Genomic DNA, 461,373 nt, shown 5'->3' on the forward strand with positions numbered 1-461,373 from the left:
ATCCAGGAATGCTTCACCGTTGGAAGGCTGATCCAACCCTGCCATGATCTTCAGAATCGAAGACTTACCGGCACCGTTGGGTCCGACGACACCGATCTTGGCGCCTGGGTAGAAGGACATGTAGACATTGTCCAAGATGACCTTGTCACCGATTGCCTTACGCACGTTCTTCATCGTGTAGATGAACTCGCCCAATGTAACCCCTTTTAAATGCGAATTTGCGTTTAAGTACTCAGCAGACAAGATTACATGAGCAATCCGGATTTAGGGACCTCGGGTAATTCCGCAATCAAGCCAATGATGTAAAGCACCCAACAAAAGACAAATCCCCTGCTGGGTGCTTTAAGAGAAATACTTCCTAAAAAGGTGCCTTGTCAGTTCCACCTTGGGAGGCACCTGCCATAGCAAGTTCGCGGTTTTCTTCCGGTTCAGGTTCCTCAGCTGGTTCCGTTGATGTCGCAGACTGTTCTGGTTTAGTTGTGTACTTTGCGCTCACATTTGGGTAGTCCTCAGTATTATCTGCAGGTATCTCCACACCTTCAGGATTGTTATATGCGCTGGGTTTGCTCTCTTTGAAGCCCACAACGTAGTTGTTCATATCGATGCCAATAGAGGTGGCACGCATCCTGATTTCTTGGCGTTTCTCAGGTTTTTCGGCGTTGGGATCAGCGGAAGAAACTTCCCATTCATTGGTATAGAGAAAGCCCTGCACCATCACAGCAACACCTGGTTTGAGTGAAATATGGGAGTTAATACCAAGCTGGCCCCAGGCTTCAACGTTGATAAAAACTTTGTCTACATTGTGCCATTTATCGCCTTGCTTATAAGACCTCGAACTTGCCACACGGATGCGCAATACTCCGTCGAGTTTGTCTTTTCTGTCGATATATACGGAATCACTGACGATGCGGCCAGTGATAGTAACAGGTGTATTGATCATGTTCTGCTGCTTCCTTTTCTTGCTGTCGTTGAGAGTGCTTTCACCAGGCAGTGTGGCACCGGTTGGCACGTGCGTAAAGCATGAAAAAACCCGCCTGTGGATAACTCGCTCAGTTTTAAGGTGAGGCCGCAAGTTATCCACAAGGGCGGGCTGAAGGCGCGCAGGGAAGCGTCGAAAAGCTTATTCTTTGTCTTTAGGCTCGAAGGTTTCCTGGTAGTAATCGCCATGTGGATCGTGTCCGTTATTCATGCGCGTGAGCATCTGGTTGTACTCTTCTGCATCTGCGAAATTTGTCGCAGCAGCGCGAGCTTCATAGTTCTTTTCCACAATGCGTTCTTCACGGAACCAACCACGGAAGAGGTAGCCAAACACGATAATCAGCGGGAATGATCCAGATGCCCAAGCGATTCCACCGCCGACGAGCTGGTCATAGGCCAAATCTACTTCCCATGGCAGGTTGAGTCGGCTGTAGAATTCCTCCGCCAGAATTACCTGCAGCTGCATCAGATACACACCGAAGAAAAGATGGAACGGCATCGAAAATGTCAGCCATGCCAAGCGAGATACGTGCGTGCGTTCCTCCGGCTTAGGGTCCGGGCCGATCATTTCCCAGTAATAGAGGTAACCAGAAATCACGAACACAAAGTTCATGATCAAGTGTCCAGCGTGCTCAGAGACCATGAGTTCATACAGCGGTGTTAAATACAGCGCGTAGAAAATGATGATGAACTGAATCGTGTTGACCGCCGGGTGCAGCAGGAAGCGGAGCAGCGGATTATCAGCCAGAACAGCTGCCCATTCATGCAGCCCAGGACGGCCCGGTTCGCCAGGTTTCACGGATTCCATGATCAGAGTCAACGGTGCGCCCAGCACCAGAAATACCGGCACTACCATGGACAATAGCATGTGCGCGACCATGTGCATCGAGAACGTAGCCGGCATATTCATGCCGATACCCGAAGAAACGGTAACCACCAGGGTGATGCAGCCCAGTATCCACCAGAAGGTGCGCAGGTGGTTCCACTTTTTTGCTTGTCGACGCAACGCCACAAGGCCACACACATAGAATGCCAACAGCAAAATGCCGATGGTGCCCAGCATCAAATCAAAACGCCACATGGTAAATACGCTGAAAAGAGTTGGTTCCTTCTCCAAGGAATAGCCCATCTCCAAGGCCATCACAGACAAATCTTGCATCTGTGGCGCGGGCGGTGGCGTACGACCCATCGAAATCGCAATGCCCGTAACTGCAGCCATCGCCAGCACTTCGACGATAGCGACGCGTGTGAACAGCGCTGCATCTTTAGGATTTTTCTCTAATTTAGGGATCGTCAACGTGCGATGGGCCAAACCAAACATGCCCACAACAACCACGCCAACGGCCTTCGCCAACACCAAAAGTCCATAATTTGAGGTGAACAGGTCCGAAAATTCCATGCGCAACAACGCATTAACGATGCCCGATATGGCCATACCGATGACGGCATAAGTAGCGACAATGGAATACCGCTTGACTGCCAGATCCATATTCGGGCCAATTCTGCGCGCATGGGCAATCAACGCCATGAGGCCACCCACCCACACAAGCATCAAAACCAAGTGCCACAACAGGGAGTTTGTTCCATAATCGTGGTCACCACCAGCTGCCGAGTGTCCCTCCAAAGCAAGCGGAACAGTCATCACAATCGACGCGACAAATAACAACGGCTGAGAAAGCCAGTTACGGAAAAACAGCCCAGCTAGACCCGTGAGAAACGCGAAAAATGCCACCCACGCCCAGGCTTTCGCCAACGCGACCTGTTCAAAGGCAATTGCCCAGTTATGTGGCTTCAACGCTTCAGCAAAAGGCTGACCAGATAAATCTGACATCACCAACGGAATCATCACAATCGCAATGAGCCCAAAACACAACGCCGCGAAAGCACCAGTACGCGCAGCGATCAAACCATCAACTGATAAATATGCTCGGTTGAGATAGCTAGATTTTAAAATGCCATCTTCTGCGCTTTGTTTAACTTCCCGCGGACTAATAAAAAAGGTGGTCGCTAGGAAACTACCCACAGATAATGCTGCAACAATCCAGCCCACGGCACGTAAAAACGGCAGACCAGCAGAAGTTACGGGTCCTGGATCAGGGATACCCAAAGCAGCAAGGGAATCAGATAAAAATCCCCATGCCAAAATTGCACCAACCAGACCAGCCACAAATGCAAACAGAACATAAAAAGGCCACGTAATTTTCACCTTGTTGTTCTTCTTGTGCACTTCTTGGACTGGAGAAGATGCTCCACCAGAACTATCAGCTACGACCTGCTCATCCATGCCCCCTAATCTAACCTCCCAAGCTCAAAGTCCCCTAGTTGAGTGATCCATGTAATAGCCGAACCTGGGTGTACGGTAAAGTTCCAAGGTGGAATACTTTTGTGGGGATTCACACAATTGAGCATTTCTTGTCAATTGTTAGCGTTGTTATATAAAGTGTTTCGAGGAGCTTTCCCAATTGCTAATGCAAGATGGCAGGAAGTTTTCGCCTCCATAGCTCAGTGGATTAGAGCAACCGGCTTCTACCCGGTTGGTCGCGGGTTCGAATCCTGCTGGGGGCACCAAGTTTTAGCAGGTCAGGACACTCTTTCACCTTGAAGGAGTGTCCTTTTCTAGTTCTGTGACTAATTTTTACTGACTTCGAGAGTCTTGAAGCAGCTTCAAAAGGCAAATCTCTAAAACTTAACCTCAACGTGGCCAAGAATTAACATATTAATTCTATTTTATTTATTGACCGCGTTAATCCACTCGGATTAATTTGTGGCTTTTCTTTCAACACATTTCCCTAAAGCCCACTCATAGAGCCAATTCTTAGAGCTCACGAAGGAAAATAGATGTCTTTTAAGCGCCGTTCCCTAGCAATTACTTGTGCAATCACTTCCAGTATTGTTCTCGCCGGCATCTCCGGCACTGCTGCTGCACAGTCTTCATTCGTTTCCGGTTCCTCAGGACTGCTTTCCTCCTCGGAAAATGTTCCCGCTCCCAACAGCGCTCCAAAGAACATCATCTACATGATTGGTGATGGAATGGGATACAACCACCTCTCCGCAACCAACCTCTTTGAGTCCGGCCAGACCATGCACCAGGTTGCAGGCGAAGCTGGCGCTGTAAAGCCTGTTGAAGGCGGCACTCCAGTTCAGGCTTACGAAGGCTCTGAGTGGTCCCAGGTATCACTTTCCACCTACCAAGATGGCAACTCTTATGATCCTGAGCGGGCTTGGGCTGACCACAACTACGTAAATGAAAGCGTTACCGATTCTGCTGCTGCAGGAACCGCAATGGCAACTGGTGTTAAAACCAGCAATGGCATGGTTGGCGTCAATCCTGCTGGCGAAACCATCAAGAACACCTCAGAATATGCCATCGAAAAGGGCAAGGCTGCCGGCGTCGTTTCCTCCGTTCCGTTCAACCACGCCACTCCTGCTGCATGGGCTGCACACAACTCAAACCGCAATGACCTGCATGCAATGGCAGAAGAAATGATCGGTAGCGATCTCAACGTCATCATGGGCGCCGGCCACCCATTCTTTGACAACAATGCCAACCCAATCGCCAACGCTGATGAAGACTACATGCAAGCCGCACAATATGAGCGTCTAGCCAAGGGCGAAACTGACTTCACTTTCATTGAAGAAGATGCCGATTTCGAAGCATTGGCAAATGGAACAGTAGAGAGCAACAAATACTTCGGCCTCGCACAGGTGGAAGACACTCTCCAACATGATCGTGATGGAGAATCCACCACCCCATATGACGTTCCACAAAATGACGTCGTTGATCTTGCCACCATGTCCAGGGCTGCACTGAACGTTTTGAATCAGGATGAAGATGGCTTCCATCTCATGGTTGAAGGTGGCGCAATCGACTGGGCTGGACACGCAAATGACATCGCTCGCGATATCGAAGAAGTTCAGGCATTCAACAATGCAGTAGAAACAGTCATCGAATGGGTCGAGACAAACTCCTCTTGGGATGAAACCCTTGTGATCGTCACTGCAGACCACGAAACCGGATATATGACCGGCCCAGATAATGATCCAAACTGGTCTGCAATGACTGGTGCTGCAGGCATCGTCCCGAACCATGGTTGGTCTTCAGGAAACCACACCAACCAACTTGTGCCACTGTTTGCACGCGGTGCAGGCGCTTCCGATATTGTCGCGGCAGCTGATGAAGTTGATCTTGTTCGAGGCAACTATATCGACAACGTTGAGGTAGCAAACCTTACCTTCAATAAATGGTGGTAACACTCTCCTGACCAGCCGTTTTGATTAAAGCAGCGCGGTGCATTAAAGTTATCCGTGCTGCATAACGCGGTAATGGTGGCTGTAGTTCAGCTGGTAGAGCACCAGGTTGTGATCCTGGGTGTCGCGGGTTCGAGCCCCGTCAGCCACCCCTAATGAGAACCCTGTGATCTTGATATTTCAAGATCACAGGGTTTTTTCATTCCGTCAAAAGCCAAGGTGCACAAACTGCCCACCGCCTCTCCTACCAAGATATTTTTAGGCTTTTCGACGTCACCGCAGAGAAGGCTTCGCCAGGCAACTTATTCAGGCCACACTATTGGCATGATCTCGACGAAAAACTGCTGGGGTGACTCCATATTTAGCCCGGAAAAGTCGTGTGAGATGCGCTTGACTCTGAATGCCGTGATTCATCCCGATGGTCAAGATTGTGAGATTTTGAAGACGTGGATCTCGAAGGTCTCGGTACACTGCTTCCAAACGGAGGGTGCGAATTAACTCAGCCACACCAATTTCTTCATGTTGAAAGAGCCTCCTATGAAGTGTCCGAACTCCAAGCCTATGGGCACGCGCAATATGTTCAACTGAAAGATTGAAAGAAGCAAGATTCTCTCGAATATAGCTATGAACAGCAATTCGGAGAGCTTCATCATGAGCATAAGGTGCAGCTTTTTCATAGACAAGACCTGCAAGAAGATCGATAGCTGCATGTCCTAAAAGCTCTGAGGATTCCTTACTGGCAGCACCATTCGAAACTGAGGAGTCAATTAACTGCATTAAAATTTCCCCAGCCCCAGGACTAGCGAAAAGCTGCTTGAATGCTTTATCCAAGGTCCGTTCCGGTAGAGACAGCTGCTCTCTCTGAACTGTCATCACAGTGCAATCCCACTGGCTTTCAAAATGAAGCCGATATGGGATCGATGTATCGTAAATCGCTATTTCTCCGGGTCTAAGCCGCAGGTCTTCTTCGCCTTTCCGGGTCAAAAACATGGTTCCAGATTTCATGGCACAGACCTTTACTGGAGCGTTTTCAGCTTGTGAAATTCTTGCAGCGCTACGGTACAAAACCTGCGAAGTACCAGCGATTTGAAAGGTCGCAACTTGTCCTAGAGTGGAGCAGCTTAACTCCCCTTGTGCGATATCGGCAGAAGCATGCAAATCAAGGCCGAACACAGAGTCCATTTGCCCCATCCATTGAGCAAATTTGGAATCAAACAACTTCACTACCTCCAATCAGGCAATCGATAAATCGATTTTTCTGGCACAAATGATCAAAAACTCGGGCACTACTAGCCAAACAAGGAGTGATGCCAAGCACAATAATTAGACCCATGTTAGATATCGACAATTGTAAACATGGAAGGTTTTAACTGTGAATATCATCTATGAAAAATTCTTCATCAATGGTGAATGGACCACACCGTTAAGTGAAAAGGTCATCGTTTCGATTAATCCCAGTACAGAGCAAACCAATGGACAAGTCCCAGAAGCCGTGGAAGCTGACATTGATGCTGCTGTCGCTGCAGCACGCAACGCTTTTGATAATCCCCGGATCTGGTCTGGGTGGGAACCTGCTGAGCGTGCCGTAGTAATGCGACAGCTTGCAGATGAAATCGATGCGCGGAGCGAAGAATTTCAACAACGCGTGAGCGCGCAGAATGGCATGCCAGTATCCGTGGCAGCTCAGTTGGAAACTGGCTATCCAAGCGCTGTCCTGCGTTACTATGCAGATTTGGTTAGCCAAGAAACATTCACAGATATCAGAGCAGGACTATTTGGCGGAGAAATTGAAGTCCGTCGGCAGCCAATCGGTGTGGTCGCGGCGATCGTACCGTGGAATTTCCCGCAAGCACTGACTATGTTCAAGCTTGCGCCTGCTCTGGCAGCAGGCTGCACCATCATAATTAAGCCATCACCAGAAACTGTCTTAGATGCTTATCTCCTAGCTGAAGCAGTCGAAGCTGCTGGCATTCCCGCTGGCGTAGTCAATATTGTTCCTGGCGGGCGTGACGCCGGCGCGTATCTTGTTTCCCATCCGCATGTAAACAAAGTGGCATTTACTGGTTCAACAGCAGCTGGACAGAAAATTGGCGAGGTATGTGGTCGTCTGCTTCGTCCTGCAACATTGGAGCTTGGCGGGAAGTCAGCAGCCATTGTGCTTGATGATGCTGACATCGATCTATCCAAAATCGGAGAAGGTTTATTTACCTCCACATTGTTAAACAATGGACAAACGTGTTTCTTGGGAACTCGTATCCTGGCACCGCAATCACGCTACGCGGAAATCGTAGAGGCTTTTACAGCCTTTGCAGGCAGCCTGAAGGTTGGTGTGGCGTCTTCTCTAGATACCCAAATCGGTCCCATGGCTACGGCCAAGCAACGTGAGCGCGTGGAATCTTATATCGCTCAAGGCAAAAACTCCGGCGCCCTCATCACTGTCGGTGGCAGCCGTCCTCAAGATCTCGACGCCGGATTCTTCGTAGAGCCAACAGTATTTGCCAATGTCGACAATCACGCAACGATCGCCCAAGAAGAAATCTTCGGACCAGTGCTTTCTGTCATTCCTTATAGCACTGATGAACAAGCCATCCAGATAGCTAACGATTCTAATTTTGGACTCGGAGGCACTGTCTGGACCACTGATCCTGAACGAGGTGCAGCGATAGCGCGCCGGGTCCAGACTGGCACTATTGGCATCAACCGCTACATTCCCGATCCCGCTGCACCTTTTGGTGGTGTAAAAAGGAGTGGACTTGGCAGAGAACTCGGCCCAGAAGGACTAGCCTCCTACCAAGAAACACAGACCATCTATCTATAGCTACAGCCCGTTTCATCAAAATCTCTCTTATATATAAGGAGCATCATGAAAACTACTGCCGCAATTGTGCGTTCCACGGAACAGCCCTTTGAAATCACCACTGTTGATGTGGACGCACCACGACCAGATGAAGTCCAGGTCCGAGTCCTCGCCGCCGGCGTCTGTCACACTGACGCAATCGTTCGTGATCAGATTTACCCTACTTTTCTTCCTGCAGTATTCGGCCATGAAGGCGCCGGCGTTGTTGTAGCTGTAGGTTCAGCGGTTACTTCCGTAAAACCTGATGACAAGGTTGTTCTCGGATTCAACTCCTGTGGTCAGTGTCTGAAATGTTTGGGCGGTAAGCCTGCCTACTGTGAAAATTTCTATGCGAAGAATTTCGCTTGCACCCGCGATGACGGATCAACTGCTTTTTCTGAAGATGGTGAGCAAGTAGGTTCTCATTTCTTCGGTCAATCCACTTTCGCTAACTACACGAATGTTTCCGCTCGCAGTGTGGTCAAAGTAGATGATGATGTTCCTCTGGAGCTTCTTGGACCACTTGGTTGTGGCCTTTCCACTGGTGCTGGTGCGATTCTCAATTCTCTTGGTGTGCAGGCCGGAGATACTGTGGCAGTCTTTGGCACTGGAGCAGTAGGTTCGGCTGCAATCATGGCGGCAGCTGCAACTGGAGCGACCACTATCATCGCGGTTGATATCCATGATTCCCGCCTCGAGATGGCTAAGGAACTTGGAGCAACCCACACGATCAACTCCAAGAACGAAGATCCTACGGAGAAAATCAAGCAACTTACCGGCGATGGTGTGCAGTTTGCACTGGATACCACTGGTGTTGTGGCAGTAACTAGGCAGGCTGCGGATTCTCTGGCTATTAACGGCACTGTTGGACTAGTTGGTGCTCCAGCTCCCGGCACAGAAGTAACCTTCGAAGTCGGTGCTTCGCTGGTCCGCGGATGGAAATTCCAGACCATCATTGAAGGCGACGCTATTCCACAGGATTTCATCCCCCGCCTGGTTCATATGTGGCGCCTTGGAAAATTCCCCATTGAGAAACTGGTACGTACTTACCCATTGGAGCAAATCAATGAGGCTTTCGCGGACTCTGCCAGCGGTGAAGTGATCAAACCCATCATCACTTTCCCTTAAAAGCAAAAGATTTTGCTTGTCGACGCCTCCCCATGTTAGGCAAGCAACGGCAAAAGCCACCTCCCAAAGGAGGTGGCTTAGCTTTTAGCTATCTCGGCCTTAAATTAGAACTTAAGGATTCCGGAGATCATTGGGAAGATAGCTGCAATAGCTGCGATGATCGCTGCAATAGCTGCGAATGGTCCCCAAGTTCCGATGTCAGAGGAAGAACCGTTTTCCTTGTCATCGCCAGCTGGCTTCTCATCGTCTTTAGCTGCAAGAGCGTCAGCGATTGCCTTCTGAGCGTCTGCTGCTTCCTGAGCGATGCGGAGCTGCTCAGCGCGGTAGGCTTCATCAGCAAGACGCTCTGCTTCTACGCGAGCTGCTTCTGCGCGAGCTGCCGAATCCAGGTTCTGGACATAAGCAACCTTTTCCTGCCACTGACCATTGATGAAGATCTTCGCGTAGGTCTCGATAGCGAACTTCAGCTCAGCGCGGTCGTATTCGCGCTGCTCGTCGTTATCACGGCGATCGGTCCACCAGCTCAGGAAGAACCTTTCTGTTGCTGCATCAGCGCGGTTGAGTTCACCAAGGTTGAACGCAGCTGCGTCAAACAGACTTGCGTACAAGCCCGCGTAGTGCGTGCGCAGGGTCTTGCCCTCAACGTTGATGTTCTCAACGTTTTCGTAGAGTTCAATGTAGCGAGCGGTGGTGGAGAAGATTGCTTCGATAACGCGTAGGCTGTCGCGCTGTGCGGTTGCACGCTCGAGGAAGAGCTGGCGTACGAGGACGTCAGACTTCTGAGCCTCAAGGTTCTTAGCAATTGCATCTGCACGAAGAGGTTCGATTGCCTCGAGGCGTGCATCGATCTCAGCCTTCAGAGCCTCTACAGCAGGAACGTGGTAACGAGTGACGTAGTCGTTGTGACGGTTGTCGATAGCCCACTCACCCAACCAGACGAGGTCTTCGTTAACTTCAGCCTGCAGCTTCTTCAACTGGTTGTACGCTGGGTTAAGAAGTGGAGCAGAACCAGAAATGTCGCGGAAGTACAGTGCGTCGTAATTCCTGATAAGACGACCGTTGGTCTCGTTAGCAGCGTTAGCTGCAGAGATCAATGGGTTGATGTCGGCAGCTGCACCTTGAAGACCTGCACGGTAAGCTTCGAATGCTTCGGTAGCTTCGCGGTCAACCTTGAGTGCGTAGTTAACAGACTCACGAGTCTTGGTGATGGTCTGTGCGGAAGCTGCAAGCTCTTCAGTTGCACGAACGCGCGCAGCTTCGAATGCCTCGTATGCAGCCTGCTCAGAAGGATCAAATCCGCTTTCGCCGGCTTCAATCAGGTCTGCAACGATTCCCCTAAGGTTACCGTTCTGGAAGTCAGACAGGTAAGCGCCAGTTGCGTCAGTCAGCGCCTTCAGCTGATCTTCGGTGTGGTTAACCGGGCCGACAGGCTGAATGGTTGAACCATCAGCGTCGTTGAAGTTATCGGAGTTATTGAAGGTTGGGTTGGTTCCAGTCTCCTGAGCAAATGCTGGGATAGCAACACCAGAAGCAGCGGTGGAAATTGCAATGGCACCGGCGAGAGCGGCGGTGCGAATACGGTTGTTAAACATCGGGGCGAAGATCTCCTTGAATAGGAATCGAAAGACGAGACCCTTTGGGGTTCAAATAAGACAACCCAAATTGGCTGAGCACGACATGGGATTACTTGTAAGAGAAGCAAACGCCACTCACTACGCCACTGATGTAGCAGCTTAGCAGCTTGTCGCTGAGCAAAACTCTAAGCCAGGTTTGATATTTTTGCCAGGAGAATTAAAAAAATGAGCCTGAATCTGGACGCAACCTGTCTCTTTAATATCGGTCTTATAACTTTTATTTTTAACCAAAAATGCTGGTCACAAAGAGATAACTATAAACGTGTCGCAAATTTGATATTACCCCAATACGGGGCTGAGGGCTGATGTTGAAAATTTCAAAAATACTCCCAGGAAATTTCAAAAACCACCCTCAATCACAACTCGGAAAGTTTTCCAAAAGTGCCATTGACTATTTAATTCAGAAGAATTTTTCTATATATCAAATATGCAGCAGGGTTAATTCCAGGTAAGAAATTTCCCCCGAAAAATACATTTCCCCAACAAAAGCTCCACATTAACTACTTGAAATAAGCACATAACATAGCTAACCAATTCCTGTGTGGGGAATTCACCCCAATGACACCTTGATAAAATAATCAAAAACTGTCACTTTTCCAAAATCAATAATGGATAGTGATCAATCTTTAAATTGAAGCACTCTACCCATCTTGTGCACGCCTCGACTGATGGATGGCTGCCAATATGTGATTCAGCAAGAAATCTGACAAGCGCTTTGCAACAAAGTGCAACTACTTGCCAAGTGATGAAGGTCTGAGGACACTATATTTATGAGCCAAAAGACTATTACTCTCCCCATTCCTGAAGGACTTGCAGAGTCTGCAGCATTACTTGGTGGACCCACTGAGGTGCTTAATGATGAACAAGCTCGTCAGTTCATTCTTGATGAAGTAGCAAAGCTAGATGTTGACGGTAAAACCGTATGCATCCCAATTCCTGACGGCACGCGTTCTGGCCCGCATGGTCTGATGATCCAGGCTGTATATGACGCCATTGCTGATCGCGCCAAGTCCATCACTATTCTTATTGCACTCGGAACACATGCTGCGATGGACGAGCCTTCTATTGCAAAGCTATTGAGTGTTCCTTCCGGAAGCATCAAAGAACGCTTCCCCAAGGCAAACGTAATCAACCATGACTGGCACAACCCAGAGGCTATTGTTTCTCTTGGCACTATTGAAGCTGCAGAGATTTCACGGCTGACCAGTGGTTTACTCAATGACCGCGATATGGATGTCCAGATCAACAAGTTGGTGGCTGAAGCTGATGTGAACTTGGTTGTGGGGCCTATTTTCCCACATGAGGTTGTTGGTTTTTCTGGTGGTAATAAGTACTTCTTCCCTGGCTGCTCGGTGCATGATGTTATCGATATTTCGCACTGGGTCGGTGCGCTGATTACCGCTTCCGAGATCATCGGCACGTTAGGTATTACTCCTGTGCGTCAGCTGATTAACTCTGCGTCTGCTCTTATTCCTGGTGAAAAGCATGCAGTTACTTATGTCTCCACCACCGGTGATGATGATCAGCCAGTGCTGCATTCTGTAGCAGTTGGCACTACTGAATCTGCATGGGCAGCTAATGCCAATGTTGCATCCTCGACCCACATCAAGTGGATCGATGCACCATATAAGCGCATTGTTTCTAAGATTCCGGAAATGTATGAGGATCTGTGGACTGGCGCAAAGGGCGTCTACAAGATGGAGCCAGTCTGCGAAGATGGCGGCGAAGTAATCGTCTACGCACCTCATATCACTGAGATCTCTGAGATGCACCAGGGCTTAGCAGATATTGGATACCACTGCATCGAATACTTCACCAAGCAGTGGGATAAGTTCAAGGAACATCCATGGGGCGAGATCGCACACTCCACGCACGTTCGCGGGTTGGGCACTTTTGATCCAGAAACCGGCGAAGAGAAGCTGCGTATCAACGTGACTTTGGCATCTCAGGTGTCACCAGAGGTTTGTGCTGCCTACAACATTGGATACGCCGATCCTGCGTCCTTTGATTGGGACGCACTTGAGGCAGATCCAGATACCCTGGTTGTTGAACACGCAGGTGAGATCTTGCACCGCTTGGCATCCCAGCGCTCCGTATAAACCCTCTAAAAATCAAGGAAAGCTACTTCTTAAATGGCGCTTTTAATCCCCGATGGGGAAGCACAAAGGCTGATAGATGACGTCGCAAAGCATTTGCCTCGCACTGGACGCCTGGGCGTCGCCTACTCTGGCGGCGTTGATTCGGCGGTTTTGCTGGCGATTTCGGAATATGTGTTAGGCCATGAGCGGACTTTAGCGATCACTGCGGTGTCTCCTTCTTTAGCGTCACGCGAACGTGCCCTGGCGGCAGACACTGCGGAATATATTGGTGCGCGCACCATTGAAATCGTGACCAATGAGCAGGCTGTTGCTGCTTATAAGGCAAATGACGTTGATCGTTGTTATTTCTGCAAAAACGAAATGTTTGAGCGCATCGATGATTCTGTGATTGCCGAATATAACTTGGCGGCAGTAGCTTATGGCGAAAATGCCGATGACACCAAGCGCATCGATCGTCCCGGCGCGCGTGCAGCAACGGAGCATAATGTGTTGCGTCCGCTGTCCGATGCGGGATTGAGCAAGGCTGATGTGCGGATGGTGGCGCGGGCTTTTGGTTTGCCAGTGGCAGATAAGCCGGCAGCGCCATGTTTGGCCTCGCGTATTCCACACGGGCAAGAAGTTACGGAGGAAAAGCTACAGCAAATCGAAGCTGTTGAGTTAGAGCTCTACCGCCTTGGGTTTAGCGATTCGCGGGTACGCCATCACGGTGAAATCGCGCGCATTGAGCTGCTGACCTCAGAGATGACACGTGCCACGGAGCCACATATTGCACATGCCGTCCAGGATGCTGCCACTGAAGTTGGCTTCCGCTTTGCTGTGATTGATCTTAAAGGCATCCAATCAGGTGCACTGACATTGTCCATTATGAATGCGAAAGGCAGCCTGTAATCGTGGAACAGAAGACTAAAAAGATCGGCGATTTCGCACAGTTGGATGTCGATCGAGCCACTCGCCGGGGCTATGCCGAAGCGATCTATTGTGAATCTAAAACTGTCGAACAAGTTGCAGCCATTGCAGAAGGTGTCCGCGATGCTGGGCATACGACGCTATTCACGCGTGCTTCCCCGGAGCATGCGCAGGCAGTTATCGACACTTTAGAAGATGTTTTTTACGATGCCGATGCAGGTTTCCTCGCCTATCCAGCTACTCCCCCTGCTCCAACTGGGGTGAGTGTGCTGGTAGTTGCTGCAGGCACGTCCGATCTTCCCCAAGCAAAGGAAGCACTACACACTGCTTCCTATTTGGGACGCTCTACCTCATTGATCGTTGATGTTGGAGTGGCCGGTATCCACCGCCTGCTCTCATACGAAGAACAATTGCGCGCCGCCGGTGTGCTCATCGTTGCTGCAGGCATGGATGGTGCGCTACCCGGTGTTGTTGCCGGACTGGTTTCTGCACCTGTTGTCGCTCTGCCTACTTCAGTGGGATACGGCGCCGGAGCAGGAGGCATCGCTCCCCTTCTGACCATGCTCAATGCCTGCGCGCCGGGTGTTGGAGTGGTCAACATCGATAACGGTTATGGAGCAGGGCACCTCGCCGCACAAATTGCAGCCCGATAGCTTAGAGACTTCATAAAACCAAACCACAGTGCCCACGCTCATCAAAAAACTGAGTCGTGGGCACTGTGGTTTGGTTATTCGATGTCGAAACCGGTCACAGGTGCCCACCGATCAGGTTTTATCCTGTCGTGGGCACTCTCATTTGGTTTAGCGTAAAAGCCCCAAAAAAGATGCCCTGCCAGAATCGATTTTAAGAGCCGCACAGAAGCTTCTTCAGACAAATATTCATGCTGAAAACTCAAGGCTTTAAACAAGAACACAGGCTCTAATTTCTTAAGTTCGAGATCGCCCTGCCGAGTTCACGAATGCAATTTCGCGCCGTCGTGAAATTGAGTTTGAGCTATTGCTAGTGTGATCTCGAAGTCTGGGAAAATACCTTCGCAATAACTTCCCGTTCTGAAACACCCAGTGCTGTTGCGGCAGCTCGGATATCGTCAAATTCTGGTTGTGCGCTCATGACTTCTCCGTTGCGGGAGCCAATTTTGATATTGACATTCTGGCCATCTACCTCAACTTGTTCAAAGTGTCGGTCTAATCCTTCTCGTTGTACCTCCCACGATCTGATTCCAAAGGTGGTGGTGGAGACAAAAAGTGCGGTCTTTACTGCTTCTAGATCTGCATTCGCTATCAATGCGGAAACTGTGTGGGCAGGGCGGCCCTTCTTCATCAGCATCGGGGTAAGCCATGCATCCTTCGCGCCTGCTGCCAGAAGGTTTTCAATAACGCCTGGCCACAGTCGAGGATCTTGATCATCCACGTTAGCTTCCAGCTGAATTAGTGTGCGGGTATCCGGATTATTCTGTGTGCTGGAATAAAGCACTGCGCGCACAACATTCGGGCGACCTGGTGTGTCCTTGGTACCTGCTCCAATTCCGACTTCTTCGATAATAGCTGCAGGTAATGGTCCGGATTGGGTGGCAAAATGACGGATCAATGCCACGCCAGTGGGAGTAGCTAGTTCGCCCACTGGTTCTGCGCTGCTTTCTAAAGCTCCGGATTGAGTGGGCCAGCCTTTCGCCAATTCTGCAACAGCCGGAACCGGTACCGGAATATCCCCGTGGGCTGCCTTAATGCGCCCAAATCCCAAGGCAATTGGCGAAGCGGAAATCTCTCCGGGGTTGAGCTGTCGAACGGCTTCGCACACACCAACAACATCTGCGATGGAATCCCAGGCGCCGACCTCATGGAAGTGGATTTTCTCTGGATCAATGCCGTGAACTTTTCCTTCGGCAATGGCGATGAGTGCAAAGACTGCCAACGCATCAGTTTTGGTTTGTGCCGGGATATCCGCATTGTGGAGAAGTTCTTTAATGGTGCTTAGGTGACGGTGATGGTGGTGTTCATGTTGGGCCTCAACGTGTAGCTTGATGCCACGCTGGCCTTGGCGAATGACTTCTTCTGCAGCAAGGTTCACATCTCCGGGGATAACAGTCTCTACGACCTGTTGGATCCGAGGAAGATCCGCTCCGACATCAAGCAACGCACCTAATAACATATCGCCAGCAACACCTGCTGTGGCGTCGATCCACAATCCCATGATTCCCACTTCTTCAATTAGCTCAACAAAACGTTTGTTAACCCAGCTTAGACCGATGAGCCGAGGCAAAGATTCAGCCTCGTTATTAGACTCAAAGCACACTAATTTTTAAAGGAGCCGAATTTCATGTCAAGGTTTTCTGCTAATTTATCTTTGACTTTTAATGAAGTAGATTTTTTAGACCGTTTTCAGGCTGCAGCACGCCATCCGTTTAGCGCAGTGGAGTTTCAGTTTCCCTATGCGTTTGAGCCACAGGAAATTCGACAGAGTGCTGCTGAGGCAGGTCTTGCCATTGATCTTTTCAATGCGCCACCGGGGGATACTTTTGGTCTTGCAGCATTGGCATCCCCTGAGGAGTTTCAGGAATCGATCGCACAGGCCATCAATTACGCAAAAGTTCTCAAGCCAAAGAAGTTACACATCATGGCTGGAATCGCGGACGTTACGTCAAAAACTACGGTGCGCTATGTGGAAAACATACGCTGGGCTGCGCGGCAACTACAAAAATTAGACATTCTGGTTGTTATTGAACCCATTAATCACTATTCAGTTCCTGGCTATTTCCTACATACCTTAGAGCAGGCGTATTGGCTCATTGAACGCATTGACCACCCCAATGTGAAGATCTTGTTTGATGTGTTCCATATTCAGCAGATCCATGGCAATCTCACGCGCCGGCTGCGCGAAGTTCATGGCGCCGGGCTTTTAGGGCATGTTCAAGTGGCCAGCACACCAGATCGACACGAACCTGGCACTGGTGAAGTCAATGATGCCTATATTTTCCAACAATTGGAAGAACTGGGATACGAGGGCCTTATCGGTGGTGAATATCTCCCAGCAAGTGAAACTTCAGCTGGTTTGGGCTGGTTGAACCTCTAGATCGCAGGAGGTGTCGCACCCATGACGTACCATGAACTTCGAACGTTTTTTAAAAGCCACAAAGGAGCCTGACATGGCGTTACCACTACCCAGCAAGAGTGCTCGAGCCCTTGTTACTGGGGCAAGCCAAGGCATTGGCCTCGCCATTGCGCGCGATTTGGCACGGTATGGGCACAACCTCATTTTGGTTGCCCGCCGTGAAGAGGTGCTCAAAGATATCGCTGCGGAGTTGGAGAAAAAGCATGGCGTAATCGTTGAGGTTCGTGCAGTGGATTTGAGTGATGCGCAAGCTCGCAAGGTGTTGATCGAGGAGATCACAGACCGCGAGATCAACATCATCATCAACTCTGCGGGCATCGCGAGTTTTGGGCCGTTCAAGGATCAGGATTGGTCTTATGAAACTGCCCAGTTCGAGCTCAATGCCACTGCCGTTTTTGAGCTCACTCATGCAGTCCTCGGCGGCATGGTGGAGCGTGGCACGGGTGCAATCTGCAATGTGGGTTCTGCGGCAGGCAATGTGCCAATTCCTAATAACGCCACCTATGTTCTCACCAAGGCAGGTGTTAATGCGTTTACGGAAGCTTTGCACTATGAGCTGCGCGGAACTGGTGTGGCGTGTACGTTGCTTGCGCCTGGTCCTGTCCGGGAAGCAGTAATTCCTGAATCCGAAAAGTCGATCGTGGACAAGGTGGTCCCTGATTTCTTGTGGACCACTTATGAGTCTTGTTCTGCAGAGACGTTGCGTGCGCTGTCCAAGAACCGTCGTCGCGTTGTGCCGGGACCGCTGTCCAAGGCCATGAATGCTGTTTCTACCATTGCTCCAACCGCTGTGCTCTCCCCTGTTATGGGCTGGGTTTATAAGAAGATGGGTTAGTTTTAAAAGTGTCTGATTCTGAAAACAACACTCCTACTGTCGCAGCTCGCGATGACCGCCTGGTGTGGGTCGATCTGGAAATGACAGGTCTGGATCTAGAGCGCCATGTGATCGTTGAGGTTGCAGCGTTGGTGACTGATGCCAACCTGAATGTTATCGGTGAAGGTGTGGATCTGGTTGTCCACGCTACTGAGGAAGAACTGGCGCAGATGGATGATTTTGTCACCAATATGCATGGCTCTTCCGGCTTGACTGAGCAGATCCGTAAATCAGCTGTCACGTTGAAAGAGGCAGAAGATGCGGTGCTTGCGTTGATTGAGAAGCATTGCGATCCAGCTCATCCAGCACCTTTGGCTGGCAACTCGATTGCTACGGATCGTGCATTTATCCGTGAGCAAATGCCACGGCTAGATGCTGCATTGCATTACCGCATGGTGGATGTGTCCTCTGTCAAGGAGTTGGCGCGCCGTTGGTATCCACGGGTGTATTACAAGCAGCCAGCAAAGGGCTTGTCTCACCGCGCATTGGCAGACATCGTGGAATCTATCCGCGAGTTGGACTACTACCGCCGTTCTTTCTTCGTGGCAGAGCCTGGCCCAACCTCAGAGCAGTGTGCAGATGATGCGCAAGCAGCAGTGGAGCGTTTTGCGCCCTACTTTGATTAAAGAGTTTTAAGCAGCCTGGTGAGCTCGGTCAGCATATGCACGCGCCACCAGGACCAATCATGTCCACCGTGGACACCACGCACGCGGACTTCACGGATATCGCCGGACAGATCCTCAGCAAGCTGATGCGATAAGCGCAGCATCTCACCTTCGTATTTACCGGTTTGTAGGTGAATCGAGCTCCACTGCTCTGCTGCAGAAAGCGCATCGGCTACATTAAAGCGCCACAAGCTTGGTGATTGCGCGATTGCATGGCCTACTTCGCCATCGGAAAGCGCAAGCGCCCACAGGGACGCTAGTCCGCCGCAGCTTGCGCCGGTGACAATGGTGTCCTCGCCGCGCGCAGAGATGTTGTAGGTCGCGCGCACGTGCGGGAGGAGGGCGTCGATAAGCGTATCAACCTGTCCACCAGGCACGCCGAGGGTTTCCCAGCGGCGTTCGGTATCTACGGAATCAAGCATGAGCAAGCTGACTGGTGGCAGCAGGCCAATCGCGATCGCCGCATCCACCTGCGCGGGCAGATTCATGCTGTTGTTCCAATATTGGCCATCAAAAAGCACCAGCAACGGTGCTTTGACCGGCGCCTCATAGAACCAGAAATGCTCTCCAGCGACGGTTTCCTCCGCCACTTCTACGCTTCTCGACGCCGCAACCCAGCAATCCGGCAAGGCATCAGGGCCTTCAACCAGTGAGCAATCCATGATCTGGCCCATCGCACGGACGTCTACACGCCCGCCAGACATGGCTGCTTTCAGGATTTCTGTCCGGTCACTTGACTGGCGCCAAGGTGGAATGCTGCCGCCTTCCCACGCATTAATGGTGTAGCTAGCACGCCAATCAGAAGGCATACGCAGGCTTAAAATCCACAAATCAGAACCTGCAAGGCGAACCATTTCGGAGTCTTCGATGCGCTCGTGATCAAAAATTCCATTGATCCACAACAGCACCGATGTAGCTCCGGGGCATTCCACAATCCAGGTGTACATGCACACATCTGGATTGCCTTCAGGATCATCCTCGATGATGGGATTTGGCTTGGCTAAAGCAGAAACAGCCATGTCACCACAACGACGGGCGGAGTGCTCTCCGCCCTCGCGCACGGCTTCGCCCCAGGAAATTTCCATAGGGCTTTCAATGCGCATGTGCTTTTTGGGGTTGTATTGTGACACGGTTGGCGACAACTCCACATGAGCGGACCCATAGCGGTCCACCCACGTTTTTGTCTGCCTCAACGGTGGCATCTAGTTTTCCCCTTGGCCTGGTCATTACATGTATTGCACTACAAACGTGCACAACCGGCAAGCCTTCTTCGCGCTTATAAGCCACGAAAACGACCGCCGGTTTTAAAAACAGGTTGTAAGTCTAGTTCAGACGATTAATGCAGGCAATATTAATAACCAACCATGGAATTTATCTGCCAGAACCGGAACTACCACGCAGAAGTTTGATCCGCGTTCCCCTTGCTCCATTCAGACCAAGGAATGTTCCAATCTCCCAATCCGTCATAGCCACTGAGGGTTTCACCGATGGTGTTTTTCACAGTCACAATATCACCGCGCTTGACGGTTTCCTGGAACCACTGAGCATTCTCGGTAGAAACATTGATGCAACCATGTGAGGTGTTATAGCTACCCTGTGCGCCCACCGACCATGGTGCCGCGTGAACATAAATGCCAGAGTAGGACATTTGGGTCGCGTACTTCACTGGAGTACGGTAGCCACCTTCGTCATAGCCCAAGCCAAACGTGGTGGAATCCATGATCATAGATTCATTGCGGTCACCAATGATGTAAATACCATTAGGTGTTGCCCACTCGGAGGTGTCACGTCCAAAAGAGACTGGCATGCTGCGCAGCAACTCACCGTTTTTGTACACGCTCATACTCTTGGTGGCATCATCAGCCACCACTTCAACTTTGTCGCCGATGGTGAAATTCGTGGCGTTATCAGTCTCGCCCCACACGCCGCCACCAAGATCCTGGCCATAGATGTCGGCTTCAACAGTAACTTCGGTACCAGGGGTCCAGTACTCAGCCGGACGCCAGCGAAGCTCACTGTTATTCAACCAATAAAAGCCACCCTCAACCTTTGGTGACGTAGTCACGGTAATGGCATCTTCCGCCGCTTGGCGATCATCAATAGGGATTCCGAAACGGAATCCAATGGTCTGCCCAACACCAACTACAGAATCCGCCAAAGGTGACAACGCCACTGATGTGGTTGCAGCCGGAGCGGCAGTACTAAATGACACAGTTGAAGACTCGCCGTTTTTATCGGTCGCCTTCACTGTGTAGGTGCGGTTATATCCAAGAGTCTCGGCAGACGTCCAACTACGCCCATCATCAGAAAGCTCAGATTCCACCTCATAGCCGGATTCATTAGTCATGGAGACCTTGCTCAGGCCATCACCCAATGACTTCACGATTACCGATTCAGAAGGGTCTACTTCATCTGCGCCATCATCAACAGAAACTGCCGGAGCCTGAAGCTCTTCCGACTCAACTTCACGACTCTGCTGCGAAGAACTCTCTTGCGCATCACTTCGTTCAATTGTGCAACCCGTAAGCGCCAGTGAACCAATTGCCAGCAATGCAAGGAATGATCCTGCTACTACTCCGCGCCTACCACGAAAAACCTGCACTTGCTTACGCCCTTCTAGCAAAATTGCCAAAACTTAAAAAAGAGCCAGTTCTTAAAAGACCACTCTCAGTTTGGAAAATAATCCCAAACCACGAGAATCCAAAAGCTAAGAAACTGACAAAATCTAAAACCACACGCTACTAGCGAAAACTATGGAAACTAAGCCAACATTCCCGTCAGTAATCAAATTGTTAGAAGAACGACACAAATACGCAGCCTTTTAACATGTAGCTACTGTGATTATCCATAGATAACAGGACAACGTTACGCTCCGGAGGTTAATATAGTGCTTTTGTAGGCAAATCGTTACCATCTCACACTCATCAAAACTGGATGTACTGATAATTCCACATAAAACCATGCACAAGAACGTCCCTGACGTGCAGATTTTACTTTGAATCTAGTTACCTGTTATATTTTTCTTCGTTGCCAGCGAGGAACGCACCTCAGCAAAGCAGCAATGCGCCATTAGCTCAATTGGTAGAGCATCTGACTCTTAATCAGAGGGTTCGGGGTTCGATTCCCTGATGGCGCACCAAGTAAGTTTCCTTCAATCACCTGCATTGCAGTGAGCGAGTTGCTTCTTGAATGCTAGTAAGAGTATCTTAACTAAGCAGAACAAAAATGCGCCATTAGCTCAATTGGTAGAGCATCTGACTCTTAATCAGAGGGTTCGGGGTTCGATTCCCTGATGGCGCACATGAGATAAAGTCCCATTCGCTTTAAGCGAATGGGACTTTTTCGTTATCTCCTGCCATACCTGGAAAAGCTCTCCACGCCATAGGCATGGAGAGCTTCCTCTCATTATCTTGCAGTTTAAGTGCGGTCAGATTCTCCTAGTTCGAGCTGTTGCTGTTCAGTAACAACATTTTCTTCTTGCTCTGCCAGTGCAGGTTCTGCCACGGGTGGCTGCGGAGGAGTCAGGAAGGATGGGTTATCCAAGTTGAACGTCAGCGTGAGGAATGCGATGTGCGTTTCGTAGCGATCAATCACATCATCAATAATCTGCTGCTTGCTCAGACCCATGAGATCGTAGCCTTCAGTGCCTGTTTGGTTAAAGACTTCCAGCCTGTAATAACCGTCTTCTGTCTGCGCACGTCGACCGCCAAATGTTGGAATTGGCGTTGATACTGGTGCCACGAAGTATTGGAAACGACGCTGGTTTTCAATATTTACCAACAATGCATGCGTTGGAATATTAGACACTGGATCAAAATCACTGATCAGTTCAGTTTCATAACCAAGACGCATGAATTCTTTGTGCACATCCTTCAGTGCAGGTTCTACGGTTACCCGCACAAACTTCTCCACCTGATCTTGGCTTGGATAAGAACGCATGCTTGCCAGACGTTGGCGCCATGTCTTTTCTGGTGCATTTCCGCCATCAGTGGCCACATGTTGATTATGTAGACGACGGCCTTCCATTTCGGCTCTTTCCATGCGCAATACTTTGAGGAAGGAAGCCATCACCAGATAGGCGATGATCGTGACAGGAAGCGCGAAAATAAGCGTTGCATATTCCATTGTTGTCACACCACCAGCTAGCAGCATGGCGACGGTAAGGATCGCGGTGATAATAGCCCAGAAAATGCGCAACCACTTCGCACCATCTTGAGCTGGGTCTGGAATAGACGAGGAGAAATTGGCCATGACCATCGCGCCAGAGTTTGCTGATGTCAGATAGAACAACAAGCCAGAGAGTGTAGCCAGACCAATCAGGAACGTGGCTCCTGGGAACATCTCCAGAAGTGTGTACCAACCTTGTTCTGGGGATTCCATCGCAAGCTCAGCAAAAGCATCATTGCCGTTGAGTACTTCAAACATTGCTGAGTTTCCGAACGTGGTGACAATGAGGAAATCACACAGCACTGGAACGGTAATCGCAGCAATGACGAATTCTCGCAGGGTACGACCCCGAGAAATACGGGCCAGAAACATTCCGACGAACGGCCCCCATGCCAACCAGAATGCCCAGAAGAATAGCGTCCATCCTGCCATCCAGTCAGAGCCACCCTCTTCATAGACCATGGTCTGCAAAGAGCGTTCTGGGAGAGTGTTGATAAATCGGCCAATATTTTCCACCATGCCGTTGAGCAAGAAAGAAGTTTGTCCAGTAACGATGATGTACAAGATCATCGCGCCAGCACTCCACAAGTTGAGCTCTGAAATCAGGCGAATGCCCTTATCCACACCAGATGTACATGCCGCGATGGTAATGACAACAGCGACAATGACCAGTGCGATTTGGAGGCCTAAACCGTCAGGCAACCCAAAGAGCTTGGAGAATCCTACAGAGAGCAGAACGACGCCGATACCCATGGATGTGGCAACACCCATGACAGTACCGACCAAGGTGATGATATCGATAGCATCACCAGCTTTACCTTTCACCCGCTTGCCTAAAAGTGGGTATAACGCCGCACGGATTGATAGTGGCATGCCCCAGCGATAAGCAAAGTAGCCCATAGCCATGCCCAAGAGTGAATACATTGCCCAGCCACCAATGCCATAGTGGAACATTGTCCACACCACAGCGTCGCGCGCAGCTTCTGCTGATTCAGGTGCAGCATTTGGAGGCGTGACATATTGAGTAATCGGTCCAGTTACTGAGTAGAACAGCATATCGATACCCACACCAGCGGCAAACAGCATGGAGACCCAGGTAAAAAGACTGTAGTGAGGCCGTGAATGATCAGGACCCAACCGGATACGACCCGTGCGAGACAACGCCACCCACAGCACAAAGGCAATGACAACAAATACTGTCAGAACGTAGTACCAGCCAAGATTCTCACCGATGAATCCGACGATAGTCTCCATCGTTCCAAATGCATGATCAGGTGCCATCATGGCCCAAACAGAGAAGGCAAGAATGACTGCAGCGCTAATGCCTAGGACCCACCAGTTAACTTTGGCTTCTCCGAAGACTTGAGCGCCTTGAGATAATTCTTCGCGTGACACAGGAGGGCGGTTTTGCCGCTTTTCCTCCTCTTTTGGTGAGCGCTGGCGGCCACCAAGTTCATCACGTTTAACAGTTTCTCGGAGTGCTTGAGTGTTCATATCCGGTTTTGGCTTTTCTTCAAAACCAGGATTACTCTGCGAATTATCGCTCACTCGTTACTCCTTCCCTATTCTCATTCCATGTTCAATTTCGGCCGCTGTATTTAAAACAATTTAAGCTTTAAGCACAATCGCTCAAGCGTGAGAGACGAATATGTCATCGATCTCAATAGTTTTTCGCGGCGTTGTCTTAAATAAAACCGAGCCGAATATTTTACCGGCCATTGCGACTTAAAAGCGGAGACAGAACGGGGCGTAAAATGCCAGCACATTTTCTGTACAAGTCTCACGACTTGGCGCAAAGATCATTCATGCTGATCTACACAATCTTTTAAGACAACTAAGTACTACGTTATAGCTTTATCAGCTCAGCGCAAATATTAACCATGGAAATACCATATTAAACCACATAAATTTCCAATAATTATCATACGTGAAGCACCTAAAATACAGCAGCTTCAGCAGGTCTACAACAATTCGGGCACAATGATGGAATAACCACTGAGTTTAGGACGAGCATGCAATTACTCAATCTCCCACTGTGGGAAATAACAAATCTCAACACCCTGGAACAGCATCAGAGCTACATTCGGTTGCGTCTCCATGAAGAAATTGTGGTTGCTGAATGCACGATCTACGAGCTGCTGTGGTTCTTTGGTATTAAAGATGCAGCTACTCTCCAGGAGCAGTTTGTCATTTGGCATGACATGGGCGCTCTTGTCTGGAATGCGCAAGAGCATATTCACCAAGAGACCATACCCTTTGCGGACTATTTCGAATCATCCAGAATCCAAACGGAGCGCACCTCACACCCCACCCCTTATACAGAAAGTGGAGCGTTCTTTTTTGGCGCTAAGAAGGAAATCTAAACAGCAGTCCCCTGTTCCAATTTGGTGCGCTGCGCTTCAAAAACAGTGGCGGTTTCTTCTTCAGATGCACCCAATCCGGCAACGATAAGGTGATGGTTGCCGATGTGTTGGATCATCATTATTGAAGAACCCCGGTTGTCTGGGCTGACATCAATGGACAGTGTGAAACCAACAGCGCCTTCTGGGACAGCGTCACTGGTTTCAAATTGATATGTGGTGTTATCAGCATCTTTAACTGGTTCAGTGCAGGCCTTTGCTATATCTTCATAAAGTTTCATCGGAGAAATATCGGAGTCTTCGGGAGTGGAATACATGGCAATGCCTACTTGCTTCTCACCGGAAGAAATCACCCGTGAGGCACTGGCGATTGTGGGGATTTCGGTACCTTCCACAGCCTGTAGAGCTTCGCCGCATTTGCCCTCAATATCTTGTGCACCATTGACTACGGTGAGGTTAATGGGCTCGCTGTCTAAGGATGTATCGTTTCTTTCCGAAGCATCAACAAGTCCAGATTCTGACGCGTTCACCAGCAGTTTATATAGTGGTTGCGCCTCAAGTGGAGCTGCGGCAGGTTCAGAACTGCATGCAGCCAAACCCAAAGCTCCCACCAGTGTGGATAGAACCAATAGTTTCTTTTTCATGATATTTTTGGTGCCCCCTTTGAAAAATACAATCTGTATTAGGTGATTTGGCTGCACACTGTGCCATCGGAGAAGCGCACATCGGGCAGGACATCGTCGGGGTCAAGAATAGCAACTTCGAATCCGGCATCCCGGATTCTCTTCAGACCTTCTTTGATCATGCGGATCGCTACTGAATGGAATGTAAGTACTCGGCTTAAATCGAGGACCACCAGATTGCCCTGAAATTTGTGCTCCACAATAGCGTGCAGGAAGCTTTCGCTGGCAGAGAAGTTCATCGCTCCCTGCATCCGGATAAAGGTGGTGTCGCCTTCTCTGGTTATTGATCGCACAGCGTGACCGGATACTGGTTCGGTAGACATGAGGTGCAAGCCCATGTCATCGGAGAGTTGTTTAAATATTTCCACACCTCTCACGCTGTTTCCTTTGGCGTTAAGGCGTGGTGAAAATGTTGCGATACCCAATTGTCCAGGAAGAATGCCAATCAAACCTCCTGCAACACCTGATTTTGCGGGGATGCCCACGGTGGAGAGCCATTGGCCAGCTTCGTCGTACATGCCAGCAGAGGCCATCACAGAAAGAGTGAGCCGACAGACGCGGGCGTCGAGAAGCTTCTTGCCGGTGATGGGATGCGTGCCGCCGGCCGCCAGCGTTGCTGTCATGACTGCGAGGTCGCGCGCTGTGACTTTGATGGCGCATTGCAGGGTGTAGCTCAGCACCGCGTCATGGGCTTCGTCTTCGATCACGCCGTAATTGCGCAGCATGTGGGCAATTGACATGTTTCGGTCTGCCGCTCCCAGCTCAGACTCGGCCAAAACGCGGTCGATGGTGAGTTCGCGTCCGGCCAGCTCAGAAAAGTACTTTCGAAGCTTTTCCACACGATCTTCTACCGTGGAATCTGCACCGTTGATCAATTGATTAATAGCAATCGCACCAGCGTTGATCATGGGATTCATCGGCCGGTTTTCGCCATCGAGGGAGAGCTCGTTGAATGCTTCGCCAGATGGTTCCACAGCAACGGCAGCGAATACTTCCGTTGGGCCACATTCTTGCAGTGCTAAAGCATAGGCAAAGGGCTTAGAAATACTTTGCATGGTGAATTCGATTTCATCATCACCGGAGCTATAAATATGCCCATCAACAGTGCACAACGCTACTGCCAGTGGATGTGGGTTTGCAGATTTCAACTCTGGAATATAATCAGCCACCTCACCGGAGGTGTGTGCGCGGACATTATCCAAAATCTCACTCAGGTATTCAGGGATGGGCATCGTCAGCATGTAATCCAGCCTACGGATTTTTGCCAGACCTATATACTCAAATCCATGAAAAACACCGGGGAGTTCAGCGATGCAAAGGCAACTATTTATGATGTTGCTAAAGTTGCTGGCGTCTCCCCTTCCACTGTATCCAGGGCCTTTTCTCAGCCTGGGCGGGTGAGTTTTTCCACCGCGGAGAAAATCCGCAAGGCAGCCCTTCAAGTTGGTTATGGCCGGCAGGTGGAAACTCCCGCTTTCCAGCGTCAAAACACGGGCATCATCGCACTAGTTGCAGCGGATGCTTCGAATCCCTTCTTCTTGGAAATTTTCCGAGGCGCGCAGCATGCTGCCAGCACCCAGGGCTATACAGTGGTGCTTGTCGACGCCCGGGAGTCTGCAACAAAGTCCAGGGAGGTGCTGGAAAAGGTCATTCCTCACGCCGATGGCTTATTGCTGGCCTCTTCGAGAATGGATTCTGGTGAGATTCAAAAAGTAGCGCGGGAAATTCCTACTGTATTAATGAGCCGCGAGGTCCAGGGCATTCCCAGTGTCATGGTGGATAATTACGACGGTGCGGCGAAAGCTGTTGTGCATTTGGTTGACCAAGGGTGTCGTTCCATTACATATATTGCGGGCCCGGATAAGTCTTGGGCTGATTCCACGCGCTGGCGTGGGCTCGTTGATGCAGCAGCGGCGCTGGCGCTGGCCGCGGAAAGCGGTGGGGAGGCGTCGAAAAGCGCTATTTCCATTTCTCGAAGCGTGACGATACAGCCAAACCGCATGCGACATTTGATTAAGCCGAAGGTAAAAACCATTTCGGTAGAAAGCCCAGATTTTGTTGGTGGGCGGCGTGCTTTTGAGGAATGGATGAAGGATCAAAGCGATGCCGTGATCAGTTTTAATGACATGGTGGCGCTTGGTTTTATGCAACAAGCGAGGATTGCGGGCGTGAAAATTCCGGAAGATGTGGCGGTTGTGGGCTTTGATAATACGGAAATTTCCGTGCTGAGCACTCCTTCGCTGACAACTGTCGCCGGGCCGTTGCGTGCAGTTGGCCGTGTGGCAACCGCGAATCTCATCGCACTGCTCAAAGGTATGAAAGCACCATTGATGTCTAAACCTCGTGAGTTGCCTACGCGTCTCATCGTGCGGGAATCTTCCATCAAAACCTCGCCGAATATGAAACATACATCATAACTGCTAATGGTTGTGACCTACGCGGCTGCAACAATTGGCAACAAGTAGAAATCACCTCATGTGGCGGGTGATCATGAAGCTATGACTACTTCACATGCATCACACCCCGATCGGTTGCTGCCAGCCGATCCCGGCACTCGTGACATTGCACGTCGCCTTTTAGCACACGTTGAAGATTTACCAATCATCTCCCCGCATGGACACCTCGAAGCATCCATGTTCGTGAAAGATGAAGCCTTTTCCGATCCCACCAGCCTGCTGATCAGCCCAGATCACTACCTCACTCGCATGATGCACTCTGCCGGTGTTGATTTAGCTGATCTGCGCGTTGGCGGAACTGAAGGCAAAAGCCCACGCGAAGCATGGCGCATTTTCCTCTCCCATTGGGATCTTTATGCAGGCACCGCCACCGGCTATTGGGTAGAACAAGAATTTGAGCATGTCTTTGGCATCAACCCAGATCGCCTCAGCGTAGGCACCCCGGAAAACGCAGACGCCATCTTTGATGAACTCTCCGACACTCTTGCCAAGCCAGATTTCCGCCCACGCGCATTGGCTGAGCAGTTCAACTTGGAAGTCCTGGCTACCACCGATGACCCACTAGATGATCTCGCTGATCACAAGGCACTAGCAGAAGATCCAACTTTCTCCCCTCGCGTGCTGCCTACTTTCCGCCCAGATGCGTACACCAAAATGTACAACGCAGGTTGGGCAGAAAAAACCACCAAGCTGATCGATACCGCAGGTGATGGCAAGCAGGGCTGGGAGGGTTACCTCCAGGCAATGCGCAACCGCCGCCAGTACTTCATCGAGCACGGTGCTACCTCTGCAGACCACGGCCTGCACGACACTGACACCACTCCGCTGAGCCACGAAGATGCGCAGAAGATCCTGGACAAGGGCTATGCTGGCACCGCAACGTTGGCTGAAATGCGCGCCTTTGAGGCAAACACCACCTACCGTTTCGCAGAAATGTGCCAGGACGATGGTTTGGTCATGACCATTCATCCAGGTGTCTACCGCAACCACTCCGCATCCGCGCAAAAGAAATTCGGTGCTGATATCGGAGCAGATATTCCATTCCAGATGGAATTCACCAATGGTCTACGCCCACTGCTCAGTGATTTCGGTGAGAACAAAGACTTCCACTTTGTCATGTTCACCATCGATGAGTCCGTATATTCACGCGAAGTAGCTCCACTTGCTGGCTATTACCCAGCAGCATATGTCGGTGCTCCATGGTGGTTCATCGACGAGATCGATGCCATGAACCGCTTCCGTTCAGCCACCACCGGCACCACCGGTTTCTCCCGCTACTCCGGCTTCATCGATGACACCCGCGCATACTGCTCGATTCCTGCGCGCCACAACACCTCTCGTCGCGTCGAAGCCAATTACTTGGCACGTCTGGTTGCAGAGCACCGTATTTCAGAAAACCGCGCTGCAGAAATCATCGTGGACCTAATTGATGCTTCCCCAAGAAGGGTTTTCAAACTATGAGCACACCACTAAATCGTAAAAATGCCGCTCTCCCAGATTCTGCTCCTGTTCGTCTTGTTCACCTAGGTCTTGGTGCTTTCCACCGTGCCCACCAGGTCTGGTACACACAAAAAGCTGATGCAAACTGGGGTTATGCTTCTTTCACTGGCCGCAGCGCCAAGATGTCTGATGCACTGACTCCGCAGGATGGCCTGTACACCCTAGTTACCCGTTCCGGTGACGGCGATTCCCCTGAGCTAATTTCCTCCCTCGTGGAGGCACAGCCTGCAGCAAATGTCGCGCGCCTTGTTGAGTTGATGGCAGACCCTCAGGTTGCTGTGGTCACCTTAACCATCACTGAAGCTGGCTACCATTTGGCAGCCGATGGTTCCTTAGATGAAAGCAACGCAGATGTCGCTTCTGACTTGGCTGCATTGGCATCTGATTCTCTTGAAGGTTCTCTTGAGCTGAAGACTGCTGCTGGAAAATTGGTCAAGGGTTTGGCTGCCCGCAAGGCCGCTGAAGCTGACGGAATTGCCATCATGAGCTGCGATAACATTGCAGAAAATGGACCTTTAACTGCCGGAGCTGTGCTCGGGCTGGCAGAGAAGGTTGATGCAGATCTGGCTGCGTGGATCAAGGAAACCGTTACGTTCCCATCCACCTCCATTGACCGCATCACCCCAGCTACTGAAGATTCTTTGATCGCTGATGTAGAGGCACAAACCGGTTTCCAGGACAACGCTCCTGTTGTCACCGAACCATTTGCGTCCTGGATAATCGAAGGTGAATTCCCAGCTGGACGCCCTAATTGGGAAAACGCTGGCGTGGAGTTCGTCTCTGATATTGAGCAATTTGAGCGCCGTAAACTGTGGCTGCTCAATGGTTCACACTCCCTGATGGCTTACCTTGGTCAACTGCGCGGACACGCTACCGTTGCCGATGCCATCAATGACTCCAATGTGCGTTCCCACGTGGAAGCGCTGTGGGATGAGGCAGCAAACCACCTCACCGCCGAAGGCCTCAATGTTCCGGGCTACCGCCGCAGCCTGATCGAGCGTTTTGAAAACCCTCGCATCGTGCACAACTTGGCGCAGATCGCCATCGACGGTGCCACCAAGCAGCGCATGCGCGCAGTACCAATCCTCAAAGCCGAGCTTGCCGCAGGCCGCCCAGGAAACGGTGCAGCGCTGTCCATCGCAGCCTGGATCGCCTATGTCCTAGGCACCGAGGAAGTCCGCGACACCCGCGCGTCCGAAATCGAGGAAGCAAAATTGCTGGACGACGCCCCCCTCGCGCTTTTAGGCGTCCTCGATTCCGAACTCGCGTCAAATGAAGTTATAAGCACCCACATCAAGAAGCTTGTTACTGAGCTCTCTTAATTGTTACCCCTCTAAGTGCCACCTGCCGATTCTCCGGGACTTGGTACGACCTCTTAAAACTTGGAGATTCCCGTGACTACCAAAGTCAAGAAGCCACCGGCAGGTGGAAACCTTCCTGCACACCGCGTTGTAACGTATGCACTTGGCGATGTCGCCAACAACCTCATGTTCAGCATGACCTCGATGTTCATCATGGTGTACATGACAGAAATCGTTGGCATCTCAGCAGCTGTCGCCGGCACTATTTACGGTGTCACCAAAATCTGGGCCGGTGCTGCCGACCTGATTGCTGGCCAAACTGTAGACCGCTTCCAAACCAAATGGGGCCGACTCCGCCCGTGGATTCTCTTCGGCTCTACCCCACTGGCTATTGTCTTCGTTCTGCTCTTTAGTACCCCGGCAGGCCTGAGTGGTGCCAGTGCCATCGCTTGGATTTTCCTCCTAGATGCACTGTTCCAAATCTGCTATTCCTTTGTGAACATCCCTTATGGTTCTTTGTCTGCATCCATGACACAAGATCCCGTGGATCGCTCCAGGCTTTCTGGTGCTCGTTCCATCGCCAGCTCTTTTGCCAGTGTGTTGCTCTCAGCGGTTGTATCCCCACAATTTGCTGATTCCTCGGCAGATAATATGCGACTAACGTTTACCATCACCTGTTTGGTCCTTGGTGTTATCGCAGTTGCGCTCTATCTGATCTGTTTCTCTAATTCACGTGAAGTAGTGCCCCGCCCTGAAGGAAAAATCTCCTTCAAAACTACATTCACAATGATTCGCCAGAACCGCCCACTCTTGATTCTGTGTGCAAGTACGCTCTTCCTATTGAGCGCAATGTTCACTAGCAACGCAGTGGCCATGTATTACACCCGCGATGTTCTGGGCAATGCTGCGTGGTTTACCTGGCTGATGCTGGCACAAACCATTGGCACCGTCCTGATCGCAACCTTGATTCCTTCCATCACGATCCGAATCGGTAAGCGTAACGGCTTCATGCTCGGCGCACTTGTCGTTATCGTTGGATATTCCTTAGTCTTCCTCATTCCTAATGGTCAGCTCCTTCCAGCAATGTTTACCTGGTTCCTCCTAGGAGTTGGTACCGGTTGTACAAATGCGCTGATCTTCTCCATGGAAGCAGACACTGTTGATTACGGCGAATGGAACTCCGGTATCCGCGCCGAAGGTGGCACCTACTCTGTTGTTTCCTTCATCCGTAAATGTGGACAGGGCATCGGCGGCTGGATCGGTGGCGCAGTCATTGCTGGCTTTGGCTATGTCTCCATGTCGCAAGCAGGCCAAAGCGACAATGCGTTGATGGGTATCCGCATCGCAACTGGTGCTATTCCTGCTGGTTTCGCTATAGCTGCACTCCTGGTCATCATCGCCTACAAGCTAGATACCAATAAGCACGGTGAGATCATCTCCGAACTCAACGAACGTCGCATGCAATCCGCGGTTGCTGATCGCCATGGACTTTCCTCTGAACAAGTGCAGGTCTCTGAGCTCGGAGATGGCCGAAACACCATCATCCGCCCTATCGGCGCCGATCACCCACCCATCATCACAGTGTTTGGCCAGCGCGGCTCAGGCGCTTCTGATATCGCACCAATGATCGCAGAACGCATGGGTGTCACCTATATCGGCCAGGCTTTCAGCTCCGATACCTTGGCTCAAGTTGATAAAAAAGATCTAATTTCCGATAGCAGCTTCAGCCGTTGGCTACGCACTGTGTCCTTCGGATCTACCCAAGATGCCGACATGGCTGCAGCTTCCCATCTCTCGGCCAACCATAAATTGGCAGAACAAAACACCAATGATGTACTCGAATCTGTTGCTGATGGTGGCGTGATGCTCGGCCGAAACGGTGCTTTGGTACTGGGACCTGTTGTGGGCACGTTGCATGTCAAATTCATTGCCCCATTGAGCAAGCGTATTGAACGTGTCACGCACAAGACTGGGCTGTCCGAATCCGCTGCTGCTGAGCAATGTAGCCTCGAAGACCGTCTGCGCGAAGAAATGTCTTATGCCTTGTACCAATGGAATCCTGGCCGAGATGAAAACTACGATCTCATTATTAACACCGGATCTATGACCTACGCACAGATTGTGGATCTAGTCGCGGAGACCTATGCACGGAAGTATCCGCTGCACGCAAGGATCATCCCAAATAACAGCAGTAAATAACCGCAAGCTTCCGTGATGTGACTAGTTGCACCACGGAGAATGTGGCACAGATCTTACAAAATAAGCCACAAAAGGTTATGATAGTACCAATAAGTTTTTGTGGCAGTTCCTGCATTCAGCAGTCGAGACGCCACCCAAGAAAGGATGAGAGACATGTCAGCAGATGATGGTTTGCACATTGTCGTCATGGGCGTTTCCGGCTGCGGCAAGTCCACAGTGGGAGAAGCTCTCGCCGCAGAGCTCGGCATTGAATACAAAGATGGCGATGAACTTCACCCCCAGGAAAACATCGATAAAATGGCTTCCGGCCAGGCGCTTGACGATGATGACCGTGCATGGTGGCTAGTCCAAGTTGGCAAATGGCTCCGCGAACGACCACACGGCGTTATCGCGTGTTCTGCACTGAAGCACTCCTACCGCGACCTACTGCGCACCAAATGCCCAGGAACTATGTTCGTCCACCTTCATGGCGATTATGATCTACTCCTCTCCCGCATGAAGGCACGCGAAGATCACTTTATGCCTTCCACCTTGCTGGACTCCCAATTCGCAACACTTGAACTACTCGAAGATGACGAAGATGGAAAAATCTTCGACATCGCCAACCCAATTGGTGACATCGTTACTCAATCCGCAGAGTGGGTTCGCAACAAGTAAATCTAAAACCCATATTAGAACAAGAATTTGTGTAGCTAACCTTGTTCTAATATGGGTTTTCCTTAAATCTAACAATCGAATAAATGTTCTAATAAAGGATTGAAGGTGTCCCATCCTTACGGCACAATAGAGATCAGAAAACATGAATCCAGGGGGAATTATGATCACTGACATCTACTTCAGTCACAACAACCCACACGACCCATACACCCACCACACCACCGAACTCAACCGAGATACCCACCAACTCTGGGTCATCCTCACCACCGACTCCGATGACTTTGACTCGGATTCTTTTATCACTGAAGCCATCCGTATCACCGGCTACTCCCGCCACGAAGTCAACAACGGCCTACATGCAATGGCTGCTATGACTAACCTCCCGCATCTACGCGCGATTCAAGAGCGCTATTACTTCCTGGGTATCCGCTATCTGGCCTCCATTATGATTGCGGTGGCTAAAGCAGATCCCGCCCTGTGGGAGGAGCTTGATCTGCGCATTACAGACGCGTTGACTCCAGTTACTGATGGGGAAGTTATGATCCAATCCTCCACTCTGGCTAAGCGTATTGCCATGTGGATTAAAGAACTCGATCCTGCCCCTGCCTCTGATCCATCATCCCAACAGGATTATGTCCAGGTCCACACCACTGATGAGGCCACCTATGTGCGTATCAAAATCAGCGGCTCCAACCGACACCTACTCAATGATATTTTCACCCAGCTCGCTGAGGTTGATACTGGTTTGCCTGAAGCGTTGATGGCGTTGTTGGCGGAGAAAACCACGGTGAAGGTCACTAAGTATCTTTATTCCCCGCATCATCATCCTGAGCAGTTATGGTCGCCTGATGATGGTGATATTGATCCTGATGCCTATGCCAATTGCGTGGTGGAGTGCGTGAAGGATCTTGATGGGGTTGCTGAGACCACGGAGAAGAGCTACACCCCGAGTGAGAAGATGAAAGCACTGATCCGGGCGAGGGATGGGCATTGTCGTTTTCCGGGGTGTTGTGTGAAGGCGAGTAAGTGCCAGGTGGATCATATTATTCCGTGGGATCAGGGTGGTCCGACTGCTGCGTGGAATCTGCAGTTGTTGTGTCAGCGGCATCATAATATGAAAACTGATGGTCGTTATGTGGCGGAGGCCAATGGGATGGCGGAGGTTCGCTGGGTTGGGCCGATGGATGTGCCGGCGGTGACGCGGCCGTCGGGTCCGTTGGTGAAGGAGATGCCGCGGGGTGTGTGGGGGCAGTTGTTGCGTAATCGGTTGCAGGCTCGTTTTGAACGGATCCGCGATAACGCACTCAACAGGGACTAGCATGAACTACAACAACACCAACTCATTCCACGGAAGGGTTTCTCACCATGTCACGCGCGCTTATTCTGGTTGATGTTCAAAAAGACTTCTGTCCAGGTGGCAGTCTAGCCACCGAACGAGGTGATGAAGTAGCTGGAAAAATCGGTGCTTACCAACTCTCCCATGGGGCTGAATACGATGTCGTTGTAGCAACCCAAGACTGGCATATTGATCCAGGCGAGCATTTCTCTGAAACCCCAGACTTTAAAGACTCCTGGCCAATCCACTGTGTCGCAGATTCCGAAGGCGCTGCAATGCACGATCGCATCAACACCGGCACCATTGATGAATACTTCCGAAAAGGCCACTATACAGCCGCCTATTCAGGGTTTGAAGGCACTGCAGTCACCGAAGAACTTCTCATGTCTCCATGGCTCAAGAATAAAGGCATCACCGATATCGATATCGCAGGTATCGCCACAGATCATTGTGTGCGTGCCACTGCTTTAGACGCGCTGAAAGAAGGCTTCAACGTCCGCATCTTGACCTCTATGTGTTCTGCAGTGTCCTTCGAAGCTGGAGACCGTGCATTAGAAGAACTCCATGAAGCCGGGGCGATCCTTATTTAGCCCCTATGCAGACAACAACACCCCACTGACAATTTAAGCCAGCGGGGCGGAGTCAGAAAAGCTTTAGCGCTGGGACAGCAGGCGCTGGATCTCCTTGAGGTCATTAGCCTTCTTGCGTCCACGCACAATGCTGAATACAACAGCACCAACGACGACAGCAGCAACGCCGAGAAGAGCCTTTTGTACATTTGGTTCCTGCAGCTTCTCAGTTGCCTGGTTCTTGGCATCGTCGACCAAGTTTGCAGGTTTGCTGCGGTCAGCTAGCTCATCGAGGGTGGAAGCCAACTGACGGCGGGTGCGCTCAATATCGCGCTGGATGTCTTCAATGTTGCGTGCCACTGCGCTACTCCTGATTGGTGTATCTGTGATCAACTAAAATTTGTTTTAACGCGTCATGAAAACCCGTTACTGGGAGTCCATATTACTGATCTCTTGCACTCTAGGTGCACTGGTCCCCAAATTGATGCTCAAACTCACCCTTGGTGCAAGGTATCTACAACTGCGACCACCGGCTATTGTGGAATACATGACTGAAGCGAAGCGCCTTGACCTTGGAGATATTCCACCCGCATTTTCTCTACCTAATGATTCGGGTACCACCACTTCACTGAGTGATTTCGCCGGAAAACAAGTTCTGGTGTACTTCTACCCCAAAGCAAATACCCCAGGTTGCACCAAGCAAGCATGTGATTTCCGTGATTCCTTGAGTTCTCTGAACGATTTAGACATTCAGGTTATTGGCATTTCTCCTGATCCAGTAGACAAACTGGTGAAATTCCGCGAAGACCATGAGCTGAACTTCCCGCTACTTTCCGATGCAGATAAGTCAGTAATGACTGCATGGGGTGCGTTTGGTGAGAAGAAGAACTATGGCAAGATTGTGCAGGGCGTTATCCGCTCCACTTTCTTGATCAATGCTGATGGCACTGTTGGTTTAGCTAAATACAATGTGCGAGCAACTGGCCATGTTGAACGCATCGTCCGCGAAATTACTGCGGCTTAGAATTTTATGACATCCGACAAAGCCCCTGAACAAGCAGAGGCAACGGTAGCTGCAGGTACTGAAATTTTGGTGCCACGCCGTCGCCCTGCCCAACAGCGCAGCCGTGAGCGGTTCAATCGCATCCTCATCGCTGCGCGTTCAGTGCTTGTCGATTTAGGTTTTGAATCCTTCACTTTTGATGAAGTAGCCAAGCGTGCGGAAGTTCCTATCGGCACGCTGTACCAGTTCTTTGCTAACAAATACGTGCTTATCTGCGAGCTGGATCGCGAAGATACGGCAGAAGCTGTTGCGGAATTAAAGAAGTTCTCAGATCAAGTTCCGGCTTTGCAATGGCCAGATATTCTCGATGAATTCATCGAGCACTTGGCTAGGCTCTGGCGCGATGATCCTTCCAGGCGTGCTGTATGGCATGCGATCCAGTCGACCCCGGCGACTCGTGCGACAGCTGCAGCAACTGAGAAAGAAATGCTAGAGATCATCGCTGAAGTCATGCGCCCTCTGGCTCGTGGTGCAGGCTATGAGGAACGCATGTCTCTTGCAGGGCTCCTGGTACACACCGTGAGTTCGCTGCTTAATTATGCGGTGCGCGATGAGGAAAGTTCAGAAGAAGTTTTCGAAAGCATCGTGGAAGAAATCAAACGCATGCTGATTTCTTATCTTTTCTCCGTGGCTACTGGCTAGTCAGCACACAGGTTGCCACGGCATAGTCGCCGTCGTGGCTGATGCTCAAGCTGGTGGAGAATTCTCCGATGGATTCGCGTACTTTCGTGGCCAATGCGGGGGCCAATTCGATTGCGACTCGGCCCCATGCATCTGCGCGGACTTCGATGTCGCGCCACACCACGTGTTCTTCGGCGATCACGGGCGGTTGCCCGTAAAGAGCCTGTGACCAGGCTTTAATGAAGGATTCTTTAGCCGCCCAGCGTCCAGCTAAATGCTCGGCGTGGCGGCTTCCCTGGCGTTCATTTGCTTTTCGACGCTCCCCTGCGGAGAACACGTCCATGAAAGAACTTCCCGGCTGTGCCAGCTGTTCCGCAAACGCCGAAATGTGAACGAGGTCTGTTCCGATACTGATCATGAGATCAAGTTTAGCGGGCGGACTTTTTCACAAAGAAGCTCAAGAGCAGAGCGAACACCGTGACGCACGCTGAGGCGAAGAATGCAGAGTTGGCGCCGTCGGCGAGGGCGACTTGTTGGGTTGCGCCGTCGATAAGCGCGTTGTTGCTGACGGTGGAATAAACCGCAATCATGACCGCCGTGCCTGCAGCGCCGGCGAGCTGTTGGAGGGTGTTGAGGATCGCGGAGCCGTGGCCGTACATATCGCCTGGTACGGAGGCCAGCGCGACTGTCATCAGTGGGGTGAATAGCAGCGCGAGACCCACGGAGAACACGAGGTGGACCGCGACGATGAACCAGATGTTGGTGATGTCATCGACAGTAGATAGCGCGAACAGGGACAGAACTACCAGTAACATTCCACCAATGACCAGCCCGCGTGGACCATGGCGATCGTAGAAGCGTCCCACGAATGGTGACAGTAAGCCTTCCAGCAATCCGCCCGGCAGCAACACAAGTCCTGCAACCAGTGCAGACACCAGCAAGGACCCCTGCAGGTACAGCGGCAAGGTATTCATCACACCAAGCAGCGCACCGAAAAGGGTAAGAAGCACCACCAACGGAATGGTGTATTCACGAATTGCCAGCGGACGTAGATCCAACAGAGCTTTATCCTGCTTGCCCATGACGATCTGACGCCACACAAACACCACAAGCGCGACAATGCCCACAGCCAGCACAATCAATGCACTTCTGTCCCCTTCCAAAATGCTGCCAATCGAGCTCAAGGCATACACAAGGCCACCGAAAGCTACCGCGGAAATCAGGAAGGAAATAACATCCAGAGGAGTTTTCTTAGGCTCATTAATATTGCTCAACCGCAGCGCACCAACCAGGCTTGCCACGAACACAAGTGGAACCATCACCCAAAAAATTGCATGCCAGGTAGAAAAGCTCAACACCACGCCAGCCACACTAGGCCCCAATGCAGGGCCAACTGCCATGACCACAGAAATCAGACCCATGATCGCGCCACGCTTCTGAGGTGGAACAACAGTCATTGCCACAGTCATCAGCAACGGCATAATCACCGCGGTGCCAATGGCCTGGGCAACACGAGCTGCGAGCATAATCGCAAAGGTTGGTGCCAAAGCGGCAATCACCGTACCGATGAGAAATACAACTGTGGCAAAAATAAACACACTGCGCGTACTGAAGCGTTCCAACATCCAACCAGTCGCTGGAAGCACCACAGCCATGGTCAGCATAAAGCCAGTAAGCAACCACTGCGCAGTATTAGCCTCAATGCCAAAATCCGCCATAATCGACGGCAATGCAACCGCAAGTGTGGTCTCATTCAGCATCATGACAAAGGCTGTAAATACTAAAACAGCCAAAATGATAACGACGTTCTTTGGGATCCCAACCTCTTCTGTGTTGGGATTGCTGGAGGAAGACAAGGCTCCAGCTCCTTTCTCGAATCAAAGGGCGCTATCGCGAGGTAAATGCGTACCGCCCCCAGTTACTGCACAACGCAGAAAACGGGGGCGGATACTTGCCTAAGAAACATTATCAACATTTGGCACATGTGCCTGTTCTTGTGTGTGATTTCACTGGCAGTGGCCTTTGTGAGGTTTTGTTCCTACTGAAAAGTTCAATCCTTGCCTGTTAACTCTCCTGAGTCATCTTTCTCGTACTCACGAAAACTGTCCTCACCAGATAGCCACAAATGCACCGATGAAGCCTCCACTTCTTGATGTATCACCTGATCTAGGCTGTATCTGCAAAAATAGAGTCCGCAATCAAGCGATAAATCAACTAAAAGACCCCATCCAAGCTCGTCTTCAGTAGCTGCTTGAGTAAATTTCAGGTATCCAGCATCAAGCATGGTGATCTTGAGCGGTTCTTCACCTAAACGGGAATACAATTTGTTGGTGACAAACTGCTTCCATCTCGGCAGTAATTGAGGAGTTCCAACCAGTATGGACTTTGTTACTGCTTGCCCCGGCTCAAACCAACCATCTGAGGTTAATTTCAAAGAAGTCGCAGTGCTGGTTTCTTCTCCATTTGTGTCTGTGCTGGTTTCTTTTTGAGCCAAAGTCCAAGGATTAAAACGTAGCGAATAGTCTGCGTAGCCATGATTCTTATGAAATTTCCGACCTGAAATACGGTATTCCAGCTTGAGATTGTATTGCCCTTGTCTAAAACAGGTTTTTAGTGCTTCATCTTTTGTCACTGGAAATTCTTCCAATGCACGGTGAATGTTAGCGCTTACCCATTTACTCACGGGATCAAATTGCATTTCGCTACTCCTTAAGCAACGAAACGTCGGGCAAGTGATCGCCGCAACGCATAGGTAATTCCTGACACAAACATCCCCAGACCTAGAATTAGGAACAAATTAAGGAAAATATACGATCCATCAAGAAATGATCCGAAATACAAGGTCAGAGCTAGGCCTATTACTATAAAACAAGCGTCCACCCAAAGCACACGAAGTGGAACAAATAATAGCGGGAGACCAGCGATGAGAGCACTGAAACCAGCTATATTTAGGAACCCTCCAAGTTGGTTCAAATCGGAGCGCAGATCTGGATTACTAAGTTCCAGAATTACTCCCACCACGAAGATTCCAATTTCCGATACAGGCAAGTTCCACCATTTCACGCGATAGAGCTTGCTATTTAATGTGATCCCCTTGTGTTTTCCCGATGCATACATGACTACGCTCCGTTTTTCCATTCAATAAGATCTCCTGAGCATAACCTTGTAAATCCATAAGCGTCGGTAACTCCCCCGTTTTGGTGGAACTCAAAAAGCCCCTCACACCGCAACACAGTGCAAGGGGCTTTACCGCAAGAAGAACTTAGCCTTCGGCGCGAAGAACTCCATCAACTAGACGGGCGCGGGAATCCAGGAGGACTGCAGCTTCAACTTCCTTAGCTGCGTCGCCGTGGACACCGAGGTTGCGCTCGACTGGGCGTTCGTAGAGTACGCCACCGTGCATGCCGGCAACGATGGTGCGCAGACCTGCTTCTTCGCGAGCGATCGCGGATGCACGCCATGCGTCGGCTGCATCATGTCCACGTGCCACGCGGACTGCCTCGTAGAAAGCATCTGGGTGCACAATCGCGACCATTGCAGAAACGTGTCCGAATCCTAGGGAGGTGATCAGACCTGCCTTTGGTGCCTTCGCACGAAGGTCTAGTGGCTTACGCAGCCAGACCAGGTGGGAGTGCTTGGACAGTACTGGGTCAACGCAGTCGAGTGCGCGGTTGGCTGGGACCAGACCAGAACGAAGGACCTGGGTAAGGCCGATCATCTGGAATGCTGCAGCGCCACCCTTGGCATGGCCGGTGAGTGACTTCTGGGAAATCACGTACATCGGGTTGCCATTGCTGCGACCGATTGCAGCTGCAATGCGCTCGTGCAGATCGGACTCATTTGGATCATTCGCATTGGTGGAGGTGTCGTGCTTGGAGATAATCGAGATCTCATCAGCAGCAACGCCTACGGAACGCAGGGCCTGGGCAAGGCGGGATTCCACGCCATCGCGGGCTGCGCCCAAAGCACCAAGGCCTGGGGCTGGGATGGAGGTGTGTGCACCGTCTGCGAAGGATTCTGCGAAGCCAATGACACCGAGTACGGGAAGTCCCATGTCTGCTGCAAGTGATGCACGTGCCAGCAGAACAGTTCCGCCACCTTCGGATTCAATGAATCCACCACGGCGACGGTCGTTGGCGCGGGAGAAGAAGCGATGTTCAATTCCCTTGCCTTCCATCTCTGCGGAATCAGCGGTTGCTGCCATGTCGCCGAAGCCGGTGATGCCTTCAACGGACAGTGCATCGAAGCCACCTGCGACAACGAAGTCGGACTTGCCGATGCGGATCTTGTCTACGCCTTCTTCCACAGAGACAGCTGCGGTTGCACAGGCTGCCACTGGGTGGATCATCTGGCCGTAGCCGCCGACGTAGGACTGCATGACGTGAGCTGCCACAACGTTTGGCAGTGCTTCCTGCAGTACGTCGTTAGCGCGTGGCTCTGCCAGGATGCGGTCCACGTAGATGCCGCGGAGGGATTCCATGCCGCCCATGCCGGTGCCCTGGGTGGAGGACACGCGAGCTGGGTGCACGGATGCAAGCAGTTCAGCTGGGGTGAAACCAGCGGAAAGGAATGCATCGACAGTACAGACAATGTTCCACAGTGCAACGGTGTCCAGGTTGTCCACCATGTCGGCTGGGATTCCCCAGACAGCTGGGTTGAAGTCCTTTGGCACCTGTCCGCCAACGAAGCGGGTCATCGCCATGCGGCGAGGTACACGGATCGCAGATCCAGCCTTGCGGGTGACCTTCCACTCCCCTGCGGCTTCGTCGAAGGAAGCGAAGGTGAGTTCTGGTTCAGAATCGACGTAGGTCAGTGCTTCTTCACGGGAGCCCACGTTGAAGGTGAGGTCATTGTCCAGGTAGACGGTGGTCAGCTCTGGTGCGAAGTTGTCGATCATGCCGTACTGAGGCATGTCGTTGTACTTGCGCACGCCGACGCGCGCCATGACTTCATCGTGGTAGAGGTCGAAGATATCTTCTTCCGCTACTGCGTCATCAGATGCGTCGTACCAGCCTGGCTTTGGATCTTCATCCCAGTGGATAAGTCCCATGGTCCATGCCAGTTCGATGACACCTGCTGCAGTGAGGGAACCGTTGAGCTCGGCGTCGAAACGCGTACGAGCAGAGCCCAATGGTCCGAGCTCACCGGCGCCGACGATGACAACCATCTCATCCAGATTTTGAGTTACTTGACCTGCGAAATCAGGGGTGGTTTGCACCACTGGACGGTATGGGGTTGGCAGGGCTGCGATGGTGCGTGGAGCCTCTACCACTGGTGCGTTGGCTGCCTTGGCTGCTTCTGCGCGTGCCATTTCTGCCAGGTTCAGATCAGACTCACCAAGTCCACCGGTGAAGTCCACGGTGATTGGTGCGGATGCTGCCTGCTCACGTGCAGATGGAGTGACCTGGGTCAGCAGCTTCTCTGCGATCTCAGAGGTGGAGTAGGTTTCCACGCCTGCTTCTTCAGCAGCCTTGACCAAAGGATCATTGCCACCCATAAGTCCAGTGCCGCGCACCCAACCGATATGAGCATGCACGAGGGAGGTCTGTGCTCCCCATGCGCCTTGTTCTGCATTCCAGCGAGTAACCACGGCATCAAGTGCAGCCTTGGATTCGCCGTAGGCGCCGTCGCCACCGAAGCGTCCGCGGTTTGGTGAACCTGGGATGACAACGTGGAGGCGGTGCGCAACGTTGGTTGCGGTGCCCAGTGGTGCCAGTCCTGCGATGAGGCGCTCGACAGACCAGAGCAGCAGACGCATCTGGGATTCTGCCTGTGGGCCGGCATCCGCCATGGATCCAGATACGCGTGGAGCTGCGAATGGGAACAGCAGGGTTGGTACTAGTGCTGGCTTGAGCAGCTTGGATGCACCGTTAACGGTGGTGGTCTGCTCGGATCCGACCCAGTTGATGATGGCATCGATATCGGAGTAGGAGCTCAAGTTCGCGGACACAACCCACAGCGCAGCTGTGCCACGCGCGGAACGTGCGTAGAGATCCTTGTAGAACTCCAGGCGATCATGGCCCAGATTGGAGGTCGTGGCAATAACTGTTGCGCCACCAGCAAGAAGCTTTTCGACGATTCCCGCCGCGATCGAGTTCGGCGATCCACCGGTTACGACCGCAACATCATCGGCGTAGTCCAAGGCACTAAGATCGCGCGCCTGAGCTGCAAGATCATCGAGGCCGAAGAACTCTGCTTGGGCGGCAACTGCTTCGCCGCTACCTGTGACATCAATATCGGAGGCATCGAGTTCACCAAGAGCAACGCGGGTAAGATCCTCACGCGCAGATGCCCAACGGTCATCGAGCTGCACAACCTTTTCTTCATCAAAGCTTGGTGCAACCTGACGTGGCCAATCAGAGCCCAACTCACGGGAGACCAGCTCGTAGAGATCCTCATCTGCTGCAGCATCCAAAGACACAGCAACTGGAGCATCAAGGCCAAGCTGGGTCAAGATGGTGCGTGCGGTTTGTGCCAGCACACCTGCATTGCCTGTAACCTGCTCTGCGAATTCACCAAGTGCTGCGGAATCAACCACGCCACCAGCAGCATTACCTGCTGAAGGCAGGGACACCGCAACGCCGCGGCGGGAGGCTACGGCCTGGACGGCAGCGTCGATAAGCGAATCAAGGTCTGCTGCAGACGCTGGGTTTGCCGGAGTCAGGGACGCCAGGTCACCGCCGCGCAGGGATGCGCCTTCGCGGGCGCCGATAACAACTTCTGCAACCACATGGTCAGCCCAGCCCTGGCCCAAAGCCCAGGTGCCGGTGACGCGCTCTGCAATGTAATTAGGGCGCTTGCCGGTTGGACCGGTCAGACGACGCAGCGCATCAGTGGCGGAATCAGACAGCACAGGGCCGAACGCCTTGTAGCCCTTCGCCATCTTGGACACAGTGACCTTCAGATCACCGAGCTCAGCATCGGCTGCACCATCAATCGCGCCGAGACCAAACTCCACGCCAAGATCCAGCAGCAGCTGGTTACGGCGAGAAGACACACCTTCAACAAGTGTCTCAATGGAATCGGTGGCACCCATCTGATCTGGGCGCACCTTGGTCCAAATTGCGATGAGCATTTCAGTGGCATCGGATGGGGTGAAGCTGATGTCATCTGGGCGAGGTCCGCCAGTAGCTGCTGCAACAGGAGCGGCGGCTGCAACTGGTGCTGCTGCCGGAGTTTCAGTGGTTGCAGGAGTTTCTGTTACCTCTTCAACCGCAACTGCGCGGACAACCTCATCGGTAGCAAAGACCACTGGGCGATCGCGCTCAATATTGAGCACCTCAATGGTTGCATCCGCGTACTGAGGAAGACGCAGCGTCTGCCCCATCATGTTGGCCAGAGTCGGTGCAGAACCAACGCCGACCTCTACGAAACGCTCTGCTTCAAGGCCCTTGATCAGCAGATCCTGAGTCTCAATCCAGCGCACTGGGGAGGCAAACTGCCAAGCAAGAAGCTCAATGAGCAAGGTGCGAGCAAGCTTTTGTTTATCGGCGGAAGCAGCCTCAAAGTCAGCCAAGATCTCAGCAACATAAGTGGACTCCACAACCTCTGCCATGGATGCCACGAAATCAGCAGTGAGCTCAAATGGGCGTGCCACCAAGTTTGGAATATAGCGACCAACCAGCACATCCAGATCCAAGGTCTCTGGGATGAGGGAATCAAGGTGCTCACGGAAAGCGCCCACGCCATCGCGCAGCTTGGAGGAGTGGAATGGCACGTCAATGCCAGGGATCAGGATGAATGCACGCTGTCCTGGTGCGCGATCTTCAGCATCTGCGCGCAGAGCAGCAAGACCAGCCTGGGTGCCGGCAACTGCGTACTGCAAACCAGCGAGGTTGTAGTTCACGATCTCCAGGAATTCACCGGAAGCTTCAGACACGGCAGCAACATAATCGAAAACATTGTCTGCGGTCAGGCCCATTTTGTTCGGGCGCAGTGCAGCAAGTCCGTAGTTGGACAGGCCGTTTTCATCACGGTCTACCAAACGGTGCATGGTCAGGCCACGGCGGTAGACGATCTCCAGAACTGATTCCAAAGACAGCACGCCTGCATAAGCAGCCAGTGCGTTGTATTCGCCCACGGAGTGACCTGCGAAGTAGGCACGCTGATTCAAAGCTTCTGCTTCGCGCATTTCCGCGATCTGAGCAACGCCCAATGTCGCCATGCCCACCTGAGTGAACTGGGTCAGGTACAGCACACCATCTGGGTGGAAGAACTTCTCCCCTGCCACGATCACTTCGTGTGGGTTGTTTTCCACGATTTCCACGATGGAGAAGCCCAGCTTGCTGCGGGTATGCGCATCGGCGCGATCCCAGATAGCGCGAGCTGCTGCAGAGTTGCGACGCGCTTCCATGCCCATACCCTGGGACTGAATGCCCTGGCCTGGGAATGCGTAGAAAGTAGATGGTGCTGCGACAACAGCGGTGGCAGTCAGCACCATATTGCCGTTGACCATTGCGGTAACAGTACGGACTTCGCCCATGCCTGGGCGGTTGTCTACTGCGGAACGTTCAACGGTGAACTCAATTTCTTCACCTGGAAGAACAGGAGCCAGCATGGTGGCGGTGTATTCCACCACCTTGGCGGCTGGGGTCTGGATTTGCTCATCAGCAAAAGCTGCACCGGCGATTAATTCACCAATGGCAGAAGTCCACATGCCGTGCACGATAACGCCTGGCAGACCTGCCAAAGAAGCAGCAACATCAGAGACGTGAATTGGGTTGCGGTCACCGGAGATCACAGCGAAAGGACGCATAGATTCTGGCGCTACAACGGTAGCCACTGCGCGTGCTGAGCGTGGGGTATCCACGGTGGTTGGCAGTGCGGAGGTGTTGGTGCGTGCCACTGCATTGCCCTTGCGTCCGCGGATAGCGAAACGCTCAGCCAAGGTAGCAATCAAGGTGCCGTGCGCATCCAGGATTTCTGCACGGACAATAACGAGACGACCAAGATCGGTATCCACAACTTCATCAGCGGAAGCAGTGACCTTCAGGGTGCCCTCGGTTGGGATATCTGACTTCAGCACAATGTGGTGCTCAAGGTGGACCAAAGACAGCATGCCTTCGACCACGGATGCGGAATCAGTGCCTGGAATAATCGCAGACTTCACGGCTGCGAATACTGCTGGCCATGCGCGGCCCACGAGTACGTCAGGTGCGGTGTGTGCAGGAACAACAGCAGCTGGCAGGTAACCTGCGGTGACATTGTTGTAATCAGCAATGATGCCGGCGTCCAGGGAAGTTTCCCAGGTAGCAGTGCCCTTGTCCACGGTGGCAAGAGTTCCGCCAGCGGCAATTCGGGTGAGTTCACCCATCGCAGCTTCAGCATCTTCCTGAGTAACCAGAGGGACCGCGCTTGGCAGTGCATCAATCGGGCTGGTGAAACGAATCTTTAGCTCTGCGGCAGTACCGAAAGCGGTGGATCCCGCCAAAGGTACGGTGAGCGTTGCGTGCTCAGCATCGTCATAGACCAGGTTGGCCCCAGTTGGGCCATGGAATGCTTCGAACTCAGTGCGTGACCACTTGCCAGGTTCACCCAGGCTGTGAATCACAGATGGGATATTGCGGCCGGCCCAGAACGTACCAGGGGAAGACAGCACCTTGCCCATGATATCGCGGGAGCGAGAATCGTATTCTGCAACGCGCTCGATGGTGGCATCGACAAAACGATCCAACAAATCAGCAACAGGCTCATTGGCCTTGGTGATGCCAGCAACTGCCACCACACCAGGGATAATAGCTACCTGATCAGCGGTGTAGCGATCATCGTGGGACTGCCATAGGGAGTCCGAACGCCACCAGCGGCGCACGTCCTTATCAATGACAGGCACGAAGTTCACAGGCTTGCCCGGAGTGCGGCATAGACCCAAGAACCAGGCGACATCCGCCGGGCTAAGCAGGTCGGTTGCGGCGTGTGGGTAGGTAGCAACTAGCTTATCGACGCCATCCGCCACGGTCAGGCTTGGCTCAAATTGACCATGATCCTGCTCGATCAAACGTGCCTCAGCACGCTCCAACATCTGAGCGAAACGTGCTGCCCAAGAAGGATCAATCCACTGTCCATCAACAGGACCGGATAGTTCTAGGTAACGGTTGAGCCACTGCTCATAAGTCATCGCACCCAGGTCACCGAAGTACTCCTTGGCAGTCTTGCCAATTGCTGCGATGATGTCATCCCGGCGCGCGTCCACTGCTGCCTGATCGCCAGCAACTTCGTCTAGAAGGCGTCCAGCCTTGGCAAAGGAGTTGTCGATCTCATGGATATCAGCACCAAGCTGGGAACGGCCAGAAGCCATACCGTTCTTGGCATCACCTGCTGGAACCCAGCCATCAGCGCCTTGGGTGGCAACCAGCAGTTCCTTCACGGACTGGGAAGTAAGCGCTTCTTTTGCTGCCATTGCTGCAGTACCAACAAGGATGCCGTCTACTGGCATTGCTGGCAGACCATAAGAGGTAGACCAAGAACCGGTGACATAATCCGCAGCGCGTTCTGGAGAACCAATACCGCCACCAACACACAAAACGACGTTGTCTAGTGCGCGTACCTTGCCGTAGGTGGCAATGAGCAGCTCATCAAGGTCTTCCCATGAGTGGTGTCCGCCTGCAACGCCGCCCTCGATTTGGATGATGATAGGAAGCTTGGGGACTTCCTTAGCAATAGCCAGTACGGAGTTGACCTGCTTGATAGCACCTGGCTTGAAAGCGATCCATGGGAAACCATCGCGTATCAGTTCCTTAACTAATGCAACAGCTTCCTCTTTTTCCGGGATGCCTGCAGTAATAACAATGCCGTCAATGGAAGCACCGTTGGCACGAGCCTTCGGGACAAGGCGCTTGCCACCGATCTGCATCTTCCATAGGTATGGGTCCAGGAACATGGAGTTGAACTGGGCATTGATACCTGGTTCAAGCATCTCACCAAGCTGTGCGATATGGGTTTCTAGAATTTCTGGAGTGACCTGTCCACCACCAGCAAGTTCTGCCCAGTGTCCACCGTTAGCTGCTGCAGCAACAATAGCTGGATCGACGGTGGTTGGGGTCATGCCAGCCAGCATCATTGGGGTGCGGCCAGTGAGTTCGGTAAAACGGGTAACAAGACGTGGAGTGCCATCAACGTGCTCTACGCGAGGAGCGAACTCCTGGTAATCCACAGGAAGCTCCGGTGCCATTCCTGCATCAAATACCTTGGCTTGGCCTGCAGCATCGCACACAGCGAAGGAATCTGCGCCGCGGCCTTCCAAAATGGAGGCAGTAAGTTTTACTACTCCACCGTCTGGGCCGACATCGAGGAACCAGCGAGCGCCAGCGTCATAAGCCTCATTAACGAGAGCAACCCAATCAACAGGGTTGACTAGAACATCAGCGGCGATCTCACGAGTCAGATCAACATCCAGGCCGGCAGTGTTTGCCCATGCAACAGTTTGTTCCACAGCCATGTTCATTGCTGGGTGGTGGAACGCAGACTGCACATTAAGAGCAGAGATGCGTGGATTGAAAGCAGAGCCACCACGCTTCTTCTCTTCGATGGCCTTCTTATCCTTGGTAGCCATTGCTTCCAGAGCCTTGACTACACGTGCATTGTCATCTGGTCGGCCGACCAAAACATAAGAGTCACGGGAGTTGCGCAGACCGATAACCGGGCGGATTTCCGCAGGCACTTCCGAGCAGACCGCGTCGATAGCTTGTTGCAACTGTTCGCGAGTAATACCTGCAATGGACAGCATCGGCATGTTCTCACCATGGGCAAGCAAACCAGTCATACGCGCAGTGCGAGTAATCGCAGCACCAATCAGCTGAGCAATAGCTACAAGTTCATCAGCACGGGTTGGATCTTTCAGCAGATGGACGCCCAAAACACCCTGGGAGTGGCCAATATTTGCCACAGTCTGATCAACATCAAGACGCTGCGCCTCGAGTGCATCCAAGGTAGCAATCTGAGAGACGAAGATGCCTGGCACGCTCACTGCAGACTGGGCAGTGTCAAAAGCTGGCTCTTCGGTGTTGTTGGCCCAAGCAACTGGATCGAAACCAAAGGGAAGGGTACCAACAAGATCATCAGCAACCGGTGCAAGCAGCGTGTTTGCGCGCTCGACGATTTCACTAACGTTGGCACCTGCACCTGCGGCAACCGCAGCGCGGAGGGTTTTCAACCAGTCATATCCTTGGCCTGCGAAAGTGAAAGCAAAAGGCTCCTGGTCGAAGCGGTTAATCAGTCGGCTGGCTCCGAAGTTCCTGCTCAATTCGGTCACGTGAGAACTCGCTCCTTGTATAACTCAGCCGGGATTTACGCTCGGTGCGGATCCTGACCGGAAAATTCGGTTAATACACTTTTTAAACAAAATGGCACGCTGGTAAAACACCAGGGTGACATTGGATAGAAAACAATATGCCACAAATCATGAGGAAAACGTCATCTTTTGCAGGCGTGGCGCACTGCGCCCCCTATATCGTGCCATTTAACAGCCCGCAAACAAAACTTTCCTAGACGAAAAAACTCACCTGGCAGGCCATAGAACCTGCAGGTGAGAGCTAACCAAGGAGGTCGGAAATCAATCCACGCGCCTCTTCCAGGCGAATGACCTGACTGTGGTCTTTTTCACCTTCCATTTGCTTGAGGGAAATTCTCACACCCTCCACAGGTAGGAACACTTGGCAAGCATGATCCGGCACAACCTCCGCTTCGGAAATAATGCCCTGCTCTTCCATCCAAGCGTCGAAATCTCTCGAAATGCTCATAGGGTCAAAGTGTAGCTATATATAAAGAGAAGAGTTCTTAGATTTCCTCCCCACCGGACTCCAACACCCAAGAAACTTCGATAACGGTCTGCGCATCTTCCAAATAGGAATCAGTGAGCTCCTCAAAGCGACGTAAACGATATCGAAGAGTATTCACATGAACAGGAATGCTGCGCGCAGCCGCCGGAATATTCATCTGATTATCCAAATAAGCTCGTACTGATTCAACAATCTCATGAGCAAATTCACCTGATTCTTGAAGTGGCTCAATATATTTATGTGCCAGAATTTCCGTTACTCGCGGATTTGAATGAATCGCTAACTTCCACGTTAAATCCTGCGCCCGAGATACTGCATCTATCGATAAATTATCTGCAGCCTTCAAGACCAAAGATGCATCTTCATATGATGCCGCCAGCCTCGAGAGAACCTCTGGTCTACCCAACCCCACCGAGAAACCTGGCCCCGATACATTCCGCCTGGGCTCACCAATGACAATGCCCACGATCACGCTTGGCTGCACTGAAGTTAATACCCGCACTCCCGCACGCTGCGCCCACTCCTGAATCTTCCTTTCAGCTTGAGAACGATCTGGTGATGCTGCAGCCAGGACACGGAGAGGCACGTCTGCAGGAACGTCGTACATTGCTGCACCCCATAATAATTCGGACAGCGCAGAGCCTTCTGAAATAACTTTTCCAATCCATTCTGTGCGGCGAACTGAATCTGCAATCGCATGAGCAATCTCATGATCGCGATACACCGCAGTTGCACAGGTGGAGTACACATCATTGATCGCCCACATGAGTGTGGACCATTCCAGCATGCGCCGAGGATCGATATTAAATTCCGCGCCTAAAGCCACCATATGCTGCAAAATCTCGCCCATAGACGTACGAAATCCCCTGAGCACACTTCCCAGCGGAACATTTTGCGCTATGCGTTCGTCGGCAAGCATTAAAGCTTCCGGCAAATCAGCCGATTCAGGCTGCGTACCCGCATTAATCATGCGGATTGTCAGCGCGATATTGCGTAGCGATGACTGCCTCACCGATTCCGAATCCACTGCCTCATACCCCGAAACGGTTTCCAGCAATTTAGTGGCAGTGCGATCTGAAATTTCGGCTGCATCTGCCGCTAGCCTTTCCAGCAATTCTTGCCACCGTTCGGGCTGCGTATTCGCTAGCGAATCTCTAGACGTGACTGAACTAACATTCTCCATGGAATCCCAGGGTAGTAGGGATTAAAACCCGGCGCGAACCCGGTACCACGGCATGTTCGAAGGCTAAAAAACTTGTCCTTTGACGGGGGCACCCCTATCGTTGTCACAACTTGATAACGGACTGGTTAAAAAATGGCCAATCTGGCCGATTTAACCCCACGAAAAGGAAACTCATGCTAACCATCGCACGCAACCGCAAGATGAAGCGTCGACTAGCAATCGCCGCTCTCATCGCAAGCACCGCCACCGTCGCAACCGTGGCGCCAGCATCCGCACAGAACAACTTCGCAGCGCTCTCCTCCGGAGTCACCAACACCATCGCCGAAGCAACCGGCACCGCTGCAACCGTAGCCCGCCCAGCCCACGGCACCTTCACCTCCGGCTTCGGTCCACGTTGGGGAAGCTTCCACAACGGCATCGACATCGCCAACGCAATTGGTACCCCAATCTACGCCGTCATGAGTGGCACTGTGATCAGCTCTGGACCGGCCTCCGGCTACGGCCAGTGGATCCGCATCCAACACGACGATGGATCCATCTCCATCTACGGACACATGGAATACCTCTACGTCTCCGTTGGCGAGCGCGTATCTGCCGGACAAGAAATCGCAGGAATGGGCAACCAAGGTTTCTCTACCGGTTCCCACCTCCACTTTGAAATCCATCCAGATGGCGTCACCCCAGTGGATCCCCAGGTGTGGCTCGCAAACAACGGCATCTACCTTTAAGTAGTTTTGAAAGGCTTGATCGCTCGATCAGCTTTCCACACGCTATAAATAAGCCACACTGCCGTGACGAATATGGCAGCGAGGATCAACCACGGTGAAACTGGCCATTTATCTTCCCAGATAACGCCATACGTGATTGTTCCCATTGTTAACGAGACTGCGACAAATAAAACTTTGCCGATAACTTTCATCATCTCGTTTGCATTCGCCCGCACATAATTAACCTGGGCGATATTCTTAGACGGCAGCCCTTGATGTGCATGTGCTGCATGGCTTCGAATCAGCCACGGAACCAAAATTGCCATCGCACCAAGAATTCCTCCGCTCAACGCGAATAATGCAACCACTGTTCCACCGCTTTTGGTCGCCCAACCATCAACCTGTCCGCCCAAGCCCCAATGCAGAGGCATCGGATCAGGAATCTCATCCCAGAACATTAAGAACAACACTGCCGAGATGAGAATGACTGCCAATGTGCTCAAGATCCAACGTCTCGGAATTGGGTTCAGTGGAATGTATTCGCCAGTTGATGCTTCACTCATGGTTTTTCGAGGCCGTTCAGAATTTGCTGCTCAATAACTTTTCTCTCTTTATTATCAAGCTATCAGGCCGAAAGTTTTCTACTCACAAGTTATCGCAGAATAACGAAACCGGCGGGCTATCTTTTCAGATAGCCCGCCGGTTTATATTGTGCGCCTGGAGAGACTTGAACTCTCACGTCCTAGGACACTGGAACCTAAATCCAGCGCGTCTGCCAATTCCGCCACAAGCGCTTAATGCGGGTTTTACTTTACATGCTCTGGTGCACTTTTAACTAATCGAGGTGATCAACTGCACCTTAAAGAAATTCGCTTATCGTAAATAGGCAGGTAGAATAGCATTCTATGAGCGAGCCGGGGCACACCGAGGTTAAAGAAAAAAAGAAAGTCAAAGCAAGTCATATCGTCTTTCTTTTGATTTGTTTCATTGCAGCCTGCGCATTGGCGTGGTGGCAGTGGTCCAGATTCCAATCAGGCACGGGCACTTTCCAAAACCTCGGCTATGCCTTCCAGTGGCCCATCATCGGTGGCTTCTTCGTTTATGCCTATCGCAAGTATTTACAGTACGAAAATGAATCCATTGAGCTAGAAAATCTCGAAGCTCAAATGATGGCCGAACACGGTGAGCTTCCAGATGCCCGGCCACAACATGAAGAAGGCTTTGTGCAGCTGTCTAACCGTCCGAGTTTGGTCGACGATGACAGTACCAAGGAAATCGATGAATCTTTCTTGCCTTCTCGTCCGACAATGAATGTCGAAGAATTCAACAGGTTGAATGATCCGAACGCAAGAAGGCGTCGAAAAGCATAAAGCTGGAACTTTCTCGGGCTTGTGCCCGACTGCTTATCTGCAAGCCCCTCCCCTCTGTTAAAACATAAGGAAACTGCGTGTCTACTACTACGCCCATTCATCCAGAACGTAAAAAGCGCGTTCGCCAAGCTCTGACCATGTTCTCTGTCGCAGCATGGATCACTGGAGTATTTTTGCTCGCGCTGTGTGCTGAGATGGTCATGAAATACATTCTTGGTATGGATCTTCCTGCTTGGGCTCGCTTCGTTCCCATTGCACACGGCTGGGTTTATATTATTTTCTTGATCACCACCCTTAACCTTGGACTGAAGGCACGCTGGGACCCTACGCGCTGGGTCACCACCGCTATCGCCGGTGTGGTTCCGCTGCTCTCTTTCTTCGTCGAGCACAACCGTCGCAAAGAAGTTACTGAAACTTTCCAGTTGAATTCCTAATTTTATTGCGCAAAAATGCCTCCACTTTATCGTCAAAGTGGAGGCATTTTCTTTTATACAGCCAGAAAATTAAGCGTTCTCAGCGTCTGCTAACAGTGCGATCTTTTCTACCAAACCACGCAGTGCTTTACCGCGGTGAGACAGCGCATCCTTTTCCTCAGCGGAAAGTTCAGCAGAGCTTCGTTCCGCTCCACCGATTTCTTCAGCCGGAATGAAAAGCGGATCGTAGCCGAAACCGTTTTCCCCCTTGGGAGCGCGCAGCAACTGACCTTCCCAACGGCCCTCCTGAGCAAACTCTTGGCCATCTGGAAGAGCAAGCACGCACACAGAAACAAACGCTGCATTACGACGCTTGGCCGGAACATGTTCCATTTGTGCGAGCAGCAACTCATTGTTTGCAGTGTCATTGCCATGTGCCCCAGACCAGCGTGCTGACAACACACCAGGCATACCGTTGAGCTCTTCGACAGCAATACCTGAATCATCCGCGATGGTAGCGAGTCCAGTATGCGCTACCCCGGCGCGTGCCTTAATGATCGCATTATCAACAAATCTGCGACCATCTTCGATCGGCTCATCATAAGCTTCCACATCACGCAGAGCGAGCAGCTCAACGGAGTCCAGACCTGCCTGATCCAAAATACGCTGGAGTTCTTTAAGCTTCTTTGCGTTATTGGATGCAAGAAGAAGTTTCATCCCGGTTGCCCTTTATCTTTCTGTTGTAGATACCAGCTTTAGATGCTTATTTTAGATACCCAGTGCAGCTTTTTGAGCAGCAACCAATTCGCGGCAGCCCTTTTCTGCATGGTCAAGCATATCGTTGAGCTGAGCGCGGGTGAAGGTGGTTTCTTCGCCGGTGCCCTGGATCTCCACAAACTCGCCGTGTTCAGTCATAACAACGTTAAGATCCACGTCAGCGCGGGAATCTTCCTCGTACGGCAAGTCCAGGCAGACGTTGCCATCAACGAGGCCAACAGAGACTGCTGCAACTGGTGCCAGCAGTGGGCTGCCCGGAACAACGCCGCGTTCCTGCAGCACCTTGATGGCATCTGCCAAAGCAACATATGCACCGGTAATCGATGCGGTACGGGTGCCACCATCAGCCTGGAGCACATCGCAGTCAATTGCAATAGTGTTCTCGCCGAGCTGGGAAAGATCCACAGCGGCACGCAAAGAACGGCCAATCAGACGAGAAATCTCATGAGTGCGACCCTTGACTTTTCCAGCCATGGATTCACGACGGTTACGCTCTGCAGTTGCTGCAGGAAGCATAGAGTACTCTGCGGTCAACCAGCCTTCGCCAGAATCACGCTTGAAACGTGGCACGCCAACCTCAACAGAAGCGGTGCACATGACGCGGGTATTGCCGAATTCTACAAGCACGCTGCCTGCAGGGTTAGAGGTGAAACCACGGGTGATTTTCACTGCACGCATTTGGTCCTGTGCGCGACCATCAAAACGGGTAAAGCTCGAAGAAGAAGTCATGAAACACAGGGTACCGTCATGCATTTATATTCGACACGTTGGAGTCCTCTGGCAAACAAAAACCGCACTATTTCCATAAGGCTGTCATAAGGCTTTCATAAAAGCTGAAAATAGTGCGGTAAAGAAGCTGCTTAGAAAGAAATCTGCATTCCTGGCACAGCCACTTCGATTGGGCCGGTATAGTACTCCGCCGCTGCAGCTACTGTTGCCTGCGCATCAATCCACGGCGGAATATGCGTGATCACAAGCTTTTTTACATTCGCTTTGGCTGCAATCTTTCCAGCGTCTTGGCCACACATATGCATTGCAGGAGCTTTGCCATCACAGGAATCGCCCCATGAAGCCTCGCACAAAAATACATCAACATCTTTAGCTGCATCCACAAGTGCTTCGGTATACGCGCTATCACCGGAGAAGGTTAAAGTTGCTCCGGTGCGGTGTTCTTCGACTCGAAGCGCATAGGTCTCAATCGGGTGCACGACGCGGAATGGAGTGATCGTGAAATTATCCACGAGTTCCGATTTACGTTCCTGCCACGCATCAAATGCGAAGGTATCTGACATATCGTCAATGCCATCCGGCTCATCGGAGCTCAAGCGACCAAGTCGATTTGGAGTATCTTCTGGGCCAAACAGCAAGTTTCGGCTCTTCGCAGCCTGCACGGGGTGGAATCGACGCCACACCAGCAGGGAGGCAAAATCCGCGCAGTGATCAGTATGCAAATGGGAGAAAATGACGTGTGCGTCAGCCGGGTCTTGGATACCTTGGAGGGCCGCAAGAACGCCGGGGCCCATATCCATAATCACAGCGGGTGCGTCCGGAGAATTTAACAGATATCCAGATGCAGGGTTACCTGGAGCGGGAACGCTGCCAGAGCTTCCTAGGATGGTCAGTCTCATAAGGATACTGTGCCATGCGATTGAAGATCTCGTGAACTTTTAGGCCAAAATGTGAATTTCTAACTATCTCTACCTATTCAGAGGTCAAACACACATCTGGAGTTAGCTTTAGTTTTGTCTCACTTGCGAAACTATTGGTCCAAGGAATCTGCGGCTGAGCTGAGAAAAAATTTCTGGATCACCGGTTGATTCAAAACTATAGCTAGGTTCTGGATGCATTTCAGGATCAGCTAAAAGATCTCGTTGGCTCAAAATACGCAACACATCTTTGGCGGTCTCTTCAGCGCTTGAAACCAACGTAACGTGATCCCCCATTGCTAACTGGATTACGCCAGAAAGCAGCGGATAGTGTGTGCATCCCAGCACAAGTGTATCCACGCCTTCAGCTTGCAGCGGCTCTAAATAGTCTTCAGCAATATTGAGGATCTGTCGGCCACTAGTAATGCCACGTTCCACGAAATCAACAAAACGTGGGCACGCTATTGCATTGACCTCAATCGAGGGGCTTGCAGAAAACAGATCTTGGTAAGCTCCAGAGTTGATGGTTCCCACGGTGCCAATCACACCTACTTTGCCGTTGCGAGTTGCAGCGACAGCACGGCGCACTGCAGGCAGAATCACTTCCACAACCGGCACGCTGTAGCGTTCTCTCGCATCACGGAGAAAAGCTGCTGATGCCGTATTACACGCAATAACGATCATCTTGCAGCCACGATCTACAAGTTCATCTGCAATGCGCAGGGCATGCTCGCGGACTTTCGCAATAGGCAACGGGCCATAAGGGCCATTCGCCGTATCGCCAATGTAAATGATTGATTCATGGGGCAATTGATCAATGATCGTACGCGCCACTGTCAATCCGCCAACTCCAGAATCAAAAATTCCGATTGGTGCATCAGCCCCAGGTACGGGGCGTTCAATCATGGATCCGCTGAAATCAGTCACGGTTGCCATCATAAGCCACTTGCACTGCTTCCCTTTTCATCTGTTGAAGTTGTGCCACAATATGGCAATGGCAGACTCACCAGATCCAGAAACCAGACGCTTCCAGGCAGTGCGGGCAACTCCGGAAACAGTTGGCACAGCTACAGCATCTGTGGTGCCTGCCAAACGCTCTAATAGTGGTGGTGTGCTTGGACTTGTTTTGATTCTTGTTGCCATCATCGTGTGTGCATCTATTTTATTGATCAATAGTCTTGCGGGTTCGAACGATTCATCCGATACGGCAGCCCCGGCTTCCTCGGCTGACACAGCCCCAGAGACTACTAAGACGGACACGGTTCTTAGTACTTCTCCGCAGGAAACGAAGCCGTCTGCTCCGCCGAATAAAACGGGAGAAACCCCCATTGCCCGGCCTCCTCAGCCTGTCCTTCCAACGGGTGCAGCTCCTGCCAACGCAGCTGCCGCAGCTCATGCTGATGCAGGAAATTTGAACAATGTTTATACCGGTTCAGCTGCTACATCGGCAGAATTCGCCCAAGCTGTTCGTGATGCCGTGGCACTAAATTACCTAGAAAACGATGAGATTTCTGGCCAAGTCACAGCACGCAGCCCCATCACAGGTGCCAGCTACAGCATGAATTGCCAAGACAACGGCGACTACGTCACCTGTACTGGAGGAAACAACGCCGTTGTCTACATTTCCTAATTAACTCTTGGCAGCCTATTGGACATGTCGAGCTGATTAACGATCTTTTTCATGGCGGTACCCATCACGCGTAGCTCTTCAGCGGTCAAGGAATCAAACACAATACGGCGCACTTCTTGGACATGTCCTGGGGCGGTATCTTGTACTTTTTTCCAACCAGAATCTGTTAAAACTGCAACGGTGGCACGGCCATCATCAGGATCAGGAACGCGCTTTACCCAACCGGCCTTTTCTAGGCGCGTAACCACGCGGGAAAGGTGCGACAAAGTCATATCGGATAGCTCAGCGAGCTCGCTCATACGCACTCTACGGTTCGGAGCCATGGAAATCTGAGCCATGGTGAAGTACTCAAAATGACTAAGCCCAGCAGCTTCTTTAAGTTGAGCATCCAAACGAGCCGGTAGGCCAATTCGCATTGTCCACACATCAAGCCATACATCTTGTTGTTCGTCAGTCAGCCAAATGTCCTGGGATTCTGGATTCTCACTTGTCATGTCAAGAAATTATAGCCGCTCAACCAAAACTACATAACCTGGGACTTTGTTACTTTTGCAATTTCTTCTGTTTCTTCTTTGCTTTCAGCGCTGCTGGATCGTCCGAAGTGATAAAAGCTCCCGCACCAATTCCACCGAGCGCGCCGAAGAGATGCCCCTGCCAAGAAACACCAGCCTGAGTAGGTAGCAGCCCCCAGAATAAACCTGAGTAAATAAATGCCAGAACAATGCCAAGCAGGAATTGTTTGATATCTCTGTTAAAAATACCTCGCACAATGAGATAACCCAGCCAGCCGTAGATTAGCCCCGAAGCACCGATATGGTTCGTACCGATTCCGCCGAAAAGCCACGTGCCAAATCCGCCAATGAGGCCGGCAATAATTGTGACTTCCCAAAACACCCGTTTACCGCTCATGCCGATTAAAAAGCTGAATATAAAACCGGGGATGGTGTTTCCGATGAGGTGACTAAAGCTGCCATGGAGAAATGGGGAGGTGAAAATTCCCCACAGTGAACTGGTATCGAGTGGATGAATGCCAAAGTTATTTAAAAATCCACCGGTGAGCACCGTAACCAGATGCACCGCCCAAATAATCACCACATAACCAATGGCGAAGGTAAGCCCAGTACGAACTGAAGATTTATTCTTCAGCTGCTGGTTAAGGTTTGCGCTGGGTTTATTCCATGGCTTTACTGGTCCACCTGTTGGTGGATTCATGCCGGTGGCACCAAAGTTTGTGTTGTTGTAGGGGCTGTTATAACTCATGGTAAAAGTTCCCTGAAGCTTTTGAGACCGAGTCCCGGACTCGCGGAAAGTATGGCGTCAATAATAGCGTCCTGTACACATTCTGCGGCGTGTTCAGACAATTGCGCCAGCGTCTCGGTAGTAACACCACTGCCATCGCCGGAAGACATGGCAAAAAAGGTGTCGCCATCCATCGGCGAATGTGCTGGCCGCACAGCACGCGCAAGTCCATCGTGGGCAACCAAAGCCAAGCGCTTCGCTTGAGCTTTTGTCACCGGCGCATCAGTTGCCACGACGCCGATGGTCGTGTTCAGCGTTTCTGCCGCACTTTTTAGCTTATCGACGCCCACACCCTTCAGTTCGGGCCTACCAAACAATGCCCCAGTTTCAAGGTCAACTACTTCGCCTACAGGATTAGCCACCACAGCAGCTGCAATCATGTATTGGCCGACCGCGCGCGAGCTTTGTCCAAATCCACCACGAAGTCGCCCTGCAGTAGCACCTGTGCCAGCACCAACGCTTCCGGAATCATTGTGGGTTCCGGCAAAAGCATTTTCTACAGCTTGTTTTCCATCAGCTGCAGTAGGTCGGTTCTTCGCATCTCCCACCAATAAGTCAAAGATCACCGCGCCAGGAACAATCGGAACGATGGGGCCTTCTGGACGCACAGGAAAACCAATGCCCCGCTCTTCCAGAGCGCTCATCACGCCGTCAGCTGCAGCCAAACCAAAAGCAGATCCACCACATAAGGCCACAGCGTGTACCTGCTGGACAGAATTATGTGGTTCTAAAAGATCAGTTTCCCGAGTTCCTGGACCACCCCCGCGAACATCGACACCGGCAAAGGCACCGTGAGGTGCCACTACCACTGAACAGCCCGTATCCCCTTTGCTCACGTGGCCTAAAAGGAAGCCGGGGACGTCGATAAGCATTAGTTTGTCATCGCTTCTAATAATGACTCTTGGTTATATGCCAGCCATTGCACCAGATTATCGCGATCTTCTTCGGCGGCTTCTCCCCCATGAATATCGCCAGAAGCAACATAAAGGCGAATATCATTAAGTGCAGCCAACCAAGCGTGGGCCTCTTCTTCGGAAGCAGTCACTGCAACATTTCCATCGGGACCAAGTGCATCATTGACCACGCGCAGATTAGCGAGCTTCGCCCGAGTGATATCTCCTTCATGCAGCGAACGGAGGAAGGAATTGTCCCCGTCGTATTCTTCATCGCCTTCATGCTGAAAATCCGGCAGCAAACGTGCCAAGGACGGATCAGCCGGAGCTTCTTTATGCCCACTTGTCATACCGGTCATCTCTGCCAGCGGATCTTTAGGAACTGCCTGAGCTCGCTGAATCAGCGCTTCACTGACCGCTGCAGATAAATCGCCCAGCACTTCGCGCTCCATTGGCTCAAAAACCACTGCGAAACGCACCTGACGCATCAGGCCCTTTTTCTTCTTCCATTGCTGCATAAGAGTTCTCCTTAACCTGCCTGCTGCATTGTTGCCCACAGGCCTGCAGTGTGGAGCTTTTTCACATCGCCTTCCACCTTGTCCTTTTCGCCAGAGCTCACAACCGCTTTACCTTCCGTGTGCACTTGCATCATCAGCTCTGTTGCTTTCTTTTTACTAAAGCCCAAAACAGTCTGGAAAACATAGGTGACATAGCTCATGAGATTAACTGGGTCATCCCACACGATGCAGAGCCAAGGCAGGTTTTCGCTCGACAATGTGTGCACTTCAAGCTCAACATCTGGTGTGGCAAGTGGCGCAGAAGGTGATGACATAGCCGGGTTTCTGTGCGCACTTTCTGCTTCCTTCACCGCTTGTGGGTAGTGAAGATGATTTTGCCTATTCATGACAAACAGCCTAGTCAACAACCTTGCGTTGGTGCAGAGCGGCCGAATATTTTCCTTGAAGAAAATACATTTAGGTGATATATCACCCAAAAACCACACCTCTTACCTGCGGGAATGCACAATCGAGGAACGTCGCATATCTGCGTCCACTCTGATAGCCTTTTGCCTGAAAATGCACTAGCTATTTTATTTTATTCCCCTAATCAATGTCGATTTTGATTTAAATCCCAGCGGAAGGACCACCACATGGAAGGCCTCGCAGCTCAAGCTCGCGTCCTACTGGAAAAGTGGGGCATGGCGCCGACTCACGCTTCATTCATTGAGTCCATCGCAAAAGCCATCCCAATTTTGTCCATCCTTTTGACGCTGATCATCACTTTGAATGGCATTTCCACTGGCACGGCCCCTCAACCACCGGCTCTTGCACAAGTGCGCACAGATATCTTGAACAAAATTAATTATGAACGCAATCAACAAGGTCTAGTGGGTATTGCCCCAGAAATTCCATTACATGACGCTGCGCAACAGATTGCCCAGGGAAATGCAGACTCCGGAGTGGAAGGCACCATCCCAGACCCAGAGGGAAATCTGGTAGTTCTGCAAATGCATCTGCCTTATGCTGAGGCGAATGCGGACACTATCATTGACAGGTTTTTAGCCTCACCTGAACATGCAGATCTCTTGCTTGCAAAAGATTACGAGGCCATCGGCATAGGTGTCGCATACAAGAATGATCTCTCCTGGGTAGTGGTGCAGTTCACTGAACCCGCACTCGATTCCGTAGAATCATAAGAGTGAATACCAATCCCTCTGAATTCTCCTCAAATCGTTCTACAGCTCTACTCACTGATAAATATGAGCTGACCATGCTGCAAGCAGCACTTGCAGATGGTTCTGCCGAACGCCCTTCCACTTTTGAGGTCTTTAGCCGTCGCCTACCCAACGAGCGCCGTTATGGCGTCGTGGCCGGAACTGCACGAGTGCTAAAAGCTATCCGTGACTTTGTATTCACTGAAGAACAGTTAGAAGATCTAGATTTCTTAGATGACCGCACCCTCGAGTATTTGCGCAATTACAGCTTCACCGGACAGGTTGATGGTTACCGCGAGGGTGAGATTTATTTCCCGCAATCCCCGCTGCTTACCGTCCGGGGCACTTTTGCAGAATGTGTCATCTTAGAAACAGTCATTCTGTCCATCATGAATGCGGATTCGGCAGTTGCTTCAGCAGCTGCACGCATGGTCACAGCAGCAGATGGCCGTCCAATTATTGAAATGGGCTCCCGCCGAACTCACGAGTACGCTGCAGTTACCGCATCGCGTGCAGCCTACCTCGCTGGTTTTTCTACCACCTCAAACCTTGAAGCAGCGTACCGCTACGGCATCCCAGCCTCAGGAACTTCTGCCCACGCCTGGACGCTGCTCCACATCAACGATGATGGCACTCCCAACGAGGCAGCAGCTTTTAAGGCACAGATCGATTCCCTCGGAGTCGATACCACTTTGCTAGTCGATACCTACGACATCACTCAAGGTGTAAAAACTGCCGTTGAAGTTGCAGGTCCTGATCTAGGTGGCGTGCGCATTGACTCCGGTGATTTGGGCGTTCTGGCACGTAAAGTGCGCAAACAGCTCGATGAGATGAACGCCCACAACACTAAAATTGTGGTCTCGTCCGACTTGGATGAATTTGCTATCGCAGGCCTTCGCGGGGAGCCAGTTGATGTCTTTGGTGTCGGTACATCCGTTGTCACTGGTTCTGGTGCACCTACGGCAGGCTTGGTGTACAAGATCGTGGAAGTTTCAGGCCACCCTGTGGCTAAGCGCTCCCGCAATAAGGAAAGCTACGGCGGTGGAAAGAAAGCAGTACGCACCCATCGCGCATCTGGCACCGCGATCGAAGAGATCGTATACCCCTTCAATGAAGAAGCTCCAGATACCGGCAAGCTCGATACGTTAAGCCTCACCATTCCGTTGATGCGCGATGGAGAGATCGTCCCAGGTTTGCCAACATTGAAGGATTCCCGAGATTACTTGGCTAAGCAATTGGTGTCTTTGCCTTGGGAGGGTCTCGCACTTTCTCGCGATGAGCCAGTGCTGCACACTCGCTTTGTAGGGTTCCCACCAGTGGTCTAAAACCCGCCCTTTATAACCGCAGCACGTTCTAACCAGACTGCCAATGATACAACCTTGGCAGTCTGGTTTTGTCTTTGCGCAAGCCTGCAACAATGCCCCATTAGTGGCTTAGGCTTTTGGCACCGATCTGGATAGACTTGGCACAATGTCTGCTGCAGAATCCACCTCAGAATCCACTCTTGAAACATCTTCCGAGCCGTTGAATGCGTCTACGGAAGAGTTACTAGCTGCTGCCGTCGAAGCTTTGGGCGGTGCACGAAGAGCTGGCCAGGAAGCAATGGCTAAGGCTGTGACCAAGGCTTTTGACGGCAAGCGCCACCTCGCTGTTCAAGCTGGCACCGGTACGGGTAAATCTTTGGCATACCTGGTTCCGGCTATTCGGCATGCGCAGAAAACTAATTCCACAGTGATCGTCTCTACCGCTACGATCGCCCTGCAACGTCAGTTAGTAAACCGAGATCTCCCCCGCCTGGTTGATGCTTTAGAACCCTTGATGGAGCGTCGCCCCACTTTCGCAATTATGAAGGGCCGTTCCAATTATTTGTGCATGAACAAGGTGGCACGTCAGGAAGAGCTTAACCAAGAAGACGCACTGATAGAACAAGAAGATATTTCGTGGCTAGGTAAGCACATTGTGCGCCTTAACGAATGGGCTAATGAAACAGATACCGGTGACCGCGATGATCTGGATCCAGGTGTTCCTGATCTCGCCTGGAAACAGGTTAGTGTCACTGCTCGGGAATGCATTGGTGCATCGCGCTGCCCACATGGTGAGGAATGTTTCGCGGAAATTGCTCGTGGCCAAGCTAAAGAAGCTGATGTTGTAGTAACAAACCATGCGTTACTAGCTATCGATGCTTTAGCTGATGTTTCAGTACTGCCTGAACATGATGTGGTGATCATCGATGAGGCGCATGAACTTGATGGTCGCATCACTGCAGTTGCTTCTGCTGAGATCACTGTCAACGCTCTCAACCTTGCGGCTCGCCGTGCGTCTAAATTAGATTCTGATAAGCGTGAAGAACGTCTGCAAGAAATTGCCGGTGATCTAGAAACACTCTTGCAAACAATGCAGCCAGGCCGATGGAACGATATGGATGACAGTTCTAAAGGCACGTTAGTAGCGCTCAAGGATGCGCTGTGGGCGTTACGGACCCAAATTACAGGCGCTCCCGAAGGCGAAGCTGCCAATGATCCAGAACGGTCAGCAGAACGCCAGAACTTAAGTAACCACTTGATGGAAATTCACGATGCCATCGTGCGCATTCTAGAAGTCTTTGCAGAAGAAGACCCTTCCAAACAATTCGACGTGGTGTGGCATAACCACGATGATCGTCGTGGGGATTCCCTTAACGTGGCACCGCTATCGGTAGCGGGACTCTTGCATGAAAAACTCTTCACAGATAACACTGTGGTCCTAGCTAGTGCGACGCTTACCATCGGCGGAAATTTCGACGCCATGGCTGCCAGTTGGGGCTTGCCTAAGGGAACATGGGATTCCCTGGATGCAGGCACTCCTTTTGATCCTGCAAAATCTGGCATTCTATACACCGCGAAGCATCTCCCCGATCCAGGTCGAGATGGGCTGCCAGAGGAAACACTCGATGAAATCTACGAGCTAATTACTGCTGCGGGAGGCCGAACTTTAGGGCTCTTTTCATCAAAACGCGCTGCAGAACAAGCTACCAAAGCAATGCGCCTGCGCTTGCCTTTTGATGTGTTATGCCAAGGCGACGACAACACCGCAGCATTGGTGAAGAAGTTCTCCGACAGTGAAAACACCTGCCTGTTTGGAACTCTCACCTTATGGCAGGGAGTGGACGTTCCAGGACGCTCACTCTCACTGGTGTTGATCGACCGTATTCCATTCCCACGCCCGGATGATCCCCTCTTGCAGGCGCGCAAAGAAGCAGCAGATGCAGAGGGACGGAATGGGTTCATGGAAGTTGCGGCATCTCATGCAGCGCTTCTCATGGCGCAGGGTGCTGGCCGTTTGCTCCGCCACGTTAGTGATCGTGGCGTAGTTGCAGTTCTTGATCATCGTCTGATGACAAAACGCTATGGCAGTTTCCTGCGCTCATCTATGCCCAAATTTTGGGGAACCACCGATCCCTCGACAGTGCGCGCAGCACTCAAGCGATTGGTGGCTCAGTAATACAAATTTTATGAACGGTGCATGACTGGACCGCCAATAGCGGTCTGGAATGCATACGCGTAAAGCAGGTACATCAAAGGTGAAGAAACCAGCACACCAATGATGATCGCGCTGCCCAATGCATTAAGGGCAATGGCTACCAGAATCAGCAAGATGACCTGGCCGAGGTTTTTGGAGACCATCTTCCAGCTTGCAGAAAATGCCTCGCCGATACCAGCATTACGCAATTGGAATACTGCCGGCAGCGCAAAAGCAAAGACAACCATCGCGATGATTCCTGGAACAATAAATAAGAACATACCGATCACGATCATGATCGTGATCAAAAGATACACCACAAAGCTCGTGCCCAAACCAGAGAATTTAAAAAAGCTTCCCACGGAAATCTGCTCACCGCGGACTACTTTTGCTGCATTTCGGTAGCAATTCAATGCCCACACGAAGCTGACCGCAATAGAAGCGATAGCTGCCAGGATCATCACAAATCCAGATGCACCCAGCGACAAGCCGGTTAAGGTATCGGATTCAACAGAAGCCGCGGCAACGACACCGAACATTGGAATCATACAAATCAGCATGAGCACAAATGCCAGCGCGTAGTAAATTAGCGTAGACACCACCCAAGACGTCCAGGTAGCTGCAAAGCCTTTCCATGCCTGACCAAAAACAGTGCCCAAATCAAAGGGACGCCACTGAGCTTCTTCGAGGGATGGCTGTGGGGTTTCAGCAGCAATTGGACTAGCAAACGCGCCATATCCCTGGTTGAAATCTTGACCATAAGGCTGGCCGTATGGCTGTCCATAGGGATCCCCTTGAGGCTGGCCGTAGTTCTGCGCACCGGAAGGATTACCAAATTGGGAATCCCAATTTTCGTTGTTATCACCTGGATATTGTGATCCATATGGGCTTGTCATAGCAGTGTCCTTTTGGTTGAGGGCAACGGTCAATTTCACTTTACAAGCAACTAATAATCAATGCCCATTTAGTTATGGAACTGCAACAACTGTGACGGTATTGGGGGCAACCTCAGTGAAGCCACCATCACGAACCGGAACTGCACCGGGACTTTCCAACAGTTGTTTAAACTCCGCTGCCGGAACCTCCCGGACATGTAACGCAAAATCAGCTTCCGACCACTTCTCTATCCACTCAAAAGATTGGTGGGCAGCGAGCAACATGGATGCATGACCTACCTGAGCTGCAGCTTTGCCCAAAGACATAGACAAAGAGCCATCAATGTAGATGATTGGAAAATCATCCACAATCGGATTTGGTTCATCCAAAGGCAGCTCCGTGCCAGAAATTTGTAGCTTCTTAATATCTGCAGGAACATCAATCACAGCACTAGGCAGGAAAGCTCGCACTTGCGCAGCATCATCTTCCACCGTGACACCAGCTAATTCCTGCACACGCTCCCACGCAGCATTGCGTGCGCGACGCGCGACCTTGCGAATTAAATGGCCATACCAGCGCTCCAGCGCCGCTCTAAATTCCATGTCTGCTGAGACTCGCTCATCAAGACATAGCTTGACGACGCTCCTAGCCGCCGCTTCCAACACATCCGTCCGCCTCGGCGGATTCTGCTTTGGAATATGCAATGCAATTTGCATAGCCTGCACAGTTGAAGGATCCGTAGGATCTTCGCTATGCGGCCCCTCGCTCGCGCGATCGCGGAGGAGAGAGTGGGCGTCGAAAAGCGAATCTTTAGGCATTGTTGGTCAAAGGAACGCGGTGGAAAGTTCCATCTTCCTGATCAGCCAGGTCAATCTCATCACGAGAAATACCCATCATGTGCAGCACCTCATCCAAGAATGGGTGGTTCACAGAAGTATCCGCAATCTCCTTCAACGCTGGCTTCGCGTTGAATGCGATACCCAGGCCGGCAGCAGAGAGCATATCGATGTCATTGGCACCATCGCCAACAGCCACAGTCTGGTACATCTTCAAACCGGAATCAGCCGCGAATTCACGCAAGAATTCAGCCTTTGCTGCACGATCCACGATCTTGCCAATGACATTGCCAGTCAGCTTGCCATCAACAATTTCCAGCGTATTGGCGCGGACATAATCCAGCTCCAGTTCATCAGCCAAGCCATCTAGAACCTGGATGAAACCGCCAGAAACCACAGCAGTCTGGTAACCCATGCGGTTGAGGGTACGAATGGTGGTACGAGCACCTGGAGTCAGTTCAATGGCCTTGGCAACTTCATCAATCACTGAAGCATCCAAACCAGCCAAAGCCTTCACACGCTCACGCAAAGACTCCTCGAAATCGAGCTCACCACGCATAGCACGCTCAGTAACTTCAGCTACTTCTGCTTCCTTGCCAGCGTGAGCCGCCAGCATCTCAATAACCTCACCGGTGATCAGCGTGGAATCACAATCGAAGCACACCAGGCGCTTAGAGCGGCGCAACAGACCAGAACGCTCAATCGCGATATCAACGTTCAGCTCTGAAGTAAGCGAAGCAAGTGCCTTACGCATAGCTTCACCGCCACCAGGGCTGACATCAGGAACCGTAACCTTGAGCTCCAGGCCAGTTACTGGGTAATCCGAAATGCCACGGATGGTATCGATGTTGGCATCATAATCAGCCAACGTCTGACCAATGCGAGAAATATCCAAAGCATCAACCGGATCGCCCAACACAACCACGACGTGGGAAGAACGAGGACGTGCAGATTGCACTGCTTCTTGCAGCTCCACAACCACTGATTGCCCATGGACTCGCAAAGTATCAGTTAAGCCGGTGGTGACAGTTTCAACCTTTTCAGGAGCAATACCCACGAACGCAGCCAGGTTTAAAAATCCGCGAAACATTGATTGCTCAACGTCCAAAACCTGAACCTTATTGGCAGATAAGACTCTAAAGAATGCGGCAGTCACGCCGTGGCGATCTTTACCGCTCACTGTGATCACCGCTGGAAGATAACCTTCACGCAACGCAACCTGCTGGCCGATTTCTAGCTCAGCGATTTCTAGGGATTCATTCTGATTCAGTTCAGTCACGAAAATAATTGTCTCACGTCTCTGATCGGAACACTACTTCAGATATCGTGATAAAAAATCCGCCCAAAATAAAACACCAGCCCCAGCAGATTTTCTCTGCTGGGGCTGGTGTCTCTTAGTCAGGTACAGAACTTACTCAGACATTTTTAGCGGCCAGAGTTAGTTGCATGGGCCGGGGCAGTACCCAATTCTGGAGCATTCTGATCATCGTGATGTCCAGTATGTGCCTCTGCGCGCATGCGTTCAATCATGTGCGGGTAGTGCAGCTCGAACGCAGGGCGCTCGGAGCGGATACGAGGCAGGGAGGTGAAGTTGTGGCGAGGAGGAGGGCAGGAGGTTGCCCACTCCAGGGAGTTGCCATAACCCCAAGGATCATCAACGGTAACGAGCTCACCATAGCGCCAAGACTTGAAGACGTTCCAAACGAATGGAATAACAGACAAGCCGAGGAGGAAGGAGAAGACCGTAGAAATCTGGTTGTAGATGGTGAAGCCATCTGAATCCAGGTAATCAGCGTAACGACGTGGCATACCCATGTTGCCCACCCAGTGCTGGATGAGGAAGGTGCCGTGGAAACCAACGAAGGTCAACCAGAAGTGGATCTTGCCAAGACGCTCATCGAGCATGCGGCCAGTCATCTTCGGGAACCAGAAGTAAACGCCTGCACAAGATGCGAACACCACGGTACCGAAGAGGGTGTAGTGGAAGTGCGCGATCAGGAAGTAGGAGTCAGACAAGTGGAAGTCCAGTGGTGGGGCTGCCAGCATAATGCCGGTAAGTCCACCGAAGAGGAAGGTAGCCATGAAGCCAACAGACCAGATCATTGGGGTTTCCCAAGTGATGTGGCCCTTCCACATGGTGCCCACCCAGTTGAAGAACTTAACGCCGGTAGGAACCGAAATCAGGAACGTCATGAAGGAGAAGAACGGTAGCAAAACCGCACCGGTCACGAACATGTGGTGAGCCCACACAGCCATGGATAGTGCACCAATGGACAGGGTTGCGAAGATCAGGCCGACGTAACCGAACATTGGCTTACGGGAGAACACAGGAATGATCTCAGACACGATGCCGAAGAATGGCAGTGCAAGAACGTAAACCTCTGGGTGTCCGAAGAACCAGAACAGGTGTTGCCAAAGCAGGGAGCCACCGTTAGCTGGATCGTAGATGTGTCCACCAAGCTTGCGGTCATACAGAACGCCCAGTGCAGCAGCAAGCAACAGTGGGAAGATCAGCAGTGCAAGAACAGAAACAATGAAGATGTTCCAGGTGAAGATTGGCATGCGGAACATGGTCATACCTGGTGCGCGGAGGCACAGGATGGTGGTCAGCATGTTAATTGCGGATGCAACGGAACCAATACCTGTTGCACCAACGCCGACGATCCACATGTCAGAGCCAAGGCCTGGGGAGTGAATAGCGTCAGAAAGTGGGGAGTACATGGTCCAACCGAAGTCAGCAGCACCACCCGGGGTTAGGAAGCCAGTCAGCATTGCAATACCACCAACGGTGGTGATCCAGAAGCCGAAAGCGTTCAAACGTGGGAAAGCTACGTCAGGCGCACCGATTTGCAGTGGCAGAACGTAGTTAGCGAAACCCCAAACGATTGGAGTTCCGTAAAGCAGCAGCATGACAGTTCCGTGCATGGTGAACAGCTGGTTGAACTGCTCATTGGACAAGAACTGCAGACCAGGGGTGAAAAGCTCTGCGCGGATAAGCAGGGCCATCAAGCCACCGAGGAAGAAGAAGCTGAAGGACATAATGATGTACATAATGCCCAGCTGCTTGTGGTCGGTGGTGGTCATCATCATCCATGCTTTGCTGCCCGTGCGTGCATGGCCTGTCGGCTCGGGCCTTTGTGGGGCGACGTGCCCGTCGACCCTAGGCGCCACAGCGGTCATAGGTTCCTCCTGACTACGGGACGATCCATTCGGATTACCGATCGTCCTTTAACAACACTGCCTGATCTTAAGCCACAGGCAGGATCCGATGCCAACCCAAAAAGGCCGGTATGCAGCTAACTGTAACCCTTTTTCATGCCCAAAAAAAATGTTTTTAGATCTTTGGGTGAGGTTGTTAACCAGATCGGTCACCTGTGGGCAGTGAGTTTCAGCAAAAGCTGTGAAGGGGTTCACATTTTGATCGACGTTTTGCCAGGATGCCCCACCCCCGCAATTAACCCCTGTCACAGTTTTCACATCTCCCCCCGCTGGGGTTCAATCGAATGGTTGAGGTGAACTTTCTAGCCTCTTTCCTTGAAGACACCCCGCAGGCCTTTTAACAAGAACATACCCCTCCCCTATTCCGTTAGCTGCTAAAAATACAAATGCCGCACCCCTAGAAATTTTTCTAGGGGTGCGGCATTTGTATTTTCAAACTTTGAAAATTAGAACCACGACATTAAGGACTCTTAGAAATCCCAGTCATCATCAACAGTATTTTCTGCCTTACCAATGACGTATGAAGAACCAGAGCCAGAGAAGAAGTCATGGTTTTCATCAGCATTTGGTGAAAGCGCAGACAAGATGTTTGGAGACACCTTAGTCTCATCCGCTGGGAAGAGGCCTTCGTAGCCAAGGTTGTTCAGCGCCTTGTTGGCGTTGTAACGCAGGAAGCGCTTCACGTCTTCAGTCCAGCCAAGATCGTCGTAGAGATCTTCGGTGTACTGAGTCTCATTGTCGTAGAGATCATAGAGCAGATCGAAGGCGTACTCCTTCAGCTCTTCCTGTCGCTGAGGAGTTTCGCGCGCGATAGCCTTTTGATACTTGTAGCCAATGTAGTAGCCGTGCACAGCTTCATCGCGGATGATCAAGCGGATCACGTCAGCGGTGTTGGTCAGTTTGGAGTGGCTAGACCAATACATTGGAAGGTAGAAGCCGGAGTAGAACAGGAAGGACTCCAGAATTACGGAAGCAATCTTGCGCTTGAGTGGATCCTCACCCTCATAGTAGGACAAAATAATCTTTGCCTTGCGCTGCAGGTTCTCGTTTTCTTCAGACCAACGGAATGCGTCGTTGATTTCTGGGGTAGATGCGAGAGTCATGAAGATGTTGGAGTAGCTCTTCGCGTGCACTGATTCCATGAAAGCAATGTTGGTCAACACTGCTTCTTCGTGCATGGATTCCGCATCAGGCAGCAAGGAGATAGCGCCAACGGTGCCCTGAATGGTGTCCAGCAGGGTAAGGCCAGTGAACACACGCATGGTGGCAGCCTTTTCCACCTCACTCAGGGTTCCCCAGCTCTTAATGTCATTAGATACTGGCACCTTTTCAGGAAGCCAGAAGTTGCCGGTCAGGCGGTCCCACACCTCAAGGTCTTTGGAATCTGGGATGGAGCTCCAGTTGATCGCTTTAACTGGTTCCACATGCTCCTTTAGATAAGCATCATGAACACTGAGATCAGAATCAGCAGCCATTAGGTACACTCTCCCCTTCATAAAGATTTTTGCTTTTCGACGCCACAATGCAGCGCGATTTCAGATCGCCAGCTTACCTCACTCTCACCTCTTTGAAAGATCAGGGGGAGCGAATGAAATTCACCCAAGTCCCCCATCAGTGACAAGTGCCCACAAGGCCAAAATTGTGAATTTAGTCACTTTATTTAACGCCCCGCCAAGCGGGGGCAACGCACCCTTGGGGAAATTCCATATTGAAAAAAGTAACTCCGGGCACCCCACTTATTGCCCTAGATTATCGCCACTAGCACGTCATTTAGAGAAAACCTTTAATGTGAAATAGGTCTCAAAATGAGGCTTTTTTACATCTTTAAACCATGAGCAAACTTAGCCAATCCAAAGCACAAAAACGCGGGTTATGCTGCGCTAACCTATGCTGACAGACCAGCAGAAGATGTGTATCTTAGGGGCCATGACAATCAACGAGAAGATCGCATCAGCTTTCAACAACCAAGTGACTGCAGAGCTTGAAGCTTCAATGGTGTACCTTCAGCTCTCCTACGTTCTAGACGATTTGGGCCTCACCGGCATGCGCGACTGGATGCAGGCACAGAGCAAAGAAGAGATCGAGCATGCACAGAAATTTGCTCAGCACCTTCTGAACCGTGACTACACCCCACAGATCGGAGATATCGCACCACCAAAGCTTGATGTCTCCACCGCGCTGGAAGCATTCGAAGCTTCCCTCGCACATGAGCAGAAGATCTCCGGACTTATCCGTGAGCTAGCTGCAATCCAGGATGCCGAGAAGGATTATGATTCCCGCGCATTGATCGATTGGTTCCTCAACGAGCAGATCGAAGAGGAAGCAAACGTCGGCGAGATCATCGACCGCCTCCGCATCGTCGGTGATTCCGGTGCAGGACTCCTCCGCATCGATGGTGAGCTCGGCTCCCGCTAAGAAACCTGTAAGTTTCTAAAACTAATGCTCCGCTCCCCCACTAGAGGGGAGCGGAGCATTTTTATTACTACAGAGTTCATCGAAACGATGGTGTTTTCTAAAAACATTGGGATTTACTCGAATGCATTCCTTAAAACAGTCATAATGGTAATCACATTCTTTTTGATCGTTCCATTAAACACAGCTTATTAAAGAGGCATCATGCCCCCAACACCCGAAAGTCCTATGAATAATCCATTAGGTTCTGCTCCCACTCCAGCCAAGCCACTGCTCGATAGTGTTCTTGATGAACTCGGCCAAGACATTGTCAGTGGCAAGGTTGCTGTCGGTGACACTTTCAAACTGATGGACATCGGCGAGCGTTTTGGTATTTCTCGTACCGTTGCGCGTGAGGCTATGCGAGCTCTAGAACAACTTGGGCTTGTTGCATCTTCCCGTCGCATTGGTATCACTGTGCTGCCACAGAATCAGTGGGCTGTTTTTGATAAGTCCATCATCCGCTGGCGCCTTAATGATGAAGGTCAGCGTGAAGGCCAGCTGCAGTCACTTACTGAGCTGCGCATCGCTATTGAGCCAATTGCAGCACGCAGTGTTGCTCTCCACGCCTCGACTGCTGAATTAGAAAAGATTCGTGCGCTGGCAACAGAAATGCGTGAGCTAGGTGAATCTGGGCAGGGTGCATCACAGCGTTTCCTGGAAGCTGATGTCACCTTCCATGAACTCATTTTGCGTTATTGCCACAATGAGATGTTCGCTGCAGTGATTCCGTCGATAAGCGCGGTGCTTGTCGGGCGCACTGAGCATGGCCTGCAGCCTGATCGTCCAGCACTCGAGGCGCTTGATAATCACGATAAGCTTGCCGACGCCCTCCTGAGCCGTGATGCGGATGCCGCAGAAACTGCGTCCCGAAATATCCTCAATGAGGTGCGCAGCGTGCTGGGAACGCTCAACTAATAAAAAAAAATTGCCTCCAACCTAATTAGGTTAGAGGCAATTTTCATTCCGCTTTAAAGCATGCAGCTGACGCAGCCGTCAACTTCGGTACCTTCAAGTGCGACCTGGCGCAAACGGATGTAGTACAAGGTCTTAATGCCCTTGCGCCATGCGTAGATCTGCGCACGGTTGATATCACGAGTGGTAGCAGTGTCCTTGAAGAACAAGGTCAAAGACAGACCCTGGTCAACGTATTTGGTAGCCACAGCATAGGTGTCAATGATCTTCTCGTAGCCGATTTCGTAGGCATCCTCGAAGTACTCCAGGTTGTCATTGTCCATGTGTGGAGCTGGGTAGTAAACGCGACCGATCTTGCCTTCCTTGCGGATCTCAATCTTGGAAGCGATTGGGTGGATCGACGAGGTGGAGTTGTTGATGTAGGAGATCGAACCGGTTGGTGGAACTGCCTGCAGGTTGCGGTTAAACAGGCCATGCTCCATCACATCAGCCTTCAGCGCAGCCCAATCCTCCACGGTTGGGGTGTGAATATCAGACTTCTCAAACAGTGCCTGAACCTTCTCAGACTTTGGTGCGAAATCATTAGCATCAAAACCATCGAAGTATTCACCGGTTGCGTACTGGGAGTTTTCGAAGTTGTTGAAACGTACTCCACGCTCACGAGCAATCTTGTTGGATGCACGCAGGCACTGGTACAGCACAGCAGCGAAGTAAGCATTGGTGAAGTCCAAGGAGTCCTCGGAGCCGTAGTACATGTGCTCGCGTCCGAAGTAGCCGTGCAGGTTCATCTGGCCAAGACCAATCGCGTGAGCTGCTTCGTTGCCCTTGCGGATTGATGGAACAGAATCGATGCTGGTCTGCTCTGAGACAGCGGTCAAACCACGGATGGCGGTTTCGATGGTCTTCTCAAAGTTTGGTGAATCCATTGCCATTGCAACATTGAGGGAGCCCAAGTTACAAGAAATATCTTCGCCGACCTCTGCATAGGTGAGGTCATCGTTGAATTCAGATGGGGTGGATACCTGAAGGATTTCAGAGCACAGGTTGGAGTGGGTGATGCGGCCTTCGATTGGGTTAGCTGCATTCACGGTGTCTTCATACATGATGTATGGGTAACCGGATTCGAACTGGATCTCTGCCAGAGTCTGGAAGAACTGACGCGCGTTGATCTTGGTCTTGCGGATGCGGTCATCATCGACCATCTCATCGTAAAGCTCAGTGACTGAGACGTCTGCAAATGGCTTGCCGTAGATGCGCTCCACATCGTATGGGGAGAACAAGTACATGTCATCGTTGCGCTTTGCCAGCTCAAAAGTGATGTCTGGAATAACAACGCCCAAGGACAGGGTCTTGATACGGATCTTCTCATCGGCGTTTTCACGCTTGGTATCAAGGAAAGACAAGATGTCTGGGTGGTGTGCGTTCAGGTAGACGGCACCTGCGCCCTGGCGAGCACCCAGCTGGTTAGCGTAGGAGAACGCATCTTCTAGAAGCTTCATTACTGGGATAACACCGGAAGACTGGTTTTCAATCTTCTTGATCGGTGCGCCGGATTCACGAAGGTTGGACAGCAGCAATGCGACACCGCCGCCGCGCTTGGACAGCTGCAGCGCGGAGTTGATGGAACGCCCAATGGATTCCATGTTGTCTTCGATACGCAGCAGGAAGCAAGATACTGGCTCGCCACGCTGTGCTTTACCGGAGTTTAGGAAGGTTGGGGTAGCTGGCTGGAAACGGCCAGACATGATCTCATCAACCAAGTTTTCAGCCAATGCGCGATCGCTATCAGCAAGGGTCAACGCGACCATGCACACGCGATCTTCAAAACGCTCCAGGTAACGGCGTCCGTCGAAAGTCTTCAGTGTGTAGGAAGTGTAGTACTTGTACGCGCCAAGGAAGGACTGGAAGCGGAACTTGAAGGAGTAAGCCCGCTTGAACAGATCCTTGATGAATTGAAAATCATACTTATCCAACACGATTGGATCGTAGTATTTGTTTTCTACCAGGTAATCAAGCTTTTCCTGAAGGTTGTGGAAAAAGACAGTGTTCTGGTTGACGTGCTGCAGGAAGTACTGGTTCGCAGCCTCGCGGTCCTTATCGAACTGGATCTCGCCGGTGTCATTGTAAAGGTTGAGCAACGCGTTGAGAGCGTGGAAGTCCATTTGGTCTCCGCGTGGCACGACAGTGGTTCCCGATGCAGTCAAAGGAGTGTCCCTTTCAAAAGAGGTCTGAACTATATTGTGGTGATTTAAGTTTTAAGTTTTAGCTCGTGGTTGCTGGTTCGTATGGTTCCAGCCCCAAAGCTTGGGCATTGTGTAAAAGTCCTCCGCGGAGAACGCTTACATCTTCCTCGTTGCCCATGAGTTCGAAACGATAGACATAGGGCACTTTACATTTCTTAGAAATGATGTCGCCAGCCAGCCCAAAGTCCGAACCAAAATTTGTGTTTCCACCTGCCACAACAGCCCTGATAAAGCTGCGATTGTGTTCATCATTTAAAAATCTGATTACTTGCGGTGGCACTGGACGAGAATTTTCGCCAGTCATGGAGACTCCGCCACCGTAGGTGGGTGTTATCAAAACATATGGCTCATTGATTTTCAATGGTTCGTCACCTCGGGTGAGAGGGATACGCACATTGGGTAAATCGAGTTTTTGCACGAACCGGTGCGTATTATCGGTGGTCGAGGAGAAATACACGATAAGCATCCTCGAGCTCACTTCCCTTCTAAATACTGCCTAGTGCAAGCATTCTGCGCTTGCCATGCCAATTGCTCTTTCTTGTTTCAAAGAGAACTGAACTTCTATTATTCTCGGTTTCTCCCCATGTGCGAGACGACCCCCGCGTGTGCGGGGAACACGTTCCAAATATATGAAGAAAAACGAAACGCCGCCAGATATCGGCGACGAATAAGAGGAAGGCCACAAAGGTGTGGCTGGAGTGGCACGCGTTTTAAGCGAAGATATCGTGCCACTCAACATGCAACATTAAGCAGCTGCAGTTGCCATCTCACGGATGCGCTCTGGGCGGAATCCAGACCAGTGTGCGCCGTCTGCAACAACAACTGGAGCCTGGAGGTAGCCAAGTGCGAGAACATACTCGCGGGCTTCTTCGTCGAGGCTGATATCAATGAGGTCATAGTCAAGACCAGCGCGGTCGAGGGCCTTCTTGGTGGCGTTGCACTGGACGCAAGCAGGCTTGGTGTATACGGTGATTGCCATTTTTAGGGCCTTCCTTATGTCAGCTTTCGCGTTTAATGCTTAAGGCTGAATCTTACTTTTTAAATCAGTTTTTAAAGTCTTTGTATCGCTCAAGGCGACACATCAGACACTATACTTTGTGGTGAATTAGTGCAACTGGCACTACATGTAGTAGTTACATCGTGAGTATTCCCAGGATGGCAGTTCTCCAGCCACCACATGTAGCGATCCTTAGCTCCACCAAACTCTCCCCCTGTAACTACATTCTTGTCATTTACCCAGTTCATCAACCATAAAGAATCGTGCCCGTTATGGAATCGTTACATTAGGTATGTGGGCGCAGACCCCCAAAGAAAATACGCACACAAAAACAATCAAGCACCGAACCCCCACAAGTGAGGAACGGTGCTTGATTGCTTGTATAAACCGTGCTTAATCTTAAAGATTAACCCTGGCGAGCCTTGAAACGTGGCTCTTTCTTGTTGATCACGTAGACTTTGCCACGGCGACGCACGACCTGGGCGCCCGGCTTGTTCTTCAGCGACCGAAGGGAATTGCGTACCTTCATTCGGGCGCTCCTTTCTCTCATGCGCTATTTAAGGCTATTTTTCAGCGGTCAGATGTGGCATATAAATACGCACGTCTAACCAGCTATGACACGAGGGATTATCTTAACCGACTGCCGTAGCAAACTCCAAACCCTTCACACATACGACGCTAGTTTTAGGGCCCCTCAACCCGCTTTTCATCGAACTTTGCCTAGGATTAAGTGCATGACAAACACACAATCTGAGATCATCAATGCACTCAACGTAAGTCCAGGAATTGATGTTGCCCAGGAAGTCGAACTCCGCGTGCAATTCTTGGCCGATTACCTCCGCGTATCCAAAGCAAAAGGTTTTGTGCTGGGCATTTCAGGAGGGCAAGATTCCACTTTGGCTGGCCGTCTTGCGCAGCTAGCAGTCGAGAGCATCCGTGCAGAAGACACCACTGCTGACGCCCTTTTCTATGCAGTCAGGCTCCCTTATGGCATCCAAGCAGACGAGGATGACGCCCAGGTGGCACTAGATTTTATAGCTGCCGATAAGGAGGTAACCGTCAATGTTAAAGATGCTTCCGATGCTGTGGATTCCTCTGTCGCTGCTGCACTTGGGATCGATGAGCTAACCGATTTCAATCGTGGCAATATCAAAGCTCGTCAGCGCATGATCGCGCAGTATGCAATTGCCGGCCAGCTAGGCCTTTTAGTACTCGGCACCGATCATGCAGCAGAAAACGTCACTGGATTCTTCACTAAATTTGGTGACGGCGCAGCGGATCTGCTCCCCTTGGCAGGTCTGAACAAACGCCAGGGCGCAGCTATGTTGGAGTACCTCAGCGCACCGCCTAGCACGTGGCTCAAGGTGCCCACTGCTGATTTGGAAGAAGACCGTCCAGCTTTGCCAGATGAAGAAGCACTCGGCGTTTCCTATACCGACATCGATGATTACCTGGAAAACACAGAAGTCAGTGATGCAGCCTCTCAACGCATCGAACACCTGTGGAAGGTTGGACAGCACAAGCGCCATCTACCAGCTACTCCTCATGACACCTGGTGGCGTTAATTGATCTCCTAATCCAGCAGCTTCAACGTGGCTTTCGCAGCCTGGAATAATTCCACGCCATAATTAGGACCAAATGAAGCTGCATGAACTGCCAAAGGGTGGAGTTGATGCATGGGGGTGCGCTCACGCCATCCGGCAGGCAGTGGATTAATGGACAGATAACCAGCACGGATCTCATCAAGATACGGCGCGCCGAAAACATCAAGCATGGCTAGATCAGTTTCCGGATGCCCGCCGTGTGCCGCTGGATCAATAAATATCGGCCCATCGCTACCAAACAAGAGATTGCCAAACCACAGGTCACCGTGAATGCGAGCAGGCGGAACTTCATCGGGCAACTCCCTGATCACATCGCAGGCAGCTTCCACCACCCACAGTGCATGTTCGGTGAGATGATTCCGGCGACGTGCCCGGCGCGCAAATGGGAGAACGCGTTGCTCGGTGTAAAAACGGCCCCAAGTGGACGTCGATAAGCATGCTTGTTCTTGGGTACCGATATAGTTCGGCCCCGCCCAGCCCAGTGGAGGGCTGCCGAACGCTGGGGCGCCGGCAAGGTGGATGGTGGCCAGCTCTTCGCCCGCCTTAAAGGCCGCATCGGGTGTGGGCAATTGCGTATCGACGCCCACTGTCGTGATACTCACACCATCCGCGTCCACCACTTCGACTACAGAGGCGGAAGCTTCCGCAAGCCACCGCAATCCAGCAGCTTCTGCCAACGCAGCTTGCGGTTGCGCGGGGCGTTTAGTGAAGGTGAGCAATTAGTAGCGCTCAGGCTCCTCACCCAAAGCAAATTCCCTGCCGGAAACCTCATTCGGAACAAGACGAACGTAGTTGTACTTCAAGGTTGGGATCCATGGCTTCAGCTCAAGGGTATCGGCGTATGCGATCTCATCGAGCTTGCTCACGATTTCAGCGTTGGCGCGCACAACTACTGACCAAGCCTTATCCTCTGTGACTTCATCAGCTTCGAAAAGGACATCGCTGTTGAGGTTCATGCTAAAGAGCTTGTTACCCTCTGCAGTACGGATATAAATATCCCCCTTATCAACAATGAAGTTGACAGGGAAAATATCAATGTCTTCGCTGCGACGAACCACAATGCGACCAAGAGATACAGATGCAAGACGCTCCAAAGCGTCCTTTTCATCAAGGATATTGACGGGGTTGTCCATTGCTTTCTCCGCTCCTATGTAAAAAACTGGTACTAACCCCTATTCTAACCGGCGCTTCGCCATTACCGCTGGTTAATGAACTCGAACGGCCGTGCGACCATGCAGTTTTCCTGCCATCAAATCTTCACCAGCCTGTGCCACATCCTTGACATCAATTACGGTGGTCATATCATCCAAAACAGAGGTATCAAGCTGCTCAGACAACAACGCCCACGCACGTCGACGCAGTTCACGAGGCGCATCAACGGAATTAATACCCACCAAATGGATACCGCGCAGAATAAACGGCAGCACCGTTCCCGGCAGATCTGGGCCTTGCGCCATGCCACACGCAGTGACAACACCGCCCCATTTAGTCTGCGCAAGCGCATTGACAAGTGTGTGAGATCCCACTGAATCCACTACACCCGCCCAACGCCCCTTCTGCAGCGGCTGCCCCTGATCGGCCAGCTCTGCGCGATCAATAATCGAGCTCGCCCCCAGGCTGGTCAGATATTCCGCATGCGCTTCTCGACGCCCCGTCACCGCCACAGTCGTATACCCCAACTTATGCAACAGATGCAGCGCAATAGAACCCACACCACCCGTTGCACCAGTCACCAGGATCTCACCATCCTCTGGCTTTACCCCCTGATCAACCAATGCATTCACCGACAACGCCGCCGTAAAACCAGCCGTGCCCAATGCACCGACCTGCTTGGCCGAAAAATTAAACGGAATATGCAACAAGGAATCCGAAGGCAACCTCAGACGCTGAGTAAACCCACCATGCCGGCTCTCCCCCAACCCAGCACCATTCAGCACAACTTCATCGCCCCGACCAAAACGAGGATCAGCGCTCTCAATAACAGTGCCCACCGCATCAATGCCCGGAATCAACGGCACAGTACGAACCACACCTTTATTACCCTGCAATGCCATCGCATCTTTGTAATTCAGGCTCGACCACCCCACTTCGATGAGGACTTCGCCTTCACCCAAGAAAGAAGAGTCGGAAAATGTGTCCTTGTAGGCAGTAGAGAATTTCCCTTCCTCATCCTGGCTAAGAACAACACTGTTGATTGGACCTTCGGAAAATACCTGTGCTGGAGTCATAGCCCCGAGTGTAATGAAACTCTTGAGAGTCGTGCCATGAAATTTGGTGGGATTTTATCTTTGGAGAGCTCTGCATGAGGGCTTTGCTAGGAAGCGCAATGTTCCGGAGCGCAGTGCGGAAGTTCGAGATCGCACCTTCAATTTCACATGCTCAATTTTGCGTCGTCGAGAGGAGTCCGAAAATCAGCGTTTTAGCACTGGTCTCGAATGTGAGAAATTGTCAGTGAGAACTCGACAACATGATCTCGAAGTTAAGGGACTCTGTGATCTGTACGCGTTGCAGCTAGATTTCTGGGAAACACAGCCATCCCTGCCACTGCATTCAAGCTATAAGTATCCACGGTCAGTGACTAAATGCAGCACCTAACCTGGGAAAACAAAAATCCTCTGGGTTGAATTTTCATTCAACCCAGAGGATGTTGGTGGAGCTAACGGGATTCGAACCCGTGACCCCCACACTGCCAGTGTGGTGCGCTACCAGCTGCGCCATAGCCCCGTTATACAACGCTTGTTACTGTAGCGGAGCGTGGTTCATTTAACCAAATCGGTTGTATTGCATGGAAAATAACAGCAAAAATCCCCCTACCCTCCCACGATACGTGGAAAGCCAGGGGGAAATTCCAAAGAGGAATCTAAGACTTCAGAATTAGGAAGCCAACACTGCTGGGATCCACTGGTTGATGTCTGCTACGTCAACGTCCTTGCCGTCCTGGAGAACGCGTGGAGAGGACAGGCTACCGGTTGATTCGGTGAGCTCGGTGCCGTTAGCTTCGCCCATGTCATATGCACGCTGCAGGTTGTCACCGTTACGGATGGCATCGACTACGGAGGAGTCTGCACCAAGTGCTGCAATTCCATCTGCGAAATCATCGTCAGACCACTGGTTTACTAGTTCGTCCTGGTCTTCAAGAAGGAAGGTGCGGAAGTTCCAGAAGAGTGCTGGGTCATTGGCATCTGCGACAGATAGTGCTGCTGCAAGTGCGTGGGTGGAGTGTCCATCGATGTTCTTCTGGTCAAGGAAATTCAGCGGCTTCAGTTCGACGACGAGGTTTCCATCTTCGATCTGAGCTTTCATGTCATCGTCGGTGTTTTCTGCAAGCTGTGCACAGTAGTGGCAGGAGAAGTCTTCGAAAAGCTGCACTGCCTTGGCATCAGCTGAAGCATTAGCTGCTGCAAGAGTGATGGAGTCAGAGCCAACTTCCATGGTCATGGAGGTATCTGCAAAGTCTCGGTCGCCTAGTTTTGAGGCTTTTGCGCCCTGGCCTTGGATGACAATGAAGCCTACGACGACGATCGCAATAACTACGATGGCTACCATTGCCCAGAGGAAGTTTTTGCTTCCGCCTTGGTTCGGATTCTGAACTTTGTTGCTCACTTGTTGCCTTACTTTGATCTGATTTAGTTCCCTTGAGCTTCCACTAAACCCAGCAAAAGCCCAACGAAAACTCTAAATTCCAACGCTGCACATCGTGTTATGCAGCATCAGCTTCCTCTTTGACCTTAAACCATGAGTACTTTGTTTGACACGTCCACTAGTTGCTCTGGACAAGATTCACAGGAGATCTTTCAATCCCTAGGCAATCTTGTCAGCTGGTTCAAAGCTTTTACTGGCCGAGAACTTCGCTAACCAATGCTTGTGCTTCTTTTTGGACCTGTGCGAGATGTTCTGCGCCCTTGAATGATTCGGCATAAATCTTATACTTGTCTTCGGTGCCAGAAGGGCGTGCTGCAAACCAGGCGTTTTCGGTAGTGACCTTCAGTCCACCAATTGCTGCACCGTTGCCAGGCGCCTCAGTGAGCTTTGCGGTAATTGGTTCGCCTGCCAGTTCAGTCGCGGTGACCTGTTCTGGGGAAAGTGCCTTGAGCACTGCCTTTTGTTCACGGTTGGCTTCAGCATCGGTGCGTGCATAGGCAGGTGCACCGAATTCTGCAGCCAGTTCCGCGTAGCGCTGTGATGGAGTTTTACCAGTGACTGCGATGATTTCTGCAGCGAGAAGATCCAGGATGAGGCCATCTTTATCAGTGGACCAGGTCGTTCCGTCCATACGTAGGAAAGATGCGCCAGCGGATTCTTCGCCGCCGAAGCCGATTTCGCCAGAGATCAGTCCTGGAACGAACCATTTGAATCCCACAGGTACTTCAACCAATTCGCGGCCAAGTGTTGCCACCACGCGGTCGATCATGGAGGAGCTCACCAGGGTCTTGCCCACTGCAGTGTCTGCGGACCAGCCTGGACGGTTGGCAAAGAGGTACTCAATTGCTACTGCCAGATAGTGGTTTGGATTCATCAGGCCAGCGTCTGGAGTGACGATACCGTGGCGGTCAGCATCTGCATCGTTGCCGGTTGCGATATCAAATTTTTCACGGTTTTCGATCAGTGATGCCATCGCATCTGGGCTGGAGCAGTCCATGCGGATCTTGCCGTCGGTGTCGAGAGTCATGAAGCGGAAAGTGGCATCAACGTGTGGGTTGACCACGGTCAAGTTGAGACCGTGAGTTTCGGCGATCGCTCCCCAGTAATCCACTGAAGCGCCGCCCATTGGGTCTGCGCCAATGCGGATACCCGCTTCACGGATTGCGTCAATGTTGACAACATTTGGCAGGTCGGCGATATAAATGCCCTTGAAATCATAGGCAGTGGTGCGCTCATCTAACACGCCGGTGACGGCCACGCGCTTCACATCTGCAAGGCCACCGCGCAGCAGTTCATTGGCACGATCTGCGATCCAATCGGTGGCATCGGTATCTGCTGGTCCACCGTTTGCAGGATTGTATTTGAAGCCACCGTCGCGGGGTGGGTTGTGTGATGGTGTGATCACGATGCCGTCGGCAAGCGGGCGGCTTGGGCCAGCAGCGCCATAAACCACATTGGCGTTGTGGCGCAGGATCGCGTGGGAGACGGCGGGGGTCGGGGTGTAGCGGCCGTCGGCGTCGACAAGCACTTCGACGTCGTTGGCAATGAGGACCTCAAGCGCACTGATCATCGCTGGCTCAGATAGCGCGTGGGTATCGCGGCCGATGAACAGCGGGCCGACCCAGTTGGCGCCACGCTGATTGCGGAAATCCACAATCGCCTGGGCGGTAGCCAAGATGTGGTCTTCATTGAAGGCGCTGTCTAGCGCAGATCCACGGTGCCCAGAGGTGCCGAAAGCAACCTGCTGATCAGGGTTGCTGACGTCCGGCTTACGGGTGAAATATGCGGTGACTAGCTCCGCGACATCAATCAGATCTTCTGGTTGGGCAAGTTGCCCGGCGCGCTCATGTGCCATTGTTCCTCCTAAAAAACCAATATGTCCCTTTCATCTTCCCTGCAAAAGCACTTGTGCGCAGGAGAAGTGCGTAAATTCACGGAGTAAGGTGTGTTAACGTGCATAAACTCATCCAAGGCCTCAGCGTTGGGGCCGGTGCCGCGCTCGGAGTCTGCGCGCGCCTTGCACTTACTTTGTGGCTTGGCGATAGCGCCTGGCCCATCCTGGGGATCAACATCGCGGGCGCGTTTTTGATGGGCTGGTTACGCCCCAACGCATTTTGGGGCACCGGTTTCCTCGGCGGTTTCACCACCTTTTCCGCCATGATGCTTAACGACGTTCCCTTCTATTTCCTTACCGCTTTGGGCTGCATTACCGCATGGTTATTAGGCGATCGGATTGCTCGATGATTTTTATCTATGCAGCACTTGGCGGATTTGTCGGCGGTTTTCTGCGGTGGTTAATTGCACAGCTAATCCCTGGAAAACGTGCCACGTTGATGGCGAATACTGTGGCGTGTTTTGTCGCTGGTGTCGTTGTCTGCCTAGAGTTATCGCATCTCTATACCGTTTTGTTGATCGCCGGTTTCTGTGGTGCATTATCTACCTGGTCAACATTGGCAAAAGAAATAGGCCAGCTTATCAATGATAAAAAATGGCAGATGGCGCTTGGTTACCTCAGTGTGACACTTATTCTTGGTTTTTCGGCAGTTTTTATCGGAATGCAGCTCTAGAATCTAGAACTATGAATCGTTCAACAATTTCTCCCGTTGCAGCCCGTCAACAATTCCGCGGCGGACTCATCGAACCAACGTCTGGATGGTCGGCTGGATATGCACAAGCCAACCTTATTTCCCTGCCACAGGATCTCGCATATGATTTCCTCCTTTTTGCGCAAAGAAATCCCAAGCCGTGTCCAGTATTGGAAGTCTTGGATGCCGGTGAAACTTTCGGTGGCATCTTCGGCACAAATGCTTCCGAAGCAGATATCCGCACTGATGCTCCCCAGTACCGCATTTATGAACACGGTGAGTTAATTGATTCGCCTGCCAACGCGCTGGATTATTGGCGCGATGATTTGGTGAGTTTCTTAATCGGGTGTTCCTTCACCTTTGAACACCCCATGGTGCAGGCTGGTGTTCCAGTAAGACACCTTGAGGCCGGACGCAATGTTGCCATGTATGAGACTTCCCTCCCCTGCCGACCAGCCGGTGCCCTCTCCGGAAATCTCGTGGTCTCCCTGCGCATGATTCCAGCATCACAAGTTGCTGACGCGGTACGTGTCACCTCCCGCTACCCTGCGGTCCACGGCGCTCCCGTACATATTGGAGATCCGTCTTTGATCGGCATCGATGATATTCATCATCCCGATTTTGGTGATGCTCCGCTGTCTGAGCCTGGTGATATCCCCGTATTTTGGGCCTGCGGTGTTACCCCTCAAGCAATGGTGATGACATCCAAGCCCCCGCTTGCCATCACCCACGCCCCCGGCCACATGCTGATTACTGATGCACCTGATTTAAGCTTCCAGGTTCCTTAAAGCAATGAACTGATAGATATCCAAACAACAAACACGATGGGCAATCCCATCATGACCACAGCGAGGATCTTTCCTGAGGTGTGAGCGATATTGAAGGTATAATTCATGCCTGTTCCGGTGTCCACCAGCGGGCTTTTATTATCTGGGTCATTGACAAAAATTCCCCAACGTTTCTTGTCTTCCGCAAGCGGATGCTTTTGTTCAACCGTCCGAGTACTTTTCACAATGCACCACAACAATACAGCGGTGGCGATAAAGATAGCGATCATGCTTAATGCAAAACCTGCACGCAGTGGTTCTGGGCGATACGCGTTAAGCATCATCAACAAAATAGCGGTATTCATCACAAAGAAAAACCAGCCTATATGCTTTGATGTCGCGTTCAGCGATGCCCACTTGCGGTGTGCCTCTGCTGCGGTTTTCGCTCCGCCCGGACCTGTAATATCCCCAGATTGCATGCTGACCATCATTTGAGCAAACATAGCCGTGGCGAGCAAAATAACTGGCCCCAAAAGCACCGAGAAGAGGAAAGTTCCCATTGTTTTAGGCTCCCATGCATCTGCTTCCCCGCTGCCATTCCAATGTGTCGGCATCGGATCCGGAATGCTTGGATAATAAACCGTCAGCATGAGAACTACGATGCCCACGGTAGCCGCTAGGGTGGCAATGATCCAGGTCCAGTTCATGGGAATTTTAGGCAGATCAGGGAGCTCTTCTCGGCGATTTTTCACAATCGCTACCTTATCTTAAAAGAAATTGCCCTCGCCCCATTAAGGGTGAGGGCAATTTCTCTGCGCTTTTTAAAGATGAGGTTCTAGCTACGTACTTCTACAACCTGCTCTTCGGTGGACTCCACAGTTGCTTTATCTACTGCAGCACCACCCTTTTCAGCAGCATCCCAGACTTCTTGATCCAGGATTCCTTCGCGTTTAGCCACGATTGCAGGAACCAGAGCCTGTCCAGTCACATTGGTTGCGGTACGGCCCATATCAATGATTGGTTCAATAGCCAGCAGCAAGCCAACACCTGCAAGTGGCAGCCCTAAAGTGGACAGAGTCAAGGTCAGCATGACTGTCGCACCGGTAGTGCCAGCAGTTGCTGCAGAGCCCAGCACGGACACAATCATGATCAGGACATAATCCATCAGAGTCAGGTCAATGCCGTAGAATTGCGCAACGAAAATAGCCGCTACAGCTGGGTACACTGCCGCGCAACCATCCATCTTGCTGGTTGCGCCCAATGGAATGGCAAATGATGCATACGCACTTGGCACACCCAAGGACTGCTCAGTAACACGCTGGGTCACTGGCATAACGCCCATGGAAGAACGAGTAACAAAACCCAAGCTGGTCACAGGCCAGACGCGCTTAAAGAAGCCCAAAACTGGAATGCCGTTGATCTTCAGCACGATTGGGTAAATGACAAACATAACAATGGCAAGACCAACGTAGATGGCCAGTACGAATTTGCCTAAGGATCCAAGTGCGGACCAACCATAGGTGGATACTGCCTTACCGATCAAGGCTGCAGAACCAATCGGAGCCAGACGAATAATCCACCACAAAATGATCTGGATGATCTTGAGGAAGGACTCGGTGAACTTCAAGAAAGGCTCAGCAGATTTCCCGGCCTTCAGAGCTGCCACACCAATGGCGATGGAGATAACCAAAATCTGCAGCACATTGAAGGAGAGGTTCACACCAGAGCTCTCGCTATAAGAACCAGAAAGACCCAAGATATTGCTTGGAATAATTGATTGGATAAAGCCCATCCAGCTACCCACTCGGGAAGGGTCAGCAGCGTTGGAAGCATCTACGGTAGAGCCCACGCCCGGTTGCATGATCAATGCGACAGCAATACCTGCAAGCACAGAGAAAAACGCAGTAATGGCAAACCACACCAAAGTAGATACTGCCAGGCGAGCAGCGTTGGCTACTTCACGCAGCTTTGCCACACTGGTGACAACTGCAGCGAACACCAATGGTGGGACCATGACCTTGAGCAGAGAAACATAAGCAGAGCCAACTCCACTCAGCAGACCGGTGAGCCAGCTGGTTTCACCTTCGGCAGCTCCGGTGTCCATTCCACGGGCAATAAGACCGAGGATCAGGCCAATAATGAGGCCAGCGATAACCTGAGCACCAAACCCGGTCATCCAGCCGGGAAGGCCTAAACGGCCTTTCTGTGCAGTGGCAGTAGCCATGTGTAGCACTCCTTGAATTGAACAGTTGAATTGAATTCATTAACTGTAACGCTCCAGGCTGTCGTTTATTGCATTAGTGTGACCAAATTAACCATTCCTGTCTATTATTCATAGACAGATTAGTCTAAAAACTCTTTATAAGTGCAGCTAAATGAGATGTTATACATTAGACTTTCTGGTCTAGTCTGGCATAGCAAAATAGATTCCAGACACAGAAAAAGGGCTTTCCAGGAAAACTTCCCGGAAAGCCCTTTTCACAATTGCATCTCTGCTAAAAACTAGTCAGTAATCGCATCCAAAGGTGGAGTCTTCGAGGCCTTGACTGCTGGCCATAGTGCTGCGATAACGCCAACCACTGCCGAGCCAACCAGCATCAGAGCAACCTGCCCCCACGGCACAGAGACTGCTGCATCCAGCCCCTCGCCAGACATGACAGTGACAAATGCCCAGCCTAAGCCAAGGCCAATTGCAATACCGATCACCGCACCATAGATGGCAATTTGTACGGATTCAAGCGTGATCATGGTACGAATCTGACCGCGCTTTACGCCAACTGCACGCAGCATACCGATCTCTTGACGACGCTCAATCACATTGAGTGCCAAAGTATTGATAATGCCGATGACAGCAACGATGACAGACAGTGCAAGCAATGCATAGAGGATATTCATCATCACGTCGATCATGGCTACGGTCTCGCCTGCGTACTCAGTCGAGGTCTTAACTGAGATGACAATATAATCAGCTACTGCTTCTTCAATATTGCTGCGAAGCTCTTCCTGGTCGCTACCATCTTCACCCTTGACCAACATCATTTGTGGAATAGCTTGATCTGCTACTGGAGTATCTGCAAGTGAGCTCTCAGAAATGATCATACTTCCTACGGCGTCATTACCTGTGAAAGTACCGATCAGTTCAACTTCACCGACGGATTGTCCGGCAGCTTCAAGAGGCAAGGAATCACCAACCTTCCAGCCCTGTTCATCAGCAAACGTCTGGGTAGTAACAACACCAGGTTCGCTCAGATCCAGTGAACCTTCAATAGACTCTGTGCTAATAACGGTTCCTAGGTCACCATCCGCAACAAATGTTACTGAACCGTACGTAGCTTGACCATCAACGGAAGCCCCATTCAACGAAACCGTCACCACATCTGCAACGCCATCAGTTTCACGGACAACATCGTCCGCATCCTTCGGCATAGTGATAGAACCATCTGTAGGTCCCTGCAAGATGTAATCAGCGGTGTACTGCTCCTCCATCATCTCAGAGACAGCATCTTTCATCGTTGCAGAAAGCATGCCGATAGCGGTGACCAGAGCAATACCCAAAGTCAGCGCAAAAGCGGTTGTTGCAGTACGACGAGGATTGCGCTTGGAGTTAGTTGCAGCCAGGCTGCCGACACTGCCGAATGGAGCGCCCAGGATCTTACCCAAACCACCGACAACTGGCATGGACAACGCTGGCGAGAAGAAGAAGGTACCGACGACAACAAACAACGCACCGATTCCGACAAGAACTGAACGTAGACCGGTAGAAGAATCTGTCATCAATGCACCAGCAACAGCTAATATGATGCCGAGGGCTAGGACAATGCCACCAGTAACGGTTCGTCCCATCATGGAGCGCACAGTAGTAGTTTCCATGTTGCGCATAGCTTCCACAGGCTTCACTTCACCGGCACGACGAGCAGGTGCCCACGCGCTGATCACCGTGACAATAGTACCGAGTACAAGTGCGGTAATCACGGCACTTGGGGTCAGTCCAACGCTGGATCCCATTGGCATACCGAAGCTGTTGAGCACCGCGGAAATAATAGCAACAAGGCCCATTCCACCGAGCACACCAAGCGCGGAACCAAAGAGACCCACGATGCTTGCTTCCAGCACCACAGACCGTGTGATCTGTCCTGGAGCTGCACCCAAAGCACGCAGCAATGCGAATTCACGCATACGCTGAGCAACAATCATCGAGAAAGTATTCGCAATGATAAACGTGCCCACCAGCAATGCGATGAGTCCGAAGGCGACAAGGAAATACTGCACAAAGCTCAGCATTTCTTTAATCATGCCGGTAACTTGTTCGACTAAAGCTTCGCCGGTTTCAACATTAAAGTTTGAGCCAAGCTCCACGGAGAGTGCGTCGACAAGCTCCTGCGGCGTGGTGCCCTCTGCAGCTGACAGCGTGACGCCGGGAACGGTAACCCCGTCGGTATAGCGTTCCAGGTAGCCGGATTCCGACATCTGTAGATTCAGCGCAGAGCCAGAATCGTTGTCAGTAGTAGTTAGTCCGGTGACCGTAACGTTGTAGCGGCCACTGGAATCCACGACGAGAATCTCATCGCCCACGCCGATGCCCTTGGCCTCAGCGCCAGCCTGCGAAGCCAGCACCTGCTCGGTGCCAGTTGGAGCTTCCCCATCAACTAGCTCGAGTGGCTGAGCCACCGCGTCATCAGGGCTGTAATAAATGCTTATCGACGAGCCCCCAGTGGTTTGAATCGCCTTGGCATCAGAATCTGCCAGGACAACGGACTGAGAAGCATTAATGTTGAGGGCGCTGATGCGAGAATCTTCACGCAGCGATGCCACAGTGTCAACAGGAACGCCCTGCACATCCGATTCGGAGCTTGCAGACACGACCACGTCAACACCATCGAGGCTATTAGAAATAGCCTCATCGAAGGTAGAAGACAGCGCATTAGTAAACATCATGGCACCAGAAACAAACGAGGTGCCGAGCACTACTGCCAGGACTGTAAGGAACAGCCTGATCTTATGCGCGCCAATATTGCGCAGGCTGATCCTGCGCATTGTAGAACCGGAATTCATGAGGCGATATCCTCAATTCCGTTCATCGTCGCTAGAATCTCCTCGATAGTTGGATCAAACAGCTGATTAACAATGCGACCATCCGCCAAGAAAATAACACGATCCGCATAAGAAGCGGCCTTCGCATCGTGCGTAACAATCACTACAGTCTGATCATCCTGATCAACTGCAGTACGAAGAATATCCAGTACTTCCTTAGAAGAATTGGAATCCAAGTTACCGGTCGGTTCATCACCGAAAATGATCTCCGGGCGAGAAACAAGCGCACGCGCACATGCAACACGCTGTTGCTGTCCACCGGAGAGTTCTGCCGGACGGTGCTTCAGACGATCAGTAAGACCCAGACGTGAAGTGATCTCATCAAACCAAGACTGATCAATCTTTCGACCAGCAATATCAGTTGGAAGTGTAATATTTTCCGATGCCGTCAAAGTTGGCACCAAGTTGAATGACTGGAAGATAAATCCTAGACGATCACGGCGCAAAGAGGTCATCTCTTTATCTTTCAATACAGAAAGATCTGTATCACCAATAAACGTCGAGCCACCAGTCGCAGCATCCAGCCCCGCCATGCAGTGCATCAACGTAGACTTACCAGAGCCTGAAGGACCCATGATCGCAGTGAACTTATTCTTCTCAAATTCCACATTGACGTGATCCAATGCTGTCACAGTGGTATCGCCTTGGCCATAAGCCTTATAAAGATTCACTGCACGGGCAGCAGCTTCACCCATCCTGTTTTTTACAGAATCGGTGGAATCAATCTCAGTTGCTGGAGTAAAAGAAGAATCCCAATTCTTCTTCGCCAGATCATCCGAGTTGTTGGCAGGTGTGCTCGCGGCAGGATTACTCATGAACTACGATGCTTTCCTTAATTCAATATCGACATTACAGACTGCCAAGCAATAAAAGCAGCCCAGGTACTCCTGCCAATGTACCGGAGTGAAAGGTCATAAGAATCAGGGAAGTCCCCCAAATATAAAAACCATGCTGAGATCACTAAAAATACTCAGTTGAGGCTCTTTTGTGGGTGCAATAAAAAGAGGGAGGAGCGAACCACCACATATAGTGGTGGTTCGCTCCTCCCTCTTGAATTGTTTTCGGGTCTCTACATCCAACACGTAGATACAAGAAAAGATCCTCACTGACCTGCGGACGATTCGGATCTCCTTTAAGTTTTAGGTCGGTTGAAACTTGCTCTCCCACACTTTCCCGAGTGCATTACTGTGTTTGGGAATACCCCTGTAATCATTAGAGCGCATATAAATGTGATTTTATTATTGACCAACTTTTTGGCTAACAGAACACATTAAATGCAGAAGAAGACGCAGTGCGTAATAAAATTTTAGCTACCATTGGGGCTGTTGCCATGATGATCACAGTCGTTGCGAATTTGCCTTATTGGGTCACACTGGCGCTGGGAGTCATAGTTATAGCTCTTATCTATACTGTTCCTAACCGCTCCAAGTAAAATACCGAATAACGCCTGCCAGGTTTTGGCAGGCGTTACTTTTATGAAAGCTCTTTGTTTCTTAACCTATAAAAGCAAAAAGAGGGGTGGGTAAGACCAACAACAACTGTTGGTCTTACCCACCCCTCCTAACATGCTCGAAAGAACACACAAAGAAAAGATCCTCACTAACCCATAGGTTAGTGAGGATCTCTCCTATCTTTTTAAGTTTTAGGTCGGCGGTAACCTACTCTCCCACACCCTCCCGAGTGCAGTACCATCAGCGTAACCAGGCTTAGCTTCCGGGTTCGAAATGGGACCGGGCGTTTCCCTGCTACTATCACCACCGACACACCTTGTGTCACACCAAACACCAACCAATAAGGTTGGTTGTGTTGTGTCAGATACTGCATAATGGACGCGAGCTTATATTCATTTGCTCTTTGTTACGTTGCGTTACACCACACACTAATCGTGTTGTGGGTGTTGTTATCGGTAAATTAGTACCAGTCACCTCCACACCTTACAGTGCTTCCAGATCTGGCCTATCAACCCCATAATCTCTAGGGAACCTCAAAAGAAACCTCATCTCGAAACAGGCTTCCCGCTTAGATGCTTTCAGCGGTTATCCCTTCCGTACGTAGCCAACCAGCCCTGCTCCTGGCGGAACAACTGGCACACCAGAGGTACGTCCGTCCCGGTCCTCTCGTACTAGGGACAGCCTTCCTTCAAGTTTCAACGCGCGCGGCGGATAGAGACCGAACTGTCTCACGACGTTCTAAACCCAGCTCGCGTGCCGCTTTAATGGGCGAACAGCCCAACCCTTGGGACCTACTCCAGCCCCAGGATGCGACGAGCCGACATCGAGGTGCCAAACCATCCCGTCGATATGGACTCTTGGGGAAGATCAGCCTGTTATCCCCGGGGTACCTTTTATCCGTTGAGCGACACCACAACCACAAGTTGGTGCCGGATCACTAGTCCCGACTTTCGTCCCTGCTCGAGCTGTCACTCTCACAGTCAAGCTCCCTTGTGCACTTACACTCACCACCTGATTACCAACCAAGCTGAGGAAACCTTTGGGCGCCTCCGTTACATTTTGGGAGGCAACCGCCCCAGTTAAACTACCCACCAGGCACTGTCCCCAACCCAGATCATGGGCCAAGGTTAGACATTCAATCCGATCAGAGTGGTATTTCACCAACGACTCACACACAACTAGCGTCACATGATCACAGTCTCCCACCTATCCTACACAAACCGAATCAAACACCAATACCAAGCTATAGTGAAGGTCCCGGGGTCTTTTCGTCCTGCCGCGCGTAACGAGCATCTTTACTCGTACTGCAATTTCACCGGGCCTGTGGTTGAGACAGCAGGGAAGTCGTTACGCCATTCGTGCAGGTCGGAACTTACCCGACAAGGAATTTCGCTACCTTAGGATGGTTATAGTTACCACCGCCGTTTACTGGGGCTTAAATTCTCAGCTTCGCCTTACGGCTAACCGGTCCTCTTAACCTTCCAGCACCGGGCAGGCGTCAGTCCGTATACATCAACTTAAACGTCTTCGCACGGACCTGTGTTTTTAGTAAACAGTCGCTTCCCTCTATTCTCTGCGACCACAACACGCTCCCAACGAAAAGTTGTTCACATATCATGGCCCCCCTTCTCCCGAAGTTACGGGGGCATTTTGCCGAGTTCCTTAACCACAGTTCACCCGAACGCCTTAGTATTCTCTACCTGACTACCTGTGTCGGTTTAGGGTACGGGCCGAATATCAACATCGCTAGAGGCTTTTCTCGACAGTACAGGATCACTCACTTCACCCACGAAGGGCTCCGCATCACGCCTCACACAAAAAACCGGCGGATTTACCAACCAGTCGTGCCACACGCTTACACCACAATCCAATAAGTGGCCAAGCTACCTCACTGCGTCACCCCATCACTTAGCTACTACCAGATCAGGTCCCACGCAACCACACACCACGACAATCAAAGATCATCTATGGGTGCTTATGGGCGGTTAGTATCACTGATTCACCATGGTCGCCAATACTCGGGTACGGGAATATCAACCCGTTATCCATCGACTACGCCTGTCGGCCTCGCCTTAGGCCCCGACTCACCCTGGGAAGATTAACTTGACCCAGGAACCCTTAGTCATCCGGCGGATACGTTTCTCACGTATCAATCGTTACTCATGCCTGCATTCTCACTCGCACACACTCCACACCCCGTCACCAGACTGCTTCAACGCGTGCACGACGCTCCCCTACCCAACAATCTTCAAAAAGATCATTGCCGCGGCTTCGGCGGTGTACTTAAGCCCCACTACATTGTCGGCGCGGAATCACTCGACCAGTGAGCTATTACGCACTCTTTCAAGGATGGCTGCTTCTAAGCCAACCTCCTGGCTGTCTTCGCGACCCCACCTCCTTTTCCACTTAGCACACCCTTAGGGGCCTTAGCCGGCGATCTGGGCTGTTTCCCTCTCGACTACGAAGCTTATCCCCCGCAGTCTCACTGCCGTGCTCTAACTTACCGGCATTCGGAGTTTGGCTGATGTCGCTAAGATTGTAGTCCCGCTAAACCATCCAGTAGCTCTACCTCCGGCAAGAAACACACGACGCTGCACCTAAATGCATTTCGGGGAGAACCAGCTATCACGGAGTTTGATTGGCCTTTCACCCCTACCCACAACTCATCCCCTCAGTTTTCAACCTAAGTGGGTTCGCGCCTCCACAACCTCTTACAGCTGCTTCACACTGGCCATGGGTAGATCACTCCGCTTCGGGTCCAAGACATGCCACTAATTCACCCTAGTTAGGATTCGGTTTCCCTACGGCTACCCCACACGGGTTAACCTCGCGACATGCCGCTGACTCGCAGGCTCATTCTTCAAAAGGCACGCCATCACACCACAAGGATGCTCTGACGGTTTGTTAGCACACGGTTTCAGGTACTATTTCACTCCCCTCCCGGGGTACTTTTCACCATTCCCTCACGGTACTAATCCGCTATCGGTCATATCAAGTATTCAGGCTTACCGGGTGGTCCCGGCTAATTCACAGCAGATTCCACGAGCCCGCTGCTACTCGGGGTATCAACAACCACACACACCACCATGATCTTCGTGTACAGGACTCTCACCTACTCCGGTAGGCGTTTCCACACCACTTCCACTAATCACGCAGCACATGCCAACATCCGGCAGAATGTTAACGCCATTGCCCCACAACCACCTACATGCAACCCCTGCCGGGTATCACACACATAAGTTTTAGCCATCATCCACGTTCGCTCGCCACTACTAACGGAATCACAATTGTTTTCTTCTCCTACGGGTACTGAGATGTTTCACTTCCCCGTGTAAACCTCCACACTGGCTATATATTCACCAGCAGGTAACCACACATTACTGCAGCTGGGTTTCCCCATTCGGACATCCTCGGATCAACGCTTAGTTGGCAGCTCCCCGAGGCATAACGCAGCCTCTCACGTCCTTCATCGGCTTGATATGCCAAGGCATCCACCGTGTGCCCTAAAAAACAACACACACAACACAAAAAACTACCAACCACACACAGTGCGATTGGCGCGTTCGGTTACACAACAAAAAAACAAAAAAATAAAGATGCTCGCGTCCACTATACAGTTCTCACACAACACAACACCACCACCAACAAACATCAATACACACTGTGTATCTCATATTTCTTGCTGATCGTATTCGATGTAGAAACAACCCACACACACTACTTACCGTAATGTTTGCGATGTCATTCCAGACACCCAACAGCATGCCACCTATTACCTAAAACTCTGTTGTCTTAGCTTTTGTCACCCTAGGGGTCATCTCCACCCGATTAATAGTGTGTTGATGGCAACCACGAACGGGTTCCAACACCAACAACCACACACACAACACACAGTGTTGCCGGTGGTTAATAAAGCTCCTTAGAAAGGAGGTGATCCAGCCGCACCTTCCGGTACGGCTACCTTGTTACGACTTCGTCCCAATCGCCGATCCCACCTTCGACAGCTCCCCCCACAAGGGTTGGGCCACTGGCTTCGGGTGTTACCAACTTTCATGACGTGACGGGCGGTGTGTACAAGGCCCGGGAACGTATTCACCGCAGCGTTGCTGATCTGCGATTACTAGCGACTCCGACTTCATGGGGTCGAGTTGCAGACCCCAATCCGAACTGAGGCCGGCTTTAAGAGATTAGCTCCACCTTACGGTGTGGCAACTCGCTGTACCGACCATTGTAGCATGTGTGAAGCCCTGGACATAAGGGGCATGATGATTTGACGTCATCCCCACCTTCCTCCGAGTTAACCCCGGCAGTCTCTCATGAGTACCCACCATAACGTGCTGGCAACATAAGACAAGGGTTGCGCTCGTTGCGGGACTTAACCCAACATCTCACGACACGAGCTGACGACAACCATGCACCACCTGTGAACCGACCACAAGGGAAAACGTATCTCTACGCCGATCCGGTCCATGTCAAGCCCAGGTAAGGTTCTTCGCGTTGCATCGAATTAATCCACATGCTCCGCCGCTTGTGCGGGCCCCCGTCAATTCCTTTGAGTTTTAGCCTTGCGGCCGTACTCCCCAGGCGGGGCGCTTAATGCGTTAGCTGCGGCACAGAAGACGTGGAAGTCCCCTACACCTAGCGCCCACCGTTTACGGCATGGACTACCAGGGTATCTAATCCTGTTCGCTACCCATGCTTTCGCTCCTCAGCGTCAGTTACTGCCCAGAGACCTGCCTTCGCCATTGGTGTTCCTCCTGATATCTGCGCATTTCACCGCTACACCAGGAATTCCAGTCTCCCCTACAGCACTCAAGTTATGCCCGTATCGCCTGCACGCCCGAAGTTAAGCCTCGGGATTTCACAGACGACGTGACAAACCACCTACGAGCTCTTTACGCCCAGTAATTCCGGACAACGCTCGCACCCTACGTATTACCGCGGCTGCTGGCACGTAGTTAGCCGGTGCTTCTTCTCCAGGTACCGTCAAAATACATCTTCGTCCCTAGCGAAAGGAGTTTACAACCCGAAGGCCTTCATCCCCCACGCGGCGTCGCTGCATCAGGCTTTCGCCCATTGTGCAAGATTCCCCACTGCTGCCTCCCGTAGGAGTCTGGGCCGTGTCTCAGTCCCAATGTGGCCGTACACCCTCTCAGGCCGGCTACCCGTCGACGCCTTGGTAGGCCATTACCCCACCAACAAGCTGATAGGCCGCAGGCTCATCCCACACCGCAAAAGCTTTCCACACCTTCCCTACGAAGATGTGAATATTCGGTATTAGACCCAGTTTCCCAGGCTTATCCCAAAGTGCAGGGCAGATCACCCACGTGTTACTCACCCGTTCGCCACTCATCCACCGAAGCAAGCTCCAGTTTCAGCGTTCGACTTGCATGTGTTAAGCACGCCGCCAGCGTTCGTCCTGAGCCAGGATCAAACTCTCCACAAAAATGAAAAACATTTTTAGGCCGTGAAAAGCCCAAACCTGACAAAAAACAACAACAACCACCCACACACAGTGCGACTAGTTGTAGCTGACATTTCATCAAAAAATTAATGATTACCCACACCCACAACGTGGGCATGGAAGATATATGGGCCTCTTCCCTTGACGGGGAACAAGAAGACCCACAAAAAATAATCATGCCAACAAAATTTACACACCCACCACCGAAATGATGACTATGCTTTATTTACAGTGATGGATACAATTGGCAATCCACCACCCGGCATGACCCACAACCAAAAACACTGTTTCCGGTTGTAGTGACAAATAAAATAAATGGCACACTATTGAGTTCTCAAACAACATACGCACACCCCAAGTGCATAACCTCTGTTTAGGAGTTCATGTCTTGTTGGCAGCTTGATCGACTTTACCCTCATCGTTAACCAGAAAGCAACTTGCGTTACATCCTCGAAAACTTTTCAGAAGTCTTTCAACACTCGTTCACCCGAAGCTCTAAAGCCCGGCCCGTTGCGCTGACTCGAATAAATCTACACACCCGCTCTCAGAACAGCAAAACGTGAGCTCAAGACACATTTATCGAAGATGAATGCCCGCCACACGGGCATTGCCTCAACTCCTGCGGACGGAACACTCCCCGGCAGTGGTTGCACGAAAGGAAGCAACGGGGCGTCGAAAAGCGCAATGCTTTAGGTGTGATCTTTAGGGGGATGTATTTAATGATCCTACCAATCCTGCATTTTCATCTGTAAAGTGATGTGTAGCGCAAGATCTTAAAGTCACATACCTGCATCACAGTAATTGAGGGTGCCTTGTTTACTATTACAGGATTTGCAGATGAGATCGCCCATGATCTCGATGAACAAATTTCTTTGTTATCCAAATTGAAGATCAATCACGTGGAATTCCGCAGTGCTTGGGGAACCAAAGTTCTCGACCTTTCTGAAGAACAGCTCACCGAAGCAAAATCCAAACTAGATGCTGCAGGCATTTCTCTTTCTGCAGTCGGTTCCGATCTCGGCAAGATTAATATCACTGATCCTTTTGAAGATCATCTGGAACGTGCACGCCACGGAGTCGAAGTAGCTCAATTCTTCGGCACAAAATATATCCGCATGTTCTCCTTCTTTATCGCAGAAGATGAAAATCCAGATAAGTACCGCGATGAAGTCCTTTCACGCACTCTCGCGATGGTTGAACTCGCGGAAGCTGGCGGCATCACTCTTCTCCATGAAAATGAAAAAGGAATCTACGGTGACTCTCCTCAGCGGGTAAAAGATCTGATCACGAGCATCGACTCCCCGAATTACCGCGCCATCTACGATGCTGCCAATTATGTGCAGACTGGTTTCCAGCCTTTTAATGAGGCTTGGCCAATCGTGAAAGACTATGTGGATTATGTCCATATCAAGGATGCCACCATCCCCGATCAGGAAAATCCTATTGGAATCATCAAGCCGGCAGGCCAAGGTGATGGCCAATACCCCGAACTACTTGCAGCACTCCACGCTGCTGGCTACAACGGGTTTGTTTCCATCGAGCCTCATTTAGGTGATTTTGATGAATTCGGTGGTCTTTGCGGTCCTGAGCTCTGGAGCAGCGCTCATGACGCGCTCACTGATATTTTGAACACCCTCAGTGCAGACTTTAATTAAGGACTTAAATAATTATGATAAATGCTGCGCTAGTAGGTTGTGGCGATGTCGCAACCGTGCATGCAGAAGCCTTGGAGGCCTTGGGGTCAGATCTGGGAATTACCTTCGTTGCAGTGGTTGATAAAGATATAGAAATCGCTGAAGCATTTGCTTCCCACACGGGGGTCAAGGCTTACGGCACACTAACCGCGCTTTTCGCTAAAGAAAAGATTGATGTTTTACACGTCACTACCCCACATGATCAACACATTGACTTAGCGCTTGAAGCACTTCGCCACGGTGTGCATGTAATCCTGGAAAAGCCTCTGGCCAATGAGCTACACGAAGCACAGCGTCTCATTGATTATTTGGATGCTAATCCCAACGGCCCCAAAATTGCAGTGTGCTACCAGAATCGCTACAACGTCTCTTCCCAAGAGCTACGTCGCCTGTTAGATTCCGGAGACCTTGGTGCCATTAATGGCACATATGCCTCTGTGGTGTGGACTCGCACTCCGGGCTACTACACACAAAAGCCATGGCGCGGCCAACAAGATCGTTCCGGCGGTGGATTACTCATGAACCAGGCGATCCACACTCTTGATCTCTTGCAGTGGTTCTTAGGACGCGCGACCGAGGTCAAGGGCACTGTCTCCACTGATAAATATGCAAATGTCATTGATGTCGAAGACACCGCACATGCATATATCGGCCACGAATCAGGTCTACACACCAGTTTCTACGGAACACTCACTAATTCTCGGCACCGCCACGTTGAAATTGAACTTGATTGTGAAAACGCATTAGTCGAGCTCCGTGATGGCCTCACCGTGAATTGGAATGATGGCAAAGTCGAACGCTTCGAAGAACGCACCCAAGAAACCGAAGGCAGAAGTTACTGGGGAGTAAGCCACGAGCTACTCATCAGGGACTTCTACGAACAGCTGGATACCCCAGAACCATTTTGGATTGGCCCGCATGAAGCAATGGCAGCGCTGAACATCGCTAAATCAATCTATTCCTCATCTCAAAAAACATCTCATACCAATTCTCGAAACATATAAGGAGCAACCATGAGCAAGAAAATTCGTCTAGGAATCATCGGCCTCGGTGCCGAAGGTGGAATGTACGCAAACTTCCTTAGTGAAGGTCGCGTGAACAATATGGAAATCGGCGCAATCTGTGACATCCTTCCAGAGAAGAAGGAAGCAGCCGAGAGCTACGGTGTTCCATTCTATTCCGATTACAAGGACATGATCACTTCTGGTGATGTTGATGCGGTTGTCACCACCGTGCCTCACTACCTACACCCTGAAATGGGCATCTTCGCCCTGGAGAACAACATCCATGCCCTGGTAGAAAAGCCAGTTGGTGTGTACACCAAGCAGGCAAATGAACTCATCCAGTTCGCCAAGACCAAGCCAGAGCTTAAATTTGGTGTTTTCTTCAACCAGCGCACCAACCAGCTCTACAAAGATCTCAAAAGCATCATGGATTCCGGAGAGATGGGTAAACTGCGCCATACTTCCTGGATCATCACAACGTGGTGGCGCCCACAGGGTTACTACAACCAGTCTGATTGGCGTGCAACTTGGGGTGGTGAAGGTGGCGGCGTTCTGGTCAACCAAGCTCCTCACCAGCTTGACCTATGGCAATGGATCTGTGGCACTCCGGAAAAAGTATTCGCACGCAACGCTTATGGTTTCCGCCGCGATATTGCTGTAGAAGATGAAGTCCACGCACTGGTCTCCTTCGCTGATGGCGCATCTGGCGCATTCATCACCTGCACCCACGATATAATCGGCACCGATCGCCTAGAAATCCTCTGCGACAAGGGCAAGATCGTCGTTGATGATTCTCAGAAGGTCACCATCTCCCGCCTTGTGGAAAACGAAGAAGTTCTGTCCAAGGACATGGATATGGAAGATGTAAAGAAGCTGTTCACCGGCCAGCTTGATATGACGCAGTACGTCTCTGTTGAAACCAAGGAATACGAATCTGTATGGGGCAATCAGCACTGTGAAGTTATGCGCAACTTCGCGGCAGCCGTCAATGGTGAAGAAGAGCTTCTTGCACCCGGAAGTGACGGTATCAACGGCGTCCAGCTGGCAAATGGCATCCACCTCTCTTCCTGGACCGGGCAGGAAGTTGATCTGGTCAATTTTGATGAAGAAACTTACCTTGAAGAGCTCAACAAGCGCATCAAGGGTGAAGGAAAGTTTGAGGAGCGTAACTAATGGCTAATATCGGCGTACAAATGATGATGCTTAAAGATCAGGTTGCCGAACTCGGCATGTACCCAGTCTTGGAAAAACTCAAAGAACTCAACATAGCTTCCGTTGAGGTTTCTCAGATTCCTATGAATGAAGAGAACGTGGCTGCTCTTGAGCGTGCTATCTCTGAATTAAACATTGAGGTTGGCGCGCTGTCTGTAGCATTTGGGCCATCTGCAGCACCTGGCACAGATAACTTGGAAGATGATTTCGATAAGATCGTGGCTGATTGTAAGCGTCTGGATGTCAAGTACACGCGCATCGGTATGATGCCTTTCCAAGCTATGACATCCAAGGAAGCCACTGAAACTTGGGCGGCACAGGTTGAACCATACGCGGCACGTTTAGCTGCAGAGGGCATCACTTTGTGCTACCACAACCACCACGTTGACCTGCATAAATTCGGCAATGAGCGCATCTTCGATATCGTCCGACGTGTAGCTCCATCGCTTTACTTTGAAGTAGATCTCCACTGGGTTCAGCGTGGCGGAATGGCACCTCTAGACATGCTTAAAGAATACGCCGGCGTCTGCAAGCTCATCCACGTCAAGGACTTCCGTGTCACTGAGCTCCCTGCGGAAGCAATGGAACTATTCACTGCTGGAGACTTCATGAAGGGCTACGAGAAGTTCGTTAATATCGTAGAATTTGCTGAAGTTGGCCAAGGAAACATGAACTGGCCGGAGCTCCTTCCAGCATCTGAAGCTGCTGGCGCCGAGTTCTTCTTCATCGAACAGGACATGACCTACGGCCGCGATCCTTTCGATTGCATCAAGGATTCCCGTGAATACCTCACCTCAATCGGCTGGTAATTTGTAATCCTTAAAAAAGGGAAGCAGTCACCGTAACTGCTTCCCTTTTCTCATGCCTAAAAGATTTTTGCTTTTCGACGCCCCTCTCCTGCTGCCCTTCGCCCAATACATTTATCAGCGCAGTCGATTGTGGTTGGTTTTCACCAAACCATCAGCTCAGGGCTTCTTTGGTATCCCGCAGTCTGTTCTGCCCTGTGACTCTTTCATAAAACTCAAAACTCCCTTGTTGCTTCAGACCAAGCAACAACGGAGTTTCGTCAGATGACGTTATATGACTAAAGGGTTAGAGCTCTACAGCTTCGCGTCGAGAAGCAAGAATTGCCACATTTTCCTCAACCATCTTCTTCTTTAGTGGATAAAGGAAAAACAGTGACAAGGACACGAGGATCAGACCAACACCTGGAATGACATTCGCCAGGAAGTACACGCCATTGACGGCACTTTCAGACTGCGGGAGCCCCTGCGATGCAATAGCAGAATCAAATCCAACCCAGGCGAGAGACGCACCGATCAAGAAACCAGCAATCGCCTGGCCGAGCTTACGAGCCCATGAGTAGACCGCATAAACAGTTCCATCATCACGGTGTCCGGTACGAACTTCCTGATAGTCAATGACATCAGTAATAAAAGCCCAGACAAGGAAGTTGAACACGTTGACACAGAACATTGCGACAGCGTAGAAACCAATCCACACCGCTGCGCTTTCAATCTTCAAGAAATATGCCGCCAAGAAGATAAGGCCACCAAGGAAAGTAACAGTAATACCAACTTCAGCTTTACCGAACTTCTTCGCCAACCATGGGGACAAAACAATCAAGACCAGCGATGGCACCAAAGCAAGGAATGAAGCTGGAGATTGGAGGCGACCATCCCGGAAGTACTCCAAGAAGAGATAACCAAGCATGCCACCGACATACATGAAAGCAAGCAGCAAAATCAGAGCGGCAACAATCAAAGCCAACAGTGCACGGTTACTCAACACAGTACCAAGCATCTTGCCAAGTCCAACCCTCTCCTTTGGCGCATCTGCATTCTCAACAACGCGCTCTTCCACAAGAAGGTACAGACCTGCATAGCAAAAGACTGCCAAGATAGAGCACACTACTGCAGACCACATCATACGATCGCCGGAAATGATAGAGACTCCAGCTTCGTTGGTGACATAAACAATAAGCGGCAAAGCAGTGGAGATAACGATGTTCGCCAGGTTAGCTCCAGTGGAACGCCATGCAGAGAGATGCGAACGGTCATCAGGATTGGTGGAGATAACTGAAGCCATTGAGCCGTAAGGAATATTAATGGCGCTGTAGCAAAATGAACCCCAGAGGAAATATGTAGCAGTCATCCAGACGACCTTGGCTGTGTAAGACTCAAAGTCAGCAACAAATGACATGTACATCAGCGCAGATGCAATCGCTACAGGAATCGCGATCCACTTAACCCAACGCTTGAATTTAAAACCAGCCTTAGCGTTAGGGAAACGGTCCACGATAATACCCATGATCACATCAGTGAAGGCATCGAAAATTCGCGCAACAAGCAAAAGCGTACCTACGTGGCCAGGGTGAATGCCGACAACATTGGTATAGAACAACATGAAGAAAGTGGACTGAAGAATAAAGGTGAAGTCGTTTCCGAAATCACCAAACATATATCCAAGCTTGTCACGAAAGCCGAATGGACGAACATCACGTTCGATGGTCTTAGCCGCCGAAGCACCAATTGTGTTGGTCATGAGTGTCTCCAATTTGAGCAGAAACTGAACAGGTTGCGTTGAAATGAATTCAACCACGCATTGGTGATACATACTATCAATCACATGCCAATGTTAACTAGCCCACATCATGGTGGGGTAGTGAGTTGTTCAATGATTTAAGGTTGCAATGAAGATCTCATTCTCTAGGGCTAATGTGTAGATATTCTCCAGCCACGACACCTGCACAGATAACCTGGACATTATCCCTATATTCACACACTTCACAGAACTACTAAGTAGCTGTCAGTAAAATATGGGGGTAAGGAATCTATTGCTTTCCACGACCTGGATCACTGTAAAAATTGGGTTGTAAGACAACTGTTTGACGTCGATTCAGCCACAAAATAGAGCTTCTCGACGCCCGGCTTCTCCAATCAGTGATTTCACCGCCGTTGCCGGCTAGCAGGCCACGCTGGGCTTGCTCATCAATACCTACACAGTTCGCATAACCTACTAAGCGCAAAAAAAGAGGAGTGTAGCTAGTTGACCCCACATAATTTGTGGGGTCAACTAGCTACACTCCTCTTAGAATTTCTACACACCAGACAGCTCCTGGCAGCTGAGCTACAAGGAGCTGTCTGTGCTATCCCCTAGAAATAAAAAAGCGAGTGGGAGCACCACCCGTTACAGGTGATACCCCCACTCGCTTACCCATAGATAACAACAAAGAAAAGATCCTCACTAACCCATAGGTTAGTGAGGATCTCTCCTATCTTTTTAAGTTTTAGGTCGGCGGTAACCTACTCTCCCACACCCTCCCGAGTGCAGTACCATCAGCGTAACCAGGCTTAGCTTCCGGGTTCGAAATGGGACCGGGCGTTTCCCTGCTACTATCACCACCGACACACCTTGTGTCACACCAAACACCAACCAATAAGGTTGGTTGTGTTGTGTCAGATACTGCATAATGGACGCGAGCTTATATTCATTTGCTCTTTGTTACGTTGCGTTACACCACACACTAATCGTGTTGTGGGTGTTGTTATCGGTAAATTAGTACCAGTCACCTCCACACCTTACAGTGCTTCCAGATCTGGCCTATCAACCCCATAATCTCTAGGGAACCTCAAAAGAAACCTCATCTCGAAACAGGCTTCCCGCTTAGATGCTTTCAGCGGTTATCCCTTCCGTACGTAGCCAACCAGCCCTGCTCCTGGCGGAACAACTGGCACACCAGAGGTACGTCCGTCCCGGTCCTCTCGTACTAGGGACAGCCTTCCTTCAAGTTTCAACGCGCGCGGCGGATAGAGACCGAACTGTCTCACGACGTTCTAAACCCAGCTCGCGTGCCGCTTTAATGGGCGAACAGCCCAACCCTTGGGACCTACTCCAGCCCCAGGATGCGACGAGCCGACATCGAGGTGCCAAACCATCCCGTCGATATGGACTCTTGGGGAAGATCAGCCTGTTATCCCCGGGGTACCTTTTATCCGTTGAGCGACACCACAACCACAAGTTGGTGCCGGATCACTAGTCCCGACTTTCGTCCCTGCTCGAGCTGTCACTCTCACAGTCAAGCTCCCTTGTGCACTTACACTCACCACCTGATTACCAACCAAGCTGAGGAAACCTTTGGGCGCCTCCGTTACATTTTGGGAGGCAACCGCCCCAGTTAAACTACCCACCAGGCACTGTCCCCAACCCAGATCATGGGCCAAGGTTAGACATTCAATCCGATCAGAGTGGTATTTCACCAACGACTCACACACAACTAGCGTCACATGATCACAGTCTCCCACCTATCCTACACAAACCGAATCAAACACCAATACCAAGCTATAGTGAAGGTCCCGGGGTCTTTTCGTCCTGCCGCGCGTAACGAGCATCTTTACTCGTACTGCAATTTCACCGGGCCTGTGGTTGAGACAGCAGGGAAGTCGTTACGCCATTCGTGCAGGTCGGAACTTACCCGACAAGGAATTTCGCTACCTTAGGATGGTTATAGTTACCACCGCCGTTTACTGGGGCTTAAATTCTCAGCTTCGCCTTACGGCTAACCGGTCCTCTTAACCTTCCAGCACCGGGCAGGCGTCAGTCCGTATACATCAACTTAAACGTCTTCGCACGGACCTGTGTTTTTAGTAAACAGTCGCTTCCCTCTATTCTCTGCGACCACAACACGCTCCCAACGAAAAGTTGTTCACATATCATGGCCCCCCTTCTCCCGAAGTTACGGGGGCATTTTGCCGAGTTCCTTAACCACAGTTCACCCGAACGCCTTAGTATTCTCTACCTGACTACCTGTGTCGGTTTAGGGTACGGGCCGAATATCAACATCGCTAGAGGCTTTTCTCGACAGTACAGGATCACTCACTTCACCCACGAAGGGCTCCGCATCACGCCTCACACAAAAAACCGGCGGATTTACCAACCAGTCGTGCCACACGCTTACACCACAATCCAATAAGTGGCCAAGCTACCTCACTGCGTCACCCCATCACTTAGCTACTACCAGATCAGGTCCCACGCAACCACACACCACGACAATCAAAGATCATCTATGGGTGCTTATGGGCGGTTAGTATCACTGATTCACCATGGTCGCCAATACTCGGGTACGGGAATATCAACCCGTTATCCATCGACTACGCCTGTCGGCCTCGCCTTAGGCCCCGACTCACCCTGGGAAGATTAACTTGACCCAGGAACCCTTAGTCATCCGGCGGATACGTTTCTCACGTATCAATCGTTACTCATGCCTGCATTCTCACTCGCACACACTCCACACCCCGTCACCAGACTGCTTCAACGCGTGCACGACGCTCCCCTACCCAACAATCTTCAAAAAGATCATTGCCGCGGCTTCGGCGGTGTACTTAAGCCCCACTACATTGTCGGCGCGGAATCACTCGACCAGTGAGCTATTACGCACTCTTTCAAGGATGGCTGCTTCTAAGCCAACCTCCTGGCTGTCTTCGCGACCCCACCTCCTTTTCCACTTAGCACACCCTTAGGGGCCTTAGCCGGCGATCTGGGCTGTTTCCCTCTCGACTACGAAGCTTATCCCCCGCAGTCTCACTGCCGTGCTCTAACTTACCGGCATTCGGAGTTTGGCTGATGTCGCTAAGATTGTAGTCCCGCTAAACCATCCAGTAGCTCTACCTCCGGCAAGAAACACACGACGCTGCACCTAAATGCATTTCGGGGAGAACCAGCTATCACGGAGTTTGATTGGCCTTTCACCCCTACCCACAACTCATCCCCTCAGTTTTCAACCTAAGTGGGTTCGCGCCTCCACAACCTCTTACAGCTGCTTCACACTGGCCATGGGTAGATCACTCCGCTTCGGGTCCAAGACATGCCACTAATTCACCCTAGTTAGGATTCGGTTTCCCTACGGCTACCCCACACGGGTTAACCTCGCGACATGCCGCTGACTCGCAGGCTCATTCTTCAAAAGGCACGCCATCACACCACAAGGATGCTCTGACGGTTTGTTAGCACACGGTTTCAGGTACTATTTCACTCCCCTCCCGGGGTACTTTTCACCATTCCCTCACGGTACTAATCCGCTATCGGTCATATCAAGTATTCAGGCTTACCGGGTGGTCCCGGCTAATTCACAGCAGATTCCACGAGCCCGCTGCTACTCGGGGTATCAACAACCACACACACCACCATGATCTTCGTGTACAGGACTCTCACCTACTCCGGTAGGCGTTTCCACACCACTTCCACTAATCACGCAGCACATGCCAACATCCGGCAGAATGTTAACGCCATTGCCCCACAACCACCTACATGCAACCCCTGCCGGGTATCACACACATAAGTTTTAGCCATCATCCACGTTCGCTCGCCACTACTAACGGAATCACAATTGTTTTCTTCTCCTACGGGTACTGAGATGTTTCACTTCCCCGTGTAAACCTCCACACTGGCTATATATTCACCAGCAGGTAACCACACATTACTGCAGCTGGGTTTCCCCATTCGGACATCCTCGGATCAACGCTTAGTTGGCAGCTCCCCGAGGCATAACGCAGCCTCTCACGTCCTTCATCGGCTTGATATGCCAAGGCATCCACCGTGTGCCCTAAAAAACAACACACACAACACAAAAAACTACCAACCACACACAGTGCGATTGGCGCGTTCGGTTACACAACAAAAAAACAAAAAAATAAAGATGCTCGCGTCCACTATACAGTTCTCACACAACACAACACCACCACCAACAAACATCAATACACACTGTGTATCTCATATTTCTTGCTGATCGTATTCGATGTAGAAACAACCCACACACACTACTTACCGTAATGTTTGCGATGTCATTCCAGACACCCAACAGCATGCCACCTATTACCTAAAACTCTGTTGTCTTAGCTTTTGTCACCCTAGGGGTCATCTCCACCCGATTAATAGTGTGTTGATGGCAACCACGAACGGGTTCCAACACCAACAACCACACACACAACACACAGTGTTGCCGGTGGTTAATAAAGCTCCTTAGAAAGGAGGTGATCCAGCCGCACCTTCCGGTACGGCTACCTTGTTACGACTTCGTCCCAATCGCCGATCCCACCTTCGACAGCTCCCCCCACAAGGGTTGGGCCACTGGCTTCGGGTGTTACCAACTTTCATGACGTGACGGGCGGTGTGTACAAGGCCCGGGAACGTATTCACCGCAGCGTTGCTGATCTGCGATTACTAGCGACTCCGACTTCATGGGGTCGAGTTGCAGACCCCAATCCGAACTGAGGCCGGCTTTAAGAGATTAGCTCCACCTTACGGTGTGGCAACTCGCTGTACCGACCATTGTAGCATGTGTGAAGCCCTGGACATAAGGGGCATGATGATTTGACGTCATCCCCACCTTCCTCCGAGTTAACCCCGGCAGTCTCTCATGAGTACCCACCATAACGTGCTGGCAACATAAGACAAGGGTTGCGCTCGTTGCGGGACTTAACCCAACATCTCACGACACGAGCTGACGACAACCATGCACCACCTGTGAACCGACCACAAGGGAAAACGTATCTCTACGCCGATCCGGTCCATGTCAAGCCCAGGTAAGGTTCTTCGCGTTGCATCGAATTAATCCACATGCTCCGCCGCTTGTGCGGGCCCCCGTCAATTCCTTTGAGTTTTAGCCTTGCGGCCGTACTCCCCAGGCGGGGCGCTTAATGCGTTAGCTGCGGCACAGAAGACGTGGAAGTCCCCTACACCTAGCGCCCACCGTTTACGGCATGGACTACCAGGGTATCTAATCCTGTTCGCTACCCATGCTTTCGCTCCTCAGCGTCAGTTACTGCCCAGAGACCTGCCTTCGCCATTGGTGTTCCTCCTGATATCTGCGCATTTCACCGCTACACCAGGAATTCCAGTCTCCCCTACAGCACTCAAGTTATGCCCGTATCGCCTGCACGCCCGAAGTTAAGCCTCGGGATTTCACAGACGACGTGACAAACCACCTACGAGCTCTTTACGCCCAGTAATTCCGGACAACGCTCGCACCCTACGTATTACCGCGGCTGCTGGCACGTAGTTAGCCGGTGCTTCTTCTCCAGGTACCGTCAAAATACATCTTCGTCCCTAGCGAAAGGAGTTTACAACCCGAAGGCCTTCATCCCCCACGCGGCGTCGCTGCATCAGGCTTTCGCCCATTGTGCAAGATTCCCCACTGCTGCCTCCCGTAGGAGTCTGGGCCGTGTCTCAGTCCCAATGTGGCCGTACACCCTCTCAGGCCGGCTACCCGTCGACGCCTTGGTAGGCCATTACCCCACCAACAAGCTGATAGGCCGCAGGCTCATCCCACACCGCAAAAGCTTTCCACACCTTCCCTACGAAGATGTGAATATTCGGTATTAGACCCAGTTTCCCAGGCTTATCCCAAAGTGCAGGGCAGATCACCCACGTGTTACTCACCCGTTCGCCACTCATCCACCGAAGCAAGCTCCAGTTTCAGCGTTCGACTTGCATGTGTTAAGCACGCCGCCAGCGTTCGTCCTGAGCCAGGATCAAACTCTCCACAAAAATGAAAAACATTTTTAGGCCGTGAAAAGCCCAAACCTGACAAAAAACAACAACAACCACCCACACACAGTGCGACTAGTTGTAGCTGACATTTCATCAAAAAATTAATGATTACCCACACCCACAACGTGGGCATGGAAGATATATGGGCCTCTTCCCTTGACGGGGAACAAGAAGACCCACAAAAAATAATCATGCCAACAAAATTTACACACCCACCACCGAAATGATGACTATGCTTTATTTACAGTGATGGATACAATTGGCAATCCACCACCCGGCATGACCCACAACCAAAAACACTGTTTCCGGTTGTAGTGACAAATAAAATAAATGGCACACTATTGAGTTCTCAAACAACATACGCACACCCCAAGTGCATAACCTCTGTTTAGGAGTTCATGTCTTGTTGGCAGCTTGATCGACTTTACCCTCATCGTTAACCAGAAAGCAACTTGCGTTACATCCTCGAAAACTTTTCAGAAGTCTTTCAACACTCGTTCACCCGAAGCTCTAAAGCCCGGCCCGTTGCGCTGACTCGAATAAATCTACACAGCACCTTCAACAAGCACAAACCCCCAGTTCAACGACTGTTTCACTGGGGGCAGGCTGGTTAATATTTAAAATTTAAGAAGAAACTCTTTCAATGGTGGCACCAAGCTTCTGTAGGTTTTCCACGAAATTGGGGTATCCGCGATCAATATGGAAGACGTCATGCACTTCAGTAACTCCATCAGCACACAGTGCAGCAAGCACCAGCCCAGCTCCTGCACGAATATCTGAAGACCACACCGATGTAGAAGAGAGTTGTTCAATTCCTCGAATCACAACATGGTGTCCATCTACATTGGCATCCGCCCCAAGACGAAGCATTTCATCAACAAAGCGGAATCGGGATTCAAAAACATTCTCTGTAATAACAGAGGTGCCGTTTGCTACTGCGTTGATCCCAATAGCCATTGGCTGCAAGTCAGTAGGAAAGCCTGGGAAAGGCAGAGTTTGGTAATCCGTTGCCTCAGGTTGCTTATCCATCTGTACGCGGAAGCCGTTTTCATAGGACTCCACTTTCGCTCCAGCAATCTTGAGCTTTTCAAGTGGAAGGTGCAGGTACTTTGGCGCAATTCCGCCGACAGTAATATCTCCGCCAGTCATGGCTGCTGCGTAGGCCCAGGTTCCTGCAACAATGCGGTCACCAATTACTTCATGGGAAGTCGGAGTGAGCTTTTCCACTCCATCGATGGTGATCGTTGGGCTACCTTCGCCTTCGATTTTCGCACCCATGGAACGCAGCATGCGGCAAAGATCCACAATTTCAGGTTCGCGAGCAGCATTATCTAAGACAGTGCGCCCCTCTGCCATTACTGAAGCAGTAAGGATATTTTCGGTTGCACCAACAGATGGGAAGTCTAGGGTGATATTCGCGCCGATGAGATGGTCAGCTTCAGCAACAACGGCTCCGTGGGAAATTCGAGTGGTAGCGCCGAGCTTCTCCAGACCACTTTGATGCATATCCAATGGACGGGAACCAATGGCATCTCCACCAGGCAAAGAAACCACTGCTCTGCCACAACGTGCAGTCAGAGGACCCAAAACACACACAGATGCACGGAATTGGGTGACAGCTGGGAAGTCCGCATTAGAACTGAGTTCTGCTGGGGTGTTAATGATGACAGTTGGACCGTCAATCGTTACTTCGCAGCCAAGACCCACCAGAACATCACGCATAAGCGGGACATCGAGAATTTCGGGGCAGTTGGTCAGCGTTGTTGTGCCCTCAACGAGAAGTGCTGCTGCCATCAGCTTCAATACGCTATTTTTTGCTCCATCGACTTTTACAGCGCCCTGTAGTCGAGCTCCACCAGTGACTAAAAACTTGTCTTTCACGTGCCCCACCTTAACCGTGTTCACCACCTCGGTGCGTAACGAGCGCTAAAGTCTGTGGTTATGGCCGTTCATTTAACAAAGATCTACACGCGAACCGGGGACGATGGGACCACCGGACTCTCTAATTTTGAGCGCGTTTCAAAAGATGATCCCCGATTGATTGCTTATGCAGATTCAGATGAAGCGAATTGCGCTCTGGGTCAGGTGCTAGCCTTGGGCAATCCAAGTGAAGATATGGCAACAGTGTTGCGCTCAATTCAAAATGATCTTTTTGATGTCGGTGCTGATCTAGCCACACCGATCGAAGAAAACCCAAAATATCCCCCACTTCGCGTTTTGCCGGAGTACATCGAACGACTGGAAAAGGAATGCGATAGATGGAACGAGGATGTACCAGCACTGGACTCCTTCATCCTGCCGGGCGGAGCTCCCGCAGCAGCACTGTTACATACCGCGAGAGTGGTCACCAGGCGCGCGGAGCGCGCAGCGTGGGTGGCGGTCCGAGAATTTCCGAACACCACCTCTACGTTGCCGGCTCAGTACTTAAATCGACTTAGTGATCTGCTCTTTATCCTTTCACGCGTCGCCAATAATGGCGATGATGTGAAATGGGTTCCTGGCGGTCAGCGATAAAAACCACCCTGCACCGAAATGTTTCGGTGCAGGGTGGCGTCGATAAGCATTAATTTTTAAGGCAAAGCGCCGATGCGGCGTGCGGCATTGACTGCCTCGTAGCGCGTGTGGGCGCCGAGCTTACGCATGACTGAGCGCAGGTAACTCTTCACGGTTTCTGCTCCGATGCCCATTTCTTCAGCAGCTTCGACATTGGTATGTCCGAGTGCAACACAAGCCAAAACATCAAGCTCGCGTGCGGACAGCTTCGTCGTCTGCTTGATGCGGACTGGAGTGACCATCTGATCGCACAGTTCTTCCAAATCGCGACGAAGCTCTTCATCAGTGACGCGGTTGGCCAGCATCCGAAGCTTAGAGTGAGTTGAGCGAACCTGCTCCCACTCCGCGCCATTCATCACGCGGTTTGCTTTCAAGGAACCGCGTCCATCTGGAACGCCATTACGACGAAGCGCAGAGTTGATCGCAAGGTTTTGCTCCAACGTGCGAGCGGTCATGGTGACTTCTTCAATCACGGTGTCACCAAGGCGTACTGCAGAGTGCACGCCAACATATAAAACGCCACGAATTTCGCGATGCACGATAACCGGAACGGCCACAATAGAATGCAGCCCCTCATCCTGGATCGCAGTATCCTTTTCATGCGAAATAACATTTGCCCTGGTGTAATCACTAACACCAACCGGGCGGCGCGTTGCCACAACACGTCCACCTACGCCGACGCCAGGCTCAATAATCAGATTTTGAAGAGCCGGGGTACGCAAACCAACCCACTGAGTTATTTGCAGACGATTGTCCTGCAAGACAGTGGCGAACATGGTGACTGGGATGCCTGTTGCGGTTTTCAGCGATGTCAGCGCCGAACGAATAGCATCTTCGTCATCTTTAATCCGCTGAGTATCCACCTTCAGATTTCCTCCTGCTTTACACCCGTGCTGGTACACCCATTGAGTGCTTCACGAGTAACAATCATTCGACAAGGGTACAGTGTACCTCCCCTTTGGGGGTGATCATAGTTGAGTCAAATCGCCATTATGTTGACAACTATGCCTACTTACTTTGCTTTTCGGGGGTATTCAAATAAGTTCCCCACCCCTCATACCGCACCCCCGAGACTTCAACCACCCCCAATGAGGTACTTAATCTGCAGTTCACAATGGTTTTGCAGAAAATCTCAAATCCCTGCCCGGTTAGCCCCTCCTCAACACACCCGCCACCCCCATCTGTGGTGGGGGGATATCTTAAGTTTGCTGAAATAAGTGTCATAGAACACTAATTTACCTACGGAAAAGGTGAAATTATTGGGCGCAACTGCCAAATCTTTAAGATTTTTCCACCAGGTCATACATTTAAAAAGATGCTTTTCGACGCCTCCCCACACAGGCCACCCTTCCGGGAAAAATATTCATTCCGCACAAATGCCCTCACCTGCAAAAACTGCCTGTCTACAAAAAATGAACAGCACTGTCTATTTTTTGAGTTGCTTTTTGTGTAGACTCATCTCACAGGGGCTACTTTTTCAAAATGGCAGTCCAACTAAATTTAAAATAATCATTGATTGGAGCACTCCCCCATGGGCAACGTGTACAAGAACATCACCGAAACAATCGGCCGCACCCCACTGGTAAAGCTGAACAAGCTCACCGAAGGCCTTGACGCAACCATCTTGGTTAAACTTGAGTCCTTCAACCCAGCAAACTCCGTCAAGGACCGCATCGGCCTTGCCATCATTGAAGCTGCAGAGCAGTCCGGTGAACTAAAGCCAGGCGGCACCATCGTTGAGGCAACTTCCGGCAACACCGGTATTGCATTGGCAATGGTTGGCGCTGCCCGCGGCTATAACGTTGTTCTCACCATGCCTGAGACCATGTCAAACGAGCGTCGCGTTCTCCTCCGTGCCTACGGTGCAGAAATCGTCCTCACCCCAGGCGCTGCAGGAATGCAGGGAGCTAAGGATAAGGCTGACGAAATCGTCGCAGAGCGCGGAAACGCTATCCTGGCTCGTCAGTTTGAAAACGAAGCAAACCCAAAGATCCACCGTGAAACCACCGCGAAGGAAATCCTCGAAGACACCGACGGCAACGTTGACATTTTCGTTGCTGGCTTCGGCACCGGCGGCACCGTCACCGGCGTTGGCCAGGTCCTCAAGGAGAACAACGCAGACGTTCAGATTTACACCGTCGAGCCAGAGGCTTCCCCACTGCTTACCGCAGGCAAGGCTGGCCCACACAAGATTCAGGGCATCGGCGCTAACTTCATCCCTGAGGTTCTAGACCGCAAGGTTCTCGATGACGTGCTGACCATCTCCAACGAAGATGCAATCGCATACTCCCGCAAGCTCGCTACTGACGAAGGCATCCTGGGCGGCATCTCCACCGGTGCAAACATCAAGGCTGCCCTTGATCTTGCTGCAAAGCCAGAGAACGCTGGCAAGACCATCGTTACTGTTGTCACCGACTTCGGCGAGCGCTACGTCTCCACCGTTCTTTACGAAGATATCCGCGACTAATTCCTCGCCCCCAAACACCCAAGCTTCCCCGCTTGGGTGTTTTTCATATGCACTAATCATGTGAATATTTCTCTGCCGAGTTTCCACTCGCTCAATAGACACGCTGTTAGACTTGCCTGCATGCTCTCGACTCTGAAAATGATCCGCGAAGATCTCGCAAACGCCCGTGAACACGATCCAGCGGCCCGAGGCGATTTAGAAAACGCCGTAGTTTATTCCGGCCTCCACGCCATTTGGGCGCACCGAGTCGCACACAGCTGGTGGAAATCAGGATTCCGCGGCCCTGCTCGTGTTTTAGCCCAATTCACTCGCTTTCTTACTGGCATTGAAATCCACCCTGGAGCAACCATCGGCAGACGTTTTTTCATTGATCACGGCATGGGCATCGTTATTGGCGAAACCGCAGAAATCGGCGAAGGAGTCATGCTCTACCACGGTGTTACTCTCGGTGGTCAGGTTCTGACCCAAACAAAGCGTCACCCAACGCTGTGCGACAACGTTACTGTCGGCGCCGGCGCAAAAATTTTAGGACCTATCACCATCGGAGAAGGCTCCGCCATTGGCGCCAATGCAGTTGTTACCAAAGATGTTCCATCTGAACACATTGCTGTCGGTATTCCTGCTGTAGCAAGGCCTCGCGGCAAATCTGAAAAGATTAAGCTCGTTGATCCCGATTACTACATCTAGAAGATCTTAGAAATAAATCACACTGCCAACGACAAGCTTTGGCAGTGTGATTTTATTTTCCCCAAATGCCACGGGGAGATGTCGAAAAGCTAATTTTTTAGATCTTTGTACTCAGGGTTTTTCTGGATAAAACCAGCAACCGCAGAACACGCATCATGGATGCGAATGCCGGACTCCCTGGCGTCATCCAAGGCAAACTTAATCAGTGGAGCCGACAAACCCTGTCCGCGAAATTCAGGCTTAATGACAGTGTGGTTAAAATTGCGGATATCCGATCCGTCTAAATAACTGGCGAAACCCGCCGGGGTGCCATCAACACTAATAACAAAACGCTTCTGCCCCGCATTGTGGGTGACCTCGATGTTCGTGTTCTCACTCATGAGTATTCTCCTCGGTATCTCTCATCCCAATTAAAGCAACCGGGACTACTCTTCCTTTATACCTTTTGAACACAAAGACACCCCGTTTTATTTCTTAGGAAATAAAACGGGGTGTAGATGGTGGCCAGAGCCGGGATCGAACCGGCGACCTTTCACTTTTCAGGCGAACGCTCTACCGACTGAGCTATCTGGCCAGGGGCTAACCTACATTGTAGACTAACTCCAGCGACCCTGACGGGACTTGAACCCGCGACCTCCGCCGTGACAGGGCGGCGCGCTAACCAACTGCGCCACAGGGCCTTAAAGCAGTACGTTGTTCAGCGTTTGTCACACTGTCCTGCGTACAGATGAATACTCTACACAGACACATTGATTAGCCACAAATCCGCAGGTCATTCCATAAAATCAAGGCCAATAATTACAAAGCTGCAACTACCTCTCGCATCAGCTTCGCAGTTTCACTTGGCGTTGTACCAACTCGTACCCCTACGGCTTCCAGAGCAAGCTTCTTTGCCTGCGCTGTACCTTCAGAACCAGTCACGATAGCTCCAGCGTGCCCCATTGTCTTCCCCTCAGGCGCAGTAAAGCCCGCAACATAACCCACCACAGGTTTAGTGACATGCGAGGAAATAAACTCCGCAGCTCGCTCTTCTGCATCACCACCAATTTCACCGATCATGACAATCGCCTTGGTCTCAGGATCCGCTTCAAACGCCTCCAACGCGTCAATATGCGTGGTGCCAATAATTGGATCGCCGCCAATACCAATGGCCGTTGAAATACCAATATCAGAAAGCTCATACATCATTTGATACGTCAGAGTTCCAGACTTAGAAATCAACCCGATCGGGCCAGAACCTGCGATATTCGCAGGAGTAATTCCTGCAAGCGATTCACCCGGAGTAATAATTCCTGGACAGTTCGGGCCAATGATACGAGTATGTCCCACCTTTTTGGCATAAGCCCACGCTTCTGAAGCATCACGAATAGGAATGCCCTCAGTAATAATCACACACAAAGGAATATGTGCATCAATCGCTTCAATGATCGCTGCTTTGGCAAAAGCCGGTGGCACAAAAATAACCGTCACATCAGCCCCAGTTTTTGCCATTGCTTCTTCCACTGTGCCAAATACTGGCAGCTCTGTGTCATTAATAAGAATGGTTTGCCCAGCCTTACGAGGATTAGTACCTCCAACAAGCTTCGCACCAGACGCGAGAATGCGGCGCGCATGCTCCGAGCCTTCAGAACCAGTAATGCCCTGAATGATGATGCGTGAATCAGAGTTAAGAAAAATAGACATGATTAAACAGATATCCCTTGACTAGTTAGCGGTTGCGAATTGATCATGCTCGGCCAAATTAGCTAAATGCGCCGCACGATCAGCCGCAGCATCCATACCATCAACCACTGTGACCAGCGGATGATCATATTCCGCCAAAATGCGACGCCCTTCAAACACATTATTTCCATCAAGACGCACCACGAGAGGCTTCGTTGCTTGATCGCCAAGCACATCCAAGGCTCCAATGATTCCTCGTGCCACAACATCACACGCAGTAATGCCACCAAACACATTTACAAACACACTGCGCACCTGGCGATCCCCCAGAATCACATCCAAACCAGCCGCCATTGATTCTGCTGAGGCCCCGCCTCCAATATCAAGGAAGTTCGCCGGACGTTGCCCTCCATGACGCTCACCCGCTGCAGCGACAATATCCAATGTAGACATCACCAAACCAGCACCATTACCAATAATGCCGACAGAACCATCCAACTTCACATAGTTCAGGTCATTCTTCTTGGCTTTTAGCTCCAAAATATCCAAACCACCAGCAGATTCAGCCAATGCACCACGGTTTATATGGCGAAAATCAGCATTATCATCCAACGTGATCTTTCCATCCAAAGCGATCACATCACCGGCATCAGTAAGAACTAAAGGATTCACCTCAACAAGTGTTGCCTCTTCCTCGTAATAAACCTTCCAGATCTTCATCAACACTGGAATGACCTTCTCAGCCACATCCGCTTCAAAACCAGCCTTAGAGACAATTTCTCGCGCTTTATCTTCATCAATGCCAGTCAGGGGATCCACTTCAACCTTGGCCAACGCCTCCGGCTTTTCCTTAGCTAAAATTTCAATCTCCATGCCACCCTCCACAGAGCACATGGCTAAATAAGAACGATTCGCACGATCCAACAAAATAGAAAAATAGTATTCCTCAGCAATATCAGCACCTTCTGCAACCATCACGTGATCAACAGTGTGCCCCTTGATATCCATGCCAAGAATTGCCTCAGCTGCATCAAAAGCCTGAGCTGCCGTAGGAGCCACCCGAACTCCACCGGCTTTACCACGACCTCCCACCTTCACTTGAGCTTTCACAACAGTCAGACCACCAATTTCCTCGGCGGCTTTCCGTACAGTCTCTGGAGTTGAAGCCACAATGCCTTTCAGCACTGGCACGCCATGAGATTCAAAGAGGTCTCGTGCTTGGTATTCAAAAAGATCCACTGCCAATTCCATTTCTGGCCCCACGCGATGAGAGCCTTCTGCATCTTGAACAAAGCTTCCACACGCCCACTTTAAGTGCTTTAACTCACTGATGTGAACATATTGTGAAGTCTAACACTGTAAACTTTGCAAACTACAACAAAACTTAATTTTCAGTGTTCAAGGCCCCTTAATTGAAAACTTTTCCGCAGAAATCTCCAGGAAAGGCTGCCCTGCAAGTGAGCTCTTGAGAGATTGATCCAGCAACTCATCCTGAAGTTCGACTTCCCATGGTCGACTTCAGTAGGATTTTTCAGATTTTCATAGTGAAGTCGTTGATGAGGAGTTGAGCATGAGAAGTCGTCTCCGCGAAGTCGAACTTTAAGCCCTTTCCCCCAAGGCCCGCACTCTAAGTTCGAGATCCCGTTAACGAGCTCTCACTGACAATTTCGCATACTCGAGATCAGTCTCTTTTTTACTTAAAAACCGAGCGGTCTCGAACCATGAAACCGCAAAAACTCTGCAGGACCCCCCAAGTTATATATCCCAGAGTCCCTCAACCCCATACCTCGGAAAACCTGGACCAAGGGTCCTTAAGCCGAAAACCTCAAAGAATCTCTATAGGAAATAAAAAACAGAGGTTGTACAATTTCTTAAAGAAAAAGTACAACCTCTGTAATCACATTGCTGCGACCCTGACGGGACTTGAACCCGCGACCTCCGCCGTGACAGGGCGGCGCGCTAACCAACTGCGCCACAGGGCCTCATTTGCAGCATTCACTGCTACTTCCTTTGGGGAAGTAGTACTCCCAACGGGATTCGAACCCGTGTCGCTGCCGTGAAAGGGCAGTGTCCTAGGCCCCTAGACGATGGGAGCTCGTCGCTCTCGGCGACTGGATATAAATATACGTGACTTCTTCAGATCTGCAAAATCGCGCGTTGACCTGCATGTTTAAACACTAAGACCTGAATTAGTCACGAATAACTTAAGCGCAGGTGCCGTCGGTTGAGCAGCTTTGACCATCAATCACTTTGAATGGGCTCGCTGGGTTCTCTGCGGACCATTCCTCAAATGCTTTTTCGATGGTTCCGGAGAATACTTCTGATTGCTGCGCTCCGTTGATGGCGTACTTGCGGTCGAAAACGAAGAAAGGGACACCTTGTACTCCGAGTTGACGTGCTTCCAAGACATCTTGTTCAACTTCTGCATTGAAAGCACCTGATTCCAGAGCTTCACGTGCTGCTGCACCATCTAGGCCAACCGCAGTAGCAATTTCAACCAAGGCATCTAGATCATCAATGTTTTTGCCATCCACGAAGTGTGCTTTAAAAAGTGCTTGAGTCAGTTCCTGTTGTTTGTCTTGTGCTTTTGCAAAGTGCGTCAGGCGGTGGGCATTGACGGTGTTCGCTGCAATAGATGAATCTGGGTGCATCTCAAGGCCGGCAGAATTCGCCATTGCCTTAACTTGTTCATTCATTTGGCGCGCTTGTTCCAAGGGCATGCCTTTTGCTTCTGAGAGCATTTCGGTACTGGAACGCAGTGGATGGGTTTCTAGGCCGGGCATGAGTTCGAAACTCTTGTACTCAACATCAATGCGGTCGGACTGTGTAAAAGTATTTAAGACATCATCGAGGCGCTTTTTGCCGATATAGCAAAAGGGGCACATGATGTCGCTCCACACTTCAATTTTCATTTTTGCTGGTGCAGTGAATTCTATAGTCATGATGTTGGGGACCTCGTTAGTTTTGAAAGATAGGAAAGTTCTACTCCCCCATCTCAACCACCACTAGCGCCTAACTATTCCGCGCAACAATGCTTCTAACAGTGTCAATCATGGTGCTAAAGCCAGGTTCTTCTATAGGGAAATGCCCGCAATCTTTGAGCATGACCACTTCGCTTGTGGCAGGTATCCGCTTGAAAGTGCGCAGACTTAACTCAGCAGGGGTTAATTTATCGTGGTCTGGATGCATCAACGTGAGTGCGGGAGCGCCACCGAGCTTTGGTTTGTGCTGTAAATAGGATGCAAGAAAGCCCCAGGTTATTTTGGATGCGCCGCTGTGTTCATCGGCGGCGCATAATTTGCTCAAGCCTGGACTGCGACTGATTTTATTGAAGTTAACCACCCTCGACGTCGAGACTTCACGGTTGCGCAGAGATCCCTGGATCAAACGTGTAAGTGGAGAGAATCTAAATAGGGCCCGGCGCGTTTTTTGGTCTGCGGGATTTAAGAGGCAGGTTACGATGACATGCGATACCAATCCGGTGCGGCTGGCGGCTTCTGCACTGAGTAGTCCACCTGTGCCGGCGCCTATAAGGATGAGTGGCCTGCCGTCGTTTTCGGAAGTGATGAAAGCTTCTAGAAGGCGCAGCCAATCGTCGTAAAGCGGAGTTTTAGGCAGGTCAATCGCGGCCAGGTCCGCGCCTTCTATGGCTGCGACGAGGGGCCAGAGGGCACCGCTGTGCGTACCAAGGCCGTGTACCACGATGACACGGACGGGCGCTTCTCGACGTCTCCTTGCGATGTGAATCCGTTTCGATTCCCATTCCCACCAGGTGTTTTCAGGTTGAATACCTGTACGGTGCTTCAGGGGCACGAAGGCTTCATAAGGGTTCGTCATGCTCCCAACCTAACAAAAACAAAAATCCCCCGTTCAGTGTAATTACTCTGAACGGGGGATCATTTGTGGGCCCATCGGGACTCGAACCCGAGACCTGCGGATTAAAAGTCCGTAGCTCTACCAACTGAGCTATAGGCCCAACTCTGACCATATTAGTACATAGCACCCAGCTATTTAAAATCGCCCTTCATTAATCTCAAAAAGGTGACTTGAACTGGTTATATAAGAAAGAACCGCCGTGTCTCTTATTGCGAGATGGCGGTTCTTCATTACAGATCCAAAAGCTTAAGCCTTCATGGAGCCGTTCTTTGCCAGGTTGATGTGGAAATCAAAGGCAGTTGCAAGGTCATGAGGGGTCTGCATGAACTTGTTGTCGCCGGAGGTTGCGCGTGCGTAGTACTCCTCGAGCAGTGGACGGTAATCAGGGTGTGCCAGGCCGATCATCTTGGCGACGCGTTCGCGTGGAGCTAGACCACGAAGGTCTGCGAAGCCGTACTCAGAGATAACAACCATGACATCGTGCTCAGTGTGGTCGATGTGGGATGCGAAAGGAACGATAGCGGAGATCGCGCCGCCCTTTGCCTCTGAAGGGGTGATGAAGCTAGAGATGTAGCCGTTACGAGTGAAGTCGCCGGAGCCTCCGATGCCGTTCATGACACGGGAGCCGGAAACGTTGGTGGAGTTAACGTTGCCGTAGATATCAGCCTCGATAAGGCCGTTAGTAGCGATCAGACCAACGCGACGGATGACCTCTGGGTGGTTAGAGATCTGCTGTGGGCGCAGGATGATCGACTCGCGGTAGCGCTTTGCCTCGTTGTTCATCTTCTCTGCGTACTCAGGAGACAGGGAGAAGGAAGTAGCGGATGCAACAGTCATCTTGCCAGCGTCGATGAGATCAACCATGCCATCCTGGATGACTTCGGTGTAGGCCTGGATGTTTTCAAACTTGGAATCCAGAAGGCCAGCCATCACAGCGTTTGGTACGTTGCCCACGCCGGACTGCATGACGTAACCGTCGTAGGTCAAACGGCCTGCAGAAACTTCGCTTTCCAGGAAGTCGAGGAAGTTGCCTGCAATCTGCTTGGAGATGTCATCGACAGGCTTGAAAGGTGCGTTACGGTCTGGAGTATCGGTCTCCACGATTGCAACAACCTTGTCGGTGTCGAATTCGATATATGGGACACCAATACGGTCGCCGGCCTTGTTGATTGGCACTGCAATACGGTTTGGCAATGAAGGTACAGACCAAATATCATGCATGCCCTCAAGGTCTGCAGACTGCCAGGAGTTAACCTCCAGGATGACCTTTTCCGCTGCGTTTAGCCACTCAACGTTGTTACCAACAGAGGAAGAAGGGATAATGTAGCCCTCTTCGGTGATACGAGTGACTTCGATGACTGCAACGTTGAGCTTGCCGAAGAAACCTTCTTCTACCTGCTGACCGGAGTGGGAAAGGTGGATATCAGAGTAACCCATCTTTCCTTCGTTGATCTTGCTACGCATGATTGGATCGGACGCGTAAGGCATACGCCAACGAATTGCGTCAGCTTCAGCTAGGACGCCATCGCAATCAGGTGCGGTGGAAGCGCCAGTGAACAAATCAATTGCGTAGTCGTTGCCTGCACCGTGAGCATCTTTTGCACGGTTAGCGATTGCTGTCGGCAGAGCCTTAGGGTAGCCAGCGCCAGTAAAGCCGGACATGCCGACCTTGTCACCGTGGTTAACGAACTGTGCTGCTTCTTCGGCAGACATGACCTTCGAGCGCAGCTTCGCTGAAGCAATGCGATCAGACATTCAGTACCTCCTCAGGTAATCGGACTACTTCATAGAAATACTCCGCACTACAAAGCCCGAGGTTCACGTTGAAAGATTCGCCTTGGGCAGGAATAATGCGGACCTTTTCAAAGTCCGACGAGATTAATTATCGCAGTTCACATCATGGCTTCTAGGTATGACCAACTACTCTAGTTAGATCACTTCCAATAGAAGCATATGACGTACCCCACTTTGATGTTGTATTTCCAGGATAAACCATGATGGCAGTAAAAGCCCGAGTGACGTCCCTGACATGGGGATTCGCATTCCCGTTTACCCCCATTTTCGTGTTTGGTTTGTTTTGCAAGCTTTTCAAAATTCTAGAAATTCCCCACTCCCCCACATGCTAAATTCCGTCTACTAGACAACTTCCTACCTAAACCCCTCACGCCACAATCCAATCTGGAAAGCACTCTCCCCCACATTTCCGGGTAAATATTTTGCCCAAACCAGCATGCGGGGGACAATGATAGGGTGACTTTAAAAATCGGCCCCTTTGATCTTGCTTCCCCTGTGATTCTTGCCCCCATGGCAGGAGTTACTAACGTTGCGTTCCGCACGCTGTGCCGTGAACAAGAAATGCAGCGCACGGGCACAATTTCGGGGCTGTATGTCTGTGAAATGGTGACTGCGCGAGCACTCGTTGAGCGCAATGAAAAAACCATGCACATGACCATTTTTGCGCCGGATGAAAATCCGCGCAGTCTGCAGCTTTATACAGTTGACCCTCGTTACACCTACGAAGCAGCCAAAATGATCATCGATGAGAATCTGGCAGATCATATTGATATGAACTTCGGCTGCCCAGTTCCAAAGGTCACGCGCCGGGGTGGCGGTTCCGCCATTCCTTATAAACGCCGACTTTTTGAAAACATTGTTTCCGCGGCCGTCAAAGCCACTGAAGGCACAGACATTCCGGTTACAGTGAAATTCCGCGTGGGTATCGATGATGAGCACCACACGCACTTGGATGCTGGACGGATTGCTGTCGACGCCGGTGCAAAGTCCGTAGCACTTCACGCTCGCACCGCAGCGCAGCGTTATTCCGGTGAAGCTGATTGGAATGAGATTGCTCGCCTCAAAGAACACCTTGCTGACACCGGCATCCCAGTTCTAGGCAACGGCGATATTTTCGCTGCGGAGGACGCCACTCGCATGATGGAACAAACTGGCTGCGACGGCGTCGTAGTTGGCCGTGGTTGTTTGGGTCGACCTTGGCTATTCGCAGAGCTCTCTGCAGCTGTCCGCGGTAAGGAAATCCCTGAAGAGCCAACCTTCGGCGAAGTTACCCGTATCATTCTGCGCCATGCTGAACTTCTTATTCAGCACGATGGCGAAACCAAGGGCATCCGCGATTTGCGTAAGCACATGGGTTGGTATCTGCGCGGATTCCCAGTAGGCGGAGAATTCCGCTCCAACCTGGCGCGCGTATCCACCTATGTCGAATTGGAAGATCTTTTGGCCCCGTGGTCAAATTCCACAGCAAAAGCCGAAGATGCTGAAGGTGCACGCGGCCGTCAGGGCGCTCCAGCAAAGGTAGCTCTTCCTGATGGATGGTTGGATGATCCAGAGGATGCCACGGTGCCTGAAGGCGCCGAGATGGAGAACTCCGGCGGATAACCTGCACCCCTTGATAGTTGGCTCTCCCCCATTATTAGGTGATTAAACGTTACCTGGATCTCTCAACCTGCGGAACGGTTCAGAGCGTCTTATAGTATTTCCATGCGTACGGCCTATAGACAGCAACTAGATGAATTCGCACACGACCTGATTATTTTGTGTGATCTAACTAAGGAATGCATGGAGAGCGCCACCGATGCTCTCTTGCGTACTTCTTTGGCTTCTGCAGAAAAAGCTTTGGGTGTCGCCGATCAGCTTGATGAAATCCGCCTTCGGTGTGAATCTCAGGCTGTTGAGCTGCTGGCTCTAGAAACCCCTGTGGCACGCGACCTCCGCCAGGTTGTTTCCTCTATCTACATCGTGGAGGAAATCACTCGCATGGGCGCTCTAGCCATGCATGTGGCTAATTCTGTCCGCCGTCGTTATCCGGATCCGGTTATTCCTGAAGAGATGCGTGGCTATTTCAAGGAAATGGCTCGTATTACTTCCGATATGACTGATCACATTCGCCAGATTCTGATCAATCCAGAACCAGATCTTGCACTTAAGATGGCTGAAAGCGATGATGCCATCGATGATCTTCATCAGCACATCATGCGTGTACTTACACTCCGACCGTGGCCACACAGCACGAAAAGTGCTGTCGATCTCACTTTGCTGTCTCGCTTTTATGAGCGCTACGCCGATCACACCGTCAATGTTGCAGCGCGCATCATCTATCTATCCACTGGGCTACACCCGGAGGAATATTTGCAAAAGCGCGAGCAGCAGGAGGCCGAGGAAGATATGGAAAAGCGCTGGGCAGCGCTCGAGCGGCAGTTCCGCTCAAGCAGTGATTAAAGCCTTGCTTATCGACGAAAAAAGCCACTCCCCTTTGGCGGGTAGTGGCTTTAATTCTTCTTCGATTTATCCGAAGCGTCCGGAGATGTAATCTTCGGTTTCCTTCTGATCTGGGTTTTCGAAGATCTTCTTGGTTGCACCGATCTCAACCAGGCGACCCGGCTTACCGGTTGCTTCCAGTGAGTAGAACGCGGTCTGATCAGATACACGTGCAGCCTGCTGCATGTTGTGAGTCACAATAACGATGGTGAACTCTTCCTTCAGCTCGTGGATAAGATCTTCCACAGCCAAAGTAGAAATTGGGTCAAGTGCGGAGCAAGGCTCATCCATGAGGAGGATTTCTGGCTCCACTGCGATCGCACGTGCGATGCACAGACGCTGTTGCTGTCCACCGGACAGGCCACCGCCTGGCTTATCTAGACGGTCCTTCACTTCTTCCCAAAGGTTTGCGCCGCGCAGAGACTTTTCAGCAACTTCTTTGAGCTTCTTCTTGTTCTTCTCACCGGAAAGCTTCAGTCCTGCAACCACGTTGTCTTCGATGGACATGGTTGGGAATGGGTTGGCCTTCTGGAAGACCATGCCGATGGTGTTTCGGACTGCTACTGGGTCAACCTTGGAACCGTAGATGTTCTCGCCATCGAGAAGGATCTCGCCCTTCACGTATGCACCTGGGGTGACCTCGTGCATGCGGTTGATGGAACGCAGCACGGTGGACTTGCCACAGCCGGATGGTCCGATGAATGCGGTGACTGAGCGCGCTGGAACTTCGAGGTTCACATTCTGCACTGCGTGGAAATCACCGTAGAAGATGTTGACATCATTGAGTTTGAGCTTTGACATCGCGTTAAATACTCCTGTGTTATTTTCTGAGATTGTTATTGCTTGACAGAGAACTTGGCGGAGATAATTCGCGCGCCAATGTTGAGGACGGCAATGATGAGCACCAGGGTGAGGGCTGCGCCCCACAGCTTATCCAGTGTTGCTGGTGCGGTGCCGGCCTTGTACATATCAAGCATCATCAGTGGAAGGGAAGCCTGTGGGCCAGCGAATGGGTTCCAGTTGATGGCCTGGGAAGAACCAACCAGGACTAGAACTGGTGCAGATTCACCCATGACGCGAGCAACAGCGAGCATGACGCCGGTGACGATACCGGACAGCGCGGTAGGAAGAACGATCTTAGCGATGGTCTTCCACTTTGGCACGCCCAGCGCATAGGATGCTTCGCGCAGATCCTGCGGAACAACACGGAGCATTTCTTCAGTGTTTCGGATGATCACTGGAACCATCAGAATAACCAAGGACAGTGATACTGCGAAGCCAGAGCGATCGAAGCCGAAGAGCACAATCCACAGAGAGTAAACGAACAGTGCAGCAACGATGGATGGCACACCGGTGAGGATGTCCACCATGAAGGTGGTCAAACGGCCGAGGCGGTTACCGTTGGAGTATTCCACAAGATAGATCGCGGTGAAGATACCGATTGGGATGGAGACCACTGAGGTAACCACTGCCTGCATGAAGGTACCGATCATCGCGTGGGCAGCGCCACCTCCTGGCAGCATCAGCATGACGCCAGCCTGGGATGTGGTCCACCAATCAGCGGTGAGGATTGGGGCAAGACCCCGAGCAATAACAGTCCACAGTACCCACACCAAGGGAACCGCTGCGAGAGCCATAGCACCATAGATGATGACAGTTGCAGCAGTGTCGGTGGATTTACGGCGAGATGAGATATCAGTAAAAGCAGAGCCCTTCTTCAATGGCTCATCCATACGCGGAGTAACAACGTTGTTAGTCATGTTTTATTCCCCTTCTACTTTCCGCGGTTAACCATGGCGCGTGCGCCAGCGTTGACGATGAAGGTGAGGGCGAACAGCACGAGGCCGGCTGAGATGTAGGCACCTGCACGGGTGTTGTCGTTGAATTCTGGGGCAGCGTTCGCGATGGCCGTTGCGAACGTGGTGCCGCCGTCGAAAAGCGAGAAGCGGAACGCCGAGGACGGCGAAACCACCATATAGAGCGCCATCGTCTCACCCAATGCACGACCAAGGCCGAGCATCGCGCCGGAGACATAACCAGACATGCCGAATGGCAGGACGGTCAAACGAACTACTTCCCAACGAGTTGCGCCCAGTGCCAATGCGGACTCAATGTGGCCTTTTGGAGTTTGGACGAAAACTTCACGTGCGGTTGCTGCGATGACCGGCAAGATCATCACTGCGAGCACGATGCCACCGGTGAGCATATTGCGGCCTGTGGCGAAGGAAGGTGAGTTTTGGTAAGTAGCAAAGAGGAAGAAACTTCCGCCCCAGCTTTCGATCCAGGTGTAAAAACCAGACAAAGCTGGTCCAAGCACCTGCCAGCCCCAGAGACCATAAACGATCGAAGGCACAGCTGCGAGCATATCTACCATGTAGCCCAGTGGTTTAACCAGGCGCTTTGGTGAGTAATTAGAGAGGAAGATCGCGATTCCCAGTGCAATTGGCATTGCGATCAGCAGCGCGATAACAGAGATGAGAAGGGTTGCTGCAAGTAGGTTCGGAATACCGAAATACATTGCATCGATGTCGGTGGTGTTCCATGCACCTGAGTAGGTGAAGAAGCCAACAATGCCTTCAGCATTACGCATCAAAGCTGGAACAGCACGCCAGATAAGGAACGCCGCGATGGCAAGGATCATAGCAGTAATAATCGCTGCAGAGGCGGTAGAGAGGAACTCGAAGATGCGATCGCCGGGGCGTTTAACGCTTCCGCCACCTTCCGCAACGATCTTCCGTGAAGGCTTGGTCTGTGAGGAGTTCGCGTTGGTGGCAACAGGGTGTGCCTCTACCTTGGAGGAATCCAAGATCCGCTTCTCCGAAACTGACTCATTAGTGGCCATTGGTGATTTATTTCCTTAACTGGCGTATTGATAAAAAGCTTGTTAGGAAAATCGGGCGCTCTCCCCCACTTGATATGGGGAGAGGGCGCCCGATTGTCTTAAATGCAGTACTCACACGCGTTTAAGCAGTGAGACTACGTGCAAGCAGTTGATTACTGGATTGCGTCAACTGCTGCAACAAGGCGGTCGTAGTGAGCGCCGGTAACTGGGATGTAGCCAAGAGCTTCAAGCTGATCATCCTGGGAGTCCAGAGCAACGGTCAGGAAGTCCTTGACCTGGTTGCGAGTGGTCTCGTCGTAGCCAGCGGAGCAGACGATCTCGTAGGTGGTGAGGATCAGTGGGTAAGCACCGGCTTCGTTCATTGCGAACATAGCGTCGGTGTCAACAACCATGTTGTGGCCCTCAGTCAGGAAGTCGAGTGCACCAAGTGCAACGCCGACGGACTCTGCATTGAGCTCAACTGGGCCGGAGCCGAAGTCAATGTTTGCAATACCAAGACCGGACTGCTGAGCGAAACCAGCCTCAACGTAGGTGATGCCACCCTCGATGTTGGAGGTCTCAGAAGCAACACCGTTGGAGCCCTGTGCGCCAGAGCCAACCTCGGTTGGGAACTGCTGGCCTTCGGTCTCCCAGATATCGGTGGAAGCACCGAGGAACTTCTGGAAGTTATCGGAGGTGCCGGATTCTTCGGAACGGTACAGAACAGAGATGTCCAGATCAGGAAGCTCAGTGCCCTCGTTCTGGGAAGCGATTGCTTCGTCGTTCCAGTTGGTGATTTCACCCTTGAAAATCTGAGCAATGGTGTTGGTGTCCAAGTTCAGGGACTCAACGCCAGGAACGTTGTAAGCAACAGCAACTGGGCCGATAACGAATGGCAAGTGCCATGCTTCATTGCCTTCACAACGCGCTGCTGCTTCTGCAGCCTGGTCTTCCTTCATTGGGGAGTCAGATCCACCGAAGGAAACCTGGCCTGCAGCGAAGTTGGTACGGCCGGAACCGGAACCTGAAGGGGTGTAAGCCAAAGATGCGCCATCAACAGACTCGGAGTACTTGATACCGAAGTAGTCCATTGCGGACTGCTGGGAAGATGCACCTTCAGCAACGAGCTGACCGGATACACCGGAAAGACCCTCAACAGCCGCGGAATCAGATCCGGTGGAAGCTGCGGAAGAGGAAGAAGCGGAATCAGACTCGGTGGAGTCGGAGCAAGCTACAAGTGCGAAGGAGCCTGCGGTAACTGCGCCCACGAGGGCGATGGAGCGCTTAAGAGTGAGGTTCACGGGGAAGCCTTTCCGGTTTAAGTTAAGACATCGTCTGAGCAGATTCAGCAGGCGGGTTTACACCCTTCCTGTTTGCTCACGATCTAAAAATCTAAGACCTGGAAATGACCAACTAAGGCTAATTTGGTTAACAGACAATGAACTCTGGGATAGCGTTCGGCAAATTTTGCCACCCCTTGCATCTCACTCGCACTACTTAGAGACTCCAGTCACAAAAATCGGGCATTTTCCAGCCCCTGGGGGCGGAAAATCCCGATTCTTATCATTTTCACAGTTACCTGGCATGCAGAATTTTTACTTTTCGTAAACAACGTGACTTTCTGCGACAGAAAAGCCTAATTTTTCGTATGCAGCTACTGCCGGTTTGTTGTCTGCTTCTACATACAGCACAACTTTTTTAGCTCCTTGAGCCTTCATATGATGCAGACCCAAGCGCACCAATGGGTCCCCCAAGCCACGACCACGATAGGCAGCTGACAATCCAACAACATAGATTTCCTGTAATTCAGCACTGTGTTGCTTTACCCAATGGAAGCCAACTACTTCCTCGCCATCCCAAAGAAATAGCACGTCAGCATCTTTGTACCAAGAAGCCTTCTGTGCCTGTGCAAGCCGATACGTGGTCCATCCGCCCTGTTCAGGGTGCCAATCAAAGGCCTCATTGTTTGCTTGCAACCATTTTGCTTCTGCAGCAGACTTCTCAATTGGGGCATTAGCCAAGCTGCTGTGCGTAATACCTTCTGGATCAAGGAATTTCGCAGATTCTTCCAGGGCTAAGCCATCAACTTCCATAACTAAAAGCTCACGGGTCTTTTTCATACGCAAGGTGGAAGCCAATGCTTGGGCACCAACGGTGTTTCCATGCGCCCAGATAGAAGCCGAAGGGGTCGCGTCGATAAGCGCCTTGCCGATGCCCTGGCGCCTGTGCGCCGGGTGGACAGCTAGCTCCGTGGTTTCCTCATCCGTGGCCGCGAGGCCAACCAATTTGCCATTCAGCGTGACAATTAAATGTGTATGACCAAGCCCAGGTTCAGCAAGACCGCGAAGGAATTGCTCCGAGAGCGCGTCAACGCCATCCACCGCGCGAACCTCTTTCAGGAGCAATAGTGCCTGCTCACGAAGGTCTCGGTCCAGCGCTATCTGAGTATTTTTGATGCGATTGGAGGTATTCATGACCCCAGGTTAGCCCCAACTTTGAATCTCTTGCAGGAACGTGGGGTAAAGATATAGATGTGGAAAAATCCAGAAAACGAGTATTAACCATTACAGCGTCGACAATTGGAGCAGTTGCAGTGGTCGGCGGCGCATTTTGGATTGTCGATTCTTCCATTGCAGCGCATGCAGAACGCAACCTTTCTGTCGCTGTTGCAGAGTCCGCAAATCTAGAAAATGCACCACGAGTATTTTTGGGCAGTTCTGTGTACACCATGGCATTTTTCACAGGCGAGCTCGACTCGGTGAGCATCGACATGTTAGATGTCGAAATTCCAGGTGTCGGCATGGTCAATGCACGAACTGAAGTAAACAAAGTAAAGGTGACGCCAGCTCAAATTTTCTCCGGCGATCTCAACGGCACGACTGCAGAGACTTTTGCCCGCACCTTGCGCATGGACGGAGTCGCGATCGGTGCGAAGTTGGATATCACCGACCTGGATATCTCCCACCCCATCGATATTTCTCCCTCAGGCGGACAAGCCTCCGAAGCACTCCTCACCGGCACCCCGCCAGGCATGGAAGACCCCGTGAGCGTCCTGGTCAACCTGCGCCTAGTCGGCTCCGAATTCCAGATGCTTCCATATGAGCTTGTCGACGCCCCCTCCGGACTCACCCTGGATGATGTAGCCCCAGCTTTCACATGGAGGGTAGACACCTTGCAATTGCCTTTAGCCGACCGTGCCATGGCTGTCTATCTCTCTGGCGGATCGATCCACTTCCAATCAGAAGCCCGCAATGTTGAACTGACCACCCGAGAGCTTTCTCCGCTGGCTGCTCCAGAAGAAAATTCAGATAACTCCTAAACCTTCCCTTTGTCTAAATCCCAAAGCTGCGCACGCGGATGAAATCCCTCACGTGCTTGCGCACATGGCGAGACCAACTCATCGTTGGCGGAGCTGGATTAGTGTTAGGTGCAAATACTCTTAAGGCATCAGGAATAGATTCCAGCACCACCTGAGTTGGCTTTCCTTCAAATTCGCCGTCAACTTGAAAACGCTGACCACTAGTACACATAAGAGTGACTTTTTCCACATCATCAAACTCAATGGTTCGTTTGGCGATGAGCTTTTCCAGCTTTCTTCCACGCCCCAGACCAATGAGGTGCATCATTGCAGCGACCCCGCCAAAACCACGGACATCTGTCAGGCCAAACAGTCCGAGGCCGGAATCAAAAGAATTTTCAGGATTCGTGACCACAGGCAACGGACCTAAAAATGTCCACGGATTGGTATTGGAAGCAAGCAACAGGGGAATATCCTCCCGCTGCAGCTCCTCGCCTTGAGTATCAACAGCCTCCACAGTAATTTTTGGCGGCTTGATCTGAGTTTTGATCCACGCCCTGATACTCACTTGCAAATACAACAACGGGGACGCAGCAAAACCTTGCGCGCGGGCACGCTCTACACGGGCAATAACATCTGCATCGATGCCGAACCCAGCATTCACTGCAAACCAGCGAGTATCCTCTTCATCGCCTTTCCAGGTACCAAGCGTGATTGTGCGAGTGTGCTTCTTGCGTACCAAATCCACCAACATTTCCGCTGCTGTATAAGGATCAGTTGGATAGCCTAACGCCCGTGCAAAAACATTTGCAGAGCCCGTTGGCAGGACTGCAACCGCCGGTAAATCCTCAACGTTTCGAAGATCACCTTCGGCTTTGCCGAGTAACCCATTTATCACTTCATTGACAGTGCCATCACCTCCGGCAGGAATAATGACATCAAAATCATCACGGGTCATACCCTGGAGCATTTCCTCAGCATGGCCTGCGTAATGGGTAAATCTTGCCTCAAGGTGCACATCATCAATTTTCATCAGCTGTGGGACCACACGCCGGAAAAGTTCTTGTGTCTGAGTAGTGGACTCTGGGTTCGCGATCAGAAGGACATGCATATTTTCTAAGGCTAGTAGCAAAACGCTACGCTTGAATGCCATGAGCGAAAATGACACCCCAAAAAATCCAGTAGTACCCGGCACCGGCGCAGACGGACCATCCCTATCTCAATCTGCAAGCATCAGCGGTTCAGATGCAGTTGACCTCGCAGCAGAACAGTCCAAGGGCACTGCACACCGCAACATCCCAGGATTGGGCGACCTCCCAATCCCAGACGACACTGCAAACCTCCGTGAAGGACCTAACCTGCACGATGGTCTCCTAGCCCTGCTCCCCCTCGTTGGCGTATGGCGCGGTGAAGGCCAGGCAGACACAGCAGAAGGCGGCCAGTACCCATTCGGCCAGCAGATCACTTTCTCCCACGACGGCGAAAACTACCTCTCTTATGAGTCCCGCATGTGGAAACTCAACGAAGAGGGCGAAACCGTAGGCTCAGACCACCGCGAATCCGGTTTCTGGCGCATCAGCCTCAAGGATGAGATTGAATTCGTCTTCACTCACGCAAGCGGCGTTGTAGAAATTTACTACGGCCAGCCACTCAATGAACGCGCATGGGAATTGGAATCAGCTTCCACCATGGTCACCGCAACCGGTCCTTCCACTCTCGGACCAGGAAAGCGCCTCTACGGCCTACTTCCAACCAATGAACTGGGCTGGGTAGATGAGCGCCTCGTAGGAGATGCCCTCAAGCCACGGATGTCCGCACAGCTTTCCCGCGTGATCGGCTAAAAATCACTAAAAGGGCCTTGAAATTTCAAGGCCCTTTTTCTGATTTCGGAGTCTTTTGTGTCCCATATCGAGCAATTCAGTCCCTGAATAATCGCTCCATGGTGCTATCCAGACTGATTGACCAAGAACGGTTGATTTCTCTCCACCTTGGTCACCCAATCTGGTTTGTTCAAAACACTGTTCGCACCTCCGAAAAAGTGCCCTCCCTAAAATCGCCCCTAAGCCTTTCCCAAAGCATCTCTCAGGAAATATCCATGCCGGAAATCTGAGGCCTTAAATCGACTTTTGAGCCCTACTAAAATTTCAGCGTGAAAACTACCCAAGCGCTTTAGAGATCAACGCTCTGATTTCTTTCTCATTGTCAGGTTTTGGAAGTTTATGCCCATCAAGCCTGGTGACGCGCACTGCTCCTCGCACAGAGGACACCAACCACACGCTATCTGCGCCGAAGAGATCATCCACGCTTAAGTCTTTTTCTTTACAACGCCACCCTTTTTGCGTTGCGTATTCAAATAATGCGGCTTGAGTGGTTCCGGGAAGAATGTCTCCCCCTGGGGCTGGGGTGCGGATTTTATCCCCTTTAAAACTGACCACAGTGGAGGTAGCGCCTTCTAACACACGGTCCTCATCGGTGAAAATAACATCATCGAATCCATTGGCTTTGGCGTATCGCAGAGCAGCCATATTTGCGGCATATGCCAAAGTTTTCGCCCCGACAGTAAGCCATGGAGCTGGGGTTTTTTCCACTTTGGATAGCTCGCCACGTGTTGCTTTTCCAATTCCAGGCAGTTCAGTATCAATGGAATATCCGCGTGAACTAGTCATCACCGAAACACCGTGATCCCGCTCAGCGAGTTTTTCTGCTGACACAGGAGTGATAGTTAACCATCCTGATGCCAAACCAGTAGTTGATCGGCCTCGGCTTAAAGTCCACGTGCATGAAGCTTCGCCTGCTTGCGGATTGGAATACCAAGATTCGATACCCATGCGCGTAGCTTTTTCCCAATCCGCCAGGATCGGTTCCGGCAGTCCCAACAGAGCTGCAGAAGCTTTGAAGCGCTCTCCGTGCCGGCGCAGATTACACGGATGACCATCGCGGATGAGAAGTGTTTCGAAAATTCCATCGCCGCGGGTCAATGCGGCATCGTCCCAAAAGACCATGGGCAAATTGGGGTTTTGCTGTCGGATAGACCCACCGTAGGGTTCGACAATGAGGATCACCGGTGCCGGTGCAGACATGGGACGAGGTACAAGCGCCATAATGCCTGATTATGCACGGTTATTTCACTTCGCGCTCACTGGTGCTAACCACTTGCGTTATTTCAAGGAATAACCCTTCGCGTGAGATTGTGGGTACTATCGATTCTGTGGCTAACGAACAAATCGAGGTCGCGAACAACACTGATCAGATTCCTGCAGGCTATAGTTCCCCTCTTCTTTCTCGAAGTGGCGCAGCAGAAGCTCAGGGCACTGCCTCTCAGGCAGATACTGAAGGTGTCGCGTGGCATTACGGTTCCCCTCTCGTCGAGCAACGCATCTTCGAAACAGGTACGGGTGTAGTTGACCGTTCCAATCGCAAGGTGATTAAAGTCGATGGGCCTGATGCCCCCACGTTCCTCAATAACATTTTGTCCCAAAAAGTTGATACCGCCGAAGACGGCTTCACCGCTGGTGCGCTCAATCTAGACGCACAAGGCCGTATCCAACACTCCATGCAGATAACCCTCGTTGACGGTGTTTTTTATCTTGACACCTCAGCGGCAGAATTTGATCCCCTCATTAGCTTCCTCACCAAGATGATTTTTTGGTCGGAAGTAACCGTCGAAGAAGCCGATCTAGCTATCATCACTCTCCTCGGAGCAGAGATTGCCCTTCCGGACGCAGTCTTTGCCCGCAGAGTCGAGTGGAACGGTCCCACGCGTATCGACGTCGCCATCCGGCGTGAAAAACTCACAGAGGGCGTCGATAAGCTTCTAGAAGCTGGTGCAAAGCTGACCGGCCTCATGGCCTACACAGCCGAGCGTGTGAAGGCCCTGGAGCCCGCTGTGGGCGTTGATCTAGACGATAAGACTATTCCCCATGAAATACCTCATTGGATTGGTCGTGGCGATCATCTAGGTGCCGTGCATCTGACCAAGGGCTGCTACCGCGGACAGGAAACTGTTGCTCGCGTAGACAACCTTGGCCGTTCCCCTCGTGTGTTGGTCATGCTTCATCTGGATGGCTCCGCCCCGCTAGATCCAGTGACTGGTGCAGAGATCAAATCTGGCACGCGCATAGTTGGACGTCTAGGCACTGTTGTCCATGATGCCGATTACGGACCGATCGCTTTGGGATTGGTAAAACGCAGCGCGCTAGCTGGAGAACTTCGCATTGATGAAGTCTCGGTAAATGTCGATCAAGATCTTCTTCCCGTGGAGGATAGCCAGCAACGCGGACGCGCTGCCATTAATAAGCTCAAAGGCCTGTAACTAAACCCATTTATAGCGGATTTAGGCGATTTTTAATGAATACGAAAATCGCCTACTTTCGCATTTTTTTTCAATAACACGCAGGTCAAGGGCAAGTTGCAGAAATTTTCCGAATAACAGGCTATTGTGTCTAACAGGAATACAGTTAATACATCTTGAAAAGCCCATGAGTCGGCCACATTCCCAGGGTCGGCTCGCTCACTCCAAGGGGGTCAGGCAATGGGTCGCGGTCGCGCGAAGGCAAAACAGACCAAAGTTGCTCGCCAGTTGAAGTACAGCTCTCCAGACATGGATCTAGATTCACTGCAGCGGGAGCTGGCTAACCAGTCTCCCAGGCGTTCCTACTCCGATGCCCCTGATGATGAGGATCAGCACGCAGACTATGCGGGCTGGAGCGAGGACGACACCGAAAACAGTGCCTACCGCACTAAATAATTTCGTGTGTCTTTAACTTCAGACACGATGCCGATAGCGGAACTACTTCGCAGTCGGTGTTGCTGCGAGAGTTGAAAACCTCAAGCCCATCGTTCGGTGGCTTTGCGACCGTTTCAAGGTGTCACTTTCACCTCCAACGGTCCTTTCCCGTTCAACCACTACCGTAGAAGACGGCGCATGGTTTGACGCGGACAAAGTCCAAGGAGTACTTTCCCTCTGTGTTCCCGCACTCCTAGGATTTCAGCCCGTGCCAGATCTGGTGCCGTCTTTTGCGTGTCTAGGGTCTGTTCTATGACCTGTCTTGAGACTCTCCTGCCCTCTAAATAGCTGCGGCGCTTATCTCAAACAGTGTTCTTCTTAAACCTTCAGCAGCTACTGGCTGAACTTTTCGTCTAGTCAAGTTCTCATTGTCTAGATCAGTCTCTTTTTACCCAAAACCGAGTAGTCTCGACAACGCGATATTAAGCTCCGCTTATTTCTCGCCCCTCGCCCTTCGCTCCTCGCTCCTCGCCACTAACTCTATCTACGGCAAGAAAACCGGCCCCTCACACATATGTGTGAGGGGCCGGGGAACTCTAGAGGTTCAAGGCTACTTAGTAGCCAGGGTGCTCTCCGTTAAGGAGAACGCGAGGCTCGCCTTCTTCACCATTGCGGATGGTGCCAAGCTCCCAGCAATCGATGTGGCGTGCAGTCAGCATTGCCAACGCACGGTCGCGGTCCTTTTCTGCAACAACTGCAACCATGCCGACCCCCATGTTGAAAGTCTTTTCCATTTCTTCGCGTGGGACCTTGCCCAGGGAAGCGATGATACGGAAGATCTGACCTGGAGTCCAGGTGCCACGGGACATTTCAGCTACGAGGCCTTCTGGGACAACTCGCTCAAGGTTGCCAGCGAGTCCGCCACCTGTGACGTGGCAGAAGGTGTGCACTTCGCACTCAGCGATAAGTGCAAGGCAGTCCTTAGCGTAAATGCGAGTTGGTTCTAGCATTTCTTCGCCCAGGGTGCGGCCGAGTTCTTCGATGTGTCCATCAAGAGCTAGTCCAGCCTTTTCGAGGAGGACGTGGCGAGCCAAAGAATAACCATTAGAGTGCAGGCCGGAGGACGCCATACCGATGAGGACATCGCCTGCGCGAACGCGGTCTGGTCCGAGTAGTTCATCAGCTTCAACAACGCCCACTGCAGTAGCGGAAACGTCGTAGTGGCCTGGCTCCATGACGCCTGGGTGCTCTGCGGTTTCGCCACCAAGCAGTGCACATCCTGCCTGGACACAGCCTTCTGCGATGCCGGAGACGATTTCAGCAACGTGCTCTGGAACAACCTTGCCGATAGCAATGTAGTCCTGCAGGAACAGTGGCTCTGCGCCTGTGACAACCAGGTCGTCGACACACATGGCGACCAAGTCGATGCCAATGGTGTCATGCTTGTCCATCATCTGGGCGATAACAAGCTTGGTGCCCACGCCATCTGATCCAGCTGCGAGGATTGGCTTCTTGTATTTTCCGAGCTCAAAGAGTCCAGCAAAGCCTCCAAGGTTGCCTAGAACCTCTGGGCGAGTGGCGCGCTTGGCCATTGGGGCAAAGAGTTCGACGGCACGATCGCCGGCTTCGATGTCGACTCCTGCAGCTGCGTATGAAACGCCTTCGGCAGTGGTGTCCTTGTGATCACTCATCGTGTACTTCGCTTCTCCTGCTAGGTATAGAACGTGGGTTTAAAACTTGGATTTAGTTTTCTGCAGACTCTCACCCTGCGCGTCTAACTGAAAACTTTTCAGTTAGACGCCGGTGTTGCCTTTAGATCTTAACTTGAGCGCGCTGCTTGCATCTTCTGCACCAGCTCCGCGTTACTGTTTCCCTGAGGCATACCCATTGGATAATGTCCATCAAAACAAGCAATGCACAGCTCATTAGCTGGCTGTTCGGTTGCTTCCACCATGGCATCAATCGACACATAACCGAGGGAATCCGCGCCAATAGCAGAGCGGACTGCTTCCACCATTTCAGCTTCTTTATCACTGGTTACAGCGTTGGCAATGAGCTCGCCTGGGGTGGCGAAGTCAATGCCGTAGAAGCATGGCCATTTTACTGGTGGAGAGGCAATGCGTACGTGTACCTCCGCAGCACCCGCTTCACGCAGCATACGGATCACAGCACGCTGAGTGTTGCCACGGACGATGGAATCATCCACCACAACAAGGCGCTTACCTGCGATTACTTCGCGCAGTGGGTTCAGCTTGAGGCGGATTCCCAATTGGCGCAAAGTATCAGAAGGCTGAATGAAGGTACGGCCAACATAAGCATTTTTAACCATGCCCTGGCCGAAAGGAATTCCTGAGGCTTGAGCAAAACCAACTGCTGCTGGGGTGCCAGATTCTGGTGTTGGAATAACTAAATCGCCAATTGCAGGTGCTTCTGCGGCTAGTTTACGTCCAATTTCCAGACGAGCTTCGTTGACGTTTCTGCCTTTGATTACAGAATCTGGGCGAGCCAGGTAAACGTATTCGAAGATGCAACCTTTACGGGTTGTTTCTGCGAATCGAATGGACTTCAGGCCGGATTCGTCGATAGCAATCAGTTCGCCTGGCTCAACCTCGCGCACCAGCGAGGCACCCACGATATCGAGCGCAGAGGTTTCAGAAGCCACTACCCAGCCGCGTTCAAGACGGCCGATGGACAGCGGACGGATACCAAAAGGATCACGCGCTGCGTACAGAGTGTGTCCATCAGTGAAGGTGAGGCAGTATGCGCCCTTCACGCTTGGTAGTAATTCCTGTGCGGAATCAAAAAGAGTTTTCCCGTTACCCACGCCGTTTGCCAATAAGGCAGTGAGAACATCGGTGTCTGAAGGCTTCTTGTCTGGGTCGACGAGCCCAAGCTCAGTCGCCTTATCCAACAGCTCAAGGTAATTGATGAGGTTGCCGTTATGTCCAAGGGCAATATCGGTGCCATCAGGTGCCATGCGGAACATTGGCTGGGCATTTTCCCAGGTGTTTCCGCCGGCAGTGGTGTATCGGGTATGTCCGATGGCAATATTTCCACGCAGGGATTCCAGAATTGGTTCATCAAAAACTTGAGAAACTAGACCCAAATCCTTGAATACCAGGATCTGCTCGCCGTCGCCGACTGCGATACCTGCGGCTTCTTGTCCACGGTGTTGAAGAGCGAATAGGCCAAAGTAAGTAAGCTTTGAAACTTCCTCACCAGGTGCCCACACGCCAAAAACACCGCATTCTTCTTGCGGAGATTGTTCGTTGAGATCATCGTACGGGTGGTTAACCTGGGTCATCCCAGTGGAATGCTCGGTGTTTACCATTGAACCAGGGAGGGTGTGCTGATCAAGTAATGCCACAGGTGAAATCGTAGTCTGTCGCTTGCCCAGAAACTAATAAGGACAACGAAAGCTAAAGTTTCACTACTGGTAACCAGTCTGCAATCTCTTTTGCTCGGGTACCTGAAGCGCTAATTTTTCCATTCTCAAATTCTGCGTCGAATGTCGTTTTCCCAGTTGCCAGGCGCAACCAGGTCAAAGTATCCATCTCCACCACGTTGGGTGGAGTGCCACGTGTATGTTTCGGACCGTCGATACATTGCACTGCAACAAATGGGGGTACCCGCACCTCTACACTGTTGCCGGGCGCATCCTGAGCCAGCAGTCGAACACTCAGGCGCGTGGCAGCTGCAAGCACTGCTCTACCAGGCTTTTCGACGTCTCCCTCCCCGTCAATCCAGTCTTTGACAGCCAACACTGCTTGCCGAGTTTCCAGCGGATCAATCCTCATGAAGCATCAGCCTAGTACGAACCGTTAAAGTGTCCATATGTCTGAGAACATCCCCAAAAATCCTCATCGCTCGCCAGAAGTTGTCCTCCGATTTATGGCTGCCCCTACCGACGTATTGATGGCAGGCAGCCATGGAGTCGGTGGTGGCCGAGTCCTAGAATGGATCGATAAGGCTGCTTATGCCTGCGCGACTCAGTGGTCAGGTACCTACTGTGTCACCGCTTATGTTGGCCACATCCACTTCACCCGCCCTATTCCTTCAGGACACATGGTTGAGGTGCGTTCTCGCATTGCGATGACTGGACGTTCCTCCATGCACATCGTGAATGAGGTGCTTTCTGCGGATCCTCGTGATGGCAAATACACCCGTGCCTGCGATTGCTTAGTTATTTTCATCGCTAAAGACACCGCCACTGGTCGCGCTACTCCGGTTCCAACTTTCGTGCCGAAGGATGAAGAAGAGCAGCGTGTGCTGGAATCTGCAAATTCCCGCATTGGTCTGCGTAAAGCTATCGAAGCTGAAATGGAAAAGCAGACTTACGATGGCCCCTCTGAAGCTCCTCGTTTGATTACCCGTTTCTTGGCTAAGCCAACTGATATCAACTGGGGTGGCAAAGTCCACGGTGGTACCGCCATGGAATGGATTGATGAGGCTGGTGCTGCTTGCACCATGGAATGGTCCGGAAACCACACTGTGGCAGTCTACGCCGGCGGTATCCGCTTCTACCAGCCTATTCAGATCGGTGATCTCATCGAAGTGGACGCTCGTATGATGCGCACTGATAAGCGCTCCATGCAGATGTCTATTCACGTCCGTGCAGGCGATGCGCACCGTGGCCGCGCTGAGTTGGAAACCGCAATTCATGCCACAGTCACTTACTTGGGCATCGATATTGATGGGGAGCCTTTACCTACTCCACAGTTTGAGCCTCGTACCCCTGAAGATATCCAATTGGCAGAGCACGCCAATATCTTGAGGGATCTGCGCGCAGATTACACACCGATGCCGCTGTTCCCCCGCCGTGCTCCACGACAGATCGACTAGACACAATTAAAAAGCAGCCACCGAGAAGATTCTCGGTGGCTGCTTTTTAATTAGCGACAACCATCCACACGGCAATAAGGTGAATAATCGCTGCGATGATCGTAGCGATGTGGAAATGCTCGTGGTACCCCAACCAGCGTGCATTTCGGCCTGGCCATCTGAATCCATAAACAAGGGCACCCAAGCTATATACAATGCCACCTGCTAGGAGGAGCCACACCACAGTCTGTCCCGCACCGGACCATAATTGAGGTATCAACGGCACAATCAGCCAGCCTAGAGCAAGATAAACTACCACTCCGAGCCATCGTGGATGATTGATCCACACCATATTCATAATCACACTGGCTATTGCACCAATCCACGCAATGCTGAGCATCCAAGCAGCTGTGACAGGCTCCAACACAATCAAGCACAGCGGAGTGTAGGTAGCTGCAATAAATACCGCGATTGTAGAATGATCGGCCCGTCTCCACCACGCAACTGTATGCAGCCGACGCCATGGCCCACGGTGATAAGCAGCAGACACTGCAAAAAGCCCCAACATGGCCAATGTGTACACCATGACGCCTAATGCTTGCCACCACACGAGCTCCATCCACGCATAGGTGGAAAGCACCGAACCCGTCACAATGCTTAAAATAGCGGCGATTTGGTGGAAAAGGCCACGCGTAACTGGCCTTTCGCCGCGATCAAAAACATACTTAGTTAATGCAAGAAGAGGTTCATCAGAACTATCTTTTTCTTCTGCACCACTAACTGCATCTTCAATCAGCGGATCTGCGTCCATATATTCACGATCTTTAGACACTTCACGCTTCCTTCTTCACCGATACTTAATTATTAATCTAGTTGAAGAGAAAACTAAAAGCCGGGCTTCGCTAATACGAAACCCGGCTTCACAGCAGAAAATTAAGCAACTACTGCGTTAGCTCCAACAGCGTGGCCAAAAGCCTCTGGCAAAGTGTTGGTCCATGCATCGCGGAGTTCTTCCACGGACACGGTCAATTCAACATCAGCACCCTTGACGGTGATGGCTGCAGAATCATTAGTGCGACCAAGCTTGAAAGCTGGAATGCCTAATTCAGCTACACGTTTTTCCAGCTCTTCACCGCGGTTGGTGGCAACCACGATGCGAGATGCGGATTCAGCAAACAGTGCGGTGAACAAAGATGCGTGGATCAGGGAAAGATCTACATCCATGCCCTTGTCAGCGTGGATCGCAAGCTCTGCCAAGGTCTGGCCAAGGCCGCCCTCGGAGAGGTCGTGGGAAGCTGCAAACAGTTCAGATCCAACGAACAGTTCTGCAAGACGCTGCTCATTTGCCAGGTCGACTACTGGTGGCATGCCGCCCAAACCAGCTCCAGAGATCTGCTGCCAAATGGAACCACCGAATTCATCGAAGGTTTCGCCCAAGAGGTAGAGATCGTTGTCTTCAGATGGCAAAACGTTGCCGATGGTCTTCTCAACGTTTTCGAGCACGCCGAGAACGCCGACTACTGGAGTTGGCAGGATCGGCTCGTCACCGGTCTGGTTGTAGAAGGACACGTTGCCACCGGACACAGGAATGCCCAGCTGCTTGGATCCATCTGCAAGTCCGTGGACTGCTTCCTTGAACTGCCACATAACGCCTGGGTTCTCCGGAGAACCGAAGTTCAGGCAGTTGGTGACAGCCACTGGGCGTGCACCGGTGGAGACTACATTGCGGTAAGCCTCGGCGAGAGCAAGCTGTGCACCAGTGTTTGGCTCGAGCTTGGTGTAACGACCAGAAGCGTCTGCAGAAATTGCAACGCCACGGTTGGTCTCTTCGTCGATACGCAAAACGCCAGCGTTAGCGTTCTTTGCCTGTACGGTGTTGCCACGCACATAGCGGTCATATTGTTCAGTGATAAACGCACGGGAAGCCAGTGCAGGTGAGGCAACCAGCTTGAGCCAAGCATCCTTGATTTCTGCAGTCTCAACTGGGCGAACAATTTCGCCTTCGAGCTGCAGCTCATCCTGGGTTTCTGGGCGTGCTAATGGACGGTTGTAAACAGGGCCTTCATCGATGGTTGATGGAGGTGCGTCGATAACAACTTCGCCGTTGTGGACCACAACGTAGCGGTCCTTTTCGTTCGTGACTTCACCGATTTCTGCGCAGGTGACATCCCACTTTGCACAGATCTCAAGGAAACGCTCAACGTTTTCTGGGGTCACAACAGCACACATGCGCTCCTGAGACTCAGAAGCCAGGATTTCTGCTGCAGACATGTTTTCTGCGCGCAGCGGAACGTTGTCCAGGTTGACCCGCATGCCGCCGTCGCCAGCAGCTGCGAGCTCAGAGGTAGCACACGCAAGTCCGCCGCCACCGAGGTCCTGAATACCAACAACGACGCCAGCCTTGTACAGCTCGAGGCAGCATTCGATGAGGACCTTCTCTGCGAAAGGATCGCCGACCTGCACTGCAGGAAGCTTGCGCTCTTCGCCTTCTTCGAAGGAAGCGGAACCCAGAACAGAAACGCCACCGATGCCATCAAGGCCGGTGCGGGATCCGAAAAGGATCACTTTGTTGCCGGTGCCGGATGCGAAAGCCAGCTTGAGGTCTTCTACCTTGAGGGTACCCACGCACAGTGCGTTGACCAGTGGGTTTCCTGCGTAGGAATCATCAAATACGGTCTCGCCGCCGATATTTGGCAGACCCAGGCAGTTGCCGTAGTGGGAAATGCCATCGACAACGCCAGGAAGTACACGCTGGGTGTCTGGGTTGTCGAGTGCGCCGAAACGCAGCTGGTCCATCACAGCAATTGGGCGTGCACCCATGGCCATGATGTCACGGACGATGCCGCCGATACCGGTTGCAGCGCCCTGGTGTGGCTCTACAAATGATGGGTGGTTGTGGGACTCAACGCGGAAAGTCACGGCGTTGCCGTCTCCGATGTCTACAACGCCTGCGTTCTCGCCGATACCAGCAAGAATCTTGGAAGCCATTTCCTCAGTGGTGGTTTCACCGAAGTAACGCAGGTGAACCTTGGAGGACTTGTAGGAGCAGTGCTCCGACCACATGACGGAGTAAACGGTCAGCTCAGCGTCGGTAGGACGGCGACCTAGGATTTCCCGGATGCGCGCGTACTCGTCTTCTTTGAGGCCAAGAGCCTCAAATGGCTGATCGAGATCTGGGGTCTTGATCGCGTCATCAACGGTGTCATTGACAAAAGTGCTCATATTTTTCTCTGACTCCTCTTAGGCAGCGATGGTGCCAACGGCGGACAGGAAGAGCTCCAGGCCATCGACAGATGGGCCTGTTAGCTTTTCGACGGCATGTTCCGGGTGCGGCATAAGACCGACGATGCGACCAGTTTCATTGGTGATACCGGCGATGTCATTGATGGAACCGTTGAAGTTGTCGGTGTAGCGGAAGACAACGCGACCTTCACCTTCAAGCTTTGCAACAGTTTCTGCATCTGCCTGGAAGCGGCCTTCGCCGTGCTTCGCAGGGATGTAGATCTTTTGCCCCTTTTCCAGAGTGTTGGTCCATGCAGTGGTGTTATTCTCAACAACTAGATGGGTATCTACACAGTGGAAGTGCAGTCCCTGGTTACGAGTCAAAGCACCTGGCAGTAGACGGGCTTCGGTAAGAATCTGGAAGCCGTTGCAAATTCCGAGAACTGGCATACCTTTTCCGGCCTGCTCAATAACGGACTGCATAACAGGAGCCAATGCAGAAATGGCACCGGTACGCAGGTAATCGCCGTAAGAGAAACCACCAGGAACGACAACAGCGTCGACGCCCTTGAGATCTTCATCGGCATGCCACAGACTGATTACTTCTGCACCTGCGATGCGAGCAGCACGTGCTGCATCTACATCGTCAAGTGTGCCTGGGAACGTAATAACACCGATTTTGGCGCTCACTGTACGACCTCAACTCCCACCACATCGAAATCTTCGATGACAGTGTTTGCAAGGAGGGTTTCAGCAATTTTCTTTAGGTCAGCTTCGGTGACGGATCCGTCTACCTCAAGCTCAAAACGCTTTCCCTGACGAACATCGGAAACGCCAGATACGCCGATACGTCCGAGGGCGCGGTGGACCGCCTGCCCTTGGGGATCAAGAATCTCAGCCTTAGGCATGACATTGACAACTACACGGGCCACGGTATTTTCCCTTACTCAAGAAATGGGGACGACAATGTTTTACGAGCACAAGTGTAATGGTTCGAACTGGCCAAACCTAGCCGGACTTTAGAGGGGGAGGTTGTTTTCGATTGCCTCAACCACGACAGCTGCGGATGGATCCACACGAGGACCAAAGCGCTCAATCGTATTACCATCTATATCTACGAGGAATTTCTCAAAATTCCACTCGATTTCACTACCACCAGTTGCTTCTTTAAGCACCTTATATAGGGGGTGGGCATCCGCACCGTTTACGTCAGTTTTTGCCAGCAACGGAAAGGTGACGTTGTATTCATTTTGCGCGAATGCGCACACTTCAGCGTCAGTTCCAGGTTCTTGCCCATTAAATTGATTGCATGGAACACCAATGACAAAGAACCCTCGGTCTTGGTACTCCTCATAAAGGTTCTGCAGTCCTTCATACTGTGGAGTGAGACCACATTTAGAGGCAACATTCACAATGAGTAAAAGGTGCCCAGCCCAATCCGCCATAGTCGTGGAAATGCCATCATTGAGCGTCACATTAATGCCATGAATCGAAGTCATAAGTGCCACCCTAGTTGAGGGGAGGGATTTAATGCAGAACTTTAAGGGCAGCAAGACAAGAGATGAACTTTAGATAGCACCTAAGTAAATTGCCAGGAGAAGCAAATCTGCTGCCGAGCGGACTCCAAGAAACATCGGTAAATCATATGTTTTGTATCTTATCCATACTGAACAGAGGTCTTTCCCCAATGTCTCGAATTTCTGCGCGCACCCTGGCGATCGCATTAGCTGGCGCAACCGCTGCCAGCCTGGCAGTAGTCCCCACTGCTGTTGCTGCTCCTGATAACTCCGCTCCTGTCATCAATGAAGTTTATGGTGGCGGCGGAAACAAAGGATCAATTTTCTCCAATGACTTCATCGAGCTCTATAACCCCACTGCAGAAGCAGTCTCCCTCGATGGCTGGAGCGTCAACTACTACTCTGCGAGCGGAAACCTTGGTGGAGCTACGGCGCTAAGTGGCACCATTGCGCCAGGAAGCTTCTATCTGATTCAGCAAAAGGCAGGTGCCAACGACACTGGTGCGCTCCCCACTCCAGATGCCACTGGCAACCTCGCGATGAGTGGTTCCCAGGGTTCTGTTGAGCTGACAGACGCAACAGGTGCAACGGCAGACCTCGTTGGATTCGGTGGTGCTACCAAGGTAGAAACCGCTGCAACCCCTGCCACCTCTAATTCCGAATCCGCGCAGCGTGCAATCGATGGTGTGGACTCCGATAACAACTCTGCTGACTTCATCATTGCGGCTCCCACCCCAACGTCTTCCACTGGCACCACCCCAGGCCAGCCTGAAAATCCAGAAGAGCCAGAAGTTCCAGTCGTTCCTGGTCAAACCATGACCATTGCAGAAATCCAAGGCACTGGCACAACCACTCCAGTCAATGGCCAGGTTGTCACCACCGAAGGCATCGTTACCGCTGTCTACGCTGAGGGTGGATTCAACGGTTACTACATCCAGACTCCTGGAACCGGCACCGCAGTCAAGACCGCTGGCGATGCTTCTGATGGCATCTTCGTCTACGTTGGCGCAAACGGAACTTACCCAGAAATCGGTGCATCTGTCACTGTCACTGGTAAGGCAGCTGAATACTTCGAGATGACTCAGCTGGGTAATTCCGCTTTTGAGCTCTCCCCCACTCCTTTCGAGGCAGTCACCCCACTGGCAGTGGACACTGTCCCAGCTGGTGATGATATCCGCGAGTCTTATGAAGGCATGCTGCTCCAGCCAACTGGCGCACACACGGTCACCAACAACTACGCAACCAATACTTTCGGTGAAATTGCGCTGGCACCAGGTAATGAGCCGTTCTACCAGGCAACTGAAATTGTGGCCCCGGGAGGCGAAGCTATTGCTTACGAGGCGGAAAACGTCGCAAAGCAAATTACGCTGGATGATGGACGCTCGGGCAACTACACGCGCGGCGATGCGAGCGTGCCTATGGCGTGGTTGGTGCAGGATGGAGGCACTACAACGAAGTCAATCCGCACCGGTGACCAGGTAGATTTCCAGGCACCAGTCATTTTTGATTACCGTTATGATCTGTGGAAATTCCAGCCAACCCAGCCGGTAACCGGCAACACCACGGGCACCGATCTTCCAATTACCTGGGAAGATACCCGCGAAGCTGAGCTTGCTTCCATCGATAACGTCGCAGGCGAATTCCACATCGCCAGCTTCAATGTGCTCAACTATTTCACCTCCCTTGGCAAAGATGAGCCAGGCTGCAAGGCTTATACCGACATCAACAACAATCCAGTAACCGCTAATTACTGTGATGTTCGCGGTGCTTACAGCCAGGAAGCCTTTGAAGATCAGCAGGGCAAAATTGTTGCCAGCATCAACCGTCTTGATGCCGATGTTGTTGGCCTGGAAGAAATCGAAAACACGGCTAAAGTCACCGGTGACATCAACCGCCGTGACGAAGCGTTGAACACTTTGGTCGCAGAGCTGAACGCCGCTGCAGGAACCGAGCGCTGGGCAGCTGTGGAATCCCCTGCACAGGTAGGCACCGATGAGGATTACATCCGCGTCGCCTTCATCTACGATCAGACCACCGTCAATCCAGTTGGCGAATCCCGCATTTTCGATGACGCTGCATTCACCGGCACTGCGCGCCAGCCACTTGCCCAGGAATTCCAGCCGCTAGATGACACCAAGGAATCCTTCGTCGGCGTAGTCAACCACTTCAAGTCCAAGGGCTCTGTTGCCAACGGCGACTCCGACACCGGTGATGGACAAGGCAACAACGCGAACATTCGCGTCGCACAGGCACAGGCTCTCCTCAAGCACCTGGAAAACCAGGACGATTGGGCGTCCAAGCCAGTCTTCATCTTGGGAGACACCAACTCCTACGCCAAAGAAAACGCCATGACTACCCTCTATGGCGCTGGTTTCACCAACATTGTTGAGAAGTTCAACGCTGGACACACCTACCAGTTCTCCGGCCGCATCGGTTCCCTCGACCACGCACTAGGCAACGAAGCTGCCATGAACTACGTCGTTGACGCTGAAGTATGGGATATCAACGCTGATGAGTCCATCGCATTCGAGTACTCCCGCCGTCTGAACAACACCGCAGATGTCTTCGAAGCTGACAACGTCTTCCGTTCCTCTGATCACGATCCAATCAAGGTTGGTTTCAACCTCAGCGATGTAGATGAGCCAGAAGAGCCAACTGATCCAGTTGACCCTACTGACCCAACCGATCCACCTGTTGAGGCCGGTTCCTCCGTTGGAGGCTTCGGTACCATCGCAGCAATTATCGCCGCGATCCTGGGCGCAATTGGGCTAGCTCTCCCATTCCTCGGGTTCAAGTTCTAAATTGCTTTTCGACGCCGCCCTCCACGTCCTGCTCGGACGTGGAGGGCGGTTTAGCTTTACCGAGTTTCGTCTATTTCAACGCTGCTGCAGCCTGAGCATAACTTTGTGATTGCGCACCCAACTCCAAAGCTGCAAGAGCTGCGTTTCTAAAATCCGCGGCAACTTTAGGATTGTTAAGGTTTCGTGCCGATGCAGATAAACGCACCGTGTTTCCTTTTTCTGCACCACGTGTCACTGCCCTAATCACATTTTTACGCCACCATTTAGCAGCACCAAATCCCTCGCCTACCGATAAATTACGGCAGGCTAAAAACTCACCAGATTCAAGATTATGTAAACCCTTGGTGGACGCAGCCACATGAAAAGAAAACTCCGGTAGAACTGCGAAAGTCCCCTCCGACATACGCCACCGTGGCGGTGCAAAAATCTGGAACTCAAATCCAATTTTCTGCATCTGTCTGATCGCCCCAGTTAAACGCAGCCTAGCTTCGTGCTTTTCTAAAGTGGCGAACTCTGCACGACGCCCCTGAACAGCCTGATCAAAACCATTCAAGATTAGTTCGTGGCCACGTTCTCGTTGTTGCTCCAGCCACTCAAGTGTGACTTTATCTTTAGCAAGCCGCCACTCTCCGTCAATGCGGGGTGCAACAAGTAGCGAGACCTCAATACCTTCGGCACGCAGGTCTGTAATAAGCCTGTCAGCCGCCGATCGGGTCTCATTGAAAATACTAGAAACAGAAACAAGAAGACGGCCGGACATGCACAATATTGTCGCACGCCAAGCCGTCTCCGTCTTGTTGAAAACCTAGTGGTCTTCATCCTCTTGGAGCAATCCACAAGATCCAGTTCAGGATCTTGAAAATGAGCTTCTGCATATGAGCAACAACATCACGGATTGGCTGGCCTTTAGATCCCACAGACTGGACAGCAAAACCAACAAGAATCGCGATAAATAGCACCTGAAGCACAGAGCCATCAGTAAAAGCAGAGAAAAACGTGGACATGGTGATGAAATAAGCAAGCTCAATGCCGCCTGCGCGTCCAACTGTCGCAGCTGCTCGCACAGGACCAATGCCGATAACAATGGTGCAGAAAATAACCGGGCAATAATCATCTTGATCAAAGACACGAACATGGTGCCCAGAATCTTGAAAATATTTGCCTAATTATGGCGAAATAAGTCCCACAGTAATTCCGCCAATCAAGGCAATAATTACCGCAATGTAGAGCCAGTGTGTGCGATCTTTTTTTGCTGGCTTTGAACTTTGATGTATTCATTTTTGACCTCCACGTTGGAAGCCTCTGAGCGTGAATCTATGAAGTTCCTCTTCGACCTTTTAGGGATACGGCGAAAGCGGCCAAATGGTGTCTGCTGGCGATCGGCGTGGGGTACGCGTTGCCAATAAGTCAAAAATGGGTACTCCTGACAATTCCCGAAAAATATGCAAAGGTTTACGCTCGAACGCAAGAAGCCGATGTTATGACACCCCTCACAGGACTTTCATATCACCAAGCTCAACTGCATGTCAGGGTATGAAATGTGCGCTATATCATCGATTTCAGCACCATGTATCAGAAATAAACAAAACACCTCCGTTAGAGCTAGCAGAGGTGTTTCGGTATTCGTTTGGCGAACAATACTTATGCAGTAAGGCCAGTGGCTTGATTAATCAACCAACCGTACTCAAAAGCTGTCTCACGCCACTTTTCATAGCGTCCGGAAACGCCACCATGGCCTGCCACCATCTCAGTTTTCAACAAGAAATCGCCACCAGTTGCAGTAGCCCTCAACTGAGCAACCCATTTAGCAGGCTCCACATAAAGCACACGAGTGTCATTGAGCGAAGTCACTGCCAAAATATTGGGATACTTCTTCGCCTCAATATTTTCATAAGGAGCATACGAAGCCATGTACTCGTAAACCTCCTTATCATGAAGCGGATCTCCCCACTCATCCCATTCGATCACAGTCAACGGCAGCTCCGGCATGAGCATCGATGTCAAAGGATCAACGAATGGAACATTTGCCTCAATTGCCTTGAAACGATCTCCTGCCATATTGGCAATAGCACCCATCAACATGCCACCAGCTGATCCGCCTTCAGCAACCAGCATCTCAGGAGCAGAAATTCCCTGCGCAATGAGCGCATCGGCAACATCAATGAAATCTGTGAATGTGTTCTTCTTGGTGGTGGTCTTTCCGTTGTCATACCAACCACGACCCATTTCACCACCGCCACGCACGTGAGCAATAGCAAAAATCATGCCACGATCCATCAAAGACAAACGCGCAATGGAAAAACCTGGGTCGATGGAAGATTCATAGGAACCATAACCATAAAGCAACGCAGGATTTGGCTGGGACAGATCAAGATCAGCTCGGTGCACCAAAGAAACTGGGATTTGCGCGCCATCCTGAGCACTCACCCACAACCGCGATGCCACATAATCCTGCGGGTTATACCCGCCACGGATCTCTTGCTGCTTCAGCAATGTGCGCTCATCAGATTCAATCCAGTAATTAAATAACTGAGCTGGGGTGGTGAAAGAACCATAAGAAATACGGATGACAGGCGCATCCCACTCTGGGTTTCCGCCAGAAGCAACGGTATAGATCTCTTCATCAAATTCGAGTTGGCGAAATTCGCCGAAGGTTCCGTCGATAAGCTTCATGATCGCAACCTGTCCGATCGCGCCGGACCTGTAACCCAGGATGATGAAATCTCGGTAAGTATCCATGCCTTCAATGCGCACGTCATCCTTATGCTCGACGAGCGGGGTCAGCGCATCCAAAGAAGTGAGCGTATCCACGCCAGCCCACCCCACTGAGAAGTTCGGGCCTTCAGAGTTATGCGTGATCAACCAAATATCAGAGCCGTCAACCACTGCATGATCAACGTCATATTCCACGCCCTCTACCCGGGGAATCAGCACCTCTGGAGTACCTTCCGGCTGGTCAAAAGGCAGCACGCGAACTTCAGACGTAATCTTAGAAGCACAACCGAAAAGGATAAACTTCTCCGAACGAGTAGTACCTACCCACGTGGAATAACGCTCATCTGGTTCGTGGTAGACCAGCACGTCCTCTTCAACAGGCGTGCCCACCTTATGGCGCCATACGGTATCCGGACGCCATGCATCATCAACACGCTGGTAGAAGAGGTACTCCTCCCCCACCCACGTGGCACCATAAAAAATGCCAGTCAAGGTGTCTGGCAGAAGCTCACCTGTGTCCAGATCCTTAATCCGTAGGATGAAACGCTCTTCGCCAGTAACATCTGTGGAATACGCCAAGTAACGGCCAGAGGTAGTCACAGAAGAAGCACCCATGGAGAAAAACTCATGGCCTTCTGCAAGCTCATTGGCATCCATGATGATGGTTTCACCTGCAGCAGGCTCATCTTCAGGAATTACAGGTGGAATCCACGCATCGGCTCCCTCTGCCACTGGAATGCGGCACGAATAGCCATAGCTTTTACCTTCCGCAGTACGTGAGTAATACCAATACTTACCTGCACGAACAGGGATGGACATGTCAGTTTCTTTAACGCGTGACTTGATCTCTTCATAGATATTGTCGCGCAGCGTGCTCAACTGCTCAGTTTCCTGCTTAGTGAACGCGTTTTCTGCTTCCAAATAATCCAAGGTTTCTTGGGATTCTTTATCCCTCAACCATTCATAGTTATCAACGAAGTCGATGCCATGGTGAGTACGAGTAATCGGATGGATCGGGGCTTGTGGGGAAATAATGCGTTCAGACATAGCCACCGATCTTAGTCTTGTGAGATAAAAACATGCTTGTGTGTTCGCCATTGGCGACATTTCTTAGGTTCTTTCTCTAAAAACTCGCGCGGATCTATCTTTCACGGCCTCCCCGATACCCCATGGAGGAAAAACCAAACAGAGATGCCCACGGACTGGAATTTTTGAACTGCCGTGGGCACTTTCGTTTGATTTAACTCAAATCTTAAATTTCACGCCTAAAAACTTCCCTCACAGAATCGCCCCCAGGAGTTTCTAAAAGCCTTCCCCAAGCGCGCAACATACTCAGCCGCTGAGTTCAGGCCTAAATAGCCATACTCCGCATCAAAGCAGCGGAAATAACAAAACCCGGAGTCACTTTTCAGTGAGCCCGGGTTACAGGTGTACGAAATTAGACGCAAAATCCGATCCACTGGGAGAACTTCTCACCAGAGATAAGCTCATAAGCTTCGATGTAACGTTCGCGAGTTGCTTCTACAACAGAACCTGGAAGCACTGGAGGTTCCATGCCGGAATCCTTATTCCAGCCAGATTTTGGTCCGGTGAGCCAGTTGCGGACAAATTGCTTATCAAAGCTTGGCTGCACAACCCCAGCTTCGTAGCCTTCCAATGGCCAATAACGGGAAGAATCTGGAGTCAGGACTTCATCACCCAGCACCAAGGTGCCATCTTCGTCGATACCGAATTCAAACTTAGTATCTGCAAGGATAACGCCACGCTCACGAGCAACTTCTGCAGCAGCTTTGTAAATAGCGATGGAAGCATCACGCAGTTGGTTAGCGCGAGCTTCACCAAGACGCTGCTCGACGACATCAAAGGACACATTGATATCGTGATCGCCGATATCTGCCTTGGTGGCTGGGGTGAAAATTGGTTCAGGCAGCTGAGAGGATTCAACTAGGCCTTCAGGGAGTTCCACACCACAGACGGAATTGCTCTGCTTGTACTCAACAAGACCAGAGCCAGTGAGGTAACCGCGCACAACGCATTCGAATGGAAGCATGGTGAGTTTCTTGCACACCATTGCGCGTCCAAGAACTTCTTCTGGAATGCGAGGGTCATCAGCTGGGCCAGCCAAATGATTAGGGAAATCGATGGTGTCGAAGAAGAACTGGCTCATCGCAGTGAGCACTCGACCTTTGTCTGGGATTTCGGTATCGAGGATGAAATCGTAGGCCGAGATACGATCAGAAGCCACCATGAGGATGTGCTTATCATCGATCTCATAGATCTCACGGACCTTGCCTGCCGACAGGTGCTTGTACTGGGAGAGTTCAGGACGCATGATAGGCAAGTCTAGACCTCTTAGTGGTGTTCGGAAAATTTTAGGATCAGCAACAAGTATTCAATGCCTAATTTTGTTCATCTAAAGGACATTTTTAGTTCAAGGAAGCCATTCGAACAATGATTAAAGAAACCTTGGACTCCACAGCCAATACACAGATATGAAAACGCAAAAAAAGACGGGCACCCGCTCATGGAGAGTGCCCGCCTTTTCAAAGCTTCTCGATCAGCTAAGTGCTAATCAGAGCTAGATACTAGCGACCCATTCGGATCGCAAGCGACTAGGAGGAAGCGTTAACGATGGTGTCGAAGACACCCTGTGCGCCAGCGAAGACGGAGCCAACGAGGCCCTGAATGCCGTCGAAGATGGACTGGAAGATGTCGAATACAGAGGTCATTGTGATCTCTCTTTCTAGTGTTCGCCAAGCTCTTGCTGCCTGACTGGGATGACTCAAGTTTGGCCTATAACGTCACCAACATGCAACCCTGATCCTTAAAAATGAGTCATTTTTGAACACTGTTCATTAAGGATCATTTAGATACCCTTAAGGGCAACGCAATTTTATTCATCCCTAGAAATTTATTAATTTTTTTCGAAAATCATCATTTTTCACCCTTCTCGAGACCTCCAATGTCGTTTTCTAGACACCTAAAAGACACCTTTTGAGGCCTTTCAGAGTCACCGCAATCAACTTTTAGGCATAAAAAATGGGGCACAAGGCCCCAAATTTCATATATAAACCGGTGTCTCCGGCGTTAAAACCTTTAGAGAATCTCACCTGGGCGGTACTCAGCAGCACCCGGGTGGGCGTCGGAAAGCGCCTGAATGCGGTCGAGCACACGAGAAACCTGGGACTCTGCAGCACCGATGAATGCGTGGCGATCAGCCAATGCAGCCTCGAGGTCAGCTTCAGTCATTGGCAGACGAGCATCGTCAGCAAGACGCTGGATAAGATCCTGCCCACCACCATTTTCACGCATGTTTAGGGCCACTGCCACGGCGTTTTCCTTGATTACCTCGTGTGCGGTCTCGCGGCCGACCCCAGCGCGGACAGCTGCCATGAGGATACGAGTGGTAGCAAGGAATGGCAGGTAACGCTCAAGTTCGCGCTCGATCATGGCAGGGAATGCACCGAATTCATCGAGAACTGTCAGGAAAGTCTCAAACATTCCGTCCAGTGCGAAGAATGCATCTGGCAACGCAACACGACGGATTACGGAGCAGAAGACATCGCCTTCATTCCATTGCTGACCAGAAAGATCTGCAACCATGGTGAGGTAGCCACGCAAAATGACCTGCAGGCCACCAACGCGCTCGCAGGAACGAGCGTTCATCTTGTGTGGCATCGCAGAGGAACCAACCTGGCCCTCTTTGAAACCTTCGGTGACAGTTTCAGTGCCAGCCATCAAACGGATGGTATGTGACAGCGAAGATGGGCCAGCGCCAAGCTGCACCAGTGCGGATACTGCATCGAAGTCGAGGGAACGTGGGTAGACCTGGCCAACGGAGTCAAAGACGCGATCGAAGCCGAGGTGTGCTGCAATGCGGTTTTCCAGATCGGACAGGCGTGCTTCGTCGCCATCCATGAGATCCAGCATGTCTTGGGCGGTACCCATTGGGCCCTTGATGCCACGCAGTGGGTAGCGGTCAAGTAATTCAGAAACGCGCTCAAGTGCCACGAGCATTTCATCTGCTGCAGTAGCGAAACGCTTACCCAAAGTGGTTGCCTGAGCTGCCACGTTATGGGAACGACCAGCCATGACCAGGCTTTGGTACTCTGCTGCGCGGGAGCCGATAGCAGCTACAACCGCGATGCCCTTGTTGCGGACAAGCTCAAGTGAGCGGTGGATCTGGAGCTGTTCCACATTTTCAGTGAGGTCACGAGAGGTCATTCCCTTGTGAATGTGCTCGTAGCCAGCCAGTGCGTTGAATTCTTCAATGCGAGCCTTCACATCGTGGCGGGTGACACGCTCACGATCGGCGATGCTAGCCAAATCAACCTGAGCGATTACTGCTTCATAAGCTTCGATTGCTTCTGCAGGAATCTCTACGCCCAGGTCTTTTTGGGCTTTCATCACGGCGATCCAGAGCTGGCGCTCCATGATGATCTTCTCTTCGGCACTCCACAGATTAGAAAGTTCAGCGGAGGCGTAACGGTTCGACAGGACGTTTGCGATCTTCTTTTTATCAGCCACGCAAATTATTATCCCTCACGAACCGAAACTTACCTAGTCGCTGTTACTTATTAATAAATTCTCCGATTTTTTGCGCGCCTGCAATCGTATCTTCTTTTGATGCGCACAAGCTCAGACGAATCCACTTGTGGCCTTCTTCCGGATCAAAATCCACACCCGGCGCGACCGCCACACCAGCTTCATCAAGCAGGCGCAGCGCCCATGCTTCAGAATCATCGGTATAAGCAGAAACATCAACCCACAGATACAGGCCGCCATCCGGGTCGGCGAAAGTGCCAAGTCCGATTTCAGGGAGCTTCTCGACGAACACCTCCCGCGCCTCGCGATACGCTTCCACGTGCGAATCAAGTTCCGCACCAGCTTCTAAAGTAAAAGCTGCGCGGCCAGCCGCCTGCCCAATGGCAGGAGCGCACAAGGAAAGAGAAGCTTGCAGGTTCTCAATCGGAGTGATCAGTTCATCTGGAACGATGATCCAACCCACGCGCCATCCAGTCATGGAGAAGTATTTGGACAATGTGCCAACAACAATGGCATTTTTGGAGAACTGATGCGCGGTGACAAGCGGGCGACCAAAGCTCATGCCATGGTAATCCTCATCAGAGATCAGCACTGCATCATTGTCATCACACCACTTGGCAATGCGTGCGAGCTCTTCTGGGTCAATGATCGTGCCAGTGGGGTTTCCCGGGCTGGTAACAATAACAGCCTTTGGCTTGTGCGGGAGGTTTTCCAACATCTGAGCAGTTGGCTGGAAGCGAGTTTCTGCAGTGCAACGCAGGTTGAGCACCTTGGCACCCAAGGATTCCAAAATATTGCGATACGCAGGGTAACCAGGGGTGGGCATTGCTACATAATCGCCATGGTCAAGGGTGGCGATAAATGATGCCACGAATCCACCTGAGGAACCGGTGGTGACAATAACATTGTCAGCGTTGGTATCTACATCATAGGTAGCGGAATGCCAGTCGGCGATGCGTTCGCGGAACTCACGATCACCAATGACTTCTGTGTATCCCAAAGGACCAGAACGCAGCGCGATCTCGGCTTCTTCAATGACTGCTTCTGGCGCACCAGTTAACGGCTGGCCAGCGCAGAACATAATGGTTTCTTTGCCTTCGCGCCTGCGACGATGGACTCGGTCCAACATCTGCATGACGCGAAACGGCTGAACATTACTTCTCGTGCTTGGCTTCATAAGAGACAAGCCTATCTGCGTAATGCTCTTAGATCGAGATACGACCCTCTAATGCAGCTAATGCGATATCGCTGCGGTAGTGGCTTCCCTCAAGTTCAATGTCTTTGATGGTGGAGTATGCGTTATCGCGAGCAGCTTCTAGAGTCTCGCCCACACCAATCACGTTGAGCACGCGACCACCGGCAGAAATGAGTTCACCTTCTGTATTAAGCGCAGTACCAGCATGAAGCACGTTATCTGCATCAGCGTTGCGGATAACATCACCAGTACGAGGTGCTTCTGGGTAGTTATAAGAAGCCAACACAACGGTCAGAGCATAAGCATCTTCCCATTCCAAAGCTGGGTGCTCTGCCAAAGTTCCGGTGGCAACAGCATTGAGCAGACCAGCAAGCGGAGTCTTGAGCAAAGCAAGAACCGCCTGAGTCTCTGGATCACCAAAGCGGCAGTTGAATTCCACCACTGCTGGGCCTTCTACACCCCATGCGATACCTGCGTACAGCAGGCCAGAGTAGGAGCAACCGCGCGCTACCATCTCGCGAGCAACTGGCACGCATACTTCATCAACGATGCGCTGCACGCCATCTTCAGGCAACCAAGGCAACGGAGCATATGCACCCATACCACCGGTGTTTGGACCTTCATCGTTGTCCAAAGCGCGCTTATGATCTTGAGCTGGCAGAAGTGGAACCACAGTCTCGCCATCAACCAGGCAGAACAGAGATACTTCAGGGCCATCGAGGAAGGATTCCAAAAGGACAGGGTTGCCGCCTTCGAGAACAGCATCGACATGTGCACGAGCAGCAGCACGATCAGGGGTAACAACGACACCCTTTCCGGCAGCCAAGCCATCATCTTTAACAACCCAGTTAGGGCCAAAACGATCAATGGCAGCATCGATATCTTCAGAGCTTGCACCAGGGGTAATAGCTTCTGCATGTGCAGTACGCACACCCTGAGCCGCCATGACATCCTTAGCGAATGCCTTGGATCCCTCGATACGAGCAGCTTCTTTATTAGGTCCAAATACTGCGATGCCAGCCTCACGGAGAGCATCAGCAACACCTGCCACCAAAGGGATCTCTGGGCCAATAACGACCAGATCAGAGCCCAATTCTTGAGCTAGTGCTGTGACCTCTGCAGGATCATCAGCTTTGATCTCAGGATGAACAGTTGCGATCGATCCAAGACCCGCGTTACCTGGGGCAACGTGTAGATCAGTAGTTGCAGGGTCAGTAGAAAGTCCACGGAGGAGGGCGTGCTCACGGGCGCCCGAGCCGATTACCAGAATGCGCATGGTTGCACAGTTTATCCTGCAAAACTTAATCCAAGCCATTCTGGGAGTTTTTGCGGTGAGGGTCGACGTCGAAAAGTGTTGTGGCCTGCGCGATCTCGCGCCCTTAAAATTACCGCCCAACCTGCATTATTCTTGTCAGCGCAAATTTTATGCAAGCTAGGGAGTAGGCTTAAACACATGGCTTCTGTATTCACGAAAATTATTAACGGCGAGCTTCCTGGCCGGTTTGTTTACCGCTCCGAAAATGTCGTAGCTTTTCTTTCCATAGAACCACTCACCTATGGCCATACTTTGGTCGTTCCTGTTGCAGAAGTTGACCGCTGGACTGACCTCCCACAAACTATTTGGGTTGAGGTAAACGAAGCAGCACAGCTAATCGGAAACGCAATCCGTACAGCATTCTCATCACCTCGTTGCGGTTATATCATCGCTGGATTCGATGTCCCTCACACTCACATCCACCTCTTTCCTACTGATAAAATGGCTGATTATGATTTTCGTAATGCCATGGCAGCCGATGCTACCGATCCAGCGGAAATGGATGCTGCAGCAGAGAAAATCCGTGAAGCTTTGGATGGCCTAGTTTAATTCTCAGCCTAAAAACCATGGTGACATAAGAAACCCAAGTTCTTATGTCACCATGGTTTATTTTTAGGTTAAGCAGTCACCGGCAACGTGATGGTAAAGACTGTTCCTTCACCTTGCACGCTATCCACGGTGACTGTTCCGCCGTGGCCTTCGACCAAAGATTTGGTAATGGCCAGACCCAAACCTGATCCTCCAGACGCCCTTGAACGAGAGGAATCCGCACGGTAGAAACGTTCAAAGATATGCGCAGCATCTTCCGGCGACATTCCCACCCCGGTATCTGCAACGAGAATCTTCACGTTTTCCTCATCAGCATTAATCTCAATACTGACTTCCGCTTCCGGACCGCCATGGTTGAGTCCATTAGCCACCAGATTTGTCAGCACCTGATGAAGCCGCGTTGGATCGCCTTCCACAACTGGAATGAATTCTGCCCGGTTGGACACATTCACTACACGATCCGGCCAGGCAGCCGCCATCGATCCGCGCACTGCTAAGGCAAGTTCCAGCACATCAACACGATGCTTTTCCATTTGTTGGCCTTCAGCACGCGTAAGCGACAGTAGATCTTCCACCAGCACGCTCATTCGCTGAGCTTCGCCACCAATCTTGGACATCACCCAGTTGGCGTCATCGGTAGCTCCTGAGGTGTACAGCTCAGTGAAACCCTTGACCGACGTCAATGGGGTACGCAGTTCATGAGAAGCATCGCCTACAAAGCGTCTCATCTGAGCTTCTTTTTGCTGAGCACTTAGAATTGACGCCTGGAGCTGTTCCAGCATCATGTTGAGAGCATTTGCCAACTGCCCCACCTCAGTGGTCATTGGCCACTGAGGAACACGTCGATCTAAATCACCACCCGCAATCCTCGAGGCAGTTTCTTCCACCTCACTCAGAGGTTTCAAAGATCGCCTGACCAGGAATAACGACGTGATCAAAATGGCAACAAGGATGAGAGCACCAATGATCATCTGCACCACAACAAGGCGATACAGCAAATTAGTTTCCCGGCCCATGCTCTTACCAACCACAGTGATGATGTCGCCTTCTTTTTCTGCCATCACTCTCCACGGAGTAGTAAAGGTAGAGCCATCAGCAGCATCAACAGTATGAGGGCCAGTCCCAATGGTGGTTTCAGCTAGATCAGGCGCTGATTGCGCATCATTAAAAATGATGCTGGATCCATCTGGAAAAACCTTGGCTACATAATAATCGCTGGGAGGGCCTTGGCGGACACCATCAAAATTAAACATCTCGACGTTCCGCGCCCACGTCCCCATCGAAGATTCCAGCTCTTGATCCATACGCGTATAGGAAACTTCACGCATGAGGCTTGACACTGCAACCGCGTTCACCAGCAAACCTAGACCTGCAATTCCCACCACGATCAAAATGATGCGCGTACGCAGTGGAACTGTTCGACCATAAGCACGAAGGGGTCTAATTTCCGGTTCTTTTTCTACGCCAACTTCTTGTGGTTTTTCATCAAGCGCAGCGACATAAGGGTTTTCCATAAGGAATTTTTAATTACGTGGAGTGCGCAGCACGTATCCAACACCACGAACAGTTTGGATCAGCTGTGGATCTTGGGTATCCACCTTGCGGCGAAGGTAGGAAATATAGGATTCCACCACGTTGCCATCGCCGCCGAAGTCATAGTGCCACACATTGTCCAGGATTTTTGCCTTGGACAACACAACTTCCGCGTTCAGCATTAGGTAGCGCAAGAGGTTAAATTCGGTTGGGGAAAGATCAACCAATTCCCCTGCCTTAGTAACTTCATGGGTTTCATCATTAAGAGTAAGGTCCGCGTACTGCAGCGATGTCGAAGTATCCTCTTCGACGGTGCCACCACGACGCAAAATAACACGCAGACGAGTGATTACTTCCTCCAAGGAGAAAGGCTTAGTCACATAATCATCAGCACCAATGGTCAGGCCATGGATGCGGTGTTCCACAGCGTCCTTTGCAGTTAGGTAAAGGACTGGGCTGTCCAAACCTTCGCCACGCAGCTTGGTCAGCAGCTCAAAGCCATCCATTCCTGGCATCATGACATCAAGGATGTAGGCATCTGGACGGAACTCGCGGGCAATCTTCAGTGCCTCATTGCCATCATTGGCAGTCATCACAGAAAAGCCTTGGAACTTAAGACTCACAGTGAGCAGCTCTACGATATTTGGCTCATCATCAACAACGAGGACGCGGATTTGTCCATCAGTCTGGTTGTCCATCATTCATCTCTTTCATTGGGGGAATGCTTAACTTCCAACCAGTGAACACCTTTGAACTTCAGCACCGCTGACTACTAACTGTGAATGTACTGAGAGAGTTCGTAAGGGTTTATTCCCACTCAACATTTTCCAAATCAATACCTTCTAGCTGTGCCAATGCTTCAATGAGAGTTAAAAGGTAAGAAGCTTTCCCCTGGTAAGTTGCATTAAAACGCTCATCTTCAACGTACATCCGCGCCAAGATCACCTGCTTGTTCGGGCTCACCGAATACCACTGACTGATGCTTGCACGGTGCTCGAGCGCAAGCTTGTTGCCCTCTTCAGAGCCGGGCGCAACACCGCGCTGGGAGGCGTCGATAAGCTTCTCGACGAATCCCTCATGCTTATCTTTTGCCTCCTGAAAATCCTCCGCCGTCATCTGCGCCTGAACTTTTTGGGATTCCGCCCACTCCGGAGTATCACCCCAACGTTCAAAAGCTTCTTCCTGATACTTAGGCAAATCCTCACCAAAGATCTCAAATTTCTCGTTCACGCCAACCTCATCCTTTCCAAGGATTTCATCCACTGCCCGGACCATCCGATGCAGTTGACCGATCTGTTCCACCAAAAGCTCCCGCTGGCGCTGCAAATGCTGCGCAGCCGAAGCAGGCCGTTCCAGTACCTCCGCGATATCCTTCAACGGAATTCCCGCAGCCCGATACAGCAGAATCTGCAAAGCACGCTCAAGATCCGCCTCTGTGTAAAGGCGATAATCCGTTGTGGTGCGCCAGCTCGGCTGAAGCAACCCAATGCTGTCCCAATGCCGCAACGTGCGGGTGGTAACACCAAGTAGTTCAGCTGTCTCGCCGATGGTTCGATCATCTGTCATAGCTATGAGTTAAATCCTTGACGTCGCGTAAAGGTCAAGCGGTTAGTCGGGCTAAGAGTTTTTCCCACGTGCTGCCACTGACCAAATTTCTAGCTTTTCAGCAGAGTTTTGAACGTAAACCTCATCCACCAAGTTGATCACATTGCATGCATGGTTGGGCACCACCTTTATTTGCTCACCTACCTGAGGAAGTTCAATATCCGCAGGCCAAAAAATAGTTGCGTGATGTTCCGACAACGCCGAAATTCGAGCATTCGGCTGCCCCAACACAAAACCATGGCCCTCTATCCAAGCAGGCTTATCCGTGCTGAGAATCTTCGATCCCGCATCTAAAATAATGCGACGATCTGCCACATTTCGGCTAATAACCGTAGACAGAACCATCATAGAAACCTGCTCTTCACCACAAGCACCCGAGGCAACTTGCTGAGCATCATTAAACACATAAACCCCTGGACGAATCTCATCGAGTGCATCTGTAAACTGCGCTGATGGCGAGGAACCTCCAGAGGTTAAACCCCCACCCAAACGCTCAACACTACTGGTCAAAGTATGTAATTCATCTTCGGCCGCAGCCTCACCATTTCCTGGACCATAAGAATGCCCCGGGAAAGTAAACACCCCCACGTACCGCTCCCCCAGCACATCGCGGATCTCTGCCAACACCTCGTCGTCTGGAGAAATGCCACTACGGTGGTGCCCCGAATCAACCTCAATCAGCGCCTTGACATCTTCCCTCAGGTTTACCACTGCACGAGCCATCTCAAGCGAATCCACCCCAATGGAAACCTTCCCAGGCAACGCATTAAGACGCTCTACTGCACGCTCCGAAAGATACAGCGGATACGCAATGAAAATGTCTTGGAAACCAGCCTCGCTAAACACCTCCGACTCACCAATAGTCGCGCATGTAATTCCACGAGCACCAGCATCAACCTGTATCTGCGCAATCTCAGGAATCTTATGAGTCTTTACATGCGGACGCAGGGCAATCCCATGGGCTGCGGCGTGAGCTGCCATCTGCACAATATTGGTGGCTAAACGTTCACGGTCAATAAGAACCGCAGGTGTATCAATCATCATGAGTTAGGGATGTTCCTTAGTTAGTGGTGGTTTGTTGTTTCCGATTGCCACCGATACTAATGGGACATTGCCTAAGCCTGGATTGAGATTGTCCCTATTTCAAGAGCTTTAGGTTTTGAGACTCTCGATTTGGGTTCTGGTGTTCTGTGGATTTTGTGGGTTTTGTGGGTTTCCTAAAGTTCGACTTCACGGGAGCGACTTCCCATACTCAACTTCCCATCTTCGACTTCAGTAGGTTTTTCCAAATTTTCCTAGTGAAGTCGCTGTTGAGAAGTCGTTGTTAAGAAGTCGCTCCCGTGAAGTCGAACTTTAGGACTCTGTAATCTTTCCGGCGCGCTCCTTGAACTTCGAGATCACGTTACCGAGTTCTTAACTACAATTTCGCATCCTCGAGATCAGTCCTTTTTGGCCCAGTATCCGACTGATCTCGAACCTTGAAACTATACCGACCATTCGTTACAGTTATGTTTTATGATCTCAGCTACACCAAGCTCCCAAGCACCTACCAAAACCCAACGGTGGGCATTCCTTGCAGTAATCAGTGGCGGACTTTTTCTGATCGGTGTGGATAACTCCATCTTGTACACCGCGCTCCCTGTGTTGCGTGAACAGCTCCAGGCAACTGAGACCCAAGCACTGTGGATTATCAATGCTTATCCGCTGCTCATGGCAGGTCTTCTCTTGGGCACTGGCACGTTGGGGGATAAAATCGGCCACCGGCTGATGTTCCTTATAGGTTTGAGTGTTTTCGGACTTGCTTCACTTGGAGCAGCTTTCTCTCCTACTGCGTGGGCATTGGTAGCTGCTAGGGCTTTCCTTGGTGTGGGTGCTGCAACAATGATGCCCGCTACATTAGCGTTGATTCGCATTACTTTTGATGATGAGCGGGAACGTAACACGGCAATCGGTATTTGGGGTTCTGTGGCAATTGTTGGCGCTGCGGCGGGACCAATTATTGGTGGTGTGTTGTTGGAGTTTTTCTGGTGGGGTTCTGTCTTCCTCATCAATGTTCCGGTTGCAGTCATTGCACTGGTTGCAACGATCATCGTGGCACCAGTCAATATGCCAAATCGTGCTAAGCACTGGGATTTCTTGTCGTCGTTTTATGCGCTGCTTACGTTGTCCGGCTTGATCATCATGATCAAAGAAGCAGTCTCCCCGGCGCGCCAACTATCACTGCTCATAGTCGCCACTCTCCTACTAGTTATCGGCGCGGTGCTGTTTAGTTATCGTCAGAAGAAGATCGAGGAACCCCTCCTAGATATGTCATTGTTCCGCAATCGTCTTTTCTTGGGAGGTGTGGTTGCTGCTGGTCTAGCTATGTTTACGATATCTGGGTTGGAGATGACTACGTCTCAGCGTTTTCAGTTGTCGGGAGGGTTCACGCCGCTTGAGGCTGGTTTGTTGATGATTCCCGCAGCATTGGGCAGTTTCCCCATGTCTATTATTGGTGGCGCTAATTTGCATCGTTGGGGTTTTAGGCCGTTGATCAGTGGCGGTTTCTTGGCCACTGCAATCGGCATCGCGTTGTGTATTTGGGGTGCCACGCATAGTGATGGCCTGCCGTTTTTCATCGCCGGTTTATTCCTGATAGGTGCGGGTGCAGGATCGGTGATGTCGGTGTCTTCCACTGCGATCATTGGTTCCGCGCCGATTCGCAAAGCCGGCATGGCGTCTTCTATTGAGGAGGTGTCCTATGAGTTTGGCACACTGTTGTCTGTGGCTATTTTGGGCAGCCTCTTCCCGCTGTTCTATTCGCTGCATGCTCCAGTGGAGGTTGCAGATAATTTCTCGGCCGGCGTTCACCATGCAATTTTTGGCGATGCTGCCCGCGCCGCTTTGGATACCGCATATATCAACGTATTAATCATTGCCTTAATATGCGCAGTAGCAGCCGTGTTTATTACTGGCTATTTATTCCGCGGCAATCCGAAAGGGGCCAACAATGCGCACTAGTAAAAAAGAACTGATCCTGCGCACTGCGATCAGCTATATCGGCGAACACAGCCTCGAAGCATTGAGTTACGACACGCTCGCAGAAGCTACTGGTTTGTCTAAATCTGGTCTGATTTATCATTTCCCCAGCCGCCATGCGCTGCTTTTAGGCATGCATGAATTGCTTGCCGACGACTGGGACCAGCAATTGCGTGCCATCGCCCGCGACCCAGAGGATCCACTTGAGCGACTGCGCGCCGTCGTGGTTACGCTCACCGAAAACGTATCGCGTCCCGAGCTGCTTTTGCTTATCGACGCCCCCTCCCACCCCGATTTCCTCCATGCCTGGCGCACCGTAAATCACAAATGGATTCCCGATACCGAGGATCTAGAAAATAATGCTCACAAACAAGCTGTCTATTTAGTTCAACTGGCTGCCGATGGGCTTTTTGTCCACGACTACATTCACGATGATGTGCTGAGCGCTCCCCAACGCCAAGCCATGCTGAAAACAATTCTCCAGCTGATACCCAACCAAGAATAGGTTTCTGCTTTAAAGTCTTGAACATGACTGTTCAGGAATTTGATCATGTGACAAAGCCCAAGGCTCCAGTAGTTTCTTGGGCGTTTTGGGATTGGGGATCCGCATCTTTCAATGCGGTTCTAGTCACCTTTATCTTCGCTGTTTATCTCACTGATTCAGTCGGCTCGACGTTGCCAGAAGGGTCCAATGCAACATCGTTGTATTCCATGGCAGTAGCTATCGCTGGTGTCATCGTTGCATTTGTCGCACCTGTTATGGGCAGGCGTTCTGATCTGCGAGGCACCCGCCGACGGTCTTTGCGGATGTGGACTCTTGTCACCGTCTTTTTGATGTTCTGCCTATTTGCAGTAAAAAACACCGATCCAACATATTTCTGGATCGGTGTTGCCATCATGGCGATTGCCAACATTACGTTTGAATTCGCTGAAGTTCAGTACTTTGCCCAACTCTCCCAGATTTCTAACCGAGACAATGTAGGAAAAGTATCTGGCTTCGGCTGGTCTATGGGCTATTTCGGCGGCATTGTCTTGCTTTTGGTGTGTTATTTCGGCTTTGTTGCAGGTGAAGGTGATACTCGTGGAGCCTTCAATATTCCGATTGAAGATGGTCTAAATATCCGTCTTGTGGCAGTTCTTGCCGCAGTTTGGTTTTTGGTCTCTGCAATCCCGGCGCTAATTCGGATTCCAGAAATTGCACCCCAAGTAGCCACCGAAGATCAGCCCAAAGGACTCGTTGCTGCGTATAAAGATCTCTTCCAAAAGATCGCCCAGCTATGGAAACAAAACCGCAACTCCGCATATTTCCTGATTGCAGCTGCCGTTTTCCGTGATGGCCTTGCTGGAGTATTTACCTTTGGCGCGATCCTAGCGGTCACTGTCTATGGGCTTTCTGCTGGTGATGTGCTGCTCTTTGGTGTCGCAGCCAATGTCGTGTCCGCACTCGGTGCTCTGCTTGGTGGTTATCTCGATGACCGAATCGGACCAAAACCCATCATCTTGGCTTCCCTTAGCATCATGATTATTGATGCAACAGTGCTCTACTTCGTTGAAGGCCCAAAGAATTTCTGGATTTTTGGGTTAATCCTCTGTGCATTTGTCGGACCGGCGCAGTCAGCGTCGAGAAGCTATTTATCGCGTCTGTCCCCTGAAGGCCAGGAAGGCCAGCTCTTTGGCCTTTATGCAACCACCGGCCGCGCTGTGAGTTGGATGGCGCCGTCGCTGTTTGGGCTATTCGTGGGATTCACCGGCGAAGACCGCACCGGAATTCTCGCCATTGCGCTCATCTTGCTCATCGGAATTGTGCTGCTGAGCATGGTGAAACCACCACAGAAGGTGTAGTAAAACGCCCCCTTATCCGCATAGGGAAAGGGGGCGCGCGTCCTACTTAAATTGTCTGGTGAACTGATTAATCATGTTCTGCAACGCTGGCTGGTTAAGTGCCAAAGTGAAGATCAATGAACTCAATGCAGTGAACAAGGAAACCCAGCTCACTAGCTCTGCGGTGGAACTGCCGCTGGATCCTACCTCAATATCGCCATCTTCACGGGGTGTCTCAACGCCACCGGCAGCTGGAATATCATTGGCTGCTTCTGGCCATACATTGTCAACAGAATCTGGCTCAATATCTACAGCTACATGATCAATTTGAAAACGGTGCTCTGGAAATACTGCGGTGTTATCTACTGGAGTAATCCAACTGTCTTTGCCAGCTTGTTCGACCATCGTATTAAGGATTAGGTGCCAAGGCTGATTAAGAACTTCACGGTATTTCTCTTCAGATAGCTTGAAATGTGCTGGGCGAAGGGGTGCTGCTTCAGCAGTTACGGGACGTCCGAAAACATTATTTCCTGAAGAATCAACTGGCTTACCATCAATTGTGAAAACGATCTGGCCATCGAAAACTTCAACTCCCCAATCATGCCAATCACCAAACATTGATTCAGCCACCTCCATTTGACGTAGCTTCATTTCTGGGCGATTACCTTCACATCCCAAATGGACTGCAGAGTACTGAGTAGTTACTCGAGAGCTGTAAAATTCCGTGATATCGAGTTCACCATAGGGACGTCCATCATTACTTGCACAGAATTTTGTGTCATTCTGCATCCAGATTGCAGGGCGAGTGCCATCGACAAGTTCATCGGCTTGAGCACGAGCACGCACAGTCAGTCGGAAATTACCGGCTGGAATTTCTGGCAGGTGAATACGTGCAGAACTATACCGAGTGACCTCTCCTGGCGCGCACGGTTCCTCTTGTGCGTTTTCTGGGGTTGCGATTTCATCAGCGGTGGCCAGGCAGTGGCGTCGGGTAACTATATCCATGCGGCCATCAACAAATTCCACAGCTTCAGGACGTTGCTCAAGCTCTGGATTTTGCCAAGATTCCTTCAAATTAAGGTAGTTCCAGGCAGGTTTACGACCATCGGCGAAATTAGCACTTGCTGGCTCGTAGCGTTCCAGCACAGGCATACGGCCGAGGTATTCCAGGGTGTCTTGAGTCAGCAACCGGGTGGTATCTGGCACAGGGGTGTCTTCAGATATTACAGGGGATCCAGCAACTTCGATGCGATCAATCACCATGGATCGAACTGGGAAATCCTCTTCGGAGGATCGTGGTTTTGCCCAGGCAGCGCTTTCCACCTTTTGGTTAAGGGTGAGTGTCCATTCGCGGTCGACGATATCGTCAAAAGTCTGCGCAGAAATGCCGAAATCATCGATCTCCGCATGTCCTAAGATGACATCGTTGCGCCATGACTGACGGTTAATAGCTTCATTATCAATGAAGTACTCAATACCATCTCGGGTGGTGCTAACTGTCCAGGTGCGCTGCACGCCATCTAGGGATTCATCCAGTTTGAGTTCACGAGGTGCACGGTTGGTGCCGTTGACGCTTTCGGGATCGCAACCCAAGTGCGTGTTTGATGGGGACCACGGCGCGCGCAGATCATAAGAAAAGTGCTCCACCAGGTCCAATTCGCCGTACAGGCCATTGTTGGTTGCTGAGGAACACGCTTGTTCACCGTTTTGCATCCAAATGGCGCTTCGCACACCTTCGACGCCACCGGTGTTGAGGGTTGCGGTGACGGAAAGGTCGAACTCACCACGAGCAATTTTCGGGGTGACGATGCGGGCACTGGTAAATTTCTCAAACTGTTCAGGACTACATGGTTCTACCTGAGCAGTGTTGTCATTCAACTTGCCACGATTAGCAGGGTCTTTAATCTCAAAGTCTTCATCAACGCAGTGACGCTGAGTAGTGATCGTAAGCTTGCCATTGTCAATGCTCAGAGCATCTTCGGTATACAACACCTTGTCGCTGCCATAATCTGGCTGTCGAAAAATATTCCACCCTCGCAGAGCATCTTGAGAATCAAATTCTTCCACCCAGGTGTACGGTTCAGAAAGATCTGGCACAGAGGTGTTGCTCTGTGCAACAGCCGGAGAAATGGCTACGCCAAAACCGAATGCGGCCGTAGAAAAAGCCGTCACCAAGGCGGTGACGGCTGAAGTCACATGCTTTTTCAAGATGGACTGCCTCCTCTAACATTTTGATTAAATTACTATTAATTTAATCAAAATGACAAGGATTTTCATATTTATTGCCAGAAAACTCAATGTTCTATAAACCAACTCAGTGAAGGCTACTTATTAATGGAAGCCTTGCTCTGCTTATCTTCAGCTGAGGTCTCAAGATCGCCTAGTTTTCCGGCGGCATGCTGCGCAGCAATCCAACCAAACGTCATACCCGAGCCCACTTGGGAACCTGCACCTGGATATTCAGAAGCCATCACGGATTGAGCATCATTACCAGCTGAGTACAGACCTTTAATTGGGGTTCCATCTTCAGCAATAACTTGTCCGCGCTGGTTAATGCTGATTCCAAATGCAGTTGCCAAAGGAGTTGGGACTACTGCAATTGCGTAGAACGGCCCCTTCTTTACTGGCCCGACATTGGGATTTGGCTTGTTCTGCGGATCGCCAGCTGCTTGTCCGAAAAGAAGCTCACCCTTGTGGAAGTCTTCATCGATGCCAGATTTCGCGAACGTGTTGTAGCGCTTTACTGTTTTTTCTAAGCCTGTTGGATCAATGCCAATGTTTTGAGCAAGTTCAGCTAAGGAAGCACCGGCATGGAGGTATCCGGAATCAATGTATTTTTGCAGTGCGATCTTTGGAAGATGCGGCATGGTGATCATGCCGAGTCCGTATTTTGCCAACGTGTGAGAATCAACAATAAGCCAGGCAGGAACAGTTGGCGTTGTTTTGTGTGATTCATACATTGCTCGGACGAAACGGTGATAAGACACAGACTCATCGACGAATCTTTCGCCTGCTGCATTAACCGCGATTACTCCAGGGCGTCCACGATCCCAGATATGGGGATAGACCGCTGTGGAACCATCTGCGCGCGTACCAATTGAAGAGGGGAACCAGAGTGCGTTTTCTCCATTGTCCTTACCCAATTGTGCGCCAATACCGGCAGCGAGCTGCATAGTATCGCCAGTGGCGCTTTCATTGGTACGCGAAAACTGTGGTGTAGGTTCTGGCATGTATTTCTTGCGGAGCTCAGGGTTCTGCGAGAAACCTCCGGCGGCAAGCACAACGCCCTTGTTCACTCGAATCCGGTAAGCTACTCCCCCGTGGTTAACCACGGCGCCGACAACAACATCACCTTCTTTAATAAGTTCGGTGGTCAATGCATTGCGCCATACCGCACCGCCTCGTGAAAGCACTTGGTGGTACATCCGTGCAGTCAACGCATTACCCATGACTAGGCGGGTTCCGCGAGGATATTTCACGATATCGGTTGCCCAACGCAGTCCCAGCTTCAGAGCTGTTCCAACTGCGGCGACGGTTTGTTTTGGACGCTTGGAGAAGAGTCCGAGAAGAACATTGACTTCTGGACGGCGCAGCATCATGGTGCCGTTCATCAGTGCGAACTCGTGGACTGGTGGTCGGACGTGTGCGAAGTTGACCTTGCCGAGCTCGCGGCCGTCGAAAGGCTTTGGCTCAAGTGCACGGCCGGTTTTGCCGGTTTCTGGAAGTTCGGAGTGGTAGTCCACCACGTTGGGTGAGCGGAGGAATTCCACGCCGATGTTTTCCATGTACTTCAGCATGTGCGGACCTTGATCGACATAGGCCATACGCATTTCTTTATCCGATTTGTCCCCAACCAGGGTGTCTAGGTAGCGCTCTACCTTTTCACGGTCATCGGTGATGCCATCTTCGCGCTGGAAGTGGTTGTTGGGGATCCAGATGGTTCCAGCGGAATATGCGGTGGTGCCGCCGATGTAGTCGCTTTTTTCCAGAAGCAAGACATTCAGGCCTTCCACAACACCGGTGAGTGCTGCGGAGAGTCCGGCTGCGCCTGATCCTAGAACAAGCAGGTCAACTTCTTTGTCCCACTTCGCTTCGGAAGCTTTATCCACCATTGTTCTTCTCTTTTCCTTCTACTTTTATTTCTTAGTGAGTCAAGCTCAGTGCTTCAGTGGTTTCCATCTGAAAGGATTGGCTGATGTGCTTACCCACTGCGTATGCGCGGGTGATGGCGGATCCGATGGTTGCGCCGCCACCTGGGTAGGCGTCCTTGAATACGGTTGCTGAGCAGTTACCTGCTGCATACAGTCCGCCAAGTGGAAGGCCATCCCAGCCGAGGACTTCGCCGTCGAGGTCGGTCTGCAATCCACCAGCTGTGCCCAGGACTCCGGGGTGGAGTTCGATGGCGTAGAAAGGGCCACTTTCTAAAGGTGCCAAACATGGGTTTGGGGTGTTGGCTGGATCGCCAAGGTGGCGGTCCTGCTCTGTTGCGCCGCGGCTGAATTCGGAGTCGACACCGGTGCGGGCATCGTCATTGAATCGTGAAACGGTGCGTAAAAGGCCTGCGGCATCCACGCCAAGTTTCCCTGCAAGTTCTTCCACAGTGTCCGCCTGAACCATCCATGCTGGGGCTTCCGCGCCGGAGGTAAACGTTGGGTTACCTGCCACTGGGTACTTAGAGGTGAAGGAGGAATCCATCACTAGGTACGCCGGGATGTTGGCAAAAACTGATTCTTCTGGGTCGATGTTGGCAAAGACTCGAGAGAAATCGTGGTAGTTCAAAGCTTCATTAACAAAGCGTTTACCCAGCTTGTTCACCACGATGGAGCCAGGCAGTGTCGCCTCCACGTTGCCCATGCGTCCAGATTGCTGGCCATCGTATTCCGCGCCGTGTGCGGTGATAACAGGAACGCCCCAGATATCGGTTGTCTCTGTGAACGCAGCGCCCACGCCGATGCCCAGCTTCAGGCCGTCGCCGGTGTTGGATGGTGCAGAAATTGGGGTGATCGGGAACTTCAGGAGGGTCGAGGTGAGTTCCTTGGACCATTCGAAGCCGCCTGAGGCGATGACCACGTGCTTTGCGGTGATGGTGCGCTGGAGGGAGGCGTCGATAAGCAAAACTTCCCAGCCGGACTCGGTGCGCTGAAGGGAGCTGGCTGCGGTGCCAGCGGCGATGCGGATGCCGGCGTCCCAGGCGGACGCGATCATGGCGGAGGATAATGCGCCGCCCATGGTGCGTACGCCCTGGTTCGCGCGGTCTTTAAGCAGCTGCGGATCAGGTGCGGCGCCGTGGAGGTGGTCGCGCTCATCCATGGTGATCAGCGGCAGATAGGTCGGCTGGCGCACGGCCTCAACCAGGCCGGGAACCACGGAGGGGTCAAACGGCTTGTGGTCCAAACCGCGGCCGCCTTCGGTGGACCCTGGCCACTCGCGGTGGTAATCCGGGCGGTTCAACGGCGCGTAATCCACGCGGGTTTTCTCATCCAAAAACAGCACTGCCTCAGCGGCATTCTTGATGTACCAGGCAATTTCCTCGTCGGACAGCTTGCCCTTGGTCGCCGCACGAATGTACTCCGCAGCGGCCTCCTCGGAGTCGGTGAAACCGCGCTGCCCCATGAGATGGTTGTTGGGAGCCCACATCACTCCGCCACCGGCAGCCGTGGTGCCACCAAGCTTGTCATGCTTTTCGACGACGCCCACCAGCGCGCCTCCATCCGCCGCGACAAGTGCGGCGGTCATTCCAGCACAACCAGACCCAAGCACGAGGACATCTAGTTCTTCAGGCCAATCGGCAACTGAGCAAAGAAGTGGCTTAGACATTTTGAGCTCCTGGGAAATCGATGGCGATCTTTCCAACACCAGCATTTGGTGTGGTCAAAGTAGTGAACGCCTCATCGAGATTGTCAAAATCAAAACGGTGGGTAACCAATGCGCGCAGGGTGTCCTGGTGCTTATCCAGCAGCGCAATGCACTCTGGGAACAGGTTCTGGGAGTTGCGGGAACCCAAAAGATCGATCTCCTTGGATACCAGCTTGCGCATATCGAAAACCAGATCGCGGTCAGAGATACCCACGCACACCACGCGGCCTGCGGTTGCTACCAGATCAATCGCAGCGGCCAGGGATGCTGGGACGCCGGTTGCATCGATGATCAGGGATGGGCCGTTTCCGTCAGTCCAGGTGTCAACTTCCACTGCCTGCGCAGCGTTCGGGAAACCGCCATCAACCACGAAAGTCTTATCCGCACCGCAGTGCTTAGCCAGATCCAAGCGGGACTGCACCATATCGGTCACAGCGACTTCGCAGCCCTGATCCTTCAGGTAACGAACCGCCAGCACACCGATCGGGCCAGCACCGTTGACGATAACCTTCTCACCACTCACTGGACGGCCACGCTTGCAGGCCTGCATCGCAATCGAGATTGGCTCTACGATCGGTGCCAAATCAAGTGGAAGGGAATCTGGAATCTTAAACAGGTTCGCGTAAGGAACAACCTGTTCATCAACCAAAGAACCATCTTCGTAGCAGCCGTAAACGCTCATTTCCTTACAAGCATTCACACGACCAACCGAACATGCGTAGCACTTGCCGCAGTAGAACATCGGGCAAATTACAACTCGATCGCCAACATTGAATCCATTGCCTTCATCGGAAGGATCCATCTCAGTGATAATGCCTGCTGCTTCGTGCCCCTGAATAATAGGGAGTTCTGAAGCGTAATCATCATCCCAAATATGGGAGTCAGTGCCACACAGTGTGACCGCTGCCATGGAGATTCGTGCAGAACCAGGCACAATCGTCGGCGCTAGAAGATTCTGAAACTCGATGGTCTGCTTCGAAGTAGTAACAGCAGCCGTGATGATCTTTGCGTTGGCAGTGGTTTCGGTGGATTCTGCGACAGTCATGTTAATTCTTCTCCGCAATAGCACCGAAAGCAACGTTCCACAGGCGAACCAAACGCTCTGAAACGAAACCACCAGAGTAGATAGGGTCCTGATCCATGATCGCTTCAACTTCCTCAACGGAATCGCCCTTGATGATCAACAGTGCACCCAAAGGATCACATTCAGTCAAACGACCAGAGATCAGCAAGGTGCCTTGCTCGTGGAGGTTCTTCAAGAAATCAACGTGAGTTGGGCGGATCGCTGCCATCTCATCATTTTCTGGAACGTAGGCGTAGGTAACAGCGTATGCAGCCATAGAGAATCAAACTTCCCTCAAGTGTTTTGTTGTGGGTAATTGCCGAGTTATTTTCCGAGAAGGTGGGTTGGGGTTTTGTAGGTTTCTTTACCTGTGGCAAAGGCGACCGCGGAAAGGACTGCGAAACCAAGGCACATCCAGGCAACTGGCTGCCAGTTTTCTGCTTGTCCACCAGTGAGCATTTCTGCAACAGCTGGCGCGAATCCTGAGACCAACAGGCCAAGCATGAGGCCAATAGCCATTCCTGAGTAGCGAACCTTTGCAGGGAACTGCTCCGGGAACGCTGCCATATACGTAGCGTTTGGCGCTGCGTAGAACAGGCCCATCAGAACCATCGCGGAGAGGTAAATCATGGCGATGTTTCCAGTGCTAATCGCATTGAAGAAAACGAACATCATGCCACCAGCACCAAGTGCACCGGTGATGAACACTGGCTTGCGGCCAATCTTGTCCGACAGCAAACCGAAGAACGGCTGAGAGAACACAGCCATAAGGTTTGCCACCGCGATGACACCCAGCATGGTGGTGCGCTCAATGTCGCTGTACACCGCATATGCCAGACCGAAGACGTTCAAGATGGTGTTCATCATGGCGTAAGTAGAGGAGAACATCACGCGGAATACAGCAGCCCAGTGGTTCTTGAACAGTTCCACAACTGGAGTTTCAGGAACCTTGGCCTCTTCAACTTCTTCTTCAAAAGTCTCAGACTCTTCCAGGTGCCTACGGATCCACAGGGCAACACCGGTCAAGATGATGCTCAAGATGAACGGAATGCGCCAGCCCCAGCTAAACAGCTGTTCATCAGGCAGAGCCGCGATGGGGATGAATACCACGGAGGAAAGCACGATTCCGAACATGACACCGGAAATGGTGAATGAAGAGTAGAAACCGCGACGACGCTGTGGTGCGTGTTCCATGGACAGCGACGCTGCACCTGGAGACTCACCGCCGGCAGACAATCCCTGCAGTAGGCGAAGCACCACAAGCATGATCGGTGCGAGGATTCCCACCTGGCCGTAGGTCGGAAGAAGTCCGATAGCCAAGGTGGACAGACCCATGGTGAACAAGATGATCATCAAAGTCTTTCGACGACCAATGGTGTCTCCCAAGTGTCCGAACAAAACCGCACCTGCTGGGCGAGCAACATATGCAACACCGAGTGTGGAGATAGACAACAGAACTGAGTTCGCACCGCCTTCTGGGAAGAAGACGTGGGAGAAAACGAGTGCAGCTGCCGAACCGTAGATGAAGAAGTCGTAGTACTCCAAGGTTGAGCCAAGGAATGCTGATAGAGCAGCTCGCTTGGCCTGTGGAGTGCCTTTTGTTGGATGGGCTTTGGCCGAATAGGCTTCGTGGGACATGGTGTCACCGACCTTCGGCGCTGGTGAGTTGATAGTCATCGTATTCCCTCTCAAAGGAATGGGTATTTAGGTCAAGTGGCTATCCGTTTGGAACCTAAATTGTGAGCTGGATAACCAATGGAATGAACTATATGACGAATCACTTTGTATGAGAAATACAGAATTCTACATTCTTTAAGTAACATTTTGACTTAATGATGTAGTGGAAGTCACTTTTATGGCGTTAACCTTTGCAAATAGAAACTAATGAGAGTGCGAAGGCGAGTGAAAATACCACAAAACTAGTTGAAAAAATCTTTGTGTGAGGCCTAATTTCCCCCTAATTTTTAGGCCTCTTTTGCAGTTAAGGCTTAAAGATATCCAACGCAATATCGATGACCGCATCCCTAGCGACCCGACCCGAACCCTTCATCCACGCAATGCCATGCCGAAGCTCCACCGAATGCTTCTTAATAGGCAAATGCACAGTATTCGGTGGCGCCAACAAACCAGTTCCATGCGTCGTGATCGCCACCCCTACCCCAGCCCCCACCAACAACAGCGCCATGTAAGGATCATTAACTTGCTGGCTGATCCTCGGCACAAAACCAGCCTCAGCACACAACTGAAAGGTGGAATTCCTAAACACAGACCCCGCAAACTCCGGCGTCGTCACAAACCCATCTTCAGCCAGATCCACCAAATCCACCACGTCTTCCCCCGCAAGACGATGATCCTTCGGCAACACCACGCAAAACTCTTCCAAACTAATCAGCCGAGTCTCAATCTCTGGATCCTCAATGGGCAAACCCATCAACGTAATATCCAACGCCCCCAAGCGCAGCAAACTTACCGCTTCCCTCGTCAACTTCTGACCAACGAGCTCCAACTCCACATTAGGAAGCCGTTTATGCACCTCACTGGTCAAAAGCGGCAGCGTGGAATAGTTCAGCACACCAGAAAAACCAATTCTCACCGTGCCAACGATTTCCCCCTCAGCCTCATTAACTGCCTCACGCGCCACGGCCGTCGTAGACACGATCTCTCGCGCATGCGGCAAAAAGGCTTTGCCCGCAGCAGTGAGATCCACCGAACGAGTAGATCGTTCAAAGAGCTTTTGCCCCAACTCTGTTTCCAACCTGCGGATCATCTGACTCAGCGGTGACTGCGCCATACCCAACCGCTGCGCAGCATTACTAAAATGCAACTCTTCTGCAACGGCGATAAAGCCCTCCAGCCACCGAATCTCCACGTAAAAACCCCTTTACCCACTTCTTCAGGACATCCTACTTTAGGCAGTAGCATTGGGATTTAGATTCAGCACTTAAAAACATCATCAAAAAACCACAATGCTATGTGCAAATAGTTATGATATTGCCTATTGCTGATGTTTTGGTGGGTCATAAAAGCCATAGGCATCCGGGCCCGGGCATCAGTCAAGGAGCACCAATGTCTACGGAGACTTTTGGCTTTTCACCTGATCATCCTGAACTAGAACTGGACCTCGAATATCCAGAGGCCACCCCACCACCCGAGGGCTGGCCAGTGATCATCTGGCTACATGGCGGTGGGTGGCGCATGCAAGACCGCACTGCCAGGCCAGATTTTTCTCAACATTTCGCAGCCGCGGGGTTTGCGATGGTGAGTATTGATTACAGTCTAGCGCCATCGCATCCCCACCCCGCCCAGGTTCAAGACTTGCGCCAGGCAATTCGATTCTTACGGGTTCACCATGAAGATCTGCGCCTTAATTCCGAGCGAATTGGGTTGTGGGGATCCTCCGCGGGTGGACATGTTGCCGCAATGGCAGCGCTGCTGGGACATCTCTCGGAACTGGATTCAGAACACATCCCCGCAGATTTCCGTGGAGTATCCTCCCACGTGAGTTGCGTAATGGAAGGGTATGGCCCTGCCGAAATCGAAAAGCTGCTGCCGGCTTTTAGGGCAGGCGAGGCGGGAGAGGCAAAGCCACCCACACCTGAGCAAGATTTATTGGGTGGCCCCGCAACCACACCGGAAAACTACACGCTGCAACTAAGCCAAGCACAAGCTGCCAGCCCAGTGCATCAAGACGCCACACACGCGCCACCATTTCTGATCATGCACGGCACCGGTGACACCATGGTGCCAGAAACACAGTCGGTTGCTCTGCACTCACAACTGGTGCATTTAGGGCGCCAGTCCACTCTCATCCTCATTGAGGGTTTTGGCCACGGGTTCCTCAATCCAGGAAACGTCACTGAGCTGGGGCCTGGTGTTCGGCTTGATAATGGCCGACTCGAACGTGAACCACACACCGGATTCACTGCGCAACAAAGCCCTGAAAATCCCTTTGAACTTGAGGGCCTAGCCGCTGACCACGAGATGATCAAGCAATTTTTCAACCTTCACCTTGGCTAACTACCGAAAGAAGAATCCAAGAATGACTTCCCCCCGCCTGCCCAGTGCCATCCCACCAGACTCCGAGGCGATCGTTGCAAGCCGCAATTCTCTGGTTCCCGTCCTCGACTCGCTCCCCGGCGAGTCAGTCCCTTACGCCCTCAGTGCTGGTAATGGCCAATTGCACCAACTTGGCCCCTACCACTTCACCGTGATGTCTCGCCCTCAAGATAACGGTGGCGTATTTTCCCTCGCTCGTATCAGTGCTGGAAAGACCCCTGCCACCCGATTCTTCTCAGTTGCAGGACCGACGTTTATTCACGTGATGGAGGGACGTTTAACCCTGTGGTTCGCCGATGGGCGTCAAGATATTATCGCCGGTGGCAGCGCCACGATCCCCGCTAATACTCAGTGGTCTTTCGCATGTGAAGGCCTCATTAACTCAGCTTTAGTGCACTCAGGTTCGGATGCATTCCTACGCGCTGCAGAAATCTTGGGCACGACCTCGCCGTCCCATACTTTCCGTATTAGCGGCAAATCCGCCAACCTTCCCCGCGAGGAGCTCGAGGCGTGTGGATTCACCTTCTATGAGCGGGATTATCTCGCCGAGCTCGGCCCTCGTTTTGATCGTCTCCCCGAAGAGGCCCGAGCATTTGCGCTGGAAGACGGCAGCGGAGATCGGCTGGAACAATTTGAACAGATCAACAATTTTGTCTGCCGCCCGAAGCACACTGGAAATCAATTCTTTGCAATGCAATCGAGAGGAGCCGAAGCCCCGTATATTCCTCTGCATTTCCATCGCCTACACACCGAGAATTTCTTCTGCCTCGACGGAAAAATCAAATTACACGTGAATGGTCAAGAGATCATTCTCTCTCGCGGTGATTATGTCCATGCTCCAGCTGGAACCATTCACTCCTTTGCTTTCGCCGGACACAACACACAGATGTTGGGGCTTCTAACCACTGAGGTTTTCGAACCGTTCTTTGACTACATGAACACCCCCACCGATGCTCATGTCCAGTTGGAGGACTGCGGAAAGCCGTGGTTCCCAGCAGAGGCATTTGCAAAAGTCCAAGCTGAGCTGGATGTTGTGGTTGTAGGACCACCCCCTGCAAACTAGCAGGGGTGGGCCCCGAAACTAAACGTCTCGTGCGATCAAATCATCCAGGTTCTCCGGGGAGAGCAGGTATGGAGCAACTTCGAGGACGGTGAAGGCACCGCTTTGACCTTGCTGCTTCATGCGGTGAGCTGCGCGACCGAAGGCGATCTGTGAGGAAGCGGTGAAATCTGGGTTGCGGTCCAGCTTCAGGATGTATTCCACGGTGTGGTTGTATCCACCGGTGTCTGCGGTGGTGATTACGTGTCCGCCGTGTGGCATGCCGGTGTGCTCGGAGTCGAAGGTTGCTTCGTCGATGAAGTTGACTTCGACTTCGTAGCCAACGAAGTAGTCAGGCATGGTGCGGATGTCGTTTTCGATGCGCTCGTGGTCGGCGGAGTCGGCAACCACGAAGCATTGGCGCTTGTGGGTTTGCTTTCCGGTGAGGTCGCCGGCTTCGCCACGGCGGGCCTTTTCCAGGGCTTCTTCGGATGGGAGGGTGTACTGGACGGCCTTTTGAACGCCAGGGATGCGTCGCAAAGCATCGGAGTGGCCCTGTGACAAACCTGGGCCCCAGAAGGTGTGCTGCTGGTGCTCGGCTAAGACTGCCGCAGCGTAGACGCGGTTGATGGAGAACATTCCTGGATCCCAGCCGGTAGAGACCAGTGCGACGTTGCCGGCTGCGGTGGCGGCTTCGTTCATGACCTGGCGGTGGCGTGGGATGTCGCGGTGGTTGTCGTAGGTGTCTACGGTGCAGGCGAACTGCGCGAACTTTGGTGCCTGCTCAGGGATGTCGGTGGCGGAGCCCATGCACAGGAACAGCACGTCCACGTCGTCGGCGTGCTTGTCCACGTCGGCGACATCAAAGACTGGCGTCTTTGTGTCGAGGGTGGCCCGGCGCGAGAAGATTCCTACAAGGTCCATGTCGGGCTGCTTGGCAATAAGCTTTTCGACGCTGCGTCCCAGGTTTCCGTAGCCCACGATAGCTACGCGGATGTTGGTCATGTTCTTGTAATCCTCCAAAATTGTGGTGGCACTGTCCTGGTCGAGCTTACCGAGATGCATACTTAGATGATGATTCAGGGACATCTCTTTCATCAGGACCGAAAGCGAACGTTTCGTATTGTTGAGCCTTTTGGTTCCACCACGGATGCGCTGATCTATTTTCATGGCTCCCAGCAGTCAGGATCTGTGGGGCGCAGCTTCACCAACAGGACTTTTGATCCGTTGCCGTTCATGGTGGTTTATCCGGATGGGGTGGATCAGCATTGGAATGATGCGCGGTTGGGTTTGGATGAAAATACCCGCCATTTAGGTATTGATGATGTGGGGTTCTTTGTAAAACTCGCCACCCATTTGGGCAATACGTATGGCATCAAGAGGATCTTTATTGTTGGCTATTCCAACGGTGGGCAGATGGTGTTGCGGCTCATGCATGAGGTTCCCAAGATGCTCAGTGGCGCTGCAACCATTGCATCCAACATGCCAGTTGCTGAAAATACCTTGCCGCAGGTGAAAACCTTCAAGACACATCCGGTGCCTTATTTGGCGATGGCTGGAACTGCCGATACTTTTTCACCGTATGAGGGTGGCGATGCCGGTATTGGTCGCGAACACCGCCGTGGCGTGGGCATGTCCGCCTTTGATTCAGCTGCCTATATTGCCGCCCGAAACGGACTGACCGAACACCGCCACGACGTGATTGATGATGTGGTGTCGATCGATACCTGGGATGGAGAAAATCCCGTTGAGTTTTGGACACTCAACGGGATCGGCCACTTGGTACCAAGTGGGAAAACTTATCCAGAATTTCTAGGCCCCTCAACCACATCAGTGATAGCGGCTGAGGAGATTGGGAAGTTCTTTGATGGGGTCAGACGTCGATAAGCTCAAGCTTTAAAAACGCATTGCGCAAGCCGTCCTGCCCAACCGCATCCGTGACCAGGTCAGCAGCGGCCTTGAGCGATTCGGTGGCCTCGCCCATCGCGACGCCGTAAGCGCTCGCCTCAAATAGGGAGAGATCCTCATCGCTGTCGCCGAACGCAATGGTGTTTGCGCGATCTGCGTTCAGGTACTTCAGCAGGCGATCCACGCCGATCTTCTTGTTGACAGACACACCGATCGTGCCGAACAACGCACCAGTCTGACCACCCCACGTGGTGTGCTCCAGGTTAGGGAACGCCTCACGCGCTGCGTCCAAATCTTCCTGAGAATTGAAGATGTAACTGATCTTGTTCACATCGTCACGATCAAGGCTCGCGCCCCAGAACATATCCGGGTACATGCTATCGACTGTCACGTCGGTCTTCTCCGAAAGGCGAGACAGCACTGGCTTAGAAGCCTCACGGAAACCACGGCTTGCATACAAACCGTTGTTGGACTCGAGATAAAACTCCAAACCACGGTTGTAGAGCCACTCCACAATGTGGCGGGTCTCCTCACCCGACAAACGGCGGTGGAACACAGACTCCTGTGCGCTTTCCACATATCCACCATTTGCGCCAATGAGGCCATCCACTCCGATATCCCACAACTGAGAAGTCACCTCAGCGCTGCTTCGACCAGAGCTCAAGTACACGCGGTGTCCTTTGGCGCGTGCCTTACGGATCGCGTCAACGGCCGAACGCGGAACTTCATTTGAGTAATCCAGCAGTGTGCCACCGATGTCTACGAAAAGTAACTTTCCCATGCCCCAAACTTTACGCGTAAAGACCACACATAATCGAGCAAACCTCAGAACTTCCTTCTTGTTTTACACTCCTGTTATCCAGCAGCCTTGTTAACAAGGCCCCATAATTTCGTCTCAAGCCTGTCCCCAACTGCTAAAACAGCAAAATTTATGGCTCAGAAATCAATATTATTTAAGAAAATATTTCCCCTTAAAACCAATGGTTCCATAGTGGGAATCCTGCGGAGAAGCCGGTTGTAAAACACCATCATCTTCCTCTCACGCTCATCTATCTAAGGGGTGGAGTTTCCTCCCTTACTCACATAAGGGCTCCTAAAAACAGAGCAAGACGCTGCCTCGAGAATGTTTCTCACGGCAGCGTCTTTATATCTGGCTGATTAGCTGCTACTTCAATCGCAACAAGATATGGCTAGTTATAGCGAATTGGGTAAGAAAAGTGCCCGCAGCTATGTAAACAGAACTGTCGAAAGCCCCTTTGCCACCTAACTCCGGGACGCGAAAAAGAGGTACCTCAATAATCTGAGATACCTCTTATCGTGAAACTATTGAGCTGGAGAAGAGACTTGAACTCTCAACCTACGCATTACAAGTGCGTTGCGCTGCCAATTGCGCCACTCCAGCACCGCAATTGTTAATAATTAACAACTACAAAAAGTATCGTAGCGCATAGGTGTGCCACAAAGGAATTCGGCACTAGAGTGTCTAAGTAAACCGTGTACAAAACCACCCCTGATTGGATGCTTTTTCCTTGCAAAATGTTTTCCAGCGGATGTTAAGTTTCGCCACCCTCCGGGGTCGTATTTCTACCGTTGACGCTGCAAAAGCCGCACCACCGCCATCGCCATTGGCACCGATTGACCTCACGGACCATAGTCAAGTGGCCGGTGTGATGAATTTAGCTGCACGCGTCGGCGATATTTTGCTTTCTTCCGGCACTTCAAACAGTGATACGAAAGTACAGATCAGGGCAGTAACATCAGCCTATGGTTTGTACTACTGCCATGTAGATATCACGCTCAACACCATTACGATCTTCACCAATATAGGTGTGGAAAGAAAAATGCCGGTCAACGTTTTTCATGTTGTCGGCAAATTGGATACGAACTTTTCCAAGTTGTCCGAGGTTGACCGTTTGATTCGTTCGATCCAAGCTGGCGCAACTCCTCCGGAAGTGGCCGAGAAGATTCTCGATGAATTGGAACAATCACCAGCGTCTTATGGCTTCCCTGTTGCACTTCTGGGATGGGCAACCATGGGTGGAGCCATTGCAGTGCTCCTTGGTGGTGGTTGGCAAGTATCGCTCATTGCATTTTTAACCGCGTTCACCATCATGTCTACCACAGCATTTTTAGGGAAAAAGGGTCTGCCCACATTTTTCCAAAATGTCGTGGGTGGTCTGATCGCAACCATTCCGGCATCGGTTGCTTATGCTTTTGCGCTGCAATTTGGATTAGAGATTAAACCCAGTCAGATCATCGCCTCGGGAATTGTCGTGCTGTTGGCGGGCTTGACCCTGGTGCAATCACTTCAAGATGGCATCACTGGAGCTCCGGTGACAGCTAGTGCACGGTTTTTTGAGACACTACTTTTCACCGGTGGCATTGTTGCCGGAGTCGGTTTAGGCATTCAACTCTCTGGCATCTTGGACATCATGCTCCCGCCGATGGAAGCAGCAGCAGCACCTAATCCATCGTCGATCCCTGCTCGAGTTATCGCTGGCGGTATCGCCTCCGCGGCCTTCGCAATGGGTTGTTATGCAGAGCTATCATCAGCGCTCATTGCCGGGCTTACTGCCTTTATGGGTTCTGCTGTGTATTATTTCTTCCTTTTTTACGCAGGCCCTATTTCGGCAGCAGCTATTGCTTCGACTGCAGTTGGTTTCACCGGTGGTTTGCTTGCTCGTCGATTCCTGATTCCGCCGCTCATAGTGGCGATCGCCGGCATCACTCCGCTGCTTCCCGGTTTAGCGATTTACCGCGGCATGTATGCCGTGCTCAATGAGCAAACGCTTTTGGGATTTTCCAATATTGCGGTTGCACTGGCAACTGCTGCGTCATTAGCTGCAGGCGTGGTGTTGGGTGAGTGGATTGCTCGCAGGCTACGCCGTCCGCCACGCTTCAACCCTTACCGCGCGTTCACAAAAGCCAATGCCTTTTCCTTTCAGGAAGCTGAACAGAAGCGAAATCGGCAAAAGCGACGATCCAAAACAGGTAACAAAAAGTAAAAATGTACCTGCTTAGGCGTCTTTCGTATATATAGCGTAGAATATAGGGTCGATCGCTTTTAAAACCTCAGGAGGATCCTTGCCGGCCAAAATTACGGACACTCGTCCAACCCCCGAATCCCTTCACGCTGTTGAAGAGGAAACCGCAGCCGGAGCCCGCAGGATTGTTGCCACCTACTCTAAAGACTTCTTCGACGGCGTCACTTTGATGTGCATGCTCGGCGTAGAGCCTCAGGGTGTGCGCTACACCAAGATCGCTTCTGAACACGAAGAAGCACAGCCAAAGAAGGCTGCGAAGCGGACCCGTAAGGCACCAGCAAAAAAGGCTGTTGCTAAGAAAACCACGAAGAAGACCACTAAGAAAACTACCAAAAAGACCATCGCAAAGAAGACTACTAAGAAGTCTTAAGCCGGATCTTATATGGATGATTCCAATAGTTTTGTAGTTGTTGCCAACCGTCTGCCAGTGGACATGACTGTCCACCCAGATGGTAGCTACAGCATCTCGCCTAGTCCTGGTGGCTTAGTCACTGGACTTTCCCCCGTCTTGGAACAACATCGAGGATGTTGGGTCGGATGGCCAGGAACTGTAGATGTTGCACCCGAGCCGTTTCGTACGGATACGGGTGTTTTGTTGCACCCTGTTGTACTCACCGCAAGTGATTTTGAAGGCTTTTACGAAGGCTTTTCAAACGCCACTTTGTGGCCACTTTTCCATGATCTGATTGTCACCCCGGTGTACAACACGGAATGGTGGTACGCATTCCGGGAAGTAAACCTTAAATTCGCCGAGGCAGTCAGCCAGGTTGCAGCTCAAGGCGCAACAGTGTGGGTGCAGGATTATCAGCTGCTTTTGGTGCCAGGAATTTTGCGCCAAATGCGTCCCGATCTCAAAATTGGGTTCTTCCTGCATATTCCTTTCCCCTCTCCTGATTTGTTCCGTCAGTTGCCCTGGCGCGAAGAAATTGTTCGAGGCATGCTCGGTGCAGATCTTTTGGGATTCCACTTGGTGCAGAATGCGGAGAACTTTCTCGCTCTCACCCAACAAGTGGCTGGTGCTGCTGGATCCCATGTGGGACAGCCAGACACCTTGCAGGTGAGTGGCGAAGCATTAGTGCGTGAGGTTGGCGCTCATGTGGAAACTGCTGACGGTCGCCGAGTTAGTGTCGGCGCATTCCCCATCTCGATTGATGTTGCAGCGTTTGGGGGGGCGTCGAAAAGCGCCGTTTTTAATCTTTTAAAAACCCTCGGCCAGCCTGAAACTGTATTTTTGGGCGTGGATCGATTGGACTACACCAAGGGCATTTTGCAGCGCCTTCTCGCTTTTGAGGAGCTACTGGAATCTAGTGCACTCGATCCCGAAAAAGCTGTGTTGCTTCAGGTTGCTACGCCTTCACGCGAGCGCATTGAGCACTACCGGGTTTCTCGTTCTCAGGTTGAAGAGGCAGTGGGCCGGATCAATGGCAGGTTTGGTCGTATGGGACATCCTGTTGTGCATTATCTGCACCGTTCATTGAGCAAAGCTGATCTACAGGTGCTGTACTCCGCTGCTGATGTCATGCTGGTGACTCCGTTTAAAGACGGCATGAATTTGGTTGCTAAGGAATTTGTTGCCAATCATCGCGATGGCTCTGGAGCTTTGGTGCTCTCAGAATTCGCGGGTGCGGCGACCGAATTGACTGGCGCATATTTGTGTAACCCTTTTGATCTGGAATCTATCAAACGACAAATGGTAGCGGCTGTCTACGATCTAGAAAATAATGCAGAATCAGCCGCCTCACGGATGAAAACCAACAGCGAACAGGTCTACACCCATGATGTAAATGTGTGGGCGAATAGTTTCTTGGACTGTTTGGCAACCTCGGGAGAAAACTCATGAATCGCACGCATCTTGCAGCTACAAGTGTCCTTCCCCTTGCACTGTTGTTGACAGCGTGTGGCTCCGACATTGTGAAAATGACTGATTCTACTTGGCTGGTAAGCGATATTTACACCGCGCCAAATGAACAACATGCGATTAGTGATCTTGTTATTTCTCAGCCCAGCCTAGATTTTGGCAAGTCCTCGCTCACTGGCTACAGCGGATGCGTTCCTTTTACTGGACGTGCGGAATTCTTCCTCAATGGAGAAAAAAGCTCGGTTCTTGATGCAAACTATATGACCTTGTCAGCGCTAGATTTTGACAAGCTTCCAGATGATTGCCAAGGTCAAGAACTTATCGTTCACGAACAACTCGTTGATCTCCTACCCGGGTCTTTTGATATTTCGAGAACTTCCGCCTCCGAGATCCTTCTCACCAGTGATGTTGACGAGCTTGACCGTCCGTCAATCCGGCTCATTTCTTGGATCGCACCCACTCCTTAATTGTCTGCCTCTTAAACACGGTGAAATCCGTACACTGGTGCGCATGACTTTGACAATTGAGGAAATCGCACAGACCAGAAACTTCCTGCTCGTGTCTGATTTTGATGGCACTATCGCAGGATTTAGCAAAGATCCTTATAGCGTTCCCATCAACCAGAAATCCCTCAAAGCCGTGAAGGATCTCTCTCAGCAAGCTGCCACAGACGTTGTCATTTTGTCGGGTCGCCATTTGGAAGGCTTAAAGCAGGTCCTTGATCTTGGCCAGTATCGCATCACCATGGTCGGCTCCCATGGCTCGGAAGATTCTTCCCGTCCCCGTACTCTCTCGCAAGATGAGGAGACACGCCTGGCAAGAATCGAAGCCGATCTAGAAAAGATCGTTGAGGATATCGATGGAGCCTTCGTAGAAATCAAACCCTTCCACCGGGTACTGCACTTCATTCGGGTGTCAGACAAAGCCACAATCCAAGGAATCCTTGCCCAAGCTGCTGAATTGGATACCTCAGGGCTTAAAGTAACCAATGGTAAAAATATCGTGGAGTACTCCATTAGCTCCACCACCAAGGGTTCTTGGCTGAAAGATTTTGTCAGCCGCACAGATCCAACCGGTGTCATTTTCATCGGTGATGACACCACGGATGAGCATGGCTTTGAAGCTTTAGCTGATAACCCTCGAGCTCTAACCATCAAGGTGGGTTCCGGAGACACCGCTGCTAAATCACGAGTGGACAGCGTGGATGATGTCGGAATTTTGTTGGAGAAGCTGGCGTATCACCGCATGCAGTATGTGGAAAATGCTCGCTTAGGCCACTAAACCTGACCGATCGTGGAGCCTGGGTGGAAGGATGTTTCCAATTCCACTTTTGGCTCCACTTGTTCATTTTCAATCATTTTCAGCAAGAGCTCACCGGCTTTAAAGCCTTTAAGTTTGTTTGGCTGAATCACAGTGGTGAGGTCTCTTGCCAAAGCCATGTGTGTGCCGTCATATCCGGTGAGAGATAAATCAGCTGGCACAGACTTACCCACAGTTTTTAAATACTCCAGCACGCCAAAGGCAAGAGAGTCCGTCGTGCACAACACGGCAGTTAAATCTGGGTGAGCTTCCAGCAGCTGCTTGGCTACGTCAAAGTTATGAGTGCGGTTGTTGATCCAACATTCCATGATCGGCACAGTTTCAATACCGATCCCCGCATCGGCAAACACTTCTAAGGCACCTATGACGCGGGCACGTTGTACTTGATACTGTGCATTTTCTAGACGTTCACGGGTGACATGCCCATCGTTTCTTTCGCGGTCAAGACGAATAGACAGCACACCAATGTTGCGGTGTCCAGCATTAACAAGCGCTTGGGCAGCAGCCCCTATGGCACTGCGATCATTTGGGCCAATAAAGGGCATGCCCTCTTCGTCTGCTGGTTGGTCTGCGATAACAGCAGGAAGTCCGCGAGCACGAATGGCATCAATATGTGGATCACCTTTGGCCACGGAATAAATAACCACTCCGTCCACGGCTGCGTTGTTCACTAGTTGCTGCGCAGAGACATGATCCACGCTGCTTTCTGGCGAGGCCGGAATCAATGTTAATTGAGTCTCTCCTGCCGCTTGGGCGACTCCTGCAAGGAAGTCAACGGATGCCATATCCTCGAAGGCATAGGTGAGATCCTCGGTGAGTAATACTCCTATGGCTCCCGCTCTGCGGGTACGCAAACTCCGAGCTACTGGATCAGGGCCTAAATATCCCATGCCCTCAGCGGTATCGAGGATGCGTTGCCGGAGTTCTGCAGAGAGCTGCTCTGGCCGATTGTAGGCGTTGGACACTGTGGTCCTTGAGACACCCAATTTTGCTGCAATTGATGCAAGGGTTCCGTATTGTTGTTTCCTACCCATAATCACCACAATCTACCAGCTAGAATGGTTGCATATCTGTAACCGAGTTCCTGGGAAGCCATTTTCAATAGATTTTCATGTTGACAATGCTTTTCAATAAGCATTTAATGGCAAATATGAAAAGAATCCTCTGGTCACTTCCCCTACTCCCCTTAGTTCTTGCCGGCTGCACTGCCACCAGCACAGCAGAACCAGACGATTCTTTAAAAATAGTCACATCCACTCAAGTGTGGGCTGATATCGCTCAAGCAGTAGCCCCAGACGCCACCATTGAGGCCATCATTAGTGGCGGAGACGTAGACCCACACTCCTTTGAGCCTTCTGCGGTAGACATGGCACAAGTATCCGAAGCAGACATCATTATCGTTGGCGGCGGCGGATACGATTCCTGGCTCTATGATTCACTCGGCGAAGATGACCGCATTATTCATGCACTTGAACTCACCGATCACGATCACGAGGATCATGAAACCCACGAAGCTCACGAGGGACATGAGGATCACGAAGAGCATGCAGACGTAGACAATGAGCACGTGTGGTACTCCACCGAAGAGGTCTCAGAGGTGGCTGAAGATTTCGCAGAAAAAGTTCGCGAGCTAGATCCAGAAATCACTGTCACTCCCGAAGTTGTCACTGCGAAGATGGATGAACTCCACGAGACTATCCATGCGCTGCCGGCCGTGAAAATCGCTCAGACCGAGCCCATTGCGGATCATATTCTTGCGCACTCCGATGCGGTGGAATCTACACCAGCTGGCTACCGCGCAACCACGTTGAGTGAGGGCGAGCCAACGGCAGCAGATATTGCAGCATTCCAAGATGCCATCAACAATGGCGATATTGATGTTTTGATCTATAACCCGCAGTCCGCATCGCCGGTATCCACACGACTGAAAGAATTAGCGGAAGAAAAAGGCGTGCCGGTTGTTGAGATCTATGAGACCCCTCAAAACACCGAGAATTTCCTCGATGCCTTCACTAAAGCTGTAGATAATCTCGCAGCTGCAACTAAGCAGGTTTAGAATACTTTAGATGTTGTTGACATTCACTGATGCTGCAGTGGACCCCCTCTGGAAGGGCTTGAATTTAGAGCTTAGGCAGGGGGAATTCCTTGCGGTGCTAGGCCCTAATGGTGTGGGTAAATCCACGCTCATCGGTACAGTTTTGGGCACCCGAAAACTCACCCAGGGCACAGTGAAAACTGATGCTCGCGTGGGCTATATTCCGCAGCAACGCATCTTTGATGTGCCTTTGCGTGCGCGTGATTTAGTCTCACTTTCTGCAGCTCACGGCGTTACCTCCAACAGGAAACCGAAGAAGGGGGACGTCGATAAGCTGCTTGCTCGCGTGGGCGCAACCGGTATTGCGAATCGGCGCGTCGGTGAGCTTTCCGGTGGGCAGCAGCAGCTTGTCCGCCAGGCGCAGGCGCTTGCAGCGAAGCCACAACTATTGCTTGCCGACGAACCCCTCCTCAGTTTGGATCCCGGTATCGCACAGCGCACCGTATCATTGTTTGGTGAGCTCAAAGCTGAAGGCGTCGGTGTCGTTGTGGTTACTCACGACATCAATCCGCTGATGGGCCTAGTTGATCGCATTTTGTACCTTGCACCAAATGGACACACGATTGGCACCGTCGACGATGTGATGCAATCAGAAAAACTGAGCGAACTCTACAATGCGCCAGTAACAGTTGCGCGCATCAACGACAGAATTGTGGTGGTTTAAATGGATTTCTCCACTTGGATTTCCGATACCCAATACCTCCTCAGCGTTGATTTTGTACAACATGCTCTCATCGCTGCTGCTGTTCTTGGCCTACTCTCTGGAGTCATCGCGCCCCTTATTGTGATTCGTCAGCAATCTTTCGCCGTCCATGGCACTGCGGAATTGGCACTGATGGGCGCCGCCGCAGCGTTACTATTTGGGCTCAACGTGGGTGGCGGTGCTGTGATTGGCTCCGTGGTTGCCGCAATCGTACTAGCGCTGTTGGGTATGAAACAACAAGATTCCGCCGTGGGTGCCGTGATGAGTTTCGGCCTCGGACTTTCCGTATTGTTCATTCATCTCTACCCCGGTCGAAGCTCCACAGCTTTTTCCCTGCTCACAGGACAAATCGTGGGAGTATCTTCAGCCTCTTTGTGGATCTTGATTGCCGTCGCAGTGATTGTGGTGGGTGCCGTGCTGATCTTTTGGCGCCCCCTGCTTTTCGCCAGCGCAGATCCCATCATGGCACAAGCCTCCGGTGTAAATGTCCGCCTCATTGCAGTCGCATTCGCAGTTCTCGTTGGCTTGACCACCTCCCAGTCCGTACAAATCGTGGGAGCCTTGCTGGTCATGGCCTTGCTAATTACTCCCGGCGCGGCTGCAGTCGCGGTGACAGCCCATCCGATTAAAGCTGTGGTGTTGGCAGTTATTTTCGCTGAAGTCTCAGCTGTGGGCGGGCTATTGCTCTCATTGGCGCCTGGTTTGCCAGTGAGTGTTTTTGTCACCACTATTTCTTTTGTGATTTACCTGGTGTGTCGCGTGATCGGTTGGGCAAAGGGCCGCGATGCGCAGCGCGACGAAGACGCTTTCCGACGCCGTCTCCACGATCAGCATCACCACTAAGCATATTTGATTGCCACGAGCTAGAAGACGTGCTGGTTTTTAAGGATTTCCGCTTTCCTTGCACGCCCAACCCCTCCATTTGAGCATTCGCGTGCCGAGACCAAACCACAGTGCCCACGAACCTCATTTCTAGGTTCTGTGGGCACTGTGATTTGGTTTTTCAATCTCGAAACCGGTCACAGATGCCCACGAAGCTCGTTTTGGGCGACCGTGGGCACTCTCGTTTGCTGCGCCCTAAATTCTGACATTCAATTCCAAAAACATACCGCCCTAGAATCGCTCTCAAGGCACTTTAGAGACTACGTTTACACAAACACATGTTCCAAGAATTCGAGGCTTTAAACGAGCGTTAAATGCCCGAAGCTTGTCATTTCTTCCTGCATGAAAAGTTCACGCAGATTTCCCTAGAGAACTAGCTTTATTTCTTAGCCAGTTCCTTGCCTGCGATATAGCCAAAGGTCAGTGCAGGACCTAAGTTGATGCCACCTGCAGGATAGAAACCACCCATGATGGATGCACGGTCATTGCCTGCGGTATAAAGACCATCGATCACGGTATCATCATCGCGGAGCACGCGTGATTTACCGTCTGCTTTGATGCCATCAAAAGTTCCGAATGATCCCGGGACAACCTTCACTGCATAGAACGGTCCCTTTTCAATAGGAGCAAGAGATGGATTCGGGCCAATCTTGGGATCGCCACCGTAACGGTTAAATGATGAAGCACCGCGACCAAACTCTGGGTCTTCTCCCCTGCGGGCATTTTCGTTGAATTCTGTGATGGTGGCACACAAACCAGCTGGATCGATGCCACATTTTTGGGCCAACTCTTCAATGGTTTTACCCTTCACCAAGTATCCAGAACGCAGATATGGGGTCAGTGGAACTGGCAGTGGCTTTGCCATGCCGAGTGGGTATTTACGCACATAGGTAGAATCCGCTATCTGCCATGAAGTAACTGCTTCTCCTTCTGGAGCGTGCGCAATCATCGCATCAACATAGTCGTAGTAGCCATTAGCTTCATTGACAAAGCGTTTTCCGGTGGACAAGACACCAATGGATCCAGGCTTTGCGCGGTCCATAATGTGTGGGAATGTGCCCACTTGGCCGTTGATATACGGCACCAAAGATACGGGGCACCACGCAGCCGCAGATTTCAGATCATTCACAAAACCTGCACCCACTGCTCGTGCCATATCCAGGCCATCACCGGTAACTTCTGCAGGAGCTAGAGTCCAGTGCTCATTGCCGGTTGGGGTACGAGGGAAAAGCTCTTTGCGTAAAGCTGCATTGTTCGGAAAACCACCGGTCGCTAGAACAACACCGGCAGAGGCATGAAAAATTTCCGTGCCTTGTGGGGTTTGTACTTTCACGCCAGTCACACGGTCTTTGTCAGAGAGCAACTCAAAAGCAGTGTGATCGACAAGGAGTTCTACACCCAATTTATCCGCAGAAGTTGCCAAACGTGCAGTGAGTGCTGCGCCATTGACCATTTGCATATTACGCTTGTGCCTCACCAGATCCCACATATGGACCAGCACGCGCCGGGCTGCGTGAATCCAACCTCGGATATCAAACTGGGAGGCGGAGAGGAATTTGGTGAGATCTGGGCCAGCCATGATGCCCATGCCTAAAAAGGAGGTTGCGTACAGCTGATGGCGCAGTTTGGGTAGTACGGTCTTGGGTACTTTCCGGCCGTTGAATGGCTTTGGGCCAACGGAACGGTGTCCGGTTCCAGCATGAGGTAAATCGCCGTAGATATCGTTGATCTTGGCGCCCGGAGTCCACTGGAGATCAGTGTTTTTTTCAAAGAAATCCACCATCTCTGGGGCTGCATCCAAAAATGCACTGATATTTTCTTCTTGGTAGTAGTCCCCTACCACTGCACGCAGATACGTCTGGAATTCCTCTTTGGATTCCACAACGCCGTCTTTGCGAGCAAAGCTTGTTCCAGGTGTCCATGCCCAGCCACCAGACCATGTGGTGGCACCGCCGAGGACAGCTGCTTTTTCTAGGACAGCAACCTTTTTACCGTGATAAGCAGCACTCACAGCAGCTGAGAGTCCGCCAGCGCCTGAGCCTACAACGATGACATCATAATTGCGTTTCATGTTAGTTTTCTTCCTCAACTAGTGTGCTGTTTTCCAATAGTTCATGCGTGGTGGCATACAGGTGGTTGATCCAGCCTTCTGCACCGCGCTTTGCTACTTCTTCGTCATTTGGCGTCTCCACGCTCAAGGGCACAGCGGGGTCTAATGCTTCGATGAAGGAGCGCAGATCTTGATCGCCTTCGCCTGGTGCATAACGCAAGGAGCGAGACTCTATGATTAGTCCTTCTAGATCGGCAGGGCGCTGTGCTGGGCTATCACAGAGTTGAAGCACGCCTAAGACATCAGCACTTGCCGCAAGTTCTTCCGGGGTGCCGCCAAAGCGCGCCATGTGCAAAGTATCGGCCACCATCTTGGCACCGGTGTCGCGTGCGATTATGGCTGCTTGTGGGAGGGCATGCACGCTGCGATAAGAAATAGGCTCTAGTGCAGGTGTGACACCGAAGTCTTGAGCATCAGCAACGAGACGGCCAATGGTGTCAGTGAGGCGAGCGATATCATCATCACCGGCAGCAATAGTAAAAGTCTGAGCGCCCAGAACACCTGCTGCTTCTAATGCTGGAAGCCAATCCGCACGGGAGGTATCTGCGTTGATTTGTAAGAACTCTGTGTCCAGAACATACAGACCAGTTTCTTCCAACGCTGTCAGGGTTTTTGCGAGCAGCGGGGATCCTGGCGATAAGTCATAGACTGGCTCATTTTGTGTAACTGCGATGACCCGCAGACCAACAAAGGAGAATCCGGCGTGAGCTGCCAAATAAACCAATTGATCGGGTGGTGTTGTAAGTGCTGACAAGGGCGCTAAACCAATTGGCCGTGGCATGATGTGCGGTTCTCCTTATTAAATCAATGTGATTGGTTTGTTCGTGGCTGCAGATTCATAGACACCGAGCAACACTTTCAGTGCGCGAGTGGCATCGCGGCCTGTGATTGCAGGTTCGCGTCCCTCATTGAGTGCGTCAATAAAATCAGCGATTTGTGCGGTGTGATAAGGAATCAGCGCACCGTTGATGCTCGATAGGTCTGCATTGGGGTGCAGATCTGCTGGGTGCGAAGGGGTGGTTTCCACGGTGTCTTTTTCACTGCGCACAATGAGTCGGCCGTTTGTGCCTTCTGGGAATTCTAGGATCGTCATGGTCGCGCCCTCGGTTCCCATGATTTGTACTTGAGCACCTAGTGAAGGCTCTGCAGCAGTGGTGGCAGAAATTGTGGCTAACGCACCGGAGGCGAAACGGACAGTACCCACAGCGCTGTCTTCTACCTCAATGTTCTCGCCATGTTTGAAGGAGTGGGTGTAGCCAAATACTTCAATGGGTTCACCGAGAAGCCAGCACATGAGGTCGATGTAGTGGATTGCTTGTGTCATGAGCACGCCGCCACCATCAGCTGCCCAGGTTCCGCGCCATGGGGTTGCGGTGTAATACGAGTAATCGCGGTATAGCACGACGCTGCACTGCCCCATGATGGGACGGCCGAGGGAGCCGTCGACAAGCTCCTTTTTCATCTTTTGAGCTGCTGGCCAAAAGCGTCGCTGGAATAGCACGCCGAGGTTGACCCCTGCAGACTCGCAGGCATCGATCATGCGCTGGGCGGAATCGAGTTCGATGGCGATGGGCTTTTCACACAAAATATGGACGCCCGCGGCTGCAGCAGCCAACACCACTGCCTCGTGAGTGGGGTGCGGAGTGCAAACAGCCACGATATCAACGCCCGATGCCAAGATCTCATCAACGGAATCAAAGCTGGATCCGATGCCATATTTTGCTGCTGTTTCCGCAGCCTTTGCTCCATCGACATCACACGTGGCAGTTACTTCAGCACCTGGAATAGCCTGCACTGCTTCAATGTGATTTCGGCTAATTGCACCACAACCAATGATGCCTACGCGCCATATTTTGTCAGTCATATTACTTCTTGCCTAGATCTTCAAGCTTGGTGAATGCGGTTTCTTTTGTCGTGCAGATAACCGCAGCGGATAAGATGATTGCTCCAATCACGAAACCAGCTACTGCAACCCAGCCGTTCCACGCAAACAATGCGGTGGCAATGGTAGGTGCAAAGCCCACAACGATCAGGCCAAGCTGGTTGCCCATCGCCATGCCGGTGTAACGCACTGATGCGGCAAACATCTCTGGGAAGAAGATGGTCCAGACGCCATTCCAGCAGGAGTAGAACAAACCTTGGTTAACCAGGCACAGAACAAAGATCAGCACCAGATCAGCTTCTGAGATTGCTTGGAAGTAGAAATAGGTTGTGATCGCACAGGTAATTGCACCGAAAAGCAGAACTGGTTTACGGCCAATGCGGTCAGACACCCAGGCTGCCAATGGGATAGTGGCAATTGACAGGCTGAGAGAAATAGTATTGACCATCACCATGAAAGAACGATCAATTCCGACTTCATTGGTGGCATAGGACAGCGCATAGACGTTGAAAATGGTCTGCACGACTGCGAAGAAAGTAATGAAGAAGACGCGGGCAACATCGATGCCCTGGGTGCGCAGCACAGCCAAAGCTGGTGCATCGTCATGATTTTCTTCTTGCTTTTCTGCTGGAGCTTCCTCCAAGTGAGTGCGCACGAAATACGCCACGGCCAGTACCAAGGCGGACAATAGGAAAGGCACGCGCCAGCCCCATGTCATGAGGTGTTCTTCCGGCAGCATCAAGAATGGGATGAATACAAGACCTGCGAGCACATTGCCCACAGAGCAACCTGCCATCACTGACGAGGTGAAAAATCCGCGCTTGCCTTCTGGAGAATGTTCCATGGTGAGTGTGGAGGCACCGGCAGATTCCGCACCTGCGGAGAATCCTTGAGCGATACGCGCAATCATCAGCAAGACGGTTGCCCAGATGCCGATTTGTCCATAGGTAGGAAGCAGACCAATCGAGATGGAGGCAATGCCCATGATCAAGAGTGTGACCATGAGAGCGGTTTTGCGGCTGACCCTATCGCCGATGTGCCCCATCACAAGACCACCAATTGGGCGTGCAATATAAGCAACACCGAAGGAAGCCAGGGAACCAATTGTGGCTACAACTGGATCGCCTTGAGGGAAGAATAGATGATTAAACAGCAGTGCAGAGGCCGTGCCGTAGATGACGAAGTCATAGTATTCCAGCGTCGATCCCAGTAGGGAGGCTAGTGCAGCCTTCTTGGGGGACCTGCTTATCTGCTCGCTGCCGCTTGCTTCTTTATCTGTACGAAGCTGCGGTGTCGCATCGGTTACCAAGGTGTCTTTCATGCTTTCACCCTCTCTCTTAGAACTCACATGAACTCAGTCACGTTTCAATATTCTTTAGATTAAGGGTCACATTCACACGGCCAAGTTTTTCCCATTCAATGAGAAACTGCGGGTGTGGAGGTAGCAGATTAAAAATTAAGAGTTCGAAATGCGAACTCAATAAGTAGCATCATTTTGCAGCCTTGCACTGAGCTTTTGGCAAGCCTCAAGAACTATGTCAACAACAAAATTGACATCAATATCACTGGTTCGAGCAACTACCCCCACAGACGCCCGCACCACTCCACGATGATCCACCACCGGAGCTGCGATTGCGGTATTCTCCGTCACTAATCCGCCCATAAAGGCAATATATCCAGTGGATCGAATCTCTGGAAGCAGCGCAGCAATGCTTGAACCATCAGTAATTTCTCCAGTGTAGGAATCTACAAAAGGCCTATTTGTTACCTCTTTAATGGTCTGCGGCGCAGCAAAAGCCAACATGACCAAACCGGAAGAAGTGGTGTGCAAATCAAGACGGCCCGCATGTCTGCCCAAAATCTGAATGCGATTATCCGGGGAATCAAAACGCTCCACATACAAAATGGTGCGATCAACAAAATCGGGCACGGCAAGACTTACGTATTCCCCCAGTTCATCATGCACATCACTCAAAATGGATTGCGCCTGCAACCGCAATCGTTCCAAAGGGTTTGCCCGCACAAAGGTCTCCCACGCATGCGTACCAATGCCATATTTGCCATCAGCAAAGCGCTCCAGAAGTTTCACCGACACCAACTCAGCCACCAAACGGTGTGCTGTTGACGTGGGTAGTCCAGCGCGACGCGCAATGTTCGAGGCCCCCAGCCTGACATTTTCTGCATCAAAACACTGCAGCACACGCATAGTGCGCTGTAAAACCGTCTCCCCAGATGAAGAATTAGCCATTTAGCTCGATAACGAAAAACGTCGAAAAGCATTATGCTTTTCGACGTTTCCCTCCGGCTTAACCCTGAATGCGGCGCTGACGCGAGAACTCAGACAACACCACACCAGCTGCAACAGAAGCGTTGAGTGATTCCACCCAGCCTTCAGTTGGAATGGACATGATGGTATCGCAGTTTTCACGAACCAAGCGAGAAATACCCTTGCCCTCAGAACCAACAACGATCACGACATTGTCGGTGCCATCGTAGGTATCAAGGGTGTGGTCGCCGCCTGCATCCAAGCCCACAACCTGGTAACCGTTTTGCTGGAATTCCTTCACGACGCGAGTCATGTTGGTTTCCTTTGCCACAGGCACACGAGCTGCAGTACCTGCAGAAGTACGCCATGCAACAGCAGTCACAGATGCTGAACGACGCTCCGGAATGATCACGCCGTTGCCGCCGAACGCACCCACAGAACGAATCACAGCGCCCAAGTTACGAGGATCTGTGATGTTATCCAAAATCACGAACATGCCAGGCTTCTTCGAAGCTGCAGCATCTGCAATCAGGTTATGTACATCAGCGTATTCATATGGTGGAATAGCCAAGCCAATGCCCTGGTGCATGCCGTTGCCGGTCATGCGATCCAGCTCCAGCTTGTTTACTTCCAACACTGGAAGATTACGGCCAGCAGCAACGTGCACAGCCTCGCTCAGGCGCTCATCATTTGCAGCGCCTTCTGCAACATACAATGCAGTCGCAGGCACACGCGCATGCAGGCACTCTAGAACTGGGTTACGGCCCACAACCAACTCTGGCATTTCACGATCGTGGCGTCCACGATCACGACGTACACGCTCTAGCTTGCGCTTATGCGCGGCGTGATAAGTACGATCCTCAGCCTTTGGAGTTGGGCCCTTGCCCTGCAGACCACGGCGAACCTGTCCGCCACTGCCCTTCACAGCACCCTTTTTATTAGTCTTACGCAAACCGCCGCGGCGGCTGTCATTTCCTGCCATGTTTAAATTATCTCCTTAAAAGTTTTCATGTTCGAAAGCTGCAACTATTGCAACTTCCATGTCGCACCATCTGCTGTATCCACTACTTCAATACCCGCAGCAGCAAGACGATCTCGTACCTCATCGGCCACAGACCAGTCTTTCTCTGCACGAGCAGTTGCACGACGCATAAGCTCCGCAGAAATCAACACATCAAGTGCATTGTCTGCCTTGCCATCGGAATCAGCACCTGTTCCCCATTCAATAGGGTCAAAGCCCAACACACCAGTCATCGCGCGAACCGACGCAGCAAGCTTCTCAGCTCCCTGACGATCGCCCTTGTCCAATGCGGAGTTGCCTTCGCGAACCGCATTGTGGATTTCAGCCAATGCCTTTGGCACTGCAATATCCTCATCCATTGCCGCTTCAAAAGCTTCGGTCCACTCACCGACCTCAACTTCCCCAATGCGTCCAAGAAAAGCTTCAATGCGGCGGTAGCCCACTGCAGCTTCATTCAGAGCATTTTCGGAATACTCAAGCACGGAACGATAATGAGCAGACCCAAGGTAATAGCGCAGCTCGACGGGGCGAACCTGCTTCAGCATTTCCGGCACAGATAAAACATTGCCCAAAGACTTGGACATTTTTTCTCCGGCCATTGTTACCCAGTGATTGTGCATCCAGTAGTTGGCAAATTTATCGCCAGCCGCATGTGCCTGGGCAATTTCATTTTCGTGGTGTGGAAATTGCAGATCTAAACCACCACAGTGAATATCAAATTGCTCACCCAAATAGTAGGTTGCCATAGCAGAGCATTCCAAATGCCAGCCTGGACGACCCTCTCCCCATGGAGTTGGCCAAGAAGGCTCACCCGGCTTCGCAGCTTTCCACAGAGCGAAATCTTGTGATCCGCGCTTACCGAAGTTATCGGTTTCGCCTTGTTCCATATCTTCAACGCGATTACCAGACAATGATCCATAATCGGATCCTTCTGCTTTTGACCACGAGGCAACATCAAAATAGACGGAGCCGTCCACGGCATAAGCAAAACCATTGTCGATCAGACGCTGCATGTACTCAACCATTTGGGTGACATGGCCAGTCGCACGAGGTTCCACCGATGGAGGCAACACGCCCAGCGTGTTATAAGTCCAGGTAAATTCTCGTTCATATGTGGATACCCACTCCCACCAAGGACGGCCATTTTCCGCTGCCTTGTTCAGGATTTTGTCATCAATATCAGTGACATTGCGAACAAACGCCACATCAAGTCCCTTGGCAATGAGCCAACGCCGCAAAATATCAAAAGCTACAGCAGAGCGAACATGTCCGATATGAGGCAATGCCTGTGGGGTGGCGCCACACAGGTACACCGAGGCATGACCTGGTTTAACAGGCTGAAATTCTCGAAGCGTACGGGTACCGGTGTCAAAGATGCGTAGAGTCACGTGTCCTAGTCTAACCTGTATGTGAACACTTAAAGGTCGCCACTAAGAAGTAGCCGCCACCGTTGCTTTATTTGCCACATTAAGCAACTTCGCTCCACTGACAATTTCACCCAAACCATAAGTATTCACTGGTCCAGTTTTCTTCGAATTGGACACCACCACTGGAGTGGTTACTTCATAACCCGCAGCCTTAATGGCATCAATATCGAACTCACACAGCAGCTCCCCTGCTTGCACTTCATCGCCTTGCTTCTTATGCGCCCTAAAATGAGTTCCGTTAAGATTCACTGTGTCGAAACCAATGTGCATTAAGATATCCACATTGGAACCATCTTCTGTTTTAGTGCGCACTGCAAACGCATGTCCAGATGGAAATGCCACCACAACTTTTCCACTCACAGGTGACACAAGTTCACCCGTGCTTGGCACGACAGCCACACCAGCGCCAAGCTTTCCGCTGGCAAACATTGCATCACTAACACTGCCCAGCGAGATCACTTCGCCAGTCAAAGGTGACTGAACAATGGCGGAATCACTTCCAAACTCTGCAAGTACCTCTGAAGTTTGAGCTGGGCTAGCCACTATTGGCGCAGAGGTGGCATCCGGATCAATGCTGCCGTTGCGACGAACCAAGTACAGCCCATACGCAAGTGCAGCACCAAATGCGATAACGAAAGTAACCACCGCACACACCAAGAACATGACCATATCTGGGGCATCAATAGAGACAACGCCCAAGAAACCTGCAGCACCCAACGCAACAGCCTTGATATCAAAAAGAGCAATCAATGCGCCACCAATAGCCGCCGTACCAATGCCGATAAAGAAAGGCCAGCGCAGACGAAGGTTCACACCAAAGATCGCAGGCTCTGTAATTCCAAGAACAGCGGAAACTCCCGATGCACCTGCAAGCCCCTTGAGTTTTTCACTCTTAGCCAGGAAGAACACTGCCAAACAGGCTGCGCCCTGCGCGATATTTGCCATGGATGCAGTTGCGAAGATGAAGGATCCCCCCTGATTGAACAACTCCAGCTCAATTGGTGGGAAGGATTGGTGCAGACCAGTAATCACGATTGGTGAGTACACCAGGCCAAAGAGCAGCCCGCCGATTGGACCGCCGAATTCATAAAGCCCTTGAAGTCCATGCGCCAGCAAATCGCCCACCCAGCGCATTGCCGGGCCAATAGCAATGAAGGTGAGGAAGCCAGTGAGCAGCAAGGTAAGCACCGGAGTAATCAGGAAGTCTGCTGTGCCTTTGAGACGCTTGTGAAGGAATTTCTCGATCGTTGCCAAAATCCAGGAAACAACAAGCACAGGAAGCACTGTGCCCTGGTAACCAGCTTGAGCAACATCTAGTCCAAACAGGGACCACACTGGCATTTCGCCTGCAGCCATGGTTGCGGCTACGTCATAGCCGTTGACCAAACTTGGGAACACCATCGCCATGCCGATGCCCGCACCGAGAAACTCATTGCCACCAAAACGCTTCGTTGCTGTGAAACCAACAAGCACTGGCAAGAAAGCAAACGGAGCTGAAGCCATCAGGTTGATCATTTCAGCAACGCCACTGATCTGAGGGAATGTCTCCACAAGTGATTGTGGACCGAAAAGGTCCTGCGCAACCAAAACATTGTTGATAGCCATGAGTAGACCGCCACCGACCAAAATCGGGATCAGTGGCACAAAAATGTCCGCCAAAACTTTCACTGCACGGCTGAACCAGTTCGCGTTGTTAACTACAACATCCTTGAGCTGTTCAGTAGACACTGCGATGTCCTTAGATGTAGCAGCATCAAGCTCTTTAAAAACATGATCTACATCCCCAGGACCGACGATAATTTGGAACATGCCACCCGTTTCAAAGGTGCCCTTCAAGTCTGGATCATCATCCAAGCTTTGGCGATCCACACCCTTGCTGTCTTTGAGCACAAGGCGCAACCGAGTAGCGCAGTGTGCAGCGGCAACAATATTGTCTTCGCCGCCAATGCTGCGCAGGATGCGCTGTGCGAGGCTCTTATGGTCCATGAATTTCTCCTTAACCGGGAAGAAACAGAAATAATCAGACATGAATGTTTGTTCAAAAACTAAACAACATTAAACCTGTTTACTTGTGCCCGATCAAGGGGTTTTGGAAAGTATTTGTAAAATTCGCCACAAAAGACCTATTTTCGTGATTTACACCTCAATAGTGTCACCTTTAAAAGTTCGGAAAGCGAAAGAAACTTGCCCATTACCTGCAGTTATCTCAATAGCAGTATTGTCATCTGCGATCACCAATTCACCCGGATCAACCTCGACAGTTCGACAATCGCCATCACGATCCACAGACAATCGGGCACCATCCCATTCCAGAACAATATTGTCCCGGATGTCCATTCGGACAGGTTCAGACCCCAATACGGATCTAGTTACGCTCGGTGCCCCCTCTGGGAGGAGCAGCTCTTGATAGAGCGCATGGTTGCGCAAACGAAGCTTGCGGGGAACTGTTAGACAATGCACCCAGCCCTCTTGCTCAACTGTTGGATGATCATCTTGCGCAGGTAACCCCATCCAGCCAATAAGCCATGCGTCGGAGCTTGCAACCGCAACTTGAGGTGCATAGAATTCATGTCCGAAATCCAACTCACTAAATCCCCGCATTACGTGGAAGGTTGTCCCTTCAAGCTTGCCGACAACATATCCACATTGATCGGAGCTCGCATAGTGGGTAACACCCTGATCAATACGATTCAACCCCTGCGGACAGAAAATCAGCACATCAAGATCTTCGCCGGTTATCTCATCGCGGAGCTGGAAAAGGTTGGGACATTCCCACATATAGCCACTGGGAATAAGATCGGGGGCTGATCCGGGCTGCGCACTTTGAAGGTCAAAGGTGATTTCTCCAGAAAATTCCCACTCCTCCAGATCTACAGAGCGGTAGAGCACCGTTGCTCCAGTGAGGTTTTCCCGTTGCGCCCCAAGAACCATCTTCCAACCATCATCATCATCAGGGCTGATCATTGGATCGCGATAATGGGAAGTGAAACCACTGGCAGGCCCGTCGATAAGCGGGTTTTTAGGCGAACGGCGATGAATGCCACCCAACGGCCCTGCAGGATCCTCAACATCCACGAGGTTTTGGGTGACATGGCGCTTGCCGTCAATTTTTAGATTGCCAGTGTAGAAAAGCTTGAGGGAGCCATCAGTAAACACTGCCCCACCGGAATAACACCCGCCCAAATCATAGGATGCATCCGGATAGAGAGCATCGGGTAGGTGTGTCCACTGCACTCGATTCGGCCCTGTCAACTGAGTAACAACATGACCCCAACCAGTACGTTTTGGGGTGAAAGGGAAACCCGGATCATGCTGGTAGTACACATGAAGAGTGTCGCCATCGACGTACATTCCGTTGGGATCATTAAGTCTGCCCTGCGGAGGAGTTACGTGATATGCAGGGCGTAAATTGGAAAGCTCTGTGCGCATAGCCCCACACAGTACTTTCCTTATTTGTTTTTAGCGCAGTTTTAATTGCTCCATGAGTCGGTAGTACTCCGCATTTTCTAACTTTGATGCCGCTGCCTCATCAATAACGATGGTGACATTGTTGTGCATCTGCAGGATTGAACCTGGACAAGACGCAGAGACAGGGCCTTCGACAGTGCCACGAATAGCCTCAGCTTTTCCTTCACCGGATGCCACCAGCACAATATTTTGCGCACGGGACAAGGTGCCCAGTCCCTGAGTCAAAGCATGAGTTGGGACCTCTTCAATGGAGCTGAAGAAACGCGCGTTGTCCTCTACCGTCTTAGGGTGCAGCGCCTGAACCTTGGTCAGTCCTGACAGAGATGAGGTTGGCTCATTGAACGCGATGTGTCCATTTCCGCCGATACCCAAGATCTGAACAGCAACACTCTGAGCAGCGAGCATCGCTTCATATTCTTCTGCAGCTGCATGTGGATCAGGGTTTGCGCCATCAGGGCTGAATACCTGATCATCAAGGATATCGATGTGATCGGTGAACTCATTGCGGATGGTCTTGAAATAGCTGTTTTCATCATCGCGAGTGAGTCCCACGTATTCATCGAGCAAGAATGCTTGGCATTCCTTGAAAGAAACTTCTCCGGCTTCATAAAGTCGAATGAGCTCCTTATAGGTACTCAGAGGAGAAGATCCTGTTGCAAGCCCTAGGGTGCCACCTTTGTTCGCAAAAGGAGCAACGAGAGCAGCTGCTGCCTTTCCAACTTCTTGTGCGTCTTTGCGGATGATGATGTCCATGGTGGGGACTCCTTTAATAATCAGGATAAGTTTTTACTGCTAATTAAATTACTTGATCAATCAAATACACCTGCTGCAAGTGCCCATTTGAGTCGAATACCACAAAATTTGCTGCATTTTTCTCGGCTATTGCATGATTTTCCAGCCCAAGCACTCGGCTGGCGGTAGTGGACGTGTGGAGAGTGGCGTCGATAAGCGACATCCCCCTACGCACGTGGTGCCCGAATTGCTGGGCCAATGTGCTCGTGCCGCCGGCGATGGTGCCGCCATCGCTCAAACGTGCAACGCCACCAGCAACCGTCACATCTAACACTCCAAGAATATAGTGCCCATCCGGCATTCCGGCTGCTTCCATCGCATCTGTGATGAAAAAGGCATTCTCCACACGAACTGCATCGACAGTTCCATCAGATAAATGCACACCATCAGCAATCAATTCCACATACGCATCACCTGCACGGGCAGCAGCTAAAAGCGCACCGACAGCGCCTGGGGCGCGGTGATGCAGCGGTGGCATGGCATTAAATAAGTGAGTGGCCGTGACCGTGACCGCTTTCTCACGCGCCAAGGAAATGGCATTCATTGTGGTATCAAAATCTGCGTCCGTGTGTCCAAAGGATGCAATAATATTGTGGGCTGCACACAGATCTAAAATATCAGCAAGATTTTCCGTTTCCGGCGCTAGAGTAATCGACTTAATCCATCCCTGACCAGCCTCAATTACCTGGGCCAGATCGCCTGGGCTGCCGGGATAGATAAACTGTGGGTTTTGCGCACCGCAACGGCACGCATTAATAAAAGGCCCCTCAAGGTGAATGCCATAAATAAGGCCTTCCTCACAGAGGTTCTGCAAGTTTCGCACCTGAGCACTCAACGCCTCCACCGGCGCTGACACCATGCTTGCCAACATAACGGTCGTGCCATGAGAACGGTGGTACTGAGCGGCACGACGTGCCTGCTCTACAGTTCCGGTAGGAAAAGCCCCACCGTGCCCGCCATGATTATGCAGATCAATAAAGCCAGGAACAATCGTTAGTCCCTGCCCAGGAAACCCAGAGCTCTCTGCAACTTTCCGACCTTCAATTTTAGCGATGACACCATTTTCCACGGTGAGAGTGCCGTCAATTACCCCCTGTGGCATCACGATTCTGCCACTTAATATGGCATCCATTTGACCTGCATGTTCTTGAAATTGCGCCACTCTTGCCATCTTTCTAAGATTATTTACTTCCCTCAAGCAAGCATAGGACGTATGATGTCTTATGTCTACGAAAAGTGTGGAAACTGAGTTACCTCAGCCTTCCAAGCTGATGACATGTGTCCCCTTTCATGGACCAGCAAAACCACTAATCTCACACTCCCTCAACACCCTCAAGGAGCACCATGGCTTCCGCAACTTTCACCGGCGTCATTCCACCAGTTATGACCCCACTCCACGAAGATGGCAGCGTGGACCTCAACAGCCTGCGCCGCCTTGTTGACCACCTCATCGATGGCGGAGTTGACGGCCTCTTTGCCTTGGGCTCCTCAGGCGAAACAGTCTTCCTAACCCGCGAACAGCGCAAACTCGCACTAAGCACCATCATCGAACACACCGCAGGCCGCGTTCCAGTAACCGCCGGTGTCATTGAAACCACCACCGCCCGCGTACTTGAACTAGTTGCTGACGCTCTCGAAGTTGGTGCAGAGGGCTTGGTTGCAACCGCACCGTTCTACACCCGCACCCATGATGTTGAAATTGAAGCGCACTTCCGCGACATCCACGCGGCAGCCCCAGAACTACCACTGTTCGCCTACAACATTCCAGTATCCGTGCACTCCAACCTCAACCCAGCAATGCTGCTGCGCCTTGCCCAAGACGGCATCCTATCCGGCACCAAGGATTCCAGCGGCAACGACGGCGCAATCCGTTCCCTCATCGAAGCTCGCGATGACGCCGGACTCAAAGACTCCTTCACTATCCTCACCGGCAGCGAAACCACCGTTGACTTCGCATACCTCGCCGGCGCCGATGGCGTAGTCCCAGGCCTGGGCAATGTAAACCCTGCTGCCTACGCAGCCCTAGCCGCACTTTGCAAGGCTGGAAAGTGGGATGAAGCCGCAGCCCTCCAAAAGCAGATCAACCATCTCTTCCACATCGTCTTTGTTGGAGATTCCTCCCGCATGTCCGGCTCTTCCGCAGGCCTCGGTGGATTCAAAACCGCCCTCAAGCACCTAAACATCATCGACTCTTCCCTACTTGCAGCACCTCACCAGCCACTCGATGATGAGGAAATCGCTCGAGTAAACGCCATCGTCGATGAGTTCTACTACACCGCTTAAGGTTTAATCACCCCTATGACTGCGCACACCTGCACCCTGGCTCTTGATATCGGTGGCACCAAAATTGCTTATGCACTGGTGCCAGATGACGCTCCAACCACCACTGCTGCAAGCGGACGCCTTGGCACCAAAGATGGGCATAATCCAGCGTCGCAAACCCGCCTTGCTTTCCAGGCCGGAGCTGACGCCGCGAAACAGCACAATATGACCATTGCCCGCATCGGCGTTGGCGCGCCGGGAGTGATCATCGCCCCTGAGGGAAAAATTGTGTACAACGGAGAAACTGTCCGGGAATGGGCTGGAACTGATCTGCGCGCAATGGCGCAAGAAATCATCCCCGTACCATTCGCAGCACACAATGATGTACGAGTGTGGGCTTATGGCGAACACCATATGGGTGCAGGCGAGTCATTAACAGGCAGAGTTCTTTACGTTTCTTTAGGCACCGGCATCGGCGGAGCCATTATTGATCAAGGTGCTCTACTTGATAGTCCCTCTGGTACTGCCGGAGAATTTGCGGAAATTGTCTGTGCAGACTTCTCTGGCCGTGCCACTCGGTGTGAAGATGTGGCAAGTGGCACAGGCTTGACCGCTTATTACAATAAAGCAACTGGGGAAAACCTAAAATTACCTTCCATCATGCAGAAATACCACGAAGGTGACACACTGGCACAAGAAATCATCGAAGGTAATCTTCATGGCTTCGGCCGAGCCCTTGGCGCATTAGTTACCCTTCTGGATCTTGATGCTGTGGTTGTTGGCGGTGGAGTCTCAGCCATCGGAGAGCCGATCCTTCACCCTCTATGCAAAGGCATCAAAGAGACGGTTTTACCTCCTCGCGCATCCATTCAAATGCTCACCACCGCGCTTGGACCTGAAGCAGCCGTTCTTGCAGCCGCACAATATGCCCGCGACATGGCCTTTTAACTTTTCTTTCAACCACTCAGGAGTTTTACACACCATGGAACTTAACCAACAGCGCACGGACCTTTATGAACGACTACAAGGCCAGCTCATTGTTTCCGTGCAGGCTCCCGACGGCCACGCCATGCGCGATACCCACACACTGACCCATGTTGCAGCAGCCTGCGTCGATGGTGGTGCACCTGCTATTCGCTGTGGTGGTTACGGTGGCTTGGAAGATATTCGTTCCATCTCTAATCGAGTGGACGTACCAGTTTTTGGACTCACCAAAGAAGGCACCGAAGGCGTCTACATCACCCCAACCCGTGATTCCGTTCGCGCTGTCGCTGAATCCGGCGCCGCAGTAGTGTGCGCAGACGCAACTTTCCGACCACGTCCAGATGGATCCACCTTTGCAGAATTAGTAAAAGTAGCGCACGATTCCGGAATCCTCATTATGGCCGATTGTGCAACACCCGAAGAAGTCCTCAGCGCACACCAAGCCGGCGCAGACTTTGTCTCCACCACTCTTGCGGGATACACCGAACATCGAGAGAAAACCGTTGGACCAGATTTTGATTGCCTGCGCGAAGCCCGAGCTTTAGTTCCTGACGCTTTCCTCATCGGCGAAGGTCGTTTCTCCAACCCTTCTGATGTGGCACACGGTCGACTCATCGGAGCTAATGCCGTCATCGTGGGCACAGCAATCACCGATCCAGGATTTATCACCGGCCAGTTCGCTTCCCTACTGAGCTAGCACCTTATACGCCCGTTTAAAGCCTCGAGTTTCCAGCACAACCTTTGCCCTTCGAAAGACTCCACAAGGCGTTTAAAACCGATTCTGCGAGGGCACTTTTCTTAAGCGAGCGCTAAGGTTTTTGAGCAAACCAAACAGGTATGCCCACGGATCAGTTTTTAGCCTGCCGTGGGCACTGTGGTTTGGTCTCCAAGCCTTCAAACCAGACAGACAGACCCACAGCCAAGATTTTTAGCTTCCGTGGGCACTCTGGTTTGGTCTCAAGCAGCTGAAGGCCTTGAACGCTTGTCGACGCGGAGGTGGGCGTCGACAAGCATCTTAGGCTTTAAGCATTGCCGAAATCATGCGCCTGAAAGGCGCATAATGCGCTAAAACCGCATTGCGATACGCCTGGATATCACCAGCACTCAACGCTTCCACAATATCGCTGTGAGCCTTGATTGTTTCATCAATATCCGCGGGCATCGCTAAATTCAGCATTGGTTGCGCCTCAGTTTGAATCTGCCAAAAAGCATCGTTGAGCTCACGAATCAGCGGGTTTTTCGTGCGCGATAAAAGCGCTCGATGGAACTTTTGATCCTCCACCACAAAAGAATCTCCGCGATCATTGTGCTCGCGCATTTTCAACACTAAATCTAAAAGCAGCTCGCGATCATCCTCTGTGAATACTTCAATGAGCTCCTCGCCTAAGGAAAGATCCAAAATCTCGCGGGTATCTACCACATAGAACAGATTTTCCACAGAGGTGTCATTGTCCAGCACCGTGCGGAAAACCATGCCATTAATCAACGGCTCAAGAGACATTTTAGAAACAAACGTTCCGTAACCGTGGCGAACTTCCACGATGTCTAGGGTCACCAAAGCGCGAATCGCTTCCCTGATGGCCGAACGGGAACAGCCTAACTCCTCGCATAACAATGCTTCGGAAGGAAGAAGATCACCTGTGCGCAACCGATTATCCCGAATGTAATGCTTGATATCTCGCACTGCATCTTGAGTGGTTGACCTAGATCGCGCTGGTTTCCTGGAGCTTGCCATTATTTTCACTTCCTATTTTGGAGATGACCCTGATCTTATCGACTGCCCCTGGCGACCTACATCATCCGCCTTATCTCGTATGCAGCCAAACTGTAAATCTTGGGTTGATCTGCAGTTATTGCACTTCATGCAGCCGGTGGGGGTAAAAATTTCTGACCTATCCGCAAGGATTTCTAGAAATTCATTCCTAAACGTCTGATGTCTGATGTATATTAACCTTACAGCAATTCAATGACACCGCTCACATTCCCTTCCTAGAGCCTAGTGTCCCACACCAACTCACGGCCCGGCCCACTCTTTAAAAAGGACGTACCTCATGAGCACAAACATCACACGCCGCAATTTCCTCCGAGCAACTGGCATTCTCGGCGCCGCAGCTGGCATCGGCGCAACTCTTGCAGCCTGTGCGCCAGATTCCTCCAACTCCAGTGGATCATCCACCTCCACTGCCGCAGGAACTGGCACCGCAAACGAAGAAGGCACCATCTCCGCAGCTATCTCCTATGAGCTCGGAACCAATGGTTACGACCCAATGACCACTACTGCAGCTCTCACCGTGGCGGCCAACTGGCACACCTTGGAAGGCCTCACCGAAATCGACCCAGCCACCGGCCAGGTATACGCGGCACTCGCCAGCGAAATGCCATCAAGCGATGCTGCTTCCGTGGACATTAAGCTTCGCGACGGCGCCACCTTCCATAACGGCGACGCAGTCACCGCAGACGACGTTGTGTACTCCTTCGAGCGTGTTCTTGATCCGTCCAACAACTCCCTTTACGCATCATTTATCCCATTCATAAAGTCCGTAACAAAGAAGGATGACAGCACTGTCACCATCGATCTCGACTACGCGACCGGTATCATCGGCGAGCGTCTCGCAGTAGTAAAGGTTGTGCCAAAGAGCGCCGTCGAAGCTGATGTATCCGGATTCGATGCCAAGCCAATCGGAACCGGCCCTTACAAGATGACCGACAATGGCGGTGCATCCAAGGTGGTCAAATTCGAGCGCAACGATGACTACAACGGACCACGACCAGCACGTGCCGCAGCAATGGAATGGCAGATCATCCCAGATGCATCTACCCGCACCAACTCCCTACAATCAGGCACCACCATGGCAATCGACTCCGTGCCATACCTATCCATCCCACAGTTAGAGGGCACCAGCACCGTCGAATCAGTCCAAGGCTTCGGACTACTCTTTGCCATGTTCAACTGTGGCGACAACAACCCATTTAACGATCTTCGCAACCGCCAGGCATTCCTCTATGCACTGGACATGGACAAGGTTGTCTCCACCGGCATGGCTAACCAGGCAACCCCTGCCACCTCCTTTGTACAAAAGGAACACCCAAACTACAACCAGGCATCAACCGTCTATTCCCTCGATGCAGACAAGGCGAAGGCTCTTATCGCAGAAACCGGCCTGACTCGTGTCAACCTTTTGTGCACCGACCACGACTGGGTGAAAAACTGCACCCCACTCATCCAGGAATCCCTCGCTGCCATCGGACTCGATGTTTCCTTCACCGAACGTAAATCCGCCGATGTCTACAACACCATTGACGGCAACCCTGATTCCTTCGACGTAGTCATCGCACCAGGCGATCCTTCCGTCTTCGGCAACGACCCAGACCTGCTCATGCGCTGGTGGTTTGCAGGAGATGTCTGGACCGACTCCCGCATGCACTGGAAGGGCAGTGAATCCTACGACCAGGTACAAACCCTCCTCGAAGAAGGTATCCGCGCCACCGACGCAACAGAACAGCAAGACATCTGGAACCGTACATTTGATGCAATCTCTGACAACGTTCCGCTGTACCCACTGTTCCACCGCAAGGTTCCAACTGCATGGAACGCCAACTCCCTCGTGGACTTCAAGCCAATTTCACTCACCGGTTTGAGTTTCTCAGGCGTTGCAACCACCGAATAACTATTCAGTGGCCATAAAGAGCCCGGCGTAGCCAGCATTCTGCGCCACGCCGGGCTCTATTATTTTCGGCTCCTGCTTTGCTCCTATTTCAAGTGTTATAGCTCCAATCGAAAGCGCGATACCTACTATGTCCAATCTTTTGCGACTTGTCGGCCGACGGCTCATCGCTTTACCGATCATGATCATCGGCGTCACCCTGCTGGTTTTCATCGTCATGTCATTTTCTCCTGCCGACCCGGCACGACTTGCTCTAGGCGAATCCGCCTCCCCCGAAGCTTTGGAAGCCTACCGTGAGGCAAACGGCCTCAACGACCCAATGATGGTCCGCTACTTCGACTTCATCATCGGCATGCTTCAAGGCGATCTGGGCACCACCAGTGGTGGTGTTGCTGTCACCGAAATTGTCGCTCGCGCTTTCCCCATCACTTTGCAGCTCACGTTCTGGGGCTTAATTATCGCCGTAGTATTAGCGCTGGTCCTCGGAGTTATCGCAGCTCTCTACCGCGATCGTTGGCCTGATCAGCTGATCCGCGTGCTCTCTATCGCAGCACTTGCCACCCCCTCATTCTGGCTGGCAATTCTGCTGATTCAGTGGTTGGGCACCATTCCAGGAGCATGGGGAATGTTCCCAGCGCTTGTCACCAGATGGGTCCCATTCAGCGAAGATCCCGCTACTTATTTCAACAACATCGCACTTCCTGCCATCGCCTTGGCAGTACCAGTTGCAGGTTCACTGGCCCGAGTCGTTCGAACCTCCATGGTGGAAGAACTAGATAAAGACTATGTCCGCACAGCTATCGGTGCAGGCATTCCCAAAACTGAAGTGGTGGCCCGCAATGTGTTACGCAATGCGCTAATCACTCCAATCACCGTGATCGGATTACGCGTTGGCTACCTCATGGGTGGTGCCGTGATCATCGAGATCATCTTCAACATCCAAGCAATGGGCCAACTCATCCTCGACGGCGTGACCCGCAATGACGTCTACCTCGTCCAAGGCGTCACCCTCACCGTTGCCATCGCCTTCATCATCGTTAATATCGCCGTGGACTTGCTCTACGTCCTGGTCAATCCACGTATTAGGAGCATCTAGATGCGCCGTAAACTAACCACTACATTGGAAAACAAGCCCGGTGCGAGACTCAGCGGATTCCGTGCACTTTCTCTCACCTCAAAAATTGCGTTAGTTTTCCTCGTCCTCATTTTCATTCTCGCGATTTTTGCACCGTTCATCGCTAAGTTTGATCCGCTGGCTTCCGGCACTCCGGTGCAGCCGCCAAGTGGTGAGCACTGGTTTGGTACCGATGCGATTGGCCGCGATATTTTCTCCCGCGTTGCCCATGGCGCCCGCGCGTCTTTGATCATTGGCCTCTGCGCCACCGGTGCTGCCCTTTTAGTAGCCGCTGTTTTGGGATCCATCGCCGCAACTGCAAATAAAGCTGTGTCCGAAGTACTCATGCGCGTGCTTGACGTCATCATGTCCTTCCCTGGAATCGCACTCGCTGCGGTCTTCGTTGCAGTCTTTGGCAATGGCATCCCCGTCATCGTATTTGCTATTTCATTCCTGTACACCCCACAGCTGGCTCGCATCGTACGTGCCAATATTTTGTCCCAATTCGGCGAAGACTACGTCAATGCTTCCAAGGTTATTGGTGCATCCACTCCCCATATCCTGATCAAACATGTTGCCCGCAACTGCATGGCACCCATCTTGGTATTCGCAACCGTGCTGGTTGCAGACGCCATTGTTTTCGAAGCATCCCTGTCTTTCATCAACGCTGGCGTGAAACCACCATCACCGTCATGGGGCAACATCCTTGCTGATGGAAAGGCACTCTTGCTCACTGGAGCTTGGTGGCCAACGTTCTTCCCAGGTCTGATGATTCTAGTAACCGTGCTGTGCCTGAATATTCTTTCTGAAGGCCTCACGGATACCTTGGCCAGCCCAAAGCCAAAGCCGGTTTCAGCATCTGCCAAGAAAGCCCTGAAAAAGGAAGAAGAAGGCACCAAGTCTGCCTCTGGTTTAGTTCTGGGGCACACCACCCGCGAAGAAGCCCACGCTTCCCTGCTGTCCTCACTTGCAGCTCTATCCGCCAGTGAAAACAAAACCAACAACCGCCTGGTCTTTGAAGGTAACCCCACTCCTTTGTTGGAAGTCCGCGATCTGAAGATTTCCTTCCCCAATGCTCACGGCGGTATCACCATTGTTGATGGCGTGGACTTCACTGTCGCCCCCGGACAAACCATGGGTCTCGTCGGTGAATCCGGCTGTGGTAAATCCATCACCGCAATGTCGATCATGGGACTGCTTCCGCCAAGCGCAAAAATCGAAGGAGAAATCCTTTTCGATGGCAAGAACTTACTGGATCTCAAGCCAGACGAGCTTAATGCTCTACGTGGACATGAAATCGCCATGATCTACCAAGATGCGCTCTCCTCCCTCAACCCATCCATGCTGATCAGTGCCCAAATGAAACAGCTCACCCGCCGCGGTGGAAAGCGTAGCGCTGAAGAACTCCTGGAACTTGTCGGTCTAGATCCAAAACGCACCCTGCAGTCTTACCCACATGAACTTTCTGGTGGACAGCGTCAGCGTGTCCTCATCGCGATGGCTCTCACCCGTAACCCCCGCCTCCTCATCGCCGATGAACCAACCACTGCACTGGATGTCACCGTCCAACAGCAGGTTGTGGATCTCCTCAATGAACTGCGCGACAAGCTCGGCTTCGCCATGATCTTCGTATCCCACGACCTCGCATTGGTTGCCCGCCTCGTGCACAAACTCACCGTCATGTATGCAGGTCAGGTTGTCGAGCAAGGCACCACCCGAGAAATCCTGGTGGATCCTCGCCATGAATACACCCGTGGTCTACTTGGTTCAGTACTCTCGATTGAAGCTGGCGTGGATCGCCTCTACCAAGTCCCAGGTACCGTTCCATCGCCTAAGGAATTTGCTGCAGGTGACCGTTTTGCCCCTCGATCAGAATTCCCAAACCTAGGCCTGAACCAAAAGCCTATCCTGCGCCACATCGAAGGAACAGAACACGCTTATGCTGCAACCGATGAGCTTCTTGCTGCAAAGGGAGAACTACAATGACCTCACCTGCTGATACCCGGATCCCCATCCTGGAACTACGCAACACCAACGTTATTCACAAAACACGTACTGGAAAGCTCTTCCGCCCAGATCAAGTTCACGCCAATAAGAACATCAACTTCAAGGCCTACCGTGATGAAGTCGTAGGTATTGTTGGTGAATCCGGTTGTGGAAAGTCCACGCTGGCACGTGTGATGGTTGGTCTTCAGCCTGTCACTTCTGGCGAAGTATTGTTCAAGGGCAAGCCACTAAAACTTCGTGGCGCTCAACGTAAAGAGCTCGGCAGCTCCGTATCCGTAGTGTTCCAGGATCCGGCAACCTCCCTCAACCCGCGCATGACCGTCCGCGAACAACTCCTTGATCCACTGCGAGTCCACAAAGTAGGAGATGAAAAAACCCGCAACCAGTGGGTATCCGAACTCATCTCCATGGTTGGTCTCCCACAATCAGCACTAGAAGTTCTCCCCCGACAAGTCTCTGGTGGACAGCGTCAGCGTGTAGCAATCGCCCGAGCCCTTGCACTCAAACCAGATATCATCGTTGCCGATGAACCAACCTCTGCGCTTGATGTCTCCGTGCGTGCGCAGGTTCTCAACCTGTTACTCGATCTGAAAACTGAACTCGGCTTGGGTTTGGTATTCATTTCTCATGACATCAACACCGTGCGCTATGTGTCTGACCGCATTGCCGTCATGCTTGCTGGTGAAATCATTGAAGAAAACACCACTTCGGAAATCTTCAACAATGCACAGCAGGATTACACCCGCACGCTACTGGAGGCCACACCATCACTGCTGAATAAGACTCGTCTTTAAGGCATAACCAAAAAGTTCCCCGGGGAGATTGAACTTTCCCGGGGTTTATTTTGTTTTAGCTGATTTCATTAAGGCCTTGTCCGACTCATAATAACTACACAAATAATGCAAAATTGCTGTAAAAATAACTATCCTCACGAGGTCAAGGCAAAACCTCGTCCAAGATTGCGCAGCAGGATAATGCATCAAAATGGAAACAGAGAACATCGCATATGAGCGAGGAATGAGCCAACTACAAGGCTTTTTATAATTCCATAAACCCCACGCCACTGTTCCGATGATTATTGCAGCCGAAATCCACATGAGTAATCCAGCGGGGTTATAATCCTGAATTCCCGCAATCTGCGCTATCGCCAGGACAGCAAACAGAATGACAACAACGATGTTCCAAAATCGGGGAGATTTCAGATTGGGCATGTCCTCACACTATCAACTTATGCAGCTATCAACATGCTTTGCGGAAAAACCTAAGCCTTCCACACCACAGCAGTGGCAACCGCAGCTCGTCCTTCACCACGGCCAGTAAAGCCCATGTGGTCAGTGGTGGTTGCAGAAAGTGAACATGGTGCGCCGAGGATTTCGGAAATCACTTGCTGTGCTTCTTCGCGGCGTGGCCCAAATTTAGGGGTTTGGCCAACCAGCTGGGCAGCAACGTTGCCGATAATAAAGCCGTGAGAATCCAGGAGCTCGCGGGCTTCTTTAAGCAGCTGAGCGCCGGAAACACCATCATATTCTGGGCGGCCAACTCCCACGAAGGAACCCAAATCGCCCAGGGCGGATGCGGAGAGGAGGGCATCCACAAGAGCGTGTGCTACAACATCGCCGTCGGAGTGACCTTCGCAGCCGTCAACTCCTTCAAAGAGGAGGCAAGCAATCCAGCAGGGTTTTCCCACTTCAATTTGGTGGGCGTCGGTGGCAATTCCCACGCGCGGGATAATTGGATTAGTCACTTGGTACCTCGAAAATTGTTGGTTCGGCTTCATCGGTGATGCGCTGAGCCAGCATCATGTCAATGGGAGTTGTTACTTTAAATGCCATTGGATCTCCCTGCACGCATACCACATCTGAGCCGTACCATTCCATGAGGCTGGCGTCATCGGTGGGCATGAAACCTGGGTTGGGATCGGCGAAGTATTTCTCATTTGCGGCGATCAGTTCCGAGAGTAAAAAACCCTGCGGGGTTTGGACAGCTCGAAGTTCTGCACGGTTGGGAGTGTCCACCACAAGATCACCGGAAACGCGCTTGATGGTGTCTGCAACGGGTAGCACTGGGATCACTGCGGTTGCGCCATCGTGAACTTTTCGGGCCACGCGGGCAATCATGCCGGGAGGGGTGAGAGCTCGGGCGCTGTCGTGGATGAGGACAATTGCATCGGGGGTGGCGTCGTCAAGCGAAATTGCCTGGAGTCCTGCCCACACTGAATCCGCGCGCTCTCCGCCGCCGTGCACAAGCCGGACGCGGATCCCTTCGGGGTTGTCTAAAAGACCGCGTTTGCGCAGCAGTTCGCGGGCGTAGTTTTCCATGTCGGGGCTGACAAGGATGATGATTTCATCGACACTTTCGGAAGTCAGCATGGCTTGGAGCGAGCGCTCAACAAGCGTGCGTTCACGCAGCGTAACGAATGCTTTGGGGATCGGGCCACCCAGACGAGTGCCTCGCCCCGCCGCCGCTAAAAGTGCGATGACGGGGATACGGTTTGTAGACATCGGCTAAGGCCTAGTCTTCGTCGTCGAAGCTCAGATCATCGAGATCCACGTCTGAATCATCGAAGTCGTCGAAAGCATCCTTCTTTTCGCCGTCTTCACCGAGCAGGTCTGCGCGGTGGCGAGCAATGGTTTCATCGACTTGACCGAGGAAAGCATCAGCCTTCTCATTGTCAACAGTTTCCGCGAGCGCTAGCTCACCGACGAGAACCTGACGAGCTTTAGAAAGCATGCGCTTTTCACCAGCGGACAAGCCACGGTCCTGATCACGGCGCCATAGGTCACGAACAACCTCGGCAACCTTGTTCACATCGCCGGAAGCCAAACGCTCCTGGTTTGCCTTGTAACGGCGGGACCAGTTGCCGGCCTCTTCAACATCGATTTCACGCAAAACAGAGAAAACCTTCTGCAGGCCTTCTTCTCCCACGACATCGCGCACACCAACAAGCTCAGCGTTCTTTGCAGGAACGCGAACCACGAGATCGGAATGATTGATCTGGAGAACCAAGTAGTCCACCGTCACACCATTCATTTCACGCTGCTCCAGGGCTGAAATCATTGCAGCACCGTGGTGCGGGTAAACGACGGTATCTCCGACCTTGAAATCCATTCCCACTCCTTCTATTGGCTGATCATCCTTCTTTTTAAGGAATCACGCCGTGGCGCCAGCATTGTCCATGCAAGCAACCTATTCAATACTTCCCACTGCCCCCAGCTCTAAGCTGTGAGAACTTTTCTAAAAACGTTCTCAGGGCAGGCTTTAACCTATGGAATTCTACCATATTTTATATAGCTTCAGCGCCTTCAGGCGCAGGGATAATGCTTTTCGACGCGGCCAGCCACCTTCCACTCAAGCTTGTGTGGCCGAGTGCCTGAATTTCAGGACGTCGGTCTCCAACCCGACTTTGTGGAAACACCCCGCATTAAAAGGCCATACTTGAAACCATGTCCCCCACTTTTATTGATGGAAACTTATCCGGCAGGGTGCTCATTGTTGAAGATGAGATTCCACTTGCTCGCATGATTTCGCTGTATCTGGGCAAAGCAGGTTTTGACACCACCACGATCCAGGATGGTGCCGCAGCTCCGGACAAAGTTGCTCATTTGCGTCCCGATGTCATCATTTTGGATCTCGGATTGCCTGGACTTGATGGTTTAGAAGTGTGCAAAAGAATTAGAGCGTTTACGGATTGTTATATCTTGATGCTCACTGCAAGGGGATCTGAACGCGATAAGATTACGGGCTTAGAAATTGGTGCTGATGATTACATCACCAAGCCATTTAATATCCGTGAACTTGTCATTCGCATTCAGTCAGTGATGCGTAGACCACGGAAAATCGATGAGACAATCCAAAATGGACTCACGTTAAGTTATGGCAGCATCGAGCTAGACACTTTGGCACATGAGGTGACCGTGCAAGGAGTCGGAGTCACTCTCACCCGGACAGAATTTGAGCTGCTCCAAGCACTCATGCATAAGCCTGGTGAAGCAGTTTCCCGACGCGATCTAGTCACCCAAGTATGGGATACCACGTGGGTAGGCGATGAACGCATTGTGGATGTGCACATTGGAAACCTCCGTCGCAAGCTGGAACAACCAGCTCCAGGCGCGCAATTCATCGATACGATCCGCGGAGTTGGCTACCGAATGTCTCTCAAATGACTGTTCAGATCCCATCCCGACACAGCCTGACTTTTAGGCTGCTCAGTGCCCAATTATTTGTTGTGTTCATCAGCTTGCTTGCGGCATTAATCGTGGCAGCGTTGGTCGGGCCTGCGATTTTTAATTCACATCTTGATCTTTCGGGCACGATTGATCCTCGCCAAACGGATTTCCATATCCAGGAGGCATATAAGGACGCAAACTATATGGCTCTAGCAGCGGCTTTACCCACTGCGGTGTTGAGTTCTATTGGGGTGAGTTTTTGGTTATCCCACCGCCTTGGTCAACCAATTTGGCAGCTCTCGCGTGCCGCAGCAGCTATGAGTGCTGGCGATTATCAGGTGCGCGTTCCTATTTCAGATACGGACCGCGAAGTTGCATCCCTGTCACTTGCCTTTAATTCCATGGCTGATCAGCTCGAACACACGGAAGATCTTCGCAGGAATATGCTGTCTGACCTCTCACATGAGATGAACACTCCACTTGCTGTGCTTCTTGTTTATCTCGATGGTCTGCAGGACGGAATTGTGGAATGGGATCCTGAAACCCACGCAGTTTTTGCCGAACAGCTTCAACGCTTGTCGCGCTTAACGTCCGATCTTGATGATGTTTCCCGCGCCCAGGAACATCGTTTTGATCTGGTGTACAGTACTGTGCCGATTGGGCATCTCATCCACAATGCCGCGGGGGCTGCGGCAGGTTCCTACCAAGAAAAGGGCGTTGCTTTAGACGTCGCAGGCACCGCTTCTACTCAGCTGATCCGAGTGGATAGCCAACGTTTCGCCCAGGTATTGGCCAATCTTTTATCCAACGCTTTGCGCCACACTCCAACCGGCGGAAAAGTAGAGGTTCGCGTGCTGCGCCAAGGCGTGGAAACTGTGGTTATTGAGGTAATCGATAACGGCGAAGGCATCGCTCCGGAACATGTGAAATATGTTTTCGAACGCTATTTCCGCGCCAAACGTTCCGATTCCGATGATCAATCAGGTTCCGGTATCGGGCTGACCATCTCCCGCGCACTCATCGAGGCTCAGGGAGGAACCCTCACCACAGAGTCGGCTGGCCTGGGCAAAGGCGCAAAATTCACCATTCGTCTACCGCTCACCACAGGCACAAGCAATTAAAAAAATTGCTTTTCGACGCCTCCCCCTCCCCGTGGCTTAATCCCCTTTTAAGATTTATGCCCCTTTTGTTTGCCCCCGTTTACACCCTCCGTTTAATCAACCGACTGTGTGAATGCGGGCAGACGGACTAGGGTTATGAACAGCATATCCAGATTTTTCTGGATGATTCCTGGAATTTCTCAACCCCAATGGAGGACGAATCCGTGAAGTCCCTGAACTCGGCTGCCCGTCGTGGCGCGCTCGTGACTGTGGCTGCTGCGTCAGCTCTTGCACTTGCTTCTTGCAGCGCTGGACAGATCACCCAGACCTCGGGCCAAGTGGCAGCCGTTGATGGCAACCAGTCCGGTTCCTCAAACGACCCAGTTCTGGTACGCGACGTAACCGTGCACCTCACTGAAGAAGGCGATGCTGGACTAAAGTTCACCGCCATCAACCAGGACACCACCCACACCTCTCACACCCTTGAGTCCGTCTCTGTAGACGGCACGGAAGTTGAGATCGACGGTGCTGAAGCCCTCGACCGTAACTGCTCCCTCGTTGCAGACATTCAGGCTGAACTGGATCTGCTCGAAGAGCCTGAGGTTGGCTGCATCCAGCACGTAGCAACTTCCCTGGACAACCCAGGTTTCGCTTATGGCGGAGTCGTTCCAGTTGAGTTCGTCTTCGACACTGGTGCCATCACCATTGACGCTACTGTTTCCGCTCCTGTTCTCGAATCAGGACAGCATGCTCGTGTAGCAGGCGAAGGCGCTGAAGCAAGCCACTAAGTCTTAAACAGCTTTTAACCGCCTCCACCCACTTTATTTTTGGGGGGAGGCGGTTTTTGCTTTCCCCAGTAATTCTTTAGGTTAATTCGAACACCATTTCCCTTCATGTCGCCCCCACCGTTTAAGGTAGGGGGCATGGCTAAAAAGGTTCGCAGCGTACATACCTGTTCAGAATGTGGTTATTCCAGCCCGAAGTGGTTGGGGCGCTGCCCAGAATGTGGCTCCTGGGGTTCTATGGAAGAGCACACTGTCGGTGAATCCGGTGGTGCGGCGCGGGCTGCTGTCTCGGGCGCAGCGCCTGCGGGACTTACCCCAACATCGCCTGCGGTTCCGATTGGCAAGATTGTCGCGGCACAGGCCACCAGTATTTCTACTGGCATCGGTGAGCTTGATCGTGTGTTGGGTGATGGAATTGTGCCTGGCTCCGTTGTTCTGATGGCCGGTGAACCAGGCGTTGGTAAATCCACTTTGCTGCTTGAGGTTGCTAGTCGTTGGGCTTCCATGAAGGAAGGGGATGGCACTCGTACCGCGCTTTATGTCACAGCGGAGGAATCCGCAGGTCAGGTCCGTCTGCGTGCAGAACGTACCAACGCAGTCAAGGACACCTTATATCTAGCTGCGGAATCTAATCTGGATGTTGTCTTTGGCCATGTCAACCAAGTTAAACCCAGTTTGTTGATCGTGGACTCTGTACAAACCATGCACGCCGCTGGTGTGGAGGGCGTTGCTGGCGGTGTCGCTCAATCTCGTGCGGTCACGGCTGCTTTGACCACTCTCGCGAAAACTTCGGGCATACCAATTCTGTTGGTTGGCCATGTCACCAAGGATGGCAATGTTGCAGGCCCTCGTGTGCTGGAGCACTTGGTAGATGTGGTGTTGAACTTCGAAGGTGACCGCCATTCATCGCTGCGTATGCTGCGCGGCATCAAAAACCGTTTCGGTGCCACCGATGAGGTCGGCTGCTTTGAACAACAATCTGATGGCATCAAAGAAGTCCGCGATCCTTCCGGGCTATTCCTCTCGCACCGGGGTTCCACCCCAGATGGCACTGCTGTCACCGTCGCGATGGATGGCGTGCGCCCACTTTTAGCTGAGGTACAAAGCTTGCTTGTCGATGCCCCCTCCAAGAATCCCCGCCGGGTAGTCACGGGTCTCGACGCCAATCGCGTCCCCATGGTTCTTGCCGTGTTATCTGCACGCGCGGGCCGACAAACCCAAGGAAAAGATGCTTATGTGGCAACTGTTGGCGGTATGAAGGTAGGCGAACCAGCCACAGATCTCGCTGTAGCTCTTGCAACAGCTTCAGCTCTAGCGAAAAGACCATTACCGGATAAGACAGTTGTGCTTGGTGAAGTTGGCCTTGCCGGTGAAATCAGGCGTGTACCTAATATTGATCGCAGGCTCGCAGAAGCAGCACGACTTGGCTATGAAAAAGCTGTTATTCCAGCAGGTGCTGGAATCAAACAAACAGGCCTGCGCATCATCGAAGCTTCAACGCTAGCTGAGGCACTCGCAGCGGTAAGGTTATAGCTCATGACACTAACATCCACTCCCGGAACCTCCCCAGATGCCACTGCGCCTGGAGCCCAGGATGTACACACCCTCAAAGGCACATTGCAACGCCTTGCCCCAGGCACACCACTGCGTGATGCTTTAGATCGCATTGTCCGTGGACATACTGGTGCACTCATTGTTATCGGCGATGATGAAAACGTCACCTCCATTTGTGATGGCGGTTTCGAATTTGACGTCTCTTTCGCTGCTACTCGTCTCCGCGAACTCTGCAAAATGGATGGCGCTGTTATTTTGTCCGCTGATATTGAACGCATCAAACGCGCCAATGTGCAGCTACTTCCATCCCCAACATGGCCCACCCAAGAATCTGGCACTCGTCACCGTTCCGCGGAGCGCACTGCGCTGCAAACTGAAGTTCCAGTGATCGCAGTATCCGAATCCCAAAACACCATCACCCTTTATGTGGAAGGCAAAGCGCATGTGTTGGAACAGCCCGCAACACTGCTGAACCGTGCGAACCAAGCTTTGGGAACAATGGAGCGCTACCGCGATCGTCTAGATCAGGTAAATAACCGTCTCCACCTAGCCGAACTCCACAGCTATGCCACGGTCATTGATGTAGTTTCTGTTATTCAACGTGAAGAAATGCTTCGTCGCGTGGGCGAAACCATCGACGGCGATGTGCTCGAATTAGGCAAAGATGCCAAGCAGATTCAGATCCAGCTCAGCGAACTCCGCGGCGATAATGACCGCGAACGCGAATCAATCATTGCCGATTATCTAGTCACCGATGGCATCCCTGCGGATAAAGAGATTGCAGAAGCCCTTCAAGCAATCTCTCATTTGGACGATAAAGCGCTCATGAAACCCGCTAATATCGCCCGCATCCTGGGCCTTCCACCGACAGATGAAGCTCTCGATGAACCAGTGATTCCTCGTGGATACCGCACGCTCAACCGAGTTCCCCGTGTGCAGAAATTCCTCATGGATAAACTCATCGTGGCATTCGGAAATCTAGATTCTCTGCTCGGCGCCACAACGGAAGATTTAAGCGCCGTTGATGGCGTGGGGTCCCTGTGGGCCCGCCACATCACTGATGGTCTTGGGCGTTTAAGTTAGGTTGAAAGTGACAGCTGGCGAAGGGTTTCCACCGATGACGGTGTGCAAGAAATAAGCGCCAGCTTTAACAGGAGCACGGTTATCGCATTGTCCCGGAGCGGAATTAGTGCGAGACCATGTTGCTTGGAAATATCGATCTTCACCAGCTGGGAATACGCTCGTGCCATCTTCTACGGCAGGGTTGCAATCAACATCTGACCAGATGCGTGCATTCGTAGCCAGGTTATAAATCTCGAAGCGAAGTACATCTTTTTCCAGATCGATTTCGCAATCAGCAGCTGTTGGGTTGTGCACAGTCATGAATAACTCAGGCTGTGCCCCACCTGCAAAAGTCGGCTGATTAGTGCTTGCTGAAATTATAAGATCTTTCAGCTCACAGCTATCTTTTGCCTCTGCTGCAGTTGAGGAAGAAGGTGTTGGTTCCTCACTCGACGTTTCTTTCGCAGTAGTAGTTTCCGAGGTCGGAGCTTCAGAAGATGAGGAAGTCGCAGAGGTTTCTGTTTCCGCTGCCTTTGTTGTTTCCATCGCAGAGGTTGCAGCTGCGTTAGACGGCTGCTCCTCCTCAGGTTCTGTCGAGCCACCTCGAAGTGCGACAACTGCCCAGATGATCAAGGCAATGACGATAAGCAGGCCTAAGAGCGCTGCCATACGGCGGCGCTTGTAAATGACTTCATTATGTCTCGACGTTCCCACACTTAAATACTCTATTACTGTCTACGCCTTGTACAGCGGATTAGCGTTTTGGGCGTGTTGGTTTTTCATATGCATCTTTGTACCGATCAAAGGGAGTGAGACCCTGAGAATCGATTCTGAGAGGGAACTTTTTCAAGGCAGAACTAGCAATTTCAATCCAATCGGACAGGACGAGCAAAACTTAGCCAGAATCCTTAGGTCTTGGTCACCTGGTTTGGTAGCGAGCAATATCTCGCAACCAAGCCACGGATCCAAAGCGCTTAAACGTTCTTGGAAATCACAGGTTCGGTGCGTCCATCAGAGAGTCGATAACGCAAACCGATGATTCCGACCTCGCCTGAGTCCACTTTATTCTTGATTTCTGGGGAACGAGTCAGAATTTGGTTCACCGTTGCAACCACATGGTGTTCTTCGAAGTCTTTGATGGTGCTCAGACCTTCGGCTTTTGCTTCCAAGATGGAAGGCGCGACCTTTTCGATCAATACGCGCTGGTAACCACCAGGAATTTCGCCACCATCCAGAGCTGCGGCGGTGGCGGCTACTGCACCACAGGATTCATGGCCCATGACGATAACAAGTGGCACGCCAATGGCTTCGATGGCGTATTCAATTGATGCAAAAACTGCCTGGTCAAGAATTTCGCCGGCGGTACGAACAACGAAGAGGTCACCGAGGCCGACATCGAAAATTAGTTCCACGGGGACGCGGGAATCCGAGCAGGAAATGACAACTGCAGCGGGCTTTTGTTTGGTACGTAGTGCGCGACGTCGAGGAGCATCCTGATTTGGACGATCTTCGTTGAAATTCATAAATCGCTCATTACCCGCGACCATGGCATTCCATACGCTGGACGGTGTTCTCTCAATATTCCGCAAAGGCATAGGACTATTCTTTCATCGTGTTTGGTGTAGAACCTAATACAGGGCAAGTAGAATCAGCAAGATATGTCATTTACTGCCCTTCACTCAGCCCTGCTCTCTTGGTTTAGAGCCAACGCCCGCGATCTTGCCTGGCGTGATCCGGATACTTCAGCTTGGGGAATTCTCCTTTCTGAGGTGATGAGCCAGCAAACTCCTGTCGCCCGGGTGGAGCCGATTTGGCGTGAGTGGGTAGAAAAGTGGCCTACTCCGCAGGATTTCGCAAATGCTAGTACGGATGAAATTTTGCGGGCTTGGGGCAAGCTTGGCTATCCTCGGAGGGCGCTGAGGTTGAAGGAATGCGCGGGGGTGATCGTCGATAAGCATGCCGGCGAGGTGCCGGATACCGTGGAGGAGCTGCTCGCGTTGCCGGGCATTGGTGATTACACGGCGCGCGCGGTGGCGGCGTTTCATTTTGGGCAGCGGGTGCCGGTGGTCGATACCAATGTGCGCCGCGTGTATCAGCGCGCCGTTGTCGGGCGCTACCTTGCAGGCCCTGCGAAAAAGCAGGAGCTTATCGACGTCTCCCTCATCCTTCCTCACACTCACGCCCCAGAATTCTCTGCCGCGATAATGGAGTTAGGCGCACTCATCTGCACGGCCACTTCCCCAAAGTGCGATACCTGCCCACTGCTTGACCAGTGCGAATGGCAAAAACTCGGATGCCCCTCCCCCAGCGAAGAAGAATTAGCATCCGCCAAAAAGCGCGTACAGAAATTTGTGGGAACCGACCGACAAGTCCGTGGCCTCATCATGGATGTGCTACGCAAAGCCACCGCACCTGTTCCCCTGTTTGCGATTGATGTTGTGTGGCCCGATGATGCGCAACGTTCCCGAGCTTTGTTCTCACTTGTGGAAGACGGTCTCGCGGAACAAGATGAGGCGGGTTATTTCCATCTGCCTCGGTAACTAATGCGCCCTACAAAAATAAATATTAGGCTTGTGTAATGCCTGATGTTCATCGCCGGAGGCGTATTTCATGTGCCAGCCTAGCTGTGGGACTAGTCGGAGTCCTCGCGGTTGGTTGTACGTCTCCTGTTTCTGAAGCGGTAAGCGTCGAAGACCCAACCTTTATTGGTATCACCACTAATCCCATAAAAAATCTCAGCCCAGATAACTCTGCAGACATCTTCGCTTTATCAGCAGATGGGTCGGGCGGAATCATTCATGAACTCGCTCCCACCTATTTTCCTTCTATGCACCGATTAGGAAATGGCTTCATTGCACCAGATGAAAACTCCTTAGTGCTATTCGATTCTTCCTTAAAAGAAGTAACTCGCCACGAAGTACCCGGTCTCAGCGTTGGCATGCAATCGAAATCAGCACAATCGCCAACGCATAAAAATGTAGCTTTCTCCTTTAATGAAGGAACCGCAGAGGCTCAATACCGACACCGCATTGTTGCAGCTACCGAAGGAACTGTCGTTAGCACAATGACAGACCAATACATCATTGCGCTTACTGCATGCGATGACGGATCCACCAGATGGGTGGAATACTTCCCTGACCTCGGGATAGAAGATCCTGTAGGTCCGGGATCTATAAGCATCATGACCCTCCATGCAAACGGGCAACACGATGAGATGAAAATTGATTGGAAATTTTCACATCGCCCCAGTAGAGCAAACGTTTTGAACTGCAATGATTCTGGCGCTTATATAGTGACAGAAGAAGAGATCCTCCACATCAAAGATAAGCACTCAACTCCAGAAAGCATCAGCCAATTACCTAAGTTGGAATTCGCCGACCGCGCTCGATTCGATGCTGTCTCCGGCCAGGATTATTACGCTTTCACATCCGCTGGAATGCTAACCCACATTAATATCCCCGAGGGAAAGATTGTGTATGAACACGAAATTGATCTCAAAGATACACACCCAGTTTCAATCACTTTCGATTCTGGACGCGCATATGTGGTTACTGAGAGTGATCAAGATCAAGGGCTGCTAGCAATCGATCTGGATGATCCAACATGCGTCTCAGAGCAACTAGTACTCACTGGTTTCAACAAAAAACTAACTGCTAACAAGCCCAAAAGCAGCCCATCAATTTTGATTGAATCCATCATGCCGATTGATCCACATTATCCACTCGATTGCTCGTGATAGAACCTCACTGCGTGGCTATTTCTTCCATCTACCGCGGTAATTCAAGCCACCTGGCAATTTCACTGAAATTCCGCCACGCGAATTGATCGTTACCGGCCCAATCCTTTTGGAACCAGAGACCCCAGACTTGGAGACATTTAGCCAACTGTCTTTTCCGGTCTTGATGATTTTTCTGTAATTCAGCCCCATATGAACCAGCATAATCGTCTATACGAGGCTTGTGCAGAAATATTTTTGTTGGCCTATGGTGGCGACTTAAGAGCCTTCAACGGTTCGAAAACTGTAAAAGGCTTTAAATCTTGAGAACCTATTTTAAGGAAGCAAGAGGAAATGTCATGAGCAAGGTTGCAATGATCACCGGTGGTGCACAAGGCATCGGTCGTGGAATCTCAGAAAAGCTGGCAGCAGACGGCTTCGATATCGCAGTCGCGGATCTTCCACAGCAAGAAGAACAGGCTGCAGAAACCATCAAACTGGTTGAAGCTGCCGGCCAAAAAGCAGTTTTCATCAGGCTTGATGTCACTGATAAGGCTAATTTCGACAGTGCTATCGATGAAGCAGCAGAAAAACTTGGTGGCTTCGATGTCCTAGTGAACAACGCTGGTATCGCCCAGATTAAACCACTATTGGAAGTCACTGAAGATGACTTGAAGCAGATCTACTCTGTCAACGTTTTCAGTGTATTTTTTGGTATTCAGGCAGCAGCACGAAAATTCGATGAACTTGGCGTTAAAGGAAAGATCATCAATGCTGCATCAATTGCTGCAATCCAAGGTTTTCCGATTCTGGGAGCTTATTCCACCACTAAATTTGCAGTTCGTGGCCTTACTCAAGCGGCAGCTCAAGAACTCGCTCCAAAGGGACACACTGTTAATGCTTATGCCCCAGGCATTGTCGGTACCGGCATGTGGGAGCAAATTGATGCGGAGCTTTCCAAGATCAACGGTAAGCCAATAGGTGAAAACTTCAAGGAGTACTCCTCCTCCATCGCGTTGGGCCGACCTTCTGTCCCTGAAGATGTCGCTGGGTTGGTTTCCTTCCTGGCATCCGAAAATTCTAATTATGTCACCGGACAAGTCATGCTCGTTGATGGCGGAATGCTCTATAACTAGAGTTTCCTAGCTTTTACGCAGCATTTGAAGCGTAGAAAAGCCCCGCAACCTTAGGTTGCGGGGCTTAATCATGTCGCCAAAGCGGGCGTATTACTCCTTGGTTGGAGCTGTGCCACCCTGGTTGTCGTTTCCGTAGTAGTCGCCGGACGCACGATCAATGTCGGTGCCGTTTTCTACTTCTTCTTCGAACTTCTCAAGAGACTTGAGGTCAACGTCAGAGAGGGAATCAGTTTCTGGGACGGTGTCGTCGGCTGCGGAATCCACATCTTGGATTGCTTCTGCTGCCTGGACTGAAATCTCAGAGAACTTTCCTTCTGGCATTGGCTTTGGACGAGGGCTGAAGGTGAACTTCGCGCCGTCGGTGTTCTTGGACTCGCCATCCCAGCCTTCGACGTCAACGGTAATGATCTCGCCAGCACCGATTTCGCCGAAGAGGATCTTCTCAGACATCTGGTCTTCGATTTCGCGCTGGATGGTGCGACGCAGTGGTCGTGCACCCAGTACTGGATCGAAGCCACGGCTAGCCAGCAAGGACTTAGCCTTTTCGGTCAGCTCGATGCTCATGTCCTTCTCAGAAAGCGCCTTGGATACGCGACCAATAAGGAGGTCAACCATCTGGACGATCTGATCCTTAGTGAGCTGGTGGAAGACCACAATCTCATCAATACGGTTCAGGAACTCTGGACGGAAGTGCTTCTTCAGCTCGTCGTGGACCTTGTTCTTCATACGATCGTACTGAGCATCGCTGTCCGTTTCGGAAGATCCGGAGAAGCCCAGTCCAACAGCCTTGGAGATATCTGCGGTACCCAGGTTGGAGGTGAAGATCAAAACAGTGTTCTTGAAGTCCACGATGCGACCCTGACCATCGGTAAGACGTCCATCTTCAAGCACCTGCAGCAAGGTGTTGTAGATCTCCTTGTGGGCCTTTTCGATCTCGTCGAAAAGCACCACGGAGAATGGCTTGCGGCGGACCTTCTCGGTCAGCTGGCCGCCCTCTTCGTAGCCGACGTATCCCGGAGGCGCACCGAAGAGACGGGAAGCTGTGAAGCGGTCGTGGAATTCACCCATGTCGATTTGGATGAGGGAATCATCGTCACCGAAGAGGAATCCTGCCAGAGCTTTAGACAGCTCAGTCTTACCAACACCGGATGGACCAGCGAAGATGAAGGAGCCGGAAGGACGCTTAGGATCCTTCAGGCCTGCACGGGTACGACGGATCGCACGGGAAACAGCCTTAACAGCTTCTTCCTGTCCGATGATGCGCTTGTGTAGCTCATCTTCCATGTTGAGCAGGCGTGAGGATTCTGCTTCGGTGAGCTTGAAGACAGGAATACCAGTCCAGTTGGCCAGGATTTCTGCGATCTGCTCTTCGCCGACCTCAGCGATATCTTCGAGGTCACCAGAACGCCACTGCTTTTCCTTCTCAGAACGCTCTTCGCCGAGCTTGCGCTCCTTATCGCGAAGACCTGCTGCCTTTTCGAAGTCCTGAGCATCAATCGCCGCTTCCTTCTCGCGGCGAACATCAGCGATGCGCTCATCAACTTCACGAAGGGAGGAAGGTGCAGTCATGCGTTTAATACGCATGCGTGCGCCAGCCTCATCGATGAGGTCAACGGCCTTATCTGGCAAGAAGCGGTCATTGATGTAGCGATCAGCAAGCTGAGCTGCAGCGGTAAGAGCACCATCAGTAATGGAGACACGGTGGTGTGCCTCGTAGCGGTCGCGCAGACCCTTCAAGATCTCAACGGTGAGTTCTACGGAAGGCTCTGGAACCTGCACTGGCTGGAAACGACGCTCAAGTGCTGCGTCCTTTTCAATGTGCTTGCGGTACTCATCCAGGGTGGTTGCACCGATGGTCTGGAGCTCACCACGAGCAAGCTTTGGCTTAAGTAGGGAGGCAGCATCGATTGCGCCTTCTGCTGCGCCCGCACCCACGAGGGTGTGGATCTCATCGATAAACAGGATGATATCGCCGCGCTGGTTAATCTCCTTGAGGACCTTCTTCAGGCGCTCTTCGAAGTCACCGCGGTAACGGGAACCTGCAACCAGGGAACCTAGGTCAAGGGAATAAACCTGCTTGTCCTTGAGGGTTTCTGGAACCTTGCCATTAACGATATCCAGCGCGAGGCCTTCAACAACGGCGGTTTTACCAACGCCTGGTTCACCGATAAGAACAGGGTTGTTCTTGGTACGACGAGACAGCACCTGCATGATGCGCTCGATTTCCTTATCGCGACCAACGACAGGATCCAGCTTGCCGTCCTTGGCAGCCTGGGTGAGGTTGCGTCCGAACTGATCAAGAACCAAAGAGGTAGAGCGCTCGCCTGGGCCACCAGAAGATGGTCGACCGCCTGGTGCGGAACCTGCGCCAACGGCTTCGCCACCGGCAGGAGCTCCCTGTCCGCCTTCTGGGGAACCGCCCTGGCCACCTTCGTAACCGGAGAGGAGCTGAATAACTTGCTGACGCACGCGAGGCAGGTCAGCACCAAGCTTGACTAGCACCTGAGCTGCAACGCCCTCACCTTCGCGGATCAAACCGAGAAGCAGGAACTCAGTACCGATGTACTTGTGTCCCATCTGTAGGCCCTCGCGGAGGCTGAGCTCCAGGACCTTCTTGGCACGAGGAGTAAAAGGAACATGGCCGGTGGTGGGCTGTGAGCCCTGGCCAATAATCTCTTCAACTTCCTGGCGGACGGCGTCCAGGGAAATTCCCATGGACTCCAAAGCCTTGGATGCAACACCCTCGCCCTCATGAATGAGGCCGAGGAGGATGTGTTCCGTGCCGATGTAATTGTGGTTGAGCATGCGCGCCTCTTCCTGCGCGAGCACAATCACGCGGCGTGCACGATCGGTAAACCTCTCGAACATGTCTCTCCCCTTAATTCTTTATTTCTAAAATTAGCTTTCTCCCACTTTAACGCCCCAGCTGGTCAAAACTTCCCTACTTTTTCATAAGGCCCTGAAACCATCCAAGCACTAAACCATATAAGCCCTGTTCAGGGCTTATTTTGGGGGCTTTAAAGCCCCTGTACGCCTGTAGCGAACACTGGGTTGGGGCGTCGATAAGTGCAATTGATGTACCCTTGCCGTGTTCAGGGATAACTGATTTTCAAATTTAGGAGACCCACATGCGTTTTCTTAACGACTCCAATCCGCCCTATGAGCTGACCTATTCCGATGTGTTTATGGTTCCTTCGCGTTCCGACGTCGGCTCCCGCATGTCCGTGGATCTGCGCACAGGTGATGGCACCGGCACCACCATTCCGCTCGTGGTAGCTAATATGACAGCTGTTGCTGGTCGACGCATGGCAGAAACCATCGCACGCCGCGGCGGTATCGCGATTCTCCCCCAGGACGTTCCTGCCGATATCGCGGCGGAGACCATTGCTAATGTGAAAAAAGCTGACCTCGTTTTTGACACCCCCATCACCGTAAAACCGCACCACACCGTCGGTTATGCGCGCAACCTGATCCACAAGCGCGCACACGGTGCAGCCATTGTGTTGGATGGCGACAAGCCAGTTGGCATTGTCACCGACAAAGATCTCGAAGGCGCCGATAACTTCACCCAAGTGGGCACCCTCATGTCCACTTCACTGCTGACTTTGCCCGAGGATATTTCCCCCGAAGATGCCTTCGGAATCCTCCACGAGCACAGCCGCAAACTCGCACCCGTCGTCGCCGCTGATGGTTCCCTCCGCGGCATCCTCACCCGCGCCGGCGCACTCCGCGCCACCATGTACAGCCCAGCTATCGACGCCCACGGCCGCCTGCGAGTCGGCGCCGCCATCGGCATCAACGGTGACATCGAAGGACGCACCAAGACGCTTATCGACGCCGGCGCCGACGTTCTCGTCGTCGACACCGCACACGGCCACCAATCCACCATGATCAACGCCCTCAAACGCATCCGCGCACTGGGTGTCACCGTCCCGATTGTGGCAGGCAATGTTGTCACCGCCGATGGTGTGCGCGACCTCGTCGAAGCTGGCGCAGACATCATCAAAGTAGGCGTTGGACCAGGCGCAATGTGCACCACTCGCATGCAAACAGGTGTCGGCCGACCACAGTTCTCTGCAGTCCTAGAATGCGCCGCCGAAGCCCGCAAACTTGGCGCACACGTCTGGGCCGATGGCGGCGTCCGTGACCCACGCGACGTAGCCCTTGCGCTAGCTGCTGGCGCTTCCAATGTGATGGTGGGATCCTGGTTCTCTGGAACCTACGAATCCCCCGGCGACCTACGTTTCGAATCCGATGGACGCATGTACAAAGAATCCTTTGGCATGGCATCCCGGCGCGCTGTAGAAAGCCGCAACCAAAAGGTCGAAGCCTTCGAAAAGGCCCGCCGTGCCATGTTCGAAGAGGGTATTTCCACCGCCCGCATCTACATCGATAAGCGCCACGGCGGTGTCGAAGATCTTGTAGACCAGATCATCTCCGGTGTCCGCTCCTCCTTTACTTATGCAGGTGCAGATTCCATTGAGACCTTCTTTGAGCGCGCCACCGTTGGTGTGCAATCCACTGAAGGTTATGCAGAAGGAAAGCCACGCGCTTCGCGTTAAGTGTTTTTGGCTGGATCGTGCTGGGTCCTGGCGCTTTTTCTTGCAGAAATCCTGCTTCTGACTCAGCCAGTTCTCCGTGTTGGCCCTTGGTACATGGCACATGCAAAAACTCACCACAAACCGCTGGAAAACTGGATTCTGTGGCAGATCCGTGCATCCCCAGCACTCGAAAATGCACTGATCTGACACAGATCTGAACCCACCCTCAATTTGTGGCAGATTTTTGCACTGACATATTTCAGGAATCACAAGAGCCTCAATAGCCCCATCTCCAAGATGCCATCTAAGGGCTTGGATTACCCCACTTCAACCCAAAGGTCATTTCGGAATCTCAAAGCCTTAAAACAGTACTGGGGCGATTCCTCCAGAAATCAAAGTTGTCCTTAAGCATCCCGAAAATTCTAGAGCGACAATATACTTTTCAAATTAGTCTTAAGCTCATGGAGTCTATTGATGAGCTACTGAATCTGATCCGACGTGGCGCAGAGACAACAGTAAGCTTGAACCTCACTGCAACTCGTACTCAGGAACCTTCAGGATATTCAGGCTGGTATGTCGACCCTATGCTCCTGAAATACATTGAAGCTGACGGGTTAACTGTTCATTACAGCAGAAATAGCGTGCACCTACTTCGCGGCGATAAAGACATCCTGCGGGGAGTAGATTCCAGGCGCTGGCTCTTTAAAGAAGATGAAAATCCTATTTCCATCGATGCGAAAAACCTTAAGATCCTCGGCAGAACTGAATTCTTCATCAATCCGCTGTCAATAATTCGTGCATTAAAGCTCAGTGTTACCGATCCAAGCACGATTACTAAAAGTGCCGTGTTGGAACGTGATACCTGGGTCATTCCACACGCTACCCATAAATTCAGCAACGATGAAAATCAGCTCAAACTAATTGAAATTGATGCTGAAACAGGTGTCATTTTAGCGGTAGAAAGCAACCGAGAACGTATAGAAACCAGCAGCATTTCTTTTCCGAATGAACTACCTGATCCCACCTGGGTAGGTCCTTCAACCGAATGGCCGGATCCTCAAGAACAAATAAATCTTCCCGAAACCATTCCTCATGAAATTTCTGCGTTGCCTGCTCAATCCGAGAATCCTAGACATCTCAGAATCTGGATCAGTGAATACGCGTTAGAAGGCGCTTACCCGAAGTTTAGAGTTGGAGAATCAGTACGTTTAGCACTCGATTTTCGGTACGATTCAGCACCAATCGACGGCCTTGAAACTACACGAAGAGGATGGATTGATCATCTAGGAAACCCCATCGCTGGTCCCAAATGGCCGGTCCGATTCACGGGAGATGGATGGTCAGCCAACTCTTATATCACAACGCCGGCTTCCCAAGATGTAGAGATGAGCGGCTGGTTTTCCTACACAGATGCTGATGTTGATCGAAATGATCTGAAAGTTTTACGTATTTACGGTGGCGTCGGTGTCTTCGATAAGCCAGAACGCCTGTGGCAAGAACTCGAAGACACCACTGATGCTTTCCGAACTGAAGAAATTTTTCTCCGCGATACCATCATCGATGTCACGATCGATGGTGCAGTTCCACCACCACTGCAGCCTCTGCGTTTTGAACGTGGAAGCACGCACCTTATCGACGGAAAACTCTGGGTCCTCTGCGCGCATTATCCAGTATTACGTTGCTGGGACTTAGAAACCGGCCATTATCTAGGCCAAACTTTCGTACCAGTTTCATTGCAGCGCTCCAGTTGTCTCTCCTTTGCTGAACAATTTATCCATAACGATGAAATTGCTTGGCGTTTAGTTCCCGGAGCAGATGCCTTGTCCGACGCTCAACCTTGGTCGCCGTCTCCCTCGAAACCTGATCTTGAATCCCCAATTCAAGTACCTGAGCCATGGGAACTAATGTCGGACCTCTCAGCTGGTCTTTACTCACTTCACGCTTACTCTGAGCATGGATCACGCATTGCATTAGGAAGAATGAATGCCAACAGGGAATTAGAAATATGCCCGATCCCTTCAGACGGTATCAGCATCCATTACGCCACGCGTGTGGGTGATGAGTACTTTGTTAATCTCTGGCAGATAAGTGTGACAATTAATTCTGATTTTCAGATCACTTCCCTGCAGCATCACCATCCTGATGAGTCACCATGGTCATGGTTTGTTTCTGAAGGCGTTGCAGTAAGCACTGAGGAAAATCAGATTCTTTTCATCGAACAGGATTCCACTGCAGAAATTACGCACTTAGCAACTCCGTCAGATTGCTCTCCACAAATCAAGGTGCATTCTTCTGAATATTTCACCGTGCTGATGATCCCTGAAAACAATCAAATAGGCACCCGGACGCGGCCTGTCCCACGTTCAATTTCTATATTCCAATCAGGACAGTGGACAACGACAGAATTTGAAACTGTATCTGTTGAAATCTAACTAAAGGGATCTAATGCCTTTTAGCTCACGGCAAGCCTGATACTTAACCTTATTAATACAAAATGCAAGGTCAATAGGGATGTGCTCTCCTTTGATTGGCTCTCATATTAATGACTTCTTAAGAGTGAAGCCCTATTGTGGAATGCACCATGACTGACCAGCAACCAGCACAGAAGCCGCCGAAGTATTTGCGCTTCAGCACGAGCGGGATCGTTCCGGACAACCGTGTCCAAATGTGGGAGGGGCATAATGCTCGTGCACTGCTCCCACTCGATATTCGAACTATCGACGATCGCCCGATGCAGGCTTCAGAAACTAATCTGCACCTTCCTTCTATACGCATGGCTAGCGTGTTTGGAACCTCGCAATTTGTCGAGCGCTCTGAAAGCTTCATCGCGGATAATCCCACTGGTGTCATCGCAATCTTTTTCGCTACCGAAGGCGACGCGGTGTTCTTCCACCGTGGCGGACATGTGGCGCTGCGCCCTGGACAAGCTATCGTCTATGATGCTGACCGGCCATTTCTTCGTGGATTCAACAACCGGTTTCGTGAGCTTGTGCTCACCATTCCGAAACAGCGTTACCGCGAGATCGTCGGCTCCAAAAGTCCGGAACTGCCCGCAATATTTGATTTTGGTGCCACTGGAAACGCCAACGAACAGGCCTTAGCGCTGCTGGTGCAGGAATCACTAGACAGAATCGAAAGAGGCGAACCAAGGCATATCGATTCCACTGAGCCTTTAACTAAGTCATGGAGTGGCATCGAAACTGAGGCACTTGGACTACTCCACAATGTGCTTGGTGATTCTGTAAGCAGTGAGGAAGGGCTGATCTCTGCGGCAAAAAACTATATCGAGCTCAATATCTCCGATAGTGGGCTCTCTGCTGCACAGATATCCGCTGCGGTGGGGATCAGTGAACGCCAGCTCAGCCGTATCTTTGCCGATGCAGATCTCACTATTGGGCGTTATGTGCTGAACACTCGGCTGAATTTCGCCAAGAAAGCCCTGTCTATACCGGAACGGGACAATGTGCCTGTCAGTGAGATCGGCAAGCGTTTTGGATTTGCTTCTCCAAGCCATTTCAGCCGCACGTTTCGGGAGCGGTTTGGGATGACTCCTCTCCAATGGCGAAAAGAATCGCAGCGTCAATTCTTGCGTGATTAAGGGCTTTTTGTTCTCAGACGGACATGATCTTGCCCGAAACAGACAACTCCCCCAATCACACTTCCATCAAGTTTGTGGCCTGGGTTACATTTCTAGGTATCGCACGGAGCGCCCCCTTCCGTGAATCAGATAAAACCCCTGGAAAGGACCTGACATGCAGTTTCACTACGATGGATACGCCACTGCTGACCCAATGGAGATGCGCGCAGAAGGTAGCGGAATCAACCGCCCTGAGTCTCTTCCTGAGGTCATGGATGTACTGATTGTTGGTTCCGGTCCAGCTGGCACAATCGCAGCAGCCCAGCTCTCCCGCTTCCCTAATGTAACCACTCGCCTCATCGAACGCAGCGATCGACGTCTGGAGCTGGCCAACGCTGATGGTGTGCACTCCCGCACCATTGAAACCTTCCAGGCATTCGGTTTCGCCCACGAGATCCTTGCCGAAGCTCATGAAATCACTGATATGGCTTTTTGGAAGCCTAATCCGGATAAGCCGAGCGAGATTATCCGTGACAACAGCACCCGCGAGCTGCCACAGCACATCAGTGAATTCCCCATGGCTCTGCTCACCCAGACCCGCATCATTGACCACTTCAACCGGTTCATGAAGAACTCTCCAACCCGCATGGAACCAGATTATGGCTACGAGTTCGTGGATTTCGAGGTTGCAGATAACGCAGACAACGAGGAATACCCAGTCACCGCAACACTTCGTCGCACAACTGGTGAGCAGACCGGCGAACTTGTCACAGTCCGCACGAAGTACCTGGTCGGCGCCGATGGCGCACGCAGCCAGGTGCGTAAATCCTTGGGATACCGACTCCAGGGCAAGCAAGCCAACCATGCATGGGGTGTGATGGATATCCATGCAAACACCGAGTTCCCTGATGTGCGCAAGAAGTGCACCATCAAATCTGACTCCGGCCGCACCATCCTGCTCATCCCACGCGAAGGCGGTTACCTCTTCCGCCTCTACGTCGACTTGGGCGAAGTACCCGATGATGGCAGCAAGGCAGTTCGCGATACTCCGCTTCAGGCTGTCATCGATACTGCCAACCAGATCATGGCTCCATTCACCCTCGATGTGAAAAACGTTGTCTGGAACTCCATCTACGAAGTGGGCCACCGCGTCGCTGATCATTTCGATGACCGCGTCTCAGAGAAGACCACAGGTGAGCATCCACGCATCTTCATCGCCGGCGACGCCTGCCACACCCACAGCGCTAAGGCTGGTCAGGGCATGAATGTGTCTATGCAGGACGGATTCAACCTGGGCTGGAAGCTTGGGCACGTAGCCAGCGGAAACAGCCCACGCGAACTACTTCAGACCTACGCTGAAGAGCGCGAAGACATCGCCTACAAGCTCATCGAATACGACAAGAACTGGTCAACGCTCATGGCCAAGCCAAGCAGCGAAATGGGCAGCGCTCAAGACCTCGAAGATTTCTACCGCGCAAACTCCGAATTCAACGCGGGCTATATGACCCACTACCCGCCTTCCTCTATCACCATGGAAGGAACCAACCAGGACCTGGCAAAGGGCTACCCAATTGGTCGACGCTTCAAGTCCGCGATGGTCGGTCGAGTCTGCGACTTCACCGAAACGCACCTCGGCCACCAAGCAACTGCCGACGGACGTATCCGCACCTATGTCTTCGCAGGAAGCGATGCACCCAACGGCGAAGCTTCTGAGCTAAACCGCTGGGCAGAATGGGCAGAACAAACCCTCGACCCAACGCTCGTGGATGCCAAGGTGATCTACCAGAGCCCGTACACTGAGCTCGATCTCCGCCAAATTCCTTCCGCATTCAAACCGGAAGTAGGCATCTTCGGACTAACGAACGTCGAAAATTCCTTCGGCATCACCGCAGATTCAGACATCTTCGACAGCCGCGAAATCTCCCGCGATGGTGTTGTAGTGGTAGTTCGCCCAGACCAGTACGTATCCGGTATCTTCCCGCTAACCGATACCGCAGGACTAGAAGATTTCCTCACCGCCTACTTCCCTAACTTGAAAGGTGCTCCCCAGCTAGTAGCAACAAACTAGGTTTCAGCTGTGAAGACGCCCAACCCTTTGTGGGTTGGCCGTCTTTATGGCTTTTTAGTTAGAGAGGAACCATCTCTGAGCAATTGATAGTTCTCCCATTAGAAAAAATTTTAAGATTCTGATAGATTTTGTTGCTCTGTGGCTCATTAGTCACAGCAGCTTGCGAAGACACGACACGAGGGATATCACGGAGATCTCCTGACACGGCACCGCCGATGAGCTGATTTTAAAGCCGAACTGTCAGGAAAAAATGTCTCAATCTTCGATGCCTCCTGCGCATCCCAAAAACTATACGTGGATGATTGCAGTTGCAGCAGCCGCCGCGTTCCTTGCAACATTCAATGAAACTTTCCTCAATGTGGCGTTCACGCCGATCATGCAGGATTTCAACGTTGATGTAAACACTGTCCAATGGTTGACCACTGGTTATTTGCTAGTTGCTGCAGTGTTTGTTCCTGTGTCAAATATTCTTTATCATCGCTTCCCCACTCGGCCATTGTTCGTAGCCGTTGTGGCGCTTATGCTGCTTGGCTCCATCGTCGGTGCCTTAGCGCCTTCTTTTGGTGTGCTTCTTTTTGCGCGTCTATTTCAAGCCATTGGTACAGGTTTGCTCACCCCGATCGGCATGAATATTACTTTGGCTGTGTCCCCGCGTGAAAAGTTGGGACTCAACATGGGCATCATGGCTGCGATGACCACACTTGGGCCGTCTCTGGCGATCGTTTTGTCTGGCGTTCTGTTGACCATCGCGCCGTGGACCACATTGTTGTGGGTCTTTGGCGGTTTATCGCTGTTGGTCCTGCTAGCTGGCGGGTTTGCGTTGCAAACGGTTGCTGCTTTACGACGTCCAGTTCTGGACATCATTTCCTTCTTGCTGGTAGCAATCGGACTAGTCGGCATTCTTTATGGTGTTTCCGCAGCATTTGGTGGTGACACTCTCTATGCGGGTATCTCCGTTGTCATTGGCATTGCTGCCCTGTGGATTTTTGCTATTCGCCAACAACGCATCGAACATCCGCTGCTTAACCTGAGCCCATTTTCCAATAAGTCCTTCGTGCTTGGTGTCTTGATGACCATGCTTGGCTTGCTCTTCGTCTTCGCCATGAATGTTGTCATTCCATTGTTCCTGCAATCTGGGCATCAGATGGATCCTTTGGGCGCCTCACTTACTCTCGCTCCAGGTATCTTGCTGACAGTAATCATGGGGCCTATCGCTGGTCGACTCTTTGATCGCCACGGTGGACGTTGGTCCATTCCTCTTGGATTCTTGATCATGGCAGTATTTGTCACCTTCGTTGGCATTGCCGCTGGGTACTCCTCGATTCTGTTGTTTGGTGTGCTTTATATTCCAGCTGTTTTAGCAACTGCACTGGTCATTGGACCTTCTCAAACTTTTGCACTCTCCCAGCTCGACCGTGAAACTAGCTCGCACGGCGTTACTATTGTGTCCACGGGTTTCCAAATTGCAGGTTGTGTTGGTACTTCGCTAGGTGCCGGCATCTACGGTGCGGTAAGCGCTGGAAACACTGATTTTGATTCCCTTCTTAGTGGCTTCCACAGTGCTGTGGCATTGGTTGTGATTACGTCCTTAATCGGCATTTTCTTGGCATTCTTGGCGTACCGTTCCGCAAAGACAACTCCGGTGAAGTCGACTGGGAACAACTCCCTGGAATCCATCATGAAGACTGATGTGTATACCTTGTCTTCTGATGATTCAGTCCTGGATGCTCTTAAAACATTCACTGAGCGCAGTATCTCTGGCGCACCAATTCTTCACTCCGATGGGTCGCTTGCAGGGTTCCTTTCAGACGGTGATGTCATGCGCTATCTTTCCGCTACATACCCTTCTTCTGCTTCGATTTACTCATACGCGATCGGTGGCAATGACGACCTGGATAAAGCCATGTCTGAACTGGCAGAGCTCAATGTCATGCGACTAGCCACTCATGATGTTCTCACCATCGATGTGGAATCCTCGATTGCTGATGCCATAGCCGCGCTATCGGATGCACACATCAAAAAGGTTCCAGTGCTTCGTGGTAAAAATGGCCCAGTAGTGGGCATCGTTAATCGCTCTGCGATTAACCGTTTGGCGATTGGCAACTACCTGAAGGCGACGGCGTAGGGAAGCGTCGAGAAGCATCTTGAAGTAGTTTCGGGGGTATGCGTTCTTTTCAATCGATCCTTGACCTGCTGAATTCTGCATCATTGGTAGCCAGCAAAATTGTGCTGGAGCGTGTGGAGAAACAGCGGTCACATGGATCTGAATGGATGATGTATCCGCCATTTCATCCGTGGGCTTCTCAGAAGCCACTCATGGTTGAACGCAAGGGCCTAGAAATGCGTGTGAGCAGGGGCAGCGTCGATATCCTTCGACGCATTCCTGGTTCGCGATGGGAATTTAGTGCTGGATATCCAATTCCGGTATTTCACCCCAACCACAAAGTCGAAGTTATCGGATTAACCAGCTATTTCATGGATTCCAAGACGTGGCTATCCGAGTTAGGCGGACTAGATCCTGCCGATATCGCGGAAGAAACACACGCTGATCGGCCTGTTTTAATTCTCCCATTGCGCCATGTCACGCTGAGCATCGATGCAGAACACGGCATAGTTTTAGCTGCAGAAAATACCAATGAGCGTGTGCACGCCGTATCAGTAGAATTTTTAGACAACTGGGAATCCCCACAGTGGTCAGGGGAAGTATCAGTTGTAGAACAAGAACCTCTTGAACAACCAGAGCCCGCAAACCCCAGCCCGCTTGTGATGCCCGATGCTCCGAGTGCTGCCCGAAGTCTTCGTGTGCTGTGTCCGTGGGGATCTGTTCCTGACAAACAAATTGGTAATCAAATTGCACTATTTTTGTCATTCGAATTAGACGAACCACCACATGAACAGCTCATGACAACTCGGCGCGGATACACCGAACCTGGCGAACTTTATAAAGACTTCCGAACCTACACTTTTCATTCCGACGGCTGGAATGCCTTAGTCTCCACAAAGAAACCACTCCGCCGGGAAGAAAACCTCACCGGATACTTCACACACTCTAGCTACTCTGACATCAACTATCGCACATATGCAGTAATCACAGCCATCTATCGCCATGGTTCAGACGCAATAATCGACGTCACCCTCGACGGCGCACAGCCCCCAAAATTTCAGGAACCCCTCGAACAAAACAGCACAAGCACCTGTGACGGCGAGACCTTCTGGCTTTCAGATACCGGCCTGCCTTATGTCCAAGGTTTCCATGTGGACACTGGTGAACTTATCCATGAGATACCAATCCCTACTTTCAGGGATATTCAACTCGAAAAAGGCAACCAAGCTCGGGAAATAAAGAAACATTGGGCAGGTGGTGTTATCGACTACGACGGTACAACCTGGGAACTTCCCCACCTCAACGAGGTCACCGAAACCAAGCCAAATATTCCAGCCGGTTGGAAACTACAACACAGCTTCGGCAATAATTTCCATGCACTCAAACACGAGAGCTTATTGTCTGCAGGCACAGAATCTTTACACCAAGCAATCTATAGATCCGAGCCTTCCTGCCTCGTTGAACTGGATCTTGGATTTTTGGAGATCGATTCAATCTTGCACTACGGAGAAAAAATTTATCTTCGCACCATCTCCCACTTCATCACCTTCACCACAGACTTGGAGATCCTCAGCGTTGAGGTGAAAGGCAACCCCGATATGCTTTATTCTCCGCTGTCAGATCTTCCACCTGGAACAACACCCGGATTGGCACTTCGGTACGACTCCCTTGTCGGTTTCCGCGAAAAAGACAATGTTCACGCCTTCCACGATCCAGAAACAACAGAGAAACTTACCGTTGCTGAGTTCAATACCCGCAGCTCAATAGTTGAATATGCCTCACGCACTAAAATTGTCATTTCGCTAAAAAATCCAAAGAACATGCTTATCGACGCCTTGTTCGTGTGGGAACCGCACCTGGGATGGCATCAGCGACAGCTAGCGCGTTAGCCTTGGGCTCATGGACTCCGTTGAGCACGTATTAAACCTAATCCGTCGTGGTGCAGAAACCACCGTGAGTATGCATTTCCAGGCCACACAGACGCAGAATTTTGCCCAACATTCTGGTGGCCTAAAACCAGCAACATCAATGATGACATTTATCAATCCGAATGGCCTGCACATTCAACGCAGCCAGAATGGGTTCCATATACAGCGAGATGGAGTCGATGTCCTACGCGGGGCAGACACTACGCGGTGGAAATTCGGGGAAAAAGATCGTCCATATGTTGTGGATAGTCTCGATTTGAGGATTCTTGGTGGTACCAACCTGCTTATCAATCCCAATGATGCAATTGCAGAAATGAGCCTATGGGATCTCGATCCTTCTCTCATCACAGCAGGAAAAATTGCAGAGTGTGATACCTGGGTAATTCCAACTGCTGCTCATCTATTTAAAGATGATGAGGAACATCCACAACAAATTGAGATCGATGTACAAACTGGTGTCATTCTTGCCATCAAAAGCCATAGACAGAACATCCAAGCTATATCCGTGGAATTCCCATCACATCTAGATAACCCCGCGTGGGCGGGACCAACCATGCCGATTCCTGAGTATGCAAAATCGACTTTGCCTGCCACAATTCCACATCAAATTACTCAACTACCACCACAATCTGAGAATCCTCGAAATCTCAGAATATTAGTCACCATGGATGCTGTTGAAGGCGTTATCCCACGTTATCGGATTGGACAAACAATACTCATACCCCTTGTTTTTGAACGCGAAGTTCAGCCTCTGCCAGGTCTAAAAACCACCCGACGTGCCTGGGTGCGACATAGAGCTGACAAGACCATCGATCAGGTATGGCCTATCGTCATCACTGGTGACGGCTGGGCAGCAAGCTCTTTTTCGGATTCTCCCTTAGGCTACGAAGCAGAATTGCAAGGTTGGTTTTGCTACAGCACATGGGGGTCCGAACAACTTTGGAACGATCTCAAGATCGAACGCATCTACGCTGGAGTTGGCTCTCTAGGGCAAAGCGGTCATGGACAACGGTGGCAAGAACTCACTGATACCACCGATGCATATGTACAAGACGAAATTTACTTGCTTGAAGTAATACTCGATGTCACCCTCGACGGAGCAGTTTCACCACCACTGCAACCGCTGCAATTTCACCGTGAGAGTACGCATATAGAAAATAATCATCTCTGGGTACTCGGAGAGCAAGTACCTGTACTGCGCTGCTGGGATCTTGAAAGCGGAAAATATCTTGGGCAAACTTTCGTCCCTATTCCATCCGCACACTCCCCTCAGCTCCAATTCTCACCAGGAATAATCCACGACTTTAAACACTCTTGGCCATTAGTCCCCGGTATGCGAGTTCTCTCAGATGTACAAAATTGGGATGCTTTCCAGGAAGAATCTGCTATAAAACCCACCGTTCCTGCACCCTGGAAAATAGTGGAAAGCTATCCTGATGGACTTTATGCCTTGGCTGCGTCTACAGAAACTGGAGAACGCATCGCGCTTGGGCGAAGGACTTCAACAGGACAATTCGACATCTGTCCAATTCGCAACGATGGATACAAAATCTTCCATGCAGCTCGCATAAAAGACCAATACCTAGTGCAATTCTGGGACATGACAGTAATGCTAGATTCAAATTTTCATATCTTATCTTCCGAGGAACTCCACTTATGGTCAGAAAGTGAATCGTGGTTTACCACCAAGGGGATAGCTGTAAAATTCACCAAAGATACGAAAATAATATTCTTAAATCAAGATTCAGGAATCGAAATAACCAGCTGGAATACACCAGAAGACCATTCCACAACGGTTGAAGTTTATTCGCCTACACACTTTGCAGTCTTGGTTACACCACCTAGCACCGACGAACTCCTGAGACCTATTCCATCCTTTATCTCGGTGTTTCAACACGGACGATGGACTGACAAAAAATTCGAGCAGGCTCCTCTAGAGATCTAAATCCTTGACAGTCATAAATCGCTTAAGCCCCGCCGGCCTTGGAGGGCGGCGGGGCAGGGAGGCGTCGAGAAGCATCTTTGTGCTTAGTGGCTTTGAGCCTCTTCTTCCTCAACGCGAGTAACAAACAATGAGGCAACCAGCGCGAATACCGCAATAATTGCACCCGAAATGAACGCCACCTTCGTTCCAGCAGCCACTGCCTCAGCCTGTGCAGTTCCGGCAGACACCGCGATTGAGGTGCCGAAAGACAGCGCCGCAATCATGATCGCAGTACCCGCTGCACCAGCAAGCTGCTGCAAAGTATTCAAAATTGCGGAGCCGTGGCCGTACAAATACTTAGGCAAAGCGCCCAAAGCGGTGGTCATCAGTGGAGTCATCATCAAACACATGCCAATGCTGAAGACCACATGCAGGGCCACAACCATCCACACTGGGGACTGCTCATTGAGGAACGTCAAAGACCAAGCCGCCACAGTCAATGCAATAGCACCCGGGATCAGCAGCGGGCGTGGGCCCACCTTGTCATAAAAACGGCCGATAAATGGGCTAATCAAACCCTGGATCAAACCACCCGGCATGACTACCAGACCCGTGACCAACGCTGTAACACCAAGGGAAGTCTGCAGGTAAATAGGCAGAACCATGACAGTTCCCAGCATCGCGCCGAAAGCCAAAAGAATCGCTGCGAGGGAGAAACTGAAATTCCTCACCTTAAACGGACGAAGATCCATCAACGCTTTATCTTGCTTTCCGAGCTTCACCTGGCGCAGACCAAAGATCACAAGCGCCACGACGCCGACGATAATCGCCACGATTCCTGTAGTTCCCTCACCAGCAAGAATTGCGCCGAAAGAACTGAAACCATAAACCAAACCGCCGAAAGCGAAAACCGACAAAATCACAGAAAGAATATCCAACGGAGTGATCTTGGTTTCGCCAATATTTTTAATGAGGAAAGAGCCAATAATCAGTGCCAAAATAACAATTGGCAGCATGATCCAAAACAGCCAATGCCAGGTCAAAGAATTAAGAATAAAACCAGACAGTGTTGGGCCAAGCGCTGGAGCCACAGAAATCACAATGGAAATAATGCCCATCATGGAACCACGACGCTCAGCTGGCACAACAGTCAATGTGACTGTCATCAACAAAGGCATCACCAATGCGGTGCCGACGGCCTGAATGATACGAGCACCAAGAAGAATCGCAAACGTTGGTGCAAGCGCTGCAAGCAACGTACCCGCAGTAAAGAATAACAACGCAGTGACAAAGATTGTCTTGGTAGAAAAACGATCAAGCAAATAACCAGTAGTTGGAATAACCACAGCCATAGTCAACATGAACCCGGTGGTCAGCCACTGTGCCGTAGTTTCCGGCACAGCGAAATCCTCCATGATGGAAGGCAACGCAACCGACAAGATCGTTTCATTTAAAATCATGATCATCGCAGAAATCACGAGGATCGAAAGAACAATAACGACCTCCCGCGGCAACTTCGAAGCCACCGGAGAGGTCTTAGTATTAATTTGAGAGTCCATAAATGGCAGTTTTGGCCTTTCACAGCACGACTTTGTGCGGAAACTAAACAATGAGAAAAACTACTAAAGAGTGCCATATGACCAGTCATTAAGCAAACTCTGTTTCGGGTCGCTGATCATGCCGCAATTTTTAGATGTTCCGGTGGTTCTTGCTGCAAAGTTCGCGTCAAAATCTCAATAAACTCACACTCCTGCCCAGGAGACTCATCCAATTGTTTCGGATCAATTCTCAACACTGCGAAACCTTGGTTCGTGAAATACTTTTCGCGCTCACGCTCAGCAATCAACATCTCATTGAGCTCTGGTGCATCATATTTCGAGCGACCATCAATCTCTATGATGATCCAATCATTAATGAGGAAATCCACCAGAAAATACTTGCTATGTGATCGATCGAAACGGGCTTGAACTTGTAATTTATGAATCCCTGTCAGTTTGGCCTCATGCAAAATCAACCTTGCTCGCGTCTCCTGCGCACTATCTGAATTGGGAATCGACAACTCAATTGCCCTCCGATACGCCTTCACGCCTCGATGACGTGGAAATCCTTCTGCACTGTGCAGCAGTTTTTCTTGCGTAAGTGACGGATTCTGCCTTCTCGCCGAATCAATTGTGACAACAGCCGCCACTACACCATCTTCTAATGCAATATCCAAAAATGTGCGGAACGCCCCTGTGACTCTTATACCGTGAACCTCCCGAATATCACGAGGCGAAAGGTAATGATTCTTATACTTCATTCCAGCAGGCCAGCGCTTAGAAGATTTTGCACGTAACCGTTCTGGCAACAAGCACAAGACTGTTTTCTCAATACTTAAAGTCTGATATCCCCATAATCTTGCTGCTGATTGTCCCGCTATTACTGCCTTATCCACAGTCATACCTACTGCAAAAGCACGAGCTGCTGCTTTATCCCACGGTAGAAGGCTTCGATACCTTGCAGTATCCATTGCGACTTCATGGGTAAGTTTTGTCATTTTTCCGTTGCTGATTGCTTCGGGAGTTTCAGCATCGCTGTGAGGGATTTTCGTGAGGTTGATCAATTTGAATTCTTGTTGCCAATTTTTCATGGCTTCACTATGAATCCAAAACCAGAAGTATCCAAGTGCCTGCTCCCAGAAAAACCAAAAACCTGTGGATAGATGTTTCTATCCACAGGTTTGGGAAGTGCTAGAAGAGACAGACTCTTGGAATGTGCTAAAGAGCGACTTCACGTATTCAACTTCTCATGTTCGACTTCAGTCTACTTTTTCGAAAAAGTCTATTGAAGTCGAACATGAGAAGTTGAGCGTGAGAAGTCGTTCCCGTGAAGTCGAACTTCAAGGCCTCAAAAGGCCAAGGCGGGTTCCTGAAAAATACTCTCAGGAACCCAAACCCTTATTTCTGTTCTGGCTTCACCATTGGGAAGAGGACAGTTTCGCGGATTCCAAGGCCGGTGAGGGCCATGAGGAGGCGGTCGATACCCATGCCGTTGCCGGAGGTTGGTGGCATGCCTTGTTCCATTGCGGTGAGGAAATCTTCGTCGAGGACCATTGCTTCTTCGTCGCCGTCTGCTGCGAGGCGAGCTTGGTCTTCGAAGCGTTCGCGCTGGATGACTGGGTCAACGAGTTCGGAGTAGCCGGTTGCTAGTTCGAATCCGCGGACGTAGAGGTCCCACTTTTCGGTAACACCTGGCTTGGAGCGGTGCTGGCGGGTGAGTGGTGAGGTCTCTACTGGGAAGTCTTTGACAAAGATTGGGCCGTAGAGCTGGTCTTCGCAGAGGAGTTCCCAGATTTCTTCGACTAGTTTACCGTGGCCCCAGCCGCCCTTTTCTGGGACTGCGAGGCCGATGACTGCTGCGATTTCGCGGAGCTGTTCAACGGTGGAGTCGATGGTGACTTCTGGTTGGCCTGGGAATTTGCGCGCCAATGCTTCGTTGAGGGATGGGTACATCTCGATGACTTTCCACTCACCGCCGAGGTCGTATTCGGTGCCGTCTGCGAGGGTGACCAGGGTGGTTCCGAAGACTTCCATGGCGACTGCCTGGACGAGTCCCTTGATCAGCTGTGCGCCGGTTTCGTAGGTTCCCCAGGCTTCGTAGGTTTCGAGCATGGCGAATTCTGGGGAGTGGGAGGAGTCTACGCCTTCGTTGCGGAAGTTGCGGTTGACTTCGAAGACGCGCTCGATGCCGCCGACGACGCAGCGCTTGAGGTAGAGCTCAGGAGCGATACGGAGGAAGAGGTCGATATCGAGAGCATTGGAGTGGGTCTCGAATGGGCGTGCTGCGGCACCTCCGTGGAGGGTCTGCAGCATTGGGGTTTCTACTTCGAGGAATTCTTCGCCTTCGAGGTAGTGGCGTAGTGCACGCATGACTTTGATGCGGGTGAGGGCATTGTTGCGAGCCTGTTCACGCATGATGAGGTCGGTGTAGCGGTGGCGGACGCGGGTGTCTTCGCTAAGATCAGCGAAGGCCACTGGCAGTGGGCGTAGGGATTTGGACGCCATGTGCCAGGAGTCAGCCATAACGGAGAGTTCGCCACGCTTGGACGAGATAACTTTGCCACGGACAGAGACGATATCGCCCATGTCTACGTCGGCTTTCCATGCCTTGAGGGAATCTTCGCCGACTGCTGCGAGGGAGAGCATCGCTTGGACGGTACTGCCATTGCCTTCTTGGATGGCTGCGAAGCAGAGTTTGCCGGTGTTGCGTACGAACATCACGCGGCCTGCGATTGCGACCTCAACATCGGTTTCTTCGCCTACTTCGAGGTAGGTTACGCCTTCTGTGCGCTCTTCCAAGTCTTCGGAAATGACGACGTACTGGGAGCGCAGCTCTGTGATGGAGATGGTGCGGTCCACTTCGACCGGGTAGGCGTCCAATCCACTGTCCAGAATGCGCTCGCGCTTTTCGCGACGAATTCGCAGCTGCTCAGGCAAATCGGCGGAATTATTTTTGGAAGTGGGATTGGAGTTAGTCACGATTTCCTAGGGTAGTCGAAAGGTATGCGAACTGGGTAAACCGGGGATATCAGCCTTCGATGTTTTTGAAGCCGATGCCGAGTGGAAGGCCCACATTGTCGTGGAGCTGGATTTCGCCGAGGGTGATGGCGGCGAAGAGGCGGGCGTCGCCAAGTTCTGGGGCTGGTCCAAGGTCTAGACCTCGGATTTCTACATAATCTGGGGTCACGCCAGCTGCGTGGAGAACTTGCGTCACGGTGTCAATCACGACAGTTGCGCCATGTTCTGCGGAATGCGCGCCGGCGGTAAGGGCTGCTGCCAGGCTCAATGCAGTTTCGCGGACTTCTTCCGGGACAGACACATTGCGCAAGGAGATTGCTAAACCATCTGGCATGCGCACTGTGGGAACGGAATGCAGTTTTACTGGCATGTGCAGATCATTGAGTGCACGCTGAACAGAAACAACCAGCTCATAGTCTTTTTCGCCCAGCACAACATCGGTGGCACCAGTAATACCCAGCATGCCAAGCACACGAGTTACTTCTGCGCCCTGCGGGTTAAGGGAGGGGCCACCGGATACTTCCATGCGGATGCCGTGAGGCCATAGAGTGGCGGGATCGAAGGGGAAGATGGCGTCGATAAGCTCTTCCTTGAGGCGCGCATGATCAGCTTCTGGGCCTGAATAAGACACGATGACCACCGCACCGGGGATGCGTTTTGCTGCGCGGATAAGCGCAATATGGCCAGCGTGCAGACCATTTCCCAGTGGAACAAGAACCACTGGTTTGCCAGTTTTGCGCAGGGCGCTGCCGAACATGCGAATGTGTTCGACAGTCTCAAAAACTTTGCCCTGACCATGCGTGAAGCTCAACGGTTCTCCTTTTGTGTTGCCCACTGTGCCATATCCCGGAAGAGCTGCTTCCTGTTGGGGTCTCTTATCGCATCATAGTGGCTCAGATCAGGGCGGAGCGAAACCTCGGCACCTCTCACAAGGTCATCGGCTATTTGTATATCGCCGAGGAATTCGTTCAGGTACGACGTGGCATCAAAACGCAGACTAGCGAGCATTTTCGCATAGGCTAATGCTGCTGCCAGCTCTGGGCGCTGCGCATCGGTGATCTCAATTATTGAGCCACCCATTTCGCCGACTAGCAGACCAACGATGGTCTCCCCCAGCTCATCTACCGAAGAAACAACCCAGCGGTCCTGCCCAATCGGGTGCGCCGACATCACGATGCCTCCCGCGGTCTCCAGCGGATCCATGACGGTGATGTTGTGGGTGAGTGAGGTATGCAGGAACATCTGTCCTCGGTGCGCAAAAGCAGCAAGCTTTTCGACGAACCCCTCCACGTTGTCAGACTCTATAACTATGAGTTCATAGTCTTCGATCTCCTGTGGATCGTGCAGGAGGGTCACGTGGTGTCCTGCTAAATCCAGTTTTTCAGGTACATCGGTTATATGCGTAACATCTGCAAAAAAGCCAACGCGAAGCCGTGGAGCTTGCACTATTCTTGTTCCCGCTTTCGTGCTGCTGCTAGTAGTTCCGCAACGCTCAAACCGCCGCGTTCATCTTTGCGTCGGCGTCCGCCACCTTCATCAGGGGCTGCGTGCCTGCGCCTTCTTCTACCTGTGGTTGGCGCTTCTTCTACTTCAACTTCAATTGGTTCAGGTACAGGAATCGGCTCTGCAACTGGTGCTGGCGCTGCCACAGGCTCTGGGATAACAGGTACTTCTGGAATCTCAGGTTCTGCAACTGGCTCCGGGGTGACAAACATCGCTGGAGTCTCGACTGGAGTTTGTTCCACCCGCATTTGCTGTGATTCCAATTCCAATACTCGACGAGCTTCAGCCCGCAGCATTGTTGGTTCATAGCCCCACTCGCGGCCAGAGAGATCAGACAGTTGGGTACGCAGCTCTTCCAGCTGAACTTTGATATCCTGCAGGGTTTTTTGATCCTGCGCGCGCTGGGTTTCAGTCTTGTCTACTTTGGACTGCAGACGTTCTGCTTCTAGTCGGTTGAGTTCAGCTTGGTGCGCAAGTTCCAGAGTTTCCTTTTCTTGCGCAGCAGCATCTACTTGTTTGCGGGATCGATAAACTAGGAAAAATCCAATGATCGCCGCCCACAGTGCAGCAAGCAACGCGATCTTCATCGCGCCGTCACTATCAGCCAAGAGCATGATGACACTGGCAATCAATGCGAGTCCGATGAGGGCAGCTAATAGGATCTGTCCACGATCGACAGAATTGCCGTCGCCGGAATCCTCGTGTGACAGGTCTTGATTCATGTTTTCCAATCTAGCTGATCGTTTCTCCAGATTGTGGAGGCGGTGCCTCACAGCTTTTTTCTAAATATACTCCGGCAGCTGATAAAGCGATTCCGCCCAGCGCACAGGCTATTACTCCAGGAAGATCTGCAGAAGCAGCCGACAACTCGCCGGCGCGGGGAATGACAAAACTACTGATGCCAATGTAAATTCCGCCGAAAATCGCACCACCCCATGCACATGCCCGTCCCAGCATGGCTAAAAAGGCAATGGTCATGGGATTCATTTGGGTTTTGTCTTGGCCGATGAGCCCTTCGTCCACACGCCCTTGAATCTTCACACCGGCTACTCCACACACCACCGCTAAGAGCCAAAAGGTGATGGAGACAGTCAGTGGGATGGTGCTCATGGATCCATAAAAACGCCACGTCAAAATGGCAGAGACTGCAGCGAGAAAACCACCCGTTGCGATCAACCAGCCCGGTGACGTTTTTTGCATGAGAAACCCAAAGCTCCTTAAATTTTGGTGACACCTTCGATGTCAGTGGGATCAAGATTATCCACATGTTCGGCAATGGTGGTGCCGTGTAATACTGCGTCAGGTTCTGCTTCCAGCCAAGGCAGCAGCACGAAAGCGCGCTGCCATGCCCATGGATGTGGCAGGGTCAGTTCGGGATCTTCGGAAAGGATCTCTTCCCCATTGTTGATGATCTGCACAATATCCACATCTAGGGTGCGTGGACCCCATTTGCGGACACGAACTCTTTCGGCTGCTTCCTCGAGATTTTGGCCCCGGCGGAGCAGCTCAAGTGGGGTGCCTTCTACTTCCACTACCAGCACTGTATTGAGGAATTCATCTTGATCTTCAATGCCCCACGGTGGTGTGGAGTAGATCGAGGACTGTGCCACGATCTCATCTTTGAATTCTTCAATCACTGTGTTGAGCAGTGCATAACGATCGTCCATATTGGAACCGATCGATAAAACAGCATGCATTAGACCTCCTACTTTCCTGCGTTCATGGATTTCCGGGAGCGCCTAGCAACCACTGCGACATCGGCAAAGGTGCGCGGGATCGGAGCTTTTGGCTTATGAATGGTTACTTCCACAGCGTGAAGCGCATCGAAGGTCGCCATCACAGTATCTGCAGATTCCGTGGCCACAGTTTCGATGAGATCTCGTGAAGGACCCTCCACGATATCTGCCACCAAAAGTGCCAACGCGCCATAGTCTACGGTGTCGGAAAGATCATCGCTGGCACCTGCAGCAGAGAAATCCATCCAACAGGTGACATCCACAATGAAGGGCTGTCCCTGTTCTTTTTCAAAGTCAAACACACCATGGTGCCCAAAGCACTCAAGGCCTTTAAGCTCAATGCGATCAGCCATTGTACGTTCCTCCACTTCGCCACAATGCGGCAACATCAACTGCGTCTCGGGAAACTGGAACATCGTGCACGCGCACACCCCATGCTCCCATGTGTGCGGATACCGCAGTCACTGCTGCGGTGGCGGGATCTGCATCAATTGGGGTGACTTCAAGTCCACGTTCTTTGCGCACTCCGGCTAAGAATCGTTTGCGGGATGCACCCACCAAAATCGGGAAAGGTCCAGCAATAAATTCTGGTAAAGCTTGCAGCAAACTCCAGTTATCTTCTTTTGTTTTTGCAAAGCCTAAGCCTGGATCAAGCACGATCTGGTCTTCTGCCACACCAGCTGCGGTAGCGCGTGCCACAAGATCATCTAAAACAGCGTGTACATCGGTGACAACATCTCCGCCGTGATCTGCTTGGCCGGCGGCATCGCCAAACTGCACGGTGCGCCAATGCATCAGGCATACCGGAATTTTGGCATCTGCCATCACAGAGAACATATCTGGATCGGCCAAACCTCCGGAGACATCATTGATCATGGAGACACCAGCTTTGGCTGCTGCTTCTGCCACAGATGCTCGCATGGTGTCTACCGAAGTATGGATTCCGGCGTCGTGAAGCGCCTGGATGACCGGCACTACTCTGTCGCGTTCCAGGGCTGCGTCGACGCGCACTGCTCCGGGGCGAGTGGACTCGCCGCCGACATCGATCATGTCAGCGCCAGCAGCAACCAGCTCATGAGCATGCGCAATGGCCTTGTCCACGTCGATGTACCTGCCACCGTCAGAGAAGGAATCCTCAGTGACATTGACGATTCCCATGACCAAACAGCGTCCCGGGATGGTCAAAGAGGAGACATTCATTAGCGTCCCCGAATCAGGGAGAACACCTCAGCGCGTGAGGCAGCATTGGTTTTAAAACCGCCGCGTACCGCAGAGGTAGTGGTCACCGCACCAGGCTTACGGATGCCGCGCATTGCCATGCACAGGTGCTCAGCTTCAATCACCACTGCAACAGCCTGAGCATCAAGCTTGTCGACAAGTGCATCCGCGATCTGTGAGGTCAACCGCTCCTGCACCTGTGGGCGCTTGGCATACATATCTGCCAAACGCGCAAGCTTGGACAGTCCGGTTACCTTGCCAGATTTTCCTGGGATATAACCGATGTGAGCCACTCCGTAAAATGGCACCAAGTGGTGTTCGCACATGGAGTAGATAGGGATTTCCCGTACCAAAACCAGCTCTTCGTGGCCTTCGGAGAAGGTCTTTTCCAGCACGGTTGTTGGGTCCTCGTGAAGGCCTGCAAAAGTTTCCTTGTAGGCCCTGGCTACACGAGCTGGGGTTTCCAAAAGACCTTCACGGTCTGGATCTTCACCCACAGCGATGAGTAACTCACGAATCGCAGCTGTTGCGCGCTCCTCGTCGAACTCGCGAACTGCAGCGTGGTTATCCACGGTTGTCTCCTTCATTTTCCGGATTATCGTTCAGACCCTCCGCAGGCTTCTCGGATTCATCAGCATGAGTAGCCGGGCTGTCTTTCACCACTGGAATTTCAGTGGTTTCAGAAGCATCCAAAACTGACTTTCGAGGAGCCTTTTCTGGGTAGTCCGGACGTTCATGATCTGGCAGACGGAATCCGATCATTTCGGTTGGGGCTTCCTGAGAGAGGTTACCTGGAGTGTGTTCCTCGCCTGTTGATTGGTCCATCAGTTCCGCATCACCAAAACCGTATGCCTTCATGCCTGGGTGTTCGCCAGAAGCATAAGGGTTTGGACGTGCACCTGGTGCTGGAGCTCCAGCATCTGCCACCTGCTCTTCAAAACCTGCACGGTGCTTGCCTGCAGAACCTGGCACGCTCCAATCAGCTGGAGGTTGCGCACCATAAGAAGGAGTTGCTGGTGCTGCGGCAGCATCAGAGTTAGCTGGCTGCACCGGTGCGTTGCCCTGTGCTTCCAATTCCTTGCGGCGACGCTCACGGGTAGCGCGGGATGCTTCCAAGATGGAGAACTTCTTCGGTGGTTCTTCGCCACGTTCCAAAGCGAGCTCCACTGGAGTTTTCACTGGCTCACGGTTTTCCTGGCGTGGGAAACGTGTGGATTCATCTGGGAATACTTCAGAGACCTTGCGTGGCACGATGTCATCGAAAAGTTCTTCGAGATCTGGGCGGCGCAGGGTTTCCTTTTCCAGGAGTTTTTCTGCCAAACGATCCAAGTGATCGCGGTATTCAGCCAGAATGGAATAAGAAATCTCATGTGCCTTGTCCAGGAGGAACTGCACTTCGGTGTCAATGGTTGCAGCGACTTCCTGGGAATGGTCCAGGTTTCCGCCGCCGCCTCGGCCAGAGAATGGATCGCCTTGTTCTTGGCCATATTTCACCATGCCCACTGCAGGTGACATGCCGTATTCAGTCACCATGCCACGGGCAATCTTGGTGGCCATTTCGATATCGGCAGAAGCACCAGTGGTTGGTTCACCGAACACGAGTTCCTCGGCAGAGCGTCCACCCATGGCGAATACCAGACGAGCGAAAAGCTCATTGCGGTTGTACATGCCCTTGTCATCTTCTTGGGCTGTCATTGCATGTCCGCCGGTGCGACCACGAGCAAGAATGGTGACCTTGTAAACACGTTCAATATCTGCCAAGGCCCATGCAGACAGAGTGTGTCCACCTTCATGGTAGGCGGTGACCTTCTTTTCCTTCTCAGAAATGATCTTGCCGGAACGACGAGGCCCGCCAACCACACGGTCAGTTGCCTCTTCCAAAGCATCCGCGGTGATCACATTGCCACCCACGCGAGCAGTCAACAGTGCTGCTTCATTGAGCACATTGGCCAGGTCGGCACCAGACATGCCAGCAGTGCGCTTTGCCAAAGATTTGATATCTGCATCTGGTGCAAAAGGCTTACCCTTAGCGTGGACTGCCAGGATCTGCTCGCGTCCACGAAGATCAGGGTTGGTCACTGGGATCTGGCGGTCAAAACGGCCCGGGCGCAGCAGCGCTGGATCCAGCACATCAGGGCGGTTGGTAGCAGCCATCAAGATAACGCCTTGGCGGTCTCCGAAGCCATCCATTTCCACCAGCAGCTGGTTCAGGGTTTGTTCACGCTCATCGTGTCCGCCGCCCATTCCTGAGCCACGGGCGCGACCAACTGCATCGATCTCATCGACGAAGATGATGCACGGGCTGTTTTCCTTTGCCTGCTTGAACAGATCACGCACACGCGATGCGCCCACGCCAACGAACATTTCTACGAAATCGGAACCGGAAATGGAGTAGAAAGGTACTCCTGCTTCACCGGCAACAGCACGAGCCAGCAAGGTTTTACCAGTGCCAGGAGGGCCGTAGAGAAGCACACCACGTGGTATCTTCGCGCCGAGTGCCTCATAGCGGGAAGGATCTTCCAGGAAGTCCTTGATTTCGTGGAGTTCATCCACTGCTTCTTCAGCACCTGCAACATCTGCGAAGGTGTTGGTAGGCATGTCCTTGGTCAGCTGTTTGGCCTTCGAGCTGCCGATGCCAAACATGCCGCCACCCTGCATGCGGGTGAGGAAGAACATGAGTAAGCCGAAGATAATGACCATCGGCAAGATGAAGCTCAACATGGACATCAGGAAGCTGTCCTGAGTCACGTTGGTGGTGTAGGAATCAGTTTCTGCTGATTCCACCTTCTCAAATATTACCGGCGCGGTGCGAGCTGGATACTTGGCGATGATTTCCTCAACGCCTTCACGCTCTTCCACGGTAATTGGATCACGCAAAGTCAGGCGGACACGCTGTTCCCTGTCATCGATCTGAGCTTCGGCAACGTTTCCGGCATCAAGCTGTTCCATCGCAATGGAGGTATCTACCTCCTGGAATTTCCTGGTGTCGCTGCTAAACAGGGACACCAAAAACAGCACGATGAGGACTACGGCTGCAACTCCGCCGATCTGCAGGTATTTCTTGTTCTTCATACGCAGTGGCCATCCGGCTCGATTAAAGCCGTTTTGCCCGTGCCTTTCTCGGGATCGAAATGGGGTTAATCTTTGAGAGGTTTAAAAGCTAGACAACAGGTCAAACGATTGAGAATCCAAAAACGTTCCCCTGCCGCTAGCTTTATCTCCTAATCGGAGTAAACGCTAGGCTCCAGGGTGCCCACATATGGCAGGTCACGGTAGCGCTCAGCAAAATCTAGGCCATAGCCCACAACAAATTCATTCGGAATATCGAATCCGATGTCAAACATGTCGATGCTGGTGGTCAAGCGCTCTGGTTTACGTAGCAAAGTGACCACGTTCAAAGACTTAGGATTGCGGTTTTTCAGGTTGCGCATGAGCCAAGACAGGGTCAGGCCGGAATCGATGATGTCTTCCACGATGAGAACATCGCGACCTTCGATTTCCTTATCCAGGTCTTTGAGGATGCGCACCACGCCTGAAGATGAGGTGGAGTTTCCGTAGGAGGAAACAGCCATGAATTCAGACTGGGTAGGAATGTCAAGCATGCGGGAGAAATCGGCCAGGAAGTAGAATGCACCCTTGAGCACACAGACCAAAATGAGGTCATCTTCTGCATCTTTGAACTCTTCGGAGACGCGCTTGGCCATCTCGGCGATACGCTCTTTGAGCTTGTCTTCACTGATCAAGACGGATTCGATATCGGCACCATATGGGTTGGTTGGCACATCGAAGTTCTTGTGGTCGGCCATTTCTACGTTATTGCTCATCGGTGCGTTCCCCTTATTGTCATCTTGGTTTGGGTGTCAATCGGTGATCTTAAGCTTGCCACTTTGACGCACCACTTCCAACCTTCCGGCATCGCTCTTACCCACGGCGACGCCACCCTGTCCGTGCCAATCGCTCAGCAATCGGTCTACCGCGTCGATTTTCCGCGAGCTCACAGCGATTCCGTGTCCCCGCAAAAAATCCGCCAGCATGCGCTTTCGCAGGCCGGTAGGTTCCGCAGCTAATGCGATAGGGAACCCGTCTTGCCACTCATGGCGTCGCTTTTCGACGTCGCCTTCCACCACTTCGGCATCCTCCACAGCGCGTCGCGCTGCAAGTGCTAATCCAGGTACAGGGTCACCCCCGTGGACTTCTGCGAGCAGAGGAATCACTTTATTCCGGATAGATACCCGGCGGAAAGCATCATCAAAATTTTGTGGATCTTGCCATGGCGTCAAGCCTAATTCTGCGCATGCCCCATGCGTGTGCGCACGTCGCACGCCTAAAAGGGGGCGAATAACGGATAGCTCGGGGCGTCGAAAAGCATCCTTCATACCTGCAGGATTACCCCGCAAGCCGCCGAGAAGATACGTTTCTGCCTGATCATCCATGGTGTGGCCCACCCAAATTTCATCGGTGAGCTGGGAAAAGGAAGCATATCTCGCCTCACGAGCCGCTGCTTCCATCCCCTCCCCCGGCGAGACTTGAATGCTGTGCACCTGCGCATGAGCACCCATGTGGCGGGCCAGCGCAGCGGCATTTTCCGCCACCGCACGAGAACCTGCCTGCAGATTGTGGTCAATACACATGGCGCTGACCTGCACCCCCTCTGCCAAAGTGGCTGCCACCAAAGCAAGTGAATCCGGACCGCCAGATAAACCAATATGTACATGATCATGCAGATACGGACGCACAGCTTTGCGCAGCTCTAGAAAATTGGGACTCATCCGAGGCAGGACAAGTTCACCAATCTTCGCCACCACTTAAAAATCCCTCAGCAGCGAAGCCATCTCATCCAAAGCTGCACGCGCAGGCACAATAGCGGCATCATTAGAGACAAAGGCAAAAGTAAATACCCGTCCCGACTCTGAAGTCACCACACCCGCAAGCGCCGAAGTATTGGTCAATGTGCCAGTTTTTGCACGCACCCAACCAGCACCCGAGAGGTCTTCATAGCGTTCTTCCAGCGTGCCATTTCCGTGCGCAATAGGTAGAGAACTCAACAACGAACGCAACTCCGTCTCTGTTGCAGCACGCGTCAAAATATCATCCAACAAGCGCGGGGTAATGAGATTATCGAAACTCAAACCAGAGTTATCCACAATGGACACACCGCTGAGATCCAAACCTTTGTCCTTGAGGATATCCAGTGTCATCTGCGCAGTGCTCGCCGAATCAGTAGGCAATCCCTTCGATGCAGCAACTTCCTTTGCGATGCCCTCCGCCATCACATTGTCAGAATCCTCCATCATACGACCCAAGCGCTTTTCCAAAGTTTCAGATTCCACACTCGCCAGCACCACGCCTTCAGCAGCGGTGCCTTCGCCTACCTCTGTGGCTCCGATGCGATCAGCCACAGCCTTCGCCACATCTAATGCCGGAGTATGTGACCGTGGCAGATCACCTTCTGCCCCACCAATTCGAGCAGATTCAATCATCGCAGGCTCCACCTTTGCGATATAACCTGCATCAACATCCACTGGATCCCAGGTACTAGCGAAAGACTCATCCGGCCAAATGGACGTATCAATTAACACCGTATTGATGTCCTGGCCCTCAAGCTGTGTCGCCAAATCATCGAGCTTTTCCTGGCTCAACGTGACATCGCCACCAGCTTTAATCACCACTGTGCCAGGCTGCGCGCCCTCAACTACTTCCGTAGCAATGGTGTCATCGCGACCCAACTCATACAACGCCACCGCAGCAGTCAAAATCTTCGTCGCCGAAGCTGGACGCACCGCAATGCCCTGGTTTTGTTCCCACACGATCTCACCAGATTCCACGTCCCTGGCAACTCCCACAAAAGTCCCCAAACGTGCATCTGCAGCCTGGGTGTCTAATTGCTGAACCAAAGCAGAGAAATCTGGAGTTTCTGTTGCATCCGGATTAATCGCTGGAGAAAACAGCGGAGCTGGCATCTCCACAGACATCGGTTCCGGATGATTCAATCCAAAACCAGCCTGGTTCACCCACACTCCACCACCAATGACTGCCCCCACGGCAATCAGCACACCTACAGACGAGCCCACCCACCAAGCATTTTTCATGGGCCCTCCTTTAAAAGCATCGACAGAACTCTCACCTTATATTGTCCGCTATCTCTAGCTAGAACCTCACTCGCAGTTTCGGCGAATTATTCCCCCATCCTTGTGCTATTCCTGCCGTTATTTCACAACACGCTAGAATTCAATATCAGTCAACTAATCCGACTCGGAACCTGAGAAAGAGGACTTCAATGAGCATCGAAGTAACCGTCGAAATCCCTAAGGGATCACGCAACAAGTACGAAATCGATCACGAGACCGGCAAGGTCTACCTCGACCGCTACCTGTTCACCCCAATGGCATACCCACTGGACTACGGATACATCGACCACACCCTCGGCGAAGACGGCGACCCATTGGATGCACTTGTCATCCTGCCAGAGTCCGTTTTCCCAGCTGTTGTAGTTAAGTCCCGCATCATCGGCGTCTTCAAAATGACCGACGAAGCTGGCGGCGACGACAAGCTCCTCACTGTTCTCGACGACCCACGCTACGACCACATCCAGGACATTTCCGATGTCTCTGATTTCCTCAAGGATGAGATCGAGCACTTCTTCGTCCACTACAAGGACCTGGAAAAGGGCAAGCACGTTGACGGTTCCGGCTGGGGCGACAAGGCTGAGGCTGAGAAGATCCACGTAGAGGCAATCGACCGCTACAAGGCATAAGTCTTTTGTAATTTAAAAGCTGCGCACCCTTGATTTCTGAGAGGGTGCGCAGCTTTTTGTATGTCAGTGCGCTGTTGGACCGGTCGGAGGTGACAAGATTTCAGATTTTTCCTGTGCGCTTGGCGCCTGTGGCTGGTTGTCTGGGCTCAGACCAAATGAGAGTGCCCACGGCAGCTCAAAGCTCGACCCGTGGGCACTGTGGTCTGGTTATCTGCTCTGGAAACCAGTCACAGGTGCCCAAATCTCCCAAAATATAGGTCTGTGGGCACTCTCATTTGGTCGGGTTAAAAATACTGCTCAAAGCCTAAAAATAGTGCCCTCGTAGAATGCGATTTAAGAGCCTTTCAAAGCTTCAGCAATACAAATACTCATTCGATAAACTCGACGCTTTAAATCAGCGCTACTGCTCCCCTGATTCGCGGTAGCCCCTGCGCAGATCTTCCACGACTCGGGGATGATCCAATGTGGACGGCTCGAGGTCTTTCGGCTGATTATCCATGCCAAATACAGAAGCCGCTGCCAGCACCTCATCGTTTAAGAAACTCAACGAAGGTGTATCTGACCGAAGTTCTAATTCCATCTCTGCAGGCCCGCATAATTGAAAACCCCAGTCCCCGAATGTGGGAACATGCACATGATATGGGATTATTTGTTCACAGCCAGCCGACTGCAACGTAGCCCGGACACGCCAAAACACATCGGGAGTGGTGTACGCGCTTGAAGATTGCACGACCATCCGTCCACCATCATTGAGCCGAGCGAGCGCCAGAGTATAAAACTCTTCGGAATAAAGCCTGGCCATGGTGTCATTGTTGGGATCTGGCAGATCGATAATGATGGAATCATACTGTTCGCCATTGTTGCCACCGGATCTAAGCCAGGTGAAGGCATCATCAACGATAATTGAGACCCGGGGATCTTCCATTGCACCGCCATTGTCAGTGCGCAGAATGGTATTTGCCACGGAGATTACTTCCGGGTCGAGTTCTACTTGCGTAATTTTCATCTCTGGAAAACGCAGTAATTCTCTCGCAGCGAGTCCATCCCCGCCACCGATAATCAACACGGATTCTGCATCTGGGCTCAAGCTTGGATAGACCAAGGATTCCGTATATCTATGCTGGTCACGAGTAGAGTATTGCAATCCGCCATTAAGATAAAGGCGTCGATCTTTGCCACGTTCGGTCACCACAATGTCTTGGTAATCCGATTGATGCGCATAGATGACAGGATCTCGGTACAGCTGAGCCCTGGCAGTGGCAACGATTCCCTCGGACTTCACCAATACAGTAGCAAGAGCAGCGATAGCCACTAACAATGCAATCACTGAGGTAATAAAATGCGTACGCGGAAGCAAATGTCGAAGCAGCACACAGCCTACGAAAAGTGCTGCGATCAAATTAATCATTCCGGCAGCTGCAGCACCGCGCATCATGCCCAGCCACGGAAGCAGGATGAATGGCCATGCGAGTCCGCCTAAAAGCGCACCCAAATAATCAGCAGCATTGAGTGTTGCTACCAAGGATCCAGTAGTTCGAGCATCTGCAAGACGACCTTGTTGGATCATGGTCATGAGCAGTGGAAGTTCGGCACCGACTAAAACACCGATCGCTGCAGTAGCCAGAACCAAAACCCAGAGGGACTGTCCGATGGTTGCAAAGGTGAAATACAGCACCAGCGCGGAACAACCACCGACGAGGCCAAGGAGTGTTTCCACACCCAGAAATGTTTGTGCTGGCCATTTCAAAAAGGGTTTAACCAGCAAGGCACCAAGTCCAAGAGCTGCCACGTAGCCTGCGACGATGAGGGAAGTTTCTACAATTCCGCCACCGTTCAAACTGGTGGACAGTGACACCAGAGCTAGCTCATAAACCAGCCCCGATGCCGCACAGATGGAGACAGAAACTAATAACAGCCAGCGCCAAATAGGGCCTAGATCAGACATGCAGCGTTTACTGCTCCCACCACAACCAAAATGACTGCTGCCACGACTGCGCCGGAGCGCAGTTTTGGATCTTCTACGAGGTCACGGAATCGGCCTGGGATAACGGCTTCCAAAATCACCATGACCACCACTTGAATCAGGAGGCCAAGGACACCAAACACTGCTGTCTCCAGCAAGCCTTCGGACAAGATATCCGAAGATGTCAGAACGGCGGTGACCACGATGATACCGATGGACATCTGTTGCGCTGCGGTGATAACTGCCGCGTTGGGCAGGTGGTGCACAAACACTAATTCGTGTAGTTTTCCGGGCGTAATCAGATCAAGAATGACAAAGCCTACGACCAGAATGACGGCGGCAAGCACGAAATACGCGAGGGTGCCTACGACACCGTCGACAAGATATTCACTCATAATTACTTTCTATGTGACGCTATTTCACTCCACCGCCGGAACCGGAGGATCCGCCGCTGGAGCTACTTGGTGAAGAGGGACCAAAGCCGCCACCGAGCCAAATGAAGGCACCGCTGTTGACGCGTCCAAGACCTTCCACCGTGACGGTGCATTCGGGGGTTCCTTCACCCTGAACGATGATCAGATTCTTGCGATACCGCAGGTAGGTATCACCTGTTGCCGGGTCAGTGGCACGCTCTGCCGGCTTAGACATGCTCACGATTTGATCCGCAACGCCTGTTTCATTGGCACAAGAATAAGTTCCATTAGAACCTGGCCAACGCTCGGAGATTTGGCTGCCCACAGCAGGCTTCGCGATAATCGCAGCAAATAGGCACAGCACTGCTAAAAACAGCAGGATAAACCCTATGCTTCGGTAATTGCGAGAGCTCATGGTTTGTAAATGCTCCTCGTGCTCACAATTGTGAGTTCTTCTGGGTAGAGGTGATAGCTAAACCATTCCCACACGTCCTCCAAGAATTCAGCGGTGAGCGCAGTGAGGTGATGAGGGGTAGGTCCAGGGAAACTAGCGATCAACCATTCCTCGCCACCTTGAGAGATTTCCTCGGCTGCTCGCACGAAATCCTCTTCAGAAAGCACTGCCACATTGGTTTGCAGCAGGTAGTTTTCCCGCGTGATGCTCTCAGGCAATGGCCAACGAGCATCCTCTGATTGTGCTGCATGGCAGGAAATTTCTTCCCGGAAACTCCCTTCGGAGGTTTCTACGGTGACCACATGCGAGCCGCCAATCACCGCTAAATGGCAGGTGGTGGGGTGTGGGGATGCGTCGATAAGCTTATCAGCAAGCACCTCCGGCAATTCCCCATTCCAGCTCACGCCAAGCGCTTCGGCGTTGACGTCTGTTGGTGCGCAATCTATGTGATGCATCATTATGCCTCGGGTGCTGGATAGACGATAAGTTCACCGGGCAGCACTTTCCACCCGAGTGAGACTTCAAATGGACCATCGGAGCCAAAACGCTCAAAGCTGAGTAATTTTTCTCCGCCGGTTTCTGCAAGATCCCAATACTCAAACTCACCTTGGTCAGCGACGCCGGTGGTGCCCTCAGAAACGAAGGAACCCACACCAGATTCTGTCTTGCGGTAACGCACGCCCTCCACGGTGATTTCATGCGTTGGTGCTGTGGCTAAATCTGGGCGAGAAATCCACCAACCAAGGTTCAACTGACCCTCATCGTATTCCACGCTGAGGTACTCACTGCCTTTGCCTCCATCCAGCAGATATTCATGCCAAATGTATTGACCTTGCCGAAGCTGAATAGCACCACGACACACATAATCCACACCACCGCGGGAAATAATTGCGCCAGGGCCTAAAACTCGAGCGTTGAAAGTATCAGAACCATCAGCAAATTTCAGCGGATCTTGACGTTGGCGAGGGGGCTGCGGTTCGCTCTTTTTCTTCTGTGCAGAAAGATAAAAGAACACCACAGCAATGATGACTAAAATGACGGCCAGGATAAGCCATGTCAGATTCATGCGAAACTCCCATGAGGTGTTTTGGGTTCGGTACGTGCCAATCCTACAGACCGGCACGCCCTCCCTTTATCGCGGTGACTTCATCAAACGCGCTATATGCAACGCCAAATACACTGCTTCATCTTCTGAGCAGGTGGTATCCAACTCCAACTGCAGCATCATGATCACTTTTCCGGCGATGGAAAACGACACTGGATATTCATCCGCCACCTTGGAAGACAGACTGATAAGCCCCTTCTCCGCCTCATGTGCTTTACCTTCCCGCCCGATCAAGCGCTGCAAAAGAAAACGCAGATGAGTAATAAATCGGGCAGCCGTCATGGAATCCCGATCAATCTCTTGATCCGGCAAAGCAGCCTCCACCACATCAAAAACCTTGGTGAGCAACGTGGTGAGCTGGGCAGTCCTCGCCATCGAATCCTGCCGAGTGTTCTGCGCAAACTGCGCATTAACCACGTGCAAGGCCAACGACACTGCCTCTTCTTCCGGCAAACTCACCCGAGTTGTGCTTTTGATATGTGCCAATGCCTTATGCCCGAAAGCGAACTCGCGGGGATAAAACTGGCTGACCTCCCAGCGCAACGGATTTGGCAGATAAATCCCCTGAGCTGCACGATCAATAGCAAAGCGAATATGGTCCGCCATTGCCACCACCGTGGAATCCGGAATTGTCACATCACACATGAACTCCGCGGTTTCTGCCAGCTCACGAGCCAAAGAAATGATCTCCGGATTGAGCTCCGCAATCAACCGTGCCAACTGCTCAGGAGGCTGGATCGCCGATGGATGGAAATACTCCTGCACCGCATCAGGCTGAACAGCAGCACCACGGGCACGCCCAAACCCAAGCCCACGGCCCAATAACACAGCCCTATCTGACCCGTTCTCAGCTAGGACCACATTGTTGTTGAAGACTTGAATAATCTTCCAAGCGGAAGTGCTCACCATAATCTCTCGTAATTCTTACTCAGGCGTACTTAATGCCTTATTGGCGATCACGCCTTGGTACCAGAAGAAAGAGTCCTTCCGGATACGCGCCAAAGACTTCAGATCCGAATCCGTGCGATCAACATAAATGAATCCATAACGCTTGGCTACACCTTGGTGGGTCGACACCAAATCGATAGCCGACCACGGGCAGTAACCAAACATTTCAACGCCCTCTGCAAGAGCATATTGGATCTGTTCAATATGCTTGGCTAAATATTCAATGCGGTAATCATCATGAACGCGGCCGTCCTCAGTCAAGGTGTCGAATTCACCGAGTCCGTTTTCCGTCAAGATCATGGGCAAACGGTAGCGGTACCAAATCTGGCGCATGACGGTACGGAAACCATTCGGATCAATGCCCCATCCAAAGTTGGTGATCTCCAGGTGAGTGTTCTTTACTGCCTTGTATAGGCCCTTCTCACCCCAGGCGATCTGCTGGTCACCGCTGCCATCATTGATTTCTTCACCTTCCCCAATCGCAGCCACGGTTTGAGAGTTGTAGTAATTGAAAGCAATGAAATCAGGCTTGGCGGCCTTCATGATCTCCATGTCACCGTCCTCAATCGTGGGTTCCCAACCGCGCTCAGTCAGGTACGCCCATGCGATGCCGTTGTATTCACCGCGAACAGCCAAATCCAGGTACAGCCAGTTGCGAATTGCCCACCAATTATCAGCAGTCACCACATCTTGTGGAGCCTCAGTTGCTGCGTACACAGGAGCGATGTTGGGGGCAGGTCCAATCAGAGCATCATCCAACATCTCGTGGCAGGCAATCATCGCTTTGGCCTGAGCTACAAACATATTGTGATTCTGCTGGTACAGATCCTTCTTTGCTTCCAAGCCGCGAAGCTTGGTGGTTCCCAAGGCATCGCCGTGCAGAATCATCATGTTTTGCTCATTGATGGTCAGCCAGCGCTTTACCTTTGATCCATATTCACGGAACAAAATCTTAGCGAAACGCTCAAAAGCATCAATGGTGTCGCGGCTTCCCCAGCCACCCTTGTCATCCAACGCTGCTGGAAGATCAAAGTGGTACATGGTCACTAGTGGTTCAATGCCGTATTTCAGGAGCTCATCAATAAGGCGGTGGTAGAAGGCGATACCCGCAGGGTTTTCCTCACCATCGCCATCAGGAATAATACGAGTCCACGCGATAGAGAAACGGTAGGTTTTAAGACCCAACTCCGCGAACAGTGCAACGTCCTCTTCCACGTGGTGGTAAGTATCGGTTGCCACGGTGTAATCGCACGTACCCTCTGGGTAGCTTTCGCGGACATCGATCACCGAAGGTCCCTTGCCATCTTCATTCCACGCACCTTCAGTTTGGTACGCAGAGGTAGATGCTCCCCACAGGAAGTCTTCTGGGAATGGAGGAAGTTTAGAAATGTGCATAGTTACCGAAATCTTTCTGTATTAATGCAAGTATGTGGACTCGTGCCAAGATTCCTTCCCTAACCCTAGAGATGAAGAAGGAATCCGATGGTTTTAAGCGTGTGCTGTTAGTTGAGCTGTTGGGTCTGCAGAGGTGTCAGCAGGCTGAACCTGAATCAACTCCTTACCGATGTCCACTGGGCCGAACTCCGTAGAGGTTTCAACGTTAAATTTAGAGGAATTTGTCACCAGCATGATCGTTGACGGATCCAAACCCTTTTCGCGGAGCAGCTCCAAATCAACTTCTGCCAAGAGATCTCCAGCTTTAACGCTCTCACCTCGTTGAACATGGGTGATAAAACCTTCGCCAGCAAGGGAAACCGTATCGATGCCGATGTGGATGAGCACGTCCACTCCCCCAGCAGCCCTAAGTCCGAAAGCATGACCGGTTTTCATGGCTACTTTCACTACTGCATCGCATGGAGCGTAGATTTTTCCAGTGGTTGGCAGAACAGCGATGCCGTCACCCATTTTTCCACTGCGGAATACTGGATCGTTTACTTCAGTCAAGGACAGCAAGGTGCCTTCCACCGGAGCGTTCAAAGTGACGGAGGTGAGCTCGCTTTCCGTGGCAGGTGCAGTTTCTTCTGAATCTGCTGCCGCATCAACCTCTGCTGCCAACTTCTGATCTGCTGCTGCAGCGGCATCCTTTGCCAGGTCTTCTTTTGTCATTCCAAAGAAATAAGTAAGGACAGCTGCGAGAACGAAAGACACTGCGGTGCCACCAACTAGCCAGCCGATGGTGTTGTTGGTACCGGAAGGATCAATGCCGATTGGAAGAGTCAACAGACCTGGTGCGCCAGTTCCATAAACCATGGTGGAGGTTGCACCGATGATCGCGCCACCCACACCTGCAGAGATCACAGCGATAACAAAAGGACGCTTTCGAGGAAGAGTCACACCGTAGACGGCAGGTTCTGTAATTCCGAAAATGCCGGCAAGTGCTGCTGAACCCGACAGTGCTTTTTGCTGTTTGTCGCGGAGTCGAAGGAACAGACCAAACGCTGCACCAGCTTGGGACAGCACTGCAGGGAAACACGCCGCCTTAAGTGGGTCGAACCCGTTGATGGAAATGTTGTTGATGAATACTGGGACGATACCCCAGTGCACTCCAAAGATAACCATGATCTGCCACAACATCGCAATGAGAATGCCGGAAACAATTGGGGAGAAATCGTAAGCCGATTGCAGGATCGCTGCCAAACCGTCGCCGAGCCATACACCTGCAGGTCCAAGTGTTGCCAAGGTAAGTGGCACCATGACAGCCAATACAACCATGGGAAGGATGAAGTTTCGGATCGACTCGTGCAGCACTTTAGCCACTTGGCGTTCCAGCAGCGACTGCACCCACACTGCGATGATGATCGGAATAACAGTGGAGGTATAAGACTGCAGGACTACTGGGATGCCTAAGAAGGTGACGTCATTGCCAGCCTTTTGGAAAGCCAACAAAGTCATTGATTGAACTTCACCATCAACCAATACTGTTACTGCCTGGAGCTGCGTGTACAACAACGCACCAGCGAGGGCTACCGAAGTGAAGACATTGGCACCAAATTTACGTGCCGCGGTAATCGCCAAAATGATCGGCAAGAACATGAAGAAGGCGTCGCCTGCAGCATAAAGAATTTGATAAGTGGTGGACGTGGTATCCACCCAGTGTGCAGCAGCGGCAACAGCGAGAAGGCCTTTGAGGATACCGACACCAGCCATTGGGCCCAGAATCGGAGCAAAGATGGAAGAGACGATATCAACAGCTTTGCCGAGGAAGTTTCCAGAACCTCCACCTTGCGCAACACCTTCTGAATCTGCGGTGATCGATGCAGGCAGTGCTGCATAAACCAGAGGAACGTTATTACCAATCACGACTTGGAACTGACCACCGGATTCCACCACGGTGATAACACCTGGCAGCTTCTTAATATCGTCATCGTTCGCTTTGGAGCGATCTTTGAGCACGAACCTCAGACGAGTTGCGCAGTGAACAACCGAGGAAACGTTGTCTTCCCCACCGATGCGCGACATTATCTCACCCGAAAGGGCTTGATAATCCACTTTTGTGGCCATGATGGACCTCCCTTAAAACTTTTAAGGACTGCTTTCCATCCGTTTCTGAAATGCAAAAAACCTGGCCACCGGTGGTGAAAATGCGTCCCAAAAAAGGAGGCACATTCAGCGTTTGGTGACCAGGTTTTGCTTCCAGTGACTGGAATAACAACCCTGATAGACTGTTGCTTATGTAACTAAAATTTACTCTAGATCAAATCTTCCGAAAAATGCAAGAGCGATTTCCAACCCACCCCGCATCCAGACAAGAAAAGGCCACGCCCACCCTTTCAAAAAAGGGCAGCATGGCCATCACACACACTGCTTAGAGCTCTGAATAAGGAACTTCTAGATCCACTAACTTCTCGGTGTCCACGCTCTTACCTGATGCGATGAGTGGTTTAACTTGGTCAGGAACATCCCACACATTCACGTTCATCGCGGCGAGGATTCGGTTCTCAGCATCAACCCAGAAGGCGACAAACTCTCGTGTTTCAAGGTCTCCACGGATGAATACCTTCTCCTGCGAACCGGTGGCATGGCCGACGTATTCACAGCCCAAATCGAATTGATCCGTGAAGAAGTAGGGCAGGTTGGTGAACTCTGTCTCTACGCCGAGCAGGGATTTTGCTGCGGCGGCCGGTTGATTCAACGCGGTGGCCCAGTGCTCGACTCGGATGCGGTGGCCTAGAACTGGGTGATCGTGGTTGGCGATATCTCCAATGGCATAGATATCAGGGTCGCTGGTACGTAAAGTTGCATCCACCAAAACACCATTGTCGGTATCAAGGCCAGCAGATTCCGCGAGGTCGATCACGGGAACGACACCGATTCCGATGACTATCGCGTCTGCATAAACCACTTCACCATCATCTAATCGCACGCCAACAGCACGACCATCTTCTGTGACAATGTCAGTAATTTTCACCTCTGTGCGCAGATCAACACCGTTTGCCACGTGCAGGTCAGCAAAGACTTGCGCAACAGTTTCACCAAGGACTTTCAGAAGTGGGAGCTTTCCACCTTCCAAAACAGTGACATCGGTGCCGGCACCTCGTGCTGCTGAGGCAACTTCGAGTCCGATCCAACCGCCGCCAATGAGCACGAGCTTTTTGCCTTCGCCGAAGGTTCCCTTGATCGCATCGGAGTCTTCCACGGTGCGTAAGTAGTGCACGTTGGAGGCATCAGCTCCTGGTAAAGGAAGTTTTCGCACTGCTGAACCCGTAGCAAGAACCAGTTTGTCGTAGTCGATGGTCTCAACGTTTCCGCCATCATCAACGGTGACCTGATGGGAGCCAGCATCAATTGCTGTCGCTCGCACACCTTGACGCAAGATGACATTGTGTTCTTGATACCACTCAGCTGAATGGACAATCGCCTTGTCAAAGCCCACTTTTCCAGCCATGTAGCCCTTTGACAGTGGCGGACGTTCATAAGGCAGATGATCTTCTCCCGCGATGAGCGTGATGGAGCCTTCATGCCCATTTTCACGCAGTGCCTCTGCCGTCTTCGCTCCGGCTAAACCACCGCCGATGATGACGATATTCTGTGGTGTTCTCATGCTGTACTCCTAGTCCCTAAAAGTGGACGGTCAGGCGCAAGGTCGACCGCATGGATCTATCCGCCATGCTAGTTAAATGCAGGAAAGCCCCGGTGAGCACGATAAATACCCGGCCCCAATTGGGGGTGTGAGGCACGTAACTATCCCACACTCAAACTAAAACACCAGACTTCTCGCAATCATCTGGAGTGACGACTAACCTTTGGGGACAAACTATTTCAAGTATTTATTCAACAAAGGAGTTCTTCTCACATGAAGGAAGTAGCAGTCAACGAAGTCCCAACAGGCGCACAGCTGATTGATGTTCGTGAGACCGATGAATACGCAGAGGTTCGCGCGCAAGGTGCCGTCAACATTCCTATGAGCGAGTTCGTTGGCCGCATTGATGAGATCGATTTGGACCGCGATGTTTATGTCATTTGCAAGCTGGGTGGACGCTCCGCTCAGGTTGCTGAATACCTTGAACAGCGTGGCATTGAGGCCATCAATGTAAACGGTGGCACCGACGGATGGGTCGCTGCAGGACTACCTACAGAGGCATAAAACCTCACATCCAAAAAGATCCCGGTATCTAAATTCACGTCAGATACCGGGATTTTTCATGCCCACAAAGCTACCAACAAAGCCTCCTACAAAGCCCCGAACACACCAACCCTCATAGCCCACCCTCAAGTAGACCTCGAGATTTTTCATTTCAATGCAAAAATAGTTCTAGATCGTACCATTAAAAAACCATGCCCTAACCAGGAATTTTATAAAAATAGCCCAGGAATAAAAATAGTGGGATTCTCCCATAATTCGCGAAGTCCCATTGTTGGAGTTACGCTTATAAACATGGCTACGCATCCAGATATTCCCACCGAGTTATTAGAGTCTCCGAGCTATCAACTTGAGCGGCTTCGGCGTCGCACTCGTGATCATGTAGAGGCCGAATTGGCTAAACATGAGACCACGATGAGGGAATTCTGGACGCTTACATGTCTGGTTCATTCTGATGCTGCAAGTCAGTCAGTTCTCTGTGAGCTGCTGGCCATCGATGCATCGGATATGGTCAGACTCGTTGATTCACTTGAGGTGCGCGGCTGGGCTAAACGGGAACGTGATCCTAAAGACCGTCGTCGCCAAATTGTTGCATCAACAAAGAAGGGAAAAGCCGCCCAAGCGGAGCTGCACAAAGTTGTGCTGGTGGCAGAGGATGCTGCATTGGATGAATCTACATCTAAGCAGTTGAAGCACCTTCGTAAGTTGGCCGCAGCAATTATCTCAACCGAAGAGGACTAAACGAAACGTGGCATTGAGCAGTGTTCCAGCACAGTTCCTCAGGTCCGCGCAGGCTCCGCCGAAGCGCACCTTGTGGAACGTCTTAGAAACCGTGGCCTCCACATATCCTGAGGCCGCAGCAATCGACGATGGCCAGGTGTTGACCTATGCAGAGTTAATGGAAGAAGTCACTGCTTTGGCTGCTTCCATGCATGAGCAGGGAATTCGGCGTGGCGACCGCATTGGTATCCGTATGCCTTCTGGTACGCGTGATCTGTATATCTCTATTTTGGCTACTCTCGCCGCAGGTGCTGCATATGTGCCTGTGGATGCGGATGACCCTGAAGAGCGCGCTGAAATGGTTTTCGGCGAAGCGAATATTAATGCGCTTTTCGATGCTTCCGGCTTCCATATCATCCGCCCAACGGCTGGTGGCGATACCCGCCCTCCGCGCCTGGAAGATACTGCGTGGATTATTTTCACCTCCGGTTCCACTGGAAAGCCTAAGGGCGTGGCAGTTTCCCACCGTTCGGCTGCCGCTTTCGTGGATGCCGAAGCACAAATGTTCTTAGTTGATCACCCTTCCGGACCTCTTGGCCCAGAAGATCGAGTACTTGCAGGTTTGTCTGTAGCCTTTGATGCTTCCTGTGAAGAAATGTGGTTGGCCTGGGGCCATGGCGCCTGTCTTGTGCCGGCGCCCCGCTCCTTGGTGCGTTCCGGAATGGACTTGGGTCCATGGTTGATTCGTCGCGATATCAGCGTTGTCTCCACCGTCCCAACTTTGGCTGGCCTGTGGCCAGCAGAAGCCTTGTCCCAGGTTCGCCTCCTCATCGTCGGCGGTGAAGCCTGCTCACAGGAACTCGTCGAACGCTTATCGACGCCTGACCGCGAGGTGTGGAACACTTACGGCCCGACCGAAGCAACGGTGGTTGCCTGCGGAACTCAACTCTATGCAGGTAAACCAGTAGGAATTGGGCTGCCTTTAGCTGGCTGGGATCTTGTTGTTGTCAATGATGCTGGCGATCCTGTGGAAATCGGCGAAGTCGGCGAACTGGTCATCGGCGGTGTGGGTCTTGCTCGTTATCTTGATCCAGAAAAAGATCGCGAAAAGTATGCACCTCTGAAATCTGTGGGCTGGTCTCGTGCCTACCGTTCTGGTGACCACGTTCGCTTGGAAGAAGATGGCCTCTACTTTGTGGGCCGTGTTGATGATCAGGTGAAAATCGGCGGTCGACGCATCGAACTCGGCGAAGTGGATGCCAATGTGGCAGCGCTTCCTAATGTGCGTTCTTCTGCTGTCGTGGTGCAAACTACTGGCGCAGACCAAAAAGTACTCGTTGCTTATGTTTCTTTGGAAGATGATTCCACCGCTTTCGATCACGAGAGCGCTGCTAACCGTCTCACCGAAACCATGCCGGCGGCTCTTGTTCCGCGCATCCATGTGATGGACGATCTGCCAGTAACCACCTCTGGCAAGGTAGATAAGAAATCCCTGCCGTGGCCACTTCCTGGCACTGTTGTTGAAGCCAATGATCTCAGTGATACTGAAGCTTGGCTGGCTCAGATGTGGGTGGATATCCTCGGTACGTCTGTGGGCAGCAAGGATGCTGATTTCTTCACACTTGGTGGCACTTCCCTGGCCGCGGCCACACTCGTTGGTCGAGTCCGCGAAAAGGTTCCAACCGCTGCAGTGCGTGATCTTTATGATCATCCTCGTTTGGAAAAATTTGCAGAACGCATTGAAACAATCGCTAGCGATACCGGCATTTCTTTGGAAGCGCCAAACCAGGTTGAGGAACGCGTCGTAAAGCCGGTATCTTTTGGTACTCGTTTTGCACAGACCCTCATTCAGGTTCCGATCATGACGCTTCAAGCTACACAGTGGATCGCATGGCTGTTGCTGGGCAATAACATCATGTCCGCGCTGGGCTTCGAGTGGGCTGTTCATGTGTCCTGGTGGATTGTGCTTGGCATGATTATTGTCTTTGCCACTCCAATTGGGCGTCTTCCCATCGGCGGTTGGGGCGCGCGTTTGATCACCAGAGGACTTACTCCTGGCCAATATCCACGCGGTGGTTCCGTCCACCTGCGTATTTGGGCAGCTGAGCGTTTGGCAGATGCTTCTGGTTCCCGCAATATCTCTGGCGCAACGTGGGTGAACTATTTCGCGCGCGCTTTGGGCGTGAAGATGGGCAGGGGTGTTGATCTCCACTCGCTACCACCGATCACCGGCTTGCTGACCTTGGGCAATAACGTCTCCATTGAGCAGGAAGTAGACCTTCGTGGCTACTGGCTAGACGGCGATATTTTGCACGTTGGCTCCACCGAAGTGCACGATAATGCACGTATTGGTGCACGCTCCACGCTGCTTCCTGGCACAATTATTGGCGAAGGCGCGCACCTGCTGCCTGGTTCCACCGTTACGGGTGATAAGACCATCAAGCCTGGTTCCCGTTGGGCTGGCTCCCCTGCTCAAAAAGTGGGTCGCGCAAAGCACCGCTTCCCAGAATCTCATCCTCCTCGCAATTCACGGTGGGTTCCAGTATTCGGCGCAACCTCCATTGTGTTGTCCCTGCTGCCGTTGATTGCTTTAGGTGCCGGCGCCGCTGTGACCTTGTGGCTGGCCATGCTCTCTCTACTATCTCCTATCTGGGGAGTGCTGGTTTTCTCTGCGGTTGGCGCACTGGCTGCATTCTTCACGTACACCGTAATCATTTGGGTGCTTGTCCGTTTACTGCAGATCGGTATCAAGGGTGGTGGAGTCACTCCTGTGCGCTCCCGCCTGGGCTGGCAGGTATGGGCTGTTGAACGTCTCATGGACGATGCCCGCACCTACCTCTTCCCTCTTTATGCATCCCAGCTGACCCCATTATGGTTCCGCAGCTTAGGTGCCAAGATCGGCAAGGACGTAGAAATCTCTACCGCCGTGATGGTGCCAAAGCTCGCTGATATCCGCGAAGGCGCATTCCTCGCAGATGACACCCTCATCGGTGGCTATGAGCTGGGCAATGGTTGGCTACTCAGTGGTGAAACTCGTGTTGGTAAGCGTTCCTTCCTGGGCAACTCCAGTATCGCGGGCCCAGAGCGCAAGCTGGCGAAGAACTCCCTCGTTGCCGTACTGTCTTCCACTCCGAAAAAGGCGAAGGCGAATTCCAACTGGTGGGGTTCTCCACCAGAGCGCATGCGTCGTGTGACTGTCGAAGTTGATGAGGGCGAAGCAAAGACCTACAACCCTGGTTTCGGCGTGAAATTTGCACGTGGTGTGGTGGAAACTGCCCGACTACTAGCACCAATGACTTCTGGTGTGTTGGTGGCAACCTCACTGCTGCTCATGCAATACCTGCTTCAGGAATTCAACATGTGGATCTCCTGGTTGCTTGGTGGAGTAATCCTCATGGCCGTTGGTGTGCTCGCCATGGCGATCACGGTGCTCGTGAAGTGGGTGTGCGTCGGCAAGCATAAAGCCTCGGAGCATCCGCTCTGGAGCCGCTTTGTCTGGCTCAATGAGCTCCAAGATGCGTTCGTGGAATCTGTGGCCGGTCCATGGTTCCTCATACCAAACCTGGGCCATGGTGCCCTCAACTTAGGCTTGAGCGCACTTGGCGCACACATCGGCCGCGGCGCATGGATTGAGTCCTATTGGCTACCGGAAACCGATCTTTGCTACATCGGCAAGGGCGCTACCGTCGGCCCTGGTGTCGTGGTGCAAACGCACCTCTTCCAGGACCGCGTCATGAGCCTGGATACGGTGACCATCGCTGACGGCGCCACCCTAGCGGACCATTCCGTTGCCCTACCGGCCTCGCTTATCGACGCCTCCGCCACCATCGGCCCAGGCTCTCTGGTGATGCGCGGCGATCAGGTGCCAGCGCATACCCGCTGGCAGGGAAACCCAATTGAACCCTGGATTTAACTCCTAAAACACCAAAAGCCGGATCCTTGAGCCAAGGATCCGGCTTTTGTTATGGCAAAATCTTGAACATTTTACCCAGCTTCAACGCCGTAGCGGCGGTATCTGAATAAACCTTCCGCGGTATCTTTGCAGGTCCTCGCATCGATATCCAGCGTTGCTCTGCCACATTCTTAATTTCTGTGTACTTTAAAATTCCCTCAGCGCCATGTCTCCGTCCCAACCCCGATTGCTTCATGCCGCCTGAAGGTGTGGACACACTAGCCCACGTTGCGGCATAGCCATCATTGATTCCAACAGCTCCCGCTCTCAATCGCCGAGCCACCCAGTTTCCCGTATCACTCGCGGCAAATACGGAAGCATTCAAGCCATAAGAAGTGGCATTCGCCTTTTCTATCGCCTGTTCCAGTGACGCGACCTTTTCGACAAACACCACTGGCCCAAATACTTCTTCCGTACGCAAAGCCGTATGTTCCGCAACATCTACCAAGACCGTTGGTTCATAGAAATACGGACCTAAATCTGCTCGCGCTTTTCCACCGCACAATACGTTTGCGCCTTCTGCCCTAGCTTGCTCAACAAACTGCGACACCCGCGCCACATGGGTTTCACTAATCAACGAACCCATCGCATATTTCCAGTCAAACCCAGCCCCCAAAGGCATTGCTTTAACAGCCTCCACAAAACGAGTAACTACCTCGTCATAGACTTCTTCTTCAACATAGATGCGCTCAATCGACACACAGAGTTGCCCAGAATTAGAGAAACACGCATGTGGAAGATCGGCTATGACCTTGTCTAAGTCAGCATCTTTAGACACAATCAAGGGGTTTTTACCGCCCAATTCGGCAGAGAACCCCACCAAACGCTCCCCCATTTGGCGTCCAAGAATCCGGCCAGTTGCTGTTGAGCCCGTGAACATAAGAAAATCACACTGCTTCGCAATTTCCCCACCCACAACTTCACCGGAGCCAGTAACAACTTGCATCAGTTCAGCCGGAAGCCCTGCCTCAATGAGCAAATGCACCATGATCAGGCAAGAAAACGGTGTCGCAAGATCTGGTTTAGCAACCACTCCATTGCCAGCTAGCAGAGCTGGAACTGCATCAGAAATCCCCAGTGTCAGTGGATAATTCCACGGGGTAATCTGCCCCACCACCCCCTTTGGAACATGCTGCTGCATATTTTTCGTCACTATTGGCAAAGCCCCTGGATGCTTCTTATCCGATAGGAACTTCTCTGCTTTATTGGCGTAATAGCGGGTGGTAATAGCAACATCTAACACTTCATCGGCTGCCGACGCCCGGTTCTTTCCAGTCTCCAGCTGCACGAAATCCATCAACAGCTCACGGTTTTTCAACACCAGATCATGGAATTTCAAGAAAATTCTTTTACGCTCAGACATCGGCATTTCTGCCCACAGCTTCTGTGCGCCTCTGGAGAGCTGAAAAGCTCGACTCACGTCTTGCGCATCCCCCACCAACACCTCACCAATTACTTCACCAGTAAACGGTGCGTCAACGCTTACTCTCTCAGCCACATCCGCTGAGGAAGATTTCATATTGGTAGTGAGATTGAGAAGCTGTTGATGGAGTTCTGCCGGCAGTACTCCGAGTTTAAGACGTGAGTGCATTATTTCATTCTGCTTTCTACCAGTACGCGATCAGCTGCTGGCTCCTATTTGAGAGATTTCACTCCCCAAGGTTTTTCTTCGCCGTTGCTTCTAATCCTGCCATAAAGTTTTCTACTGCCCAGCTGGAATATCCTGGCACCATCTCGGTCACTTTCTCCGGCAGCGGACGCGATACACTGCCCAATCCAAGATGGAACTGTAAAGGTGTTAATTCTTCGGAGACATATCCATGCATGGTTGCCTTTTTAAGTAGTGAAGCTAAAAGATCTTGGAGATCATCCAGAAGAATTGTTCGAATTGCTACAGCTTCAGGATCTTCAGCAAGCGCGACAATAATGCTATCTTTGAGCAAAACCGCTGCCATTTCCGCTAATTGAATAACTGCCTCCCGCCATGCTGCACGTGGATCTGATTCCCAACGCACTTCATTTTTCATCAATATCGCGCTGGCATCACCCAGTATTTTCGGCATAACAGCCTTTAACAGCTCAAATTTCGTTGGAAAATGGCGATGAACAGTAGCAACACCGACGCTCGCTTCAGCTGCGATTTGCCGAAAAGAAATATCAATTCCTTCCCGAAGAATCAACTCTTTTGCAGCTTGTGCGATTATTTCTCGCTTTGCTTGTGCATCTGCGCGCATGTTTCCCCTTGCCTAAAAGCTAAATGGAATGATATGTTCCATTTATTAAGTGGAACAAAGTGTTCCACTCAGTCTAGTTGAGGAGCAACCATGACACCAGCAGACCCCGCTGAGAAAAACCCCTGGGTCAAAGTTCTAGCACTCAGTTTTGGCATTCCAGTTGTCATCGCCCTAATGCTCTTTGCATTCCTGGCACCATCCACCGCCTCAGGAGCCAAAGATCTCCCCCTTGCAGTTTCTGCCCCCGCCCCGTAGCTGAACAACTAAAAACTAATCTTGATGCCCAGCTACCTGGAGCATTCGACGTTCAGGAGTACACATCTGCGGACGATGTGAAAGATGAAATTTCCACACGCGCCGTAATCGGCGGCATAGCAATTAATCCAGAAGCACAAACCACAACGGTGTACACCGCTTCCGGAAACGGTTCTCCCTATACCGCGATTCTCACCCAGTTAGCCACAGGACTCCAAACTCAAGGCCAGCAAGTAACCGTAGAAGAACTCGCACCTCTAAGTGAAAATGATCCCCAAGGAGCCGGTATTGCAGTCCTCGGACTACCACTAGCATTTGGCGGCATGATTTCCGCAGCTCTCCTCACACTGCTCCTTAAGGGACACTCCTGGAGAAAACTTATCGGATCCCTAGCAATCAGCATCATTGCAGGCTTCGTTGTCACAGGCATCATGTACTACGGCTATAACCTCTTCTCTGCAGAGTCTTCATTCTGGGCCATTAGTGCCACGATCAGCCTTGGCATTGCAGCAACATCCCTTCTAGTGACAGGACTCGGCGCACTCATTGGCATCCCAGGAGTCGGACTCGGCGCAATACTGACAATTTTCATTGCAAACCCATTATCCGGCCTTGCCACTGGCTGGTGGTGGCTACCGAAACCATGGGGCATCATCGGCCAATATCTCCCCATCGGAGCGACTGGAGACCTACTACGCTCAGCAGCATTCTTCGATGGAAATGGAGGCACCAGATCGCTCGCCGTGCTAGCGTGCTGGGCAATAATCGGTGCGATCTTCATCATTTCCAGCAGCTTCCTTCGCAAAAACATTTCCGAAAAAGAGGCAGCAGCCGCTTAAGCATAACAACCAAAAGTGCCTTGGCTCAGTAATTTCTCCACTGAGCCAAGGCACTTTTAGATTTAAAACCTAAGACTTAATCACCGATCTGATCGCGCCCACGAAGCACAATCTTTGGATCAGGAACGCCAACAAGTTCATAATCTTTGTCGGTGTAATCAAACTTAGACAAGACATAACGCATCGCATTAATACGAGCACGCTTCTTGTCATTCGACTTGATAGTGATCCATGGAGACTCATCAGTGTCGGTGTAACGGAACTGTTCTTCCTTTGCACGGGTGTAATCATCCCAACGATCAAGTGAAGCCAAGTCCATCGGGGAAAGTTTCCACTGACGAACCGGATCAACCTGACGAATCGCAAAACGAGTGCGCTGCTCCTTGCGGGTCACAGAAAACCAGAACTTGGTCAAGCTGATACCAGAGCCAAGGATCATGTTCTCTAGCATCGGAACTTCACGTAGGAACTCAGCATGCTGTGATTCCGTACAAAATCCCATCACGCGCTCCACGCCTGAGCGGTTGTACCAAGAGCGGTCAAAGAAAACAATCTCGCCTGCAGATGGGAATTTTTCAATATAACGCTGGAAGTACCAGGAAGTGGACTCACGTGGGGAAGGCTTTTCCAACGCCACAGTTCGTGCTCCACGAGGGTTAAGGTGCTCATTAAAGCGCTTAATGGTGCCACCCTTACCAGCGGCGTCACGGCCCTCAAACAAAATGATGTGGCGCTGGCCAGTTTCCTTAGTCCAGTTCTGCCACTTAAGGAGCTCAATCTGGAGGGAACGCTTTACCTTTTCATAGTCTTCGCGAGTAACGCGGTCCTCATAGGGAAAACCTTCTCGCCATGTTTCGATAGCAGTGCCATCTGGACGAAGAAGTACCGGATCATCTTCATCCGAGTCATCGACTACATAGCCTTCAATTTGGGCAAGATCGATAACGGGAAGATCATTTTCGTGGGATTCAGCCATGCTAAAAAGTCTACTCATACAGGCCACATTCGGCGCGTTAACATGTGGAATTCAATAAGAGACTTCAAAAAATTCATATAACTACCAACATGCTTTAAGCATGCAAAAAGCTCTGATTCATAATATGAATCAGAGCTTTCAATTTAATCAAGCTACCCCGAAGGGAAAAACTCAATTAATAATTAGAGCAGACCAAGAAGCTTGGAAACTGCCTCTGCCCAAGAGCCGGAGGCCTTCAGGAACTCGAAACCGTAACCGAAAATGCCGTCGCCGGAAAGGAAAGCAACTTCGCCGAGAACTTCGTAAATCTTATCCATTTTAATTCTCCTTTAAAGAATTGATTTAAGGTGCAAAGGTGAAAGGCTGCGGCTTTACCTAACAGCCAAATCAATTGTTGTCTTAGTTAGACAGAGCTTCGAAGCCACCCTGAGTAGCCTCAGAGATGTCACCGATGTTGTCGAAGAAGTAAAGAATGCTACCGAGAAGCTCAGGAATGCTCTGCAGAGCGGTTCCGATGTTCTTGCCGAAGGTAGCGTAATCGGACAGGTTGTCCTTAAGAAGGGAAAGATCCATGAGAGGTCTCCTTGAGAGGACCAGCAAAAGAGCTGGTGATGGTTGCCAGTTTGCTGACGCCCTCAGGACGTCACTCAATTATTCAATCACATTTTGGCAACACGTCAAGGCGAAACGATAAATTTTCTCAGCCCTCTTTCCAGCCAAAGCCAGTAAAGATTTATTTATTGAAAATTTCCCGAAATACTCCATGAGCTGGAGATACAATGGTTCCTTAGATGAATTAAAAGGAAACTTTTCAGCAAAATTGCATGATGGTGTAACACTACTTAACTACAGCTCGATTAAAGCGAAACTTCAAAAAATTAACTCAGATAAGCGCCCCCGTTCAGGGGTAAATTGCAAGGCCAGCTAAGTGTAGCGGTCGAAAAATGAGTGTGTTCTTGATCATTTTTAAACGAATTTGAGATGTCTACCGGGTGAACTTTAGATTGCATTGCCCGGCGCGGGGAATCCCACAATGACGGTGGCAGACGTCGAAAAGCAATGTTTTTAGGCACGCAAAAGCCCTCCCGCATTGTGGTGCGAGAGGGCTAGTGAGAGTTGCAGCGTGGAAAGGCTTAGAAGCCGCCCATGCCACCCATCTCGTCTGCGCCTGGCATGCCAGCTGCGCCTGCAGGCTGTGGCTTGTCCGCAACGACAGCCTCAGTAGTCAGGAACAGTGCTGCGATGGATGCAGCGTTCTGGAGTGCGGAGCGGGTGACCTTAACTGGGTCGTTGATGCCCGCAGCCATGAGGTCGACGTACTCGCCGGTTGCAGCGTTGAGGCCCTCGCCCTGTGGGAGCTGGGAAACCTTGTCAGCAACAACGCCTGGCTCGAGGCCAGCATTAGCTGCAATCTGCTTCAGTGGTGCAGTCAGAGCCTCGCGGACGATGCGAACGCCAGTTGCTTCGTCGCCGGAAAGGTTCAGATCGCTGTCCAAGACGTGAGCAGCCTGCAGCAGAGCTACGCCGCCGCCTGCAACGATGCCCTCTTCGACAGCTGCCTTTGCGTTACGGACAGCGTCCTCGATGCGGTGCTTGCGCTCCTTGAGCTCAACCTCAGTTGCAGCGCCAACCTTAAGAACTGCAACGCCGCCGGCAAGCTTAGCCAGGCGCTCGTTGAGCTTCTCACGGTCGTAGTCAGAATCAGAGTTCTCGATCTCAACGCGGATCTGGTTTACGCGTCCTTCGATCTGAGCCTCAGAGCCTGCACCATCAACGATGGTGGTGTCGTCCTTGGTGACAACAACCTTGCGAGCCTGGCCCAGAAGTGGCAGATCAGCGGTCTCGAGGGAGAGTCCGACCTCTTCAGAGATAACCTGGCCACCGGTAAGAACTGCAATGTCCTGCAGCTGAGCCTTACGACGATCACCGAAGCCTGGAGCCTTAACAGCAACAGACTTGAAGGTGCCACGGATCTTGTTCACAACGAGGGTGGAAAGAGCTTCGCCCTCAACGTCCTCAGAGATGATCAGCAAAGGCTTGCCGGACTGCATGACCTTCTCCAGCAGTGGAAGCAGATCCTTGATATTGGAGATCTTGCCGGAAACCAGCAGAATATATGGATCTTCCAGAACAGCCTCGAGGCGCTCCATGTCAGTTGCGAAGTAACCGGAGATGTAGCCCTTATCAAAGCGCATACCCTCAGTAACCTCGAGCTCAACACCGAAAGTGTTGGACTCTTCAACGGTAATGACGGAATCCTTGTTCAGACGACCGCCACCAACTGCGTACATTGCCTTAGCAATCTGCGCGCCGATAGCTGGGTCTGCTGCGGAGATACCAGCGGTAGCAGCGATCTGCTCCTCGGTCTCAACTTCTTTTGCAGCCTCAAGCAGCTTCTCAGTAACCTGAGCAACTGCCTTCTCAATGCCGCGTTTGATGCCCATTGGGTTAGAGCCAGCAGCAACGTTGCGCAGGCCTTCCTTAACCAGAGCCTGTGCCAATACAGTAGCGGTGGTGGTGCCGTCGCCTGCGACATCGTCGGTCTTCTTGGCAACTTCCTTGACCAGCTCTGCGCCGATCTTCTCGTAAGGATCCTCTAGCTCGATCTCACGTGCGATGGTGACACCATCGTTGGTAATGGTTGGGGCGCCCCAAGCCTTTTCCAAAACAACGTTACGGCCCTTTGGTCCCAAAGTAACCTTAACAGCGTCAGCCAGGGTATTTAGACCCTTTTCTAGGCCACGACGTGCTTCCTCATCAAAGGCGATGATCTTTGCCATGTGTTTGTGCTCCTGAAATATTTGTAGGACGACACTCACGTCTTCTGCCCGGTAGGCGCCCGCGACGGCACGGTTAGTGAGTGTGGACCAACCTCACCCACCAAGCAGTTGATGATCATTATTGGCACTCTAATTAGCTGAGTGCTAACTACTTTTCTAGCACTCTAGGGGTGCGAGTGCAAGGTGCAGAGGATTCTTCAACCTCTTCTTCGACCCCAGAAAACCGCTTATTTACTCATTGTCTTTTTATTGGCCATTTCGCAGTCCTCACAGCGGTTAACTGCTAATTAAAGAAAAGAGGGGTTCAGCTTGGCCAACAAGCTGAACCCCTCACCATCTCAAGGCTCTTTAAGATCTACATCTCCTAAAAGACTCTCCTAGTAGTTTTAGTAAAGAGTCCAGAAAAGCACCATCAGAAGCGTAATGATTACAACGACTAGGATGCCTGAGCCAACCCACGCAATTGTCGATCGATTGCGTGCACGACGTTTCTCCTGACGCTGAGCCTCATACTCTTCCTCAGCACGAACAGCATCAAGCTTTACACCTTCTGAAGACTGAAAATTCACTTGAACCACCTCCAAAATCCACGCTTCTTCGGTTCTTCTTGCTGCACAACTTCCTGCTCTTCGCTAGAAACTGCGCCGTTTATTGCATTATTACCAGCAGCTAATCCTAGAGATGCACCTCGGTTAATTGGTGCACGCAGCGTTGTCGGAGTATCTAGCCCCTCCAACAGCCCAATCTCAGAGAAGAGCTCTCTCAGTGGGTCAAGGCAACGAAATGGTGCAATGCCGCTGCGGTTAATCCGGTCACCTTCAGGACTCGCACCCAAAGGAGATACTGCAAATGATTGGAATGGATAAGGATCCCCGCCAGCCAAAGGTTGGTTGAATTGATTAAGCAGGTGCGTTGCATCCAGACACTGCAACATACTACGAATCTCTAGATCAAGGATCTCACTGGCAGTTCGATCAAAAGGTTCATCCAGCGGAGCACTATCCCTGCGGAAGGTCGCGCCGAAGTTGCTCATCACACGCTGCCAATTGACCATATTGGATCCTGTGTAGTGCAGGTGATCTTGGTTTACGTCAGCTAGCTGCTGCATCGTGTCGAATTTAGACATACACAGAGCAATTTTCGGGCGGTGTTCTGCGCCCAGCACTCGAAGTACGTTTCTTAACACCACCATTGGTCCGTCAGTATCCACCTCATGGGTAGGTACAGAACCTTCTAGCATCTGCCTAATACGTGGGACAGACATCGGGTCAAAGAGGAAAAGAATGCGATCCGCGTTCTGGAAAAATTCCAAATCTGACTCACGATCGGAAAAGCTTTCTTCTTGGAGATCTTCGCCTGCAACATCTCGGAACACTAAGAACAGTCGTTGCTCTGGGTGATTCGATGTAGAAATATCGAAAATGAGGGGGCGCTGCTGGTGCGCATCCGGGGCAGAAGCTGGAGGAGTCGGTGGTAGAAGTCCCATCTGCTCAAAGAGCGGTTTTTCATACTTCTCTTGGTAGATCCGTCGAGTGTGCTCATCTGCGAATAAGAAAGATCCACCATTAGCAACTACAAGTTTGCGTAGCAGCTTCACAATCACAGCGATGTACATGCTCTTGCCGGAAGACCGATCGCCTGCCATGGCGATGGTTAAGGTTCCAGAATTCTGCCAACCATCTGGCAGAGTCGCATCTTGGGAAGTGGCATCAACAAAAGGTGATGATGTTGCTTCTGGATTTGGTAGTTCTTTGAAGGTGAAAGGACACCTTGTGGGAAGTACTCCAGAGGTTGGTTCTTGAAGATCAGGGGTGGTCATGCTTGAGGATCCTCTCGTTGTATAGAACCTGTCAATGCATCAAACATCTGGCGCACAGGGCCAGCAAGTAAACGCTGATCATGATTCTTGATGGCGTTGATGAGCGAAGGATCAAAATAAGTTGTGCTGGTTCCATGCTCTACGAGTGGCTTCCGAGAACTGAGCACATGCACTCTGTTGGATAATTTCAATATCTCTGCGGGAATATCATCGGAAATAACCACGACTGCGTCCTCTGGCGAGATTTGCCCTAAATCAGAATTCCAACCGACTTCTCTCACTGGCGTAAATCGATCGGATAATGTGCTGATCTCCTCAGGGTTTTCTATACGTACCCGAGGATCAGAAGAGCTACTAGTCATCAGATTGATAGATCGTCCAGAACTGACCACTGACAACACACCAGCAGCAAAAGAGCACATGGTATCAAAGGTGTCACGGCTTGTGCTGAACTTCATTGATGCTGTTTTATCCACCAGAATCGTGACATTTGCCCGGGCAATATCCGTAGAGCCGTCTTTATCTATGGAGCGCCCCAGGGAAGAGCGAATACCGGAGGCTTCGGTATCCAAAGAGCTGTCGTTGCTGACATCTCCGGCTTGTAGGCGGATTGTCTCTTCACCTGGGAAAATATTAAGGACAGGAATGGAGCGCAAGCCACCCATGGGATAGGTAGGTAATTGCAAAGTAGTCTCTTGTCGGCCAGCTTCCTGGATGACAACAGAAACATACAGCTTGGTTCCAGAAAGGAACTCACTACGCGCACTATCTGGAAATACAGTTACTTCAGTAGTGCCCTGTGGGTTGCGGATCCACCAGGTATTACCGCGCCGATTACTCTCTGTAGAGGGAACCTCCACTCGGAAACCTTGGCCTCCGCTAACATCGAATTCCAAACGCGCAGAAAACCCCTCACGAGGCACATCATAGGTCTGGTTAGAATCCAGCCGAATCACGTTCATAGCTGCAGTTCCTTTCCACTGTTCCTTCGGCCGACAGCTCTGATAATAGCTTGGGCTACCGTGTTAAAAATGGTGTTGACGTCATTGTTTCGAGACACTCTTGTATTGATTGCGTCCCGTTTAAGAACTTCAATGTAGTAATCAATCTCGCTGCTTGTGCTGAGAAATTCAGGTGCCTCACTCCTGGCGAAATTTTCCCCGAACTTCTCAAATGTCCTTAGGGTTGCACTTCTTCCTGTTTGCAGTCGTGATTCCACATAGCGAGTCGCAGAGTCCTTAGCCAACTTGGTGAGAGCTTGGTAAACATCGTCATCGCTATTGACTGCTACTCCGAAATACACGCGGAGCAGATCACTCAAGAAATAATTTCTACCAGTTCGGACTGGTAGGCCTTGGTTGATACCTGCAACTAATCGTTTGCCTTCAGCCCCATTAATCCATGCAGAGACATCGTCCAAAGTTCTATCTTTATTTAAATTCTGCATGATCTGATCCAGGATGAGCTCCGCAGCGGGTCTATTCCGCGCATCGCGTTCTGCGTCTACTAACAGCTCTTTCAGCTTGGGGTGCTCCCCACCGGTGAACTTGATCCGACGCCAATTATTCATCGCTGGGAAATCTGAAAAGCTGCTTCGGAAATGGGAGTCAGCAGCATTAATGCTGGTGGCTAGCTCTGTTTTCAGGAGGAAATCCAAATAGGCGACCAATTCCGTTGCAGGTGAATCGTGGAGCTTTTCAATACTATTAATGGCTTGCTCTGACATATTGCTGATCCATCTCCGGCTGCCTGCCATCCGGCGCAAACTGATCCAGTCTTGTGATTCAACTGCATGCCGAGGAGTATGAATTACCGCAGAAGCATGAGCCAGAATTTCGTTGGTACTTGGCTGCTCTTCTACTGGCTCCGCTGCCCTAGCTGGCTGTGCTGTAGTTGTGCCAAAAAGGTGCTGATCAGCAATCACACGCACAGGATGTTTATCTGAGGCGAACTCGCTACGCGTAAAGCGTGCCAATCCATCTCCGAATCTTGCGAGTTCAGCCTGTGAGCTATCCAATTTCTCATTAGCACGGATTAACCCTGCAACTATCTCATCAGGGTCAAAGCCATCGGTATAAAGAGCAGCAGTCATCCGAGCCCATGATCCCTTGGGCTCAGCTTTTTGCTCCACTGGTTTCTCTGGATCTATGATCACAATTCCAGGTTTCTCTGCCAGCAGCGCTCGATCATTTCCAGGCACGATAAATAAAGAGCACGCTTCACCCGACTTATTGGGGGTTGGCAGAGTAGCGGCGCGTTCAAAAGTTGAATAATGCAGAAGCCTGCGAGCTTCATTCGGAGTGAGCGTAGAAGATAATGCCTGGATCCAATAGGCCGCTTCATTAGTGTTGTTCAAGACAAGAACAACTGCCCTTTCTCCTGTCTGCAGTGCATCTTGCAGCTGATAGAACGTCTGGCGCCGGTTGCCAAACATGCTGTCTACCATCATCCAAGACAAGGAGAGGTCAGCCATCGGACCAGTTCGGGGTTCCCCAAGATCTGCTGAAAGTTCTGCTTCGTTGACTGCAGCAACTCGAAATGGGCTGAGCAGATCAGCAGATCGATAGAAAGAAATCGGGTAGATGGATTCCAGTGGGCTGCCCAGATCTGCATCAATCACGGCATGCGTAAAGATATTTCCTGGTCGCCCAGTTGCATCTTTTCCGGCAGGAACCGATTGCATAATCAAAGCTCGATTGAGCATCGGACGGTACTCAAACCTCCGCGGAAGCGCATCAATTTCTTCAGATGTGATGAAGTCATCGAATGCTGTGACCGTTTCAATATGGGTAGGGGCTACTTCTGCGATCAGCTGTAGGTCTTCCTTGGTTGCTTGCGCAGACCAAGAACCTACTTTCCATCCGCCTCTACCTGCAGTTCCTCTGAAGGAACCGTAGGTAATATGGATCCATCTCATGGCCGCTGGTTCCACGTCCTTAGCCAATCCATGTTCCTAAAATCAGCGATGCGGGCGCAGGGTCGATCAAAGCTTTCAGGTGGAAACCTGCGGTTTCTTCTTGGTGGATAAAAAGACGCAAAAAGCTTGTCGACGGCAGACCCGCAATTTTGGGATCAATCTCCCAGTATTCAACTACTTGTTCTTTTTCTGAACGCAATGCTGAAGAACTAATTCCTGCAAGGAGATCTTCAGGATGATGCCTGCTGCCATCATTGCTAATTTTCCTCGTCATCACTTCATTGCCGTCTTCTGGTTCCAATGGAAGACGAGAAGAGTGAATCCTCAAAGAGAACTGATGGAACTGGTTATTTGGTCGCTCACTGTAGATAGCAAGGAACAAGCGACCATTTTCCTGGTGCAGCTGGTAGCTGAACTTATCTAATCCTCGGTAATTGAGGATTTCTGGTTCGCCCCAAATCTGGCGTCCTTCATAAACTCTGGAAGCAAATAGTGCAACATCACCTGCGCCCGGAAGCTTGACTCGCATGCCTCCCTCTTCCTCATAGGCTTCCCTATGGATGGAGACCAAACTCGAACCCGGAGTATCAGCGGTTGGTCCTATGGTGTGCCCAGTGCCAGGCTCGCCAAATACCGCCGTCACCTCATGTGCTTCTTCTGGCCAGCCGAAGGTCAACAGCTGATTATTCACACGTTCATACAGCTTGGGACGGCTAATCTCGCCTACCCGAACTCGTGAATAAGTCTGGCCCACTTGAGCTTGGTTACCCACCACATTCACGGGAGTGATGAAAATGGAATACCAATTTTCAGGCCAGATCACACGACAAGACGTCTTAGTGTCTTCCAAATCATTGGCCCAGTCGCGTCTTGCCAGACCAAAACTTTCCAACTGCTCAGTTTCTACTGCGTTGAAACGAAGATCGCTTTCTGGCGCTTCCAAAGTACGGTAGATCCATACTTCTCCAGAGTGGGGAGCATCCCATGTCACATCAAAACTGGTGCTGAAGCCATCGAAACGCTCTTCAATCGCAATGGGAACCTCAACGACTTCGGCTGGTACATCAATAACAAATTCTTCTGACGGCGCGGAGCCAATCATTTGTCCCTTGATCTCCACAAAACGTCGGGCCACAAACTTGTATTCACGGCCACGGTGCTGAGGGTGGAATCGGAAGCCTTGGAAGTTGTTTTTATCGGAGGCGATCTCATTTCGAGAGGCAGTAACCAAACGCTCATTGCTTGGTGCTGCATAAACAGCAACCCGATGAGTATGTTCTGCAGGAGCCCACTGTCCCTTAACTTCTGAGCCAGCTACCGATAGCTCAATATTGGAAACCGGGTTAATAAACACCGTTTCCCCTACCAATTGTGGCTGGGCATTTACAGCTGCAGATTCTGTAGATCCCTCATACATCCACACCTGATACATGCGGTAAGCAGTGGTGAGAGGTTCAATATCTAGCCACTGATTGCCCACAGTGCTCACTCGGTGTTCGCCAAGATTAGGATCTCGTTCGAACTCCATCTCATCACTGACGATGCGGAAAACCCGCACTCCATAGTTAGTGGACGCGGAAACATCCCATTCCACGTCGAGGCCATTTGTGGGATTAATAGTTACTCGTAGATAACCACCAGGTACCCGAACAACCTCTGCGAAACCATCTAAGCGGGCAAACTCATAGTCCTGCCAATTTCGAATGTTGTTGTCTACAGGCTGCAGGCTGGCAGGTTCTGGTCTGTGAGAACCTGCTCGTCGGCGGCGCCTTTCACGAGGTGGAGTCTCTTCAGGCTCAGCTGCTGCCACAATTTCCTGCACAGACACAGGCACAGACTCTGGTTCTGGTTCCGGCTCTAGATCAAATTCAGGAACTGGTGCTTCAATAACCTCTGGATAATATGTCGAAACAGGTTCGTCTTTCAGAATCTCTGCATCAGGAATCGGATCCTGGTCAAAATCCAAATCAGGAGAAAACATCGCAGCATCAGTTCCATGTTCGATAATATGAACGGTGCCTACCTGAACAAAACCTACTACCCGTCGAAGAGCAGTCGCCCATACTTGCAATGCAGGATAGTCTCCGCCAGGTTTGAGCTGATCAAGATTCTCAGCTGCAGCCAGTAGTTCTTCATCGGTAGGCAACTGATCTACGCTAAATTTTGTACGAGCAATATCTCGCCACGTCTTAAACGCACTGAGAATTTGGTATTCGCTAGCCATTAAAACTCTCCCGTACCTGGTAGTTCCGGACGCTGTCTTGTCTGATTACCGTGGTTCAAGAACGGCGAATTGGCCGGCTCATCTAGACGGAATTCTTCACTGGTAGGCATCCGCTCGAGCAAAGATGAATCGAAGGTGTCCTGTGCGGGCCTGATGAAGGAAATATCTGATTCCTCTGCAGGATCACTGATCTGAAGGAGTACTTCACTGATGCCGATAGCATCTGATTCATTTTCTTGAGGCTGATACATGCACAATTCTGAATCCAAGTTGAGCATGCCTTTGACCCGGCCTTTTTCACTGGCGACTTCGCTGTTAAAGAAGCCCACAAATACCAAGTCTTTGAGCGACTGCTGGTACGGCGCATCCACTTTTTCGCCTCCGCGATAGATCTGGAGAGAATCAAGGATCTGGGAGCGGAATTCTTCGCTTTCTTGAGAAAGCTTCACAGTGATGTTGTCCCAGATCGATACGCTGCGATCTTTTTCCCGGAACTTTTCCTCAGTCAGGAAATCAGATAAACGCGCCAAATCTCCATAGGATCCTTCACCGGTGCTGCCGAAAAGAGTATGCGCATTGACATTATTTCCAGTCTCAGTGGCCAACATAGCGGAAGCCTCATCGAGCGCTTCACCTACGTTTTGTCCCAGCCAGCCTTGTTTATAAAGGTCTCGGCGGTACTTGCGCGTAAGTTTTTCCACTGCATCAGAGTCTGAAATAGCTTCAGCAAACATCACAGAATCTGGCATAGAGTTCCGTGGGATGAGGGATTCTCTCCGGTCCCGATCAATATTTCCAAATGGGCGTTCAAGCAGGATGCCCATGATCTTGGAAATAGAGAGGAACTGTTGATAGCCCACTCGGATCCGATCTTGTCCCTGCTGCGCAATCGCAATATTCTTCTGCGCAGCCTCTACCTCAGAGACCAAATCTCTCCGGAGGTGAATGAAACGGAGTTCATCTCGGGTTTCAAAAACGCATTGTAAAATCCACCAGATCAGCCAGAGACCAAACCAAAATCCAAAAAACTTCCATTTAAATGAGGTTTCGGTGGCTGCGAAGGTGGCGGCCCACGGGCTGACTTCCAGCGGAGAATCAGCTAGGTAGAACTCTGCTGCCCACCACGCTCCAAAGGCTGCTGCGGACCAGAAGGTCACCCAGCCCAGCCACCGGAAAATGCGGGATCCTAGCCCTGATCCCACGGAGGTTTTACCTTGTTCTGCAAGCCGTTGCAGCTCCTGGTTCCAGTGCTGTTCTTGTGTTTCCAGTTCTCGGCGCATGCCTTGCAAACCAGAACCGACGAAAAACGCGAAACTGCGGGAGTTTTGCTCTTGCCAGCGTTTGAATTCACCAATAACTTGGCCCATTCCGCGCTGCCCGCGATCGCTTTCCCTTGCTAATCGACGCTCAAACTCTGCGACGCCTTCAACGTCGTAGGGTGGCACCTCACCGACATCGACCGCGACTTTTACTTCAACCGGAAGCCCTTCACCGTAATTGGTTTCCGGTCCAGGAATCACATCAGAGATACGTCGTGCAACAACTACTCGTGGTGATTGTCCGGTGTGCACCACAGCAGGTGTTCTCACACCATGATCGCCGTACGCAATTAGTCGGGGTTGCGCATCCAACAAGGTCATAGCCGTATTTGAATAAGCTGTCCACAGGTCTTGAAGATCTGCCGCATATTTGATCTTCAGATCTTCAGAATAAAGAGCCTTTTGTTGGCTACTTTCACCTTGGCCAGCCATATCAACTCGGCTACCAACTCTGACTACAGAGCCAGTCTTGCCATAGATGCTGGCTTGCAGGGCATCTTCAGCCAGAGTTCGAGATTCTGCAGAAAGTTCAGTGACAAATCGTTTAGGAGTAGTCACCATCTTCTTGAACCAGGTTCCAACGAACTGGCGCACAGTGTTGCTGCTGCTCATCACTTTTGTTTTCTGGACATGCGCCGTGATCTCTTCGCCGATCAATGGCAATCTAAACTGATCCAGAATTTCTTGCGCTGCTTTTTGCGCAAAAGAATGAGAATTCTCTGCGTACTGTGCCGTTCTTTCCTTACCTGGAATATCTAGGCGAGGCAAAGGGTTTTCAGCAGTGCTAAGAATCTTTTCTTTCAGGTGAGTTTGGACTGCTTGTCCATCAATACGCCTGTAGAAAGATCTCACTAGACGGAAACTAGAGCCTTTCGCAGGCACCAGTTGTTCGATCGGTGCAGAGGTACTCCCCTCCCACAATCCGTACAAACTAGCGATATTTGCCACGCAGTGCAGGATAAAACGATGATCGGTATATCCGTGGCGGTACGTAACGGTTGCAGTTCCAGGGCTTTGGCTATCCTCTGGTGCCAACATCAGGTTCGTGTAACCACGCAGAATCGGCAAATCCGTTTCTAGCGGTGCTGCAACAGCACCAATCATCACGTTGGATCGGTGAATCTGATGGTGTGAGCACACACTGTCAATAATCTCGATCAATGAGGTGAGATCCCTAGCGTGAAGCATGCCGTCATCGCCATCAATAACGTTAATCACGCCAAGGTGCAGCCTCGTGGTACGTGACCGCGATACCAGCTCATTAAACGGACGTCTTTGTAGTTCCGGATGGCCTTCATGGTTGACCTCTAAATGAGTGACTTCAGAAGCCGACTCATGAAAGCTGTCTGCATCAATCCACACCAGATTTCGAATCAATCCAGTCGCGGTGAAATCCTCCAGGGTTTGTCGGATTCCTTCCGACATCAATCCTCGCCCGAGGAACACCGTCAAAATGGTGTCCGGCGAATAAGAAGCAGACATTTAAAACTCACCTTCACCAGGAAGGGACGGTCCTGGGGAAACGTCACGGCGAGCCACGTTCATATCAAAGACCTGTGCTGATGGAGGTCCTGCTGCGAGGCACTTTTCCAGGATGTCAATAATTTCCTGCGTTCCATCAAAAACATCGGCAGCAAGATCAGCAAACACTGGAATTTGTGCTGCTAGTTCACGGTCTTTGACATCGCCGAAAGGTCGGTCAGCTGTAGTGAATAGACGGCCCTGGCGAAGTTTGTCGCTTGGGACGTAGTTTTGCGAGATTTCGTTTTGGCGCTGCAAGAAGCTCTTCGCAGCCTCGAGACGTGCAGCCGGGGTTACACCAGCTTCGGTTCCTGGAATCTGGAGGACGTTGCCGGCCTTGCGCTCGCCGTCGAAAAGCCATTGATGCAGCAGCTTTTCACCACGAGTGGTCCTGCCTGGCAAAGATGGGCTCGCAGCATCATCCCACAGTTGGCGAAGCTGGATGTAAGGCTCGACAGAGTCAAAGACAGGACGCTCACCGGCGCGCGCCCATGCCAAAGATGCTGATTCCAACAAGTTTGGAAGCCAATCCAGGCTTCCACGGAAACGAGAGACTGGGGTGAGCATTGGGGTCGCGAAGTTGATCCACGAATCGGATTTCTCATCGTAAATCTGCACTGGAGTGGTATCCGCAGTGTCCAGTGTTGCTGGGAAGAATACTCGTCCGACCAGGCGACCGATGTACCAACCTTTCACCATGGCATTTCGCTCGAGGTCAGTCATTGGCAAAGCCGCAGTCAGTGGTCGGGTACGGCGTCCATGCCAGAATTCCGTGCGATCACCAGTGATCTGGCGCCACTGCTTCTCAATCGGAGGCAAGAGGGATTCAAACACGATTGGAGCGTAGTTCGGGTAAGAACCGAAGATATCAATCGAGCGTTCCTCACCTTGAGAAACCAGGGCTTTACCCAATGGTTTGGTGATATCTGCGGGGCGGTGGTTCGGGTAATCACGAACGGCCTGCTCCAGGCTGGATCCTAGTTCATCACCAGCAAATGGAATGCGCGAGAAGTTGAAGTTGTAGCGCACTTCATCGCCATAAAGTGCACGCACCAACTGTGGGTTGATCTGTGCCAAAGGCAATGCATAAGTCATCGCTTCGCTGAATTTACTGAGCACCTGCTGACGACGTGCGCGGCGTTCGTGTTCTGCCAAGCCCGGCGCGGTGATGAATTCACGCAGGGAGCTAGAGATGAACTGTTGGAAGCCAAAACCTGGGCGGCGGATGTATTGGCGGGAGCGTTCGAGTACTTCGCCAGTGTCAATTTTGAGTTCGAAGCGAGCTTGCTTTGGATCACGGAGACTGCCAGAACCGGATGGATCCCGGGTCAGGTCGCGGGCAACCCAGACATCGATGAGGCGGATGAGATCTCGTGGGGCTTTTTCTGAGCCTGACTTGGATTCCCAGACACCGCTGACAACGCGAGTGGATGCTTCTTGCAGTGCGCTCGTGTAGTCATTTTGTTCGTTGATGTCATCGGTGGATGAGCGGACATGTGCCTGGAATTGGCCTGGGAAAGAGTCCACATCGGTCAGGAAGACTTCATTAGCTGCCTGACTGAAGCGTTGTGGAACGGTGGTTTGTGATTCATCTGGCCACAGCGCTGGAACGTTGGTCTTGAGTTGGGAGATACCCAGGTTGATGTCGTTGGTGAGCTGGTAATCCTTCTCCAAAGAGTGGTGCTCACGTTGGATGGTGCGCTGGAGTGGGTGGATGAAGTTTTTAATGAAGTCATCTAGGACATCAGCCATGTGTTCAGCGATGTATTGCACAGCGCGGGTGTGAAGCTGAGAGGTGGAACGGGACACGATCTCTTGGATGTAACTTTCAGAATCATCGATTCTGCCCTTGCTATTTTCCAATTCTCCGCGGCTGGTTTCATCGAGTTGCACGGCTTCTGCAGCGCGGCTTCCGGCTAGCACTGCGAGGTTGCCGATGAGCTGATTCTGGATAATAGCGCTGAGGGCTTCAAGCACGCTCATGCCATAAGGAACGCCAAACTTGGCAGTCTCATCTCGGATAAGTTCAATTACTCTACGCTGTAGGTTTTCTGCACCAGCCCAGTCAGCGACACCTTGATACAGCTCATGGCGAGAATCGTGATCGATTTGGTGGCTGCTTCCTTGGAAGGCACGTTGGACATCGCTGATCCATTCGTTTCCGCGCTTACCATTAGCAGCAGGAATCTGCTCTTTAAGAGCACCCTTTATACGCTGTGTCCAGTGCTCAATCATCTGATTGAAGCCCTGGAAAATCCAATCTCCCGCTGGCTGATTAATGGGGAGGACATCCTGGAGATTTCCCATCAAGGATGGCAGGTTGTTCTCTAGGCGCTTTTGGAGTTGCTGGTCAGATGCTGCGTCATTGCTTGGATCGAAATGTCCCTTCAGCAAGCGGTCCACGGCTGATCGTGCCAGTCGCTGTGCTGCGTATTCTGCATAGCGATCACGTCCCATGGAAAGCTGCGAGTAGCCATAGCTGCCCCATGGAATATTTTTAGCTTCTTGGGCGCCCCAGGCATATTTGCTTTGGTCAGCGCTGCCGCCGCCACGGTTGCCGAGGGTAAACTGCTCAAAGTTATCCATGGAGACTTCATCAGCCATCAGTGCTGCAAGGCCACGGCCCAAGGCACGATAAACGGTGTCTGGTTTTCCATCGCCCAGCAACGCGCCGTTTTCACCTGAGCGAATACCCACTGGGAAGATGCGTCCCACTGGGATGGAATCATCGCCTACGGCTACGCCGAGTGCATTAAATAGACGGGAATCTTCCTCAGAAGCTGCACCCATTTGGGCTGCTGCGAGTTCTGCAAACATCGCGAGGGCATTTGGGTTTGTGCCAGCAACCTGGTCTGGGGAAAGCTGAGAGAAAATATCTGGGGTCACCATGAACAAGGAGCTCAGGCCAACCGCATTGCCTTCCAGGCCGGTCAGGAGCCGACAGATATCCAGAGCCATGGATGCGCCAGCGCCGCCGGCCATCGAGGAGACCACGAAGATGATCGGCTGTTCCTTGGAGGTTTCACCACTGGATACAGAAGTTCCATAGAGAGCGGAACGGAGATCAGCTAGTTCGCGCTCGGTTTCACCACTAAAAAGGACATCCCATGATTTACGTAATTCAGCCTGAATTTCCTGCAATCGGCTCAGGATAAGCATACGACCGATGGAACGGTACTGGCCTGCACCTTTACTGATTGGAGTAGTTTCAGAATCTGGGTTTCGCAGCGCCCAGGAAGAAACACCACCAAGTGCGCCACGGCTAGCGAGCTGGTTGGAAACGGCGGTATCTACTGTGGCGTAACGATCCGAGGAACCACAGGAGATATAGCGTCCGCCTGCTTCTGGAACATTCGGCAGGTTTGGGCCAGGGCTTTCTGGTGATGTCGGAACATCCACAGAAACGAACTGCCATGCGCCAGGAAGTTTAGCTTCCTTTGGGTTTGGGTAACGGTCGGGAAGACTATCTGCAAGGGTCGTCTTCAGTTGATCCATCATATAAGCAAGAGTTTTGGCTCCGGATCCACCGCAACCGACAACGAGAACTTTTTTCATGGGAAAATCCTTAAATCAGTAATTTATTGTGAAATATTTAAATTAACGTGCGCCAAAGCCGCCGCCGGAACCAGAACCAAAGCCACCGCTGGTGTCATCATTATTGGAACCTCCACCAAAGCCACCGCTGGATCCGAAGCCGCCACCGAAACCTGGAGTAGTTCCAGAACCGCCAGATCCGAAGCCGCCAGTAGATTCTGAGGTACCAGATGAAGTACTTCCGCTACTGCCAAATCCTCCACCGAAACCGCCGCCAGTGCCACCGCTGTAGTTAGGTGGTTGCTTTTCCGTTGGTTTCTTGGTGCCTGAGGCACGCGGTGGGGTCTGAGATTTTTGAGTGGTCGCGGCGTCGTCAAGCTGCTTCTGAAGCTCGCGCACTCGATCCGGTGCCTTGCTGATAATTTCTGTGACCATGCGATCGATCTGTCCCTTGTCGCAAGGGAGATTGGTCAGAGCAATGAGCTCCATCTTGCTTGGATCAGCTCCGCTTACCGTGACGAACCAATTGCCCTGGACTGCTAGCGGCAATTTGGCATTGGCGCCCTTCTGTTTCCCATCGGAGCTGATAGATGGTGTGGTTTCTACAAAGACTGATGGCGAAGAGATCGGGTTCCATGTAAATCGCTGCACTCGTAGCCTGTGGCCCTCGACATTAAAACTACTTCCATGGACAGTGATCTGCTTGGAGGCTACTGTCTGCGATTCCAGATCCGGGGTGCTGCTTCCGCCATAGCGCAGTACTTCACCAGAAAGCTCAAGTGGAATGCGTACAGCACTCATCGCTGATGAAGGTACCTTTGCATTCATATAACGCACTAAGTACAAAATTCCCAGAGGAATCAGCAAGGACGCAAGTAAAGCTATAATAAACGCCCAGATAAATGTTTTGGCATCGATTGGGACGCTCAACGAGCCTTCTGCAGGAAGATCAACGCTGGTTTCATTAGCGCCCTCAGCATTAGAAATCTGCAGGGGAACCGAACCATTCACTAAGCCGTCACGCAATTCGCTGATGGTTAGCTGAACAGGGAGCGTGCCTTGTTCATCAAGACCAAGAACCAAAGCATTATCTGAGCTATCAAAGGTACTGGAAGCAGTAATACCTTCCACGCCATCTGGAAGCACTCCGCTTAGTTGTGTCTCCGGGTTCACCCATACTTTTCCTGGACCGGTGATAGGAATATCTACCGTGACCATATCCTCATCCGCAGTGAAGCGAACAGAAGCCGGCAGCTGAGGCATATCTCGCTGCGTAATTGTGATTCGAGTGGTGTTGAGAATTGGGCTCAACGTGGTTCCAGGATTTCCATCAACACCAGCAGTGGTGATGGTAGTTCGAGCCTCAATAGTACCGATGGCAGGAAGCTGAGAGATCATGTTCAGCGAGGTCTGCAATTGCCCAGAAGAAATATCCATCCCCTCTGCCAGAGGCATAAATTCTCCATTGTCTGATCGGGTAAAACCAAGATCTACCAGTGCAGTTCCTTCTAGAACACGAGGTTGCCCATCCCGACCGACCAATTTCATATTCAGCTGCTGATCATCGCGGAGGTTGAGCGCACCGCCGACAGATTCACCGCCATCAAAAACCAACTGAAGGTCTGGCTGAATTTCTACAGAATTGAATACGCGTCCATCTGCGGACGCTGGATCAAAACCTTGGAACTGAATCTGCCAGACGCCTTTCCAATCTCCACCTTCTTGCAGGTTCAACGTGCCATCTGCCATCTGCACTGGAGCATTTTCGGCTTCCCAGCTTACGTCAGTCGTGTTCAGCACAGCGGAGTCTGATCCCTGCAGTGCCACAGTTTCACCACTAGGGGAGGTGAGAACTAGGTGCGCGTTTTCTCCGAGATCGTCTTTAGCAATAGCAGTGAAACGCACGGAGTTCACCGAATTATCCAAAGTGAAACTAAAAGGGTCACCCGCTCGAGTTTCCCCCATGGATTCGCCGCCAATAGCCAATGCTTCGCGGAATGCAGCGAAGAGTCCACCCACATTATCCGCTGGGAAGAACGCACCATTGGCAGGTTCCACACCACAGGTTCCACCTCCTGCTGTAATTCCTCGCAGCAGGCTGAAATTAGATGGATTAGTAGGAGCAGACAAACCGATACCGATGTGGGTAATCCCAGCACTGCGCAGTCGGTCGGTGACACCACCTGGTGTACACAGTGCTTGCTCAGCTTGAGCAGCACCCTCCTGAGCGGTTAATGCACCATCGGTGAAAGTGACCAGCATGCGACATGCATCTTCAGAACCAGACCTCGGGAAGTCCTGATAAGCCCCTTCGATTGCAGCGGCGTAGTTGGTGTACTGCTCTTGCGTACGCTCTGCGAAGTGCGAAATCTCTTGCCTCACACCTTCAACAGTGGAATCGCCAAGCTGTGTCCACTCGCCATAGTTCTCTGCATCGGTGGCGCCTGATTTATAAGTCTGACCAAAACCTGAAACGCGAATACGAGTTTCTAGATCCCCATCAGCTTGTTTTGCCAAAAGCTCATCAACGAAGCTCTGTGCTGCAGGGACTCGATGATGCTGTGCATCTGCGCCAGGCTTATCTGCGTTGACCACGCCTTCACGGGCCTCATGAATCAGAGACTCTGTTTCATCAATCATGATGATGACGTCTAGTGCACCTTTGTCTGCAATACAGGCACCCACGTTATTCAGGGAACCAGATGCTTCAGAATCTGCAGGATGTTGTTCTTGGGCAAAAGCCCCCGGAGAAAAACTGAGTACTGCACCGAAAAATAATGCGGTAGCTGCTCCAAGGATTCTTTTAGTCATTACTGCCCTACCTGTGGAAATAATGTTCACCATGACCGCTTTCCTGCCCACAGGGCAATATCTCCTGCTGACCAAAGCACAGCAATGAGGAGTAGGACGGCTGCACTGACAAAAAGCAGTTTTTTAACGGGGTCTTCTGTATAAAAACCGGTGGACTTTCGTTCATTCACCGTAGCCATATATTTGCCCACGGAAAGAACACCCAGAATTCCTGCCAATATCCAAGCAATTACTGCGACAGCAAAGAAACTCGTATCAGTGGCTACAGGAGAACCGAAAGTAATCCAAGCATTCAGCCCGATGCTGATAAGGCCGAGGACCAGCCCGGGAAGAATCCATTCCAGAGGAGCCGATTGGAGGCGGCCACTCCCCCTTTTCTTGCCTGATGAATGTCTAGAGGAAGAAACTGGCGCAGAGCCCGAGTTGAAACCAGAGCCTGAAGCATTCTGATTAGATCCTCCGAATGCTCCACCTGAGGATCCTGATGCCCCCGATGGAGAACCAGCAGAGAACCCTCCGGAGTCACCAAATCCACTATTTTGGGATCCTCCGCCAAATCCTGACTGCCCACCAGAGAATCCTCCGGATGATGGGGTAAATCCTTGTGACATCAGCTACTCCGCACATGAAGAATCGATTAGAAATTTAGAGAATCTAAGATATGCCTTATTACTAGATATTCTTCTACCTTATAAAGATATGGGTTTCACTTTACTCACCGGGTAGACAGGTTTCGTTTGATAACGATATAAAATCCCAATTTATCGAACATGCATACGCATATTTGCTTGTTTTCAGAAGCATTTCGTATGCCTCAATCATGTTTTCTTCGACGGAGACTACCTGCTACCTCTATCCATGTATATAAGGTAGATATTCATGAGCCCACTCAACAGCATGCAGGATATCAAGCAAAACATTGAAGCCCAGCGTGACCAGATTTTCACGCAGCTTAAAGAAATCGTCGCATTCAACTCTGTCCACAGCGAACCAAAACTGCTGGAAGACTACGCAGGCGCAGCAAATTGGACCCGTGACGCACTGCAAAATGCAGGCTTCGAGGTCAGTGAATTTCTCGCAGAAGATGGAACCACCAACTTCATCGGTACTCGTAAGGGCGCCGCGGATGCGCCAAAAGTACTGTTGTACAGCCACTTTGACGTTGTGCCATCTGGCCCACTAGATCTCTGGGACACCAACCCATTTGAACTCACCGAGCGTGATGCTGGACACGGAACCCGCTGGTACGGACGTGGCGCAGCCGATTGCAAAGGCAACTTGATCATGCACCTCGCTGCACTTCGTGCGGTTGAGGCCAGCGGTAACACTAACCTCAACCTCACCTTCGTCGTCGAAGGATCAGAAGAAATGGGCGGCGGAGCACTCAGTGCACTCATCAAGGAGAAGCCAGAGCTTTTCGACGCTGACGTCATCCTCATCGCCGACAGCGGCAACGCTGCGGTTGGAATACCAACACTAACCACCACCCTGCGCGGTGGCGGACAAGTTACCGTCACCATCAACACCTTGGAAGGCGCCGTCCACTCCGGCCAATACGGTGGAGCAGCACCAGATGCTGTTGCAGCACTTGTGCGCGTCCTGGACACTCTGCGTGATGAGCACGGTCGCACCGTCATTGATGGCGTCAACACCACCGCCAACTGGGAGGGTGCGCCTTATAACCCAGATACTTTCCGCAGCGATGCCGGAATCTTGGATGGCGTAGACATCATGGGCAACGGCGACAACCCAGCAAGCATGCTGTGGTCCAGGCCTGCTATCTCCATCACGGGATTTACTTCCACCCCAGTTGCAGAAGCACTTAATGCAGTGCCAGCAACAGCATCCGCAAAACTCAACCTGCGCGTTCCTGCCGGACTAGAAGCGAATGAGGTTGCAGAAAAGCTGAAGGATCACCTGATCAAGCACACCCCATGGGGCGCAAAGATCACGGTAGAAATCGATGATATTAACCAACCGTTCTCTACCGACATCACCGGCCCAGCGATGTCCACCCTGGCTTCTTGCCTGTCTACTGCATACGACGGCAAGGAGCTTGCAACCGAGGGCAGCGGTGGATCTATCCCACTGTGCACCGAACTAATGGAACTGAACCCCAATGCAGAATTGGCTCTCTATGGTGTGGAAGAACCACTGACGGTTATCCATTCCGCTAATGAATCTGTTGACCCTAATGAGATTCGCGATATCGCGACCGCCGAGGCATTGTTCCTGCTCAACTACGCCAAGTAGCACCAGAACCAGGCGTTAACAACACCGCCTTCACAAAATTAACCACCCCCTAATGGGGTGGTTTTTTCATGCGTATAAAAAGTGTCTTGCTTCACTTTGTGACGACGGTTACCATGACCAACGTGACTAAAAACATTGACTTTAAGCGAGTAGCCAAGGCTACGTACCCTACTGCGGGATAGAAGGACTGGCTCCCCGCACTAGGGAAGTAGTCGTTAATCAACACCTTGCAGCTTAAGAGTCGGTCCTCCACCTAACAGGATCTTTCACACCCATCTTTTCTATATCCAGAGAAGATCGATCCTCCCCCTCATTTTTAAAAAGACGCTAAGGACCGTGTCAATGTCTCTCTACACCTTTACCCAGAACACCCGTCGCTCCACCATCATTGAGTTCCGTCGCGAAGAAACTCGCGCTCACACCATGGAACCAATTCAGTCCGAGCCACGGATTTATGCTGATGATCCTTTCCGGGCACGTTTTGGGTACCAGCTTCCACGCGGACTGCGGGAAGAAGCTCGCGGCATGGAATGGCGCACCTTCACCAACGCTTATGCACCAATCGGCAACCTGCGCATCAGTAGCCTGGAGTCCGAAACACGTCGTGGCGGAATGTTCTACTACTCCGCAACCATGATCGCTAACCAGCAGGGTCAGCGCACCACCACCGAAACTCAGATCGCTGCAACCGGTCCAGTTTCTGCTTGCACCAATTTGCTTGCCGACGCTGGCCGCCGCGTTGAGATCCTCGAATTCCACCAGTTCGAAATCTTCGAAGCTACCGTCACCTTCATCTACACTTGCAACAACGTTTCCCGCACCTGGGCAATGGGCTTCGGTGGCAACGCTGAGCAGTCCGCTGCAGCTGCTTTGAGCTCCGCAGCCCACCTGCTCTACGGATAAAAATTAGAAGTTACTACAGCTTTCACCGATTCCCCGGGTGCCCTCAGTGCGTCCGGGGAATTAATTTTTCTAGATTTCTTTGAAAACCCAGCTCCAACCCCCATTGAGCTGGGGAAACCCTGATCCAGGGCGCGAAATAGCCCCCAATATATACAGTGTAAATCTAATTTCCGTTGGGATCTCGGTCTAGACCCAGGTAGACTGCCCCTGTATTAGTCGCGCCCTGTGCGACGCCGGCTGAGCTATAAATGTGTTTCTCGGTTGACAGACTAGGTTTCTTTTTAAAAATCGATGTGTGTTGCTAGCTGGGGGTAGCACACACGTTGGCGTTGCTTTTTGGTGTGGCTCCAGAAAAATCCACAATGCGCAAAGGGGAACTGGAGAACACGTGCTCATTCTTTTTCTTGCACTCACTGCAGCTGCAGTAGTAGCCCCCATTTTAATCAGAACCCTAGGCCGTCCAGCATTTGGACTTTTGGCACTTGTACCTGCCACAGGGTTCTTCTGGGTTCTTTGGAACTTTATCCAAGGCACTTTCAAGAATGGAGGTGAACTACTCCTCCACTACGCCTGGATGCCTTCGGCACACCTCAACATCAACTTCCGCATGGACTCCCTCGCCGCACTATTTTCTTTAATTGTCTTGGGCGTCGGCGCGTTAGTCCTGCTTTATTGTTGGGGATACTTTGATTCCAACCCAGGCCGACTAGGTGCTTTTGGCGGCGAATTAGTAGCCTTCGCCATGGCAATGTTTGGCCTGGTCATTTCAGACAACATCCTGCTGATGTACGTCTTCTGGGAAATTACCTCAGTCCTGTCTTTCCTCCTCGTGGGTTATTACGGCGAACGTGCTTCCTCGAGACGTTCTGCAGGTCAAGCACTAATGGTGACCACTTTGGGTGGCTTGGCCATGCTGGTCGGCATCATCTTGGTGGGCACTCAAACTGGAGTGTGGAATTTCTCTGAAATCCCAGCCTATGAAGGATCATGGGCTGATGTCCCTTATATCTCTGCAGCCGCAGCGTTAATTCTGGCGGGCGCTCTTTCCAAGTCGGCCATTGCTCCAACCCACTTCTGGCTCCCTGGCGCCATGGCTGCTCCTACTCCGGTATCCGCCTATCTACACTCTGCTGCCATGGTGAAGGCCGGCATTTACCTTGTCGCTCGCCTGTCCCCGGACCTCAATGTGGTGGGTTCTTGGTATCTCATCATCATCCCGCTCGGCATGTTGACCATGATCATGGGCGGCTGGATGGCGCTGCGCCAAAAGGATCTCAAGCTAATTCTTGCCTATGGCACGGTCTCTCAACTGGGCTTTATTATCTCTGTTGTCGGTATCGGCACCCGAGAAGCACTGCTTGCTGGTCTGGCGCTCACAGTTGCACACTCGTTGTTTAAGGCCACATTGTTTATGACAGTGGGCGCAATTGACCACACCACGGGAACTCGCGATATCCGAAAATTATCTGGGCTCTGGCGCAAACAGCCTATTTTGTTTGTTGTTGCAGCTGTTTCGGCAGCGTCCATGGCAGGTATTCCACCGCTATTCGGCTTTATCGCCAAAGAAACCGCGCTGGATGCAGTGTTAAATGAGCAGATGCTACAGGGCATGCCTGGTCAATTGATGCTGGTGGGAATCGTCTTGGGGTCAATTTTCACCATGGCATATTCGTGCTATTTCCTCTACGAAGCCTTTGCCACAAAGCACTCTAAGTTCCCAGAAAGCCATGGTGTCTCACCAGCTGTAGCTTCCATGCATCCTGTGAAGTTCAAGCTCTGGATAACACCGGTCATCCTGGCGTGTTTAACAGTGTTCTTTGGTTTGTTCCCGAAGCCAGTATCGGAAGCAATTGTCACGCATCTAGATAATGTGACTCCGTCCGAGGAAGGTACACCCACCTATCTTGCGTTGTGGCATGGCGTGAACCTGCCATTGCTGCTCTCATTTGTGATCATTGTTTCCGGATTCCTTATTTTCCTCAAGCGGGACACTGTTGAGCGTTTGCGCCCCAATACGGCAGCCTTTGGCAGTGCAGATACGGCCTATGACGCAATTCTGGATGCGCTTCGTGTGCTATCACTTCGTTTAACTGCATCTACGCAGCGCGGTTCTCTCACCCTGAACGTCGGTGTGATTTTCTTGGTGCTCACCGTAGTTCCACTGATTGCTTTGGTTTCTGGTGAACGCAGCGCTATTCGCATGGAGCTGTGGGATTCCCCTGTCCAAGGATTCATTGCAGCGATCATCATCATTGTTGCGATCGTGGCAACCACGATGGATAACCGTTTGTCAGCGCTGATTTTAGTAGGCGTAACTGGCTATGGCATTGCCGTTATTTTCGCACTCCACGGTGCTCCAGATCTAGCACTGACTCAGGTCTTGGTGGAAACCATCATCATGGTGGTCTTCATGCTGGTACTGCGTAAAATGCCAACTGAGGTGTCGTGGAAGGCAGAACCTAAGCAGTCTCGTGTCCGCGCCTGGCTTGCGGCGGCAACTGGTTTGTCCGTAGTTGTTGTCACAACCTTCGCCATGAATGCCCGCAACACCCAACCAATTTCCGTGTACATGCAGGATCTCGCATATGAAATCGGACATGGTGCCAACACCGTCAATGTGTTGCTGGTGGATCTGCGTGGTTTTGATACCTTCGGTGAAATCTCAGTATTGGTCATCGCTGCTACAGGTATCGCTTCCCTGGTGTACCGAAACCGTAGCTTCCGTAAGGACTCCCGCAGGCCAACTTTGGCTACAACTGGTCGCCGTTGGTTGGCTGCTGCAGTTGATACCGAAAGGGCACAGAACCGTTCCCTGATGGTCGATGTAGCAACTCGTATCCTCTTCCCAGCGATGATGATGCTGTCCGTGTATTTCTTCTTCGTCGGGCACAATGCTCCTGGTGGTGGATTCGCAGGCGGACTTGTTGCGTCTCTGGCATTCTCCCTGCGTTACCTAGCTGGCGGCCGCGAAGAACTTGAAGAAGCATTGCCTGTTGATTCAGGCCGTATTTTGGGCACAGGTTTATTTGTTTCCGCAGTAGCAGTGTTATGGCCAATGGTGCTTCTTGGTGAGCCACCTTTAACATCCCATATTTGGGATATCACCTTGCCGTTGGTCGGAGAGATGCACATTGCTTCAGCATTGATCTTTGACCTGGGCGTCTACCTCATTGTCATCGGCTTGACCATGCATATCTTGAACAGTTTGGGTGGCCAGCTTGACCGCGATGAAGAGATGCGTAAGCAGCGTGCTCGCGATCGAGCGCGTCGCTTGGCACGCAATCAGCGTCGAGAAGCCTCAGTTGTCGGCGCTCGCCGGTCTAGTGAAAAGGGCGCATCGGCGCGGCCGATGCCTTCGATTCGGCTGCCCGGAGCAGACACCGATCCGGTGGCTGAAAACGGTGGCAACCAGACGTCGATAAGCACAAAGCGTTTCAAGCAGGAAGGAAAGTAGATCATGGTAGCTAATCTGTTTCTGCTTCTAGCTTCTGGAACTCTCATCGCAGCGGGTGTGTATCTGCTGCTCGATCGCGCCATGACCAAGATGATCATGGGCTTGATGCTGATCGGCAACGGTGCCAATCTTCTTATTTTGGTAGCGGGTGGCTCTGCAGGCTCACCGCCGATTAAAGGACGTGAAAGTGAAATCTACGGCGATAAAGTCGCAGACCCACTTGCACAAGCCATGATTTTGACAGCCATTGTGATTTCTTTGGCACTGACTGCTTTTATGCTGTCGCTTGCTTATCGCCAGTACCGCTACCGCACCGAGGACTTTATTGAAGATGACACCGAGGACGTTGCAATTACAGTTCGCCCTTCCTTCGCATCAGCGGCCCCAGACCACGATGCCTCCGATGACCCCTCAACTGGTCGCATGACCTCTGACGGCGATGATTTCGGACCCGAGTCCTTCGAGGCACCGCTAAAGGGAGATAAGGATGACTAGTTTGTATGAAGCTCTTGTTCCGCTGATCCCTTATATGGTTCCGCTGCCGGTCATTTTGCCTGCGGTAGCTGCGGCTCTTGCCTTGATTCTGTCTAAATATCTCAGCGCACAACGCATCATCACCATGGCGGTGCTGTTGTTCCTGATTGGACTCAACGCCACAATGTTGTATTTGGTGGACCGCGAAGGCATTCAAACTTTGCAAATGGGTGGCTGGGATGCCCCCATTGGCATCACGCTGGTAGCTGATCGCCTTTCTGTATCCATGCTGACAGTGAGCTCCATCGTGCTGTTTTCTGTCATGTGGTACGCCATTAGTCAGGGTATTAGGGATGGCGGCAAAGATGAACCAGTAGCGGTATTCCTGCCTACTTACCTGCTGCTTTCCATGGGTGTGAACCTGGCGTTTCTCGCAGGTGACCTGTTCAACCTCTACGTTGGTTTCGAAGTGCTGCTGGTCGCATCCTATGTGCTGCTGACCTTGGGTGCTTCACCTGCCCGAGTACGTTCAGGCGTGGGTTATGTGATGGTATCCATGGCCTCATCCATGGTCTTTCTCTTTGGCCTCGCCATGGTTTATGCCTCTGTGGGCACACTAAATATGGCACACATTGGTCTGCGCATGGAAGAAATTCCCTCCGGTACACGCTCCGCCATTTTCGCTGTTCTACTAGTTGCATTCGGTATTAAAGCCGCGGTGTTCCCACTGGATTCTTGGCTGCCGGACTCCTACCCCACCGCACCATCACTGGTCACCGCAGTGTTCGCAGGTCTATTGACCAAGGTGGGCGTGTATTCCATCATCCGTACCCGCTCAGTCATTTTCACTGATGGCTCTCTAGATACCATGCTCATGTGGGTTGCGCTGGCCACGATGCTGATTGGCATTTTAGGTGCAATGGCGCAGAACGATATCAAACGTTTATTGTCATTCACACTTGTCAGCCACATTGGTTACATGATTTTCGGTGTGGCTTTAGGATCTGCGCAAGGACTCTCCGGCGCGATTTTCTACGCCATCCACCACATTCTGGTGCAGACCTCCTTGTTCCTCGTCGTGGGACTCGTGGAACGACAAGCTGGATCCTCATCGTTGCGCCGCTTGGGATCACTCGCCTATATCTCCCCATTGCTGGCAATTTTGTATTTCATCCCAGCAATCAATCTCGGTGGCATCCCGCCCTTCTCTGGTTTCCTGGGAAAAATTATGCTCATTCAAGCCGGAGCTGAAGACGGCAGTTGGATGGCTTGGATACTTATCGCCGGTGCAGTAGTTACTTCCCTGCTCACGCTGTACACCATGGTGCTGGTCTGGTCGAAGGCATTTTGGCGCGATCGCAAAGACGCACCCGACGGAGCTACCGTCCTAGCAAGGCCCGCTCCATTGGTAGATATTCAAGATGAAGTTGCTGCCAAAGACCGCGATGACGTTGGACGCATGCCTTTGGGTATGGTTCTTTCCACTACCCTCCTGGTCTCAGCTTCCCTCGCAGTTTCCTTATTGGCCGGACCGCTCTCTTCAGTCACAGGACGCGCAGCAGAATCCGTCCAAGATGTAAATATCTACCGCACAGCCGTGCTTGGCCCCAACTACGATGCACCTTCTCGCACACTAGAGATGGAACGCTACGACGCCAACCGCGATGATATAAACCACCGCATTGATACCAACGGATTGGAGGATCCATCATGATGAATGGTTTCAAGCGTCGATTTCGTCCCCTCTTCATCCTTGCTCTCACCTTGATGTGGGTGATGCTGATGGCAGAATTTACCTGGGCTAACTTCATTGGCGGTTTCCTTGTCGCATCAGCAATCGTGTTATTTCTTCCACTGCCGTCCATGCCAATTGAAAATATTTCCATCAGATGGGGATCTTTCATTCTCCTCATCTTGAATTGGTTTAAAGATCTCGCTGTTGCCTCAGTCAAAGTAGCCTGGCTTGCACTTCGCCCCGCCGATCCACCTCACACTGCAATTTTGCAAGTACCCATGCGTGTCCAAAATGATCTTGTTTTGTCATTTGCTACGGTGCTCTACAATTTGCAGCCAGGTGGCACAGTCACAGATATCGATATCGCCAACCGCATGTGGACCATTCACGTTCTAGACGCCGATGATGACGAAGATATCCAACGAGAAATCCAAAACGTTGCAGATCTAGAAAGCAACCTGATCCACACCTTTGAAAGGAGCTAAGCAGTGGATTCCACCCTTTACACAGCAGGCCTCACTGTCGCAGCTGCCTTTTTCATGCTGTCGTTCATTCTCACCATCTACCGCATTGTAGTGGGCCCCAACTCCATTGACCGCCTTCTTGGCCTCGATGGCACTGTATCCATGATTCAATGCTCCATGGCTGCCTATATTTGCTGGACTTTGGACACCACGGTATCCAACTTCATGATGGTCATCGCACTATTAGGATTTATCAGTTCCGTCTCAGTTGCCAGGTTCCGCAAGAGGGATGGTGCATAAAACATGAATATTCAATTGATCACCGACATTGTGTCTTTAGTGTTGATTCTCAGCGGTGCATTCTTGTCATTTTCCGCATCAGTTGGCTTGATCCGTTTCAAAGACACCATGTCCCGTGTCCATGCGATGACCAAACCTCAAACCACTGGTCTCATCCTCACCGTCGTGGGTGCCATAATCCGTATTTTGGGACATGAAGGTTTCGATCAATCGCAACGCAGTGACCTTGGTGTTTTAGTACTGCTTATTCTATTTGCCCTGATCACTAGCCCGGTCACTGCTCAACGTGTAGGCCGTGTCTCTCGACGTGAAGGTCTCTACGGCGACAAATCCGATATGTCTGACAACCAAGCTCCAGCAGATATGAAACCGAAAAGCCCTAAACAGTCTTAGGCCTCTTTAGTTATGCAGTTGGGCCGGGCTCAGCTCACCTCCGCGCCGCTGAAAATTTCCTTGCCTGGCTGCTTTTGATCGATATGACAGCTAAGTTTCCTTGGGCCAGACACACGTGACAAAAATTTGCTGAACTCTTAAATTTTGGCATCTGTGGCTGGTTCCCCCTCGCTGCCAGGGGCTTGTGAACCAAGAGCGATATGTACCTAACCTGAAAAAGTGGCTACAGCGATCAACCTCTGGTGACTAACGCTAAGCCCAAGGCCAAAATCAATTAATCAGCTAAAAACTTCGTGATCGCAGCACCGGTTTGGCGTCCATGAGTGGTAAAAGTCAGCCAATCCGCACCGTTAATTGTGGTGGACTGTACGTCTGGAAGTTGTTGTTCTAGATCATTGCCCAGTGCCGACCTCTTCGAAGAACCCTTAATGATTAACGTGGGCACGGTGATATCTGAGAACTGTGGAGGTTCCGCAGTTCGGGCGTCTTCTACTTGTTTCAGGAGTTCTTTTTTATTCCTTTTTCGAAACAAGAATCCTGGCATGATATTCAATGCGGCACTCATGCTTTTCAGCTGTTTGTCATCAAAGCTGACCAGGGGTGAATCTAGTACGAGACGTTCGACGCGCCGTGGCTGATTACGCGCAATCTGTAGAGCCACTCCAGCGCCTGTTCCAGCGCCAACGAGGATGACCCGACGGATTTCTTCCCGGTCAAGTATTGATTCCACAGCTTGCACACCATCTGCCACGGACCCGCTCCACGGCACGATGCGTGGTTTTATTCCTGGAGGAAGCTCGTTGACTACATCGGTAAAAGCATCCGGCATTTGCCCTGATTCAGGAATGAAAATGATGTGTTTGACTTCGATCATGTAGTTCTAATCCAATGCCTTGAGTTCATCGAGTTCAGTGCAAGCTAGGTCTACTGCATCTTTCCAGCTGCCGGTTTCTTGGAAGATTCTGCGTTGTCGCTCATATCCGCCACCGCGCTCAAGGATCTCTAGCACCAATTCCAACTCACGTACGCAACCAAGCTCACTGGCTAGAGGCTTAAGCTGAGCGACTAACTGTCGGAGTTCATCTTGCACCATGGCTTCATCGGTATCGCGAGAAATAATGATTTCAGCATCTAGCCCATAACGAGCCGCACGCCATTTATTTTCCGCCACATGCCATTGCTGCAGGGTAGGAAGTGTCTCGCCGGCGTCAATCATGCGGTCATAATGCACAACCAAGCAGTGCGTTAGTGCCACGAGAGCTGAAAGTTCCCGCAGGTTGGAGGTGGAATCAGCCACGCGAACTTCGATGGTTCCCCATTTGGAGGCAGGGCGGATATCAAAGTGCATGGAACCGGTGTGGTTGATGACACCGGACTTCTCTTGATCAGCCATGTAACTGCACCATTCATCCCAGCTTTGGAATTGGTACGGTAAGCCAGCTGTGGGCAGCTGTTGATAAAGCATGGTGCGGTTGGAAGCGTAACCAGTGTCTAATCCATCCCATGCTGGTGAGCTCGCAGAAAGAGCAAGCAGATGAGGATAATTAGTGAGCAACGCATTGATAATTGGCCAGACTCGGTCCTCATGGCTGATGCCTACGTGAACGTGAATGCCCCAGATAAGCATCTGATTTCCCCAGTATTGGGTACGCGCAATGATCTCATCGTAGGAGCCTTTTTCCGACACTGGGTTTTCCCGGAAATCAGAAAACGGATGAGAACCTGAAGTCCAGAGGCGAAGGCCTAGTTCATCTGCTGCTTCTTTCAGCGCAGCGAGATCATGAGAGAGCTCTGATACAGCTTGTGGCACGCTATCGCACACACCGGTGACTAGTTCCACGGTATTTTGCAGGAATTCTCTTTCGAGGTGCACGTCAGGGTGGTTGTTGGCCACGATTTCGAGTACTTCTGCAGCGCGTGGCGCGAGGTCCCGAGTCTCTGGATCAACAAGTGCTATTTCCCACTCAACGCCCAGGGTAGGTCGCGGTGAACGCTTAAACTCAATGCCCATGGCGTGAGCCTCCTTCAACAGCTAAATCAGATACGAACTAAAAATGTTTTAAAGTGCCACATCTTGGACGAGAACCAAAACGATAGCGTCCTTGCCTGCAGTTTCAGAAGGTAGTACAGCACTGCGTTCCTTGGCCACACCACCGACGCGGTCTGCTAATTCACGTGCAGATTTTTCAGCTGCAGGATTTCCCGGAGTGAAGTAAACGGTGTTTTGCGGAATGACAGCGTCCGGAAGGTTGCCGGATTCTACCTTTTCGTAATCGCCGCTCAGATCGTCTGCAACACGTGCTGCAAGCTGGGAAACAGTGGAGTTGTTGAGCACATACAAAGTGCTCACTGGAACGGAATTATCCCGTGGAGCAGGCGCAGCTGGGGCATCTTGCCCTGCTGGCTTTTCTGCATCTGCAGCAGGCTCCTCATGAGCATCTGCTGGCGCTGGTGCTGGTGTGTCTGCGGCTTCAGAGCCTGCAACATCAGCGGAGAGGGTGCCGGGGTTAGTTTCTGTGGCTTGAGTGCTCGCTGTAGTAGATACGGAATCATCGTTCTTTCCCTGCATTGACCACAAAGCCCAGGCTGCCAACAACACAGCCACAGCGATCAAAATCATGGCTAAACCGCGCATGGGCAAACCGCCCTGTTTGCCATCTTGGGGAGCGTTTGAGTGCTGTGGAGAATTCTGCATGTCCGAAGTCATGGAGCTTAGTCTATCTTTCCCGCGCGACGCCGTAACCTGGACACCAAAGTTGGATTCACTTTCATCGCTTCGGGGGTATCGATGATTACGTTCAGCCGCTGGTAATAACGCACCGGTGAGATACCAAAAGTGGCACGAATGGCCTCCTCTTTAGCCCCAATCGAGTGGGGTGCATGGGCCTCAAACTGGAGGAGGGTTAAATCATCTGCGGAAAGCATGCATAGAATGTTGCCATGACTGTCCGAGCAATTGTTATTCATGGAGACCCTGTTCTTCATAACCCCACCCAACCTATCACCGAGGATGTCTCTGAACTGCAAGAACTCATTGCAGATATGTACGAGACCATGGATGTAGCCAATGGTGTGGGCCTTGCAGCCAACCAAATCGGTGTGTCCAAGCGTATTTTCGTCTACGACTGCCCAGATGATGAGGGAAATATGCACAAGGGTTGTTTCATCAACCCAGTGCTAGAGACCTCTGAGATCCCAGAGACTATGCCTTCTGATGATGGTTCTGAAGAGGAAGGCTGCCTTTCTGTTCCTGGTGAGGGCTTTCCTACTGGCCGTGCACACTGGGCCAAGGTCACGGGCTTAAATGAAAAGGGCGAAGAAGTCACAGTTGAGGCCGAAGGTTTCTTGGCTCGTTGTTTCCAGCACGAGGTGGGACACCTTGATGGATTCTTGTACACCGATGTGTTGATTGGTCGGTGGAAGCGCATGGCGAAGAAGACCATTAAGGCTAATGGTTGGACTGAGGCTGGTCTGACCTGGATGCCTGGTGAAGACGAAGATCCTTTCGGGCATGACGCCTAGTCTCCCCCGCTTCCGCAGCCATAACCCCGTGATTGGCGATCGTGTTGTTGCACGTCGCCGGATTCCTGGCGCAAATGTGCACTGGACAGATGTCATTGGCCATGTGATTGGGGTGGATCCGTTGGTTATTCGCCCACAAAGTATTGGTGGGATGCCATCGGATGCGGAAGAAATTATGATTCCGGATGAGCAGCTGGAAGTAATCAAGATTTTATCGCCGCGCACCATCAGGAATTCTGATATTCGTGCGGTTGAGGTTGCCACGGCGAAGGCATTTCCGGGGCTGGTGAATGAATGGCACGATGGCTGGCTGTTGCGAGCTGGCGATGGCATTGCTGAGCGTTCTAATTCTGCATCACCATTGGGTCCTGGTGTCGGCTTCGAGGCCGTACCGATGGAGGCTATCACGCAGTTTTATGCCACCCATGATCTGCCAATAAAACTGCACATTCCAGAACGCATTGGTCGGCCTGCCCAAAAATTGGTGGATGCGGCACCTCGCCGGTGGGCGTTAGGTCCTGAAATTTTGGTCATGACGAAATCTTTGGAGCTGCAAAAAGCTCACGAGATGCCACAAGGACTGGCTTTTAGCGTCGATAAGCAGCCGGACCGCGAGTGGCTGGACATGTACCATTTCCGCGGACAAGCACTCCCCGAGCACGCCCTCGAGCTTTTGCGCACGCAAATCGATGGACACATGGGCTTTGGCCGCCTGACCACCCCGGGTGGGCAGACCGTGGCAATCACACGCGCCACCATCACGGCGGCGGAAGAGCGCACATTTTTAGGCTATTCCGCAGTCGAGGTTGCTCCTGCTTATCGACGCCAGGGGCTAGGCACCGCGCTCGGCTCACTGATTCAAGGCTGGGGCGCCGAACAAGGCGCAAAGGAAGCGTATCTGCAGGTTGTTGCCCATAATAAAGCAGGAATTGGCCTCTACCAAAAACTTGGTTTCAGCGAACACCACCGACACCGTTATGCCGAGCAGAAATTCTAGATTTTAAAACCGCTAGTGTATAAGTCATGCGCATCGTTAATTGGAACGTCAACTCAGCTCGCACCCGTGTAGACCGCATGGTCGAGTTTTTACAACGCCATGATGTTGATGTTCTAGCGGTGCAAGAAACCAAATGTAGAGACGAACAGTTTCCCCTTGAACGCTTCACCGAAATTGGTTATGAAGTAGCCCATTTTGGTCTCAACCAGTGGAACGGTGTGGCGATCATTTCGCGGGTCGGCATTGAAAACGTAGAAACCCATTTCCCTGCTCAACCTGGTTTCCACAAAGACATCACCAAAGAACAAGCCATCGAAGCCCGTGCTATCGGCGCTCGTTGTGGCGGTGTCCAAGTGTGGAGCCTGTATGTCCCCAACGGCCGTGAAATCGCCGATCCCCACTATGACTATAAACTGCGCTGGCTTTTCGCGTTGCGCAATTACGTCCTGGATACGCTGGAATACCGTCCTGAGGAAAAGCTCCTACTCTTAGGTGATTTCAATATCGCTCCCACCGATATCGACGTTTGGGATATCGCTGCGTTCGAAGGTAAAACCCACATCACCGAACCTGAGCGCGCTGCTTTTGATAGCTTAATCGAAGCAGGCCTTCAAGAAACCACCCCTGGCCCGGGAACCTTTACTTATTGGGATTACAAGGGTGCGCGTTTCCTCAAAGGTGACGGCATGCGCATCGATTTCCAATTGGCGTCCCCTGCTTTGGCAGCAACTGCAGAGAAAACCTTTGTGGATGTAGAAGAGCGTAGTGGCACTGGAGCTTCAGATCACGCTCCAGTTATTGTCGATTACGCGGTATAAATGCCCATGACCTTTGTGATCAATCTGGAATCATGGCAAACAGTTGGCTTAATCATTGATTATTCTATCAAGCTGATTGCCATTGGCTATGTGCCAGAAGGTCGCCGCCCAAGCTCTTCCACAGCATGGCTGCTCGCGATTTTGTTGCTTCCCTATGTCGGTTTGCCGCTGTTCTTGCTCATGGGTTCGCCCTATATCAACAAACGACGCCACCGCATCCAACAAGAAATCAACGATCTCATCGAAAACGTCCACGACGATGTTCCCGATGCACCTTCCGGTATGGATGTCACCCCTGAGGTGGAATCACTGATTAAACTCAACCGCCGACTTACCCGTATGCCTGCTGTGACTGGCGTAAACCACGGTTTCCATTCAGATTATCGCCAATCGCTCAAACGCATGACCGCAGCGATTGATGAAGCGCAAGAGTACATCTACGTGGAGATCTACATCATGGCCTGGGATGAATACACGCAACCATTTTTCGCAGCCCTAGAACGCGCACACCAACGAGGCGTCAAAGTCCACTTACTCTTCGATCATGTGGGCAGCTGGAAATATCCCGGCTACCGCACCTTGAAAAAAGAACTCAACCGCATGGGATTCGCCTGGTACCTCATGCTGCCTCTCCAGCCATGGCGCCGCCGCTTTCGCCGACCAGACCTGCGTAATCACCGAAAAATGCTCATCATTGATGGACGTCTTGGATTTATGGGATCCCAAAACCTCATTGCCCCAAGCTACCTACAGAAGAAAAACATCAAGCTTGGCCGCGAATGGCACGACCTCATGGTGGAAATGTCCGGCCCCATTGTCTCCTCCATGGAAATGATCTTCGCAGGCGATTGGTACGTCGAATCCAACGAAGCTCTTGATATCCGCGATCACGCCGAAGCCCACGGCTATATCGGCAACACGCCCATGAACTCCCAAACCAACTTGGTACAGCTCATCCCTTCCGGCCCCGGCTACACCACCGAACCAAACCTACGCATGTTTAACTCCATCGTGCACCATGCCAAAGATCGACTAGTACTGTGCAGCCCCTACTTTATCCCCGAAGAATCCCTCTTAGAAGCCGTCACCTCAGCCTGCTACCGCGGCGTCAAGGTAGAATTGCTGGTCTCAGAACAAGCAGATCAATTCGCCATCGATCATGCCCAATCCTCCTACTACCAAGCGCTGTTGGAAGCCGGAGTGAAAATCTACCAGTTCCCCAAACCGCACGTGCTCCACACCAAGTATGTGCTCGCCGACCCCGATGACACCACCGGCAATGAACCACTCGGCGTCGTAGGTTCCTCCAACCTGGACATCCGCAGCTTCGGTTTGAACTACGAGATCTCCATGATGATCGCCAAAGGCAATCTCATCCAAGAATTAAACACACTCACGGATTCCTACAGAGAACAAAGCATCAGACTCACACTGGACTCCTGGAATCAGCGCAGTTGGCGACGCCGTTACGTAGACAATGTTATGCGACTGACCTCCGCGTTGCAGTAGGTCTTTGGGTTTGTTGGAGGCTTTCGGCTTCGGTGATTTGGCTGGTGCTTGGCTGGCGCCTAGGACGGTTCGACGTCACCACTGCAGCTAGATGCAAATATTCGTTCGATTTAGGTTTTCCCGGAGCTTGCGGCGGATCCTTGCACCAGAATCCAACAGGATTCACAACAGTCCCACCTGCACCAAAACCCACCCCTTCCAGAATGCTGGCTAAGGGATCCAAAGCCATACCCCTATACAAATAGGTATCCAGCAAACTTAAGTCCCTAAAAGACCACCTGGAACTAGCCCATTTCTGGCATGCCTTTTCTGCCCGCAAGAAACGCACAGCCGCTAGCAAGCAATGCGCAACACACCATCGAAACTGCCATGGTCACGGCTTTGTCAGCACCCAGCCCCATCAATGGACTAACCAGCGCACCCATACTAAATTGCATAAACCCAAGAATCGCAGAACCCGATCCAGCCCGACTCCGCACCACGCCCACTCCCAGTGCCGTTGCATTCGCCATGATCATCGGGATATGCGAAACAATAAGAAATAGCAGCGCCAAAAACAGTGGAGACCACTGGATAAATAGCACTTCCACCAGCAAAATCACGCAAAGCACAGTGAAACTGATCAGCACTGTTTGCATAATGCGGTGCGGATGTAACCTCAGCAATAAGCGACGGTTAATCATGCCACCAATAATGAGACCGCACGCGTTGACGCCAAAAATCACGGAGTATGCCAGCACGGAAATCCCCATTTGATTCTGAAGTACAAACGGCGAGGCGGAAATATAGGAAAACATAGCGCCAAATGCCAAACTTAGCGTGAAAACATACGCCAAGAACTGTGGATTGCTCAGCACAAAGCGATAGTTAGAAAGCATCCCTTTCAGTCCAGCTACTGTCCGCTCTTCAACTGGCTTTGATTCCTTAACCAGAAGGAGAGCAACCAACAGCTGTGCGAGATTTACCAAGGCTAGGGCCCAAAAGATCCCCCGCCACCCAAATGGACCAACCAGCACCCCGCCGATTAGTGGAGCCACCACGGGAGCTACGCCCTGAATAATCATCAATAATGCGAATGCTTGCGCAGCAACTTGCCCACGGGCAAGATCAGGCACAATGGCTCGCGCGATCACCACACATGCGCCACCGCCCAAACCTTGCACCAAGCGCGCCAACACTAAAATGCTTATCGACGGCGCCATCGCACACACCACGCTAGCTAGGAGCGCGGCCACTGCACCGGCCACCAAAAAACCTTTACGCCCCAGTTGATCTGACAGTGGCCCAATGATGAGTTGTCCCACGGCCATGCCCGCCATAAATGAGGAGAGGGTCAACTGCACGGATGCAGCTGTGGTGCCTAAATCTTGGGAAATTCCGGGCAGTGCCGGTAAATACATATCCGTTGCCAGTGCAGAGCTTGCAGATAACAGCGCCAAGCCCATGATTAGGGTAGTGCTCAACTGTTGGTTTTTCTGCATCGATGCCTCACGTACTTATTTCAGAGATTTGGGGGTGGTTTTCCACAGGCAATTTTGTAACTAGCACCATTTAACGAAGAAGATAGCACCAATACCTAAAAGGATTAACTCTATCGGATTCAAACCAAACATATGAACAAAACAATGAATTTGTTATTGGTTTGTTCACTCCGATTCAATGTACGATCGAATCGAAGTGCTTAAGGCAAGAGTGTGCGTTTTAATTCAAGAAAGGGTGGGTAAATCATGTCAAGCGGATTTGAGTATGTTCAACATTCCAAGCGTGAGCTTCCACCCCCCGTTCCTACGCACAAGGGGCCAACTGCAGCTTTTTTGCCAGGTACTTTTCACCCCATCAATCCTAAAAATATTACAGCCGGACATGATCAAGTTCTGTTGTCCGGTTGGGGAAAGTTCGTACGCCTCTTGCTAGTGGCGGGGTCTGTGGTGTCCATCATCATCGGCATTAACCTTGTTCTAGATGGTGTCTACGAGGTTGGCACTTTCAGCACTACGCAGATGTACCAAACTGCTAAAAATCCGCTCATCGGCATGCTCATCGGCATCCTGGCCACCGCGTTGGTTCAGTCCTCCACCACCACCACCACTTTGACAGTGACCGCTGTTGGTACTGGCCTTGTCTCCGTTCAGGTAGCGATTCCTATCATTCTCGGCGCCAATATCGGAACCACCATCACGGCTATGCTCGTGGCTTTTTCCTATATGAGCGAGCGGCGAGAGTTTAAAAAAGCTTTCAGTATCGCTGCGATGCACCTATGGTTCAACACATTAGTGATCATTTTTCTCTTCACTTTGGAGCAGCTCTTCCACCCGCTTCAATTTTTGAGCGGTTTAATTGCAGAGGAAATAACGGACCACTCTAATGGCGCTCTGCCCACCAGCAATTTCATGACCATGCTGTTTGATCCACTGATTAACTTCATTGGAACAAATGGGCTCATTGGTTTAATTGATTATCGCAACGTTGCAGCAGTGATATGCATTGCGGTGGGTATCGCTCTTATTTTGTGTGCGGTCCGTGTCATGCGCACTCAGCTTCGCGTCATTGCAGCAGCGACTGTCACCTCCATTATGGATAAGGTGGTCAACCCTGAAAACAGCCCGCAGGCTACTGCACTTTCTAATTTGTGGAGTTTCTTCCTAGGCTTTGTTTTCACGTTGTTGGTCACTGCATCTTCAGTGACTATAGCTTCTATGCAGCCTGTTTCTGTCGCAGGTTCGGTGAAACAAAAACCTTTGCTGGGTGTCATTTTGGGCGCTAATGTGGGTACTACTGTGACCGCGATGTTCGCGACGTTTGCGGTTGTAGGTGCCCATGGAGCTTTTGCTATTCAGGCAGCGCTTGTCCACGTGATCGTGAATCTCACCGGCGCAATCCTCGTGCTATGCATTCCGCAGCTGGCTAATCTAATTATTAGACTCTCCCAGAAAACTGCGAACCTCACAGCACGAAGCTATTCTGCAACATTGGTGGTCATCGGCGCTGCTTATATCCTGGTTCCTTCTTTGTTGCTGTTGCTTTACGCACTGCTTTAAAACATCGCTTCACCGTAGAAAATAGTGGTAACAGAACCACCCACCCATACAGTGTTTTCTTCAATGCTGATGTGAACTTCCCCGGCGCGCCCCAATTGGGCACCCTGGGATGCGATATATCCTTCCCCTGCACGATCGGTGCGGTGTAGCCACTGGGCGATAGAAGCGTTCAGACTTCCGGTGACTGGGTCTTCACCGATTCCTGCAATAAATGCACGAACTTCGAATGCGTGTGGAGCTCCTTCTGGATAGGCGCCCATCACTCCGATTTTTAGGGTGGGGTGTGCGCTGAAATCTGGTTTAAGGTCCAGCACATGTTGTGCGCTTGGTAGTTCTACGACTGCCCAGCCGGGACCATTATCTACCCATTGGTGCGCACAAATCAGCTCGCGGTTGATGTTGAGGGCAGCGCTCACAGATTCTAGATATGCATCATCTAAAGATCCGTCTTTGATGGTTTGGGGTGCTTGAAATGCGAGACCATCAACAGTTCGCACGGGAACAAGGCCGGCAGCGCATTCTTGGATAATCTGCGGGGAATCATTCCCGGTGAGTGCGCGGAAAACATGGGCGGTGCCAAGGGTGGGGTGTCCGGCAAAGGGCAGTTCAGATGTCGGGGTAAAAATGCGCACGCGGTAGTCTGCGTCCGGATGGGTTGGAGCCATGAGAAATGTCGTTTCGGAGAGGTTGGTCCACCGTGCGATACGAGCCATCTCCTGCTCTGTTAGAGCATCTGCATCTGCAATGACAGCTAAAGGATTGCCTAAAAATGGCTCAGCGCTAAAAACATCTACTTGGTAAAAGGGCTTCGACATTTATGCATCTCGCTTTTCCAGGACGATGATTCCAGCTGCAAAGAGCACGAGGGCCCATGCTCCGAAGTACACCGCTCCCATGGTGGCATCCCAACCTGGATCGATTGATTGGTAGTCGGTGATGAAATTGTAGAGGTTAGTAAATGGGCCATATTTACCGATGTATTCGCCAATGCGTGGTAAGAAGGACAGTAGATTTTCCACTGCGAAATGCCACATCAATACTAGTGCTACTGCTCCAGCTGTTTGCCTCAGAAGCAATGCAATACCTGAGCAGAAAGTAACTAATAATCCTGCGGCCACTGGGTATTGCCACATGATGCGTCGTGCTTGTTCATCTTCCCAGACCACCAATGTGGAGCTTGCTGCATCCGAGGCCAGTGCTTTAGCTAGGTAGAAGCACAACAGCACGGTAATAAAGGTCATTACCACAGCAAAGACTAAATAAAGCAGCCATTTAGCTACGGCAACTACCCATCGTTTGGGTGTGGCTAGGAAAGTTTGTGTTTGATATCCGAAGCGGAATTCCGTGGTAAATACCATGATTGTTTGAATCATGAGCACCACAAATCCCAAAAGATATAGCCCGGTGACTGTGTTTCCGGCAAAAAGCCAGAGTGAATAGAGGTTATCTCCGGTGGCAAGAACACCAGATAATGCTGCGTAGCCAAGACTTAGGACAAGGAACAGCGCGGTTGTCCACCAAAATGACTTAGTGGTTAAAAGCTTGGTCCATTCAGATCTGATGGTGTTGATCATTTGGTAGCCCCTCCTGCTTGGTATTGGACTGCATCACCGGTGGTCTCTAGGAAGGCTTCTTCCAGGGAAGCTCTTGTTTCTGCGAGTTCCAACAATCCAATACCATGTTCAAATGCCAGGCGTCCGATGGTATCTGTGGTGGAGTTTTCCACCACGAACGTTGCTCTTCCCAATGCATCCGGAGCAGTTTTGAAGGCCACTCCAGAGGCTCGAAACACAGCGCTGAGCTTGTCCTGGGCAACGGCACGGACGACGACAGTTGAGCTGGAATGTGAACGGACAAATTCATGCATGGGCATATCTGCCACTAATCGGCCTCGACCAATCACGATCAAGTGTTCTGCTGTTTGCGCCATTTCTGAAAGCAGATGGGAACTTACCAGTACAGTTCGGCCTTGTTTAGCTAGATTTTGCAGGAGGGTGCGGACCCAGTGGATGCCTTCTGGGTCGAGTCCGTTGACAGGTTCGTCCAGAATCAAGTACTCGGGATCACCTAGAAGTGCTGCTGCAAGTCCGAGACGTTGGCCCATGCCTAAGGAAAAGCCGCCGGTTTTCTTCGAAGCCACCTCAGTTAAACCGACAAGGTCTAGAACTTCATCTACTCGCTTGGTAGACAGCCCATTTGCTTGGGCAATCCACTTGAGATGGTGTGCTGCAGAGCGGTTGGGGTGCATGGCTTTTGCATCGAGCAGCGCACCAACTTTTGTGAGGGGATTTTTTAATGATCGATAGGGTTTCCCTTCGATCGTGGCATGTCCTGCAGATGGGGTATCTAAACCAAGGATAAGCCGCATGGTGGTGGATTTTCCAGCACCGTTGGGGCCCAGAAATCCAGTGACGATTCCGGGTTTTACCTCAAAGCTAAGATCATCCACTGCACGGACTTGACCATATTGTTTGGTGAGTCCTTCGACGTTGATCATGTCCACCAGTGTGGCACAAACTTAATGCGGAGCAGTGAGCTGCCCCAAGCGTTCTTTCAACTCTGGCCATACCTTGGCAAATGCTGGCATGAGTGGCAAATTTTCTACTTCGTTGATATTTACCCAGCGAAGTTCTAGGGATTCTTCATTAGCGGTGGTCTCTAGCGGATTTCCGCTTAAGGTTCGTGCGATGACAGTGGTGTAGGTCCAATCACCTGCGAGTTCAGGTCGCTCCGGATCTGCGGGAAAAGGTCCTGCTGTCACAATGGATTCTAATACTTCTACTTGTTCCGGTAGGATACCGGTTTCTTCAAAAGACTCTCGCAGTGCACTTTCTGCGATAGTTTCATGTGAATCTCGTGCACCGCCTGGAAGCGCCCAGGTATCGCCGTTGTTGGTCCAGGGGGCACGGTGCTGCATAAGCATTGTGCATGTGCTTTCACCTGCTACCAGCAACAAACCTGCTGCCCCATTTTTGCCCCATACAGCTCCACCGTTAGGTGCTGCTGCCCATCCGTCGCCGTCGCCTTTCATATCGTCCACATTAGGCTAAACACAGGGGGTATTCATCAAGGTAGCCCATACTTTCATCAAGTCCGTAGATCACGCTATCCTGAAACCATGATCCGGGATGGAAATGGGGAGCACGCAGAGGTGCCTGACCCTCTGGATAGTGGTGCTGCGGTGCAAAAATCTAATGCCCCAGCTGGTTCTCAAACGCGGCTAGAATCTTTGGATCCGGAAGATTCCCCTGATCATTGGCTTGATCCTTTAACGGAGAAAGATTCTTCGAGGCGCAGTCTGATCAACTCGATTGTTCAGGAAACGTTCGGGCAGCCAATTTTTGTGGCTCGCCGGATTTGGAATTTTGTTAATACCTCCCCTGGCCGTATAACACTGATGACGATCATTATTTCGATCGGTATTTTGGCTGCGGGTTATGCCATGTCGTTGTCTTCAGATTCCAGACAGTCCAATTTGGATGAGTTGATCAACAATGCCGAACCGGTTTCTTATAATGCACATGTGCTCTATACCTCCTTGTCCGTGGCAGATACCACCGCTACCACGGGTTTTGTGCAGGCTGGCGTGGAGGGCCCGGTCAACCGCGTGAAGTATCACACGGCGATCGATCGAGCGGCCGTTGCTGCCACGCATACGGCTGCCTCAGCGGATACAAACAATGAGCAATTAATGGATTTGGTGCTGGAAATTCAGCGCCAACTGCCGGTGTATACCGGGTTGGTGGAAACTGCGCGCACCAATAACCGTGCGGGCAATCCAGTGAGTGTGGCTTATATGGCAGAGGCTAGTGCCATGATGCGCAATGAGATCTTGCCGATGGCATCTGAGTTGTACAACCTCACGAGCCGGACGGTGTCTGATCAACAGCGCATGGTCACGGGTCCGCAGTGGATTCCGCTATCCGGCCTGCTGGCTGCTCTAGTCATGTTGATTGTCGCTCAGTGGTGGCTTATGCGTGTAACGCGCAGACGGATCAACAAAGGGTTTGCGCTGGCCACGATACTTATGCTGACTGCAACTCTGTGGGTTTCTGCTGCTAACTGGGCAACGTGGCAGGCTGGTACAAAAGGGTTTGAGGAGGCTTCTGGCCCGCTTAATTCTATGACTGCAGCCCGCATTTATGCGCAGCAGACTCGTACGACGGAGACATTGTCTTTGGTGCGCAGGCAATCGATCCAAGGCAGTGGCACTGGTTATACCGCAACGATCAACCAGATTAAGCGTGCTTTGCAGGAGTATGAAACCACCGCGCAATCGGGCACTCCTGAGCACCAAGAATTGATTACAACGATTCGTAATTCTATCGTGTCTTGGACTGCAGATCATGATGAGTTCCGAGTTTTGCTTGCCAGTGGTGATTACAACGGCGCTGTTGATGCGGTGCTCAATAGTGATGACATGGGCCAAACCAGCTTCGATGCCCTCGATACTGCCTTGGCTGAGCTGATCGCGGATTCCCGCAGCTCGATGCGCGCCTATATTCAATCCGGTTTGCAGGCCACCGCACTGGTGTCAGTCATCGTATTGCTCATGTCTTTTGCCTCGGTCTTGGCATTGTGGATTGGCATCAGGCCACGCTTGCAGGAGTACCTATAACATGAACGCTTTTCGACGCCCCCTTCCACGCAGCACCGCCCTGGGTGCTGCATTGCTGGCCGCAACGCTGCTGGTTTCTTGCACTCCCCCACCAGTGGAGCCTGCCGAACCACTCACAGCGCTAGACCCCAACGCAGGTCCTCCTTTGCCACCTGATTCTGATGTGGAAGCTCCAGGAGAAAAAGAAGCGATCGTGGAATCGGCTGAGCAATGGCCTGGATCTTTGCGCCCAGATGATTTGACTCCGGAGGAACGTATACCGGAGATCATCAATCGTGGTCGCATCATCGTCGGTGTGGATCAATCCCAAAACTTGCTCAGCTTCCGCGATCCCGTCACTGGAGAACTGCGTGGCTTTGAAATTGAACTCGCAAAAGAAATCTCTCGAGATATTTTTGGCGATCCCAACAAGGTAGATTTCCGCTTTGTGGGTTCTGCGGATCGCTTGCGCTCCCTTGATCAAGGAGACGTTGATATTGTGATTCGCTCCGTGGCAATTACTGATCCCCGCGCCAAATTAGTGGAGTTTTCCACGCCTTATTTGCGCACTCAAACTCGCATGCTCACCATGGAATCCTCCGGTATTAAATCAATTGCAGATCTCCCCGGCCACACCATTTGTGTCACCGAAGGGTCTACATCTTTGCAACGCGCACGCTCAATTGCGCCTGGGGCATCTCTGCTGAAAACCCGAAACTGGTCGGATTGCCTCATGGCTCTACAACAGCACCAAGCGCAGGTCATCTTGAGCGATGATGTCATTCTTTCCGGTATCGCAGCCCAAGATCCCTATACCAAAATTCTCGATATCTCCTTAGATTCCCAGTCTTATGGTGTCGCAGCTGCCCCCACAAAATCAGGAACTGATTCTTCAGGATTGATCCGTCAGGTCAACTCCACCATTGAAAGAATCCGCACAGACCGCACGTGGTGGACCATGTTTAATGATTGGTTCGGACCCTATCTGTGGTCCTACGGTCCGCCACCACTGCAATACATTCCAGAGGAAGAAGGTGTCGAAGACAATGACGAACGATAACAACTTCGAAGATCTCCATCCAGAATCCCCTGCAACAGAAGCAGTGGCATTTAATCCCTTCGATGACGACGATGATGAAGAAGACGATAATCAAGGTTCACCTGCGACCTCTGCTGTAGCCTTCAATCCTTTCGATGACGATGACGAAGACGAAGATGATTTCCACGGCGATGGACTGGAATATCTGCTGCGTGACCTCGATAATCTACGTGCCACCCAAGGCCAGATGGTGGTGGAACAGCCTGTCGTAGAAGACAGTGTCGGTTCGGAATCAGCAAATACAGAAACTACTGCGGCAACACTGCGGCCCCGCCAAGAGGTGGACCCAAGTGAGAGGAGTCGTCGACAAGCAATCTCCCTGTTCCGTGAACGGCGCCGAATTCGGCGCCAATCTCGCGTGGTTGCTGATGGCATGGTCGAACTGCCTTTCATCACGCCGACCCCCGAAGATGAGCTGCTCATCGACCCAGAGAAAAAGCGGAAACCTGGCGTACATCTCCCCCAGCTAGAAGCCGGCGATATCGTTGCCGAACAATATGAAGTACTCGGTGTCATCGCACACGGCGGCATGGGTTGGATTTATCTCGCCAATGACCGCAATGTGTCCGGCCGCATCGTGGTGCTCAAAGGCATGATGGGGCAAACTTCGATCCAAGATCAAGGCACCGCCGAAGCCGAACGCGAATTCCTCGCAGATATCACGCACCCAGGCATCGTGAAAGCCTATAACTTTATCGACGATCCGCGTGTTCCTGGCGGCTTCATCGTGATGGAATACGTCAATGGCCCCTCCCTGCGCGATCGCTGCAAAGCACAACCCGATGGAGTGCTCCGAGTAGATCTAGCCATTGGCTATATTTTGGAATTACTCCCAGCCATGGACTACCTGCACCAACGCGGTGTGGTTTATAACGACCTCAAACCAGAAAACGTTATCGCCACCGAAGACCAAGTAAAACTCATTGACCTCGGCGCAGTCACCGGTATGGGAGCCTTTGGCTATATTTACGGCACAAAAGGCTTCCAAGCACCCGAAGTATCCACCGAAGGCCCCTCCATAGCCTCCGATATTTTCACCATCGGCCGCACCCTGGCTGCATTAACTCTGCAGCTCCCCGTAGAAGACGGCATCTTCGCACCGGGTATCCCCTCCCCGAAGAATTCTCCGCTGCTGCGCAGACACCTATCGTTTTATCGTTTGCTACAGTGTGCAACCGCGGAGGATCCAAAACAAAGATTTAGAAATGTCGGCGAACTACGCACCCAGCTTTATGGTGTGCTCCGCGAGATTCTGGCTGTGCGCGATGGTAAACAATTCCCGCACCAGCATTCTCTGTTTTCTCCTCAGCGAAGCACTTTTGGCACCAAACACCTGGTGTTTCGCACAGACCGCATCATCGATGGCATCGACCGCCAAGCACGTATCACGGCACCTGAAATTGTTTCTGCGCTGCCAGTTCCGCTCATCGATCGCACCGACCCCGGTGCACGTATGCTTTCTGGTTCCTCCTATGCAGAACCTTCAGAAACCTTGGAAACCCTGCGCACTGCCATGGAAGATGAGAAATACCGCGAGTCCATTGAAATTCCCCTCGGTGTTGTTCGTGCCCTCCTAGATCTTGGTTTCACCACCGAAGCGCGCCAATGGTTAGAGACCTTGGAAGAACGCATCGGCGATGATTGGCGCCACCAGTGGTTCTCTGGAATTACATATTTACTACTCGATGACTACGCAACAGCCCAGATATTTTTCAACACTGTACTCACCATCTTGCCTGGTGAAGCTGCCCCAAAGCTTGCTTTAGCAGCTGTCGATGAGCTAATTTTGCAGCACATGGGACTAGATGCAACTGCATTTCTCACTCCCGAAATCGTCGCAGCCACTGCCACTCTGAGCCAAGATTTCGAAGAGTTAGACGCCTCTGCTTTCGAAGCTCTCAGCGATACGTGGTCACATATTTCCAGTGATCCCCAGGTAGTACGTTTCCACTCGCTACGCCTCTACGCACTGGTGTGGGCAACAAACCCCACCACTGTGTCCTCTGCTTTTGGGTTAGCACGCCAACTGATGGCCGAAAACCAAGTGGAACTTGCCGTGCAGGCTTTAGACAAATTATCACAGTCCTCCACGCACTATCGCATGGCAAATTTGACCACTATCTTATTGTTGGTTAGCTCCAATTTGAGTGAATCACGGATCCGCAGAGCTGCTCGTCGCCTCTCTGAAATTCCCACTAATGAACCGCGGTTCAACCAAATCAAAATTGCCATTATGTCCGCTGGTCTCAGTTGGCTTCGAGAAAGCAACCTTAAAGCTTCTGCCTCTGCCAACCCACTCTTTGAGTTTCCTTTTTCCCAGCGTGGTCTACGCACTGGCATCTCTGAAGCTCTACGCATTCAGGCACGTTCTGCACCATTTCCACACCACCGTTATGCACTGGTGGATATGGCAAATGCCGTCCGTCCGCTGAGCTGGTTCTAGCGCTTTCTGCAGGGTGGTGAATCACTACGCTTTGGCATATTGACCTTTATTAGGATTCACCATTTCTTCAGAGGTTGCCCGAAGAAATGGTGAATCCTCACAGCCCCCCTCAGTGAGAGATGTTAAGCAAACTTCACGGCATACTGAGCAATGGCCAACTCTTCATTGGTCGGAATGACAAAAACTTTCACCTTTGAAGCATCGGTAGAAATCAATCGTGGACCATCATTTGGCAACGCATTGCGTTCTAGATCCAGTTCAATGCCGTATATCTCAAGTCCAGCCATGGCGTCCTCGCGAACGAACTGGGCATTTTCACCAACGCCAGCGGTAAACACGATGGTATCTACTCTGCCAAGAGCCACCATGTAAGCACCCAAATAGCGACGCAGCTGGTGGATATAAACGTTATATGCTGACCACGCATCTTGGTCATTATTGTCAATCATTTCCCGCAGTTCACGGAAATCATTAACTCCAGAAAGCCCCTTTATACCGGACTTCTTGTTCAAAAGATTATCGATCTCATCAATGCTCATCCCTGCAGTACGAGAAAGGTGGAACACGATGCCTGGATCAATATCACCACTTCGAGTGCCCATGACCAGTCCAGCCAACGGGGTCATGCCCATGGAGGTATCCACAGCACGACCACCTTGGACTGCAGCCATCGAAGCGCCATTGCCCAAGTGGAAGGTGATCGTGTTGATATCTTCGGTTGGCTTATCCAGAATCTCCACCACGCGCTTGGACACAAATTCATGTGAGGTGCCGTGGAAACCATAACGCCTAATGCCGTGCTCAGCTGCAACATCCTTATTGATGGCATACAGGGCAGCAGCAGGTGGAAGCGAGTGGAAGAAACCAGTATCAAACACTGCCACGTGAGGAACATCCGGCAGAATTTTGCGAGCTACTTCAATGCCATCCACATTGGCTGGGTTATGAAGTGGTGCAAGTGGAATCAGATCACGGATCATCTCGAGGACTTCATCAGTGATCAATTCTGGCGCAGAGAACAAGATGCCACCATGAACAACGCGGTGTCCAACAGCAGTGATATCTAACTGAGAAGGTCCGCAATTATGCTGATCCATGAGTCCAAAGGCGAGATTTAGGCCCTCTGAGTGATCCGAGATCGGTGTATCGAGGGTGAATTTCTCTCCCTCAACCTTGAGTACAATTCGGCCGTTTGCTTCACCGATTTGCTCCACGAGACCAGAAACAAAAGGCTCATCAGTAGCTGAGTTTTCTGGGTTTACCAGCTGAAACTTAATGGAGGAGGAACCGGAATTTAGTACGAGCGCCAATGCCATTAGTTGCGACCTCCTGCTTGAATAGCGGTAATAGCCACGGTGTTGACGATGTCTGGAACTGTCGCACCGCGAGAAAGGTCATTGACTGGCTTGTTCAGACCCTGCAGGATCGGACCAACTGCCAATGCATGACCTGTGCGCTGGGCAGTTTTGTAGCCAATGTTTCCGGCTTCCAAGTCTGGGAAAATAAACACATTGGCCTGGCCGGCAACGTTGGAATCCGGCATTTTCTTCCGCGCAACACCTGGATCAACGGCAGCATCAAATTGTAGAGGTCCGTCCACGCAAAGCTCTGGATTCAGGCGACGTGCCTCCGCAAGCGCATCAATGGCGCGATCAACGTCTGGTCCACCACCAGAATTACCTGTGGAGTAGGACAAAATTGCCACGCGAGGATCAATGCCAAATTGTGCTGCAGTCTGTGCGGACACCACAGCAATCTCACCCAGCTGTGCTGCGGTTGGGTTCGGGTTCACAGCGCAATCGCCAAAAGCCCATAGGCGACCACGCAACACCATGAGGAAAATCGATGATACTACTGATGCCTCTGGCACAGTTTTAATGATCTGGAAGCTTGGCTTGATGGTGTGTGCAGTTGTGTTTGCCGCACCGGACACCATTCCATCGGCGTCACCGTTGTGCACCATCATGGTGCCGAAATAGGAGATATCCTTCATGGTTTCGCGAGCTTGATCAAGGGTGATGCCCTTTGATTTACGCAGCTCAGCGAATTGTTTTGCAAACTCTTCCAAACGTGGATCGGTGAGAGGGTTGACCAGGTATGCAGTGTTAAGGTGCAAACCTAGCTCTGTGGCACGCTCCCGAATTTTTGTAGGATCACCCAAAATGGTGATCTCACAAATACCTTGCTCCAGCAACTGGTGAGCTGCCATCAGAATGCGATCATCCTCGCCTTCTGGCAACACAATATGTGACTGCTCTGTTTGTGCGCGCTTGAGCAACCAATTTTCAAAGAGCTCCGCGCTCATAACTGGTTCAAGGTTTCCGTGGTTGTGGACAGCCTTGCGCAGCTTATCTGGCATTGGTTCCTGCTCCGCGGTAAACGCAGCGACGACAACTGCGCCAGCATCATTTACCTGGGTACGAGCCAAAGCAACATGCTTACCCTGCTTATCCACAAGCAGCAGCACGGGAACACCAAGTGCTGCAGCCACTTGGGCGTCAAAGTAGGTATTGCCCGCACCGATGATGAGAGCTGGTCCCTCAGCCAGGAGGTCTGCCGAAAGAACCTTGGATACTTCTAGTTCTTCATTTGGCAGGTTAATGAGTCGAACGCCAAGGTCCGCTGCAACTTCTTCCAAATTAAATCCATCGAAGTTGCGATTAACCGTGGTGATCAGAGCTGAGGTCGGTGTGACAGACATACATCGCCTTTCTAGTTTCAGCCTGAACCCTCACATTAATGACATTTCAGGCCTGTGCCTTCCGGCACTACTGAGGGGAAGTTGTGATTTCCTACATAGTTTAGCGTCCGTCCGCCTTGCGTACAGCCCGCTTTGCAAAGAATTATTTTGTAATTTTAAAACTACATGCAATTCTCCACTTTGAGCTGCACAAATGCCCATTACCTTGGAAAACAATACAGAACGGTTACAAGTTGCGAAGTATCCTTTGCAAAGTTTTTCCGGGCGCTTCACAACGCTCTCCCCCAGAAGAATGCGATGGACAACAGAATGCATCGTGATAAATCTGACCCGGAATATACCCCCTGCGGTTCCCCGTCCGGCCTTTATTAGTCTGCACTAACCACGTATCATGGAGGGTTGATAGTGGGCGTTTAGCAAGGGCTGTCAAAAGGTCTCCTGTTCCAGGTTGTCTTTTAGCAATCACTTCAATGTCCACCAAGGCCACATTTTAAACCCCTTTAAGGAATCGAACTGTCTATGTCTCGCCCTTTGCGTGTCGCCGTTGTCGGTGCAGGTCCAGCTGGAATCTACGCGTCTGATTTGTTGATGAAATCTGACACTGAAGTGCAGATTGATCTCTTCGAACGCATGCCAGCACCTTTTGGTCTCATTCGTTATGGTGTCGCCCCTGATCACCCTCGCATCAAGGGCATTGTGAAATCATTGCACAATGTCTTGGACAAGGAACAGCTACGTTTCTTGGGCAATATTGAGATCGGAAAAGACGTCACTGTAGAAGAACTCCGCGAGTTCTACGATGCAATTGTCTTTTCCACTGGCGCTACCGGTGACCAGGATCTTCGTGTTCCAGGCTCTAATTTGGAAGGTTCTTGGGGCGCGGGTGAATTCGTCGGATTCTACGACGGAAACCCTAATTTTGAGCGCAGCTGGGACCTTTCTGCAGAAAAAGTTGCTGTCGTTGGTGTTGGTAACGTGGCTTTGGATGTTGCGCGCATTCTTGCCAAGACCGGCGATGAACTGCTGGTCACCGAGATCCCAGACAATGTTTATGAAAGCCTGGCTAAGAATAATGCCAAGGAAGTTCATGTTTTCGGTCGCCGTGGGCCAGCTCAAGCTAAGTTCACTCCAATGGAGCTGAAGGAACTTGATCACTCCGAAACTATTGAAGTGATCGTTAATCCTGAAGATATCGATTACGATGCCGCTTCAGAAACTGCACGCCGCGAATCCAAGTCGCAGGATCTGGTATGCCAGACATTGGAAAACTACGCGATGCGTGAACCTAAGGGCGCACCGCATAAGTTATTCATCCACTTCTTTGAATCTCCAGTAGAAATTCTCGGCGAAGACGGCAAGGTCGTGGGCATCAAGACTGAGCGCACTCAGCTGGATGGCAAGGGTGGAGTGACTGGCACTGGCAAGTTCACTACCTGGGATGTGCAGTCTGTCTACCGTGCAGTGGGTTACCGCTCTGATGCAATTGAAGGCGTACCTTTCGATGCTGAACGTGCAGTTATCCCGAACGATGGCGGACATATCCTCGACCCAGAAGTTGGCGCTCCTGTCTCTGGACTTTATGCCACTGGCTGGATCAAGCGTGGCCCAATTGGTCTGATCGGTAATACCAAGTCCGATGCCAAGGAAACCACTGAGATGCTGCTCGCTGATTATGCAGCCGGTTCCCTTAACGCAGCAGCAAAGCCAGAGCTAGATGCCATCACTGATTTCTTGGATGAGCGCAAAGTTGCTTTCACCACGTGGGAAGGTTGGCACTTGCTAGATGCCGCTGAGCGCGCTTTGGGTGAGCCTGAAGGCCGCGAGCGTAAGAAGATCGTGGAGTGGAATGACATGGTGAGCCACGCACGTCCTGAATACGACATCTAAATTCACTAGCTAGCGGGGGCTGTTTTCAGGTCATAAACAGCCCCCTTTCGTGGGTTCTACTGATGAATATCGGGTGAATGCTCAAGCGTTAACCATCACGGTGTCGGGTTGCCAGGCTAGTCTTTAGATCATGACCCGATACTTTGCAGTTTCCAATCTTCAGGAATTAGGCTCCCTCGAAGTCCACAAATTGTACAAACTTCGCGTAGACATTTTTGTCCACGAGCAGCAAACTCCTTACGCGGAAATCGATGACACCGATGCCAACCCAACCACCAATCACATCTTGGTGTGGGAGCGCACAGAGGTCGCTCCATCAATGCTTATCGGCTGCGCGCGCCTAGCACCGACCACCGTTGCCGAATTGAAGTCGTATACCGGCCAAGAAATTTCGCTTAACGACGCCACCCCGCTCTCACAACTCGGCCGCATAGCGGTCGTTAAGGAAGAGCGCGGATCAGGGCTTTCAGCTGAGCTGATGACCAATGCGCTTCGCCTCGCTTTTGAACAATACCCAGACCGCGATGTCGTGTTGACCGCCCAGCAGCCTTTGACAGATTTCTATGCAGGATACGGCTTCGAAGTATGCGGTGAACAGTACCTTGATTCCGGAGTTGCCCACGTGCCAATGGTGCTTCAGTCTGCTGGTCTAGAAAAGTACTCAGGACTCAACGCCTAGCCCATAGGCATTCAAGCCCACCCATAATTCCTCGCCACTCGCCGTGCTAAAGCGCACCCGATTGCCGTCATGGTGAACGGCGAGGGAGGCGTCGAGAAGCGAATTCGGAGCCTCAATGGGCTGCCGGCCGCGGAAATAATCCAGGCCCGGGTTGCCAACTTGGGAGCCCACTACTTCAATATGTCCATCACTGAGCTTAAGATGAAGCAGATTATTACCATCATCCCAGCCTTGTCGGCTTAAGCTTTGGCACCAAAAATCTTCAGATCCAGGCGTCTCGAAAAAGCACGACATGACATTACCATCAGCGAAATGGAACTCCGCAACACTTGATAATGACTGGTACAGACCATATTCAGTGCTAAATACTTCGGCTTTTTGCTCCGGGGAAAGCATCGTGAGCCCCGCACCATCGATGCGGAACGTTTCGTTGGTGGCATATTTGGTGCAGGCGATCGCATCCGCAGTATCTGCGAAACATCCCATCGTGTGCAGATCAAGATAAGTTCCAGGCTCTAGTGGCGTGTAGGTTTCCGGCGTGGAATGCGGAGCCGTTGCGCTTAAATCACTAAAAGTTTCACCACTATCTACTGCCACATAATTTGCGCCGAATGCGCATCCTCCCTGTGCAAAGCCTAAACGCCAATCAAGAGACGGTTCTCTGTTGAACGGAGCATCTTGTTCAAGAGGGCGGAATTCACACGTGATCGCACCATCAGCCGAAGCGAAACTCACCTGCCCTTCTTCTGAGTTCGCACTCTGATAATTCTTCAGGTCTTGGCGAAGATAGCGCGGCGTAAGATCAGTAGCTAGAGGAAGCTCAGTGGTTGTTTCCGCTGCACTACTCGTGGTCTTAGAGGTGGTGGGCGGTGTGACTACTGTTTCTGTCACTGTTTCCGTTGGCTGAGATTCTAACGGGGTATCTGGCGAAGTTTCTGCGCAGGCAACCAGTGAAAAAGCCAAGATTGAGATAATCGCTAACCGTCGAATTTTCATCGCTACTCCTTAATTTAAGCTTCTCCTGCGCCAAATGAATGTGTATCTGCCCAGAACTTATTCCCGTTGGGAGTCGTGAACGCGAGAGTATTGCCATCAAATTCTGCACTCACACCACTGGCTAAAAGATACGAGCCCGGTTGAAGGATTTGTTGTGATTCATAGATATTTGGCCCCGGATTGCTGGGATGAGCTCCAACAAACTCCGCATCACTTTGGCCTAGCTCCCAGCTCAAAGTGTTCGCTGGTCCTGTGCCATCTGTAGACTCCCAACCTGCAGGTTCACTGTTGAAACAGGAAAAACGCGATCCGAGGCTTTCACTGACGCAGCTCAAACTGGTTCCATCTAAAAACTCAAAAGTATTAATCCGAGACAGTGCCTGCACCTGCCCAGAGGTATTTGTGAGCTGTTTTACTACCTCAGCAGAGGTGATGTGGTGAAAGCCTTTCTCATTGAGGCTAAAGGCTTGATCTGAAGCAAAATCAAGGCACCCAAGTTCTGCCACAGTCGGCGCCCAACACCCCATATGGCCCAAATGCACCATTTCGCCGATATCTAAAGTGGCTTGTGCTTGAGGGAGTTCATTCTGGGTATCAGCTAGCTCAGCAAAGTTGTCCTGCTCAGTTTCATCAGTGCTGATCTTGATTTGCTCTTCACCAAAGTTACAAGAACCCACAGTTTCATCAACCTCAAACATTTTTTGCGCAAAATTGAACTTTCCTGAGGTTGCCTCAAAAAAGCACTGCGCAGTGGTGCCATCTCCCGTGCTAAACACAGCAGTTTCTTGATCAGTTATTCCGAGATCATAAGTATCCAGGCTGATGTGCATATAGTCAGACGCAGCCTCAACGGGCTCTTCCATTTCGCTGCTGGTTACTGTTTGTGTCTCGGTGCTCGTGTTCATCGAAACAGCAATAGAAGTATCAGAGGCATCGGATGAGGTAGCCGAGCATCCCTGAAGCATAAGTAGCGCAACGGAAACAATCACAATAACTGAACGTGCTTGAGTATTCATGTTGAACCTGCCATCCCACAAGGTGTGTGAAGTTCACTTATTCCTCAAAGGTTAGTCTCCCACAAGCCTCATTAATACCCTCATAGAGAATTGTTATTGTCTCGTTAACGTGCACAGCAAGATTTTCATCAGATCAGTCTCCAGCTGCCAAGAACTACTGAGAAGCAGCACATCTTGGCAGATGGGACTGAAAACATTATTTACATGTTGCGGTTCCGTCGAAAAGCGCAATAAAACGCAATCCCCAGCCAGAACACCGATAATACCGCCGGTGCGATAGCCGGATGAAAGATAAAACTTTCCTCGCTCACAGGACTGAGCCACAACAGGTACCCAATAAAAAGCAGGATGGAAATCAGCGCAGCGCTACCGACTTCTCGAAAAGTTGTCGCCCTCAAGGAAATTCCGATTATGTACAGGCAGGCAGCGACCACAGAGAACAACACTCCCAAGCCAAAAGACCACCACCCGACAGCGCTCCCATTATCAATCCGGGGTCCGAAATCATACGCTGCATAACCGCATAACAGCACGCCAATGATAAAAAGAACAGTAGATACGAGGGATAAGTTGCCTCGGTGGGCACCTAACATTTAGGCATTTCCAGGGTGTACTTTGATTGCAGCAGCTGCCAAGGTTGCTCGATCACGAGCTGCAGCAACATCTTCTGCTGTGGAAACAGCCACACCCATACGGCGCTTTTTGAAGGCTTCTGGTTTAGCGAAAAGGCGGAGGTCAGTTTCAGCCACAGCCATTGCTCCTGCAACGCCGGAGTAGCTCACCCCTTCTGATTCCATGCCACCATAAATCACAGCTGATGCGCCTGGAGAGATCAAAGTTACATCCACTGGCAGACCTAAAATTGCTTTGGCGTGGAGCTCAAATTCAGAGAAACGCTGGGTGGCAAGAGTAACCAGGCCGGTATCGTGTGGGCGTGGGGATACTTCGGAGAAGTACACATCATCGCCGGAGACAAACAGCTCCACGCCAAAGACGCCTCGACCGCCCAAAGCATTGGTGATGCGTGCCGCCACGGAGCGTGCATTTTCTAGTGCGCGTGGGTTCATCGCCATTGGCTGCCAGGATTCTACGTAGTCGCCGTCTTCTTGGCGGTGTCCGATTGGTTCGCAGAACCAAGTGGCTGGCTTAGAGGTTGTTGGATCAATGGAACGCACGGTGAGCAGGGTGATTTCATAATCGAATTCCACGAATGCTTCCACGATGACGCGGGAGTTATTCACGCGTGCGCCGCTCATAGCGTAATCCCATGCTGCTTGCAGATCCTCCGCACTGTGCAGCACGGATTGCCCCTTGCCGGAAGAGCTCATCACTGGCTTCACTACATTTGGGTAGCCCAGTTTCTCTGCAGCTGCGGTGAATTCTTCAAAAGTGGAGCAGAACTGATAATTGGATGTTGGCAGGCCAAGTTCTTCTGCGGCAAGCTTTCGGATGCCTTCGCGGTTCATGGTCAGTTTGGCTGCGCGCGCAGTAGGAACAATGGTGGCTAGTCCCTCTGCTTCAATTTTGACTAGTTCATCGGTTGCCAAAGCTTCGATCTCTGGAATGACAAAATCTGGACGTACACGCTCAATAAGTTCGCGGACTGCAGCTGGATCAGTCATGTTGATGACATAGGAGAAGTGGGCAACTTGATGTGCAGGTGCATGTTCGTAGCGATCCACAGCATGGACTTCCAGGCCAAGGCGTTGGAAAGCGATAGCTACCTCTTTGCCCAATTCGCCGGAACCCAACAGCATCACTTTCGTAGCGTTGGGAGTCAAAGGGGTGCCGATCGTCTCTGGAATATACATGCCTTAAGCCTCCATAGGATGATGTCTGATATTGGTGTTTACTCTATCGGAGACCCTTTGCAGATATCCCCTAAAGCCTGATGCCACACCCCTGTTTAGACAGAAAAACCCTGCGGCAGGATCTCACATTGGAGTCTGCTGCAGGGATTTTTAATTAAGCTTTAGTTTGCCAACACATCGTGCAGGACGATGGTCTGATCGCGACCAGGGCCAACACCGATGTAGGAGAAACGAGCTCCGGAGAGTTCTTCCAGGCGACGGACATAGTCCTGGGCCTTTTGTGGAAGCTCTTCGAAAGTGGTGCAGCCGGTGATATCTTCGTCCCATGCAGGCATGGTTTCGAAGATTGGGGTTGCGTGGTGGAACTCGGACTGCGTCAGTGGCATTTCATCGTGGCGGACACCATCAACGTCGTATGCAACGCAAATTGGGATCTCGCCAATGCCGGTGAGCACGTCAAGCTTGGTGAGGAAGTAGTCAGTGAAGCCGTTAACGCGGGAAGCGTAACGAGCAATTACGGAGTCGTACCAGCCACAACGGCGTGTACGCCCGGTATTCACACCGACCTCACCGCCGACGGTCTGTAGATACTCGCCCCACTTATCAAACAGCTCAGTTGGGAATGGGCCCGCACCAACGCGGGTGGTGTAAGCCTTGATGATGCCCAGGGAGCTGGTGATTTTGGTAGGTCCCACGCCTGAACCAACGCAAGCGCCACCGGCGGTTGGGTTGGAGGAGGTTACGAATGGGTAGGTGCCGTGGTCAACGTCAAGCATGGTTGCCTGTCCGCCTTCCATGAGCACATGCTTGCCTGCATCAAGTGCCTCGTTGAGAACGAAGGTGGCATCGATGACCATTGGGCGCAGGCGATCTGCGTAGCCGAGGAAGTACTGCACGATTTCCTCAGCAACGATTGCCTTGCGGTTGTACATCTTTACGAGCACCTGATTTTTGATATCCAGGGCAGATTCGATTTTCTGACGCAGAATTGATTCGTCGAAAATATCTTGAACGCGGATACCAACGCGGGAGACCTTGTCTGCATAGGTTGGGCCGATGCCACGTCCGGTGGTGCCGATGGCACGCTTGCCCAGGAAGCGTTCCTGAACACGGTCCATTACCTGGTGGTACGGAGCTACCAGGTGGGCATTTGCGGAGATGCGCAGGCGGGAGGCATCTGCGCCACGAGCCTCAAGGCCGTCGATTTCTTCAAACAGTGCCTCAAGGTTGATGACAACGCCGTTGCCCAGAATTGGGACAGCCGTTTCGGAGAGGACGCCGGCAGGAAGGAGCTTGAGCTCATACTTCTCGCCGCCGACCACAACAGTGTGTCCAGCGTTGTTACCGCCATTTGGCTTAACCACGTAATCGACGAGTCCGCCGAGAATATCCGTGGCCTTACCTTTGCCTTCATCGCCCCATTGAGCGCCGACAATAACGATTGCAGCCATTGGTTTACGTCACATCCGATCCATGAAGTTGGAGTATGCACGCGTGTGCGCACACAGACGTTATTTCATCTTACTATCCCTCATGCAGTTTTTAATCATTGCAATACTAAACTTGCGGTATGCGTCTTCTGGTTTTGCGGTGCAATTCACCACACATCACTGATTTTTCTGTTGTTTCCTCTTCTGTGGAGATCCATGATCTCCCGGCGGTGCCCAGCCGTAAGGACCTGAAAATCATTGATGATGCCGCTTTTGATGTGCTCCCCCACGACCCCACACCTTCGCTCGATGAGATTGCCAAGCAGCCAGATGTGGCTCATTTGAGCACTCCGCAAATTGCGCCACAGCAGCCGGAAACTCGTTTAAGGATTGTTGTCATTGGTTCTGATGCTGCATTATCTGCGGTGCTTACTCGGCTGATGCGTGCGGATAATTTGTGGGCAGAAATCGGGTTTGTTCCGGTCGGTCCTTCAACTGCGGCAAAGAACTGGGGACTGCCTACCGAGGAAGCAGAAGCGGTGGCGTTGGCGTTGCAGGGCACGGTTCATCCGGTGCCACTTATCCGTGATGATGCCGCTGTCGCGATTGCTGGCTCTGCCACGATTACCAATTGGGAGCCAGGGGAGATTACTGGCGAGATCATCGTCGACGATCACGTATTAATCCGCCACGAAGCCACCGTAAAAGCACCACGCCGCGGCATCTACGGCGCACGTTTAGTGCCCATGCTTGACGCCCCCGGCATCGCCGCGGTCACCATGGACACTCCGTTACCAGGCGATGTGCCCTCCCGCGGCCTTTTTCCTCGCCCTACGGGCTCAGTTATTCCCAAGAGCTTTTCGACGGGCCGTGCCATGCAAGCCGGGGGCCCCACGCTACGCATCCGAGTTGATGGAATTTCCCGCAAACGTATGGTGGAGCGTGTCACCTTTTACCGACATTTGCGCGATCTGCAAATCGTACGTCCCTAAAACTCAAGGACTCTCACCATGTCAATACACGCCCACGCTGATGCCAACAGCCTGCCTATAGAAAGCGGAAATGCAATCCTCTTTCCCCCGATGTATGACGTTATATGGTCGTTGGTGCCCCTAGTTCATGTAATTATGGCTCTGGTTCTTCTCATCGTTGAAGTAAAAACACGAGGGTGGCGTTCAGGCTTGATCTGGGGCGCAGTTTTCTTATTCCTGCCTATTTTTGGTCTCTTCATCTGGGCTATCAACGTGCTTCTCTATCTCCGCAAAACCAAGGCCTAGTGGTCTTCATCCTCGTCCCAGAGCTCTGGTGGATACGCCGGGTTTTCTGAGGTTGGCACCAACACTGCCACGGCAGATTCACGGGACATGCCACAGATCTGTAGCAGGTCCACGATGATAGAGCGTGATTGTGCCAGCACCACTTGAGCAGAGAGCACTCGGCCTTCCACGATATCTTCGCCCACTTGACTGCCTAATTGGCGCAAACGACGCACTAATTCAGGGATTTCAATGGCTTCACTGATTTCTTTATGACGCTCATAAAGATCAGAGAGGTGCAGCGTAATATCCGCGATTTCTTCGATCACATGGATCTGCTGATCGCTCACGCTGTCTTCATCTTCAGTTAAAACCACCGCACGTCGCGCTAATACTCGGGCATTTCGAATGACATTGTCCACGGGTGCCAAAATGCGGTACAGCGAACGAATTCTGCCTTTATCGCCCCACAAAAATGGGGATACTGTCACAGCTTCTTTTCCAGAGGACGCAGCAGTTTCAAGCTTGTTGACCGACGCTTGTGAATTCCTCAACGCAGCTAGAGCATGGTTGAGCTTGTCGGAGTCTCTCGTTTTCAGCGAGGCTGCCACATCTTCCAACACGCTGGCTGCGATACCTAAAACATTGGCAACCTGATGTCTACCTGCGTTAAGAGGTGATGTGGGCAAAAGTGCAATAACTAAAATTCCCACGGCACCACCAATGAAGGCATCCACCATGCGATCAACGCTCCCGCCGTCGCCTGGTGGGAACATCGTGGCAATGAGAATGCCACCAATGGCCATTTGGTTACTCACCAAAGGCGCCGGGGAGACAAAGGATGCCACCAGCAGCGCGAGCCCAACCACGACAAAAATCTGCCAATATCCCGTGCCGATCTGCATGATCAATAAATCACCTAAGCCAACTCCCAGGGCACAGCCCAAGGTCAGCTCAGTGGCTCTTTTGATACGGTCACCGCCGGAGAGCCCCAAAATAATAACAGCGGACATCGGGGCGAAAAATGGTTCTTTATGTCCCGCAATTTCCACTGCAAGCCAAAACGCAACGCCTGCGCCAATCGCTGAGTGCACAATAAACAACAGGCGGGAACGTACCCGCAATATTCGGTTGCGCAGCGACTTATCTAGTTCCGATAGCCTCGCTACCGTTCCTAGTTTCTTCTTTGCCATGAAACCAAGATTAGCGGTGTCTTATCGCAACGGCACCAAAAGATGCCAAAAGGACAGTCACCCTAAAAGGTGGCTGTCCTGAAAGAAAAACTCTAGGCCTACTTCGCGGTGGTCTTACCCACGGAGTTGAGGTCCTGGCAAGACTCAAACACGCGCTCAGACATGCTCTGCTCTGCCTTCTTCATGTAAGAACGTGGGTCGTAGAACTTCTTGTTTCCTACTTCGCCGTCGATCTTAAGAACGCCGTTGTAGTTCTCAAACATGTGAGAGACGATTGGGCGGGTGAATGCGTACTGGGTGTCAGTATCAACATTCATCTTGATGACGCCGTAGCGCAGTGCCTCTTCGATTTTTTCCTTTTCGGAACCGGAGCCACCGTGGAATACGAAGTCGAATGGCAGTGCATCGTCGGAGAGGCCGAGCTTCTTGCGTGCAACCTGCTGGCCCTCAAGAAGAACCTCAGGGCGCAGCTTCACGTTGCCTGGCTTGTACACGCCGTGGACATTGCCGAAGGTAGCAGCCAACAGGTAACGGCCGTTTTCGCCGGTACCAATTGCATCGATGGTCTTCTCAAAGTCTTCTGCAGTGGTGTACAGGTTTGCGCCGGCCTTAGCCTCTACGCCGTCTTCTTCACCACCAACAACACCTATCTCAACTTCCAAGATGATGTTCGCTGCCTTGGACTTAGCCAGCAGCTCCTGTGCGATTGCTAGGTTCTCATCGATTGGAACAGCGGAACCATCCCACATGTGGGACTGGAATAGTGGAAGCTCGCCGCGGTCAACGCGCTCCTGAGAGATAGCCAGCAGTGGACGAACGTACTCATCCAGGACTTCCTTCTGGCAGTGGTCAGTGTGCAGAGCAACATTGATGCCGTAGCTCTTTGCTGCCTCGTGTGCGAAAGCTGCAAGTGCAACTGCGCCCTTAACCTTGTTCTTTACTGCCAGGCCGGAACCGAACTCTGCACCACCGGTGGAGAACTGGATAATTCCGTCAGATTCAGCCTCTGCGAAGCCCTTGAGAGCTGCGTTGATGGTTTCCGAGGAGGTGCAGTTGATAGCTGGGAAGGCGAAGCCGCCTTCCTTAGCGCGATCGAGCATCTCGTTATAGACCTCGGGAGTTGCGATAGGCATAAAGTGTCTCCTCCAAAAGGTGACTGTTACTGAACTATTTGAGTATTTTCTTCATGCGACCTGTCAGAAGGTTCAGCATGATCAAGCGCGAGCCAAGAATCCCACAACCCAAATGTCCGATCATGTTTGATCAAACATTGTTTGTGGCATCTTTACTCGCCCACTGCCAATTATGCCTGCATCACTCTAGTTTTGTCGTGTGATATTTACTTCACCCTAAGGAAAATCTAAAACTGCAGGTCAGTTCATACACTAACGGGGCTACACTGCACGACCCGTGTAATTATTACCGTCGTTTTCTACTTCTTCTGCCACTTTGGCTGCTGCTTCCATGAGCATCCAACCGGACAATTGCACGGATAAATCACGCTCATCCACGCGCACCACACTGACCAAATCATTAAGACCCGAAGAACTCAGGCCAAAGTTCTGTGGCAGCCGGGCATCAGCGGTCCAGTCTGTCGCGAAAACGGGAAGGCCATCCACTTCTAGGCGGTGGTTCCACACGCTTTCCGCTGATTCCATCACCAACCGAGCAGCGATTTTCTTCGTCTCTCGGTTTGCTGGAGAATCATCCGGCAACCGGATGGCCACATCAGCCAAATAGCGGACCAAAATGCCCTTGAATAAACCACCATCGCCATCACCGGTATCCCAGTTGATCACGCCGTGGACGTTGGTCATCTTCCGCGATACTGCCTGCACGGTGGCATGGATATGCGCGAAGTATTTCAGTGAGTCTTCTGCTTTGTCGGCATCCGACCAATGATCCACAACCGTGGAGGTAAGACCTGCGCGTTCGCGCAGTTTCAACGCTATTTCCAAACATGCACCCATGGCAACACCTTGGCAATACGGATGAATATTGCGCACCACTTCTGGACCATGCATGCGCATGCGCAAACCATCCATGACCAGGCCGTCATCATCAATCAGATTGTCAAAAATCCAATCGGTGATAACCATTGCTTCATCAAGCCTGCCGGTACGCGCCATCATGATCGCTGCCGGACCGTTGGAGGGCACATTGTAGAAAGTTTCTCCGGAACGCCAAGGAAGCACGTTCGTGAGCGAATCAATGCCTGCCATGATGTTTTGCTCCAGGGGAGCCAAAAACTTAGGTGTCCGGACTTTACGCACCTTGCTGACACGGCCTACAGCCAGTGCCAACCAGGCTTTGTCATCGTAATAACGATTAGAGGTAAGTTTGCCGATATTGCGCACAGAAATACCACGAATGGTATCGCGGATCCGATCACGGCGTGCCTTAGTGGTGCGCCTGCGGGCAGCATCAATGAGGCAATCCAGATAGTGCGCTTGCCACCAGTAGTGCCAATGGATAAATAGTTTTTCTTTGGCATTGGCAGGCCATGCCACAAATCCAAGATTTGTTCGAGGCAGACCCCAAACCCTGGCGGAGTGTCGCTCATTAATGGCGGACTCCGCTAGGTCAGCTCTATGAACCCATTTATCTAACACTGAGTGCTTCTTCGCTCCAATACTGGTGTTTCAACACAAGATACGACTCCCAAAAGTATAACGAAAGTCTAACAATCTAGCGCGGAAAACTACCAGGCTTGTGATAAATCAGCATGCTGGCGAACCCAAGCATGCATGGCGATACCAGCAGCTACACCCGCATTAATCGAGCGTGTAGAGCCAAATTGAGCAATGGAACAGGTCATCAACGCACCTGCGCGAGCAGCTTCCGTAACTCCTGGGCCCTCTTGGCCAAACAACAACAAACAGTTCTTTGGCAATTCAGCTGTTTCCAGAGGTACTGAACCTGGAGTGTTATCAATCGCAACAATGGTCAGCCCTTCTGCGATCGCCCATTGCAGCAGAGAATCAACATCCGGGTGATGCATGAGGTGCTGGTAACGGTCAGTGACCATTGCACCTCTGCGGTTCCACCTGCGCCTGCCCACGATATGGACAGTGTCCACAGCAAACGCGTTGGCAGTGCGCACCACAGTGCCGATATTGGCATCATTTTCAAAGTTCTCAATCGCTACATGCAGGCTGTGGCGGCGAGTATCGATGTCTTCGACAATCGCCTCACGAGTCCAATAACGATAAGCGTCTACAACATTGCGGCGATCGCCCTCGTCGAGGAGGGAAACGTCGAAAAGCGGGCTTGTAGGCCGCGGTACCCCCGGGTTTTCCTCTTCCCAAGGACCTTTGCCCACGCGGGACTCGCCCCACTCTGTGGGGCCGGGGGTGTTAGTTGAGTCCAAGATCAGAAAGTCCCAGCAGGCTGCGGTAAGGAAGGCCTTCCGCCGCAATAACCTCATCAGCACCGGTTGCACGATCCACAACGGTAGCCACACCAACAACCTCAATGCCCGCTTCACGCAAAGCAGCAACCGCAGTCAACGGAGAGTTTCCAGTGGTGGTGGTATCTTCCACCACAAGCACCTTCTTGCCAGCTAGATCTGGGCCTTCAATACGACGCTGCATGCCATGCTTCTTCGCTTCCTTGCGCACGACAAACGCGTTAATATCGCGGCCATCCGCATGCATGATCGCAGTAGCCACAGGATCCGCACCCAAGGTCAGACCGCCAACAGCGTCATAGTCCCAATCAGCGGTGACTTCACGCAGCAACTGACCAATCAGACGAGATGCACGCGCATGCAAAGTGGCACGACGGACATCGATGTAATAATCCGCCTTCTTGCCAGAAGACAACGTAACTTCACCGTGCACAACAGCTAGCTCTTTGATCAATTCTGCAAGCTCAGCACGCGCTTCAGCGTTAATAGAGTGAGATGACATAAACAATGCCCAGCCCTTCTTAATTAATAATAGGTTTAACCCGCATTACTTCCAGCATAGAACCTAGGGCCGACACGCCTAAACGTAGCGGAGTACTACCACTGCCGAGGTGACTCCTCAGAATCATTAGTATCCCTAAAAATACTGGACTGACCATTGAGATCACGCAGCACTCGCGTGCCATAAAGATCATTTGGACGCTCCGGAGCACCCTCTGCAATGGACTCCACATCATCCGCACCAAGCGAACGTGGCTCCACCACTCCCCTGCTTTCCTGCACACCACGCACAGGCATCTGCAAAGGCTCCTCAGGTCGAATCACCAATGGTTGAGAAAGATCTTCATCCGCATTATTCGGAATAAATTCTGGCTTTGCAGGCTCTGCAGGCTTCAACCGGCTTGGCTCCAAATGCTTCAAATCCACCTCATTTACGCGCGCGGAGTGTGGCGGCAACGTAAAGGACGCATCAGTAAGAAGCGCCAACGGGTGCAAAATATCTTCCCAATCCTCAGGAGTCGATCCCTTGGAAGTTTCCGCCAGCACCCAATCAGATTCCATCCACACCGCAGTAACTACCTCTGGCATGGCATCCAAACCGACCTGCACACGCTCATCAACAAAACGCTGTGCAACTCCGGCCGCGTTACTGAGCAGGCGGAACCCTGAAACAGTATCAATTTCCACCAAATCATCAGACTCTTCGCGATCTGGATCAACAGGCTGCTCACCCCGGCGCGCATCGATAACAACATCCGAGGTAATGCCACGGCGCATCGCCATCACCGGAACACCCGCGAGATCAACCAGGTGTGTTTCATAGCCTTCTGCCATGCCACTGACGACATCGCGGGCGACTGCACCGGTTGAGGCTGCTCCACGGGACCATTCATCAGTGAGGAAAGCATCTTCCTTGATGAAATCGAAGTGGTGTTTCGCTGCCCAGTGTTTGCGTTCCCTACGCTGCGAACCAGGGAAAGAGCTCAAGAACGAATGCTTCTCGACGCCCCGTTGCTCCTCATCCGCAGCAGCTGCCGGGGGTGCTGGCTGTACTGGGGTTTCTGGAATTTCCGGAATTTCGGGCTCTGGTTCTGGTTCAGGGTCAGGCTCAGGCGCTTCCGGCTCTGATGCTTCGGGCAACTCCGCCAAAGCATTTTCCACCTCAGGATCAAGCTCAGGAGAATCATCATGATAAATGTCTTGAGCCCGATCTGGAATTAGCTCTAGTTCAGGCTCTGGTTCCGGCTCTTCAAATTCTGGCTCAGGCTCTACTTTCTGCTCCGGAACCACTGAAGAAACAGGCGTGTCAGCTTTCCTAGCTGCCTGTTTAGTCGAATCCGCGCGCCACAGCACGATGCCTGCCACAAGGATAAGAGCGGCAATGATCAAGACACTTATTTCCATCACATCTCACACCTTACTGGCAGTGCGTACTCATGCCAGGTTTTTAGGTCTCAATGGGGTTCTTGGGGTTAGCGCTCCACTGTGACCATCCAGCAAAATAATGGCTTGCACCAGTGATTCCCGCATGCTCCATACCTGCCAATAATTGAGAAGAATGATTACCTGAACCGGAGTACACCGTGACATTTTCCCCGCTGGTCACACCCTTTTCAGCAAAGATGGCACGGATTTCTTCAGGCGACTTGAACGTAAAATCTTCCCGCAGCAAAGTCTTCGCATTGATATTGATGGCGCCTGGAATGTGCCCAGCCTTCAAATCGAGTTTCTCACTGCGACCTGCAAAACGATTTTCATCACGGGCATCAATCAAAATTCCTTGATGCGCTTTCACATCATCAATAGTGGCTACCTCCAATTGACCCGGATTGGGGCGCACATTACAAAAGTGAGGAAAGTTTCCAGGACCACCGGCATGCCCAAGGTTTCTGTTCTCCCACTCCTGGAAACCACCATCTAGGATTCGTACATTGGGAATTCCTGCCCAGCGCAAAATCCACCAAGCGCGTGCAGCATAAAGGCCACGGCCCTGGTCATACAGCACAACTTCACGGTCAGTATTTAAACCCCAATGCCGAAAAGATCGAGTGAGAAGATTCAGCGGAGGCAATGGATTACGGCCATCAGAGGAAGAGGGCAGTCCGGCAAGCTCAGTGGCCGGATCGCAGAAAATTGAGGTAGGAATATGCTCCGAGCAGAACACTGAATGGCCTGCTCCTTCGATAGGAGCCCAGAAGGCTGCGAGAACTGTTCGTTTCTTACCAGCGTGGATTGATTCAGCAAGGGTGGACGGAGAAATCAACACGGTCATAGCTTCCGAGCCTATGCGTAAAAGTATCTCTGCGCAGAGCGAAGTGAGCGCTTCATCCATCCCGGTATGTGAGGATTTACCATTTTTGAGTTCGTGGGAAGAAAAATGGTGAATCCTCAGGCGGCTAGCGCCAACCGCGCGTCAGGTAATCAGCTTCTTCAAACATGTGGAGGCTATGCAGATCAATCACAAGCTGCACGGGAGCCACAAAAGTTAAATCAGCATCGGTATAACATCCGATTAATTCTGTTGCCGTAGCTGGGATAAAAACGAGATCGGCCTCATCGAAAGAATCCACCACTGTGCCAAGCGTTGAAAAATCTAATTTCGTGGCGGAATTATGCCACACGATAGAGCGCCCCTGAAGCATCTGCCCCATGATTACTGTGGCAGTTGCAGCACCGGATAAGGCCCAATCAATTTTCTGTTCCTGGAAAAACTCCGGCAGCGCAGATACTCCCATGGAATCAAGTTTCAGAAACTGAGCATCAGTGCGATACGCAATTCCCTGCAAGGTGCCAGCTTCCGAAACAAGGGTGAGCGGATCATTGATGTCCCATCGCTCAAAGCGATCCAACCAGGAGAGAATCTCCTGGTTGTCGGGATTTTCAGGGACCGAGGCGTCGATAAGCGTTCTCGCTGCAGCGGCCGCAAAAGGATCGCAGGCATGGTGCGCTGCGACCTTAATATCTAGGCCAAGCGCCAAGGCGACCTCGCGCAGAGTTGCCAAGGTGGGCTCACTGGTGCCGTCGCCGACCCGTTTCAGGGTCGAACGGGAGACACCGGAACGCCGGGAAATGCGGGTGGGCTGCTCCGCGGCGAGCGCGATGAGTTCGTCGATCTTCACACCACACCATGCTAATCATCGTGCTTTTGCGCCCCGGCACCGGCCAAAGCTTTTCTAACGTTCCGACTAGTGGAATCAAGCTCCTTGATGTATTTTTAGCAAGTCATATCAATAGTGCTGGAGGTCTTGCTCCCCACCCTCAGGAGGCACCTCGTGTCCACGTTTCACAGAGTTTTGGTCAACACCATGCTCGCCAATGTCACCACTGGCTTTCTATTCTTCGCCGTGGTGTTTTGGATCTATTTAGCAACCGGCGATGTTGCGCTCACTGGCATCATCAGTGGAATCTACATGGGTTTGATAGCTATCAGTTCCATATTTTTCGGCACCGTTGTTGATCACAACCGCAAAAAATCAGTGATGGCCTTCTCCAGCGCAGCAACCCTCGTGTTTTATGCCCTAAGCGCACTTGTGTGGGTATTTTGGCTCGATGAAGACAACCTAAGCATCCGCAATATTGCCCTTTGGGTGTTTGTTTCCTTCATCATTATTGGATCCATCGTGGAACATATGCGCAATATTGCGTTGTCCACCGTGGTAACGCTCCTTGTGCCGGAAGCTGAACGCGATAAGGCAAATGGTTTGGTGGGTGCTGTTCAAGGCGTCGGATTCCTTATTACCAGTGTGATTGCAGGTTCTGCCATTGGTTTCTTAGGCATGGAAATTACTCTGTGGATCTGCCTTGCACTATCGGTGGTTGCACTTGTGCACCTGTTGCCGATTCACATTGATGAACCAGAAATCATCACCCAAGAATCAGCTCAAGAAGCCGTCCAGCAGGCTACCGAAGAAACTGTGCCAACCGCTGCTTCCGATTTATCCATCGTGTCCAAAGGCATTGACCTCAAAGGGTCGATGAAAATCATCCTGAGTGTGCCGGGGCTTTTGGCGCTGATTTTATTTGCGTCCTTCAACAACCTCATCGGTGGTGTCTACTCCGCACTCATGGACCCTTATGGCCTGGAACTTTTTAGCCCGCAGATCTGGGGACTGATGCTTGGTCTCACCAGCCTGGGATTTATTGCAGGTGGTGCAATAATCGCTAAAACTGGTCTGGGCGAAAACCCGGTGCGCACCTTGCTGTTAGTCAATGTTGGTGTAGCCGGTGTAGGCATGTTCTTTGCTATCCGCGAATGGTGGTGGCTTTATGTTCTTGGCATTTTCATTTTCATGGCAATCACTCCAGCTGCCGAAGCCGCAGAACAAACCATCCTCCAAAGAGTAGTTCCCTTCCGCCAACAAGGACGAGTCTTTGGATTAGCCATGGCCGTAGAGATGGCAGCCAACCCACTATCAACAGTGATCGTGGCCATTTTGGCCGAAGCCTACCTCATCCCATGGATGGCAGGTCCCGGCGCGGACACCATCTGGGGAATAATCCTTGGCGAGGGCACAGCCCGTGGCATGGCACTCATGTTCTTTGCGTCCGGTGCCATCATGCTAGTTGTGGTGCTGTTGGCATTTATGTCCAAGTCCTACCGCAAGCTCAGCCAGTACTATGCCACCACTCATCAAGATATTGCTGGCGCTGTAGACAACTCGGGGACTCATTAAACTGCCCGGAAAATAACCCCTTGTTCATGCAGATCATCAAGCAAGATCTCTAAGCCATGCAAGGGTGAATCGGGTGCAATATTGACCGTCAACATTTCTGACATTGGGGCTTCTACGTATAACCCCAGCGACTCCAATTGAGCACGCACGTGATCAGCTGCGATGGCATCTACAAGCACTCGGAGAGTTTTGTTACCACCAGCAACTGCCACATCCTGGAATTCCAAAACTTCATCTACCTGATGTGCCCGCACGACATCGCCCAGAGCACAATCCTGAGCGATAGCCGGCAACGTGGTGACAAGGTAATAACCCTGGGCAAGCAGTTCTACACCTACCTCCTCTGATTCCACTCCCGGAACGTCGAGAGGAATGCGCAGCTTTTCCTGCCTGCCCACCTGGTTTATGCCTCGCGGGAAACGTCGAGTTTCGCGCCACCGTCGGCGACGTCGACAAGCACTCCATCACCATCGCGGATCTCGCCGGCCAGCAATGCCTTAGCCAAGGTGTCACCGATGGCTTGCTGGATCAGCCTGCGCAGCGGACGTGCACCATAAGCAGGCTCATATCCGCGCTCAGCCAACCACAACTTCGCGCTATCACTGACACGTAGAGCTAGCCTACGACCAGCCAAGCGATCACTAAGCTGCTCAATCTGGATATCAACGATGCTGGTCAGTTGCTCAGCAGAGAGGCGATCGAAGATCACAACATCATCGAGACGGTTCACAAACTCCGGCTTGAACGCTGCCTTCACAGCATCCATCATCTGCTCACGAGTACCGCCCGCGCCCAGGTTAGAGGTAAGGATCAAGATGGTGTTGCGGAAATCGACAGTTCGGCCTTGGCCATCGGTCAGACGTCCCTCATCGAGAACCTGCAGCAAGATATCGAAAACATCCGGGTGGGCCTTTTCTACCTCATCGAAAAGCACGACGGTATAAGGGCGACGGCGTACTGCTTCAGTGAGCTGTCCGCCCTGGTCGTAGCCAACATATCCTGGAGGGGCACCAACCAGGCGAGCCACAGAATGCTTCTCACCGTATTCAGACATATCAATGCGAACCATGGCGCGATCATCATCGAAGAGGAACTCCGCGACAGCCTTCGCCAGCTCTGTCTTACCCACGCCAGTAGGTCCCAAGAACAGGAAGGAACCAGTTGGACGGTTCGGATCCGCCACACCAGCACGTGAACGGCGCACGGCATCAGAAACAGCAGTTACTGCCTCTACCTGGCCCACCACACGATCTCCCAAGACGCGCTCCATATTGAGCAGCTTCTCAGTCTCGCCCTGCATCATCTTTCCGGCAGGAATACCCGTCCACGCTGCAACAACATCAGCGATAGTATCTGGCGTGACTTCCTCGGTGAGCATCGCATTTTCGTTGACCTCAACCTTGGCCTCAGCATCATTGATCTGCTTTTCCAACTCCGGAATCCGACCATAACGCAGCTCTGCAACACGACCATAGTTACCGTCACGTTCTGCAATATCCGATTCAGAGCGCAACGCTTCTAGCTCTTCTTTCATCTCACGGACATCATCGATAGCAGTCTTTTCATTCTGCCAACGCGCCTTCAATTCAGAAAGCTTTTCACGTTCATCAGCCAGCTCCGACCGCAGTTTTTCCAGACGTTCCTTGGAGGCTGCATCCGATTCCTTGGATAGCGCCATCTCTTCGATATCTAGGCGACGCACAATACGCTCGAGCTCATCGATTTCCTGCGGGGAGGAATCAATCTCCATGCGCAGGCGCGATGCTGCTTCATCAACCAAGTCAATCGCCTTATCAGGCAAGAAACGGCTGGTGATATAGCGGTTAGACAACTCCGCCGCAGCTACCAGCGCCGAGTCCTGGATGCGGACACCATGGTGCACCTCATAGCGTTCCTTCAGGCCACGAAGAATACCAATGGCATCTTCTACCGTTGGCTCACCAACATAAACCTGCTGGAAACGACGCTCTAAAGCAGCATCCTTTTCGATGTACTTGCGGTACTCATTCAGCGTGGTGGCACCAACCAAGCGCAGCTCACCGCGAGCAAGCAAAGGCTTAATCATGTTTCCGGCATCCATGGCGGATTCACCAGAAGCACCCGCGCCGACAATAGTATGCAACTCATCGATAAAGGTGATTACCTCACCATCAGCGCCCTTGATTTCATCTAAAACAGCCTTCAGCCGTTCTTCGAATTCACCACGATATTTAGCACCAGCAACCATGGAACCCAGATCAAGGCTGATCAACGTTTTACCCTTGAGGGATTCTGGCACATCACCTGCAACAATGCGCCGAGCAAGACCCTCAACGAGAGCAGTTTTACCCACGCCGGGTTCACCAATCAACACAGGATTGTTTTTGGTACGACGGCTCAGCACCTGCACGACACGACGGATTTCCTGATCACGGCCAATGACAGGATCAATCTTGCCCTCACGTGCAAGCTTGGTCAGATCAGTGGAGTACTTTTCCAATGCTTGGAACTGACTCTCTGGATCCTGCGTGGTCACACGCTGAGATCCACGCACCGAAGGAAATGCTCCCTTAATGGCGTCATAAGTTGCACCCTTGGTGGTCAGTAGATCAGCAGCGTCAGATTTCCCGCGTGCGATACCGGCAAGAAGCACCTCGGTTGATACGTATTCATCGCCTAATTCACCAGCAAGTTCTTGTGCCGCAGTAAATGAGTTAAGCGCATCCCTATTGAAATTCGGGTTGGCCATATTGGCACCCGAAGCCTTGGGATAAGAGGCAACAAGCTTCTTGGCCTCAACAAGGATCTGTTGAGGATCCACACCAGTTGCAGCAAGAACCGGAGCTGCCACACCATCGGATTGTTCCAAGATGGCCACCAAGAGGTGCGCTGGACGGATATCAGGGTTACCTGCTGAAGATGCCTGCTGCAGTGCAGCCTGCATGGCCTCATTTGTTTTGGTAGTTGGATTGAATGAACTCATTTTTCATTGCCCTTTCTTCTTCAGGCGCCAACCTAATCTGATTTTCTGCAGGTCAAGCGCCACTATTTCATTCTCTATTTTCTATAACGCACAAAGAGTTGAGTATGTTCCACTCAAGTTCAAAAAAGTTAGAAATAAATTGAGTGAACTGCAGTCAAGTTTAGGTTTGGGATTGAAGGAAGACATCAGGGATTACCCGTAACTTTAGATAATACCGAGATGGAGGGAGGCGTCGAAAAGCAAAAAAGTGCTGAGGCCCCCAGCGTACGCAGGACCCCAGCACTTCCGTGATGTTTTTAAACCTCTTCTACCGCAGGCTGTCCTTCACCACGCACATGACCACGCACCGGCAGCCACTTCAAACCCCAGGCCAGTGCGAGAATTACTACCGCAATAATCATCGACGCCCAGCCAAGTCCCATGGTGAAACCAGTCAACACAGCAATCGGCGCAATGATTGTCATACCGATTTCAAACGGAGCGAAACCAATATAAGCCACACCATATTCATTCAAAGTTCCCGACTTCAACTTTGGATCCACAATCTTCAGCAGCGCAATACCAGTAGCAACCGCAGCTGTAGCCCAGCCCCAACCAAAGATCGCACGCTCCAACCACTTTTCACCAAAGAAGCGAGGAGCAACCCAAAAGAAGAAGAAACAGCAATAAGCAGTGCCAAGCACAAACAGAATCAACAACGGAACCCAATAATCCGCAATTGCTGCAGGAGCAATCGAAGCAATACCGAATGCAATCAAATAATCAGTCGCAGCACCAGAGACAGAGTTCACGGTGTCACGATCCAAATACTCCGGCTTCTTCAACGCACGCATAATGAGCATGCCCACGATGCCGACAACAAAAGACATAGCAAAAAGCGGGATCTGCACAGTTGGGAAAATGCCATTCAACCACTGGTTAATGGCATATGCCACGGCAACAGTCAGCAAAATAAGACCAGTGTGCAGCGCAAGAGGTTCAATCGCCGAAGGGTTGGTAGTTGCCTTGCCAATAGAAGGACGTTCACTGAGCTTATCGATATAACCAGAACGCAAATCCCATGGAAGCTCCGCTGGCATCGCAGCAGTCTTTCCCTTCTTAATGCCCCATGTAGTGAAAATAATGCCACCGACAATAGCTGCAAAAGTACCCACGGTTGCAGAGGTAAAGCCCAAAGACATCGCAGCCTCAGCACCAGAAGCCTCAAGAGCAGTACCCACCGCAGCAGCAGTACCAAAACCACCAACAAAACCAACCGGCAACATCATGCCGAACCATTCATCTGTGCCCCACACAGGCTGGAAGAGGAAAAGTCCCAACAAAATAAACAAGCCCCACTGGCCAATAAACATTGCCGTGGAATACGCCCACATGGTTTTCACGCCAGTGCGCACACCACGATCAAATTTCATGGAATATGGCATCGCAGCAAATACGATCGCAATGAGGATAGTGGTATAGGTGGAAAGGTGATCAGACCAGCCGATCAGACCCAGTACCTTAGGTCCCAAAATCATGCCGATGATGCCGGCAGTAATCGAAGAGGGAATCAGCAGGGTCTGGAAAAACGGGATCTTTCGGCGCATGATATTGCCGATAATCATTAGTCCCGAAATCCACCCCACATCAAGAATCAAACTAAACGGTGTGTACTCCATACCTAAAGCACTTCCTTCCACTTCTTCTTTAAAGAGTCTTTTTAAGACTTCAATTGCTGCCGGGAAAACTGGTTGCTTCCCTTCAAAAGGCTTTCGAAGCTTTCCTATTCGAACCGCCATTGTCCATTTTGTTGAACAAAACACGTTAACCTTAGTGGAGTGGCGCAGATCCTCCACATTTCCTAAACAGAGAAACCATTGTCCGGCAGATCTAGAATCCCCCTCCACTGGAGAATCTATCCCCGATCGAAGGAAGCTGCCGAAGTCTGGAGCCGGTTTAAAGGGCTGGGTTTTACGGGCGGACATTAGGGTCGAAACAGCGTTTTCAGTCCCTTAGAGGCCATTCTAAAAGGGCACTTTTCCAGGACTCCAAGCGTGGATTTTGAACAGACCGGACTGGGCGACCAAGCTCCCAGGTTTTTACCTTTCGCTTGTCCACCCTGTCCGCCTCTAGCCCCTCACTCCGACATTTGACACAGCACCACCCCACAACCCTTAATTCTCGTGCTAATATTGTTGATATGTCAACTAATTATGAAGCCATCATCATCGGAGCAGGACAAGCAGGCCTTGCCGCGGCACACGAACTCGCCCGCCGCGGTTTTACTCCCGGAAAAGATTTTCTCGTTCTAGATTCCAACGACGGCCCCGGAGGTGCATGGCGGCACAGATGGGATTCGCTGACATTAGGAAAAGCCCACGGCATTGCAGATCTTCCCGGCCTCGCCATGGATCGCCCCGACCCCAAAACTCCCGCCTCCGCACTGGTTGCCAATTATTACGGAGCATACGAAGAGGAATTTTCTCTCGGTGTTGTCCGCCCAGTTAAAGTCACTCGCGTTGAACCAATCTCCCCAGATCCCACAAGTCCCTTGCGTATCAGCAGTGACGATGGCCGCGAATGGACCACTCGAATAGTCCTCAATGCGACTGGCACCTGGACAAATCCTTATGTTCCTTATATTCCTGGCATTGATAAATTTGCAGGCAAACAACTCCACACCGTTAATTACCGCAAAGCGGAGGATTTCACGGGCAAAAAAGTCCTGGTTGTTGGCGGCGGACTAAGCGCGGTGCAATTCCTCCTGGAATTGGAAGGCCTGGCAGAAACAACGTGGGCTACACGCCGTCCACCAAATTTCACCCAACGCGAATTCGATGCAGGCTGGGGGTTGGCCGTGGAACGCGCCGTCCGCGATCGCACTTTTAATGGCAAAGCGCCAGCCAGCGTTGTGCGCACCACCGGCATCCCACAAATCCCGGATTATCTTGCAGGAGTAGAACGTGGACTGATTGTCAGCCGTGGCATGTTCGAAGAAATTACGCCCACCGGAGTGGTTTTCGGCGAGCCTCCCATCGCCTCGCCTGAAGGTTTAGGCCCTTCAGCAGGCACAACGCTGGCTGTGCCTGAAAGTTGGCAGCCATATCCTGCAGGCACGTACCTAGAGGTGGATGTTATTTTCTGGAACACTGGCTTCCGCGCGGCATTGCGCCATCTTGCGCCGATGAAATTGCGTGGACAAGGCCGCGGCATCGAACTGCTTGATGAAGTCAGCCCCGCCTCCGATTCGCGCGTGCTACTCGTCGGCTACGGCTCCAACGCCTCCACAGTCGGCGCCACCCGCGCAGGCAGGGTTGCTGGCCGAGTTGCGGCCAAAAGATTGCTTATCGACGTCTCCCCTCACGTAAATTAAGGTAAAGAATTATGAAAGCCTTCGGTTTTTTAAGTTTCGGACACTATCAAATTGGCCACGAGCGCTCCATGCTGAAACAAGCACTGGAACTAGCAAAAGAAGCAGACGCAATCGGTGTTAATGGTGCCTACTTCCGCGTGCACCATTTCGCTCCTCAAGGCGCGTCCCCGATGCCACTTCTCGGCGCCATCATCGGCGCCACCAAACACATTGAAGTAGGCACTGGCGTTATCGATATGCGCTATGAAAACCCTCTTTACCTGGCAGAAGAAGCAGCAGCCCTCAACCTACTTGCCGATGGTCGACTAGCACTTGGAGTGTCCAGGGGATCACCTGAACCAGCAGAAAAAGGTTGGGAAGCTTTCGGATATGACGGCGGCGATGGTGATCCCAAAGCTGCAGGCATGGCACGAGAGAAATTTCAACGTTTCTTGGATGCCATCGATGGGCACGGCATGGCGGTGGCATCCGAAAACCAATACCCACGCCTCTATCACCCTGGTACTCCCCTACCTGTCTTCCCGCATGACCCTGACCTGCGTAAATCCATTTGGTGGGGCGCAGGATCTCACAGCACAGCAGAACAAGCAGCACGAGATGGCGTCAACCTCATGAGCTCCACCTTGGTCGCAGAAGCAACAGGCCAATCCTTCGGCGACCTTCAGGCAGATCAAATCGCGTTCTATCGCCAAGCATGGAAAGAAGCAGAACACGATTGGACTCCACGCATCTCGGTGTCCCGTTCTATTTTCCCCATCGTCACTGATCGTGACCGTGAACTCTTTGGACTTCAAGGACACGGCGGCGATCAGGTAGGAATCCTGGATGACACCCGATCTACCTTCGGACGCAGCTATGCAGGAAGCCCTGATGAACTCATCGATCAGCTCAAAGAAGATCGCGCTGTGATGGAAGCCGATACGTTGATGCTCACTGTTCCAAACCAAATGGGCGTAGAAATCAACACATCCATCCTGAAAAACTTCGCTGAGCATGTCGCCCCAGCTTTGGAATGGCAACCAAACACCGAAGGACTAGTTACTGGCTACGATTTTTAGGCTGATTACCTGGTACTAATGGGCGTGCACTCTGCTAGTTTTGGCTAGCAGTGTGCACCAATTTTCTCAATAGCTATACAGCCTCTGAAATGTTGACAGTGGCAGTCCTCCAAAAATCTTTTATCCTTCGAAGAACTACCTAACGCTCTAGAGCTCCCTGCTTCTCAGCCGTGGCACTGACTAGTGGATAGACCATCACCAGATCATCGCCATGATCCTCTACTCTCAGGAATCCCAAACGCTCATATAAATGCACTGCCTGATTCGATTTCTGAACTGACAATGAAGCCTGTTGATAACCACGTTTCCTTAATATATCAAGCATCTGCACCATCAATGTAGCGCCAATGCCTTTTCTTCGTGCTTCAGGCAAAACAGAAATTATGAACTCTGGAGTTTCTGTATCGACATTGCCATGCCCACGAATTTCTCCTGTGATAATACGAGTCCATACGGCACCAACGAGTTTTTCTGCCTCAACAGCTACCAAGCCTAAATCATCAGGTTTGCCCCAGCCTTCTAGATAAGCGGCAATTGTTGGATCTAAAAGAACACTCCTGGGGATGAGATTATGCGGGTCAGGTTGATGAATTGCCAAATAAAGAAAATCTTCGAGTTGGCCTAAATCTTGTTCTGTAATTGGTCGAATATCAATAGACATGCGCACATCGTTTCATTTTATTGCTACTTTGGCATACCGAAGCTTTCATCTCAATCCTCATGAGAAATGCTCTTTGATTAGTTCCTATCACTTCCGCAAAGGACACTCCATTGTGAAAAATACGCTAGATCAAGGTCCGTTTTTCCACGGAACCATCGTGGATCTCCAACCTGGCGATCTACTCAAGCCGGGGCACAAGTCTAATTATCGGCGCGAGATCACCATGAACCATATCTATTTCACCGCATTGGTTAATGGTGCAGGACTTGCGGCAGAAATCGCTGCAGAATTGGACGCGGGACTTGTCGAAGACACCTCTATAACAAGGAAACCGCCACGAGTCTACGAAGTCGAACCACTGGGAGATTTTGATAATGATCCTAATGTGACCGACAAGAAGTTTCCAGGAAATCCCACGAGATCCTATCGCAGCGACCAGCCGTTGAAAATCATTCGAGAAATTACTGATTGGACACGGCTTACCCCAGAAGCCCTTGCAATGTGGCGAGAGAATTTACGCAAAATTACCTCTGATGACGCCGGAGAAATCATCAACTAGCTGGCATGTTCATTAATGCTGAACGTTCAGCATTAATGAACAGGAGGGGCGCGTCGAAAAGCGAAAACACCTGACACGCTTAAACCGTGCCTGACCACCTTTTCCCCTGAATAGGTGCACAATGGGAGGTGTGACACCTCGCCCTGTTTCTTCTGTTGCGCGACTCGTTGAAGATAACGCGCAAGATTTTCTGCGCGCAGTGAAAGCGCAGCTTCTACAACTCGCACCTCAATCCCGTGGGCATTTTCCCACCGATGATGATCTCACACATATCAGCATCGCTGAGACGCTGAGTGCGCTCCTTGATGGCACTGGCAAGGAGGGTGAAGTGGATGAAGGCACTCTGGCATTTTTCCAAGAAGCTGCACTCGATGCCCGTAGATTTGGCATTACCCCCGACATGCTCAAAGCACTCGGAGAAGCTGTCCGCACAGAATTACTAGAACTATGCTCCGACCTTCCATTTGAAAATGTGTTATTCGCAGAACGAGCAATTGCGGCCACTTCCGCAGCATCAATTCAAGCAGTTAGAGAAGCCGAAGAGGCAGATATTCCGGCCTCTTTCCGGGCTGAAGTTGTCGAAGTGGAAAAGCGCAGCCGCCGTTTTACAGTAGTCAGGCTCCAAGCAGAGCAACAACTTCCCTACTCCCCTGGCCAATACCTCGCAGCAACAGCCGACTTTTTGCCCAATACCTGGCGATATGTGTGTCCATCAATCCCCTCCAATGAATGGGGTCAGGTGGAGTTTCATATCCAATCTGACGCCGATGAAACCACAGGACTTTTAGCCACCTCACGCCCTGGCGATAAGTGGACGTTGGGTCCTGGTCGAGGAGATTTCGGTAAAGGTAAAACTGATTCCGGCAAGGATTTATTATTTATTTCCCATGGCACAGGGCTTGCACCGCTGCGCGCATATGTATTTGAGCTCATGAACCAAGCAGCCCCTCCACGTTTGCACTTTTTCGTGGGCGCAGATTTCCCTGGTGAACTCTATGAGCTCATGGGACTGTGGAATTTTGCAGCCGCCAGCCCGTGGCTTTCTGTGGTTCCGGTATCCACCCATGAACACGATGACTGGTGGGTGCAAGCCACCGAAGCATCCCAGCCACCACGAGGTTTGCACCTGCACCAAACTGGCCCCATGGCGAAAATTGTCACGCAAGCTGGTGCATGGGCGGATCGAGAGGTGCTTATTGCAGGTCCAGAATCTTGGGCGCGCGATGTGCGTCGAGCAATGATCCGACGAGGGACCCCAGCTGCACAGATCGAAACTTTAGGATTCTAATTTTTTGAGATTTCAGGTGTTAAAAGGTCCCCGAAAAGGACTCTAGACGCCTCATGCGAGGGCGTGGTTGAACCGGACCATACCAGGTGACCAAAAGTGACATGGAGCCAGCATATTTTGGTCACCTGGTCTGCTGCCTCGCAAGCGCAACCGTCCTATATGACCAAAATCCATGTGCGCGGAAGAGTTTTTGGTCGCCTGGTTTGGTCTGGTCCAGCAAGTGCGAAAACCACTCCCCCGACCAGCTAAAAAGCGACCTCACAGAATTGCCTCTAAGCGTCCCAAAGCCCCAAGACCATACAAACACTGGTTCTAAAAACTCGAGCCCTTAAACGGGTATCCCTAGAGAACAGGCAGCATTTCCCTAATTTTTCCCAGGTCGTGGACATCAATATCTGCAATCAGCATCTGCGGCTCATAACCTGCACTGACCACCACTTCACCGGTTGGATTAACCACCATGGAATGCCCAATTCCGGTGGGGCCTTTACGCTGAATTTCTTTCGGCAGACGAGCCTGCCCACACGCCACGATCCATGAGGTGGAATCCAATGCACGCGCCCGTGGAAGCAGCTTCCATTGTTCGAGTTTCCCCGGACCGTCCTGCCATGATGTAGGCACCACAATTACTTGTGCGCCCTTGCGTGCGAGATCTTTGAATTGCTCTGGGAAACGGATGTCGTAGCAGGTTGCCACACCGAAAGTAATCCCATCAACATCGAATACCACCAGCTCATCGCCTGGTTTTACAGTGTCGGATTCCTTATAACCGAATGCGTCATAGGTGTGGATTTTGTCATATCCTTGATGCATACCAGCGCCACTAATCAGCACCGTGTTGTTCACACGCGCGATGGTTTTTTCTCCACGCTGCACAGTATCGGCAGGGCTAAACATGCCAGCGATAATGACAACATTTAACTCCACAGCCAGCTCTTTCACTGCGGTGGAGAATTCACCATCCAAATCTTCGGCTTGAGTATCTAATCGGCCAGTGCCGAAGCTTTGGGACGTCGCTTCCGGGAATACTAAAACTCGCGCACCTTTTTTCGCAGCTTTTTTTGCTGCTTCCTCTAGGCGGGAAAAGTTGTCCATCTTATCGAAATTTGTTGAGATCTGAAGCAAAGCAATACGCATAATCCACAGCCTAGGCGCTTGGGCCAAAGTTATACACAGGTTTGAGCAACCTCTTCTTGCCCAAAAAGCTCGAACGCACTTGGATCAACACCATGTACCTAGATATTAATCTCCCAAAGCGCCTGTTCCACCGTCATATCGACTACTCCAGCCCCGCGTTAACCTGCATGCCCAGCCACACAGCCACCGCGCTGAGCAGCGCAGATCAGACCTGGCGCAGCTTGCTTATCGACGCCAACTTCCGTCTCAACCATCATCTTTCCGATATGCGCACTGTCAGTGAACAGCTGCTCACTATTGATGAAGATCTTGGCCAAACTTTGAATACGCTGCACTGATGTTGGCATTAAAAAGCACTGAACTAAACCTCCTGGCAGCATCCCTTGAAGCCGCCGCTGGCTCACTTCACGCCGACAATGCCACTCGTTTAGATTCTTGGCAGCAATTAGAACCACTGACTTCGGCCAGTTCTCTCCAGCAGGGCTTCCGCACACTGGTGAAATACAACCGTCCAGTAGTGGATATGGCAGAACAAATACACAAAGTATCCACAACCCTTTTTGATACCGCAGATATTCTGCGCACCTTGGAAAGCTACGCAGATTACTTAGAAAAACGTGCAGATAAATCCATAACGTTGAGCGTCATGTTGCACTATATCGCTAGTTTAAGTGAACTTTTAGACCTTATGTGTGCGCGTGAAATCAATTCGTTATGCACAGCCATTACCCCTGAACCCCTGAAACATTTGCGTGATTTTGGGACTCTTTCTGCTTCCTCGATCCATGAATTCCATCTAGTTAATGCCTCACCCGAAATCCGTACGCTAGCCGAATCCAATCCATCCATGCAGATCCTCGAAGCTGGCGATGGCTCACTTGTTGCTTCATTTGGAGATATCGATAATGCCATCGCTGTAACCACCATCGTTGCTGGGGTTGGCTCTTCTAATCCAGAAGGCTGGCAAACTTATATCGATCGCGCCCGCACCGTCCAAGAATCTACCCAGGCAGCATCAATATTGTGGTTGGGATATCAAGCACCCGATTCCCTTCCCGCTGCCGTTTCTGGAGCCCCCGCCCACCGCGCAGCATCTGATCTCCACAATTTTCAAGCAGCACTGCATACGAGAAATCCCCAACAAAAGAAAGTGGTAGTTGGCTACAGCTACGGATCTACCGTGGCTGGAAAAGCAGCCTCAACCGGTGCATTGCATGCCGACGCTTTGGTGCTGGTTGGCAGCCCTGGCGCTGGAGTTTCTCATTCTTCTCAATTGGGTGCACCTGTTTATGCCGTAACTGGCTCAGCTGATCCCATTGGTTTCGCCGGTACCCAATACGGTGGCATTCATGGAGCTGATCCCACCTCTGCCCCTTTCGGTGCAACGGTGTGGGATTCTGCCTCCAACCACTCGGGCTATTGGGATGATAAAGAATTTCTCCGCAATCTCCATGAAGTGGTGAAACACTAAACTGCCCCGCACAAAGTGTGCGAGGCAGCTTGAGCTTCAAGATTAGAACAGTCCTGATGGGTTTGGATCGTAGGAGACAAGCAGGTTCTTGGTCTGCTGGTAGTGATTGAGCATCATGAGGTGGTTTTCACGGCCAATGCCGGATTCCTTGTAGCCGCCGAAAGCGGAGTGAGCTGGGTAATTATGATACTGATTCACCCAGACACGACCGGCCTGAATAGCGCGACCTGCACGATAAATGGTGTTTTGATCACGGCTCCATACACCAGCGCCAAGGCCGTAGTTGGTGTCATTGGCAATGCGGATCGCATCATCGAAGTCACTGAAAGTAGCCACAGAAAGGACCGGTCCGAAGATCTCCTCACGGAAAATTCTCATATCGTTGGTGCCACGGAACACGGTTGGCTCAATATAATAACCCTTGTCCAGACCATCAATCTTGTTGATCTTGCCACCAGTGAGTGTTTCAGCGCCTTCTTCTGGGCCGATCTTCAGGTAGGAGGAAATCTTATCCATCTGCTCCTGTGATGCCTGAGCACCCATCATGGTTTCAGTATCAAGTGGGTTACCCAGCTTGATGTTCTGCACCCGCTTCACACCCAGCTCAAGGAACTCATCGGCAATTGATTCATGAACCAGTGCGCGAGAAGGACAGGTACAGACTTCGCCTTGGTTGAGAGCGAACATGGCAAAGCCTTCAACTGCCTTTTCTGCGAAAGCATCATCCTGCGCAAGGACATCTGCGAAGAAGATGGAAGGCGATTTGCCACCCAGCTCAAGGGTGACAGGAATGATCTTGTCCGAAGCTGCACGGTTGATCAGCTTGCCCACTTCGGTGGAACCAGTGAAGGCAATCTTGCCAATGCGGTTAGAGCTCGACAGTGCAGCACCTGCCTCACCGCCAAGACCATTGACAATGTTGAGCACGCCATCTGGAATGAGGTCACCCACGATGTTCATCAGGTAGAGAATCGATGCTGGAGTCTGCTCAGCTGGCTTCAAAACTATAGCGTTACCCGCAGCAAGTGCTGGAGCAAGCTTCCATGTAGCCATGAGGATTGGGAAGTTCCACGGAATGATCTGTCCGACGACACCAATTGGCTCGTTGTAGTGATACGCAACGGTGTTGTGATCGAGCTGAGAAGAACGATCTTCTTGAGCGCGAATAGCTCCAGCAAAATAGCGGAAGTGATCAATTGCCAGCGGGATATCTGCTGCCAGTGTCTCACGGACAGCCTTGCCGTTTTCCCAGGTCTCCGCAACTGCGATTTCTTCCAGGTGCTCTTCCATACGATCCGCAATGCGGTGTAGCATCAGCGCACGTTCAGCCGCGGAAGTTTTACCCCACGCATCAGCTGCTGCGTGTGCGGCATCCAGCGCTAGCTCCACGTCTGCCGCGGTGCCACGGGCGACCTCACAGAACACTTCACCGGTAACAGGTGAAATGTTCTCAAGGTACTGGCCTTCTACCGGTGGAACCCATTTTCCGCCAATGTAGTTTTCGTAGCGCTTTTCGTAGTTAACGATCGAGCCTTCAGTTCCTGGATTTGCATAGACAGTCATTGAGTCCCCTTTAGGTCGTCTCCACCTGCACCCAATTTGTGCGACAGGTGACACTTGAACAAGGTATGTGATAGTGCACACATATGCATGCTTAGCAGCCACCCTATGCACGAAAACAAAACTTCGCTAGAAGCTCTAAAAAATTCACCCCCTTAACGGAAACTTTTGCAGCTCAAGACAACTGAAAAGCCTGAATTTTCACCCCCAGCAGGGATAGATACGAAAAAACGGGTATTCCCTTCCCCATGGAAAGAAATACCCGCTGAATTCGCTAGAAAGTGGCGTCGACAAGCATATTTTTATTTGGAACGCCCTTTACGGCGCTCCCACATGACCACTGCCGTGGAACGTGGCACATGAACCAGCTCGCCCCGTGGGCGGCCGTGAAGCAACTGCTCTTTCAGCTGCTCGTTTTCCACTTTGGCCTTACGTAGAGACTCTTTAAGATTTCTATTCTCTTCACCAAGCTCAATGATCGCCTTGATGCCGGCAAGGTTTACGCCCTCATCCTGGCTCAGGTGCTGGATCTTACGGAGCAGATCTACATCCGCCCGTGAATAACGGCGACCCCCGCCCCGAGTGCGCATCGGGGTCACCAGCCCCAGACGATCATAAGTTCTCAACGTCTGGGCATGCATGCCAGCGAGCTCAGCGGCGACAGAGATAACGAAAACTTCCCCTTGGAAATCAGCACGATCAAATTGACCATCACCAGTGGAATTCTTCGGTGTGGATGTCATATTTCGTCACCCCCTTTCTCAAGGAGAACTTTTTAACGGTTCTGGCCTGCCCAATTAGCGCGGGGATCAAATCCTGAGTTGGTTTCTGCTTCAGCATAAACTCGAAGTGCTTCCGCTGCGGCATCATCCAGGTTTTTCGGCACAGATACTTGAACAGTCACCATTAAATCTCCGGTGGAATCACGAGATTCAATGCCACGACCACGAACGCGCAGAGTACGACCATCAGGTGTACCTGCAGGCAACTTCAATTTCACTGGTTTGTTCAAAGTTGGGACTGAAATTGCCGCTCCAAGGGCCAATTCGCTAAAGCTCACCGGAATGGTGATCAAAATATTGTTTCCGTCACGGATGAACACATCATCTTTTTTCACGTGGACTTTCACAAACAGATCACCAGCTGGTTTACCATTCGGACCTGCTTCACCTTGGCCTGCGAGACGAACTTTTTGGCCATCTTCCACGCCAGCTGGAATGCGAACTGTGATGGAACGAGACTTCCGAAGAGTGCCTCTACCATGACAATTATCGCAAGGATCAGTAATTACTTCGCCGGTTCCGCCACAAACAGTACATGGTGCAGAGAATCCAAAAGCACCCTTATTTTCCGAGGTGAATCCGGAACCATCACAGGAACCACACTTAGCTGGGTGGCCTGATTTGGAACCTGATCCATGGCAGGTGTTGCACGGTGCATCTCCAGTGAGTTCCACTGGAATGGTGGTGCCTTTCGCTGCCTCAATGAAAGAGAGAGTGATGTCGGTTTCTACATCCGCCCCCCGCGTCGGCCTAGCTGACTGGCGAGGACTAGCGCCGCGGTTGAAAAGGCCACCGAAGATATCGCCCAGACCGCCGTCCGCAGAAAACCCTCCACCTTGTCCTCCGGCTCCTCCGAATGGACTGTCGAATCCTCCCGTCGACGTGCGAAACCCACCGGGGAATCCGGCACCTCCGCTTCCGAATCCTCCGCGGATTCCGCCAGACGCTAGGAGCGCTTTGAGCTCATCGTATTCTTTTCGTTTTTGCTCATCACCGAGTACGTCATAAGCCTCGGCTGCTTTTTTGAATCGATCTTCAGCAGCCTTGTCACCTGGATTTTTGTCTGGGTGATTTTCCCGAGCAAGCTTGCGGTAAGCCTTTTTGATCTCATCTTCCGGTGCGGACGAGGAGACCCCCAGGTCTGCGTAATAGTTTTTATTTGCCCATTCGCTGTTGTTCACTGGGCATCCCCTCCTTCCAAGAAGTCTTATATGCGTGAATTATATGTAATTTTTTAAGTTATTTTAACTTCAACGTGTGTTGTCCTAGACCGGCGGATACCTTCACATGACTATGAAGATATCCGCCGGTGTTTCAAGGAATTTCACCTCAAGCCGTGGACAACGGCGGTAAAACTACTGATTGAGAAAACTTAGTTCTCTGAATCAGTCTCTGGATCTCCAATGAGAACCATTGCGGTGCGGATAATGCGGTCGCCGAGGCGATAGCCCTTGCGGAGCACCGTTCCCAGAACCTTGACATCACCCTGGGAGAGATCCTGTACTGCTTCATGGATCTCTGGATCGAACTCTTCGCCGACAACACCGAAGGATTCAACCTTCAGGCCACCGAGGATATTGCTCAACTTGTCAGAGATGGACTTTAGCGGACCGTCTTGAAGGTCGCCATGCTGCTCTGCCAAATCCAGATCATCAAGCAGTGGAAGAAGCTGAGTGACAACTCCTGCACGTGCGGTATCGATGATTCCTTGGCGTTCCCGGTCGGTACGACGACGGTAGTTTGCGTACTCCGCAGTGACGCGCTGCAGATCCTCAGTGCGCTCAGCCAATTGTTCTTCAACAGCAGATACAGCACCATCACCATCGGCGTCTGGGTCAATATCAGCAAGAAGATCATTGAGCTCAGCTTCGAGCTCTGGGGAAATTACATCCTCAGCAGATTGTCCGTTTGGGGAGTCCTGACCCTGGCGGGCAGCTGCTTCATCAGCTGCCTGCTCAGCACGATCTGCAGAGGTTGCCTCCGGATCAGTGTTTTCAGGATCCCCGGGGTTAGTGGGCATTCCGTTTGGGGTCGTCATTTACTTCTTGTCCTCACCATTGTCAGCTGCATCGTCTTCGACAACTTCAGCGTCAACAACGTTGTCATCAGCGGCTGCTTCTGCGCCTGCATCTGCCTGGGTTGCGCCAGCAGCTGCATCAGCTTCGTAGATAGCCTTGCCCATTTCCTGGGACTCGGTGTTCAGCTTCTCAACTGCAGTCTTGATAGCTTCGAGATCTTCACCCTTGAGTGCTTCTTCAACACCCTTGGCTGCTTCTTCGACCTTTGCCTTGAGGTCTTCAGAAACCTTCTCGTCGTTTTCTTCAACGAACTTGCGGGTCTGGTAAACCAGGGACTCAGCGTTATTGCGAACTTCCTGCTCTTCGCGGCGCTTCTTGTCCTCATCAGCATGAGCTTCCGCATCCTTGATCATGCGGTCGATCTCTTCCTGGGACAGACCGGAGCCGTCCTGGATGGTGATGGTGTTTTCCTTGCCGGTACCCTTGTCCTTTGCAGTGACGTGCACAATGCCGTTGGCATCGATGTCGAAGGTGACCTCAATCTGTGGGACGCCACGTGGTGCAGGTGCAATGCCACCGAGTTCGAAGGAACCGAGCACCTTGTTCGCGGATGCGATTTCGCGCTCGCCCTGGAAGACCTGGATCTGAACAGAAGGCTGGTTATCTTCTGCGGTGGTGAAGGTTTCGGAACGCTTGGTTGGGATGGTGGTGTTGCGCTCGATGAGCTTGGTCATCACGCCGCCCTTGGTCTCAATGCCGAGGGACAGTGGGGTGACATCAAGAAGAAGAACGTCCTTGACCTCGCCGCGAAGAACACCAGCCTGAAGTGCTGCACCAACTGCAACGACCTCGTCTGGGTTAACACCCTTGTTTGGCTCGCGACCGCCGGTCAGTTCCTTCACTAGCTCGGTGACTGCTGGCATACGGGTGGAGCCACCAACGAGAACAACGTGATCGATCTCGGAGACAGACACGCCTGCATCCTTAACAACCTGGTTGAAAGGAGTCTTGGTGCGATCCAGGAGATCCTGGGTGATGCGCTGGAACTCAGCGCGGGAGAGGTTTTCATCCAAGAACAGTGGGTTCTTGTCTGCATCAACAGTGATGTAAGGAAGGTTGATGTTGGCGTTCTGGGAAGAAGACAGTTCAATCTTTGCCTTCTCTGCAGCCTCACGCAGACGCTGCAGGGCCATCTTGTCCTTGGTCAGGTCGATGCCGTTGGAGGACTGGAACTTCTCAACTAGCCAATCAACGACACGCTGATCCCAGTCATCGCCACCGAGCTCGTTATCGCCGGAGGTTGCACGAACCTCAACAACGCCGTCGCCGATTTCTAGAAGGGAGACGTCGAAGGTACCGCCACCAAGGTCGAAGACCAGGATGGTCTGCTCCTGGTCACCCTTTTCCAGGCCGTATGCAAGTGCTGCAGCGGTTGGCTCGTTAACAATACGAAGAACATTCAGACCTGCAACCTGGCCAGCTTCCTTGGTTGCCTGGCGCTGCGCGTCCTCGAAGTATGCAGGAACAGTAATGACTGCATCGGTAACGTCTTCGCCCAGGTAAGCCTCCGCATCGCGCTTCAGCTTCATCAGAGTACGAGCGGAGATTTCCTGTGAGGTGTAGTTCTTATCATCAATCGCAACGGTCCAGTCGGTGCCGATGTGGCGCTTAACTGAGCGGATGGTGCGGTCAACGTTGGTGACAGCCTGGTTCTTGGCGGACTGGCCAACCAGAACTTCACCGTTCTTTGCGAATGCAACAACGGAAGGGGTGGTGCGTGAGCCTTCTGCGTTAGCAATAACTACTGCTTCGCCGCCTTCAAGTACGGAAACCACAGAGTTGGTGGTTCCAAGGTCAATTCCTACTGCGCGTCCCATAATGGTGCCTCCTGTTTTAGGTGATTTTAGTATTGTCCACGGCTTGAGCCTTGACTTGATCCTTATCAACATCCGCCGATAAGAATTACGCCTCATTGAGCCTGCCTGACTCAAGCTTACATATATGACAACGGCAAAAGCTACAAAGTTGTTCCCGATGCACTCAACTTTGTTTATATCCGCAGTTCACAGGCTTGTACCTAAGGGAAAAATCGGGGATTACCCTGAAATACACAAACATTTCTTAAGAGACAAACTTAAGGACGACCCTCATGTCGCATGCCTGTGGCATAGTAATTTTTGTGAGCACAGAATCAGAGAACACACCTAACAGGGATGCTTTAAACAGCTCTACCCCTCCGAAAGATCTGCCCGATACCGTCCTAGATGCTATCGAGCGCAATTTTGAACCCTCGCTGAACACTCAAAAAGTGTCTGCGACCTCCGCTAACAGCGACACCAACGGCAATGCTAACGGCAGCGCCATTGACACTTCAGACGGTGTCACTGACCGCTCAGTTATTTTTGGTCAAGATGGCCGCTGGCTTTCTGGCTGGGCGCTGAGGTTTATTGTGTTGGTCATCGCAGGCGTTATTGCGCTGCGCATGCTTGGTTTCATTTGGGTTGGGCTTCTCCCAGTCCTCTTGGCACTGCTCGTTTGTACTGTGCTGTGGCCACCTGTGAAGATGTTGCGCAAGCGTAAAGTACCTGCTGCTTTGGCTGTTGTGATTACGATGCTGGGATTTTTTGCCATCATCGGTGGAATTTTTGCTGCAATCGCACCAAGCGTGTCTTCCCAAACCAAGGAAGTCATCGATCAAGCCACCGCTGGCGCTCAAGACCTCATGAATTGGATCCAGCAACCTCCACTAAACATTGACGTCTCACAATTTGAAACTGCACTCAATGATTTAACGTCAATGCTTCAATCCCAATCTTCCACCATCGCTTCTGGTGTGTTCTCTGGGCTTTCCACTGCATCGTCAGTGTTGGTCACCCTCGCAGTCATGCTGGTATTGACATTCTTCTTCCTCAAGGATGGCCCTAAGTTCCTTCCTTGGCTGCGCGGATTCACTGGCGAAAATGCAGGTTGGCACTTTACTGAAGTCCTTACCCGCACGTGGAATACCTTGGCCGGATTCATCCGCGCTCAAGCTTTGGTGTCTTTGGTTGACGCCGTATTCATCGGCATTGGTCTACTGCTTCTTGGCGTTCCAATGGCGCTGGCTTTGGCAGTAATCACCTTTTTCGCGGGCTTCATCCCTATCGTGGGTGCAGTTTCCGCAGGTGCGCTGGCAGTCCTTATTGCGCTGGTCACCAATGGCATGACAAATGCACTTTTGGTGCTTGTTCTTATCCTCGCGGTGCAGCAGATTGAGGGCAATATCCTCTCCCCATTCCTGCAGTCCAAGGCCATGAACCTGCATGCTGCGATCGTGTTGCTCTCTGTCACTGTCGGCTCTACTTTGTTCGGCATTATTGGTGCCTTCTTGGCAGTTCCAGTGGCTGCAACCTTGGCCGTGTGGATTCGCTACCATTCACAAATGGTCGCTTTGCGCGCAGGTGAAATCACCATTGATGACATTGAAATAGCCACGACAAAGGGCGCCCCAACCACGATAAATGGACAGGACGCACTGCTTGCTATTCGAAATCGTCTCGCTCAGCTAGGACGCAAGAAGCCTGCTACTTCAGATAGCGCAGACTCTGCTAACTAATTAATCAAGCTCACTCCCCCGATGCCAGCACCATGTGGCATCGGGTTTTTGTTATTTAAAAGCCTTTTACTGCGTCCGCCAGCTCCAAAGCGCCCGCATCCACAGCATCAAACCATGTTGTAGAAGCCGACTCATCAGCGCTGTCACTTACTTGTTTCAGCAGCGTAATCGGCACACCAAAATACTTTGCGACGCCCACCAGCGCCGCGCCTTCCATATCGCAAAGGGAGGCCCGGGCAGCCAGCCGGCTGCGTGTTTCTGAATCAGAAATAAATGAGTTTCCAGTGGCTAGACGAGCCACCGGAAGACTTCCAACCCTGGCTAATTCCACACCATTTGGGCAAGGTTTTCCTGTCATATCCGCGATGATCTCACTACTAAAATCATGCTGGAAAACATAATCAATCTCATATACTCCAGCCATGCCATCAACCAGCGCTCCAGCCGTGCCAACATTAATGATTCGGCTTGGCAGAACCTCACGAGTAGCCAATTCTTTGGTCAGCATCATTGTGGCTGCCTGGGTTCCAATCCCAGTGACCAATAGATCAATTTCCAAAGGCAGGTGTGCAGCTTCCTCATGTGTGGCAGAAACATACAAAGTAGACGTCATGCTCGACAAGTTTAGAGTGCCCGCTTAGGTGGGGATGGAGTTCTACTCAAAACACAAAAAGCTGCGCCCCTCCTTATATAAGGGAGAACGCAGCTTCACAAAGCAATTACTAGTAACGAATCGCTACACGTCCATCAATCTTGCCGTTACGCATGCGATCAAGAACATCATTGACATCATCCAAAGAACATTCACTCACGGTTGGTTTGACCAAACCACGAGCAAAGAAATCAAGAGCCTCTGCCATATCTTGGCGAGTACCCACCAAAGAGCCACGAATCGTCAGGCCCTTGAACACAATATTGAACACAGATGCTGGGAATTCCCCTGGTGGCAGACCATTAAACACAATGGTGCCTGCACGACGAGCCATATCCAGAGCCTGACCAAAGGCAGCTTCGTGCACGGCAGTTACGAGCACACCATGAGCGCCACCATCAGTGAATTTTTGCACAGCTTCGCCTGGATCTTCGTTGCGAGCATTCACGGTAAATTCTGCGCCGTGTTTACGTGCAAGCTCCAATTTATCGTCGGAGATATCCACGGCAATGACCCGCAGCCCCATCGCAACTGCGTACTGGACTGCAATATGTCCCAGTCCGCCAACACCGGAGATCACCATGAACTGACCTGGACGCGTATCTGAAACCTTGAGTGCCTTATATACAGTCACACCAGCACACAGAATTGGTGCCGCTTCCAGGTAGTCCACACCGTCCGGGATGCGTGCTGCATAACGGGTATCTACCAGCATATACTGACCAAAGGATCCGTTCTGGGTGTAGCCACCATACTCAGCCTCATTGCACTGAGTTTCCTGGCCGGTGATGCAATATTCGCATGTGCCACATGCTGACCACAACCATGCGTTGCCGACAATATCGCCGACCTTAACATCATGATCTCCTGGACCAAGTTCAACGACTTCACCAACGCCTTCATGGCCTGGCACAAATGGCGGTTCCGGCTTTACTGGCCAATCGCCCTCCAAAGCGTGGAGGTCAGTGTGGCAAATGCCAGAAGTGAGAACCTTCACCAGCGCCTGATTTGGACCCGGCTTTGGCATGTCGATATCCTTTACGGTCACCTCATGACCAAACTTTTCAACAACAGCAGCGGTAAATTCTTGGGGTGCAGTAGTGGTCATAAAAACTCACTCCTATCTCGCTTGGATTACGTGGCAAACTGCTTGTGGCAGTTGATCTTTCACGGGATTTCCACCCAGAATCAACTATGTCTCACATTACAAACATGGCAACTTTGTGATTTAAATCATTTAATTACCGCCGTGCCCCACCCTAGTAAAATCCAAATAGTGTGAAAATGAAAACCTATTTAACCACCCCCGCGCATGACTAAGTCGCAGGTAAATTCAATCCAGGCCACACCCCCGCACAGCTTTTATTCAGGAAATAAATTCACAAAAAAGAACAAAACCACCCCCTAATGGAAAATATTTCCATTAAGCTTTTTAATTTTATTCTCGCTTCACACACTTCACCGAAATATCAGCCATCAAAGATGTCTAGACCCCAAGAAAATTCTCGACCCAAAAATCGCCAGTAACCTGGGACTATGTCTCAACTACTAGTTTTTGAATTCCCTTCCACAGGACCTTTTGGCGCGGAAGCCGAAGCCGCATATAAAGACCTCGCTACCGATATTTCCCAGCAGCCCGGTCTCATTTGGAAAGTCTGGATAGAAGATCCACAACGCCAAGTCGCCGGTGGCGTTTACCTATTCACCGATACCGCCAGCGCGGAAGCCTATACAACTATGCACACCGCGCGCCTCAACAGTTTTGGAATTACAAATATCACCGCGACCTCATACGAGGTCAACGAAGGTCTTTCCCTCATCGATCACGCACAGCTTTAACCCGCTTTTCGACGTCGCCTTCCGCCCACAGCAGGCGACGTCGATAAGCGAAATCACTTCCCCCAGCAACGAAAAATCCCCGGCTCAGCTATGGAGGCTGAACCGGGGATTTTAAGGTTAAAAACTAGCTAGAGCTGGAGCTGGAGTTGTCCATTCCACAAAGAACTGGAGTGGAGATCAGAGCAAGAGCTGCAGTAGCGAACAGTGCCTGGGAAACCATGCGGTGATCGATTGCGTTAGCTGCATCGTTCAGGCCGCGGTTGATGTTGCGAACCCACTCAGGCTGGTGAGCACCACCGGTGGCGTTGATCAGTCCACGCATCTGGCGATCAAGCTCAGCGCCGATGGACTTCATCAGTGGCTCAAGAGCTGGGCCAGCGATTGCGCCAACAGTTCCGAGAGCGATCAGCAGACCAGCAACGCCAGCTGCTGGGGAATCAAGGCACTGCTGCAGGAAGTCGGAAGAACCGTTGGAAGATCCATTCTCGTCTCCGCCGTTACCGTTGTCATCGCCGTCCTTGGTAACAACAAAGATGAAGGTTTTGGTGGAGGTTCCGCCTTCGTTGGTAGCGGTCACAGTAACGTCGTAAGAACCTGCGGTGTCCTTGCCAGGAGTTCCTTCAATCTTGCCAGTTTCAGGGTTGTAATCAACGCCATCTGGAAGACCGTCAACCTCAACGTTTGCATCCTCAGGAGTTACAACAACCTCGATTGGATCGATTGCCTCCTCCTCCGGGCCTTCTGCATCCTCGATTGGAGCGATGGTAGGTGCATCAACCGTGCTATTTGGATCCTTGACCACAATTGTGAAGCCAGTAGATGCAGTCTTGCCTGCACTATTAGTAACAGTAACCGTTACATTGGAGGTACCAGCAACAGTTGGAGTACCGGAGATAACACCATCAGTGATGGTCACTTCTGCTGGCAGGCCACTTGCAGTTACTACTGCACCCTCTGGAGTGACAACAGTGTTGATCGGTGCAATCGCATCACCAAGATCGATGTTCTGATCAGCAATATCAGCGATGGTTGGGTCAGCAGCAGCTACTGCAGCAACAGTAATCTCAAAGGTTTCAGTAACCGAACCAGACGCATTAGTCACAGTCACAGTAACAGTGCTATCCCCAACCTTCGTTGGCTTACCAGAAATAACACCATTCTCGTACTTCACGCCCTCAGGAAGACCAGCAACCTCCACCGTCACTCCCTCAGGAGCCACAACCGGAGTCACGTCCTTAATGGAGTCACCCAAAGTAATGTTCTGATCAGCAATCGCCTCAATAGTCGGCTTATCAACTGCAGCAACATCCAATGCCGAAACATAAGAGTTTGCGATTGGCAGGTTTACGGCGCCGCTTAGTACATCAACTTCAAGTGCAGAAACCCGGTATAGGCCAGCCTCTTCATCTTGCTTATTGACAGTTACAGCCACCAATGGACCAAGCACATCTTCAAGTACTGGATTCAAGCTGACAAGCACTTCATCCAACAATGGATCAAGCGAACTCAAGAGTCCCGAAACAACGGTGCTTCCGGTATTAAAGAGAGCATCATTAAGGGTTCCACCAAGAGATCCGAGCAGCCCAACGATCACATCTACAACGCCTGCGACAAGGTTCCCAGCGATTGGAAGACCAAGCAAACCACCAAGATCTCGATATACATAATCAGACTTAGCGCCCTCATACGTTGCCTTATCATTAGTCGTCTGCGCGTTAGGGTTCAATAGCCCCGCTAATGTAGTCTTCACCTCAGCAGAAGCAAGAACTCCCGACAGTGGCTTAAGCGCAATGGAAACCTCAGTATCATTCAAGGCACCACCCTCTGCTCCAAGGATGTTCTGCACACGAGCCATCAAACCATTCGGGTTCTCTGCTGGACTTGCGGTCAGCAGGCTGGTGACAGTATCCGTAATCTGAGTGATCTGAGCAGAGGTCAGCAAATTAGTGTTTGCAGGCTGACCATTAAGATTTCCACCGTGGAGCATCTCCAAATCAACGAGAATCTCACCAGTCTTCAGATCAATCGAGACCAGCCCACTGTTATCCTTCAATTCGCCATCAATAATAGCGTCAACGAGCTCATTAACAGGAACGTCAACAGTAAGCTCCAAGCCCAGAGCTGCACTGACCAATGGGTTGCTTAGAACACCATCAAGTACTCCACTCTCATCCAGCAGCGTCTCAAGAACAGAGTCCAAGCCACCGACAACAGTTTGCAGTTCGCTAACCACATCTTCAACCAGTGGGGACTTGATTCGTGCCTTCGCATCAGCAATCTGGTACTCACGAGTGATTTCAGTACCATTCTTGGAAGCGTAGGAACTCAATGCTCCGAGTTCAAGCTGCGCTGAAGCAACATCAGTCAGATCTACAGTGTTTCCAAGCAGCTTCGTCAAGTCAATAGTGGCATTGCCCCCATTGCCTCCATCACTATCCAAATCCAGCGTGCCACTATCACTAATAACACCGACAGAAGCTACAGCGTTTGTTTGAGATGGAGCATTCGCAAACGCGCCAAGAAGTCCAAGGTTGCCCTTCAGCAAGCTATCTCCGGCATCTGAAAATAGAGGGATTTCCAGACCTGATCCAAGATTTAGGTTGAGAGATTCTAATAGCTCAATCTCCAAGTTTGAAGGTGTAGCAGCTTGTCCGTTATCAGCGACACCCTTCCAAGACTGTTCAGCCTCAAGAGCAGAAAGAATCTCGCCTACGCTAAGGCCAGTTGTTGATGCAAGAAGACCTTTTTCATCAAGCAGTCGCAGGTTCAAAAGGTCAGAAAACGCATATGCAGATGCAGTCGCAGGAATTTCCTGCGCCTGCGCGATTGCGGTGGTTGGCAAAAGTGGGTGTGCAGGAACTGCTACGAGTACTCCACCAAGCATTGCGGTGCTGGTGATGGTTGCGATACCGATGCGCATGCTGCGGCTAAGTGCAGATGCAGACTTCTTAATTTTCACTGGTCCTCCGTCAGGATTAATTAACTAGCGCCCGCCCGCTGGGTATGTCCACCAGATGGGGTTTGTTGCATAATTTCCGTTCATGCAATCCATGCAACAGGCTATCCCAATCTGAAAGTAAATCTATGGAAAATACTTTCGATAATATTAATACTACCTAGGAATAATTCCCCGTACTTTATCTATCTGTTATGAAAAACCCTGCTCAGAACATAAATTTACCCTCAGTAAAATTGAAGAAAATCTGTGCATAGGCTTATAAATATCAAGCAAAAAACAGTGTGTTTTACCCCCAAAACCTTACCCCCCATTTTGATCGTACCTGCACTACCAGGCGTTTTTTCATGCCATTCACACAGTAAATTAAGTTCGCTCGATGAGCATGCAATCGTTACCAAAATACTGCCCTACTAGGATATTCACACCTTGAGGCTTGAAAGAAAGTGAAACTAGCCTATTTCCACAGCCGGTAAAGAAATATTTTTCAGATACTTTTGCACAGCATCTCCTAAGCTATATCTCGATGATTGAAACTCAGCTTTTTCATATTTTTTTACAAAACTAAAGAATATTTGGCCTTCAAATACCGAAAATCTCCGAAACACTAGCGTTATCTTTAAATTTCTCAGATAATAGAAATTATGTTCTATAGTGTTTTAGGGGGTGCTGAAATGCAAAAAACGCCGCACCCACAGGAGTGTGGGTGGGCGTCGATAAGCAGTTTTAAGAGCTTTTAACTCTTTGAGTCTCGGGCTCTGAAGCAAGCTCGCTGGAAATGGATTCGTTGATGAGGTTTTTGCGGTAGCGGTGGAAACCTAGGTAGGTCAGCGGCAGGCCGATGAGCAGAACCGTGATCTGGACAAGGCTAGTGGGGATGAAATCTAGTCCCACTATGTTGAGTACCTTCGGCAGGTTTAATGCCACGATTAAAGTGCCGACAAAACCGCCAAGTACTGTGGCGTTGATGCGGGAAATCATCCAGGCGCCGATGGGAGCAGCAATTGCACCGCCAATGAGCAATGCGAGAACTGCAGCCAAGTTAGCTACGAGATCTTCCCAAAGTCCCAGCATAAAGCCGAGAGTGGCTGCCAACGAAACCAAGAATTCTGCGGTATTAACTGTGCCCACTACTTTGCGAGGTTCGGTGCGCCCCAAGGAAAGCAATGTTGAGGTGGTTACCGGACCCCAACCACCACCACCGGAAGCATCAACAAAACCGCCAACAAGTCCGAGTCCGCCTAAAAAGCCTTTGCCGTGGGGCCGATCCGAATAGTTCCTGCGCACGCGGCCTTTGCTGAAACGCCACACCAGATTCATACCGATCAGCGCCAGAATCAACGAGGTAATGGGTGCTGCTGCTTCGGTGGAAATATTGGACAAAAATGTGGCGCCGGCAAATGCTCCGAGGGCTCCTGGAATACCCAGGCGCATGACCACTCGCCAATCCACATTGCCGAATTTCCAGTGGCTTAATCCGGATACAAAAGTGGTGCCAACTTCTGCTGTGTGCACCACAGCAGAAGCCTGTGCAGGGCCTAGACCAGCGAGCATAATGAGAATGGTGGTGGAAGTGACGCCGAATCCCATGCCGAGGCCACCATCAACAAGCTGTGCTGCAACACCTGCGAGGGCAATAAAAATCAATGTCTGCATAGCCGTTTTCCTTAGATAGGTTAGATCTGTGCCAGCAGTGCGCTCAGTGCAGCGTGATAACGGGCTGCAACAAGTGGTGCGAGGTCGGTGGTCAAAGGCTCCGAATAGCTAAAGTTTGTGCCGATGGACGCTGCAATATTTGCCGATTGATCAAGAACTCGATCCAGCAACAGCCCCTCAGTAACAAAGAGGGGAAGGATATGAATTGCCTTGTGCTTGGCGGCGACTTCCATAACGCCAGCTCCGCCAGCTCCCGGTCCGCCGGTTGCCGGAACGACTTCCACGGCATAGCCAGTTAAAAGGGAGACAGTGTGGGCTAGCTCAATCACTGATTCATTTGCCACCACATTTGAGCTGCCCACGGAATACAAAATCACGTGAGCATCTGCCGGTGCATCCGCACGTAACTTCTGTGCCAAGACAGAGGCAACATCAGAACCAGTACCAAGATGTGGGCCGACTAAAAGTTCCACTCCGTACTTTTCCGAAGCATCTTTCACCGCTGCAGGAACATCAATTTTTGCGTGGTATGCATTGCTAAAGAGCAAAGGCACCAATGCTGCCCTGGTTACGCCTTCCGCACTGAGCGTTGCCACCACTTCATCAAGTGAAGGATCTGCAAGCTCAAGGTGTGCTTCCACAGCTGGAATATCCAACATTCGTCCGGCCTCTGCCGTCAGGGCAGTAATACCTGCAGCTGCGGACTTCTTGCGGGAACCGTGGGAAAGCGTAATCAAAGGGATCATGAGAGAGGTGTCCTAAAAGGGATGCTGGTCTAGATGGACCAGTTGTTGCGCAGTCGGTGTCCAACCAAACCTGCAGCGAGGGTATCGCCAGAGGATTGATCAATAAGAAGGAAGGATCCAATTGCGCCGCGAGCAGCGTAATCTTCTACTTCCAATTCGCCTGCAACATCGATGCGCACGTGAGCAATGTCATTGAGGCCATAGGTTTCAGGTGCTTCGTTATCGTTTCGGCCATCGATGTCCAAGACACGCTCGATGCCGGAAACTCGTCCACGGAGCAGTTCGGTGCCGTAGCGCACCTTCACTGCTGCACCTGGTTTGATGGTGCGATCAGCAAGACCAACCACGGTGGCATTGAAAGAACGAACAGCTTCTGGGCGGTCTTCGCCAGAGATGAGCTCGCCGCGGATCAGATCGATTTCCTGAGCCAGACGAAGCACCACGGCATCGCCGACGGCTGCGGTCTGCAAAGGACCATCAGCGGAATCAATATGAGTTACTTCGGTTGTGCGTCCCTCAGGCAGATACACGGTATCGCCAACAGACACAGAGCCAGCGTTAATGGTTCCGGCGTAGCCACGGTAATCAGAGGCATGTTCGCGGACAACGTACTGAATTGGAAAGCGGAAGCCCAGGTCATGTGCACGACCACGGGAAACCTCAACGTTTTCCAAAATCTCCAGCACGGTAGGGCCGGTGTACCAATCCATGTTGGTGGACGCTTCAGCAACATTGTCGCCCTTGAGCGCAGAGATTGGCACAACATGGGTGTCAGTGACATCCAGAGCGGAAGCCAAACCAACGAATTCCTTCTCAATGCCGCGGAAGATTTCTTCGCTGTAATCCACAAGGTCAATCTTGTTGACAGCCAGAATCACAGTGCGCACGCCCAACAGCGCAGCTACGGACAGGTGGCGGCGGGTCTGCTCGACGACGCCGTGGCGGGCGTCGACAAGCAAAACAACAACCTGGGAGGTGGACACACCGGTGACGGTATTGCGGGTGTACTGCACGTGGCCTGGGGTATCAGCCAGGATGAAGGTGCGGCGATCGGTGGCGAAGTAGCGGTAAGCAACATCGATGGTGATGCCCTGCTCGCGCTCAGCACGCAGGCCATCCACCAGGAGGGAAAGGTCTAGGCCTTCAAAACCACGGTCAGCGGAGGTGCGCTCCACGGAAGCCAGCTGATCAGCCAAGACAGACTTGGTGTCATGCAGCAGACGTCCCACGAAGGTGGACTTGCCATCATCAACGGAACCAGCCGTGCATAGACGCAGTGTTTCGCGAGTAGCAATCTTTTCAGATGCTTTATTTAAGGTTGGAGCAGTCATCAGAAGTAGCCTTCCTTCTTGCGGTCTTCCATGGCGGATTCGCTGAGGCGGTCATCGGCGCGGGTTGCGCCACGTTCGGTCAAGGTGGAGGTTGCGATCTCTTCGATCACATCGTCAATGGTGCGAGCTTCCGAAAGCACAGCACCGGTGCAGGACATATCGCCAACGGTGCGGTAGCGGACAGTCTTGGTGACGATCTCCTCGCCTTTCTTTGGTCCACCCCACTCACCAGCGGTCAGCCACATGCCATCGCGTTCAAAAACATCACGATCGTGGGAGAAGTAAATCGGTGGGAGCTCAATGCCACGCGCACCGATGTACTCCCAGATATCTGCTTCAGTCCAGTTGGAGATAGGGAAAACACGGATGTTTTCACCAGGCAGGTGGCCACCGTTGTACAAGGTCCACAGCTCAGGACGCTGGCGGCGAGGATCCCAACCACCGAAAGAGTCACGCACAGAGAACACGCGTTCCTTGGCACGAGCACGCTCTTCATCGCGGCGAGCTCCACCAAGCACAGCGTCATAGCCTTGCTCAGCGATGGTTTCTACCAGTGGCACGGTCTGCAGTGGGTTGCGGGTGCCATCTGGACGTTCCTGCAAATCACCGCGGTCGATCCAGTCTTGGACCTTAGCCACACGCAGGCGAGCGCCAGTGCGTTCTACCAGGTTGTCGCGGAATTCGAGCACCTCTGGGAAGTTGTGGCCGGTGTCCACGTGGAGCAGTTCAAAAGGAACCGCAGCTGGTGCGAAAGCACGTCGTGCAAGTTCATAGACAACCACGGAATCTTTTCCGCCAGAAAACAGCAGGCCGATTTTATCGAATTGGCCCGCTACCTCGCGGAGGATGTGGATGGATTCATTTTCAAGATCTTTAAGGTGTGGAGATAGTTCTGATGCAACGGTTGTGGTCATGAGTGAAGTCCGCATTCTGTCTTGGCGTTTCCAGCCCAACGGCCGGCCCTAGGGTCTTGTCCTTCAGCAACAGGAAGGGTGCAGGTTTCGCATCCAATGGATGGATAGCCCTGATGGGTAAGTGGGTGATCAATGAGGTTGTTATCGACGATGAACTGGTTGGTTTCTTCCAATGACCAGGTGATAATCGGAGAAATCTTCAGTCTGCCGGTAGCATCCAAACTCAGCGCAGGAGCTTGGGCGCGAGTCGGCCCATCATCGCGGCGCAGGCCAGTAATCCAACCGGAGTACGGGCTTAACGACGCCGCCAGTGGCTCAACCTTGCGCATCCGGCAACATGCTGTCGGATTGTTGCGATACAGGTTGAGACCATAAATGGAATCCTGCTCAGTCCGCTTCAGAATCGGCAGCGCCGTGACCAGAGTCTGTGAATAGCGGGCATCAACATCGCGGGCCACCTCGAGGGTTTCCTTGAAGTGATATCCGGTATCCAAAAACAGGAAATCTGCTTCCGGTAAATGCCGCGACGCAAGTTCCGCCAGCACAGTGTTTTCCATGCTCAGCGTCACCGCGATAGCACCAGGTGCGTGCTCAGCAGTCCATTCCAGGATCTCTTGCGCGCTGGCGTCATACAACGCCGCAGCATGCTTTTCGACGAGCTCCTCGTTACGTTGCGCCACCTCAAGTGACAACGGCTCCGTACTACGAGGTCCCTCCGGTGAGACCTCAGGATCTTTAATTGATCCAGTGTTTTTCAGGGCATTAACTACTTGAAAACTCATTGTTGCGACTCACCTCTTCCTTCTGGGCTGTGTCCGTGTCGTGCTAGGGATTCTTTTAATGCTTCAGATGTAGATTTCGCAGGTGCTGGCCTGTGCACTGGATCATCTTGACCGTGATATTTCACCTCAAAGACCCTCGTGCAGTCCGCGCACAACCAGGCAAATTCCGTTTGCTCATCTGGGAAAAGAACTTCTCCCGCGCAATATGGGCAGTAGAGCGGATGATTACGGTTTGGGTTGGGGGCTCTGCGCAAACTCAAACCAGATCTTCCTCTACGGCTCTTTGCACCCAATCGCGGAATTGCTCATCCTCGTGGCGCTGTTCCTTAAAGTTGGTAACCACGCGAGTGACGTATTCTCCAACCTCATCAGCGATAACCTTGTGGCCCTTGAGTTTGCGTCCAAAGTTTGGGTCCAAGTTCATGGAACCGCCCAAGTGCACCTGGAAACCTTCCACACGATTGCCCTCTTCATCAGTAACCGTCTGGCCCTTGAATCCGATATCCGCCACCTGGGTACGTGCACAAGAGTTAGGGCAACCGTTCAATGCAATCTTGATGGGGACTTCCAAATCGCCGAGTCGCTCTTCCAGTTCGTCGACAAGCTCAATTGCTCGGGACTTAGTGGTAGCGTGCGCCAACTTGCAGAATTCCAGACCCGTACAAGAAATGATGCCGCGGCGGAACTCAGATGGAGAAGAGTACAGACCCAGCTCATCCAGCTCACGTGCCACAGTGGTGAGGTTCTCTCGCTCAATATCGAGGAAGAGCAATTCCTTTTCCGCAGTGGTACGAATCCGGCTGATGCCGTGCTTTTCCGCAACATCAGCAATCGCAATCAACTGCTCACCAGTGGTGTGACCAACAGTTGGCTTCACACCGAGGTAGAATTTGCCATCCTTTTGTGGGTGGATGCCAATGTGATCGCGGTAGCCAGGGTTAGTGGTAATTTCTGGGCCATCAATAAGCTTGCGGTTCAGGTACTCGGTCTCTAGCACCTCACGGAACTTCTGGATTCCCCACTGCGCAACCAAGAACTTCAGGCGAGCACGGTTACGCAGACGACGGAAACCATAATCACGGAAAATTCCAGCGACACCGGCCCAGATTTCTGGAACCTCATCAATAGGAATCCATGCACCTAGTGGCTGTGCCAGCATTGGATTCGTGGATAGCCCACCGCCCACGAAGCATTCAAAACCTACACCGTGTTCTGGGTGAACTGAAGGAACAAAAGACACGTCCTGGATCTCATGAGTGACATCCTGGCGAGCGTTACCAGTAATCGCGGACTTAAACTTACGTGGCAGGTTATGGAATTCATCCCTGTTCAAGTAATTGTCACGAATCGCATCGATAGCTGGAGTAGCATCGATCAGTTCCTCAGCAGCAACGCCGGAAACTGGGGAACCTAAAATAACGCGAGGAACATCGCCACAACCAAGCATGGTGGTCAGTCCCACGGTTTCCAGCTTTTCCCAGATGGTCGGCACATCTTCAATGCGAATCCAGTGCAGCTGAATATTCTGACGATCCGTAAAGTCCGCAGTAGAGCGGGCATAATCTCTGGAGATTTCACCGACAACGCGCAAACGCTCAGGTGTAGCTAGTCCGCCATCAAAGCGCACACGCATCATGAAGTACTCATCCTGCAGCTGCTCATCAGAAAGCTGACCGGTTAGTTCACCACCCAAATCCTGCTTGCGCTGGGTGTAAATACCCAGCCACTTAAAACGTGGAGCAATATCATCCGGATCGATGGAAGAAAAGCCCTGCTTGGAGTAAACATCAATAACCCGCTGTTTAACGGCAAAGGCAGGTTCATCCTGTTTAACCTGCTCAGCGTGATTGAGTGGCTCGGTGCCATCAATCTTCCACTGGCCCTCTGGCTTAGGCTTGCGGGCCGCACGTGCTGGGCTAGCACTTCCGGTTGTTGTTGTCATGGAGAACTAAGTCCTTAAAAAGCTTGGTGAGTTACATCTCGCTCGGTTTGATCTACCCGCAAATTTAGACGTACCGATCTGTCTAGACCAACCATTAGATTCAGATAACGGGCACGAGTATTGAAAATTTCCCTAAATTTAGCCTAGTGAGCTGGGGTTATTAGGCTTGATTCAGTATGAATATATTAGACAGGGCGGTCTAGATCTTTAAAATACTTTGAATTTAATTATGGAAAAGTCTTCGCATTCCAGCAATTCACTGCTAGCTTTACAGACCAAGCGGTCTAGGAGTGCGATACAGCCTGGACTTTATACATTGAAAACCTCTTCCCCGCGAGATCCCATATGGAATCCCACAGGGAACACGAAAGGCACTTGAGAAAATGACAACTCCCCTGCGCGTAGCCGTTATCGGCGCTGGCCCAGCTGGCATTTACGCATCCGATCTTCTTATCCGCAATGAAGAGCGCGAAGTGTTCGTCGACCTTTTCGAGCAAATGCCCGCACCATTCGGCCTCATTCGCTACGGTGTGGCTCCCGATCACCCACGCATCAAGGGAATCGTCAAGTCCCTACACAACGTGCTGGATAAACCACGCCTTCGCCTTCTCGGAAATATCACCATTGGTCGCGATATCACTGTTGAAGAGCTCCGCGAATACTACGACGCCGTTGTTTTCTCCACCGGTGCGGTAGCCGACCGTGAGCTCAACATTCCAGGAATCGACGCAGAAGGATCCTTCGGCGCCGGCGAATTCGTAGGCTTTTATGATGGCAACCCACGCTTCGAGCGCTCTTGGGATCTCTCCGCGCAATCCGTCGCCGTCATCGGTGTCGGAAACGTGGGCCTAGACGTGGCCCGCATCCTGGCGAAAACAGGCGATGAACTTAAAGTCACCGAAATTCCTGACAACGTCTACAACTCCCTCAAGGAAAATAAGGCCACTGAGGTGCACGTTTTCGGACGCCGCGGCCCAGCACAGGTTAAGTTCACCCCACAGGAACTCAAAGAACTAGACCACTCCCCAACCATCAACGTGGTTGTCGATCCAGAAGATATTGATTACGACGGCGCATCCGAAGAAGCTCGCCGATCTTCCAAATCTCAAGATCTGGTCTGCCAGATTCTGGAGCAGTACGCCATTCGCGAACCAAAGGATGCTCCGCACACCCTGCAAATCCACCTTTTCGAGAACCCAGTTGAGGTTCTTCAAAAGGACGGAAAAGTTGTGGGACTGCGCACCGAGCGCACTGCACTTGATGGCAACGGCGGTGTAAACGGCACTGGTGAATTCAAAGATTGGCCAGTTCAGGCGGTCTACCGTGCGGTCGGCTACAAGTCTGATCCAATCGAGGGCGTACCTTTCGACGGCTCCCGCCATGTCATTCCAAACGATGGCGGACATGTCATTGAAGCCCCAGGTGCCGCCCCAGTTCCAGGACTGTACGCAACTGGCTGGATCAAGCGTGGACCAATCGGTCTCATCGGCAATACCAAGTCCGATGCTAAGGAAACCACCGACATGCTGATCAAGGATGCTGTCGCAGGCACACTGGGCGATCCAAAGAACCAGGGCGAAGAAGTTATCATCGAACTTCTCGATTCCCGCAATATCCCATTCACCACCTGGGAAGGCTGGTACAAGCTCGATGCAGCAGAGCGCGCACTCGGTGAAGCCGAAGGCCGCGAGCGTAAGAAGATTGTGGATTGGGAAGAAATGGTCCGCCAGGCCCGCGAAGCCCCAGCAATTGTGTAATTCCTAGCTGTTTTAAAGAAAATCCCCGTCTCTCGAAACTAATCGAGGCGGGGATGTTCTCTATTTATATTACGTGGCCGATTCACCACATAAACCACCGTTGCTGCCACTAAACCTGCAATTATAAAGCCCACGGTGACCACGGCATTTGAATGCATTATTCCGATATACATCCCAATGAGAACGCCACTCAAAAATACAATTATTGCTTTAACAACAGCCCTTCGTTGAAGATCCTCTTTCACAGACACCCCTTTTTCCGCTTAATGCTAATCCACAGCCTAAGCCCAGAGTGTCAATCGTTTTTGGCAAAATCAATCAATTGCTAAACAAAGGTAACTTAAGTTTCGGTAGTTAAGCCACCCACCTAAATTATCAAGTGCGCAGCTTAGCCTCCGATATTGAACATCCAATGAGTTCCAAACCGATCTTCCAGCGCACCATAAACTGCACCCCACGGAACAGCTTCCAAAGGTATAGTTACGCTCGCGCCCTCAGATAGTTTCGCCCAATATCCACGCAGTTCTTTCTCCAGCTCCATACCGCCGGTGAGTGAAAGTGGCGTGTCCTCGCCTTTCACCCTGTGCATAATGCTCGGGATATCACTGGCGAAAAGGAACTTCTGCCCATCTACACGCAGTTCAGCATGCATAATCTTGTCACCATCGCCGCCTACTTCTTCTTCAGCATGCACGGCAGAAAATGGCATCATTTGCAGCTCACCACCAAAAACTTCCTGGTAAAACTCCATTGCTTCTTTGGCATTTCCATTGAACTGACGGTAGGGAGTGAGATCGGCTTTCATGGGATTCCTGCTTTCCAAAAGGGAGCGTTATCTAAGCACCCACGCTACCCTTGAAACCATGAAATTTTCCGAGTCTAAACACATCTCAGTGCTCAGCTCTGCTTCGCCGGAAAAAATTTACAAACTGGCCCGCGATTTATCCAAGCTTCCTGCCTGGGCTTCAGGTTTAGCAACCGGTAGCCTCACGCTTATCGACGCCAACTCTCTCGAACTCGACTCCCCCATGGGCCGTGTTCATACAGAATTTTCCCCAATCAACAGCTGTGGAATCCTCGACCACACAGTCATTCTCCCCGATGGAACCAAAGTACTCAATCCTTTTCGAGTCATCCCTCACCCCACCGGCTCCGAACTAATTTTCACCGTCAGACCAAGCGAAAACTTCGAAGAAGATTGCCAAGCAGTCAGCGAAGACCTCGAAAGATTGGTTTCTTTAGTTGAATCAGCTTGAGGATGTTCCAATTCACCATCAACCAAAGCAATGAGGCTAAAAATGGTAGATCCTCACATTGCTGCTGCAGCAGACACTAGATCCGCAAAAATAGTGCTGCTCTGTGTGTCCGTTTAAGGAATTTTCACAAGGTGCTTGAGGTGGATTGCACCTTGTGAAAAGTTAATTCCTTAGGCGTCCACAGTTTCCAACTGGGATGTTAGGCGCTTGCGGCGGCCCCTGATTGCGGTCACAATACTCACCGCAATGAAGATGGCGAGAACTGCATAAAGGGACCAGGTGATTGGGCTAGAGACAAGGACGGAGAAATCGCCAACCGAGGACAACAATGCATCTCGGAGTGAGGTTTCTGCCAAAGGTCCAAGCACCATACCGATCATCAATGGGGCCAGTGGATATCCGTAACGGCGCATGATCAATGCCACGATTCCGATTCCGAGCAACAAGAGCAGATCGAATACTGCGCCGGAAGTAGCGTAAATGCCCAGGCCACAGAACAATGCGATACCGGAATATAGGTACTGGTTAGGAATCAGCAGGAGCTTTGCCCACAGCTGTGCGAACGGCAGGTTGATAAACAGCAGCACAACCATTGCGATGAAGAAGCTGGCAAGAAGAGCCCAAACAAGTTCAGGGTTGCGATCAAAAAGCAGAGGTCCTGGCTGGATTCCGTACTGACGGAAAGCTGCCAACATGATTGCTGCGGTGGCAGAGACTGGAAGTCCCAATGCTAGCAGCGCACCCATCGCCATACCGGTGGTGGCATTTCCGGCAGCTTCCGGAGCAGCGAGTCCGCGGATTGCACCCTTATCGCCGAACTGAGGTTTTTTACGCCGCTTGTCTAATGCGCGTTCGGTGGAATACGCCAAGAAGGTGGGAACTTCTGAACCGCCAACGGGGATAACACCAAACGGTAATCCGATGACGGTACCGCGAGCCCATGCAGGTGCAGCTTCTTTGAATTCTGAACCAGTAAGCCAAGGTCGGCCGGCAGAACGAGTTTCCAGATTTGCCTTGTCACGGCGAGCACGAGCTGCGATATAAAAGACTTCTCCGAGTGCCAAAATCGCGACGGTAACCGTAACGAGGGAGATGCCGTCGAAAAGCTGTGGTGCCCCGAGCGTGAAGCGCTCGAGGCCGGTGACCGAATCGATGCCGATGGTGGCAATACCCAGGCCGAAAATAAGGGACGCAAGTCCCTTAAACACCGAGTCGGACACTACGGAAGAGGTGGCAACGAAGGCGAAGAGCGCTAATGCGAAGTACTCGGCGGGGCCGAATGCGGTGGATAATTCCGCCAACGTTGGGGCGAGGAACACGACGATGAATGAGGAAACAATACCGCCGATAAACGCGCCGATTGCGGCGGTGGCCAATGCCTGCGGCGCACGCCCATTAAGTGCCATGCGGTGGCCTTCAAAAGTTGAAGCGATCGCAGAGGCCTGACCAGGGGTATTCATCAAAATTGCCATGGTGGAGTCGCCGAAAAGTCCACCGAAATAAACGCCTGCGAACATGATAAACGCGGCAGTTGGATCAAGCGCGAAAGTCATAGGCAGCAACAACGCCACCGCCATAGAGGAACCAAGGCCTGGCATAACGCCCACGGCAGTTCCCAACAAACAGCCAATTACAACCCACAGAAGGTTCATCGGCGATAGTGCGCCGGCAAAACCTTCCATCAACATGGACAAAATATCCATTAGAAGCCACCACCCAGAAGTCCAGAAGGAAGATTAAGCCCCAGGCCAACGTCGAAGGCAAGGTAGACGATGGAGCTCATCATGAGGGAAATTAACACATCGAAAGCTGGACGTTGAGAGCCAAAAGCTCTGGTCATTGTCCAAAACAACAGCGCACCGGCCAGAATCCAACCAAGGTATGGCAGCAGCACGGCGAAGATGAAGAACCCGCCAATTGCCCACGCCAAAGAGACATAATCAGAGTGGAATTTCCAGCTGCGGCCAGATTCGTTTTCTGGATGCATGGGGAATTTAATGGTCTGAATTATCAAGGCCACTGCGACTAACAGGCCAGCAATGCCGAGGATTGTTGGAAAGAAGCGAGGCCCGGGAAAAGCTGCGTTTCCAACGTCCATGTTGAGGACACCGATAAGCAGGTACAAGCTAAAGGCAGTGAGGATCGCCGGCATAATAAGCCCTGAGCGGCCCTCCCAAAATGTGCCTTCACCAACCGGGCGAGGCCCTGGTAATTGATGTGATTCCGGGATATCGATATGGGAATCACCGGACTGTTCCGTGATATTCACTAGCCCATCTCCTTGAATAGCTGATCAATGCGCTCAATTTCCTCTTGGACAAATTGGTCAAGTTCTTCGCCCTCAAGTGGAGCGCTCATCCAGTAGTTGCGTTCCACAGCTGCTTGCCATTCCGGAGTTGCTACAGATTCCGCAACGATTTCCCGAAGTTCTGTAATTTGTTCTTCGCTCAATCCGGGAGGAGCAAACATGGCTCGCCAATTGGTCAAGGTCACGTCATAGCCCTGTTCCACCAGCGTTGGAATATCAGTACCTGGAAGCCGCTCCCCTGCCGCGATGCCTAGTACCTTCAATCGACCGGCTTCTACCTGCGGATACATATCAGCAAATCCGCCAGTCGATGCCTTTGCAGTGCCATTGAGGAGAGCTTGAATTGCTTCACCACCGCCATCGGAAGGAATGAAGGTGGTTTGCTTCGGATCGATTCCTGCGGCCAATGCGATTTCAGTCATGACCAGCTGGTCAAAGGAACCACCGCCAGTCCAGGACACACCCGCTGGATCTGCTTGCCATCCTTCAATGAGCTCATCGAGAGTGTTATATGGAGAATTCGCTGGCACGGTAATGATGTCGAATTCTTCCACCACACGAGCAATCGGCGTGATGTCTTGGATTTTTGCAGGAGTATCAAATTGAATCTGCGCTGCAATGTGCCCTGTTCCGCCCACCATCAAGGTATTAGGCGCAGTCATCGTGGAGAGCTTGCCCATGCCGATGGTGCCACCAGCTCCGGGGATATTCACCACCTGAATATTGTTGACAATATTGTTCACGCGCATCGCCTGCTGCTGCTCACGCTGGAACGTGTCCCAGCCACCACCAGCCGCAGCAGGGGCAATCAGGGTCATATTGGATCGAATATCTTCACCACCAGAGGCGGATTGGATGGAGAAAAACGCAGCAATCGCAGTGATAGCAATCGCTGCAGTACCAACAATAAATTGTTTAGTTTTCGATGTGTTCGATTTTTTCGATTGTGCAGAGCTTCCAGGCTCTGCTCCTACTTCGGCCATGTTGGGGAGATCCCTCTCGGTCGGACTGTTGAGCAACAAGGTTTAGGTGACTCACATCACCAGTAAAATGTGGTGTGGACAACACTAAACCCGCCCCCGGGGACCCTGGAAGTAGCGAGAGAAAATCTTTGGAATTTACCCCCAATCAGAGTGTTAAAACTCATTGACCTCTAGATATGCGCATTCAGATCAATTTAAATTATTTAGCTCACGAGCTTTTATGAGCTAAGACTCCCGCATAACATCAACCATGAACTCTGCAATTTCTTCCGGATCTTCAAAGAAATCACGCAGCGCACGGAAAGCTGTTGTTTCCTCCAGATCCACTCCCCGACGCAATTCACTATCTGCACTAAATTCCCAAATATCCGCGCCGGGGATAGCCATCAACACAGGCGAATGCGTCACAATAATAATTTGCGAGCCACTCTGTGACAGCGCATGCAACTCCGCAAGAATTGCCATCTGCCGAATAAAAGACAGCCCCGATTCCGGCTCATCCATCAGATACAATCCCCTGCCCACAAAGGTATGTTGCACAATATGCATCACCGATTCGCCATGCGACATATGATGCAAATTCACCCACCCGGGAGCTTCATCTTGATAGGTCCCAGCAACATTGAAATAAGATTCTGCCCTTAAGAAAAATCCCCTCATCGGCTCTGGACCTTTATGCGCTTTCGCTACATTTTTCAATGGGTTATCAAAAGGGTTAAATTTTCCGGTGTATTCGCCTCCCTCTGTGCCGAAGCCTGCATTGATCGCGATAGCTTCCAACAGTGTTGATTTACCCACCCCGTTTTCACCAGTTATCACCGTGACGGGTGCTCGAAAATCTAGGACTCTCTGCTCGCGCAATACTTGAAATGCAGGAACTTTCTCTGTCCAGTGCGGCGCACTACCCCGAAATTCCAAGGCGGCAAGGTCAGTAATAAATGGCATCATGGCTGCTCCTCCAAAAAATCAGAGGACTGCGATGTTAAAAAGTCCGCGGTACCGCGTGGATCACTCACAAATTCCCGCGCCGCTTGCACTGCTTCAGCTTCTTCAAAAGACACCCGAGCAATCCCAGAAGATGTAATTTCAACAATCTCCGCTCCGGGAATAGCGAGCAAAATTGGTGAGTGCGTAGCCATCACAATCTGAGCACCATTACGAGCAAGGTTGGCTAGTTTCCCTAAAAGCTCCAACTGCCGAAGCATGGAAAGGCCTGCCTCCGGCTCATCTAAAATAAAGAATCCATCGCCATGAAACCGTCTTTCAATCACAGCGAAAATGGATTCACCATGGCTCATATCATGAAGATCCAATAAATTACCGCCTTCTAAAGAGCCATAATAAGAAGCCGTGTTGTACCAGGTTTCACCACGGAAAAAGAATGCATCCCGTGGATTTCTCCTCCGCACCAACTTCAGGGAATGGTGCAATGAAGAAACAATATCGCCGTCTCGATCAAAATGCGCATGCCGCGAACCACCTGCGGGATTAAGCCCCATGCCCACAGCAATCGCTTCAATCAGCGTAGATTTCCCCACCCCGTTCTCCCCCGTAATCACAGTGATCGGAGCATGAAATTCTAAGGGTGATACATCCAAAGATGTCACGATGGCCAGCGTAGATAGGTACCCCGGCAAAGATTTCGGCTGATCAAGCAGCTCTACCTTCGTCAAGAACATAATGCCCACCATAGAGAAAAATACTCAACTTATTTATGCAATCACCTAATCTAATTTCATGAATGAAATTACCCATCCGTACCGGACCCGAGTTCTGGGTGGTTTAGCTTTTGCTCAGGTGACAATTGGCCTGAGCAATGGCGTGACTTTATCTATGGGCAGCTTGCTTGCCGCGCATTTGGCCGGTGCGTCTTGGGGTGGATCGGCAGCTACATTAACTACCGTTGGCGCTGCGATCTTTTCCATTCCGCTTTCTAAAATGGTGTCTAGATATGATCGCCGTACGTCATTAAGCACCGGCATGCTGTTGGGTTGTGTTGGCGCGATCTTAGCTATCGTCGGTGCCCAATTAGGTTTATTCCCGGTGGTTTTGCTCGCGTTCCTCTTCTTAGGTTCCATGTCTGCGGTTAATCTTCAAGCACGTTTTGCGGCAACTGATGTAGCTAGCGAACGCACTCGCGGCAGGGATTTATCGCTTGTCGTGTGGTCCACCACCATTGGTGCAATCGCTGGACCTAATCTTTTTGAACCAAGCACGCGTTTTAGCCAAGCGGTTGGTTTAGAGGAACATGCCGGCGCTTATTTACTGTGCTTGATTGGCCAGATTATTGCCATTGCGGTGTGGCAATTTACGCTGCCCAAGGGCCTCAAACCAGAGGTCATTCCTAATAAAACTCAGGAGAAAAGCAAGCTCACACCCAAGGCGATGCAGGCGATTTCTTCAGTCGCTACTGCGCACTTCTCCATGGTCGGACTCATGTCGATGGCCGCCATTCACATGCAAGGCCACGGCGCAGGCTTAACTATCATCGGGTTCACCATCAGTCTGCACATCGCCGGAATGTATGCACTTTCGCCCGTATTTGGTCTACTCACGGATAAATTCGGCCGCAATTTCACGATCTTTTCCGGTTTCGCCATGCTCGCAGCTTCAGCTGCACTATTGCTCATTTGGCCAGAACCACAGTGGGCCATGATCGCCTCCATGATTCTGCTGGGGCTCGGCTGGAACTCGGCGTTAGTCGGTTCCTCCGCTTTGCTTGTCGACGCCACCCCACCCCACGACCGCACCTACGCCCAGGGGCGCAGCGATCTAACGATGAACCTTGCTGGTGCTTCAGGCGGGTTGATCGCTGGACCGCTGATTGCACTCGGTGGAATGCCTACCTTGGCGGGTGTTGTCCTAGCTGTGGTGCTTCTGCAGTTCTTGATCAGTTCCAGAACATCACTTAAATCTAGCTAAGGAATTCGCGCACGACAGCCTCATATCCTTGAACTGTGAGTTCTAAATCTTCCAGGTACAGCGCCTCGTCATGTGAGTGCAGCTGTCCCATGGCTTCTGCCAAGGTGCGTTCGCGGGCATGAACAGCAAAACCGTAGCCAACTCCACCGAGACGTCGGCCGAAACGCAAGTCAGATCCGCCTGAGGAAATAACAGGAACAACAGGAGCTCCTGGGAAGAAATCGCCCAGGACCTTTTCCAAGGTGGAATACAAACGAGAATCAGTAGGGCTAACTGTTGCTTCCTCAGAGATGAGGTGTTCAATTTCTACTTCGTCGGCGAGGTCACCCAAAGCAGTACGCAACATATCATCGACATAATCATTAGTTTGCCCAGGTAGCGTGCGGATATCTAGCTCTAGATACGCATGCGATGGCAAGACGTTGATGGCTTGGCCTGCGCGAACAACAGTCTGCGCGATCGTGAGATGCGATACGGCATGTGCGAAACGTGCCAATCCGCCGAATTCTGCATAGGCATCGGGATCGGTGCCATCCAAAAGCGCCTGTTCAGTTGCGGCATCAAAACGGTGTGCTTGCACAAAGCCTTGCCAAATATCATCCTTGGCTACCTTCAGATCAGCAGCTGCAATTCGGCGCGCCACTTCACCAATTTTCACAATGGCGCTGTCCCTATCAAAAGGAATTGAGCCGTGACCGGCATCGCCGTTGACGTGAATGCGACGCTGTGCGGCGCCCTTTTCACCGACGTTAATGATCACTGCATCGCTGCCATCGCTCACAGGCAGATGAGATCCCCCTGATTCAGAGAGGCAATTCTTCCAGCTAAATAGCTCTGGGTGTTCTTCAGAGAGCCATTTTGCGCCTAATCCACCGCGGGCTTCCTCATCAGCTACGCCGACGAAGGTTAAGGTGCCACGCAGTCCACCCTCTCGTGCAATTTCACGGGTCACAGCTGCTTGGGTTGCGGTAATAAAGAGCATATCCACTGATCCGCGGCCCCAAATCTGGCCATCAGAGATCTCTGCACCAAAGGGATCTTTAGTCCATTTAGGCAGATCGATTGGCACCACATCGGTGTGCCCGAGCAGGGTCAACGGCTCTGCATCTTCATCCGTGCCAGGCACCGTCACGATGATAGAGGTACGACCCGGACGGGGTTCCATCCTTGTAATCGAGACATTTGGAGTACCCGCAAAGAAGCGTTCCAGGCTATCCGCATTACGTACTTCTTGACCTGAATCTGGGGTCAAGTCGTTGACGCAAGCATTGCGGATAAGTTCCTGAAGAAGGGTGAGGGTTTCGTCGTAAAGCGCCATTATTATTTTTATCTTTCTAGTAACGCGAGCGTGCAGCAAGCCAGTTTCCCAGGGACTGAATGCCTTGAACAACGATGATCAAAATGATCACGGTGGCAATCATCGCTACTGTATCGAACTGCTGGTAACCATAGGATACTGCCAAGTCACCGACACCACCGCCGCCAATCACACCGGCCATCGCGGTCGCGCCAATTAGACCAACGCACGCGGTCGTCATGGCCAGCACAATGGAACTTTTCGCTTCCGGCAGCAAGAAATAGCGGATAGTTTGCCAGGTGGAGGCACCCATTGCCTGGGCTGCTTCCATGATTCCATCGGGTACTTCCAGCAGGGAGTTCTCAATGAGGCGGCCAATATATGGCGCAATATAGATCGTCAGCGGAACCAACGCTGCAGTGGTGCCAATGGAGGTGCCAGAAATAAACCTGGTGAATGGCACAATCGCCACCATCAAAATAATAAACGGTAGCGAGCGAATGACATTCACAATCACATTCAGCACATTATAAATCACCGCATTGGGCTTCAGGCCTTCCTTGCGCGTGAGCACCAAAAGCACCGCGATTGGGATGCCTAGCAACGTGCCAATAAACAATGAAATGCCCACCATATAGATGGTTTCGTACATCGCATCGAGGTATTGCTGATTAGATACCCGTGTATCAAAAAGCTCGGTCATGACAGCACCTCCGCATCAATTCCATCTTGCTCCGCCGCCCACTGCGCGGCGTCCTTTTTGCGCGCGCCGGTCAAACTCAGCACCAAGGTGCCCACGATTGAGCGTCGCAACGGCGCCTCCGCCGCCTGCAACATAGACACCTGCACACCAAAGCGCTCGCCCAGGTCTGCGATCAGGTTGCGCGCCGCGTGATCTCGGTAAGACAGCTTGACGACGACCCCCTCCGCACGTTTGGCCTCCCAGACCACCTCATCAGAAAGTTTGGAAGGAAGCACCGTATCCACAAACCGCTGGGTCAATGGCTTTTGTGGAGCAGCGAAAACCTCATCAACTGGGCCTGTTTCCAGCAACCCACCATTTTCGAGTACCGCCACACCATCAGCGATTTTCGCCACCACATCCATTTGGTGGGTAATAATCAACACCGTCAAGCCCAGTTCCGCATTGATCTTCACGATCAATTCCAAAATCTGTTCAGTAGTCAGCGGATCAAGCGCAGAAGTCGGCTCATCGCACAGCAAAATCTTCGGATTGGTCACCAATGCGCGCGCAATACCCACGCGCTGCTGCTGACCACCGGATAGTTGCTTAGGTCGGTTCCCGGCGCGATCTGCCAGCCCCACCAAGTCCAATACTTTGGCCACACGTTCATTGATTTCTCGTGTACTGACACCAGCAAGCACTAAAGGCATCGCGACGTTTTCCGCCACGGTTTTAGAACTCAGCAGGTTGTAGTGTTGAAACACCATGGACACGTTGGCGCGTAATTGCCGCAGCTCGCGGGCGCCCAACGTTGCTGGCTCTACTCCCAACACCTCAACGACACCAGCAGTGGGAGTTTCTAAGCCATTAACTGTTCTGATCAGCGTGGATTTACCAGCGCCGGAGGTGCCCACGACGCCAAAAATCTGGCCTTGTTCCACATCAAAGCTGATGTCTTCTAATGCATGCAGCTTGCCGAAACTCTTTGAAACGTTTCTAAAAGATACCGCTGGCATTACTTGTAGTCCGGTACAAACCAGTAGCCGTTGGAGTTTTCTTCTTCCAAGAAGGATGCGAACTCATCGGACTGGTAAGCATCAATAACAGCCTGCGCCCACTCAGTATCAGTCTTATCTTCGGTGGTCACGGCAACAAGAATGAGAGAATCCCGCAGATCTTCATCCAGAAGAGCTAATTCAGGATCAACTCCGGAGGAGAAAGAAATGGAGCCTGGAATTACTCCCCAGTCCAAGTCCTGCAGTGCGCGTGGAATAGTCGCAGAATCCATTGGAGTGATCTTGAGGTTGTGTGGGTTCTCCGCGATATCGTTCTCAGTCAGCTGAACAGGATCGTGGCCTTCCTTCAACGTAATCCAGCCAGCCTTGGCAAGAATGTTGTAGGCGCGGGACTGGTTAGAAGCATCCAAAGGAATACCGACTGTTTGTCCATCGGCTACTTCATCCAAAGAACCATAACGCTCAGAGTAAAGCTTGGCAGGCACAGTTGGGATCTCTACTAGTGAAGCCAGGTTTCCGCCGCGCTCACGGTTAAAGACCTCAAGGTAAGCAGTGTGCTGATCAACGTTAAGATCCACAGATCCTTCATCAACAGCAGTATCAGCCTGCTGCAGATCAGAGAATTCGGTGTACTCAATCTCAAAGCCCTGCTCAGTCAGGATTGGATCAATGCCATCTTGAAATAGCTGTGAGTATGGTCCAGGAGAAGTTCCGACCTTGATGAGGTTTTCATTCGAGGAAGAGTCACTGGAGCAAGCAACTAAGGATGCCGATAATGCGACAGCGCCGATGAGCGCACCAATTTTCCGAGCGGTAGACGTGATCATGAGATCTCCTTTGAACTAATTTCCATGTGTTTCCCAGAAATCCTAGACTGTTATGTTCAATCTGTATAGACCATGTAGTCTATTGCTACCCCCTTTTTGGTCACACCGCAGAGATATCGCCATATAAGCCAACGAAATATCTACCGCCTCTTCCACGCGACCGAATGCGAGCTAAACACTTGAGCGCCAATCTAGGAAGGATCATTTTGGATGACAATTAGACCAAGTTTGAATCCTGTGAAATTCCAGTGCGAAAACCTGCCGCAAATGCCATCACAACATTCAAATCGAACGAATATTTGCATCTGAGAGCAGACGAAAATGCAAGGATCGGCCACAACTGCCCGTCAGGATCAAGGTTTGCGACGAATCCTTGCAGCCCCTCCCACTCCCCTAAGAAACTGTGAAACAAACCAGCTCGCAATATGGAATTTCACCAAAAGAGAACTACCCTAAATACCAAACATAAACAGTGACAGCCCCCTTCAAGAATGCAACAAGAGACGACACCTCCCATGGACGGCACTTCGCCACAGAACAAAATTTCCGCAACTCCCCCAGCACCAGGAAATGCTATTCCTGCACCTGGAGGTGCCATTCCTGCGCCAATAAATAACGCCCAGAACCCCGTTTCTCAGCCTGATCCACCGAAGCTTCCAGCCCCAGGTTCAGCAATTCCTACCCCAGGCGGAGCTGTACCCACACCAGGAATGGCAATCCCTGTTCCTGGCACTGCGACTCCAGCTGTTCCTGCCCCACCTACAGCCCCATTGACTCCAGCAGCCCCAGGTTCAGCAATTCCAGCACCTGGACTTAGCACCCCTGCAGTCAGCGCTCCAGGAAACGCAGTTTCAACACCAGGTATTGCAAGCCCTACTCCTGGAGCAGCTATCCCAGCACCCGGAATGGCTACTCCCAGCGCACCAGGTTCGAGTGCTCCGAGCATTCCGGTTCCTGGTTCTGTAACTCCACCTGCACCTGGTATTGCTGCGCCGGGAGCGACACTTCCTGCACCAGGCATTCCAACCCCAGGTGCGGCACTTCCAATACCTGGAGCACCTGGTGTCCCTGGCATCCCACAAGCACCTGGAACTCCGGGTGCTCCGACTGCAGCAGCGACCCCTGTGAAGCCAGTCTTCCAAGACGCAGAGAAATTACCTCGCACTGATGAAGCTGGAAATACAAAGAAGGAATTGCCGCTGCGCGTAAGGTTGGCGCAGCCGATCACTCGTAAGCAGTGGGCTATGACTCTTGGAGTGTTTTTCCTGGGTGCGGTTGTTGTGGCCGCTGTCGCCGTGACTCTTACCAAGTGGGCGTTTACGACCGAATGGTTGCAGGATTTCGTCGAGAAGTATCCCGGAAAATATGACACTCCTGCCGGCGCTCCGGTGGGTATTCCGGCATGGTTGAGTTGGCAGCACTTCTTCAACATGTTCTTCATGGTGTTGATCATCAAGACTGGCATCGAGATCAATAGAACTCGCAGGCCAAAGGGTTATTGGACGCCGAAAAAGGGCGGTAAGAAGATTTCCTTAACCTTGTGGATTCACCTTGTGTTGGATCTGTTGTGGATCATCAACGGTGCGGTGTTTATTGTGTTGCTCTTTGCTACTGGCCAGTGGATGCGCATTGTTCCCACTAGTTGGGATGTGTTCCCGAATGCGCTTAGTGCTGGGTTGCAGTACTTGTCGTTGGATTGGCCTACGGAGAATGGTTGGGCGAATTACAACAGCCTGCAGGAATTGACGTATTTCTTCACGATCTTCATTGCAGCACCGTTGTCTATTGTCTCTGGTTTCCGGATGTCTAGTTATTGGCCGAAGAACAATGCTGCGATGAATAAGGTGCTTCCTATTGGGTTTGCGCGTGCGCTGCATATGCCGGTCATGGTGTATTACCTGGTGTTTATCTGCATTCATGTGTTCTTGGTGTTCGCTACTGGTGCGCTGCGCAATTTCAACCACATGTATGCGGGTGAAGATGTAGTCAACTGGGTTGGCTTTGGTTGGTTTGTGGCTTCTTTGGTTGTCATCATCGGAGCTTTTGTGGCACTGCGCCCAACAATCATTGCACCGGTGGCGAAAAAGTTTGGTCAGGTTACTGCTCGCTAATTTCGCGTTTTAAGGCGTCGATATTCTAAGATGCGTATTTACCTCAGGTACCTGCTCAAAGTGTCTTAGAATCGATTTAAATGAGGGGTATTTTTCTGGAGTTAAAGCAGGATTTTCCCCCAACCAAACCACAGTGCCCACGGACGCCCAATACTTGATCCGTGGGCATGTGTGACCGGTTTCGAAGCCGAATAACCAAACCACAGTGCCCACGGCCTGAACTTTTCAGCTCCGTGGGCACTCTCATTTGGTGATAGCCCTTAAAGCGCCAATTCGCTCACTTGTGCGTACGCCGCAACGTCTGCAATGAAGGTTTCATCGTGGCATGTAAGAACTAGCGCCCCGCCGGACCTCAAAAAGTCAGCGAATCGTTGGTGGATGGCATTTCTTCCGCCAATATCTAGGCCAACATCGGGTTCATCGGCAAGCAAAACGTCAGGATCCCTCCTCAGAGCAGCATCGCATTGGGCAAGACGGAGTTCACGTTGTGATAAATCCAGCGGGTGTTCTTGGCTATCACTGCCAGGTATCCATTGCGCCACGGTTGCATCAATAACCTGGTCAATGGGGTTTTGCAGCATCAATGCGGTGCCAGGTTGATCTGCCAAGCTGCGCAAAAGGGTTGATTTTCCGGAGCCGTTAGAGCCACGCAGCCACAAAACTTCCCCTGCACGCACGCTAATATCCACAGGCCCGATCTGAAATTGTGGTTGCGGGTTGTGAAATTGCCACCATCGCCGGTGCGCTGAACCACGTGATCCACTGATGCCAGAAAAAGTCCGAGCGTCGCCGGAAAATTCCACAGGTGCAGGTAAAACAGGCACATCCATGTTTCCTAAATAGGTGGTCGGCGCATCGAGCCACGGTTTGTGTGCAGCGACAATGACATCCCCCTCATATGATTCCAACAACGCAATGAGTTGGGCGCGCGAGGAGGTGTCAAGACCTGAGAAGGGGTCGTCGAGAAGCATCGTTGGTGCTTCTAAGATTGCGACGGCGCCGATAGCAAGCCTCCTGGTTTGCCCGCCGGATAGCTGCGCGGGCGAACGCTTAAGCAACTGCTCCAGCCCGAGTCCGATGCGCGCCACTTTTTCCCGCATCTGAGCAGGGGCGATGCCACGTTGCTCTAGCCCGAACGCCAACTCTTCCGCGACCGTTGCGCGCAAATATGTGATGTGCGCGCGCGGATCAGCGGTGAGCATGACCGCGCCGGGTGTGGCCCGATAGCGTTCCTCCAGGGCGCGCGTGAGCCCTGAGCCCGACGGGCCGATTATCTGTGTTATAGCCACAAAACCACCCCAATTGCGCTCAGCGGAAGCAGCCACCGAAGATGCTTTTCGACGCGCCCCTCCACCACTTCCACCAACACCGTACGAGGCCCCGGCCGATCCAATCCAGCAACTTCCAACGGGATCGCGCGGCTCGCACCAGCGCTAAGCAGATGCGTAATTAGGGGTAGACCCACATATTTCACAGCCTGCACTGGACCTTTAGTGCTGCGCCCGCGCAAAGCATTCGCATCGCGGATCGTCGCCAAAGTGTGTTTCCCTTGCGGCACCATCTGTAAAGCGGAGCCCACGATATATGCCAATTTGGGCCAACGGTATAGCGATTTCACCAGCTCAGGGATCGTAATCGCGGTGGCCGCCAATAAGAACACTGACATCAACGCACTAAAACGCGCAGTCAATGCAAGCGCCACCAGCCAGCCATCGGTGGAATACGGCATGTGGATCAGCATCATGGACACCAGCACGGGAATCGCCAACAACGCCGTTGAGGCCAAAACCGCCACGTTGTGTACTCGAAGCAGAGCAACAATCTGTGCGAGAACCACCACAGCAAGGCTTAAGCGAAGATCATTAACGCCAAGCACCACAATCCACATGCTCAGCGCCCCCATGATCCAAGTCAACGGGTTCAAGATTGCGGAGCCAACGCCCTGGTGGTGCGCTTGGGAAGTGATTTGATGACTACAAAAACAATCACCATGATGATCGCTTTATCCAAAGGATCAGAAATGAAGGACTGCCAGGTGACAGACGCCAGCAAGGAGTTACCCATCTCGCGGAAAAGGCTTACCAATGCACCTGTACCCACGCCTGCGGTTCCGCCATAAACAAACGCCGCCACAGGAGCTGCCACCGCACCAGTAATAATGCCAATGAGGGCGCCGGAAATGATGGCGGCAAAGATATTTTTCAGCGCGCCTTTAGAAATAGCCACACCTGCTAACCAACCAGTCAGCGCGGAGCCCGCAGCAAAAGGCAAGGCCAGTGGATTAAACAAGGACCACACCACAGCACTTAATGCTCCAGTTGCTAAGCCTGCACGAGATCCCGCCAAAGCTGCCACGAGCACAGTGCCCACCGCATCCAGATACAGCGGAATACCAATGGAGCCGACTACTTGGCCGAGCAAAATATTGAGCACTAAGGCCACTGGAATGATCGCAATGGTCCTGGCTGGAAGGGTGGGAAGCACACCAATTAGCAAAGCAATCGTGCCACCGACATAACCCACCAATGTGATCAGTGCTTCTGTTGAACCACCCACTGATTCCCAATCAGTAGGCCGAACCAAAACTACATACAACCAGGTAGCAGCAATAAGTAGGCCACCGAGTGCGACCATGAGTTGAGAAATGCGTGACATAATAATCCCCGTGTAGATACGTGAAAGCAACGACAATCAGCTCTATGTCACCTCGTGCTGATGTAAACGATGTGTCAGTATATCGGACTACGGAGAAGTTGCATGCATGCTGCTAGAATTTTCCGTTTTCTATCAAGGTGAGGTTTCGTTCTAGATCAATCGCTTGGAAGCGTCGATAATCTTCTAAAGGGATGCGCGGGGTAAACGGGTCCCTAGTAATATCCGGTAGACCGACGATATAGAGCAAGGATTCGCCTTCGTAAAAGCGTGGATCATTCCACCGGAGCCCATAGGAATTTTCCAACCATGCAGCAACTTTAGTGGTGTTGAAAAAATCAACAATCCGATCTTGTCCACGGTGATCAAAAGGCAATAGTTTGAGGAATTCTGCCGAAGCTTCAGGGTTCTTATGCGCAGCTTGGCTCCATGTCCCTAGTCTGAATTTCTCCTCAGCGGAATTCCCCAAATATGGTGGATAACCTGCGCGTGCATGATCCGGAACCTGAGCAACCAGAGGAAGATCAAGCCCTTCATATCCAGCAAGTCCCTGTGCCTGAATCAAGTATTTATACCACGGCTGGCCGGAGACATAGGTGCCATTGGATACCCCCTCGGAGGTTTGGGTCGTCGATGCCAGCTCAATTTGCAGATAGTCCCCATCCCCAGCAGTGAAATCTAGCGAAGGTTCCCGAAGGTTATATCTGATACGGATTTGAGCGACTCCGTTGGGATCGTCCACCGGTGGGAAATTATCCCTTTCAGCAACGGTGCAAAATAGTCCCTGAGTCATGTGCTCCAGATAGGTGTAGTCAAAAGAATCCGCAATGAGAGCAATCCACCCGGGAACATCAATATCCACGAACAGTAGTCTCTGACTAATATTTTGTGGCTGTAGAAGATGCAACCAATCTTGTGGCGATGAATGTCCTTCGAAAATCTTCCGGAACTGGATATCTGTGCGTTCTTCCCTAAAAAATGGTGAAGATCCTACTCTGGATTCCCAGTACACAGGGTGTTCCGACATCAGCCATCGAACATCATCTAGCGTGGCCCGCACGAAAGAGACATCACGTCCTGCAGGATAAAGCCCAAATTTTACGGTCATGACATCGCCCTTTCGAAGATCATGAAACGGCCCCCCAGAAAGTCTGGTTCTTGCAGATCAAGCCCCTTTGTTTCACACAGATCATAAATATGTTGGTGGTTGAGCTTCCCCCAACCACGACCTTTCAGCGGAAGATCAAATGGTAGATCCAGAGCAACGCGTTGTGAATGATCAGAGTCCAATCGGCCATAATATTTCCGTATATTGGCCTTCATCAACTATGAACTCGATGCACGAAAATCATAGTATTCAACCTCAATATAAGGCGCCCATGGGTCATATTTAACACTAAAAGCCTCAGGTTTCTTTGCCACACCTCGTCCCTGCCAAGGTCGTATTGTTGCCATCGCTGCCTGACTTTCTTTAATGAAAGGCGCAGCAAAACACCATGCGGGATTACTGGTTTCCGACACCACGAAGTGGCCCCTACCCACATCACCAGAAACCTTATCCGTCCAGTCCCCAGGCCCTCCGGTATACACCTGGGTGTCCTGAGCAATCCACGGATGATACCTGTGGGCAAAAAACAAACTCGCAGATGTTTCTTCCACGATTTCCTCAAATGAGGCACGGTACAGCTGAAATCTGGAATCGAAACGTCCATCAGTGCCTTCAATAAGCACGTGTTTCAGCCCTTTGGGTACCGTCAATTTTTCTTGGGGCTCCATAGCTTTCGTACGCTACCAGCGACAGTGCGCACGTGCTGGGAAGCGTCGAAAAGCGGGCTTTTATTTCAGCCCGAACCCGGCGCGCTCTAGCACCCGGCGCAGGAATTTGCGGTTGGTCTTCGTCGTGCTTGTCGACGCCGCCCTGTGCGCCATCTGCGTCGACCACAGCTGGTGCTGGCCGTAGCGGGAAAAGTAGGTGTCCAAGGCCTGGTCATAGGCATCAATATGGGTTGGGTCTGGGGTGGAATAGGTATCCCAATGCACGATGGCTTCTTGTGGCAGGCGGGGTTTAATTCCGGCAGGTTCAGTTGGGTCGGGGTGACCGATCTCGAGGCCTAGCACAGGGACGATCTCTGGCGGGATACCCAATAATTTCTGCACGGCTTCCACATCATTGCGGACAGAGCCTAAATAGAGGGTGCCCAGGCCGAGGGATTCTGCTGCTATCGCGGCATTTTGCGCGGCAACTCCAGCATCAAGGAAACCTAAAGCTGCTTCATCGAGGTAATCATGCGCGCCGGTAGGAAGTTGTTCGCGGGTGGCGGCATACCGGATGCGGGAAAAATCTATCAGCCAGATCAGCACCACGGGGACTTGTTCCAGGTGCGGGAACATTTGTTGGCTAATCTCCGACAAAGCTTTCCGGGCCTCTGGATCTTTGACCACGATCACCGAGATCACCTGTTTATTAGAAGAAGTGGAACCAGATTGTGCTGCGGAAATAATGGTGCGGATGGTGTCATCAGCTACTGGTTTATCCAGCCAGCGGCGCACTGATCTGTGCTGATGAATGATATCCAGGGTGTGATTCCACTGCGGAGGAGTCCACGATACCGGGGCTCCATAGCGAGCGGCTAAAAGTTCTTCAGGGGTTGGCATAATGCTCTTTCTTCTACGAGGTGCTTGTTACAGCACGCAGGAGTTCGGCATGCGCGGCAGCAATATCTACGCTGTCGATCAGGAAGGCATTAGCGGGTTTATCCCAGTGCCCGCGGGTATCGGCAACTGTAGTGCCACGCATCAAAGACGAATCAGCTTCCACATCCACGGTGACTTCCTTGCCGGTAAAAGGGATCTTACCCAAAGCAATCATGCAGGTCAGCAGGTCATGGATTTGGGCGAGATAGCCCTCCCCCTGTGCTTGATGGAACTCAAAATAAAACCGCAGCATCTCAGGCAAATGCTGTGCGATGGGTTCTTCGCCCAGGGCGTCAATTAATGCAGACAAGCTATCTGGATTAATGGTGAATTGTTCTGTCACGCCCAAAGAACACACCGTGATGGGTTGTTCAGCCTGAGCAAAGGCTTCTTTCGCGGCATGTGGATCTACCCAAGTATTCCACTCTGCAGTGGGCGTGGTGTTGCCTGGATAAAGATAGGTTCCGCCCATCAACGTGACGTTTTTTACCGGACCAAAAGCAGCCAAGTTGGTGGCAGGTCCGGTGACAATAAGCCGGGTTGCTTGGTCACTGAGGTGCTCTTGCCACATCTCTTGCCAACCTCCTGCAGGTACGTCAATTACACCTGGGTTGATATAGCCGAGTCCATGATCGCCGTGTGTTTCTGGAGTGGTGACTAACGGAACATGCTTGGGTCCCGGCAGACCAGCCGCAACGGGAATCTCTGGCAGAACACATTGATCCAACACCCATCTGGTGTTGATGGCGGTTTGTTTCACATCAACATTACCGGCGGTGGTGGTTGCTCCAAGAAGTTGGATTTCCCCGCGTTTATGCAAAGCGGCCAGGTAGATCAGGGCAAGGGCGTCGTCGATGCCGGTGTCGCAGTCGATGAGAACAGGAATCATGTCTCACGAGCATAGTGTTTTCTAGTTTTAGAGTGCATCTCCGAGTTTGGATGGTCTGCTGCCGCACGAGTGGGACGTGGGGAAATCAATTATGCAAAAATCCACCACAAACTCCGGCGAATTAAAAGTGTGGCAGATCCTTGCACTTTGGAAGTCTTGGGGTGCAAATTTTGGATCGTTTTGGCAGGCCCACAGACAAATGTGGCAGATTTTTGCACCAGAATCTCACAGGTTTCACTTTTACCTCTCTGGCCCCAAAATGGAGACCTCCCAGAATCGCTTTTAAGCACCCGAACGAGGCTTACCCACGCCAGGGGACGTTTTAGAAATTCATCCCTTTAAAACACCTCCACAGGGAAAGGCATCACTCAACCTGGAAACATAATCCAGCACCTTTAATGTGATATCACTTTCTGATAAACTGATATCACATTCTTTTCCAGGATCGAAAAAGACCAAAGGAGCACTGCCATGAACACCACACCACCAGTCCCCCACGAAGAAGCCACACCAGGAGTGGTCGCCAATGAGCCAGTGGGACACGAAGGTGCCCGCGCCAATATCAAAGAGAAAAAAGTATGGTCATTAGGAGCCGGCGTTACTGCGGTTGCCCTTGTTGCCCTGATCGCCATCATGATTGCCAGCGGAGTGTTCTTCGTTCAGGCTATTAATAACTTGGAAAACTACGGCGGCAATGGAGCTGATCTGGCACTGCTGATTACCAGCATCATTGTTTTCACCGTAGCTTTGGTAATTGCCCTCACCTCTGTAAAGGTGGTGAGCCCTGGACACACGCTGACCGTGCAGTTCTTTGGACGCTACATTGGTACTTTGCGCCGCACTGGACTTTCTTTTGTTCCCCCACTTTCTATCACCAAGAGAGTGTCCGTGAGGGTTCGCAACTTTGAAACCAATGAAGCCAAAGTCAATGATTACAATGGCAACCCCATCAACATCTCCTCCATCATTGTGTGGCAGGTAGCCGATACTGCGCAGGCTAGCTTCTCTGTGGAAGATTTCGAAGAGTTCCTCCACCAACAGGCAGAATCTGCATTGCGCCATGTCGCAACCCAGCACCCATATGATTCACCAGTTGATGGCCGCATCTCTCTGCGTGGTTCCACCGATGATGTCAGTGAAGAGCTTGCTGATGAAGTGGCACAACGCGCAGCTGTTGCAGGTTTAGAGATTATCGAAGCCCGCATTTCTTCCCTGAGCTATGCCCCAGAAATCGCCCAGGCCATGCTGCAGCGCCAGCAGGCTTCTGCCATCGTGGATGCCCGCGAAAAAATCGTCGAAGGTGCCGTGACCATGGTGGAAACTGCGCTTGAGCAATTGGAACAACGCCAAATCGTGGATCTAGATCCAGAGCGACGCGCCGCCATGGTTTCCAACCTTCTGGTTGTGCTGTGTTCCGACACCAATGCCCAGCCGATGGTCAACGCCGGTAGCCTCTACCACTAGAACAATGGCCCGCAAACAGGTGCCACTGCGCCTTGATCCAGCAGTTTATGATGCAATTGCACGATGGTCTGCCGATGAAGCACGCAGTACGAATGCACAAATTGAGGTCATGCTCCGCGATCAATTACGCAAAGCTGGCCGATTACCTAAAAATATTGGTGAGATCCCTAAACCTGGAAGGCCAAAAGAGAACCCATGAGTTCCTTAATTATTGGCGATGATGGCCTCAAACGCCCCAGCTGGGCAGCCCAGGATCCACAGATGCGCGAATATTATGACACCGAATGGGGCATGCCGATCCGCGAGGAGCAGGCACTTTTCGAGCGAATCAGCCTGGAGGCCTTCCAATCTGGGCTGTCCTGGGCGATTATTTTGCGCAAGCGGGAGAATTTCCGCGCGGCTTTTGCGAACTTCGACCCAGAATTAATTGCTAGGTTCACCGATACAGATATCGATCGACTCATGAATGATGCCGGTATCGTGCGCTACAACCGCAAGATTCTCGCCACCATCAACAACGCCAAAGCCACCCTTCAATTGCGTGAGAAGGGTGGTCTGGTGGATTTTGTGTGGAGCTTCAAACCTATCGAAACTCCACAACCTCAATCCCTGGAGGAGATTCCAACGCAGTCGCCGGAATCTGTTGCGCTATCCAAAGCGCTGAAGAAGGAAGGTTTTTCCTTCGTCGGTCCCACCACGATGTTCGCCCTGATGGAAGCCATCGGCATCGTCGATACCCATTTGATGGGCAGTCATCGCCGTGGAAGTTCTGGCGTGTGGGTTTAAGAAATTAGCCAGTCATTTGGTGCGAACAGCTCAAAGTTCACATCGCGAGGCTGTTCCTCCAGTGCATCGAGCTGCTCGCGCACATTCTTGAGGAATTCCACACCACCACACAGGTACACCGACGCGCCAGCAGGAATGCGGCCGGCAACCTCGAGCCACTGATCATTGTCGCGGTAGAAGATTTCAAAGGCAGCCTTTGGCAGCTTTTCGACGAGCCCCTGCACTTCCTCCACCTGCGCGTAGGTGGCCTCAGCCTGGTCAGCGTGCAAAACTACAACATCACGTTCTGGGTTCATGCCCGCAAGCATGCCCACCATTGGAGTGGAACCAATGCCCTGAGAAATCAGCACAACTGGGTTGGTGTCCTTGTTGAGCACCAAGTCGCCAGCCGCGATAGTGGCCTCAATTTTGTCACCGACAGCGACGTTATCTCGCAGGAACGCAGAAACCTCGCCATTATCCTCAACTGCAATGCGGTATTCGGTGTTGGAGCCGCCCAGCAAGGAATACTGGCGCAGCTGGCGGGCGCCGTCGTCAAGCACAACGCCTACGGAGGTGTACTGGCCAGGCGCTGGGGAAACCAGCTCGCCTGCCAAGGTGTATTCCCACACTGTTGCACTGACCTGCTTCTTTGCAGTGACAGTGACCTCGCGGAAGACATCGCCCGCCTCAAGATCATTGGAGGCGTAGAGGCTATTTTCAAAGCCGATGAGTACATTAGCCATGATCCAGTAGACAGCGTCCCACGCTTCTGCAACCGGTGCGGTCACGGTTTCAGCGCCGAGAACCTCAACGATTGCCGCGAAAAGGTGCTCGTGAACAATGTCGTATTGATCCGCGGTGATACCCAAGGAAACATGCTTGTGTCCAATGCGGGAGAGCAACTGCACTGGATCCGGAGCATCTGGAGTGACCAACATGGTGGCAAAAGTTGCGATCGATGCAGCAAGAGCCTTCTGCTGATCGCCCTGCTTCTGGTTGCCACGATTGAAAGTGTTGGCGAGCAATTCTGGGTGGGCGGTGAACATCTTGTTATAGAAAACCGGCGTAATCTCGTTGATCTTGCTACCCACTAATGGAAGCGTTGCTTTGATGACCTCTGCATGCTCTGCTGAGAGTGCACTGCGATCAGTAATGGGCTGGGTGGAAACGATCACGATAATTGGCCTTCCGGGGTTCAACTGGTTAATTTCTACGGATTTAATCTAACTAATTAAGAGGTTGGGGCCAAGGGTATCAAACTTTAGTTTGACTACATCATTAAATCCCGCGCGGTTAAAACGGGTTATTAAAACCGGAATTAACCGGGTTTAATACTGTTTTTGGGTGGAATTAATACGGCATCCCTCCACCTACCCCCGAGAGGATCTGGGAAACCCCGGATTTAAAACAATAAGAAACAAACTAGAATGGAAAATTATGGGTGAACAATTTCCGGGAGACAAAACCATCAGAGTCAGCGACACTGAAAGATCAGCCGCATTAGCAGCACTCGGCCAGTTCTACGCAGAAGGCCGACTCACCATGACAGAAACCGACGATCGCTGTGAAGCCGTCGCAAATGCGAAGACCCGAGGAGATCTCAACGCAATCTTCTTTGATCTCCCCAACCAAGAAATTGCGGTAGTTGATCGCCCCGAACAAACCTATACCGCCTCTGAAGTCGCTGAACTGCACCGCAAAGGCGCACGCCCACGCGCCGGAATTATGGGACTCACCACGGTCGCTGCAGTCACAGGAACTGCAGTTCTAGCTACTACTTCACCATTAGCACCAGTACTTTTAGCCATTATCCCTATGGTGTTCATCCTGCTTTACATCATGAAAGTAGGCCCCGCCTCATGGCACACCCCAACCTCTCGCCAACTACAGCGTCGACGCATGATGGAGCTTCGGGAGAAAGAAAAACTTCGCGACATGGAGCTCAAAGCACAACGCAAAGAACGCACCCATGCCCTTACCTCACGTGCTTTAGATGCAGCAGAAACTGCCTTTGAAACAAAGCCGTGGAAAAAGAAGCGTTAACGCTTTTTAAGGGATTTCGGGAGTTATACCTTCAAAATTGGTGTTTTGTGAGGATTTACCATTTTTAAGAATTTGGAGCTAAAAATGGCGCATCCTTCATAAGCCTCCCACGGAAATAGTTTCCACTAACCCGTGGTTGCTACAGATAGGCCACAACCAGCCACCGATTTCCGAAAAGCAATCTTTAAACAAAAGGTAGAGAATTTTATGTCACACACCGAGCTATCCACTCCCTCCATTGCCATCCTTGGAGCTGGCCGAGTAGGTTCTTCACTTGCCCGCGCAGCTGTTTCTGCAGGATATGAGGTCAAAGTGGCAGGTTCCGGTTCGGTGGACAAAATTATGCTCACCGCTGAAATCCTCATGCCAGGCGCAGTAGCCACTACGGCTGAGCAAGCAGTGAAAGACGCCGACATCGTGTTCCTTGCTGTCCCGCTACATAAATTCCGCAGCATTGATGCAACGGGACTTGCTGGAAAAATTGTTATCGACACCATGAACCACTGGGTGCCTGTCAATGGTGAACTCGAAGAAATTGATCAGGATCCACGCAGCACTTCAGAGATCATTGCGGAATATTTTGGAGACGCCAAAGTAGTCAAAACTTTCAATCACATCGGCTATCACGAAATCGAACAAGATGCGCACACTGGTCGAGCTATTGCTTATGCCACTGATGATGCAGCTGCAGGTGTGGAAGTTGCACAGGTCATCGAGCACCTAGGGTTTGTTCCTTTAAACATTGGTGCTTTAGCGCATGGTCGCGTTTTGGAACCTGGCCAGGAAGCTTTCGGCGCACATCTCACCAAAGATTCCCGACTAGAGCCTGTTAGCCAGCGGTAGTTCCCCTATCTTCAGCTAATCGGGCAACATGAAGCGCCAGGTAGGTTTGTTCATCCGAGGAAAGTTCTGCACCTAATCGGAGGCTGAGGATCTGACTCAGCCTCTCTGCACATGCAACCGACTCAGGATGTGAAATCTCCAAACTGTTACGCAGCACAGACATTCCATCATTTAATTGGCCATTGTGATGGACACGGACAAAGAAGTACCGCATATGTGTGATAAACCGCGCTGCGTTCACAGATTGACGGTCAAGAGTAATGCCAAAGGCGGAGTCAATCACTTCAAAGAGCTGTTCGAACACGCCGGTCATCACGTAGGTTTCTGCGAGGTCTTCCGTGCGGAAACCAGCATTAACCAGGTGCAATGAGATTGCCACAACCTCCGCTGGTGGCAATGGAGGGATCCCTTTTTCAGCGAGCCAATTATTGGTACGCTCCAGGATCTCGGTGGCAAGGCGAGTTTCCTCAGGATACAAATGGTGCACTTCTGCGCTTAGTGGATTGGGTTTCGAGGTCAGCTCCGGTTCCAACTCATTGCGTTTTACCGCCATTTGAAGGTGGTCCGCCAACGCCACCACCGTTGCACTACCTACTGGTGATTCAAGTTCAGCCGACACCGACGCCATCAGTTCGGTAGACAGGTCTAAATATTCCAACGGAACTTCGGCCAAAAGACTGGCCATATGATCAGCATCGCGATTGTTTTCAGGAACGAAAACCTGCGTGACCTTGCTCTGATCTACATCTTCTCCCGGCTTCTTTTGGAAACCCACACCCCATCCGGTCAGCACCACCTCGGCACTGTCTTTGATGGCAAGCACAACATTATTGTTGAGCACTCTCAACACTTTCACCGAGGTGACACCTCCCTTTTTTACTTGAGTATGGCAGTACTTAAGCCTGCAGACTTTCGCCGTTGGTGGCAATAACATCGCGGTACCAGTCGAAGGACTTTTTCTTGTAGCGCTTCAAGGTGCCGGAGCCATCATCGTTGCGGTCTACATAAATGAAACCATAGCGCTTGGACATCTGAGCAGTGGAGGCAGAGACCAAGTCAATGGGACCCCAGGTGGTGTAGCCCAGCAGGTTGACGCCATCTTCGATTGCTTCGCCGACCTGCACGAGATGATCGTTGAGGTACTTGATGCGGTAGTCGTCATCGACTGTTGGGCCGGAGGGTCCGTCGATAAGCACGTCCTTTGCTCCTAGTCCGTTTTCGACGATAAACAGTGGTTTCTGCCAGCGCTCCCAGTAGTTGTTGAGCACGATGCGCAGGCCGATCGGGTCGACTTGCCAGCCCCACTCGGAAGCCTCGAGGGTTGGGTTGGTGACGCCACCGATGATGTTGCCGGCGCCAGATGCGTAGTTTTCCGGATCGTGGGCTTCACAGACCGACATGTAATAGGAGAAGGACACGAAGTCGACGGTGTTCTTGAGGATCTCACGATCTTCATCTGTGATGTCGATGGTGATGCCCTTTTCGCGGAATTCGCGAAGCAAGTAGCCTGGGTATTCGCCGCGGACGTGAATATCGCCGAAGGCAAAATCCTCATGCGACTTCTGCTGCGCGGTGAGCTGATCGCGAGGATCAGGAGTGATTCCATAACGAGGAACCGCGATGATCATGCAGCCGACCTGGTTGTTCGGATCGATCTCATGGGCGATCTTGGTGACCAACGCGCTCGCCACCAACTCATGGTGAATGGCTTGGTAGAGCTCAGATTCACTCAGCTCAGAGCGTGGAACTTCAATTCCACCCGCGGTGAAAGGCATCGCCAGAACAGCATTGATCTCGTTGAAGGTCAGCCAGTAATGCACGCGTCCCTTGTATCGGTTAAATACAGTGCGGGCGTAATGAGCGAAGAATTCAATGAGCTCACGGCTGCGCCATCCACCATATTTACGAGCCAAACCCAGCGGAGTTTCGTAGTGGCTAAGAGTAACTAGTGGCTCAATACCGTGCTTTTCCAGCTCATCGAATACGCGGTCGTAGAACGCCAAGCCCTCTTCGTTTGGCTCCTGCTCATCACCGTTGGGGAAAATACGGGACCAAGCGATGGAGATACGGAAAGTCTTGAAACCCATCTCCGCGAAGAGTGCGATGTCTTCGACGTAGTTGTTGTAGAAATCAATGGCCTTGAGCTTGAGGTTATCGTCGGTGGCACCTTCTGTCCATGGCTTGAACGCGCCGCCTGGCATGACGTCCTGGATGGACAGGCCCTTGCCGCCTTCGTTGTATGCACCTTCGATTTGGTTGGCTGCGGTCGCGCCGCCCCAGAGGAAACCTTGCGGGAATGTGGTCATGGTGGTTTAAAACTCCTTCTAAATTATGTGTGGTGTGGTGGGTGTGGGCGATGAAACCTTTTAAGGTTCCATACGCATCACCACATCTCCTGCGCCAACGTGTCCCTCAACATCAGTGAATTTCAAGCCTTCCAGTTTCTTGGAGTTAGTCACGATCACCGCAGTGGTCGGATCGAAACCAGCCTCCGCAACAGCATTCAAATCAACCTTGGCCAGTGGCTGCCCAACTTTGACGTGATCGCCACGCGCCACGAGGATTTCGAATCCCTCACCTGCCATTTTGACGGTGTCAATGCCCACGTGCACCAGAACTTCAATTCCGTTATCCCCGCGAATGCCATATGCGTGCCCAGATTTTTGCACCGCGATCAACTGACCTTCCACCGGCGACACAATCTCACCGTTTTCCGGCACGATACCAAATCCATCTCCCATGGCTCCAGAAGAAAACACCTTGTCAGGAATCTCTGCCAGCGGCACGTAGGTGCCGCTTACGGCTGCAGTCACATTTGGGGTGGTGTCGGTTTCTTGCTTATCGACGTTTTGTTCCCTTCGGAATATCACCACAGTGATAACGAATCCTAAGATGAGTGCCGTAAACGATCCGATAAGTTGCAAGACAAAGCTACCAACACTGAGCGTCGCCGCGAAGGCCATCACCGATGGGAAAACAAAGGCATCAAAAGCACTGCCGCCAATTCCTGCAATCACGCCACCAATACCACCAGCGATCGCACCCGCATAGAAGGGGTACTTCAATGGGAGGTTCACACCGTAAATGATTGGTTCAGTAACACCTGCAAAGAAACCAGAGAAGATACCAGGACCAGCAACCTTCTTAATCTCGGGGTTCTTAGTTCGAATCCACACTGCAGTTGCAGCGCCAACCTGACCAAAGATTGCTGCGATCAGCGGTGCCATCATGTAGGAGAAGCCTTGGGTGGCGATGTCATTAATCATCACCGGAATCAGCCCCCAGTGCAGACCAAACATAACGAAGACCTGCCAAAATGCGCCCATGAGGCCACCCGCCAACCATGGAACCGTTTCAAAGAGGAATCCGATGCCAGCAGATAGTGCATTAGCTGCAGCAATGGTGACAGGTCCGATAGTAAACAGCACCAATGGAACCATAACCAACACCACAATCAGCGGTGTGAAGAAGTTTCGGATCGCACCGGGCAGTACCTTCTCCAGCCATCGTTGCAAATATCCAGCCACCCATATCGCCACAACCACAGGGATCACTGATGAAGAGTAGGACATCATGGTCAAAGGCAAGCTGAGGAAACTTACCCCTTCAGCACCGACCATTGCTTCCATCGTGGGGTGCAGCAATGCAGCCACAATTGATAGCGCAATGAACTGATTAACTTTAAAACGTTTGGCGGCCGTCAATGCGAGGAAGAATGGCAGGAAGTAAAACAGGCCATCAAACATCGCGTTGAAAATGGCATATGTACTAGATTCGGTATCTAAAATCCCAATGGTGCTCACAAGCGTAAGACCAGCTTTGCCCAAACCGATGCCAGCCAAAGCCCACACAATCGGTGAGAACAGCGCAGAAATCAGATCAATGAACTTGTTGAGCCAGTTCTTATCCTCTGCCCCACCGTCATCGTCTACTTCTGCATCGCCATCTTTAATGCCTTTGGCGCGCATGCCGGGAACTTCCATCAGTGCTTGATAAGCCAGTGGAACATCATTTCCAATCACAACTTGGTGTTGTCCACCCGAGTTGATCGCCGTGATGACACCACTAATTTCTCCTGCCTTGGCGATATCAGCCTTGTCAGAATCCTTGATTTTGAAGCGAAGCCTGGTGGCACAATGCGTCACACTTCGCACATTGTCTGCCCCGCCCAGCGCTTTGACAACATCGGCCGTTAAAGGGCCGAAGTCTGTTTTTGCTGCCATTGCCGTTATCCTTTTCGTTCACATGCTTGGGTCACATCTACCCGAAAATGACAAAAGACCTGAAACGCAGACGAGATTAATCGTCTATGTTTCAGGTCTTGCCCCTTGCGGGTTACAATCCTTGGCTTTTCCTCAACCAGTTCTTGAGAAAAGCATTGCAATCATTATGTATGACCCATTCACGCAAAAGCAATAGATATGACATGAGACACATAATTAAGGCCAGCTTTTAATGCCTGCACTTTTGCACACTGCCGACCCCACCATATCTTGAGCACTTGCTAAAGCTGCCTGCTTAACCGATCAGTCAGCCCTCCAGAAATATTTTAATGAGCGCCATATATACACCAGCAGACAGTATGGAAGTTCAACAGTAACATCGGCGAAACAGTCATTGATCAGCCAAACTGCCACACAAACAACACCCCCACTGCCCCTTTTAGGCAATCAAACAGGAATTATTCATCCAATAGCTTTTAACTGGGCGCGCAAAGTGGCAACATTGAACAAGTGACTACAGACAAGCGCAAAACCTCTAAAACCACCGACACCGCCAACAAGGCTGTGGGCGCGGATCAGGCGGCGCGTCCTACTCGGCGAACTCGCCGCGTCTTCGATCAGTCGGAGAAGATGAAGGACGTGCTGTACGAGATCCGTGGCCCGGTGGCCGCGGAGGCGGAACGCATGGAGCTCGATGGGCATAATATCTTAAAGCTCAACACAGGCAATCCTGCTGTATTCGGATTCGACGCTCCAGACGTGATCATGCGTGACATGATTGCCAACCTTCCAACTTCTCAGGGTTATTCCACCTCAAAGGGCATTATTCCAGCCCGCCGAGCTGTGGTAACCCGCTACGAAGTTGTGCCTGGATTCCCCCACTTTGATGTTGAAGATGTGTTCTTGGGCAATGGTGTCTCAGAGCTCATCACCATGACCACCCAAGCATTGCTCAATGACGGCGATGAAGTGCTAATCCCAGCACCGGATTATCCGCTGTGGACGGCTGCGACGTCGTTGGCTGGCGGCAAACCAGTGCACTACCTCTGCGATGAGGAAGATGAGTGGAATCCGTCCATCGAGGACATCAAGTCCAAGATTTCGGAAAAAACCAAAGCCATCGTGGTGATCAACCCAAACAACCCAACGGGTGCAGTGTATCCACGCAAGGTGTTACAGCAGATCGTGGATATCGCCCGCGAACATGATCTGCTAATTTTGGCCGATGAAATCTATGACCGGATTCTCTACGATGATGCCGAGCACATCAGCTTGGCTACCCTTGCCCCTGATCTTTTGTGCATCACCTACAACGGCTTGTCCAAGGCATACCGTGTCGCTGGTTACCGCGCTGGCTGGATGGTGATCACTGGACCAAAGCAATATGCTCGTGGATTCATCGAGGGATTAGAGCTGCTTGCAGGTACGCGCCTGTGCCCGAATGTGCCAGCTCAACACGCTATTCAGGTGGCTCTCGGTGGACGCCAATCCATCTATGATCTCACTGGTAAACACGGCCGTTTGCTGGAACAACGCAATATGGCATGGACAAAACTCAATGAAATTCCAGGTGTCAGTTGCGTGAAGCCAATGGGCGCGTTGTATGCATTCCCAAAGCTTGATCCCAATGTGCATGAAATCCACGATGACACTCAGCTGATGCTCGATTTGCTTCGTGCAGAAAAGATTCTCATGGTCCAAGGAACTGGCTTTAACTGGCCTCATCCAGATCACTTCCGTGTGGTCACCTTGCCATGGGCATCGCAGTTGGAAAATGCCATTGAGCGCCTCGGCAACTTCCTCTCCACCTATAAGCAATAACGCTTTATCCTTGAATCCCCTCAACAGCGAGTCCCCACCTTCTCAGGTGGGGACTCGCTGTTGGACTAAGAGAGCAGCTGGGTTAGGCTTCATCTGTTAAATGTGCCTGTCCTTATTTAGGAGACACCGTGGGAAAACACGCCACTGCATCAACGACATCAAAAAGGTCTCCCTGGAGAGTTGGGTTACTGACATTTTTGGTCTCTTCTGTCATCGTCACGCTTGTGGGCATGGTGATGCTCTGGCCAAATTCAGACGATGTTGTCTTGGCAGATAACTTTTCGCAGACCTTTGCAGGCAATCATGAGCAGGTAGATGGCACCATCACACTTGTGGATGGCGCAGCCTGTAATTCTCCCGATACTGGACGCGCTTTTAGTGGCAGCCCCACCATCCCCTTAGAGTCTGCCACTTTAGAGTGTGTGCGCGCACTTGTTGATATCACCTCCGGCATCAATGAGGGGCAGAAAACCCAGCTGATTACTTATGCGCAGCCTGGTGAACCGGAGTTTGCTGAAGGCGATAAGATCCGCATGGTGGAAACTCCCGATGCTAACGGCGGCATCATCTACACTTTTGCTGATTTTCAGCGTGGCATTGCTTTAGTGGTGTGGGGCATCGTTCTCATCTTGGCCATGGGAACTTTTGCTGCATGGCGAGGTGTGCGCGCCCTATTCGGCCTGGTGATCACCTTAGGAATCGTGGGAATTTTCCTTCTCCCTGGACTTGCCAGTGGTCATGATGCCATGTGGTTGGCGCTGATTTGTGGAGCCACCATCCTGTTGATTGTGGTGCCGATGGTGCACGGGCTCAATTGGAAATCTGCCGCTGCTTTGGCCGGAACATTGGTGGCATTGGTGCTGTCTGCAGTGCTGTCGTGGGCTGCGATTGTGACCACGAATTTGCGCGGGCTCGGCGATGAAAACCACCTCAAGATTATTAATTATCTGCCCGAGGTGTCCATCTCTGGGTTGTTGTTGGCCTCATTTATTATCGGCACCTTGGGTGTGCTCAATGATGTGACGATCTCCCAAGCATCCACAATTAATGAGCTCGCTGAAATCGATGATGACGCCACCCCGTGGCGACTTTTCACCGGCGCAATGTCTGTGGGCCGCGACCATATTTCTTCTATGATCTACACCCTTGTGCTGGGATATACCGGCGCTGCACTACCGCTTTTGCTGCTGTTATCGCTAGCCGAGCGTCCACTCATTCAGACGCTGACCAGTGATGTTATGGCTGGTGAGCTGTTGCGCTCAGGAGTCGGAGCCCTTACGTTGACGCTGGCTGTCCCAATCACAACACTCATTGCCGCCTGGACGGTGCCTGGCGATGAGCCTGCTCCACGAGATGACAGCAAGCCCCGCCTGGTCCACCGCCACTAAAGGTTGCGGCCGAGCGCCTGCATTTCCCAGCCAGCAGACTTCCACTTGGCCACATCAAGGACGTTGCGGCCATCAATAATAGCTCGCTTTTCGACGACCCCTCCCGCCACTTCCGGGTCAAGGTCGCGGAATTCTTGCCATTCCGTAGCAAGAACGACGAGGTGGGCGTCGATAAGCGCCTCTTTGGTGCTGGCTGCATAGCTTAGCGTCGGGAAGACGCGTCGAGCGTTGTCCATCGCTTCCGGATCATAGACCGACACCGCCGCGCCCTGAAGCGACAGCGAACCAGCGACCGACAACGCTGGGGAATCGCGGACATCGTCCGAATTTGGCTTAAAAGCCGCGCCCAACACCGTGATGCGCTTGCCCAGCAACGAGCCACCACACATTTCCTTGGCCAGCTGCACCGTACGATCACGGCGACGCATATTAATAGAATCAACTTCACGCAAGAAGGTCAATGCCTGGTCAGCACCCAATTCACCGGCGCGAGCCATGAACGCGCGGATGTCCTTAGGCAAGCAACCACCGCCGAAGCCCAGGCCTGCGCCTAAGAATTTACGACCAATGCGATCATCGTGGCCGATGGCATCTGCCAGCGCAACCACATCCGCGCCCGTTTGCTCACAAATCTCAGCAACCGCATTAATGAAAGAAATCTTGGTAGCCAAAAACGCATTAGCCGATACTTTAACCAGCTCAGCAGTAGCCAAATCCGTGACCAAAAACGGAGTGTCCGCAGCAAGTGCTGTGGCATAAACCTCGCGCGCCACATCTGCCGCGTCAGATCCTGCACGCACTCCGACCACGATGCGGTCTGGAGTGATCGTATCTTTCACTGCAAAACCCTCGCGCAAAAACTCTGGGTTCCACGCGATCTCCACATGAGATCCCGGCTGCACCAAAGAATCCGCCAACTCCTGCAGCTGCTCAGCAGTACCAACCGGAACTGTGGACTTGCCGAAAATGATGTGGTTGCCCTCAAGCAATGGCACCAAATCTTCCACAACCTGACGAACATAGGTCAAATCCGCAGCAAAAGAACCCTTCTGCTGCGGCGTACCCACACCCAAGAAATGCACCTGAGCAAAACCTGCTACCTCGGTGTAATCAGTGGTGAAATTCAGACGACCATTTTCCAGGTTACGTTCCAAAACCTCCGGCAGACCGGGCTCAAAAAATGGCACTTTACTGTCTTTTAATGACGCAATTTTTGCCTCATCAACATCGACACCAAGTACCTCATGGCCAAGCTCAGCCATGCAGGCTGCGTGTGTTGCGCCAAGGTATCCCGTACCAATCACTGTCATCCGCATGTAGGGAGATTCCTTTCAATGAAAAGTGGACCGGAGATTATCTCAACACGTTTTAACACAACCCGCGACCGGGACAGCCGATATCACTCATCCGGGAAGTTTAAATACGCCTTCGACGGGGTTGGTCCACGCTGACCCTGATACTTAGAACCAAGCTTGCCCGAACCATAAGGAGTCTCAGCTGGAGAACTCAACTGGAACAGCGCCAACTGGCCAACCTTCATTCCAGGCCACAAAGTAATAGGCAAGTTAGCCACGTTGGAGAGCTCCAAAGTGATATAACCATTGAAACCAGGATCAATAAAACCTGCAGTGGAGTGAGTCAACAGGCCAAGACGACCCAGAGAAGACTTACCCTCCAAACGGCCAGCTAGATGAGTAGGCAGGGTGAATTTTTCTAGCGTCGAAGCCAGCACAAACTCACCAGGGTGCAGCACAAAAGCCTCACCCTCCTCAACCTCTACAAGGCTGGTCAGCTCATCTTGGTTCACCTTAGGATCGATGTGTGTGTACTTGGAGTTATTGAAAACTCTAAAGTAGCGGTCCATGCGGACATCAACACTCGATGGTTGAATGAGCTCAGGGTCAAAAGGCTCAATTCCCAAGTCGCCTGCGTCAATTGATTTACGGATGTCACGATCTGAAAGAAGCACGTCAACCAGTGTAGCGCCAGATGCTTAAGGATTAGCCACAGGTGGAATCTTTGAGGTTTTCGCCACACCAGTACGCATTGTTGCTTTTTGCAATGCTAGCCTTATTTTTAGCTTTCCACAAGGCACTGCCGGTGTAGTTCAATGGTAGAACTCCTGCTTCCCAAGCAGGTGGCGCGGGTTCGATTCCCGTCACCGGCTCCACCTCTTTAATCAGACTTCTATGACAACAAAATGTCACCCCATATCCCTAGATATGGGGTGACATTTTGTTATTTCATAAGAACTGAACTGTGTGGGAATGCCTCAGCAAACCCCTCAGGTAACGGTGCTACAAAAACATTCTCTGTTCGTGTGCGTATTATCTTCCACTGCCCGTTTTCACGACGGAAAGCATTGTTAAGACGACTTGACCTCAGTAATGCTGTCCCATCACTAAAAAGCCAAGGCTGCATATGAATCCAAAGTCCCGTGGCCTCATCGCCATCGACATCAACCTGTTCAGAGGTGAGATAATGCGCATTCAATAGAAGCTTTGGTTCTTTATCAACAGACCAAAAACGATTGAAATGTGCGCGGATTTCATCTTTTCCTTCAGCACGCCCAAACTGGCCATCGTAATATTCTCCAACTCCTTCCCAGATGGCATCCTCGGTATAAAGATCCACGATGAGTTCAATCCGTTCTGCATCATCTACGGGTGGATAAACAGGGCATGGAGTATCGCACAAGAACATATAACGTGCTTGGATCTTACGAATCTGCGCTTCAGATTCCAGAACGTCAATTCTTTGTTCCAAAGCAGCTAGCTGGTTGTCAGTCATTGATTTTCCACCTATTCCGCTAAGACTTCAGAACGCTCAATTTCGGCAATAACCATGCGAGTGCGCTCAACCCAATCCATAATTGTTGCCCCACCAACTGACATCGGAAGCTGAGCCAAACGAAGTGTCATGGTGTACTCCCCGGAAGGGTCACGCACTGGAAACACGATAGAGCCCACATCATAAGTCTCAGCGTCAATAATTTCGCGAGGTTCATAATCTACTGGCGTAGAACCAATCGTCTCTCGAATACTGCGCTCTTCTTGCGGAGTAAGTGCTGCTTTCTTATATTCCCTCGTCGCCTGAATCATTTGCTCATATGCACGTGATCCTTCTTCAGGAAGAAAAGCCGGCAAATACCCATGCTCACGGATAAACTCCAAGCGGCGCTGATGCATCTCGCGGATTTCATCAGAAGGCTTGCGCAATTTGTTCATCCAGCGCTCTTGCAACTCTGGTGACTTATCAAACAGGTAGCTATCACCAATCGGTGGAACTAGAGGGAAACGACTAGCCAATCCACCTTCACGAGTAGCACCTGCTGAAAGCGCCGAAAACACAGTAGCCAATTCGTCATCACTCACCGCAGCGAACACAGAAACTTCGCAGCCAATCGAGTCAGCCAAATCTCTGAGCTCATTATTAGCATTGTGAGCTGCATGAATCGCTGGCAAAATCTCATGACTCATGCGAGATCCTGATTCCAGTCCAGCGAAGCTTCCATAACCACCTTGAAAAAAGAGAAGAGGCGGAACAGAATTTGTAATTTGCAGATCAGTCACAGCGCACAAGACAATCCAGTGATCGCCAGCTTCAACTACCTCAGCGATTGTCGTGTCTATCCAAGCAATGGCATTTCGAAGTACAGGATCCCCTGAAGGTGAAGGGAACCAATCAATACCATCTAACTTATTTTCCCAACGCTGAGCGACTGCTAGCATTTCAGCTTGCTGTTCACCACCGAGAATACTGATGCACAAAGTGGAACAAGTTCTTAGCTTCTGAAAAGTCCGAGATGTCTTCATCGGCATGAAAGACACCAATGGCGGATCCAATGATACTGAAGAAAAAGTACCCACAACTAAAGCAAGAATCTCGCCCTCTTCAGTACGCCCGGTAACAACTGCTACCCCGGTGGGATAATGCCCCATTACTTCACGAAAAACTTGTGGATCAAATGTGTTCGGAACGATTGAAGTCATGATGTTCTCCTTATCTCTGCACCAAAATTAGGTAGCGAGTTTTAAATTAAGAATTATTGGTTACATACCGAGCCTGCAGAGTGCGACCCAGCTTCTCCGGACGGAGGAAGACTGCCGCAACCAAACCAGCAGTTACCAGCAACACACCAGTGATCAAAAATGCAGTGTTTACTCCCGTAGTCATTGCTTCAACCATTTCTGTAGAAGGTGCTACCCCCTTAGCAGGAGCAATATAACCAGCGGATGTCATCAGCCAACCAACCAAAATTGGGGACACAATTGCACCGAAAGCTCCAAAACCACCAAGGGTTGCCATCATGATGGGGCGCTGCTTTGGTCCAACAGAAAAGCCAATTGCGGATGCCGTCATCGGGAACACCAAGCTACAACCGCCTGCGATACTGAGCAAAACCACACCAAGTACACCTGAAGAACTCGGAATCAATAAAAATGCTATGCCGGCGATGGCTGTGGATAAACCAAAAGGAACAGCAATAGCTAGGTGTGCGTTAGTACCGCGTCGCATCAAGCCCTGCCCCAAAGCTCCAAGAACTAAAAGGACAAGCGCTCCAAGCACCCATGGAAAAGTGGTGTACACACCAATTTCTGAGAGGGAGAACCCCAACACAGTACCCAAATATTGAGGCAACCACGTTGTGAGAAAACCTTGTACCCAGAAGTTTGAAATCGCTCCGAAGAGAGCCGAGAAGAAAGCAACGCTAAACAGTGCTCGCCAAATATTAACGGGCAGCTGATCATCAACTTTATCTGTATCAGTCTCTGCAAAACTATCTGCAGATTCTTCTGTATTTTCTACAGTTTCCTCGGCAGTACGACCGTTGCGATAAGGTCCATCACTTCCCAAAATGAGCCATGCCACGACCCAGACCAAGCCGATGATTCCCAAAGCTCCGAAGGCCCATCGCCAGCCCCACACGCCAATTACCCAAGCAATAAATGGAGCTGCAAAAACTGGCCCCATAGTAGAACCAATCGCGATGAGATTTGATGGAAGAGCACGACGTGAAGGATGGAACCACGTATGTGCAGATGTCAAAGACATAGCGGTCGCAGGCCCCTCAGCACCACCAAGAATAATGCGTGTTGCCAATAGCACTGCAGCTCCGCCACCAATTAGCATCGGAAACTGCATAACCGCCCAAATAACACCCAGGGACAAAAGGATCCAACGCACCGAAATTTTTGAAGCCAGGATTCCTGTGATTACCGAGACAATGGCATAGAGGAAAAAGAATGCACTACCAATAAATCCAAATTGAGTAGCATTCAGGCCAAGCTCTGACATAGCATCCGGAGCAACCAGTCCAAGGACCGCTTTATCTGCAAAGGCGATAATCTGAAAAATCACCAGCAAGGCAACAATAAGCCATGCGCGAGCAGGCGGGCGGTGTCGATTATTCCGAAGCTTCGCAGCCTCAGTCGCTTGAAATTCAGTCGTTGAAGATTCAGCAAGAGTCATGTTAAGTCCGATCTCCGGTCACCATGACCGGATCGTGATTTCTACCTATCACAACGCTAACTGTGACCCCCCTTACACATACAGTAGGGAAACCTTTACATCAGGAAGCTACCGGATCGCATGTGACTGAACTAACGTCAAATCTATCTTTTGATACCTCTCTCACATTCTCGTTGTCCTACCAGTGCAAAGGAGACTTTGACTTGACTTCGACTTTTCGAAATAAGTCTATTAGCGAGCAAGTGCACGCTATCCAAACGGGAACAATCTCAAGCGCAGAGCTAGCTGCGGTTGTTCGCACCGATATCATCCGTTATGAAAAGAATCTTCATGCTTGGGTAGAACTTTCAGAATTGGAAGACATTAAACCCGATAACAACTTGCGCCCGCTCGAAGGAATCTCTATCGGGATCAAAGATATTATCGATGTAGCTGGGCTTCCAACCCGTTGTGGTTCTTCAATTACACCTTCCTCTCCTGCATCAACAGATGCAGACTGTGTTGCTCGTGTCCGTGAGCTCGGAGCAATTATTCAAGGCAAGACGGTTACTACAGAATTTGGTTATTTTTCCCCTGGCCCCACAAAAAATCCTTGGAGACACAGCCTGACCCCGGGAGGATCTTCCAGTGGCTCAGCTGCTGCAGTAGGAGCCAATACAATCCAAGTCGCATTGGGTACTCAAACAGCCGGATCATTGACTCGACCTGCATCTTTTTGCGGCGCAGCAGGAATGATTCTTCCTCCCGGATCCACCTCAATGCTCGGTGTCCATGGACTTAGCCACACTCTAGATTCTCTCGGTTTCCTCACTCGCTCGACCGCTGATTTAGATACCTTCTATTCCGCTTTTGTTGGAATAGAACCAGATACCGACCCGAAAACAGAATCTCTGGAGATTCGTATTTGGGATGGTTCAGATATCCTCCCGCTCTCCCCTCAAATGCACGGACTGCTTTCTGAACTTCCTCCGCTAATAAACAAGCTCGGTATATCTTATGCACCTCTAGAATGGTCCGATCACATTCAAACTTTGACCGAAGACCACCGCACTGTCATGGGCTACGAAGCCGCAAAAACGATGGCTCAAGCATTTACAGAGCATAAGGAACAGCTCAGCCCACAGTTACAGGAACTCCTCAGTAACGGAGCCACCATTAACGAACAGGACTACAGAGAAGCGCTCATCCGAACAAAGAGTTCAAGGCTTTCCCTCGAACGTCTCCTAGGAGTCAATGGCGTCATTATTGGCCCCGCTGCAGCTAGCCCAGCTCCTGAATATACTTCCGGCACTGGTTCTCCAGACCTCAGTCGCGCTTGGCAACTCCTAGGACTACCTGTGGTCATTGTTCCAGGAGCCAAAACAACAACAGGTTTACCTCTTGGCCTCCAGATCATTGGCCTTCCTGGCACTGAAAAGAAACTGCTCAACCTCAGCCGGCGCCTTGAATTTTTACTCCGTCGCTTCCACTCACTATCTGAAGCGTTTACCTCTCCAACACTTAAGGATCTGACATGGTAATCAAACCTCGCCCCATTAATCACCACAGCATGTTTCTCACATGCTACGAAGACACCTTTAATTACGGTTGGCACCACGTAGATCTATTCGTCCATGATGAGCTTGGTCGAGAAGTGAACTGGGTGCATTGGACTGTAGAAGCCGATGGGCCAGAAGCCGCCGATACATCTGTCCGCAAAGAAGAACCAGAGCTTCGTCGCACATCTGAATGGCAACACCAAGTTAGTGCTTTTGGCATGAATTACTGGACCGCAGATGCAGCTTGGGACTGACATGTCATTCACTTTTCCTTCAGCTCACACCAACACTATGACTACACAAGAAGATAAAACCACAACAAAGGTCTACATCGTCGACGATGACACAGAATTGTGTGAATCCGTCGCATGGCTACTCGATAGTGCTGGAATCACAACGATTACCTGCCACAACGCAGATGAATTTCTCACACAATTCGATCAGCGATGCCCTGCTTGCATCATCCTTGACGTGCGCATGCCACGCATGAGTGGAACTCGGTTACAGGAACAGCTCAATCGTCTCGCTCCCCATGTGGCGATCATTTTTGTTTCCGCACACGGAGATATCAACATGTCTGTGTCCACGATGAAAGCTGGGGCTCAAGACTTTCTTGAAAAACCCTACGATCCTCAGCGGCTCATTGATGCGGTTCAGCTAGGGATCGATAATGCTTTGGAGCGCTTTGATAGCTATCGAAAAACTCAAGAACTTTCAGAAAAGCTTTCTATTCTCACCCCAAGAGAACTAGAAGTACTTTCTCTAGTCGTTGAAGGTCTCCCAAGCCAAAACATTGGGCGACGGCTAGGAATGAGTGTAAAAACTGTCGACGTCCACCGCACACGAATTAAAATGAAAACAGACTCAGATAGCATCGGAACACTCGCACGAGATCTACTGAGATATGACGTCGAAATCCCTTAAAAAACTAACCTCTCTACATTTACGTTAGGTAAATGTAGAGAGGTTTTGTCGTCGACAAGCGTGCTTAGTGCTTACTCAACCAGCTGGGATTAGAAGTAATCTAAAACCAATTTGGAATCTTGAGTACGAGAGACACAGATCGCCATAGTCTCTCCAGCCTCGCGTTCCGATGTAGTCAGCACACTATCGCGATGTTCTGGTGTACCACTGAGAACTTCCATGATGCAGGTACCGCAAATGCCCTCTTCACATGAAGTATCAATGGCACACCCTGCTTCATTGAGTACTTCTACAATGCTGCGATCAGCCGGAACATGATAAGTTTCCCCATCGAGTTCCACATCAAATTCAGTGTTAACCAAGCCCTCTTCTGATTCAGCAGGTTTGAAATTTTCGAAGTGAATGGCTTCCTCTGGGATTTTTCGACCCGAGATCGCTCTTACTTCATCCATGAATGGGGCCGGGCCACACACATATACATGAGTATCTGGAGGAGTTACCTCAATCATATTTTCCAAACGCTGTTTCTGAATTTCTCGATCAACGCCCAGATGTGCATGAAGCTTGTCTGAAATTTTTTCAGTCAATAAAGGCAAGAAAGCCGCCTCTTCCACGCTCCGTGCAAAATAATGCAACTCAAAGCTAATATTCCGCACATCCATGTACCTAGCCAGACTCAGCATTGGTGTAATTCCAATACCACCAGCAATAAGTACATGATGCGCAGCACTCTCATCCATCTTGAGCAAATTTCGAGGAGCGGAAATCTTAAGCTTATCCCCGACCTTGAGATCATGAAGCGCATCCGAGCCACCTCGACCATTTTCCTCGCGCTTTACTGCAAAAAGATACGCATCATCTCCATCTGGACGCCCACAAAGGGAATACTGCCTAGTCAAAGACGTCGGTCCAACAACGTCAATGTGTGCCCCCGGTATATAATGTCCAATCGATGTACCGTCTGGTTTAGACAGATAAAACGACTTAATGGTGGGAGTCTCCTGGACGATATCCGAGACTACGGCGTCAATGAGAGACATGGCTGTACTCTCCTTTCAGAGTTCTATAGAGCTATTGATTTGATGCGGTTAACGCAGGTACAGTCCGCCGTTAATATCCCAACAAGCACCAGTGACAAAAGCGGCGTCTTCATCGGCAAGCAGTGTTACTGTTTTTGCAATAAAGGCTGGATTTCCTAATTGCTGCACCGGTATTCCTGAGATAATTCCCGATAGCTTCTCCGCCGGTACGGTCTGATGAACAACAGGCAAATCATGCGGTCCAGGAGAAATAGAGTTCACGGTGACTCCACGATCAGCTAGTTCTCGGGCGAAGATTTTAGTGGTAGTCATAATTGCACCCTTGGAAGCCGCATAATGACCTCCAGTTGCTGTACCACCATTTTGGCCAGCAAGAGAAGCCATATTAATGATTCGGCCATACCCTTGATCAGCCATTGCACCGCCAAATACCTGGCAGCCAAAGAAAATACTATCCACATTTGTTGTCAGAACTTGGTTGAATTCTTCTTCACCGAGTGTCATCAAGTCAGCAGCACGCGTAATGGCCGCATTATTGACCAAAACAGAGGGAGTGCCCCACTCTGCGACAATCTTGTCCAGTGCATCCACAAACGATTGTCGCAGGGAGACATCCAGATAGATCGCTCGAGCAGTACTTCCATCCGGAGACAACTCCAAGGCAAGGGCTTGCGCCTTGTCTACATCAATATCCGCTAAATAAACCTTTCGGCCTGATTCATGGAGCTGGCGAACAATAAATTGGCCCATTCCACCAGCTGCACCAGTAACTACAGCGATTTCTTCATACGGTTTTTGACTTGTCATGGATATGCCCTTCCTTGTGATGTCTTCGTCTTCGATTAGATAAGGAAACCAGCAGCGTTAACTGCGTATTCGCTGTTTATTAATCGGGCAACTTTTTCATGGATGCGGTCCGCATCTGCGGTTTCTCCCAGCGCAATGGTGTGCGTTAACTCAGCTCCAATGGTCTGGAATTCATTCCTTTTGAAGGCAGATAAAATCTGTGCGGAACGCAAAGTCACTGCAGTGTCAGAAATGTCCTTCACTACAAAACTGGAAACATTACGAACAGTACGTGCAGCTGCTACAGCAGATGGTGCATAACCTTGAATCATGCGTTCTACACGCATATGCCGCATTCGCTTATCATCAAAAATCATGTTCAACGACGATGCATAATCGGTGGTATCAGGGTCAATTGGGACAACATAGACGCCATCATCGGTGAAAAGTTCTTCCCAAGCTGGATAATCTTTCGCATCCAACAAAGCGGCTTCACGCCAGACCAATTCAATGGCACGAAGAACTCGTGGGTCTTGGAAATTGTGCATATTAGTCATCGCTCATCATCTTCTTCCACATGTAGTAGGACTCCCGCATGCCGGTTTCATCAGTGACATGGGAGGTTGGCCAATTTTCCTCAGTTTCATACTCTCGTCCCAGACCACGATTAATCATGATCGGCATATTGGGGTTGCCACCAGCACCAATTTGGACGCGATCCCAGCCCTCTGCATCATCAGGGCTTCCGAAACCAAAAGGCCCCTGGAAGTGTTCATGAATTCTCAAGCGTTCTTGGTTAACAATCTCCGGGCCTCCATCCATGCCAAGAGCCATGTGCCAGATTTCGGTCTCATTGACAGAAATCGGAATGAGTACCCGGAAGAAAGCAGAAGACATAGCAACATTGGGGAAGAAATTAAGGTTGAAACCACAACCGTGCATCGAACGCATATAACGACGGATACGCTCAGGTGATTCACCTTCTGCTTCAAGTTGATCAACAACATGCTGGAATCGAGGTTGAATTTCCTCAGTACCATCATCAACATCTAGATCGACATGAGCTGTAGCCATAATGCCCACGCTGTGACCGTTACCCAATGCGTGAGTTTCTGCCTTTGGATCATCCATGAATGACATCATGTCTGCAGTTTCCGCATCTACCGACGCCATCCAGGATTTATGCACCATTGGGAAGTGATAACCATCAGTGGTGTTTTCCAGCTGAATCTTCCAATTTCCCTTGAAACGGAACTTATGGACACCAATAACTTTGGTAGGAAATCCATTAAGTTGCTTGAAAAATCGTTCCATCCAAATCTTGGAATCGCCAAGGAATTCTTCCAGTGGAGGTGCATCTTGATTAAATGTCGCAAAAATCATGCCAAGATAGGACTCAGTCCGCAGAGTCTGCAGTGGAAAGTCTTTCTTGTCCACAACACCCTCATACCCATCAGGGTAAGGAATGCCGCGCAGTCGGCCATCAAGAGTATAGGACCAATTGTGATACGGGCAGGTAAATCCATTTGCTTTACCGCTGGTTTGATCGCACACCGTTGCGCCACGATGACGACAACGATTTAGCAAAGTGTTGAAATTTCCTTTACGATCCCGGTTGACAATAACTGGCTGATCACCAACTTGGGTGGTCTTGAACGAACCTGCCTCAGGGATTTCACTCTCGTGTGCGACCCAGACCCAAGTCTTATAGAAAATTTTCTCCATCTCTTCCCTGAAGATTTCCGGGTCGGTGTAGAGTCTGCCAGCCACGCGGTCTTTTTCAACCAAGTGAGAGTAACCGTCGAATGATTCTTGGGTTATAGACATGATGTTCTCCTTAAATAATGCAGAATTCTTAAAATGATCTCGGATGAAAATTTGTGATATTTAAAGTTCGACATCATCTCGAATCACAAGTTCACGTCCCATTCGAGCCTCAATCTTGAAGTACTTCCACAGCGCAAATTCTCCGACCATGACAGTGCGTAATAAGTTGCATGCTGCCTTCACAGTTTCCTGGTCGCGGACATCTGCCAAGATGTAGAACGTCCATGGAAATCCGTCAGAAGGGCCAACCATATGGGCATCATCGTCCATAGTTCCGATGACTTTTACACCATCCATGCCACGAAGTTTTCCAAGGAATTCTTGGGTTGCTTCCCAAACTGGACCTATTTCTGATTTAGGTAAATCAAAGAAGTTTTGGTTGTTTCCAACGCAGAACAGGGTGCGTAATGCTTCATTAGTCATGTTGATTTTCTCCTCAACTAGAAAATTTGGTGATCACGGAAAGCTGGGTAGATCAGCATCAAGATTGAGTAAAATTGCTCCAGAGGCTTCAAAAGTCTGCTCTTGCAACATCGCATGTTGTGCGGGAATGATGCCGTCTTGCAGGAATCGTTGCAGAGGATGCTTTTCAAAAATTGCGCCGGTTCCGGCAATGTTGAAAGCTGACAGCACTACTTCTCTACTCATATGCGCAGCATGAGTCGCGGCTAGTCGCAAGAGAGCCTTATCCTGGACAGTGATTTCTTCTCCCGCTACGGCCTTAGCCCATACTTCTTCTGTCGAGCCATAGAAGAAGGCACGTGCTGAGCGAAGATCCGCTTCTGCTTTAGCCAAGCCACTCTTGTATGCAGCACGATTTCCCTTGGCTGTTCCACCAGTGATGGAGGAGCTAGCAGAGCCAATATTGGTCACATAATCCAAAGCGCCACGGGCGGCGCCGAGAGAAACTACAGCAAGTACCTGAGCTGCATAAGCCAATCCGGGATAACGCGTAATAGGCTCGTCAACGGTTGGTTGACCACCACGGACAAAAGTCATCTCATCTGGAACAAACACTCGATCAGCTCGGACATTATGTGATCCAGTCGCCTTCATACCAGCAACATCCCAGTTATCGATGATTTCGACAGCGTTACGATCAACCAAGGCGGTCAAGGGCTTCCCATCAGTTTCAGGGCCACCTCGTAGTCCCATGCCAAGGAGATCTGCGCCTTTACATCCACTGGCAAACTGCCATTCACCGGTGCACAGGTAGCCTCCCTCGACCTTTTCAGCTTCAAACATGGGAAACATTCCAGCGGCAAAAACAATATCTTTGCTCTGGGCGTACAATTTGCGCTGGCTTTCCACAGGCAAGGATGCAAAATAACCACTGGCAGATCCGAAGCTAGCAACCCAACCGGTTGCCGGATCAACTTCAGAAACCTGTTCCACAAGTTTTAAAAATTCTGCTGGTGGCATTGGATCTCCACCGAATGCAGTTGGCACTGATACTCGGAATAAGCCGGCTTTTTTAAGCAAGGTCATAAAGTCTCGAGGAACAAATCCTTGTTCATTGAACTCGGTTCGACGTTCTTCAAGTACCTCTAGTGCGTGTTTAAAAGCAGATTCCCTTGGAGCACCTGCAGGTTCCGCTTCAACGTCACTCAAGGTGATTTCGCCATTTCCCAGTGCTGTTCTCACAGTCATCTCCGCTCGTTCTTGCGATGTCGATTGCTTTGACTTAAATGCTATGGCGTGGTTCACACTGTTTGGTATTGGAGAAAACCGTTATCTAGCTAAAGTTTTCTTTAGTCGCTTCTAGAAAATTCCTCATCCACCAGGAACTTTAGAAGTCTTAGAATGAACCTCATGGACCCTCTAGATGAAGATTTTCGCCTCATGATGCAGCAATCCCCCATTGGAGTGTTGCTGCACGAGGTAAATTCGCTCCGCATTCTCTGGGCAAATAAGCGGGCCTGTGAATTATTTAAATACAGCGTTGAAGAGCTTCGTTCTCTCAAAGCACACCATATGAGTTCTCAAGACGAGCGTTATCGCAGGGAAGATGGTGTCGCCTGGCTACACTCCGCTGCTATTTTTGGCTCAAGTCACCGCCAGTGGAAGTACCTAGCTTCGGATGGAACAGAATTTCTGACTGTTGCTATCGCTACATTTGTAAAGCTTCACGACAAAGACGTAATCATGGTAGAAATGCGGCCTATCGATGATGCCATTACTCATGAAGAATCAGTCGATTGGGCAGCAACTTCTTTGGAACGCATCATTTCCCACACGACATCAGGAATATTAGTTTTTGATCACGATAACCACGTAACTCGCGCTTCTCCTTATGCCGCAGGACTATTTGGAAAAAGTTCAGAAAGCATCATCGGCATATCTTTGCTAGAACTCGGTTTGATTTCACCCGATACCGCCAAAGAAGAACTATTGAAAAACCTTGTCCAAACTGATGCCAAGGTAAATTTTAGAATCCAGGTGAAAAATGCCGATAGTACTTTCCGTTGGCTTGCCGCATACCTAGAAAACATAAAAATTGAACACAGCACATTCCGTGTTCTCATGGTTCGAGATATCACCGACCGAGTTGAAGCCGAGCAACGTGTTGCTGCACAACAGACGCAATTGCAGTACCTCAGCCGCTATAACGCAATGGGAGATATGGCATTAATTTTGGCCCATGATCTTGGCCAGCCTTTGTCTGCATCGTTAAACTTTTTAAGTGGTTTAAAAGCCCGCCTTAATTCTCCATCTGTAGATGCAGCCACTCTTAGCTATGGCATTGAAATGATTGAAAAACAACTCAATCGAGCCTCAGATATTGTCACTTCTGCAAAACGCTATGTACGACGAATTGAATCAACTACTGCCACTTTCAATCTGCTTGATGCCGTAGAAGAATCACTGTATTTCGTTCGCTTACGTGCAGAGGAACTTGGAGTAGAAATAAAGGTAGATCTAGGAAACAGGCCTCTCGTCTTGGAGGGTGAGCCAGTTCTCATTGGCCAAATTATCATCAATTTGTGTATGAACGCGATCGATGAAATTAAGCGTCCTGAAACCACCATAAAAACTTTAGAGGTAACTCTCAGAGAATTCGGTGGGCTAGCTTCCCTGTCCGTTTCAGATCACGGAAGGGGCATGCAAACCATTCCGGCAGATCGGTTAGCTTCCGGAGCTTTTAGTGCTAAAGAAGATGGTTCAGGCATTGGCTTGCTTATCTCTGAGCAAATTGCCCAACGCCATGGCGGAACGATCCAATTCAGCCCAAATGAACCTCAAGGCACTATCGCTACGTTATCGCTGCCGCTTAAACCTATAAAAAGTTAATCCCGAGGATTAATCATCGATGGAAGCTTTAGAATTTTTTCAAATGCACTATATTTTCAACCAAGCTTTTAGATACGCGACCTTGCTAGCAATCTTTTCTGATTTCCCCTCTAAGAGATCTAGTCCTGGGAGATCTAATTCCCGTGCATCAGCCTGTCCATCTGCTACTGCTTGAACAACTTCTGGGGCCTGTAACAGGGCAACGTCTAGAAACAATCTGGTTTCCCGAAGTGCCTTTGGTTGCTGACCTACCCATGCTAATAAATACCGAGTTGTCGGCCAGGAACGAGAGACCACTCCTTGCGGCCCAGCTGAACTTCCATCATCGTATTGCTGAAAAGCATGGGTGATCCAACGCGCAAACTGTATAGAATCAGAACCCATCTCAGAGATCACTCCCGCTGCCACCTGAGCAAAAGCCACAGGTTCCACTGAACGCGCAATAGAGGTCAACCGATTCTTAGTCTCCCAACTATCTGTCAAAATCATTTCGCGCATTTTCGTTTCAAGCCGTTGCCTTGAAATGCTTGTGCGATTCATCCAATCTTCTTGATCGTTATCTTCTACAACTGGAATTCCTGGGTTACGCCCTGCCCACCAACCGTGAGCAGCAGGTAAGGGTGGAAAAGATTCCTCAGCCTGATCCTCGGATACTTGAGCCACAATCTTCCGGGCGATTTTCACTGCTGCAGCTGAACCACTCCGCTGCGCAATTTTACGGATTCCGGCAATGTCTTTCGCCTCATCAGGAACGCCTTCTTGTGTAAAGACAGAGGGAGCCAAATCATCCATTACTTCCAGCACACGTTTCAGCCCAGACGCCATTCGAGCATCACCTGCTGAATAATCGACAATATCGCGCAACAACAACCACGCCACTGCCAACATATCTTCTTCAAATACCAGGTTGAGCAAAGCCTCAGCGATATTGACCATTCCGGCGATCTGCCCAGATTCAGTTTTTTCCAAAAGCTGTACATCCACTACCCCAGGAAGCAACAGCCCACGTGCATAGCCCTCGGCTACAGATTCTTCCGCCAGCTGCACATACTCAGAATATTGACTAGAAAAAGCACTAAACACTGCTGATGCCATAGCCGAGTCCCAAGGTTGTGCCAGATTAGTCGCATACTGAGTATCTGAATGATCCAGCACTTTCGCCCCACCAGCTGGGAAATTCCACATGGCCCAATAGCCTTGTGTAGAACCAGGTTCCTCTTCCAGTGCGTGCAAAACCCACTCAGACACACTCAAGGATGCAACATCTTCAGATTTCGCTTCCTCAAAAAATACCGCCTGTACCTGGGATAACCTATCCAATTGTTCCTGGCTTGGGCTAGCATGATCCGGATACCAGATATCAAGCCGAGTCACAGCCAGCCGCACATCTACAAAAATAGCAGCGCGATTTCCATACGATTCAAGCTTTGCGATGAAATCATCCAAGTTGATTACTAAAGACACATCCCGAGGGGTGGACAACAACAGTGGAACCTCTTTGATCCGGTACAGCATCTTCCACTCAAAATTTTTGGAAAAATGATAAGTCTCACCCATCTCACCTCTACCCCACTCTGCAAATGCATTAGCATCCCAACCACTCGATTTCGGCATGCCTGCGCAGATCAAGGCGGCGCTGCCTGCGTCAGATTGCTCCATCCGCTGAATCAGTGCCAATGCCTGATCAATATGGACATTCGTCCCTGTGGGAACAGATTGTTTGCCCAGTGTTTCAATCAATAACTGAGCATCATCATTCGTATCGTCTGGTAAAAATGGTTCGATAGTCCACAACTCAGGTGCTTGAGTCCAAGGTATAAGTTCTGCTCCCGAAGCCTCAGAAACTGGAGTAGTCACACCCCAAGACTTTTCAAGCTTTACTCGTTCCTTTGCAAACTCATCACGAGGGTCTTGCTCAGCAAGTATCTCCAAGACTTGGGTGCTCAGCACCTTATCAAGCGGAGCGCGGCGGTTAATCAACCATCCGATTAACTGCTTGCGTGCTTTCTTTGTCGTAGTCTGCATCGCAGCAAACACCACGTGCAGCAACCGCGCATCACCATCATCAGCGGGATCTAATAATCGTGGAATCAACTGCTCATAAAAACTACCGCCATCACCAGCGCTCAAAGCAGGCAAAAAACTACGATAATTAACCCGAATCTCCGACTCGGAAATGTTGAGCTCAGCAATGGTTTCCCATACCCGTCGACGATCCAGTGGCCTAGAAACCACACTCAAATTCTGGATAACTAACGGAATAACTACCTCTGCACTTATTATCTCTCTGGCTACCAGGATTTTCGCAGTTCCTACAAACGATTCATTGTCACCCGGCGCAGTACATGCAAGCGTAAATAATTCAAGCGCACACTTTAAAACAAGCCCTAATTCTTCGGTAGTAGATTCCTCGCTCCTCCAGTTCATATAAGAAGCCCAGATGGCTGCAAAACCAGGCGTGAATTCTGTGTCTAAATCCAAACGATAACGCAGGTCTAAGGCCAAATACATGCACACCCCGTCACCTGCCTGTTGAATCAACTCGCGGGTTAACGCTGCCGCAAAACGATCACCTCGGCGGAACACAAGTGCTAAAAGTTGACCGTAAAAGCTCTCATCAGATCCAAAACGACTGACTTCACTAATCAACCACGCAACCTTTTTCGTAGGTAAACCTCCATGGATAGCAAGAAAAACTCTCCACTTGCGCTGTTTCCCTAGATAATTACCGTTGACTTTGTATCGAACCCAACCCAGGCTACTGATAGCACGCGCTGCTTTTTGGATCCGTTTCTTGGTGTCTGCATCAAGAGCTGGCCACTGATCCAGATCCTCCCCCAGATTCAGTTCGACAAAGATTGCTTCCAACGCATGAGATTCAAGTTCCCACTGATCAACCATATCCACCATCCGAGCAGCGTGTCCTACTTATCTTGTTAGTCAGATAATAAGCGCTTCTTCGCAGTATGGTGTGACTCTATGGATGCACGATCATTTTCTGGAACAACATCCCTCTTAGACAACCAGTGGGATTTCGCGTTAGCACCAGCTCTCACCCCAGATGGCATAGATCCCAATCCAGAATTCTTCCGGGGCATCGTTGTACACCCGTTGATCCTGGCAGAAGGACTATCCACTCTTGGCCTTCTATCAACTTTCAGATACGACCGACCGGTTCCTGACTTTCTTGCAGTTGGCTACGATCCCATCCTCACTGCCAATGGAGATCGACTTCGAATCGAATCTTTCTCCGCATGCAACGGTGTGCTCGCCCGGCTGGATTTACTTGCTGAAAGTTTCGAATCGGGCCAGATTGGGCACGGCACAACGAATGTGGATGTCACTCCACTCTCGCAGCAAGCTTTAGGACGAATTCGTGCCAATGATTTGGTGCATCTATCTGTTGGACGCGACCAGATACGCGTTGCTTCTACCACTGAACATATCGAAGAGCGCAAAGTTGAGATGCCGAGCCGATGGATCCGCGGATTAGGCAATGCAAGTGAACTCCAAGAACCCCTGGAATTACTGGTAGACGTCTCGGCATCACTTGCTCGTAAATTTCTCGCATCGGTGCCTAATCCTTCAGCTGCCGAAAAATCTGGATTTCTTAGCCTTAGCCGTGGCGAACTTAGAATAGGGCGCCGAGCAACTCCCGGCAGTGTCGCGGTATCCCATATCGCTAGGTTAAGTACTGCAAAAGTATTCCTTGCCGACATTCAACGACTCCGAATTTATGGACCAGCTCTACCTGATTCTGGATCAGCTGTTGTCTTTGAATTCTTACTCCCGGATGCTCGCCTGAGCTATACGCTCACGCCTCACCACCTTCGTGGTTTTTCTGGTGAAGGTGCCCTGCTGGAGTCATTATCAGGAGCAGAGGTTGAAGATGATGCGGATCTTATTTCTGCAGTGCTGGCTTTTGAAGCCCGTGTAGAAATTGATCATTTGGCGAGAGAAACTGCGTTGAGCACCGAGCGTGTCCGAAATGGGTTGTCTGTGTTGCAATCCAATGGGCGAATCGGATGGGATTTATATGAGCAGGCTTTCTTCCACCGAGAATTGCCCATGGATTCCACACGGGTAGAAAAAGATAACCCCCGCTTAGTCGCTGCTCAAAAATTGGTTGATACACACAGCATCGACGCTGTAAAAGACCACCGTGGCCACTTCCGGGTGAAAAGCGGAAAGAATGTGTATCTGGTGATTCTTCAGGAAAATTCTGCCTTGTGCAGCTGTCCTTGGTACTCCCGACACAGCGGAAACCGTGGGTCGTGCAAGCATGTCCTCGCGGTTCGTATTCAGACGGGACATCTTTCCACAAATACGCCGTGACGCGATTAAACCGCATCATACATAGCCTGAATTTCGCATCAGCAAGCATGTCTCCACCAACACGTCCCTATCCTCTAATACGAATTAATCAGAAAAGTATAGACCACTTAGTCTAATCAGTATAGAAAAATGAATATATTGCTAATGAAAAGGCAATTTAATCATGAATTTAAAATTAATCTCCTTTTGAAAAGGAGATTTCAAGGAATGTACATTCCGCATGGCTTCCACCAGATTTTTCCAAAGAGAAAAGTTAAATTCTAACCTTAGTCAAATCTACCTGGTAATATGTGCGGAATTTTTAAATATTTCAACCACGACAGGCTTTCATTCATTCAGGGTGGAACTAATAGTTGAACATCATTGATTCACATACTTTACTGGTTTTCACGGCCATAGAAGACCAAGCAGTCTACAACTGATTGTGCCACGTCTTTTCAGTCTCAAGTGGCCAGACCTCAAAACTTTTAAACCAGGAGATTCAAAGCATGACTACCGTAAGTTCCAATCCCGTCGATACCCTTAGCATCACAACAACTCGACTCAGCCAGAACATCGGAGCGCTGATCGAAGGCATTCATATTTCAGGTGAGATCACCGACGCCGAAGTTGAATACATTCGCACTACACTAGCTACCCACAAAGTTGTTGCTTTCCGCAACCAACACCACGTAGATGACGAGGTTCAGCATGCCTTTGCGCAACGTTTGGGCATTCCAACGCTTGCACACCCGACCGTAACTTCACGCGGCAAAGACCACTTATCTATTGAAGGTGCAGCTAATTCCTGGCACACCGATGTCTCATTCGTAGACCGCATCCCCAAGGCTTCTATTCTACGATCTCCAATTATTCCGTCCTATGGTGGCGCCACTCAATGGGCAAATACTGTAGCTGCCTATAACAAGCTGCCTGAACCATTGCGCATCTTTGTCGATAATCTTTGGGCTGTCCATTCAAATGAATTCGACTATGTCTCCTCCGGTGTCGAACGCAGCGATCGCCAAAAGGCCTATCATGAAGAATTTGTCAGCACCTATTACGAAACAGAACACCCCGTCGTACACCTCCACCCGGAGACAGGCGAGCGTTCTCTTCTACTCGGCCACTTCGTCAGAAATTTTGTTGGCCTTCGCCCCAATGAATCTGCAGATATTTTCCGCATTCTACAAGAACGCATTCTAAAGCCAGACAATACTTTCCGCTGGCAGTGGTCCGAAGGTGATTTGGTTATCTGGGATAACCACGCAACCCAGCACTACGGTTTCGCAGACTTTGGTGATCAAAAGCGCGTGGTTCGTCGAGTTACTCTCGCTGGAGCTGTTCCCACTTCAATCAATGGTGAAAAATCCCGCAGTCTCCTTGGAGACGCTTCCCATTACTCCCCAATTGATAATCCGCGCCCAATCCAAAACTTCGAGGGTGACATCGCTGCACGTCCAGCAGGCATCTAGCACCTCTTTTTAGCTCCAGCCCGCGTTTCCTATCTATGGAAAACGCGGGCTGTATTCATAGCCACATAACCCTTGTCTGCGAAAGCGATACGACCTGTGATCCCAACAAAAAAGAATCGTCCATTACTACCTACCGCCCTAAAAATTAAGACAATGGGAGTGCTAGCTGCAGTGCTTTCAGTAATTTTCCTCACGTCCTGCACTTCAGCTGTCGGGCTCCAAACAACAGCGGTAAACGGAGAACCCATCCAAGGAGGAATCGTTCATATCGGCACAGATCTAGATCTAAATCCAGCGACTTTCTACACCGGTCAAATCACCCATACAGGTTTAGTGTATGACACTCTAACTCGCTACAATCCAGACAGCCTTGAGCCGCAGCCCTCCCTTGCAAAAGCATGGGAACTTTCTCCAGATGGGCGCACCATTTCTTTAGATCTTCGCGATGACGTCACTTTCCATAGCAGACGCCCCTTAACATCAGAAGATATTAAATTTAGCCTGGTCAATTACTCTGATCCGAAAAACTCAGGGCAGCTAGCCCGTGTTGCACAAGCAATCACCAGCTACGACACATCAGACACTCATCGCATCAAGCTGCACCTAGATGAGCCAATAAACAACCTTTTCGACCTCTTTGACATCGTGCCGATCATCGACCATGAAACTGCGGATCAGCTAAAAACCGGTGAGCAGTATAACGGAACAGGACCTTTCCGATTCATCGAATGGCTTCCAGGATCGCATGCCAAATATGAAGCCAATAAGTCTTATTGGGGCGGCTCACCAAATATCGATGGTGTTGAAGTAATGATTGTTCCAGATAAAAAAACTCAGTTCGCTCAATTACGATCAGGACAAGTTGATATCACTGCCGCGCAACCACGAGACGCCGAAGCTTTGGCAGACCATACAGCATTTCGTACGGTTACATTAGAAGGCACATCTAACATCACGTACCTAGGGGTCAACGTGGCTGCAGCCGGACTCGATGATCCTCGAGTCCGCCAAGCTATCTCCTTAGCTGTCGACAGAGATCGCATTCTCAATGAGGTCTACCGTGGTCGTGGACAGTCAGCTACTTTGCCTTGGCCTCAATATTCTCCCGCTTTTGACGCCAGTACTCAAAATCCATCCAGGGATGTTGCACGCGCACGAGAACTCATTGCAGAGGTAGGTTCTCTACCCGAATTCCCCATTTCAGTGCCCTCCAATTCACCGACACTTCAGACAGCTGTAGAAATAATCTCTTCTGATTTAGCAGAGATTGGAATCCAAACGAAGATAGTACCCACGGAGGGCACCACTATGACTTCTCAACTTATCAACGGTGCTTACCCTGGACTCTGGGTCTATAGTCATACTTTTTCTCAGTACAACCCTTCCACTTTGGTGACAGCAGCTTTTCCGTTCAATTCCGCGAAAAATAGTTCAAACTTTCTTGATGCGAAATATTCCTCAGATGTCACTCAGGCATGGAGAATCCCTGACCCCAACAGCTCCGAAGCCATTGAAGCGTACAAGGCGCTTAATCAAGATCTTTTGGACCACAATTTCGTCATTGAGCTCACTATCTTAAATTCCGAACTCATTACCGCAGGAAATTTGCAAGGTATCCAATGGGACAAACGTGGTCTTTATGATCTCTCTAAAGCGTATTTCACCCAGTAACCAAACACATAGACAGACCAATCTGTCTATTCTAAAATTCCACCACCATCCCGCTGGGAATTACATAAAAGTGCAGTACATTTCAGATGTATCCCATAAAAACATTGAGACTAACAACTTTTCACACCACTTTCATTCAGCATGAATGAAAGTTTAGTGAAAAAACTAGACAGCATGGTTCACTTCTTAGGTCGGCATCTTTACACTACAAACGCCGCCCACAGAAAGGATCACTGTGACCAGGACTCTCCGCCCTCACAAGACTCGGTATTCAAAACCGAAAGCAATCATGCTGAAGTGTTCAGCTTTGATCATGTCGGCTTGTTTATTGAGCGCTTGCACCTCTGCTGTTGGTCAGCAGACAACGGCGGCAAATGGAGAGCCTGTGGCAGGAGGTACAGTTCGTATTGGCACAACATCGGATTTAACACCTGCTCTAGTTTTTTCAGGAACAAAGGCTTCCGAACAGACTCTGACTGGTCTTGTCTACGACACCTTGGTCTCTTACCCTGCAGATTCCCTTGATCCGCAACCGAGACTTGCGGAAAATTGGGAGGTTTCCCCGGACGGGTTAACTCTCACCCTTGAACTACGAAAAAATGTCACTTTCCACGACGGACGCCCGTTTACATCAAAAGATGTGGAGTTTAGCCTGCAGACGTACTCTGATCCTGCCTATGCAGGTCAGCTTGCACGCGTTGCTCAGCTCATCACCAAATACGATACTTCTGACCCACATCGTATAGTCCTCGAGCTCGAAGACCGTGCCAATAATATTTTCGACCTTTTCTCTATCGTTCCGATCATTGATAAAAATTCCTTTGATCAGTGGGTCAACGGTGAAGAGTACATCGGAACTGGAGCATTTGAATTCGTCGTATGGTATCCAGGATCGCGGATAGAATTCGAAGCAAATAAAGAGTACTGGGACGGAGCTCCTGCAGTTAATGGCGCAGAACTTCTTGTCATTCCAGACCAACAAACTCAGTTTTCACAATTGCGTTCTGGCCAACTAGATCTTCTTGCAGATGCACTTCCAAGAGATATTAAGGCTGTAGAAGACAGTCCCACATTCAATGTTGTGACAACTCAGGGCACCGGCTCCATGGTATACGCCGGCGCGAACGTAACTGCACCTGGATTGGAAGATCCTCGAGTTCGGCAGGCTATCAGTCTTGCAGTCGATAGAGATCGAATCGTTAAAGAGGTTTATCAAGACCGTGCAAGGGCTACTTCATTGCCTTGGCCAGAATATTCCCCTGCTTATGAACCAAGCGCTGATGCACCTCAACGTGATGTAGCTTTAGCCAAAAAACTCATAGATCAGGTAGGAAGTATTCCGACGATCACCATCTCCTACGGTTCTAACTCACTTGAGCATCAAGACATTGCCCAAATTATCTCAGCCAATCTGGCGGAATTAGGCATTGAAACCAAATTAGAGCCTGTCGAATACACCACTATGATCTCCCAATTACGCAATGGTTCTTTCCCTGGATTGTGGGTGTTGGGACATGGTTTCGCTCAATATAATCCAGCCACATTGGTCACTAGCGCGTTTCCTTTTAACTCCATAAAGAACAGTTCAAATTTTTCACATGATGCATACGCTGCCGATGTTCAACGATCCTGGCGCACAACTGATCCAAACAGTACCTCTGCACTCGATGCCTACAAGGATCTCAATAAGCATTTACTAGAACAGTCGTTTGTCATTGAGCTTGCTTCGCCTGATTCGGAATTCATCACCTCCGGAAATCTTCATGGCATCGGATGGTCCAAACGCGGGGAGCTCGACCTTTCCGACGTTTATTTCACTCAATGATCAACTCACCACACTTACTAGGAATAAATCATGAAAAACTATCTCATTCGAAAAATTCCCTCAGCGCTTGGTGTACTCATCGTTGGATCCTTGCTGATCTTCGCACTGATGAGGTTGATCCCAGGCGATCCTGCGCAGGTACTCGCCGGAGCCGATGCTTCTCCAGAAGCTGTAGCTGCCATTCGAGATGAACTTGGCCTTAATGATCCACTGTTTACTCAGTATTTAGCTTGGGTTTTCTCCGTTATTACTTTCGATCTAGGTCGCTCTTTGGTTATTGGAGGACTGATCGGAGATCTCATCGGTGCGGCTGCACTCAATACAGTGGTACTCGCAATCACTGCACTGTTCTTTGCTGTCCTCCTCGCTTTATTACTGAGTGTGGGTGTCGAGCTCAGCGGTAAATCATGGGCTCGCGCAGTGTCGAATGCGATCACGACTATTGCTGTTGCAATCCCAAATTTTGTTACCGGCACCGTATTGCTCATCCTCTTCGGTGTGATTCTCGTTGTACTGCCAGCCGGTGGTGTTCCTCGCGCAGGGTTATTTGATCGGCTAGACATCACTTTGCAATATTTAGTCCTTCCAGCGCTGGTTCTCGCTCTACCAGTTGCTGCTGCCTTAACTCGATTCCTTAATGATTCCATTACTCGGGAATTGAATTCCTCGTATGTAACAACTGCCCGAGCGTTGGGCATATCCCCACGCAGAATCCTCTTAACTCAGGTACTCCCCAATGCGCTTCCTCCCGCAGTCACTGTTCTCGGCCTTCAAATTGGTCAGCTTCTCGGTGGTGCTGTGATCGTGGAAACTCTCTTTGCTTGGCCTGGTCTGGGCTATCTCACGCAACAGGCCATTACCAGTCGGGATTACCCGGTTGTTCAAGTACTTCTGCTTTTCTCAGTAGCTCTTTTCGTCGTAGTTCAACTTACTACTGATCTCATTCACGCCCGTCTCGATCCTCGCATTCGACTTGGAGCTCACGCATGATTCCTATTACTTCCACAACTTCAGCCAATGCAGCTGATTCTCGTAATTCTGCAAATGCGGGGGTTCTTGGTGCTGCTCAAGAACGATCTTCACGGCAGAATCCATATCTCTATGCTCTTACCCACGGTCGAGGCCTCATCGGCACAATTCTGATCGTTGTGGTTATTCTCGCTGGCTTATTTGCTCCGATTGTGGCCCCTTTTGCCCCTGACCAACAAATCCAAGGAGCAAACCTCCTAGGCCCTTCGAGCCAACACTGGCTAGGTACAGATGCAGTTAATCGAGATTTGCTATCTCGTACTCTTTTTGGCATCCGCGTAAATTTGATTATCACTTTTATTGCAGTGCCAATCGGTGCCATCATCGGATGCATCCTCGGTTTAGTCTCTGCAACGTGGCGCTTTACCGATACTATTTTGCAGCGTTCCTTTGATCTCTTGTTGGCTTTTCCAACGATTATTTTAGGTATCGCTCTTACCGTTATTCTTGGCCCTGGTTTAACCACCGTATTCATTGTGGTTGTTCTTGCAGAAATTCCCGTCTTTGGACGTTTAATGCGTTCGCAGGCACTTCGTGTCCGAGAATTAGCGTATGTAGATTCTGCTTCAACTTTCGGAGCTGGTCGGCTCTGGATCCTTCGCCATCATATTCTGCCAAACAGTATTGATCCCCTCTTAGTGCAGCTGACCATCGCTATGTCAGTGGGAGTGTTCATCGAGGGTGCGATGAGTTTTCTTGGTATTGGCGTCACTCCACCTACGCCTTCTTTGGGGTCTTTGATTAATGAGGGCGCAGCCTACGCTTATCACGCTCCATTCTTTGCAGTCGGTCCTCTCTTGGTTGTCATTGCACTGACTCTCGGTTTAATGCTCATTTCCCAGTCCCTGTCCCGCCGCATCCGATAGGAATGATTATGTCCACGCCACTACTATCTATCCGTGATCTGCACATCACCTTCTCTCAGCCACGTCCAGCGGTTAAGCAAATCGACCTCGATGTAGTTCGAGGTGAAACTCTTGCTCTGGTCGGTGAGTCAGGCTCTGGTAAATCAATGACTGCTCGAGCAGTGCTAGGGTTGCTTCCGCCGGGAGCTAGCGCTACTGGATCAATCAAATTGAATGGGGAGGAAATTCTTGGGGCCAAGGAGGAATCGCTTAATCACTTCCGAGGAAGCACTGTTGCGTTAATCTTCCAGGATCCACAATCCGCTTTGAATCCCGTACGTCGCATCGGTTGGCAAATTTCAGAAGCTATCCGGGCACACCGTACAGCCAGCAATGAGCAAATCCGTGAGCGCGCTTTAGAATTGTTAGAGCAAGTGGAGATTCCTGCGCCTGAAGCTGTGCTGGAAAAATATCCTCATCAGCTTTCCGGTGGCCAGAAACAACGCATTGCAATTGCGTTAGCTTTGGCAAATGATCCAGAGTTGCTGATTGCTGATGAGCCCACAACTGCACTTGATGTCACCGTACAAAGGGAAATCCTCACCCTGCTACGCCAAATCACTGCTCGGACCGGAATGGGCGTATTACTAATCACTCATAATATGGGCGTTGTTGCTCAGTTTGCGGATCGTGTCGCGGTGCTGCGAAATGGTGAGGTCCTCGAGTCCAACACCACGCTCGAGCTTTTCAACGAGCCTCGCCATCCATATACCAAGCAGCTTCTCGACGCCGTCCCAATCCTTAACCGCGCTGGGGTGTCGGCTTCACTTCCTACATCTACAACGCCTGCGCCTTATCTTGAATTCGCAAATGTATCCGTCAAGTATCCGCCGGTCAATGGTAATCCAGAATTCTTAGCAATTAAGAATGCCAGCCTTTCTGTCAAGGAAGGAGAAATTCTTGGTTTAGTAGGTGAGTCTGGTTCTGGAAAAACCACGCTCGGTCGAGTGGCAGCAGGACTCATCGCTCCAACGGGTGGACAAGTTTTTGTTGCTGGCAAAGAGCTCACCTCGTTGAATCGTCGAGAACAGCGTGCGTTGCGGCGTGATCTAGCATTTATCCCTCAAGATCCTTCAGCATCACTCAACCCGCGTCGTACTGTCGGTGACAGTATCCGGGAGCCTCTCGATGTGCACAAGGTTGGAAGTTCGGCTACTCGTCGAACACGAGTACTTGAGCTTCTTGATGCAGTCGCATTGCCTGCTGAGATAGCCCGGCGTTTCCCAGATGAGTTGTCTGGTGGACAACGTCAGCGTATCGCCATTGCTCGAGCATTGGCAATGACGCCAAAATTGGTGATCGCAGATGAACCTACCAGCGCACTCGATGTATCTGTGCAAGCTGAAGTAATTGAACTATTCCGCAATATCCAACAAGAACTCGGCTTCGCTTCAATTTTTATCAGCCATGATCTAGCGGTAATTGGTGAGATTTCAGATCAAATCGCAGTGCTACGCCGCGGTGAGCTCATGGAGCATGGCCGTACTGCTGAGGTCTACTCCTCTCCGCAAACCCAGTACACGCAGGATCTGCTCGACGCAGTTCCGAGCATTGACATCACTCAATCCCCCGTCTTTCTTTAAAAACCACAACACTAACAAGGAGCTTTTCGACGTGTCCCACCACAACATCCCTGCCCATGCCCGCGGTTATGAAGACTTTGACGGTCGTATCGGCCGCACCATCGAAGAATCTACCCCCAGCTGGCCTGCTGAAAAACGCGCACCTGAAAACTCACCCAATATTATTCTCGTCTTACTTGATGACATGGGGTACAGCGATATTGAACCATTTGGCTCTGAAATTGAAACCCCCACCCTTAATCGACTGGCAGAAACTGGCATTCGACTCTCTAATTATCACACCACTCCAGTGTGCTCTCCTGCTCGCGCTGCCGCGTTAACAGGATTAAATCCACACCGAGCGGGATTTGGTAGCGTGGCAAACTCCGACCCAGGATATCCTGGATTCCGACTAGAATTGGCTCAAGACGTGGCCACTTTGCCAGAAATCCTTCGTGGTCACGGTTATGCCACCTATGCCATCGGTAAATGGCACCTCACCCGTGATGCTCTATTAAACGCAGCTGCCGATAAGTCCACTTGGCCAATTCAACGAGGCTTTGATCAGTACTACGGAGCTTTGGAAGGTTTTAATTCGTTCTTCCACCCCAACCAGATCGTCCGGGACAACTCCATTCTTCAGCGTGAAGAAACTCCAGATAATTATTACCTCACTGATGATTACACCGACCAAGCATTGGAATATATCAAGGGATTACGCGCTTCAGATTCCCGTAAACCATTCTTCCTCTACTTTGCACACACTGCTATGCACGGGCCACACGGAGCAAAACCAGAAGACATTGATAAGTATCGCGGTGCCTACGATCAAGGGTGGGAAGCTATCCGTAAAGAGCGCCACCAACGGCAGATCCGCGATGGCATCATTCCAGAGGGAACCCCACTGCCTGAAGCGGTGGGCAAACTAGGTAAGAAGATCCCAGAGTGGGATTCCCTTGATGAACAAACCCGTAGTATTTACGCAAAGTACATGGAAGTATACGCAGCCATGGTCGACAACGTAGACCAAAATCTTGGGCGTATCGTTGAGCTGCTAGAACAACTCGATGAACTGGACAACACCATCATTGTGTTTACTTCTGACAATGGAGGTACTGCCGAAGGCGGGGCCGAAGGTACACGTTCTTACTTCAGCCGTTTTGCTCATGTTCCAGGGCTGCCCGAAGATTTCAACAAGGATGTTCCTTTGGATCCAGATCTTATTGGTGGTCCGCAAACTATGACTCACTATCCGGAAGGTTGGGCTAACGCCTCTAACACGCCATTCCGTTATTACAAGGGTCAAACCTACGCTGGAGGTATCCGAGTTCCTCTCTTGGTTTCTTGGCCAAAGGGCTTGCCAAAGAACGATGCAGATGAGGGCATCCGTCAGCAATATCAGTACGTCACTGATCTCACCCCTACGTTGTTAGATCTTGCTGGCCTTCAGCATCCTGGCACTCGTAACAATCTGCCGGCCAAAGAAATCGATGGCACCAGTTTTGCCCCAATTCTTCGGAATGCTGAAGCCGAAAGTACCCACCCCAACCAGTACACCGAATTTGGTGGAAATCGTGGCTTCTACAGCAAGGGGTGGAAAATTGTGGCAAACCACCGCCCTGGCACTCCATTTAATGATGGCGAATGGGAACTCTATCACGTAGAAACCGACCCAAATGAAATTGAAAATCTTGCATCTCAGGAACCAGAGAAACTACGTGAACTAGCCGAAGCTTGGGAGTTTGCCGCCTGGCAGAACACCGTATTTCCACTGGATGATCGGTCTAACCTTCAGGGGCACCTCAGGCGTCCTGCCGAAGAAGAATTTGAGAAGCCTGTCACTCTGTTGCCTGGTACTCCTAAGCTTGAACGCTACCGTTCTTCCAAGCTCACAAAGCTTCGCACATTCGAAGTAGAAATCAGTGTCTCCTTCGAAACTGGTGATCACGGTGTGTTGGTTTCTCATGGAGACCAAGGAGGAGGATACGTGGTATTCGTTAAAGATGATCACCTCTATTTCGCATTAAATGAGTACGGTGCCCTCCATGAAGTAGACGCAGGGGAGCTATCAGTTGGCGACCACCACATCACCCTCCGTACCACCCCGCTGCTTAATTTCCGAGCTGAACACACCACCATTGTAGACGGCAAAGAAACTGCACGTCTGTCCGATGTTTGGGCCTTGGTTGGGTTCGCTCCGTTCAGTGGAATTGATGTTGGAATTAACCGTGGTGGCCCAGTTCACTGGGGACTTTACTCTGAATTTGGTTCGTTTAGATACAGCGGAAACTTGCACTCTGTCCGTTATGTACCAGGCGAAAAAGCTGCCTATGATCCCGAGATTTTAGCACAATTGGAACGTGATGTAGAAGCTGCTAGCGACTAAATATTTTAATGTCCGTGTCTCCCTCATCTAGTAGATGAGGGAGACACGGACATTTTCCGCTTGCACTACTTATATAAGGCCGTGAGACACATCTGTATAAGCAAAATAGAACAGGTATCTTTCATTCAGCGCACTGTTCATTTCGGAAATATGAGCTTGTTAGGAACACACCACATTTGGTGACGGATCATAAACGGTGGTGACAGTTTCTCGAGTTATTTCAGCGCCAGAAAGATCGCTGATGATGCGGGTATCGGAGGTGGTAAATCCAGGTGCACCAGTGGATGGAACACAGCTTCCACCAGAAACATTCACGGTATTAGGTGAGGTAGTTGCCCATCGTCCGTTGTTAATGGACTGCACTGATGTGGTATCCACACCCATGATTTGTACGGTCACGTTTGAATCATCAGCTGATGTACTGATCATGACTGGGTATGGGGTGTTGTTGCGGAATTGGAGATCAATTGCGCCGTCAAAGATGGTGGCTTCTCGTCCAGCTGGGTAGCGGGAAATGTAGTAGCTGTGCGGAGTGTGGGTGATATCTTCCAGGCCCGCGAAATAATAAGCGTTGTACAAGGTGGTGGCGAATTGGCTGATGCCACCACCCACAGCAGTATCAGAACGGCCATTCAAAATGATGCCTGAGCTCACAAACCCTTGGGCAGATCCGCGTGGTCCGGTGTAGCCGTTCAAGGAGAAAGTATCACCTGGGGAGACCACAGCACCGTTAACCATTTGAGCGGTGAGACGGATATTAGTACCAGATGCTGCAGAGAATCCACCTGTGGTAAATTCACCCACCACTTCGTTGAAGGTGGCATTTTGTGCATCAGTGGCAGTAAATGTTGCTGGGGTGTCTTCGTAGATTGCATCAATGGTGCGTGGTGCATCACCGGTGAGATTGTTTGGGAGATCAGCAAGTGTCTGTTCCCAATTGATTTCATGTCCAGTTACTTCTGGGGTGACAACGCGGGAACCAGAGGCGAAACTAATCTTGGCATTGGTGGGCTCAACTTCAGTTTCCGCAAGGCCTTCTGCAAGCATTGCAGTAGCTGCTTCTGCATTGATATCAACGCGGATATTGCCGTTTTCTTCTGGGAAGCTTACGACTTCTCCCATGCGTTCGACTGGGATAACGCCTTCTACGTCATTATCGCCACGGACGGTAAATGGGCTAGACACAGCCTTGGATCCTGGGCCACTGGCAAGTTCATCAATCGTGTCTTGGCTAATAGCTGCCGGAATAACATTGGGCTCTACTTTTACGCCCTGGGGGTTAAGCCAGTTTTCTGTGACGGCTTCTTCAAGGGCTACACGATCAACAGCTTGGCCATCGATGGTGTCATTGACCACGAGGTTTCCTGTATCAATATGTAGATTTCCAGAGATTGGTTCACGGAAAAGTTCTCCCACCATGTGGTCTAGGGTGGGTCCAAAAGCAGCTGGATCAACGATGCTCACGATGGGAGCTTCGGATTTTTTAAACAGCGCGACAAAACGGGTAATCGGATTCCAGGATTGTTCACCAGTACCTGCGATGGTGGCATCCCAATCAATGCCTACGCCTGAGGCTGCTGGATCAAAGCTAGTGCTCTTTTCCCCTGCGGTCACGGTGACTGGTTGCACGACATCATTCGCGAGTTCTGTTTCCAGCTTCGTCCGGGCATCCTGCGGGCTGAGATTAGAGATGCTGACACCACCAACGGTGGTTCCGCGCGGGATGTTGTCCTTATTGAGGAAGACATCAACCGCATAGATGCCTGCAAAAATGGCAATCAGACCAACCAGAACCCCGATGAGGATTCCTTTAGTCCGATTGTTTGCCGACTTTTTCCCAGAATGCTTCACACCAAAAAGGCTAGCTGTACAAATGTAAAATTCCTACTCAAATGGAGTCACAAGCCGGTAACTTCACTTTTGCTCAAAACGTGTGATGTAGAGCAATTGCACTCTTAGCGCAGATTGCAGCATCTGTTCTTTCGGATATTCACCGCTACTCACGGCAGCGTCTACGCGATCAATCGCGGCGCCTAGGGAAGCATAATCAATCCATAGTGCTTGGTCAGCGCCAGCTTTTAGCGATGCCAATACCGCTTCGGCAGGAGTATGCGTGGCAGAAATTGCACTCATGCCAGAAAGGTCATCGGTATAAACTACACCGTCAAAAGGCACGCCACCAGGGTAATTACCACTTCGCAGCAGTTGGTAGGTAGCTGGATCTACTGAGGAAGGAACACCATCAGTGCCAAGCCCAGGAACGATCATATGTCCGACCATGACAGCTCCGTCTGTTTCTGAAAGAGCTTTTCCATAAGGGATCAGATCATAGGTTTTTAGCTCTTCTAAAGAAGGAGTGACGACATCTTGTGTATGTGAGTCACCGCTTGCTCGACCATGCCCTGGGAAATGTTTGAATACTGGCGTGATGCCTACTTTGCTTAAGCCTTTAGCAAAAACTGTGGCATAGGTTGCTGCGACAGTTGGGTCATTGGAAAAGGATCGGTCGCCCACAATCGGCAGGCCCCAAGCATCAACATCGACTACCGGCGCAAAGTTTACGGTGACTCCATGTGCAGCCAAGGCAGTGCCAAGAATTTCTGCGAGATCCTCCACCTGCTCTGGTGACATGGTTTGTGCCATCACACGTGGTGAGGGGAAATCACCCAGAATATTGGTGGCTCGTTGTACTCGACCACCTTCAAAGTCGATGCTCACGGAAAAATCACGGCCCACAGCCGCACGCAAAGCTTCGATATTTCGTCCCGGTTCAGTGAGCAGATTCTCATCGGTCCAGGAACCAATGAAAATGCCACCAACACCTTGGTTAAGTGCTTCTAAAGCTTGGTCATAGTTGGCCACGCCGACCATCATTAACGACGCGACTTGGGCGCGTTGTTCCTCCGGGATTTGCGCGCGCGCCAAATCCTCCACGGTGGGTTCGGGAGGGGTGGAGGTAGGCGTCGATAAGCTGCTTGGATCTTTTAAGCTCTTACCAGCTTCTTCTGCACAGCCTGCAAGGAGCAAACCTGCCACTGCGGCAGTTGCTACGAGGGGTTTCAATCGCTTCCACACGGTTTCTAACTATAGGAGTCGGTAGGCTTGCGGGCATAAACCGGTACACGCGTGAGGAGAGTCCAATGACTGAAAAAACCATGCTGGTTGCTTTTGATGGTTCACCCGAATCCCGGCGCGCCTTAGAATACGCCGCCACCTTATTGCAGCCGCGCAAAGTGGAAATTTTGACGGCCTGGGAGCCGCTGCATCGACAAGCTGCGCGCACTCTGACGCTTGGCACCCTAGGCGCTGTGGCGGAGGACCCCGCACAATCCGCTGCTCTGGAAATCTGCCAAGAAGGGGTTGTGCTGGCGGAATCCTTAGGGCTAGAAGCAAGAGCGCATTTAGCGGAATCAGCCACCGCCATTTGGAGTGCGATCATGGATGCGGCTGATGAACTGCGCCCCGATGTCATTGTTACTGGCACTCGTGGCATTTCCGGGTGGAAATCTCTCTGGCAATCCTCCACCGCAGACAGCGTATTGCATCATGCTGAGGTGCCAGTTTTTGTAGTTCCACCGCTGGGAGCTGAACAGGGATCAGAGCCAGGAGATAACAAGGCAGATGACCAGGAAGATGCAAGCGGAGCTTAAAAACTGGTAGTCTCTTCCACGTCATGGCATATGAAACTGATTCCCTCAACCGACGCACTCTAGGTCCCGCGATTGCAAGCGCAGTCGTGGGTATTGCTGTCGGTGCTGTTGCTGTTGCTGGGGTCTCAATGATCTCGGGTCAGGACACTGTTCCGACTGGCAACGCCATAACTGCAGACAATGCTTTGCTCGGTGGCCCTGAGTATGGTTCACGCGAAGCAGACTAAAAAGCCACTTCCCCATTTTCTTTCCTCAGCGCATTTCTATGTCTGGATAGCGCTGGGGCTTGTTGTTTTCTGCCAATCCCTAAGTCAGCCTTTTGGGCAGGTTGCTGCCGACACCAAATTGGATCTGTTGCTCAACCCGGCAGGTTTTTTAAGTGGTGCCCTGCACGCATGGACAGATACTTTTACGCTGGGACAACTACAAAACCAGGCTTATGGGTACCTTTTCCCCCAAGGGTTGTTCTTCCTCATCACTGATTTCCTCCCCGATTGGATTGCCCAACGGTTGTGGTGGTGGCTGGTTCTTGGCGTGGGATTTTCTGGGTTTCACGTATTGGTGTCCAAACTTCAGATTGGTACGCCCCCATTTCGGATCATTGCAGCGTTATTGTTTGCGCTCTCCCCGCGCACGTTAACCACGCTGACTGCGATTTCTTCTGAAGCCTGGCCCATCATGTTGGCACCGTGGGTATGCGTGCCGTTGTTATCTCGAAATATCACTGCCCGCGCCATCGCACTGTCTTTGCTGCCGGCAGCATGCATGGGTGCAGTCAATGCCACAGCAACCATGGCTGCGCTGATTCCGGCAGCGTTAATTCTGCTGTATCGCGGTCGCATCCTCCAGCTTGCGCTCTGGGGACTAGGCGTGTTGGCAGTTAATGCCTGGTGGATTGGCCCACTGCTGGTTCTTGGTAAATACGCCCCACCATTCACGGAATTTATTGAAAGCGCCGCCGTCACCACTTCTTGGCTCAACCCGGTAGAAATACTTCGAGGCACCACCAGTTGGACTCCTTTTGTGGATACCGAACGCCAAGCTGGATATTTACTTGTCAACGATGCCCTGTTCGTGGTCTTAAGCGTATTGGTGGCAGCCCTTGGCCTCATTGGATTGAGCCTGCTCAAACACCGTGGCTTGTGGGCATTCATGCTGGCTACCGGGCTGTTAGTCCTCGGCAGTGCCAGCATTCCCACTGTCCAAAATTTCCTCGATGGTCCCGGAGCGGCACTACGCAATATCCATAAATTTGATCTGCTCATTCGCATGCCCTTGATGGTGGGTATCGCCGCATTGGGGTCGCATATCGCAGTGCCCTCGCTCCAGTCCTTGCGTCATGGGGCTGCCAAGCACTCAACACACAAGACACTCCACAAACGCCAAGCCGCAGGCCTTCTCGTGGTGTTGATTGCTGCAGGTGCATTGGCTCCCGCCTGGTCTGCCCGTTTATTACCGCAAGGTACGTGGGAAAAAGTACCGGAGTATTGGTATGAAGCCACGAACTTTATCAATGACAATGCGGCTGGCACCCGCACGTTGATGTGGCCAAGTTCTCCTTTTGCACGCCAGGATTGGGGATGGACGAGAGATGAACCCGCCCAACCGCTTCTTGATGTGCCGTGGGCTGTCCGCGATGCTATTCCGCTTGTCCCGCCAGAAGCCATTCGTGGGCTTGACGGCCTGGAGGCATCATTTAGTGATGAAGCTTTGAAGCGTTTAGGAATCGGTGCGGTGCTGGTCAGACATGATCTAGACACAGCGCTAAAAGAAGAACCAGAGCTAGAGCTTCCTGGTGAAAAACATACCTTCGGCGAAGTGGATGTTTATCTCATCGACCCAAATCGGGATATGTGGATTACCGCAGATCCTTTGCCCACCGTTGCTGGAGGTGGTGAAATCTTGTCACTTTTGGACACAATCAATAGCTATTCACCGCGCACATTAGTTGGCGATAGCGCCCAGATCGTCACTGATACTCCCCAGCTTGTGGGCACCAATTACGGCGATGGCACCAGTTCCGCTGCACTGAGCAGTCTTGAGGAAACTGAAGTGAAGAATCGACTGGTGGATTACCCTTCCGCAGGCCCGCTGACCACGGTGGTACAGCAAGGATCCATCACGGCGTCCTCTTCTGGTTCTGATGCCACCTCCTTTGGCGGCGCACAACCAGATCGTTCGCTTAATTCACTTCTCGATGGCCGCCACAACACCGCCTGGTACCCCACTCCCGGAGATACGTCCCCCTGGCTCGAAGTCGCAGGTACTGGCACCACCTTGTCCATTTCCCCGCGCGCCACGATTACCGCCACGATTACCTCCGGCGATTCCGTCATGGTCCGTGAATTCCCCAAAGGCCGCACCACCACCGTCACTTTGGCGCAGCCTGAAGCACGGATCGAATTCGACGGTTTTGTGGGTATCTCCGAACTCATCCTCGAGGGACTAAGCCGCACCATCACCGTGCCGGAAACATCTCCTGAGGTGCAGCAATTTGTGTTCCAACGCCTCACTGTTCCCACCTCATTTTTAGATCGAGCCTTTACTGTTCCACGCCACATGTCGGTAACAGTAGATGCCCAATCCTGCGCCACCCTAGAACTCGACGGAGAACCCATCCCCTGCGGCCCACTCGAACTAACGCCTGGCACGCATATGCTGCGCACACAATCAGAATGGGTCACGCTCACCGAATCAGTACCGCACGCCAGCGTGCAACCAGCCACAAATATTGAAGCAGCCACCGACGACCGAGTGCTCATCACCACGCGCTCTTTCAATCCAGGCACCCAAGCGCTTCTCGACGCATCCTCCCTTTCCCCCATCGAGCTCGATGCCTCCTCCCAAGGTTTCATCATTCCCGCAGGTGTATCTGGTCACTTGAGCTTTTCTTTCGAAGGTGAAAAACCTTACCGGCTGTCCCTGTTCGGCGGAGCCACCTTAGCTGTGCTGCTGGTATTGGGATGCCTTGTTGTGGGGAGGCGTCGAGAAGCACACAATCCTGCGTGGAAAGACACCCGCAACGCACCCTGGGCAGTGGTGGCCCTGATACCGATGTTGGGCTGGTGGTTTATCCCAGCGCTCGGCTTCTGGCTTTTGTTGCGATACACCCTGATCCCCACCTGGGTGATGGCCGGATTGCCCTTAAGCATTTGCGGTTTGTGGCTCGCCCAAGCCCCCTGGCCAGCCGCCGCATACCCAGGTGATTCGCCAATATTAGCCCTGTTAGTGGGAATTTCTGTGGCTGCCCTATTTGTTGGCGATTTAAGAGCTCCGAAATCCTGAATGAGTATTTGTATGGCGCACCACTTCCTCGGCGCTTAAACAGACACACAGAACATCACTATTTTTGTATATTTCATGCCTCCAAGGCAGCAATGTGAGGATTCACCATTTTTAGCTTCATCACCCTGTCTTATGGTGAATCGGAACACCCTAGCGAGTGACGCGCCGGGTCCAGTTCATGATGGGTTCTTCGATGAAGGTGTAGCTGATTGCGGCCACTGGAATCGTAATAAGCACAGTTGCGGCAAACACCAGCAGGAAATAACCACTAAATAAGGGCACTCCTAGAAGTGGAAACACAATGGTCAGCACAGGTAGATGCCACAGGAAGATGGAATATGACCAGGTGCCGAGAGTTTTCATCCATTCAGAATCCAAAATCCGTGAAGGTGTGCCCAAGGCATAAGGCACCACAAGCAGCGCTGCAAATACTGTGCCAGCCAGAATTCGCAGGTTAAATTCCCCAGGACTAGGGTGTACTAAACCTAAGGGGCCAAACCATTCCTGACCTGCTATCCAGGCCACAATCAACGCTAAAAACACCCACACAAAACTAGGCAATCTAGGGAAACGAATACCCTCTAATTCCGCAGCAATCATGCCCACGGCAAACCAACATGCATAGGCAGGTGGCCAGATCTGCATATTAGGCAGGCCCTGGTCAATGGATGATTCCACCAACGGAATCCATGGCCACACCAGACTTAATGCAGCACCACCAGCAATAAGAACAATGCGCACCGGCCGATCAAATCTCCCCAAAAGCCACGCCAAAAGGGGAACTACCAGGTAGAAGGCTACTTCTACACACAAGGACCACATGTGGGTTAGCCCTGCCATTAGTCCATGTGGCCAATAGATTTGCGTCATCGTGATATTGGCCAGCCACGGCCCAGTGGGGATGAATAACAATACTGCTATCACGGTGGCTAGATATGCGGGCATGATGCGGGCACAGCGTTTGAAATAATAAACTCTCATCCGCTGCTTAGAGCGTCGGCGCCATAGAACAAATGCAGAAAGTGCAAAAAATACTGCGACGAAGAAATCAAAACGCGCCAGCACCGCGCCTATATGTGTGGCAGGATCCACGGAGGTTTGGAAAGCAACGTGGGTTGCCAATACGCCCAGGGAGGCGATCGCGCGAAGTCCCTCGAGTGAGCTGATGAATCCGCGGTGGCGGATGGGTGCATATGATTGGGTAGACATTATTTCAACATGCGAGTTTAGCGGAAGGTGCGGGCAATTATATGAAGCGATCTGCAACGGTTCTGATCATTGCGGGCGTGCTGCTCCTCATCTTTGCTTTCACAGTACCGCCGTTTGTTACTGGCCAGGCTAGATCGATCCCGAAAGATTTGGATTTAACTTTGGTGAGCACAAGCCCCCAAGGTTTTACGCGTACTGAACACCTTGTTACGGCGCCTACCGAAAAAATTGATGAGATCGCGCTGCATGCAGAGCAGACAGTCACAGATGTTTCCGCGCAAACAAGTGCAGAAATTACTGATGATCTAGTGCTCATTGGCCATTCTCGTTACCCAGTATTGGAGCCTTCTGCCACCATTTCAGGTTCACCAGCAGATAGTTCTAATTCCACTCGGGAGGGTCTGCACTATTTCTTCCCAGCTAATACGCTGCGCAACTCTTATCCTTTTTATGACATGGTTTTAGGCGATGATCACCCGGTTGATTATGTTTCCCGCGAGGGCAACACTTATACCTTCTACCAGCAACTTCGCCATGTTCCTTTATCGGGTGATGCTGGTAGTTATTCGGTGGAGCGCACACTCCAAGTGGATCGTTTCTCTGGAATAATTCTATCGAAAGACGAATCGATGATTTTCCACAGCGCGAATGGCGATGAGACCGTAGAATTCGCTTACACTGCCGAAACCTCAAAGCTACTGCAAAAAATTGCATACGATATTGATCAGCGATTGTCGTGGGCTAAGGGTTTGGATTTCTTCTCTAAGTTCTTAGGCCTGTTACTGCTGGCAGTTGGTGTGTTTAGCACCGGCATTTTCAAGCGTGGACAACTAATGAGAACTGTGAACAACCTCAGGAGCTAAACCGTATGACCACAACCCGGCAGATCCTTCTGTGGACGTGGACAACTGTGCTTTTGGGGTCGTTGTTGTGGCCGTTGGCTGCACCGGGTGAGTTGTTGTTGCGTGATATGTCGGTTGTGGATAATCCTGCGTTGTCGCTTAATTCGCTGGGTTTTGGTGATTTGCCGTCACGTAATGCTCCGCAGGACGGTGTGTTGGCGCTGCTGGGTTTCTTGCCGGTGAGTTGGCTGGTGCGCTTTTTATTGCTGGTGGCAGGTTTTGCGGGGGCGTGGGGGGCTATGCGGTTGGGGCCGTCCCGGTTTTTAGCCGTTACCGTGGCCATTTATAACCCGTTTGTGGTGGAACGCCTGCTGCAGGGGCATTGGTCTTTGGTGATGGCTGTGTGGCTGCTGCCGCTGATTGTCGCCTTACGCCGGTATCCGCGCTGGCAGATCGTGGCAATGTGGGCAGCTTCGCTCACCCCAACGGGTGCGGTGGTTGCGGCGATCATTGGCGTTGCGAGTTCTAAAAAAAGAGGCTTGTCGACGTTTTGTGCCCTTATTTCCTGGCTTCCGTGGCTCATCCCGGCTTTAATTGCTACGCCCACTTCAGGTGGTGCGCTCACCTTTGCCATCCGTGCAGAAACTTTTGCGGGCACCATCGGCACGGCTGTGGGCTTGGGTGGCATTTGGAATGCCGCAGCAGTACCTGCTTCTCGGGAAGTGGGGCTCGCGGTTGCTGGCATCTTATTATTTATTATTCTCCTGGCGGGCTTTCGGAATTGTCCCTGGATTTTGGGAGTTATCGCCGTCGTAGGCTTGGCAGGAGCAGTCGGACCATGGCTGATGCCGAACCTGTTTACCTGGACTATTGCCTATATTCCGGGAGCTGCATTATTCCGGGATTCGCAAAAACTCCTCATGCTCATAATTCCGGCCTATGTCTGTTTGGCTGCCGGGGTGAAAAGTCCACTGTCGTGGGTGGCAACAAGTCTGGCTTTATTACAAATCCCGGATGCACCACGTGAAGTCGCTGCGATGCGACCAAGTAACGCTCATGTCGCCTCTGTGGATGCACTGGCGGAGGTGGCAGCAGGACGGGACGTCTTGATCATCGGCTCCAATTCGCTAGCCACCAGGGAGGATGGCATCCCTGTTGTCGATCCCCGCACCAAAGCCCTCTCCGTGGTGGAATCTGGTGAATTACGCGTCGATGGCATCATCACCGATGCGCCATCACCGCGTTGGAGTGACGCAGTTCAGGCATGGTCTGCCGGTGACATGGCACGCCTCGAAGAATTGGGCGTGGGCGTTGTGGTTGATGGGGATACCATCACAGAAACCAGCGCCCCACCACAGCGCGGGTGGAAATACTATCTCGGAATAGGCCTGAGCGTGATGTGGTTGGCGCTGCCGCTAGGGCTACTTTTTCTTCGCAAGCCCAAGAAGTAACTCTTCAAACTGCGCCCCTGCGATATCCCACTTGTAGTTTTCGGCGCGCTCTTTGGCGCGGGCGCCGAGCTGAGCGCGGAGGGAAGCGTCGAGAAGCAATTTTTTGGTTGCGGTAATCAGATCAGCCTTGGAGTCCACCAGCATGCCGGTGTGTCCATCGACGATAGAATCGCGCAAGCCACCGGAACTGCGATAACCAATGGTCGGCACGCCATGCTGCGCTGCCTCAGTCACGGCCAAACCCCAGCCCTCTTTGCGGGACGGCATCAAATGAATCGTGGCGCGCTCCAACAACGCATGCTTGTGGTCCTCCGCAACCTGGCCGTGGAAAACCACCCGATCACTCACACCCAAATCGCGCGCGTAATCCACCAGTTCCTCCTGCCACCACCCGCTACCTACGACATCCAACACCACGCCATCCACTGCTGCCACCACATCCATAGCATGCTCGATCTGCTTATGCGGCACCAAACGCGACAAGGTCACCATGTGCTGCCAGCCATCATTGAGCTCCAGCTTCGGCGTATGTAACGGCACCGGATCCACGCCATTGCGCACAATATGGATCTGCTCCGGATTCACCCCAAGCGCAATGAGCTCCTCCGAGCTTGGCTCCGAGACCGTAACATAAGGTGCGTTTTTGTAGGCACGTGGAGCAATTTTACTTTCAATCAACCACCCCACCTGTGCCAACACCCGCCCCACCACTGGCCACTGTTCCTTATGGCAATGATGGGTCAACAACACCGTTGGCTTGCCTGAGAAAAACTTGCCGAAAAACGGAATGCCATTCTGGGTATCCACAACAATATCCACTTTGGAAAAAGTACCGATGCCGAAACTCCCCAGCATCATGGCAGCCCACGCCTTCGGATACACGCTAAATTTCCCACCGCTTCGGGAATATCTCACCCCATCCCGAAAAGATCTCCGTGGCGCATCAGTATGCCCAGCAGTGCGAAACACCACCTCATGGCCCTGTTTCGCCAAAAACTCCCCAACGCGTTCAAGGTAACGTTCGCTTCCGCCACCTTGCGGGTGGGTAGTATCTCGCCAACACAACAAAAGGATCTTCATAGGGTAATTCAGTCTAGCTGCTTTCCAACAAGCCATAATGGAAGCCATGTCCACAACCATCACCGTGTTCTCTCCCACCCACTCCCCAGCGCAGATCCGCGAAACCATTTTGGCTGCCGCAAAAGAAGACGAAGTGGACTTCCTCGGAGTCCCTTTTACTCACCCAAGAAATGTCACCATCGACGTCGATGAAGAACTCATCAATGACTGCCTCGGCTGGCTCGATGACGTTGCACTCGCATCCGGTCTAGGCATTCAATACGACGACGAAGTTTTGCGCTACGGCGATGAAGACATCGCTTTCACCGTACAAACCAAAAGCGATGACGACGCCCGCATCGGCGCTTCACGCATGGGCCTCGAACACATGCTGTCCTCTATCGAAGATGATGATGACTACCTCAAGATCGCCCTTTTTGACCTAGATAATCCAGCCGATGAATCCTCCTTCATCTCAGCACGCAGCCTTGCAGAAGTAGCTGGTTGGACCCTAGAATTTGGAGTCGCAGGCGTCCGCAACTCCACCATTGTGTCCTCCACCGATGATGCCATCACCACCATTTTGCGATGGATGAACGGCGAAGATATCCGCGATCTTAACTGGACCAGTTCTTAAATGGTTGCACTTCCGGCGCTCCGGCGTTTAGCGACTCTAAACAGGTCTTGGGGACTGCTATCTGATTTCAAATATGAACAAACGCGTCCCGATATCTTCTACGGCAACCTCGCATTAGACACCTCACGCATGGTGAATGCACTGTCCGAAGATATTTCAGGAGTGTCCTTAGATGGCCTCAAAGTATTGGATGTCGGCGGTGGCCCAGGATACTTTGCACGAGCTTTTGAAGATCTTGGCGCCACTTATCTCTCTGTGGAACCAGATGTCGGAGAAATGTCTGCCGCAGGAATTGATGTTCATGGATCAGTTCGCGGATCCGGCCTAGACCTGCCTTTTCGAAGCAACACCTTTGATGTTGTTTATTCCTCCAATGTGGCAGAACATGTCTCGGATCCATGGGCCATGGGAGAAGAAATGCTCCGGGTCACTCGAAGTGGTGGCATGGCAATTTTGAGTTACACCATCTGGCTGGGTCCCTTCGGCGGACACGAAACCGGATTATGGGAGCACTACGTTGGTGGCGCCTTCGCTAGAGACCGATATCAGAAAAAACATGGGCGCCCACCCAAAAATATTTTCGGCGAATCGCTATTTAATGTCTCTTGCAAAGACGGCTTGGCATGGGGAGCTTCCGTATCTAACGCAGAACTTGACGCTGCGTTTCCGCGCTACCACCCACAATGGGCCTGGTGGATGGTGAAAATTCCAGTGCTTCGGGAATTTGCCGTAAGCAACCTGGTGCTCGTATTTAAAAAGCACTAAGACAAAGAATAAGGACCCCACTTTAAGTTGGGGTCCTTATTATATCTCAGAGTTTTTAAGCGTGTGCAGCCCTGATGCGATCCTTCAGAGCCTCAAACTGGCTGTGAATCTCAGCTGGGACGCGTGGTCCGAGGAAAGTGAGGTACTCGGCGTTATCTTCAACGTCGTTTGCCCACTGCGCTGCTGGAGCAGTCAGTGCTTCCTTGACATCCTCAATTGGGGTGTCCAGGCCGGTGAGGTCAAGATCCTCAGCCTTAGCGGTGTGACCAACAACAGTCTCCTCTGCGCCAACCTTGCCCTCAATGCGGTCGATGACCCACTTGAGAACACGGGAGTTATCGCCGAAGCCAGGCCACAGGAAGCGACCATCTTCGCCACGACGGAACCAGTTAACCAAGAAGATGGAAGGCAGCTTGTCGCCACCCTTGTTGCCCATGTCAATCCAGTTCTGCAGGTATTCGCCAGCGTTGTAGCCGATGAATGGGAGCATTGCCATTGGATCGTGGCGGAGTGCGCCAACCTTTGCCTCTGCAGAAGCTGCAGTCTGGCCGGAAGCAAGCAGGGAACCAACCATGGTGCCGTGCTCCCAATCGAAGGTTTGGGTAACCAGTGGAACAGTATCCGCACGACGTCCGCCGAAGAGAATGGCGTCGATCTTGACACCCTCCCAATCGTTGAACTCAGGTGCAGCTGCTGGGGACTGATCAATTGCTACGCAGTAACGAGAGTTCGGGTGAGCTGCCAGTTCATCAGATTCTGGAGTCCACTCGTTGCCCTTCCAGTCGATGAGGTGAGCAGGAGCGTCGCCGTCCATGCCCTCCCACCAAATGTCACCGTCATCGGTTAGTGCAACGTTGGTGAACAGGGTGTTGCCTGGCTCCATGGTCTGCATCGCAATTGGATTGGATGCGTAGTTGGTGCCTGGAGCAACGCCGAAGAAACCGTTTTCTGGGTTCACAGCGTAGAGGCCATCTTCGCGCATCTTGAGCCAAGCGATGTCATCGCCGACAACCTGAGCAGTCCAACCTGGAATAGTTGGGGTGATCATTGCGAGGTTGGTCTTGCCACAAGCAGATGGGAATGCTGCTGCGATGTGGTACGCCTTGCCCTCTGGGTTGATCAGCTTCAGGATGAGCATGTGCTCAGCCATCCAGCCCTCTTCACGTGCCATAACGGAAGCAATACGCAGTGCGTAGCACTTCTTAGCCAAGATAGCGTTTCCGCCGTAACCCGAACCGTAGGACCAGATTTCCTTGGTGTCAGGGAACTGGGTGATGTACTTGGTGTCATTGCAAGGCCATGCAACGTCTTCCTGGCCTTCTTCCAAAGGTGCACCAACGGAGTGCAGGCACTTAACGAAGCTGCCGTTCTCGCCGATCTTATCCAGTGCTTCGATGCCCATGCGGGTCATGATGCGCATAGACATAACAACGTAAGCGGAGTCAGTGAGCTGCACGCCGAGCTTTGGCTCTGGATCGCTGATAGGACCCATGCAGAAAGGCACAACATACATGGTGCGACCCTTCATGGAACCAGCGTACTGCTGGGACATTTCGTCCTTCATCGCTTGAGCTGGTGCCCAGTTGTTCGTTGGGCCTGCATCCTCTTCCTTTTCGGAGCAAATGAAGGTGCGGGACTCAACGCGAGCAACGTCAGATGGGTTGGAACGGGCTAAGTAGCTGTTAGGGCGTTTTTCCTCATTCAGCTTGATGAGGGTACCGGCCTCAACCAGATCCTTCGCCATGCCATCCCACTCCGCCTGGGAGCCGTCTACAAAGACAACCGACTCAGGCTGGAAGAGCTCAACGGCGTCTGCGATCCAGTTCAGCAGTTCCTTGTTATTGGTAGGAGCCTCACCCTGAAGGCCCTTGATTGCAGCTGTAGTCATAACTTCTCCAGACATGTGTCATTCACAGAGTTCTTGCCCACTAGCGTAGCTTTCAGATACAGAAGTAGTTAAAAACTTGAGTGAGACAACGGACACATTTGTCATTACCAGTGGACCTACCCCCTGCCCACACGCATCTACACACTTTCCGCCCGACAACAACCCCCGCCTTTGCAACCTATTTCGGGGGTAATTAGATGTATAAACTTCAGGCGTTTTCCGGCAATTCATTTCCCTGCAATGTCAATCAAGGGCAATTTGAGCCACCCACAAAGCCCCTTGAATGCCAATTGCCACCACTGCTCCAAAAGAAACTTATAACTTTCCAATAATAGGGGCTGACGTGCCACAATTAAACGCAATGGTAATCCCTTTGAGGGTACTGGGATGAAAACCCTTTCGGAGTAGCAAATTTGCACCCTAAATTCTTGGGCCGAAAACCACATTCACCCCCACCCTTGCGCCCACATTCCTCTGACACATTAATTTTCACCCCGTGTGATATATGAGCTTTTATCCATTTTTCCACATCAAAATAGCTCCCTAGAGATCTTGAAAATGGGCCGCGAAAAATCCTCACTGTCTCCAGTGGTTATATCCAGCTACTTCTCTTGGATGGTTTAAACCGCTTCACTTTGCATGCATTTGAACATCACGACACCACTACGGCCAGCACTAAAGACCTCAAAGTGTGGCAAATTTACCCCTTAACAACCCTTGCAAAAGCCTGTAGATAATTTCGCCGAATTGCAATATTTTCCATGCAGAGGTCTAGACCAGTGATTGCACACACAGCCTGCCTCCAGCGCCGCGCCGCGCATTCCCACCATCCCCTTTAAACGACCAGGGATTTCTCAAGGCCTAATGTATATGGACATGCCCACATCTACTTCGACCAAAAGCTACGCTGCGGTCTTACCTCCGCCAGGCCCTTCATGGGCAGGTTCACTCATGGGCATCTCCCTTTTGTCATCATTATTAAAAACTCACGGCTTTCCGGTGGTAGCCGAGTTTTTCTTTGCCCTTGCTTGTCTCGTCGCCCTCATTATCATTGTGGGCTGGCTATTCTACCGCTCCCCTTCTTTTAAACCTGAAGTCATGCCAGCATGGGCGATGCTATCCATGGGTCTTATTGCCTTAGGAAGCGCAAGCACAACTATCTTTGGCGATGCTCTATGGGGATTTATGGCCCTTTGTTGGTTCCTCGGAACCTCAATAGGACTTGTGGCCTATTCCTTATATATATCGCTGCTTGTGAAAGCCAAGGCCGGTGCACCGACATTCGCTTGGGGCTTGCCGCTAGTCACCCCAATGGTGGCCTCTACATCTGCCACACAACTCCACATGCACTACGGGTTCGACGTATTGTTATGGATCTCTTCTGCGCTGTTCCTTTTAACAATCGCCGTTGCACCAGTGATATTTGCTCGAGTGTATTTCTACTACTTCAGCCCCAACAGTCCACAGCTTCCACTGATGGCCACTCCTACTTCGTGGATTCCACTGGGAATGATCGGACAATCAACTGCTGCGGCACAACTTATTGGTGCAGGTTTTGGCAACACATTCACCATCCCAACTGCACTTATCTATGGCATTGTCATGTGCACTCTCGCCATCCCACTAGGAGCAGTTGCACATTTCCTGTTCTATAAAGCTGTGGTTAAAGGAGCTACCTACAGCCCAACATGGTGGGCTAGTACCTTCCCAGTGGGCACCCTCAGCTTAGGCACGCACTTCCTCGCGCAGAGCACAGGAGCAGAGTGGTTAGATTACTTCAGCATGTACCTACTTGCATTGATGCTCTTGCATGTCATCGTGTCGGCCCTCGCCGGTACGATTGCCATAGTGAGAAGAATCATCGAAAAGCTTAAACTTTAAAGCTTTTTAAAATTCAGCAAACCCCACACATATTGAAGTTTTAGAGTTGAACAGGAAAAATAACACATAATGTCTATTTCTGATAACCCCCGTGATCAAATAGGAGAGCTGCCAGCTGGCCGTCCTCTCCAGTCCGAGTTCGATAATGACCTCGACTACCCACGCCTTGGAAGCGTTACTTTCAGGCGCGGCACCCTGACTGAAAACCAGAACACCATGTGGGATGAAAAATGGCCTGAACTGGGCCGTGTCCTCGAAGATGAGCTCATTGACCTTGATTCCTGGTTTGGCCGCGCAGGCGCAAAAACCATTGTGGAAATCGGCTCCGGCACTGGCACCTCCACTGCTGCGATGGCACCTCTAGAGGCAGATACCAA

Annotated in this window: 383 protein-coding genes, 13 tRNA genes, 6 rRNA genes and 1 pseudogene (2 of these 403 running past the window's edge); 156 read left to right on the forward strand and 247 right to left on the reverse strand. The window is 51.4% G+C overall.

The window, feature by feature from the left end:
- From ettA to ccrud_RS11035, 3 genes are all read right to left on the reverse strand, one after another.
- Positions 1–195 carry the beginning of an energy-dependent translational throttle protein EttA gene (ettA, locus tag ccrud_RS11025; protein WP_066567580.1) on the reverse strand. It extends 1,476 nt beyond the left edge of the window, so only the first 195 of its 1,671 coding nucleotides appear in the window; the start codon lies at positions 193–195; its stop codon lies off the left edge, out of view.
- Between the two features lie 163 nt (positions 196–358).
- On the reverse strand, positions 359–940 hold the full coding sequence (locus tag ccrud_RS11030; protein ID WP_066567583.1) for a single-stranded DNA-binding protein: 582 nt from the start codon (positions 938–940) through the stop codon (positions 359–361).
- A 180-nt stretch (positions 941–1,120) separates the two neighbouring features.
- Positions 1,121–3,262 carry a bifunctional copper resistance protein CopD/cytochrome c oxidase assembly protein gene (locus tag ccrud_RS11035; protein WP_066567586.1) on the reverse strand — a complete coding sequence of 714 codons (2,142 nt, stop codon included), beginning with the start codon at positions 3,260–3,262 and terminating at the stop codon, positions 1,121–1,123.
- A 207-nt stretch (positions 3,263–3,469) separates the two neighbouring features.
- Between ccrud_RS11035 and ccrud_RS11040 the strand changes: the two genes are divergently transcribed.
- From ccrud_RS11040 to ccrud_RS11050, 3 genes are all read left to right on the forward strand, one after another.
- A tRNA-Arg gene (locus tag ccrud_RS11040) sits at positions 3,470–3,546 on the forward strand.
- A gap of 270 nt (positions 3,547–3,816) precedes the next feature.
- Positions 3,817–5,229 carry an alkaline phosphatase gene (locus ccrud_RS11045; RefSeq protein WP_066567588.1) on the forward strand — a complete coding sequence of 471 codons (1,413 nt, stop codon included), beginning with the start codon at positions 3,817–3,819 and terminating at the stop codon, positions 5,227–5,229.
- Between the two features lie 75 nt (positions 5,230–5,304).
- Positions 5,305–5,377 (forward strand) — tRNA-His (locus ccrud_RS11050).
- Positions 5,378–5,532: 155 nt separating this feature from the next.
- On the opposite strand, the gene ccrud_RS15045 is transcribed toward ccrud_RS11050, so the two are convergent.
- Positions 5,533–6,444 (reverse strand): AraC-like ligand-binding domain-containing protein, encoded by a 912-nt coding sequence (locus tag ccrud_RS15045; protein ID WP_245670253.1) that lies wholly within the window; start codon positions 6,442–6,444, stop codon positions 5,533–5,535.
- A 154-nt stretch (positions 6,445–6,598) separates the two neighbouring features.
- Between ccrud_RS15045 and ccrud_RS11060 the strand changes: the two genes are divergently transcribed.
- Positions 6,599–8,044, forward strand: coding sequence for an aldehyde dehydrogenase (locus ccrud_RS11060; RefSeq protein WP_066567590.1), 1,446 nt, complete (start codon positions 6,599–6,601; stop codon positions 8,042–8,044).
- A gap of 45 nt (positions 8,045–8,089) precedes the next feature.
- Positions 8,090–9,190, forward strand: coding sequence for an NAD(P)-dependent alcohol dehydrogenase (locus ccrud_RS11065; protein ID WP_066567597.1), 1,101 nt, complete (start codon positions 8,090–8,092; stop codon positions 9,188–9,190).
- 104 nt (positions 9,191–9,294) lie between these two features.
- Here ccrud_RS11065 and cspB read toward each other — a convergent pair whose 3' ends face one another.
- Positions 9,295–10,782: an S-layer protein PS2 gene (gene cspB, locus ccrud_RS11070; RefSeq protein ID WP_066567600.1), complete on the reverse strand. Its 1,488-nt coding sequence runs from the start codon at positions 10,780–10,782 to the stop codon at positions 9,295–9,297.
- 812 nt (positions 10,783–11,594) lie between these two features.
- On the opposite strand from cspB, the gene ccrud_RS11075 reads away from it, so the two are divergent.
- The 3 genes from ccrud_RS11075 to larB are packed head-to-tail and all read left to right on the forward strand — an operon-like array spanning position 11,595 to position 14,482.
- Positions 11,595–12,923, forward strand: coding sequence for a lactate racemase domain-containing protein (locus ccrud_RS11075; protein WP_066567603.1), 1,329 nt, complete (start codon positions 11,595–11,597; stop codon positions 12,921–12,923).
- 33 nt (positions 12,924–12,956) lie between these two features.
- Complete coding sequence (gene larE / locus ccrud_RS11080) at positions 12,957–13,811, forward strand: ATP-dependent sacrificial sulfur transferase LarE (RefSeq protein WP_066567605.1); 855 nt, start codon at positions 12,957–12,959, stop codon at positions 13,809–13,811.
- Positions 13,812–13,813: 2 nt separating this feature from the next.
- A complete protein-coding gene (gene larB, locus ccrud_RS11085; protein WP_245670255.1) occupies positions 13,814–14,482 on the forward strand; it encodes a nickel pincer cofactor biosynthesis protein LarB in 669 nt (222 codons plus the stop codon).
- 346 nt (positions 14,483–14,828) lie between these two features.
- Here the strand turns inward: larB and larC are convergent, their stop codons facing one another.
- A complete protein-coding gene (gene larC, locus ccrud_RS11090) occupies positions 14,829–16,019 on the reverse strand; it encodes a nickel pincer cofactor biosynthesis protein LarC (RefSeq protein ID WP_066569875.1) in 1,191 nt (396 codons plus the stop codon).
- A 126-nt stretch (positions 16,020–16,145) separates the two neighbouring features.
- On the opposite strand from larC, the gene ccrud_RS11095 reads away from it, so the two are divergent.
- The 3 genes from ccrud_RS11095 (at position 16,146) to orn (ending at position 18,437) form a co-directional block, all read left to right on the forward strand.
- The gene (locus ccrud_RS11095) at positions 16,146–16,898 is read left to right on the forward strand and encodes a hydroxypyruvate isomerase family protein (RefSeq protein ID WP_066567608.1); all 753 of its coding nucleotides are present in this window, start codon (positions 16,146–16,148) and stop codon (positions 16,896–16,898) included.
- 73 nt (positions 16,899–16,971) lie between these two features.
- Positions 16,972–17,772 (forward strand): mycolate reductase, encoded by an 801-nt coding sequence (cmrA, locus tag ccrud_RS11100; RefSeq protein ID WP_066567609.1) that lies wholly within the window; start codon positions 16,972–16,974, stop codon positions 17,770–17,772.
- Between the two features lie 8 nt (positions 17,773–17,780).
- Positions 17,781–18,437, forward strand: coding sequence for an oligoribonuclease (gene orn, locus ccrud_RS11105; protein ID WP_066567612.1), 657 nt, complete (start codon positions 17,781–17,783; stop codon positions 18,435–18,437).
- On the opposite strand, the gene ccrud_RS11110 is transcribed toward orn, so the two are convergent.
- On the reverse strand, positions 18,434–19,678 hold the full coding sequence (locus ccrud_RS11110; RefSeq protein ID WP_066567614.1) for an alpha/beta hydrolase-fold protein: 1,245 nt from the start codon (positions 19,676–19,678) through the stop codon (positions 18,434–18,436). The two genes, orn and ccrud_RS11110, sit on opposite strands and share 4 nt — an antisense overlap.
- Positions 19,679–19,866: 188 nt before the next feature.
- Entirely contained in the window at positions 19,867–21,078 is a 1,212-nt protein-coding gene (locus ccrud_RS11115; protein ID WP_066569877.1) for a L,D-transpeptidase, read from the reverse strand.
- Between the two features lie 461 nt (positions 21,079–21,539).
- Here ccrud_RS11115 and ccrud_RS11120 point away from each other — a divergent pair.
- Positions 21,540–21,615 (forward strand) — tRNA-Lys (locus ccrud_RS11120).
- Positions 21,616–21,703: 88 nt separating this feature from the next.
- A tRNA-Lys gene (locus tag ccrud_RS11125) sits at positions 21,704–21,776 on the forward strand.
- Between the two features lie 117 nt (positions 21,777–21,893).
- Here ccrud_RS11125 and betT read toward each other — a convergent pair.
- Complete coding sequence (gene betT, locus ccrud_RS11130) at positions 21,894–24,191, reverse strand: choline BCCT transporter BetT (RefSeq protein WP_066567616.1); 2,298 nt, start codon at positions 24,189–24,191, stop codon at positions 21,894–21,896.
- A gap of 464 nt (positions 24,192–24,655) precedes the next feature.
- Here betT and ccrud_RS11135 point away from each other — a divergent pair, with 464 nt between their 5' ends.
- A complete protein-coding gene (locus ccrud_RS11135; RefSeq protein ID WP_066567619.1) occupies positions 24,656–25,006 on the forward strand; it encodes a hypothetical protein in 351 nt (116 codons plus the stop codon).
- Here ccrud_RS11135 and ccrud_RS11140 read toward each other — a convergent pair.
- Positions 25,003–25,647 carry a hypothetical protein gene (locus tag ccrud_RS11140; protein WP_066567622.1) on the reverse strand — a complete coding sequence of 215 codons (645 nt, stop codon included), beginning with the start codon at positions 25,645–25,647 and terminating at the stop codon, positions 25,003–25,005. The genes ccrud_RS11135 and ccrud_RS11140 overlap by 4 nt on opposite strands.
- A gap of 38 nt (positions 25,648–25,685) precedes the next feature.
- Positions 25,686–26,927, reverse strand: a complete 1,242-nt coding sequence (locus ccrud_RS11145) for a glutaminase (RefSeq protein ID WP_066567624.1) — start codon at positions 26,925–26,927, stop codon at positions 25,686–25,688.
- 45 nt (positions 26,928–26,972) lie between these two features.
- Here ccrud_RS11145 and ccrud_RS11150 point away from each other — a divergent pair, with 45 nt between their 5' ends.
- The 7 genes from ccrud_RS11150 (at position 26,973) to ccrud_RS11180 (ending at position 35,725) form a co-directional block, all read left to right on the forward strand.
- The gene (locus ccrud_RS11150; RefSeq protein WP_074025516.1) at positions 26,973–28,103 is read left to right on the forward strand and encodes a LacI family DNA-binding transcriptional regulator; all 1,131 of its coding nucleotides are present in this window, start codon (positions 26,973–26,975) and stop codon (positions 28,101–28,103) included.
- A gap of 81 nt (positions 28,104–28,184) precedes the next feature.
- Entirely contained in the window at positions 28,185–29,603 is a 1,419-nt protein-coding gene (gene uxaC / locus ccrud_RS11155) for a glucuronate isomerase (RefSeq protein WP_066569884.1), read from the forward strand.
- Positions 29,600–30,964, forward strand: a complete 1,365-nt coding sequence (locus ccrud_RS11160) for a mannitol dehydrogenase family protein (protein WP_066567627.1) — start codon at positions 29,600–29,602, stop codon at positions 30,962–30,964. The genes uxaC and ccrud_RS11160 overlap by 4 nt, the downstream gene beginning before the upstream one ends.
- A gap of 72 nt (positions 30,965–31,036) precedes the next feature.
- Positions 31,037–33,142 carry a cytidylate kinase family protein gene (locus ccrud_RS15050; RefSeq protein ID WP_074025517.1) on the forward strand — a complete coding sequence of 702 codons (2,106 nt, stop codon included), beginning with the start codon at positions 31,037–31,039 and terminating at the stop codon, positions 33,140–33,142.
- Positions 33,143–33,295: 153 nt separating this feature from the next.
- A complete protein-coding gene (locus ccrud_RS11170; RefSeq protein ID WP_066567629.1) occupies positions 33,296–33,799 on the forward strand; it encodes a gluconokinase in 504 nt (167 codons plus the stop codon).
- 160 nt (positions 33,800–33,959) lie between these two features.
- Positions 33,960–35,117 (forward strand): HNH endonuclease signature motif containing protein, encoded by a 1,158-nt coding sequence (locus ccrud_RS11175; protein WP_066569887.1) that lies wholly within the window; start codon positions 33,960–33,962, stop codon positions 35,115–35,117.
- 47 nt (positions 35,118–35,164) lie between these two features.
- Positions 35,165–35,725 (forward strand): isochorismatase family protein, encoded by a 561-nt coding sequence (locus ccrud_RS11180; protein ID WP_066567631.1) that lies wholly within the window; start codon positions 35,165–35,167, stop codon positions 35,723–35,725.
- 63 nt (positions 35,726–35,788) lie between these two features.
- Here the strand turns inward: ccrud_RS11180 and ccrud_RS11185 are convergent, their stop codons facing one another.
- Positions 35,789–36,064 carry a DUF3618 domain-containing protein gene (locus ccrud_RS11185; RefSeq protein WP_066567634.1) on the reverse strand — a complete coding sequence of 92 codons (276 nt, stop codon included), beginning with the start codon at positions 36,062–36,064 and terminating at the stop codon, positions 35,789–35,791.
- A gap of 187 nt (positions 36,065–36,251) precedes the next feature.
- Here ccrud_RS11185 and bcp point away from each other — a divergent pair, with 187 nt between their 5' ends.
- Both bcp and ccrud_RS11195 read left to right on the forward strand, forming a co-directional pair.
- Positions 36,252–36,728, forward strand: coding sequence for a thioredoxin-dependent thiol peroxidase (gene bcp, locus ccrud_RS11190; protein ID WP_066569894.1), 477 nt, complete (start codon positions 36,252–36,254; stop codon positions 36,726–36,728).
- Positions 36,729–36,734: 6 nt separating this feature from the next.
- A complete protein-coding gene (locus ccrud_RS11195) occupies positions 36,735–37,409 on the forward strand; it encodes a TetR/AcrR family transcriptional regulator (RefSeq protein ID WP_066567636.1) in 675 nt (224 codons plus the stop codon).
- Here ccrud_RS11195 and acpS read toward each other — a convergent pair.
- The 7 genes from acpS to ccrud_RS11230 all read right to left on the reverse strand — a co-directional run bounded on the left by acpS (position 37,399) and on the right by ccrud_RS11230 (position 51,344).
- Entirely contained in the window at positions 37,399–37,806 is a 408-nt protein-coding gene (acpS, locus tag ccrud_RS11200) for a holo-ACP synthase AcpS (protein WP_066567640.1), read from the reverse strand. The genes ccrud_RS11195 and acpS overlap by 11 nt on opposite strands.
- 10 nt (positions 37,807–37,816) lie before the next feature.
- The gene (locus tag ccrud_RS11205; protein WP_066567644.1) at positions 37,817–39,244 is read right to left on the reverse strand and encodes an MDR family MFS transporter; all 1,428 of its coding nucleotides are present in this window, start codon (positions 39,242–39,244) and stop codon (positions 37,817–37,819) included.
- A gap of 194 nt (positions 39,245–39,438) precedes the next feature.
- Entirely contained in the window at positions 39,439–40,086 is a 648-nt protein-coding gene (locus ccrud_RS11210) for a hypothetical protein (RefSeq protein WP_066567647.1), read from the reverse strand.
- An 11-nt stretch (positions 40,087–40,097) separates the two neighbouring features.
- Positions 40,098–40,526 (reverse strand): hypothetical protein, encoded by a 429-nt coding sequence (locus ccrud_RS11215; RefSeq protein WP_066567649.1) that lies wholly within the window; start codon positions 40,524–40,526, stop codon positions 40,098–40,100.
- A 124-nt stretch (positions 40,527–40,650) separates the two neighbouring features.
- Entirely contained in the window at positions 40,651–49,635 is an 8,985-nt protein-coding gene (locus tag ccrud_RS11220) for a type I polyketide synthase (protein WP_066567651.1), read from the reverse strand.
- Between the two features lie 280 nt (positions 49,636–49,915).
- Positions 49,916–50,122 carry a hypothetical protein gene (locus ccrud_RS11225; protein ID WP_066567655.1) on the reverse strand — a complete coding sequence of 69 codons (207 nt, stop codon included), beginning with the start codon at positions 50,120–50,122 and terminating at the stop codon, positions 49,916–49,918.
- Positions 50,123–50,159: 37 nt separating this feature from the next.
- Positions 50,160–51,344 carry a PucR family transcriptional regulator gene (locus ccrud_RS11230; RefSeq protein WP_066567659.1) on the reverse strand — a complete coding sequence of 395 codons (1,185 nt, stop codon included), beginning with the start codon at positions 51,342–51,344 and terminating at the stop codon, positions 50,160–50,162.
- Positions 51,345–51,517: 173 nt separating this feature from the next.
- Between ccrud_RS11230 and ccrud_RS11235 the strand changes: the two genes are divergently transcribed.
- Positions 51,518–52,072, forward strand: coding sequence for a M23 family metallopeptidase (locus tag ccrud_RS11235; RefSeq protein WP_066567661.1), 555 nt, complete (start codon positions 51,518–51,520; stop codon positions 52,070–52,072).
- Here ccrud_RS11235 and ccrud_RS11240 read toward each other — a convergent pair.
- Both ccrud_RS11240 and ccrud_RS11245 read right to left on the reverse strand, forming a co-directional pair.
- The gene (locus ccrud_RS11240) at positions 52,069–52,614 is read right to left on the reverse strand and encodes a DUF1648 domain-containing protein (protein ID WP_066567664.1); all 546 of its coding nucleotides are present in this window, start codon (positions 52,612–52,614) and stop codon (positions 52,069–52,071) included. The genes ccrud_RS11235 and ccrud_RS11240 overlap by 4 nt on opposite strands.
- A gap of 149 nt (positions 52,615–52,763) precedes the next feature.
- Positions 52,764–52,845, reverse strand: a tRNA-Leu gene (locus tag ccrud_RS11245).
- A gap of 111 nt (positions 52,846–52,956) precedes the next feature.
- Here ccrud_RS11245 and ccrud_RS11250 point away from each other — a divergent pair.
- Entirely contained in the window at positions 52,957–53,421 is a 465-nt protein-coding gene (locus tag ccrud_RS11250; protein WP_066567666.1) for a hypothetical protein, read from the forward strand.
- Between the two features lie 77 nt (positions 53,422–53,498).
- Complete coding sequence (locus tag ccrud_RS11255; RefSeq protein ID WP_066567669.1) at positions 53,499–53,855, forward strand: DUF3817 domain-containing protein; 357 nt, start codon at positions 53,499–53,501, stop codon at positions 53,853–53,855.
- A 69-nt stretch (positions 53,856–53,924) separates the two neighbouring features.
- On the opposite strand, the gene rdgB is transcribed toward ccrud_RS11255, so the two are convergent.
- From rdgB to murI, 4 genes are all read right to left on the reverse strand, one after another.
- On the reverse strand, positions 53,925–54,551 hold the full coding sequence (rdgB, locus tag ccrud_RS11260; RefSeq protein WP_066567671.1) for an RdgB/HAM1 family non-canonical purine NTP pyrophosphatase: 627 nt from the start codon (positions 54,549–54,551) through the stop codon (positions 53,925–53,927).
- A gap of 51 nt (positions 54,552–54,602) precedes the next feature.
- The gene (rph, locus tag ccrud_RS11265; RefSeq protein WP_066569897.1) at positions 54,603–55,340 is read right to left on the reverse strand and encodes a ribonuclease PH; all 738 of its coding nucleotides are present in this window, start codon (positions 55,338–55,340) and stop codon (positions 54,603–54,605) included.
- Between the two features lie 131 nt (positions 55,341–55,471).
- The gene (locus ccrud_RS11270) at positions 55,472–56,239 is read right to left on the reverse strand and encodes an MBL fold metallo-hydrolase (protein ID WP_066567675.1); all 768 of its coding nucleotides are present in this window, start codon (positions 56,237–56,239) and stop codon (positions 55,472–55,474) included.
- Between the two features lie 108 nt (positions 56,240–56,347).
- Positions 56,348–57,196, reverse strand: a complete 849-nt coding sequence (gene murI / locus ccrud_RS11275) for a glutamate racemase (RefSeq protein ID WP_066567685.1) — start codon at positions 57,194–57,196, stop codon at positions 56,348–56,350.
- A gap of 55 nt (positions 57,197–57,251) precedes the next feature.
- On the opposite strand from murI, the gene ccrud_RS11280 reads away from it, so the two are divergent.
- Positions 57,252–57,887, forward strand: coding sequence for a hypothetical protein (locus tag ccrud_RS11280; RefSeq protein ID WP_245670259.1), 636 nt, complete (start codon positions 57,252–57,254; stop codon positions 57,885–57,887).
- On the opposite strand, the gene ccrud_RS11285 is transcribed toward ccrud_RS11280, so the two are convergent.
- Genes ccrud_RS11285 through clpS form a run of 5 tightly spaced genes read right to left on the reverse strand, consistent with a single transcriptional unit; the run spans position 57,884 to position 60,911 of the window.
- Positions 57,884–58,381 (reverse strand): MarR family winged helix-turn-helix transcriptional regulator, encoded by a 498-nt coding sequence (locus ccrud_RS11285; RefSeq protein WP_066567690.1) that lies wholly within the window; start codon positions 58,379–58,381, stop codon positions 57,884–57,886. The two genes, ccrud_RS11280 and ccrud_RS11285, sit on opposite strands and share 4 nt — an antisense overlap.
- Before the next feature lie 49 nt (positions 58,382–58,430).
- Positions 58,431–59,147: a rhomboid family intramembrane serine protease gene (locus ccrud_RS11290; protein WP_066567694.1), complete on the reverse strand. Its 717-nt coding sequence runs from the start codon at positions 59,145–59,147 to the stop codon at positions 58,431–58,433.
- Complete coding sequence (locus ccrud_RS11295) at positions 59,144–60,058, reverse strand: P1 family peptidase (protein WP_066567696.1); 915 nt, start codon at positions 60,056–60,058, stop codon at positions 59,144–59,146. Before ccrud_RS11295 ends, ccrud_RS11290 begins: the two co-directional genes overlap by 4 nt.
- Positions 60,058–60,597, reverse strand: a complete 540-nt coding sequence (locus tag ccrud_RS11300; RefSeq protein WP_066567699.1) for a DUF2017 domain-containing protein — start codon at positions 60,595–60,597, stop codon at positions 60,058–60,060. Before ccrud_RS11300 ends, ccrud_RS11295 begins: the two co-directional genes overlap by 1 nt.
- Before the next feature lie 11 nt (positions 60,598–60,608).
- The gene (clpS, locus tag ccrud_RS11305) at positions 60,609–60,911 is read right to left on the reverse strand and encodes an ATP-dependent Clp protease adapter ClpS (protein ID WP_066567701.1); all 303 of its coding nucleotides are present in this window, start codon (positions 60,909–60,911) and stop codon (positions 60,609–60,611) included.
- Between the two features lie 318 nt (positions 60,912–61,229).
- On the opposite strand from clpS, the gene ccrud_RS11310 reads away from it, so the two are divergent.
- The 3 genes from ccrud_RS11310 to ccrud_RS11320 all read left to right on the forward strand — a co-directional run bounded on the left by ccrud_RS11310 (position 61,230) and on the right by ccrud_RS11320 (position 65,273).
- A complete protein-coding gene (locus ccrud_RS11310; RefSeq protein ID WP_066567703.1) occupies positions 61,230–61,775 on the forward strand; it encodes a CAP domain-containing protein in 546 nt (181 codons plus the stop codon).
- Between the two features lie 2 nt (positions 61,776–61,777).
- Positions 61,778–63,118 (forward strand): nicotinate phosphoribosyltransferase, encoded by a 1,341-nt coding sequence (locus ccrud_RS11315; RefSeq protein WP_066567704.1) that lies wholly within the window; start codon positions 61,778–61,780, stop codon positions 63,116–63,118.
- Between the two features lie 145 nt (positions 63,119–63,263).
- Positions 63,264–65,273: an ATP-dependent DNA helicase gene (locus ccrud_RS11320; RefSeq protein WP_066567707.1), complete on the forward strand. Its 2,010-nt coding sequence runs from the start codon at positions 63,264–63,266 to the stop codon at positions 65,271–65,273.
- Positions 65,274–65,281: 8 nt separating this feature from the next.
- On the opposite strand, the gene ccrud_RS11325 is transcribed toward ccrud_RS11320, so the two are convergent.
- From ccrud_RS11325 to nrdF, 5 genes are all read right to left on the reverse strand, one after another.
- Positions 65,282–66,187: a DUF7847 domain-containing protein gene (locus ccrud_RS11325; RefSeq protein ID WP_066567710.1), complete on the reverse strand. Its 906-nt coding sequence runs from the start codon at positions 66,185–66,187 to the stop codon at positions 65,282–65,284.
- 72 nt (positions 66,188–66,259) lie between these two features.
- Positions 66,260–66,985 (reverse strand): aminoacyl-tRNA hydrolase, encoded by a 726-nt coding sequence (locus ccrud_RS11330; protein ID WP_066567712.1) that lies wholly within the window; start codon positions 66,983–66,985, stop codon positions 66,260–66,262.
- On the reverse strand, positions 66,978–68,282 hold the full coding sequence (gene serB, locus ccrud_RS11335) for a phosphoserine phosphatase SerB (protein ID WP_066567714.1): 1,305 nt from the start codon (positions 68,280–68,282) through the stop codon (positions 66,978–66,980). Before serB ends, ccrud_RS11330 begins: the two co-directional genes overlap by 8 nt.
- Positions 68,283–68,428: 146 nt before the next feature.
- On the reverse strand, positions 68,429–70,183 hold the full coding sequence (gene ctaD, locus ccrud_RS11340; RefSeq protein WP_066567715.1) for an aa3-type cytochrome oxidase subunit I: 1,755 nt from the start codon (positions 70,181–70,183) through the stop codon (positions 68,429–68,431).
- A gap of 509 nt (positions 70,184–70,692) precedes the next feature.
- The gene (gene nrdF, locus ccrud_RS11345) at positions 70,693–71,697 is read right to left on the reverse strand and encodes a class 1b ribonucleoside-diphosphate reductase subunit beta (protein WP_066567717.1); all 1,005 of its coding nucleotides are present in this window, start codon (positions 71,695–71,697) and stop codon (positions 70,693–70,695) included.
- Between the two features lie 451 nt (positions 71,698–72,148).
- Here nrdF and ccrud_RS11350 point away from each other — a divergent pair, with 451 nt between their 5' ends.
- Both ccrud_RS11350 and ccrud_RS11355 read left to right on the forward strand, forming a co-directional pair.
- Positions 72,149–72,637 carry a ferritin gene (locus ccrud_RS11350; protein WP_066567720.1) on the forward strand — a complete coding sequence of 163 codons (489 nt, stop codon included), beginning with the start codon at positions 72,149–72,151 and terminating at the stop codon, positions 72,635–72,637.
- A 201-nt stretch (positions 72,638–72,838) separates the two neighbouring features.
- Positions 72,839–73,591 (forward strand): FadR/GntR family transcriptional regulator, encoded by a 753-nt coding sequence (locus tag ccrud_RS11355; RefSeq protein WP_066567723.1) that lies wholly within the window; start codon positions 72,839–72,841, stop codon positions 73,589–73,591.
- Between the two features lie 53 nt (positions 73,592–73,644).
- Here the strand turns inward: ccrud_RS11355 and nrdE are convergent, their stop codons facing one another.
- The 4 genes from nrdE to ykgO all read right to left on the reverse strand — a co-directional run bounded on the left by nrdE (position 73,645) and on the right by ykgO (position 77,357).
- Positions 73,645–75,750, reverse strand: a complete 2,106-nt coding sequence (gene nrdE / locus ccrud_RS11360; protein WP_066569901.1) for a class 1b ribonucleoside-diphosphate reductase subunit alpha — start codon at positions 75,748–75,750, stop codon at positions 73,645–73,647.
- A gap of 100 nt (positions 75,751–75,850) precedes the next feature.
- Entirely contained in the window at positions 75,851–76,297 is a 447-nt protein-coding gene (gene nrdI, locus ccrud_RS11365) for a class Ib ribonucleoside-diphosphate reductase assembly flavoprotein NrdI (protein ID WP_066567724.1), read from the reverse strand.
- Positions 76,298–76,576: 279 nt separating this feature from the next.
- A complete protein-coding gene (nrdH, locus tag ccrud_RS11370; protein ID WP_066567725.1) occupies positions 76,577–76,810 on the reverse strand; it encodes a glutaredoxin-like protein NrdH in 234 nt (77 codons plus the stop codon).
- A 424-nt stretch (positions 76,811–77,234) separates the two neighbouring features.
- Entirely contained in the window at positions 77,235–77,357 is a 123-nt protein-coding gene (gene ykgO, locus ccrud_RS11375; protein WP_003857945.1) for a type B 50S ribosomal protein L36, read from the reverse strand.
- Between the two features lie 205 nt (positions 77,358–77,562).
- Here ykgO and nadE point away from each other — a divergent pair, with 205 nt between their 5' ends.
- Positions 77,563–78,393 carry an ammonia-dependent NAD(+) synthetase gene (gene nadE, locus ccrud_RS11380; RefSeq protein WP_066567731.1) on the forward strand — a complete coding sequence of 277 codons (831 nt, stop codon included), beginning with the start codon at positions 77,563–77,565 and terminating at the stop codon, positions 78,391–78,393.
- Positions 78,394–78,401: 8 nt separating this feature from the next.
- Here the strand turns inward: nadE and ccrud_RS11385 are convergent, their stop codons facing one another.
- The 6 genes from ccrud_RS11385 to pgm form a co-directional block, all read right to left on the reverse strand.
- Positions 78,402–79,151: a fructosamine kinase family protein gene (locus ccrud_RS11385; RefSeq protein ID WP_066567734.1), complete on the reverse strand. Its 750-nt coding sequence runs from the start codon at positions 79,149–79,151 to the stop codon at positions 78,402–78,404.
- Positions 79,152–79,565, reverse strand: coding sequence for a pyridoxamine 5'-phosphate oxidase family protein (locus ccrud_RS11390; protein ID WP_066567738.1), 414 nt, complete (start codon positions 79,563–79,565; stop codon positions 79,152–79,154). It abuts the gene before it with no gap.
- A gap of 72 nt (positions 79,566–79,637) precedes the next feature.
- On the reverse strand, positions 79,638–80,660 hold the full coding sequence (locus tag ccrud_RS11395; protein WP_066567740.1) for an MDR family oxidoreductase: 1,023 nt from the start codon (positions 80,658–80,660) through the stop codon (positions 79,638–79,640).
- 420 nt (positions 80,661–81,080) lie between these two features.
- Positions 81,081–81,156, reverse strand: a tRNA-Ala gene (locus tag ccrud_RS11400).
- A gap of 150 nt (positions 81,157–81,306) precedes the next feature.
- Positions 81,307–82,035 carry a DsbA family protein gene (locus tag ccrud_RS11405; protein WP_066567742.1) on the reverse strand — a complete coding sequence of 243 codons (729 nt, stop codon included), beginning with the start codon at positions 82,033–82,035 and terminating at the stop codon, positions 81,307–81,309.
- Between the two features lie 229 nt (positions 82,036–82,264).
- The gene (gene pgm / locus ccrud_RS11410; RefSeq protein ID WP_066567744.1) at positions 82,265–83,929 is read right to left on the reverse strand and encodes a phosphoglucomutase (alpha-D-glucose-1,6-bisphosphate-dependent); all 1,665 of its coding nucleotides are present in this window, start codon (positions 83,927–83,929) and stop codon (positions 82,265–82,267) included.
- Between the two features lie 98 nt (positions 83,930–84,027).
- On the opposite strand from pgm, the gene ccrud_RS11415 reads away from it, so the two are divergent.
- From ccrud_RS11415 to ccrud_RS11425, 3 genes are read left to right on the forward strand one after another with little or no spacing between them, the layout of a single operon-like run.
- Positions 84,028–84,318 (forward strand): fluoride efflux transporter family protein, encoded by a 291-nt coding sequence (locus ccrud_RS11415; protein WP_066567746.1) that lies wholly within the window; start codon positions 84,028–84,030, stop codon positions 84,316–84,318.
- On the forward strand, positions 84,315–84,641 hold the full coding sequence (locus ccrud_RS11420; RefSeq protein WP_066567761.1) for a fluoride efflux transporter FluC: 327 nt from the start codon (positions 84,315–84,317) through the stop codon (positions 84,639–84,641). Before ccrud_RS11415 ends, ccrud_RS11420 begins: the two co-directional genes overlap by 4 nt.
- 11 nt (positions 84,642–84,652) lie before the next feature.
- Positions 84,653–85,447, forward strand: coding sequence for a putative hydro-lyase (locus ccrud_RS11425; protein ID WP_066567769.1), 795 nt, complete (start codon positions 84,653–84,655; stop codon positions 85,445–85,447).
- Here the strand turns inward: ccrud_RS11425 and ccrud_RS11430 are convergent.
- The 7 genes from ccrud_RS11430 to ccrud_RS11460 form a co-directional block, all read right to left on the reverse strand.
- On the reverse strand, positions 85,444–86,178 hold the full coding sequence (locus ccrud_RS11430) for a DUF1648 domain-containing protein (protein ID WP_245670261.1): 735 nt from the start codon (positions 86,176–86,178) through the stop codon (positions 85,444–85,446). The genes ccrud_RS11425 and ccrud_RS11430 overlap by 4 nt on opposite strands.
- 83 nt (positions 86,179–86,261) lie before the next feature.
- On the reverse strand, positions 86,262–87,650 hold the full coding sequence (locus ccrud_RS11435; RefSeq protein WP_066567771.1) for a dicarboxylate/amino acid:cation symporter: 1,389 nt from the start codon (positions 87,648–87,650) through the stop codon (positions 86,262–86,264).
- A 278-nt stretch (positions 87,651–87,928) separates the two neighbouring features.
- Positions 87,929–90,478: an ABC transporter permease gene (locus tag ccrud_RS11440; protein ID WP_066567779.1), complete on the reverse strand. Its 2,550-nt coding sequence runs from the start codon at positions 90,476–90,478 to the stop codon at positions 87,929–87,931.
- A complete protein-coding gene (locus ccrud_RS11445; RefSeq protein ID WP_066567783.1) occupies positions 90,475–91,332 on the reverse strand; it encodes an ABC transporter ATP-binding protein in 858 nt (285 codons plus the stop codon). The genes ccrud_RS11440 and ccrud_RS11445 overlap by 4 nt, the downstream gene beginning before the upstream one ends.
- An 830-nt stretch (positions 91,333–92,162) precedes the next feature.
- Positions 92,163–92,279: ribosomal RNA gene (rrf, locus tag ccrud_RS11450) — 5S ribosomal RNA — on the reverse strand.
- 129 nt (positions 92,280–92,408) lie between these two features.
- Positions 92,409–95,486, reverse strand: a 23S ribosomal RNA gene (locus ccrud_RS11455).
- A gap of 405 nt (positions 95,487–95,891) precedes the next feature.
- Positions 95,892–97,414: ribosomal RNA gene (locus tag ccrud_RS11460) — 16S ribosomal RNA — on the reverse strand.
- Together the 16S, 23S and 5S rRNA genes form the textbook arrangement of a ribosomal RNA operon.
- 830 nt (positions 97,415–98,244) lie before the next feature.
- Here ccrud_RS11460 and ccrud_RS11465 point away from each other — a divergent pair.
- The 4 genes from ccrud_RS11465 to ccrud_RS11480 are packed head-to-tail and all read left to right on the forward strand — an operon-like array spanning position 98,245 to position 102,151.
- Positions 98,245–99,087 (forward strand): sugar phosphate isomerase/epimerase family protein, encoded by an 843-nt coding sequence (locus ccrud_RS11465; RefSeq protein WP_066567785.1) that lies wholly within the window; start codon positions 98,245–98,247, stop codon positions 99,085–99,087.
- Between the two features lie 14 nt (positions 99,088–99,101).
- The gene (locus ccrud_RS11470) at positions 99,102–100,130 is read left to right on the forward strand and encodes a Gfo/Idh/MocA family protein (protein WP_066567786.1); all 1,029 of its coding nucleotides are present in this window, start codon (positions 99,102–99,104) and stop codon (positions 100,128–100,130) included.
- 9 nt (positions 100,131–100,139) lie between these two features.
- Positions 100,140–101,303 (forward strand): Gfo/Idh/MocA family protein, encoded by a 1,164-nt coding sequence (locus ccrud_RS11475; protein WP_066567788.1) that lies wholly within the window; start codon positions 100,140–100,142, stop codon positions 101,301–101,303.
- Positions 101,303–102,151, forward strand: coding sequence for a sugar phosphate isomerase/epimerase family protein (locus ccrud_RS11480; protein ID WP_066567794.1), 849 nt, complete (start codon positions 101,303–101,305; stop codon positions 102,149–102,151). Before ccrud_RS11475 ends, ccrud_RS11480 begins: the two co-directional genes overlap by 1 nt.
- A 283-nt stretch (positions 102,152–102,434) precedes the next feature.
- Here ccrud_RS11480 and ccrud_RS11485 read toward each other — a convergent pair whose 3' ends face one another.
- The 5 genes from ccrud_RS11485 to murA form a co-directional block, all read right to left on the reverse strand.
- Positions 102,435–103,886, reverse strand: a complete 1,452-nt coding sequence (locus tag ccrud_RS11485; RefSeq protein ID WP_066567795.1) for an MFS transporter — start codon at positions 103,884–103,886, stop codon at positions 102,435–102,437.
- 748 nt (positions 103,887–104,634) lie between these two features.
- Positions 104,635–104,751 (reverse strand): 5S ribosomal RNA (gene rrf, locus ccrud_RS11490).
- Between the two features lie 129 nt (positions 104,752–104,880).
- Positions 104,881–107,958: ribosomal RNA gene (locus ccrud_RS11495) — 23S ribosomal RNA — on the reverse strand.
- Positions 107,959–108,363: 405 nt separating this feature from the next.
- Positions 108,364–109,886, reverse strand: a 16S ribosomal RNA gene (locus ccrud_RS11500).
- Between the two features lie 627 nt (positions 109,887–110,513).
- The gene (murA, locus tag ccrud_RS11505) at positions 110,514–111,770 is read right to left on the reverse strand and encodes a UDP-N-acetylglucosamine 1-carboxyvinyltransferase (RefSeq protein ID WP_066567796.1); all 1,257 of its coding nucleotides are present in this window, start codon (positions 111,768–111,770) and stop codon (positions 110,514–110,516) included.
- A 60-nt stretch (positions 111,771–111,830) separates the two neighbouring features.
- On the opposite strand from murA, the gene ccrud_RS11510 reads away from it, so the two are divergent.
- On the forward strand, positions 111,831–112,403 hold the full coding sequence (locus tag ccrud_RS11510) for a cob(I)yrinic acid a,c-diamide adenosyltransferase (RefSeq protein ID WP_066567798.1): 573 nt from the start codon (positions 111,831–111,833) through the stop codon (positions 112,401–112,403).
- 56 nt (positions 112,404–112,459) lie between these two features.
- Here ccrud_RS11510 and ramA read toward each other — a convergent pair whose 3' ends face one another.
- A complete protein-coding gene (ramA, locus tag ccrud_RS11515) occupies positions 112,460–113,305 on the reverse strand; it encodes an acetate metabolism transcriptional regulator RamA (RefSeq protein WP_066567801.1) in 846 nt (281 codons plus the stop codon).
- A 668-nt stretch (positions 113,306–113,973) separates the two neighbouring features.
- Here ramA and cysK point away from each other — a divergent pair.
- Positions 113,974–114,909, forward strand: a complete 936-nt coding sequence (gene cysK / locus ccrud_RS11520; RefSeq protein WP_066567803.1) for a cysteine synthase A — start codon at positions 113,974–113,976, stop codon at positions 114,907–114,909.
- A gap of 120 nt (positions 114,910–115,029) precedes the next feature.
- Entirely contained in the window at positions 115,030–115,596 is a 567-nt protein-coding gene (gene epsC / locus ccrud_RS11525; protein WP_066567804.1) for a serine O-acetyltransferase EpsC, read from the forward strand.
- 89 nt (positions 115,597–115,685) lie between these two features.
- Here epsC and ccrud_RS11530 read toward each other — a convergent pair whose 3' ends face one another.
- The 11 genes from ccrud_RS11530 to scpC form a co-directional block, all read right to left on the reverse strand.
- Complete coding sequence (locus ccrud_RS11530) at positions 115,686–115,976, reverse strand: GNAT family N-acetyltransferase (protein WP_066567806.1); 291 nt, start codon at positions 115,974–115,976, stop codon at positions 115,686–115,688.
- 118 nt (positions 115,977–116,094) lie between these two features.
- Positions 116,095–116,170, reverse strand: a tRNA-Phe gene (locus ccrud_RS11535).
- A 32-nt stretch (positions 116,171–116,202) separates the two neighbouring features.
- A tRNA-Asp gene (locus ccrud_RS11540) sits at positions 116,203–116,276 on the reverse strand.
- 118 nt (positions 116,277–116,394) lie between these two features.
- Entirely contained in the window at positions 116,395–117,279 is an 885-nt protein-coding gene (sucD, locus tag ccrud_RS11545; protein WP_066567809.1) for a succinate--CoA ligase subunit alpha, read from the reverse strand.
- Positions 117,280–117,300: 21 nt separating this feature from the next.
- Positions 117,301–118,497, reverse strand: coding sequence for an ADP-forming succinate--CoA ligase subunit beta (sucC, locus tag ccrud_RS11550; protein ID WP_066569907.1), 1,197 nt, complete (start codon positions 118,495–118,497; stop codon positions 117,301–117,303).
- Between the two features lie 669 nt (positions 118,498–119,166).
- Positions 119,167–119,240 (reverse strand) — tRNA-Asp (locus ccrud_RS11555).
- Positions 119,241–119,280: 40 nt separating this feature from the next.
- A tRNA-Glu gene (locus ccrud_RS11560) sits at positions 119,281–119,353 on the reverse strand.
- 109 nt (positions 119,354–119,462) lie between these two features.
- Positions 119,463–120,200 (reverse strand): DsbA family oxidoreductase, encoded by a 738-nt coding sequence (locus ccrud_RS11565; protein ID WP_066567814.1) that lies wholly within the window; start codon positions 120,198–120,200, stop codon positions 119,463–119,465.
- A 70-nt stretch (positions 120,201–120,270) separates the two neighbouring features.
- Positions 120,271–121,095 (reverse strand): alpha/beta hydrolase, encoded by an 825-nt coding sequence (locus ccrud_RS11570; RefSeq protein WP_066567823.1) that lies wholly within the window; start codon positions 121,093–121,095, stop codon positions 120,271–120,273.
- Between the two features lie 66 nt (positions 121,096–121,161).
- Positions 121,162–121,234, reverse strand: a tRNA-Lys gene (locus ccrud_RS11575).
- 146 nt (positions 121,235–121,380) lie between these two features.
- Positions 121,381–122,889, reverse strand: coding sequence for a succinyl-CoA:acetate CoA-transferase ScpC (gene scpC / locus ccrud_RS11580; protein ID WP_066567825.1), 1,509 nt, complete (start codon positions 122,887–122,889; stop codon positions 121,381–121,383).
- A gap of 495 nt (positions 122,890–123,384) precedes the next feature.
- Between scpC and dusB the strand changes: the two genes are divergently transcribed.
- Together dusB and phoU are read left to right on the forward strand one after the other, a co-directional pair.
- Entirely contained in the window at positions 123,385–124,530 is a 1,146-nt protein-coding gene (dusB, locus tag ccrud_RS11585) for a tRNA dihydrouridine synthase DusB (RefSeq protein ID WP_066567828.1), read from the forward strand.
- 102 nt (positions 124,531–124,632) lie between these two features.
- Positions 124,633–125,370 (forward strand): phosphate signaling complex protein PhoU, encoded by a 738-nt coding sequence (gene phoU / locus ccrud_RS11590; protein ID WP_066567831.1) that lies wholly within the window; start codon positions 124,633–124,635, stop codon positions 125,368–125,370.
- A 66-nt stretch (positions 125,371–125,436) separates the two neighbouring features.
- Here the strand turns inward: phoU and pstB are convergent, their stop codons facing one another.
- From pstB to mshD, 5 genes are all read right to left on the reverse strand, one after another.
- Positions 125,437–126,210, reverse strand: a complete 774-nt coding sequence (gene pstB, locus ccrud_RS11595) for a phosphate ABC transporter ATP-binding protein PstB (protein WP_066567834.1) — start codon at positions 126,208–126,210, stop codon at positions 125,437–125,439.
- A 35-nt stretch (positions 126,211–126,245) separates the two neighbouring features.
- On the reverse strand, positions 126,246–127,169 hold the full coding sequence (gene pstA, locus ccrud_RS11600) for a phosphate ABC transporter permease PstA (protein WP_066567835.1): 924 nt from the start codon (positions 127,167–127,169) through the stop codon (positions 126,246–126,248).
- 14 nt (positions 127,170–127,183) lie between these two features.
- Positions 127,184–128,251 carry a phosphate ABC transporter permease subunit PstC gene (pstC, locus tag ccrud_RS11605; RefSeq protein ID WP_066567838.1) on the reverse strand — a complete coding sequence of 356 codons (1,068 nt, stop codon included), beginning with the start codon at positions 128,249–128,251 and terminating at the stop codon, positions 127,184–127,186.
- 152 nt (positions 128,252–128,403) lie between these two features.
- Positions 128,404–129,531: a phosphate ABC transporter substrate-binding protein PstS gene (pstS, locus tag ccrud_RS11610; protein WP_066567840.1), complete on the reverse strand. Its 1,128-nt coding sequence runs from the start codon at positions 129,529–129,531 to the stop codon at positions 128,404–128,406.
- Positions 129,532–129,825: 294 nt separating this feature from the next.
- On the reverse strand, positions 129,826–130,704 hold the full coding sequence (mshD, locus tag ccrud_RS11615) for a mycothiol synthase (protein ID WP_066567842.1): 879 nt from the start codon (positions 130,702–130,704) through the stop codon (positions 129,826–129,828).
- 59 nt (positions 130,705–130,763) lie between these two features.
- Here mshD and ccrud_RS11620 point away from each other — a divergent pair, with 59 nt between their 5' ends.
- On the forward strand, positions 130,764–131,549 hold the full coding sequence (locus tag ccrud_RS11620) for an LmeA family phospholipid-binding protein (protein ID WP_066567844.1): 786 nt from the start codon (positions 130,764–130,766) through the stop codon (positions 131,547–131,549).
- Between the two features lie 13 nt (positions 131,550–131,562).
- On the opposite strand, the gene ccrud_RS11625 is transcribed toward ccrud_RS11620, so the two are convergent.
- Positions 131,563–132,681 (reverse strand): diacylglycerol/lipid kinase family protein, encoded by a 1,119-nt coding sequence (locus ccrud_RS11625; RefSeq protein ID WP_066567846.1) that lies wholly within the window; start codon positions 132,679–132,681, stop codon positions 131,563–131,565.
- Between ccrud_RS11625 and ccrud_RS11630 the strand changes: the two genes are divergently transcribed.
- A complete protein-coding gene (locus ccrud_RS11630) occupies positions 132,680–133,369 on the forward strand; it encodes a heme-binding beta-barrel domain-containing protein (RefSeq protein ID WP_066567847.1) in 690 nt (229 codons plus the stop codon). The genes ccrud_RS11625 and ccrud_RS11630 overlap by 2 nt on opposite strands.
- 315 nt (positions 133,370–133,684) lie before the next feature.
- Here the strand turns inward: ccrud_RS11630 and ccrud_RS11635 are convergent, their stop codons facing one another.
- Positions 133,685–134,629 (reverse strand): aminodeoxychorismate lyase, encoded by a 945-nt coding sequence (locus ccrud_RS11635; protein ID WP_066567850.1) that lies wholly within the window; start codon positions 134,627–134,629, stop codon positions 133,685–133,687.
- Positions 134,630–134,718: 89 nt separating this feature from the next.
- On the opposite strand from ccrud_RS11635, the gene ygfZ reads away from it, so the two are divergent.
- Together ygfZ and ccrud_RS11645 are read left to right on the forward strand one after the other, a co-directional pair.
- Entirely contained in the window at positions 134,719–135,840 is a 1,122-nt protein-coding gene (gene ygfZ / locus ccrud_RS11640; protein ID WP_066567853.1) for a CAF17-like 4Fe-4S cluster assembly/insertion protein YgfZ, read from the forward strand.
- 219 nt (positions 135,841–136,059) lie between these two features.
- On the forward strand, positions 136,060–136,275 hold the full coding sequence (locus ccrud_RS11645) for a DUF3073 domain-containing protein (RefSeq protein ID WP_066567860.1): 216 nt from the start codon (positions 136,060–136,062) through the stop codon (positions 136,273–136,275).
- Between the two features lie 593 nt (positions 136,276–136,868).
- Here ccrud_RS11645 and purM read toward each other — a convergent pair.
- The 3 genes from purM to ccrud_RS11660 all read right to left on the reverse strand — a co-directional run bounded on the left by purM (position 136,869) and on the right by ccrud_RS11660 (position 140,051).
- Positions 136,869–137,945 (reverse strand): phosphoribosylformylglycinamidine cyclo-ligase, encoded by a 1,077-nt coding sequence (purM, locus tag ccrud_RS11650; RefSeq protein ID WP_066567863.1) that lies wholly within the window; start codon positions 137,943–137,945, stop codon positions 136,869–136,871.
- 128 nt (positions 137,946–138,073) lie between these two features.
- Positions 138,074–139,558, reverse strand: a complete 1,485-nt coding sequence (gene purF / locus ccrud_RS11655) for an amidophosphoribosyltransferase (protein WP_169816489.1) — start codon at positions 139,556–139,558, stop codon at positions 138,074–138,076.
- Positions 139,559–139,673: 115 nt separating this feature from the next.
- Positions 139,674–140,051, reverse strand: coding sequence for a sterol carrier family protein (locus ccrud_RS11660; RefSeq protein WP_066567865.1), 378 nt, complete (start codon positions 140,049–140,051; stop codon positions 139,674–139,676).
- 37 nt (positions 140,052–140,088) lie between these two features.
- Between ccrud_RS11660 and ccrud_RS11665 the strand changes: the two genes are divergently transcribed.
- A complete protein-coding gene (locus ccrud_RS11665; RefSeq protein ID WP_066567868.1) occupies positions 140,089–141,096 on the forward strand; it encodes an acyl-CoA thioesterase in 1,008 nt (335 codons plus the stop codon).
- Positions 141,097–141,142: 46 nt separating this feature from the next.
- On the opposite strand, the gene trhA is transcribed toward ccrud_RS11665, so the two are convergent.
- The 5 genes from trhA to ccrud_RS11690 form a co-directional block, all read right to left on the reverse strand.
- On the reverse strand, positions 141,143–141,907 hold the full coding sequence (gene trhA, locus ccrud_RS11670) for a PAQR family membrane homeostasis protein TrhA (RefSeq protein WP_066567870.1): 765 nt from the start codon (positions 141,905–141,907) through the stop codon (positions 141,143–141,145).
- Between the two features lie 101 nt (positions 141,908–142,008).
- Positions 142,009–144,297, reverse strand: coding sequence for a phosphoribosylformylglycinamidine synthase subunit PurL (purL, locus tag ccrud_RS11675; RefSeq protein WP_066567872.1), 2,289 nt, complete (start codon positions 144,295–144,297; stop codon positions 142,009–142,011).
- A gap of 18 nt (positions 144,298–144,315) precedes the next feature.
- A complete protein-coding gene (gene purQ, locus ccrud_RS11680) occupies positions 144,316–144,987 on the reverse strand; it encodes a phosphoribosylformylglycinamidine synthase subunit PurQ (RefSeq protein ID WP_066567873.1) in 672 nt (223 codons plus the stop codon).
- Positions 144,984–145,229, reverse strand: coding sequence for a phosphoribosylformylglycinamidine synthase subunit PurS (gene purS / locus ccrud_RS11685; protein ID WP_066567875.1), 246 nt, complete (start codon positions 145,227–145,229; stop codon positions 144,984–144,986). Before purS ends, purQ begins: the two co-directional genes overlap by 4 nt.
- An 87-nt stretch (positions 145,230–145,316) precedes the next feature.
- Positions 145,317–145,796: a glutathione peroxidase gene (locus tag ccrud_RS11690; protein WP_066567880.1), complete on the reverse strand. Its 480-nt coding sequence runs from the start codon at positions 145,794–145,796 to the stop codon at positions 145,317–145,319.
- Between the two features lie 188 nt (positions 145,797–145,984).
- On the opposite strand from ccrud_RS11690, the gene ccrud_RS11695 reads away from it, so the two are divergent.
- Positions 145,985–148,615 (forward strand): endonuclease/exonuclease/phosphatase family protein, encoded by a 2,631-nt coding sequence (locus tag ccrud_RS11695; protein ID WP_066567888.1) that lies wholly within the window; start codon positions 145,985–145,987, stop codon positions 148,613–148,615.
- Positions 148,616–148,685: 70 nt separating this feature from the next.
- On the opposite strand, the gene ccrud_RS11700 is transcribed toward ccrud_RS11695, so the two are convergent.
- From ccrud_RS11700 to purD, 7 genes and pseudogenes are all read right to left on the reverse strand, one after another.
- A complete protein-coding gene (locus ccrud_RS11700; protein WP_066567889.1) occupies positions 148,686–149,375 on the reverse strand; it encodes a DUF2334 domain-containing protein in 690 nt (229 codons plus the stop codon).
- A 58-nt stretch (positions 149,376–149,433) separates the two neighbouring features.
- Positions 149,434–149,933, reverse strand: a pseudogene (locus ccrud_RS15250) (dicarboxylate/amino acid:cation symporter); the annotation flags it as partial.
- Between the two features lie 323 nt (positions 149,934–150,256).
- The gene (locus ccrud_RS11710) at positions 150,257–152,377 is read right to left on the reverse strand and encodes a S9 family peptidase (RefSeq protein ID WP_066567896.1); all 2,121 of its coding nucleotides are present in this window, start codon (positions 152,375–152,377) and stop codon (positions 150,257–150,259) included.
- Between the two features lie 391 nt (positions 152,378–152,768).
- The gene (locus ccrud_RS11715; RefSeq protein WP_066567898.1) at positions 152,769–153,662 is read right to left on the reverse strand and encodes a phosphoribosylaminoimidazolesuccinocarboxamide synthase; all 894 of its coding nucleotides are present in this window, start codon (positions 153,660–153,662) and stop codon (positions 152,769–152,771) included.
- A gap of 764 nt (positions 153,663–154,426) precedes the next feature.
- On the reverse strand, positions 154,427–155,866 hold the full coding sequence (gene purB, locus ccrud_RS11720) for an adenylosuccinate lyase (RefSeq protein WP_211271342.1): 1,440 nt from the start codon (positions 155,864–155,866) through the stop codon (positions 154,427–154,429).
- 34 nt (positions 155,867–155,900) lie between these two features.
- On the reverse strand, positions 155,901–157,010 hold the full coding sequence (locus ccrud_RS11725) for a pyridoxal phosphate-dependent aminotransferase (RefSeq protein ID WP_066567904.1): 1,110 nt from the start codon (positions 157,008–157,010) through the stop codon (positions 155,901–155,903).
- Between the two features lie 70 nt (positions 157,011–157,080).
- The gene (gene purD, locus ccrud_RS11730) at positions 157,081–158,346 is read right to left on the reverse strand and encodes a phosphoribosylamine--glycine ligase (protein WP_066567906.1); all 1,266 of its coding nucleotides are present in this window, start codon (positions 158,344–158,346) and stop codon (positions 157,081–157,083) included.
- 177 nt (positions 158,347–158,523) lie between these two features.
- Here purD and ccrud_RS11735 point away from each other — a divergent pair, with 177 nt between their 5' ends.
- The gene (locus ccrud_RS11735) at positions 158,524–158,934 is read left to right on the forward strand and encodes an HIT family protein (RefSeq protein WP_066567909.1); all 411 of its coding nucleotides are present in this window, start codon (positions 158,524–158,526) and stop codon (positions 158,932–158,934) included.
- Between the two features lie 68 nt (positions 158,935–159,002).
- On the opposite strand, the gene ccrud_RS11740 is transcribed toward ccrud_RS11735, so the two are convergent.
- The 4 genes from ccrud_RS11740 to ccrud_RS11755 form a co-directional block, all read right to left on the reverse strand.
- Positions 159,003–160,448, reverse strand: coding sequence for a sensor histidine kinase (locus ccrud_RS11740; protein WP_066567914.1), 1,446 nt, complete (start codon positions 160,446–160,448; stop codon positions 159,003–159,005).
- A gap of 9 nt (positions 160,449–160,457) precedes the next feature.
- Entirely contained in the window at positions 160,458–161,165 is a 708-nt protein-coding gene (locus tag ccrud_RS11745; protein ID WP_066567916.1) for a response regulator transcription factor, read from the reverse strand.
- A 109-nt stretch (positions 161,166–161,274) separates the two neighbouring features.
- On the reverse strand, positions 161,275–162,033 hold the full coding sequence (locus tag ccrud_RS11750) for a MerR family transcriptional regulator (RefSeq protein WP_066567918.1): 759 nt from the start codon (positions 162,031–162,033) through the stop codon (positions 161,275–161,277).
- A 51-nt stretch (positions 162,034–162,084) separates the two neighbouring features.
- Positions 162,085–163,116 (reverse strand): alanine racemase, encoded by a 1,032-nt coding sequence (locus ccrud_RS11755; RefSeq protein ID WP_066567920.1) that lies wholly within the window; start codon positions 163,114–163,116, stop codon positions 162,085–162,087.
- Between the two features lie 471 nt (positions 163,117–163,587).
- On the opposite strand from ccrud_RS11755, the gene ccrud_RS11760 reads away from it, so the two are divergent.
- Genes ccrud_RS11760 through ccrud_RS11770 form a run of 3 tightly spaced genes read left to right on the forward strand, consistent with a single transcriptional unit; the run spans position 163,588 to position 166,932 of the window.
- The gene (locus tag ccrud_RS11760; protein WP_066567922.1) at positions 163,588–165,072 is read left to right on the forward strand and encodes an MFS transporter; all 1,485 of its coding nucleotides are present in this window, start codon (positions 163,588–163,590) and stop codon (positions 165,070–165,072) included.
- The gene (locus ccrud_RS11765; protein ID WP_066567924.1) at positions 165,062–165,595 is read left to right on the forward strand and encodes a TetR/AcrR family transcriptional regulator; all 534 of its coding nucleotides are present in this window, start codon (positions 165,062–165,064) and stop codon (positions 165,593–165,595) included. Before ccrud_RS11760 ends, ccrud_RS11765 begins: the two co-directional genes overlap by 11 nt.
- A 23-nt stretch (positions 165,596–165,618) precedes the next feature.
- Positions 165,619–166,932, forward strand: coding sequence for an MFS transporter (locus ccrud_RS11770; protein ID WP_066567926.1), 1,314 nt, complete (start codon positions 165,619–165,621; stop codon positions 166,930–166,932).
- Between the two features lie 42 nt (positions 166,933–166,974).
- Here ccrud_RS11770 and ccrud_RS11775 read toward each other — a convergent pair whose 3' ends face one another.
- From ccrud_RS11775 to shiR, 7 genes are all read right to left on the reverse strand, one after another.
- On the reverse strand, positions 166,975–169,119 hold the full coding sequence (locus ccrud_RS11775) for a family 16 glycosylhydrolase (RefSeq protein ID WP_066567930.1): 2,145 nt from the start codon (positions 169,117–169,119) through the stop codon (positions 166,975–166,977).
- Positions 169,120–169,235: 116 nt separating this feature from the next.
- Positions 169,236–171,023, reverse strand: a complete 1,788-nt coding sequence (locus tag ccrud_RS11780) for an FAD-dependent oxidoreductase (RefSeq protein ID WP_066567939.1) — start codon at positions 171,021–171,023, stop codon at positions 169,236–169,238.
- 31 nt (positions 171,024–171,054) lie between these two features.
- Positions 171,055–172,728, reverse strand: coding sequence for an FAD-binding protein (locus ccrud_RS11785; protein WP_066567942.1), 1,674 nt, complete (start codon positions 172,726–172,728; stop codon positions 171,055–171,057).
- A complete protein-coding gene (locus ccrud_RS11790) occupies positions 172,721–173,812 on the reverse strand; it encodes a zinc-binding dehydrogenase (RefSeq protein ID WP_066567945.1) in 1,092 nt (363 codons plus the stop codon). The genes ccrud_RS11785 and ccrud_RS11790 overlap by 8 nt, the downstream gene beginning before the upstream one ends.
- 1 nt (position 173,813) lies before the next feature.
- Entirely contained in the window at positions 173,814–174,107 is a 294-nt protein-coding gene (locus tag ccrud_RS11795; RefSeq protein ID WP_038585675.1) for a YciI family protein, read from the reverse strand.
- A gap of 47 nt (positions 174,108–174,154) precedes the next feature.
- Positions 174,155–175,507: a shikimate transporter gene (shiA, locus tag ccrud_RS11800; protein ID WP_003853963.1), complete on the reverse strand. Its 1,353-nt coding sequence runs from the start codon at positions 175,505–175,507 to the stop codon at positions 174,155–174,157.
- Positions 175,508–175,811: 304 nt separating this feature from the next.
- Positions 175,812–176,699, reverse strand: a complete 888-nt coding sequence (gene shiR / locus ccrud_RS11805; RefSeq protein ID WP_066567948.1) for an HTH-type transcriptional regulator ShiR — start codon at positions 176,697–176,699, stop codon at positions 175,812–175,814.
- A 197-nt stretch (positions 176,700–176,896) separates the two neighbouring features.
- On the opposite strand from shiR, the gene ccrud_RS15070 reads away from it, so the two are divergent.
- Together ccrud_RS15070 and ccrud_RS11815 are read left to right on the forward strand one after the other, a co-directional pair.
- Positions 176,897–177,847, forward strand: coding sequence for an alpha/beta hydrolase (locus ccrud_RS15070; RefSeq protein WP_081099600.1), 951 nt, complete (start codon positions 176,897–176,899; stop codon positions 177,845–177,847).
- Positions 177,848–177,869: 22 nt separating this feature from the next.
- Complete coding sequence (locus tag ccrud_RS11815; RefSeq protein WP_066567950.1) at positions 177,870–178,949, forward strand: cupin domain-containing protein; 1,080 nt, start codon at positions 177,870–177,872, stop codon at positions 178,947–178,949.
- An 18-nt stretch (positions 178,950–178,967) separates the two neighbouring features.
- Here ccrud_RS11815 and ccrud_RS11820 read toward each other — a convergent pair whose 3' ends face one another.
- Positions 178,968–179,930 (reverse strand): diaminopimelate dehydrogenase, encoded by a 963-nt coding sequence (locus ccrud_RS11820; RefSeq protein ID WP_066569912.1) that lies wholly within the window; start codon positions 179,928–179,930, stop codon positions 178,968–178,970.
- Between the two features lie 66 nt (positions 179,931–179,996).
- On the opposite strand from ccrud_RS11820, the gene ccrud_RS11825 reads away from it, so the two are divergent.
- Positions 179,997–180,812, forward strand: a complete 816-nt coding sequence (locus ccrud_RS11825) for a CE1 family esterase (protein ID WP_011015255.1) — start codon at positions 179,997–179,999, stop codon at positions 180,810–180,812.
- On the opposite strand, the gene ccrud_RS11830 is transcribed toward ccrud_RS11825, so the two are convergent.
- On the reverse strand, positions 180,799–181,614 hold the full coding sequence (locus ccrud_RS11830) for a Cof-type HAD-IIB family hydrolase (protein WP_066567952.1): 816 nt from the start codon (positions 181,612–181,614) through the stop codon (positions 180,799–180,801). The genes ccrud_RS11825 and ccrud_RS11830 overlap by 14 nt on opposite strands.
- A 548-nt stretch (positions 181,615–182,162) precedes the next feature.
- Positions 182,163–182,235: transfer RNA gene (locus ccrud_RS11835), tRNA-Thr, on the reverse strand.
- Positions 182,236–182,383: 148 nt separating this feature from the next.
- Here ccrud_RS11835 and thrE point away from each other — a divergent pair.
- The 5 genes from thrE to otsB all read left to right on the forward strand — a co-directional run bounded on the left by thrE (position 182,384) and on the right by otsB (position 187,016).
- On the forward strand, positions 182,384–183,838 hold the full coding sequence (thrE, locus tag ccrud_RS11840) for a threonine/serine exporter ThrE (RefSeq protein WP_066569914.1): 1,455 nt from the start codon (positions 182,384–182,386) through the stop codon (positions 183,836–183,838).
- A 79-nt stretch (positions 183,839–183,917) separates the two neighbouring features.
- Entirely contained in the window at positions 183,918–184,247 is a 330-nt protein-coding gene (locus ccrud_RS11845; protein ID WP_066567955.1) for a hypothetical protein, read from the forward strand.
- Positions 184,248–184,259: 12 nt separating this feature from the next.
- Positions 184,260–185,717, forward strand: a complete 1,458-nt coding sequence (locus ccrud_RS11850) for an alpha,alpha-trehalose-phosphate synthase (UDP-forming) (protein WP_066567958.1) — start codon at positions 184,260–184,262, stop codon at positions 185,715–185,717.
- Positions 185,714–186,202: a hypothetical protein gene (locus ccrud_RS11855; RefSeq protein WP_066567961.1), complete on the forward strand. Its 489-nt coding sequence runs from the start codon at positions 185,714–185,716 to the stop codon at positions 186,200–186,202. The genes ccrud_RS11850 and ccrud_RS11855 overlap by 4 nt, the downstream gene beginning before the upstream one ends.
- Positions 186,203–186,245: 43 nt before the next feature.
- Positions 186,246–187,016 (forward strand): trehalose-phosphatase, encoded by a 771-nt coding sequence (gene otsB / locus ccrud_RS11860; RefSeq protein WP_066567964.1) that lies wholly within the window; start codon positions 186,246–186,248, stop codon positions 187,014–187,016.
- On the opposite strand, the gene ccrud_RS11865 is transcribed toward otsB, so the two are convergent.
- Positions 187,013–188,092 carry a LacI family DNA-binding transcriptional regulator gene (locus ccrud_RS11865; protein ID WP_425394221.1) on the reverse strand — a complete coding sequence of 360 codons (1,080 nt, stop codon included), beginning with the start codon at positions 188,090–188,092 and terminating at the stop codon, positions 187,013–187,015. The two genes, otsB and ccrud_RS11865, sit on opposite strands and share 4 nt — an antisense overlap.
- A gap of 104 nt (positions 188,093–188,196) precedes the next feature.
- Between ccrud_RS11865 and ccrud_RS11870 the strand changes: the two genes are divergently transcribed.
- Genes ccrud_RS11870 through ccrud_RS11880 form a run of 3 tightly spaced genes read left to right on the forward strand, consistent with a single transcriptional unit; the run spans position 188,197 to position 190,696 of the window.
- On the forward strand, positions 188,197–189,111 hold the full coding sequence (locus ccrud_RS11870; RefSeq protein WP_074025643.1) for a metal ABC transporter solute-binding protein, Zn/Mn family: 915 nt from the start codon (positions 188,197–188,199) through the stop codon (positions 189,109–189,111).
- 10 nt (positions 189,112–189,121) lie between these two features.
- Entirely contained in the window at positions 189,122–189,814 is a 693-nt protein-coding gene (locus ccrud_RS11875; protein WP_066567973.1) for a metal ABC transporter ATP-binding protein, read from the forward strand.
- The gene (locus tag ccrud_RS11880; protein WP_066567974.1) at positions 189,815–190,696 is read left to right on the forward strand and encodes a metal ABC transporter permease; all 882 of its coding nucleotides are present in this window, start codon (positions 189,815–189,817) and stop codon (positions 190,694–190,696) included.
- Positions 190,697–191,114: 418 nt separating this feature from the next.
- Here the strand turns inward: ccrud_RS11880 and ccrud_RS11885 are convergent, their stop codons facing one another.
- The 11 genes from ccrud_RS11885 to ccrud_RS11935 form a co-directional block, all read right to left on the reverse strand.
- Positions 191,115–192,806 carry an FAD-dependent oxidoreductase gene (locus ccrud_RS11885; protein WP_066567975.1) on the reverse strand — a complete coding sequence of 564 codons (1,692 nt, stop codon included), beginning with the start codon at positions 192,804–192,806 and terminating at the stop codon, positions 191,115–191,117.
- 1 nt (position 192,807) lies between these two features.
- A complete protein-coding gene (locus ccrud_RS11890; RefSeq protein WP_066567977.1) occupies positions 192,808–193,626 on the reverse strand; it encodes a sugar phosphate isomerase/epimerase family protein in 819 nt (272 codons plus the stop codon).
- Positions 193,627–193,644: 18 nt separating this feature from the next.
- On the reverse strand, positions 193,645–194,709 hold the full coding sequence (locus tag ccrud_RS11895) for a Gfo/Idh/MocA family protein (protein ID WP_066567979.1): 1,065 nt from the start codon (positions 194,707–194,709) through the stop codon (positions 193,645–193,647).
- A gap of 1 nt (position 194,710) precedes the next feature.
- Entirely contained in the window at positions 194,711–196,048 is a 1,338-nt protein-coding gene (locus tag ccrud_RS11900) for an MFS transporter (protein WP_066567981.1), read from the reverse strand.
- 156 nt (positions 196,049–196,204) lie between these two features.
- On the reverse strand, positions 196,205–196,975 hold the full coding sequence (locus ccrud_RS11905) for an IclR family transcriptional regulator (RefSeq protein WP_245670264.1): 771 nt from the start codon (positions 196,973–196,975) through the stop codon (positions 196,205–196,207).
- A gap of 58 nt (positions 196,976–197,033) precedes the next feature.
- Complete coding sequence (gene rlmB / locus ccrud_RS11910) at positions 197,034–197,975, reverse strand: 23S rRNA (guanosine(2251)-2'-O)-methyltransferase RlmB (protein ID WP_066567987.1); 942 nt, start codon at positions 197,973–197,975, stop codon at positions 197,034–197,036.
- A 44-nt stretch (positions 197,976–198,019) separates the two neighbouring features.
- A complete protein-coding gene (gene cysS, locus ccrud_RS11915; protein ID WP_066567989.1) occupies positions 198,020–199,402 on the reverse strand; it encodes a cysteine--tRNA ligase in 1,383 nt (460 codons plus the stop codon).
- A gap of 42 nt (positions 199,403–199,444) precedes the next feature.
- On the reverse strand, positions 199,445–201,427 hold the full coding sequence (locus tag ccrud_RS11920) for a sucrose-specific PTS transporter subunit IIBC (RefSeq protein ID WP_066567991.1): 1,983 nt from the start codon (positions 201,425–201,427) through the stop codon (positions 199,445–199,447).
- A 150-nt stretch (positions 201,428–201,577) separates the two neighbouring features.
- On the reverse strand, positions 201,578–202,882 hold the full coding sequence (gene scrB / locus ccrud_RS11925) for a sucrose-6-phosphate hydrolase (RefSeq protein ID WP_074025524.1): 1,305 nt from the start codon (positions 202,880–202,882) through the stop codon (positions 201,578–201,580).
- 18 nt (positions 202,883–202,900) lie between these two features.
- Entirely contained in the window at positions 202,901–203,662 is a 762-nt protein-coding gene (gene nagB, locus ccrud_RS11930) for a glucosamine-6-phosphate deaminase (RefSeq protein ID WP_066567997.1), read from the reverse strand.
- Between the two features lie 43 nt (positions 203,663–203,705).
- Complete coding sequence (locus tag ccrud_RS11935; RefSeq protein WP_066567999.1) at positions 203,706–204,872, reverse strand: N-acetylglucosamine-6-phosphate deacetylase; 1,167 nt, start codon at positions 204,870–204,872, stop codon at positions 203,706–203,708.
- Positions 204,873–205,045: 173 nt separating this feature from the next.
- On the opposite strand from ccrud_RS11935, the gene ccrud_RS11940 reads away from it, so the two are divergent.
- From ccrud_RS11940 to ccrud_RS11950, 3 genes are read left to right on the forward strand one after another with little or no spacing between them, the layout of a single operon-like run.
- Complete coding sequence (locus ccrud_RS11940) at positions 205,046–205,984, forward strand: dihydrodipicolinate synthase family protein (RefSeq protein WP_066568001.1); 939 nt, start codon at positions 205,046–205,048, stop codon at positions 205,982–205,984.
- Between the two features lie 15 nt (positions 205,985–205,999).
- Complete coding sequence (locus ccrud_RS11945) at positions 206,000–206,911, forward strand: ROK family protein (protein WP_066568003.1); 912 nt, start codon at positions 206,000–206,002, stop codon at positions 206,909–206,911.
- A gap of 34 nt (positions 206,912–206,945) precedes the next feature.
- Positions 206,946–207,644: an N-acetylmannosamine-6-phosphate 2-epimerase gene (locus tag ccrud_RS11950; RefSeq protein ID WP_066568005.1), complete on the forward strand. Its 699-nt coding sequence runs from the start codon at positions 206,946–206,948 to the stop codon at positions 207,642–207,644.
- 318 nt (positions 207,645–207,962) lie between these two features.
- Here ccrud_RS11950 and ccrud_RS11955 read toward each other — a convergent pair whose 3' ends face one another.
- Positions 207,963–208,682 (reverse strand): FadR/GntR family transcriptional regulator, encoded by a 720-nt coding sequence (locus ccrud_RS11955; protein WP_066568008.1) that lies wholly within the window; start codon positions 208,680–208,682, stop codon positions 207,963–207,965.
- Between the two features lie 316 nt (positions 208,683–208,998).
- On the opposite strand from ccrud_RS11955, the gene ccrud_RS11960 reads away from it, so the two are divergent.
- The 4 genes from ccrud_RS11960 to ccrud_RS11975 all read left to right on the forward strand — a co-directional run bounded on the left by ccrud_RS11960 (position 208,999) and on the right by ccrud_RS11975 (position 214,527).
- On the forward strand, positions 208,999–210,615 hold the full coding sequence (locus tag ccrud_RS11960; protein ID WP_066568009.1) for an ABC transporter substrate-binding protein: 1,617 nt from the start codon (positions 208,999–209,001) through the stop codon (positions 210,613–210,615).
- A 127-nt stretch (positions 210,616–210,742) separates the two neighbouring features.
- Complete coding sequence (locus ccrud_RS11965; RefSeq protein WP_066568018.1) at positions 210,743–211,708, forward strand: ABC transporter permease; 966 nt, start codon at positions 210,743–210,745, stop codon at positions 211,706–211,708.
- Positions 211,709–213,712, forward strand: coding sequence for a dipeptide/oligopeptide/nickel ABC transporter permease/ATP-binding protein (locus tag ccrud_RS11970; protein WP_066568021.1), 2,004 nt, complete (start codon positions 211,709–211,711; stop codon positions 213,710–213,712).
- Positions 213,709–214,527, forward strand: a complete 819-nt coding sequence (locus ccrud_RS11975; RefSeq protein WP_066568025.1) for an ABC transporter ATP-binding protein — start codon at positions 213,709–213,711, stop codon at positions 214,525–214,527. The genes ccrud_RS11970 and ccrud_RS11975 overlap by 4 nt, the downstream gene beginning before the upstream one ends.
- A 45-nt stretch (positions 214,528–214,572) precedes the next feature.
- Here ccrud_RS11975 and ccrud_RS11980 read toward each other — a convergent pair whose 3' ends face one another.
- Genes ccrud_RS11980 through ccrud_RS11995 form a run of 4 tightly spaced genes read right to left on the reverse strand, consistent with a single transcriptional unit; the run spans position 214,573 to position 216,841 of the window.
- The gene (locus ccrud_RS11980; RefSeq protein ID WP_066568028.1) at positions 214,573–214,944 is read right to left on the reverse strand and encodes a hypothetical protein; all 372 of its coding nucleotides are present in this window, start codon (positions 214,942–214,944) and stop codon (positions 214,573–214,575) included.
- 50 nt (positions 214,945–214,994) lie between these two features.
- Positions 214,995–215,477 (reverse strand): 2-C-methyl-D-erythritol 2,4-cyclodiphosphate synthase, encoded by a 483-nt coding sequence (gene ispF / locus ccrud_RS11985; protein ID WP_066568031.1) that lies wholly within the window; start codon positions 215,475–215,477, stop codon positions 214,995–214,997.
- The gene (gene ispD / locus ccrud_RS11990; protein WP_066568034.1) at positions 215,470–216,234 is read right to left on the reverse strand and encodes a 2-C-methyl-D-erythritol 4-phosphate cytidylyltransferase; all 765 of its coding nucleotides are present in this window, start codon (positions 216,232–216,234) and stop codon (positions 215,470–215,472) included. Before ispD ends, ispF begins: the two co-directional genes overlap by 8 nt.
- Before the next feature lie 10 nt (positions 216,235–216,244).
- Positions 216,245–216,841, reverse strand: coding sequence for a CarD family transcriptional regulator (locus ccrud_RS11995; protein WP_066568036.1), 597 nt, complete (start codon positions 216,839–216,841; stop codon positions 216,245–216,247).
- Positions 216,842–217,176: 335 nt separating this feature from the next.
- Here ccrud_RS11995 and ccrud_RS12000 point away from each other — a divergent pair, with 335 nt between their 5' ends.
- From ccrud_RS12000 to disA, 5 genes are all read left to right on the forward strand, one after another.
- Positions 217,177–217,896: a response regulator transcription factor gene (locus ccrud_RS12000; RefSeq protein ID WP_066568038.1), complete on the forward strand. Its 720-nt coding sequence runs from the start codon at positions 217,177–217,179 to the stop codon at positions 217,894–217,896.
- Positions 217,893–219,020 carry a sensor histidine kinase gene (locus ccrud_RS12005; protein ID WP_066568044.1) on the forward strand — a complete coding sequence of 376 codons (1,128 nt, stop codon included), beginning with the start codon at positions 217,893–217,895 and terminating at the stop codon, positions 219,018–219,020. Before ccrud_RS12000 ends, ccrud_RS12005 begins: the two co-directional genes overlap by 4 nt.
- Positions 219,021–219,208: 188 nt before the next feature.
- On the forward strand, positions 219,209–219,787 hold the full coding sequence (locus ccrud_RS12010) for a hypothetical protein (protein WP_066568046.1): 579 nt from the start codon (positions 219,209–219,211) through the stop codon (positions 219,785–219,787).
- Between the two features lie 135 nt (positions 219,788–219,922).
- Positions 219,923–221,317, forward strand: a complete 1,395-nt coding sequence (gene radA / locus ccrud_RS12015; protein WP_066568048.1) for a DNA repair protein RadA — start codon at positions 219,923–219,925, stop codon at positions 221,315–221,317.
- Between the two features lie 3 nt (positions 221,318–221,320).
- Entirely contained in the window at positions 221,321–222,421 is a 1,101-nt protein-coding gene (gene disA, locus ccrud_RS12020) for a DNA integrity scanning diadenylate cyclase DisA (RefSeq protein WP_066568054.1), read from the forward strand.
- On the opposite strand, the gene ccrud_RS12025 is transcribed toward disA, so the two are convergent.
- Both ccrud_RS12025 and ccrud_RS12030 read right to left on the reverse strand, forming a co-directional pair.
- Positions 222,413–223,069: a hypothetical protein gene (locus ccrud_RS12025; RefSeq protein ID WP_066568056.1), complete on the reverse strand. Its 657-nt coding sequence runs from the start codon at positions 223,067–223,069 to the stop codon at positions 222,413–222,415. The genes disA and ccrud_RS12025 overlap by 9 nt on opposite strands.
- 305 nt (positions 223,070–223,374) lie before the next feature.
- Positions 223,375–223,995 (reverse strand): carbonic anhydrase, encoded by a 621-nt coding sequence (locus ccrud_RS12030; protein ID WP_066568059.1) that lies wholly within the window; start codon positions 223,993–223,995, stop codon positions 223,375–223,377.
- A gap of 63 nt (positions 223,996–224,058) precedes the next feature.
- Here ccrud_RS12030 and ccrud_RS12035 point away from each other — a divergent pair, with 63 nt between their 5' ends.
- Both ccrud_RS12035 and ccrud_RS12040 read left to right on the forward strand, forming a co-directional pair.
- A complete protein-coding gene (locus tag ccrud_RS12035) occupies positions 224,059–224,940 on the forward strand; it encodes an HhH-GPD family protein (RefSeq protein WP_066568062.1) in 882 nt (293 codons plus the stop codon).
- A gap of 38 nt (positions 224,941–224,978) precedes the next feature.
- Entirely contained in the window at positions 224,979–226,136 is a 1,158-nt protein-coding gene (locus ccrud_RS12040) for a hypothetical protein (RefSeq protein ID WP_066568065.1), read from the forward strand.
- A gap of 18 nt (positions 226,137–226,154) precedes the next feature.
- Here the strand turns inward: ccrud_RS12040 and ccrud_RS15075 are convergent, their stop codons facing one another.
- Positions 226,155–226,328 carry a DUF4236 domain-containing protein gene (locus ccrud_RS15075; RefSeq protein WP_020948639.1) on the reverse strand — a complete coding sequence of 58 codons (174 nt, stop codon included), beginning with the start codon at positions 226,326–226,328 and terminating at the stop codon, positions 226,155–226,157.
- Positions 226,329–226,474: 146 nt separating this feature from the next.
- On the opposite strand from ccrud_RS15075, the gene ccrud_RS12045 reads away from it, so the two are divergent.
- The gene (locus ccrud_RS12045; protein WP_066568068.1) at positions 226,475–227,251 is read left to right on the forward strand and encodes an acetoin reductase; all 777 of its coding nucleotides are present in this window, start codon (positions 226,475–226,477) and stop codon (positions 227,249–227,251) included.
- Between the two features lie 90 nt (positions 227,252–227,341).
- Here the strand turns inward: ccrud_RS12045 and ccrud_RS12050 are convergent, their stop codons facing one another.
- Positions 227,342–230,119, reverse strand: a complete 2,778-nt coding sequence (locus tag ccrud_RS12050) for an ATP-dependent Clp protease ATP-binding subunit (RefSeq protein WP_066568071.1) — start codon at positions 230,117–230,119, stop codon at positions 227,342–227,344.
- A 260-nt stretch (positions 230,120–230,379) separates the two neighbouring features.
- On the opposite strand from ccrud_RS12050, the gene ccrud_RS12055 reads away from it, so the two are divergent.
- From ccrud_RS12055 to ccrud_RS12090, 7 genes are all read left to right on the forward strand, one after another.
- Positions 230,380–231,813 carry a GuaB1 family IMP dehydrogenase-related protein gene (locus ccrud_RS12055; RefSeq protein ID WP_066568074.1) on the forward strand — a complete coding sequence of 478 codons (1,434 nt, stop codon included), beginning with the start codon at positions 230,380–230,382 and terminating at the stop codon, positions 231,811–231,813.
- 440 nt (positions 231,814–232,253) lie between these two features.
- On the forward strand, positions 232,254–234,224 hold the full coding sequence (locus tag ccrud_RS12065; RefSeq protein WP_066568080.1) for a hypothetical protein: 1,971 nt from the start codon (positions 232,254–232,256) through the stop codon (positions 234,222–234,224).
- Positions 234,225–234,373: 149 nt separating this feature from the next.
- Positions 234,374–235,390, forward strand: coding sequence for a helix-turn-helix domain-containing protein (locus tag ccrud_RS12070; protein ID WP_066568084.1), 1,017 nt, complete (start codon positions 234,374–234,376; stop codon positions 235,388–235,390).
- A gap of 154 nt (positions 235,391–235,544) precedes the next feature.
- Positions 235,545–237,437: an FAD-dependent monooxygenase gene (locus tag ccrud_RS12075; protein ID WP_066568088.1), complete on the forward strand. Its 1,893-nt coding sequence runs from the start codon at positions 235,545–235,547 to the stop codon at positions 237,435–237,437.
- Positions 237,438–237,687: 250 nt separating this feature from the next.
- A complete protein-coding gene (locus tag ccrud_RS12080; RefSeq protein WP_245670266.1) occupies positions 237,688–239,562 on the forward strand; it encodes an MFS transporter in 1,875 nt (624 codons plus the stop codon).
- 38 nt (positions 239,563–239,600) lie between these two features.
- Positions 239,601–241,430: a hypothetical protein gene (locus tag ccrud_RS12085; RefSeq protein WP_066568090.1), complete on the forward strand. Its 1,830-nt coding sequence runs from the start codon at positions 239,601–239,603 to the stop codon at positions 241,428–241,430.
- 10 nt (positions 241,431–241,440) lie between these two features.
- Positions 241,441–243,414 carry an acyl-CoA synthetase gene (locus tag ccrud_RS12090; protein ID WP_066568093.1) on the forward strand — a complete coding sequence of 658 codons (1,974 nt, stop codon included), beginning with the start codon at positions 241,441–241,443 and terminating at the stop codon, positions 243,412–243,414.
- Positions 243,415–243,497: 83 nt separating this feature from the next.
- Here the strand turns inward: ccrud_RS12090 and ccrud_RS12095 are convergent, their stop codons facing one another.
- From ccrud_RS12095 to dacB, 15 genes are all read right to left on the reverse strand, one after another.
- Positions 243,498–244,952: a DHA2 family efflux MFS transporter permease subunit gene (locus ccrud_RS12095; protein WP_066568096.1), complete on the reverse strand. Its 1,455-nt coding sequence runs from the start codon at positions 244,950–244,952 to the stop codon at positions 243,498–243,500.
- Positions 244,953–245,068: 116 nt separating this feature from the next.
- Positions 245,069–246,022: a DUF559 domain-containing protein gene (locus ccrud_RS12100; protein WP_066568099.1), complete on the reverse strand. Its 954-nt coding sequence runs from the start codon at positions 246,020–246,022 to the stop codon at positions 245,069–245,071.
- 307 nt (positions 246,023–246,329) lie between these two features.
- On the reverse strand, positions 246,330–247,910 hold the full coding sequence (gene lysS, locus ccrud_RS12105; protein WP_066568101.1) for a lysine--tRNA ligase: 1,581 nt from the start codon (positions 247,908–247,910) through the stop codon (positions 246,330–246,332).
- Positions 247,911–247,959: 49 nt separating this feature from the next.
- Positions 247,960–248,760 (reverse strand): pantoate--beta-alanine ligase, encoded by an 801-nt coding sequence (locus tag ccrud_RS12110; protein WP_066568103.1) that lies wholly within the window; start codon positions 248,758–248,760, stop codon positions 247,960–247,962.
- Positions 248,757–249,305 (reverse strand): 6PGD fold domain-containing protein, encoded by a 549-nt coding sequence (locus tag ccrud_RS12115; protein WP_157776024.1) that lies wholly within the window; start codon positions 249,303–249,305, stop codon positions 248,757–248,759. Before ccrud_RS12115 ends, ccrud_RS12110 begins: the two co-directional genes overlap by 4 nt.
- Positions 249,306–249,394: 89 nt before the next feature.
- A complete protein-coding gene (locus ccrud_RS12120; RefSeq protein ID WP_066569918.1) occupies positions 249,395–250,174 on the reverse strand; it encodes a DUF6779 domain-containing protein in 780 nt (259 codons plus the stop codon).
- Positions 250,175–250,184: 10 nt separating this feature from the next.
- The gene (locus ccrud_RS12125) at positions 250,185–250,652 is read right to left on the reverse strand and encodes a DUF3180 domain-containing protein (RefSeq protein ID WP_066568109.1); all 468 of its coding nucleotides are present in this window, start codon (positions 250,650–250,652) and stop codon (positions 250,185–250,187) included.
- A 17-nt stretch (positions 250,653–250,669) separates the two neighbouring features.
- Complete coding sequence (gene folK, locus ccrud_RS12130) at positions 250,670–251,149, reverse strand: 2-amino-4-hydroxy-6-hydroxymethyldihydropteridine diphosphokinase (RefSeq protein ID WP_066568118.1); 480 nt, start codon at positions 251,147–251,149, stop codon at positions 250,670–250,672.
- Between the two features lie 8 nt (positions 251,150–251,157).
- Positions 251,158–251,541, reverse strand: coding sequence for a dihydroneopterin aldolase (gene folB, locus ccrud_RS12135; protein WP_066568124.1), 384 nt, complete (start codon positions 251,539–251,541; stop codon positions 251,158–251,160).
- On the reverse strand, positions 251,534–252,388 hold the full coding sequence (gene folP, locus ccrud_RS12140; RefSeq protein ID WP_066568126.1) for a dihydropteroate synthase: 855 nt from the start codon (positions 252,386–252,388) through the stop codon (positions 251,534–251,536). Before folP ends, folB begins: the two co-directional genes overlap by 8 nt.
- The gene (gene folE, locus ccrud_RS12145; RefSeq protein WP_066568128.1) at positions 252,388–252,993 is read right to left on the reverse strand and encodes a GTP cyclohydrolase I FolE; all 606 of its coding nucleotides are present in this window, start codon (positions 252,991–252,993) and stop codon (positions 252,388–252,390) included. Before folE ends, folP begins: the two co-directional genes overlap by 1 nt.
- The gene (gene ftsH, locus ccrud_RS12150) at positions 252,971–255,478 is read right to left on the reverse strand and encodes an ATP-dependent zinc metalloprotease FtsH (protein WP_066568130.1); all 2,508 of its coding nucleotides are present in this window, start codon (positions 255,476–255,478) and stop codon (positions 252,971–252,973) included. Before ftsH ends, folE begins: the two co-directional genes overlap by 23 nt.
- Before the next feature lie 149 nt (positions 255,479–255,627).
- On the reverse strand, positions 255,628–256,212 hold the full coding sequence (hpt, locus tag ccrud_RS12155) for a hypoxanthine phosphoribosyltransferase (RefSeq protein ID WP_066569921.1): 585 nt from the start codon (positions 256,210–256,212) through the stop codon (positions 255,628–255,630).
- Positions 256,213–256,266: 54 nt separating this feature from the next.
- Positions 256,267–257,211, reverse strand: a complete 945-nt coding sequence (tilS, locus tag ccrud_RS12160) for a tRNA lysidine(34) synthetase TilS (RefSeq protein ID WP_066568132.1) — start codon at positions 257,209–257,211, stop codon at positions 256,267–256,269.
- On the reverse strand, positions 257,212–258,495 hold the full coding sequence (gene dacB / locus ccrud_RS12165) for a D-alanyl-D-alanine carboxypeptidase/D-alanyl-D-alanine endopeptidase (protein WP_066568135.1): 1,284 nt from the start codon (positions 258,493–258,495) through the stop codon (positions 257,212–257,214). It lies immediately after the preceding gene.
- 188 nt (positions 258,496–258,683) lie between these two features.
- On the opposite strand from dacB, the gene ccrud_RS12170 reads away from it, so the two are divergent.
- Entirely contained in the window at positions 258,684–259,160 is a 477-nt protein-coding gene (locus ccrud_RS12170; protein WP_066568136.1) for an inorganic diphosphatase, read from the forward strand.
- A 400-nt stretch (positions 259,161–259,560) separates the two neighbouring features.
- Here ccrud_RS12170 and ccrud_RS12175 read toward each other — a convergent pair whose 3' ends face one another.
- From ccrud_RS12175 to ccrud_RS12215, 9 genes are all read right to left on the reverse strand, one after another.
- A complete protein-coding gene (locus tag ccrud_RS12175; protein ID WP_066568139.1) occupies positions 259,561–261,105 on the reverse strand; it encodes a polyamine aminopropyltransferase in 1,545 nt (514 codons plus the stop codon).
- Complete coding sequence (locus ccrud_RS12180) at positions 261,093–261,518, reverse strand: DUF350 domain-containing protein (RefSeq protein WP_066568140.1); 426 nt, start codon at positions 261,516–261,518, stop codon at positions 261,093–261,095. The genes ccrud_RS12175 and ccrud_RS12180 overlap by 13 nt, the downstream gene beginning before the upstream one ends.
- Before the next feature lie 19 nt (positions 261,519–261,537).
- Positions 261,538–261,951 carry a DUF4247 domain-containing protein gene (locus ccrud_RS12185; RefSeq protein WP_066568141.1) on the reverse strand — a complete coding sequence of 138 codons (414 nt, stop codon included), beginning with the start codon at positions 261,949–261,951 and terminating at the stop codon, positions 261,538–261,540.
- Positions 261,948–262,448 carry a DUF2617 family protein gene (locus ccrud_RS12190; protein WP_066568153.1) on the reverse strand — a complete coding sequence of 167 codons (501 nt, stop codon included), beginning with the start codon at positions 262,446–262,448 and terminating at the stop codon, positions 261,948–261,950. The genes ccrud_RS12185 and ccrud_RS12190 overlap by 4 nt, the downstream gene beginning before the upstream one ends.
- Positions 262,448–263,056, reverse strand: coding sequence for a DUF4178 domain-containing protein (locus ccrud_RS12195; protein WP_066568158.1), 609 nt, complete (start codon positions 263,054–263,056; stop codon positions 262,448–262,450). The genes ccrud_RS12190 and ccrud_RS12195 overlap by 1 nt, the downstream gene beginning before the upstream one ends.
- Positions 263,057–263,122: 66 nt before the next feature.
- The gene (locus ccrud_RS12200) at positions 263,123–264,004 is read right to left on the reverse strand and encodes a PRD domain-containing protein (RefSeq protein ID WP_066568170.1); all 882 of its coding nucleotides are present in this window, start codon (positions 264,002–264,004) and stop codon (positions 263,123–263,125) included.
- 15 nt (positions 264,005–264,019) lie between these two features.
- On the reverse strand, positions 264,020–265,438 hold the full coding sequence (locus ccrud_RS12205; RefSeq protein ID WP_066568179.1) for a glycoside hydrolase family 1 protein: 1,419 nt from the start codon (positions 265,436–265,438) through the stop codon (positions 264,020–264,022).
- Between the two features lie 93 nt (positions 265,439–265,531).
- Positions 265,532–267,544: a beta-glucoside-specific PTS transporter subunit IIABC gene (locus tag ccrud_RS12210; protein ID WP_066568189.1), complete on the reverse strand. Its 2,013-nt coding sequence runs from the start codon at positions 267,542–267,544 to the stop codon at positions 265,532–265,534.
- 304 nt (positions 267,545–267,848) lie between these two features.
- A complete protein-coding gene (locus ccrud_RS12215; RefSeq protein ID WP_066568191.1) occupies positions 267,849–269,084 on the reverse strand; it encodes an NAD(P)/FAD-dependent oxidoreductase in 1,236 nt (411 codons plus the stop codon).
- Positions 269,085–269,336: 252 nt separating this feature from the next.
- Here ccrud_RS12215 and ccrud_RS12220 point away from each other — a divergent pair, with 252 nt between their 5' ends.
- The 3 genes from ccrud_RS12220 (at position 269,337) to ccrud_RS12230 (ending at position 274,257) form a co-directional block, all read left to right on the forward strand.
- Positions 269,337–269,627: a rhodanese-like domain-containing protein gene (locus tag ccrud_RS12220; protein ID WP_066568193.1), complete on the forward strand. Its 291-nt coding sequence runs from the start codon at positions 269,337–269,339 to the stop codon at positions 269,625–269,627.
- 291 nt (positions 269,628–269,918) lie between these two features.
- Positions 269,919–270,365, forward strand: a complete 447-nt coding sequence (locus ccrud_RS12225; RefSeq protein ID WP_066568201.1) for a MarR family winged helix-turn-helix transcriptional regulator — start codon at positions 269,919–269,921, stop codon at positions 270,363–270,365.
- 7 nt (positions 270,366–270,372) lie between these two features.
- Positions 270,373–274,257, forward strand: a complete 3,885-nt coding sequence (locus tag ccrud_RS12230) for a Pls/PosA family non-ribosomal peptide synthetase (RefSeq protein WP_066568203.1) — start codon at positions 270,373–270,375, stop codon at positions 274,255–274,257.
- Positions 274,258–274,306: 49 nt separating this feature from the next.
- Here ccrud_RS12230 and ccrud_RS12235 read toward each other — a convergent pair whose 3' ends face one another.
- Together ccrud_RS12235 and ccrud_RS12240 are read right to left on the reverse strand one after the other, a co-directional pair.
- Positions 274,307–275,887 carry a succinic semialdehyde dehydrogenase gene (locus tag ccrud_RS12235; RefSeq protein WP_066568205.1) on the reverse strand — a complete coding sequence of 527 codons (1,581 nt, stop codon included), beginning with the start codon at positions 275,885–275,887 and terminating at the stop codon, positions 274,307–274,309.
- Between the two features lie 58 nt (positions 275,888–275,945).
- Positions 275,946–276,530 (reverse strand): TetR/AcrR family transcriptional regulator, encoded by a 585-nt coding sequence (locus ccrud_RS12240; RefSeq protein WP_066568207.1) that lies wholly within the window; start codon positions 276,528–276,530, stop codon positions 275,946–275,948.
- Between the two features lie 90 nt (positions 276,531–276,620).
- On the opposite strand from ccrud_RS12240, the gene ccrud_RS15440 reads away from it, so the two are divergent.
- Both ccrud_RS15440 and ccrud_RS12245 read left to right on the forward strand, forming a co-directional pair.
- On the forward strand, positions 276,621–276,785 hold the full coding sequence (locus ccrud_RS15440) for a hypothetical protein (protein ID WP_157776025.1): 165 nt from the start codon (positions 276,621–276,623) through the stop codon (positions 276,783–276,785).
- A 77-nt stretch (positions 276,786–276,862) separates the two neighbouring features.
- Positions 276,863–277,624 carry a threonine/serine exporter family protein gene (locus ccrud_RS12245; RefSeq protein ID WP_245670268.1) on the forward strand — a complete coding sequence of 254 codons (762 nt, stop codon included), beginning with the start codon at positions 276,863–276,865 and terminating at the stop codon, positions 277,622–277,624.
- 76 nt (positions 277,625–277,700) lie between these two features.
- Here the strand turns inward: ccrud_RS12245 and ppk2 are convergent, their stop codons facing one another.
- The 13 genes from ppk2 to ccrud_RS15530 all read right to left on the reverse strand — a co-directional run bounded on the left by ppk2 (position 277,701) and on the right by ccrud_RS15530 (position 298,136).
- Positions 277,701–278,600, reverse strand: coding sequence for a polyphosphate kinase 2 (gene ppk2, locus ccrud_RS12250; protein ID WP_066568213.1), 900 nt, complete (start codon positions 278,598–278,600; stop codon positions 277,701–277,703).
- 182 nt (positions 278,601–278,782) lie between these two features.
- Positions 278,783–278,917 (reverse strand): porin, encoded by a 135-nt coding sequence (locus ccrud_RS12255; protein ID WP_066568219.1) that lies wholly within the window; start codon positions 278,915–278,917, stop codon positions 278,783–278,785.
- Between the two features lie 82 nt (positions 278,918–278,999).
- Positions 279,000–279,173, reverse strand: a complete 174-nt coding sequence (locus tag ccrud_RS15445; protein ID WP_157776026.1) for a PorH family porin — start codon at positions 279,171–279,173, stop codon at positions 279,000–279,002.
- 560 nt (positions 279,174–279,733) lie between these two features.
- Positions 279,734–281,380, reverse strand: coding sequence for a chaperonin GroEL (gene groL / locus ccrud_RS12260; protein WP_066568222.1), 1,647 nt, complete (start codon positions 281,378–281,380; stop codon positions 279,734–279,736).
- A 386-nt stretch (positions 281,381–281,766) separates the two neighbouring features.
- Complete coding sequence (locus ccrud_RS12265; RefSeq protein WP_066568225.1) at positions 281,767–281,949, reverse strand: hypothetical protein; 183 nt, start codon at positions 281,947–281,949, stop codon at positions 281,767–281,769.
- Positions 281,946–283,199, reverse strand: coding sequence for a TRAFAC clade GTPase domain-containing protein (locus ccrud_RS12270; RefSeq protein WP_245670270.1), 1,254 nt, complete (start codon positions 283,197–283,199; stop codon positions 281,946–281,948). Before ccrud_RS12270 ends, ccrud_RS12265 begins: the two co-directional genes overlap by 4 nt.
- Complete coding sequence (locus tag ccrud_RS12275) at positions 283,196–284,161, reverse strand: hypothetical protein (RefSeq protein WP_066568226.1); 966 nt, start codon at positions 284,159–284,161, stop codon at positions 283,196–283,198. The genes ccrud_RS12270 and ccrud_RS12275 overlap by 4 nt, the downstream gene beginning before the upstream one ends.
- The gene (locus ccrud_RS12280) at positions 284,158–286,143 is read right to left on the reverse strand and encodes a GAP1-N2 domain-containing protein (protein ID WP_245670272.1); all 1,986 of its coding nucleotides are present in this window, start codon (positions 286,141–286,143) and stop codon (positions 284,158–284,160) included. Before ccrud_RS12280 ends, ccrud_RS12275 begins: the two co-directional genes overlap by 4 nt.
- Positions 286,136–288,340, reverse strand: a complete 2,205-nt coding sequence (locus tag ccrud_RS12285) for a SaeA-related protein (RefSeq protein WP_066568228.1) — start codon at positions 288,338–288,340, stop codon at positions 286,136–286,138. The genes ccrud_RS12280 and ccrud_RS12285 overlap by 8 nt, the downstream gene beginning before the upstream one ends.
- Positions 288,340–291,141: a hypothetical protein gene (locus ccrud_RS12290; RefSeq protein WP_066568230.1), complete on the reverse strand. Its 2,802-nt coding sequence runs from the start codon at positions 291,139–291,141 to the stop codon at positions 288,340–288,342. The genes ccrud_RS12285 and ccrud_RS12290 overlap by 1 nt, the downstream gene beginning before the upstream one ends.
- Complete coding sequence (locus tag ccrud_RS12295) at positions 291,142–294,735, reverse strand: tubulin-like doman-containing protein (RefSeq protein WP_066568237.1); 3,594 nt, start codon at positions 294,733–294,735, stop codon at positions 291,142–291,144.
- Positions 294,736–294,777: 42 nt separating this feature from the next.
- Positions 294,778–297,558 carry a vWA domain-containing protein gene (locus tag ccrud_RS12300; RefSeq protein WP_066568240.1) on the reverse strand — a complete coding sequence of 927 codons (2,781 nt, stop codon included), beginning with the start codon at positions 297,556–297,558 and terminating at the stop codon, positions 294,778–294,780.
- Positions 297,552–298,136, reverse strand: coding sequence for a hypothetical protein (locus ccrud_RS15530; RefSeq protein ID WP_066568243.1), 585 nt, complete (start codon positions 298,134–298,136; stop codon positions 297,552–297,554). Before ccrud_RS15530 ends, ccrud_RS12300 begins: the two co-directional genes overlap by 7 nt.
- A gap of 268 nt (positions 298,137–298,404) precedes the next feature.
- On the opposite strand from ccrud_RS15530, the gene ccrud_RS12310 reads away from it, so the two are divergent.
- From ccrud_RS12310 to mnhG, 8 genes are all read left to right on the forward strand, one after another.
- Positions 298,405–299,778 (forward strand): dipeptidase, encoded by a 1,374-nt coding sequence (locus tag ccrud_RS12310; RefSeq protein WP_066568246.1) that lies wholly within the window; start codon positions 298,405–298,407, stop codon positions 299,776–299,778.
- 342 nt (positions 299,779–300,120) lie between these two features.
- A complete protein-coding gene (locus ccrud_RS12315; RefSeq protein WP_066568249.1) occupies positions 300,121–300,681 on the forward strand; it encodes an acetyl-CoA acetyltransferase in 561 nt (186 codons plus the stop codon).
- 388 nt (positions 300,682–301,069) lie between these two features.
- On the forward strand, positions 301,070–304,135 hold the full coding sequence (locus ccrud_RS12320; protein ID WP_066568251.1) for a Na+/H+ antiporter subunit A: 3,066 nt from the start codon (positions 301,070–301,072) through the stop codon (positions 304,133–304,135).
- Positions 304,136–304,138: 3 nt separating this feature from the next.
- Positions 304,139–304,630 (forward strand): Na(+)/H(+) antiporter subunit C, encoded by a 492-nt coding sequence (locus ccrud_RS12325; RefSeq protein ID WP_066568253.1) that lies wholly within the window; start codon positions 304,139–304,141, stop codon positions 304,628–304,630.
- Positions 304,623–306,323: a Na+/H+ antiporter subunit D gene (locus ccrud_RS12330; RefSeq protein ID WP_066568255.1), complete on the forward strand. Its 1,701-nt coding sequence runs from the start codon at positions 304,623–304,625 to the stop codon at positions 306,321–306,323. Before ccrud_RS12325 ends, ccrud_RS12330 begins: the two co-directional genes overlap by 8 nt.
- Complete coding sequence (locus tag ccrud_RS12335) at positions 306,320–306,829, forward strand: Na+/H+ antiporter subunit E (RefSeq protein WP_066568258.1); 510 nt, start codon at positions 306,320–306,322, stop codon at positions 306,827–306,829. Before ccrud_RS12330 ends, ccrud_RS12335 begins: the two co-directional genes overlap by 4 nt.
- A 3-nt stretch (positions 306,830–306,832) precedes the next feature.
- Entirely contained in the window at positions 306,833–307,108 is a 276-nt protein-coding gene (locus ccrud_RS12340; RefSeq protein WP_066568260.1) for a monovalent cation/H+ antiporter complex subunit F, read from the forward strand.
- A 3-nt stretch (positions 307,109–307,111) separates the two neighbouring features.
- A complete protein-coding gene (mnhG, locus tag ccrud_RS12345) occupies positions 307,112–307,501 on the forward strand; it encodes a monovalent cation/H(+) antiporter subunit G (protein WP_066568269.1) in 390 nt (129 codons plus the stop codon).
- A gap of 274 nt (positions 307,502–307,775) precedes the next feature.
- On the opposite strand, the gene ccrud_RS12350 is transcribed toward mnhG, so the two are convergent.
- Genes ccrud_RS12350 through ccrud_RS12365 form a run of 4 tightly spaced genes read right to left on the reverse strand, consistent with a single transcriptional unit; the run spans position 307,776 to position 310,426 of the window.
- Positions 307,776–308,375 carry an alpha/beta fold hydrolase gene (locus ccrud_RS12350; RefSeq protein ID WP_066568272.1) on the reverse strand — a complete coding sequence of 200 codons (600 nt, stop codon included), beginning with the start codon at positions 308,373–308,375 and terminating at the stop codon, positions 307,776–307,778.
- A gap of 6 nt (positions 308,376–308,381) precedes the next feature.
- On the reverse strand, positions 308,382–309,512 hold the full coding sequence (locus ccrud_RS12355) for a glutamate--cysteine ligase (RefSeq protein ID WP_066568278.1): 1,131 nt from the start codon (positions 309,510–309,512) through the stop codon (positions 308,382–308,384).
- 48 nt (positions 309,513–309,560) lie between these two features.
- Entirely contained in the window at positions 309,561–310,208 is a 648-nt protein-coding gene (locus ccrud_RS12360; protein ID WP_066568280.1) for a LytR C-terminal domain-containing protein, read from the reverse strand.
- A gap of 5 nt (positions 310,209–310,213) precedes the next feature.
- Positions 310,214–310,426 (reverse strand): DUF3263 domain-containing protein, encoded by a 213-nt coding sequence (locus tag ccrud_RS12365; protein WP_066568283.1) that lies wholly within the window; start codon positions 310,424–310,426, stop codon positions 310,214–310,216.
- 15 nt (positions 310,427–310,441) lie between these two features.
- Between ccrud_RS12365 and ccrud_RS12370 the strand changes: the two genes are divergently transcribed.
- From ccrud_RS12370 to ccrud_RS12385, 4 genes are read left to right on the forward strand one after another with little or no spacing between them, the layout of a single operon-like run.
- Positions 310,442–311,023, forward strand: a complete 582-nt coding sequence (locus tag ccrud_RS12370; RefSeq protein WP_066568284.1) for a peptide deformylase — start codon at positions 310,442–310,444, stop codon at positions 311,021–311,023.
- On the forward strand, positions 311,013–312,020 hold the full coding sequence (locus ccrud_RS12375) for an N-acetylglutamate synthase, CG3035 family (protein ID WP_066568286.1): 1,008 nt from the start codon (positions 311,013–311,015) through the stop codon (positions 312,018–312,020). The genes ccrud_RS12370 and ccrud_RS12375 overlap by 11 nt, the downstream gene beginning before the upstream one ends.
- Positions 312,021–312,046: 26 nt before the next feature.
- On the forward strand, positions 312,047–312,838 hold the full coding sequence (locus ccrud_RS12380) for an exodeoxyribonuclease III (RefSeq protein WP_066568294.1): 792 nt from the start codon (positions 312,047–312,049) through the stop codon (positions 312,836–312,838).
- A gap of 6 nt (positions 312,839–312,844) precedes the next feature.
- Positions 312,845–314,347, forward strand: coding sequence for a phospholipase D-like domain-containing protein (locus ccrud_RS12385; protein ID WP_066569926.1), 1,503 nt, complete (start codon positions 312,845–312,847; stop codon positions 314,345–314,347).
- A gap of 284 nt (positions 314,348–314,631) precedes the next feature.
- Here the strand turns inward: ccrud_RS12385 and ccrud_RS12390 are convergent, their stop codons facing one another.
- Positions 314,632–315,828, reverse strand: coding sequence for a multidrug effflux MFS transporter (locus ccrud_RS12390; RefSeq protein ID WP_066568296.1), 1,197 nt, complete (start codon positions 315,826–315,828; stop codon positions 314,632–314,634).
- Between the two features lie 246 nt (positions 315,829–316,074).
- On the opposite strand from ccrud_RS12390, the gene ccrud_RS12395 reads away from it, so the two are divergent.
- Positions 316,075–317,385: a Na/Pi symporter gene (locus tag ccrud_RS12395; RefSeq protein ID WP_082868816.1), complete on the forward strand. Its 1,311-nt coding sequence runs from the start codon at positions 316,075–316,077 to the stop codon at positions 317,383–317,385.
- On the opposite strand, the gene ccrud_RS12400 is transcribed toward ccrud_RS12395, so the two are convergent.
- From ccrud_RS12400 to ccrud_RS12415, 4 genes are read right to left on the reverse strand one after another with little or no spacing between them, the layout of a single operon-like run.
- Entirely contained in the window at positions 317,382–318,200 is an 819-nt protein-coding gene (locus tag ccrud_RS12400) for a PhzF family phenazine biosynthesis protein (RefSeq protein ID WP_066568302.1), read from the reverse strand. The two genes, ccrud_RS12395 and ccrud_RS12400, sit on opposite strands and share 4 nt — an antisense overlap.
- A complete protein-coding gene (locus ccrud_RS12405; protein ID WP_066568305.1) occupies positions 318,201–318,959 on the reverse strand; it encodes a multidrug ABC transporter permease in 759 nt (252 codons plus the stop codon).
- The gene (locus ccrud_RS12410; protein ID WP_066568315.1) at positions 318,956–319,882 is read right to left on the reverse strand and encodes an ABC transporter ATP-binding protein; all 927 of its coding nucleotides are present in this window, start codon (positions 319,880–319,882) and stop codon (positions 318,956–318,958) included. Before ccrud_RS12410 ends, ccrud_RS12405 begins: the two co-directional genes overlap by 4 nt.
- 21 nt (positions 319,883–319,903) lie before the next feature.
- Positions 319,904–320,416 (reverse strand): NUDIX domain-containing protein, encoded by a 513-nt coding sequence (locus ccrud_RS12415; protein ID WP_066568318.1) that lies wholly within the window; start codon positions 320,414–320,416, stop codon positions 319,904–319,906.
- 120 nt (positions 320,417–320,536) lie between these two features.
- On the opposite strand from ccrud_RS12415, the gene ccrud_RS12420 reads away from it, so the two are divergent.
- Genes ccrud_RS12420 through ccrud_RS12430 form a run of 3 tightly spaced genes read left to right on the forward strand, consistent with a single transcriptional unit; the run spans position 320,537 to position 325,524 of the window.
- Positions 320,537–322,003 (forward strand): hypothetical protein, encoded by a 1,467-nt coding sequence (locus tag ccrud_RS12420; RefSeq protein WP_211271343.1) that lies wholly within the window; start codon positions 320,537–320,539, stop codon positions 322,001–322,003.
- Between the two features lies 1 nt (position 322,004).
- On the forward strand, positions 322,005–323,042 hold the full coding sequence (locus ccrud_RS12425; protein ID WP_066568321.1) for a glutamate ABC transporter substrate-binding protein: 1,038 nt from the start codon (positions 322,005–322,007) through the stop codon (positions 323,040–323,042).
- Positions 323,029–325,524 (forward strand): serine/threonine protein kinase, encoded by a 2,496-nt coding sequence (locus ccrud_RS12430; protein WP_066568329.1) that lies wholly within the window; start codon positions 323,029–323,031, stop codon positions 325,522–325,524. Before ccrud_RS12425 ends, ccrud_RS12430 begins: the two co-directional genes overlap by 14 nt.
- A gap of 122 nt (positions 325,525–325,646) precedes the next feature.
- Here ccrud_RS12430 and ccrud_RS12435 read toward each other — a convergent pair whose 3' ends face one another.
- On the reverse strand, positions 325,647–326,840 hold the full coding sequence (locus ccrud_RS12435; RefSeq protein ID WP_066568332.1) for an acetate kinase: 1,194 nt from the start codon (positions 326,838–326,840) through the stop codon (positions 325,647–325,649).
- A complete protein-coding gene (pta, locus tag ccrud_RS12440) occupies positions 326,840–328,225 on the reverse strand; it encodes a phosphate acetyltransferase (protein WP_066568335.1) in 1,386 nt (461 codons plus the stop codon). The genes ccrud_RS12435 and pta overlap by 1 nt, the downstream gene beginning before the upstream one ends.
- A 519-nt stretch (positions 328,226–328,744) precedes the next feature.
- On the opposite strand from pta, the gene ccrud_RS12445 reads away from it, so the two are divergent.
- Together ccrud_RS12445 and ccrud_RS12450 are read left to right on the forward strand one after the other, a co-directional pair.
- Positions 328,745–330,112: an FAD-dependent oxidoreductase gene (locus tag ccrud_RS12445; RefSeq protein ID WP_066568337.1), complete on the forward strand. Its 1,368-nt coding sequence runs from the start codon at positions 328,745–328,747 to the stop codon at positions 330,110–330,112.
- 130 nt (positions 330,113–330,242) lie between these two features.
- The gene (locus ccrud_RS12450; protein WP_066568339.1) at positions 330,243–330,791 is read left to right on the forward strand and encodes a GNAT family N-acetyltransferase; all 549 of its coding nucleotides are present in this window, start codon (positions 330,243–330,245) and stop codon (positions 330,789–330,791) included.
- Here the strand turns inward: ccrud_RS12450 and ccrud_RS12455 are convergent.
- The 4 genes from ccrud_RS12455 to ccrud_RS12475 form a co-directional block, all read right to left on the reverse strand.
- Positions 330,774–331,787 (reverse strand): hypothetical protein, encoded by a 1,014-nt coding sequence (locus ccrud_RS12455; RefSeq protein WP_066568342.1) that lies wholly within the window; start codon positions 331,785–331,787, stop codon positions 330,774–330,776. The two genes, ccrud_RS12450 and ccrud_RS12455, sit on opposite strands and share 18 nt — an antisense overlap.
- Positions 331,788–331,801: 14 nt before the next feature.
- Complete coding sequence (locus tag ccrud_RS12460; protein ID WP_245670273.1) at positions 331,802–332,803, reverse strand: hypothetical protein; 1,002 nt, start codon at positions 332,801–332,803, stop codon at positions 331,802–331,804.
- A gap of 593 nt (positions 332,804–333,396) precedes the next feature.
- Positions 333,397–334,614: a formate-dependent phosphoribosylglycinamide formyltransferase gene (gene purT, locus ccrud_RS12470; protein WP_066568346.1), complete on the reverse strand. Its 1,218-nt coding sequence runs from the start codon at positions 334,612–334,614 to the stop codon at positions 333,397–333,399.
- A 161-nt stretch (positions 334,615–334,775) separates the two neighbouring features.
- Positions 334,776–336,065: an adenylosuccinate synthase gene (locus ccrud_RS12475; protein WP_066568348.1), complete on the reverse strand. Its 1,290-nt coding sequence runs from the start codon at positions 336,063–336,065 to the stop codon at positions 334,776–334,778.
- 119 nt (positions 336,066–336,184) lie between these two features.
- Between ccrud_RS12475 and ccrud_RS12480 the strand changes: the two genes are divergently transcribed.
- Positions 336,185–337,036 carry a hypothetical protein gene (locus tag ccrud_RS12480; RefSeq protein ID WP_066568350.1) on the forward strand — a complete coding sequence of 284 codons (852 nt, stop codon included), beginning with the start codon at positions 336,185–336,187 and terminating at the stop codon, positions 337,034–337,036.
- An 18-nt stretch (positions 337,037–337,054) separates the two neighbouring features.
- Positions 337,055–337,321, forward strand: coding sequence for a hypothetical protein (locus tag ccrud_RS12485; RefSeq protein WP_066568352.1), 267 nt, complete (start codon positions 337,055–337,057; stop codon positions 337,319–337,321).
- Here the strand turns inward: ccrud_RS12485 and ccrud_RS12490 are convergent.
- From ccrud_RS12490 to ccrud_RS12525, 8 genes are all read right to left on the reverse strand, one after another.
- Positions 337,318–338,493: an FUSC family protein gene (locus ccrud_RS12490; protein WP_066568355.1), complete on the reverse strand. Its 1,176-nt coding sequence runs from the start codon at positions 338,491–338,493 to the stop codon at positions 337,318–337,320. The two genes, ccrud_RS12485 and ccrud_RS12490, sit on opposite strands and share 4 nt — an antisense overlap.
- Before the next feature lie 98 nt (positions 338,494–338,591).
- Positions 338,592–339,626, reverse strand: coding sequence for a class II fructose-bisphosphate aldolase (gene fbaA / locus ccrud_RS12495; protein WP_066568359.1), 1,035 nt, complete (start codon positions 339,624–339,626; stop codon positions 338,592–338,594).
- Between the two features lie 261 nt (positions 339,627–339,887).
- Positions 339,888–341,105, reverse strand: coding sequence for a glycoside hydrolase family 76 protein (locus tag ccrud_RS12500; RefSeq protein ID WP_066568363.1), 1,218 nt, complete (start codon positions 341,103–341,105; stop codon positions 339,888–339,890).
- Positions 341,106–341,194: 89 nt separating this feature from the next.
- A complete protein-coding gene (locus ccrud_RS12505) occupies positions 341,195–341,863 on the reverse strand; it encodes a TrmH family RNA methyltransferase (protein ID WP_082868817.1) in 669 nt (222 codons plus the stop codon).
- Positions 341,850–342,404, reverse strand: a complete 555-nt coding sequence (gene pyrE, locus ccrud_RS12510) for an orotate phosphoribosyltransferase (RefSeq protein ID WP_066568364.1) — start codon at positions 342,402–342,404, stop codon at positions 341,850–341,852. The genes ccrud_RS12505 and pyrE overlap by 14 nt, the downstream gene beginning before the upstream one ends.
- A 95-nt stretch (positions 342,405–342,499) precedes the next feature.
- The gene (locus tag ccrud_RS12515) at positions 342,500–343,807 is read right to left on the reverse strand and encodes a type III secretion system chaperone family protein (protein ID WP_066568368.1); all 1,308 of its coding nucleotides are present in this window, start codon (positions 343,805–343,807) and stop codon (positions 342,500–342,502) included.
- Between the two features lie 43 nt (positions 343,808–343,850).
- Positions 343,851–344,675 (reverse strand): sulfurtransferase, encoded by an 825-nt coding sequence (locus ccrud_RS12520; RefSeq protein ID WP_066568370.1) that lies wholly within the window; start codon positions 344,673–344,675, stop codon positions 343,851–343,853.
- A gap of 124 nt (positions 344,676–344,799) precedes the next feature.
- Positions 344,800–345,522, reverse strand: a complete 723-nt coding sequence (locus ccrud_RS12525) for a helix-turn-helix domain-containing protein (RefSeq protein WP_066568372.1) — start codon at positions 345,520–345,522, stop codon at positions 344,800–344,802.
- Between the two features lie 153 nt (positions 345,523–345,675).
- Between ccrud_RS12525 and ccrud_RS12530 the strand changes: the two genes are divergently transcribed.
- Positions 345,676–347,076: an MFS transporter gene (locus ccrud_RS12530; protein WP_066568374.1), complete on the forward strand. Its 1,401-nt coding sequence runs from the start codon at positions 345,676–345,678 to the stop codon at positions 347,074–347,076.
- Here ccrud_RS12530 and ccrud_RS12535 read toward each other — a convergent pair.
- From ccrud_RS12535 to ccrud_RS12545, 3 genes are all read right to left on the reverse strand, one after another.
- Positions 347,073–347,474 (reverse strand): DUF4265 domain-containing protein, encoded by a 402-nt coding sequence (locus ccrud_RS12535; protein ID WP_066568376.1) that lies wholly within the window; start codon positions 347,472–347,474, stop codon positions 347,073–347,075. The genes ccrud_RS12530 and ccrud_RS12535 overlap by 4 nt on opposite strands.
- A 5-nt stretch (positions 347,475–347,479) precedes the next feature.
- Positions 347,480–350,038, reverse strand: coding sequence for an ATP-dependent chaperone ClpB (gene clpB / locus ccrud_RS12540; protein ID WP_066568378.1), 2,559 nt, complete (start codon positions 350,036–350,038; stop codon positions 347,480–347,482).
- Positions 350,039–350,334: 296 nt separating this feature from the next.
- Positions 350,335–351,696, reverse strand: coding sequence for a sodium/glutamate symporter (locus ccrud_RS12545; protein ID WP_066569942.1), 1,362 nt, complete (start codon positions 351,694–351,696; stop codon positions 350,335–350,337).
- Positions 351,697–352,217: 521 nt separating this feature from the next.
- Between ccrud_RS12545 and ccrud_RS12550 the strand changes: the two genes are divergently transcribed.
- Together ccrud_RS12550 and ccrud_RS12555 are read left to right on the forward strand one after the other, a co-directional pair.
- Positions 352,218–353,390, forward strand: a complete 1,173-nt coding sequence (locus ccrud_RS12550; protein ID WP_066568386.1) for an NAD(P)-binding domain-containing protein — start codon at positions 352,218–352,220, stop codon at positions 353,388–353,390.
- Positions 353,391–353,401: 11 nt separating this feature from the next.
- A complete protein-coding gene (locus tag ccrud_RS12555; RefSeq protein WP_066568388.1) occupies positions 353,402–354,448 on the forward strand; it encodes an LLM class flavin-dependent oxidoreductase in 1,047 nt (348 codons plus the stop codon).
- A 139-nt stretch (positions 354,449–354,587) separates the two neighbouring features.
- On the opposite strand, the gene ccrud_RS12560 is transcribed toward ccrud_RS12555, so the two are convergent.
- Positions 354,588–355,109, reverse strand: a complete 522-nt coding sequence (locus tag ccrud_RS12560; RefSeq protein ID WP_066568392.1) for a GNAT family N-acetyltransferase — start codon at positions 355,107–355,109, stop codon at positions 354,588–354,590.
- A gap of 112 nt (positions 355,110–355,221) precedes the next feature.
- Here ccrud_RS12560 and ccrud_RS12565 point away from each other — a divergent pair, with 112 nt between their 5' ends.
- Positions 355,222–355,668, forward strand: coding sequence for an NAD(+)--rifampin ADP-ribosyltransferase (locus tag ccrud_RS12565; RefSeq protein WP_066568395.1), 447 nt, complete (start codon positions 355,222–355,224; stop codon positions 355,666–355,668).
- Positions 355,669–355,798: 130 nt separating this feature from the next.
- A complete protein-coding gene (locus ccrud_RS12570) occupies positions 355,799–356,956 on the forward strand; it encodes a 2-polyprenylphenol hydroxylase (protein WP_066569944.1) in 1,158 nt (385 codons plus the stop codon).
- A 342-nt stretch (positions 356,957–357,298) separates the two neighbouring features.
- On the opposite strand, the gene ccrud_RS12575 is transcribed toward ccrud_RS12570, so the two are convergent.
- Positions 357,299–358,093, reverse strand: coding sequence for a carbon-nitrogen hydrolase family protein (locus tag ccrud_RS12575; RefSeq protein ID WP_066568400.1), 795 nt, complete (start codon positions 358,091–358,093; stop codon positions 357,299–357,301).
- 56 nt (positions 358,094–358,149) lie between these two features.
- Here ccrud_RS12575 and ccrud_RS12580 point away from each other — a divergent pair, with 56 nt between their 5' ends.
- Together ccrud_RS12580 and ccrud_RS12585 are read left to right on the forward strand one after the other, a co-directional pair.
- The gene (locus tag ccrud_RS12580; RefSeq protein WP_245670275.1) at positions 358,150–358,431 is read left to right on the forward strand and encodes a hypothetical protein; all 282 of its coding nucleotides are present in this window, start codon (positions 358,150–358,152) and stop codon (positions 358,429–358,431) included.
- Entirely contained in the window at positions 358,431–359,564 is a 1,134-nt protein-coding gene (locus ccrud_RS12585) for an alpha/beta hydrolase (RefSeq protein ID WP_066568402.1), read from the forward strand. The genes ccrud_RS12580 and ccrud_RS12585 overlap by 1 nt, the downstream gene beginning before the upstream one ends.
- A gap of 42 nt (positions 359,565–359,606) precedes the next feature.
- Here ccrud_RS12585 and exaC read toward each other — a convergent pair whose 3' ends face one another.
- The 5 genes from exaC to dnaK form a co-directional block, all read right to left on the reverse strand.
- Positions 359,607–361,127 carry an acetaldehyde dehydrogenase ExaC gene (gene exaC, locus ccrud_RS12590; protein ID WP_066568404.1) on the reverse strand — a complete coding sequence of 507 codons (1,521 nt, stop codon included), beginning with the start codon at positions 361,125–361,127 and terminating at the stop codon, positions 359,607–359,609.
- A gap of 299 nt (positions 361,128–361,426) precedes the next feature.
- Positions 361,427–361,867 (reverse strand): heat shock protein transcriptional repressor HspR, encoded by a 441-nt coding sequence (locus tag ccrud_RS12595; protein WP_066568406.1) that lies wholly within the window; start codon positions 361,865–361,867, stop codon positions 361,427–361,429.
- 32 nt (positions 361,868–361,899) lie between these two features.
- Positions 361,900–363,087 carry a molecular chaperone DnaJ gene (gene dnaJ / locus ccrud_RS12600; protein WP_066568409.1) on the reverse strand — a complete coding sequence of 396 codons (1,188 nt, stop codon included), beginning with the start codon at positions 363,085–363,087 and terminating at the stop codon, positions 361,900–361,902.
- A 191-nt stretch (positions 363,088–363,278) separates the two neighbouring features.
- On the reverse strand, positions 363,279–363,944 hold the full coding sequence (gene grpE, locus ccrud_RS12605; RefSeq protein ID WP_066568420.1) for a nucleotide exchange factor GrpE: 666 nt from the start codon (positions 363,942–363,944) through the stop codon (positions 363,279–363,281).
- Positions 363,945–365,801 (reverse strand): molecular chaperone DnaK, encoded by a 1,857-nt coding sequence (dnaK, locus tag ccrud_RS12610; RefSeq protein WP_066568423.1) that lies wholly within the window; start codon positions 365,799–365,801, stop codon positions 363,945–363,947.
- Between the two features lie 272 nt (positions 365,802–366,073).
- On the opposite strand from dnaK, the gene ccrud_RS12615 reads away from it, so the two are divergent.
- Complete coding sequence (locus ccrud_RS12615; RefSeq protein WP_066568425.1) at positions 366,074–367,519, forward strand: AI-2E family transporter; 1,446 nt, start codon at positions 366,074–366,076, stop codon at positions 367,517–367,519.
- 55 nt (positions 367,520–367,574) lie between these two features.
- On the opposite strand, the gene ccrud_RS12620 is transcribed toward ccrud_RS12615, so the two are convergent.
- Both ccrud_RS12620 and adhP read right to left on the reverse strand, forming a co-directional pair.
- Positions 367,575–368,132, reverse strand: a complete 558-nt coding sequence (locus tag ccrud_RS12620) for a nucleosidase (RefSeq protein ID WP_066568431.1) — start codon at positions 368,130–368,132, stop codon at positions 367,575–367,577.
- 109 nt (positions 368,133–368,241) lie between these two features.
- Positions 368,242–369,279 (reverse strand): alcohol dehydrogenase AdhP, encoded by a 1,038-nt coding sequence (adhP, locus tag ccrud_RS12625; protein WP_066568434.1) that lies wholly within the window; start codon positions 369,277–369,279, stop codon positions 368,242–368,244.
- Positions 369,280–369,707: 428 nt separating this feature from the next.
- On the opposite strand from adhP, the gene ccrud_RS12630 reads away from it, so the two are divergent.
- Positions 369,708–370,010 carry a monooxygenase gene (locus tag ccrud_RS12630; RefSeq protein ID WP_066568437.1) on the forward strand — a complete coding sequence of 101 codons (303 nt, stop codon included), beginning with the start codon at positions 369,708–369,710 and terminating at the stop codon, positions 370,008–370,010.
- 124 nt (positions 370,011–370,134) lie between these two features.
- Here the strand turns inward: ccrud_RS12630 and ccrud_RS12635 are convergent, their stop codons facing one another.
- The 8 genes from ccrud_RS12635 to ccrud_RS12665 all read right to left on the reverse strand — a co-directional run bounded on the left by ccrud_RS12635 (position 370,135) and on the right by ccrud_RS12665 (position 380,337).
- On the reverse strand, positions 370,135–372,969 hold the full coding sequence (locus tag ccrud_RS12635; RefSeq protein WP_066568440.1) for a choice-of-anchor G family protein: 2,835 nt from the start codon (positions 372,967–372,969) through the stop codon (positions 370,135–370,137).
- A gap of 723 nt (positions 372,970–373,692) precedes the next feature.
- Entirely contained in the window at positions 373,693–374,622 is a 930-nt protein-coding gene (locus tag ccrud_RS12640; RefSeq protein WP_066568443.1) for a sulfite exporter TauE/SafE family protein, read from the reverse strand.
- A 20-nt stretch (positions 374,623–374,642) separates the two neighbouring features.
- Complete coding sequence (locus tag ccrud_RS12645; RefSeq protein ID WP_066568448.1) at positions 374,643–375,368, reverse strand: sirohydrochlorin chelatase; 726 nt, start codon at positions 375,366–375,368, stop codon at positions 374,643–374,645.
- Positions 375,369–375,397: 29 nt separating this feature from the next.
- Positions 375,398–376,699 carry a GTP-binding protein gene (locus ccrud_RS12650; protein ID WP_066568453.1) on the reverse strand — a complete coding sequence of 434 codons (1,302 nt, stop codon included), beginning with the start codon at positions 376,697–376,699 and terminating at the stop codon, positions 375,398–375,400.
- The gene (gene cysD, locus ccrud_RS12655) at positions 376,699–377,613 is read right to left on the reverse strand and encodes a sulfate adenylyltransferase subunit CysD (RefSeq protein ID WP_066568457.1); all 915 of its coding nucleotides are present in this window, start codon (positions 377,611–377,613) and stop codon (positions 376,699–376,701) included. Before cysD ends, ccrud_RS12650 begins: the two co-directional genes overlap by 1 nt.
- Positions 377,610–378,395: a phosphoadenylyl-sulfate reductase gene (locus tag ccrud_RS12660; RefSeq protein ID WP_066568459.1), complete on the reverse strand. Its 786-nt coding sequence runs from the start codon at positions 378,393–378,395 to the stop codon at positions 377,610–377,612. The genes cysD and ccrud_RS12660 overlap by 4 nt, the downstream gene beginning before the upstream one ends.
- The gene (locus tag ccrud_RS15765) at positions 378,392–378,655 is read right to left on the reverse strand and encodes a hypothetical protein (RefSeq protein ID WP_074025530.1); all 264 of its coding nucleotides are present in this window, start codon (positions 378,653–378,655) and stop codon (positions 378,392–378,394) included. The genes ccrud_RS12660 and ccrud_RS15765 overlap by 4 nt, the downstream gene beginning before the upstream one ends.
- On the reverse strand, positions 378,652–380,337 hold the full coding sequence (locus ccrud_RS12665; protein ID WP_066568461.1) for a nitrite/sulfite reductase: 1,686 nt from the start codon (positions 380,335–380,337) through the stop codon (positions 378,652–378,654). Before ccrud_RS12665 ends, ccrud_RS15765 begins: the two co-directional genes overlap by 4 nt.
- 383 nt (positions 380,338–380,720) lie before the next feature.
- On the opposite strand from ccrud_RS12665, the gene ccrud_RS12670 reads away from it, so the two are divergent.
- Entirely contained in the window at positions 380,721–382,094 is a 1,374-nt protein-coding gene (locus ccrud_RS12670) for an FAD-dependent oxidoreductase (protein WP_066568463.1), read from the forward strand.
- A gap of 38 nt (positions 382,095–382,132) precedes the next feature.
- Here the strand turns inward: ccrud_RS12670 and ccrud_RS12675 are convergent, their stop codons facing one another.
- Positions 382,133–382,339: a hypothetical protein gene (locus ccrud_RS12675; RefSeq protein WP_066568464.1), complete on the reverse strand. Its 207-nt coding sequence runs from the start codon at positions 382,337–382,339 to the stop codon at positions 382,133–382,135.
- Positions 382,340–382,482: 143 nt separating this feature from the next.
- On the reverse strand, positions 382,483–382,899 hold the full coding sequence (locus tag ccrud_RS12680; protein ID WP_066568465.1) for a VOC family protein: 417 nt from the start codon (positions 382,897–382,899) through the stop codon (positions 382,483–382,485).
- Positions 382,900–382,957: 58 nt separating this feature from the next.
- Between ccrud_RS12680 and ccrud_RS12685 the strand changes: the two genes are divergently transcribed.
- On the forward strand, positions 382,958–383,350 hold the full coding sequence (locus tag ccrud_RS12685) for an SRPBCC family protein (protein WP_245670277.1): 393 nt from the start codon (positions 382,958–382,960) through the stop codon (positions 383,348–383,350).
- 170 nt (positions 383,351–383,520) lie between these two features.
- Here ccrud_RS12685 and tctA read toward each other — a convergent pair whose 3' ends face one another.
- The 5 genes from tctA to ccrud_RS12710 all read right to left on the reverse strand — a co-directional run bounded on the left by tctA (position 383,521) and on the right by ccrud_RS12710 (position 388,320).
- Positions 383,521–385,053 carry a tripartite tricarboxylate transporter permease TctA gene (tctA, locus tag ccrud_RS12690; RefSeq protein ID WP_066568466.1) on the reverse strand — a complete coding sequence of 511 codons (1,533 nt, stop codon included), beginning with the start codon at positions 385,051–385,053 and terminating at the stop codon, positions 383,521–383,523.
- Positions 385,053–385,619, reverse strand: coding sequence for a tripartite tricarboxylate transporter TctB (tctB, locus tag ccrud_RS12695; RefSeq protein ID WP_066568468.1), 567 nt, complete (start codon positions 385,617–385,619; stop codon positions 385,053–385,055). The genes tctA and tctB overlap by 1 nt, the downstream gene beginning before the upstream one ends.
- Positions 385,619–386,641: a tripartite tricarboxylate transporter substrate binding protein TctC gene (gene tctC / locus ccrud_RS12700; RefSeq protein ID WP_066568472.1), complete on the reverse strand. Its 1,023-nt coding sequence runs from the start codon at positions 386,639–386,641 to the stop codon at positions 385,619–385,621. Before tctC ends, tctB begins: the two co-directional genes overlap by 1 nt.
- 225 nt (positions 386,642–386,866) lie before the next feature.
- Entirely contained in the window at positions 386,867–387,589 is a 723-nt protein-coding gene (locus tag ccrud_RS12705; RefSeq protein ID WP_066568475.1) for an AAA family ATPase, read from the reverse strand.
- Positions 387,586–388,320 (reverse strand): AAA family ATPase, encoded by a 735-nt coding sequence (locus tag ccrud_RS12710; RefSeq protein ID WP_066569968.1) that lies wholly within the window; start codon positions 388,318–388,320, stop codon positions 387,586–387,588. Before ccrud_RS12710 ends, ccrud_RS12705 begins: the two co-directional genes overlap by 4 nt.
- Before the next feature lie 58 nt (positions 388,321–388,378).
- Here ccrud_RS12710 and ccrud_RS12715 point away from each other — a divergent pair, with 58 nt between their 5' ends.
- Positions 388,379–389,563 carry an MFS transporter gene (locus tag ccrud_RS12715; protein WP_066568483.1) on the forward strand — a complete coding sequence of 395 codons (1,185 nt, stop codon included), beginning with the start codon at positions 388,379–388,381 and terminating at the stop codon, positions 389,561–389,563.
- On the opposite strand, the gene ccrud_RS12720 is transcribed toward ccrud_RS12715, so the two are convergent.
- From ccrud_RS12720 to ccrud_RS12735, 4 genes are read right to left on the reverse strand one after another with little or no spacing between them, the layout of a single operon-like run.
- Positions 389,556–390,881 (reverse strand): M20/M25/M40 family metallo-hydrolase, encoded by a 1,326-nt coding sequence (locus tag ccrud_RS12720; RefSeq protein ID WP_066568486.1) that lies wholly within the window; start codon positions 390,879–390,881, stop codon positions 389,556–389,558. The two genes, ccrud_RS12715 and ccrud_RS12720, sit on opposite strands and share 8 nt — an antisense overlap.
- Positions 390,882–390,897: 16 nt before the next feature.
- Positions 390,898–391,563, reverse strand: coding sequence for a methionine ABC transporter permease (locus ccrud_RS12725; RefSeq protein ID WP_066568489.1), 666 nt, complete (start codon positions 391,561–391,563; stop codon positions 390,898–390,900).
- Positions 391,560–392,561 carry a methionine ABC transporter ATP-binding protein gene (locus ccrud_RS12730; RefSeq protein WP_066568492.1) on the reverse strand — a complete coding sequence of 334 codons (1,002 nt, stop codon included), beginning with the start codon at positions 392,559–392,561 and terminating at the stop codon, positions 391,560–391,562. The genes ccrud_RS12725 and ccrud_RS12730 overlap by 4 nt, the downstream gene beginning before the upstream one ends.
- Positions 392,561–393,388: a MetQ/NlpA family ABC transporter substrate-binding protein gene (locus tag ccrud_RS12735; protein WP_066568496.1), complete on the reverse strand. Its 828-nt coding sequence runs from the start codon at positions 393,386–393,388 to the stop codon at positions 392,561–392,563. Before ccrud_RS12735 ends, ccrud_RS12730 begins: the two co-directional genes overlap by 1 nt.
- Before the next feature lie 515 nt (positions 393,389–393,903).
- Between ccrud_RS12735 and ccrud_RS15360 the strand changes: the two genes are divergently transcribed.
- Positions 393,904–395,499 (forward strand): cytochrome b/b6 domain-containing protein, encoded by a 1,596-nt coding sequence (locus tag ccrud_RS15360; protein WP_066568498.1) that lies wholly within the window; start codon positions 393,904–393,906, stop codon positions 395,497–395,499.
- Between the two features lie 260 nt (positions 395,500–395,759).
- On the opposite strand, the gene ccrud_RS12745 is transcribed toward ccrud_RS15360, so the two are convergent.
- The 7 genes from ccrud_RS12745 to ccrud_RS12780 all read right to left on the reverse strand — a co-directional run bounded on the left by ccrud_RS12745 (position 395,760) and on the right by ccrud_RS12780 (position 401,734).
- On the reverse strand, positions 395,760–396,788 hold the full coding sequence (locus ccrud_RS12745; protein ID WP_066569972.1) for an ATP-binding cassette domain-containing protein: 1,029 nt from the start codon (positions 396,786–396,788) through the stop codon (positions 395,760–395,762).
- Positions 396,779–397,423 carry an energy-coupling factor transporter transmembrane component T family protein gene (locus tag ccrud_RS12750; RefSeq protein WP_066568500.1) on the reverse strand — a complete coding sequence of 215 codons (645 nt, stop codon included), beginning with the start codon at positions 397,421–397,423 and terminating at the stop codon, positions 396,779–396,781. The genes ccrud_RS12745 and ccrud_RS12750 overlap by 10 nt, the downstream gene beginning before the upstream one ends.
- A complete protein-coding gene (locus tag ccrud_RS12755; protein ID WP_066568502.1) occupies positions 397,420–398,154 on the reverse strand; it encodes a glycosyl transferase family 9 in 735 nt (244 codons plus the stop codon). Before ccrud_RS12755 ends, ccrud_RS12750 begins: the two co-directional genes overlap by 4 nt.
- A gap of 112 nt (positions 398,155–398,266) precedes the next feature.
- A complete protein-coding gene (locus ccrud_RS12760) occupies positions 398,267–399,259 on the reverse strand; it encodes a hypothetical protein (RefSeq protein WP_066568505.1) in 993 nt (330 codons plus the stop codon).
- A 218-nt stretch (positions 399,260–399,477) separates the two neighbouring features.
- Entirely contained in the window at positions 399,478–399,882 is a 405-nt protein-coding gene (locus tag ccrud_RS12770) for a hypothetical protein (protein WP_211271307.1), read from the reverse strand.
- Positions 399,883–399,987: 105 nt separating this feature from the next.
- Positions 399,988–400,806 (reverse strand): NADPH-dependent oxidoreductase, encoded by an 819-nt coding sequence (locus ccrud_RS12775; protein ID WP_066568511.1) that lies wholly within the window; start codon positions 400,804–400,806, stop codon positions 399,988–399,990.
- Between the two features lie 13 nt (positions 400,807–400,819).
- Positions 400,820–401,734 (reverse strand): nucleoside hydrolase, encoded by a 915-nt coding sequence (locus ccrud_RS12780; RefSeq protein WP_066568515.1) that lies wholly within the window; start codon positions 401,732–401,734, stop codon positions 400,820–400,822.
- A 471-nt stretch (positions 401,735–402,205) separates the two neighbouring features.
- Here ccrud_RS12780 and ccrud_RS12790 point away from each other — a divergent pair, with 471 nt between their 5' ends.
- From ccrud_RS12790 to ccrud_RS12800, 3 genes are read left to right on the forward strand one after another with little or no spacing between them, the layout of a single operon-like run.
- A complete protein-coding gene (locus tag ccrud_RS12790) occupies positions 402,206–403,198 on the forward strand; it encodes an SPFH domain-containing protein (protein ID WP_066568521.1) in 993 nt (330 codons plus the stop codon).
- Positions 403,199–403,202: 4 nt separating this feature from the next.
- Positions 403,203–403,397 (forward strand): type II toxin-antitoxin system antitoxin, encoded by a 195-nt coding sequence (locus tag ccrud_RS12795; protein ID WP_066568523.1) that lies wholly within the window; start codon positions 403,203–403,205, stop codon positions 403,395–403,397.
- Positions 403,394–403,984 (forward strand): DNA-3-methyladenine glycosylase I, encoded by a 591-nt coding sequence (locus ccrud_RS12800; protein WP_066568526.1) that lies wholly within the window; start codon positions 403,394–403,396, stop codon positions 403,982–403,984. The genes ccrud_RS12795 and ccrud_RS12800 overlap by 4 nt, the downstream gene beginning before the upstream one ends.
- Here the strand turns inward: ccrud_RS12800 and ccrud_RS12805 are convergent.
- Entirely contained in the window at positions 403,981–405,141 is a 1,161-nt protein-coding gene (locus tag ccrud_RS12805) for a globin domain-containing protein (RefSeq protein WP_066568529.1), read from the reverse strand. The genes ccrud_RS12800 and ccrud_RS12805 overlap by 4 nt on opposite strands.
- Before the next feature lie 262 nt (positions 405,142–405,403).
- Here ccrud_RS12805 and ccrud_RS12810 point away from each other — a divergent pair, with 262 nt between their 5' ends.
- Together ccrud_RS12810 and ccrud_RS12815 are read left to right on the forward strand one after the other, a co-directional pair.
- Positions 405,404–406,009: a DUF1707 SHOCT-like domain-containing protein gene (locus tag ccrud_RS12810; protein ID WP_066568531.1), complete on the forward strand. Its 606-nt coding sequence runs from the start codon at positions 405,404–405,406 to the stop codon at positions 406,007–406,009.
- 132 nt (positions 406,010–406,141) lie between these two features.
- Complete coding sequence (locus ccrud_RS12815; RefSeq protein WP_281181344.1) at positions 406,142–406,852, forward strand: NADPH-dependent F420 reductase; 711 nt, start codon at positions 406,142–406,144, stop codon at positions 406,850–406,852.
- On the opposite strand, the gene ccrud_RS12820 is transcribed toward ccrud_RS12815, so the two are convergent.
- Genes ccrud_RS12820 through ccrud_RS12830 form a run of 3 tightly spaced genes read right to left on the reverse strand, consistent with a single transcriptional unit; the run spans position 406,839 to position 411,075 of the window.
- Positions 406,839–407,708 carry a CAT RNA binding domain-containing protein gene (locus tag ccrud_RS12820; RefSeq protein WP_066568546.1) on the reverse strand — a complete coding sequence of 290 codons (870 nt, stop codon included), beginning with the start codon at positions 407,706–407,708 and terminating at the stop codon, positions 406,839–406,841. The genes ccrud_RS12815 and ccrud_RS12820 overlap by 14 nt on opposite strands.
- Before the next feature lie 40 nt (positions 407,709–407,748).
- Positions 407,749–409,158, reverse strand: a complete 1,410-nt coding sequence (locus ccrud_RS12825) for a glycoside hydrolase family 1 protein (protein WP_066568547.1) — start codon at positions 409,156–409,158, stop codon at positions 407,749–407,751.
- A 60-nt stretch (positions 409,159–409,218) separates the two neighbouring features.
- Positions 409,219–411,075 (reverse strand): beta-glucoside-specific PTS transporter subunit IIABC, encoded by a 1,857-nt coding sequence (locus ccrud_RS12830; RefSeq protein ID WP_066568548.1) that lies wholly within the window; start codon positions 411,073–411,075, stop codon positions 409,219–409,221.
- A 510-nt stretch (positions 411,076–411,585) separates the two neighbouring features.
- Here ccrud_RS12830 and ccrud_RS12835 point away from each other — a divergent pair.
- On the forward strand, positions 411,586–412,896 hold the full coding sequence (locus ccrud_RS12835) for a pyridoxal phosphate-dependent aminotransferase (RefSeq protein WP_066568549.1): 1,311 nt from the start codon (positions 411,586–411,588) through the stop codon (positions 412,894–412,896).
- 128 nt (positions 412,897–413,024) lie between these two features.
- Positions 413,025–414,284, forward strand: a complete 1,260-nt coding sequence (locus tag ccrud_RS12840; RefSeq protein ID WP_066568552.1) for a YibE/F family protein — start codon at positions 413,025–413,027, stop codon at positions 414,282–414,284.
- Here ccrud_RS12840 and ccrud_RS12845 read toward each other — a convergent pair.
- Positions 414,281–415,600 (reverse strand): UDP-glucose dehydrogenase family protein, encoded by a 1,320-nt coding sequence (locus ccrud_RS12845; RefSeq protein WP_074025531.1) that lies wholly within the window; start codon positions 415,598–415,600, stop codon positions 414,281–414,283. The two genes, ccrud_RS12840 and ccrud_RS12845, sit on opposite strands and share 4 nt — an antisense overlap.
- 83 nt (positions 415,601–415,683) lie before the next feature.
- Positions 415,684–416,253, reverse strand: coding sequence for a dCTP deaminase (dcd, locus tag ccrud_RS12850; RefSeq protein WP_066568558.1), 570 nt, complete (start codon positions 416,251–416,253; stop codon positions 415,684–415,686).
- Between the two features lie 127 nt (positions 416,254–416,380).
- Here dcd and ccrud_RS12855 point away from each other — a divergent pair.
- A tRNA-Gly gene (locus ccrud_RS12855) sits at positions 416,381–416,454 on the forward strand.
- A 68-nt stretch (positions 416,455–416,522) separates the two neighbouring features.
- Here ccrud_RS12855 and ccrud_RS12860 read toward each other — a convergent pair.
- The 3 genes from ccrud_RS12860 to ccrud_RS12870 are packed head-to-tail and all read right to left on the reverse strand — an operon-like array spanning position 416,523 to position 419,756.
- A complete protein-coding gene (locus ccrud_RS12860) occupies positions 416,523–417,074 on the reverse strand; it encodes a nuclear transport factor 2 family protein (RefSeq protein ID WP_066568561.1) in 552 nt (183 codons plus the stop codon).
- 11 nt (positions 417,075–417,085) lie between these two features.
- The gene (locus ccrud_RS12865) at positions 417,086–418,276 is read right to left on the reverse strand and encodes a flavin reductase family protein (RefSeq protein WP_066568566.1); all 1,191 of its coding nucleotides are present in this window, start codon (positions 418,274–418,276) and stop codon (positions 417,086–417,088) included.
- Positions 418,277–418,322: 46 nt separating this feature from the next.
- Positions 418,323–419,756: an MFS transporter gene (locus ccrud_RS12870; RefSeq protein ID WP_066568571.1), complete on the reverse strand. Its 1,434-nt coding sequence runs from the start codon at positions 419,754–419,756 to the stop codon at positions 418,323–418,325.
- A 203-nt stretch (positions 419,757–419,959) separates the two neighbouring features.
- Here ccrud_RS12870 and ccrud_RS12875 point away from each other — a divergent pair, with 203 nt between their 5' ends.
- Genes ccrud_RS12875 through ccrud_RS12885 form a run of 3 tightly spaced genes read left to right on the forward strand, consistent with a single transcriptional unit; the run spans position 419,960 to position 422,218 of the window.
- Complete coding sequence (locus ccrud_RS12875) at positions 419,960–421,276, forward strand: amidase (protein WP_066568576.1); 1,317 nt, start codon at positions 419,960–419,962, stop codon at positions 421,274–421,276.
- On the forward strand, positions 421,270–421,548 hold the full coding sequence (locus ccrud_RS12880) for a hypothetical protein (RefSeq protein WP_066568578.1): 279 nt from the start codon (positions 421,270–421,272) through the stop codon (positions 421,546–421,548). Before ccrud_RS12875 ends, ccrud_RS12880 begins: the two co-directional genes overlap by 7 nt.
- A gap of 37 nt (positions 421,549–421,585) precedes the next feature.
- Entirely contained in the window at positions 421,586–422,218 is a 633-nt protein-coding gene (locus tag ccrud_RS12885; protein ID WP_066569975.1) for a response regulator transcription factor, read from the forward strand.
- A gap of 89 nt (positions 422,219–422,307) precedes the next feature.
- On the opposite strand, the gene ccrud_RS12890 is transcribed toward ccrud_RS12885, so the two are convergent.
- The 6 genes from ccrud_RS12890 to ccrud_RS12915 are packed head-to-tail and all read right to left on the reverse strand — an operon-like array spanning position 422,308 to position 427,521.
- Entirely contained in the window at positions 422,308–423,258 is a 951-nt protein-coding gene (locus ccrud_RS12890) for a PDR/VanB family oxidoreductase (protein ID WP_066568588.1), read from the reverse strand.
- Between the two features lie 48 nt (positions 423,259–423,306).
- On the reverse strand, positions 423,307–424,065 hold the full coding sequence (locus ccrud_RS12895; protein ID WP_066568599.1) for an SDR family NAD(P)-dependent oxidoreductase: 759 nt from the start codon (positions 424,063–424,065) through the stop codon (positions 423,307–423,309).
- A 35-nt stretch (positions 424,066–424,100) separates the two neighbouring features.
- The gene (locus ccrud_RS12900; protein ID WP_066568608.1) at positions 424,101–424,601 is read right to left on the reverse strand and encodes an aromatic-ring-hydroxylating dioxygenase subunit beta; all 501 of its coding nucleotides are present in this window, start codon (positions 424,599–424,601) and stop codon (positions 424,101–424,103) included.
- Positions 424,594–425,871, reverse strand: a complete 1,278-nt coding sequence (locus ccrud_RS12905; protein ID WP_066568616.1) for an aromatic ring-hydroxylating oxygenase subunit alpha — start codon at positions 425,869–425,871, stop codon at positions 424,594–424,596. Before ccrud_RS12905 ends, ccrud_RS12900 begins: the two co-directional genes overlap by 8 nt.
- A gap of 60 nt (positions 425,872–425,931) precedes the next feature.
- The gene (locus ccrud_RS12910; RefSeq protein WP_066568618.1) at positions 425,932–426,294 is read right to left on the reverse strand and encodes a hypothetical protein; all 363 of its coding nucleotides are present in this window, start codon (positions 426,292–426,294) and stop codon (positions 425,932–425,934) included.
- Positions 426,295–426,327: 33 nt separating this feature from the next.
- Positions 426,328–427,521 carry an acyl-CoA dehydrogenase family protein gene (locus ccrud_RS12915; protein ID WP_066568627.1) on the reverse strand — a complete coding sequence of 398 codons (1,194 nt, stop codon included), beginning with the start codon at positions 427,519–427,521 and terminating at the stop codon, positions 426,328–426,330.
- A 162-nt stretch (positions 427,522–427,683) separates the two neighbouring features.
- On the opposite strand from ccrud_RS12915, the gene ccrud_RS12920 reads away from it, so the two are divergent.
- On the forward strand, positions 427,684–429,162 hold the full coding sequence (locus tag ccrud_RS12920; protein ID WP_082868840.1) for a PAS domain-containing sensor histidine kinase: 1,479 nt from the start codon (positions 427,684–427,686) through the stop codon (positions 429,160–429,162).
- 48 nt (positions 429,163–429,210) lie between these two features.
- Here ccrud_RS12920 and ccrud_RS12925 read toward each other — a convergent pair whose 3' ends face one another.
- Positions 429,211–432,072 carry a hypothetical protein gene (locus tag ccrud_RS12925; RefSeq protein WP_066568629.1) on the reverse strand — a complete coding sequence of 954 codons (2,862 nt, stop codon included), beginning with the start codon at positions 432,070–432,072 and terminating at the stop codon, positions 429,211–429,213.
- 69 nt (positions 432,073–432,141) lie between these two features.
- On the opposite strand from ccrud_RS12925, the gene ccrud_RS12930 reads away from it, so the two are divergent.
- The 8 genes from ccrud_RS12930 to ccrud_RS12965 all read left to right on the forward strand — a co-directional run bounded on the left by ccrud_RS12930 (position 432,142) and on the right by ccrud_RS12965 (position 444,329).
- The gene (locus ccrud_RS12930; protein ID WP_066568636.1) at positions 432,142–433,497 is read left to right on the forward strand and encodes an SWIM zinc finger family protein; all 1,356 of its coding nucleotides are present in this window, start codon (positions 432,142–432,144) and stop codon (positions 433,495–433,497) included.
- 488 nt (positions 433,498–433,985) lie between these two features.
- Complete coding sequence (locus ccrud_RS12935) at positions 433,986–434,951, forward strand: TauD/TfdA dioxygenase family protein (protein ID WP_066568644.1); 966 nt, start codon at positions 433,986–433,988, stop codon at positions 434,949–434,951.
- A 153-nt stretch (positions 434,952–435,104) separates the two neighbouring features.
- Positions 435,105–436,622 carry an ABC transporter substrate-binding protein gene (locus ccrud_RS12940; RefSeq protein ID WP_066568647.1) on the forward strand — a complete coding sequence of 506 codons (1,518 nt, stop codon included), beginning with the start codon at positions 435,105–435,107 and terminating at the stop codon, positions 436,620–436,622.
- Positions 436,623–437,007: 385 nt separating this feature from the next.
- A complete protein-coding gene (locus tag ccrud_RS12945; RefSeq protein ID WP_245670282.1) occupies positions 437,008–438,447 on the forward strand; it encodes an ABC transporter substrate-binding protein in 1,440 nt (479 codons plus the stop codon).
- 30 nt (positions 438,448–438,477) lie between these two features.
- Positions 438,478–439,437, forward strand: coding sequence for an ABC transporter permease (locus tag ccrud_RS12950; RefSeq protein WP_066568654.1), 960 nt, complete (start codon positions 438,478–438,480; stop codon positions 439,435–439,437).
- Positions 439,434–440,342, forward strand: a complete 909-nt coding sequence (locus ccrud_RS12955; RefSeq protein WP_066568658.1) for an ABC transporter permease — start codon at positions 439,434–439,436, stop codon at positions 440,340–440,342. The genes ccrud_RS12950 and ccrud_RS12955 overlap by 4 nt, the downstream gene beginning before the upstream one ends.
- Positions 440,343–440,350: 8 nt before the next feature.
- Positions 440,351–441,964: a dipeptide ABC transporter ATP-binding protein gene (locus ccrud_RS12960; protein ID WP_066568666.1), complete on the forward strand. Its 1,614-nt coding sequence runs from the start codon at positions 440,351–440,353 to the stop codon at positions 441,962–441,964.
- Positions 441,965–441,995: 31 nt separating this feature from the next.
- Positions 441,996–444,329 (forward strand): arylsulfatase, encoded by a 2,334-nt coding sequence (locus ccrud_RS12965; RefSeq protein WP_245670284.1) that lies wholly within the window; start codon positions 441,996–441,998, stop codon positions 444,327–444,329.
- Between the two features lie 159 nt (positions 444,330–444,488).
- On the opposite strand, the gene ccrud_RS12970 is transcribed toward ccrud_RS12965, so the two are convergent.
- Together ccrud_RS12970 and ccrud_RS12975 are read right to left on the reverse strand one after the other, a co-directional pair.
- Positions 444,489–446,180: a VanW family protein gene (locus tag ccrud_RS12970; protein ID WP_066568669.1), complete on the reverse strand. Its 1,692-nt coding sequence runs from the start codon at positions 446,178–446,180 to the stop codon at positions 444,489–444,491.
- 63 nt (positions 446,181–446,243) lie between these two features.
- The gene (locus ccrud_RS12975) at positions 446,244–447,404 is read right to left on the reverse strand and encodes a glycoside hydrolase family 3 N-terminal domain-containing protein (RefSeq protein WP_074025532.1); all 1,161 of its coding nucleotides are present in this window, start codon (positions 447,402–447,404) and stop codon (positions 446,244–446,246) included.
- A 65-nt stretch (positions 447,405–447,469) separates the two neighbouring features.
- On the opposite strand from ccrud_RS12975, the gene ccrud_RS12980 reads away from it, so the two are divergent.
- The 3 genes from ccrud_RS12980 to ccrud_RS12990 are packed head-to-tail and all read left to right on the forward strand — an operon-like array spanning position 447,470 to position 451,264.
- A complete protein-coding gene (locus ccrud_RS12980; protein WP_066568671.1) occupies positions 447,470–447,979 on the forward strand; it encodes a universal stress protein in 510 nt (169 codons plus the stop codon).
- Between the two features lie 23 nt (positions 447,980–448,002).
- On the forward strand, positions 448,003–448,206 hold the full coding sequence (locus tag ccrud_RS12985; protein WP_066568674.1) for a DUF2613 domain-containing protein: 204 nt from the start codon (positions 448,003–448,005) through the stop codon (positions 448,204–448,206).
- Positions 448,184–451,264: a DUF3367 domain-containing protein gene (locus tag ccrud_RS12990; RefSeq protein WP_082868820.1), complete on the forward strand. Its 3,081-nt coding sequence runs from the start codon at positions 448,184–448,186 to the stop codon at positions 451,262–451,264. The genes ccrud_RS12985 and ccrud_RS12990 overlap by 23 nt, the downstream gene beginning before the upstream one ends.
- A gap of 150 nt (positions 451,265–451,414) precedes the next feature.
- On the opposite strand, the gene ccrud_RS12995 is transcribed toward ccrud_RS12990, so the two are convergent.
- Positions 451,415–452,473: an acyltransferase family protein gene (locus ccrud_RS12995; protein WP_066568675.1), complete on the reverse strand. Its 1,059-nt coding sequence runs from the start codon at positions 452,471–452,473 to the stop codon at positions 451,415–451,417.
- A gap of 41 nt (positions 452,474–452,514) precedes the next feature.
- On the opposite strand from ccrud_RS12995, the gene ccrud_RS13000 reads away from it, so the two are divergent.
- Together ccrud_RS13000 and ccrud_RS13005 are read left to right on the forward strand one after the other, a co-directional pair.
- Complete coding sequence (locus ccrud_RS13000) at positions 452,515–453,336, forward strand: porin PorA family protein (RefSeq protein WP_066568677.1); 822 nt, start codon at positions 452,515–452,517, stop codon at positions 453,334–453,336.
- A 5-nt stretch (positions 453,337–453,341) separates the two neighbouring features.
- A complete protein-coding gene (locus ccrud_RS13005; RefSeq protein WP_066568679.1) occupies positions 453,342–454,766 on the forward strand; it encodes an MmpA family trehalose lipid delivery protein in 1,425 nt (474 codons plus the stop codon).
- Here the strand turns inward: ccrud_RS13005 and ccrud_RS13010 are convergent.
- Positions 454,737–455,846, reverse strand: coding sequence for a glycosyltransferase family 4 protein (locus tag ccrud_RS13010; protein WP_066570003.1), 1,110 nt, complete (start codon positions 455,844–455,846; stop codon positions 454,737–454,739). The two genes, ccrud_RS13005 and ccrud_RS13010, sit on opposite strands and share 30 nt — an antisense overlap.
- 46 nt (positions 455,847–455,892) lie before the next feature.
- Between ccrud_RS13010 and ccrud_RS13015 the strand changes: the two genes are divergently transcribed.
- Together ccrud_RS13015 and ccrud_RS13020 are read left to right on the forward strand one after the other, a co-directional pair.
- A complete protein-coding gene (locus ccrud_RS13015) occupies positions 455,893–456,462 on the forward strand; it encodes a hypothetical protein (protein ID WP_066568680.1) in 570 nt (189 codons plus the stop codon).
- Positions 456,463–457,227 (forward strand): class I SAM-dependent methyltransferase, encoded by a 765-nt coding sequence (locus ccrud_RS13020; RefSeq protein WP_066568683.1) that lies wholly within the window; start codon positions 456,463–456,465, stop codon positions 457,225–457,227.
- A 55-nt stretch (positions 457,228–457,282) separates the two neighbouring features.
- Here the strand turns inward: ccrud_RS13020 and ccrud_RS13025 are convergent, their stop codons facing one another.
- Positions 457,283–459,115, reverse strand: a complete 1,833-nt coding sequence (locus ccrud_RS13025; protein ID WP_066568684.1) for a phosphoenolpyruvate carboxykinase (GTP) — start codon at positions 459,113–459,115, stop codon at positions 457,283–457,285.
- Between the two features lie 876 nt (positions 459,116–459,991).
- Here ccrud_RS13025 and ccrud_RS13035 point away from each other — a divergent pair.
- Together ccrud_RS13035 and trmB are read left to right on the forward strand one after the other, a co-directional pair.
- Positions 459,992–460,996 carry a TDT family transporter gene (locus ccrud_RS13035; RefSeq protein WP_245670285.1) on the forward strand — a complete coding sequence of 335 codons (1,005 nt, stop codon included), beginning with the start codon at positions 459,992–459,994 and terminating at the stop codon, positions 460,994–460,996.
- A 69-nt stretch (positions 460,997–461,065) separates the two neighbouring features.
- On the forward strand, positions 461,066–461,373 hold the 5' end (the start) of the coding sequence (gene trmB, locus ccrud_RS13040) for a tRNA (guanosine(46)-N7)-methyltransferase TrmB (RefSeq protein ID WP_066568689.1). 460 nt of this gene lie beyond the right edge of the window; the window shows 308 of its 768 coding nt (coding positions 1–308); the start codon lies at positions 461,066–461,068; its stop codon lies off the right edge, out of view.

Origin of the sequence: Corynebacterium crudilactis, assembly GCF_001643015.1 — a bacterium.
Classification (GTDB): Bacteria; Actinomycetota; Actinomycetes; order Mycobacteriales; family Mycobacteriaceae; genus Corynebacterium; species Corynebacterium crudilactis.

Bases quoted from the DNA above. Each gene is read 5' to 3' on its own strand.
- ccrud_RS12825 (WP_066568547.1), bottom strand. From the start codon at position 409,158: ATGACCACATTCCCGCAAGGTTTCCTCTGGGGCGGCGCGACCGCAGCC.
- fbaA (WP_066568359.1), bottom strand. From the start codon at position 339,626: ATGCCTATCGCAACTCCCGAGGTCTATAACGAGATGCTCGATCGCGCT.
- ccrud_RS11830 (WP_066567952.1), bottom strand. From the start codon at position 181,614: ATGGGAAAGTTACTTTTCGTAGACATCGGTGGCACACTGCTGGATTAC.
- ccrud_RS13020 (WP_066568683.1), top strand. From the start codon at position 456,463: ATGGTTGCACTTCCGGCGCTCCGGCGTTTAGCGACTCTAAACAGGTCT.
- ccrud_RS12335 (WP_066568258.1), top strand. From the start codon at position 306,320: ATGATGAATGGTTTCAAGCGTCGATTTCGTCCCCTCTTCATCCTTGCT.
- ccrud_RS12475 (WP_066568348.1), bottom strand. From the start codon at position 336,065: ATGGCTGCAATCGTTATTGTCGGCGCTCAATGGGGCGATGAAGGCAAA.
- ccrud_RS12095 (WP_066568096.1), bottom strand. From the start codon at position 244,952: ATGGACTCTCAAATTAATACTAAGACCTCTCCGGTGGCTTCGAAGTTG.
- ccrud_RS11940 (WP_066568001.1), top strand. From the start codon at position 205,046: ATGGCTTCCGCAACTTTCACCGGCGTCATTCCACCAGTTATGACCCCA.
- ccrud_RS12075 (WP_066568088.1), top strand. From the start codon at position 235,545: ATGCAGTTTCACTACGATGGATACGCCACTGCTGACCCAATGGAGATG.
- ccrud_RS11300 (WP_066567699.1), bottom strand. From the start codon at position 60,597: ATGCAGCAATGGAAGAAGAAAAAGGGCCTGATGCGTCAGGTGCGTTTC.
- ccrud_RS11075 (WP_066567603.1), top strand. From the start codon at position 11,595: ATGAGCCAAAAGACTATTACTCTCCCCATTCCTGAAGGACTTGCAGAG.
- ccrud_RS11920 (WP_066567991.1), bottom strand. From the start codon at position 201,427: ATGGACCATAAGAGCCTCGCACAGCGCATCCTGCGCAGCATTGGCGGC.
- ccrud_RS12285 (WP_066568228.1), bottom strand. From the start codon at position 288,340: ATGGCTAGCGAATACCAAATTCTCAGTGCGTTTAAGACGTGGCGAGAT.
- ccrud_RS12390 (WP_066568296.1), bottom strand. From the start codon at position 315,828: ATGCAGAAAAACCAACAGTTGAGCACTACCCTAATCATGGGCTTGGCG.
- purT (WP_066568346.1), bottom strand. From the start codon at position 334,614: ATGTATATTCCAGAGACGATCGGCACCCCTTTGACTCCCAACGCTACG.
- shiA (WP_003853963.1), bottom strand. From the start codon at position 175,507: ATGACTATCAACTCACCAGCGCCGAAGGTCGGTGACACCATGTCCCAC.
- ccrud_RS12405 (WP_066568305.1), bottom strand. From the start codon at position 318,959: ATGATCAACACCATCAGATCTGAATGGACCAAGCTTTTAACCACTAAG.
- ccrud_RS11710 (WP_066567896.1), bottom strand. From the start codon at position 152,377: ATGTCTGAACGCATTATTTCCCCACAAGCCCCGATCCATCCGATTACT.
- ccrud_RS12035 (WP_066568062.1), top strand. From the start codon at position 224,059: ATGTCATTTACTGCCCTTCACTCAGCCCTGCTCTCTTGGTTTAGAGCC.
- ccrud_RS12190 (WP_066568153.1), bottom strand. From the start codon at position 262,448: ATGATGCATCACATAGATTGCGCACCAACAGACGTCAACGCCGAAGCG.
- ccrud_RS12985 (WP_066568674.1), top strand. From the start codon at position 448,003: ATGGCATATGAAACTGATTCCCTCAACCGACGCACTCTAGGTCCCGCG.
- ccrud_RS12450 (WP_066568339.1), top strand. From the start codon at position 330,243: ATGACCCGATACTTTGCAGTTTCCAATCTTCAGGAATTAGGCTCCCTC.
- ccrud_RS12385 (WP_066569926.1), top strand. From the start codon at position 312,845: ATGACCTTTGTGATCAATCTGGAATCATGGCAAACAGTTGGCTTAATC.
- ccrud_RS15440 (WP_157776025.1), top strand. From the start codon at position 276,621: ATGACACCAGCAGACCCCGCTGAGAAAAACCCCTGGGTCAAAGTTCTA.
- ccrud_RS11885 (WP_066567975.1), bottom strand. From the start codon at position 192,806: ATGAAACGCAATTATGATGTCATCGTTGTAGGCTCAGGCGCTGGCGGA.
- ccrud_RS12990 (WP_082868820.1), top strand. From the start codon at position 448,184: ATGGTTCACGCGAAGCAGACTAAAAAGCCACTTCCCCATTTTCTTTCC.
- ccrud_RS12125 (WP_066568109.1), bottom strand. From the start codon at position 250,652: ATGCAAAAAACGTCACCGGGCTGGTTGATCGCAACGGGTGGTTTTCTC.
- ccrud_RS12885 (WP_066569975.1), top strand. From the start codon at position 421,586: ATGACTACACAAGAAGATAAAACCACAACAAAGGTCTACATCGTCGAC.
- ccrud_RS12810 (WP_066568531.1), top strand. From the start codon at position 405,404: ATGGGTGAACAATTTCCGGGAGACAAAACCATCAGAGTCAGCGACACT.
- ccrud_RS15070 (WP_081099600.1), top strand. From the start codon at position 176,897: ATGTCTACGGAGACTTTTGGCTTTTCACCTGATCATCCTGAACTAGAA.
- purL (WP_066567872.1), bottom strand. From the start codon at position 144,297: ATGAGCACTTTTGTCAATGACACCGTTGATGACGCGATCAAGACCCCA.
- ccrud_RS12640 (WP_066568443.1), bottom strand. From the start codon at position 374,622: ATGCAGACATTGATTTTTATTGCCCTCGCAGGTGTTGCAGCACAGCTT.
- ccrud_RS11565 (WP_066567814.1), bottom strand. From the start codon at position 120,200: ATGACTATAGAATTCACTGCACCAGCAAAAATGAAAATTGAAGTGTGG.
- pgm (WP_066567744.1), bottom strand. From the start codon at position 83,929: ATGGCACATGAGCGCGCCGGGCAACTTGCCCAACCAGAAGATCTGATT.
- ccrud_RS15360 (WP_066568498.1), top strand. From the start codon at position 393,904: ATGGACGGCACTTCGCCACAGAACAAAATTTCCGCAACTCCCCCAGCA.
- ccrud_RS12395 (WP_082868816.1), top strand. From the start codon at position 316,075: ATGTCAAGCGGATTTGAGTATGTTCAACATTCCAAGCGTGAGCTTCCA.
- ccrud_RS11510 (WP_066567798.1), top strand. From the start codon at position 111,831: ATGGCCGTTCATTTAACAAAGATCTACACGCGAACCGGGGACGATGGG.
- ccrud_RS11030 (WP_066567583.1), bottom strand. From the start codon at position 940: ATGATCAATACACCTGTTACTATCACTGGCCGCATCGTCAGTGATTCC.
- ccrud_RS12720 (WP_066568486.1), bottom strand. From the start codon at position 390,881: ATGGCGCTTTACGACGAAACCCTCACCCTTCTTCAGGAACTTATCCGC.
- ccrud_RS12620 (WP_066568431.1), bottom strand. From the start codon at position 368,132: ATGACGTCTACTTTGTATGTTTCTGCCACACATGAGGAAGCTGCACAC.
- ccrud_RS12630 (WP_066568437.1), top strand. From the start codon at position 369,708: ATGTCTCAACTACTAGTTTTTGAATTCCCTTCCACAGGACCTTTTGGC.
- ccrud_RS12755 (WP_066568502.1), bottom strand. From the start codon at position 398,154: ATGTCACGCATTTCTCAACTCATGGTCGCACTCGGTGGCCTACTTATT.
- pstB (WP_066567834.1), bottom strand. From the start codon at position 126,210: ATGTCAAAGCTCAAACTCAATGATGTCAACATCTTCTACGGTGATTTC.
- ccrud_RS11715 (WP_066567898.1), bottom strand. From the start codon at position 153,662: ATGCGTCCTGAACTCTCCCAGTACAAGCACCTGTCGGCAGGCAAGGTC.
- ccrud_RS12725 (WP_066568489.1), bottom strand. From the start codon at position 391,563: ATGACCGAGCTTTTTGATACACGGGTATCTAATCAGCAATACCTCGAT.
- ccrud_RS12425 (WP_066568321.1), top strand. From the start codon at position 322,005: ATGAACGCTTTTCGACGCCCCCTTCCACGCAGCACCGCCCTGGGTGCT.
- folE (WP_066568128.1), bottom strand. From the start codon at position 252,993: ATGAAGGAGACAACCGTGGATAACCACGCTGCAGTTCGCGAGTTCGAC.
- pta (WP_066568335.1), bottom strand. From the start codon at position 328,225: ATGTCTGTCACACCGACCTCAGCTCTGATCACCACGGTTAATCGCAAC.
- scpC (WP_066567825.1), bottom strand. From the start codon at position 122,889: ATGTCTGATCGCATTGCTTCAGCGAAGCTGCGCTCGAAGGTCATGTCT.
- ccrud_RS11210 (WP_066567647.1), bottom strand. From the start codon at position 40,086: ATGCAATTTGATCCCGTGAGTAAATGGGTAAGCGCTAACATTCACCGT.
- ccrud_RS12235 (WP_066568205.1), bottom strand. From the start codon at position 275,887: ATGCACTCACGTCTTAAACTCGGAGTACTGCCGGCAGAACTCCATCAA.
- ccrud_RS12240 (WP_066568207.1), bottom strand. From the start codon at position 276,530: ATGCGCGCAGATGCACAAGCAAAGCGAGAAATAATCGCACAAGCTGCA.
- acpS (WP_066567640.1), bottom strand. From the start codon at position 37,806: ATGATCAGTATCGGAACAGACCTCGTTCACATTTCGGCGTTTGCGGAA.
- uxaC (WP_066569884.1), top strand. From the start codon at position 28,185: ATGACTACTTCACATGCATCACACCCCGATCGGTTGCTGCCAGCCGAT.
- ccrud_RS12375 (WP_066568286.1), top strand. From the start codon at position 311,013: ATGACGCCTAGTCTCCCCCGCTTCCGCAGCCATAACCCCGTGATTGGC.
- ccrud_RS11150 (WP_074025516.1), top strand. From the start codon at position 26,973: ATGAAAAACACCGGGGAGTTCAGCGATGCAAAGGCAACTATTTATGAT.
- nagB (WP_066567997.1), bottom strand. From the start codon at position 203,662: ATGGACATCATCATCCGCAAAGACGCACAAGAAGTTGGAAAGGCAGCA.
- ccrud_RS11330 (WP_066567712.1), bottom strand. From the start codon at position 66,985: ATGCCTAAAGATTCGCTTTTCGACGCCCACTCTCTCCTCCGCGATCGC.
- ccrud_RS12210 (WP_066568189.1), bottom strand. From the start codon at position 267,544: ATGGCCACAAAAGTGGATTATCAAGCCCTTTCGGGTGAGATAATGTCG.
- ccrud_RS13010 (WP_066570003.1), bottom strand. From the start codon at position 455,846: ATGAAGATCCTTTTGTTGTGTTGGCGAGATACTACCCACCCGCAAGGT.
- ccrud_RS12380 (WP_066568294.1), top strand. From the start codon at position 312,047: ATGCGCATCGTTAATTGGAACGTCAACTCAGCTCGCACCCGTGTAGAC.
- ccrud_RS12055 (WP_066568074.1), top strand. From the start codon at position 230,380: ATGCGTTTTCTTAACGACTCCAATCCGCCCTATGAGCTGACCTATTCC.
- ccrud_RS11195 (WP_066567636.1), top strand. From the start codon at position 36,735: ATGACATCCGACAAAGCCCCTGAACAAGCAGAGGCAACGGTAGCTGCA.
- ccrud_RS11665 (WP_066567868.1), top strand. From the start codon at position 140,089: ATGTCTGAGAACATCCCCAAAAATCCTCATCGCTCGCCAGAAGTTGTC.
- ccrud_RS11980 (WP_066568028.1), bottom strand. From the start codon at position 214,944: ATGCCCAATCTGAAATCTCCCCGATTTTGGAACATCGTTGTTGTCATT.
- ccrud_RS11175 (WP_066569887.1), top strand. From the start codon at position 33,960: ATGATCACTGACATCTACTTCAGTCACAACAACCCACACGACCCATAC.
- ccrud_RS13035 (WP_245670285.1), top strand. From the start codon at position 459,992: ATGCCCACATCTACTTCGACCAAAAGCTACGCTGCGGTCTTACCTCCG.
- ccrud_RS12100 (WP_066568099.1), bottom strand. From the start codon at position 246,022: ATGAAAAATTGGCAACAAGAATTCAAATTGATCAACCTCACGAAAATC.
- ccrud_RS12865 (WP_066568566.1), bottom strand. From the start codon at position 418,276: ATGACTTCAATCGTTCCGAACACATTTGATCCACAAGTTTTTCGTGAA.
- ctaD (WP_066567715.1), bottom strand. From the start codon at position 70,183: ATGACCGCTGTGGCGCCTAGGGTCGACGGGCACGTCGCCCCACAAAGG.
- ccrud_RS12400 (WP_066568302.1), bottom strand. From the start codon at position 318,200: ATGTCGAAGCCCTTTTACCAAGTAGATGTTTTTAGCGCTGAGCCATTT.
- ccrud_RS12890 (WP_066568588.1), bottom strand. From the start codon at position 423,258: ATGTCTCTCATTGACGCCGTAGTCTCGGATATCGTCCAGGAGACTCCC.
- ykgO (WP_003857945.1), bottom strand. From the start codon at position 77,357: ATGAAGGTACGCAATTCCCTTCGGTCGCTGAAGAACAAGCCGGGCGCC.
- ccrud_RS12710 (WP_066569968.1), bottom strand. From the start codon at position 388,320: ATGTTCTTGACGAAGGTAGAGCTGCTTGATCAGCCGAAATCTTTGCCG.
- ccrud_RS11760 (WP_066567922.1), top strand. From the start codon at position 163,588: ATGATCTCAGCTACACCAAGCTCCCAAGCACCTACCAAAACCCAACGG.
- folK (WP_066568118.1), bottom strand. From the start codon at position 251,149: ATGCATGCTGTTTTATCGATCGGTTCCAATATGGACGATCGTTATGCA.
- ccrud_RS12680 (WP_066568465.1), bottom strand. From the start codon at position 382,899: ATGAAAGCCGATCTCACTCCCTACCGTCAGTTCAATGGAAATGCCAAA.
- ccrud_RS12180 (WP_066568140.1), bottom strand. From the start codon at position 261,518: ATGAGTGAATATCTTGTCGACGGTGTCGTAGGCACCCTCGCGTATTTC.
- ccrud_RS12800 (WP_066568526.1), top strand. From the start codon at position 403,394: ATGAGTTCCTTAATTATTGGCGATGATGGCCTCAAACGCCCCAGCTGG.
- ccrud_RS11630 (WP_066567847.1), top strand. From the start codon at position 132,680: ATGAGCGAAAATGACACCCCAAAAAATCCAGTAGTACCCGGCACCGGC.
- hpt (WP_066569921.1), bottom strand. From the start codon at position 256,212: ATGGCCGACCACAAGAACTTCGATGTGCCAACCAACCCATATGGTGCC.
- ccrud_RS11140 (WP_066567622.1), bottom strand. From the start codon at position 25,647: ATGAAAAAGAAACTATTGGTTCTATCCACACTGGTGGGAGCTTTGGGT.
- cmrA (WP_066567609.1), top strand. From the start codon at position 16,972: ATGGCGTTACCACTACCCAGCAAGAGTGCTCGAGCCCTTGTTACTGGG.
- ccrud_RS11390 (WP_066567738.1), bottom strand. From the start codon at position 79,565: ATGGACAACCCCGTCAATATCCTTGATGAAAAGGACGCTTTGGAGCGT.
- exaC (WP_066568404.1), bottom strand. From the start codon at position 361,127: ATGACTGTCTATGCAAATCCAGGAACTGAAGGCTCGATCGTTAACTAC.
- ccrud_RS11905 (WP_245670264.1), bottom strand. From the start codon at position 196,975: ATGGCTAATTCTTCATCTGGGGAGACGGTTTTACAGCGCACTATGCGT.
- ccrud_RS11215 (WP_066567649.1), bottom strand. From the start codon at position 40,526: ATGGAAAAACGGAGCGTAGTCATGTATGCATCGGGAAAACACAAGGGG.
- ccrud_RS11285 (WP_066567690.1), bottom strand. From the start codon at position 58,381: ATGACAAGTGAGAATCCAGAATCCCAGGACATTTGGCTGACTGACGAA.
- ccrud_RS11110 (WP_066567614.1), bottom strand. From the start codon at position 19,678: ATGCCACCGTTGAGGCAGACAAAAACGTGGGTGGACCGCTATGGGTCC.
- ccrud_RS12650 (WP_066568453.1), bottom strand. From the start codon at position 376,699: ATGACTGCTCCAACCTTAAATAAAGCATCTGAAAAGATTGCTACTCGC.
- ccrud_RS11725 (WP_066567904.1), bottom strand. From the start codon at position 157,010: ATGCAGATGTTGGACCGAGTCCATCGTCGCAGGCGCGAAGGCAAAGAA.
- ccrud_RS12255 (WP_066568219.1), bottom strand. From the start codon at position 278,917: ATGGATAAGATTTACGAAGTTCTCGGCGAAGTTGCTTTCCTTTCCGGC.
- rlmB (WP_066567987.1), bottom strand. From the start codon at position 197,975: ATGGCAGGAAATGACAGCCGCCGCGGCGGTTTGCGTAAGACTAATAAA.
- ccrud_RS12555 (WP_066568388.1), top strand. From the start codon at position 353,402: ATGAAAGCCTTCGGTTTTTTAAGTTTCGGACACTATCAAATTGGCCAC.
- ccrud_RS12065 (WP_066568080.1), top strand. From the start codon at position 232,254: ATGGAGTCTATTGATGAGCTACTGAATCTGATCCGACGTGGCGCAGAG.
- ccrud_RS12920 (WP_082868840.1), top strand. From the start codon at position 427,684: ATGGACCCTCTAGATGAAGATTTTCGCCTCATGATGCAGCAATCCCCC.
- ccrud_RS11740 (WP_066567914.1), bottom strand. From the start codon at position 160,448: ATGGAAAACCCTTATGTCGCTGCGCTTGATGAAAAACCACAAGAAGTT.
- folB (WP_066568124.1), bottom strand. From the start codon at position 251,541: ATGGCTGATCGCATTGAGCTTAAAGGCCTTGAGTGCTTTGGGCACCAT.
- ccrud_RS11625 (WP_066567846.1), bottom strand. From the start codon at position 132,681: ATGGCATTCAAGCGTAGCGTTTTGCTACTAGCCTTAGAAAATATGCAT.
- ccrud_RS12615 (WP_066568425.1), top strand. From the start codon at position 366,074: ATGTCGCATGCCTGTGGCATAGTAATTTTTGTGAGCACAGAATCAGAG.
- ccrud_RS12595 (WP_066568406.1), bottom strand. From the start codon at position 361,867: ATGACATCCACACCGAAGAATTCCACTGGTGATGGTCAATTTGATCGT.
- ccrud_RS12010 (WP_066568046.1), top strand. From the start codon at position 219,209: ATGGAGGACGAATCCGTGAAGTCCCTGAACTCGGCTGCCCGTCGTGGC.
- ccrud_RS11145 (WP_066567624.1), bottom strand. From the start codon at position 26,927: ATGCTGACGATGCCCATCCCTGAATACCTGAGTGAGATTTTGGATAAT.
- ccrud_RS12410 (WP_066568315.1), bottom strand. From the start codon at position 319,882: ATGATCAACGTCGAAGGACTCACCAAACAATATGGTCAAGTCCGTGCA.
- ccrud_RS12310 (WP_066568246.1), top strand. From the start codon at position 298,405: ATGAGCCCACTCAACAGCATGCAGGATATCAAGCAAAACATTGAAGCC.
- ccrud_RS11895 (WP_066567979.1), bottom strand. From the start codon at position 194,709: ATGACTGACAAAATATGGCGCGTAGGCATCATTGGTTGTGGTGCAATT.
- ccrud_RS11880 (WP_066567974.1), top strand. From the start codon at position 189,815: ATGGATTTCTCCACTTGGATTTCCGATACCCAATACCTCCTCAGCGTT.
- ccrud_RS11180 (WP_066567631.1), top strand. From the start codon at position 35,165: ATGTCACGCGCGCTTATTCTGGTTGATGTTCAAAAAGACTTCTGTCCA.
- ccrud_RS11325 (WP_066567710.1), bottom strand. From the start codon at position 66,187: ATGACAAGCCCATATGGATCACAATATCCAGGTGATAACAACGAAAAT.
- ccrud_RS11475 (WP_066567788.1), top strand. From the start codon at position 100,140: ATGAGCAAGAAAATTCGTCTAGGAATCATCGGCCTCGGTGCCGAAGGT.
- tctA (WP_066568466.1), bottom strand. From the start codon at position 385,053: ATGGATATTTTGTCCATGTTGATGGAAGGTTTTGCCGGCGCACTATCG.
- ccrud_RS12935 (WP_066568644.1), top strand. From the start codon at position 433,986: ATGACTACCGTAAGTTCCAATCCCGTCGATACCCTTAGCATCACAACA.
- ccrud_RS12930 (WP_066568636.1), top strand. From the start codon at position 432,142: ATGGATGCACGATCATTTTCTGGAACAACATCCCTCTTAGACAACCAG.
- murI (WP_066567685.1), bottom strand. From the start codon at position 57,196: ATGATGGCAACCGTGACTGATTTCAGCGGATCCATGATTGAACGCCCC.
- ccrud_RS11955 (WP_066568008.1), bottom strand. From the start codon at position 208,682: ATGGCAAGCTCCAGGAAACCAGCGCGATCTAGGTCAACCACTCAAGAT.
- ccrud_RS12185 (WP_066568141.1), bottom strand. From the start codon at position 261,951: ATGAGCTCTCGCAATTACCGAAGCATAGGGTTTATCCTGCTGTTTTTA.
- adhP (WP_066568434.1), bottom strand. From the start codon at position 369,279: ATGACCACTACTGCACCCCAAGAATTTACCGCTGCTGTTGTTGAAAAG.
- ccrud_RS12360 (WP_066568280.1), bottom strand. From the start codon at position 310,208: ATGACTTCGGACATGCAGAATTCTCCACAGCACTCAAACGCTCCCCAA.
- mnhG (WP_066568269.1), top strand. From the start codon at position 307,112: ATGAATATTCAATTGATCACCGACATTGTGTCTTTAGTGTTGATTCTC.
- folP (WP_066568126.1), bottom strand. From the start codon at position 252,388: ATGAATGTCTCCTCTTTGACCATCCCGGGACGCTGTTTGGTCATGGGA.
- ccrud_RS11765 (WP_066567924.1), top strand. From the start codon at position 165,062: ATGCGCACTAGTAAAAAAGAACTGATCCTGCGCACTGCGATCAGCTAT.
- ccrud_RS12880 (WP_066568578.1), top strand. From the start codon at position 421,270: ATGGTAATCAAACCTCGCCCCATTAATCACCACAGCATGTTTCTCACA.
- ccrud_RS12330 (WP_066568255.1), top strand. From the start codon at position 304,623: ATGACTAGTTTGTATGAAGCTCTTGTTCCGCTGATCCCTTATATGGTT.
- ccrud_RS11445 (WP_066567783.1), bottom strand. From the start codon at position 91,332: ATGAGTAATCCTGCCGCGAGCACACCTGCCAACAACTCGGATGATCTG.
- ccrud_RS12575 (WP_066568400.1), bottom strand. From the start codon at position 358,093: ATGCGTATTGCTTTGCTTCAGATCTCAACAAATTTCGATAAGATGGAC.
- ccrud_RS11965 (WP_066568018.1), top strand. From the start codon at position 210,743: ATGTCCAATCTTTTGCGACTTGTCGGCCGACGGCTCATCGCTTTACCG.
- ccrud_RS11825 (WP_011015255.1), top strand. From the start codon at position 179,997: ATGATGATTCAGGGACATCTCTTTCATCAGGACCGAAAGCGAACGTTT.
- ccrud_RS12215 (WP_066568191.1), bottom strand. From the start codon at position 269,084: ATGAGAACACCACAGAATATCGTCATCATCGGCGGTGGTTTAGCCGGA.
- ccrud_RS11960 (WP_066568009.1), top strand. From the start codon at position 208,999: ATGAGCACAAACATCACACGCCGCAATTTCCTCCGAGCAACTGGCATT.
- groL (WP_066568222.1), bottom strand. From the start codon at position 281,380: ATGGCAAAGATCATCGCCTTTGATGAGGAAGCACGTCGTGGCCTAGAA.
- ccrud_RS11280 (WP_245670259.1), top strand. From the start codon at position 57,252: ATGGCAGACTCACCAGATCCAGAAACCAGACGCTTCCAGGCAGTGCGG.
- ccrud_RS11170 (WP_066567629.1), top strand. From the start codon at position 33,296: ATGTCAGCAGATGATGGTTTGCACATTGTCGTCATGGGCGTTTCCGGC.
- ccrud_RS11320 (WP_066567707.1), top strand. From the start codon at position 63,264: ATGTCTGCTGCAGAATCCACCTCAGAATCCACTCTTGAAACATCTTCC.
- ccrud_RS11440 (WP_066567779.1), bottom strand. From the start codon at position 90,478: ATGAATTCCGGTTCTACAATGCGCAGGATCAGCCTGCGCAATATTGGC.
- larC (WP_066569875.1), bottom strand. From the start codon at position 16,019: ATGGGATTGTGGATCGACGCCACAGCAGGTGTTGCTGGCGATATGTTA.
- ccrud_RS12670 (WP_066568463.1), top strand. From the start codon at position 380,721: ATGACAACTCCCCTGCGCGTAGCCGTTATCGGCGCTGGCCCAGCTGGC.
- ccrud_RS12220 (WP_066568193.1), top strand. From the start codon at position 269,337: ATGAAGGAAGTAGCAGTCAACGAAGTCCCAACAGGCGCACAGCTGATT.
- thrE (WP_066569914.1), top strand. From the start codon at position 182,384: ATGTTAAGTTTCGCCACCCTCCGGGGTCGTATTTCTACCGTTGACGCT.
- ccrud_RS12080 (WP_245670266.1), top strand. From the start codon at position 237,688: ATGTCTCAATCTTCGATGCCTCCTGCGCATCCCAAAAACTATACGTGG.
- ccrud_RS11770 (WP_066567926.1), top strand. From the start codon at position 165,619: ATGACTGTTCAGGAATTTGATCATGTGACAAAGCCCAAGGCTCCAGTA.
- ccrud_RS11270 (WP_066567675.1), bottom strand. From the start codon at position 56,239: ATGAGACTGACCATCCTAGGAAGCTCTGGCAGCGTTCCCGCTCCAGGT.
- ccrud_RS11945 (WP_066568003.1), top strand. From the start codon at position 206,000: ATGACTGCGCACACCTGCACCCTGGCTCTTGATATCGGTGGCACCAAA.
- ccrud_RS12960 (WP_066568666.1), top strand. From the start codon at position 440,351: ATGTCCACGCCACTACTATCTATCCGTGATCTGCACATCACCTTCTCT.
- ccrud_RS12730 (WP_066568492.1), bottom strand. From the start codon at position 392,561: ATGCCAGCGGTATCTTTTAGAAACGTTTCAAAGAGTTTCGGCAAGCTG.
- ccrud_RS12355 (WP_066568278.1), bottom strand. From the start codon at position 309,512: ATGGGCATTGAGTTTAAGCGTTCACCGCGACCTACCCTGGGCGTTGAG.
- ccrud_RS12315 (WP_066568249.1), top strand. From the start codon at position 300,121: ATGTCTCTCTACACCTTTACCCAGAACACCCGTCGCTCCACCATCATT.
- nadE (WP_066567731.1), top strand. From the start codon at position 77,563: ATGACAAACACACAATCTGAGATCATCAATGCACTCAACGTAAGTCCA.
- mshD (WP_066567842.1), bottom strand. From the start codon at position 130,704: ATGAATACCTCCAATCGCATCAAAAATACTCAGATAGCGCTGGACCGA.
- ccrud_RS12950 (WP_066568654.1), top strand. From the start codon at position 438,478: ATGAAAAACTATCTCATTCGAAAAATTCCCTCAGCGCTTGGTGTACTC.
- ccrud_RS12490 (WP_066568355.1), bottom strand. From the start codon at position 338,493: ATGGCAAAGAAGAAACTAGGAACGGTAGCGAGGCTATCGGAACTAGAT.
- ccrud_RS11935 (WP_066567999.1), bottom strand. From the start codon at position 204,872: ATGGCAAGAGTGGCGCAATTTCAAGAACATGCAGGTCAAATGGATGCC.
- rph (WP_066569897.1), bottom strand. From the start codon at position 55,340: ATGACTTCTTCTTCGAGCTTTACCCGTTTTGATGGTCGCGCACAGGAC.
- ccrud_RS12455 (WP_066568342.1), bottom strand. From the start codon at position 331,787: ATGAAAATTCGACGGTTAGCGATTATCTCAATCTTGGCTTTTTCACTG.
- ccrud_RS11135 (WP_066567619.1), top strand. From the start codon at position 24,656: ATGCAATTACTCAATCTCCCACTGTGGGAAATAACAAATCTCAACACC.
- ccrud_RS12665 (WP_066568461.1), bottom strand. From the start codon at position 380,337: ATGACAACAACAACCGGAAGTGCTAGCCCAGCACGTGCGGCCCGCAAG.
- ccrud_RS12300 (WP_066568240.1), bottom strand. From the start codon at position 297,558: ATGGTGAACATTATTTCCACAGGTAGGGCAGTAATGACTAAAAGAATC.
- ccrud_RS12830 (WP_066568548.1), bottom strand. From the start codon at position 411,075: ATGGCAGCAAAAACAGACTTCGGCCCTTTAACGGCCGATGTTGTCAAA.
- ccrud_RS11755 (WP_066567920.1), bottom strand. From the start codon at position 163,116: ATGATGATTGATACACCTGCGGTTCTTATTGACCGTGAACGTTTAGCC.
- ccrud_RS12905 (WP_066568616.1), bottom strand. From the start codon at position 425,871: ATGTCTATAACCCAAGAATCATTCGACGGTTACTCTCACTTGGTTGAA.
- ccrud_RS11900 (WP_066567981.1), bottom strand. From the start codon at position 196,048: ATGAAAGACACCTTGGTAACCGATGCGACACCGCAGCTTCGTACAGAT.
- ccrud_RS12430 (WP_066568329.1), top strand. From the start codon at position 323,029: ATGACGAACGATAACAACTTCGAAGATCTCCATCCAGAATCCCCTGCA.
- grpE (WP_066568420.1), bottom strand. From the start codon at position 363,944: ATGACGACCCCAAACGGAATGCCCACTAACCCCGGGGATCCTGAAAAC.
- ccrud_RS12040 (WP_066568065.1), top strand. From the start codon at position 224,979: ATGCCTGATGTTCATCGCCGGAGGCGTATTTCATGTGCCAGCCTAGCT.
- purM (WP_066567863.1), bottom strand. From the start codon at position 137,945: ATGAGTGATCACAAGGACACCACTGCCGAAGGCGTTTCATACGCAGCT.
- ccrud_RS12775 (WP_066568511.1), bottom strand. From the start codon at position 400,806: ATGCCAACCCCTGAAGAACTTTTAGCCGCTCGCTATGGAGCCCCGGTA.
- nrdI (WP_066567724.1), bottom strand. From the start codon at position 76,297: ATGCTTATCGTGTATTTCTCCTCGACCACCGATAATACGCACCGGTTC.
- tctC (WP_066568472.1), bottom strand. From the start codon at position 386,641: ATGGCCGAAGTAGGAGCAGAGCCTGGAAGCTCTGCACAATCGAAAAAA.
- ccrud_RS12995 (WP_066568675.1), bottom strand. From the start codon at position 452,473: ATGTCTACCCAATCATATGCACCCATCCGCCACCGCGGATTCATCAGC.
- ispD (WP_066568034.1), bottom strand. From the start codon at position 216,234: ATGTCTACAAACCGTATCCCCGTCATCGCACTTTTAGCGGCGGCGGGG.
- ccrud_RS12025 (WP_066568056.1), bottom strand. From the start codon at position 223,069: ATGGCAGCGCTCTTAGGCCTGCTTATCGTCATTGCCTTGATCATCTGG.
- ccrud_RS11240 (WP_066567664.1), bottom strand. From the start codon at position 52,614: ATGAGTGAAGCATCAACTGGCGAATACATTCCACTGAACCCAATTCCG.
- ccrud_RS11350 (WP_066567720.1), top strand. From the start codon at position 72,149: ATGACAATCAACGAGAAGATCGCATCAGCTTTCAACAACCAAGTGACT.
- ccrud_RS11750 (WP_066567918.1), bottom strand. From the start codon at position 162,033: ATGACAGATGATCGAACCATCGGCGAGACAGCTGAACTACTTGGTGTT.
- ccrud_RS11290 (WP_066567694.1), bottom strand. From the start codon at position 59,147: ATGAGTTATAACAGCCCCTACAACAACACAAACTTTGGTGCCACCGGC.
- nrdH (WP_066567725.1), bottom strand. From the start codon at position 76,810: ATGGCAATCACCGTATACACCAAGCCTGCTTGCGTCCAGTGCAACGCC.
- ccrud_RS11870 (WP_074025643.1), top strand. From the start codon at position 188,197: ATGGCAAATATGAAAAGAATCCTCTGGTCACTTCCCCTACTCCCCTTA.
- ccrud_RS12050 (WP_066568071.1), bottom strand. From the start codon at position 230,119: ATGTTCGAGAGGTTTACCGATCGTGCACGCCGCGTGATTGTGCTCGCG.
- ccrud_RS12205 (WP_066568179.1), bottom strand. From the start codon at position 265,438: ATGCACATTTCTAAACTTCCTCCATTCCCAGAAGACTTCCTGTGGGGA.
- ccrud_RS11045 (WP_066567588.1), top strand. From the start codon at position 3,817: ATGTCTTTTAAGCGCCGTTCCCTAGCAATTACTTGTGCAATCACTTCC.
- dnaK (WP_066568423.1), bottom strand. From the start codon at position 365,801: ATGGGACGCGCAGTAGGAATTGACCTTGGAACCACCAACTCTGTGGTT.
- ccrud_RS11780 (WP_066567939.1), bottom strand. From the start codon at position 171,023: ATGGTGGATAAAGCTTCCGAAGCGAAGTGGGACAAAGAAGTTGACCTG.
- ccrud_RS11790 (WP_066567945.1), bottom strand. From the start codon at position 173,812: ATGACTGTCGCAGAATCCACCGAAACCACTGCCAACGCAAAGATCATC.
- ccrud_RS11890 (WP_066567977.1), bottom strand. From the start codon at position 193,626: ATGCCACGGCCAATTGGTTTAGCGCCCTTGTCAGCACTTACAACACCA.
- ccrud_RS12415 (WP_066568318.1), bottom strand. From the start codon at position 320,416: ATGAAAGGCGACGGCGACGGATGGGCAGCAGCACCTAACGGTGGAGCT.
- nrdE (WP_066569901.1), bottom strand. From the start codon at position 75,750: ATGGACTTCCACGCTCTCAACGCGTTGCTCAACCTTTACAATGACACC.
- ccrud_RS11310 (WP_066567703.1), top strand. From the start codon at position 61,230: ATGGAAGGCCTCGCAGCTCAAGCTCGCGTCCTACTGGAAAAGTGGGGC.
- epsC (WP_066567804.1), top strand. From the start codon at position 115,030: ATGCTCTCGACTCTGAAAATGATCCGCGAAGATCTCGCAAACGCCCGT.
- ccrud_RS11785 (WP_066567942.1), bottom strand. From the start codon at position 172,728: ATGTCTAAGCCACTTCTTTGCTCAGTTGCCGATTGGCCTGAAGAACTA.
- pyrE (WP_066568364.1), bottom strand. From the start codon at position 342,404: ATGTCATCTCACTCTATTAACGCTGAAGCGCGTGCTGAGCTTGCAGAA.
- purF (WP_169816489.1), bottom strand. From the start codon at position 139,558: ATGACCCAGGTTAACCACCCGTACGATGATCTCAACGAACAATCTCCG.
- ccrud_RS12030 (WP_066568059.1), bottom strand. From the start codon at position 223,995: ATGCCTTTGCGGAATATTGAGAGAACACCGTCCAGCGTATGGAATGCC.
- ccrud_RS11950 (WP_066568005.1), top strand. From the start codon at position 206,946: ATGGAACTTAACCAACAGCGCACGGACCTTTATGAACGACTACAAGGC.
- ccrud_RS15075 (WP_020948639.1), bottom strand. From the start codon at position 226,328: ATGGGGCTGAATTACAGAAAAATCATCAAGACCGGAAAAGACAGTTGG.
- ppk2 (WP_066568213.1), bottom strand. From the start codon at position 278,600: ATGGCTGAATCCCACGAAAATGATCTTCCCGTTATCGATCTTGCCCAA.
- otsB (WP_066567964.1), top strand. From the start codon at position 186,246: ATGACTTTGACAATTGAGGAAATCGCACAGACCAGAAACTTCCTGCTC.
- ccrud_RS12480 (WP_066568350.1), top strand. From the start codon at position 336,185: ATGCGTCTTCTGGTTTTGCGGTGCAATTCACCACACATCACTGATTTT.
- clpB (WP_066568378.1), bottom strand. From the start codon at position 350,038: ATGAGTTCATTCAATCCAACTACCAAAACAAATGAGGCCATGCAGGCT.
- ccrud_RS12485 (WP_066568352.1), top strand. From the start codon at position 337,055: ATGTCAATACACGCCCACGCTGATGCCAACAGCCTGCCTATAGAAAGC.
- ccrud_RS12520 (WP_066568370.1), bottom strand. From the start codon at position 344,675: ATGACCGTGTTGATTTCTCCGTCCACCCTTGCTGAATCAATCCACGCT.
- ccrud_RS12870 (WP_066568571.1), bottom strand. From the start codon at position 419,756: ATGACTCTTGCTGAATCTTCAACGACTGAATTTCAAGCGACTGAGGCT.
- ccrud_RS12760 (WP_066568505.1), bottom strand. From the start codon at position 399,259: ATGACCGTAAAATTTGGGCTTTATCCTGCAGGACGTGATGTCTCTTTC.
- ccrud_RS12290 (WP_066568230.1), bottom strand. From the start codon at position 291,141: ATGTCTGCTTCTTATTCGCCGGACACCATTTTGACGGTGTTCCTCGGG.
- ccrud_RS11690 (WP_066567880.1), bottom strand. From the start codon at position 145,796: ATGACTTCGATTCATGGCATTAATGTGACGCTCAATGATGGCATTTCC.
- ccrud_RS15530 (WP_066568243.1), bottom strand. From the start codon at position 298,136: ATGTCACAAGGATTTACCCCATCATCCGGAGGATTCTCTGGTGGGCAG.
- cysK (WP_066567803.1), top strand. From the start codon at position 113,974: ATGGGCAACGTGTACAAGAACATCACCGAAACAATCGGCCGCACCCCA.
- purD (WP_066567906.1), bottom strand. From the start codon at position 158,346: ATGCGCATTCTGGTAATCGGCTCGGGCGCCCGTGAGCACGCCCTCCTC.
- pstC (WP_066567838.1), bottom strand. From the start codon at position 128,251: ATGGCCACTAATGAGTCAGTTTCGGAGAAGCGGATCTTGGATTCCTCC.
- ccrud_RS12370 (WP_066568284.1), top strand. From the start codon at position 310,442: ATGACTGTCCGAGCAATTGTTATTCATGGAGACCCTGTTCTTCATAAC.
- ccrud_RS12550 (WP_066568386.1), top strand. From the start codon at position 352,218: ATGTCAACTAATTATGAAGCCATCATCATCGGAGCAGGACAAGCAGGC.
- ftsH (WP_066568130.1), bottom strand. From the start codon at position 255,478: ATGAAGAACAAGAAATACCTGCAGATCGGCGGAGTTGCAGCCGTAGTC.
- ccrud_RS11065 (WP_066567597.1), top strand. From the start codon at position 8,090: ATGAAAACTACTGCCGCAATTGTGCGTTCCACGGAACAGCCCTTTGAA.
- ccrud_RS12365 (WP_066568283.1), bottom strand. From the start codon at position 310,426: ATGCTTTCCGCAGATGATTTAACCCTCCTCCAGTTTGAGGCCCATGCA.
- ccrud_RS12715 (WP_066568483.1), top strand. From the start codon at position 388,379: ATGAATGAAATTACCCATCCGTACCGGACCCGAGTTCTGGGTGGTTTA.
- ccrud_RS12795 (WP_066568523.1), top strand. From the start codon at position 403,203: ATGGCCCGCAAACAGGTGCCACTGCGCCTTGATCCAGCAGTTTATGAT.
- ccrud_RS12325 (WP_066568253.1), top strand. From the start codon at position 304,139: ATGGTAGCTAATCTGTTTCTGCTTCTAGCTTCTGGAACTCTCATCGCA.
- ccrud_RS11235 (WP_066567661.1), top strand. From the start codon at position 51,518: ATGCTAACCATCGCACGCAACCGCAAGATGAAGCGTCGACTAGCAATC.
- ccrud_RS12545 (WP_066569942.1), bottom strand. From the start codon at position 351,696: ATGGAGTACACACCGTTTAGTTTGATTCTTGATGTGGGGTGGATTTCG.
- ccrud_RS12295 (WP_066568237.1), bottom strand. From the start codon at position 294,735: ATGAAAAAAGTTCTCGTTGTCGGTTGCGGTGGATCCGGAGCCAAAACT.
- ccrud_RS12000 (WP_066568038.1), top strand. From the start codon at position 217,177: ATGTCCCCCACTTTTATTGATGGAAACTTATCCGGCAGGGTGCTCATT.
- ccrud_RS11225 (WP_066567655.1), bottom strand. From the start codon at position 50,122: ATGAGCATTTCGAGAGATTTCGACGCTTGGATGGAAGAGCAGGGCATT.
- ccrud_RS11850 (WP_066567958.1), top strand. From the start codon at position 184,260: ATGGATGATTCCAATAGTTTTGTAGTTGTTGCCAACCGTCTGCCAGTG.
- ccrud_RS12200 (WP_066568170.1), bottom strand. From the start codon at position 264,004: ATGGTGAGCACTTCCGCTTGGAAGATTATTCAAGTCTTCAACAACAAT.
- ccrud_RS11995 (WP_066568036.1), bottom strand. From the start codon at position 216,841: ATGGATTTCAAGGTCGGAGATACCGTCGTTTACCCGCACCACGGTGCT.
- ccrud_RS12085 (WP_066568090.1), top strand. From the start codon at position 239,601: ATGCGTTCTTTTCAATCGATCCTTGACCTGCTGAATTCTGCATCATTG.
- ccrud_RS11745 (WP_066567916.1), bottom strand. From the start codon at position 161,165: ATGGACAACCAGACTGATGGACAAATCCGCGTCCTCGTTGTTGATGAT.
- ccrud_RS11815 (WP_066567950.1), top strand. From the start codon at position 177,870: ATGACTTCCCCCCGCCTGCCCAGTGCCATCCCACCAGACTCCGAGGCG.
- ccrud_RS12955 (WP_066568658.1), top strand. From the start codon at position 439,434: ATGATTCCTATTACTTCCACAACTTCAGCCAATGCAGCTGATTCTCGT.
- ccrud_RS11875 (WP_066567973.1), top strand. From the start codon at position 189,122: ATGTTGTTGACATTCACTGATGCTGCAGTGGACCCCCTCTGGAAGGGC.
- ccrud_RS11975 (WP_066568025.1), top strand. From the start codon at position 213,709: ATGACCTCACCTGCTGATACCCGGATCCCCATCCTGGAACTACGCAAC.
- ccrud_RS13000 (WP_066568677.1), top strand. From the start codon at position 452,515: ATGAAGCGATCTGCAACGGTTCTGATCATTGCGGGCGTGCTGCTCCTC.
- ccrud_RS12900 (WP_066568608.1), bottom strand. From the start codon at position 424,601: ATGACTAATATGCACAATTTCCAAGACCCACGAGTTCTTCGTGCCATT.
- ccrud_RS11820 (WP_066569912.1), bottom strand. From the start codon at position 179,930: ATGACCAACATCCGCGTAGCTATCGTGGGCTACGGAAACCTGGGACGC.
- ccrud_RS12195 (WP_066568158.1), bottom strand. From the start codon at position 263,056: ATGAATCTGACATGGCTTATCCTGGCCGTCATTTTAGTCATCATTGCT.
- ccrud_RS11035 (WP_066567586.1), bottom strand. From the start codon at position 3,262: ATGGATGAGCAGGTCGTAGCTGATAGTTCTGGTGGAGCATCTTCTCCA.
- ccrud_RS12120 (WP_066569918.1), bottom strand. From the start codon at position 250,174: ATGAATCAAGACCTGTCACACGAGGATTCCGGCGACGGCAATTCTGTC.
- ccrud_RS12560 (WP_066568392.1), bottom strand. From the start codon at position 355,109: ATGTCTATTGATATTCGACCAATTACAGAACAAGATTTAGGCCAACTC.
- ccrud_RS11420 (WP_066567761.1), top strand. From the start codon at position 84,315: ATGATTTTTATCTATGCAGCACTTGGCGGATTTGTCGGCGGTTTTCTG.
- disA (WP_066568054.1), top strand. From the start codon at position 221,321: ATGACACTAACATCCACTCCCGGAACCTCCCCAGATGCCACTGCGCCT.
- bcp (WP_066569894.1), top strand. From the start codon at position 36,252: ATGACTGAAGCGAAGCGCCTTGACCTTGGAGATATTCCACCCGCATTT.
- ccrud_RS12780 (WP_066568515.1), bottom strand. From the start codon at position 401,734: ATGATTCCTGTTCTCATCGACTGCGACACCGGCATCGACGACGCCCTT.
- ccrud_RS11645 (WP_066567860.1), top strand. From the start codon at position 136,060: ATGGGTCGCGGTCGCGCGAAGGCAAAACAGACCAAAGTTGCTCGCCAG.
- ccrud_RS11160 (WP_066567627.1), top strand. From the start codon at position 29,600: ATGAGCACACCACTAAATCGTAAAAATGCCGCTCTCCCAGATTCTGCT.
- ccrud_RS12005 (WP_066568044.1), top strand. From the start codon at position 217,893: ATGACTGTTCAGATCCCATCCCGACACAGCCTGACTTTTAGGCTGCTC.
- cspB (WP_066567600.1), bottom strand. From the start codon at position 10,782: ATGTTTAACAACCGTATTCGCACCGCCGCTCTCGCCGGTGCCATTGCA.
- ccrud_RS12925 (WP_066568629.1), bottom strand. From the start codon at position 432,072: ATGGTGGATATGGTTGATCAGTGGGAACTTGAATCTCATGCGTTGGAA.
- ccrud_RS12860 (WP_066568561.1), bottom strand. From the start codon at position 417,074: ATGACTGACAACCAGCTAGCTGCTTTGGAACAAAGAATTGACGTTCTG.
- ccrud_RS13005 (WP_066568679.1), top strand. From the start codon at position 453,342: ATGACCACAACCCGGCAGATCCTTCTGTGGACGTGGACAACTGTGCTT.
- ccrud_RS12225 (WP_066568201.1), top strand. From the start codon at position 269,919: ATGGCTACGCATCCAGATATTCCCACCGAGTTATTAGAGTCTCCGAGC.
- nrdF (WP_066567717.1), bottom strand. From the start codon at position 71,697: ATGGCTGCTGATTCTGATCTCAGTGTTCATGATGCTTATCTAAAGGAG.
- ccrud_RS12980 (WP_066568671.1), top strand. From the start codon at position 447,470: ATGACTGAAAAAACCATGCTGGTTGCTTTTGATGGTTCACCCGAATCC.
- ccrud_RS11470 (WP_066567786.1), top strand. From the start codon at position 99,102: ATGATAAATGCTGCGCTAGTAGGTTGTGGCGATGTCGCAACCGTGCAT.
- ccrud_RS11480 (WP_066567794.1), top strand. From the start codon at position 101,303: ATGGCTAATATCGGCGTACAAATGATGATGCTTAAAGATCAGGTTGCC.
- ccrud_RS12460 (WP_245670273.1), bottom strand. From the start codon at position 332,803: ATGAATACTCAAGCACGTTCAGTTATTGTGATTGTTTCCGTTGCGCTA.
- ccrud_RS12170 (WP_066568136.1), top strand. From the start codon at position 258,684: ATGAGCATCGAAGTAACCGTCGAAATCCCTAAGGGATCACGCAACAAG.
- ccrud_RS12790 (WP_066568521.1), top strand. From the start codon at position 402,206: ATGAACACCACACCACCAGTCCCCCACGAAGAAGCCACACCAGGAGTG.
- ccrud_RS11970 (WP_066568021.1), top strand. From the start codon at position 211,709: ATGCGCCGTAAACTAACCACTACATTGGAAAACAAGCCCGGTGCGAGA.
- sucD (WP_066567809.1), bottom strand. From the start codon at position 117,279: ATGTCTATTTTTCTTAACTCTGATTCACGCATCATCATTCAGGGCATT.
- ccrud_RS11635 (WP_066567850.1), bottom strand. From the start codon at position 134,629: ATGGCGCTTGTACCTCGTCCCATGTCTGCACCGGCACCGGTGATCCTC.
- ccrud_RS12270 (WP_245670270.1), bottom strand. From the start codon at position 283,199: ATGACCACCCCTGATCTTCAAGAACCAACCTCTGGAGTACTTCCCACA.
- ccrud_RS11570 (WP_066567823.1), bottom strand. From the start codon at position 121,095: ATGACGAACCCTTATGAAGCCTTCGTGCCCCTGAAGCACCGTACAGGT.
- ccrud_RS11435 (WP_066567771.1), bottom strand. From the start codon at position 87,650: ATGGCTACTGCCACTGCACAGAAAGGCCGTTTAGGCCTTCCCGGCTGG.
- phoU (WP_066567831.1), top strand. From the start codon at position 124,633: ATGCGTACGGCCTATAGACAGCAACTAGATGAATTCGCACACGACCTG.
- ccrud_RS12045 (WP_066568068.1), top strand. From the start codon at position 226,475: ATGAGCAAGGTTGCAATGATCACCGGTGGTGCACAAGGCATCGGTCGT.
- ccrud_RS12515 (WP_066568368.1), bottom strand. From the start codon at position 343,807: ATGGAAATAAGTGTCTTGATCATTGCCGCTCTTATCCTTGTGGCAGGC.
- ccrud_RS11695 (WP_066567888.1), top strand. From the start codon at position 145,985: ATGTCTCGAATTTCTGCGCGCACCCTGGCGATCGCATTAGCTGGCGCA.
- ccrud_RS13015 (WP_066568680.1), top strand. From the start codon at position 455,893: ATGTCCACAACCATCACCGTGTTCTCTCCCACCCACTCCCCAGCGCAG.
- rdgB (WP_066567671.1), bottom strand. From the start codon at position 54,551: ATGAAACTTCTTCTTGCATCCAATAACGCAAAGAAGCTTAAAGAACTC.
- ccrud_RS12175 (WP_066568139.1), bottom strand. From the start codon at position 261,105: ATGTCTGATCTAGGCCCTATTTGGCGCTGGCTGTTATTAGTTTCTGTC.
- ccrud_RS11855 (WP_066567961.1), top strand. From the start codon at position 185,714: ATGAATCGCACGCATCTTGCAGCTACAAGTGTCCTTCCCCTTGCACTG.
- ccrud_RS12910 (WP_066568618.1), bottom strand. From the start codon at position 426,294: ATGACTAATGAAGCATTACGCACCCTGTTCTGCGTTGGAAACAACCAA.
- clpS (WP_066567701.1), bottom strand. From the start codon at position 60,911: ATGTCATCACCTTCTGCGCCACTTGCCACACCAGATGTTGAGCTTGAA.
- ccrud_RS12705 (WP_066568475.1), bottom strand. From the start codon at position 387,589: ATGATGCCATTTATTACTGACCTTGCCGCCTTGGAATTTCGGGGTAGT.
- ccrud_RS12915 (WP_066568627.1), bottom strand. From the start codon at position 427,521: ATGACTGTGAGAACAGCACTGGGAAATGGCGAAATCACCTTGAGTGAC.
- ccrud_RS12585 (WP_066568402.1), top strand. From the start codon at position 358,431: ATGTTGGCATTAAAAAGCACTGAACTAAACCTCCTGGCAGCATCCCTT.
- pstA (WP_066567835.1), bottom strand. From the start codon at position 127,169: ATGACTAACAACGTTGTTACTCCGCGTATGGATGAGCCATTGAAGAAG.
- radA (WP_066568048.1), top strand. From the start codon at position 219,923: ATGGCTAAAAAGGTTCGCAGCGTACATACCTGTTCAGAATGTGGTTAT.
- ccrud_RS11425 (WP_066567769.1), top strand. From the start codon at position 84,653: ATGAATCGTTCAACAATTTCTCCCGTTGCAGCCCGTCAACAATTCCGC.
- ccrud_RS12645 (WP_066568448.1), bottom strand. From the start codon at position 375,368: ATGATCCCTTTGATTACGCTTTCCCACGGTTCCCGCAAGAAGTCCGCA.
- ccrud_RS11355 (WP_066567723.1), top strand. From the start codon at position 72,839: ATGCCCCCAACACCCGAAAGTCCTATGAATAATCCATTAGGTTCTGCT.
- ccrud_RS12660 (WP_066568459.1), bottom strand. From the start codon at position 378,395: ATGAGTTTTCAAGTAGTTAATGCCCTGAAAAACACTGGATCAATTAAA.
- ccrud_RS11795 (WP_038585675.1), bottom strand. From the start codon at position 174,107: ATGGCTGCATACGCTGTTACCTACGCCTACGTTCCAGAAAATGATGAG.
- ccrud_RS11095 (WP_066567608.1), top strand. From the start codon at position 16,146: ATGTCAAGGTTTTCTGCTAATTTATCTTTGACTTTTAATGAAGTAGAT.
- ccrud_RS11660 (WP_066567865.1), bottom strand. From the start codon at position 140,051: ATGAGGATTGATCCGCTGGAAACTCGGCAAGCAGTGTTGGCTGTCAAA.
- ccrud_RS12685 (WP_245670277.1), top strand. From the start codon at position 382,958: ATGAAATTTTCCGAGTCTAAACACATCTCAGTGCTCAGCTCTGCTTCG.
- ccrud_RS12735 (WP_066568496.1), bottom strand. From the start codon at position 393,388: ATGATCACGTCTACCGCTCGGAAAATTGGTGCGCTCATCGGCGCTGTC.
- ccrud_RS12435 (WP_066568332.1), bottom strand. From the start codon at position 326,840: ATGGCATTGGCGCTCGTACTAAATTCCGGTTCCTCCTCCATTAAGTTT.
- ccrud_RS12275 (WP_066568226.1), bottom strand. From the start codon at position 284,161: ATGAACGTGATTCGGCTGGATTCTAACCAGACCTATGATGTGCCTCGT.
- ccrud_RS12940 (WP_066568647.1), top strand. From the start codon at position 435,105: ATGGGAGTGCTAGCTGCAGTGCTTTCAGTAATTTTCCTCACGTCCTGC.
- ccrud_RS11230 (WP_066567659.1), bottom strand. From the start codon at position 51,344: ATGGAGAATGTTAGTTCAGTCACGTCTAGAGATTCGCTAGCGAATACG.
- ccrud_RS11735 (WP_066567909.1), top strand. From the start codon at position 158,524: ATGGCTTCTGTATTCACGAAAATTATTAACGGCGAGCTTCCTGGCCGG.
- cysD (WP_066568457.1), bottom strand. From the start codon at position 377,613: ATGACCACAACCGTTGCATCAGAACTATCTCCACACCTTAAAGATCTT.
- ccrud_RS12090 (WP_066568093.1), top strand. From the start codon at position 241,441: ATGGACTCCGTTGAGCACGTATTAAACCTAATCCGTCGTGGTGCAGAA.
- ccrud_RS13025 (WP_066568684.1), bottom strand. From the start codon at position 459,115: ATGACTACAGCTGCAATCAAGGGCCTTCAGGGTGAGGCTCCTACCAAT.
- ccrud_RS12350 (WP_066568272.1), bottom strand. From the start codon at position 308,375: ATGATCGAAGTCAAACACATCATTTTCATTCCTGAATCAGGGCAAATG.
- ccrud_RS11295 (WP_066567696.1), bottom strand. From the start codon at position 60,058: ATGCTTATCGACGTCCCCGGCTTCCTTTTAGGCCACGTGAGCAAAGGG.
- ccrud_RS15445 (WP_157776026.1), bottom strand. From the start codon at position 279,173: ATGGATCTTTCCCTTCTTAAGGACAACCTGTCCGATTACGCTACCTTC.
- ccrud_RS11250 (WP_066567666.1), top strand. From the start codon at position 52,957: ATGAGCGAGCCGGGGCACACCGAGGTTAAAGAAAAAAAGAAAGTCAAA.
- ccrud_RS11700 (WP_066567889.1), bottom strand. From the start codon at position 149,375: ATGTCCGGCCGTCTTCTTGTTTCTGTTTCTAGTATTTTCAATGAGACC.
- larE (WP_066567605.1), top strand. From the start codon at position 12,957: ATGGCGCTTTTAATCCCCGATGGGGAAGCACAAAGGCTGATAGATGAC.
- ccrud_RS11485 (WP_066567795.1), bottom strand. From the start codon at position 103,886: ATGACCAACACAATTGGTGCTTCGGCGGCTAAGACCATCGAACGTGAT.
- ccrud_RS11530 (WP_066567806.1), bottom strand. From the start codon at position 115,976: ATGAGTGAGAACACGAACATCGAGGTCACCCACAATGCGGGGCAGAAG.
- ccrud_RS11395 (WP_066567740.1), bottom strand. From the start codon at position 80,660: ATGACTCCAGCACAGGTATTTTCCGAAGGTCCAATCAACAGTGTTGTT.
- ccrud_RS12845 (WP_074025531.1), bottom strand. From the start codon at position 415,600: ATGCGGATGACAGTGATTGGTACGGGATACCTTGGCGCAACACACGCA.
- ccrud_RS12070 (WP_066568084.1), top strand. From the start codon at position 234,374: ATGACTGACCAGCAACCAGCACAGAAGCCGCCGAAGTATTTGCGCTTC.
- ccrud_RS12445 (WP_066568337.1), top strand. From the start codon at position 328,745: ATGTCTCGCCCTTTGCGTGTCGCCGTTGTCGGTGCAGGTCCAGCTGGA.
- dacB (WP_066568135.1), bottom strand. From the start codon at position 258,495: ATGAAAAATGCTTGGTGGGTGGGCTCGTCTGTAGGTGTGCTGATTGCC.
- ccrud_RS12895 (WP_066568599.1), bottom strand. From the start codon at position 424,065: ATGACAAGTCAAAAACCGTATGAAGAAATCGCTGTAGTTACTGGTGCA.